The sequence below is a fragment of the Sphingopyxis sp. USTB-05 genome, assembly GCF_023822045.1.
Lineage (GTDB): Bacteria > Pseudomonadota > Alphaproteobacteria > Sphingomonadales > Sphingomonadaceae > Sphingopyxis.
Window position 1 is genome coordinate 397,585 of sequence record NZ_CP084712.1, and the last position, 461,373, is coordinate 858,957.

Annotated in this window: 369 protein-coding genes, 1 tRNA gene, 1 other RNA gene and 7 pseudogenes (2 of these 378 cut by a window edge); 217 read left to right on the forward strand and 161 right to left on the reverse strand. The window is 63.9% G+C overall.

The genetic code is table 11. The features are described from left to right. The 6 genes in view from fdhD to KEC45_RS01860 are tightly spaced (at most 31 nt apart) and all read left to right on the forward strand, a layout consistent with a single transcriptional unit that may run on beyond the window. Positions 1–1,249, forward strand: the 3' portion of a protein-coding gene (gene fdhD, locus KEC45_RS21940) for a formate dehydrogenase accessory sulfurtransferase FdhD (protein ID WP_368389956.1). 68 nt of this gene lie to the left of the window's left edge; only the last 1,249 of its 1,317 coding nucleotides appear in the window; the start codon falls outside the window, past its left edge; the stop codon is at positions 1,247–1,249. Next, positions 1,239–4,085, forward strand: coding sequence for a formate dehydrogenase subunit alpha (gene fdhF / locus KEC45_RS01840; RefSeq protein ID WP_252171408.1), 2,847 nt, complete (start codon positions 1,239–1,241; stop codon positions 4,083–4,085). Before fdhD ends, fdhF begins: the two co-directional genes overlap by 11 nt. 1 nt (position 4,086) lies before the next feature. After that, positions 4,087–4,320, forward strand: a complete 234-nt coding sequence (locus KEC45_RS01845) for a formate dehydrogenase subunit delta (RefSeq protein ID WP_368389957.1) — start codon at positions 4,087–4,089, stop codon at positions 4,318–4,320. A gap of 31 nt (positions 4,321–4,351) precedes the next feature. After that, entirely contained in the window at positions 4,352–4,759 is a 408-nt protein-coding gene (locus tag KEC45_RS01850; RefSeq protein WP_252171409.1) for a ketosteroid isomerase-related protein, read from the forward strand. Continuing rightward, positions 4,756–5,343, forward strand: a complete 588-nt coding sequence (locus tag KEC45_RS01855) for a GNAT family N-acetyltransferase (protein WP_252171410.1) — start codon at positions 4,756–4,758, stop codon at positions 5,341–5,343. Before KEC45_RS01850 ends, KEC45_RS01855 begins: the two co-directional genes overlap by 4 nt. After that, complete coding sequence (locus tag KEC45_RS01860) at positions 5,337–6,236, forward strand: carbon-nitrogen hydrolase family protein (RefSeq protein ID WP_168454910.1); 900 nt, start codon at positions 5,337–5,339, stop codon at positions 6,234–6,236. The genes KEC45_RS01855 and KEC45_RS01860 overlap by 7 nt, the downstream gene beginning before the upstream one ends. A 16-nt stretch (positions 6,237–6,252) precedes the next feature. Here KEC45_RS01860 and KEC45_RS01865 read toward each other — a convergent pair. The 5 genes and pseudogenes from KEC45_RS01865 to KEC45_RS01885 form a co-directional block, all read right to left on the reverse strand. Continuing rightward, positions 6,253–7,099 (reverse strand): annotated as a pseudogene (locus KEC45_RS01865) (IS5 family transposase). A gap of 60 nt (positions 7,100–7,159) precedes the next feature. Continuing rightward, complete coding sequence (locus KEC45_RS01870) at positions 7,160–8,497, reverse strand: aspartate aminotransferase family protein (protein WP_252171411.1); 1,338 nt, start codon at positions 8,495–8,497, stop codon at positions 7,160–7,162. Between the two features lie 136 nt (positions 8,498–8,633). Then, entirely contained in the window at positions 8,634–9,884 is a 1,251-nt protein-coding gene (locus KEC45_RS01875) for a Xaa-Pro peptidase family protein (protein WP_252171412.1), read from the reverse strand. A 129-nt stretch (positions 9,885–10,013) separates the two neighbouring features. After that, positions 10,014–10,445 carry a DUF4345 domain-containing protein gene (locus KEC45_RS01880; RefSeq protein WP_252171413.1) on the reverse strand — a complete coding sequence of 144 codons (432 nt, stop codon included), beginning with the start codon at positions 10,443–10,445 and terminating at the stop codon, positions 10,014–10,016. Further along, positions 10,442–11,275 (reverse strand): SDR family oxidoreductase, encoded by an 834-nt coding sequence (locus KEC45_RS01885; protein ID WP_252171414.1) that lies wholly within the window; start codon positions 11,273–11,275, stop codon positions 10,442–10,444. The genes KEC45_RS01880 and KEC45_RS01885 overlap by 4 nt, the downstream gene beginning before the upstream one ends. Positions 11,276–11,406: 131 nt before the next feature. Between KEC45_RS01885 and KEC45_RS01890 the strand changes: the two genes are divergently transcribed. The 9 genes and pseudogenes from KEC45_RS01890 (at position 11,407) to KEC45_RS01930 (ending at position 24,524) form a co-directional block, all read left to right on the forward strand. Further along, the gene (locus KEC45_RS01890; RefSeq protein ID WP_252171415.1) at positions 11,407–12,198 is read left to right on the forward strand and encodes a crotonase/enoyl-CoA hydratase family protein; all 792 of its coding nucleotides are present in this window, start codon (positions 11,407–11,409) and stop codon (positions 12,196–12,198) included. 203 nt (positions 12,199–12,401) lie between these two features. Beyond that, positions 12,402–13,406 carry a CaiB/BaiF CoA-transferase family protein gene (locus tag KEC45_RS01895; RefSeq protein ID WP_252171416.1) on the forward strand — a complete coding sequence of 335 codons (1,005 nt, stop codon included), beginning with the start codon at positions 12,402–12,404 and terminating at the stop codon, positions 13,404–13,406. 110 nt (positions 13,407–13,516) lie between these two features. Then, a complete protein-coding gene (locus KEC45_RS01900) occupies positions 13,517–15,025 on the forward strand; it encodes a class I adenylate-forming enzyme family protein (RefSeq protein ID WP_252171417.1) in 1,509 nt (502 codons plus the stop codon). Between the two features lie 100 nt (positions 15,026–15,125). Then, entirely contained in the window at positions 15,126–16,004 is an 879-nt protein-coding gene (locus KEC45_RS01905) for a fatty acid desaturase (RefSeq protein WP_252171418.1), read from the forward strand. A 109-nt stretch (positions 16,005–16,113) separates the two neighbouring features. Then, the gene (locus KEC45_RS01910; RefSeq protein ID WP_252171419.1) at positions 16,114–18,822 is read left to right on the forward strand and encodes a LuxR C-terminal-related transcriptional regulator; all 2,709 of its coding nucleotides are present in this window, start codon (positions 16,114–16,116) and stop codon (positions 18,820–18,822) included. A 112-nt stretch (positions 18,823–18,934) separates the two neighbouring features. After that, on the forward strand, positions 18,935–19,909 hold the full coding sequence (locus KEC45_RS01915; RefSeq protein WP_252171420.1) for an NmrA family NAD(P)-binding protein: 975 nt from the start codon (positions 18,935–18,937) through the stop codon (positions 19,907–19,909). 15 nt (positions 19,910–19,924) lie between these two features. Continuing rightward, entirely contained in the window at positions 19,925–22,189 is a 2,265-nt protein-coding gene (locus KEC45_RS01920; RefSeq protein ID WP_252171421.1) for a TonB-dependent receptor, read from the forward strand. Between the two features lie 24 nt (positions 22,190–22,213). Continuing rightward, a pseudogene (locus tag KEC45_RS01925) lies at positions 22,214–23,569 on the forward strand (molybdopterin-dependent oxidoreductase); the annotation flags it as partial. A 616-nt stretch (positions 23,570–24,185) separates the two neighbouring features. Further along, complete coding sequence (locus KEC45_RS01930) at positions 24,186–24,524, forward strand: molybdopterin dinucleotide binding domain-containing protein (protein WP_252171422.1); 339 nt, start codon at positions 24,186–24,188, stop codon at positions 24,522–24,524. Between the two features lie 50 nt (positions 24,525–24,574). Here the strand turns inward: KEC45_RS01930 and KEC45_RS01935 are convergent, their stop codons facing one another. From KEC45_RS01935 to KEC45_RS01945, 3 genes and pseudogenes are all read right to left on the reverse strand, one after another. After that, positions 24,575–25,741: an acetyl-CoA C-acetyltransferase gene (locus tag KEC45_RS01935; protein ID WP_252171423.1), complete on the reverse strand. Its 1,167-nt coding sequence runs from the start codon at positions 25,739–25,741 to the stop codon at positions 24,575–24,577. Positions 25,742–25,768: 27 nt separating this feature from the next. Continuing rightward, positions 25,769–26,532: pseudogene (locus tag KEC45_RS01940) on the reverse strand (SDR family NAD(P)-dependent oxidoreductase). Positions 26,533–26,560: 28 nt separating this feature from the next. Beyond that, positions 26,561–27,688, reverse strand: coding sequence for an acyl-CoA dehydrogenase family protein (locus KEC45_RS01945; protein ID WP_252171424.1), 1,128 nt, complete (start codon positions 27,686–27,688; stop codon positions 26,561–26,563). 162 nt (positions 27,689–27,850) lie between these two features. Here KEC45_RS01945 and KEC45_RS01950 point away from each other — a divergent pair, with 162 nt between their 5' ends. Both KEC45_RS01950 and KEC45_RS01955 read left to right on the forward strand, forming a co-directional pair. Continuing rightward, on the forward strand, positions 27,851–28,957 hold the full coding sequence (locus tag KEC45_RS01950) for an NAD(P)-dependent alcohol dehydrogenase (protein ID WP_252171425.1): 1,107 nt from the start codon (positions 27,851–27,853) through the stop codon (positions 28,955–28,957). Positions 28,958–28,969: 12 nt separating this feature from the next. Then, positions 28,970–30,379, forward strand: a complete 1,410-nt coding sequence (locus KEC45_RS01955; RefSeq protein ID WP_368389958.1) for an aldehyde dehydrogenase family protein — start codon at positions 28,970–28,972, stop codon at positions 30,377–30,379. Positions 30,380–31,020: 641 nt separating this feature from the next. Here KEC45_RS01955 and KEC45_RS01960 read toward each other — a convergent pair. After that, positions 31,021–31,359: pseudogene (locus KEC45_RS01960) on the reverse strand (integrase core domain-containing protein); the annotation flags it as partial. 152 nt (positions 31,360–31,511) lie between these two features. Between KEC45_RS01960 and KEC45_RS01965 the strand changes: the two are divergent. After that, positions 31,512–32,808, forward strand: a pseudogene (locus tag KEC45_RS01965) (IS110 family transposase). Positions 32,809–33,017: 209 nt separating this feature from the next. On the opposite strand, the pseudogene KEC45_RS01970 reads toward KEC45_RS01965, so the two are convergent. Next, positions 33,018–33,850: pseudogene (locus KEC45_RS01970) on the reverse strand (IS3 family transposase); the annotation flags it as partial. A gap of 291 nt (positions 33,851–34,141) precedes the next feature. On the opposite strand from KEC45_RS01970, the gene KEC45_RS01975 reads away from it, so the two are divergent. Continuing rightward, entirely contained in the window at positions 34,142–36,301 is a 2,160-nt protein-coding gene (locus KEC45_RS01975) for a TonB-dependent receptor (RefSeq protein ID WP_252171426.1), read from the forward strand. Then, positions 36,301–36,927, forward strand: coding sequence for a hypothetical protein (locus KEC45_RS01980; protein WP_252171427.1), 627 nt, complete (start codon positions 36,301–36,303; stop codon positions 36,925–36,927). The genes KEC45_RS01975 and KEC45_RS01980 overlap by 1 nt, the downstream gene beginning before the upstream one ends. Here the strand turns inward: KEC45_RS01980 and KEC45_RS01985 are convergent, their stop codons facing one another. Beyond that, entirely contained in the window at positions 36,928–37,881 is a 954-nt protein-coding gene (locus tag KEC45_RS01985; protein ID WP_252171428.1) for a dipeptidase, read from the reverse strand. Positions 37,882–38,021: 140 nt separating this feature from the next. On the opposite strand from KEC45_RS01985, the gene KEC45_RS01990 reads away from it, so the two are divergent. Both KEC45_RS01990 and KEC45_RS01995 read left to right on the forward strand, forming a co-directional pair. Beyond that, complete coding sequence (locus tag KEC45_RS01990; RefSeq protein ID WP_252171429.1) at positions 38,022–38,813, forward strand: phytanoyl-CoA dioxygenase family protein; 792 nt, start codon at positions 38,022–38,024, stop codon at positions 38,811–38,813. A gap of 185 nt (positions 38,814–38,998) precedes the next feature. Further along, a complete protein-coding gene (locus tag KEC45_RS01995; protein WP_252171430.1) occupies positions 38,999–40,651 on the forward strand; it encodes a DUF885 family protein in 1,653 nt (550 codons plus the stop codon). 35 nt (positions 40,652–40,686) lie between these two features. Here KEC45_RS01995 and KEC45_RS02000 read toward each other — a convergent pair whose 3' ends face one another. The 6 genes from KEC45_RS02000 to KEC45_RS02025 all read right to left on the reverse strand — a co-directional run bounded on the left by KEC45_RS02000 (position 40,687) and on the right by KEC45_RS02025 (position 47,289). Further along, positions 40,687–41,910 carry a dipeptidase gene (locus KEC45_RS02000; RefSeq protein WP_252171431.1) on the reverse strand — a complete coding sequence of 408 codons (1,224 nt, stop codon included), beginning with the start codon at positions 41,908–41,910 and terminating at the stop codon, positions 40,687–40,689. 77 nt (positions 41,911–41,987) lie between these two features. Continuing rightward, entirely contained in the window at positions 41,988–42,662 is a 675-nt protein-coding gene (locus KEC45_RS02005) for a nitroreductase family protein (RefSeq protein ID WP_252171432.1), read from the reverse strand. Positions 42,663–42,672: 10 nt separating this feature from the next. Then, positions 42,673–44,799 carry a M3 family metallopeptidase gene (locus KEC45_RS02010; protein ID WP_252172058.1) on the reverse strand — a complete coding sequence of 709 codons (2,127 nt, stop codon included), beginning with the start codon at positions 44,797–44,799 and terminating at the stop codon, positions 42,673–42,675. After that, positions 44,799–45,977, reverse strand: coding sequence for an alpha/beta fold hydrolase (locus KEC45_RS02015; protein WP_252171433.1), 1,179 nt, complete (start codon positions 45,975–45,977; stop codon positions 44,799–44,801). Before KEC45_RS02015 ends, KEC45_RS02010 begins: the two co-directional genes overlap by 1 nt. A gap of 108 nt (positions 45,978–46,085) precedes the next feature. Next, positions 46,086–46,664 carry a TetR/AcrR family transcriptional regulator gene (locus KEC45_RS02020; protein ID WP_252171434.1) on the reverse strand — a complete coding sequence of 193 codons (579 nt, stop codon included), beginning with the start codon at positions 46,662–46,664 and terminating at the stop codon, positions 46,086–46,088. A 31-nt stretch (positions 46,665–46,695) separates the two neighbouring features. Continuing rightward, complete coding sequence (locus KEC45_RS02025) at positions 46,696–47,289, reverse strand: hypothetical protein (RefSeq protein WP_252171435.1); 594 nt, start codon at positions 47,287–47,289, stop codon at positions 46,696–46,698. 128 nt (positions 47,290–47,417) lie between these two features. Between KEC45_RS02025 and KEC45_RS02030 the strand changes: the two genes are divergently transcribed. Genes KEC45_RS02030 through KEC45_RS02055 form a run of 6 tightly spaced genes read left to right on the forward strand, consistent with a single transcriptional unit; the run spans position 47,418 to position 55,499 of the window. Then, on the forward strand, positions 47,418–48,785 hold the full coding sequence (locus tag KEC45_RS02030; protein ID WP_252171436.1) for a sodium-dependent transporter: 1,368 nt from the start codon (positions 47,418–47,420) through the stop codon (positions 48,783–48,785). A 47-nt stretch (positions 48,786–48,832) separates the two neighbouring features. Continuing rightward, on the forward strand, positions 48,833–50,086 hold the full coding sequence (locus tag KEC45_RS02035) for a sarcosine oxidase subunit beta family protein (RefSeq protein WP_252171437.1): 1,254 nt from the start codon (positions 48,833–48,835) through the stop codon (positions 50,084–50,086). After that, positions 50,086–50,361: a sarcosine oxidase subunit delta gene (locus KEC45_RS02040; protein ID WP_252171438.1), complete on the forward strand. Its 276-nt coding sequence runs from the start codon at positions 50,086–50,088 to the stop codon at positions 50,359–50,361. Before KEC45_RS02035 ends, KEC45_RS02040 begins: the two co-directional genes overlap by 1 nt. After that, the gene (locus KEC45_RS02045; RefSeq protein ID WP_252171439.1) at positions 50,358–53,198 is read left to right on the forward strand and encodes a 2Fe-2S iron-sulfur cluster-binding protein; all 2,841 of its coding nucleotides are present in this window, start codon (positions 50,358–50,360) and stop codon (positions 53,196–53,198) included. The genes KEC45_RS02040 and KEC45_RS02045 overlap by 4 nt, the downstream gene beginning before the upstream one ends. After that, complete coding sequence (locus KEC45_RS02050) at positions 53,188–53,700, forward strand: hypothetical protein (protein WP_252171440.1); 513 nt, start codon at positions 53,188–53,190, stop codon at positions 53,698–53,700. Before KEC45_RS02045 ends, KEC45_RS02050 begins: the two co-directional genes overlap by 11 nt. Continuing rightward, a complete protein-coding gene (locus tag KEC45_RS02055; protein WP_252171441.1) occupies positions 53,697–55,499 on the forward strand; it encodes a DUF885 family protein in 1,803 nt (600 codons plus the stop codon). Before KEC45_RS02050 ends, KEC45_RS02055 begins: the two co-directional genes overlap by 4 nt. A gap of 91 nt (positions 55,500–55,590) precedes the next feature. Here the strand turns inward: KEC45_RS02055 and KEC45_RS02060 are convergent. Both KEC45_RS02060 and KEC45_RS02065 read right to left on the reverse strand, forming a co-directional pair. Next, a pseudogene (locus KEC45_RS02060) lies at positions 55,591–55,979 on the reverse strand (transposase); the annotation flags it as partial. A 282-nt stretch (positions 55,980–56,261) separates the two neighbouring features. Next, on the reverse strand, positions 56,262–56,588 hold the full coding sequence (locus tag KEC45_RS02065; protein ID WP_252171442.1) for a helix-turn-helix domain-containing protein: 327 nt from the start codon (positions 56,586–56,588) through the stop codon (positions 56,262–56,264). Positions 56,589–56,939: 351 nt separating this feature from the next. Here KEC45_RS02065 and KEC45_RS02070 point away from each other — a divergent pair, with 351 nt between their 5' ends. Next, positions 56,940–57,806 (forward strand): hypothetical protein, encoded by an 867-nt coding sequence (locus tag KEC45_RS02070; RefSeq protein WP_252171443.1) that lies wholly within the window; start codon positions 56,940–56,942, stop codon positions 57,804–57,806. Then, the gene (locus KEC45_RS02075; protein WP_252171444.1) at positions 57,799–58,572 is read left to right on the forward strand and encodes a hypothetical protein; all 774 of its coding nucleotides are present in this window, start codon (positions 57,799–57,801) and stop codon (positions 58,570–58,572) included. The genes KEC45_RS02070 and KEC45_RS02075 overlap by 8 nt, the downstream gene beginning before the upstream one ends. A 114-nt stretch (positions 58,573–58,686) precedes the next feature. Here KEC45_RS02075 and KEC45_RS02080 read toward each other — a convergent pair whose 3' ends face one another. Further along, positions 58,687–59,034 carry a hypothetical protein gene (locus tag KEC45_RS02080; protein WP_252171445.1) on the reverse strand — a complete coding sequence of 116 codons (348 nt, stop codon included), beginning with the start codon at positions 59,032–59,034 and terminating at the stop codon, positions 58,687–58,689. Positions 59,035–59,347: 313 nt separating this feature from the next. Here KEC45_RS02080 and KEC45_RS02085 point away from each other — a divergent pair. Both KEC45_RS02085 and KEC45_RS02090 read left to right on the forward strand, forming a co-directional pair. After that, a protein-coding gene (locus tag KEC45_RS02085) for an IS5 family transposase (protein WP_252171446.1) occupies positions 59,348–60,108 on the forward strand; the annotation gives its coding sequence in 2 pieces (ribosomal slippage) (positions 59,348–59,672 and positions 59,672–60,108; 762 coding nt in all). A gap of 93 nt (positions 60,109–60,201) precedes the next feature. Further along, positions 60,202–61,233: an IS110 family transposase gene (locus tag KEC45_RS02090; RefSeq protein WP_252171447.1), complete on the forward strand. Its 1,032-nt coding sequence runs from the start codon at positions 60,202–60,204 to the stop codon at positions 61,231–61,233. Between the two features lie 413 nt (positions 61,234–61,646). Here KEC45_RS02090 and KEC45_RS02095 read toward each other — a convergent pair whose 3' ends face one another. Further along, the gene (locus KEC45_RS02095) at positions 61,647–62,651 is read right to left on the reverse strand and encodes a hypothetical protein (protein ID WP_252171448.1); all 1,005 of its coding nucleotides are present in this window, start codon (positions 62,649–62,651) and stop codon (positions 61,647–61,649) included. Positions 62,652–63,179: 528 nt separating this feature from the next. On the opposite strand from KEC45_RS02095, the gene KEC45_RS02100 reads away from it, so the two are divergent. Beyond that, entirely contained in the window at positions 63,180–66,584 is a 3,405-nt protein-coding gene (locus KEC45_RS02100; RefSeq protein WP_252171449.1) for a hypothetical protein, read from the forward strand. 122 nt (positions 66,585–66,706) lie between these two features. Here the strand turns inward: KEC45_RS02100 and KEC45_RS02105 are convergent, their stop codons facing one another. After that, on the reverse strand, positions 66,707–67,750 hold the full coding sequence (locus KEC45_RS02105; RefSeq protein WP_252171450.1) for a hypothetical protein: 1,044 nt from the start codon (positions 67,748–67,750) through the stop codon (positions 66,707–66,709). 553 nt (positions 67,751–68,303) lie between these two features. Between KEC45_RS02105 and KEC45_RS02110 the strand changes: the two genes are divergently transcribed. From KEC45_RS02110 to KEC45_RS02120, 3 genes are all read left to right on the forward strand, one after another. Next, a complete protein-coding gene (locus KEC45_RS02110; protein WP_252171451.1) occupies positions 68,304–69,068 on the forward strand; it encodes a hypothetical protein in 765 nt (254 codons plus the stop codon). 282 nt (positions 69,069–69,350) lie between these two features. Next, complete coding sequence (locus KEC45_RS02115; RefSeq protein WP_252171452.1) at positions 69,351–69,998, forward strand: MobA/MobL family protein; 648 nt, start codon at positions 69,351–69,353, stop codon at positions 69,996–69,998. A gap of 163 nt (positions 69,999–70,161) precedes the next feature. Continuing rightward, a complete protein-coding gene (locus KEC45_RS02120) occupies positions 70,162–70,434 on the forward strand; it encodes a hypothetical protein (RefSeq protein ID WP_252171453.1) in 273 nt (90 codons plus the stop codon). A 186-nt stretch (positions 70,435–70,620) separates the two neighbouring features. Here KEC45_RS02120 and KEC45_RS02125 read toward each other — a convergent pair whose 3' ends face one another. Together KEC45_RS02125 and KEC45_RS02130 are read right to left on the reverse strand one after the other, a co-directional pair. Further along, positions 70,621–71,106 carry a hypothetical protein gene (locus tag KEC45_RS02125; RefSeq protein WP_252171454.1) on the reverse strand — a complete coding sequence of 162 codons (486 nt, stop codon included), beginning with the start codon at positions 71,104–71,106 and terminating at the stop codon, positions 70,621–70,623. Between the two features lie 938 nt (positions 71,107–72,044). Next, positions 72,045–75,059 carry a TonB-dependent siderophore receptor gene (locus KEC45_RS02130; RefSeq protein ID WP_062184811.1) on the reverse strand — a complete coding sequence of 1,005 codons (3,015 nt, stop codon included), beginning with the start codon at positions 75,057–75,059 and terminating at the stop codon, positions 72,045–72,047. 404 nt (positions 75,060–75,463) lie between these two features. On the opposite strand from KEC45_RS02130, the gene KEC45_RS02135 reads away from it, so the two are divergent. Next, entirely contained in the window at positions 75,464–77,845 is a 2,382-nt protein-coding gene (locus KEC45_RS02135) for a penicillin acylase family protein (RefSeq protein ID WP_062186834.1), read from the forward strand. Here the strand turns inward: KEC45_RS02135 and dacB are convergent. The 7 genes from dacB to KEC45_RS02170 all read right to left on the reverse strand — a co-directional run bounded on the left by dacB (position 77,842) and on the right by KEC45_RS02170 (position 86,132). Beyond that, positions 77,842–79,326 carry a D-alanyl-D-alanine carboxypeptidase/D-alanyl-D-alanine-endopeptidase gene (dacB, locus tag KEC45_RS02140; protein ID WP_062184808.1) on the reverse strand — a complete coding sequence of 495 codons (1,485 nt, stop codon included), beginning with the start codon at positions 79,324–79,326 and terminating at the stop codon, positions 77,842–77,844. The genes KEC45_RS02135 and dacB overlap by 4 nt on opposite strands. A 1-nt stretch (position 79,327) precedes the next feature. Further along, positions 79,328–80,350, reverse strand: a complete 1,023-nt coding sequence (locus tag KEC45_RS02145; RefSeq protein ID WP_062184805.1) for a serine hydrolase — start codon at positions 80,348–80,350, stop codon at positions 79,328–79,330. Continuing rightward, a complete protein-coding gene (locus KEC45_RS02150) occupies positions 80,347–81,855 on the reverse strand; it encodes a permease (protein WP_238586748.1) in 1,509 nt (502 codons plus the stop codon). Before KEC45_RS02150 ends, KEC45_RS02145 begins: the two co-directional genes overlap by 4 nt. After that, on the reverse strand, positions 81,852–83,090 hold the full coding sequence (locus KEC45_RS02155; RefSeq protein ID WP_252171455.1) for a dicarboxylate/amino acid:cation symporter: 1,239 nt from the start codon (positions 83,088–83,090) through the stop codon (positions 81,852–81,854). Before KEC45_RS02155 ends, KEC45_RS02150 begins: the two co-directional genes overlap by 4 nt. 23 nt (positions 83,091–83,113) lie before the next feature. Then, positions 83,114–84,106 carry an N-acetyl-D-Glu racemase DgcA gene (gene dgcA / locus KEC45_RS02160; protein ID WP_062184800.1) on the reverse strand — a complete coding sequence of 331 codons (993 nt, stop codon included), beginning with the start codon at positions 84,104–84,106 and terminating at the stop codon, positions 83,114–83,116. 10 nt (positions 84,107–84,116) lie between these two features. Beyond that, positions 84,117–85,151: an N-acetyltransferase DgcN gene (gene dgcN, locus KEC45_RS02165; protein WP_062184797.1), complete on the reverse strand. Its 1,035-nt coding sequence runs from the start codon at positions 85,149–85,151 to the stop codon at positions 84,117–84,119. Positions 85,152–85,247: 96 nt separating this feature from the next. Next, positions 85,248–86,132 (reverse strand): LysR family transcriptional regulator, encoded by an 885-nt coding sequence (locus KEC45_RS02170; RefSeq protein WP_062184794.1) that lies wholly within the window; start codon positions 86,130–86,132, stop codon positions 85,248–85,250. A 176-nt stretch (positions 86,133–86,308) separates the two neighbouring features. On the opposite strand from KEC45_RS02170, the gene KEC45_RS02175 reads away from it, so the two are divergent. Further along, positions 86,309–87,958, forward strand: coding sequence for an amidohydrolase family protein (locus KEC45_RS02175; protein WP_062184791.1), 1,650 nt, complete (start codon positions 86,309–86,311; stop codon positions 87,956–87,958). 15 nt (positions 87,959–87,973) lie between these two features. On the opposite strand, the gene KEC45_RS02180 is transcribed toward KEC45_RS02175, so the two are convergent. Next, on the reverse strand, positions 87,974–89,386 hold the full coding sequence (locus KEC45_RS02180; RefSeq protein ID WP_062184789.1) for an MFS transporter: 1,413 nt from the start codon (positions 89,384–89,386) through the stop codon (positions 87,974–87,976). Positions 89,387–89,613: 227 nt separating this feature from the next. Here KEC45_RS02180 and KEC45_RS02185 point away from each other — a divergent pair, with 227 nt between their 5' ends. Then, on the forward strand, positions 89,614–90,855 hold the full coding sequence (locus KEC45_RS02185) for an ROK family transcriptional regulator (RefSeq protein WP_062184786.1): 1,242 nt from the start codon (positions 89,614–89,616) through the stop codon (positions 90,853–90,855). Positions 90,856–90,859: 4 nt separating this feature from the next. Here the strand turns inward: KEC45_RS02185 and KEC45_RS02190 are convergent, their stop codons facing one another. Beyond that, positions 90,860–92,230: a sugar porter family MFS transporter gene (locus KEC45_RS02190; protein WP_252171456.1), complete on the reverse strand. Its 1,371-nt coding sequence runs from the start codon at positions 92,228–92,230 to the stop codon at positions 90,860–90,862. Between the two features lie 177 nt (positions 92,231–92,407). Between KEC45_RS02190 and KEC45_RS02195 the strand changes: the two genes are divergently transcribed. The 12 genes from KEC45_RS02195 (at position 92,408) to KEC45_RS02250 (ending at position 112,966) form a co-directional block, all read left to right on the forward strand. After that, positions 92,408–93,235, forward strand: a complete 828-nt coding sequence (locus tag KEC45_RS02195) for a class I mannose-6-phosphate isomerase (protein WP_062184780.1) — start codon at positions 92,408–92,410, stop codon at positions 93,233–93,235. Continuing rightward, on the forward strand, positions 93,232–94,491 hold the full coding sequence (locus tag KEC45_RS02200) for a sugar MFS transporter (RefSeq protein WP_062184777.1): 1,260 nt from the start codon (positions 93,232–93,234) through the stop codon (positions 94,489–94,491). Before KEC45_RS02195 ends, KEC45_RS02200 begins: the two co-directional genes overlap by 4 nt. Before the next feature lie 39 nt (positions 94,492–94,530). Next, positions 94,531–96,897 carry a GH92 family glycosyl hydrolase gene (locus KEC45_RS02205; RefSeq protein ID WP_062184774.1) on the forward strand — a complete coding sequence of 789 codons (2,367 nt, stop codon included), beginning with the start codon at positions 94,531–94,533 and terminating at the stop codon, positions 96,895–96,897. A 96-nt stretch (positions 96,898–96,993) separates the two neighbouring features. Next, complete coding sequence (locus KEC45_RS02210; RefSeq protein ID WP_252171457.1) at positions 96,994–98,772, forward strand: glycoside hydrolase family 2 protein; 1,779 nt, start codon at positions 96,994–96,996, stop codon at positions 98,770–98,772. Then, positions 98,769–98,942 carry a hypothetical protein gene (locus tag KEC45_RS02215; protein ID WP_252171458.1) on the forward strand — a complete coding sequence of 58 codons (174 nt, stop codon included), beginning with the start codon at positions 98,769–98,771 and terminating at the stop codon, positions 98,940–98,942. The genes KEC45_RS02210 and KEC45_RS02215 overlap by 4 nt, the downstream gene beginning before the upstream one ends. A 295-nt stretch (positions 98,943–99,237) precedes the next feature. Next, entirely contained in the window at positions 99,238–102,240 is a 3,003-nt protein-coding gene (locus KEC45_RS02220; RefSeq protein WP_062186828.1) for a TonB-dependent receptor, read from the forward strand. Between the two features lie 112 nt (positions 102,241–102,352). Next, positions 102,353–103,426: a glycoside hydrolase family 43 protein gene (locus tag KEC45_RS02225; RefSeq protein WP_238586747.1), complete on the forward strand. Its 1,074-nt coding sequence runs from the start codon at positions 102,353–102,355 to the stop codon at positions 103,424–103,426. A gap of 56 nt (positions 103,427–103,482) precedes the next feature. Next, positions 103,483–105,765, forward strand: coding sequence for a GH92 family glycosyl hydrolase (locus KEC45_RS02230; protein ID WP_238586805.1), 2,283 nt, complete (start codon positions 103,483–103,485; stop codon positions 105,763–105,765). 7 nt (positions 105,766–105,772) lie between these two features. Continuing rightward, positions 105,773–107,212, forward strand: a complete 1,440-nt coding sequence (locus tag KEC45_RS02235; RefSeq protein WP_252172059.1) for a glycoside hydrolase family 125 protein — start codon at positions 105,773–105,775, stop codon at positions 107,210–107,212. A 14-nt stretch (positions 107,213–107,226) separates the two neighbouring features. Continuing rightward, positions 107,227–109,563 (forward strand): GH92 family glycosyl hydrolase, encoded by a 2,337-nt coding sequence (locus tag KEC45_RS02240; protein ID WP_062186819.1) that lies wholly within the window; start codon positions 107,227–107,229, stop codon positions 109,561–109,563. A 116-nt stretch (positions 109,564–109,679) separates the two neighbouring features. Then, positions 109,680–110,579: an ROK family protein gene (locus KEC45_RS02245; RefSeq protein ID WP_062184771.1), complete on the forward strand. Its 900-nt coding sequence runs from the start codon at positions 109,680–109,682 to the stop codon at positions 110,577–110,579. A 65-nt stretch (positions 110,580–110,644) separates the two neighbouring features. After that, positions 110,645–112,966, forward strand: a complete 2,322-nt coding sequence (locus tag KEC45_RS02250; RefSeq protein WP_062186817.1) for a GH92 family glycosyl hydrolase — start codon at positions 110,645–110,647, stop codon at positions 112,964–112,966. On the opposite strand, the gene KEC45_RS02255 is transcribed toward KEC45_RS02250, so the two are convergent. Next, positions 112,963–114,552 carry a Na+/H+ antiporter gene (locus tag KEC45_RS02255; RefSeq protein WP_062184769.1) on the reverse strand — a complete coding sequence of 530 codons (1,590 nt, stop codon included), beginning with the start codon at positions 114,550–114,552 and terminating at the stop codon, positions 112,963–112,965. The two genes, KEC45_RS02250 and KEC45_RS02255, sit on opposite strands and share 4 nt — an antisense overlap. Positions 114,553–114,933: 381 nt before the next feature. Here KEC45_RS02255 and KEC45_RS02260 point away from each other — a divergent pair, with 381 nt between their 5' ends. The 3 genes from KEC45_RS02260 to KEC45_RS02270 all read left to right on the forward strand — a co-directional run bounded on the left by KEC45_RS02260 (position 114,934) and on the right by KEC45_RS02270 (position 118,447). After that, positions 114,934–115,713 carry an SDR family NAD(P)-dependent oxidoreductase gene (locus KEC45_RS02260; protein WP_368389959.1) on the forward strand — a complete coding sequence of 260 codons (780 nt, stop codon included), beginning with the start codon at positions 114,934–114,936 and terminating at the stop codon, positions 115,711–115,713. Then, complete coding sequence (locus KEC45_RS02265) at positions 115,710–116,498, forward strand: enoyl-CoA hydratase/isomerase family protein (protein ID WP_062184764.1); 789 nt, start codon at positions 115,710–115,712, stop codon at positions 116,496–116,498. The genes KEC45_RS02260 and KEC45_RS02265 overlap by 4 nt, the downstream gene beginning before the upstream one ends. A 107-nt stretch (positions 116,499–116,605) precedes the next feature. Then, positions 116,606–118,447, forward strand: coding sequence for an arylsulfatase (locus tag KEC45_RS02270; RefSeq protein ID WP_083435958.1), 1,842 nt, complete (start codon positions 116,606–116,608; stop codon positions 118,445–118,447). Here KEC45_RS02270 and KEC45_RS02275 read toward each other — a convergent pair. Together KEC45_RS02275 and KEC45_RS02280 are read right to left on the reverse strand one after the other, a co-directional pair. Beyond that, positions 118,367–119,305 (reverse strand): formylglycine-generating enzyme family protein, encoded by a 939-nt coding sequence (locus KEC45_RS02275; protein ID WP_062184761.1) that lies wholly within the window; start codon positions 119,303–119,305, stop codon positions 118,367–118,369. The genes KEC45_RS02270 and KEC45_RS02275 overlap by 81 nt on opposite strands. Beyond that, positions 119,305–119,931, reverse strand: coding sequence for a TetR/AcrR family transcriptional regulator (locus KEC45_RS02280; protein ID WP_062184758.1), 627 nt, complete (start codon positions 119,929–119,931; stop codon positions 119,305–119,307). The genes KEC45_RS02275 and KEC45_RS02280 overlap by 1 nt, the downstream gene beginning before the upstream one ends. Positions 119,932–120,052: 121 nt before the next feature. Here KEC45_RS02280 and KEC45_RS02285 point away from each other — a divergent pair, with 121 nt between their 5' ends. Next, complete coding sequence (locus KEC45_RS02285; protein WP_062184755.1) at positions 120,053–121,687, forward strand: sulfatase-like hydrolase/transferase; 1,635 nt, start codon at positions 120,053–120,055, stop codon at positions 121,685–121,687. Positions 121,688–121,692: 5 nt separating this feature from the next. Here the strand turns inward: KEC45_RS02285 and KEC45_RS02290 are convergent, their stop codons facing one another. Together KEC45_RS02290 and KEC45_RS02295 are read right to left on the reverse strand one after the other, a co-directional pair. Further along, positions 121,693–122,139 carry an Lrp/AsnC family transcriptional regulator gene (locus KEC45_RS02290; protein ID WP_062184752.1) on the reverse strand — a complete coding sequence of 149 codons (447 nt, stop codon included), beginning with the start codon at positions 122,137–122,139 and terminating at the stop codon, positions 121,693–121,695. Then, complete coding sequence (locus KEC45_RS02295; protein ID WP_202966822.1) at positions 122,139–124,076, reverse strand: isoaspartyl peptidase/L-asparaginase; 1,938 nt, start codon at positions 124,074–124,076, stop codon at positions 122,139–122,141. The genes KEC45_RS02290 and KEC45_RS02295 overlap by 1 nt, the downstream gene beginning before the upstream one ends. Positions 124,077–124,313: 237 nt before the next feature. Between KEC45_RS02295 and KEC45_RS02300 the strand changes: the two genes are divergently transcribed. Continuing rightward, positions 124,314–127,001 (forward strand): TonB-dependent siderophore receptor, encoded by a 2,688-nt coding sequence (locus KEC45_RS02300; protein WP_238586745.1) that lies wholly within the window; start codon positions 124,314–124,316, stop codon positions 126,999–127,001. Between the two features lie 22 nt (positions 127,002–127,023). On the opposite strand, the gene KEC45_RS02305 is transcribed toward KEC45_RS02300, so the two are convergent. Beyond that, on the reverse strand, positions 127,024–128,607 hold the full coding sequence (locus tag KEC45_RS02305) for a winged helix-turn-helix domain-containing protein (RefSeq protein WP_062184747.1): 1,584 nt from the start codon (positions 128,605–128,607) through the stop codon (positions 127,024–127,026). A 108-nt stretch (positions 128,608–128,715) separates the two neighbouring features. On the opposite strand from KEC45_RS02305, the gene KEC45_RS02310 reads away from it, so the two are divergent. Beyond that, positions 128,716–129,594 (forward strand): class I SAM-dependent methyltransferase, encoded by an 879-nt coding sequence (locus KEC45_RS02310; protein WP_238586743.1) that lies wholly within the window; start codon positions 128,716–128,718, stop codon positions 129,592–129,594. A 134-nt stretch (positions 129,595–129,728) separates the two neighbouring features. Next, positions 129,729–130,571 carry an amidohydrolase family protein gene (locus KEC45_RS02315; RefSeq protein WP_062184744.1) on the forward strand — a complete coding sequence of 281 codons (843 nt, stop codon included), beginning with the start codon at positions 129,729–129,731 and terminating at the stop codon, positions 130,569–130,571. Here KEC45_RS02315 and KEC45_RS02320 read toward each other — a convergent pair. Then, the gene (locus KEC45_RS02320) at positions 130,568–131,635 is read right to left on the reverse strand and encodes a YeiH family protein (RefSeq protein WP_062186809.1); all 1,068 of its coding nucleotides are present in this window, start codon (positions 131,633–131,635) and stop codon (positions 130,568–130,570) included. The genes KEC45_RS02315 and KEC45_RS02320 overlap by 4 nt on opposite strands. Positions 131,636–131,826: 191 nt before the next feature. Between KEC45_RS02320 and KEC45_RS02325 the strand changes: the two genes are divergently transcribed. The 4 genes from KEC45_RS02325 (at position 131,827) to KEC45_RS02340 (ending at position 136,565) form a co-directional block, all read left to right on the forward strand. Then, complete coding sequence (locus KEC45_RS02325) at positions 131,827–132,831, forward strand: LacI family DNA-binding transcriptional regulator (RefSeq protein ID WP_062184741.1); 1,005 nt, start codon at positions 131,827–131,829, stop codon at positions 132,829–132,831. 456 nt (positions 132,832–133,287) lie between these two features. Then, positions 133,288–134,541, forward strand: a complete 1,254-nt coding sequence (locus tag KEC45_RS02330; protein WP_252171459.1) for an MFS transporter — start codon at positions 133,288–133,290, stop codon at positions 134,539–134,541. A 57-nt stretch (positions 134,542–134,598) separates the two neighbouring features. After that, the gene (locus KEC45_RS02335) at positions 134,599–135,501 is read left to right on the forward strand and encodes an aldo/keto reductase family oxidoreductase (protein ID WP_152682468.1); all 903 of its coding nucleotides are present in this window, start codon (positions 134,599–134,601) and stop codon (positions 135,499–135,501) included. Continuing rightward, on the forward strand, positions 135,498–136,565 hold the full coding sequence (locus tag KEC45_RS02340; RefSeq protein WP_252171460.1) for an LLM class flavin-dependent oxidoreductase: 1,068 nt from the start codon (positions 135,498–135,500) through the stop codon (positions 136,563–136,565). Before KEC45_RS02335 ends, KEC45_RS02340 begins: the two co-directional genes overlap by 4 nt. 208 nt (positions 136,566–136,773) lie before the next feature. On the opposite strand, the gene KEC45_RS02345 is transcribed toward KEC45_RS02340, so the two are convergent. After that, positions 136,774–137,940, reverse strand: a complete 1,167-nt coding sequence (locus tag KEC45_RS02345) for an iron-containing alcohol dehydrogenase (protein WP_083435955.1) — start codon at positions 137,938–137,940, stop codon at positions 136,774–136,776. Beyond that, complete coding sequence (locus KEC45_RS02350; protein WP_062184730.1) at positions 137,937–139,271, reverse strand: MFS transporter; 1,335 nt, start codon at positions 139,269–139,271, stop codon at positions 137,937–137,939. Before KEC45_RS02350 ends, KEC45_RS02345 begins: the two co-directional genes overlap by 4 nt. A 335-nt stretch (positions 139,272–139,606) precedes the next feature. On the opposite strand from KEC45_RS02350, the gene KEC45_RS02355 reads away from it, so the two are divergent. Continuing rightward, positions 139,607–140,446 carry a sugar phosphate isomerase/epimerase gene (locus KEC45_RS02355; protein ID WP_062184727.1) on the forward strand — a complete coding sequence of 280 codons (840 nt, stop codon included), beginning with the start codon at positions 139,607–139,609 and terminating at the stop codon, positions 140,444–140,446. Between the two features lie 170 nt (positions 140,447–140,616). Here the strand turns inward: KEC45_RS02355 and KEC45_RS02360 are convergent, their stop codons facing one another. From KEC45_RS02360 to KEC45_RS02370, 3 genes are all read right to left on the reverse strand, one after another. Continuing rightward, a complete protein-coding gene (locus tag KEC45_RS02360) occupies positions 140,617–142,044 on the reverse strand; it encodes an FGGY family carbohydrate kinase (RefSeq protein ID WP_062184724.1) in 1,428 nt (475 codons plus the stop codon). 98 nt (positions 142,045–142,142) lie between these two features. Then, complete coding sequence (locus KEC45_RS02365; RefSeq protein WP_252171461.1) at positions 142,143–143,546, reverse strand: FAD-binding oxidoreductase; 1,404 nt, start codon at positions 143,544–143,546, stop codon at positions 142,143–142,145. Position 143,547: 1 nt separating this feature from the next. Then, positions 143,548–145,101 carry a glycerol-3-phosphate dehydrogenase/oxidase gene (locus KEC45_RS02370; protein ID WP_062184718.1) on the reverse strand — a complete coding sequence of 518 codons (1,554 nt, stop codon included), beginning with the start codon at positions 145,099–145,101 and terminating at the stop codon, positions 143,548–143,550. Positions 145,102–145,166: 65 nt separating this feature from the next. On the opposite strand from KEC45_RS02370, the gene KEC45_RS02375 reads away from it, so the two are divergent. After that, positions 145,167–146,084, forward strand: a complete 918-nt coding sequence (locus KEC45_RS02375) for a LysR family transcriptional regulator (RefSeq protein ID WP_252171462.1) — start codon at positions 145,167–145,169, stop codon at positions 146,082–146,084. Here the strand turns inward: KEC45_RS02375 and KEC45_RS02380 are convergent. From KEC45_RS02380 to KEC45_RS02390, 3 genes are all read right to left on the reverse strand, one after another. After that, positions 146,030–148,039 (reverse strand): alpha-glucosidase, encoded by a 2,010-nt coding sequence (locus KEC45_RS02380; protein ID WP_062184712.1) that lies wholly within the window; start codon positions 148,037–148,039, stop codon positions 146,030–146,032. The two genes, KEC45_RS02375 and KEC45_RS02380, sit on opposite strands and share 55 nt — an antisense overlap. Before the next feature lie 452 nt (positions 148,040–148,491). Continuing rightward, positions 148,492–150,822, reverse strand: coding sequence for a TonB-dependent receptor (locus KEC45_RS02385; RefSeq protein ID WP_062184710.1), 2,331 nt, complete (start codon positions 150,820–150,822; stop codon positions 148,492–148,494). Positions 150,823–151,709: 887 nt separating this feature from the next. Beyond that, the gene (locus tag KEC45_RS02390; protein WP_062184707.1) at positions 151,710–152,624 is read right to left on the reverse strand and encodes a LysR substrate-binding domain-containing protein; all 915 of its coding nucleotides are present in this window, start codon (positions 152,622–152,624) and stop codon (positions 151,710–151,712) included. Between the two features lie 106 nt (positions 152,625–152,730). On the opposite strand from KEC45_RS02390, the gene KEC45_RS02395 reads away from it, so the two are divergent. After that, on the forward strand, positions 152,731–153,495 hold the full coding sequence (locus tag KEC45_RS02395) for a phytanoyl-CoA dioxygenase family protein (protein WP_062184704.1): 765 nt from the start codon (positions 152,731–152,733) through the stop codon (positions 153,493–153,495). A gap of 11 nt (positions 153,496–153,506) precedes the next feature. Beyond that, complete coding sequence (locus tag KEC45_RS02400; RefSeq protein WP_062184702.1) at positions 153,507–154,106, forward strand: NADPH-dependent FMN reductase; 600 nt, start codon at positions 153,507–153,509, stop codon at positions 154,104–154,106. A 55-nt stretch (positions 154,107–154,161) separates the two neighbouring features. Here KEC45_RS02400 and KEC45_RS02405 read toward each other — a convergent pair whose 3' ends face one another. Continuing rightward, positions 154,162–157,200, reverse strand: a complete 3,039-nt coding sequence (locus KEC45_RS02405; RefSeq protein WP_252171463.1) for a TonB-dependent receptor — start codon at positions 157,198–157,200, stop codon at positions 154,162–154,164. A 153-nt stretch (positions 157,201–157,353) separates the two neighbouring features. Here KEC45_RS02405 and KEC45_RS02410 point away from each other — a divergent pair, with 153 nt between their 5' ends. The 9 genes from KEC45_RS02410 (at position 157,354) to KEC45_RS02450 (ending at position 170,221) form a co-directional block, all read left to right on the forward strand. Then, positions 157,354–159,558, forward strand: coding sequence for a chondroitinase-B domain-containing protein (locus KEC45_RS02410; protein WP_252171464.1), 2,205 nt, complete (start codon positions 157,354–157,356; stop codon positions 159,556–159,558). Continuing rightward, positions 159,555–161,720 (forward strand): heparinase II/III family protein, encoded by a 2,166-nt coding sequence (locus KEC45_RS02415; protein ID WP_062184695.1) that lies wholly within the window; start codon positions 159,555–159,557, stop codon positions 161,718–161,720. The genes KEC45_RS02410 and KEC45_RS02415 overlap by 4 nt, the downstream gene beginning before the upstream one ends. Further along, positions 161,717–163,000, forward strand: a complete 1,284-nt coding sequence (locus KEC45_RS02420) for an MFS transporter (protein WP_062184691.1) — start codon at positions 161,717–161,719, stop codon at positions 162,998–163,000. Before KEC45_RS02415 ends, KEC45_RS02420 begins: the two co-directional genes overlap by 4 nt. A 13-nt stretch (positions 163,001–163,013) precedes the next feature. Beyond that, a complete protein-coding gene (locus KEC45_RS02425; protein ID WP_062184688.1) occupies positions 163,014–163,766 on the forward strand; it encodes an SDR family NAD(P)-dependent oxidoreductase in 753 nt (250 codons plus the stop codon). After that, positions 163,766–164,605, forward strand: a complete 840-nt coding sequence (locus KEC45_RS02430) for a rhamnogalacturonan acetylesterase (protein ID WP_152682466.1) — start codon at positions 163,766–163,768, stop codon at positions 164,603–164,605. The genes KEC45_RS02425 and KEC45_RS02430 overlap by 1 nt, the downstream gene beginning before the upstream one ends. A 114-nt stretch (positions 164,606–164,719) precedes the next feature. Beyond that, on the forward strand, positions 164,720–167,575 hold the full coding sequence (locus KEC45_RS02435) for a TonB-dependent receptor (protein WP_062184682.1): 2,856 nt from the start codon (positions 164,720–164,722) through the stop codon (positions 167,573–167,575). Positions 167,576–167,658: 83 nt separating this feature from the next. After that, entirely contained in the window at positions 167,659–168,405 is a 747-nt protein-coding gene (locus KEC45_RS02440; protein ID WP_062184679.1) for a FadR/GntR family transcriptional regulator, read from the forward strand. Then, positions 168,405–169,205, forward strand: a complete 801-nt coding sequence (locus KEC45_RS02445) for a 2-keto-4-pentenoate hydratase (protein WP_062184676.1) — start codon at positions 168,405–168,407, stop codon at positions 169,203–169,205. The genes KEC45_RS02440 and KEC45_RS02445 overlap by 1 nt, the downstream gene beginning before the upstream one ends. Next, the gene (locus KEC45_RS02450; protein ID WP_062184673.1) at positions 169,202–170,221 is read left to right on the forward strand and encodes a sugar kinase; all 1,020 of its coding nucleotides are present in this window, start codon (positions 169,202–169,204) and stop codon (positions 170,219–170,221) included. The genes KEC45_RS02445 and KEC45_RS02450 overlap by 4 nt, the downstream gene beginning before the upstream one ends. A 28-nt stretch (positions 170,222–170,249) precedes the next feature. Here the strand turns inward: KEC45_RS02450 and KEC45_RS02455 are convergent, their stop codons facing one another. After that, positions 170,250–170,705: a MaoC/PaaZ C-terminal domain-containing protein gene (locus tag KEC45_RS02455; protein WP_062184670.1), complete on the reverse strand. Its 456-nt coding sequence runs from the start codon at positions 170,703–170,705 to the stop codon at positions 170,250–170,252. A gap of 244 nt (positions 170,706–170,949) precedes the next feature. Between KEC45_RS02455 and KEC45_RS02460 the strand changes: the two genes are divergently transcribed. The 5 genes from KEC45_RS02460 (at position 170,950) to KEC45_RS02480 (ending at position 176,428) form a co-directional block, all read left to right on the forward strand. Next, positions 170,950–171,210 (forward strand): response regulator transcription factor, encoded by a 261-nt coding sequence (locus tag KEC45_RS02460; protein WP_152682465.1) that lies wholly within the window; start codon positions 170,950–170,952, stop codon positions 171,208–171,210. A gap of 341 nt (positions 171,211–171,551) precedes the next feature. Next, a complete protein-coding gene (locus KEC45_RS02465) occupies positions 171,552–171,839 on the forward strand; it encodes a hypothetical protein (RefSeq protein ID WP_062184665.1) in 288 nt (95 codons plus the stop codon). 156 nt (positions 171,840–171,995) lie between these two features. Then, a complete protein-coding gene (locus KEC45_RS02470) occupies positions 171,996–174,233 on the forward strand; it encodes a TonB-dependent receptor (protein ID WP_062184662.1) in 2,238 nt (745 codons plus the stop codon). A 132-nt stretch (positions 174,234–174,365) separates the two neighbouring features. Next, a complete protein-coding gene (locus KEC45_RS02475; RefSeq protein ID WP_238586742.1) occupies positions 174,366–175,376 on the forward strand; it encodes a dipeptidase in 1,011 nt (336 codons plus the stop codon). 23 nt (positions 175,377–175,399) lie between these two features. Next, positions 175,400–176,428 (forward strand): serine hydrolase, encoded by a 1,029-nt coding sequence (locus KEC45_RS02480; protein ID WP_202966821.1) that lies wholly within the window; start codon positions 175,400–175,402, stop codon positions 176,426–176,428. A 26-nt stretch (positions 176,429–176,454) separates the two neighbouring features. Here the strand turns inward: KEC45_RS02480 and KEC45_RS02485 are convergent, their stop codons facing one another. After that, on the reverse strand, positions 176,455–176,952 hold the full coding sequence (locus tag KEC45_RS02485; RefSeq protein ID WP_062184656.1) for an RNA polymerase sigma factor: 498 nt from the start codon (positions 176,950–176,952) through the stop codon (positions 176,455–176,457). A gap of 1 nt (position 176,953) precedes the next feature. Beyond that, positions 176,954–177,574 (reverse strand): hypothetical protein, encoded by a 621-nt coding sequence (locus KEC45_RS02490; RefSeq protein WP_062184653.1) that lies wholly within the window; start codon positions 177,572–177,574, stop codon positions 176,954–176,956. Positions 177,575–177,828: 254 nt separating this feature from the next. On the opposite strand from KEC45_RS02490, the gene KEC45_RS02495 reads away from it, so the two are divergent. Then, entirely contained in the window at positions 177,829–179,868 is a 2,040-nt protein-coding gene (locus KEC45_RS02495; RefSeq protein WP_062184650.1) for an amidohydrolase family protein, read from the forward strand. Then, positions 179,865–181,037: a dipeptidase gene (locus KEC45_RS02500; protein ID WP_062184647.1), complete on the forward strand. Its 1,173-nt coding sequence runs from the start codon at positions 179,865–179,867 to the stop codon at positions 181,035–181,037. Before KEC45_RS02495 ends, KEC45_RS02500 begins: the two co-directional genes overlap by 4 nt. A 92-nt stretch (positions 181,038–181,129) precedes the next feature. Here the strand turns inward: KEC45_RS02500 and KEC45_RS02505 are convergent, their stop codons facing one another. The 10 genes from KEC45_RS02505 to KEC45_RS02550 form a co-directional block, all read right to left on the reverse strand. After that, on the reverse strand, positions 181,130–181,831 hold the full coding sequence (locus KEC45_RS02505) for a hypothetical protein (protein WP_152682464.1): 702 nt from the start codon (positions 181,829–181,831) through the stop codon (positions 181,130–181,132). A gap of 16 nt (positions 181,832–181,847) precedes the next feature. Continuing rightward, positions 181,848–182,831: a spore coat U domain-containing protein gene (locus KEC45_RS02510; protein WP_062184641.1), complete on the reverse strand. Its 984-nt coding sequence runs from the start codon at positions 182,829–182,831 to the stop codon at positions 181,848–181,850. Continuing rightward, positions 182,816–185,122: a fimbria/pilus outer membrane usher protein gene (locus KEC45_RS02515; RefSeq protein ID WP_062184638.1), complete on the reverse strand. Its 2,307-nt coding sequence runs from the start codon at positions 185,120–185,122 to the stop codon at positions 182,816–182,818. Before KEC45_RS02515 ends, KEC45_RS02510 begins: the two co-directional genes overlap by 16 nt. A gap of 58 nt (positions 185,123–185,180) precedes the next feature. After that, positions 185,181–185,921, reverse strand: a complete 741-nt coding sequence (locus KEC45_RS02520) for a molecular chaperone (RefSeq protein WP_252171465.1) — start codon at positions 185,919–185,921, stop codon at positions 185,181–185,183. A gap of 14 nt (positions 185,922–185,935) precedes the next feature. Further along, on the reverse strand, positions 185,936–186,493 hold the full coding sequence (locus KEC45_RS02525) for a spore coat U domain-containing protein (protein WP_193749202.1): 558 nt from the start codon (positions 186,491–186,493) through the stop codon (positions 185,936–185,938). 45 nt (positions 186,494–186,538) lie between these two features. Then, entirely contained in the window at positions 186,539–187,090 is a 552-nt protein-coding gene (locus KEC45_RS02530; protein ID WP_062186803.1) for a spore coat U domain-containing protein, read from the reverse strand. A gap of 584 nt (positions 187,091–187,674) precedes the next feature. Beyond that, a complete protein-coding gene (locus KEC45_RS02535) occupies positions 187,675–188,064 on the reverse strand; it encodes a RidA family protein (RefSeq protein WP_062184630.1) in 390 nt (129 codons plus the stop codon). Positions 188,065–188,083: 19 nt separating this feature from the next. Beyond that, complete coding sequence (locus tag KEC45_RS02540; protein WP_062184627.1) at positions 188,084–189,232, reverse strand: alanine racemase; 1,149 nt, start codon at positions 189,230–189,232, stop codon at positions 188,084–188,086. Then, complete coding sequence (locus KEC45_RS02545) at positions 189,229–189,858, reverse strand: HAD family hydrolase (protein ID WP_062184625.1); 630 nt, start codon at positions 189,856–189,858, stop codon at positions 189,229–189,231. The genes KEC45_RS02540 and KEC45_RS02545 overlap by 4 nt, the downstream gene beginning before the upstream one ends. A gap of 172 nt (positions 189,859–190,030) precedes the next feature. After that, positions 190,031–190,930 carry a LysR family transcriptional regulator gene (locus tag KEC45_RS02550; RefSeq protein ID WP_062186801.1) on the reverse strand — a complete coding sequence of 300 codons (900 nt, stop codon included), beginning with the start codon at positions 190,928–190,930 and terminating at the stop codon, positions 190,031–190,033. A 204-nt stretch (positions 190,931–191,134) separates the two neighbouring features. On the opposite strand from KEC45_RS02550, the gene KEC45_RS02555 reads away from it, so the two are divergent. After that, positions 191,135–193,234, forward strand: coding sequence for an alpha/beta fold hydrolase (locus KEC45_RS02555; protein WP_062184622.1), 2,100 nt, complete (start codon positions 191,135–191,137; stop codon positions 193,232–193,234). Between the two features lie 7 nt (positions 193,235–193,241). Here the strand turns inward: KEC45_RS02555 and KEC45_RS02560 are convergent, their stop codons facing one another. From KEC45_RS02560 to KEC45_RS02585, 6 genes are all read right to left on the reverse strand, one after another. Beyond that, on the reverse strand, positions 193,242–194,660 hold the full coding sequence (locus KEC45_RS02560; protein WP_062184619.1) for an FAD-binding oxidoreductase: 1,419 nt from the start codon (positions 194,658–194,660) through the stop codon (positions 193,242–193,244). 17 nt (positions 194,661–194,677) lie between these two features. Beyond that, a complete protein-coding gene (locus KEC45_RS02565; RefSeq protein WP_062184615.1) occupies positions 194,678–197,119 on the reverse strand; it encodes a penicillin acylase family protein in 2,442 nt (813 codons plus the stop codon). A 22-nt stretch (positions 197,120–197,141) separates the two neighbouring features. Continuing rightward, positions 197,142–198,338 carry a M20 aminoacylase family protein gene (locus tag KEC45_RS02570; RefSeq protein WP_062184612.1) on the reverse strand — a complete coding sequence of 399 codons (1,197 nt, stop codon included), beginning with the start codon at positions 198,336–198,338 and terminating at the stop codon, positions 197,142–197,144. 114 nt (positions 198,339–198,452) lie between these two features. Next, a complete protein-coding gene (locus KEC45_RS02575) occupies positions 198,453–200,084 on the reverse strand; it encodes an AbgT family transporter (RefSeq protein ID WP_238586741.1) in 1,632 nt (543 codons plus the stop codon). 75 nt (positions 200,085–200,159) lie between these two features. After that, entirely contained in the window at positions 200,160–203,162 is a 3,003-nt protein-coding gene (locus KEC45_RS02580) for a TonB-dependent receptor (RefSeq protein WP_062184609.1), read from the reverse strand. Between the two features lie 182 nt (positions 203,163–203,344). Then, positions 203,345–204,262: a LysR family transcriptional regulator gene (locus KEC45_RS02585; protein ID WP_062184606.1), complete on the reverse strand. Its 918-nt coding sequence runs from the start codon at positions 204,260–204,262 to the stop codon at positions 203,345–203,347. A 101-nt stretch (positions 204,263–204,363) separates the two neighbouring features. Between KEC45_RS02585 and leuC the strand changes: the two genes are divergently transcribed. From leuC to KEC45_RS02600, 3 genes are read left to right on the forward strand one after another with little or no spacing between them, the layout of a single operon-like run. Continuing rightward, positions 204,364–205,800, forward strand: a complete 1,437-nt coding sequence (leuC, locus tag KEC45_RS02590) for a 3-isopropylmalate dehydratase large subunit (RefSeq protein ID WP_252171466.1) — start codon at positions 204,364–204,366, stop codon at positions 205,798–205,800. Continuing rightward, the gene (gene leuD, locus KEC45_RS02595) at positions 205,800–206,414 is read left to right on the forward strand and encodes a 3-isopropylmalate dehydratase small subunit (RefSeq protein WP_202966819.1); all 615 of its coding nucleotides are present in this window, start codon (positions 205,800–205,802) and stop codon (positions 206,412–206,414) included. Before leuC ends, leuD begins: the two co-directional genes overlap by 1 nt. Further along, on the forward strand, positions 206,414–207,310 hold the full coding sequence (locus KEC45_RS02600) for an alpha/beta fold hydrolase (protein WP_062184600.1): 897 nt from the start codon (positions 206,414–206,416) through the stop codon (positions 207,308–207,310). Before leuD ends, KEC45_RS02600 begins: the two co-directional genes overlap by 1 nt. Before the next feature lie 14 nt (positions 207,311–207,324). On the opposite strand, the gene fahA is transcribed toward KEC45_RS02600, so the two are convergent. Together fahA and KEC45_RS02610 are read right to left on the reverse strand one after the other, a co-directional pair. Then, positions 207,325–208,623, reverse strand: a complete 1,299-nt coding sequence (gene fahA, locus KEC45_RS02605; protein WP_062184597.1) for a fumarylacetoacetase — start codon at positions 208,621–208,623, stop codon at positions 207,325–207,327. After that, positions 208,623–209,852 (reverse strand): amino acid aminotransferase, encoded by a 1,230-nt coding sequence (locus KEC45_RS02610; RefSeq protein WP_062184594.1) that lies wholly within the window; start codon positions 209,850–209,852, stop codon positions 208,623–208,625. The genes fahA and KEC45_RS02610 overlap by 1 nt, the downstream gene beginning before the upstream one ends. A 54-nt stretch (positions 209,853–209,906) precedes the next feature. On the opposite strand from KEC45_RS02610, the gene KEC45_RS02615 reads away from it, so the two are divergent. The 3 genes from KEC45_RS02615 to KEC45_RS02625 all read left to right on the forward strand — a co-directional run bounded on the left by KEC45_RS02615 (position 209,907) and on the right by KEC45_RS02625 (position 214,019). Further along, positions 209,907–210,425 carry an Lrp/AsnC family transcriptional regulator gene (locus KEC45_RS02615; RefSeq protein ID WP_062184590.1) on the forward strand — a complete coding sequence of 173 codons (519 nt, stop codon included), beginning with the start codon at positions 209,907–209,909 and terminating at the stop codon, positions 210,423–210,425. 169 nt (positions 210,426–210,594) lie between these two features. After that, positions 210,595–213,216 carry a TonB-dependent receptor gene (locus tag KEC45_RS02620; RefSeq protein ID WP_062184587.1) on the forward strand — a complete coding sequence of 874 codons (2,622 nt, stop codon included), beginning with the start codon at positions 210,595–210,597 and terminating at the stop codon, positions 213,214–213,216. Beyond that, positions 213,216–214,019, forward strand: a complete 804-nt coding sequence (locus KEC45_RS02625; protein ID WP_062184584.1) for a hypothetical protein — start codon at positions 213,216–213,218, stop codon at positions 214,017–214,019. The genes KEC45_RS02620 and KEC45_RS02625 overlap by 1 nt, the downstream gene beginning before the upstream one ends. A gap of 435 nt (positions 214,020–214,454) precedes the next feature. Here the strand turns inward: KEC45_RS02625 and KEC45_RS02630 are convergent, their stop codons facing one another. Further along, complete coding sequence (locus tag KEC45_RS02630; RefSeq protein ID WP_152682462.1) at positions 214,455–214,589, reverse strand: entericidin A/B family lipoprotein; 135 nt, start codon at positions 214,587–214,589, stop codon at positions 214,455–214,457. 467 nt (positions 214,590–215,056) lie between these two features. Beyond that, positions 215,057–215,143 (reverse strand) — tRNA-Leu (locus KEC45_RS02635). Positions 215,144–215,732: 589 nt separating this feature from the next. Here KEC45_RS02635 and KEC45_RS02640 point away from each other — a divergent pair. From KEC45_RS02640 to KEC45_RS02700, 13 genes are read left to right on the forward strand one after another with little or no spacing between them, the layout of a single operon-like run. After that, positions 215,733–216,602 carry a type II secretion system protein N gene (locus tag KEC45_RS02640; protein ID WP_062186795.1) on the forward strand — a complete coding sequence of 290 codons (870 nt, stop codon included), beginning with the start codon at positions 215,733–215,735 and terminating at the stop codon, positions 216,600–216,602. A gap of 6 nt (positions 216,603–216,608) precedes the next feature. Further along, positions 216,609–218,825 carry a type II secretion system secretin GspD gene (gspD, locus tag KEC45_RS02645; RefSeq protein ID WP_062184581.1) on the forward strand — a complete coding sequence of 739 codons (2,217 nt, stop codon included), beginning with the start codon at positions 216,609–216,611 and terminating at the stop codon, positions 218,823–218,825. Continuing rightward, positions 218,822–220,315 carry a GspE/PulE family protein gene (locus tag KEC45_RS02650; protein ID WP_062184578.1) on the forward strand — a complete coding sequence of 498 codons (1,494 nt, stop codon included), beginning with the start codon at positions 218,822–218,824 and terminating at the stop codon, positions 220,313–220,315. The genes gspD and KEC45_RS02650 overlap by 4 nt, the downstream gene beginning before the upstream one ends. Continuing rightward, the gene (gene gspF / locus KEC45_RS02655; protein WP_062186793.1) at positions 220,308–221,522 is read left to right on the forward strand and encodes a type II secretion system inner membrane protein GspF; all 1,215 of its coding nucleotides are present in this window, start codon (positions 220,308–220,310) and stop codon (positions 221,520–221,522) included. Before KEC45_RS02650 ends, gspF begins: the two co-directional genes overlap by 8 nt. Before the next feature lie 2 nt (positions 221,523–221,524). After that, a complete protein-coding gene (gene gspG / locus KEC45_RS02660) occupies positions 221,525–222,028 on the forward strand; it encodes a type II secretion system major pseudopilin GspG (protein WP_083435946.1) in 504 nt (167 codons plus the stop codon). Further along, complete coding sequence (locus tag KEC45_RS02665; protein ID WP_062186792.1) at positions 222,003–222,485, forward strand: GspH/FimT family pseudopilin; 483 nt, start codon at positions 222,003–222,005, stop codon at positions 222,483–222,485. The genes gspG and KEC45_RS02665 overlap by 26 nt, the downstream gene beginning before the upstream one ends. Beyond that, positions 222,475–222,834 (forward strand): type II secretion system minor pseudopilin GspI, encoded by a 360-nt coding sequence (gene gspI, locus KEC45_RS02670; RefSeq protein WP_368389960.1) that lies wholly within the window; start codon positions 222,475–222,477, stop codon positions 222,832–222,834. Before KEC45_RS02665 ends, gspI begins: the two co-directional genes overlap by 11 nt. Further along, on the forward strand, positions 222,831–223,442 hold the full coding sequence (gene gspJ / locus KEC45_RS02675; RefSeq protein WP_062184571.1) for a type II secretion system minor pseudopilin GspJ: 612 nt from the start codon (positions 222,831–222,833) through the stop codon (positions 223,440–223,442). Before gspI ends, gspJ begins: the two co-directional genes overlap by 4 nt. Beyond that, positions 223,439–224,446, forward strand: a complete 1,008-nt coding sequence (gene gspK / locus KEC45_RS02680) for a type II secretion system minor pseudopilin GspK (RefSeq protein ID WP_062184567.1) — start codon at positions 223,439–223,441, stop codon at positions 224,444–224,446. Before gspJ ends, gspK begins: the two co-directional genes overlap by 4 nt. A 1-nt stretch (position 224,447) precedes the next feature. Beyond that, the gene (gspL, locus tag KEC45_RS02685; protein ID WP_062184564.1) at positions 224,448–225,593 is read left to right on the forward strand and encodes a type II secretion system protein GspL; all 1,146 of its coding nucleotides are present in this window, start codon (positions 224,448–224,450) and stop codon (positions 225,591–225,593) included. Then, positions 225,590–226,072, forward strand: a complete 483-nt coding sequence (gspM, locus tag KEC45_RS02690; protein WP_062184561.1) for a type II secretion system protein GspM — start codon at positions 225,590–225,592, stop codon at positions 226,070–226,072. The genes gspL and gspM overlap by 4 nt, the downstream gene beginning before the upstream one ends. Beyond that, entirely contained in the window at positions 226,069–226,785 is a 717-nt protein-coding gene (locus tag KEC45_RS02695) for a type II secretion system protein N (protein ID WP_062184556.1), read from the forward strand. The genes gspM and KEC45_RS02695 overlap by 4 nt, the downstream gene beginning before the upstream one ends. Position 226,786: 1 nt before the next feature. Further along, positions 226,787–227,554 carry an A24 family peptidase gene (locus tag KEC45_RS02700; RefSeq protein ID WP_238586740.1) on the forward strand — a complete coding sequence of 256 codons (768 nt, stop codon included), beginning with the start codon at positions 226,787–226,789 and terminating at the stop codon, positions 227,552–227,554. On the opposite strand, the gene pal is transcribed toward KEC45_RS02700, so the two are convergent. The 14 genes from pal to KEC45_RS02770 form a co-directional block, all read right to left on the reverse strand. Beyond that, complete coding sequence (gene pal, locus KEC45_RS02705; RefSeq protein WP_193749201.1) at positions 227,541–228,059, reverse strand: peptidoglycan-associated lipoprotein Pal; 519 nt, start codon at positions 228,057–228,059, stop codon at positions 227,541–227,543. The genes KEC45_RS02700 and pal overlap by 14 nt on opposite strands. 101 nt (positions 228,060–228,160) lie before the next feature. Continuing rightward, positions 228,161–229,534 carry a Tol-Pal system beta propeller repeat protein TolB gene (tolB, locus tag KEC45_RS02710; protein ID WP_062184553.1) on the reverse strand — a complete coding sequence of 458 codons (1,374 nt, stop codon included), beginning with the start codon at positions 229,532–229,534 and terminating at the stop codon, positions 228,161–228,163. A gap of 5 nt (positions 229,535–229,539) precedes the next feature. Next, on the reverse strand, positions 229,540–230,361 hold the full coding sequence (locus tag KEC45_RS02715; protein ID WP_062184550.1) for a hypothetical protein: 822 nt from the start codon (positions 230,359–230,361) through the stop codon (positions 229,540–229,542). A gap of 9 nt (positions 230,362–230,370) precedes the next feature. Then, the gene (gene tolR, locus KEC45_RS02720) at positions 230,371–230,880 is read right to left on the reverse strand and encodes a protein TolR (RefSeq protein WP_062184548.1); all 510 of its coding nucleotides are present in this window, start codon (positions 230,878–230,880) and stop codon (positions 230,371–230,373) included. Next, on the reverse strand, positions 230,880–231,578 hold the full coding sequence (tolQ, locus tag KEC45_RS02725; protein WP_062184545.1) for a protein TolQ: 699 nt from the start codon (positions 231,576–231,578) through the stop codon (positions 230,880–230,882). The genes tolR and tolQ overlap by 1 nt, the downstream gene beginning before the upstream one ends. Then, positions 231,572–232,051 carry a YbgC/FadM family acyl-CoA thioesterase gene (locus KEC45_RS02730; protein WP_252171467.1) on the reverse strand — a complete coding sequence of 160 codons (480 nt, stop codon included), beginning with the start codon at positions 232,049–232,051 and terminating at the stop codon, positions 231,572–231,574. The genes tolQ and KEC45_RS02730 overlap by 7 nt, the downstream gene beginning before the upstream one ends. A 101-nt stretch (positions 232,052–232,152) precedes the next feature. Continuing rightward, entirely contained in the window at positions 232,153–233,181 is a 1,029-nt protein-coding gene (ruvB, locus tag KEC45_RS02735) for a Holliday junction branch migration DNA helicase RuvB (RefSeq protein ID WP_252171468.1), read from the reverse strand. Further along, the gene (locus KEC45_RS02740) at positions 233,174–233,578 is read right to left on the reverse strand and encodes a GFA family protein (protein WP_062184537.1); all 405 of its coding nucleotides are present in this window, start codon (positions 233,576–233,578) and stop codon (positions 233,174–233,176) included. Before KEC45_RS02740 ends, ruvB begins: the two co-directional genes overlap by 8 nt. Beyond that, positions 233,575–234,174 carry a Holliday junction branch migration protein RuvA gene (ruvA, locus tag KEC45_RS02745; protein ID WP_062184534.1) on the reverse strand — a complete coding sequence of 200 codons (600 nt, stop codon included), beginning with the start codon at positions 234,172–234,174 and terminating at the stop codon, positions 233,575–233,577. Before ruvA ends, KEC45_RS02740 begins: the two co-directional genes overlap by 4 nt. Positions 234,175–234,286: 112 nt before the next feature. Further along, complete coding sequence (gene ruvC / locus KEC45_RS02750) at positions 234,287–234,760, reverse strand: crossover junction endodeoxyribonuclease RuvC (protein WP_062184531.1); 474 nt, start codon at positions 234,758–234,760, stop codon at positions 234,287–234,289. Positions 234,761–234,856: 96 nt separating this feature from the next. After that, on the reverse strand, positions 234,857–235,603 hold the full coding sequence (locus tag KEC45_RS02755) for a YebC/PmpR family DNA-binding transcriptional regulator (RefSeq protein ID WP_062184528.1): 747 nt from the start codon (positions 235,601–235,603) through the stop codon (positions 234,857–234,859). A 69-nt stretch (positions 235,604–235,672) separates the two neighbouring features. Continuing rightward, entirely contained in the window at positions 235,673–235,990 is a 318-nt protein-coding gene (locus KEC45_RS02760; RefSeq protein ID WP_062184526.1) for a heavy metal-binding domain-containing protein, read from the reverse strand. A 21-nt stretch (positions 235,991–236,011) separates the two neighbouring features. After that, positions 236,012–236,254: a DUF2312 domain-containing protein gene (locus KEC45_RS02765; RefSeq protein WP_037514655.1), complete on the reverse strand. Its 243-nt coding sequence runs from the start codon at positions 236,252–236,254 to the stop codon at positions 236,012–236,014. A gap of 63 nt (positions 236,255–236,317) precedes the next feature. Continuing rightward, on the reverse strand, positions 236,318–236,638 hold the full coding sequence (locus tag KEC45_RS02770) for a DUF1244 domain-containing protein (protein ID WP_062184522.1): 321 nt from the start codon (positions 236,636–236,638) through the stop codon (positions 236,318–236,320). A gap of 111 nt (positions 236,639–236,749) precedes the next feature. On the opposite strand from KEC45_RS02770, the gene pyk reads away from it, so the two are divergent. The 7 genes from pyk (at position 236,750) to KEC45_RS02805 (ending at position 246,190) form a co-directional block, all read left to right on the forward strand. Further along, the gene (pyk, locus tag KEC45_RS02775; RefSeq protein ID WP_062184519.1) at positions 236,750–238,204 is read left to right on the forward strand and encodes a pyruvate kinase; all 1,455 of its coding nucleotides are present in this window, start codon (positions 236,750–236,752) and stop codon (positions 238,202–238,204) included. Between the two features lie 327 nt (positions 238,205–238,531). Further along, positions 238,532–239,305 carry an arginyltransferase gene (locus KEC45_RS02780; protein ID WP_062184516.1) on the forward strand — a complete coding sequence of 258 codons (774 nt, stop codon included), beginning with the start codon at positions 238,532–238,534 and terminating at the stop codon, positions 239,303–239,305. Between the two features lie 90 nt (positions 239,306–239,395). After that, a complete protein-coding gene (locus KEC45_RS02785) occupies positions 239,396–239,785 on the forward strand; it encodes a DUF3060 domain-containing protein (RefSeq protein ID WP_062184513.1) in 390 nt (129 codons plus the stop codon). Between the two features lie 250 nt (positions 239,786–240,035). Beyond that, a complete protein-coding gene (locus tag KEC45_RS02790; RefSeq protein WP_252171469.1) occupies positions 240,036–242,471 on the forward strand; it encodes an NAD(P)-binding domain-containing protein in 2,436 nt (811 codons plus the stop codon). Beyond that, positions 242,471–243,352: a hypothetical protein gene (locus KEC45_RS02795; RefSeq protein WP_062184507.1), complete on the forward strand. Its 882-nt coding sequence runs from the start codon at positions 242,471–242,473 to the stop codon at positions 243,350–243,352. The genes KEC45_RS02790 and KEC45_RS02795 overlap by 1 nt, the downstream gene beginning before the upstream one ends. A gap of 10 nt (positions 243,353–243,362) precedes the next feature. After that, entirely contained in the window at positions 243,363–245,297 is a 1,935-nt protein-coding gene (locus KEC45_RS02800) for a cytochrome c3 family protein (RefSeq protein WP_062184505.1), read from the forward strand. Positions 245,298–245,341: 44 nt separating this feature from the next. Continuing rightward, positions 245,342–246,190 (forward strand): phosphodiesterase, encoded by an 849-nt coding sequence (locus tag KEC45_RS02805; protein ID WP_062184501.1) that lies wholly within the window; start codon positions 245,342–245,344, stop codon positions 246,188–246,190. Here KEC45_RS02805 and KEC45_RS02810 read toward each other — a convergent pair. The 8 genes from KEC45_RS02810 to KEC45_RS02845 all read right to left on the reverse strand — a co-directional run bounded on the left by KEC45_RS02810 (position 246,187) and on the right by KEC45_RS02845 (position 264,757). Further along, positions 246,187–247,131: a D-2-hydroxyacid dehydrogenase gene (locus KEC45_RS02810; protein WP_062184498.1), complete on the reverse strand. Its 945-nt coding sequence runs from the start codon at positions 247,129–247,131 to the stop codon at positions 246,187–246,189. The two genes, KEC45_RS02805 and KEC45_RS02810, sit on opposite strands and share 4 nt — an antisense overlap. 7 nt (positions 247,132–247,138) lie before the next feature. Then, positions 247,139–247,495 carry a hypothetical protein gene (locus tag KEC45_RS02815; protein WP_062184495.1) on the reverse strand — a complete coding sequence of 119 codons (357 nt, stop codon included), beginning with the start codon at positions 247,493–247,495 and terminating at the stop codon, positions 247,139–247,141. 38 nt (positions 247,496–247,533) lie between these two features. Further along, positions 247,534–248,976: a cysteine--tRNA ligase gene (gene cysS / locus KEC45_RS02820; RefSeq protein WP_252171470.1), complete on the reverse strand. Its 1,443-nt coding sequence runs from the start codon at positions 248,974–248,976 to the stop codon at positions 247,534–247,536. Positions 248,977–249,037: 61 nt separating this feature from the next. Continuing rightward, positions 249,038–256,798, reverse strand: coding sequence for a hypothetical protein (locus KEC45_RS02825; RefSeq protein ID WP_252171471.1), 7,761 nt, complete (start codon positions 256,796–256,798; stop codon positions 249,038–249,040). A 28-nt stretch (positions 256,799–256,826) separates the two neighbouring features. Beyond that, complete coding sequence (locus tag KEC45_RS02830; protein WP_252171472.1) at positions 256,827–258,650, reverse strand: ShlB/FhaC/HecB family hemolysin secretion/activation protein; 1,824 nt, start codon at positions 258,648–258,650, stop codon at positions 256,827–256,829. 183 nt (positions 258,651–258,833) lie between these two features. Next, positions 258,834–259,589, reverse strand: coding sequence for a hypothetical protein (locus tag KEC45_RS02835; RefSeq protein WP_062184484.1), 756 nt, complete (start codon positions 259,587–259,589; stop codon positions 258,834–258,836). Further along, positions 259,576–261,723 (reverse strand): adenylate/guanylate cyclase domain-containing protein, encoded by a 2,148-nt coding sequence (locus tag KEC45_RS02840; protein ID WP_252171473.1) that lies wholly within the window; start codon positions 261,721–261,723, stop codon positions 259,576–259,578. The genes KEC45_RS02835 and KEC45_RS02840 overlap by 14 nt, the downstream gene beginning before the upstream one ends. After that, complete coding sequence (locus KEC45_RS02845; RefSeq protein ID WP_062184481.1) at positions 261,671–264,757, reverse strand: CHAT domain-containing protein; 3,087 nt, start codon at positions 264,755–264,757, stop codon at positions 261,671–261,673. Before KEC45_RS02845 ends, KEC45_RS02840 begins: the two co-directional genes overlap by 53 nt. A 210-nt stretch (positions 264,758–264,967) precedes the next feature. On the opposite strand from KEC45_RS02845, the gene KEC45_RS02850 reads away from it, so the two are divergent. The 3 genes from KEC45_RS02850 to grxD are packed head-to-tail and all read left to right on the forward strand — an operon-like array spanning position 264,968 to position 265,918. Beyond that, the gene (locus KEC45_RS02850) at positions 264,968–265,294 is read left to right on the forward strand and encodes a DUF1476 domain-containing protein (RefSeq protein WP_062184478.1); all 327 of its coding nucleotides are present in this window, start codon (positions 264,968–264,970) and stop codon (positions 265,292–265,294) included. A 10-nt stretch (positions 265,295–265,304) separates the two neighbouring features. Next, positions 265,305–265,538, forward strand: coding sequence for a BolA/IbaG family iron-sulfur metabolism protein (locus KEC45_RS02855; protein ID WP_037514674.1), 234 nt, complete (start codon positions 265,305–265,307; stop codon positions 265,536–265,538). Between the two features lie 47 nt (positions 265,539–265,585). Further along, positions 265,586–265,918 (forward strand): Grx4 family monothiol glutaredoxin, encoded by a 333-nt coding sequence (gene grxD, locus KEC45_RS02860; RefSeq protein ID WP_062184472.1) that lies wholly within the window; start codon positions 265,586–265,588, stop codon positions 265,916–265,918. A 424-nt stretch (positions 265,919–266,342) separates the two neighbouring features. Here grxD and KEC45_RS02865 read toward each other — a convergent pair whose 3' ends face one another. From KEC45_RS02865 to KEC45_RS02885, 5 genes are all read right to left on the reverse strand, one after another. Further along, positions 266,343–266,663, reverse strand: a complete 321-nt coding sequence (locus tag KEC45_RS02865) for a multidrug efflux SMR transporter (RefSeq protein WP_062184469.1) — start codon at positions 266,661–266,663, stop codon at positions 266,343–266,345. A gap of 135 nt (positions 266,664–266,798) precedes the next feature. Then, positions 266,799–267,398: an ABC-type transport auxiliary lipoprotein family protein gene (locus KEC45_RS02870; RefSeq protein ID WP_062186787.1), complete on the reverse strand. Its 600-nt coding sequence runs from the start codon at positions 267,396–267,398 to the stop codon at positions 266,799–266,801. Positions 267,399–267,409: 11 nt separating this feature from the next. Next, the gene (locus KEC45_RS02875) at positions 267,410–268,351 is read right to left on the reverse strand and encodes an MlaD family protein (protein WP_062184466.1); all 942 of its coding nucleotides are present in this window, start codon (positions 268,349–268,351) and stop codon (positions 267,410–267,412) included. A 9-nt stretch (positions 268,352–268,360) separates the two neighbouring features. Further along, positions 268,361–269,215 (reverse strand): ABC transporter ATP-binding protein, encoded by an 855-nt coding sequence (locus KEC45_RS02880; RefSeq protein WP_238586738.1) that lies wholly within the window; start codon positions 269,213–269,215, stop codon positions 268,361–268,363. Then, the gene (locus KEC45_RS02885; RefSeq protein ID WP_252171474.1) at positions 269,215–270,321 is read right to left on the reverse strand and encodes an ABC transporter permease; all 1,107 of its coding nucleotides are present in this window, start codon (positions 270,319–270,321) and stop codon (positions 269,215–269,217) included. Before KEC45_RS02885 ends, KEC45_RS02880 begins: the two co-directional genes overlap by 1 nt. Before the next feature lie 102 nt (positions 270,322–270,423). Here KEC45_RS02885 and KEC45_RS02890 point away from each other — a divergent pair, with 102 nt between their 5' ends. Beyond that, positions 270,424–271,143 carry an HAD family phosphatase gene (locus tag KEC45_RS02890; RefSeq protein WP_083435944.1) on the forward strand — a complete coding sequence of 240 codons (720 nt, stop codon included), beginning with the start codon at positions 270,424–270,426 and terminating at the stop codon, positions 271,141–271,143. A 164-nt stretch (positions 271,144–271,307) separates the two neighbouring features. On the opposite strand, the gene KEC45_RS02895 is transcribed toward KEC45_RS02890, so the two are convergent. From KEC45_RS02895 to lgt, 6 genes are all read right to left on the reverse strand, one after another. Then, on the reverse strand, positions 271,308–272,600 hold the full coding sequence (locus KEC45_RS02895; protein ID WP_062184462.1) for a cystathionine gamma-synthase family protein: 1,293 nt from the start codon (positions 272,598–272,600) through the stop codon (positions 271,308–271,310). A gap of 79 nt (positions 272,601–272,679) precedes the next feature. Beyond that, positions 272,680–273,963, reverse strand: a complete 1,284-nt coding sequence (locus tag KEC45_RS02900; protein ID WP_062184459.1) for an MFS transporter — start codon at positions 273,961–273,963, stop codon at positions 272,680–272,682. A gap of 107 nt (positions 273,964–274,070) precedes the next feature. Continuing rightward, positions 274,071–274,832, reverse strand: a complete 762-nt coding sequence (gene pgeF / locus KEC45_RS02905; RefSeq protein WP_062184456.1) for a peptidoglycan editing factor PgeF — start codon at positions 274,830–274,832, stop codon at positions 274,071–274,073. Then, positions 274,829–275,347: a GNAT family N-acetyltransferase gene (locus tag KEC45_RS02910; RefSeq protein ID WP_062184453.1), complete on the reverse strand. Its 519-nt coding sequence runs from the start codon at positions 275,345–275,347 to the stop codon at positions 274,829–274,831. The genes pgeF and KEC45_RS02910 overlap by 4 nt, the downstream gene beginning before the upstream one ends. Further along, the gene (locus KEC45_RS02915) at positions 275,344–276,408 is read right to left on the reverse strand and encodes a class I SAM-dependent methyltransferase (RefSeq protein ID WP_238586737.1); all 1,065 of its coding nucleotides are present in this window, start codon (positions 276,406–276,408) and stop codon (positions 275,344–275,346) included. Before KEC45_RS02915 ends, KEC45_RS02910 begins: the two co-directional genes overlap by 4 nt. Continuing rightward, on the reverse strand, positions 276,401–277,276 hold the full coding sequence (lgt, locus tag KEC45_RS02920) for a prolipoprotein diacylglyceryl transferase (protein WP_252171475.1): 876 nt from the start codon (positions 277,274–277,276) through the stop codon (positions 276,401–276,403). The genes KEC45_RS02915 and lgt overlap by 8 nt, the downstream gene beginning before the upstream one ends. Before the next feature lie 77 nt (positions 277,277–277,353). Between lgt and KEC45_RS02925 the strand changes: the two genes are divergently transcribed. Genes KEC45_RS02925 through KEC45_RS02940 form a run of 4 tightly spaced genes read left to right on the forward strand, consistent with a single transcriptional unit; the run spans position 277,354 to position 282,025 of the window. Next, positions 277,354–279,060 (forward strand): class I adenylate-forming enzyme family protein, encoded by a 1,707-nt coding sequence (locus tag KEC45_RS02925; RefSeq protein ID WP_062184436.1) that lies wholly within the window; start codon positions 277,354–277,356, stop codon positions 279,058–279,060. Between the two features lie 30 nt (positions 279,061–279,090). Further along, positions 279,091–279,939 (forward strand): cytochrome b/b6 domain-containing protein, encoded by an 849-nt coding sequence (locus tag KEC45_RS02930; protein ID WP_062184434.1) that lies wholly within the window; start codon positions 279,091–279,093, stop codon positions 279,937–279,939. Beyond that, complete coding sequence (locus KEC45_RS02935; RefSeq protein WP_062184431.1) at positions 279,936–280,715, forward strand: molybdopterin-binding protein; 780 nt, start codon at positions 279,936–279,938, stop codon at positions 280,713–280,715. Before KEC45_RS02930 ends, KEC45_RS02935 begins: the two co-directional genes overlap by 4 nt. Before the next feature lie 38 nt (positions 280,716–280,753). After that, positions 280,754–282,025: a cyclopropane-fatty-acyl-phospholipid synthase family protein gene (locus KEC45_RS02940; protein WP_062184428.1), complete on the forward strand. Its 1,272-nt coding sequence runs from the start codon at positions 280,754–280,756 to the stop codon at positions 282,023–282,025. A 543-nt stretch (positions 282,026–282,568) separates the two neighbouring features. Here the strand turns inward: KEC45_RS02940 and KEC45_RS02945 are convergent. Genes KEC45_RS02945 through KEC45_RS02955 form a run of 3 tightly spaced genes read right to left on the reverse strand, consistent with a single transcriptional unit; the run spans position 282,569 to position 284,147 of the window. Next, positions 282,569–283,018: a globin domain-containing protein gene (locus KEC45_RS02945; RefSeq protein WP_062184425.1), complete on the reverse strand. Its 450-nt coding sequence runs from the start codon at positions 283,016–283,018 to the stop codon at positions 282,569–282,571. Positions 283,019–283,045: 27 nt separating this feature from the next. Continuing rightward, on the reverse strand, positions 283,046–283,732 hold the full coding sequence (locus KEC45_RS02950) for an alternative oxidase (protein WP_062184422.1): 687 nt from the start codon (positions 283,730–283,732) through the stop codon (positions 283,046–283,048). A gap of 19 nt (positions 283,733–283,751) precedes the next feature. Continuing rightward, positions 283,752–284,147, reverse strand: a complete 396-nt coding sequence (locus tag KEC45_RS02955; protein ID WP_062184419.1) for a group III truncated hemoglobin — start codon at positions 284,145–284,147, stop codon at positions 283,752–283,754. A 101-nt stretch (positions 284,148–284,248) separates the two neighbouring features. Between KEC45_RS02955 and KEC45_RS02960 the strand changes: the two genes are divergently transcribed. After that, entirely contained in the window at positions 284,249–284,686 is a 438-nt protein-coding gene (locus tag KEC45_RS02960; RefSeq protein ID WP_062184416.1) for an Rrf2 family transcriptional regulator, read from the forward strand. Between the two features lie 4 nt (positions 284,687–284,690). Here the strand turns inward: KEC45_RS02960 and KEC45_RS02965 are convergent, their stop codons facing one another. Continuing rightward, positions 284,691–285,392, reverse strand: a complete 702-nt coding sequence (locus tag KEC45_RS02965) for an anti-sigma factor (RefSeq protein ID WP_062184413.1) — start codon at positions 285,390–285,392, stop codon at positions 284,691–284,693. Next, positions 285,389–285,877, reverse strand: a complete 489-nt coding sequence (locus KEC45_RS02970; protein ID WP_062184410.1) for an RNA polymerase sigma factor — start codon at positions 285,875–285,877, stop codon at positions 285,389–285,391. Before KEC45_RS02970 ends, KEC45_RS02965 begins: the two co-directional genes overlap by 4 nt. A 111-nt stretch (positions 285,878–285,988) precedes the next feature. Here KEC45_RS02970 and KEC45_RS02975 point away from each other — a divergent pair, with 111 nt between their 5' ends. The 15 genes from KEC45_RS02975 (at position 285,989) to KEC45_RS03045 (ending at position 304,268) form a co-directional block, all read left to right on the forward strand. Further along, positions 285,989–287,257, forward strand: a complete 1,269-nt coding sequence (locus KEC45_RS02975) for a S8 family serine peptidase (RefSeq protein WP_062186779.1) — start codon at positions 285,989–285,991, stop codon at positions 287,255–287,257. Positions 287,258–287,351: 94 nt separating this feature from the next. Beyond that, a complete protein-coding gene (locus KEC45_RS02980; RefSeq protein WP_252171476.1) occupies positions 287,352–288,197 on the forward strand; it encodes a hypothetical protein in 846 nt (281 codons plus the stop codon). A 454-nt stretch (positions 288,198–288,651) separates the two neighbouring features. After that, entirely contained in the window at positions 288,652–289,020 is a 369-nt protein-coding gene (locus KEC45_RS02985; protein WP_062184403.1) for a BlaI/MecI/CopY family transcriptional regulator, read from the forward strand. After that, a complete protein-coding gene (locus KEC45_RS02990) occupies positions 289,017–290,702 on the forward strand; it encodes a M56 family metallopeptidase (RefSeq protein WP_252171477.1) in 1,686 nt (561 codons plus the stop codon). The genes KEC45_RS02985 and KEC45_RS02990 overlap by 4 nt, the downstream gene beginning before the upstream one ends. Before the next feature lie 165 nt (positions 290,703–290,867). After that, on the forward strand, positions 290,868–291,785 hold the full coding sequence (locus KEC45_RS02995; RefSeq protein WP_062186777.1) for an MBL fold metallo-hydrolase: 918 nt from the start codon (positions 290,868–290,870) through the stop codon (positions 291,783–291,785). Next, on the forward strand, positions 291,770–292,555 hold the full coding sequence (locus KEC45_RS03000; protein WP_252171478.1) for a hypothetical protein: 786 nt from the start codon (positions 291,770–291,772) through the stop codon (positions 292,553–292,555). Before KEC45_RS02995 ends, KEC45_RS03000 begins: the two co-directional genes overlap by 16 nt. After that, on the forward strand, positions 292,552–293,187 hold the full coding sequence (locus KEC45_RS03005; protein ID WP_062184394.1) for a DUF4230 domain-containing protein: 636 nt from the start codon (positions 292,552–292,554) through the stop codon (positions 293,185–293,187). Before KEC45_RS03000 ends, KEC45_RS03005 begins: the two co-directional genes overlap by 4 nt. Before the next feature lie 66 nt (positions 293,188–293,253). Then, positions 293,254–293,964: a hypothetical protein gene (locus KEC45_RS03010; protein ID WP_062184391.1), complete on the forward strand. Its 711-nt coding sequence runs from the start codon at positions 293,254–293,256 to the stop codon at positions 293,962–293,964. 71 nt (positions 293,965–294,035) lie between these two features. Next, a complete protein-coding gene (nadA, locus tag KEC45_RS03015) occupies positions 294,036–295,025 on the forward strand; it encodes a quinolinate synthase NadA (RefSeq protein ID WP_062184388.1) in 990 nt (329 codons plus the stop codon). Positions 295,026–295,152: 127 nt separating this feature from the next. Continuing rightward, positions 295,153–296,274: a DUF2853 family protein gene (locus KEC45_RS03020; RefSeq protein ID WP_083435942.1), complete on the forward strand. Its 1,122-nt coding sequence runs from the start codon at positions 295,153–295,155 to the stop codon at positions 296,272–296,274. A 1,061-nt stretch (positions 296,275–297,335) separates the two neighbouring features. Further along, entirely contained in the window at positions 297,336–297,599 is a 264-nt protein-coding gene (locus tag KEC45_RS03025) for a GlsB/YeaQ/YmgE family stress response membrane protein (RefSeq protein WP_062184385.1), read from the forward strand. Positions 297,600–297,716: 117 nt separating this feature from the next. Then, complete coding sequence (locus KEC45_RS03030) at positions 297,717–297,989, forward strand: GlsB/YeaQ/YmgE family stress response membrane protein (RefSeq protein ID WP_193749200.1); 273 nt, start codon at positions 297,717–297,719, stop codon at positions 297,987–297,989. 311 nt (positions 297,990–298,300) lie between these two features. Then, complete coding sequence (locus tag KEC45_RS03035) at positions 298,301–299,467, forward strand: efflux RND transporter periplasmic adaptor subunit (RefSeq protein WP_062184381.1); 1,167 nt, start codon at positions 298,301–298,303, stop codon at positions 299,465–299,467. Between the two features lie 48 nt (positions 299,468–299,515). Next, a complete protein-coding gene (locus KEC45_RS03040; RefSeq protein WP_252171479.1) occupies positions 299,516–302,932 on the forward strand; it encodes an efflux RND transporter permease subunit in 3,417 nt (1,138 codons plus the stop codon). A 70-nt stretch (positions 302,933–303,002) separates the two neighbouring features. Beyond that, positions 303,003–304,268: a DUF445 domain-containing protein gene (locus KEC45_RS03045; RefSeq protein WP_062184376.1), complete on the forward strand. Its 1,266-nt coding sequence runs from the start codon at positions 303,003–303,005 to the stop codon at positions 304,266–304,268. On the opposite strand, the gene KEC45_RS03050 is transcribed toward KEC45_RS03045, so the two are convergent. Next, on the reverse strand, positions 304,265–305,056 hold the full coding sequence (locus tag KEC45_RS03050) for an NAD(P)-dependent oxidoreductase (protein WP_062184373.1): 792 nt from the start codon (positions 305,054–305,056) through the stop codon (positions 304,265–304,267). The genes KEC45_RS03045 and KEC45_RS03050 overlap by 4 nt on opposite strands. Positions 305,057–305,102: 46 nt before the next feature. On the opposite strand from KEC45_RS03050, the gene pepN reads away from it, so the two are divergent. Continuing rightward, positions 305,103–307,694, forward strand: coding sequence for an aminopeptidase N (gene pepN, locus KEC45_RS03055; protein WP_252171480.1), 2,592 nt, complete (start codon positions 305,103–305,105; stop codon positions 307,692–307,694). Between the two features lie 308 nt (positions 307,695–308,002). On the opposite strand, the gene KEC45_RS03060 is transcribed toward pepN, so the two are convergent. Next, entirely contained in the window at positions 308,003–308,893 is an 891-nt protein-coding gene (locus tag KEC45_RS03060; protein WP_062184367.1) for a hypothetical protein, read from the reverse strand. A 315-nt stretch (positions 308,894–309,208) separates the two neighbouring features. Between KEC45_RS03060 and KEC45_RS03065 the strand changes: the two genes are divergently transcribed. Both KEC45_RS03065 and KEC45_RS03070 read left to right on the forward strand, forming a co-directional pair. Next, on the forward strand, positions 309,209–309,670 hold the full coding sequence (locus KEC45_RS03065; RefSeq protein WP_152682458.1) for a hypothetical protein: 462 nt from the start codon (positions 309,209–309,211) through the stop codon (positions 309,668–309,670). Then, a complete protein-coding gene (locus KEC45_RS03070) occupies positions 309,670–310,485 on the forward strand; it encodes a ferredoxin--NADP reductase (RefSeq protein ID WP_062184362.1) in 816 nt (271 codons plus the stop codon). Before KEC45_RS03065 ends, KEC45_RS03070 begins: the two co-directional genes overlap by 1 nt. 12 nt (positions 310,486–310,497) lie before the next feature. Here KEC45_RS03070 and KEC45_RS03075 read toward each other — a convergent pair whose 3' ends face one another. Next, entirely contained in the window at positions 310,498–311,910 is a 1,413-nt protein-coding gene (locus KEC45_RS03075; protein ID WP_252171481.1) for a M20/M25/M40 family metallo-hydrolase, read from the reverse strand. A gap of 129 nt (positions 311,911–312,039) precedes the next feature. Between KEC45_RS03075 and KEC45_RS03080 the strand changes: the two genes are divergently transcribed. From KEC45_RS03080 to KEC45_RS03090, 3 genes are read left to right on the forward strand one after another with little or no spacing between them, the layout of a single operon-like run. Beyond that, positions 312,040–312,672: a lysophospholipid acyltransferase family protein gene (locus KEC45_RS03080; RefSeq protein WP_083435941.1), complete on the forward strand. Its 633-nt coding sequence runs from the start codon at positions 312,040–312,042 to the stop codon at positions 312,670–312,672. Continuing rightward, positions 312,669–313,484: a DUF1295 domain-containing protein gene (locus tag KEC45_RS03085; RefSeq protein ID WP_062184353.1), complete on the forward strand. Its 816-nt coding sequence runs from the start codon at positions 312,669–312,671 to the stop codon at positions 313,482–313,484. The genes KEC45_RS03080 and KEC45_RS03085 overlap by 4 nt, the downstream gene beginning before the upstream one ends. After that, positions 313,460–313,864, forward strand: coding sequence for a hypothetical protein (locus KEC45_RS03090; protein ID WP_062184349.1), 405 nt, complete (start codon positions 313,460–313,462; stop codon positions 313,862–313,864). Before KEC45_RS03085 ends, KEC45_RS03090 begins: the two co-directional genes overlap by 25 nt. A 57-nt stretch (positions 313,865–313,921) precedes the next feature. On the opposite strand, the gene KEC45_RS03095 is transcribed toward KEC45_RS03090, so the two are convergent. Together KEC45_RS03095 and KEC45_RS03100 are read right to left on the reverse strand one after the other, a co-directional pair. After that, the gene (locus KEC45_RS03095; protein ID WP_062184346.1) at positions 313,922–314,359 is read right to left on the reverse strand and encodes a DUF1801 domain-containing protein; all 438 of its coding nucleotides are present in this window, start codon (positions 314,357–314,359) and stop codon (positions 313,922–313,924) included. A 51-nt stretch (positions 314,360–314,410) separates the two neighbouring features. Further along, positions 314,411–315,370 (reverse strand): YafY family protein, encoded by a 960-nt coding sequence (locus KEC45_RS03100; RefSeq protein WP_062184343.1) that lies wholly within the window; start codon positions 315,368–315,370, stop codon positions 314,411–314,413. 83 nt (positions 315,371–315,453) lie between these two features. Here KEC45_RS03100 and KEC45_RS03105 point away from each other — a divergent pair, with 83 nt between their 5' ends. The 7 genes from KEC45_RS03105 (at position 315,454) to KEC45_RS03135 (ending at position 322,069) form a co-directional block, all read left to right on the forward strand. Further along, positions 315,454–316,005, forward strand: a complete 552-nt coding sequence (locus KEC45_RS03105) for a hypothetical protein (protein ID WP_062184340.1) — start codon at positions 315,454–315,456, stop codon at positions 316,003–316,005. A 199-nt stretch (positions 316,006–316,204) separates the two neighbouring features. Continuing rightward, complete coding sequence (locus tag KEC45_RS03110) at positions 316,205–317,422, forward strand: argininosuccinate synthase (RefSeq protein WP_062184337.1); 1,218 nt, start codon at positions 316,205–316,207, stop codon at positions 317,420–317,422. Positions 317,423–317,464: 42 nt separating this feature from the next. Then, entirely contained in the window at positions 317,465–317,935 is a 471-nt protein-coding gene (locus KEC45_RS03115) for a hypothetical protein (protein WP_062184334.1), read from the forward strand. A 45-nt stretch (positions 317,936–317,980) separates the two neighbouring features. Continuing rightward, the gene (locus tag KEC45_RS03120) at positions 317,981–318,757 is read left to right on the forward strand and encodes a hypothetical protein (RefSeq protein ID WP_238586736.1); all 777 of its coding nucleotides are present in this window, start codon (positions 317,981–317,983) and stop codon (positions 318,755–318,757) included. Positions 318,758–318,798: 41 nt separating this feature from the next. Next, the gene (locus KEC45_RS03125; protein ID WP_062184331.1) at positions 318,799–319,809 is read left to right on the forward strand and encodes a low specificity L-threonine aldolase; all 1,011 of its coding nucleotides are present in this window, start codon (positions 318,799–318,801) and stop codon (positions 319,807–319,809) included. Further along, positions 319,806–320,765: a DMT family transporter gene (locus KEC45_RS03130; protein WP_062184328.1), complete on the forward strand. Its 960-nt coding sequence runs from the start codon at positions 319,806–319,808 to the stop codon at positions 320,763–320,765. Before KEC45_RS03125 ends, KEC45_RS03130 begins: the two co-directional genes overlap by 4 nt. 35 nt (positions 320,766–320,800) lie before the next feature. Next, positions 320,801–322,069: a S9 family peptidase gene (locus KEC45_RS03135; protein ID WP_252171482.1), complete on the forward strand. Its 1,269-nt coding sequence runs from the start codon at positions 320,801–320,803 to the stop codon at positions 322,067–322,069. Here the strand turns inward: KEC45_RS03135 and murA are convergent. Continuing rightward, entirely contained in the window at positions 322,056–323,342 is a 1,287-nt protein-coding gene (gene murA / locus KEC45_RS03140; RefSeq protein ID WP_062184322.1) for a UDP-N-acetylglucosamine 1-carboxyvinyltransferase, read from the reverse strand. The genes KEC45_RS03135 and murA overlap by 14 nt on opposite strands. A gap of 43 nt (positions 323,343–323,385) precedes the next feature. Next, positions 323,386–323,847: a hypothetical protein gene (locus KEC45_RS03145; RefSeq protein WP_062184319.1), complete on the reverse strand. Its 462-nt coding sequence runs from the start codon at positions 323,845–323,847 to the stop codon at positions 323,386–323,388. A 214-nt stretch (positions 323,848–324,061) separates the two neighbouring features. Here KEC45_RS03145 and KEC45_RS03150 point away from each other — a divergent pair, with 214 nt between their 5' ends. After that, a complete protein-coding gene (locus KEC45_RS03150) occupies positions 324,062–325,063 on the forward strand; it encodes a DUF3011 domain-containing protein (protein ID WP_062184316.1) in 1,002 nt (333 codons plus the stop codon). Between the two features lie 60 nt (positions 325,064–325,123). Then, entirely contained in the window at positions 325,124–326,044 is a 921-nt protein-coding gene (locus tag KEC45_RS03155; RefSeq protein WP_062184313.1) for a DMT family transporter, read from the forward strand. Positions 326,045–326,053: 9 nt separating this feature from the next. On the opposite strand, the gene KEC45_RS03160 is transcribed toward KEC45_RS03155, so the two are convergent. Both KEC45_RS03160 and KEC45_RS03165 read right to left on the reverse strand, forming a co-directional pair. Further along, positions 326,054–326,656: a 2-hydroxychromene-2-carboxylate isomerase gene (locus KEC45_RS03160; protein WP_062184310.1), complete on the reverse strand. Its 603-nt coding sequence runs from the start codon at positions 326,654–326,656 to the stop codon at positions 326,054–326,056. After that, the gene (locus tag KEC45_RS03165; RefSeq protein ID WP_062184307.1) at positions 326,650–327,381 is read right to left on the reverse strand and encodes an SDR family oxidoreductase; all 732 of its coding nucleotides are present in this window, start codon (positions 327,379–327,381) and stop codon (positions 326,650–326,652) included. Before KEC45_RS03165 ends, KEC45_RS03160 begins: the two co-directional genes overlap by 7 nt. An 87-nt stretch (positions 327,382–327,468) precedes the next feature. On the opposite strand from KEC45_RS03165, the gene KEC45_RS03170 reads away from it, so the two are divergent. After that, on the forward strand, positions 327,469–327,939 hold the full coding sequence (locus KEC45_RS03170; RefSeq protein ID WP_238586735.1) for a helix-turn-helix domain-containing protein: 471 nt from the start codon (positions 327,469–327,471) through the stop codon (positions 327,937–327,939). Between the two features lies 1 nt (position 327,940). Here the strand turns inward: KEC45_RS03170 and clpS are convergent, their stop codons facing one another. From clpS to phaC, 3 genes are all read right to left on the reverse strand, one after another. Next, complete coding sequence (gene clpS / locus KEC45_RS03175; RefSeq protein ID WP_062184301.1) at positions 327,941–328,306, reverse strand: ATP-dependent Clp protease adapter ClpS; 366 nt, start codon at positions 328,304–328,306, stop codon at positions 327,941–327,943. A 196-nt stretch (positions 328,307–328,502) separates the two neighbouring features. Continuing rightward, positions 328,503–329,240, reverse strand: coding sequence for a phasin family protein (locus KEC45_RS03180; RefSeq protein ID WP_062184298.1), 738 nt, complete (start codon positions 329,238–329,240; stop codon positions 328,503–328,505). Positions 329,241–329,363: 123 nt separating this feature from the next. Beyond that, positions 329,364–331,142 carry an alpha/beta hydrolase gene (phaC, locus tag KEC45_RS03185; RefSeq protein ID WP_062184295.1) on the reverse strand — a complete coding sequence of 593 codons (1,779 nt, stop codon included), beginning with the start codon at positions 331,140–331,142 and terminating at the stop codon, positions 329,364–329,366. Between the two features lie 115 nt (positions 331,143–331,257). On the opposite strand from phaC, the gene KEC45_RS03190 reads away from it, so the two are divergent. From KEC45_RS03190 to KEC45_RS03205, 4 genes are all read left to right on the forward strand, one after another. Then, positions 331,258–332,472 carry an LL-diaminopimelate aminotransferase gene (locus KEC45_RS03190; protein ID WP_058536696.1) on the forward strand — a complete coding sequence of 405 codons (1,215 nt, stop codon included), beginning with the start codon at positions 331,258–331,260 and terminating at the stop codon, positions 332,470–332,472. After that, positions 332,469–332,951, forward strand: a complete 483-nt coding sequence (locus tag KEC45_RS03195) for a DUF2721 domain-containing protein (protein ID WP_252171483.1) — start codon at positions 332,469–332,471, stop codon at positions 332,949–332,951. Before KEC45_RS03190 ends, KEC45_RS03195 begins: the two co-directional genes overlap by 4 nt. A gap of 85 nt (positions 332,952–333,036) precedes the next feature. Continuing rightward, positions 333,037–333,792 carry a class I SAM-dependent methyltransferase gene (locus tag KEC45_RS03200; protein ID WP_062184291.1) on the forward strand — a complete coding sequence of 252 codons (756 nt, stop codon included), beginning with the start codon at positions 333,037–333,039 and terminating at the stop codon, positions 333,790–333,792. 251 nt (positions 333,793–334,043) lie between these two features. After that, the gene (locus tag KEC45_RS03205) at positions 334,044–335,348 is read left to right on the forward strand and encodes an MFS transporter (RefSeq protein WP_083435940.1); all 1,305 of its coding nucleotides are present in this window, start codon (positions 334,044–334,046) and stop codon (positions 335,346–335,348) included. Here the strand turns inward: KEC45_RS03205 and KEC45_RS03210 are convergent. Next, the gene (locus KEC45_RS03210) at positions 335,345–335,935 is read right to left on the reverse strand and encodes an NADPH-dependent FMN reductase (protein ID WP_062184288.1); all 591 of its coding nucleotides are present in this window, start codon (positions 335,933–335,935) and stop codon (positions 335,345–335,347) included. The two genes, KEC45_RS03205 and KEC45_RS03210, sit on opposite strands and share 4 nt — an antisense overlap. A 9-nt stretch (positions 335,936–335,944) precedes the next feature. Beyond that, positions 335,945–336,445 (reverse strand): murein L,D-transpeptidase family protein, encoded by a 501-nt coding sequence (locus tag KEC45_RS03215; protein WP_062184285.1) that lies wholly within the window; start codon positions 336,443–336,445, stop codon positions 335,945–335,947. An 88-nt stretch (positions 336,446–336,533) separates the two neighbouring features. Between KEC45_RS03215 and KEC45_RS03220 the strand changes: the two genes are divergently transcribed. Continuing rightward, positions 336,534–337,427: a haloalkane dehalogenase gene (locus KEC45_RS03220; RefSeq protein ID WP_062186769.1), complete on the forward strand. Its 894-nt coding sequence runs from the start codon at positions 336,534–336,536 to the stop codon at positions 337,425–337,427. On the opposite strand, the gene KEC45_RS03225 is transcribed toward KEC45_RS03220, so the two are convergent. Continuing rightward, positions 337,417–338,706 (reverse strand): adenylosuccinate synthase, encoded by a 1,290-nt coding sequence (locus KEC45_RS03225; RefSeq protein WP_062184281.1) that lies wholly within the window; start codon positions 338,704–338,706, stop codon positions 337,417–337,419. The genes KEC45_RS03220 and KEC45_RS03225 overlap by 11 nt on opposite strands. 149 nt (positions 338,707–338,855) lie before the next feature. Here KEC45_RS03225 and KEC45_RS03230 point away from each other — a divergent pair, with 149 nt between their 5' ends. After that, a complete protein-coding gene (locus tag KEC45_RS03230) occupies positions 338,856–339,800 on the forward strand; it encodes an alpha/beta hydrolase (protein WP_252171484.1) in 945 nt (314 codons plus the stop codon). 21 nt (positions 339,801–339,821) lie between these two features. After that, positions 339,822–340,199 carry a DOPA 4,5-dioxygenase family protein gene (locus KEC45_RS03235; protein ID WP_062184275.1) on the forward strand — a complete coding sequence of 126 codons (378 nt, stop codon included), beginning with the start codon at positions 339,822–339,824 and terminating at the stop codon, positions 340,197–340,199. On the opposite strand, the gene KEC45_RS03240 is transcribed toward KEC45_RS03235, so the two are convergent. The 3 genes from KEC45_RS03240 to KEC45_RS03250 form a co-directional block, all read right to left on the reverse strand. After that, complete coding sequence (locus KEC45_RS03240) at positions 340,196–341,308, reverse strand: ATP phosphoribosyltransferase regulatory subunit (RefSeq protein WP_062184272.1); 1,113 nt, start codon at positions 341,306–341,308, stop codon at positions 340,196–340,198. The genes KEC45_RS03235 and KEC45_RS03240 overlap by 4 nt on opposite strands. 53 nt (positions 341,309–341,361) lie before the next feature. Continuing rightward, entirely contained in the window at positions 341,362–342,948 is a 1,587-nt protein-coding gene (serA, locus tag KEC45_RS03245; protein ID WP_062184271.1) for a phosphoglycerate dehydrogenase, read from the reverse strand. 107 nt (positions 342,949–343,055) lie between these two features. Next, on the reverse strand, positions 343,056–344,183 hold the full coding sequence (locus KEC45_RS03250; protein ID WP_062186767.1) for a phosphoserine transaminase: 1,128 nt from the start codon (positions 344,181–344,183) through the stop codon (positions 343,056–343,058). A 171-nt stretch (positions 344,184–344,354) separates the two neighbouring features. Between KEC45_RS03250 and KEC45_RS03255 the strand changes: the two genes are divergently transcribed. Then, positions 344,355–345,056 (forward strand): extensin family protein, encoded by a 702-nt coding sequence (locus KEC45_RS03255; protein ID WP_062184268.1) that lies wholly within the window; start codon positions 344,355–344,357, stop codon positions 345,054–345,056. 49 nt (positions 345,057–345,105) lie between these two features. Further along, positions 345,106–345,978, forward strand: coding sequence for an LOG family protein (locus KEC45_RS03260; RefSeq protein ID WP_062184265.1), 873 nt, complete (start codon positions 345,106–345,108; stop codon positions 345,976–345,978). Between the two features lie 87 nt (positions 345,979–346,065). Here KEC45_RS03260 and KEC45_RS03265 read toward each other — a convergent pair whose 3' ends face one another. Both KEC45_RS03265 and KEC45_RS03270 read right to left on the reverse strand, forming a co-directional pair. After that, on the reverse strand, positions 346,066–346,494 hold the full coding sequence (locus KEC45_RS03265; protein WP_252171485.1) for a cytochrome c family protein: 429 nt from the start codon (positions 346,492–346,494) through the stop codon (positions 346,066–346,068). Beyond that, positions 346,494–347,162: a cytochrome c family protein gene (locus KEC45_RS03270; protein WP_252171486.1), complete on the reverse strand. Its 669-nt coding sequence runs from the start codon at positions 347,160–347,162 to the stop codon at positions 346,494–346,496. The genes KEC45_RS03265 and KEC45_RS03270 overlap by 1 nt, the downstream gene beginning before the upstream one ends. A 181-nt stretch (positions 347,163–347,343) precedes the next feature. Between KEC45_RS03270 and KEC45_RS03275 the strand changes: the two genes are divergently transcribed. Further along, entirely contained in the window at positions 347,344–348,237 is an 894-nt protein-coding gene (locus tag KEC45_RS03275; RefSeq protein ID WP_062183199.1) for a prephenate dehydratase, read from the forward strand. A 109-nt stretch (positions 348,238–348,346) separates the two neighbouring features. Here KEC45_RS03275 and KEC45_RS03280 read toward each other — a convergent pair whose 3' ends face one another. The 5 genes from KEC45_RS03280 to purT all read right to left on the reverse strand — a co-directional run bounded on the left by KEC45_RS03280 (position 348,347) and on the right by purT (position 355,007). Beyond that, positions 348,347–349,021, reverse strand: a complete 675-nt coding sequence (locus KEC45_RS03280) for a CDP-alcohol phosphatidyltransferase family protein (protein ID WP_062183196.1) — start codon at positions 349,019–349,021, stop codon at positions 348,347–348,349. Between the two features lie 119 nt (positions 349,022–349,140). Then, positions 349,141–349,644, reverse strand: a complete 504-nt coding sequence (locus KEC45_RS03285; protein ID WP_062183193.1) for a hypothetical protein — start codon at positions 349,642–349,644, stop codon at positions 349,141–349,143. Next, positions 349,641–352,451 (reverse strand): DNA polymerase I, encoded by a 2,811-nt coding sequence (gene polA, locus KEC45_RS03290; protein WP_062184256.1) that lies wholly within the window; start codon positions 352,449–352,451, stop codon positions 349,641–349,643. Before polA ends, KEC45_RS03285 begins: the two co-directional genes overlap by 4 nt. Before the next feature lie 32 nt (positions 352,452–352,483). Next, complete coding sequence (locus KEC45_RS03295; protein ID WP_062183190.1) at positions 352,484–353,164, reverse strand: TVP38/TMEM64 family protein; 681 nt, start codon at positions 353,162–353,164, stop codon at positions 352,484–352,486. 664 nt (positions 353,165–353,828) lie between these two features. Beyond that, positions 353,829–355,007 (reverse strand): formate-dependent phosphoribosylglycinamide formyltransferase, encoded by a 1,179-nt coding sequence (purT, locus tag KEC45_RS03300; RefSeq protein ID WP_062183187.1) that lies wholly within the window; start codon positions 355,005–355,007, stop codon positions 353,829–353,831. Between the two features lie 116 nt (positions 355,008–355,123). On the opposite strand from purT, the gene KEC45_RS03305 reads away from it, so the two are divergent. Next, entirely contained in the window at positions 355,124–355,606 is a 483-nt protein-coding gene (locus tag KEC45_RS03305) for a methylated-DNA--[protein]-cysteine S-methyltransferase (protein ID WP_062183184.1), read from the forward strand. On the opposite strand, the gene KEC45_RS03310 is transcribed toward KEC45_RS03305, so the two are convergent. Further along, on the reverse strand, positions 355,603–356,838 hold the full coding sequence (locus KEC45_RS03310) for an MFS transporter (RefSeq protein ID WP_062183181.1): 1,236 nt from the start codon (positions 356,836–356,838) through the stop codon (positions 355,603–355,605). The genes KEC45_RS03305 and KEC45_RS03310 overlap by 4 nt on opposite strands. A gap of 136 nt (positions 356,839–356,974) precedes the next feature. Between KEC45_RS03310 and KEC45_RS03315 the strand changes: the two genes are divergently transcribed. Further along, positions 356,975–357,406, forward strand: a complete 432-nt coding sequence (locus tag KEC45_RS03315; RefSeq protein ID WP_193749186.1) for a nuclear transport factor 2 family protein — start codon at positions 356,975–356,977, stop codon at positions 357,404–357,406. 80 nt (positions 357,407–357,486) lie between these two features. Continuing rightward, the gene (locus KEC45_RS03320) at positions 357,487–358,167 is read left to right on the forward strand and encodes an AraC family transcriptional regulator (protein WP_238586709.1); all 681 of its coding nucleotides are present in this window, start codon (positions 357,487–357,489) and stop codon (positions 358,165–358,167) included. Here the strand turns inward: KEC45_RS03320 and KEC45_RS03325 are convergent. Then, positions 358,140–358,634 (reverse strand): GFA family protein, encoded by a 495-nt coding sequence (locus KEC45_RS03325; RefSeq protein ID WP_062183174.1) that lies wholly within the window; start codon positions 358,632–358,634, stop codon positions 358,140–358,142. The two genes, KEC45_RS03320 and KEC45_RS03325, sit on opposite strands and share 28 nt — an antisense overlap. Before the next feature lie 111 nt (positions 358,635–358,745). On the opposite strand from KEC45_RS03325, the gene KEC45_RS03330 reads away from it, so the two are divergent. Together KEC45_RS03330 and KEC45_RS03335 are read left to right on the forward strand one after the other, a co-directional pair. Then, positions 358,746–359,447, forward strand: a complete 702-nt coding sequence (locus KEC45_RS03330; RefSeq protein WP_152682408.1) for a helix-turn-helix domain-containing protein — start codon at positions 358,746–358,748, stop codon at positions 359,445–359,447. Between the two features lie 46 nt (positions 359,448–359,493). Next, positions 359,494–360,153, forward strand: a complete 660-nt coding sequence (locus KEC45_RS03335) for a class I SAM-dependent methyltransferase (protein WP_062183168.1) — start codon at positions 359,494–359,496, stop codon at positions 360,151–360,153. Between the two features lie 15 nt (positions 360,154–360,168). Here KEC45_RS03335 and KEC45_RS03340 read toward each other — a convergent pair whose 3' ends face one another. The 4 genes from KEC45_RS03340 to KEC45_RS03355 are packed head-to-tail and all read right to left on the reverse strand — an operon-like array spanning position 360,169 to position 366,185. Further along, the gene (locus tag KEC45_RS03340; RefSeq protein WP_062183165.1) at positions 360,169–363,375 is read right to left on the reverse strand and encodes an efflux RND transporter permease subunit; all 3,207 of its coding nucleotides are present in this window, start codon (positions 363,373–363,375) and stop codon (positions 360,169–360,171) included. 3 nt (positions 363,376–363,378) lie between these two features. Continuing rightward, complete coding sequence (locus KEC45_RS03345; RefSeq protein WP_062183162.1) at positions 363,379–364,527, reverse strand: efflux RND transporter periplasmic adaptor subunit; 1,149 nt, start codon at positions 364,525–364,527, stop codon at positions 363,379–363,381. A gap of 4 nt (positions 364,528–364,531) precedes the next feature. Further along, entirely contained in the window at positions 364,532–365,803 is a 1,272-nt protein-coding gene (locus KEC45_RS03350) for a TolC family protein (protein ID WP_252171487.1), read from the reverse strand. 55 nt (positions 365,804–365,858) lie between these two features. Further along, positions 365,859–366,185 carry a hypothetical protein gene (locus tag KEC45_RS03355; RefSeq protein ID WP_062183156.1) on the reverse strand — a complete coding sequence of 109 codons (327 nt, stop codon included), beginning with the start codon at positions 366,183–366,185 and terminating at the stop codon, positions 365,859–365,861. A 208-nt stretch (positions 366,186–366,393) separates the two neighbouring features. Between KEC45_RS03355 and KEC45_RS03360 the strand changes: the two genes are divergently transcribed. The 6 genes from KEC45_RS03360 (at position 366,394) to KEC45_RS03385 (ending at position 374,929) form a co-directional block, all read left to right on the forward strand. Then, a complete protein-coding gene (locus tag KEC45_RS03360; RefSeq protein WP_062183153.1) occupies positions 366,394–368,694 on the forward strand; it encodes a TonB-dependent receptor in 2,301 nt (766 codons plus the stop codon). A 2-nt stretch (positions 368,695–368,696) separates the two neighbouring features. Beyond that, positions 368,697–370,019 (forward strand): MFS transporter, encoded by a 1,323-nt coding sequence (locus KEC45_RS03365; protein ID WP_062183150.1) that lies wholly within the window; start codon positions 368,697–368,699, stop codon positions 370,017–370,019. After that, positions 370,016–371,644 carry a carboxylesterase/lipase family protein gene (locus KEC45_RS03370; RefSeq protein WP_062183147.1) on the forward strand — a complete coding sequence of 543 codons (1,629 nt, stop codon included), beginning with the start codon at positions 370,016–370,018 and terminating at the stop codon, positions 371,642–371,644. Before KEC45_RS03365 ends, KEC45_RS03370 begins: the two co-directional genes overlap by 4 nt. Next, positions 371,641–373,227, forward strand: a complete 1,587-nt coding sequence (locus KEC45_RS03375) for an AMP-binding protein (RefSeq protein ID WP_062183144.1) — start codon at positions 371,641–371,643, stop codon at positions 373,225–373,227. The genes KEC45_RS03370 and KEC45_RS03375 overlap by 4 nt, the downstream gene beginning before the upstream one ends. After that, on the forward strand, positions 373,214–373,966 hold the full coding sequence (locus KEC45_RS03380) for a TetR/AcrR family transcriptional regulator (protein WP_083435866.1): 753 nt from the start codon (positions 373,214–373,216) through the stop codon (positions 373,964–373,966). The genes KEC45_RS03375 and KEC45_RS03380 overlap by 14 nt, the downstream gene beginning before the upstream one ends. A 75-nt stretch (positions 373,967–374,041) precedes the next feature. After that, the gene (locus KEC45_RS03385; protein WP_202966802.1) at positions 374,042–374,929 is read left to right on the forward strand and encodes an SDR family NAD(P)-dependent oxidoreductase; all 888 of its coding nucleotides are present in this window, start codon (positions 374,042–374,044) and stop codon (positions 374,927–374,929) included. Positions 374,930–374,956: 27 nt separating this feature from the next. On the opposite strand, the gene KEC45_RS03390 is transcribed toward KEC45_RS03385, so the two are convergent. The 4 genes from KEC45_RS03390 to KEC45_RS03405 all read right to left on the reverse strand — a co-directional run bounded on the left by KEC45_RS03390 (position 374,957) and on the right by KEC45_RS03405 (position 380,307). After that, positions 374,957–375,898, reverse strand: a complete 942-nt coding sequence (locus tag KEC45_RS03390) for a tetratricopeptide repeat protein (protein ID WP_062183142.1) — start codon at positions 375,896–375,898, stop codon at positions 374,957–374,959. Next, a complete protein-coding gene (locus KEC45_RS03395; protein ID WP_062183140.1) occupies positions 375,895–376,959 on the reverse strand; it encodes a dipeptidase in 1,065 nt (354 codons plus the stop codon). The genes KEC45_RS03390 and KEC45_RS03395 overlap by 4 nt, the downstream gene beginning before the upstream one ends. Before the next feature lie 85 nt (positions 376,960–377,044). Further along, the gene (locus KEC45_RS03400) at positions 377,045–377,668 is read right to left on the reverse strand and encodes a helix-turn-helix domain-containing protein (RefSeq protein ID WP_083435865.1); all 624 of its coding nucleotides are present in this window, start codon (positions 377,666–377,668) and stop codon (positions 377,045–377,047) included. 194 nt (positions 377,669–377,862) lie between these two features. Continuing rightward, complete coding sequence (locus tag KEC45_RS03405; protein ID WP_062183133.1) at positions 377,863–380,307, reverse strand: TonB-dependent siderophore receptor; 2,445 nt, start codon at positions 380,305–380,307, stop codon at positions 377,863–377,865. A 177-nt stretch (positions 380,308–380,484) separates the two neighbouring features. Between KEC45_RS03405 and KEC45_RS03410 the strand changes: the two genes are divergently transcribed. From KEC45_RS03410 to KEC45_RS03435, 6 genes are all read left to right on the forward strand, one after another. Beyond that, on the forward strand, positions 380,485–381,801 hold the full coding sequence (locus KEC45_RS03410; protein ID WP_062183130.1) for an amidohydrolase family protein: 1,317 nt from the start codon (positions 380,485–380,487) through the stop codon (positions 381,799–381,801). Positions 381,802–381,847: 46 nt separating this feature from the next. Continuing rightward, positions 381,848–383,410, forward strand: coding sequence for an aldehyde dehydrogenase family protein (locus tag KEC45_RS03415; RefSeq protein ID WP_062183127.1), 1,563 nt, complete (start codon positions 381,848–381,850; stop codon positions 383,408–383,410). Positions 383,411–383,442: 32 nt separating this feature from the next. Then, complete coding sequence (locus KEC45_RS03420) at positions 383,443–384,435, forward strand: hypothetical protein (RefSeq protein WP_193749185.1); 993 nt, start codon at positions 383,443–383,445, stop codon at positions 384,433–384,435. A gap of 73 nt (positions 384,436–384,508) precedes the next feature. After that, a complete protein-coding gene (locus KEC45_RS03425; RefSeq protein ID WP_062183120.1) occupies positions 384,509–385,921 on the forward strand; it encodes an amino acid permease in 1,413 nt (470 codons plus the stop codon). 186 nt (positions 385,922–386,107) lie between these two features. Next, on the forward strand, positions 386,108–387,346 hold the full coding sequence (locus KEC45_RS03430; RefSeq protein ID WP_062183117.1) for an MFS transporter: 1,239 nt from the start codon (positions 386,108–386,110) through the stop codon (positions 387,344–387,346). 83 nt (positions 387,347–387,429) lie between these two features. Further along, the gene (locus tag KEC45_RS03435) at positions 387,430–388,341 is read left to right on the forward strand and encodes an alpha/beta hydrolase (protein WP_062183115.1); all 912 of its coding nucleotides are present in this window, start codon (positions 387,430–387,432) and stop codon (positions 388,339–388,341) included. Between the two features lie 9 nt (positions 388,342–388,350). Here the strand turns inward: KEC45_RS03435 and KEC45_RS03440 are convergent, their stop codons facing one another. From KEC45_RS03440 to KEC45_RS03455, 4 genes are all read right to left on the reverse strand, one after another. Then, positions 388,351–389,934 (reverse strand): long-chain fatty acid--CoA ligase, encoded by a 1,584-nt coding sequence (locus tag KEC45_RS03440; protein ID WP_252171488.1) that lies wholly within the window; start codon positions 389,932–389,934, stop codon positions 388,351–388,353. A gap of 20 nt (positions 389,935–389,954) precedes the next feature. Next, complete coding sequence (gene treF, locus KEC45_RS03445; RefSeq protein WP_062183112.1) at positions 389,955–391,442, reverse strand: alpha,alpha-trehalase TreF; 1,488 nt, start codon at positions 391,440–391,442, stop codon at positions 389,955–389,957. Then, positions 391,442–392,299 carry an alpha/beta hydrolase gene (locus KEC45_RS03450; protein ID WP_252171489.1) on the reverse strand — a complete coding sequence of 286 codons (858 nt, stop codon included), beginning with the start codon at positions 392,297–392,299 and terminating at the stop codon, positions 391,442–391,444. Before KEC45_RS03450 ends, treF begins: the two co-directional genes overlap by 1 nt. A gap of 103 nt (positions 392,300–392,402) precedes the next feature. Further along, complete coding sequence (locus KEC45_RS03455) at positions 392,403–394,706, reverse strand: TonB-dependent receptor (protein ID WP_062183106.1); 2,304 nt, start codon at positions 394,704–394,706, stop codon at positions 392,403–392,405. Between the two features lie 180 nt (positions 394,707–394,886). Between KEC45_RS03455 and KEC45_RS03460 the strand changes: the two genes are divergently transcribed. Beyond that, on the forward strand, positions 394,887–395,816 hold the full coding sequence (locus tag KEC45_RS03460; protein ID WP_193749183.1) for an alpha/beta hydrolase: 930 nt from the start codon (positions 394,887–394,889) through the stop codon (positions 395,814–395,816). On the opposite strand, the gene KEC45_RS03465 is transcribed toward KEC45_RS03460, so the two are convergent. Together KEC45_RS03465 and KEC45_RS03470 are read right to left on the reverse strand one after the other, a co-directional pair. Continuing rightward, complete coding sequence (locus KEC45_RS03465; protein ID WP_062183100.1) at positions 395,813–396,814, reverse strand: LacI family DNA-binding transcriptional regulator; 1,002 nt, start codon at positions 396,812–396,814, stop codon at positions 395,813–395,815. The two genes, KEC45_RS03460 and KEC45_RS03465, sit on opposite strands and share 4 nt — an antisense overlap. A 29-nt stretch (positions 396,815–396,843) precedes the next feature. Next, on the reverse strand, positions 396,844–397,749 hold the full coding sequence (locus tag KEC45_RS03470; RefSeq protein ID WP_062183096.1) for an alpha/beta hydrolase: 906 nt from the start codon (positions 397,747–397,749) through the stop codon (positions 396,844–396,846). A gap of 468 nt (positions 397,750–398,217) precedes the next feature. Here KEC45_RS03470 and KEC45_RS03475 point away from each other — a divergent pair, with 468 nt between their 5' ends. From KEC45_RS03475 to KEC45_RS03505, 7 genes are all read left to right on the forward strand, one after another. Then, positions 398,218–406,602 (forward strand): Ig-like domain-containing protein, encoded by an 8,385-nt coding sequence (locus tag KEC45_RS03475; RefSeq protein WP_252171490.1) that lies wholly within the window; start codon positions 398,218–398,220, stop codon positions 406,600–406,602. Positions 406,603–406,635: 33 nt separating this feature from the next. Continuing rightward, positions 406,636–408,003 (forward strand): TolC family protein, encoded by a 1,368-nt coding sequence (locus tag KEC45_RS03480; RefSeq protein WP_062183091.1) that lies wholly within the window; start codon positions 406,636–406,638, stop codon positions 408,001–408,003. Beyond that, positions 408,000–410,090: an ATP-binding cassette domain-containing protein gene (locus KEC45_RS03485; protein ID WP_062183089.1), complete on the forward strand. Its 2,091-nt coding sequence runs from the start codon at positions 408,000–408,002 to the stop codon at positions 410,088–410,090. The genes KEC45_RS03480 and KEC45_RS03485 overlap by 4 nt, the downstream gene beginning before the upstream one ends. A gap of 38 nt (positions 410,091–410,128) precedes the next feature. Next, positions 410,129–411,250 (forward strand): HlyD family efflux transporter periplasmic adaptor subunit, encoded by a 1,122-nt coding sequence (locus KEC45_RS03490; RefSeq protein WP_238586708.1) that lies wholly within the window; start codon positions 410,129–410,131, stop codon positions 411,248–411,250. 261 nt (positions 411,251–411,511) lie between these two features. Next, positions 411,512–413,812 (forward strand): TonB-dependent receptor, encoded by a 2,301-nt coding sequence (locus KEC45_RS03495; RefSeq protein ID WP_252171491.1) that lies wholly within the window; start codon positions 411,512–411,514, stop codon positions 413,810–413,812. A 20-nt stretch (positions 413,813–413,832) separates the two neighbouring features. Further along, the gene (locus tag KEC45_RS03500; RefSeq protein ID WP_152682406.1) at positions 413,833–414,600 is read left to right on the forward strand and encodes an aspartate dehydrogenase domain-containing protein; all 768 of its coding nucleotides are present in this window, start codon (positions 413,833–413,835) and stop codon (positions 414,598–414,600) included. Beyond that, positions 414,597–415,919, forward strand: a complete 1,323-nt coding sequence (locus KEC45_RS03505) for an MFS transporter (protein ID WP_193749182.1) — start codon at positions 414,597–414,599, stop codon at positions 415,917–415,919. Before KEC45_RS03500 ends, KEC45_RS03505 begins: the two co-directional genes overlap by 4 nt. An 89-nt stretch (positions 415,920–416,008) precedes the next feature. On the opposite strand, the gene KEC45_RS03510 is transcribed toward KEC45_RS03505, so the two are convergent. Continuing rightward, a complete protein-coding gene (locus tag KEC45_RS03510; RefSeq protein ID WP_062183070.1) occupies positions 416,009–417,793 on the reverse strand; it encodes a hypothetical protein in 1,785 nt (594 codons plus the stop codon). 274 nt (positions 417,794–418,067) lie between these two features. On the opposite strand from KEC45_RS03510, the gene KEC45_RS03515 reads away from it, so the two are divergent. From KEC45_RS03515 to KEC45_RS03550, 8 genes are all read left to right on the forward strand, one after another. After that, the gene (locus KEC45_RS03515; protein ID WP_083435858.1) at positions 418,068–420,440 is read left to right on the forward strand and encodes a TonB-dependent receptor; all 2,373 of its coding nucleotides are present in this window, start codon (positions 418,068–418,070) and stop codon (positions 420,438–420,440) included. 17 nt (positions 420,441–420,457) lie between these two features. Continuing rightward, positions 420,458–422,212: a hypothetical protein gene (locus KEC45_RS03520; RefSeq protein ID WP_062183063.1), complete on the forward strand. Its 1,755-nt coding sequence runs from the start codon at positions 420,458–420,460 to the stop codon at positions 422,210–422,212. Positions 422,213–422,235: 23 nt separating this feature from the next. Beyond that, positions 422,236–423,153 carry a hypothetical protein gene (locus tag KEC45_RS03525; RefSeq protein WP_252171492.1) on the forward strand — a complete coding sequence of 306 codons (918 nt, stop codon included), beginning with the start codon at positions 422,236–422,238 and terminating at the stop codon, positions 423,151–423,153. Positions 423,154–423,169: 16 nt separating this feature from the next. Beyond that, positions 423,170–423,853, forward strand: coding sequence for a fumarylacetoacetate hydrolase family protein (locus KEC45_RS03530; RefSeq protein WP_062183057.1), 684 nt, complete (start codon positions 423,170–423,172; stop codon positions 423,851–423,853). Positions 423,854–423,965: 112 nt separating this feature from the next. Then, entirely contained in the window at positions 423,966–425,594 is a 1,629-nt protein-coding gene (locus tag KEC45_RS03535; protein WP_062183055.1) for a thiamine pyrophosphate-binding protein, read from the forward strand. Further along, the gene (locus tag KEC45_RS03540; RefSeq protein WP_252171493.1) at positions 425,591–427,033 is read left to right on the forward strand and encodes an aldehyde dehydrogenase family protein; all 1,443 of its coding nucleotides are present in this window, start codon (positions 425,591–425,593) and stop codon (positions 427,031–427,033) included. Before KEC45_RS03535 ends, KEC45_RS03540 begins: the two co-directional genes overlap by 4 nt. Continuing rightward, positions 427,023–428,276 (forward strand): kynureninase, encoded by a 1,254-nt coding sequence (gene kynU / locus KEC45_RS03545; protein ID WP_062183053.1) that lies wholly within the window; start codon positions 427,023–427,025, stop codon positions 428,274–428,276. The genes KEC45_RS03540 and kynU overlap by 11 nt, the downstream gene beginning before the upstream one ends. A 19-nt stretch (positions 428,277–428,295) precedes the next feature. Next, the gene (locus KEC45_RS03550; protein ID WP_062183050.1) at positions 428,296–429,678 is read left to right on the forward strand and encodes an amino acid permease; all 1,383 of its coding nucleotides are present in this window, start codon (positions 428,296–428,298) and stop codon (positions 429,676–429,678) included. Here KEC45_RS03550 and KEC45_RS03555 read toward each other — a convergent pair. Further along, positions 429,630–430,622 carry a LysR family transcriptional regulator gene (locus KEC45_RS03555; protein ID WP_062183047.1) on the reverse strand — a complete coding sequence of 331 codons (993 nt, stop codon included), beginning with the start codon at positions 430,620–430,622 and terminating at the stop codon, positions 429,630–429,632. The genes KEC45_RS03550 and KEC45_RS03555 overlap by 49 nt on opposite strands. A gap of 161 nt (positions 430,623–430,783) precedes the next feature. Here KEC45_RS03555 and KEC45_RS03560 point away from each other — a divergent pair, with 161 nt between their 5' ends. After that, positions 430,784–431,800 (forward strand): amidohydrolase family protein, encoded by a 1,017-nt coding sequence (locus KEC45_RS03560; RefSeq protein ID WP_062183046.1) that lies wholly within the window; start codon positions 430,784–430,786, stop codon positions 431,798–431,800. 418 nt (positions 431,801–432,218) lie between these two features. Here the strand turns inward: KEC45_RS03560 and KEC45_RS03565 are convergent, their stop codons facing one another. The 3 genes from KEC45_RS03565 to KEC45_RS03575 form a co-directional block, all read right to left on the reverse strand. Next, a complete protein-coding gene (locus tag KEC45_RS03565) occupies positions 432,219–432,791 on the reverse strand; it encodes a hypothetical protein (protein ID WP_062183043.1) in 573 nt (190 codons plus the stop codon). Between the two features lie 85 nt (positions 432,792–432,876). Then, positions 432,877–433,779: an RNA polymerase sigma factor RpoH gene (rpoH, locus tag KEC45_RS03570; RefSeq protein ID WP_062183040.1), complete on the reverse strand. Its 903-nt coding sequence runs from the start codon at positions 433,777–433,779 to the stop codon at positions 432,877–432,879. Between the two features lie 80 nt (positions 433,780–433,859). After that, positions 433,860–434,816, reverse strand: a complete 957-nt coding sequence (locus tag KEC45_RS03575; RefSeq protein WP_062183037.1) for an RluA family pseudouridine synthase — start codon at positions 434,814–434,816, stop codon at positions 433,860–433,862. 199 nt (positions 434,817–435,015) lie between these two features. Between KEC45_RS03575 and KEC45_RS03580 the strand changes: the two genes are divergently transcribed. The 8 genes from KEC45_RS03580 (at position 435,016) to KEC45_RS03615 (ending at position 444,836) form a co-directional block, all read left to right on the forward strand. Then, positions 435,016–435,660 carry a histidine phosphotransferase family protein gene (locus KEC45_RS03580; protein WP_062183034.1) on the forward strand — a complete coding sequence of 215 codons (645 nt, stop codon included), beginning with the start codon at positions 435,016–435,018 and terminating at the stop codon, positions 435,658–435,660. A gap of 24 nt (positions 435,661–435,684) precedes the next feature. Then, on the forward strand, positions 435,685–438,117 hold the full coding sequence (locus tag KEC45_RS03585; RefSeq protein WP_252171494.1) for a chemotaxis protein CheA: 2,433 nt from the start codon (positions 435,685–435,687) through the stop codon (positions 438,115–438,117). Further along, on the forward strand, positions 438,114–438,551 hold the full coding sequence (locus KEC45_RS03590) for a chemotaxis protein CheW (protein ID WP_062183032.1): 438 nt from the start codon (positions 438,114–438,116) through the stop codon (positions 438,549–438,551). The genes KEC45_RS03585 and KEC45_RS03590 overlap by 4 nt, the downstream gene beginning before the upstream one ends. A gap of 76 nt (positions 438,552–438,627) precedes the next feature. After that, the gene (locus KEC45_RS03595; RefSeq protein ID WP_062183028.1) at positions 438,628–439,002 is read left to right on the forward strand and encodes a response regulator; all 375 of its coding nucleotides are present in this window, start codon (positions 438,628–438,630) and stop codon (positions 439,000–439,002) included. A 71-nt stretch (positions 439,003–439,073) separates the two neighbouring features. Further along, the gene (locus tag KEC45_RS03600) at positions 439,074–440,114 is read left to right on the forward strand and encodes a chemotaxis protein CheB (RefSeq protein WP_238586733.1); all 1,041 of its coding nucleotides are present in this window, start codon (positions 439,074–439,076) and stop codon (positions 440,112–440,114) included. Continuing rightward, the gene (locus KEC45_RS03605; protein ID WP_062183022.1) at positions 440,111–440,983 is read left to right on the forward strand and encodes a protein-glutamate O-methyltransferase CheR; all 873 of its coding nucleotides are present in this window, start codon (positions 440,111–440,113) and stop codon (positions 440,981–440,983) included. Before KEC45_RS03600 ends, KEC45_RS03605 begins: the two co-directional genes overlap by 4 nt. Before the next feature lie 67 nt (positions 440,984–441,050). Next, on the forward strand, positions 441,051–441,752 hold the full coding sequence (locus KEC45_RS03610; RefSeq protein WP_062183019.1) for an N-acetylmuramoyl-L-alanine amidase: 702 nt from the start codon (positions 441,051–441,053) through the stop codon (positions 441,750–441,752). A gap of 219 nt (positions 441,753–441,971) precedes the next feature. After that, complete coding sequence (locus KEC45_RS03615) at positions 441,972–444,836, forward strand: TonB-dependent receptor (RefSeq protein ID WP_238586706.1); 2,865 nt, start codon at positions 441,972–441,974, stop codon at positions 444,834–444,836. An 81-nt stretch (positions 444,837–444,917) separates the two neighbouring features. Here KEC45_RS03615 and KEC45_RS03620 read toward each other — a convergent pair whose 3' ends face one another. Further along, complete coding sequence (locus KEC45_RS03620) at positions 444,918–446,036, reverse strand: membrane dipeptidase (RefSeq protein ID WP_083435856.1); 1,119 nt, start codon at positions 446,034–446,036, stop codon at positions 444,918–444,920. Positions 446,037–446,157: 121 nt separating this feature from the next. Between KEC45_RS03620 and rnpB the strand changes: the two genes are divergently transcribed. Further along, positions 446,158–446,546: RNase P RNA component class A (gene rnpB, locus KEC45_RS03625), an RNA gene on the forward strand. A gap of 74 nt (positions 446,547–446,620) precedes the next feature. Next, complete coding sequence (locus tag KEC45_RS03630) at positions 446,621–446,776, forward strand: hypothetical protein (RefSeq protein ID WP_193749180.1); 156 nt, start codon at positions 446,621–446,623, stop codon at positions 446,774–446,776. Between the two features lie 12 nt (positions 446,777–446,788). On the opposite strand, the gene KEC45_RS03635 is transcribed toward KEC45_RS03630, so the two are convergent. From KEC45_RS03635 to KEC45_RS03645, 3 genes are all read right to left on the reverse strand, one after another. Further along, complete coding sequence (locus KEC45_RS03635) at positions 446,789–447,373, reverse strand: hypothetical protein (RefSeq protein ID WP_152682405.1); 585 nt, start codon at positions 447,371–447,373, stop codon at positions 446,789–446,791. A gap of 348 nt (positions 447,374–447,721) precedes the next feature. Then, positions 447,722–448,168 (reverse strand): VOC family protein, encoded by a 447-nt coding sequence (locus tag KEC45_RS03640; protein WP_062182997.1) that lies wholly within the window; start codon positions 448,166–448,168, stop codon positions 447,722–447,724. A gap of 28 nt (positions 448,169–448,196) precedes the next feature. Next, the gene (locus tag KEC45_RS03645; protein ID WP_252171495.1) at positions 448,197–449,000 is read right to left on the reverse strand and encodes an aspartate dehydrogenase; all 804 of its coding nucleotides are present in this window, start codon (positions 448,998–449,000) and stop codon (positions 448,197–448,199) included. Between the two features lie 182 nt (positions 449,001–449,182). Here KEC45_RS03645 and KEC45_RS03650 point away from each other — a divergent pair, with 182 nt between their 5' ends. The 14 genes from KEC45_RS03650 to dmpG all read left to right on the forward strand — a co-directional run bounded on the left by KEC45_RS03650 (position 449,183) and on the right by dmpG (position 460,978). Next, positions 449,183–450,010 (forward strand): sulfite exporter TauE/SafE family protein, encoded by an 828-nt coding sequence (locus KEC45_RS03650; protein ID WP_062182989.1) that lies wholly within the window; start codon positions 449,183–449,185, stop codon positions 450,008–450,010. A 168-nt stretch (positions 450,011–450,178) separates the two neighbouring features. Further along, complete coding sequence (locus KEC45_RS03655) at positions 450,179–451,093, forward strand: fumarylacetoacetate hydrolase family protein (protein WP_062184236.1); 915 nt, start codon at positions 450,179–450,181, stop codon at positions 451,091–451,093. A gap of 3 nt (positions 451,094–451,096) precedes the next feature. Further along, positions 451,097–452,137, forward strand: a complete 1,041-nt coding sequence (locus KEC45_RS03660; RefSeq protein WP_062182986.1) for an ABC transporter substrate-binding protein — start codon at positions 451,097–451,099, stop codon at positions 452,135–452,137. After that, positions 452,134–452,691 carry a VOC family protein gene (locus KEC45_RS03665; RefSeq protein WP_062182983.1) on the forward strand — a complete coding sequence of 186 codons (558 nt, stop codon included), beginning with the start codon at positions 452,134–452,136 and terminating at the stop codon, positions 452,689–452,691. Before KEC45_RS03660 ends, KEC45_RS03665 begins: the two co-directional genes overlap by 4 nt. Continuing rightward, the gene (locus tag KEC45_RS03670) at positions 452,688–453,440 is read left to right on the forward strand and encodes an ABC transporter permease (protein WP_062182980.1); all 753 of its coding nucleotides are present in this window, start codon (positions 452,688–452,690) and stop codon (positions 453,438–453,440) included. Before KEC45_RS03665 ends, KEC45_RS03670 begins: the two co-directional genes overlap by 4 nt. Beyond that, positions 453,437–454,186 (forward strand): ABC transporter ATP-binding protein, encoded by a 750-nt coding sequence (locus tag KEC45_RS03675; protein ID WP_238586705.1) that lies wholly within the window; start codon positions 453,437–453,439, stop codon positions 454,184–454,186. Before KEC45_RS03670 ends, KEC45_RS03675 begins: the two co-directional genes overlap by 4 nt. Then, positions 454,186–455,013 carry an alpha/beta fold hydrolase gene (locus KEC45_RS03680; RefSeq protein WP_062182974.1) on the forward strand — a complete coding sequence of 276 codons (828 nt, stop codon included), beginning with the start codon at positions 454,186–454,188 and terminating at the stop codon, positions 455,011–455,013. Before KEC45_RS03675 ends, KEC45_RS03680 begins: the two co-directional genes overlap by 1 nt. After that, positions 455,010–456,488 (forward strand): 2-hydroxymuconic semialdehyde dehydrogenase, encoded by a 1,479-nt coding sequence (locus tag KEC45_RS03685; protein ID WP_062182971.1) that lies wholly within the window; start codon positions 455,010–455,012, stop codon positions 456,486–456,488. The genes KEC45_RS03680 and KEC45_RS03685 overlap by 4 nt, the downstream gene beginning before the upstream one ends. 9 nt (positions 456,489–456,497) lie before the next feature. After that, a complete protein-coding gene (locus tag KEC45_RS03690) occupies positions 456,498–457,277 on the forward strand; it encodes a 2-keto-4-pentenoate hydratase (protein ID WP_062182966.1) in 780 nt (259 codons plus the stop codon). Further along, entirely contained in the window at positions 457,274–457,717 is a 444-nt protein-coding gene (locus KEC45_RS03695) for a RidA family protein (RefSeq protein ID WP_062182963.1), read from the forward strand. Before KEC45_RS03690 ends, KEC45_RS03695 begins: the two co-directional genes overlap by 4 nt. 4 nt (positions 457,718–457,721) lie before the next feature. Then, positions 457,722–458,243, forward strand: coding sequence for a 3-hydroxyanthranilate 3,4-dioxygenase (locus tag KEC45_RS03700; protein ID WP_062182960.1), 522 nt, complete (start codon positions 457,722–457,724; stop codon positions 458,241–458,243). After that, positions 458,243–459,022 carry a 2-keto-4-pentenoate hydratase gene (locus KEC45_RS03705; protein WP_062182957.1) on the forward strand — a complete coding sequence of 260 codons (780 nt, stop codon included), beginning with the start codon at positions 458,243–458,245 and terminating at the stop codon, positions 459,020–459,022. The genes KEC45_RS03700 and KEC45_RS03705 overlap by 1 nt, the downstream gene beginning before the upstream one ends. Positions 459,023–459,026: 4 nt before the next feature. Then, a complete protein-coding gene (locus tag KEC45_RS03710; RefSeq protein WP_062182954.1) occupies positions 459,027–459,956 on the forward strand; it encodes an acetaldehyde dehydrogenase (acetylating) in 930 nt (309 codons plus the stop codon). After that, on the forward strand, positions 459,953–460,978 hold the full coding sequence (dmpG, locus tag KEC45_RS03715; protein ID WP_062182952.1) for a 4-hydroxy-2-oxovalerate aldolase: 1,026 nt from the start codon (positions 459,953–459,955) through the stop codon (positions 460,976–460,978). The genes KEC45_RS03710 and dmpG overlap by 4 nt, the downstream gene beginning before the upstream one ends. Positions 460,979–461,030: 52 nt before the next feature. Here dmpG and KEC45_RS03720 read toward each other — a convergent pair whose 3' ends face one another. Then, positions 461,031–461,373, reverse strand: the 3' end of a protein-coding gene (locus KEC45_RS03720) for a CerR family C-terminal domain-containing protein (protein WP_252171496.1). The gene runs 347 nt beyond the window's last position; the window shows 343 of its 690 coding nt (coding positions 348–690); its start codon lies beyond the right edge, outside the window — the gene reads right to left on this strand; the stop codon is at positions 461,031–461,033.

Sequence of the window (461,373 nt, forward strand, 5' to 3'; positions counted from 1 at the left end):
GAGCCGCGGCGCGACCCTGCTAGAGCATGCCGTCGCGGCGTTGCAGGCGCAGTGCGACGCGGTGATCGTGGTGGGGCGTGCAAATGCGCAGTGCCACAACATCGATGACTGGCCGCAGGCGGGCGCCGGACCGCTCGGCGGCGTGGCGGCAGCGCTGCGATTCGGGCGCGAGGAGGGCTATTCTGCGGTCCTTACCTGCGGGGTCGACTGCCTCGACTTGCCGCACGACCTAGCCGTCCGTCTGGCACCCGCGCCCGCCTATGTGGCCGAGCAACCGGTTGTCGGGCTTTGGCCTGTCGCAGCCGCCGAGGAAGCTGCCTCACGGGGCGCGGGCGAGGGCAGCCGGTCGATGCGCGCCTTCGCCGAGGCGGTCGCTGCGCGTCCGGTCAGCGTGCCGGCGATCCGCAACATCAACCGGCCCGAGGACCTGGCGGCCTCGGCCTCGCGCACGGCAGCGGCGCTTGAGGTGTCCTATGACGGCATGCCCGGTCGCCAGGTCCTGCGGCCGCTGGCCGAGGAAGTGCCGGTCGCGATCGAGGTGAACGGCGTCGCCTATGTCGTCATGATGGCATCGGCGAGCGACCTTGAGGACTTCGCGGCGGGTTTTGCGCTGTCCGAAGGGTTCATCACTGCTGCGGACGAGATCATCGAGGCGGCAACCGCGCGCGTCGAGCGTGGTGTGATCCTGCGGCTCACGCTCTCGCCCGAGCGCGCGGCGCCGCTGCACGATCGGGTGCGCATGCGCGTCAGCGAGGGCAGCTGCGGGCTATGCGGTCTCGAAAGCCTCGAGGAAGTGCTGCGCCCGCTCGCTCGGCTCGCGCCGACACCTGCGCCCGCGCCTGCGGCTATCGAACGGGCCTTGCTGGCGCTTGATCGCCATCAGACCGAGGGCCTGCGCACCGGAGCGATGCATGCCGCAGCGTTCTGCGACCGCGAGGGCTATATCCTCTGCCTGCGTGAGGATGTCGGGCGCCACAATGCGCTCGACAAGCTGTTTGGCGCCTTGGCCCGGCAGCGGATCAATCCGGCACGCGGCTTCGTGGTCGTGACTGCGCGGTGCAGCTATGAACTGGTCGAGAAGACGGTGCGCGCCCGCTGTCCGGTACTGGTGGCGATTTCGGCCCCCACCAGCCTCGCGGTCGAACGCGCCCGCCAGGCCGGCCTGCACCTGATTGCACTGGCGCGGCGGGACACGATGCTGGTGTTCGAGCCCTGCGCGTTGGCGGAGGAGGGTCGCGATGCGGTATGAACGGCAGCCTGATCTCGGCACCCCCGAGGTCGTCAGCGATAGCACAGTGACGCTCTCCATCGACGGACGCGAGGTCAGCGTCCCGGCAGGCACAAGTGTCGTGCGAGCAGCCGGCCTGGCCGGTGGCAGCATTCCCAAGCTATGCGCCAGCGACAACCTCGCAGCCTACGGTTCGTGCCGCCTGTGCCTTGTCGAGATCGAGGGCGCGCGCGGCACGCCCGCTTCGTGCACCACCCCGGTTGCCGAGGGCATGGTGGTCCGTACCCAGACCCCGCACCTCCAAAAGCTGCGCAAGGGGGTGATGGAGCTCTACATCTCCGACCACCCGCTCGATTGCCTGACGTGCAGCGCCAACAACGACTGCGAGTTGCAGGATGCCGCCGCACAGGTGGGCCTGCGCGATGTGCGCTTTGGTTACGAGGGCGCAAACCACCTCGGCCTCGCGCCCGATACGTCCAACCCCTATTTCGATTTCGACCCCTCCAAGTGCATCGCCTGCTCGCGCTGCGTGCGCGCCTGCGACGAAGTACAGGGCACCTTCGCTCTGACGATGGAGGGCCGGGGCTTCGCCTCGATGATCAGCGCAGGGCAGGAGATCGACACCTTCTTCTCTAGCGACTGCGTCAGCTGCGGGGCCTGCGTGCAGGCCTGCCCGACCGCAACCTTACAGGAGAAGGCCGTCACCGCGATCGGCAAGCCCGAACGCGCGGTGGTGACGACCTGCGCCTATTGCGGCGTGGGCTGCACTTTCCGCGCCGAGATGCGCGGGGAGCAATTGGTACGGATGGTGCCGTGGAAGGACGGCAAGGCCAACCGGGGCCATTCCTGCGTCAAGGGACGCTTTGCCTGGGGCTATGTCCACCATCAGGACCGGGTCCTTTCGCCCATGATCCGCGAGCGCGTGGACGAGCCGTGGCGCGAGGTTTCGTGGCAGGAGGCGATCGCCTTCACCGCGCGCCGGCTTCAGGCAATTAAGGCCGAGCACGGTGCGGGGGCGCTTGGCGGGATCACCTCCAGCCGCTGCACCAACGAGGAGACGTTCCTCGTCCAAAAACTGGTGCGTGCCGGGTTCGGATCGAACAATGTCGATACCTGTGCGCGGGTGTGCCACTCGCCGACCGGCTACGGCCTCAAGACCACCTTCGGCACCAGCGCGGGGACGCAGGATTTCGACAGCGTGATGCAGGCCGACGTCATCCTCGTGATCGGCGCAAATCCGACCGACGCGCACCCCGTCTTCGCCTCGCGCATGAAGCGCCGCCTCAGGCAGGGCGCGAAGCTGATCGTGATCGACCCGCGCCGGATCGACCTGGTGAAGTCCCCGCATGTCGAGGCCGCGCACCACCTGCCGCTCCAGCCCGGCACCAATGTCGCGGTGCTGACCGCGATGGCCCACGTCATCGTCAGCGATGGGCTGGTGGACGAGGCCTTCGTGCGCGAACGCTGCGATGTCGCTGCCTTTGGCGACTGGGCCGCCTTCGTCGCCGATCCGCGCCATGCGCCCGAGACGCTCGAACCGGTGACGCGGGTTCCTGCCGCAGACCTGCGCGCAGCCGCCCGGCTGTATGCCAACGGAGGCAATGCCGCGATCTACTACGGCCTCGGCGTCACCGAGCACAGCCAAGGCTCGTCAACCGTCATGGCCATCGCCAACCTCGCCATGGCGACCGGCAATATCGGTCGCCCGGGTGTGGGCGTGAACCCCTTGCGCGGACAGAACAACGTGCAGGGCGCCTGCGACATGGGCAGTTTTCCGCACGAATTGCCCGGCTATCGCCACGTTTCCGATGAAGCCACCCGCGCATTGTTCGAGGCGGAATGGGGCGTGACGCTCGACCGCGAGCCGGGCTTGCGCATTCCGAACATGCTCGACGCCGCGCTCGATGGGTCATTCCGCGCGCTGTATGTGCAGGGCGAGGACATCCTCCAGTCCGATCCCAACACGCGCCTTGTGGCCGCGGGGCTCGCCGCGATGGAATGCGTCATTGTCCACGACCTGTTCCTGAACGAGACCGCGAACTACGCCCACGTCTTTCTGCCGGGCAGCACCTTCCTCGAAAAGAACGGCACCTTCACCAATGCGGAACGCCGCATCCAGCCGGTGCGCAAGGTGATGGAGCCCGCCAACGGCTACGAGGACTGGGAGGTGACGCAGCTCCTCGCGCAGGCGATGGGCATCGACTGGAACTACACGCACCCGCGCGAGATCATGGACGAGATCGCGCGCCTCACGCCGACCTTCGCGGGCGTCTCCTTCGACCGGCTCGATCAATGCGGCTCGCTGCAATGGCCGGTCAACGAAGCCTTTCCCGATGGCGCGCCGGTGATGCATGTCGCGCAGTTCACAGGCGGCAAGGGCCGTTTCGTGGTGACCGACTATGTCCCCACCGACGAGAAGACCGGCCCGCGCTATCCGCTGCTGCTGACCACCGGGCGCATCCTCTCGCAATACAATGTCGGCGCGCAGACCCGCCGCACCGGCAATGTCGCCTGGCATCCCGAAGACCGGCTCGAGATGCATGCCGTAGATGCCGAGAACCGCGGGCTCAAGGATGGTGACTGGGCGCGCCTGTCGAGCCGCACTGGAGAGACGACCTTGCGCATCACCGTGACCGAGCGCGTGGCGCCGGGCGTGGTCTACACCACCTTCCACCATCCCGCGACGCAGGCCAATGTCGTCACCACCGAGTTCAGCGACTGGGCCACCAATTGTCCGGAATACAAGGTGACGGCGGTGCAGGTGATGCCCTCCAACGGGCCGACCGACTGGCAGGAGGATTACGAGGCGATGTCGCAACGCTCGCGCCGGATCGCGACTGCCGAGGAGGCCGAATAGCATGGATTTGGGTCGCCTGCGCCAGATGGCCGACCAGATCGCCCGCAACCTGGCGGTGCGGGGCGAGGAAGCGGCGGCGGCGGCCACGGCGGAGCACATCACCCGGTTCTGGGACCCTCGGATGCGCGCCGCAATCCTTGCCGATGACCGCGCGGCCCTGTCCCCTATAGCCCGCCGCGCAGTTGATCTTCTCGCCGCGCAAGCTACGCAGCACGCTCGCGGCGCGCCGGATTAGACGCGCCGATTCCCAGAAACGAAAGCGAGCCATGCCGAACGAGACACGCGACCTGATCGAAAGCTACTACGCTGCCTTCAACAAAGGCGATGCGGCCGGGATGCTGGACTGCCTGACCGAGGATGTCGCGCATGACATCAACCAGGGCGAGCGGCAGAGCGGCAAGGCGGCTTTCGCCGCTTTCCTTGTCCACATGGACCGCTGCTATCGTGAGCGGCTGACCGATATCGTCATCATGGTCGACGAGACGGGTCAGCGTGCGGCGGCGGAGTTCGTCGTGCATGGCCAATATCTTGTCACCGACGAGGGCCTGACGGAAGCACAGGGGCAGACCTATGTCCTTCCCGTGGGGGCCTTCTTCGATATCGCGGACGGCCGGATTGCGCGGGTTTCGGTTTACTACAACCTCGCCGACTGGACCCGTCAGGTCGCAGCGTGACGCTGACGATTGGCATCCTGCGCGCGGCCGAACGCGCTGCGGCGCTGGGCAGCCTCGCGCAGCTGCGGATCGCCGTGTTCCGCGCCTACCCCTATCTCTACGACGGCACCGTCGCCGACGAGACCGCATACCTTGCCGACTTCTTCGGCTCGGATGATGCGGTGCTGGTCGCCGCGCGCGACGGCGAGGCGATCATCGGGGCGGCCACGGCCTCGCCGATGCGCGATCAGGGAGAGGATTTTGGCGCGCAGTTTGCGGACGCTGGCTTCGATCCCGGGACGCTGTTCTACTTCGGCGAGTCCGTCCTGCTCCCGGAATATCGCGGGCGCGGGTTCGGCCATGCCTTCTTCGACGCGCGCGAGCAGGCGGCGCGTGAAGCGGGCGCGGGTGGCGCTGCCTTTGCCGCGGTCCTCCGCCCGGCTGATCACCCCGCGCGCCCTGCCGACTACCGTCCGCTCGATCCCTTTTGGCGCGCGCGCGGCTATGCGCCCGTCGATGGGCTGACGGTGGCGATGGACTGGAAGGAAGTTGGCGAAGACAGCTCGTCCGCCAAGGCCTTGCAGGTCTGGATGCGCCAATGGTGAGCCCATTCCGCATCGCTGCGGCGCAATATCCCATCGAGGCGCTCGCTAGCTGGGAGGCCTATGCCGACAAGCTCACCCGCTGGGTCGGCGAGGCGGCCGAGGGCGGGGCATCCCTCCTGGTCTTCCCCGAATATGGCGCGATGGAGCTGGTCTCGCTCGAACCGGCCACGATGGGCGATCTGCAAGGTTCGATCGCCTTCGTCGCGGCGCTGCTGCCCGAGGTCGATGCGCTGCACGCCGAACTCGCGGCGCGCTTCGGGGTCCACATCCTCGCTGCGAGCGCGCCGTGGCAGGCACCGGACGGAAGGTTCCGCAACCGCGCACGCCTGTTTACGCCCGGCGGGATGGTGGGCGTGCAGGACAAGTTCATCATGACCCGCTTTGAGCGGGAGGAGGGGGGCATCGTCGGCGGAGATTCACTCAACCTGTTCGACACCGCGCTTGGCCGGATTGGGGTGTGCATCTGCTACGACAGCGAGTTCCCGCTGATCGCCCGCGCGCTGGTCGAAGCGGGGGCGGAGATCCTGCTCGTCCCCTCCTGCACCGACAGCCTGCACGGATATCACCGCGTGAGGATCGGATCGCAGGCAAGGGCGCTCGAAGGGCAGTGCTACACCGTGCAGTCACCCACCGTGGGCACAGCGGACTGGTCACCGGCGGTCGACGTCAATCGCGGGGCGGCGGCGGTTTACGGTCCGCCGGATTGCGGGTTTCCCGAGGACGGGGTAATTGCACAAGGTGTGCTTGACCAGCCGGGCTGGGTGTATGCCGAGGTCGATCTCGCTGCGGTCGGCATGGTGCGCGAAGATGGCAGCGTGCTCAATGTCGCGCATTGGCAGGAACAGTGCCCATTAGATCGCGCTCCGGACACCGTGGTCATCAGTTGCCATTAAGCTCAAGACTTATTGATCACAGCCAGAAGAGCACGGTGGCGACCAGTGCGAGGGCGGAGAAGTAGACGGTTGGGCAACGGTCATATCGCGTTGCCACGCGGCGCCAGTCCTTCAGGCGGCCGAACATGATCTCGATGCGGTAACGCCGTTGGTCCCCCTGCTTATCGTTTTTGACGGGCAGAGATCGGGATTTGCGGCCTGGAATGCACGATCTAATGCTCTTTTTGCTCCAGGGCATCTTGGAAGCAGTCAGCGTCATAGCCGCGGTCGGTGAGCATGCACTTGGCCTTGGGCAAATTGTCCCACCCGGCGCGCTTGTGCCGGGGCCGCAGCACGAATATCAAACCGGCGGACTCTCGTTATGACCGCGGGACCACCGGGGGCAGGTCATCGAGTAAGGCCGCGGCACCGGTATAATCGCTGACCTGGCCGGCCGTGACGAAGAAGCTCAAAGGGCGCCCATTTGCATCAGTCACGCCGTGCTACTTCCTATGCATATTGGCCTTGGTCCGTCCGATCAGGCGCTCGAGATCCCCTTTTACCTCAAAGCTGGAAGCCGCGCGGTGGACTTTGAGATAGGCTGCATCGATCATGACGGTCTGCGGTTCGGCTTTCTGGGCAGATAGACCTTCCATCATCTGAGTGAACACGTCCATCTCATCCAACCGTTTACAGAGATTATACAATGTCTTATGCGGCCCGTATTCTCTGGGCGCATCCCGCCAGCGCAGGCCATTCCGGTTGACGAAGATGATCCCGCTGAGCACCCGCCGGTCGTCAACTCGGGGCTCGCCGTGGCTCTTGGGGAAACATGGCGAAAGGCTCGCCATCTGCTCGTCTGTCAGCCAAGACAGGTCGCGCATGCCCAGTCTCCTCGCGGAGCCTGAATCACACCGGCATCAGTCAACGAATGGCTCCTGAGCCTAGCCAGTGGGTCTGGGTAGCCGTGAGAACACTCGGTCGAACCGCACCAGAGCTTCAGCGATATCCTCCTCCGACATGGTCCCCGAAATGTAGATCCGGCTGCCGGCGCCGATCGACAGGCCTTCCTCCATGCAGATCACGCGGAAGGTGGCGCGCCGGGCTGCATCGGCGGCTTCCAGTTCGGCCGGGGAATAGGCGGCATCGGCCCTGAGGAAATCGACGTAGATCTGGCCCCGCGGTCCTTGCAGGAACAGGTCGTCGTGGCCGTGCGCGGCAGCCATTTCGCGCAGCCCCTGCCTGAATCGGGTCTGGATGCGGTCGACATTGACAAACCATGCTCCGTTATCCTCTGCGAGGAGATCAAAGGTTGCGATCGCCGCCGCCATTCCCAAGGGGAAGCAGTTGAACGTACCGGCCCCAACAACCCTGCGATCGCTGAGAAGGCCCATAATATCGGCTCGGCCAGCCACAGCCGCGAATGGCAGTCCGGCAGCAATCGCCTTGCCATAGGTGGCGAGATCCGGCGTTACGCCAAACAACTTCTGTGCGCCGCCCAGATCCACCCGAAAGCCCGTAATCACCTCGTCGAAGCACAGCAGAACGCCGAAGCGATTGCAAAGCTTGCGAACCGCTTCGAGATAGCCCGGGCGGGGCGGGCAACCACCGAAGTTGCACATGATCGGTTCCATATGCACCAGGGCGATCTGGTCGCCGTACCGCTCCAGCAACGCTTCCAGCGCATCTGCATCGTTCCATTTGATCTTGTATTGGTCGAGGAGTGCCACCGGTGATCGACCTTCGGTAGACGTATTGAAGCCGCCCGCAGTTCCCGGAAGATCGATTGGGTGTGGCGGTGCGTCTGGGTCGGGGTTGATTGATCCACCCAGAACACTGTCCATCCAGCCGTGATAGTGGCCATCGAAACGGAGCACGTAAGGCCGGTTCGTGAATGCCCGAGCAAGGCGGAACACGAGCTGCACGACCTCGGATCCTGACAGGCCGTATTTAACCAGTTCCGCGCAAGGTATCGCGCTGGACATGCGCTCGCCGAGCTCGACTTCGAGCGGCGAGTAGAACTGGCCGGGTAAGGGGGACGGCAGCGTTCGGAGCTGGGCATCGACTGCCGCGATCCAAGGCTGATACCCGTGACCGAAGATCAAAGGGCCCATGGTCAGGGCGAGGTCGATATAGTCTCGACCCTCAACATCGAAGATGCGGTGGCCGGCCGCGCGCTGTGCGAAAATGGGTGCAATCGGCAATGCGGGCGCGAGGTTGCTCTGTGGACCAGTCAGTACTCTTGCTGCCCGATGCGCCCAGTCTGCGTTGGTGTTTGCCATGGTGGCCTCTGATCCTAGTATACCAAATGGGTTGCTAGTTGCGAATTATCGTCATGTAAACGTCAACTACGCCCTCCCATGCCGATGTTAGTATACTATTGACTGCAATCAGGGCAAAGCTGAGCGGTCTGGCCGCTCACCGTGTTTCCCATGGAAAACTGTCGAGCCGTTCTGTGCCGTTAGGTGTCACGAGAACCTGGGTTTCTAGTTTGACGCATTCACGTCCTCCCTGCTCGCCGATCAGGCTCTCAACGCAAAAGACCATGCCGTCTTCAAACCGGCCGGGCAACAGGTCGGCTGGGTCGGTAGCATAGGGTACGCCGGGATATTCATCAGCCATGCCGACACCGTGCAATGCGCAGGAGTAGCGGTTGGCCATGAAGCGTTCGGGAATCCGCCAAGTCTTTTCCATATACTCCCGGAACTCCATGCCCGGATGGATCAAGTTGGCGTTGTGAAGCAACTGTTCGAGTGCGGTGCTGTACAACGTGCTCTGTTCATCGGTCATCCGTGTGTGGCCGATGGTCCAGGATCGCGAAAGATCCGCGCAATAACCATAGGGTCCGATCATATCGGTGTCGAAAGCTAGCATATCCCCCAACTTGCCGACATGATCGGAACATTCCTGAAACCAAGGATTGGTGCGCTCTCCGATAGTCAGGAGTCGGGTTTCCAGCCATTCGCCACCTGACCGGATATTCTCGTAATGAAGTTCCGCCCAGATTTCCTGCTCGGTCTTGCCGGGGAGCGAGTGCTCATACATCCGCGCCATTCCTGCTTCGCACACTCGAATCGTCCAGCGCATCAGTTCGATCTCATCGAGGCTCTTGATCAGCCTGGCCTGCTCGGTCATCTGCTGGCCTTCGACCAACGTCAGCCCTTGCCGCCGTAGCGCATCGGCGCCCGGAAGTTCGAGCTTGTCGGTGCCAAGCCTGAGGTTGCCGCCACCACGCTCGCGCACTGCCGAAGCGATTTCCGCAGCCCATTGTTCCGCCCGTTCCTCAAGATAGGGACCGGAATACATATAGAAGAACGGATTGGCGATGCGGATCTCGTCGACTGTCTCGAGTCCTTTCGCGAGATGCTCGGCACCGGGATACTCGAAATCAATCGCGTGGCCATCAGCGAAGACCAATGCATAGTGGAACGGGTTGTGTGTCGCCCACAACTGCATGTTCGACACATCCAGCGCATATCGAATGTTGACCGGATCGAAGAGCAGGATGGCCGCGCAATCATGCTTGATAACCTGGTCAACCAAGCGCTGCTTGCGATAGGCGCGGGCGGCCCTGAGCGTGTCGAGAGGCACGGGGCTGCGAAGCGGCTTATCGGCTCCCTCCGGATTGAGATAGGCTGCCTTGCGGGCGTCTTTGAAAACTCGGCTCACGACCTTTTTCTTTGAGTCAATGTTCCGTATTTGTTTTGGCGCGGTATAGTGCGATTTCCCACTGGATCGGGCTTTGATGGCGTTGACGAGCAACCCGTTCTTTGTTGCCGTTGGTTGCTTGCCATTTGATCATCGAACGAAGCCCTCGTCGGCGGCCAATGTTGCGCGCCGGAAGGCTAGCCATGCAAGTGGCACCAGCAAGAGTTCGATGGCCAAGGCGACAGCGATGAAGGCTGTGCCGATATCGCTCGACGGATGACCCGCCTGCAGCAGCGACAGCGCCCGTCCTATCCCGCCAAGCACCACGATGGCGAAGCAAAGCTGGAGAATGAGACCGTAGCGGCGCAAGTCACCAAGGCAGACGAGCTGGATCGCTCCCAATCCCAACCAGACCGCACCTAGGAACCGGACCTGGCTGTCGAGCACCGGATCGAACGGAGCCACTGCTGCAGTTCCGACACCGATGTTGGCTTGCCCGGCCACTCCCACGATCACGTCCATCGCTCCGGTCAGCAAGGCAATCAACGAGAGCAGGACGGTGGTTATCTTTACGAACTTCATGCCGTTTCCCCCTTCGCTGCATCCAGCGCTTGGCCGATTGCCTGGTTGAACACGTGCGAACCGGTCAGGTTCTGCCCGCCGTCAACGGCAATCCGTGCGCCTGAAATGTAGGACGCGAGCGGCGTGGCCAGGAACGCCGCGACATGGGCGACGTCCTCCAGCTTGCCCATCCGGCCCAGCGGCGTCATCGCCTTCCAGATCGCTTCGGCGCTTTCCCCGCCCATCCGGTTCATGCCTTCGGTGCCCTCGATCGGTCCGGGTACGATGCTGTTCGCCCTGATCCCGAAGCGCCCCCATTCGAGCGCGAGATTGGCCATGAGGTTGTCGATCCCGGCCTTGGCCGCGCCGACATGCGCCTGATAGGCAAAGGGCACATAGGACTGCCCGCCCGAGACAAACAGCAAGGCTCCCTGTGTCTGCCGCAACTGCTCGAAACAGGCATGCGCTGCATGGAATGCGCCGAGCAGGTCGATCTCCACCACAGTGCGGAAGCCCTTGGGCGAAATGGCTTCGGCCGGCGCGACAAAGTTGCCGGCAGCCCCGCAAACCGCAAAGCTGATCGGCCCCAGCGCCTCACCGCAGGCTGAAACGGCAGCTTGCACCGCCGCATCATCGCGTACGTCTGCAACCGCCGTGAAGACGGTGGCGCCGCACGCTTCGAGCTCCTTGCGCCCGGAGTCGAGCCGCTCCGCCGTGCGTCCGCAGATGCCGACACTGGCTCCGAGCCGGGCCAGCGCCTTGCCGATGGCCAGATTGATCCCGCTGCCGCCGCCGGTGATGAAAGCCACCTGGCCGCGCAAGGCGTGGGGGCTGATAATATCCGTGATCATGCGCTGGGCCAATCCTGTCATGAGGTTGGCACTGCCTAGAGCAAGCCTTGCCAGCACCTGCCCATACTTTTGGATGGCCAGGTCTCTGTTCGCTTCGATGAAGAGGATCGCAACTGACAGGGAGAGCCATAGTGTCGGATCGGGTTCAGCTGGTTGTTGCGAACGGTGTGGCCGAGGTACGGCTCAACCGGCCGGAAAAGCTGAATGCGCTGGATTTCGGAACCTTCGACCTGCTGGTCGATGCGGGCCAGACACTCGCAGCAACGCCGGGGCTGCGGGCGGTCGTGCTCAGCGGGAACGGGCGCAGCTTTTCGGTCGGCATTGATCTGGAAGCGCTGGCGAATGAAGGAGCCAGCGCGCTTTCCAATCTGGCGGCGCGCACACACGGCGATGCCAACCTGTTCCAGCAGGTTGCCCTGCAATGGCGGGACCTGCCCGTGCCGGTGATCGCGGCAATCCAGGGGCACGCGCTTGGCGGCGGGATGCAACTGGCCTTGGGCGCCGATATTCGCATCGCCGCGCCCGATGCCCGGCTGTCGATCCGGGAAGTGGTCTGGGTGCTGGTCCCCGACATGGCTGGCACCGTGCTGCTGCGCCAACTGGTCCGGTCGGACGTCATACGCGATCTGCTGTTCTCAGGCAGGATCGTGACCGGCGAGGAGGCCTTGGAACTTGGGCTCGTGACTCGTCTGGCGTCCGATCCACTCGCCGCTGCCCGTCAATTGGCGCGCGAAATCGCCGCTTCAAGCCCTGACGCCGTCCGGGCCGCAAAGCGCCTGGTCAATGCTGGAGCAGCCGGAACGTCGGACCGCGACATGCTCCTGGCCGAGGCTACCGAGCAGCAGGCGCTGCTCGCTTCGGCCAATCACCTCGAGGCGCTGCGGGCTCACGCCGAAAAGCGCCCGCCCGTCTATGGCGATTGAACGAATGGGCGGGCTGAGGCCAGCTTGGCTTCCTGAGCAGGGATTGGACACCGTAACATGACTTACCAATGCGTCCTGAACTGTCGGAGCAGTCGAATTGCAATGATGATTGCCGCATTCGTGGTCGGCTCGTGACCCGTGGCCCTCTTGCGGGACTGAGAGTCCTCGAATTTGCCAGCATTGGACCGGGCCCACACTGCGCAATGCTTTTGGCAGACTTAGGGGCAGATGTGCTGCGGATTGACCGGCCCGGCGGCAATGGATGGCCGAATCCCGTTGCGGATCGCGGCCGCGCTGTCCTGCCTCTCGACATCAGATCGGAAGCCGGACGAGCCAGAAGCGTCGAACTGATTGTCCAGGCTGACGTCCTGATCGAAGGGAACCGTCCCGGAGTGATGGAGCGGCTTGGCCTTGGCCCTGATGTCGCCTGTTCACTGAACAACAGACTGATCTATGGGCGGATGACCGGCTGGGGGCAGGATGGGCCACTGGCAAAGGTTGCGGGTCACGACATCAACTACATCGCGCTGACTGGCGCACTGGCGGCGATCGGTAGGTCAGGCGAACCGGCAGCGGTTCCGCTCAATCTGATTGGGGACTTCGGCGGCGGCTCAATGTTCCTCGCTTTTGGGATCATGTCTGCCTTGTGGGAGCGTGAGAAATCCGGCCTTGGACAAGTGGTAGATGCTGCGATCATCGATGGCGTCGCGTCGATGATGAGCATGTTTGCGGGGCTAGTGCCCTCGAAACGGATTTCGATTGATCGTGAAACCAACATTCTGGGTGGTTCGGCTCCGTTTTATCGTTGCTATGTTTGCAAAGATGGGCGGGAAGTCTCGGTCGGAGCTCTTGAGTCGCAGTTTTATTCGGAATTTCTGGCTACAGTTGGTGCTCCCGCGGATTGGGTTAAGGATCAGTACGATAGCTCCAATTGGCCCGAGCGCTCTGCTTGGTTCGCTGCGCTATTCATGAGCAAAACCAGGGATGAATGGGCGGCATTGACTGAAGGGTCGGACGCATGTTTCGCCCCGGTCCTTGATCTCCACGAAGCTGGACAGCACCCCCAGATGGCATTCCGTGGTATTTATGTCGAACGAGACGGGTTTGCCCATCATGTTCCGGCACCACGATTTTCGCGAACAAAAGCGTCCATTCCGGGAGACAGGGACGCAGACACGATGATGAGCGATTGGGCACGCAATAGGTAGGGAACAGCGCTTGGCCTGCCATCCTGAAGCATTGACATTCAACAAAACCGGAGACGGACAGCATGCAATTCACGCAAGGACTAGAGAGGGCGGTTCAGCACCATCCGGGCATGACAGCGACGATCTGCGGGTCGCGCATCCAGACGTTCGCGGAGCTTTATGAAAGGGTCACCCGGCTGGCGGGCTGCCTTGCATCTCGGAAGCTTACCACGGGTGCGCGCATTGCGGTACTGGCGCTCAACAGCGATCACTACCTGGAGGTCTATCTGGCGACCGCCTGGGCCGGCGGCGTGATCGTGCCTGTCAACTTTCGCTGGAGCCCGGCCGAAATTGCCTACTCCCTCAACGACGCCGGGTGCGTGGCGCTGATCGTCGACCAGCATCATGCCGCGATCGTCCCCTCATTGCAGGAGCAATGCCCGGGTCTGCAGCATGTCTTCCTGATGGGTGGGAGCGAGGAATCGGGCGACCTATTGGGTCTCGACGCACTGATCGAAGTGGCAGAGCCCTTGCCGAACGCGGGAGCGGGCGGGGATGACCTGCTGGGCATATTCTACACCGGCGGCACCACCGGGCGGCCCAAGGGCGTGATGCTGACCCATGCCAATCTGTGTTCCTCCGGCCTGTCGATGCTGGCCGAGGGCGTGTTCAATGAAGGCGCGGTCGGGCTGCACGTGGCACCGATGTTTCACCTGGCCGACATGCTGCTCACCACCTGTCTGGTGCTGCGCGGCTGCACCCATGTCATGCTCCCCGCCTTCAGTCCCGAGGCCGTGCTTGACCATGTCGCGCGGTTTGGGGTCACCGACACGCTGGTCGTACCGGCCATGCTTCAGGCGATCGTCGATCACCCTGCGATCGGGAATTTCGACACCTCGAGCCTGTGTAACATCCTCTACGGCGCGTCCCCCGCCTCCGAAACACTGCTGCGGCGCACTATGACGGCCTTCCCGGGCGTGCGCCTGACCCAGGGTTATGGCATGACTGAAAGCGCGGCCTTCATCTGCGCGCTGCCCTGGCACCAGCATGTCGTGGACAATGACGGTCCGAACCGGCTGCGCGCAGCTGGGCGATCGACATTCGATGTTCACCTCAGGATTGTCGATTCCGAGGACCGCGAACTCCCGCGCGGCGAGATTGGCGAGATCATCGTCAAGGGGCCGAATGTGATGCAGGGCTACTACAACATGCCTGAAGCAACCACGGAGACTTTGCGCGGCGGCTGGCTGCATACCGGCGATATGGCCTGGATGGACGAGGAGGGCTATGTCTTCATCGTCGACCGGGCGAAGGACATGATCATCTCGGGTGGCGAGAACATCTATTCCGCCGAGGTCGAGAATGCCGTCGCCAGCCACCCGGCCGTCGCAGCCAATGCCGTGATCGGGATTCCCCATGAGCAGATGGGCGAAGCCGTGCATGTCGCCCTGGTCCTGCGGCCAGGTAGTGAGCTGACACTTGAGGCACTCCAGGCCCATTGCCGGGCCTTGATCGCCGGATACAAGGTGCCACGCAGCATGGAAATCAGGCCCAGCCTGCCGCTGTCCGGCGCCGGAAAGATCCTGAAGACACAGCTGCGCGAACCCTTCTGGAAGGGGCGGGACAGGGCCGTGGGCTAACCCCTGGCCTTACGGAAAAATCGACAAGCCAAACTTTTGTCGAGGCGCCGCCCGCCGCAGGGAGGCATTGATGCGGAAACACTCGGTCGAGGAGAGTCTGATGTCCACGTCACCGCAGAATGCAGCTGCCCAGTTCAATGCGTTGCGGTCTTGTCCCAAGGTGGCATGGCCGACCGTGGCACTGTTCGTCGTTTGCACCAGCATCATCGGCGGTGTCTGGTACGCTGCCATCGCTCACGGGTTTCCGCTTTGGCTGGGAGCGATCGTGAACGGGGTTACCGCGTACTACCTGTTCAGCGTGGTCCATGATTCGTCACACAATGCGGTTAGCAAGATCAAGTTCGTGAACGAGCTGCTCGGTCGGGTCGGCCTGGTCTATTTCGCGCCGCTCGCACCGATGGACGTGGCCCGGTACATCCACATGGCGCATCATAAATATGCAAATGATCCGGAACGCGATCCGGATGGCTACGCACACAAGTTGGATCTGTGGTTCCCGCTGCGCTGGCTCAATTTCGATTACTATTATACCAAATGGTTCTTCCAGAAGGGCGGCGATTTTGCCCGCCGGAAGTACCCGGCTCTGTTTGCCTATGTGGCTTTCATCCTGTCGACCTGTGCCCTGATCATCTGGCTGGGATACGGGCTGGAGCTGCTGATGCTGTGGTTCATCCCGACCCGGATCAGCTCATTCCTGTTCGTGCTCGTGTTCAGCTTCCTGACTCACCAGCCGTTTGAAACCTATGCCAAGGAAGACGAATACAAGGCGACGGCATTGCGGATGGGCGGCGAATGGATTCTCTCGCCGCTGATGGCCAACCACAATTACCACCTGATCCACCACCTCTATCCGACCGCGCCGTTCTACAACTACATCAAGATCATGAAGCTGCGCGGCGATGAGATCCTGGCCAGGGACCCGCTGATGCCGCCAACCTTTGGGCTATCGCCGCGCACAAAGGAGCTGGCGAACCACTAAGCCATTGGAGGTGCAATCCTAGCCACCCATACAAAAGTATGGGTGGCTGGCGCATCTGCGGCTATAGCCTGCGCAACGGGATTGGGATGTTTAGCGCAGGGTAGCCAGCTTGATTTACCCCAGAGGCAAAACCGCGCCGCCGGTATCGGGGAGCGATCTGATCCGCAGGGATGCCCTGATCGATCAGCTCCTTCTTGACGTTCAGTCCAAGGATCTGGTGCTTGCGGTCGCACCGGCGGGTTACGGCAAGACCGTGTTGCTTACCTCGCTGTATGAAGCCCTAGGGGAGGCCGCGGGCGGCGCATTCTGGTATAACTGCGACCGCACCGACGTTGTGCCGCGCAAGCTTGCCGCGTTCTTGCTGAAGGTGAGTTCTGCCGAAGGCGGTCTGGCGGCCGATGACAGCCTCGGCCTTGAAGCCAGCGCCGCCTCGTCGGCTGGCCTGATCGCCGCTGGTCTTGATCGGCGGAAGGCCGATGTCACGGTGATCATCGAGAATTATCACCTGGCGCAGTCACCGGAAACAGACGCGCTGATCGAAGCTCTCCTGGCGACCGAATCGGTCTACCTGCACCTGGTGATCTCTTCGCGCGTCAAGCCGGGCTTTGCGACGCGCAAGTTGATGCTTGCTGGCCGGGTCGCCGAACTGAGGGTCCGGGACCTGGCCTTTACCAAGAGCGAACTGGGCGCGCTGGCCCGCACGGTCATGCCCGATGGCAGCGGGGCCGATCTGGCTGGCGTTCTGGAACGGACTGAAGGATGGCCAGTTGCGATCCGCCTGTTCCTGCTCGCGCTGAAGGAAGGGGCCGATCCCAAGCGCCTGCTCGATGAGATTTCCTCGCGCGAAGCGGACGTCGCCGAATATCTTTCGGAAGAAGTCCTGCGCGGTCAGCCGCGCGAGGTTCAGGATTTCCTGGTGGCGACCTGTTTCCTGGAACAGTTCAACCTCGCGCTGTGTGAAGCGGTTGCGCCCCATGCCGACGCTGCACAGATGATCGAACAGGTGCAGCGCAACAACCTGTTCATCGTCAGGCTGGAAAGCGACAGCGGTTGGTTCCGCTATCATCCGATTTTCCGCCAGAACCTACTGACTCAGTTCGATCGCCTGACCCGTCAGGAACAGGCCGGGATGCGCAGCGCAGCCGGTCGCTGGTATGAAGCGAACGATCAGCTGGCCGAAGCCATCGATATGGCCCTGCTATCCGGCGATGCCGGTCGGGCGCGGTCGCTCCTTGCTAGGCTGGCACCGGAGCTAGTTTCGGTGCGCGGAGATTTGGCGACCTTCCTGCAGTTGCTGTCGCGCTTCCCCAAGGGCATGATCGAGGACGATTCGACGCTGCTCTACTGGCAGGCCTGGGCGATGTTCTTCGCCCGCCGCTATCGTCAGGCCGCAACTTTGGTTGGAAGCCTCCACCGCAATGCGCAGATCGGGAGTGGGGGCGAGATTGATGCGGGCCTGCAGAACCAGATCGGTCTGCTCGATACCCTGTCGGCGACTTTCATGGATGACATGGTTTCGGCTCGGCGCGCGGCCAGTGACTGGCTGAGCAGCAATCCGGCTTCCGATCCCTTTGACCGTGCGACGGTTGCCTGCAGCCTTGTCCTCTCGTCGCTCGCCTTTCTTGACATTCCCGCCGCGAGGCGCGCCTTCGATCTGGCGCAGCGGGCGATTGCCGACAGCGACAGCGCCTATGGCAACGCCTGGGTCTGCGGGATCGGGATGACGATGGATCTGGTCGTGGGCGAACCGCGCCAGGCGCTCGCCCGGCTCGAAGCGCTGGGGGCCGGCTGGTCCGAAACCCCCAAGGCACCAAGCAACATCTCGTCAACCCTGGCCCTGCTCGCCGCAGCGGCCCATTATCATTTGGGCGAAATCGACAGTGCCGAAGCGCTGGTGAATGAAAACCTCCACATGCTGGCCGAACATGGAGTCAGCGAAACCGCCGCATTTGGCCTTGCAGCCTGTCTGCGGGTGACCGCACAGAGGGCGGGCGCTTCGGATGCACTGACGCTGGCCCGCAAGATGGAGGCTGGCCTGGCCAAGGCCTATGCCCCGCGCCTTGCCTTTACCTTGCGGTACGAGCGGGTCCTGTTGCTGTTCCGGGCCGGTCGCAGCGAAGAGGCAATCGAAGAGGCGAGCGGCATCACCGAAGTCCAGCCACTGGGTGAACGGCGCCCCGACGAGGGCGATCCCGACCTGCCCAGCGTCAAGGAGCTTCGCCAGATTGTTTCGGCCCGGGTGGCAATCGCAGACCAGGCCTGGAACGAGGCGCTGCGCATCCTGACCGGCCTGATCAGCGCCGCGCGGCACGGGGGGCGCAACTTGCGGCTGGTTCAGGCGCTGATCCTCAAGGCCGCGGTCCACTACAACCAGGGAGACAGCGTGAAGGCCGTCCGCGCCTTTCTCGACGCCGTGTCGGTCGCGCGTGACCGGGGGCTCAAACAAATCTTCCTCGACGATGCCCAGCTTTGCCGTCCGCTGGTAGCGGCCGCCCTGGCCGGATTTGAGCAGGGCCCTGCCGGACAGATCAGGGAACTCGACTTCCTGCAGGGCCTGCAGGAACGGCTTGGACTTGAAGGCCAGTTTGCCCGGCCCGACGATGAACTGCATGCACCGCTCGAACCGCTGACTGCACGCGAAAAGCTGATGGTGGAACTGCTGCTGGCCGGCCTACGCAACCGCGAGATTGCCGGGCGGCTTTCGATGTCAGAAGCGACCGTGAAGTGGCACCTCTACAATCTCTACAGCAAGCTGGGCGTGAACAACCGCACCGCTGCGATCCATCGTGCGCGCAGCCTCGGGCTGGCGACAAACTAGCCTGAACCCATACCGGGTTGGGGACTCCCGACCAGAAGCCAAACTTTCGGTTGGGACCCGATCGCCACGAAAGCGTCACAGCTACATCCAGAACAGGATGTGCGAGGCCACAATGGCAGCAGGGAGAGGCAGTGACACGAAGCCGCCGCTGGAGCGGATCGCGGTCTTTGGCGCGAACGGGCATATTGGCCGCCCCCTGGCTGAATGGGTCACGGCCAATTCCGCAACAACCGGTCTAAGGCTCGTCATCCGTAGCGAAGACCACCGCGAGGCCTTGGCAACTGCCTTCCCGCACGCCGAAATCTGCATGGCCAATTATTATGATCTCGGCTCGCTCGAGTCTGCCCTATTCGGTGTTCAGGGCGCTTTCATCGTGACGCCGGATTTTCTCGACGAACAGCGCGCCATGACGAATTTCGTCTATGCGGCGCGGACCAACCCGGGTTTGCGCCATGTCGTGCGACTGATCGCTGACCCGCCTGGCATGACTGCAGAAAGGGTGCCGGATAGTCTGAAGGCGTTCGGCGGCGGAACCGCCGTACAGCATCTGCGGGCCAAGGCGATCCTGGAACAGAGCGGCTTGCCGTTCACCTACATCAACATCGCCGCCTACTTCATGCAGAACTTCCTGACCCCGTTCTTCAATGGGCCGATCAGGGCTGAACGGATCCTTTCGGTGCCGCGCAACCGGCGCATGGGGTTCATCGACACGCATGACATCGGGGCTTGCGCCGCCGCGATCCTTCTGTCCGGCAACCAGCGCCACATCGGCCAGACCTACCATCTCGATAACGGCCACGACGTCATGTGGTTCGATGAAGTTGCGGTGCTAATGTCGGACGTCTTCGGCCAGACCATCACCTACGACGGGACCGACGAGACCTTCCTGCGCATCTGCGGAGAGGGCGTGAAGGCTTATATCGGCCGCCCGGACGCGGACCAATATTACATCAACTACTTCCAGTTCGAACAGGACAACGAGACGGTCTGGCGCAAGTCGGACATCGTCGAGTTCCTCACCGGAAGGCCCGCCAAGACGCTCCGGCAATGGCTGTCGGAAAACAAACAAAACATTCTCGGCCAATAAATGAGGGAGACCTACATGCGCCGTTTCAAAACCCGCCTGACATTGTGCGCAGGCGTCGCAGCCATTCTGGCAACGCCAGCCTATGCGCAAGACGCGGAGACGGGCGAAGAGGAAGCAGGAATCGGCGACATCGTGGTCACCGCCCAGCGTCGCGCCGAACGGGCGCAGGCCACACCGCTCGCCATCACGGCCATTGGCGGCGATGACCTGCAAACAAAGGGCGTGTTCGAGACCGCCGATCTCAGCGCGGTCGTCCCCAATATGCAAATCATTTCGCCATACGGGCGCGCCCAGCCGAACATCTCGCTACGCGGCATTTCGGTCGCGAACGAGTATAACGCCAACCAGGCATCGCCCATCGGGGTTTACATCGATGACGCCTATATGGCCTCACGCACCAGCCACGGCATGCAGCTCTATGATCTGGAGCGAGTCGAGGTGCTGCGCGGCCCCCAAGGCACGCTCTATGGGCGCAACACCACGGGCGGTGCGGTGAACTTCATCACCATGCGGCCACAACTCGATGGCACGTCGGGCTTCGTCGAGCTGGGCTATGGCAAGTTCAACCGTGTCGAAGCCTCCGGTGCGCTCGATGCGACGCTCGTGCCTGACAAAGTCGGCATTCGCATTGCCGGCAATTACATCAAGTCGGACGGGATGGTGGATAATCTCTTCCCCGGCGGAAAGGATCTGCAATCCGAAAACAGCCTTGGCGTGCGCGTCAGCCTGCTGGCCAAGCCGAGCGAGGATTTCACGATCTTTGCCAAATTCTACCATGGCAAGGACAAGCCCCGGCAGGTGGGCAACCATTTCATCGGTGCAACGCCGACGGGTGTCAGCCCGCTGACCGGCTATGGGCGCGGAACACTCGGCTTCTATCAGGTGCAAGCCAATGATCCCGGCGTGTTCGAGTTCGATGGCACCGGCGGTTTGCTCAATCTGAGCTACAATACAGGCGACTGGACGCTGACGAGCATCACCTCCTACGACAGCGGGGGCCGCAAGCTGAAGCATGATGCCGACAATGCGCCGATGGACATCCTGCAGATCTATTGGAACGACAAGTTCAAGCAGTTCAATCAGGAAGTGCGGGTCAATTATGACGCGGACGGGGTCAAGGCGATCCTCGGCGGCTATTATGGCCATGACCGGGTGGACGTGTACAACCAGTTCCAGTTCCTGTTCTTCCTGCGGGGCATCGTGCCGTTCGCCCTGCCATTCCCGGCTGCGACGAGTGGCTTCGGGGTCGACAGCCGCTATCGGCAGACGCGCGAATCCAAGGCGATTTTCGGCCAGATCGAGTATGAGCTGACCGACAAGCTGACGGCATCGCTGGGGCTTCGTTACACTTGGGACAGCCTCAAATATTCGCGCGGCAATGCCAACATTCTCGACTATAACCTGACGCCGGTGTTCAACACCATCCCCGCGCCCGGCCCCTTCAATCCGGCGGTGTCGCTCAATCGATCGGATGATTTCAAGGCGCTCTCAGGCAAGTTCGGGCTGGATTACAAGGTGTCGGACGACGTGCTGCTCTATGCCAGCTATTCGCGGGGCTATCGCGCTGGTGCGATCAATGGCGGCGGTTATCTCTCACCCGCGCAGATTGATTTCGTCGCACCCGAGAAGGTCAACGCATACGAAGTTGGCCTCAAATCCGATCTGCTCGATCGCAGGCTGCGGTTGAACCTGGCCGGCTTCTATTATGACTATAAGAACCAGCAGTTGCAGGAAGTGATCGGCGCGGTCGCGCTGCTCCGGAGCGCGCCGAAGGCCAAGATTCTCGGCTTCGAAGCGGAGATGACTGCGCTTCTTTCCGACAGTTTCAAGATCAACTCGACGCTGGGCATTCTGAGCACCAAATACAAGGGCCTGACGCTCTCTGGCATCAACCTTGAGGGCAACCGCCTGCCCTTCGCACCCAAACTGACCTGGAGCGGCGGCGCTGACTGGACAGTCGCCAATCTGGATGCCGGCAAGGTCGTGCTCAACGGCAATTTCAGCTATGCCAGCCAGCAATGGTTCTCGCCGTTCAACGAAAAGCCCTCGTTCGTCGGCGACCCCATCACCAACATACGGCAGCAGCAAAAGGGCTATTGGCTCGTCAATGGCCAGCTTCGGTTGGATGGTGAGAAGTTCTATGGATCGCTCTGGGCGAAGAACATCTTCAACAAGGGCTACCATGTCTATGGGCTCGATCTGCGTGCGGCCTTTGCCTACGACTATCTGGCCCTTGGCAGCCCGCGGACCTTCGGGGCCACGGTTGGCGTGAAGTTCTGATGATTGGAATGCCGTCCCTAGCGGATGGCACCTGAAGATGCGGCCGGCTGGTCGGGTGCCTGTCACCTGATCGCCGGCCGTTCCTGTTTTTGCTTGGGAGACGGAACCTTGGCCAACCAGACAATCACAAGACTGTGCCCCTTTTGCGAGGCCTGTTGCGGCCTGGTCGTCGAAGTCGATCCCGCCAGCCGCCAGGTCATGTCGATCAAGGGCGATAAGGACAATCCGTTCAGCCAGGGCTTCCTCTGCCCCAAATCGCAGGGGCTGCGCTTTCTTGAAGAGGACCCTGACCGGTTGCGCAAACCACTGGTGCAGCGGGGCAGGGACTTTGTCGAAACCGACCTCGACAGCGCACTTGATGAAGCGGCCACCGCCATCCGGGCCATCCGTGAGAAGCACGGCAACGACGCGCTTGGGCTCTATATCGGCAATCCGGTCGCCCATAACCTGGGGCTGGTGATCTACGGCGGCATCTTTGCCCTGACCCTTCCCAGCAGGAACATGGGCACCGCCGGATCGATCGATCACATCGCCAAGGTCGTTTCCTCGACCGAACTGTTCGGGTCCGAGGCGCTGATCCCGGTTCCGGATATCGATCGGACTGATTTTCTCCTCGTCATCGGGGCCAACCCGATGGTGTCCAATGGCAGCCTCGTGACTGCACCCGGCTGGCCGCGGCGGCTCGAGGCCCTCAAGGCACGTGGCGGCAAGTTGGTGGTCATCGACCCGCGCCGGTCGGAAACCGCCGAAGTGGCTGACCAGCACCTTGCGATCCGGCCAGGAACCGACGTGTTCCTTCTCCTTGCTCTCGTTCGCGTGCTTTTTGCCGAAGGGCTGGTCACCATTGGGGCGCTGGGGGACATCACGGATGGCCTGGCCGAACTGGCAAGCCTGGTGGAACCATTCTCGCCCGAAGCGGTGGCTGGCAAGACCGGCGTGGAGGCGCAGGCGATCCGGCAACTGGCCCGCGATCTGGCCGGTGCAAAGTCGGCCGCTGCCTATGGCCGGATCGGCACGACCGCCCAGAAATTCGGTACGCTGACGTCCTGGCTGATCGATGTCGTCAACATCCTGACCGGCAATCTCGACTGCGCAGGCGGGGCCATGTTCCCGCTGCCGGTCACCCCGGCGCTGATCTATAACCAGACCTATGCCGATGGCACCGCGCCCAACAACCGCTGGCGCTCGCGGGTCAAGGGGCTGCCCGAAGTGTCGGGTTTCACCCCGGTGGCAACCCTCCCGGACGAGATCCTGACCCCCGGCGAGGGGCAGGTGCGCGCGATGCTGACGCTGTGCGGCAACCCGGTCCGCTCCAGCCCCAATTCGGCCCGCTATGCCGAGGCTCTGGCAAGCCTCGAATTCATGGCGAGCATCGACATCTACCTCAATGAGACTACCCGCTTTGCCAATGTCATCCTGCCGCCATCCGGGCATCTCGAGCAGGTTCACTATCCGCCGTTCAGCCCGCCTTACATGGTGCGGTCCTATGCCAAGTGGGACGAGGCAGCGTTCCCCGGTGAGTCGCCCGGGGATGGTGACATCCTGCTGAAACTCAACGCCAGCATCCTCGGCATCGATCCGACGGCGCTTGAAGAACAGGCATTGCAGGGAATGATCGCGCAAGACGCTGGCGGCAGACAGCGAGTTGGCCGAGCGGACCAGCGCTGCGGCATGTTTCGAGGCAGTTGCTGTCCACGATGGCCCGGCACGGTTCATCGACCTCCTGATCCGCTGCGGTCCCTTCGGCGACCGCTTTGGCGCGCGGGCCGATGGCCTGACGCTGTCCCGCCTGCAGGAAATGCCGCACGGCATCGATCTGGGGCCGATGGTTCCCCGGCTTCGCGAGGCGATTGCCACGCCCGAGCGCCGAATCCGGCTGGTGCCGGAACTGATGAAGCAGGGACTGGCTGCGTTGCAAGACGAGTTGAAACAGGAGGCCAGCCCCTCGACCCTGCTGCTCATCGGTCGGCGCCATTTGCGCTCGAACAACAGCTGGATGCACAATGTTGCGGCGCTGGCGAAAGGGCCGGATCGCAGCTTCCTGGAAATACACCCGGACGATGCCCGCGACCGGCAGATTGCCGATGGAGCCACCGTTCGCGTTACTTCGCGCAAGGGCGCAATCCATGTGACGGCCCGGATTACCGACAGCGTCAAGTCGGGGGTGATCACGCTCCCGCATGGGCATGACCATGGCGACAAGGGCACCCGAATGGCGGTTGCAGCGCGGATGGCCGGCGCAAACTTTAACGCGCTGACCGATGCGGACGAATGGGACAGCCTGTCAGGCATTGCCGTGCTCAATGGAATTCCCGTTGAGATAGTGCCTCAGTGAGCCAGATAGTTCCCCTCCGCTTTGGGTAGAGGAGGGGAAGCATCGATCCGTCAGAGCGCCTCGACGATGGTCACATTGGCGACGCCTCCCGCCTCGCACATGGTCTGCAAGCCCCAGCGCTTGCCTCTGGCTCGAAGCGCGTTGATCAGAGTCGCCATCAGCTTGGTTCCAGAAGCGCCCAGCGGGTGACCAAGTGCGATGGCGCCGCCGTTGACGTTGAGTTTCTCGGGATCGCCGCCGATTTCCTTGAGCCAGGTCAGCGGGACCTGAGCAAACGCCTCGTTCACCTCGTAAAGATCGATGTCCCCGATCGACATGCCGGCGCGCTGCAAGGCCCTGCGGGTGGCCGTGACCGGCTCTTCCAGCATGATGACAGGATCACCGGCGGTTACCGTCATATTGTGGATTCGGGCTATCGGGGTAAGGTTGAACTGCTTGAGCGCGCGCTCGCTCACGACCAGGGCGCCGCTCGCCCCATCGCAAACCTGGCTGGCATTGGCGGCGGAAACGACACCTCCTTCGCGCAGGAGTTTTACCGATGCGATGCCTTCCAGAGTTGCATCGAACCGGACGCCTTCGTCGATCCTATGCAATTCCCCGCCGATATCTATGGGAACGATTTCGGTGTCGAACGCGCCTGCCTGGATTGCTGCTGCTGCCTTACGGTGGCTGTCCAGGGCAAATCGGTCGAGCGCCTCGCGGCCGAAGCCGTGCTTCTGCGCGAGCAATTCGGCCCCTTCGAACTGGCTGAACTGGGTTGTCCGGTGATAGCGCTCCTTGCCCCGCGGGCTTAGCGGTCCTGTACCGATTCCCTCTTTTTCATGCAGGGTATAGTTCGAGAACATCGGCACCCGGGTCATGCTCTCGACGCCCGCGGCAATTACCACACCCTGGGTCCCCGACATCACGGCCTGAGCCGCGAATTGGAGCGACTGCTGCGATGATCCGCATTGACGGTCGACAGCGACTCCAGGAGTCGTCGAAGGCAGCCGCGATGCCAGGATTGCATTGCGCGCAAAAGCGAAACACTGCTCGCCAGCCTGCATGACACAGCCGAGAATGACGTCTTCGATTGCCTCGGGATCAAGCGAGGCATTGCGATCGAGCAGAGCATCGAACGTTTCAGCAGCAAGGTCTGCGGGGTGCCAATCGGCAAGTTTCCCATTGCGCTTGCCGCCCGCAGTACGGACAGCGTCCACGATGTAGGCTTCGGCCATGCAAATTCTCCAGTTCGGATTGGGGGGTTACTTGGGTGCCATGCGAATGGCGCCGTCGAGACGGATCGTTTCGCCGTTGAGCATCGGGTTCAGAACGATACTTTCGACCATCAGCGCATATTCGTCGGGGTGACCAAGGCGTGACGGAAATGGCACCTGTTTGCCGAGCGAATCCTGCGCCTCTTGCGGCAGCGACCCGAGCAGCGGTGTCCAGAAGATCCCTGGAGCGATTGTCATCACCCGGATGCCGTAACGGGCAAGTTCCCGGGCGATCGGCAGGGTCATACCAACAATGCCACCCTTTGAGGCTGCGTAGGCTGCCTGTCCGATCTGCCCGTCGAATGCGGCTACTGATGCCGTATTGACGATAACGCCGCGTTCCTCGGAGCCAACTGGGTCTGCTTCGTGAATCCGCGCTGCAAACTTGGAAAGGACATTGAAGGTCCCGATCAGGTTGATGTTCACGATCCGTGTGAAATCGCCCAGCGGCACGGCATTGCCGTCGCGTCCTATGACTTTCGCCGGCGGGCCGATGCCTGCACAATTGACCAGAATTCGGGCCTTCCCGTTCACCTCTTCAGCCTCGAGAATGGCCGAAGCAACCGCAGCCTCATCGGTAACGTTGACCTTGGCAAAGCGTCCGCCGATCTGATCGGCAAACGCGGTGCCCAGTTCGGCGTTCAGATCGAACAGGGTGACCTTGGCCCCGCGTGCTGCCAGCCGCTCGCCGTGGCAGCCCCAAGACCGGAGGCCCCGCCAGTAACGATTGCCGCAACTCCCTCGACTTGCATGGCGATCCCTTTCCTTGTCTCGCCCTCATCAGAGCGCGCGAGCGATAATCATCCGCTGGATGTCAGAAGTGCCCTCGTAGATCTGGCAGACCCGCACATCGCGGTAGAGCTTGGCGAGGCCGAACTCTTCCAGATAGCCATAGCCGCCCAGCGTCTGGATCGCCCCGGACACGACCATTTCGGCCATTTCGGAGGCGAAGAGCTTGGCCATCGAGGCTTCCTTCAATGCTGGTGTTCCCGCATCGCGCAGGGCGGCCGCAGAAAGCACCATCAAACGTGCAGCTTCAAGCCGAGTGGTGAGGTCCGCAAGCCGGAAGCCCACGGCTTGGTGCTCGATGATCGGACGCCCCATCGAGACCCGGTCCTTCGCATAGGCGACAGCGATCTCCAGCGCAGCCTGTGCCATGCCGACGGCCTGAGCAGCAATGCCGATGCGGCCGGTTTCGAGGTTGGCGAGCGCAATCCGGTATCCGTCACCCGGCGCACCGAGTACCAAGTGATCTTCGACAAACAGGTCATCGAACCGCAGCGCGCAGGTATCCGATGCCGCCTGGCCGAGCTTGTGCTCGACCTTGTCGACCACATAGCCGATCCGGTCGGTTGGAACGAGGAAAGCTGTTATGCCCTTGCGGCCTGCCGCGGGGTCGGTAACCGCCACGGCCATCACCACCTTGGCAATTCGCCCCGAGGTGATGAACTGCTTGGATCCGGTCAACCGCCAGCCACCGGCAACACGCTCGGCCCTGGTGCGGATCGCCGCGGCATCTGATCCCGCGTCACTTTCGGTCAGCGCGAAAGCGCCGATCATCCGGCCGGATATCAGTTCCGGCAGAAACCGCTGCTTCTGCTCGGGCGTACCGTCCTTGAGCAGGCCGGAAACAAGGATCGAGTTCTGGATCGACACGATGGTCGACAGCGCCCCGTCCGTCGCAGCCAGCTCGATGAGTGACAAGGCGTAGGAAACATAATCCGCGTCCGATCCGCCATAAGCTGCAGGCGCGATCAGCCCGAACAGACCAAGCGATCCAAGCTCCTCGAACAGGTCGTCAGGATAACCGCCCGCGCGCTCGTAGTGTGCGGAATTGGGGCGAATCCGTTCCTGGGCAAAGGCGCGGACGCCGTCGCGAATTGCCACCTGTATTTCACTGAGCATCATGACGAGACGACACACCCTGCCTGCATTGGCCCGCCGCAGGAGACGGCGAGAGATCCAACGGGGGCTAGGTGACATCGCAATCGCGGCGCCAAGACAAAAGTATGGGGCTGATCGCTGTGTGAGCTGGAAGAGGAGTACGACGACAAAACCGGGAGACTAGAGATGCATGGCACCGCAGCAATCCTGCGCAAGGCGAACCAGCCCTTTTCGATCGAAGCGGTAAAAATCGATCCGCCGCGTGCCGGCGAGGTCCTTGTCCGAATCCGTGCGGTCGGCATCTGCCACACCGACATGGTTTTCGCCTCTGGCGCGATGGGATCACCCTTTCCCCTGATCCTCGGGCATGAAGGCGCGGGCGTCGTCGAAGCGGTTGGCGAAGGTGTGACCAAGGTCCGACCCGGCCAGAAGGTCCTGTTGACATTCAATTCCTGCGGGCAGTGCGGGCAATGCCACGGCGGCGATCCGGCCTATTGTCAGGAATTCGTCGCGCTCAACTTTGCCTGTGTTCGGGGCGATGGCAGTTCGTGTGTCCACGATGAAGCCGGCCAGGTTTCAGCAAGGTTCTTCGGGCAGTCGTCGTTCGCCTCACACGCAATTGCCGACGAGCGCAATGTGATCGCTCTCCCTGACGATGCTGACCTGAGGACCCTCGCGCCGCTCGGCTGCGGTATCCAGACCGGGGTTGGTGCCGTGCTGCGCTCGCTAAAGGCGCAGAAGGGATCGAGCCTGGTCGTCCTCGGCGGAGGCGCGGTGGGCCTTAGCGCGGTTCTGGGAGGCAAAATCGCTGGCTGTGCGACCATCATCCTGATCGAACCGCAGGAAGCGCGGCGGCAGCTGGCGATGGAACTGGGTGCGGATCATGTGATCGATCCGGCAGATGGCGACACGGCCGAGCAGGTCAGGGCCTTGCTACCGCAAGGCGCGAACAACGTGGTCGATACCAGCGGTAATGTCGGGGCGATTTTTGCCGCGCTATCCATGCTGGCACCGCACGGCGCGCTGGGCCTGGTCGGCGTGCCCGGCAGCCTCGATGCGGCGCTGCCGCTGCCAATCGTGCCTGCCATAACCTATGGCTATACGATCAAAGGAATCATCGAGGGCGACAGCGATCCCGATACCTTCCTGCCCGAACTGATCGCGCTGCACGCTGCCGGAAAGCTGCCGATCGAGCGGTTCTCGACCATCTACCCGTTCGACCAGATCAACCAGGCGATTGCTGACAGCCATTCCGGCAAATGTGTGAAGGCGATCCTTGAACTCCCGGCTTGAAGGAACCTGACTGTGACCCAAGACACCCTGACCATGACGATTGGCGGCAAGGCTGCGTCGTCCGCTAACAGCCTCGATGTGTGCAACCCCGCGACCGGGCAGGTCTTCGCCACTGTGCCAGATGCCGGCGCGGCAGAGCTTGAAGCGGCCATCACCGCGGCCCGCAGCGCCTTCCCCGCCTGGCGCGACACGGCCTGGGCCGACCGCGCTGCAATCGTCAATCGCATCGGCGAGACCATCGCGGCGAATGCGGCGGAACTGGCCGCGATGCTCACCCGCGAGCAGGGCAAACCGGCGGAGCAGGCCCAGTTCGAGGTCATGGCCGCCGCGCAGTGGTGCCAGGCAACCGCCACTCTGACTTTGCCTGACCGCGAGATCGAGGCCGGGCCGGGACGCCGCCAGGTTACCCGCTATGTCCCGATCGGGGTGGTGGCCGGGATCTCGCCATGGAATTTTCCGGTGGTACTGTCGATTTGGAAGATCGCGCCGGCCCTGCTTGCAGGGAATACCTTGGTCCTGAAGCCTTCGCCGTTCACGCCGATGACCGTGCTGCGGATCGGCGAACTGGTGCGCGATTTCGTACCTGCCGGGGTGCTCAACATGATCACTGGCGGCGACGCGCTGGGGCCGCTGATGACCGCGCACCCGGGCTTCGACAAGGTCAGCTTCACCGGTTCGACGGCGACCGGACGCCGGGTGATGGCCAGCGCGGCGCCGACGCTCAAGCGGCTGACACTGGAACTGGGTGGTAACGATGCGGCGATCGTTATGCCGGACGTAAACGTGCCCGAAACGGCGGAAAGGCTGTTCTGGTCGGCCTTCACCAACAGCGGGCAGGTCTGCGTCGCGACAAAGCGCGCCTACGTCCACAGCGACATCTATGACGCGTTCCGCGATGAGTTGGTAAAACTCGCGGAGGCTGTGCCGATGGGCGACGGCAGCCAGCAAGGGACCGCGCTCGGACCGATCCAGAACAAGCCGCAGTACGACCGCGTCAGAGGCCTGCTCGCCGACTGTAAAGCGAACGGTTACCAGTTGCTCCAAGGAGACGCGCCGGAAGGAGAGGGCTTCTTCGTCCCCGTCACTTTGGTCGACAATCCCCCCGAGGACAGCCGCATCGTTCGGGAAGAACAATTTGGCCCGATCCTGCCGCTCTTGCGCTTTTCCGATGTCGAAGAAGTCATCGCCAAAGCAAACAGCTCTGACATGGGACTAGCCGGAACAGTTTGGTCTGCGGACACCGAGGCCGCGATGCGCATCGCCGAGCAGATGGACACGGGAAATGTCTGGATCAACGAAGGTCTTGCGTTGTCTCCATTCGCGGCGTTCAGTGGCCGCAAGCAATCGGGCGTTGGAGTCGAGAATGGGATCGAAGGATTGATGACCTATGTCGAGCCGAAGACATTTCTAGTTTCGCACTGAGTTTGGAACGTCCGGTTGATTTTTAGTGCGATGAATCAGCAATGATTGAAATCATCCAACGTGGATACACCTAATCTAAGACTGCCGTGTAAATTTGTTCCGCCGAGCTGGCTCACTAAGTGTCAAACAGATCTCGCTGAGGCGAAAAGTGCATCCGCTTGAGGAACTATTCGACAGGCTGAGTCTTGAGTGTACGCCCTTGGAGGTGCCGACGGGATTTGGCTCGACTTGGCCTGCACCCGCCAAATTCATCGCATAGCATTTTCATTCGTACACCAATCTACCGGGAATTTTGTCGAAAAAGAGAGGGCATAACTGGTAATGAGAGTAAGTCGTGCCATCCTGTTTTTTGGCGCTGCGGCGCTAGCGCAGCCGCCTCTCGGCGCAAGCGGGCATGTCCTCACGATTCCCGCGTGCGGCGGCCAAAAGGTCCGACTTTTGCAAATCCCTCCCGACCCTGACGATCCCGTCAGAGGTCCAGATTGCGCAAAGGTCTGCCATTCACCAGCCGAACGGCGTGAGCGGTCTGCGGCTGGCAAACGCGCATGTAATTGAAACTTCGTGTGTTGATTTCGGTGAATCCGCGCATCGGCTGGGGAGGTTACCCTGACCGGCCCCCACCGAGTGGTCCGCGGGGATTGTTAGTGCATTGACGCCTCCATCGCCATTGTTGGCCGTAGGTGGAGCGAAGCGGAACCGGAGGGCGACACTGGCGATGGAACGGCCTCCGGCGCGGGTGGTCGATATCCCAGCGAGCCGTGCGGCCGGACGGTGTTGTAATGTCGTCGCCATGCCTCGATCAGGATGCGGGCTTCGGCGAGCGAGTAGAAGATCTCGCCGTTGAGCAGTTCATCGCGCAGTGACCCGTTGAAGCTCTTGCAATAGCCATTCTCCCATGGCGATCCGGGGGCGATGTAGAGCGTCTTCACGCCGACCTTCGCCAGCCATTCCTGCACCGCCGTCGCGATAAATTCCGGGCCATAGCACATTGGGAAGCTGCCTATTGGAGGGCCGCAATGCCTTGATGGGGACAAGGGCGCGTAGCGCCCGCCGGCTTCATCAAGGCAGTCATGACCGGCCAGCAGGTCTCTAAAGAGAAGTTGTCGACACAACCTTTGGAGGCTGACCGATCATGACCAAGCTGCATTCTACGCCACCCGACGCCGTCCTGGTAGCCATCGATATGTCGAAGCACCGCCAGGAAGTTCTCCTCGAACGACCGGAAGGCGGCCGCCGACGCCGTATGACCGTCATGGCGACGAAGGCGGACTATGACCGGCTGGCTGACGATCTGACGGCCATCGGCAGGCCCGTGATCGTCGGCTTTGAAGCAACCGGCAACTATCACCGCACGTTGGCGCATCGCTTGCTGTCCGCCGGGTTCGAGCTTCGCCTGATTTCGTCGGTCGCCTTGGCCCGGACACGCGAAGCGCTGCACAATGGCTGGGACAAGAATGATTCCAAGGACGCTCAGGTAATCCTGCATATGCTGAAGATCGGGGCGACGCAGCGCTATGTCGATCCGCTGGCTGCGGGCATCAACGATCTGCAGGAGATGTCGAAGACCCACGAAGCCATTTCCAAGGCGAAGACCCAGACCTGGCATCGGATCCTCACCCATTATCTGCCGCTGTATTTCCCGGAGATCGAGCGTTTCGCGGGCAATAGCCGGTCCGACTGGTTCCTGGCGCTGATCGAACGATTCCCGACGCCGGGCAGCATCACCTCGATTGGGCGCGAGGCTTTCACCGAGCAGGTCTGGCCGCTGATCGGCCGCAAGGTTTCCAAGGCCCGGGTAGTCAACGACATTTACGAGACGGCCTGTGCATCGATCGCGCTGCCGATCGACGAAGATTCCACGGCGGTCGCCATGTTCCGTATGGTTATCGCCCAAGCACGCACCCTGATTCAGCAGCGCAACGAGATCGAGCGGATTGCCCATCACGCGCTGGCGACGAACAGCGATTATCAGCTCCTGCGTATGATCCCCGGCATCGGGCCGATCAACGCCCTGACGATCCTGGCCGAGGCCGGTGACCTGCGGCGTTTCAGCCACCATCGCCAGTTCCTCAAGTTCTGCGGCCTCGACCTCGCCACCTACCAGTCAGGGATATTTCGGGGGCGGACCAAACTATCAAAGTACGGCAACGCTCGGCTGCGACGCACCTTCTGGATGGCCACGCAGGTCGCGATCCGACAACCCAACAACAGCTTCCGCGACAAGCTCTCCCGCTATGTCGACGGCCATGCCAGCGATCCCGATCGCCGCCGCAAGGCAATGACCGCTCTCACCGCCAAGATGGCGCGCGTCGTGCACGCCGTCATCAAGACGGGAACCGAGTACCGCCCGTTCGTCGAACGGGCGGACACCAGATGGAAGGACCCCTCTCTGCTGTGCCGTGAGGGCGCTACGGCGACCCTGTAGATAATGTTCGGGCCTTCCATCTGGCATGCGTATCTCATTTTAAGGACGGTGAGGACCACGATCCCGAGGATCGATGGATCCTGTGTTTGCTATGGCCGAGAGCGCCTTCCTTGACGATGGAAGCCATCTGGATCATAAAATCACCAGCGCCGATCACCTTCGGCGCAACGAGACCTGCTGGCATTTTCCCGCTACGCTTTCCCAACATAGGACGTTGTCAGACCGGATATGCGCCGGCGGACCGCGGGTGACGAACAGTTCGGCCAGCGCCGCGAGCACGTCGTCGCTCTTGAGCTTGCGCGCCACCGGCAACGCCAGGCACTCCCGGCTCGCCTCGTCGATGATCGACAGGATCCGGTATTTGCGACCGTCATGCGTCCGCCCTTCGACGAAGTCGTAGGACCAGACGTGCCCGGGATACTCGGGTCGCAGCCGGATACATGATCCGTCGTTCAGCCACAGCCGCCCGCGCTTCGGTTGCCTTTGCGGTAACTTCAGCCCCTCGCGGCGCCAGATACGCTCGACCCGCTTGCGGTTCACATGCCAGCCCGCATCACGCAGCAACGCCGTCACTCGGCGATAGCCATAGCGACCATATTGCCGGGCGAGCGCAATGATATCCTCGGTGAGAGCGGCTTCGTCATCAGCCCCGCGGGGCACCTTGCGCTGTGTCGATCGATGTTGCCCGAGCACACGGCAGAGCCGTCGCTCGGACACCGGCATCATCGTCCTGATGTGGTCGATACAGCGCCTGCGGCGCGCGGGGCTCAGAAGTTTCCCCGGGCAGCTTCCTGCAGGATCAGCTTGTCGAGCGTCAGGTCCGAGATCGCGCGTCGAAGCCGCTGGTTCTCCTTCTCCAGATCCTTCATCCGGCGCGCCTGGTCGGTCTTCAGACCGCCATATTCCTTGCGCCACCGATAATAGGTCTGCTCGCTGATCGCGATCCGACGGCACGCCTCGGCGGTCGTAGCGCCCTGCGCCAGCACAACCTCCGCTTCACGCAGCTTGCCGATAATCTCTTCCGGGCGATGCTTCTTGGCCGGCATTCATAATCTCCTTCGTCGTCCAAAATATCATCAATTTTGGACCACTCAGAAGGGGGCAGATCACTCGCGGAACGCTAGAAGGCATCGTTGCAGCTCAGGCGTGTTGCGAGCGTGTCCCAGACCACACACGCCGCGCATCACGTCAATTACAAGACACGGGTGTATTGACTTTGTCAAGATTTGGAGGCATCGTCACGATACAGGAGTGTATCGGAGCCTGAACCAGGTTGCACCTGTTCAGGCCCACGACTGCGTTCGCCACTCGGTGTGCCTAATAAAGGGGGGGTTGACATGACCAAGAGCAGTTCATTGCGACACGCTTTCTCGTTCGCCGCCGTGTTGCTGGCGAGTACGGCGGCGGTATCTCCGGCGCTCGCGCAGGATGCAGCGACTCCCGCCGATCAGGCCGACAAGGACGACGACGCCAACGCCTCGACGATCGTAGTCACCGCCAACCGGCGCAGTGAAGTCATCTCCGAGGTGCCGATCGCGATCACGGCCATCACCACCGAGGACATCAAGCGTCGCAATGCCTTGAGCATGGATGACTTGCAGGCGGCCGTCCCGGGCCTGCGGCTCGTGGACATCGGCCCCGGCTCGCAGCGCATCCAGCTGCGCGGCGTGTCGCAATATCTGGGTCAGGCGACGGTCGGCAATTACGTCGACGAATTCTCGGTGACCAACCTCGGTCCGCAAGGCGTGGCCGAAGTGCAGCTGCTCGATCTCGAACGGGTCGAGGTGTTGCGCGGTCCGCAGCCCACGCTTTACGGCGAAAGCTCGATGGGCGGCACGATCCGCTACATTACCGCGCGGCCCGATCTCGACGAATTCTTAGGCTCGGTGACCGGCGAACTCAGCACCACCAAGAGCGGCGAGGAAGGATACCGCGCAGAAGGCTTCATCAACGTGCCGATCGCGCCGCGCGTGGCAGCCCTGCGCATTTCAGTCCAACACCGCGACGTGGGTGGCTGGGTCGACAGCCCCATTGCCGATGACTATAATGATCGCCAGATCACCACCATCCGCGGCAAGCTGCTAGTCGAACCGAGTCCTGACTTCTCGGTCAGCGCGACCGTGCTCTACAACGAATCCAAGCAGGACAACGTCAGCTTCTCGCTCGACGGCCTTACGACCGCGCAGACCACGCTGACCCCGTCTTCGCAGGATTACCTGCTCGGCTATCTGGAGGCGAGTTATGATTTCGGGCCCGTAAATCTGCTGAGCGTGACAGGCTACATAGACCAGTCGAGCTTCGCTCGCCGCGACATCGGACCCTTCTTTAATACGCTATTCGGCTTTCCCGCTTTCACGCAGGTGTTTTCCGATGCGGACGGCAATTTCAAGCGCTTCTCGCAGGAACTGCGCCTGACTTCCGACAGCAGCGGCAGCTTCCGTTACCTGATCGGCGGCATTTATGCCGAGGGCAAGGGCACCGGTCGGGCGTTGTCGACCTATCGGCCCGCGCCAATACCGGCTTTCGGAATCTTCAACGACAGCATCGCGAGCCGCACCAAGAGCGAGACGTTCGCGATCTACGGCAACCTCGAACTCGACCTAGCCGATTGGCTGACCATCGAGGCCGGCGGTCGCTATTTCCGCGAGAAGCTGGATCAGAGCTCGGTGACCACGCAGTTCGACGCCTTGGGCGCGGGCTCCAACCGGGTGATAACGCTCGGGCGCAACGCGACCTTTGACACCTTCAACCCGCGCATCGCGATCACCGCCAAATTTGATGATTCGATCATCTATGCCTCTGCGGCCAAGGGCTTCCGCTCGGGCGGGTTCAACCTCAACCCCGCGGCTCCCAATCCGACCTTCGATCCGGAAAGCCTTTGGACCTATGAAGCGGGGACCAAGCTGACGTTCCTCGGAGGCGCAGCCTATATCGAGGCGGCTTTGTATTACCAGGACTACACCAGCATCCAGTCGACCAACGTCACGCCGCTCGGTGCAACGGCAGTGTTCAACTCTGGCGCGGCCGACGGCTTCGGCTTCGACCTTGCTCTAGTCCTGTCCCCGAGCGACAACTTCCAGTTCAGCGCCAGCCTTGGCCACAATGATGTGGCCTTCGCCACGAATGCTATCGACAAATTTGCCGGAGATCCGCTCGATCTGGTTCCGCCCTATAACATTTCGGTGGCCGCCGACTGGACCCCGCGCGTGTCCGACAGCTTCGACCTGCGCGTCCACGCCGACCTTAACTACGTGGCCGAGGCGGCAATTATTCTGCGACAAATCGGAGCGCTCGGCTTTGATACAGTCGCCCCCAACCAATCCCGAGTGCTGATCAACAGCCGCATCAGCGCAGATTTCGGCGCATTCGAGGTCTATGCCTTCGGCACCAATCTGTTCAACGAGCTGAAGGAGGTAAACCCGGATTTCGGCTCCTTCGTCGAGCCGATCTTCACACAGCCGCGCACCATCGGTGTCGGTGTGAAGGCGAACTTCTGATGGCTTGGGGGGCAAGCCTCCAGTGTGCGGCGGTGGGGGCAGCCGCCCTGTTGCTTGCCTCCCATCCTCTGTCGGCGAGGTCCGGGGCGGACGAGACTCCCGCGCCTCGGCCGGTCCAGATCCACTTTGTCGATAATTTCACCCAGACCTTCGCCGTCCCGCCCGAGTTCCTGTGGGCCGAGCTGAAGCGGATGTATATCGATGGCAACAAGTATCGCGATCTCGGCTTTGCGATCGAGGTGCTCCCGCCCACGCCCGAGGCACCGCTGGGCGGGACCATCGTCTCGCAAGGTGAAGGCAAAACCATCGACCGCCGCATCGCGCTGTTCACCGCGATCGACGATACCAGGCGCTTTCTCGCGCTGCGGGTAATCTACAGCACGGGGATTGCCGCCGAGGTCAGCTATGACGTGCGCGAGGCTCCGGGCGGATCGCTGGTGCAGCTCATCGTCCATGCCCAGCAGCCGATGCCTGCCACGGCCACAACGCACGATGCCGCGGCCGTGCGGCGCGAGGCCGAGGCCCTGACCACGTTCCACTACGATCAGCTGGTGACGATGTGGGCAGCTGAAGCGCAGCGGGTTGAGGCGCTGTACCGGGCAGGCGCCGCCCCAGCGCCGCGCTAGTCAGCGCCACACAGCGCGCGCAACCCGCAGCCAGTTTTCGCCAAGAATCTTGTGCACCGCGCCGCGGTCCGCGCAGCGGCCGAGCAATTCGGCAGCAATCGCGCCGATCTGCTGCGGCCCGATCATCGAAGTGGCATTTTCAAGGCTCGCCGCATCGGGGAAGATTTTCGGCATCGCCGCCAGATAATCGACGAGCTCCCGCTTGTCGAAAACGTAATCGAGCCCCAGGCCGACATGGCCGGTGCCGACCAGCGACGCGACGTGTTCGATGTGATCGACCAACCGCGCGACGCTGGCCGGGCCGTCGCCAAGGAAGGTACCGATCCCGTTGATTCCGACGACCCCGCCGGTTTCGGCGCATGCGCGAACCAGGTCGTCGGCAATGTTGCGATAATGCGCGAAGACCGCCGCAGGGTTGGAGGGCGAGAAAATGACGGGCGCGTCAGCTTGTTTCATCACCTCCATCGCGGTGCGATGCCCGGCGTGGGAACAGCAGGCGATCATGCCGACCCTGCGCATTTCGGCGAGGACGCGCTTGCCGTGGTCGGTCAGGCCTCTGTCCGCATCCTCGGTGCAGCGCGATCCGGCACGGTTGACGGCATTATACGCGACCAGCATCCAGCCCACCCCGGCCTCGCGCCACGGTTCGATCAAAGCCTCGCCGCTCTGGTCGAGCGGGGCCATGCCCTCAACGTCGAAAAACACGGCGAGCTCACCCTCGGGCCGTGCGAACTCGATATCGGCCACTGTCCGCACCAGTCGGCAAAAATCGCCAGTGCTCCTCATCCAGCAGGTCAACCCTGCGATCATCGCATCATGTTGCTCCAGCGGCACCGGGCCAAACCCGACATTGACGCTGATCACGTCCACGCCGGCCGCCGCAACGTCCCTCAGCCGCGCAAAGAAGTCGTGATCGTTGGGTCTGAGCGGCAGGCAGGCGTGATTGTTCCACACCAGCGCATCGCGGACCAGTTCCTCGGCTTAGGCAAAATCAGGCATCATTATCTCCGCAGCATCGCCGGCCGGCGCTGGAACTCGGATGATTGATAGTTACGATACATATGTGTATCGTTCAACCCGGAGAGGGAGGCGCCATGGTTTACGATGAGATGCTGCGAAAATACCGAGCCGACGGCGTTGTCCATGTGCCGCAGGTTCTCCCGCCCGAATGGGTGGCCCGGCTTGCCGCCGCGACAGACGTGGCGCTCGCGAGTTCGCCCGATGATGCCGAAATCTACGAGGGCACGCGCTCTGCACCGCTTTCCTACGGTGAATTGCAGGTCTGGAAGCGGCTGGAGGCATTTCGCGAAGCGGTGCATGAAGGCCGTCTGGCGCGGATTGCCGCAGGCCTGATGGGGTCAGCTAGCGCGCGCTTTTACTACGACCAGTTGCTGGTCAAGGAGCCCGGCTCGGTCCGCCGCACGCCGTGGCATCAGGACATCCCCTACTGGAAAGTTGCGGGCGATCAGATCTGCTCGATCTGGCTCGCGCTCGATCCTATTCCTGGCCGGGCCGCGCTGGAATTCGTGCTCGGCTCGCACATTTGGGGGGAACACAATCCGCAGCACTTCATGGACGCATCACCCTATGCAGGCACCGGACTTGCTGCGCTGCCTGATATCGAAAGCGATCGTGCCGCTTATGACATCCTCGCCTATGACCTTGCACCGGGCGACGCGCTGATCTTCCATGGGGCAATCGTCCATGGTGCGCCGCCTGCCGACCAGTCGGGCCGGCGCCGCGCTTGGTCGACGCGGTGGCTGGGCGATGATGCTGTCTTTGCCGACAAGCCAGGCGAGCGGGCCTTTCCGGCAGACGAGACCGGGTTGGTGCATGGCCAGGCTTATGCAGGGCCCGACTATCCGCTGATTCACGGGAGAGCCTGAGGAAAATGGAAAAGATGCGCCATACGCCGATGCAGCATCGCCGCTGGCTTCGCTGGAGCCTTGTAGCCGTTCTCGCGACTGGCCTTCCGGCCTGCGCTGCCGCCGAGGCAGGCGGGCCTGGATCGGTCCCAGCGCTGGCGGGTGCCGTATCGCCCGCACAGCAGGTTGCCACCCTGCATGACGAGATGGTGGCGGCGCTGCGTCCTTTCGATGGGGCGGTGCGAGGCCTGCTTGGCGATCCTTTCGTCATCCTGCCGCCTGATACGCTCGAGCACGCGCAGAGTGTGGCGGCGTTGGGTGCCGGTTTCCGCCAGCGGCTCGAGGCCTTACCGACCGACGGCCTTTCCGAAGCTGACCGGCTGACCCGCGATTATCTCGTGGCGTTGGCCCGCGGCATGGAGGATCACCCGCAGTTCTGGCTCTATTCCTTCCCGATCACGCCCTATGCAGGCGGCTGGAAACACAACAGCTACCGCCAGCAGGCGATCGCAACCCCGCTCGCGAGTGAAGAGCAGCGCGAGCACTACCTTGCCGCGCTCAAGGCCTATGCGGCGTACATTCGCTCGCATGCGGACAAGCTCGCTTTGCAGGCTGGACGCGGTATCCGGATCGCGCGCCCGGCGATCCCCGGCGCTCGCCGGGTTGCCGCCAATCTGGCTGCCGCCTCAAGCGGGTTCGTGCCCGACGATGCCCGGCTTGGCGCGGCCAGTCCCGAGGAGAAAGCCGCCTATCGCGCCGAAGTAGCGGCGCTGGTCGAGACCGAAATCGCTCCGGCCTTCACGGCGCTCGGCGCGGTGCTGGACGATGACTATGCCGCTGCCGCCCCCGAGCGCCCGGGCCTGATGTGGCAGGAGGGCGGCGCCGATCACTATGCCCGGCTCGCCCGCCTGCACACCGGCACCGACCTGTCCCCGCAAGAGATCCATGCCATCGGCCAGCATATCCTGCGCGATGCCCTAGCCGAGCTGGCCCAGATCAAGCAAAGCGTGGGTTTCACCGGCTCCGACCGCGAATTTGCCGCGCTGGTCGATGCCGATCCGCAATTTGCCGCGTCCACGCCAGAAGACGTCGAGGGCCATTTTCGCCGGGCGATGGAGCGGATCGAGCCGGTACTGCCGAGCTATTTCTCGCTTTTGCCCAAGGCCCCCTACGACGTCGAGCGCGCGCCGCGGAACATCGAAGAGGGCATGACCTTCGGCTTTTACCGTTCGCCCACGCCCGATAATCCGGTGGGGGCCTATTTGTACAACGGCTCGGCGACGGCGACGACGTCCTATGCCAATGCCGCGGCGCTGATATATCACGAACTGCTGCCCGGCCATCACTTTCAGATCGCGCTGCAACTGGAAAACAAGGACTTGCCGCTGCTGCGCCGGGGAAATTCCTTCACCTATCTAAACGCCTATGTCGAAGGCTGGGCTGAATATGCAGCTGATCTCGCCGACGAGATGGGCATGTATGCCTCGCCCTACGAACGCTTCGGGCGGCTCTATTCGAAGATGTTCCTCGCCAACCGGCTGGTGGTCGACACCGGGCTCAACGCGCTCGACTGGACCCATGACCAGGCGCGCGCCTTCATGAAAGCCAACACCTTCGCCTCCGGTGCCGAGATCGAGAGCGAGCTGCTGCGCTATTCGACGGACATCCCGGGCCAGGCGCTGTCCTATGCGATGGGTCAGCGCGAACTGCTGCGGATGCGTGACGAGGCGCGCGCCGCACTAGGAGATCGGTTCAGTTTTCCCGCGTTCCACGCGGCGATTCTGTCACCCGGATCGTTGCCGATGGACCTGCTCGATGCGCATCTTAAACGATGGCAGGCGCAGCAGCGCGCCGACTAGAGCACTCCGCGCATGGCTTGCGCGCCATCGCCCGATCATTCGGATGCGGCCTCGTCCATCGTGATGGTGGCGAGCGAGGGCGGGCGGCTGGCCTGGAGCCGTGCAGCGGCCTGTTCGGCCTCGCGCATCACGCGCAGGAAATTGCCGTTGGCAAGGGCGGCGAGGTCAGGCTCGCTCCAGCCGCGGCCACGCAGTTCTGCGATCAGCGCAGGATAGCGCGACACGTCCTCGAGCCCCTCGGTGACGTCCGGCGGCCCTGCACCGAAGAAGTCCCCGCCGATCCCGACATGCGCTTTGCCGGCGATTTTCGCGACATGCTCGACATGGTCGGCGACGTCCGCGATGCTCGACATCGGCGGTTTTCCGTATTCCGCGCGGTGGGCTTCCAGGACGGCGCGGAATTCCGCCTCGCTCGTGATCTTAGCGATCTTCTCTTCGAGCGGCTTGTCGTGCCGGCGCCGGGCCTCGTTCACGTAGGGCGGGACGAAAGTTACCATCACGATTCCGCCATTCGCGGCGACCCGCCGCAGCACGTGATCGGGCACGTTACGGGGGTGACGGGTGAGGGCAAAGGCCGAGGAATGCGAGAAGATCACCGGCGCCTCGGCCACATCGAGCGCGTCGTTCATCGCATCGGCCGATACGTGTGACAGATCGACCAGCATGCCGAGCCGGTTCATCTCGCGCACCACTTCCTTGCCGAAGGGCGTCAAACCTCCGTGCCGAGGCGGCCAGGTGGCGGAGTCCGCCCAATCATGTCCCGCCGAATGGGTGAGCGTGGCGTAACGCACTCCCAGATCATAATAGGCGCGCAGCACCGCCATGGAATTGGCAATGGGATGCGCGCCCTCCATGCCGAGCAGCGACGCGATCCGTCCTTCGGCGCGTGCCTTCTCGATATCGGCGACGGTTAAGGCCAGGGCGAACTCGTCATATCCGGCGATCATCCGCCGGGCGATGTCGATCTGTTCGAGCTGGTACCGCACCGCCTCGAGTCCGCTGAGGCCCGAGGGCACATAGACCGACCAGAACTGCGCTCCCACATTGCCTTCGCGCAGCTTGGGAATGTCGGTGTCGCCGTCGCCCTCAGCCCCCAGATCGATCTTGCCCAGATCGCCGCCGGTCTTCTCGCGCAGCACGAGGGGGAGGTCATTATGCCCGTCGATGATCCAGATTTCGGGATCGTCTCCTCGCACCTGCTGCGCGCAGAGCATGCCGGGAGCAACGAGCAGGCTGCCGAACAGGGCCGGTGCCATCATCCCGAATAGCTGCCTGCGATGTGCATTCCAGGTCATTGCGAGACTTCCCTTTCGTGAGGATTGGTACGGGGACGTTCTCAGATGAACGAGAAGATCATCTCGAGCGGCTTCTTGTTGAGCGCGTGCAGCGGCACGGTCGCCGCTTCGGCCGGATAGCCCACCACCAGCAGCAAATAAGGCTTCTCGCTTTTCGGACGCTCGCAAAGGTCGTTGAGGAAGGTCATCGGCTTGGGCGTATGGGTCAGCATGCACAGCCCCGCGTGATGCAGGGCAGCGATCAGAAAGCCCATCGCGATGCCGACGGATTCGGGAACATAGTAGTTCTGCCGCTCGCCATCCTCGACAATCCCGCCCTTTCGCTGTCCGAAAATGGCGATGATCCACGGGGCATGCTCAAGATAGGGCTTGTGTGCGTCCGTGCCGAGCGGGGCGAGTGCGTCGAGCCATACCTCGCCCGCCTTGCCGGCGTAGAATTCGCGCTCCTCCTTCTCGGCCAATTCGCGCAGGACGCGCTTCTTATCGTCCGATCCGATCGCGCAGAAATGCCATGGTTGGTGGTTGGCTCCGCTCGGGGCGAGGCCGGCCGTCGCGATGGCGGCCTGGATCACCGCGCGATCGACGGGGCGGTCGGAAAATTCGCGGACCGTGTGGCGCTCTTTCATCCGCGCAAGAAAGGCCTCTGCCTCGCCCAGCATCTCGGCGGGCGGGCGTTCGGCATAGTCCATCAGCGGGATGCAATCATGTTCTTTCATCGCCTGTTCCTCACTCTGTCGCTGCGCCGCGGTCCAGCCCGAAGCGCCGGATCAGTGCCGTCTCGTCGGGCGCGCGACCGTGGAATTCGCGGTAGGCCTGCTCGATCGGCACCCGGTTGGCGCGCGATAGCACGGTCTCGAAATAGTCCTCGCCAACCCGGCGATCATGGAAGCCTTGCGGTCCGCGCAGGAACACCTCGGCAAGGTCGGCGGCGAGGATGTCCGACCACAGGTATGTGTAGACATTGGCAGAATATTCCCGTGACCAAGTATGGAAGGCCGAAGAGGCGCGCATGATCGGATCGGCGGAGGCCGGAAAGCCGCGCTGTGTCAAAAGTTCGCGCTCGAAGGCGTTGACGTCGGCAGGCGGCGTGTCCTGCTGGTGCAGCATCTGGTCGACCAGCGCCATTGCCATGTATTCCGGATTGACGCTGAACACCCGTTCGTATTGCCGCGCGGCCCGCAGCCGCGTGCGCAGGTGTGCAGGCATGGCAAGGCCCGTGCGGTGGTGCGGCAAACGATCAAGTGTGCGGTCGGTCAGCAGCCAGCGTTCGTTGAGCAAGGAGGGCACTTCGACGAAGTCCCACGGCACGGTGAGCGCGGCCGTGCCGTTGTAGCGCGCCGTGCTCGCCAGCATGTGCAGTACATGGCCGAACTCGTGGAACAGCACGTTGGCATATTCGAAGGGGAGCAGGATTTCCTCTCCCGGGGCGGCAGCGGGCGGGCTGGAGTGGAGCGCGATCACCGGCAGTTCGCCCGGCTCGAGATCACCCGCCTGGCGATACTGCGTCGCCCATGAACCCTGCGGCTTTTCAGGGCGAGGACGGATATCGAGATAGACGATGCCGGCTGGCATCCCGCCACGCCGCGCGAGGTAGACCTCGATGTCGGGGCTGACGGTTGCCACGCCGCTCAGTCGCTCAAAGCTGTAGTCGTAGGTATCGCCCGCCGCGGCGAAGAACGCATCGCGCACTGCGGGGAGCGGGAAGTAGCCGGCGATCTCTTGCGCATCGATGCCGAAACGTTCGCGGGTCAGCCGGTCGAGATAGTGGATGCGGTCCCACGGGGCGATGCCATCGACTCCGTCGGCGCTGGCGAGCGTCTGAAGCTCTGTCACCCGGCGCGCATCGGCAGCCATGACCGCGTCCCAGTTTCTCTCGATGATCGACAGCGCGCGGTCGGGGGTGCCGACCATGCGCGCGGCGAGCACGTAATCGGCGTAGCGCGGATAGCCTAGCAGCTGCGCCTTGGCCTTGCGCAGCGCGAGCATCTGTGCGGCAATCGGGCGATTGTCGAACTCGCCCGGAGCCCCGCCGCGATCCATCCACTGCTGCCATACGGCGCGGCGGGTCTCGCGGTCGCGCACGTGGGTCTGCACCGCGAACACCTGCGGGCGCTGGTTGGGAATGGCAAAGGCGCCCGCGCGCCCCTGCTTTGTCGCCAGCGCGGCGGCAGCATCGATCTGCGGCTGCGGCAAGCCGGCAAGCCGTTCCGGCGCATCGAAGAACGTGAACTGGGCGGCAGCCTCGCGGTTGAGGTTCTGGTTGAGCTGGGTGCTGAGGCGGGCCAGTTCAGCCTCGATCTCGGTCAGGCGTGATCGGTCCGCCGCAGCCAGCCCGGCTCCGGCACGCGCCATCGCGGCATAGGTGACCTCGGTCAGCCGTGCCTGCTCTGCATCCCGGATTCCCCCCGGAAGGCCGCGGTAGACTGCCGCCACCCGCGCAAACAGAACCGGATCGCTCAGCGCTTCAGCTTGCGCGGCATCGTTCATCGCCACGAGGCCGGGACCAAGCTTGCGCCATTCGTCGTCGGCGTGGGTGGTGAGATAGATGCGCAGCACCGCCATCAGGCGGCGCAGGCGGCGTCCCGACTGATCGAGCGCGGCAACCGTATTGTCGAAATCGGGCGGAGCAGGATTGGCAGCGATGGCGGCCAACTCGCGGCGGTAATCGGCTACCGCTTCCGGGATCTGGGCGGCAATCGAAGCGGGCGTGGCGCGATCCACCGGAGGCAGGCGCCATTCGCCCTCCCATTGGGCCAGATCGGTGGACGCGGCGTCCGCCGCGACAGCCGGCGCGGATGCGGAGAGCGCGGCAGGTGGCGCGGTTAGCGCGAGTGCAAGCGCCAGCGCCAGCATCACGGCCGGGTTCCCGCTGCAGCCTCGGGAGCGGTCGGCGCGGCGTAGCCGCCCGCTGCAATTCGGCGCAGCACATCGATAGTGAAATCGGGGTGCTCGTAGAGAAAATTGTGGCTCGAATCCTCGGGCGCCACGATCCGGGTCGCGTTGTTCGAATAGTCCATGAAGCGTTCGCGCGCGACCGCATAGAACCGTTGCAGGCGCATCGCCTCGCGCTCCTCGGCGTTGCGGAAGGTCGAGACGTCGGAAATGCCAACCGCGTTCTGAGGCGCGAACAGATAGAGCGGCACCTCGCCCAACTCGCCCTCGAAGAAACCTGTTTCATAGCCGACCGCGGCCATGCCCTGCGGCGTCAGTTCCTGATAGATCGAATGGGCAGCCATCTGGGCGCGCGGGCGGCTGACGAAGTTTTTCTGGATCACATTGTCACGCCCCATGGTCCTCGCGATCTTGCGGTCCAGTTCGACAAAGGCGGGCGGCATTTCGGGTTCGCCCTTGAGTTTCTGGTAATCGATCGCGAAAAGCCCGAGGAACCCGTTCCACCACGGTTCCGAGGACAGCGAGGAAAGCTCTTCGAGGCGCGGGCCATATAGGATTACGTCGGGCGGGGTGGCGTCCATCACCACCAGCGCATGCACGCGCTCCGGCCGCAGACGCGCCATGTTGGCGGCGAGCAGCCCGCCGAAGGAATGGCCCGCGAGCATCACCGGCCCCTTTGCGCCGACCTTGTCGAGCACCTCCCACATCTGCCGTGCCTCGCCCGCGGTCGAGAGCGGGAAGGTCGCTGGGCCGCTCCAGCCCATACCGGGGCGGTCGATCAGCACGCTGCGGTAATCGGCTTTCAGCGCATCGTGGATGAAGCGCATCGAGGTGCCCGGAGCATGGCCGCCGCCAAACAGCACGATGGTCGGCGCGGAGTCGCTCTCGGGCCCTTCTGCGAGGACGTGGAGTTGCTGTCCGTCAACCTCCACAAAGCTTCCGGGTGCCGGATACTTGCGATCCATTTCCGCCACCTGATAAACGTGCACCCCGCTACCGATCGCCATCGCGGCGGCGAGCAGAGCGACGGGGGCGGCGGCCCACCAGCGGCGCGTAGCCAGGATCAGCACGGCTGCGACTGCCGCGACACCGGCAGCAAGGACGAGGCCCGCCCAGTCATTGCTCAGGAACCCGTGCATTGCGCTGTACCCCTCTTCCCTGCTCTCATCGGCGCACAGCATACGATACACATCTGTATCGTGCAATTGTTTGATTGAGTGACAGTGATGGCCAATTGCCAACCTGGCTCAGCTATATCCGAATAGCACCTGCGTGTAGTGTGGTCGCATGGCCAGGCGTTCCTCTGCGGTTTCGCCGAGTTCCAGAGTATAATAGCCGACTTGGTGAAAATAGGTGACCCGCGCCCGCGCTTCGGCCTCGTTGGTGCTATAGCCTGCCTCTAGCAGCAGGTTGGCGATCGCCTTGATCCGTCCCAGATCAACGGTGCGGACGCGTTGGCTTACCGCCTGGTCGATAAGTGCCCATTGCCGGATCGCCGCCTCCAGTCGCGGATCGAACTGGAGTTCTTCCATCCACAGGTCGATCAGTCGCTCCATCCTCTCGCGCGGCGTGCCCGGTTCCGCAAGCCGATCGAGGAAGTGCCGCGCATTCGAGCTTTCCCAGTCGAGCAGCAGATGATCGAGCAGGTCCTGACGGTTCTTGAAGCGCCAGTAGAAGCCCCCGCGGGTCACCCCGAGCCTGCCTGCCAGCGGATTGATCTGCACCGCGCTGATCCCGCCCTCGATCAGCATTTCGCGCGCGGCGGCGATCCAGTCCCGTTCGACCGGCGTGTCCTTATCGTTGTCGGCCCGCGCCTTCGTTTGCATTCACTTTCCGTCGGCGACCGCGCGCGCCATGTCAATCCAGAGCTTCGATGACCGCCTTTTCGCGCTTCATGATCTCCGCGACTTCGGAATTGTGGAAGGCGACATCGGCCTGCATTTTCTCGCGGATGTATTCGGCGGTCAGTTCGCCGCTATCCGGCTTCTTCACGGGCCACTGGGTCTGGATGATGGTCTGGTAGATCGCAGCATCGGTTCCTTCAGGGGTCACCTGGTGGATGACATAGGCGTGCACCGGGTTTTCCAGCACGATCATCAGCGTCAGCAGCCGCGCCTTCTCGTCGATGCCGCTCACCATGATCGTGACCTGCGGGCGGCTGGTGTTGCTGGCGAGAACCCCGCGCACAGCACCAAGCCAAGCTGTCGGATCGTCCGTCACCTGCGACACGGAAAAGCCCTGCTGGCGCATCCGCTCGCCATCGACGTAGAGCCGTTTGAGATGCGCCCACACGACATCGGCTGGCTTTTCGACCCGCATCGCGTAGTGATCGGAGAAAGGCGCGAGAGCGGTTTCGGCCGACGCGGGGGGCGGCGCATCCTCAGCCAGGGCTGGGGCGCTTACGGGCAGCACGACGGCAGCGATCAGCCCGGCAGCAAGACGTAGTGTCATCGCAAAGTCTCCTTGATCCTTCCGCGCAAGTTTTCGATTGCACCTCGCCCCCGGGACATGAATACAGATATGTATCGTGCGGTCAATGCGCGGGGGAGGATGCCGGTGCCGGACTCGGGGCGTAACAGATGAGCGGGGGCGCTGATCCCGATGGCAAGCGCTGGTCGTCGCGGCTTATGTTCCTGATCGCCGCGATCGGCTTTGCGGTCGGGCTCGGCAACTTGTGGCGCTTTCCCTATCTTGCGGGCCAGAACGGCGGGGGTGCGTTTGTCCTGCTTTACATTGCCGCGGTGTTCATCATCGGCTTGCCCCTCGTGATTGCCGAAGTGGCGGTGGGGCGGGCCGGCGGCGCAAACCCTGCCCGGGCATGGCGCAAGGTCGCCGAGATCCAAGGCGCGTCGCCCTGGTGGAGCGTGATCGGCTACCTCGGCATCGTGGCGAGTTTTCTTGTCGTCTCGTTCTATTGCGTGATCGGCGGGTGGACGCTGGCCTTTGCATGGAACGCGGTGAGCATGCTGGCGAGCGGAGGTGGCCCGCTCGACTTTGGCGGACTGCTCGCCGATCCGCTCGCGCTCACGGGGTGGCAAGCCGCTTTCCTTCTCGCCAATCTCGCGATCATCCGGCTCGGCCTTGAAAAGGGGGTGGAGCGGGCAATGGCCGTCATGATGCCGCTCTTGCTGGTGACGCTGCTCGGCCTCCTGGCGTTCGCGCTGTTCCAGCCCGGTTTCGCCCGCGCCGCAACGTTTTTGTTCTCCTTCGACCCCGCACTTGTCACTTGGGACAGCGTGATGAAGGCGGTCGGCCATGCCTTCTTCTCGGTTGGTGTCGGGGCTGCGGTGCTGGTGACCTATGGAGGTTACCTCGGCCCCGAGGAGAAGATCGGATGGCTCGCTGCGATCATCGTCATTGCCCAGACGATTGTCGCGCTGCTCGCGGGGCTGATCATCTTCCCCTTCGTGTTTACCGCCGGGCTCGATCCCTCGGAAGGGCCGACGTTGCTGTTCGTGACCATGCAGGCCGCCTTTGCCGCATTGCCTGGTGGCGCATGGCTGGCGGCGCTGTTCTTCGCACTCGTGGCGATGGCGGCGCTCACATCGAGCATTGCCCTGTTCGAGATGCTGGCGGCGATCGGCGAGGCAAGGGGGATCGCGCGAGGGCGGCTGCTCGGTGGCGCCGGCGCTGCGCTTTGGGTGATCGGGCTCGGCACCGTGTTCTCGTTCAATCTCGCAGCTGACTGGCATCCATTGCAACGCGTGCCGCTGTTCGTCGGGGCCAATTTCTTCGGCGTGCTCGACATCGTGACCTCCGCAATTGCCATGCCGCTTGGCGGCTTGCTCGCCGCGATCTTTGCGGGATGGATTGTGCCGCGTGAAAGCTGGGCGGCGCTGATCGGATGGCCGCAGCAGAGCAAGGCACTGGGAGCCTGGCTGCTGGTCTTGCGTGTGCCCGTTCCGCTGATCCTGATCGTGACCTTGGCAAGGGGATTGATGGGATGAGCCCCAAGACTGTTGCCCGATACACTGGTGTATTGTAGCAATCGGCCATGCGCAGTCCGTCGCCCTTCAACGCATGGTCCCTGATCCAGGGCGGCCTTTCTGGCCAACGTCACTGGCAGGCGCAATGGCGCAAGGCCGAGCCGCGCCGCACCTATGACGTGGTGATCATCGGCGGCGGCGGGCATGGTCTCGCGACCGCCTATTACCTCGCAAGCCGTCATGGCATCCGCAATGTGGCTGTGCTCGAAAAGGGCTGGATCGGCGGCGGCAACACCGGGCGCAACACCACCGTGATCCGGTCGAACTACTTTTACCCCGAAAGCGCCGCTTTTTACGATTATGCCCTGACCCAGTACGAACAGCTTTCTCGCGAGCTCGATTACAACATAATGTTCTCCCGGCGCGGGATGTGGGTGCTGGCCCATGATCCGCACCAGCGCGACAAGATGCGTCATTCGGCTAACGCGATGCGGCTCAACAATGTCGATGCCGAGTTTCACGGTCCCGATGGCGTTTATGCCGCCATCCCCGGTCTCAACCGCAACCCCCGCTATCCCGTGTGGGGCGGGCTGCTGCAGCCGCGCGGGGGCACGGCCCGCCACGATGCCGTGGCCTGGGCCTATGCGCGCGCGGCCAATGCGCTCGGCGTCGACATCGTCGAGCAGTGCGAGGTGACCGGCTTCGACATCGTAGGCGAGCGGGTGCAAAGCCTCCGCACCACGCGCGGCGATATCGCCTGCGGCAAGATCGGCGTTGCGGTCGCGGGGCATTCGAGCGAAATCGCGAAGCTCGCCGGACTGGAACTTCCGATCCAGTCCTATGCGCTTCAGGCTTTCGTGACCGAGCCGGTCAAGCCCTGTCTCGACACCGTCGTTATGTCGCCCGCAACCGGCGCCTATGTCTCGCAGACCGACAAAGGTGAACTGGTTCTTGGCGCGGGGCTCGATCTCTACCTGTCCTATGCCCAACGCGGCAACCTGCCATGGATGGAGCGGGCGGCGCAGGGGTTGGTCGACCTGTTCCCGCAATTCTCGCGCCTGCGCTTTCTGCGGCAATGGGCGGGCATTTGCGATGTCACCCGCGATTCCTCGCCCATCATCGATGAAAGCGCGGTTGCAGGGCTGCACTTTAGCTGCGGCTGGGGAACTGGCGGCTTCAAGGCCATCCCGGCAGGCGGCACATGCCTCGCGCACCACCTTGCGACGGGCGAGAAGCACCCGCTCGCCAGCTTCGCCAGTTTCGAACGTTTCGTCACCGGTCACCTTGTCGACGAGGCGGGCGCTGCGGGGATTGCGCACTGATGCTGCGAATCGTCTGCCCCTATTGCGGCCCGCGCCCGGAGAGCGAGTTCCACTGCGCAGGCGATGCCGACCGGCGGCGACCCGAGCCCGAAGCCGGCGATGAGGTCTGGGCGGATTACCTCTATATCCGCGCCAATCCCAAGGGGCTGCACCGCGAACGCTGGGTGCACGCGGCAGGCTGCGGGCAGTGGCTGGTGGTCGAGCGTGACACGGTCTCGCATGAAATCCTCGTCGCAGCCCCGCTTGCCGACCTGTCCAGGGGGGGAGCGGCATGACGGCGTGGCGGCTCGATCACGGGGGCGCGCTGATCGATCGTGATCGCCCGCTGCGCTGGCGCTGGGGTGCGCGCGAACTGGAGGGTTTTGCCGGCGACACTGTCGCATCGGCCCTGCTGGCTGGCGGCGATATGCTGGCGGCGCGCAGCTTCAAATATCATCGCCCGCGCGGCCTTATCGGCGCGGGGCTGGAGGAGCCCAATGTGCTTGTCCAGCTCGGCAGTGGCGCACAGACGGTTCCCAACCTCAAGGCGACCGCCGTCCCGCTTGCCGAAGGACTGACGGCAAGCCCGGTCAATTGCTGGCCGTCGCCGCAATTCGACCTGCTGGCGCTCAACGCCATTATCAAGCCCTTCATTCCGGCGGCGTTCTACTACAAGACATTCAAGTGGCCCGATTGGCACCTGTTCGAGCCCCTGATCCGACGGGCGGCGGGGCTAGGCCGGGCGCCCGGCCTGCCAGATCCCGACAGCTACGAACATGCCTACGAGCGCTGCGACGTGCTGGTGATCGGCGGCGGACTGTCGGGGCTGACCGAGGCGCTCGCGCTTGCCGAACAGGGGCGCGAAGTGGTGATCGCCGAGCATGAGCCGTTCTGGGGCGGCCACCGCCGCGGCGCGCGCTCGCAGGATGATGCGGCGATCGATGATCTGGTGGCGCGGCTTTCCGCCTTCGCCAATGTGCGGATGTCGCCGCGCACGCTGGTGTTCGGGGCCTATGATCACGGCAGCTTCGGTCTTCGCCAGACCTTCGCCGACCCGCTCGCTGAGGGCCCGCGCGAAAAGCTGATCCACCTGCGCTGCGGGCAGACCGTGCTGGCGAGCGGCGCGATTGAGCGGCCGCTGCTGTTCACGAACAATGATTTGCCGGGCATCATGCTGGCTTCGGCAGGTCTCGCCTATCTTTACCGCCATGCGGTCGTGCCGGGACGCCGGATCGGGTTTGCGGTCAACAATGATGCCGGCTGGGAGGCTGCGCTTGCCTTCCTGCGCCGGGGCATTTGCCCGGCCTTCGTAATCGACAGCAGGCCGGGTCTGAATGATCCGGCTGCCGAGGAACTGGCGGTGGCCGGGGTGGCGGTTTACGCCGGTACCCGGATCGAGCGTGCGCTGGGGCACAGACAAGTGAGCGGGGTGCAGGCCTCGGACGCATTCGGCCGGATCGAGCTGTCCTGCGATGCGCTGCTGGTCGCGGGCGGCTTCAATCCGGTGGTCAACCTTTTCTCGCAGGCTGCGGGACGTCTTGGCTGGTCGGACGACCTGGCGGCCTTCCTGCCGCAGGTCGATGGCGTCACCTGGCGCGCCGTCGGGCGTGCGGCGGGCGAGGGTCTGCCGACTGTGCCGCCGATTGCGGTGCCTGATCCCGATGGCAAGCCGAGCGGCAGCATCTGGGTGGATTACCAGAACGATGTGACCATGCGCGACATAGAACTTGCCGCGCGCGAGTCCTTCTCGGCGGTCGAACACCTTAAGCGTTACACGACGCTCGGCATGGCGACCGATCAGGGCAAGACATCGAACGTCAACGGGCTGGCCGTGATAGGTCACCTGACCGGACGATCGCCCGACGCAGTGGGAACGACACGCTTCCGCCCCCCCTATGATCCGGTGACGGTCGGCGCCTTCGCCGGGGAAGCGCGCGGCGAACGGCTCGACATGGCCCGGCGTCTGCCTGCGCATGCCATGCATATAGCGCGTGGGGCAGCGATGATGGATTATGGTGCCTTCCTTCGCCCTGCGGCTTATCCGCAGGTGCACGAAACACTCGAGGCGGCGATCATCCGCGAAGTGCGCGCCGTGCGCCATGGCGTGGGCCTGTTCGATGCATCGCCGCTCGGCAAGATCGAGGTGCACGGGCCCGATGCGGCGGAATTCATGGACCGCTGCTGCGTCGGCACGATGTCGACCCTTGCCACAGGGCGCTGCCGCTACACCCTGTTCGCTGCCGAGACCGGGATTGTCATCGACGACGGCGTATGCGTGCGGATGCCCGACGGCAGCTTCATTCTCGGCACCAGCAGCGGCGGGCGGCACCGTGTGCTCGCCCAGCTGGAGGAATACCTCCAGTGCGAATGGCCCGATCTCGCCGCAGCGCTGGTGGATGTCAGCGATCAATGGGCGGTGCTGACGCTGGCCGGCCCGAAGGCCCGAAGCGTTCTGGAAGGCAGCCGCATCGCGATCGAACCTGGGCTTGCGGCGCTGCCGCACCTCGGCTTTGCGCAAGGCAGCTTCGCAGGCCGGTCGATCAGGGTGTCGCGAGTATCCTACACCGGCGAGACGAGCTTCGAGATCGCCTGTCCTGCCAACCTTGCCGAGGAACTGGCGGTCCATCTGCTCGAGGCGGGCGAACCGGCGGGGATTGTGCCCTTCGGCATCGAGGCGCTCGATGTCATGCGTATAGAGAAGGGCTTCCTGCATGTCGGCAATGAGACCGATGGCACCACCATGCCGCAGGATGTGGGATTTGCAGCCCCGCTCACACGCAAGCGCGCCAATTTCATCGGGCGTCGCGGCGCGCTTATGCCGGTCGGTCAGGAGGCGGGACGCAAGCAGCTGGTGGGCCTGGCGAGCAGCGATGGCCGACCGCTGCCGGTGGGTTCCCATGTCCGGCGTGAGGGTGCGGCCGGGTCTGACGGATGGGTGACCTCCTCGGTACTTTCCCCGACGCTCGGCAGGCCCCACGCCCTGGCGATGATTTCTGGCGGGGAGACGCGGATGGGCGAGCAAATCGTCCTGTGGGATCTCGGCCCTGACAACCGCGGGCGCGAGTTCCGCGCCCGGGTCGTCGCACCCTGTGCCTTCGATCCCGAAGGGGCGAGGATGCGCGATGCGACTTGACCCGGCCTTGTGCGAACGCCTCGTCCCGGGCGAGCTGATGCTTTGCCGCTACGTTAGCTGGCAGCGCGATTGCGGGCTTTCCTCGCCTGTCGCGGGGGCGGGGGCTGCAGCAGGGTTCGGTGTGTTCGAGTCGCTCGGGAAGGGCCACGTGGCGGCGCTTGCGCCCGGTCGCTGGATCTGGATCGCAACCGACGCCGCCGAAGCGCCACTTGCGGCTGCCGGGAGCGTCCGCGCTGATCTTTCGGCATCGGTGGTAGGTTATCGCATGGCGCGTTCTCGGCTCGATGGCTTGCTGCGCCGGCATGCTCCGGCGGCGCTCGATTGCGACTTGCTGGCCCCGGGCTTCCGCCGCATCCGCTTTGCGTCATGGACCATCGAGCTGGCGATCCTGCCCGACCGTCCGGCAATTGCGCTCGTCCCGCGTGACCATGCCGACAATTTTGACGTTCTGGCGTCGGCGCGCCTGGCGCCGGGGCCGGACAGCAAGGGAACATCGCAATGATCCGCACCGCTCTTCCGGCCCTGTTGGCCATGCTCTCGCCGATGCCGGCTGAGGCGGCGGGGGCCGACGCTCCGCGCACGGGTGAACCTTCGCCCCGCAGTGACGAAGCCGGGGCCGAGGCCGTCGGCCGGATCGCGGACGAGACATGGCAATGGGTTCTCGAGAGCGACAATGGCTTGCGCGATGCGGCGGGGCTGCCGTTCAACGGAATCAAGGACATCACGCTAAAAGAGGCCAGGCGCGACGCCGACTTCGCGCGCGGCCGGATCGCCGCGCTGCGCGCGATCGACTCGGCCACGCTGTCGCCTGATGAGGAGATAACCTGGCGATTTCTGCTCAAGTTCCACGAGGATGTGGCGCAGGGGCCGGACAACTGGATCAACGACTTCGCGATCACGCCCTATAGCGGCGTGCTCGGCCTGAGCGGTCTTTTGGAATTCGCCTCCAAGCGTCCCCTAGCGACCCCTTCCGAGCAGGCGGAATACCTGCGCCTGATCACGGAAATCGGCGATCGGCTCGACCAGATGCTGGACCGGACCATCGCCCAGCGTGATGCCGGGATCTATCTTCCCAAACCGGCCATCCCGTCACTGCGCGCGACCTATGCCGCGCTGGCGGGCGGGGTAGAGGCGCGGCTGGTGCCGGGAGCTGATCGCTTGACGGGAATGCCGGCTTCCGAGCGCGATGCATATGTGGCCGAGGCGCGCAGCTTGGCAACCGGCCGTGTTGCCAGGGGCATGGCGGCGATCGCCTCGCTGCTCGATCCCGACTACGAGGCGAAGGCACCTGAGGCCATCGGGCTCGCGCAATATCCCGGCGGGCGCGAACGCTATCGCCGTGCCATTGCCACCTACACGACGATGGAGACCTCACCCGAAGCGCTTCATGCACTGGGGCTTGAGCTCGTCGCCGACACGCAGCGGCGATTGGCCGGCATCCGCGCCGGGCTCGGCTTTAGCGGAACCCAGGCCGAATTTCACCGGATGATCGAAACCGACCCGCGTTTTCGGGTTGCCGACGCGGCCGCGCTGGAGGGTCTGTTCCGCGAACAGATCGCCCGGATCGAGGCGCACATCCCTGACTATTTCGGCCGTCTGCCCAAGGCGGGTTATGACATTCGCCGCATCTCGGCAGCGAGCGAAGGCGGCGTGGCTTTCGGCTACTACGAAAAGCCCTCGAGCGTCGAGCCGGTCGGCCTTTTCCGTTACAATGGCGCGAACCTCGACAAGCGTTCGATGGTGCTGGCTGCGGCGATGAACTTCCACGAGCTGGTCCCGGGGCACCATTTCCACCTTGCCCTGCAGGCGGAGAACGAGCGGCTGCCGGTCATCCGGCGCGAACTCGCCAGCCTCAAGCTCAGCGCCTACAACGAGGGCTGGGCGCAATATGCGGCAAACCTTGCCGTGGAGATGGGTGCGCTGAAGGACCCGTACGAGCATTATGGCCTTGTCGCGCTCGATGCGATGATGGCGGCGAGGCTGGTAGCGGATACCGGGGTCAACGCGTTAGGGTGGAATTTCGCCCGCGCGCGCGATTACCTGGTCGAAAACACGCTGATGTCATCCGAACAGGCTGCCGCCGAAGTGCTGCGCTATGCCACTGATGTTCCTGGGCAGGCGCTTGCCTATAAGCTCGGCCACGAACGCTTCGTCCAGTTGCGCAAGCGCGCCGAGGCCGAACTCGGCCCAGACTTTGATCTGAAGGCCTTCCATGATGCGGTGCTGGCGCCCGGCGCCGTGCCGCTCGACGTGCTGGAGGCCCAAGTGGACATGTGGATCGCCCGGCAGCGCCCCAAATGACAGACCTCGCGCGTGAGACCCGCCCGATTGGCGCGACATGGAGGAGGACTTTGTGAAGGCATTGGTCAAGCCGAGTCCCGGTCCGGGCCTATCTCATTCGTCGTCGCCCCCATCCGCGATCATGCTTTTTTTGAGCAGGCGGTTTTCCAGCGTCAGGTCGGCAACGCATTCCTTCAGGGCACGAGCCTCGCGGCGCAAGTCATGGACTTCGCCGGTGTTCGCAGCGCGGCCGGTGTCACCAGCGAGGCGGCGCTTGTCGGCTTCCATGAACTCTTTCGACCAGGTGTAATACAGGCTCTGGGCGATGACTTCCTTGCGGCACAGCTCGGCAATGCTGTATTCCCCGCGCAGACCTTCCAGCACGATCCGGATCTTGTCCTCGGCCGAGAAGTGCCGACGCGTCGCACGCCGGATGTCCTTCACCACCCGCTCAGCAGGAGCCTTCACAGGAGATTTTTTCAAGGAGGATCTGGGCTTCATCTTCGTTCCTTCGTCACTACGACGAAGCCCAAATCCACCTTAAATCACAACCTCAAATCCGTGCCATTGGTGCTGACGGCGGACACTTGAACATCCTCGATCGATCGAGCCGAATGTCCGCTATGCAAATATTCGCCCCCAAGACCGACTGACAGAATTGGCAATAGTCCGGTCGACCGAAGCGCCGACCGCCCCGAAGTCCTTTGCCGCGGATCTGGAGCCGGTGACGGCCACGACGGTATTGGCCGAACCTTCAGACCAATGCCAAGCGCGCCGCCTCTTCTACGCTCCCGAGCGGCGCTTCTGCATTCCCTTGATGATATCTCCAAGAACCAAGCGGTCGCGCAGATCGAGAGACTTCAGTTGACGGTAAATTACGAGCAACCGCTCGTCATCGCCATCTTCGTCCGGGCTTTCACCCACAAGGCGCGAGATAGACACCTCAAAATAATCGGCGAGCTTTCGGACGAGTTCGATCGACGGGTTCTTGGCGGTGCCTTTCTCAAGCTCCCAGATATGGGCTTTCGACGCGCCAATGGCGTCAGCCACTTCCTGAAGCGATTGCTGTTTTGCCGTGCGAAGGTTCTGCAGCCTCATCGCCAACGACATCCCCATGACCTCCTTAGACCCAACTTACCTTGAGATCGGCGACATAGAAATCAACGATCGTTCGGTCAAGTGAACGAATTCGTTCGACTAATTGACTCCGCCTACCGTATGACCTATCGAACGATATTGTTATTATCTGTCGGACGGAGCGCCGCGTGGGCCATAGCCAGCATATCATTGCCGAGCCTCACGGCCGGGCCGTCTACTCGGCGGAACTTAATGCTCTTGGATCACCTATCCGGCGGCTGATGAGCGAGCGCGATACGCGCGCAGAGACCATCCGGTACAACACCATGAGGCCTTGTCGGGGACGAGTGGCATTGATGTTTCAAACCAAGTGGGAGCATAGGCATGGCTAAGAATACCACCAAATCGCAGGCGCTTGTTCCGGCTGAGCGGCGCCAGACGGCCGTACGCAGGAAAACGGCGACGCCAGTCGTCGTGCCCGCAACGGCGGACACGCTGCTGCCGATCCTCGGCTCCGAATTCGCCGCCGAGAAGCTGATCGGCGACGGAGGCGAAGTCGCGCGAGAAGGCGGCGTCGTTCTCGTTACTGGCCGCGCCTATGCAACCCGCGAATGCGTCGTTCCCGCAGAAGAAATATTCTACGATCAGGCTGCTCGGCCCGGTGGCAAGGGGGCGTGGCTGGGAGAGGCGGACAAGGTCAGCTGGCGCGATACGGCGAGTGGATACGACTGCATCATGTTGCGTAACACAGACAATGGCTTTCTCTGCGGATATGTCGGCATTCCCAAGGATCACCCTCTCTGGGGCTGGGATGCAAACGCAGTTCCGCCGGACATCGGGATCGATGTGCATGGCGGTTTGACCTATTCAAGACTGTGCGAAGATGGGCCGAGTCCGACGCGTCGGTTAGCCGTCGAGGCGCGCCGCATCTGCCACGTGACATTACGACCGGCGGTCTACCATCTGGTAGAACACGCAACCGACCACCGGGTCGAAGATTCGCATGCGTGGTGGTTCGGCTTCAGTTGCGATCATGGCTACGATCTTATTCCGAACGCCAGGCCGAATTCCTCCGGATCGAAGTCCTCGGAGCTTGGACGGATATATCGCGACGACGCATATGTTGTCAGGGAAACGGGCGCCCTCGCAGCTCAGCTGCGAGCAATCGCTGAAGGAGACGCGGCGCCCGCGCGCGATGGCGCGCCGACGCCGCTCGGCCTCGACCCTCGTCGCGGGGGTGGCCGTGGCTGACTTTGAGCGTCACGTCGGCGAACTCCCGTGGGGCTGGTGGCTTCGAGCCAATCCGCGCGGCTACGAGGATGCCTCTGGGCGAAATTGGGCGAGCGTCAGGGACGCCTTCTGGGAGGGAGAACTTGGATTCCCGCCGGTCCACTTCGCACCCGAACAGCATGAACTGATGCTGAGGGTCATGACCGCGATCGATGCGCGCTGGTTTGGCACGGAGAGCAACCACGATGTTTTCGGCGGGGACATGATGTTCTGGCGATTCTATCTGTGCTGGCTCGCCAGCATCGGTATGGTCGAGACATCGGCGGGGAGGGACCTCTTCGGTGGGGGGCTGAGCTCATTGGGCAGTTCCGTCCTCATGATGCTGCAGGCCACGCGCGAGCCGGAATTCGAGCGCTTGCCAATGGCGGCGGTTGTTGCCGCGATAAGTGCGCGCGGGGGCCCCGACGCCGAAGCACGGGAGCGGGCGCTGATCACCTTTGAACAGCAGGTTGGATTTCGTCGCCATCTGTTCGCGCGCGAAAATCTGGGAAGGCGATACCTGGTGACGTTGACCGGACTTAAGGTTGGCGCGCGGATGCCGACGCGCAATATCGCGTGGTCGCAATCCTTCGCCGATGCAAGATCGCGCGATGACCTCTTCGCCTGGCTCGCCGAGCGGGTGCATCGTTGGGATGATTGGGGGGAGATCGCCTATCGACGGAGCGCGGCTGCGCTTACAAGCCATCTGTTGTCCGTCATCGTCGGAGCGGGCGATCTGTCTCGGTGACCACTCCTCACGAGGAAGATCCAGCTTCGGCATGTTCGATCCGAGTATGACATGTGTTCAGTCCGGACATCTGGATATGATTGACAATAAACCGGTTTCGTCCCGAACTCCCGATTATGGCGCAGCTGCAATCAATTCCTCCCACTTGATCGCGCGAACAGGGTCCGATACGGAAATGATGGTTTGAATTCCAAAATCATTTTCCGCATCCGTGATTTCGGTCGATCCTTGCAAAAATGGATGTTCGATGAGCTTACATAGGGGCTGACCTATTAGCGCGCTCGTGATGATAGCGGGGAACACGCGGGAAACTTCAACACCCCACTGCCGATGCCAGTGCAGTGGAGGGATACTGGCCTCAAAACCAATGCGTCCATTGTGCGCGTAAATATTAGCCCAAGTATGGCGCTTTTGACCGGTCCAGAGATTTAGCTGGTTACAGGAACTTCCCGCCTTGATCATTCGGTTTATAGCCTGGCCTACGCTTTGACCGGACGCGTTTATCGCGTGCTCGGCACTGGCATTTATTTCGAGAATCGCATCCTGAGCGGCCAGTCGTTGCCGCACCTTGAGACGAACCTCCTGCTCCTGGCCTAGATGTTTCAGTTTTCGGCAAAGATTACGCGGCGAGTCGATCTTTATCAGTTGAGAATAGGGGAGTAGAAGATTATCAAGAAGCTCAACTCTTGACCATAAGCGCCGACAGACATTAGGGTCAGGACCCATTGATTTGCGGCGATGGCTGTGATTCAGGCGGCTGCGAAGGAGCCTGAATTTGAGCGATTTGTTCTGGCTGACGGACGAGCAGATGGCTCGGCTTCAGCCCTATTTTCCCAAGAGCCATGGCCGCGAGCGGGTCGACGATCGGCGCGTTTTGAGCGGGATCATCTTCGTCAACCGCAATGGGTTGAGGTGGCGCGATGCGCCGAGGGAATACGGCCCGGCGAAGACGCTCTACAATCGCTGGAAGCGGTGGAGCGACAAAGGCATCTTCATCCGCATGATGGAAGGCCTGGCGACACCTCAGGCTCCCGATCGCAAGACGATCATGATCGACGCGACCTATCTTAAAGCGCACCGCACGGCGTCGAGCCTGCGGGTAAAAAAGGGGGTCCAGGACGCCTGATCGGCCGGACGAAAGGCGGCATGAACACCAAGCTTCATGCCGTGAGTGATGCGAATGGTCGTCCAATCAGCTTCTTCCTGACCGCCGGACCGGTCAGCGACTACACTGGCGCGGCCGCTTTGCTCGACAGTCTGCCCAAAGCGCAATGGATGCTGGCCGACCGAGGCTATGATGCCGACTGGTTCCGCGACGCCCTGCAGGAGAAGGGTATCACGCCCTGCATCCCGGGCCGAAAAATCCGGAACACGACCGTAAAGTACGACAAACGCCGCTACAAACGCCGTAACCGCATCGAGATCATGTTCGGCCGCCTCAAAGACTGGAGGCGGGTCGCAACACGCTACGATCGCTGCCCGAGGGCCTTCTTCTCCGCCGTCGCACTCGCCGCAACCGTCATCTTCTGGCTCTGATCAATGAGATGGGGTGGTTGCCGCCCTCCCTGACGGCATCAAGATGTGACAGCGTAGTTTTGGTTCAAGCTACGAACGGAAAGGACGGCAACCATGAGTATCGATACGATGATTGGTGTGGATCTGGCAAAGTCTGTTTTTCAGGTTCACGGGGCGTCGATGAACGGCGAGATGCAGTATCAACGCAAGCTCTCGCGGCAGGCATTTCGCACGTTCATGGCCCGACAGCCAGCCGCCGCGGTCGTAATGGAGGCTTGCGGTAGCGCTCATTACTGGGCCCGTGTCCTGAGCGGATTGGGTCACGAAGTCAGGCTGATCGCGCCGCGCTATGTGCGCCCATTTGTGAAGCGCCAGAAGAACGACGCAGCCGATGCCGAGGCGATTGTGGTCGCGGCCCAGCGGCCCGAGATGCGCTTTGTTGAGCCCAAGAGCGAGGCTCAGCAGAGCGCCGCGATCCTGTATCGATCACGCCAGCGCCTCGTACGTCAGCGGACTGAGACGGTGAACGCCTTGCGGGCAGCCCTGTATGAGTTCGGGCATGTTATCCCCCAGGGGATCCAGCACGTCGGCCGCATCCGCGCGATCCTGGAAGTGCCCAACAGTGATCTGCCAACATTGATGCGCGGCGAGTGCCTGGCGATGCTCGATCAGATTGCTGTGCTCAATGACTGGATTGATACGAAGACCGCAAAGATCAAGGAACTCGCAGCCACCACCCCGGTATCGAAGCGACTGCAGACCATGCCTGGCGTCGGTCCGCTGGTGGCCCTCGCGGTGGAGACCTTCGCGCCTGACATGGCGAGCTTTAAGAATGGCCGCGACTTTGCGGCCTGGCTTGGATTGGTGCCGCGACAGTTTTCATCAGGCGGTAAGGAACGGCTCGGACGGATCACCAAGGCCGGCCAAGCAGACATCCGGCAGATGCTGATCATTGGCGCCATGTCGCGATTGAGCTGGATCGGACGCAAAGCGATCCCGGAAAGCTCATGGCTAGCACGCATGATGGCCCGAAAGCCGCGCATGCTGGTTGCTATCGCACTGGCCAACAAGATGGCACGTCAGATTTGGGCCATGCTGACAAAGAACGAGGACTACAAGAATCCGATGCCGGTCATGGCAGCCTAATAAGGCTAACCCAGGCAGGCTGGATGAAAGGGGTGTGAGAAGGCGACGACCCGAATGGGCAAAATGATCGAACAGATCTGGATCAGGAAAACCAGTTCAGGACTCTGAGCAATCAAGCTCGCCAATGAGATTTGGACCTGATCTGCGGATCACCATACCGGCCAGCGGCCTTCGAAAGCGCCGTAATCAAGGCCTGACAGAAGACCGCACTTGATCACCAGTTCATAAGGTCAGAAACCCTCTTGCATCACGGGCGGCAACCACAGAAGTCCTGACCCTAGGTCCGGACCACCATTCCCAAGCGCTTCAAGGCGTCAATGCACTAACAATCCGATCGGACCACTCGGTGGGGGCCGGCCAGCTCCAACGAGGCAAGTAAGTGAAAGGAGCCAACCCACGCCGAACGAAGTGTGTTATAGCTCGAGACGCGCGCATATTGCTGATAGTTCATTTTGAACCAACGGGTGATCAACTGCGGTCTCGAACATGTCGGCGACCGGTGGTGCGTCCGGTCGGGCGTTAAGCCGAATATCCCCTGTAGACGACCGCGCGTACAGTTTCCGAATCTTATTGGGGCCGGCCCGGAGCCACTCGACAAGTCTCTGGGCAACGACCGGATCTGTTCGAGGTGCTTCCCGACGGGGCGGCCACAGCTTTTCATTGTCTTGACCATTGCGGCTCGGCGGAGTGTCCATCTGCAGCGGCTCGGCAACGGCAGCCATCGGCTGGACGTCATCTTCAGGTTCCGGGTTGTTATGATGCGCCTTTCTCTGCTCGGCGGTGAGCCAGCGGTTTACCTGCTCGATCTTGTTCGGATCGCGCAAATAGCTACAGATGAGATGCGTAGTGTCCGACGTCGCGCCGCCTCGGCGGATGATGGTCTCCAACTGCCTGATTGCTTCTTCGCGATTACGGATCGCTTGACGAAGCGCTTTCTGCTCATCGGCGGAGAATGCATCCATCTCGAACCCGATGACGCTCGTTGAGCGCTCCGCTTTTGGCCGCGCTTGGGTGCGCGGTTTAGCCGGCACAGATCGGATCATATCGTCGTAGAAGAGGCGTGCGATCGCAAGCCGGAGCTCTGCCCAGCGCAGCTCTATCGCCCGCTGGTCAGAGTATCCGGCGACGTAATTGTCGTATGCTCTGATGAAGTAAGCTTCGGACCGGCGCAATTCACTGATCGTCGCCTCAAGCTTTAGGCCAGGGTTGCGCAAGGTCTTGCGGAGGTCGGCAAAAGCCGGTCCATTCAGATCCTGGCCCGCGAACATGGTTTCGATGGTGACGGGTTTGCCACTCGCTTGGGCGGCTTGGATGATGGCGACTTCAAGTTCGCGCGTCAATTTTTCCATCTGGGCAGAATGCGCAGTCAAACCTTCGACGATTACGCGCGCCATGGCCTCTGCAAGCAAGTTCTTCATACTTATCTCCTTGCTTGGTCGGTAGGTTGGAGGCCCGGTGAGCGGCGAGCCATTTTGTCGCTGATAAGGCACGCTTCGTCGTCAAAACCGGACTTTCAAGCTCGTTGTTCCGATTCAAATTGGTGCGTGGATATTACAACGGGCATCTGAATATCCAAAGACCGGATATTGGGACGACTTCGCCGCCACCGAGATCGGGTATCGTTGAAAGTCAGATAGTATCTGAAGCCGATATTAGATCATGCTGAGAGATATCCGATTCGAGTTCAAAATCTCTTATCTAAATAGCTTTCGGAATATCGGTAATGTATCTATAATATCTGAATAAGAGATCGAGAATATATCGGGAGTAACTGAATATTTTTTGCGAAATAGGTTAGCGTCCCATTCTTCGATTGTGGAAGCTAACATCAACATGATATCCTTCGGATTAGGAAGGTCGGTTTCGCTCGGGACTTCCCGATCGGGCGCCTGCCGCGGGCTGGTGGGAGGGGCGCTGCCCACCTTTGGAAGCGTGGACTGGAGATCATGGATCCGATCGGAACTTTTCGCAGGCGCGCAGCAAAGCGGATCATCCGTGACTTGCCGCTCGACTTGGCGGAGACCGAACTCGACGATCCGTTGGGCCTCCTGCGCGGCAAGGTCCGAGCGAGTCTCGATTCGGCGCAGCGGTGGGAGCGCGGGAAAGCAGCTCCTGCCCGGCGGGCCTGGTTTGGCATTCCGAGCGTGCCGGACATATCCCGGCTAACGAGCGCGGCAGGGGAGCGCAGCTTCCACCTGGCGCGTAACGTAACCCGCGAGCGATCGGCGGCCGCGTTCGATGATTATGCGACCGGTAAGATCGGCGAGGCGAATGCGGAGCCGGAGCTCGCGGCAGAGGAGCGGCCCGCTGCGACGTTCGACCGCTACACGCAGGATCATGGCCATGACGATCCCCAGATCCTCGTCACGACGCTCGATCCGGATCCGGTCAAGCGAGCCAGGCAGTGGGACGCGGTCGAAGCGCATGAGTTTGGGCGGCGCAAGAATAAATCCGCCGGACCGCCGCGTCTCAACATAAAATTTGAACTCGCGCCTGCTTTTTTGGCGAGCGCTGCGCGTCGCAACGATTGTCCCGAAGGTCTGCGTGACGTCCTCAACGCCGAGCAGAGGCGGGTGGATGGCGGCAAGGAGCTCAGCAAAAAGCGCCAGTTGGTTGGTGTGCCATGGATCGATCCGGAGGCGCCAGCCGCGCTGACTTGGCTGGAGGCGCTGCCCGGCTGGCCCGCTGCGGATCCGCCGGTGAAGCTCAGCGAAGGTCGCGGCAGCTATGCGGTCATCGCGGGCGAGGCGGAGCTGCCCGCCGATCTCGACGGTGCGGCGCACGAACGCATTCTCGTTGGCGCGAACGCCTGGGTGCAATCGCTCGCCAATTCTGACAGCGGCGATGCTGACGCAAAGCGGGTCGTGCCCGCCCTGTTCGTGCGGCATGAACCCGACGCGCTCAATAACCTGACGAACTGGCACCTGCACTTCCAGGTCGGTAAGCGTACGGTGACCATCGATGGCGACGGTGAACTGGCGTTCGACGCCCACGTCGTGCCGCAAATCGCGACCAGCTTCATGAAACCGTTCCGCTGCGAGATCGCGCGACTCGTCAACGTCGAACTGAAGGCCGCTGACGCTGACTATCGGCTTTCGCCAGAAACCTATGCGAAGATGGGGCTCGACGCGCAAACGATGCGTAAGGTCGGTGGCAAGGGCACCGTGCTCGAACGCGCGGGGGATGCGCCGGATGTGTCGCTGGACAATGCAGCGATCGGCTGGGCGCGCGTGCTTGCGCAGCACGTCGCAAAGCGTGATGCGGACTTGGCGGATGCCGATACCGCTTTCGAATTACGCGAAGCGCGTGCGCGCGAAGTCCGCACGTCGGATGAGCGTGATCGCCTTGCGCGGCTCGCGCTCGAGCTTCGCGATCGCGAGCATGCCGCGATCCGGCTGCGCGCCGAGGCCGCCGAGATCGAGGCATTGTGCGCTATGGCGCGCAGCCATCCGCGTATCGTTGCGCGATTTGCTCCGGGCTATGCAGACAAGGCGCGGAAGGACGGAAACGATACCTATCTGTCGCACGCGTGGACCCGGCGGGGTAACGAGGCCGAAGCCTATCTCGATGAACTCGAACGGGAGTTGGTCGTTGAACAGGCCGCGATGGCGGAGCGTCGCGAGCAGGCGATGCTTCTTGAACGCAGCGCCGCCGATCTTCGCGAGCGCCTCGAGCGAGACCTGGGTCTTGCGGTCCAGAATGCAGAGCCGACCCGCGTGATCGACGCAATATTGTCACATGAGCCCCGTTCTCAAACCATCCTCGACCCCAATGCGGTGATGCAGCGCATCGCCGAGACGCCGCTCCTGCTCAGCGACGTCGACGGACACCTCGTGGTCCTTCCGGCCGACGATCCTCAGGATTTGATCCACGGCGTCGATCTGAATGCCGCACCCTATCGAAAGCGGCTCCCGGCGATCCGCGATATCCAGCAGAAGGAACTCGCCCAAGTCGGCGCGTTGCTGACCAAGCGCGGGCCGGCAGGTTTGGATGATGATAATCTCGTCGACAAAAGCGCCTGGCTGCAAACGGCGGTGAGGCGCTGGCGCGACACTCCCGAGATGGGGCGGCGGATCAAATTGCGCGATCTCCGCATCAAGGCAGTCCGTAAAGTCGCGTCAGGCCGCAAACGGGAGGCCGACCAGGAGTTTGCGCTGTCACCGCCTCGCGCGCTCGATCAGCCCATGCCGACGATGGCATCGCTCGGCGCACGCGGACTGGATATGGTGGGGCTGGGCGAGATCACACCTGGCCGCGAACCGCAGCCGGTGCCGGCATGGCTTTCACCGCGTGCAGAGCTGCCGCAACAATTTGATATTCCCGCCGAAGAAACTGTTCCCGTCGCGCCGAAGCAGGCCAAAATCCTACGCGATGTTCGCGCTGACGACTATCTACCCATCCAAAACAACGGGCGAGAAAAGTTTGCCGATCTGTACCAGCGGCTTGCCGACACCCCAATCAATGCGCCGTTTCCCGACAAGCCGACCATCAACGAGCTCCAGACGCTACAATCGGTCATCGAGACCTATCCTGTTCGCATCGTGCACTGGCGCGGCGCGCTGCAGATCGATCTGCTCGACGACCCCGGCCGCTGGTTCGATACGCCTTACATCCGGAGCGCTGCGGGGCAGGACCTGCTGTCGTCGATCGTTGATAAGCGTAAGCAGATGTTCCGGTATCTGCCCGCCATCAATCCTGCACGCGCGCCAACGGCGTTGGAGGCGGATCAGCGGAGGCTGGCAAGCTGGCTTGATCGCCCCGTCACTTACGCTGCGCCGGTGCCCCGCGAATTAATGGATGCACACCAAGAGACCGACCCTGCCGCCTTGTGGCGCCGTGCGCCAGTCCCTTTTCTGTTTGCGCGGCGTTCGGATGCCGAGGCACCGGACACCGTGGAGACTCTGCGCGACGCCCTCGGGTCTCGCGCCGCGTGGCTCGCGCGGCCCGACATACGCGCCCGGACCCGGGCCGCGTGGCTCGTTCAGCAGGAGACACGGAGTGATATCCTGTATGATCGAATGATCGATGCAGGCTTGCTGCCAGCCGCGCCGCTGCGGGCAAACGAAGCGGATCGTTTTCGGCACATGGGCGATCCGCTGCTCGACGAAGAGTGGCTGCTGGTCAAGCGCGGCTCTGTGCGGTTCGATCCGCCGAAGGAGACGGACCGGTTGAAGCGCGCGCTGGCATCGGCGCGATCAACTGCGGACAATGCTGCCGCTGCCGCAATCATAGCGTTCGGGGTCAAGCCGCGAGCAGCGAAGCAAAAGACGAAGCGGTCGAAGTCGTCGAAGCGCCTTCATTCGCCCGCTCGCGGGCGGCCAGGCCGAGAGCCCAGCGGTAGAGGACGCTGACCTCCTGACCGTGAGCAAGCGTTCTTCCGACTAGGTGACAATTACCCATCCGGTGCCGCTGCAGAACGCCCCGCATGACTGGGCCTTACTGGCCGTGAAGCCAAATTCGCAGCCCTCACCAGTCAGACATGAGTGCAATGGTCCGGTAGGGGTGTGGTCGGGATTTCCAGATCGAGCCTAGTTCCGTCGGTTCCAAATGCCGAGAAATCCATAATGATCGCATCGAGTGGGAAATAGGGCTTCGCGATCATGACAGATAGTGGACGTCCGACAAGCGCGGCAAGAATGGTTTGTGGCATTTGCTGCCAGAAAGTGAATGTACTCTGCCACACATAGACTTCGTTATTGCGCTCGAAGACCTCACCGGTGAGAATATCGTCCTTCCATTCGATCCTGCCCGTTGCGCTCCCGCCGTTTAAGAGGAACTGAAGTTCGCCGGCACGCTCCAGATGATCAAGCGCGTAATTCAATTTCATTCCGGAAACCGCCAACAGATTCTGTGCGGTCTGGTCTATCAGGCCGCGGGTATCATTGGCGCGATGTTGCGCAAGCAGGTCAGCGCGCCGCGCGTGTGTGGCCAGCAAGTCTGCGAGACCAAGTCGCAACTCTGCACCTTCCGACACAGACGCGCGGATGGTCTCGGGGCCAAGCCCGAGGCCGTTGCCCAGGACCTCCAAAGTTATTCCCATTGCAAAGTTGTCGAGTTGGGCACCCGGAAAAATACTGATCGCGATCAGTCTGGGGGCAGGGTGCCCGTCCGCGATCGATCCGATGACCTCATCCGCAATCGCTCGGGCTTCCTTGGCGAATCTTTTGACGTGTGCGCGGTTATCGACGAACTGCTGCACGGCCGATCGAATGTCACTCACCAGAGCCGCAGGCGGCACGTCCGGGGTGCTCGATCCGGTGTTACGCCGAAACTCAGCACCGCCGAAAGATGGCAGCGGCTTTGATCTGAAGCAGAGGCCATTGAAGGCATTGTCCCGATAGCGCTTGGGCGCGACAGACAATGTGCCGAGCACGTCGGCGAGCTCCCCTTGGATCTGCTTGTTTGCTTCAATCTCAACCTGCCGAAGCCTGGTCTCATGATTTTTTGACCAACACATCGATCGTTGGACCATGTAGCCGCCAATCGTTGCCGACTGTGCATCGTTTTTTGCTCGCATTCTCAATACCCTTCTTCGTTTGCTACGCCGGGATGGCGGATTTCGTCCGGCACATCGGCTTGGATTCAACTGCCACGGCGATGCCCTAATGTTCATTATAGGTTCGACTTTTGTTTCATCAAAGCGAGGTGCGTCAGGCAAAGAACCGACGCCGCAACTCACGGGCGGAGATGGGACAGCCCACGCTCAGACCAGTCGGCAGAGCAATGTGTGCGATGCAGTCGGCATGCGAGGACTTGGCCCGGCGCGACATGACTGCCGCTGCGGCGATCACGGCATTCGGGCATGGGCCGCGAACAGCTAAGCCGTAGTCCGGCCGAGAACCTGGCGGTCGCATTCGCGGACGCTGATCGCCTGGCCCTCAGATACTTGAGCTTTCGCCGCTGCGGCGCAGCCGCAGGCCGATCTCGCATGTCCGCCGGATGGAAAAGCGGGACGCGCCTTCGCGCCCGCTGAACAATGGAGACGCTGACGCGGGAAGCGAGGAACAGGGTGAAAGGAAAAGAGGCAGGAGTTCTGTCTCGGATCCCTGATCCTCCGAAAGGAGAATATCGTGAACGAGTATCAACTTCCCAAATGCCTGCAGGTGATCGGTCTGGCATGCATTCCCGTCAACGACATACCAGACGAGCATCCCGCGCTGGCACGCAGGCCTGTAGCGGCGGCGGTCCTGACGATGGTCGAACAGGATGATGGCCATCGCTGGGTCAACGCGATCTGCGTCTCCGACGCGCGCAAGTCGGAAATTCCATTGCCGCACTTGCTCGATAAGACGCTGTTGCCCGGCGCGGTCCAGATCGTGTCCACCTCTGATCGCATGACGCTGGCGATGGACGCGATGAGCCGGCGCTTCTTCGTCGAGCCAGCGCTTGCAGAACTTTGCTTTGGCGAGACGGCTATCGGTCCCGCCGCAATGGGTGACCATGGGTTCGATGAGCGAACAGCGTGCCGTCGTTTCTCGATCCCGATGCCCGAGATCGGCGATGCGGACATCGAGCTGGCCTGGTCGCGCTCCGCGCCAGCGGCAGCAGAAGACCATGCGCTTCGCGTCGCGACCGCGCGGTTAATTCTGTGGGCGCATGTCGAGGCGTTGCGTACCGCGCGACCGGAACCCTTCTTCGAGACCATGCTGGCGCTGCGCGAGTGGATCGATGCCAGCGAGTATCTGACAGCCGCGCTCGCCGATATCGGGAACTCACGCCCAATTCGCCGCGCAGACTCGTTCGCGCATCATTATCGCGACTATCGACAACGCCTTGCAGCAGGCGATGAAACTGCCCGGTGGGTCAGCTTCGAAGACGGGCTGTTCCACGCCTGAGCGAGCCTGACGCATAAACCCACTATCGCTGAAGAAAATGGCCTCGCTGCTCGGGTCGCGCGAGCAGCGAGGCCTGCGAGCGTGCATTTGCACAACACTTCGCATGCGGCGGGCCGCTGTCATGCCCGACAGGGCGCGGACTAGCGACCAGCTTTAAATATTCGGTGAATCGACGTCCAGCAGCCGCTGCGGCGCCGTCTCGCCATCCCTCCATCACACACAAACTCAGCAAGAGAACCGCTGCGATGCGGTCCCTTTGTTCTTTGTAGAAAGACGTACCAAATGACGACCATCCATAACATCCGCCCGTTCAATACCCGCTATGTGATCCGGGACCGGTCAAGCCGCTATACGCCCGAGCTCTTGCGGACGCACCGCACGGCGCAGGCGAGCTACGCTTACATCAACCGCCAGAATAGCGTCGACGAATGGGGACCGACGCCGAACTGGGCGTCGCGCTCCGACCTTGCGGCAGCAGGCCGATGCGCTCCTGCCCGCGCTGCCGAACCCAGACTGGCGGGAATATCGCTCTGGGCACAAGCGGACGAGAATGCGGCCCGGTATAGGCCCGACGAGCCGACTATCGCTCATTGCGTCGGCAGCCTGCCGCGTCATGAGGATCTCACCTTCTGGCGCAATCTGGTCGAAGGCTTTGCCGAGGATTTTCTTGTGGCCCGCGGCATGGTGGTCGACTGGGCGATTCATCATCAGGCGGAAAGCGACGATCAGCCCGAAATCGCGCCGCACGCGCATTTCCTCATTACCTTGCGAGGATATGACCCGGAGCACCGCGACTACGGCAAGGTTCGGCAGAACTGGCTCAGAACGGACAATTCTCGTAAGCGCCTCGCCGAGCGGTGGTGGGAACGGACCGGAATCGTGCCGCCCGAATATGTTGTGGCGGCGGCGATGTCCCAAATCTCTCGCTGACATCGTGCCGGCGCCGGGCCTCGACGACGCCCGGTGCCGGCACTCTCGAATGCCGCGTTTCCGCCTGGCGCTTTGCAAGGATCTGCAAGCGATGACTACGGGCGTGAAGAAGAGAGGATAAATGGCGCGCAGCAGGTGATCTGAAGATCGGAGGAGAAAAGAAATGTTTAGCGTCGAACCAATCGTCGTGCTCGTTGCCGTGTGCGGGACAGTCGTCTTTTCGCGCGAAATGCCGCGCCTGTTTGCGTTGCTAATCGTCTGGATTACCGACCGACTGTCGGCCGCCAGGAACACTCAGATCGTGGAAGCGCTTAACGGTCGCCAAGTTTCAGCGACTTGGACCGCGTCGTGGGTAAATCGCAAGCTGTTGCGCGCTGCCATGCGCTCCACGATGTGCGTGACGACGTTTCGTTCGCTCTACCCGATTAATCGCTAAGGGAATCTGCTGAGCCCAGGTGTCGGCAATCGAATTGCCGACGCCTGGGCCAGCCGGATATATCATTATGCAACCCCCATATCAGGTATTCATCAGATGGCCGGTGTTCGCTCGCGCAATGATACTTATTTCGTCTCCAATCGGGAGCGCGACCTTGCCAGGGACCTCTCGTTACGCCCAGGAAGATCAATGAACCCTTACATAAGGATCGGGATCGCATGCCATGATCTGCGGCATCAGTGACAGGATCTTACGCGCCATTTTGATCCGATCAGCCCGATGACCCAACGGGACGTCCAATACCCGACAAAGTGCTGCATCGTGATAAGCGAAGCCGAAATCCGCGCCCTTGGGAACTATCAGAGCCGGTCCTTCCCTGGAAAGAACCCATACCGAGCATCGAGGCCACGTCTTCACTTTACCGTCATAGGTCTCATAAACCGCGATATTGGCGGGTCCACGGCGTTCCTTCCCGGGCTTGAAGGCAAGCACAATCAGGTCTTTGTTGGCTTCTTTTACCGCACGCTCAAAACCATGTTCATCCCCTACTTCAGCAACAGTGAATGCAGCCTCTCTGGAAGGGATCCCGTCTACTTCTCGTCTAAGGGTTATCATTCTGCTGAGACAAATCAGGAAATCCATCGCAATTTCTCGATTAAAACTGGTCTTCATTCTCATTCTCCTTGGAGCTAATGCTCAAAGCTCGTCGGACGAGATTATTCCGCCGACCCTGAGTTATAGGATCGTCGAAAGCTGCTCCCAAGCTACTGAGAAATTTTTTTCATTTATTCAAATTTCGATAGATCTGGGCGCAACGTAATGGGCGCCCGACCGCACCAAGGTTGACCCCACTTAGATCCTGGGATCATCATCGCGGCGCTGCTGCCTAGGTGAATGGACGTGCTTGGTCGTTGCTAAGGTAAGTTGGCGCCACTGATTAAGGTGCAGTCGCCGCACAGGCAGCCGCTTATTTAAGGATTAACCCAGTGGACGCGGAGCGATGGGCGATCTCTGTGGTAGGACAGGGCGTGCGAGGCGGGGTAGCTACTGGGAAAATGCCTTCATTCGAGCGAGATCAGGCGGCGTGCGACGTCCGAACTGCGGCTGCGAAACGGATGGGGTAACGCGCAGCGGGAGACCCTGAGCGACTGATCAGAACGCGGCACCGATGTTCTATTGCGGTTGGTCTGTGATGCCACTAACTTTAGCCAGTGAGTGTAGCCAGTCGCAACTGGTGTCACGCGAGATTGGCCGAAATCAGGGCTTTTTAAGGTGCAGCTTTTCCTTAGGTGAGGTTCCTGCCGCCCCAGCCAGCCGGTGCGGATTTTCATCCAATTTCTGAACTATCCGCCTGATATTTCTGACGAAATGCTCAGTCGTCAGGCATCGACGCGGTCCGGTCGCCACTCTAACGAGCTGAAGCGTTGAGTAAGCGGCGCGGCGCGGCGTTTCGTGCGGTCGTTCGGGCTGAAGTCGTTGGCACGGGCGAACGATGCCCGACCGTCCGCAATCGGCCAAATTTTGATGCGATCGAAAGCCGATCGAATACCGCCCCAAAAGAAAAGGGAGGGACCCGTAGGTCCCTCCCTTCTTCTTTCATTCGCGATGCGTCACTTCGTCTTGAAGCGAACGCCGACGCGGAAGGACCGGCCGAGCAGATCCGAATAGGTGCTGTTCGCGGCCAGACCGGTTTCAGGCAGCAGGATCGGGTCGGAGTCGAACACATTGGTGACGTTGACGAAGAATTCGGCGTCGCCCTTGCTCATCGCGTCGAACTTGAACGTCGCGTTGAGGTCGACGTAGGTCGCGCCGCCGATGCTGTTGTCCTCATAGGTCGGAAACTGGTTGGTCGAAATCGGGCAGGTGGTCCCACACTCGATGCCAGTGGCATCGTACCGGCCGTCGCTCACTCCGCGCGCCGTCGCTGTCAGCGAGAAGTCGTCGGTGTCGTAGGCCGCGGTGAAGCGGTAGATCCACTTCGGCGTGATCGATTGCGTGCCCGTGCCGACCCCCAGCGTCCCGACGGAGTTGAGCGGCACGAAGCCGGGCACTCCGGTTGTGACGATGTTGTCGATATAGCGCGTCGCCAGGCCGCGCAGGGTGAAATTGCCGCCGGCGAGAGGCATCCGATACGCCGCTTCCAGATCGACACCGCGCATGACCAGGCTGGAGAAATTGACCGGCTGGCGGCTGATCAGGACGCGCGAGGGATTCGCCGGGTCGGGCGTGATTGCCGCGCAGAAGTCCGCCAGCCCCTCGAAACAGCGGTTGACGATGTCGTCCGCGCTGAGGCTGTCGATCGCCTGTTTCACCTTGATGTCAAAATAGTCGGCCGACAGGGAGAAACCGGGAATGAAGCGGGGTGTGAACACCGCCCCGATGTTCCACGAGTCCGCCTTCTCCGGCCTCAGATTCGGATTGCCCGTGATCGTGCCCAGGTAGGAGAGGCTGGAGCCATAAGTGCCGGTCCCCGGCCCCGCTCCCGGGAAGAACGGGTTGGTGACGGTCGAGGTGTTGGCGGTACCCGCCTGGAACAGCTCGTTAAGGTTGGGCGCGCGAATGTCGCGCGAGCGTGTGACGCGCAGCCGAATGTCGTCGATGGGCTGCCAGGTCGCACCCAGCTTCCATGTCGTGACATAGCCCGAGGTCGAATAGTCGGTGCCGCGCACCGCCCCGTTGAACTCGAGTCCAAAGCCCAGCGGCACCACGGTTTCGAGATAGGCCTCTTTGACGTTGTAGCTGCCCTTGCTGGGGCGGAAGTTGCCGACCGACCACACGCTGGTCGATGCGCCGGTGGTTGGGTTGAATATGGGTTGGAACTCGGCGGGCACGAACCCGTCGATCTCCTCCTTGCGGTACTCGGCGCCGATCGCGATGCTGACGTCGCCCGCCCAGGTCGCGAAAGGCGTGAGCGACAGGTTGGCACCGATCACCGTCTGTTCGAGTGTCTGATCGCGGAACGGATCGCCGAGGATATAGTCGATCGCAGCGGGATCCGCGACGCCAATGCCCAGCAGGTTGAGCGGGCGGCAGGCGGGATCGTCATCCGCCGTGCTGGCGTTGACGTTGATCAGGCACTGGATCGAACCGACCGGAAGATTGTTCGGATTGCCGGCCGGCGCGAACACGGCGGCGAGCGCGTTGTTCCTCTTCACCGTTTGCTGGATATTGGTCAGTTGCTCGTGCAACTCCGCGCGGCCGTATTGGGCATAGACGTCCCAATTCGCCGACTTTCCGAAAGCCTCGAACTCGCCCTCTGCGCCGATCAAATAGCGCTGCACCTTGCGTTCATTGTTCGATCCGCGGCCGGGCAAGTCGACGGCGGTCGTCGCCAGCGTGGCGCTGGTCAGGCCGGTTAGCCCGGCTGGCCCGAGCGTGTTGTAGAGGAAAGCGTTGCAGGTTGTCGGGGCCGCCGCCGCAGTCGCCGCCGTGCCGCAACCCGTCGCATTCAGCGAAAGGCCGGTCATCAGGTTCGGACCCGCGTTGAACAGTGTTTTCTGCCGATTGTATGAGGCTTCTGCAAAAAGTGTGACCCCGTCGCTGACCTCGAAGCTCAGCCGGCCGAAGAGGCCATAACGGTCTTCTTCCGGGCTGAGGCCGATGCGGCGGCCCGAATCATTGACCCGCCAGTCGCCGCCTTGCGTCAACTGCGGCACGGCGGAGCAGGCCGGCGAAGGGAAGGTCAACGTGCCGAACTGGTACTGATTGATCGACCCGCCCTGTCCGAAATAGGTTCCGCACAGGCGATTTGCCGTGCCTCCGGTCGAAGCGGTGATAAGCCCGCCCGGCGTCGAGTTCGCCGCGCCGACCTGGGTCCGGAGCAGGTAACGGGGCACGGTGCTGTTGGCCGTCCAGGCAGGGTTCTGGATCCGTACGAAGCCGGTGTGGTTCCAGTCGCGATCGACCTCGAAGATGCCGTCGGAGTGCGCGATCTCGCCCGCGACGATCAGACGGCCACGACCGTCGGCGAACTTGACGCCGGCGGCCATGCTCGCCGAGTAGTTGAAGCCGTCGCCCTCGTCGGTCACGCCGACATCGCCGGACAGCTTCAGTCCGCTGAAGTCTTTCTTCAGGATGAAGTTGGTCACGCCCGCGACCGCGTCGGAGCCATAGGCGGCCGAGGCACCGCCCGTGACCACTTCGACGCGTTCCACCAGCGACTGTGGGATCGTGTTGATGTCGACCACGCCGCTGGCGGTCGAACCCACGGACCGCCGTCCGTCGATCAGCACGAGCGTACGTACGGTGCCGAGGCTGCGCAGGTTGAGCGCATTGATGCCGGCGATGCCGTTGCTGAGCTCAAGGCGCGAGTTCGACGGACGGATGGACCCCGCGAGTGCCGGTAGCTGGTTGACGAAGTCCGCGATGTTGTTGGTCGGCGAGGTGTTCTGGATATCTTCCTGCGTCAGCACCATGACCGGCGTCGGCGCCTCAAAGCCGTCGCGCGTGACGCGCGATCCGGTGACGACGATCTGTTCGACCGGCACGGCTTCGACGCTGTCCGGGGCGGCGGTCGCCTCCTGCGCCAGCGCCGGGGCACCATGGACCAGCGCGATGGCGGTCATCGCCGCTCCGATCCGGCCCGTGCGGCCCAGCGGTCGACGAATTCGTTCAAAATTACGCATGTCAGCAGTCCCCTTTTTAACCCAAAGGGTCGAGCCACACGCCGCCCAAGGCGTGCCCCGGCCTTATACCGGGTTGGCTGCCCTATTTGTCCTACCTGTTCGTTCGGCGGATGTTCGCTCCGCCTTCTTATATTGTTTCAGTGATGCTCCGGCTGTTGTCGCAGTCAGGGCGCGCCGATAGCCGATTTAGTTACAGCGAGGTTACAGGGTGGCTGCAACCGGTCAACAGCTTCGCGGCTAACCTCGCGATATGGACATATAGCCTGAAGATATGGGGTTGCCGGAATGCGCGGCGCCCACGCGGATAGCTTGCAGTTATAGGACGCGGCCCGCTTGCTATGGCCTTTGCTTGTCGTGCTGCGATAGGGTCGACGTTCGTTCTGTTCATAAACGGGGAGGGCCTTTTGATCCAGCGCCGTGCGTTCCTGCTGGCTTCGGTCGCGCTTGCCGCGATGCCGGGCAGCCTTTTGGCGAAACCCCGGATCAAGGGCGATACCCGCCGCATCAAACTATCCGGCGCGCGCGCGCCGATCGAGGTGATCGAGGATGAACTGGGCGTGCCCCACGTCCGCGCCGCCTCGCTGCACGACGCCTTTTTCGGACAAGGCTATCTGGTCGCGCGCGACCGGCTGTTCCAGATCGACATGGAGCATCGCCGCGACATGGGGCGGATGGCCGAGGCTTTCGGCCCGCGCTTCGTCGCCGCCGACAAGGCTGCGCGGCTCTTCCTGTATCGCGGCGACATCGAGGCGGAATTGGCGGCGCTGCCCCCCGACGTGTTGGAATGCGCGCGCGGTTATGTCGCCGGAGTCAATGCGCGGATCGATGAACTTGCCGCGGATCCTGCACAATTGCCGCTTGAATATGGCATCCTCGGGATCAGCCCGCTGCGCTGGGATATCGCCGATCTCGTGCGCAACCGCGGCATCGGCATGGGGGACGCCGACGACGAAGTGCGGCGGGCGGGGCTGCAGGCGCGCGGCCTGCTCGACATCGACAAGTTGATGGCGCCGCTGCGCCCCGCATGGTCTTTCACCGTTCCCGAAGGGCTCGACTGCGCGGCGGTGAGCGAGACAGATCTTGGCATATTGGATCCGGCGAACCGGCCGGCAGCCTTCGATCCCGTGCAGGAAGCGCAGCTCGACCCCGAAGCGCGCCGGGGCGACCGCTTCGCGCTCGGCAGCAATGCCTGGACGATCGCGCCGTCGCGCAGCGCGACCGGGCGGCCGATCCTCGCCAACGACCCGCATCTCGGCATCGGCCGCGCCAGCCCGCGGCACATGTGCCACCTGTCGGCGCCGGGGCTCGACGTCATCGGCGCGGGCGCGCCGGGGCTGCCCGGGATCATGCAGGGGCACACCGACCGCTTCGCTTTCGGCCGTACCAATTTCCATATCGACCAGACCGACCTGTTCATTCTGCGGACGAAGGAGGGCGATCCGGGCCGCTATTGGCACAAGGGCAAGTGGACGGCGTTCGAGACGTTCGAGGATGAGATCGCAGTCAAGGGTGCGCCGTCCGAGCGCGTGACGCTGCGCTATGCGGCGGGCCGTCCGATCGTGTCGGAGGATGCCGCGCGCAATCGGGCCGTTGCCTTTGCCACGGTCAGCATGTTGCCGGGCGCCAATCAGCGTTTCGCGATCATCGCGATCAACCTGTCAAAGGATTGGGCGTCGCTTCGGCAGGCGTTCAAGCTGCACGTGTCGCCGACCAATCACCATTATGCCGACATCGATGGCAACACCGGCTGGCAGACGATCGGCTTCGTCCCGCGCCGGCCGAAGCATGACGGGTTGTTCCCGGCGCCCGGCGACGGCGATTTCGACTGGACCGGCATCCTGCCGGTCGAGGATATGCCGCATGTCTATAACCCGAGCGAAGGCTGGTTCGCCTCGGCCAACCAGATGAACATTCCGGCGGGCTATCCCTATCGCGAGCGGATCATCAGCTTTAGCTGGAGCGATCCCTTTCGTTATAACCGCATTGCCGAGGTGCTCAGCGCCCAGCGCAAACATCGGATCGAGGATAGCATCGCGCTTCAGCATGATGTTCAGTCGCTCCCCGCGCGGGCTTTGCTGAAGCTGCTTCCCGCCAATCCGTCGCCGGACGCTGCCCCCGCGGCGGCGCTGCTACGGCGCTGGAATTGCGGGATCGAGGCGGATAGCGCCGCGGCGTTGCTCTATGAAATGGTGATGCCTGCGCTGTCGACGGCCTTTTACGACCGGGTCGTGCCGGCCGCGGCGCGCGATCTGGTTCCGTCGGTCAACCTGTCCGAGATGCTTCATATTCTTGCCTCGACCGACAAGCGCCTTGGGGCAGATCCCGCCGCGACGCGCGACGCGCTGGTCGACGGCGCGCTGGCGGCCGGCTGGAAAAGGGCAGTCGAACTTGGGGGTGCCGATCCGGCGAGCTGGCGGTGGGGCGACCTGCACCGCGTCACGATCGCGCACCCGCTGGCGGCATCGCATCCCGCGATTGCCGCCGCCTTCCCGAAGATCGAGGGCGGCCGCTCGGGCGGCGATGGGACCACGCCGATGGCGCGCGGCTTCAATGCCAAGCGCGGTTTCGACGTGTCGCATGGCGCGAGCTATTTGTTCGTTGCCGACGTCGGCGCGTGGGACAACAGCCGATTCCTGCTGTTGCCCGGCCAGTCCGCCGATCCCCGATCGCCGCGCTATCGTGACTTTTATCCGTTCTGGCTTGCCGGTGCGATGCAGCCACTGTGGTACAGCAAGGCGGCGGTCGACCGCCACGCCATAGGGCGGTTGGTCCTGACGCCGCCCTAAAGCGCTTCGGCGATGGCGACGAGTGCGCGATCGACCGCGGCGGTCGCCTGGCTGTCGGTGTCCTCGGGCATGTCGTTGGCCAGAGCCGAGAAGATCAGCGTCCTGCCGCTGCGCGTCGTGAGATATCCCGACAGTGCGCGCGACGCATTGAGCGATCCGGTCTTGGCGAAGACCTTGCCTTCGAGGATCGTGCCTTTGAAGCGGCTTTGGAGCGTGCCGTCGCGCCCGGCAATGGGCAGCGTCGCGCGCCAGGCCGCTGCCCACGGCTGGCGTGCGATCCAGCTAAGCAAGCCGACGGCGGCGCGTGGACTGATGCGGTTGTAGCTCGACATCCCCGAGCCGTCGGCAAAGTGATAGCCCGCCTCCGGCAGCCCAGCCTGGGTCATCACTTTGTGCATCACCGCCTGTCCATCGGCGATCGAACCGCTGCCTGCCTGCCGGGCGACGCGCCGCAGCATCAATTCGGTGTGGAGATTCTGGCTCTCCTTGTTGATCCGCACCATATTTTCGGCGAGCGACGGCGCGGGCAGTTCGGCGAGCATCGCTGGCTCGGTGGGCAGGGTGGCGACTGCGCCCTTGCGGTTTTCGGGATCGTCGGCCGCGGTCAGCGGGCGGTGGCGGGCCTCGATCGCGCCATCGACACGCACACCCCGTGCGCGCAGCAGTTCGCCGAGGCGCCAGGCGGCGTAGTGTGCGGGATCGTCGATACCATAGCGCAATGTCATCGGCGCGACCTCCGCGCCGAGGGTGCCGGTCAGGCGGAGGACGCGGCTGTTCGGCATACGGAACGCTTCGATACCTTCAGCCTTCCCGGCGACGGTGGTCACCAGATTTTCGATTATGAAATAGCCGGTCGCCTCGATTATCGGCGCGGCGCCGATCGCGCCGGGCTTCAGTTTCGCCACCAGTTCATTGTCGTCGAGCGTCAACGCTGACACGCCGGTGCCGTAACGCGACTGGATATTGTTCCAGCTCATCCCCGGGCTCCAGCGTTCGTCGGGGAACCAGCTATCGTCGCCGACGATGTTGCGCACATGGCGCGTCTTTGCCGCGACCGCGTCGGCGAGCGTCTGCAGGCAGTCGGTTTTGCAGTCGTCGGCGCTCGACAGCAGCGCATCGCCTCGCCCATGGAGCACGACATCGGAAACGCCGCCGCGCTCTTCGAGCCGAACGCCGGTGCCCTTTGCGGTCCGCTGGAGCAAAGGCAGTTCGGCATAGGCGATCGCGGTCGTGAACATCTTGGTATTCGACGCAGGGATGAAACGCTGGTCGGGCGCGATTGACACCAGCACTTCGCCGTCGAGCGTCGTGACCAACATGCCGAAGCGTGAGCCCGGCGGACCTTCGGCGAGTTTCTGCTCAACCGTCGCCAGCAGCGGCTTGGGCGCTGCGCTCGTTTGCGCCTTGGCGGCCGTCAGCGACAGCGACAGCGACAGGGCAAGGGCGGAGGTGAAGGCGAAGCGTCCGATCGATGGCGTCATATTATGTCCGTTTGTCCCAGGCTGAAATGACGCGCTCGCCCACCGCGGGGCGCAGCGCCACGATGCCGCTGTCGGCGTGGCGGGTCGGGTGGACCCGATTGGTAAGCAGGGCCCAACCGAGCCCGCGCTCGAAATCGATCCACAGGCCAGTACCGGTGAAGCCGGTGTGGCCGATCGTGTCGGCCGAACAGGCATCGCCGCCGTGCCATCCGGCGAAAGCGCGTTCCCAGCCGCACGTGCGGTGGCGGTCGTTCGCCGTGCGCACCTCTGCCAGCATCGCTGGAGAAAGCATCGAGCCATCGAGCATTGCGCGCGCAAAGCTCAGCACGCCGTCGATGGTGCCGAACAGCCCTGCGTGACCCGGCGCACCGCCGAGCGCGAATGCGTTTTCGTCGTGGACCTCGCCCTTCATCACGCGCCCGCGCCAGCTGCAATCCTCGGTCGCGACCGCGGGGCCGGGCGGCGGACCGAACCCCAGTCCCTCACCGAGTGGCCAGTCGGACAGCGGTGCCCCGGTGATGCGCTCGATCGCGATGCCGAGCAGGATGAAGTTGATGTCCGAATAGACCGGCGGGCCGTGCCGCCATTCGCGCTGCAGGACAAACGCACGCAGCCGCGCCGGATCATCGCCATAGGTATAGATGGGTTCAACCGCAGGCAGAAAGCTGCGGTGCATCAGGCAGTCGCGAAAGGTCAGCCGTCTCTCCGCAGCGCCGGCGACGTCATATTGGCGCAGGTCCGGTATCGCGTCGGTCAGCGGCCGGTCGAGGTCGAGGCGCCCCTGTTCGGCGAGCGTCAGGATCATCGTGGTGGTCGCGATCACCTTGCTGAGCGACGCAAGGTCGAACCAGTGATCGCGCGTCAGCGCTTCGCATTCGGGGACGATGGCAGCATTTCCGGCAAGGCGCACCGCCGTCTCGCCATCGGCGCCGACCAGACCGAGCGCGGCGCCGGGAATGCGGCCGCCTTCGACGGCTTCGAGTGCAGGCGCGAAGCCCTGTTCGCAGACGGCCTCGATCGTCATGCGCGAACGCGTCCTTTTACGCGCACGATGACGGGCAGCAAAAAGATCGCCGCGAAACTCAACGCCCCGGACAGCAGGAAGAAACCATCATAGCCGATCTGCGTTTGCATCGACCCCGATGCACCAGCAAGCAGGCGTGGCAGCAGAAAGGCGAAGCCCGACAGCAGCGCATATTGGGCGCCCGGATATTTCGGGCTTACGAGCATCGAGAGATAAACGACGAAGACCGCACCCGCATAGCCGTTGCCGAACTGATCGATCGCGACCGACGAATAGAGGACAAAGGCCGAAGGATCGCTGTGCCACAGCCAGACATAGATCCAGTTGCCCGCCGCCGCGGTCACCGCGCCGATCCCCAGCGTCCAGCCGAGCGACATTCGTGTCGACAGAAAGCCGCCGAGCGCAACACCGGCCATGCTCGCCGACAAGGCAACGACGCCGTCAGCAACGCCGATCTGGTGCAGGCTGTAACCCTTGTCGTTCCACAGCGGGTGCGAAAGCGTCAGCGTGAGCACGTCACCCATGCGATAGAGCGACACAAAGGCAAGGACGGCGAGCACGGGCGTCCCATACCGCCAGAACAGCTCGACATAGGGCGCGGCGAAGGTCGACACGGAGTCCAGCGCTTCGGCGGGCAGGCGGCGAATGCGGGGTAGCGCGAGCGCCAGCGCGACGAAGGGCAACAGCGCGATCGCCAGAACGACAGGCGTGACATTGGTCCTGGCCGAAATGCCGACGCCCTGTGCGGCCGAAAGTAGCGCCCACCCGATGCCGGTGGTGACGAGAGTGGCGGCAAGCAGAATGAGCAGGCTGGCGAGCGCGCCAGCAACCAGCGACTGCATGCGGCCCTCGGTGCCTTCGTGTTCGGGCCGCATCGCCGCGAGGATGGGGAAGGGCAGGAAGGCGGCAACCGCAATGACCAGATAGGCCCAGGTCCAGTCCGCCCAGGCCGCAACCAATATCGCGCCGCTGCCCGCCGCGACCATCGCGCTGCGATATCCCCACAGGTTGGCGGCGACGATCGGCGCCTGTTCGGTCTGCGTCGGCGCAAGCTCGATGCGCCAGCCGTCGGCGGCGACCTCGAGCGTTGTCGTCCAGAAGGCGAGCAGGATCGCGAACAGGGCGGTAAGCGGCAGGCTCTTGTCGCTCGACGTGAACGCCATCGCGATCATCGACAGGAAGATGCCGAGCTGCGACAGCATGATCCATCCGCGCCGCCGCCCCCAAAAGCGCGAAAAGCCCGGGATATCGTATCGCTCGATCAGCGGCGCCCAGGCGAATTTGAACGTCGGCAGCAACGCGATCCACGCGAAGAAGCCGATGATCACGATGTCGACGCCGTGCCGCGACAGGCGCAGCGTCAGCACCGCGTTGAACATGTAAAAGGGCAGCCCCGCCGAAAAGCCGAGCAACAGATATAGACCGAGCAGGCGACGTGCCGACGGCTTGGCGGGCAAGTCGCCCGCGAGGACGCCCGCCACAGCTTCCGCCGCCGCCGCCGTCACGCCTTGCCCTCCGGCTCGACCGCATTTTCCCAGCGCGCGACGACGCTTGTGACCGTCAGGTTCGCGCTCGCGCTTGCGACGGTACGCGTCATGTCCAGCAGCCGGTCAAAGGGCAGGACGAAGCCGACGACCAGCGCGGTCTGTTCGGCCGACACGCCGACGGCGGAGAGGACCGCCGCAAGCATGAACAGCGACGCCGACGGGATCGGCGCAGTGCCAAAGGCGGCGAGCGCGCCGGTGAGCAGAACGATCGCCAGCATCGACAGGTCGGGTTCGACGCCGACCGCCTGCAATGCAAAGATGCTGAGCAGTCCGACATACATGGCGGTGCCATCCTTGCCGATGCTCGCGCCGATCGGCAGCACGGTCTTGGCGACCCCGGGCGCTATCCGCAGATCTTCCAGCGCGATGCGCAGTGCGACGGGCAGGGTGGCGGCCGAGGATGCGGTCGAAAAAGCGACCGCCAACGCGTCGACGATGGTGCGATAGAAGCGGAGGACGGGCCGCCGCGCGACTAAGGCGATCAGTGGCAGATGGACGATCAATATCTGCAGGATCACGCCGACTGCGACCCCGACCGCCAGCCAGCCGATGTTGGCGAACACCGCGACGCCATTATCGGCGACCGCCTTTGCGATCAGTGCGAGCACGCCAAAAGGGGTGATCTCCATGACGATGCGCACCAACTGGAACAGCACTTGCCCCGCCGATTGCAGCAGATCGGCCATCGGCCGCCCCGCCTCGCCCGCAAGGATGACGCCGAAGCCGAAGAGGATGGAAAAGAAGATGATCGCGAGCATGTCGCCCTCGACCAGCGCCTGCACGATATTGACCGGCACGATGCCGATCAACTGGTCGTGCAGCGACTTGGCCTCGCCCAGCGCGTGGGGGACGGCGTTGCCGAGCGCGGCGCCCTGTCCGGGTTCGAGCAGCAGGCCGACGATCATGCCGATCGACACCGCGCAAAAGGTGGTTGCGGCGAACAGCCCGACCGTCCGCGCGCCGACCGAGCCCAGCTTGCGCGGGTCGGCGAGCGCGGTAACGCCCGATGCAATGCTGATGAAGACGATCGGGACGACGAGCATCCGGAACACGCGCACGAACAATTCGCCGATGAAGGCGATCGCGCCGGTCGCGGCAGGCCACAAAAGTCCCAGCAGCACGCCGACGACCATCGCGCCCAATACGCGTTGCCACAGCGGCACGGCGAACCAGCGACGAAGCAAGTCTGTCATCCGCCCCCTATATCTTTATCGTATCACATGCCGCCCCAGAAGCCGGGCTTTGGCGGCGCCATGATACCGTTCGCCGCGCTGACACCGTCCACGCGATCCTCTGCAAGCCACAGCGGCCCGTCAAGGTCGACGAAGCTGCTCTGCGCCGCAATGGCCCATGCAGGGGCGATCGACAATGACGAACAGATCATGCAACCGGTCATCACGCCCAATCCGCGCGCCCGCGCCGCTTCCGCCAGTTCCAGTGCGGCGGTCAGCCCGCCGGTCTTGTCGAGCTTGATATTCACCACATCATAGCCGTCGGGCAACGCCTCGAGATCGGCCGCGACATGCACCGCCTCATCGGCTGCGATGGAGATTGCCGACCGGAAACCGACAAGGTCGGCGTCGGCGTCGGCGGGGAGCGGCTGTTCGAGCAGGTCGATGCGCAGATCGGTCATCAGCCCCTGCAAGTCGCGCACCTCGGCGATCGTCCAGCTTTCGTTGGGATCGACGATCATTTTGGGCTTCGGCGCCGCTGCGCGGACAGCTCTGAGCGCGGCGGCGGGATCGTTGCGGTCGACCTTGATCTTCAGCAGCGGCGCGTCGGCGAGCGCCGCTGCCGCTGCGGCCATACGGTCGGGCGCATCCAGGCTGACCGTCATCGCGGTGACGATCGGGCGGAGCGGCTTTTCTAGGCCCAGCGATGTCGCGATGTCGCTGTTCGCCAACCGCAGTTCTAGATCCCACAGCGCGCAGTCGACCGCGTTGCGCGCGGCGCCCGCAGGCATCAATTGCATCGCCTCCTGCCGCCCAGCGCCCTGCTCGATCGCGCCGCGCACGGCCTCGATCGCGAGCGCGGTGCTCTCGGCATTCTCGCCATAGCGCGGGTAGGGGACGCATTCGCCGCGACCGGTGATGCCGTCCTGCGCGATGGCGACGGTCACTACCTCTGCGGCGGTCCTCACCCCGCGCGAGATGCGAAAGGGCGTGTGCAGCGGAAATGTCTCGCCGACGACGGTCAGGGTGCGGTGCATCGAGGGTGCGTCAGGCGGTTTCGGCGACGCCGGGCGCGGCGACCTCGACCCCGAGCAGCCGGTCGAGGATCGTCTCGACCCCGAAGCGATAGGGGTCGCTCGTCGGCAGCCCGAACTCGGCCTCGGTCTTTGCGCACAGCGCCCGCGCCTCATCCTCGGGCATCGCCGAGGTGTTGAGCGCGATGCCGACCACCCGCACATCGGCATTGGTCAGCCGTGCCGCACGCAGATTGGCCTCCAGCGTATCGGCGATGCCGGGCAGCGGATAGTGGGGCAGGCCGCGCATGTGCGGGCGCACCGGATCGTGGCAGAGGACGATCGCGTCGGGCTGCGCGCCGTGCAGCAGCCCCGTCGACACGCCGGCGAAAGAGGGGTGATAGAGCGAGCCCTGTCCCTCGATCAGGTCCCAGCCGTCGTCATCGCGCGCCGGCGAAACCTGTTCGATTGCGCCCGAGATGAAGTCTGCGACCACGGCGTCGAGCGGCACGCCGTCGCCCGCGATCAGGATGCCCGTCTGCCCGGTGGCACGGAAATCAGCCGCAACCCCGCGCTTTTCGAGCGCGCTGGCGAGGCAGAGCGTGGTGTACATCTTGCCGACCGAACAATCTGTGCCGACGGTCAGCAACCGCTTGCCAGCGCGCTTCTTGCCATTGCCGATCGGAATGTCGGGCCGCGGGTCGCGCACGTCGTGGAGCTTGCGGCCGAGTCGCGCGGCGGCTTCGGCCAGCCGCGGATGGGCGTTCAGTCGCTGGTGCAGCCCCGATGCGATGTCGAGCCCCGCCTCCATCGCGGCGAGCGCGTCGAGGATCAGCGGCTCGCCCATTTTGCCGCCGGCATTTGCAATGCCCAGCACCAGCGTGCGCGCACCGGTCGCATGCGCTTCGGCAAAATCCATGCGCGGCAGGTTCAGGGTCAGCGGGCAGTCGTCATGGCGATATTCGCCGACGCAAATGTCGGGCCGGAACACCGCGAGCCCGCGCGAGGTCTTGATGTCGGCGGGGTCGGTCGAGTGACCGAGATAAAGAAGATAAGGCGTTTCGATCATGGGTCAGGGCAACCTGCGTAACGATGGAAAAGCCGATCCTACCCCCGGCAGCGGCGGCGCCCCAATATCTAGCGCCTCATATCCTATAGCCTGATGCTATAACGCCTCGAGCACGGTCGCAAGCACCGCGAGGAATGCCGATGCCGTTTTCGACGGGGGCCGGTTCTGCAAATAGACGGCATTGATGTCGAAGGTGATCGCGGGCTGTAGCGGCCGGCTCGAAAGGCCGGGTGGCAGCGCGGCCTGCGCGGTAAAATTGTCGACGATGGCCATGCCGACCCCGGCATTCACCAGCGCCGCAGCGACATAATAGGTGCGTGCGGAAACCACCTCGTCGAGTTCGACCTCGAGCCGGCTGAGTTCGCTCGACAGCATCCGCCCGATCGGACCGCCCTGGACCGGGCTGATGAACTTATGTCCGCACAGCTCGTCGAGGTGCAGCCTCGGCGGCGCGCCGGGCAGATCCTCCTCGCGGTAGATGACGACCAACTCGCCCTCGCCGATCACCTGATGCGCGACAGGCGCGGACAACGGCACCTCGAAGCTGATCGCGATGTCGGTTTCATGCTCGTAAAGCTTGCGCACCATTTCATCGTGATGGAGCGTCTGGAGGTCGAACATGATGTCATCATGGTCGCCAAGGAAGCGTGACACCGCCTCGGGCACCGCGCCGAGACCGAGCGAGGGAAGCGCCGAGATGCGGAGCAGCCCGCCGCGCCCGTGCCGCAAATTCTGGCACGCCTGCCGCAGCGATCGTACCCTGTCCTGAATATCGGACACTTCGGCGAACAGCGTGTGCGCATCCTGCGTCGGGATCAGCCGCCCTTTTGACCGTTCGAACAACGTCAATCCGATCGAGCGTTCGGCATGGCGCAGCACCTTCGTCACCGACGGCTGGGACACGTTGAGCGACCGCGCGGCGGCGCTGACGGTGCCGTGCAGGAAGACCGCGTGGAATATCTCGATCTGGCGCAGGTTCATCGCGTCATGGCCCCAAGGCTGCGGTGGAGGAGTATCGAATACCCCATTGTTTCCGCCAAGGATTTGCGACGGCTTCGATCTATATGCCATCGGGTTATAGGGGGTGCAACAACGCACTCTGGACGTCCGACGCTTATTGGGGACATCTCGTCGCCGGTCGTTCCCGCGAAAAGGTCATGCCGATGTCGTTTGCTTCACCATCCGTCCGCCGGACGATCGGCTCGCTCTCGGCGGTTGCGGCGCTTCTCTGTGTTTCGGGCGCGGCCGCAAAGGCGGACCAGACGGTCGACGTGATCATCCGCGGCGGCACGATCTATGACGGGGGTGAGGGCAAAGCCTTTGTCGGCGATGTCGCCATTCGCGGTGACCAGATCGTCTATGTCGGCAAGTCGGGCCGCTATTCGGCGCCCAGGATCATCGATGCGAAGGGCCTGATTGTCGCCCCCGGCTTCATCGATCCGCACACCCATGCCGACAGCTTCATCCGCTCGCCCGACAAGGCCGTGCGCGTCAACGCGGCGTGGCTGGCTCAGGGCGTCACCACCGTGATGATTGGGGTCGACGGGTCGGGTACCCCCGATGTTGCCGAGGATAGCGGCAAGCTGGCGGCGTCGGGAATCGGCACTAATATCGTTCCCTTCGTCGGATTCGGCCCGGTTCGGCAGCGTGTGCTCGGTCAGGATGCACGTGCGCCGAGCCCTGGGGAACTCGACCGGATGAAGGCGCTGGTGGCAAAGGGGATGTGCGAGGGCGCCGTCGGGCTTTCCACCGGTCTCTTCTACGCACCGCAAAGCTTTGCCAAGACCGAAGAGGTCGTGGCGGTTGCGCGCGAGGCGGCGAGCCGCGGCGGCATCTATGACACGCATCAGCGCGATGAATCGAGCTATAGCATCGGCCTGCTCGGATCGGTGCAGGAGGCGATCGGCATCGGGCGACACGCAGGAATGCCCGTCCATTTTGCGCATCTTAAGGCGCTCGGCGTCGACGTCCACGGACAGGCTGGCGCGGTGATCGCAGCGATCGACGCCGCCCGCAAGGCAGGCGTGGATGTGACGGCCGATCAATATCCATGGCTGGCGTCGGGGTCCAGCCTCGACGCGTCGCTGCTGCCGCGCTGGGCGGTCGATGGCGGTGGACCTGCCTTGTTGAGGCGGCTCGATGATCCTGCGACGCTGGAACGGATTCGCGGCGAGATGCAGGAGAATCTGCGTCGGCGCGGCGGGGCGGGTGCACTACTGCTCATTGCACAGGGCTTTCCCTGGACCGGACAGACGCTCGCCGAGGTTGCGGAGGCATGGAAGATGGACAGCCGCGACGCGGCGTTGCGCATCATCCGGCAAAGTATCGAGTCCGACGATCAGCGGCGGACAGGCGGCGGCGCTGCGGTCGCCTCGTTCAACATGGCGCAGGCCGACGTCGACCTGTTGATGAAGCAGCCGTGGATGGTGACATCGTCCGACGGATCGGACGGCCATCCCCGCATGTTCGCGACCTTTCCCGAAAAATATGTCCGCTATGTCCGTGAACGGAAGGTCATCGACCTCGGGACTTTCATCCGCCAGTCGACAGGGCGCACCGCCGACATCTACAAGCTCGACCGGCGGGGCTATCTGCGTCCCGGCTATTTCGCCGATGTGCTCGTCTTTGACCCCGACCAATATGCGCCGCGCGCCGATTATGTGCGCCCGCGCGAATTGAGCGTCGGTGTCAGCAAATTATTCGTCAACGGCGCGCTGGCGGTCGATGACGGGCGGACGACCGGTGTCGCCGTGGGCCGTGCCCTGCTGCGTGCGCGGCCGACTGGATGTGCCGCGCATCCGGGTTGAATTCGGCGACTTTCATCAGGCCGGGGCGGGCAAGGGCGTTGGGGGCCGGGCAAGCCGGATCGCGCCGATCAGTCCGGCCAGCGCAAAGGGGATGCCGATCCCGATCGCGCCCCAGGCGACGGCCGAGAGGTTGGCGCTGCTGAGCCCTTCGCCAAAGCCCGCAGCATTCGCGCCCACTCCGGCGATCGCCGCACCGATCGCTCCACCCGCATTGCGCGCGGTACCGATCGCGGCCGAGCCGCGCGTTCGCGATGCGTCGTCGAACGATCCGATGACCTGCTGGCCCAGAAACGCGTATGAAATGCCGAAGCCGCCGCCGAGCATCGCCGCGAAGACGCCCGTGGCGAACAGGCTTTCGCGTGCCATCGACAGGGGAATTCCGATATTGCCCGCAAGGATCGCGGCTGCCCCGATCACGATCAGCCGCGCCTGCCAGCGCGCCGGCGCGCCCGATACGGAGAGTGACGCCAGCGTCCAGGCCAGTGCTTCGATCGCGACGACATAACCCGCCTCCAGTGCGCTCAGCTTTGCGCTGATCTGCAACATGGCGGGTGCATAGAGCGCGAAAGCGGTGCCTGCCGCAGTGGTGGCGAAATAGGTCAGATAGGCGACGCCCAGCGGGAAGGCATTTTTGCGGCGCGGAAGCAGCCCGTTATCGCTGGTGCGATCGATAGCGAACGCTGCCCCGAGCAGGAGCACGCCCCCGGTCAACAGGAGCGCCGGGACGAACAGCCCCCCGGTTACGCCCGCGGTCGCGACGGCGCCGATGCCGAGTGCGACGAGCGACATGGTCGAGAGCGGCAGCGCGCTGTCGGTGCGGCGATCGGTGGGGGGTGGAACGAGGAACCAGCTCGCCACGGCAAACAGGATCGCTTGCGCCGCGAACAGCCAGAATATGCCGCGCCAAAGGCCCGCGTCGGCGAAAACGCCGCCAAGCAGCGGGCCGGCCAGCGTGGCGATCCCCCAGGTCGCAGTGCACAGCGCGAAGACCCGCGGCAGATGGCGGCCGGGAAACAGCAGCGCCATGGCGACATAGATCAGCCCGCCGATCCAGCCCGCCGCCGCGCCCTGCACCACACGGCCCGCGAGGAACAGGGCGATTCCGGGCGCTGCGGCGCTCATCGCGCAACCCAGCGCGAAGGTGATGCCGGAAAGGATCATCGCTGCGCGCAGGCCGATACGCTCGGCCAGCCATCCCGCCGACGCGCCCGCGACAACAAGTCCGGTCATGAAGCCCGATCCCGCCCAGCCGAACCAGGCATAGCCGTCGAGCGCTGCGCCGACACTCGGCATGATCGTCGCGGTCACCAGCGAATCGGCCGCCACAACCCAGCAGCCGAGCAGGATCAGCGCGAGCGCGGGGCCACGCCCGCCCGAAAGCAGATCGCGCCATACGGCAAGGCGGCCGGCGGGGGTTTGACTATCCATGCTCACTCCAGCGAAAATCGGTGTTGCACGCCCTCTGCAACCTCAACTCTGGTTGAGATCAAGCGATAAAAGATGTGCGCGGCCAATGATCTGCACCGCCCGTCATTGACAGGAGGGCAGTGCTCCGCTTTATCTAAAATCGAATTATTAAAGCGCCTATACTTTATGATCGAATCTGTTTGGCGGGGGGCGCCGGGCATTCGGACCAGCTTGAAGGACAATCAGCGATGGCCCTTAATCTTCCGGGTCTTGACCGGCGGCAATCGACAAAAAGTGGTTCCGAGGCGCGCGATGCCCGGCTGACGCTCAGCCTGTCGGGTACAAATCTTGAGCGCGCCGGCGATTATAATCAGCGGATCGTGCTGCAGGCCATCCGCCTGACCGACGAAACGACGCGCAGCGATCTGGCGCGCGTAACCGGGCTTACGCCGCCGACGATCGTCAACATCACCAAGCGGCTGATCGACATGGGGCTCGTCAAGCCGGCAGGGCGGCTGCAGGGCAAGCGCGGCCAGCCCGCGATGCGGATCGTCATCGATCCCGACGGCGCCTTTTCGATCGGCCTCAATATCGACCGCGACCATATCACGCTGGTGACGCTCGACCTCGCGGGCAAGATTCGCAGCCGACATACGCGCGAGATCGCCTTTGCGCTGCCCGGAACGGTCGTCGATCATGTCCGCGATATCCTGCCCGGGTTGCTCGAAGAGGGCGGCGTCGATCGGACGCGCATCCTCGGCGTTGGCGTCGCGCTGCCCGACGATCTCGGGCGAATCTCTTTGCCGCACCGGCCGGCCGAATATGACGCGTGGGACGGTATCGATCTGGGCGCTCTGCTCGGCGAAGTGCTCCCTTGGCCGCTCCACGCTGACAATGACGCCGCGTCGGCGGCGCTCGGCGAAGTGCATTTGGGCAACGGTATCGCGCTGCCGAGCTTCTTTTATCTACTCATCAGTGCGGGTCTCGGCGGGGGGCTCGTCATCGACCGCAGCTATGTCCGCGGTGCCGATTCGCGGTCGGGCGAGGTCTGGGCGATGCCCGATCCCGCGCGCGGCGAGGGCGCGAATGTGCAGGATACGGTGTCGCTGTCGGCGCTTTATGCGCGACTGGAAACCGCCGGACATGTCGTCGATGGTCCCGAAGGGCTGATCGACGGCCCGGCGGATCAGCAGGCGGTGATCGTACAATGGCTCGACGATGCCGCGGACGTGCTGGTTCAGCCGCTGATCGCGGTCAATTGCCTGATCAATCCAGCCGCGATCCTCATCGGCGGACGCCTTCCGGGCAAATTGGTCGATGCCCTCGTCGAGCGGCTCAATGCGCGGATGGCGGGGCGCCAGCTTCCCGTGGTCGCGCCCGTGCGCCGCGCCGAGGCGGCCGACGATGCGTCGGCGATCGGCGCTGCGATCATTCCGTTCCTCGACAATGTCCTGCCATCCGAATCGATCTTGATGCAGGCGGGGCGCTGAGCCTCTACTCGATCCGCTGGGCCATTTCGTCGAGGTCGACGCCCCGTGTTTCGGGGAAGATTGCGGCGACGACGATGAACTGGACGATCATCGCGGCGGCGAAGATCGCGAACGGCGCCCCGGGCGACCAGGCCACCAATATCGGGAAGATACCCGCGATCAGCGCATTCATCAGCCAATGCGTGCTTGCGCCGAGCGCGCTGCCCCGCGCGCGGACGGGGGTCGGGAATATTTCCGAGATATAGACCCAGATGACCGCCCCCTGGCTGGTCGCGAAGAAGGCGATGAAGCCGATAAGCGCGGGCAGCATCATCCCGTTTCCGACCCAGCCGAACAGGACGGCCGCAGCGGCGGCGAGGCACAGGGTCATGCCGGCGGCGCCCGCGAGCAACAGCGTCTTGCGTCCGATCCTGTCGATCAACGCCATGCCGACGAGTGTGAACACGAGGTTGGCGATGCCGATCAGCACCGCCTGACGGTCGGGCGAAAGCGAACCGGCGCGCGCGAAGATGTCGTTCAGATAATAGAGAACGGCGTTGATGCCCGCGAGCTGGTTGAACATCGCGACGAGGACTGCGAGCATCATCGGCCGGCGATGGTGGCGCCACGACAGCTTTTCACCCGGCGGGTCGCGTTCTAGCGCCTGTTCGACGCGGCGGAGCTCGGCCTCGGCTGCATCGGGGGGCGTGCCGATCCGTATGAGGGCGACCCCCGCTTCGGGCCGGCGCCCCTTTGTGACGAGCCAGCGCGGGCTGTTGGGGATTGCGAACAGCAGGGTGAAGAAGAGCAGGGCAGGAGCGGCGGTGACGCCCAGCTTCCACCGCCACGCGGCTTCGTCACCGACCAGTCCCGCGATCGTTGCGTTGCTCAGATAGGCGACGAGAATGCCGGTAACGATCATTAGCTGGAACAGGCCGACGAGCGATCCGCGGTGCCGCGGTGGCGCGATCTCGGCGATATAGACGGGGGCGAGCACTGACGAACCGCCGATTGCGAGCCCGCACAGGAATCGGAAGATCAGGAACAGCGGCCAGCTTGGCGCCAGTGCGCAACCCAGCCCCGCGATGAAATAAAAGGCGGCGAGCATCCGCAGGCTGTCGCGACTCCCAAAGGCGTCGCCGGGTTTGCCCGCGAACAGCGCCCCGACCAGCGTGCCCCAAAGTGCCGCCGATACGGTAATGCCAAGCGTTTCGGGCGTGAGCGCGAACAGGTGGGTCAGGTCACCCGTCACCCCGGCAATGACCGCGGTATCGAACCCGAAGAGGAGGCCCGCGAGGGCTGCCGTCCCGATCGCGGCGGCGAGGGTGCCGCGGCCTCCCGAACGGTGCGGTACACCGGGTACAGAAAATGCTTCGCTGTCGCGCTTGCCTGTCATCCACTCTCTCCAACGGATCGAGCGTCGGCGCTCGTCCTGATTGCCTGCGGACATGCCACAAAGGCGATTTCGATCAAATAAATTAATTTTCATTATTATCTTGACGAGGAGCAGTCGGCCGGGGCAGTTTTCAAGAAACCAGACCCGGAACGGCGGCTGGGAAACAGGGAGAGACTCGTGCCGGCGACATTGCTTGCGACCCATCGCGTGGAGAAGCCCTGGGGGCGCCACCAGCTTTGGGGGTCGTTTCGCGATCCGCCCGCGGGCGGTGAACCGGTCGGCGAGATATGGTTCCAGGCGCCCGGCGACAGCACGCCCGACCTCCTGATCAAATATCTCTTCACCAGTGAAAAACTGTCGGTGCAGGTCCATCCCGACGACGCGCAGGCGCATGCGCGCGGACTGCCGCGCGGCAAGGACGAATGCTGGCTGATCCTCGATGCTGCGCCCGAAGCCACCATCGCGCTCGGAACGAAGGCACCGGTCGATGCGGGCGTGCTGCGCGACGCCGCGCTCGACGGCCGCATCGAGCAATTGCTCGACTGGAAGCCCGTAAAGGCAGGCGATTTCTTCTACGTCCCGTCGGGCACGGTGCATGCGATCGGCGCCGGACTGACGCTGATCGAAGTGCAGCAGAACAGCGAGACGACATACCGCCTCTATGACTATGGGCGCCCTCGCGAACTGCATCTGGAGGACGGCATCGCGGTGTCCGATCCGCAGCCCTATGCCGCATATCCCTCGCCTGGCCGCGTCGCCGACGACCGCAATATCCTCGTCGACGGGCCCAAATTCGTCCTCGAACGGCTGGCAGGCGGCACGCGCGCGATCGACCTCCCGGATAGCGTCACGGCATGGCTGATCCCGGTTTCGGGCCAGGGTACCGTCGATGGCGCCTCTTTGGCGGCGGGCGAATGCTGGTCGCTCACCGGTTCGGTTCGGATTGATGCCGAGACCGGGGCCGACCTGTTGCTCGCCTACCCCGGCGAGGGGAGGCTCGCATGACCGCTGGCCGCTCGGGCACCGCCTGGACCTTCGCCTATGTCACGATGCTCTTCTTCGTCTGGGGAGCGGTGACCGCGGTCAACGATATATTGATCCCGGCGGTGAAGGCGATCTTCGCGCTCAGCGATACCGAAAGCTTCCTTACGCAATTCGCCTTCTTCATGGCCTATGGCGTCGTCTCGCTACCCGCTGCGGCGATCATGGGACGCCTCGGCGCCGCCAATTCGATCGTCGCGGCGCTCGCGACGATGATCGTCGGCTGCCTGATCATGCCGTTTGCGACCATCGTGCGCGAATATGCGATCGTGCTCGTCGGTCTGTTCGTCATCGCGTCGGGGATCACGCTGCTGCAGGTTGCGGCGAATCCGCTGTCGGCATCGCTCGGCCGCCCCGACCGCTCGCATTTCCGGTTGGTCCTGAGCCAGGCGTTCAATTCGCTCGGCACGGTGATTGCGCCCTATCTTGCCGCTCGCACGTTGCTGCAGGGCGGGCTCTTCGAAGCCGGCCAGGTGACCGAGGCGAAGATCGCCTATTCGCTCGGCCGGATCGACGTCGCCTATATCTTCATCGCGGCGGTCATCGCAGTGCTCGCAATGTTCCTCTACCGTGTCCGCCACGAGATCACCGCCGCGGCGCCGCCGGTCGAAACGGGCGCGCGCGTGTCGAGCGCCTTCGCCTCGCCCTGGGCGCTCGCCGGGGCGCTCTCGATCTTCCTCTATGTCGGCGCCGAGGTCGCGATCGGCAGCGCGATGGTCAATTTCCTTGAACAGCCCGATGTGTTCGCGATCAGCGCGGTGCAAGCGGGCAGCCTCGTCAGCCTCTATTGGCTCGGCGCGATGATCGGGCGCTTTGTCGGCTCGGGGCTGCTCTACCGACTCCCGGCCGGACCGCTGCTTGCGGTGGCGGCCGTCGCCGCGGCGCTGCTCTGCCTGACGATCAGCCAGATCAGCGGTCCGGCGGCGGGCGTCCTCGCCATCTCGGTCGGGCTGTTCAACTCGATCATGTTCCCGGTGATCTTTTCGCTGACCATCGAGCGGTCGACCGCGCCCGCGTCGGCGACCTCCGGGCTGCTGTGCATGGCGATCGTCGGGGGCGCGCTCGTCCCGCTTGTCTTCGCTGGGGTCGCCGACGCTAGCGGCAGCCGCTTCCTCGCCTTTCTGGTGCCGATGGCCTGTTACCTCGTCATCGCGCTGTTCGGCTGGCGCGCGGCGCGGGTGCCGGCGCGCGCGCAAGCCATCGCAAGTTCGCCGCACTGACCAAGCAATCAACGAAAATATTCAGGGAAGAGGGTCGCAATGGATATCGATAGAAATTGGAACCGCGCGCGGAAGTTTGGCGCCATATTGGCATCGTCGGCGGCGGTGTTGCCGTTGATGCTCGCGCTCTCTCCCGTCGCGGCGCAGCCGAAAGCCGGCCAATCGCCGGTCGAACTCGCCGATCCGCTCGTCGGCACCGCGCCGCTCGACGATCCGGCGGTGATCGGCAATGCGCCGCCGCCGGGCGAACCCGTCTATTCGGGGCAAACCTCGCCCGCCGCGCTGCTGCCGCACGGGTCGGTCGCGGCCGCGCCGGTCAACAATAATATCGAGCTTCAATATCCGAACGGCGTGCCGGTCCCCTATTATTACACCAACCCGACGATGATCGGTTTCACCGGCGGCGGCGGGCCGACCTATGGCGGCAATGCCGAACCCTTTATCATGCCCGTGGTCGGCGACTGGTCGCCGCCGCCCGCATATAGCCAATCCTATTATGACAAGTCGCGCGAGAAGGCTCGGCCGGGTTATTATTCGGTCTATCTCGACAGCTTCAAGACGCAGGCCGAACTGACCGCAACACGCTGGGCAAGCGTGATGCGCTTCACCTTTCCGGCGAGCGAACGATCGAACATCATCGTCAACTTCCCGCGCCATGGCGGCTCGGTCGAGATCGTCGGTGACCGCATCGTGCGCGGCAAGTCGAACGAGAGTCGCAGCGTCGACGGCGCCTATTTCGTCGCCGAATTCTCGAAACCTTTCACGGCGCTCGGGACCTTCCGTAAGGCGCCCGGAGACAATCAGGGCTGGGGCATCGGCACCAGCGACGTCCAGCCCGGCGCGCGCGAAATATCGGGCAGCTATTCGGGCAGCTACGTCAGCTTCCCGACGAAAGCGGGTGAACAGGTGCTCGTGAAGATGGCGCATGGCACCAGCTATGAACAGGCGCAGCAGCGGCTTGCGGACGAGGTCCCCGGCTGGGATTTCGACGGCGTCCACGCCGCCGCACAGGGCCAGTGGGCGCAGCTTCTCGGCCGCGTCCGCGTGTCGGGCGGCACCGACAAGCAGCGGAAGCTCTTCTACTCGACGCTGTACCAGTCTTTCGCTTCGCCGCGCTTGATCGCGGCGAAGGGTGAGAATTTCGCCGACACCAACGGCAAGGTGCAGGTCGCGACGCACGACCGTTACGGGCCGGTGCCCTTCTGGGATACGGGGCGCAACCAGATCGTGCTGCTCGAACTGATGGAGCCGGAGGTCGTCAAGGACATCATGGCGTCCGAACTCGCGATGGCGCGCGAGCAAGGCTATATGAACACCTCGTTCCATGGCGACAATGCGGTGTTCCTCTACCTCGGGGCGTGGGAGCGCGGCATCGAATTCGATTATGAGGCCGCCTATGAATATATGCGCAAGAATGCGACCGACCCAAAGGGGCCGCGGGGCTATCTTGCCGAATATATGAAGCAGGGCTGGATTTCGGACATCGTGCCCGATCACAATCCCAGCCCGCCCTATGCCGGGGGCAAGGCGGGCGCGGCAAAGACGCTCGAATATGCGTGGGACGATTATGCGCTCGCGCTCTACGCGAAAAAGCTCGGCAAGGACGCCGACTACCGGATGTTCCTGAAGCGTGCGCGCAACTACGCCAATGTGTTCGACAAATCGATCGGCTTCATCCGCGGGCGCACCGCCGACGGCAAGTGGATCGCGCCCTTCGACCCGCAAGAACCTTATTATAATTTCATGATGAAGGAGGCGTCGGGCTGGTCGACGCTGTGGCTCGCGCCGCACGACGTGCAGGGGCTGATCGGCCTTCTTGGCGGGCGCGATGCGTTCAACGCCAAGCTCGACGAGTTTTTCACCAAGCCCTACAATCCGACGGGCATCTGCCGCGACTGCACCGGCGTGATCGGCCAATATGTCCACGGCAACCAGCCCGACCAGCAGGCGCCCTATTATTACAACTGGAGCGGCCAGCCTTGGAAGACGCAGGCGCTGGTGCGCCAGATCCTCGACCGCACCTATGGCAGCGACGCGGCAGGTTACGGCTATCCGGGCATGGACGATCAGGGCGCGACTTCATCCTGGTACGCGCTTTCTGCTCTCGGTTTCTATCCGGTCGATCCGTCGAGCCAGGACTATATCATCGGCAGTCCCGTCTTCGACGACGCCAGCCTCGACATGGGGAATGGCAAGACGCTCCGCATCGTTGCGAAGAATAATTCGCCGACCAACGTCTATATCCAGTCCGCGACGCTGAACGGCAAACCGTGGAACAAGCCGTGGTTCCGCCACGATGATGTGAAGGACGGCGCGACCTTCGTCTTCACCATGGGGGCCAAACCGAACAAGGCGTGGGGCGCCGCGCCCGACGCCGCGCCGCCGTCGATGTCGCGACAGCGCTGACCAGCCCCCCGCCCCCGCCACCCCCGCGGGGGCGCGAGCCCAGGACCCGCCATCCCCCAAGGGTCCTGGGCTCTCCCCATTCGACAGGACATATCCATGCGCAGCCTCTTGATCACCGCGTCCCTTCTTGCCCTCGCGCCGGTCGCGGCACAGGCCCAAACCGCCGCGCCGCCCGCCGGGGACGCCGTCTACACCAGCGACCTGATGACACGCTGGGGCAGGGAGGTGACCCCCGAAAATGCGTGGCGGCTCTATCCGCGCCCGCAGATGGTGCGCGAACGCTGGGTCAACCTAAACGGCCTGTGGGACTATGCGATCGCGCCCAAGGCGGCGGAACGTCCGGCGGCGATGGACGGCCAAATCCTCGTGCCGTTTCCGGTCGAGTCCAAACTCTCACGCGTCGCGCGCAAGGTCACGCCCGACGACCGCCTTTGGTATCGTCGCAGCTTCACCGTCCCCGCCGACTGGCGCGGCCAGAATGTCATGCTCAATTTCGGCGCGGTCGATTATGAAGCGACGGTGCGCGTCAACGGATCGGTCGTCGGATCGCACAAGGGCGGCTTCGACGCCTTCGGCTTCGACATCAGCCCCTATCTGAAACCCGGCGCCAACGAACTGATCGTCGAGGTCACCGATCCGAACAGCGCGGGCACGCAGCCGCGCGGCAAGCAGATTCTCGACCCCGCCGGCATCTGGTACACTGCGGTCAGCGGCATCTGGCAGACGGTGTGGATCGAACCGGTGCCCAAGCTCCACATCGCCGAGGTGCGTGCGACCCCCGATATCGACCGCGGCACCGTCGATGTCGCGGTGGCGCTCTCGGGCTGGGCGAACGACAATGACGCGGTGCGGCTGACCGCCAGCGCGGGCGGCAAGGCGATCGCCTCGACGATCATCCGCGCCAACCGGCAGGCGACGCTCGCAATCCCGAACGCGCATCTCTGGTCGCCCGGCGACCCCTATCTCTACGATCTCAAGGCCGAACTGGTAACGATCGAGGATCCTTATGCGGGCGAAGCCGAGCGCGATCGCAAGGCCTATGACTCGCGCTTCACCGACCATGAGCGCCGCGTCTATGCGAAGGCGAAGGTTGAGGGTGCGCCGCGCGACAGCGTCGCCGCTTATTTCGCGATGCGCAAAGTGTCGGTCGGGCCCGGCCGCGTCGCGGGACAGCCTGCGATCCTGCTCAACAACAAGCCGCTGTTTCAGCACGGCACGCTCGATCAGGGGTGGTGGCCCGACGGCCTTTATACGCCGCCGTCGGAGGAGGCGATGAAGAGCGACATCGTTTTCCTGAAAAAGGCGGGCTTCAACATGCTGCGCAAGCATATCAAGGTCGAACCCGCGCGCTATTATCACGACGCCGACCGGCTCGGCATGCTGATCTGGCAGGATATGCCCTCGGGCGGCGGGGAGGATCAATATCTCGCCGGCACCAGCCAATATCAGGCGATCTTCCCGTCGGAGACGATGGCCGAGCAGCAGAAGCAATTGTCCGAGATGATCGGCGAACTGCGCGCTTTCCCCTCGATCGTGACGTGGGTCGTGAACAATGAGGGGTGGGGGCAATATGATTCGGCGACCCTGACGCGCTTTGTGAAGGGGATCGACCCGACACGGCTGGTCGACGCCAATTCGGGCTGGCTGGACGTCGCGCCGAAGGACTCCGACATGCTCGACATCCACACCTATGAGGATGTGCCGAGGACGCCGCCGCTCCAGGCCGACCGTGCGGTCGTGCTCGGCGAATATGGCGGGGTCGGTTTCCCGTGCCGGGACATATCTGGAAACCGGGCAAGGGCAATTGGAGCTATCAGGTCGCAGGAGACGAGAAGGAATATCTCGCGCGCTTCCGCCGCAAGATGGAGGGCGTGATCCGGCAGGCGAAGGAGAATGGACTCAGCGCCTCGGTATACACCCAAACGACCGACGTGGAGGACGAGATCAACGGTCTTTTGACCTATGATCGCGCGGTGCCGAAGGCGTCGGCGGAGGCGCTGGCCAAGATCGCCGCGCCGCTTTGGAACACCCCGACTCCGGACTGACCGGAAGCGGGAGAAAGCGTGACAGCTCCTGCCGTCCCCGGAGGAGGGGATGGCGGGCCCGTTTGCCTTTGGCTGCGAGTCGATATCCACGGAAAACTGCGGAAAAATGCGCATTTGTGACGGGTTTGTAACGGTTCGTCGCGCCTCGCCACCGGCTCGAAAAATTTATTTTGACAAATTGTTTTTTATATTCTGATAGAGGCTCAACGGGTCCGATGATCCGCTGCTCGGTGACTCCGAAGGCGCCGAATAACGAGTGGGGGCGAACAGCCCCTCGAACAGGGAGGTCGATGTGATGAAGGCAGGACAAATCCATTCAGCGAAAGCAGCGCGGCGCGATCGTTTTGTGCGCGAGCTGATGCTGAGCGCGGGCACGCTCGCGGCGCTGTGCATCGCCGGGCAGGCGCATGCGCAGGCGACGCCCGCGCCGACGCCGCAGCCGCCGGCGGACGAAACGGCAGAGGCGCCGGGCGACGCCATCGTTGTGACCGGTTATCGCAAGTCGATCGAGCAGAGCCTCGAGCAGAAGCGCGAAGCGAACTCGCTGATCGAAGTCATCACCGCCGAGGACATCGGCAAATTCCCTGACAAGAATGTCGCCGATGCGTTGCAGCGGGTGCCCGGCGTCATCATCACCCGCGACGGCGGCGAGGGTAGCCGCGTCAGCATCCGCGGCCTTCAGTCGGACCTCACGCTGACGCTACTCAACGGCAATTTCATCGCGGGAGCCGACAGCGGCGATCCATCGCGCTCGTTCAACTATGTCCTGCTGCCGTCGAACTTCATCGCCAGCACCGAAGTCTACAAGTCGGCCGAGGCGCGGCTCGAAGAGGGCGGCGTCGGCGGCACCGTCATCCTCAACACCCGCCGTCCGTTCGATCTTCCTGCCTGGTCGGGCTTTGTCTCCGCAGAGGGTACCTATTCGGACACGACCAAGAAATTTGACCCGCAGATCGCCGGCCAGATTTCGTGGAAAGATTCCGAAGAACGGCTCGGCTTCCTGGTTGGCGTGACATATCAGGAACGCGCAAACCGCGAGCTCCGCGGCTCGACCGAAACCTGGCGTTGGTGGAGCGACCGCGACGCAAACAACGACATCATCACCCCCGCGACCGACGTCAACGGTAATCCGTTCGAGAATGACGACGCGATTTCCTATTGGCCCGGCACCGGCGTGACGGGCCAGGACGGCAAGCATTATTCGGGATATTGGGCGCCCCAGTCGGTCAATGCGGAAGTCTTTTCGCAGCAGCGCAAACGCCTTGGCATCCAGGCGACTGCGCAGATGCGTCCGATCGAAAATCTGACCGTCACCGCCAATTATTTCCGCTTCGACTATAAGAGCAACTGGCAGAGCAATGTGCTGAAGATCCCCGAATGGGGTTATGGCAATTTCTTCACCGGACCGACGTTCGACGAAAGCGGCACGATCTTCCAGTCGGCGAATTTCCAGGTGCCTGCGGCCGGGACCGGATGCCTCGTCAATACGCCGCCGTGCACGATGGAAACGCCGCAGATCGCGGGTTCCTACAGCCGCGAAAAGCAGGTTTCGAATACGTTCGAGACCGAGGTCGCCTGGAACCAGGATAATTTCGACGCAGTGCTGAAATTCGGCAAGACGAAGGCGACCGGCGGCCCGTCGATGCGCTTCGGCGTCGCCGCCAAGCCGCGCCTGACCGTCACGGGTCAGGAGCAGAACGGCAACTTCCTGAGCTCGTGGGATTTCACCGGCGGCAATCTCAACATGGAATTCTCGCCCGAGCTTCAGGAGAATATCAAGAACGGGATCGCCCAGATCGACGTCGGTTCGACCGGCTCGGGTTTCACCAACAGCGCGATCGCGCAGCGCTATGCGCAGCTCGATCTCGTCCGCCGTTTCGACAGCGTTTTGAGCGCGTTCCGCGTCGGCGGCAAATGGCGCGAAATGAGCATCCACCGAGAAACCGGCCGCAACGAATGGTATGCCGATCCGGCGACCAAGCGCCGCTATCAGGACACGCCCGCTGGCGCGGTCGCTCGGCCCGAATATTTCTATGACCAGCCGATCGGCAACATCGCCGGCGGGTTCAACGCAAATCTGTTCCCCGGCATCAATTTCAGCAACTATCTGGACTATATCAACGACACCTACGGCCCGTCGGTGCGCGTGCCCGAGCCGAACAACACCTATGACCTGAAGGAAAAGGTGTTCGCGGGTTATGTGCAGGCCGACTTCGAGGCTGGTCCGCTGCGCGGCAACATCGGCCTCCGCGTCGCACATACCAAGCAATCGGGTCTGACGTCGGACCGCCTCCAGTTCCTCAACGATTATTGCGTCGATGGTCCGGGCGGACCGTTCGATCCGAATGTGCCGGTCGGCGCCGACGGCAACTGTCAGGTGCGGCCGCTCGACGAGCGCGAGGTGATCGTGAACACGCAGGTCGACCAGTCGAAAAGCTACACCGACTGGCTGCCCAGCCTGAACGTCGTCTATGAAGTCACGCCCGACATCGTCGTTCGCGGCGCCGTCGCCAAGGTCATCGCGCGTCCGTCGTTCAACGATCTCGGATCACAGCGTTCGCTGACCTATCGTTCGGCGGAATATGCCTTCGACCGCGGCCAGTTCGGCGAGTTCGAAGGCTGGTCGGGCAGCGGCGGCAACGCCGACCTCCAGCCCTTCTCGGCCTGGCAATATGACATTGGCGTCGAATGGTATTTCAAGCGCGGCTCGGTGTTCGGCGTCGGCTTATTCCGCAAGGACGTGTCGGACTTCGTCGTACCGCTCGTGCTCGACGTGACGCGCGAAGTGAATGGGGAACAGGTGCTGATCCAGCCCTATTCGACCGTCGCCAACGGCTCGAACGCCAAATCGCAGGGCGTCGAAGTCTACGCCCAGCACACGTTCGACTTCGGTCTCGGCGCGCAGGTGAACTTCACCTATAACGACACTTCGGTCGCCGACATCACGCTCGACGGACAGACGGTCGGCAAGTCGGCGCTCGTCGGCAGTGCAAAGACGCAGGTCAACGCGTCGGTCTTCTATGAAACCGACAAGTTCCTGGTGCGCGCGTCGTACAACCGCCGCGGCGAAGTCGTCGAAGGACTCTCTTCGGGCCTCAACATCTACACCGACCCCTATGAACAGGTCGACATCAACGCTTCGTACGAGCTGATGGACGGGCTGATGCTCACCGCTTCGGTCATCAACCTGACCAAGTCGGAAGAACGCCAGCATCTTGGGAACGACACCAAGGACCGTTTCGTCCGCAGCAATTATTTCGGGCGCCGCGCTTACGTCGGCATTTCGTACAAGTTCTGATGGGGCCCATACCCCAGCTCTCCCACTTGGGTGGCTCCGCAAGGAGCCACCCACCTCTTTCCGGGCGAGCGGGTAAGATTATGATGATCGACGAAACGGGGAGCGGCGCAGGGTGCGTGTCTGGTTGAAATCGCTGGTTTTCGGTACGGCACTGCTGACGGGCGGAATGGCCGCGGCAGAAAATCCGATCGTCCCCGGCTGGTACGCCGATCCCGAAATTCGCGTCTTCGGCGACCGTTACTGGATATATCCGACCTATTCGGATCATGGCGAGACGCCTGACGTCTCGCACCATTTCAATGAGCAGCAGAAAAAGCTGCGCAAGCAGAAGACGGTCCGGCCATCCTATCATTTCCAGACCTTCTTCAACGTCTTTTCATCGCCCGACCTGGTCCACTGGACGAAGCACAGCCACGCGCTCGACGTCGAGAATGTCGCATGGGCCGCTTATGCCGTGTGGGCGCCATCGGCGATCGAGAAGGACGGCAAATATTATCTCTTCTTCGGCGCGAACGACATCCAGTCGGACGACCAGCGTGGCGGTATCGGCGTCGCGGTCAGCGACCGCCCCGAAGGGCCGTTCAAGGATGCGATCGGCAAGCCGCTGGTGGACGCCTTCCACAATGGCGCGCAGCCGATCGACCAGTTCGTCTACCGCGACGACGATGGGCAGCATTACCTCTATTATGGCGGCTGGAAGCATTGCAACGTCGTCCGGCTGGGCGACGACCTCACGTCGATCAAGCCGTTTGCCGACGGCACGACCTATAAGGAAATCACGCCCCCCGGCTATGTCGAGGGATCGTTCATGGTGAAGCGGAAGGGCGTCTATTATCTGATGTGGTCGGAGGGCGGCTGGACCGGCCCCGACTATTCGGTTGCCTATGCGATGGGCCCGTCTCCCACCGGCCCGTTCAAGCCGATGGGCAAGATTCTGGAACAGGATTTCAAGATCGCGCGCGGCGCGGGGCATCATTCGGTGGTCAATGTGCCCGGCACCGACGACTGGTACATTGCTTACCACCGCCGCCCGCTCGATCAGACGAGCGGCGAGCGCCGTCAGCTCGCGATCGACCGCATGACCTTCAACGCCGACGGCACGATCGCGCCGGTGATAATGACGAACAAGGGCGTCGCAGCGCGCCCGCTGCCGACACGAACGGCAAACAGGGGAGAGACCAAGTGAAGACGATCCGCAAGATGATGCTGAGCGCCGCCGCAAGCGCGCTCGTGCTGAGCAGCATGGGTACGCCCGTCGCCCTCGCGCAATCGGGCGCGAACCAGACCGCGCTGGTCGATTACGTCAACCCGCTGATGGGCACCGATTCCAGCTATCGCCTGTCATACGGCAACACCTATCCCGCGGTTGCCGTGCCGTTCGGCATGAATAGCTGGACCCCCGTGACGGGCGAGCCCGGCAGCGGCTGGGGCTATACCTATGACGGCGAAAAGATCAGCGGCATCAAGCAGACGCACCAGCCGAGCCCGTGGATGAACGATTATGCCGCCTTCGCACTGATGGCGGAAACCGGCCCGGTAAAGGTCAAGCAGCAGGAGCGCGGCAGCTGGTTCAGCCACAAGGCGGAGGTCGCGCGCCCCTATTCGTACAAAGTCTATCTCGCCGACTATGACGTGACCGCGGAGGTCGCGCCAACCGAGCGCGCCGCGCAGTTCCGCTTCACCTTCCCCGAAAGCAATGACGCGCATATTTTGCTCGATGGTCTCGCGGGCGGATCGATGGTCAAGGTCGACGTCAAGAACCGCCGCATCACCGGCTATGTCCGCAACAACAACGGCGGCGTACCTGACAATTTCCACAATTATTTCGTCGCCGAATTCGACCGCGACTTCACGCTCGCGCGCACCTGGGCGGGCGAGAACGCGCCGACGAACGAGCTGGCGCGCGAGGGCGATCATGTCGGCGCGGTGCTGAGCTTCAAGACCAAGAAGGGTGACAAGGTCCATGTCCGTGTCGCCTCGTCGTTCATCAGCCCCGAACAGGCGCTGCTGAACCTGCGCAGCGAAATCGGCACCGACAGCTTCGACACGACACAGGCAAAGGCGAAGGCGGCGTGGGAGAAGGAATTGTCGCGCATCCGCGTGACCGATCCCGACCCCGAGAAGGTTCGCACCTTCTATTCGTCGCTCTACCGGATGCTGCAATTCCCGCGCGTCTTTTACGAAAAGGACGCGAACGGAAAGATCGTTCATTACAGTCCGTACGACGGCAAGGTGCACGACGGCTACATGTTCACCGACAACGGATTTTGGGACACGTGGCGCGCGGTCTTTCCCTTCTTCGCGCTCATGTATCCCGAACTCGACAGCCAGATCATGCAGGGGCTGGTCAACACCTACAAGGAAGGCGGCTGGCTGCCCGAATGGGCGAGCCCCGGCTATCGCAATGTGATGATCGGGTCGAACTCGGCGAACCTGATCGCCGACGCCTATTTCAACGGCGTGCGCGGCTTCGACGTCGAGACGCTCTATGAAGCGATGATCAAGAATGCGACGACGAGCGAGGGCCGCCCGAAGGACAAGGCGGGCAAGGTCATCGCCGCGGTCGGACGCGAGGGCGCCGAATATTACAACCGTCTCGGCTATGTCCCCTATGACGTCGGGATCAACGAAAATGCCGCGCGCACGCTCGAATATGCGACCGCCGATTTCTCGATCGCGCAGCTCGCCAAGCTGCTCGGCAAGGATGCCGATGCAAAGAAATATACCGAGCGCGCGCTCAACTACCGCAAACTCTATGACAATCAGAGCGGCTGGATCCGCGGCCGCAATCAGGACGGGTCGTGGTCGACGCCGTTCAACCCCTACAAATGGGGAGACGCCTTCACCGAGGGTAACGCGCTCCATTATAGCTGGGCGGTGATGCAGGATGTCCAGGGGCTGATGACCCTGATGGGCGGGCGCGAGAAGTTCGTCGAGCGGCTCGACGCGATCTTCACCACCCCGCCGATCTTCGACGAAAGCTATTATGGGCAGGTGATCCACGAGATCCGCGAAATGCAGATCGTCGACATGGGCCAATATGCCCATGGCAACCAGCCGATCCAGCACATGCCCTATCTCTATAATTGGGCAGGTGCGCCGTGGAAGACGCAGCATCATGTGCGCGACATCATGGCGAAACTTTATTCGTCGGCGCCCGACGGCTATCCGGGCGACGAAGATAACGGCCAGACTTCGGCCTGGTATGTCTTTTCCGCCTTGGGCTTCTACCCGGTCGCGTCGGCGACGGGCGAATATGCGATCGGCAGCCCGCTGTTCCAGAAGGCGGTGCTGACGATGCCGAACGGCAAGACGCTGACGATCAATGCCGCGAACAACAGCAATACGAACGTCTATCTCCAGTCGGTCGCGCTCGGCGGGAAGGCGCAGAGCAAGACCTATTTCACCCACGGCGCTTTGTCGCAAGGAGGGACGGTCGACTTCGTGATGGGCGCCAAGCCGAACAAGCAATGGGGCAGCGCCCCCGCCGATGCGCCCTTCTCGATCAGCGCAGGTGGAAAATAGGATGACCATGACCCCAAACCGCCGCGAGATCATGGCCGGCGCCGGCGCGCTCGCGCTGGCGGCCGCAATGCCCGCCGCAGCACGCGCCGCTGCTGGCGGCTTCGTCAGCAAGCGCCCCGCGCCCGCGCAGCGTGCTTTTACCAGCCCCGCGATCGAGGCCGAGATCGCGCGCGTAAAGGCGAAGATCGCCGACCCCGAACTCGCCTGGCTGTTCGAGAATTGTTACCCGAACACGCTCGACACGACGGTGCAGACGGGCATCCTCGATGGCCGTCCCGATACCTTCGTCATCACCGGCGATATCGAGGCGATGTGGCTGCGCGACAGCTCGGCGCAGGTGCAGCCCTATATCCACCTCGTCGCCAAGGACGCGAAGCTGAAGCGCCTGTTCCAGGGGCTGATCCAGCGGCAGGCACGCTGCATCCTGATCGACCCCTATGCCAATGCGTTCGACAAGGATCCGACCGCGCCGTCGAAACTCGAATGGTCGCAGACAGACAAGACCGAGATGAAGCCCGGCGTCGCCGAGCGGAAATGGGAAATCGACTCGCTCTGCTACGCGATGCGGCTGTCCCACGAATATTGGACGCGAACCAAGGACAAGGCGCCGTTCGACGACATATGGTCGCGCGCGATGAAGCTCGCGGTGGCGACCTTCCGCGAACAGCAGCGCAAGGACGGCCCCGGGCCATACAGTTTCCAGCGCCCCGCGCTCCAGCCGACCGACAGCCTGATGCTCGGCGGTTATGGCGCGCCGACGAAGAAGGTTGGGCTGATCCACTCGATGTTTCGCCCGTCGGACGATGCCTGCCTCTATCCCTTCCTGATCCCGTCGAACCTGTTCGCGGTATCGGTGCTGCGCAAGATTGCCGCCGTCCACCGCGAAGCGCGCGGCGACAATGCGGCGGCCACCGACGCCGAGGCCCTCGCCGCCGAGGTCGAGGCCGCGCTGAAAGCGCATGCGCTGATCGACGACGGCAAGGGCGGTCAGGTCTGGGCCTATGAAATCGACGGCTTCGGCAATTATGTCTTCATGGACGACGCCAATGTGCCGAGCCTGTCGGGCCTGCCGCTGATCGACGTCGTCGACAAAAACGACCCGATCTTCCTGCGCACCGCGGCGCTCGCCTGGTCCGACCGCAACCCCTATTTCTTCAAGGGCACCGCGGCCGAGGGGATCGGCGGGCCGCACATCGGTCTCGACATGATCTGGCCGATGTCGATCATCACCCGCGCGATGAACGCCGACGACGATGCGACGATCCTGCAATGCCTGCGCTGGCTGAAGACGACGCACGGCGGCACCGGCTTCATGCACGAAAGCTTTCACAAGGATGACCCCAAAAACTTCACGCGCAGTTGGTTCGCGTGGGCCAACGCGCTGTTCGGCCAGTTGATCGTCGAGGTCGCCGACAAGCGTCCCGCGCTGCTGGCGCGGCCGCTGTGAGCGGGGAGGGGGCAATGATCACGACCAGCCGCCGCCGGCTTCTTGCGACCACGGGCTTGCTCGCGCTCGGCGGGGCGATCCCCGCCGGCTGCTCGCGCGCCGCGGGCGGGGGCGATCTCCTCGCCATCGGCAAGCCGAACCTCTTCATCGGCACCGGCGGGCATGGGCACACCTTCCCAGGCGCGTCGCTGCCGTTCGGGATGGCGCAACTCAGCCCCGATACGAATACCCATGGCTGGGACGCCTGCTCGGGCTATCACCAGAAAGATGGCTCGATCATGGGGTTCAGCCATACGCATCTTTCGGGCACCGGCATCGGCGATATGCTCGACGTGCTGGTGGTGCCGACGCGGCGCGAACTGAAGCTCGATCCCGGCACGATCGAAAAGCCCGGCGAGGGTTTTCGTCAGCGCTATTCGGACGAACATGCCGAGCCCGGCTATTACCGCGTGAAGCTTGAAACCGGCGTGCTCGCCGAACTCACCGTCACTGAACGCTGCGGTCTGCACCGTTATCATTTCGGGCGGGGCGCGGGGCACATCCTGATCGATTTCGCCCATGCGATCGAGGATGATTGGGACAAGGGTATCGTCGTCGAAAAGGCCTCGCTCGATTTGGGCGAGGACGGCACGCTGACCGGCAGCCGGCAGGTCAACCGATGGGCCAAGGGTCGTCATATCCATTTCGCGATGCAGATGTCGCGCCGTCCCGACCGTGTTCAGTTTTTCGGCGACGACGGCAAATCGGCCCCCGATGGCGCGACGTCGATCAAGGGCAACAGGCTCAAGGTCGCCTTCTTCTTTGACGAGGCTGGCGGCGATCCGATCCTGATCAAGACCGGCCTTTCCGCGGTCGCGGTGCAGGGCGCGCGCGACGCGCTCGCCTATGAAGCGAAGGGCTGGGATTTCGACGGCGCGGTCAAGGCCGCGCGCGGAACCTGGGCCAAGGCGCTCGGCGGCATCCGCGTGTCGGGCGGTACAGAGGCGCAGCGCGTCATCATGACCAGCGCGCTCTATCACGCGCAGCTCGCGCCGACGCTCTTCACCGACCGCGACGGCCGCTATGTCGGGCTCGACCGCGAACTCCATCAGGCGGCGAAGGGCGAGGAAGCGTTCAGCACCTATTCGCTGTGGGATACCTATCGCGCACTCCACCCGCTGCTGACGCTGATCGATCCCTCGCGGGCCGCGCTTCTGACGCGCGATCTCTGTCGCCAGACCGCGCAGAGCCCCGCCGGTCCGCCCGTATGGCCGCTGCAGGGCGTCGAGACCGCATGCATGATCGGCTGGCACGCCGTCTCGGTGCTCGCAGAGGCGCATGCAAAGGGCATCAAGGCCGATTATGCCGCCGCCTGGCCGAACATCCGCCGCCGCGCCTTCGACCGCGATTTCAAGGATATCGACAGCACGCTTGGCCGCGGTTTCTATTACGACCTTGGCTACATCCCGTGCGAAGAAGTGTGGGAATCTGTCAGCCGGACGCAGGAATATGCCTATGACGACTGGGCGATGGCGCACCTCGCCGACGCCGTGGGCGCCAAGGACGATGCCGCGGCGCTGCGCAAGCGCGCGCAAAACTATCGCGGTGTGATCGACCCGGAAACCCGCTTCGCACGCCCGCGCTTCAAGGACGGAAGCTGGTGGAAGGATTATGATCCGGTCCAGATCGGCCATGATGTCAAGAAATGGCGCGACTATACGGAGGCGAACGGCTGGCAGGCGACCTTCCTCAACCAGCACGATATCTACGGCCTGATCGAGCATTTCGGCGGCGACGCGGCGTTCGAGGAAAAGCTCGACGCCCTGTTCAACGCGCCCTCGACCCTGCCCGACAATGCGCCGCCCGACATTTCGGGGCTCGTCGGCCAATATGCGCACGGCAATGAGCCGAACCATCATGTCGCGTATATGTACGCCTATTGCGGCGCGCCCGCGAAGGCGCAGGCAATGGTCCGGCGGCTGCTCGTCGAAATGTACAGGAACGACCCCGACGGGGTGATCGGCAATGACGATTGCGGTCAGATGAGCGCCTGGTTCATCCTCTCGGCGCTCGGTTTCTATCCGGTCGATCCGGTCAGCGCGATCTACGTCTTCGGATCGCCGCTGTTCGACGTTGCCGAGGTGACGGTGGGCGCGGGCAAGACGCTGACGGTCCGTGCCGAGGGCAATGCGCCCGACCATCCTTATGTCCAGTCGGTCCGCTGGAACGGCAAGCCCTGGAGCAAGAACTGGATCGCGCACGCCGACCTGATCGGCGGCGGCGAACTCGTCTTCGAAATGGGTGCCAAGCCTTCGCAGTTCGGCACCGCCAAGGCCGACCGTCCGCCTTCGTTCGGCTCGACGCCCGGATGATTTCATCAAACAGCCACTATGCCCAAAAAGACAGAAAAGATTGGAATTCTCCCCGTGATCCGGCGCGTACCGACCCAGCATGGCCAGCCCATTCCCTGCGCGGGGGGGCGGTGCTGATGGCTGACCAGCGACTCTTCGCGGGCGTCGAACTCGGCGGTACCAAATGCGTCTGCATCCTTGCCGCGGGGCCCGACGATATCCGCGACCGGCAGGTGATCCCGACGACCGCGCCGTGGGAAACGCTGCCGGCCATCAAGGCGGTGCTCGACGGCTGGTCGGCGGAGCACGGTTTTTGCGGCCTCGGCATCGCGTCCTTCGGCCCGATCAAACTCAACCCCCGCGCCGCCGATTATGGCCAGGTCGGCGCGACGAACAAACCCGATTGGGAAGGCGCCGATCTGCTCGGTCCGCTGAAGGCTGCGTTCGCGGTGCCGATCGGCTTCGACACCGACGTCAACGGCGCCGCGCTCGCCGAAATCCGCTGGGGCAGCGGGCGCGGTCTCGACGACTTCGCTTATGTCACCGTCGGCACCGGCGTCGGCGTGGGGTTGATCGTCCACGGCAAACCGACGCGCGGATTCAGCCACAGTGAGATCGGTCATATCCTTGTGCCGCGCCTTGCCAGCGACAAGGCGTCCAGCGCGTGCCGCTTTCACGACGATTGCGTCGAAGGGCTCGCCTCGGGCACCGCATTGAATGCACGACTGGGCGGCCGCCCGCTTGCGGACATCGCAAAGGACGACCCGGTGTGGGAACCGATCGTGCACACGCTGGCATCAATGGTCCATTCACTCGCCTGCACGACCGGCCCGATGCGCGTCGCGATGGGCGGCGGCGTCCTCGCGGGCCAGCCGCAACTCCTGCCGCGCATCAACGCGCGGCTGGAGGAAAGCCTTTCGGGATATATGCAGATTCCGGGCGACGGCGCTTATGTTACCGCGCCCGAACTCGGAACGATGGCGGGGCCGCTCGGCGCGATTGCGCTCGCGATGGATGCGGTGGGCGCGCCGGCATGAGCAAAGCCGCGCTGCCGCCCCTTTCGCGATTGGACAGCACCGGACCTTCGCGGCACAAAGGGACGATGAAACGCTTTGCCACCGCTGCCGCGCTGCTCGCCCTTCTGCCGATCCAATCCTTCGCCGAGCAGCCGGCGCCCGATCCGCTCAGCTTCGTTGATCCGATGATCGGTACCGGCCCCGAAGGCCACACTTTCCCGGGCGCGACTGCGCCGTTCGGTATGGTCCAACTATCGCCCGACACCGACGCGACGTGCCAGATCCGCGACTGCTACGATCATGCGGCCGGCTACAGTTACCACGACACGACGATCCAGGGGTTCAGCCACACCCATTTTTCGGGTGCCGGCCATTCAGACCTCGGCGACCTGCTGCTGATGCCGCAGATCGGCGAGGTCAAGCTGGATCCGGGCGATCCCAAAGTTCCGGGTTCGGGCTATCGCCAGCGTTTCGACCATGCGACCGAAAAGGCGAGCCCCGGCTATTATGCGGTCACGCTCGCCGACAGCGGAATCCGCGCCGAACTCACTGCGGGGACGCGCGTCGGCATCCACCGTTACAGCTTCCCAGCGGGCAAGGACGCGCATCTGCTGCTCGACCTCCGTTCGTCGCTCTATGATTATCCGGGCAAGATTCTCTGGTCGGGGCTGCATCTCCGTCCCGACGGCACGCTTACCGGTTTTCGCGAGACGCGCGGTTGGGCGCCGGGGCGCAAGCTCTTCTTCGCGATGCGCTTCTCGGCGCCGCTCAAATCCCACGCCCTCCTCGATCGCGACGAGAAGGTCGCGTATAAGGGCTTTCAGGCGCCTGGCCGCGGCAGCGACGCGCTTGCCGAAAAGCTCGGCAAGGCGCTCGAAGCACGGCTCGATTTCGGCGCGCTGACCGGCCCGCTCGAAGTCCGTGTCGCGCTCTCCGGGGTCGACGAGGCCGGCGCGGTCGCCAACCTCGATGCCGAAGGTGCGGGCTTCGACGCCGTCCGCGCGCGTACCGAAGGTGAATGGCGCAAGGCGCTCGGTGCGCTCCAGATCGAAGCGCCCGCGCCGATGCGCACCAACCTCTACACCGCGCTCTATCACAGCTTGCTCGCGCCCAGCGTGTGGAGCGACGTCGACGGGCGCTATCGCGGTCCCGACGATCAGGTCCACGCCGCAAAGGATTTCACTTTCCGCTCGACCTTTTCGCTGTGGGATACGTTCCGCGCGCAACATCCCTTGCTGACGCTCGTCCAGCCCGGCGAAACCAACAGCGATATCGTCAAATCGCTCGTCGCGAGCCGCAAGCACAGCCCGCATGGCATTCTGCCCGTGTGGCAGTTCCACGGCCGCGAGACTTGGACGATGATCGGCTATCACGCGGTCCCGGTCATTGCCGACGCCTATATGAAAGGCGTGGGCGATTTCGACGCGAACGAGGCTTTGGACGCGATGGTCGCGAGCGCCGAATATGCGCCCTACGGCGGGCTCGGCGACTATATGAAGCTCGGTTATGTCGCGATCGACCGCGAGCCCGAGGCGGCGTCGAAGACGGTCGAATATGCCTATGACGATTGGACGATCGCGCGGATGGCCGAAAAGATGGGCCGCAAGGACATTGCCGACCGCTTCTACAAGCGCGCCGGTTACTGGCGGAACAGCTTCGATGCCAAGACCGGGTGGCTGCGCGCGCGCAAGGCCGACGGCAGCTTCCGCACCCCGTTCGACCCGACGGCGATCAACTATGGCTCCGACTATACCGAGGGGAATGCCTGGCAATATAGCTGGTTCGTTCCGCAGGATCAGGCCGCGCTCTTCCGCATTCTCGGCGGCGACGCAAAGACGGTCGCGAAGCTCGACGCCATGTTCGATTACGACAATTCAAAACTCGATTACAGCCATGCCGAGGATATCGCGGGGCTGATCGGCCAATATATCCATGGCAACGAGCCGAGCCACCATGTCGCCTATCTCTATGCCTATGCCGGTGCGCCGTGGCGGACGCAGGAGCGGCTGAAACAGATCGTCGACAGCCAGTATAAGCCGACCCCGGACGGGCTGTCGGGCAATGACGACCTCGGCCAGATGTCGGCATGGCTCGTCTTCACCGGCCTCGGTTTCTATCCGGTCGCGCCGGGGTCGAACCAATATGTGATCGGCCGGCCGTTCGTGGACCGCGCGGTATTGAACCTGCCGGGCGGAAAGCGCTTCACCGTCGAGACCGCCGGGCTGTCCGACGCGAACCGCTATGTCGGCAAGGTCGAACTCAACGGCAAGCCGCTGACGCGTAGCTGGATTTCCGACGCCGAAATCCGCAGCGGCGGCACGCTTCGCTTCACAATGCAGGCAAAGCCCGACACAGCATGGGCCACGGCCCCCACCACACGCCCCTACTCCCAGTCAACGGCGCGCTAGGTTGGCTCGCCGCGCTGCAGCGTCATCGCCAGTTCCTCGACGTCGAGGTCGCGTTCGAGTTCGTGCATGACCTCGTCTTCGATCAATCCGGCGCGATGGATTCGGATCAGTTCGGCGCGCCCCGCCGCGATCGCCTGGAGCAGGACGTCGAAATGCGACCGTAGCCCGTCCATCGCGGTGCTGGCATCTGCCTCGTAACGCTCCATAAAATTCATCCGCTTGCGATGTTCTTCGAGCATCATCGGATGGATCAGCGTTCCATTCTCGTCATACGCGAGCCTTTCGACGACAGCGAACCGCGCGCGCGCCATCGCGGCTTCAGCGGCGGGCATCGCCATTTTTGCGGGCGGGTCGGAGTCGACCGGCTTCACCGCGCGAATCAGCATGCCGAGGCTGGATCCCTGCACGACCACGGTCACAAAGATCACCGCGAAGGCGCAGATCAGCATCAGGTCGCGGCCGGGCATGTCGACGGGCAGGGTCAGCGGAACCGCCAGCGTAACGACGCCGCGCATCCCAGTCCAACTCAGAACCGTCGCCTGCCGCCACCCCAACGGTCGCGCGCGTTCCAGCCCCACTTTGCGCGCGATTCCGAGGAGGGCTTCCGAACCGAAAATCCAGACGAAGCGGGCAATGGTAAGAGTGATCACGACGGCGGCGATCACGATGGTCCACGACAGCGGCATCGCCCCGATCCCGCCGATCCGCTCGATCGCGCCGCGCAGCGAAAAGCCGATCAGAATGAACACGAGAGCTTCGAGGACGAACACCATGATGAACCACGCCGAATTGGCGCGAAGGCGGACGTCGGCGGACAATATCTGATGTTGGTACCACCCCATCGCGAGACCCGAGGTTACGGTCGCGATGACGCCCGACACATGCACGGCTTCGCCGGCGATATAGGCGGCCCAGCAGAGGAGGATCGTGATCAGCATGATCAGCATGCGATCCTGCAGGCGCTTGGCGAGGAATATCCAGCCTGCGGCAACCAAGGCGCCGACGACCACGCCGCCGATTGCCACGAACGCGAAGCTCTGGATCGCCTCGCCGGTGTGGAACACCCCGCTGAGCGTTGCGGCGACGGCGAAGCGGAAGAGGATCAGGCCGGTGGCGTCGTTGAGCAGGCTTTCGCCTTCGAGGAGGGCTTCCAGTCGCCGCGGCAGGTGGACGCCTTTCAGAACCGCGCGCGCCGACACCGCGTCGGGGGGCGATACAATCGCGCCGAGCGCGAAACAGGCGGCCCAGGGCAGGTCGGGAAGGATTAGGTGCACGACCACGCCGACGACGAGCGTCGTGAACACCACCGCCCCGACGGCGAGTGACAGGATGCCGGGAAGGTGGCGACGAAAGCGGCCGAGCGCGGTAAAATAGGCGCCGTCCATCAACAGGGGCGGGAGGAACAGCACGAGCGCCAGCTCAGGATCGAGCGAGATCGCAGGCAGGCCGGGAATGAAGGCCAGGCCGCCGCCGCCGACGAGCAGCGCGGTCGCGGGCGGCCAACGCAATTTCAGCGCAAGCCAGTGCAGCCCGATGACAAGTGCGAGCAGCCCGAGGACGAGTTCGAAGGCTTCGACGGCGTGCATCGGATCAGTTCCGGTCCATGCCTAGGTCGAACGATGGTGTCATTTGAAGGCCCCCTGTCTCGTCCAATCCCACAAGGCCTTTTGTGACGGTGTTTGAGCCCGCGATCAATGATGGAGATTGTGTCAGCCCGAAAGCTTGAATGCCCTTGCCACCGGTCCAAAACACAATGGTCGGTGAATGCAGAAGGAAGGGACCCTTTATCCCCCGCCCGCCGCGCTCGGCAGCCGCGACGGGGGATGAGGTTTGGTGTGCACATGAGAACAATAGGAGAACAAATATATCTCGTCAACAGCATTTTTGCGGTTTTTCAGGAACTCCGCGCGTCCGGTTGACGTGAACGTCAATCAGGGTCAATGCATAGGAAACGAAGGAAAGGGATAATGATGGCGGAGCAACCGAAGTTTGACCTCACCGGACGCGTGGCGCTGGTGACCGGGGCGTCCTCGGGCCTTGGCGCCGGTTTCGCCAAGGCACTGGCGGCGTCGGGCGCAAAGGTCGTGCTTGCCGCGCGCCGTGCCGACAAGCTTGCCGAGCAGGTTGCCGCGATCGAGGCGGCTGGTGGGCAGGCGATTGCCGTTAGCATGGACGTTACCGACGAGGCATCGACGATCGCTGCTTATGACGCTGCCGAAGCGGCGTTCGGACCCGTCGACACGATCGTCGCCAACGCGGGCGTCGCGACCGAGAAGATGGCGATGAGCCTGACGGTGGACGACGTCGATTTCTTGCTCGCCGCGAACGTCCGCGGCGTCTTCCTGACCGCGAACGAGGGTGCAAAGCGGCTCGACAAGGCGGGAAGCCGTGAGAAACAGCATGGCCGCATCGTCCTGATCGGTTCGATTACCGCCGAGAAAATCTTTCCGGCGACCTCGGTCTATGGCGCGACCAAGGCGGCGGTGCGGCATCTGGGTAAGGCACTGGCGCGCGAATGGGCGCGGCGCGGGATCAGCGTCAATGTGATCCAGCCAGGCTATTTTGAATCCGAAATGACCGCCGAGCTCTTCGAAAGCGAGACCGGCGCGGCGATGGTGAAGAGCTTCCCGCGCCAGCGGATGCGGCCGCCGAGCGATCTTCACGCGCCGCTGCTCCTCCTCTGCTCCGATGCCGCGCTCGGCATCACGGGCAGCGTCATTACCGTCGACGACGGGCAGACGCTGTGAGCGAGCTGCTGGTCGAACGCCGCGGCGCGGTCGAGATTGCGACACTCAACCGACCTGAACGGCTCAATGCGCTGAACGAGGGGCTGGTCGACGCGCTCAACGCCTATTTCGGGGGGCTTGCCGACCGCACCGACGTCCGCGTCGTTGTCCTGCGCGGCGCGGGGCGCGGTTTCTGCGCGGGGCTCGACATTCAGGAAGACCGGTCGTCGGACGAAACTCCGGTGCTTCGAACGCTGCGCACCCAGACCAGCATCGGCAATATCTATCGCAAGATGCGCGCGTGCCCGCAGCCGATCGTCACGCTTGGCCATGGCGCTGCCTGCGGTGGCGGGCTGTCGTTGCTGCTCGCTTCGGACGTCAGGTACGCGGCGCCGTCGTTCAAGGCGAACGCGGCCTATATCCGTATCGGCCTTGGCGGCTGCGACATGGCGTCGAGCTATTTTCTGCCGCGCCTCGTCGGCGCAAGCCTTGCGTCCGAGATGATCCTGACCGGCCGCTTCATCGACGCCGACCGCGCGCTGCGCGCGGGCCTCGTCAGCGAGATCGTCGAGGAAGAGGCGTTGCTCGATCGCGGTCTCGCGCTCGCCGACGAAATGCTGGCGACGTCGCCCTATGGCTTGCGGCTGTCGAAACAGGCGCTCAATCTCAACATCGACGCGCCGAGCCTCGAAGCGGCGATGGCTATCGAGGACCGCCAGCAGGTGATCCTTTCGGCGACCGCAGACCATCGCGAGGCGCTCGCCGCCTTCCTCGAAAAACGCGCGCCGGAATATCGCGAACGTTAAGGTTAAAGACCTGTGTATCGCCCCCATTGACTCGGCAATATATTGACATAGTAAGTGTCACATCCCGAGGGGGTGGGAGTGATGGCAGTGCGCAGGAGGACCACTAAATGCCGGGTCGCTTAGGCGGGTCCCGGCGTGCTGCCATCATCGCAATCGGCGCCCTGACCGCCTTGGCGCCCGCGCAGGCGCAACCCGTCAAACCGGTGCCGAAGCACCCAAATATCGTCATCCTGCTCGCCGACGATTGGGGCTTCTCCGACGTGGGCTCTTTCGGCTCCGAAATCGCGACGCCGAACATCGACGCGCTCGCAAATGCAGGGACGCGCTTTTCCAATTTCCACGTCGCGGGGTCCTGCTCGCCGACGCGCGCGATGCTCCAGACGGGGGTGATGAACCACCGCAACGGCCTCGGCAACATGCCCGAGACGATCCCCGACGAACATCGTGGCAAGCCGGGCTACGACACGGTCATGAACCTTCGCGTCGTGACGATCGCGCAGTTGCTCAAGGCCGCGGGCTACCGCACTTACCTCACCGGCAAATGGCATCTCGGCAGCGATGCCAAGCGGCTGCCGCATGCACGCGGCTACGACCGTGCCTATAGCCTTGCCGATGCCGGCGCCGACAATTTCGAACAACGCCCGATCGAGGGCATGTACGACACCGCCGCCTGGACCGAGAATGGCAGGCCGGCGACCCTGCCCAAGGATTATTATTCGTCGCATTTCGTCGTGCAGCGGATGATCGATTATATCGAGGCCGACCGCAAAAGCGGCAAACCCTTCCTCGCGTCGATCAACTTCCTTGCCAACCATATCCCGGTGCAGGCGCCCGACAGCGACATCGCGCGCTATTCGGCTATGTACAAAGACGGCTGGACCGCGCTCCGCGAAGCGCGGGCGAAGCGGGCCGCGGCGCTCGGCATCGTCCCCGCGGGCATGCCGATCGTGACGATGGCGACAACCCCCGACTGGCAGAAACTCGACGCCGAAGAGCGCGCCGCTGCCGTGCGCGTGATGCAGGCTTATGGCGGTATGGCGACCGCGATGGATCGTGAGGTCGGACGTCTCGTCGCTCACCTTAAAGCCACGGGCGATTACGAGAATACGATCTTCGTCTTCCTCTCGGACAATGGTGCCGAGCCGACCAATCCGTTCAGCAGCCTGCGCAACCGGCTGTTCCTCGGTATGCAATATGACCTCGCGACCGCCAATATCGGCCGGCGCGGTAGCTTTGCCGCGATCGGGCCGGGCTGGGCGAGCGCTGCAGCATCGCCCCTGTCGGGATATAAATTCAGCGCGACCGAGGGCGGCCTGCGGGTGCCGCTCATCATCGCATGGCCGGGGCACGCCGGCATTCGCGCGGGGACGATCAACGACGGTCTTGCTCATGTCACCGACATCTTGCCGACGCTGACCGAGCTTGCGGGCGTACCGGGCCATGGCGGAAGCTGGCAGGGTAAGGCGGTCGAGCCTGTCACTGGGCGCAGCCTCGTGCCGATGCTGCAGGGCGGAGCGGGCAGCGTCCATGGCGACACGCCGCTCGGCTATGAACTGTCAGGCAATGCGGCGCTGTTTCGCGGCGATTACAAGCTGGTGCGCAACCTTGCGCCGACCGGCGACGGCAAATGGCGGCTTTACGATCTCAAGACCGACCCCGGGGAAACGCGCGATCTTGCCGCCGCCGAGCCCGACCGGTTCACCGCGATGATGGCCGATTATCGCGCCTATGCGAAAGCGAATGGTGTGCTCGACATGCCCGCGGGCTACACGGCCGACGAGCAGATAAACGCCTATGCCTTCGAACATCAGGGCAAGCCGCGGTTGATCCGCCTCGGCCTGTGGGTCGGCGGGATCGCCGTGCTGCTGTCAGCCCTTGTCTGGCACTGGCGCCGCCGGCGCCGGGCGCGCCGTGTCGATCAGGCGAAACCCGATATGGTCGGTGCCTAGGCCTCGTTCCTGGAACTGGCGCGCCGCAGGACGATAGCGCGCGCAATAATTGGCTGCGCACAGAAAGCTGCCGCCCTTGATGACATTATTCTCACCGCCCGCCTTGCTCGTCGTCCATTCCCATACATTGCCGATCAAATCGTGGACGCCATGCTCGTCGGCGGGAAAGCAGGCGACCGGCGCACGGCTGGTAAAGCCGTCGGTGCCCATGTCGCGGACCGGGAAGCTGCCCTGATAATAGTTGGCGCGGGGTTTGCCGTCCTTGCCGACCGGAACGTTACGATCGGCTCCGCCGGTCGCCGCGGCTAGCTCCCATTGCTCCTCGCTCGGCAGCGTTCTGCCCTTCCACTTGGCGTAGGCGAGTGCATCATCATAGCCGATTTGCACCACCGGATCGCGGTCGCGTCCGTCGATGTTCGTCTCGGGCCCCGCCGGATGTCGCCACTCAGCGCCGACGACCCAGCGCCACCAGTTCGGATTGCCGTCGTTCGGCGCGGTGAACACCGCCGACCCGGGGATCAGCATCTCGGGCGGAGCGCCCGGCAGTTTCGGCGGATCCTGCTCGGCGAGCGTCTTATATCCCGTTGCCTTCACAAATTCGGCGAACTCGGCGTTCGTGACCTCGTGCGTCGCAATCCAGAAACCCGCGACAGTGACATCGCGCGCCGGCCCTTCCTCGGGCAATTGCGCGTCGGCGCCCATCGCGAAGGTCGCGCCCGGGATCCAGACATAATCCTGTGCCGGCATCGCCGGGCATTCGGGCGCCTTTGCTTCGGCGACCTTCGCGTCCTCCGCCCCGCCGCACGCGGCAAGCGCGCCGAGCAGTACCAGCGAGAGCAGAACCGATCCTTTCCGCATCAGGCGTCTTCGGCGATCGTCGCCATTATCGCCTCGACCATCTGGCCCATCACCGTTCCGGCTTCTTCGGCGGACAGGCTCTGATCGTGGCGCAGCGTGCGCCACGTGTGGAACGACAGCGCAGCACATAGCGCCTCGACTGCGATCCGATCGGTAAGCACCGAACCCGGAAGCAGGCGCAGGATGAGTTCGCGTTCGAGCATAACGACCCGGCTGTACTGGCCCATCAGGAAGGGCGACTGATAGCGTTTGATATTGGCGGCGAGCCGGAAGGGCAGGGTCGTCTCGAACACCCGGACGCGACGCCGAACGAGTTCGCGGACATTGGCGCGCCAGGGCTGGTCGGGATAGGGCGCCATGACGATCGGCATCACGCGCTCGGTTATCATTCCGGTAATCTCGGAATAGAGCGCATCCATATCGTCGAAATGCCGGAATACGGTGCGCAGGCCGATGCCCGCTTCTTCGGCGACGCGCGCCGCGCTCGGCGACAGGTCGCCGGCAACGATCAACTCCATCATCGCCTCGACAATGCGCTTGTGGCTCGACCGCCCACGCTCGCGCCGGCCGTCGACCCGATCGGCCTCGACCTTTTGCGCGTTCGATTTCCCTAACCCTGTCGCCATGGCGTCCCTGCTGGCCCGGCTTGACGCCGGGGTCAAACAATCTTGCGTATCGACCAATATAGTGACACATATAGTGTCAATAGTTTCGATACAAGCCGACAGGACGCGATAGGGGACGAGGATGAAGAAAAAATGGGTCGCACTCGGCGTGCTGGCTTTGGCAGGGGCTGGCGGATATTGGGCGTTCGAGGCGAATAAATACCGCATCCCGGGCATTCTTCAGGACTGGCGTGACCCCGTGCAGCCGAACCGCGTAGTCGCGTGGCAGCAGGGGCCTGCAAAGGCAGCCGACGGTAAACCTCCGCCGAATATCATCCTGATCGTCGCCGACGACCTTGGGTATAATGATATCAGCCTCAACGGCGGTGGTGTCGCGGACGGCGTGGTCAAGACGCCGAATATCGACGCGCTCGCGCACGAAGGCGTCAATTTTACCACCGCCTACGCCGCGAATGCGACCTGTTCGCCGTCGCGTGCCGCGATGATGACGGGGCGTTATCCGACGCGCTTCGGTTTTGAATATACCGCCGTGCCGGTCGAATTCGCCGAAAATCTCGCGCATGGAGAGGGCGTCGGCCCGCACCGCGCTATCTTTCACCGGGAGCTCATCACGCCCGACATTCCCGCCTATCCCGATATGGGCGTCCCCGCGAACGAAGTGACGATCGCCGAAGCGGTTAAGGCGGCAGGCTATCACACGCTCCACATCGGCAAATGGCACCTCGGCGAGGCGCCGAAGCTACAGCCGCAGGCGCAGGGCTTCGACGAAAGCCTTGCGATCCTTGCCGGTGCCGCAATGTTCCTGCCCGAAGACGACCCGGACAGCATCAACGCAAAGCTGCCGTGGGATCCGATCGACCGCTTCATCTGGGCGAACCTGCGCCATGCCGTCACCTTCAACGGCAGCAAGCGTTTCCACCCCAAGGGCCATATGACCGACTATTTTGCCGACGAGGCGATCAAGGCGATCGAGGCGAATAAAAATCGCCCGTTCTTCATGTATCTCGCGTTCAATGCCCCGCACACGCCGTTGCAGGCGACAAAAGCCGACTACGATAAGTTCCCGCAGATCAAGGATCACAAGACGCGCGTCTATGGCGCGATGATCGCGCAGCTCGACCGCCGCATCGGCGACGTGATGGCGAAGCTGAAACAAGCGGGGATTGACGACAATACGCTCGTCATCTTCACCAGCGACAATGGCGGCGCCTGGTACAATGGCATGCCCGACTTGAACGCACCGTTCCGCGGGTGGAAGGCGACCTTCTTCGAAGGCGGTATCCGCACGCCGCTGTTCATGCGCTGGCCGGGCGCGATCGCACCGGGAACGCGGCGCGCCGACATGACCGGTCATCTCGACATCTTCTCGACGATCGCCGCCGCAGCGGGGGCGAAGTTGCCGGTGGGCCGGACGATCGACAGCGAGGATATCCTGGCCGGCCCCGCCAAACGCCCCGCCATGTTCTGGCGTTCGGGCGATTACCGCGCCGTGCGCGCGGGTGACTGGAAGCTGCAGGTGACGAAACGCCCCGACAAGGCCCGCCTCTATAACCTCGCGGTCGACCCGACCGAGCGCCACGATCTCGCAGCAAGCGATCCGCAGCGCGTCGCCACGCTCCGCGCGATGATCGAGGCACAGAACAAGGGTATGGCAAAGCCGATCTGGCCCGGTCTCATCGAAGGACCGGTGCGTATCGACGTCCCGCTCGACGCGCCCTGGAAGGACGGGCAGGACTATATCTACTGGACGAACTGACGGGGTTAGCGTTCAACTTTTGTTGCTAGGATAACCGACGTTGTCGTGCGCTCGACTCCTTCGAGAAGGCCGATCTCGTCGATCAACTCGTTGAGCTGTGCGCCATCCTCGGCCTCCAACATCGCGATGATGTCATATTCGCCGCTGATCGCGTGGATCGCCTGCACCAGCGCAAAGCTTGCGAGCGCCTGTTCGACTTCGCGGTGAAAGCGCGGCAGGGTCTTGATCATCATATGCGCGCGCACGCGGCTCGCGGCAAAGGCGTTGCCAAGCCTTACCGTATAGCCCGCAACGACCTTCTCTTCCTCCAGCCGCGCGAGCCGCGAATAGATCGCCCCGCGCGACAGGCCGAGCTCCTTGGCGAGCTGTGCGATCGTTTGCCGCGCATCGTCGCGCAGCAGGGTGAGCAGTTTTTCGTCGGTCTCGTCGAGGTTGACGCCCGAGTGCGGCATCAGTCGGCCAGCTTCTCGTCGGCAAAGATCGCGATCTGTGGTGTCCCCCCGGCGCTCATCCGCCCTCGATACATGCCAAGGTCGTTGATGGCAAAGGCGGGGCGCCCATCGGGGCCCATCGCGATCAGCCCGCCGTCGCCGCCGATCGCGCCGACCGCATCGATCGTGCCCTGTGCGGCGTCCTTCAGGCTTTCGCCCTTCCACGCGACGCGGTCGCACACCTGCCGCGCGGCGCTCTCGCGAATGAAATATTCGCCCGATCCGGTCGCCGACACGGCGCATTGCCCATTCTTGGCATAGGTGCCGGCGCCGATTATCGGCGAGTCGCCTATGCGGCCCCAGCGTTTGCCTGTCATCCCGCCGGTCGAGGTCGCGGCCGCCAAATTTCCTTCGGCGTCGAGCGCGACCGCGCCAACGGTGCCGAAAAGATGCGTCGGATCGATCGCTGACACTTGCTTCTCGCGCCAGCGCAGCAGCCCCTGCCAGCGTTCCTCGGTGCGAAACCAGCTCGGATCGACTTGTTCGAGCCCGCGCTCGATCGAGAAACGGTCGGCGCCATCGCGCGCCAGCATCACGTGCGGGCTCTTGTCCATCACCGCGCGCGCCAGATCGATCGGATGCCGCGTGCGCGTCACGCCCGCGACCGCGCCGGCTTTCAGCGTCTTGCCGTCCATGATCGCGGCATCCAGCTCATTCTTGCCCTCGGCAGTGAATACCGCGCCGCGCCCTGCATTGAACAACGGATTATCCTCGAGCACACGCACCGCCGCGGCGACCGCATCGAGCGCCGCACCACCCTTGTCGAGCACCGCGCCACCGGTGCGCAGCGCCTCGTCGAGCCCGGCGCGATACGCCTTCTCTTTTTCGGGCGAGAGCGTCTTTCGCTCGATCACCCCGGCACCGCCATGAATCGCAAGCGACCAGCGCGGCGCCTCGACGATCTCGCCGGCGCGCACGGCATAGTTGCGCACGAACACCGGCGCATCGACTTGCCCCGAGGGCAGGTGGAGTACCGACCCGGGGCCGACTCCCGTCACCTTGACGCGAGGGGCATCGAGCGGCCCGCGCTGCGACAGGCCGCGCAGCCCTGCTCCGTCGACCACCCAGGCATAGCCGTCGGGCTCGGTTGCATAGATACGCGCGCTGCCGTTGGGTTCGACTGCGAGTGCCGCGCTCTCGTCGACGCCAAGGCCCAGCATCGCGGGCTGGTCCGCCGGGCGTCCGACCTGTGCCTTGGCGACGAAGGCGAACAGGCGGCCGAGCCGTTCGCGTTCCTTGAAATGCGTATCGGTGACGACGCCCTTCAGCAGGGCGAAATGCAGGAAATCGCCCTCGATCGTGTTCGCAGGGCCGAACGGATCGGCGAGCGCTTCGGGGCTACGGATGCTTCCGTCGTCCATCGCGCCGTAAAGCTTCTCGCCCTGGATCGCCAGCCCGGCGCTGGTTCCCGCGAGCGGCTTACCCGCCGCCACATGCGCGTTGAGGATATCGCCCACCGGCGTGCCGCGCCAATAACGAACGTAACGGGCCTGATCGCCCCCCGCGATGAAGATGCCGTCGGCCTTCTTCAGCCGGTCGAGGATCTTCTTGTTCGTCGCTTGCGATCGGGCGTGGAAGACAAAGATTTCGGTCGACTGGATGCCGCCAATGTCGTGGAAAAATTCCTCGCCGATCTCTTTGCCATAGGACGCGCTGATCACGACGATATGGCCGTTCCCGGCTTTGCCGAAGAACCATTTCATCGCATCAATGTTGCGGTCCCCGCCGCCCATCAGCAGCAGGCCCCCCGACACCGGGCCCGGCGTCGGCGTGTTCAACTTGCCATAGACATAATGTTCATAGGGCTTTTCCTTGGCTTCCTTCGCTGCGGCGGGCGTGAGCGCAAGCCCCGTCGCGGCAATCAGAAGCCAAATTCCCCGCATCATAATCCGCAGCATCGATCTTCCCTCTGGCGGCCCCTTGAAAGCGAGACGTTACATAATGACAGCAGCAAATGACAATATGATTTCCCATTTTGTCATAGTGATTGAAATTATCTACGTTTTCTGGTCGAAAGGACGAAATATCCGGTGGGTTAGCGAACGGTTTCGATTCGTGCCTGGATGAACGAGGGGTAAAAAATGAGGAATTTCGGGAAGCGGGCGTTTCGGATCGCCCTAGGGCTTGGCGTTTGCATGCCTGCGCTAGCTGCGCCGGCCTTTGCACAGGACGCTGAAGGCGAGCCGCAGGAAATCATCGTCACGGGCTCGCGCATCCCGACGATCCGAGACGAGGGGCCCTCGCCGGTCACCACGATCACATCCGACACAATCCGCGCCAACGGCTATACGAGCGTTCCGGAACTGCTCGCCGCGATGACTCAGAACAGTGGCGAAACGCAAAGTCCCCAATCGGGCAGCAGCGCCGACTTCACCCCTGGCGCGCAGCAGGTCGATCTGCGGGGTCTTGGTCCCAACCACACGCTTGTGCTGGTCAACGGCCGCCGCATCGCCGACTTCCCGCTACCCTATATCGGCCGCAGCAACTTCACCGACATCTCGAACATTCCCGTCAGCCTGATCGACAAGGTCGAAATATTGAGCGGCGCGGCCTCGGCAATCTATGGCTCGGACGCGATCGCGGGCGTCGTCAACTTCAAGATGAAGGAAAAGCTCGACGGCATCACGCTGGACTATCGGCATGGCCGGACCCAGCATGGCGGCGGTCTGTCGCACCGCGTGACTGCGACGGGCGGCTGGTCGACCGACCGGTTCAGCATCGTGGGTGGCATCGAATATCTCGACCAGCGACCGCTCTGGGGCTTCCAGCGCAAAATTCAGGACAGCACAGATGATAGCCCCGTGCCCTCGACTGCGATCGCGCGGCGTACCTTCTATCGTGCTGACTATAACGACGACTATATCACGCCCGACGATGGGACGTGCGAGCGGCTGTCGAACCTCAACTTCGGCTCGGTCGGCCTGTTCAACCGCCCTCGTTATGGCGATTTCTGCGGCAGCAAGGAATCTATCGGCTACGGCACTATCATTTCAGGTCGCAAGGGCTTCAACAGCTTCGCTACCGCGACCTATGAACTGTCGGACAATGCCAAACTGTTTGTCGACGCGCAGCTTGGGATCAGCAAGGTCCGGCTGATGTACGACGTAACGAGCTGGGCCTTCGAACAGTCGTCGAGCAGCTCAGACAATTATTTCTACAACAGCTTTACGGGACAGATCGAAGATTGGGGTCGCCAGTTCACGCCGGAGGAGACCGGCGGGTTCGAGATGCAGCGTAGCAAGCAGACGACTTATAGCATCACCCCCGGCATCCGCGGCAATTTCGGCAATGCCTGGAACTACGAGGCATCATTCAACTACAGCCGTTACCAGTCAATCGTCCGCTGGCCGCAGATCATCAATCAGAAGGCGAAAGACTTTTTCCTCGGCGTGCAGAATGGTCTTGGCGACGACGATTATCCGTCTTTCAACGCCAACCCGGCCAACCTCTATCGCCAACTGACGCCCGCCGAATATGACAGCATCTCGGCCGATACAGTCTATCGTCCATACAGCTGGACAAACAACGCGCAGGTGACGCTGACGAACGGCGAGCTGTTCCAGCTGCCGGCTGGCGCGGTCGGGGTTGCCGTCGTCGCAGAATATGGCAAGCAGGGTTACAACCTCCGTCCGGACCCGCTCGCGCTCACCGATTATTACTATAGCTGGAAGGACAGCGATGGCTCCGGCAAGCGCAGCCATGCCGCGGTCGGCGGCGAAGTGCGCGTACCCGTACTTGATTTCGTGACGCTGACCGGTGCCGGCCGCTACGACCGTTTCGGCTACGCCGGGCGCCACGCCGACAAATTCACCTATAATGGTGGCATCGAGGTGCGCCCGACGCATAGCCTGCTGTTCCGTGCTGCTTATGGCACCGCCTTCCGCGCGCCAGACCTCCATTATCTGTTCACCGGGCCGGGCAATGTCGAAAGCAGCGTGATCGACTATTATACCTGTCGGCAGGACGATCCTGGTGCCGGGATCAGCGACTGCGAAGATTATGACGTCGATATCGTCGCGCAGCGCAGCGGTAACCGCGACCTCAAGGCCGAAACCGGCAAGACGCTGACTGCCGGGCTGGTTTTCGCGCCCTCGAACCGGATCAGCCTCTCGGTCGACTATTTCCGCGTGTCACTCGACAATCAGGTCAATGATTTGCGCGCCAGCGAACTGACGCGCGACGAGGCTGATTGCCGACCCGATGGCGCCGGGAACACCGCGCTCGACCCGAATTCGCCAACCTGTCAGGCGGCGCTCGCACGCGTCAACCGCTTCGCGACCGGTGCGCTGGCTGGCGAGATCGAATCCATCTCGATAAACCCGATCAATGTCGCGCGCGAAAAGACGAGCGGCATCGACATCGCCTTCCGCGGTACACTTCCGACCAGTTTTGGCGACTTCACCCTGTCACTCGCGCACAGCCATGTCTTCAAGCACACTTTGATCCAGTACACGGGCGATCCGATCGAGAACAAGCTGGCGGCGGACAGCGGCTATTATCTGCCGCGCGACAAGTCGAACGGCAGCATCACCTGGGCATCCGATGGGGTGCAGTTCACCTTCTCGGGCACGCGCCTCGGCAAGCTGCCGAACTATGATGAGGATGCCTTTATCAAGGCTAGCTATCTGTTCAACGCGACGCTGCAATATGATTTCACTGATCATATGCGCGGGTCGCTGACGGTACGGAACGTGTTCGACAAGAACCCTGTGAAAGACCCGACTTGGTCGAGCTATCCCTATTACAACACCAGCTGGTTCGACAGCGTCGGCCGCAGCGTCTTCCTGCAGCTGACCTACAAGCTCGGCGGTTCGCCGCTTTGACGGCGATGGGGCTCTGACGCTGTCAGAGCCCCGCGTCCTGCAACGCCCGTTCGATAATCTCGCGTCCACCCGTCGCCGCAAAGGGGAAGGAGCGAAGGAAAGTTGCGCGCGACACCTGCGGGTCGAGTTGCCGGGCGCGGTCGATCCACTGCGTTGCGCGGTCGTGATGGCCCGACGCCTCTGCGGCGATCGCTGCGATCACTGCGATATGCTTGTGGGCCCCCGGCGACCGCGCGGCGCGTTCGCCCCACTCGATGGCCCTCTCGTAATCGCCGCGCATTAACGCGCTGACCGACCGCACGCCCAGCATTGCATAACGCAGCGGATCGAGCGGGCTCAGGCGCAACGCCAGCTCGGCATTTTCGTCGCTGTGCGCGACGTCGCACTGGGTCATCTCGGCCCAGGCTTTCGAATAGATCGCCTGCGCATAATTGGGGCTGAGCGCGATCGCCGCCGATAGCCGTTCCATGCTTTCGGGCACCGCGTCGGCGAACCACAGCGATCGTCCGAGGTTGAGGTGCGCAAAGGGATCTAGCGGGTCGCATTGCACCGCGCGCTCGGCAAACGCGCGCGCCTGTTCAGCCATTGCGTCGGGATCGGGCGAATATTGCAGGAAGCAATCCTGAAAGCGCGTGAAGGACAGGCCGGACAGCGCGCGCGAGAAATTGGGATCGCGCGCGAGCGCCTGCGCGAACAGCGCCGCCGCACGCGCATTGTCCGACCGGTTGAAGCGGAACATATGGTCGAGCCCGAGGTGATAGGAGGACCAGGCGTCTAGCCCGCCCTCGGGCATCCGGCGCGCGCGCTCCACCTCGTTCTGGATGATGCGCGTTTCCAGATTGGCGATCACGGCTTCGAGTACCTCGCAGCGAAGCTCGTGCAGTTCGTCGCGGCCGGCGGAGAAGCGGTCCGCCCACACCACCGCGCCGTCGCATGTTCGCGCCAGCGTTACCGACAGGATGACCTTGCCGCGTGCCTCCTCAAGCGTCCCCGTCAGGCAATAACGAACATTCAGCGCCGCGCCGACCTGTTCGCACCCAATATCCTGCCCGCGAAAGCGGAAGGTCGATGTCCGCGCGATCACCAGCAGCCAGCGGAGGCGCGACAGGTCGCCGATCAATTCGTCGGCGAGCGCGTCGGCGACGATCGACAGCGGGCCAGGGCCGCCGACGAGGTGAAAGGGAAGGACGGCGATCGACGGACGCTCTTCCGCCGCGGCCGGGGCGGGCGCCGGTTCGGTTACTGTCGCGGCAAGGAAGGGCACTTGCTCGGGGGTCTGATCGAACATTACCTGCGCGCCGAACCGAAAACCCTTGCCGTGCACGGTTCTGATGAAGCGCTGTTCCTTGCCGTCGTCACCCAGCGCCTGCCGCGCCGCCTTGATGCGCGAGGCGACCGCGGCTTCGGACACGATCCGCCCGCCCCAGATCTTCTCGATAATCTCGTCTTTGCTGACGAGGCGGTCGGCATTGCTCGCGAGCAGGATCAGCAGCGACAGAACCTGCGGTTCAAGATGCTTTGCCTGCCCCCGCTCGCGAAGTTCGAACTTGCCGGGATCGAGCTGGAAACCTTCAAAGCGGTAGATCAGGGCGGCGCCGAACGACAAACCAGCATTTCTCCATAAATTCTCCATGCCGTCTTCAAGCATGGGACCACGGAAAACCTATTGAGCGTTCCATCGAGCTATCCCCCGGCTCGGACCAAGGAGACTATAGTGACGCTCACAACCATCAAGCCGGATGCGGCCCCCACCGCGCCGCAGACCGAAAACCTATCAACCCCCGCCAACCCGAACAAGGCCCTTTGGGAGAAGGGGGATTTTACCCGTCTCGCGGCCTGCATGCGTGAAAGCGGCGATGAACTGATCGACAGCCTCGGCGTCCACGCCGGACTCGACGTCCTTGACCTCGGTTGCGGCGACGGCACGACCGCGCTGCCGTCGGCCTATCGCGGCGCCAATGTCCTCGGCGTCGACATCGCATCGAACCTCGTCGCCGCCGGCAACATTCGCGCCCGTGAAGCCGGCCTGTCGAACCTGCGCTTCGAGGAGGGCGACGCTTCGCGCCTCGACGCGTTGGCCGATAACAGCTTCGATCTCGTCGTCACCATCTTCGGCGCGATGTTCGCGCCGCGGCCGCTCGACACCGCGGCGGAAATGGTCCGCGTGACGCGTCCCGGCGGCCGTATCGTGATGGGCAACTGGATCCCCGGCGATCCGACCCTCATCGCGCATGTGCTCAAAATCTGCGCCGCCTACACGCCGCCGCCGCCCGAAGGCTTCGTCAGCCCGGTGACGTGGGGACAGGAAGATGTCGTGCGTGAGCGCTTCGCCGCCGCGGGCATCGCGCAGGACCGTATCGACTGCGAACGCGCGACCTACACCTTCCGTTTTGCCGGAACGCCGCGTGAGTTCCTCGCGATTTTCCGCGACTATTACGGCCCGACGATGAACGCCTTCGCGGCGGCCGAGGCGAGCGGCCGTCGTGCGGAGTTGCAGACCGAGCTTGAGCAGTTGTTCGAACGCGAAAATCGTGGCGGCGCCGATCGCACCGAGATACCGGCAACCTATCTCAAGGTCATCGTACGCAAATAAGCGCCCGACAGGTGTAGGCCGATGCCGCCCCCGCATTCTCCCGGCGGGAGCGGCATTTGCTTCGCGGGTAATTGGCCGGACGCCGGCTTTGTGGCAGGTCAGGGCATCCCATTCCTTCCTCCCCCGGAGCCCTCATGCGAACCCTGCTGCTTTCTATCGCCCTGCTTACCTCCGCATCGCCCGCGTTTGCGCAGGATGCCGTCGTCGACACCCATGTCCATCTGCACAAGGGCGAGGCGTCGCTCGCCGAATATCGCGCACAGTTAAAGGCCGCGAACCAGCCCGTGGCCGCGTTCGGTGTGATGTGGTTCGGCGGCCCGAACCAGGCGCTCGCCGGCAATCCCGCCGACATTAGCCAGCGCAACGACGCGCTCATCGCACTGGCGGCAAAGAACCCGGACATGATCGCGATCGCGACCGTTCATCCCTATGACGGCGATGCCGCGCTGGCCGAGGTCGACCGCGTCGCAGCGCGCGGCGTCCGCGTCCTCAAAATCCACCCCCACACCCAGAAATTCGACGCCGCCGACCCCCGCGTGCTTGCGCTCGTCAAGCGGGCCGGGGACAAGGGCCTGGTCGTCGTGATGGACAATGCGGGCATCGTCCCCGACGACAATGAAAAACTCTTCAATCTCGCGCTTGCGGCGCCGAAAACGAAGTTCATTTTCGGCCATATGGGCGGGCTGGGTTTCCGCTTCTGGAACATCCTCGCGCTCGCGCGCACCGCTGAGAATCTCTTCGCCGACAATATTTATTTCGATATTTCGGCGAGCGTGATCCTCGCCGCGGATTCGCCGATCGAGGCCGAATATGTCTGGACGATCCGCAACGTCGGCGTCGACCATGTGCTGCTCGCGTCGGACTTCCCGCAAATCTCGCTGCCAAAAACGCTCGAGGCTTTCGCGAAGCTGGACCTGACCGACGAGGAGCGCGCCAAGATACGCTCGGGCAACGCGCGAAAACTGCTTGGGCTTTAGACGATCGCGAGCGCGAAGAGCAGCGATACGGTGAAACTCGTGAGCGAAGCGAGCAGGACCGGTATGGTCGCGCGCCAGCCCATTTCGAGCAGCAAATCCATCCGCGTGCGCATCGCGGTCGCGGTGACCGCGAGCAACAGCAGCGCCTTTGAGGCGGTCAGTGCGGCCCCACGCGCCGCCTCTGGGATGGGGACGGCGCTGTTGAGCGCCACCACCGCGAAAAAGGCGACGATGAACCATGGCAGGGCGAGGCGGCGCCAAATCTGCGTGTCGCCACCGTCCTCGGGCGTCAGCAGCAAGCCGACGAGCGCGACCACGGGCGCGAGCAACGCGACGCGCGCGAGCTTCACGATCGTCGCACTCGCCCCTGCCGCATCCGAAAAGGCATAGCCGCCGCCAATCGCCTGCGCGACGTCATGGACCGATGCGCCGATCAGGAACCCCGCCTGCGCGTCGGAGAGCCCGAACCGCGCGGCGAGCAGCGGATAGATGGTCATCGCAAGCGCGCTTGCGAGCGAGACGCCCACCAATGTCAGCGCGAATTGGGCTTGCGACAGGCGCTGGCGCCCGATCACGCCGTACAGTGCGAGCGCTGCGCTCGCGCCGCAGATCGCCGTCGCTCCGCCAGCGAGCAGCCCTGCATAGGGCGTCTGTCCCGACAGTCGCGCGCCCAGAAATCCGGCGCCCATCGTGAGCGTCATGATGATGATGAGCGCGGCAAAGGGCACCGGCCCGAGCACCGCAATCTGCATGAAGGTGACTTGCAGTCCCAGCACGACGATGCCGATGCGCAGGAAAGTGCGCGACGCGAAGTCGAGCCCGCGATGCGTCGCTTCGTTTGCCGAGATGAAGTTTAGCGCTAGCCCGACGAGCAAACCAAGCAGGATGATCGGAAAACCATAATGGTCGGATAGCCATGCGGCTGCCGCCGACGCCGCGGCACAGGCCGCGAGTCCGGGGAAGAGGCTGCCTTTGGGCGCTGTCCCCGCGACGGTTTGCGCAAGGTGCAACTCGCCGAAGAGGTCGCCGCCGCTCGGCAGATTATTCCAATGCGCATGACGCATCGATGTCAGATCGTTTCTGTCCAACGTTGTCATAAGGCAGCGTCTTATCGCTAACCCGTGCGCTGGCGCAAGGCTTCTCTTGCAGTGCGCGGCGCGGCGCGCCAAAGCAGACAACGTGGTCAGCAAGGCCGAACGGGGAGATGCGGAGCCGTGACAGGGATTTGCCAGCCGGGGACGGAGCGCAAGCGCGCATGACTCGGGCGACAATCAAGGATGTTTCGCGCGTCGCCGGCGTGTCGATCAAGACCGTATCGCGCGTGCTCAACAAGGAACGCTATGTCAGCGACGACATGCGGCAAAAGGTCGAGGAAGCGGTCGCGCGCCTCAACTATCATCCGAGCCAGGCGGCGCGCACGCTCGCGGGGAAACGTTCGTTCCAGATCGGGCTGATCCACGACAATCCCAGCCCCTATTATATCTTCAACATGCAGGCAGGCGTCGGCCAGCGCTGCCGCGAGGCTGATTTCCGCATGATCGTCCAGCCGTGCGACATCAATTCGCCCGGACTGGTCGACGATATCGGCGCGCTGATCGATCAGGCGCAGCTCGACGGCATCATCATGACGCCGCCGGTGACCGACGTCGGCACCGCGCTCGCCGAACTGTTCCGCCGCAAGATCCCCGTCGTGCGCGTCCAGCCGGGCACCGATCTGACCGCGACCTCGGCGGTTTACATCGACAATGTGCAGGCCGCCGACGACATGACCGCCTATCTGATTTCGCTCGGGCATCGGCGCATCGGTTTCGTCACCGGGCACGGCAATTATTTCGCCAGCGGCCAGCGGCTGACCGGTTATCGGCAGGCATTGCAGCGCGCGGGCATCGGTTTCGATGCAGCGCTGGTCTTTCCGGGGCAGTTCGATTTCCAGTCGGGGACCGCGGCGGCGGAGGCGCTGCTGGCGCTCGACCAACCGCCGACGGCGATCTTCGCGAGCAGCGACGATATGGCCGCAGGCGTCCTCGCCGCCGCGCATCGGCTGGGGGTCGCGGTGCCCGATCAGCTATCGGTCGCGGGCTTCGACGACACCGACCTCGCACAGGTCGTCTGGCCGTCGCTCACCACGATCCACCAGCCGATCCGCGACCTGGGCTATGCCGCCGCCGACCTGCTGCTCGAATTCGGCGAGACGATCGAACGGCGGCAGCTTCCGCACAAGCTGGTCGTTCGCGGATCGACAGCCGCGCCCAAAAACTGACCTCACCATAATCGTCACGCTGGCCCCGATCGACATGCCGGTTGCGCCAACGAAAACCTCCTGTTCCCCGGCGAAAGCCGGGGCCCAAGCGGGGCAGCGCGGTCCCCTCTGGGCCCCGGCTTTCCCCGGGGAACACGGAACCGCTCTTCCGACGCCAGTCTGTGACGAGTGACCTTTATCGTCGCCCCCGCGAGGGCGGGGGCCGCTGGATATGGAACACCGCTATCAAGTCGATGGCCGTTAGCTGTGGCGGAAGTAACGTCATTGCGAGGAGCCGCAGGCGACGTGGCAATCCAGCGGCGCGCAAACCGCCCTAGATTGCTTCGCTCCGCTCGCAATGACGATGGAAAGGGCTTGTGCCCGACAATCCTCCCGCAACAACGAAGAAAAGCCTTGTCCTTTCCAGTATGACAACGTTATCTTATCGCCAAGACAGATAGATTCGGGGAGAGACAAGTGGCGCAGATCGCCGATAAACGCCGCTGGCTCGTCGTGGGACTCGTCTTCATCGCGATCGTCCTCAACTATGTCGACCGCCAGATTCTCGCGCTGCTCAAGCCGACGCTCCAACTTGAATTCGACTGGACCGACCGCGACTACAGCCACATGGCCTCGGCCTTTCAGTTCGCCGCTGCGCTCGCTTTTCTCGGCACCGGCTGGTTCATCGATAAGGTGGGCTTGCGCTGGGGCTTCGCGATCGGCGTCGGCGTTTGGAGCCTTGCGGGCATGGCGCATGCCTTTGCCTCGACCGTATCGGGGTTCGTCGCCTCGCGCGCTGTCCTCGGTGCCGCGGAATCGATCGGCACGCCCGCCGCGGTGAAAACCGCCGCGACCTATTTCAACGCCAAGGAGCGCAGCTTCGTCCTCGGTCTCGGCGGCATCGCCCCGAACGTCGGCGCGATCCTGACGCCGTTGCTCATCCCGTTGATGGCACTGATGTGGGGCTGGCAGGCGACCTTCCTGATCGCGGGCGGGCTCGGTCTCGTCTGGGTCGTCGTCTGGCTCGCGGTTCGGATTCCCGAACAGCCGAACGCCGCACGCGACGCTGCGGCGCCCAAGATCGCGTGGAGCAGCCTGCTCCGCGACCGCCGCCAATGGGCGATAATCCTGGGGAAGGCGCTCACCGACCAGGTGTGGTGGTTCCTGCTCTTTTTCATGCCCGACCTATTCCACCGGGTCTTCGGGCTGACGCAGGGCACGCTGGGCTTGCCCGTGGCCTTCGTCTATTTCATGGCTGCGCTCGGCGGTATCACCGGCGGCTATCTGCCTTCCTATCTGATGGGCCGCCGTGGATGGACCGTGAACGCCGCCCGCAAGACGACGATGCTCATCTATGCCTTGCTGATCCTGCCCGTGCCCCTGCTCGTCGGCGTTGACAGCGCGTGGGTCGCGGCGCTGATCCTCGGCCTCGCGCTCTTTGCGCATCAGGGTTTTTCGACCAATCTCTTCGGGCTCACCACCGACGTCTTTCCCGCGCGCATCGTCGGCTCCGCGATCGGGATCGGCGCTTTTGCCGGCAATCTCTCGGGCATGGCGATGATCGAGTTCGCTGGCTGGTCGCTCGACACCGGGCGCGGTTATCTGCCGATGTTCCTTGTCTGCGCCTTCACCTACCTCGTCGCGCTCGCCGCCATCCACCTCATCCTGCCGCGTATCGTTGCGGTAGACGAGGAGGAGGATGGCGAAGCTGTGCCGGTGATCGCGCACTGATAGCCGGCCATCACAAACCTGCTTCCCTCGTCCTGACTTATGGAGTATATGACAGCGATGTCAGATTTTCTTCCCGCTCCCGCCAATGTGACTCTTGCCGGTCATGAGGTTTCACCCATCGCCTGGGGCATGTGGCGCTTCGCCGGTGCCGACCTCGCCACCGCGCGCGCGCGCATCGATGCGGCGTTCGAGGCAGGTGTGACGCTCTTCGACACCGCCGACATCTACGGCTGCGACACGCCCGGCGGTTTCGGCTCGGCCGAGGCGCTGCTCGGCGACGTCTTCGCCGAAGCGCCGGCGCTGCGTGACAAGATGGTGCTGGCGACCAAGGGCGGGATCATCCTCGGCGTGCCCTATGACAGCAGCGGCGCCTATCTGACCTCGGCGATCGACATTTCGCTCCAGCGCCTGCGCACCGACCATGTCGAGCTGTGGCAAATCCACCGCCCCGACCTGCTCGCGCACCCGCAGGAAATCGCGCGCACGCTCGAGGACGCGCATCGCGCGGGCAAGATCGGCGCGATCGGCGTGTCGAACTTCACCACCGCGCAGACCGCGGCGCTCGCCAAATTTCTCCCCGTTCCGGTGGTCAGCCACCAGAGCGAATTTTCGCCCTTGAAGCTCGACCCGCTGTTCGACGGACTGTTCGATCAAACGATGATGGACGGGATGAGCTTCCTCGCATGGTCGCCGCTGGGCGGTGGCCGGCTTGGCGATCCGGCCGACGAGCGCACGCGCGCAGTCGCCGGACTGCTCGATGCCAAGGCCGCCGAATATGAGGTCTCGCGCGCCGCGGCGACCTATAGCTGGGTGATGGCGCATCCCGCGCGCCCGATCCCGATCGTCGGGACGCAAAACCCCGAACGCATCAAGGAGATTCCGCAGGCCTTCGCCCCGCGCTGGACGCGCGCCGAATGGTATGCGGTGCTGCAAACATCGATGGGGGAGAATCTGCCATGACCGACCGCACGTGCGAGGTTAGCTGGTTTTCGGCGCTCTGCGACGACGACTATGAATTTCTGGGGGTCCCCGACCCGATGCTCAAATCGAGCTGGGAGCATTGCCGCGACATCGTGATGCAGGCCGACTCCTTGGGGTTCGACAATATTCTGCTCCCCTCGGGCTATGCGCTCGGCATCGACACCACTGCCTTTGCCGCGGCGGTCGCGACGATGGTCAAGAATATCCGCCTGCTGATGGCGGTCCGCATCGGCGAAAGCTGGCCGCCGCAACTCGCGCGCCAGATCGCAACGATCGACCGCATCCTCGGCGGCCGCCTGACGGTCAACATCATCTCGTCCGACATGCCCGGCGAGACGATGGACTCCGAACCGCGTTACCGCCGCACGGTCGAGGCGATGCATATCCTCAAGACGCTGCTCAACGGCGAAGCGCTCGACCATGACGGCGAGTTCTGGAAGCTGAAGGTCGAACCCGCGCGGATCGGCACGGTATCGGGCAAGGCGCCGCCGCTCTATTTCGGCGGGCTTTCCCCCGATGCGCGCGATGCCGCCGCGAAAGGGTGCGACGTATTCCTGATGTGGCCCGACCGCGAAGAGGTGGTGAAGGAGATCATCGCCGACATGACCGCGCGCGCCGCCGCCTACGGCCGCACGCTAAAATTCGGCTACCGCGCGCACATGATCGTGCGCGACACCGAAAGCGAAGCGCGCACCGCCGCCGACCGCCTGCTCTCGAAACTCGACGCCGCCAAGGGCGCCGAGATCAAGGCGAAGTCGCTCGACTCGCAATCGTTCGGCGTCAACGCGCAGGTCGCCCTGCGCGAAGCCGCGTCCGACGATGGCTATGTCGAGGATAATCTCTGGACCGGCGTCGGCCGCGCCCGCTCGGGCTGCGGCGCCGCGATCGTCGGCGACCCCGACCAGGTGCTCGCAAAGCTCAACCGCTATCAGGACCTCGGCATCGAAGCCTTCATCCTCTCGGGCTACCCGCACGCCGCCGAAGCCGACCTTTTCGCGCGCCATGTCCTGCCCAAGATGAAGCACGGCCCGCTGGAGGTCTGATCCCTACGAAACCGCCCACTTCGTCACCCCGGACCTGATCCGGGGTCCACGAAGGCAAGCGTCATCCTCAAAATATGGATCCCGGATCAAGTCCGGGATGACGATGGAGAGTGAATACCCCGCCTCCACGTTTGAGACGTAGGAGAGAAGGAGACGGGGCGAGCGCGCTTAAGCAGAGCCTGCCTTTCCAGTCGATTAACCGAAGGTGTTATCCGGCCCAAACCGCCGCATAAAGCTCCGCCATCTCGTCCGCATCCGGCACCCGCGGATTGTTCGCGGGCGATCCCGACGCCGCCGCCTGCGCGCACATCGTCGGCACCAGCGCATCCCAGCGCGCCGCGTCGATACCCCAGGCCGCTGGCCCCGGCACCTCGAGCTCTCGGTTGAGCGCCGCCAACTCGTCGAGCAGCCGCGCCACCGCCGACTGATCGCCCTCGGCCTCGTCCGCCACCCCCATCGCCCTTGCGCAATCGGCATAGCGGCCGAGCGCAGCGGGCGCGGACCATGCGGTTACCGCGGGCAACAGCATCGCGTTCGACAGCCCGTGCGGGACATGGAAATGTGCTCCGATCGGACGGCTCATCCCGTGAACCAGCGCGACCGAGCTGTTCGAGAAAGCGATCCCCGCCTGCGTCGCCCCCAGCATCATCGCCTCGCGCGCTGCGGCATCCATCGGGTCGCTGCACACGCGCCGCAGATTGGGCGCGATCGCGCGCATCGCGAGCAACGCCATGCCGTCGCTGAACGGATTCGCGCGCTTCGACACATAGGCTTCGATCGCGTGCGTCAACGAATCGATCCCCGTATCGGCGGTCAGTCGCACCGGCTTGGTAAAGGTCAGTTCATAATCGACGAGCGCCGCGATGGGCAGATAGGCGAGCCCGGGGCACAGCATCTTCTCGTCGGTCGCCTCGTCGGTGATGATCGTGAAGCGCGTCGCCTCCGACCCCGTGCCCGCGGTCGTCGGGATTGCGATGATCGGCAGCCCCGGCGCATCCTGCACATGCGGCGCCTTGTAATCGGCCATCGCGCCGCCGAACTTGCCGAGCAGCGCAATCGCCTTCGCGCTGTCGAGCGGGCTGCCGCCGCCGAAACCGACGACGCAGTCGTGATCGCCTTCAAGCAGGAACGTCACTCCCGCATCGACCGAAGCGATCGTCGGGTCGGGCACCGTATCCGCAAACACCCGCGCGGCGATGCCAGCCGCCGCCAGCCCATCGGTCAGTTCATCGACGCGCCCGCTGCTCATCAGCCAGCCATCGGTGACGATGAGCGGACGCGACAGGCCCAGCGCGCCCAGCACCTCGGGCAATTGCTTCGACGCACCACCGCCGATGCGGAAGATGCGGGGCAGGGCAATGCTTGCGATACTCAACTCACCATCTCCTCGCGGATCGAGCTGCGCGCCATCCAGAACAGCGCCGACGCCACCGCGCCGAACATGATGAAGATCATCAGCGACCAGCGCACGCCTTCCGCCGACCCTAGCCCCATCGGTCCGCTGATAAAATCGCTAACCACGCCGACCCCGAGCGGGCCGAGCCCGAGCCCGAGCAGATTGATGATGAACAGCAGCACTGCCGACGCGGTCGCGCGCGTCTGCGGCCGCACCAGCCCCTGCACGGCGGCAAAGCCCGGGCCGTACCATAGCGTGTTGAGCACCGGCGGAAAGGCGAACATGATCAGCGCGAACACCGCCGAATCCGCCATCAGCCCGGCGATGTAAAAGGGGATGCCGAGGAAGGTCGAAACCGCCGGGATCGCGACATAGGCGCGCAGATCGCGCGCGCCATATTTGTCGGCGAGCTGTCCGCCCATCCAGGTCCCGAGCGCGCCGGTCAGGCCCAACACGATGCCAAGGGCGACGCCAAGAAAGCCCGTCAATCCCAGCCCGAAACCGCCCGCGATCACCGTCAACTCCTCGGCATGATTGCGAAAGAAGAAGGGGGCGAGGAAGGCCGCGGCACCATAGCCGATGAATGCCTTGATCGCCGCGGCAAAGGCGATCAGCCAGAAGGTGCGCTTGCCGCGGATCTCGGTCATCGCAGTCTTGAAGTCGGGCCGCGCCGCCTTGAGCGCCGCCAGGTCGCCGTGCATCTGCCGTCGCGGTTCCTTCAAAGTCGTCCACGCAATGATCGCCATCAATACCCCGGGTGCGCCCGCGAACAGAAATGCCGTGCGCCAGCCGTAAGCATCGGCAATCAGTCCGCCCAGCGCGAGCCCGAGCAGCCCGCCGAGCGGAATACCGAGCGAGTAATAGGCGAGCGCCGAGGCGCGTTTCTCCTTCGGCGTATAGTCGGTGATCAGCGAATGCGCGGGCGGCGTACACCCCGCCTCGCCGATCCCGACCCCGACGCGGCAGAGCACGAGCTGGAAGAAATTCTGGGCAAAGCCGCACGCGACGGTGAACATGCTCCACAGCCCCGCCGCGACCGCAATGATCCGCGGCCGGTCGCCAGTCTCGGCAAAGCGCGCGATCGGAATACCGAGCACGGTATAGAAAAGCGCGAACGCGAGCCCTGTCATCACGCCGAGCTGCCAGTCGGCGAGGTGCAGCTCATTCTTGATCGGCTCGGCGAGGATCGAGACGATCTGCCGGTCGAGGAAATTGAGGATATAGATGATCAGCAGCACCGTCAGCGCGTAGCGACGGTACGCCGGGGACACCGGCCTGATGATCGGCGGGGCGGGGGCTTCGTTGATCATCTCATCCTCTCACTTTGTTTTTATCGGTTCACGCGGAGACGCGGAGTCGCGGAGAAGATTTTCGCGCAGAGACGCAGAGAAGGGGAAGGGCGGCAAGCCGCCACCCTGTCTCCGTGTCTCCGCGTCTCCGCGTGAACCAAATCTCTGCGCCCCTGCGTGAATCCTATCCGCTTCTTCGTCACCCCGGACTTGATCCGGGGTCCCGCTTTCCGCCTCTGGCCGCAAAAAGCGGGATGGCGGGTCAAGCGCGGCATGACGACGTGTTGATTTGCTCCGCGCCCAATTGACTCCCCTCTCCAACCCGATATGACAGCGTTGTCTGAAAAGGAAAGCCATTGCCCGAACTGCTCGTTCTTCAATCGGTCTGGGGCCTCGACAAATGCCCCGGTTTCGACATCGAAAGCCGCCTCGACGAAGCGCTCGGCCAGGTCGTCGCCGCGGGCTTCGACGGCGTCGGCGTCAACCTCGCGCGCACCGCGCGCACCGACGGGGTCGCGCGTGCGATGAACCCGCTCGGCCTCGCATGGGAAGGGCAGGTGCTCGTCCATGACGCGGGTCAGCTCACGCACTGGATCGCCGAAGCCCACCGCCTCGGCGCGCATCACCTCAACGTCCAGATCGCTGGCCCGACCGCCGATTTTCGCGCCGCGCTGCGCCTGATCGACAGCCTCGTCGCCGCGGCGAAGGACGCGCCGCTCCCCGTCTGGTTCGAAACCCACCGAGGCCGCCTCACCAACGACCTGCTCTTCACGCTGCAATTGCTCGACGAACGCCCCGGATTTCCGCTCACCGCCGACCTGTCGCATTATCCGGTCGCGGGCGAGATGGAGTTGCCGTTGCGCGACGACCAACTCGCCGCGATCGAAACGATCCTGCAGGGCAGCCATAATTTCCACGGCCGCGTCTCGACGACGCATCAAGTCCAGGTCGCGCTGGACGCGCCCCAGCATGCCCGTTGGCTCGACCAGCATATCGCCTGGTGGCGCCGCGGTTTCGAACTGTGGCTCGAACAGGCACGCGACGGCGACGCGCTGACCTTCATGTGCGAACTCGGCCCGCCGCCCTACGCGATCACCGCGCCCGACGGCAGCGAACTGACGAACCGCTGGGACGAGGCGCAACGGATGCGCGATATCGTGCGCGGGCTGTGGAGCGAGGTGAGCGGGACCGCATAAGGCTCCCCTCCCTGAAAGGGAGGGGCTGGGGGTGGGTGCGCGCGTCTGCGCGCCGGAAGAAGTAGCAGCCGTCGCGCCTGAAAAGCATCGGCCGGGGCGTCGAGCCCCGCCCAATGCTGGACCCACCCCTGGCCCCTCCCTTTCAGGGAGGGGAAGAGAGTGGAATTGCCTCACACCATCACCATATCCCGCCAGCGCGCGAACGCCGCATCGGCTTCATCGCGCCCGACCTTCGGCAGAAACTCCGCATCATAGCGCGCCAGCCGGTTCAGATCGCTTGTCCCGAACAACCCCGCACCCATGCCCGCCGCCAGCGCCGCGCCATAGGCACTCGCTTCGCGCACCGCATGACGTCGCACCGGCCGCTGCAACGCGTCGGCCTGCAACTGCAACAATGTGTCGCTCGCCGACAATCCGCCGGCAACGGGCAAGGCTTCGGGCACCGGCAAGGCACCTGCGATGACATCGGCAATCTCGCGAAAGCGAAAGGCGATGCCCTGCAACGCCGCACGCGCGACCTGTCCCGGTCCGTCGGCAAAGCTCAACCCCGCGATCAGCCCGCGCGCGTCGAACTTGCCGTGCGGCGCGCCCATTCCCGCGAGCGACGGCCGGACCACGACATGCCCTGCGTCGGCGACCGATGCCGCCGCGGCTTCCATCGCTGCGGGCGAAGCGAACAGCCCCAGCCCGCCGCACAGCCATTCGATCAGCGATCCGGTCGTGATCACCATCCCCTCGACGCAAAATCGCGCCTCGCCGCCCGCGAACGCCAATGCCTCGGCGGGCATGCTGTTGTGGATCGTCTCGGGCACATCACCGGTCCCCGCCATCAGCACGCCCGACGTGCCATAGGTTGCTTTCCAGTCGCCGCGCCCCAGCGCGCCATGCGCGACCATCGCCGCCTCCTGGTCGGCGATCAGCGCAGTGATCGGGACGCGCGCGCCGAGCACCGCCGGGTCGCTCTCGGCAACGGGGCCCCAGCTCTCGACCTGCGTCGGAAACATCGCCGCGGGCAGGCGCTGGTGCGCCAGCAACGCCGCGTCCCAGCCGCTGCCTTTCGCATAGTCATAATAGCCGGTCAGCCACGCCGCCGACGCATCGGTGACATGCGCGCCGCTCAGCTTGAAGGTCAGCCAGCTATCGAGTGTGCCCCATTGCAGATCGTCGGGATTACGCCCCGACAGCGCGATCGCTGCGGGCAGTTTCGCCGACGGCACCTGCGGCCAACCGGTGAAGCCCGCCGCGCGCAGCGCCTTAAACTCGTCCATCCCGCGCAGATCGCTCCACACCAGCATCGGCGCGACCGGCTCGCCTGTCGCGCGGTCCCACAGGATGATGCTCGCGCGCTGCGTCGTCACGCCGATTGCGGCAACATCGGCAATGCTCCGCCCCGCAGCGGCGAGCGCACCGTCGATTACCGCGCGGCAGATCGTCCAGACCTCGGCGGCATCCTGCTCAACAAAGCCGGGGGACGGGAAGCGGCTGGCGATCGGCCTTTTATCAACGCCCAACACCATCCCCGCCGCATCGACAAGCATCGCCCGCGCCCCCGTCGTACCCGCGTCGAGCGCAAGGAGGAGGTGGCCGTGGCTACTCACACCGCGCTCCCACTATCGTCATTGCGAGCGAAGCGAAGCAATCCAGAGTGCGCGTAACCGCTCTGGATTGCTTCGCTTCGCTCGCAATGACGACGCATTTACACATCGGGTATCAGATTCCCCGGATTCATAATTCCCACGGGATCGAGAGCCTGCTTCAATCGCCGCAGCAACGCCACGCCATTCTCGCCCAGATCATGGTGCAGATACGGCTTGCGAAGCCGCCCCGCGCCATGATGGTGCGCGACCCCGCCGCCATGTTTCGCGGTCGCTTCCATGATCTCGCGCCAGCCGGCGAAATAGGCGGGCTCCATCTGCGCGCTGTCCTCGAACGTTGCGGCAAAGCTGAAATAGAGGTTGATTCCCGATCGATAGACATGGCTGCTGTGCGCCGACGCGTTGATCACGCCAGGAATTTCATTCAGCGCCGCGATGCTCGCATCATAAATTGCGCCAATTTCGCTCCAGCGCCCCGAAATCTCGACCGTGTCGGCGACATAGCCGCGCTCGAACATGTCGCGCCAACTCGGCACATGGTTGCGCTTTTCGATCCACTGCTTCGCCGCCATCGGATCGCCCGCTTCGAGCCCCGCGCCCGCGCAAATCTCGTGCATCGCCGCCAGTTCGGCGTCGACACGCGCTTTCGGTCCCTCATGCACCATCAACAGCATCGCCTTGCCGTCACGTTCATAGTCGCGGAACAATCGCCGCACTTCGCGCCCGTCATATTGGCGCATCACCGGCGGGCGCCAGTCGGCTCGGACGATCTGCCGCTGCGCTTCGAACCCGGCGCGCATGTCGTTTGCATAGAAGATGCTGTAATCGCGGTGCGGCGCCTTGGCGCGCAGCGAGAAGGTCACCCCGGTGATGACACCCATCGTGCCTTCGGCGCCCATCAGCAGATGGCGCAGGTCCGGCCCTGCCGCGGCGCGCACCGCCTTGCCCAGCGTCACCAGCTCGCCATTCGGCAGCACCGCCTCGATCGAATGGATGATATCCTCGATATTGCCATAAGCCGTCGAAAATTGCCCCGACGCGCGCGTCGCGACCCAGCCGCCGACGCTGCTGATCGCGATCGACTGCGGCCAGTGGCCGATCGTCAACCCATGCGCCGCGACCGCCTCTTCGGCCTCCATGCCGTTGAGCCCCGCATCGAAGCTCGCGAGCAGATCGTCGCTGTCGATATAGCGCACGCGCTTCATGCCGCTCATGTCGAGCAGGATCGCTTGTGGAGTCGGTTCGATCCCGCCGCAAACCCCGCTACCCAGGCCGAACGGGATCAGCGGCACGCGCTTCTCCGCGGCGAGCTTCACGATCTTTTGCACATCGTCGACCGACTGCGGCCGCACGACGCAACCCGGCGCGGCGACGGCTTCGCCGCGCCAATCGCGCAGATGCTTGACCGCCCATTGGTCGTAGCGCCGTGTGTTCAGCGTATCGGCATCGCTCGCGACGCGGTCGGCGCCGATCGCGCTGGCCAGAGCTTCGGTTATCGAACGCATTTCACTCTCCCAAAAGCCTGCGGCTCGCATCGTTGATGGCTCGGCAATGCGCGATTTGCGCTGCCGTCATCGCGTCATCCCAGCCAAGCAGCGCACCCATCGCCTCGGCGGCGGGCGCAAGCGCCGCAAGACCCGCACCCTCATCAAACCACGCCCGCGCGCTGCGGCGCACCCAATAATCCTCGAGCGTCGCCGCGCCCTCATGCGTGACCGCGCGCCTCGCCTCGGCCGCGACATCGCCGCCCGCGATGACGATTTCGTTCGCCTCGTCGCCATAGAGCCCGGCCAACCGTTCGGCGGCGAGCGGATCGAGCCCGTCCAGCCTTGCTGTGCGCGACCCGCCGGGCAGCGGCGCATCGGCGGTCGCACAGTCCTGCGCGGTCTGGCCCAACCGTTCGACCGCCAGATCGACGACGCGCTCGGCCATCGCGCGATAGGCGCTGAGTTTCCCGCCCGCGATCGAGATCATCCCGCTCGGCGAGGTCCAGATCTCGTCCTTGCGCGACACCTCGTTCGCCTTCTTCCCCGGCTGCGCGATCAACGGGCGAACCCCCGACCATAGCGACACGATTTCGGCATCGCGGATCGGATCGATGGTCAGCGCCGCCTCGGTTGCGCGCAGCAGATAGTCGATGTCCTCGCGCGTCGGCGCGGGCCAGTAATCGGCGCCATCATGAAACACATCGGTCGTGCCGATATAGGTGAAGGCGCCGCGCGGCACCGCGAAGATGCTGCGCTTGTCGGGGGCGCGGATGATGGTCGTTGCTTCAATCGGCAGGCGCGCGCGCGGCAGCACCAGATGGATACCGCGGCTCATCGACATGCGCGTATCGCTTTCGCCCGCTTCGAGCCCGCGCACCGCATCGACCCATGCGCCCGCGGCATTGACCACCAGCTTCGCCTTGATGCGCGCGCCCAGATTGTCGCCCAGCGTCGAGGTCGCGACCAGCCCGTCGCCGGTCAGGTCCGACGCCGCCGCATGGTTGATCACCACCGCCCCGGCGCCCTGCGCGCTGCGGATATTGGCGAGAACCAGCCGCGCATCGTCGGTCAGAAATTCGGGATAAAGCACCGCGCCGTTCAGCCGCTCGGTGCGCATCAGCGGCTCGCGCCGCTGCAGTTCGGCGAGTCCGATCACTTCATGCTTCTCGGCCTCGGGAACCCCGCCCAATTTCTCGAAGGTCCATAGTCCCGTCCGCAGCTTCGCGGTCATCGCCATGTTCGTCGTCGGGATCAGAAAGGGCGACAGCCGCGTCAGATGCGGCGCGATCCGGCGCAATATCTGCCGCTCCGACGCCGCTTCCTTGACCAGCGCAATATCGCCCTGCGCCAGATAGCGCAGCCCGCCATGGATCATCTTCGACGACCGGCTGCTCGTCCCGCTCGCATAGTCGCGCGCCTCGACCAGCGCGACCGACAGCCCGCGCATCGCGGCATCGCGCGCAATCCCCGCGCCGGTGATCCCGCCGCCGATCACAGCAAGATCGAAGCTGCGCGATTCCAGCTCGGCAAAGACCTGCGCACGGCGGCGCGCATCGAGCGACATGCTGTTCATGCGCTCACGCTAAGCGCATCACAGGTGCATTGGTATTGCATAATGGGAATGATATGGTGCGGTCCATGAACCTCCGCCGCCTTCGCCATTTCGACACGCTCTACCGCCTCGCTAGCTACGCGCGCGCCGCCGACGAACTCGGTCTCACGCAATCGGCGCTCACGCGCTCGATCCAGAAGCTCGAGGAAGAGCTTGGCGCGACCTTGTTCGACCGAACGACCCATTATGTCCGCCCGACCAGCGACGCCGACCGCCTGATCCGCTCCGCCCGCGACGTCATCGCCGCGTCGGCGAATCTCGAACAGGAAGCGCGCGGGCTCGGCCATCCGACCAGCGGCACCGTCGCGGTCGGCAGCGGCCCCTATCCGCTGCAACCTTTGCTCACCGACACGATCGCGCGCTTTGCCGCCGCGCACCCCGGCGTCCGCGTCACCGTGACGGGCGGGCCGTCGGAGCAGCTTCTCGAAACGCTCGTCGACCGTCGTCTCGATCTGGTTGTCTGCAACCGCGCTAAGTTCGCGGCATCCGCCCACGCCGACGAAGTGCTGTGCATCCCATTGCCGCCCGAGCCACTCATGCTCGTCTGCGCGCCCGATCATCCGCTCGCGAAGGGGCAGGGCGAAAGCGCCGATTTCCCCTGGGCGCTCCCGCGTCCCGCGCCGGGCAGCAATCTCCCGCGCGCGCTGCGCGCCCGCTACGCCGCCGGGCAATTTCCCGATTATGAGCTCGATTCGACCGCTGCGTGCCTCGACATGGCCAAGAGCGGCCGCGCGATCACTGTCGTCCCGCGCGCGCTCGCCGCCCGCTCGGAACTGCACCAGATCGCGCTGCCAGCGTCCGAAGTCACGCGCGACGCGATCCACCTCCTCCGCAATCGCAGCCGCAGCGCGCTCGTCGCCGCTTTTGTCGCAGTGCTGCGCGAGGTCGCTCAGGCCGATACGATCGCGTCGAACAGCGCCGCGTCGGCCGAACCCGCACGGTAGAACACCGGCGGCTGCCCGAACGGCGCCGCGACCGTCACATCGCTCCCGCCGACATAGCGCCGCCCCGACCAGACATGCACCCAGTCGGCCCCCGCGGGCAGATAAGTCGTCCACTCGCTTTTCCCCGCCGCGATCACCGGCGCGACGAGCAGGTCGGGGCCGAGAAGATACGACGTCTGGATCGCATAGGTCTCCGCGTCGTCCTCGAAATGCAGGAACAGCGGCCGCTGCACCGGCAACCCCGTCTCCGAAGCCTCCTTCGACAACCGCCGCAGATAAGGCGCCAGATGCGCGTAAATCCGCGTCATCTTTGCGAAATGCGCGAGCAGCTCGGGATCGTCGTCATATTGCGCATTCTGCCGCGGCCGATTGCCCTCATGCGTCCGCATCATCGACGTGAACGCCGACATTTCGGCCCAGCGCATCGCGAGTTCGGCATCGCGTGTCGTGTCGAAGAGGCTGGTGTATCCGCCGCAATCGCTATGATGATGCGCATTGCCGAGCATCCCCGCCGACAGCGCTGCACAGATCACCGTGCCGATCCCGTCGTGTCGGCCGAAATCGACCGCCTGGTCGCCCGCCCACAGCATCGGGCAATGGCCTTGCACGCCCGTCGCGCCCGACCGCATGAAAACCATCGTCTCGCCCGTCGCGCCGCGCCCCGCAACGCCCTTGGCATTGACCTCGCCCCAAAGCGCAGGCCAGCGATTGTGCGCGGTCATCCCGCTTTCGCCATTTGCCAGCCGCACGTCGACGGGCAGATATTCGCCAAAGTCGGCCATCCAGCCCGACAGTCCGAAATCGATCATCTTCTCGCCGATGATCGTATCGGCGAACCACGCCGCCGCCGCCGGATTGGTGAAGTCGACATGGCCGCAATCGAACTCGCCAAAGTCGATCACATAGGGCTCATCCTTCGTCGGATGCATCACCATGAAACCCTGCGCCGCCGCCTCGGCATAGAGCGGGCCGTCGACCGCCAGATAGGGATTCACATAGCCGAGAAAGCGAATGCCGCGCTCTTTCAGCTCGGCAATCCGCGCGGGCAATTCGGGATAACGCTCGGCATTCCACTGCCAATCCCAGAACAGCCGGTTGCCGAAGCTGGTGATGCGCAGCCCGACCCAATCCTCGCACCACAGCCCCGATACCGCGACCCCGGCATCCTCATAGATCTTCAATCGCGCAAAGCTGTTGTCGCCATCCTTCAACCCGATGACCGCGCCTTTCAGCAGCCATTCGGGAAGTGGCGGCTGGCGCCCGAAGCGCTCCGACAGCGCCGACACCAGATCGGCAAAGCGCGGCCGCGCCCATAATTCAACCTGCGCGGGAATTTCCCACATTTCGACTTCATGAAAATCGGCGGCGCGAAAATCGAACGCCGCATAGGCAAAGCTGTCGATATGCAGCGCATAGCGCCGCGAACTGACAAAGGTCGGCTGCGGATAATTGGTGTGCGCATAACTGCCGCCGCCGCCCTTGCGATGCGCCTCGACCTGTTTGAACAAGGGCGATGCCGGATCGCGGCCGACGCCGGGTTCGCTCGACCACAAAGGAAAATGCCGCCCGCGCAGGTCGAAATAAGAGAATTGCTCGCCGCCGCCCCACACATGCTCGCCCGCCTCGGCGGCAACGCGCAGCCACAATCGGTTGAGCGTCGGGTCGAGCGCCTTCAACGCGATCTTCGCATTGTCGCCTTCGCCCGACAGCGTCGCTTCGAGCAACCAAGGCGCCCCCGCATTCTCGGCAAAACGCACGACGTCGCCCGCCACTTCGACATGATCGAGCGCGATCCGCTCGATCACCTCTTGGCGCACATCGAAATGGCCCAGCTTCGAATGAACATGCGGCTCACCGCGCCCGATGAAGAAACAGGGCGCGCCTGCCTTGTGCGAAAGGATCGTCTGCCCGCCGAGGCGAAGCGCAAAACCGGTGTCGAGCACATCAAGCGCCATGGGGGAGGATCCTTTTTTTTACGCCGCCTATCAACCCCACATGTCGCCCCCGCGAAGGCGGGGGCCGCTCGAAGTCGAACACAGCGGCCAAGTTTCAAACCAACAACGGCCCCCGCCTTCGCAGGGGCGACCTATTCATTTCGCGCGCAGAGACGCAGAGATTTTTGGTTCACGCGGAGACGCGGAGACGCGGAGGGTTTGGGAATAGAGCGTGGCTCAATTGTCCACCGTCGCGCGCGCCCCTTTCGTCACCCCGGACTTGATCCGGGGTCCCGCTTTTCACCGTCGCTGAGCGGGATCCCGGATCAAGTCCGGGATGACGAAGAGAAAGAAACTTCTCCGCGTCTCCGCGTCTCCGCGCGAAATTCTTCTCCTCTGTGCCTCTGCGCTAATATTCTTCATAAAAACCCCCGCCGCCTTGGCTAGCGACCCACGGCGGGGGCAGGGGATGTTCAGAAATTCATCCGCGCGGTGACACCGAAATAACGCTCGGCATCGCGCGGGGTGATCTGGCGCATGAACGACGTGCCGTTCGGGATGCGCTGGATCACGAACTGCTTGTCGGTCAGATTCTTGACGATGAACGACAGGCTGTATTTGTCGTCGTCGGTGCTCACCTTCACGCCCGCATCCCAGATCGCATAGGCGCCCTGGAACGCATTGGGGTTCTGGTTGATGTCGAACTGGGTGCGGCTCTGATAGACGAGCGAGCTGTTCAGATCGACGTTGAACCCGTCGATATTGAGCGGCAGGCGCCAGTCCATCGTGACCGTGCCCTTATATTTCGGGGCGAAGGGCAGGGGCTTGCCGTTGATCGCATCGGCACAGGTCACCGCGGCGCCCGGCGGGCAGATGAACTGGTTGATGTGCGCATCGGTATAGTTGAAACCGCCCGACAGCGAGAAATCGTCGGTGATCGCGGCGTTGAAGTCCATTTCGATCCCGCGCGTCGACACCGTGCCTGCATTGGTCAGACGCGTGACGACCTGACCCGCGACGATGTCGAGGAAGTTCGCCTGATAATTGTCATATTTGGCATAGAAGCCCGCGATGTTCAGCGTCAGGCGGCGGTCGAACAACCGCGTCTTCAGGCCCACTTCGTAGGCATTCGACTTTTCGGGGTCGATGCGGCCGGTGTCGCGCGCCAGCATGTTGAAAAACACGTTGAGCGCCGGGCCCTTATAGCCGCGCGTATAGGTGGTGTAGGCGATGATATCATCGGTCAGGTCGTACTGCAGGCCGGCATTGCCCGACCAGCCATTGTCCTTGATCGAGCCCGCCGAAGCGAAGGCGGGGTTCACGCCCGTGAACGCCGCCGTCTGCGTCGACCGGCGCGCAAAGTCATAGCTGACCTTGTCCTCGGTATAGCGCAGACCCAAAATGCCGCGGAACGCGTCGGTGAAATTGAGCGTGCCCTGACCGAACGCCGAATAGCTCGTCAGCTTGGTCGTGAAATCGGCGTTGCCCTCGTTGGTCGTATAGGTCGACGATCCGGCGGCGCAGGGCGTCAGCCCGCCGACGGTCGGAAGCGTCGAAGCGGTGCAGGCGGTCACCGTGCGGTTGAAGAAATCGACTTCCTTCGTGTGGTAATAATAAAGGCCTGCGACATATTCGAAGAATTGCGGGTTCGCCGACGCGATGCGCAATTCCTGTGTGAACTGGTCGAATTTCAGGTCGCCGCGATCGTGCGAGCGGACGTCGCCTGCGGCCGTACCGGTGTTGACGTAACGCGGCGCATCCGACCGGAAATCGCCGTCGCGCTGCTGGAAGTTGTACCAGTGACGATAGGCGGTGATCGACGTCAGCGTGACGCCGCCCAGGTCGAGATCGATCTGACCCGAAACACCGCTATTCTTGTCCTTGGTATAGGGATCGAGGTCGTTGTCGATATCCTTGTTCTTGCCGTCGAGCGTCAGCGGCGCGAGGCTCGGGATGAACACCGCATTGTTGAATGCCGAGGAAAAGACGGTTCCGATGCTGTCGGCGAACCCATTGTCGCTATTCTTCGAATAATCGGCGATCAGCGTGATCTTCAGGTTATCGGCCGGCTCGGCGATCAACTTGCCGCGCACGCCCCAATGTTCATAACCGTTGACCTTATGGTCGTTGAAGACGTTGCGGGCGTTGCCGTCATATTGCGACCAGAAGCCGGTGAGCGAGGCGCGAATACCGTCGCCGATCGGGCCGCCGATGCTGCCGCGGATGCGATATTCATTGCCCTCGTACCAGGCCGCGTCGACATAGCCGCCCAGCTCGTTGCCGGGTTCGCGCGACACGATGTTGATCACGCCGGCGCTGGCATTCTTGCCGAACAGGCTGCCCTGCGGGCCGCGCAGCACTTCGATGCGCTCGACGTCGAGGAAGTCCGACGTCTGCTGGCCGGTGCGCGCATAGACGACGCCGTCGATCACGGTCGAAACCGAAGGCTCGACCCCCGACGAGAAGCTGATCGTGCCGACGCCGCGGATCGAGAGAGCGGAGTCCTTGTTGGTGTTGCCCTTGCGGAAGGTCAGCGTGGGCACGCGCTGGAAAAGCTGTTCGGCCGAATTGACGTTCGAGCGTTCGAGCTGTTCGCCCGACACGACCGAGATCGCGACCGGCACGTCCTGCAGATTCTGCTCGCGCTTCTGCGCGGTGACGATGATGTCCGTCGATGCGAAGGGCGCGTTGGCTTCGGCCGGGGCCTGCGCGGCCGCGTCTTGGGCTGCGGCGGGGGCAGCGATCATCGCCATTCCCAATGCCGTCGTGATTGTCAGATAGGCTTTGGCTTTCGACGAAACCATATTCAGATCCTCCCTTGATGCGCTGCCGTTCGGTATGTCAATTAATTCAATTGACAATCTCGAGCCGACCCATGCGCGCTATTATTTTTGTGGTCCAATAGAGAAATGTCGCGATGCCATGTCCATATGCTATGGCTTGCAGGACAGTGCGAGGAACTGGCTATGCGCTCGGGCTCGCGTGTCGGCCTTGTCATCAGCAACCTTTCCCTTGTCGTGACGGATCGCGCGTCCGCTTCGACATCAGGCCGCGAACTTATGTCGCTCGCAGCCACGAATCGGCTGAAAGGCGCCATTGCCCACCAGCCGACCTAGGGATGCGCGTCAAAATCATTGCAGTCTAATCGAGAAATGTCGGTATATTATGTCCAAATGCTATGACTTGAGCATGGTCCGTCGGTGACGGGTTGCCGACTTCCCCATCATCGTCACCCTCGAACGCGACACGTGGCTCGTTCGACTTGATCCGGGGTCCCGCTTGAAGTCGAAACCAGTGGGCGCCTCAAGAAGCGGGATCCCGGGTCACGCCCGGGACGACGGAAGTGGGGACGGGGTGTCCGCTCCCCAATATAAAACAAATACCGCCTTCAATTAGGTCTTTCCTACATTATTCGGCCGTGTCAGCCTTCATCCGGCTCTTTCATTCGGTGAACAAAAAGGTGGTCGCTGCCCTGATTGCGGGTACGACCATGATCGGACGTGCCTCGCACATCCAGCACGCCGCGACTTGCAAATCGGCGCGCTCATAGGGCTGAACTTTCCTGAACTTTGGAATATTGCGCGGCCCTTGCGCCGACCCGATCCGGATCCAGCCGGGCGATGTCCAAAGAGGGCAGCGACAGCTCCCCACCCCAAACCCGACACGCACAGGCCCACCGGGGGTGCCCCCCCTATTGCAACGCCACCACGCGCTTAACATGCGCCAGACACGCCTCGGTCTCGCGCGCCACATCGGCGTTCAGCCACGCAACAATCTCGGGCGTCGGCCCGATATCGGGCTCCAGCAGCGCGAAATCGAGCGTGACGGGCGGCGAAATCGGGCGCACCGCGACCCCCAGCCGGTGAAAGCGCGGGGCGCTGAACGGCTCGGCGATCGTCACGCCCAGCCCGGCTTCGACGAAGGCATATAATATCTGCGAATGCTGCGTCTCCAGCCGCCGCGATACGCTGATGCCCGATGTTTCCAGCGCGGTGTCGATCCCGGTCCACAGCGCGTCGGCTTCGTGCATCGGGCCCACAAACTCCTCGCCCGCCAAATCCGATATCGCCAGTCGTTCGCGCGCGGCGAGGGGGTGGTTGGCGGGCAGGATGCACACATATTCGGCGCGCGCGAGCGGCGTCGACCTGATGCCCTCGCGTCCCTGCATATCGACCCCGACGCCCAGGTCGGCCTGTCCCAGGAACACGCGCTCCTCGATCGCGCGTTGCCCAAGCGATTCGACGATGATCTTGATGTCGGGATAGAGGATGCGAAAGCGCGCGATCACCGCCGGCAGGATCGCCATCGCGATCGCCGCCAGCGCCGCAATCCGCACCGTGCCGACCGGGTGCGCGCGAATGCGCCGCGCCGCCTGGTCGAGCAGGTCGAGCCCCGCATAGCTTCGCCGCACCGCTTCATACAGCGCCTGCGCCTGCGCCGTCGGATGCACGCGCGCGCCGCGGCGGTCGAACAGGCGAAATCCGACCGCGCGCTCCATGTCGGCGATCAGCCTGCTGACCGACGGCTGGCTGATATTCAGCATCGTCGCGGCGGCTGTAATGCCCCCGCTCATCATAACGGCGCGAAACGCCTCGACCTGTCTCATTCGCATAGGTCATAGTATAGACGTATGATTGCTGGATGCAATTCGATTGGATGCGATGGACGATGTTACGCTACGTGGCACCTTAGACAACATCGGGAGAGTGAAGATGGATTTCTCGGCCCAGCGCGAACAATTCGCCAACGAAGGCTATGCGGTCTTCGAACGCATCCTCGAAGGCCCACTGCTCGACCTGCTCCGCGAAGAATGCGGCCGGGTGATCGACCGCGAGGATGCACGGCTCGACAGCCTCGGCGTCGAGGTCGACGGCATCAGCCACAAGGGCAAGCGCTATTTCGCCGGCGAATGCCAGCGCCAACAGCCGGATCTGCGCAAGATGCTGTTCAGCGAAACGATGGCCGATATCTGCCGCGCGACGCTCGGCGACGATGCCTATTTCTTCTACGATCAATATGTCGTGAAGGGCGCCAGCGAAGGCATGCCGTTCAGCTGGCACCAGGATTCGGGCTATGTCGTCGGCAACGGCGGCCCCGCCGATCACAAGCCGTACCTCACCTGCTGGTGCACGCTCGACGACACGACGGTCGCCAACGGCACCGTCCGCATCCTGCCTTTCTCGCAGGCGCCCGATACTCGCAACGGCATCGTCCCGCACATCCGCCAGCCGGGCAGCAACGACCTCGTCGGCTATACCGGCGACAGCGAGGGCGTGACGCTCGAAGTCCCCGCGGGCAGCGTCGTCGCTTTCTCCAGCCTCGCGCTCCATGCGACCGGATCGAATTCGACCCCGAACATGCGCCGCGTCTACCTCGCGCAATATTCGCCCGAACCGATCCTCAACCCCGGCACCAACCATCTCCGCCGCAACGCGATCGCTTTCCTGCGCGGCGGCAGCCAGGTGACCTTCAACTGAAGGAGGATATCATGATCGATCGTCCCCGCATCGTCGCACTCGGCGGCAACGCCACTGCCGGCGGATCGGCCGAGCGCCTGCTCCGCCACGCGCTCATGCGCTGCGAAGCGGAAGGCGCGGAGACAAGCCTCTTCGCGGGCGAGGCGATCGACCTTCCGATGTACGCCCCGCACCGCAGCGAACGTTGTTCGAAGGCGCAGGCGCTGATGGCCGCGCTGCGCGATGCCGACGGCATCATCGTCGCATCGCCCGCCTATCACGGCACCGTGTCGGGGGTGGTCAAGAACGCGCTCGACTATGCGCAGGATCTTGTCTCGGACGCGCAGCCCTATTTCGATGGCCGCGCAGTGGGATTGATTGCGGTCGCCGGCGGGTGGCAGGCGGCGGGGAGCACGCTTGCGACGCTGCGCTCGATCACCCATGCGTTGCGCGGCTGGCCCACCCCGATGGCGGTCACCGCCAATTCCAGCCAGCCGCTTTTCGATCCCGACGGGATGCTGACCGATCAGGGTATCGCGTCGCAGCTCGACATCATGACCGGGCAGGTCGTGACCTTCGCGCGAATGAAGCGCGCCTATGCCGATGCAGGCAAAGCCGCCTTGACGGCCTGATCTCCGAACGGACCGGAAGGCAGTCTTCGATGCCTTCCGGTCCGTTCGGAGCATATCAGAACTTTACGCTAAGCCCCGCCGTGATCCGGCGATCGGTGAGGCCCTGGAAACAGAGCAGCGCCTTGTCGTTCACGCAATATTGGTTCTGATCGCCGCGCAGCAGGTTGATGCCCTCGACGCCGACGTTGATATTCTCGGTGATGTCGTAGTTGATGCTGGCGTTGAGCTGTCCGCGTGCGCCGTTGATCAGCGGCAGCCCAAAGAAGAACGGATCGTTCGACACATAGCTTGACCGCCACGTGTAGCGCAGGCGCGCGTTCAGCCCGTATTTGTCGTAGAACAGCGTCGTATTGTAGGCATATTTCGACAGGTTGGTCAGCGAGATCAGATCCTGCGAACCCGGATGGCCGAGCTGCGTGAACACGGTCCGCGGACCATCGGCGACGCGATATTCGCGCGCCGAGCCGCCCGCCTTTTGATAGGTGAAGTTGCCGATAAAGCCGAAGCCCGAGGCGAAGCCGAGCACATCTTCCCATGCCGACAGATCGTGCTGGAATGCGACTTCGATACCCGTTTGCGTCGTCGTTCCCGGAACGTTGAAGGTCGAACTCCGGGGCACGCAGATGCCGACCCCCTGAATGGGGTTATTGATGTTGCGGTTGGCGATCGGGTTATAAATGCCGCCGCCCGGGCAGGCGGGATCGATCGAGATATTGAGATTGCCGTTCGCGTCGAGGTTCGGCGCCGGATCCTCCTGCCGCTGCGCGAACAGGTTGGTGCGGCTCTTGTGAAAGAAGCCGATGCTGATCAGGCTCGACGGCGCGAAATAATATTCGCCCGACAGGTCGAACGACCACACCGCTTCGGGGACGAGGCCGGGATTGCCGACCGCGACCGGTGTGTTCGCACCGGTGCCGAACGAAAAGGACGTCGACAGCGTGTCGAAATTCGGACGGCGAATGTCACGCGCGATGCCGGCGCGGACCAGCAGCTTGTCGGCGGGTTCGAGGACGAGGCTAAAGCGCGGGAGCAGGAAGTTGTACGAGCTTTTCGCGACGGTCTGGCCGGTGACCGCGCCATTCGCGATATTGTTGCCCGTCGACGACAGCTTGGTGTGAAGCCAGCGGAAACCCGCATTGCCGCGGACGGGCATGCCGGCAATCTCGCCCTCCATATTCGCCTGGAAATAGGCGGCGTTCGTCGTTTCCTTGATCTTGAAGAAACCCGCAAAGGATTCGGTTGGCGTCGCCAGCGAGGCGACGGCCGGACCTTGCGTGCGCGCCGCGTTGCTTGCGGCAATGGCTTCGTTGAGCGACGCCAGCACGCTCGCCGGGTCGCGGAACGCCAGCCCGCCGTCGATCAGCAGGAAGTCCGGGAAATAGAGGCGGCGCCCGTCGGCGGCATTGAAGTTGCTGGGGCCCGGGATCAATATGTCGGAAAACAGGTCGCCCGACGGCCGGTTCCACGCGCTGGTCGTGTTCGTCAGGCTGACATTGTTCGAAAATTCGCTGTTCTCGGCCGATGTCCGGTTCCAGCGCCAGCCGAAATCGACCGAGGTGACGAACGGGTTGAGGTCGGTCGTGTCATAAGTGAAATCGAGCCGCGCAGCGCGCTCCTGATTGTCGGTCGAATTGGCGCCCTGCGTGACCTGCTGTAGCTGATAGTTCGCGGGGTCGAGCAATTGCGCGGTCGTCGGCGCAAAGGGGCTCGCCTGATCGATGCCGAATTGCAACGTGCCGCCGCGCAGGTCGAATTCGATCGGCACGCCATTGTCGATGCTGCGACCGATTACCGGCTGCGGACCGTTCGGGTTGATGAAGTCGAGCGTCGTCGAAAAATTCGGGAAGTCGGATTTCGAGGTCGACAGCGATACTTCAGCGCGGACATTCAGCTGGTCGGTTGCCTGCCAGTCGGTGCCGAAATCGAAGACGCGGCTCTTGGTGACGCGCGCGCCGGTGTCGCTCGATGTGCGCAGGTTCGGATCGATCACACTTCCGGTCGTGCCGCCGATTCCGATGGTGCCGGCGAGCGCAGCTTCGACGGAGCCAAGGACGATCGGGCCGTTCGGGCCATTGAGCGTGCCGAAATCGACCGTTTCGAAGGCCGTGTTATTCATGGCATCGACAACCGAAGGCGTCGCAGTACCCGAAATCTGGACGCGATGGCTTTGTTGCCCGCGGCGCTGGTTGTTCAGTGTCGCGTCGAAATAGAATTTCAGGTCGTCATTCGGCTTCCACTCAAGCGCGGCGGTGCCGTTATAGGTCTCATATTCGTAATTCTCGAGCCCCTGTTGCAGGAACTGGATACGCAGAAACGGAAAAGCTTCGGCGCTTGGGCCTGAGCCCGGAAGCACCAGCGCGTCGCGGTCGACGCGCGGCTTGAACGACGCGACGTCCTGCCGTGCATAGCTGCCGCTCACCACGATGCCGATTTCGCCGATGCCGGTGTCCCACCGGTTGCCGAGCGTCGCCGACAGGCGCGGCAGCGTCGACTTCGACAGATCGCTATTTTCCATCTGCGCGCGCGCAGCGATCAGCGGGTCCTTAAGGTCCAGCGGGCGGATTGTCCGCAGGTTGATCGTGCCGCCGACAGATCCTTCGATCGTCTGCGCGGTCGGAACCTTGGTGACCTCGACCGACGCGATCAGCGCAGCGGGCAGATCTTCGAAGCTGATGCCCGAGCGACCGGCGCCCGATCCCACTGTCGACACGCCGTTGATTTCGGTGCGGTTCGCATCGGTGCCGCGGATCTGCACTGCGTTGCCGACGCCTGCCTGCCGGGTAATCTGAACCCCGGTGACATTTTCGAGCACTTCGGCGAGGTTCTGGTCGGGCAGCTTGCCGATATCTTCGGCCTGGATGACCTCGACGATATTGTCGGTGGCGCGCTTTTCGCCCAGCGCGGTGGCAAGGGAGCTGCGAATGCCGGTGACGATGATCGCATCATCGCCCACTTCGTCGGTGGCAGACGTTTCGGCGGCCGCATCCTGTGCAAAGGCCGGCGTGGCGAGCATCGCCATCGCCGTCGATCCCAGCAGCGCCGCCGCGAAATTGATGTTGCCGCGCGAAACGCGCACGAGGCTGCCCCGAATCATCCCACTCTCCCTCAATGACTTTGTTTGGAGGCAGGCTCGTCTTGTCAGACCAATATGTCAACCCATCTTGTATACCGAAATGCGGTTGATATTGTCCTACCTGTTGTGTAGTCCAGTTTGCAAGAATCATAAGAAGGGTGAGGCGCAGTGCAGATGAGGGTGGTTCTAACGATAGCGATGCTGGTTTCGACGGCGCACCCAGCGCTGGCGCGCGACATGCTGGTATCGGATCAGGTTCAGTATAAGGCGGCGGTGAAAAAGGCGCAGCCGGGCGATACGATCATCCTTGGCGACGGCGAATGGCGCGACTTCCAGATCGTCTTTACCGGCACCGGCACGGCCGCCAAGCCGATCACCCTGACCGCGCAGACCAAGGGCAAGGTGCTGCTCACCGGCCAGTCGAACCTGCGCATCGGTGGTCAAAACCTTGTGGTTTCGGGGCTCGTCTTCAAAAATGGCGCCAGCCCGACCGATGAAGTGATCAGCTTCCGGCGCGATTCGAAAACGCTCGCGACCGACGTGCGCGTGACCGAGGTCGTCATCGACGGGTTCAGCAAGGCGGACCGCCGTGCCGAGGACATTTGGGTCGCGCTCTATGGCACCGGCAACCGCGTCGATCATTCGCATTTCGAGGGTAAGACGAATGCGGGCGTCACCCTCGCGGCCATTCGCCGCGCGGGCGATCCGCTCGACAATCGCCACCGCATCGATCACAATTATTTCGGCCCGCGCCCGCCGCTGGGCTCGAACGGCGGCGAGACGATCCGCATCGGTACCAGCGAGGAGTCGCTGTCGGCGTCGAACACGGTCATCGAACGCAACATCTTCGATCGCACCAGCGGCGAGGTCGAGATCGTCTCGATCAAGTCGGGCGGCAATGTCATCCGCGAAAATCTCGTTCTCGAAGCGCAGGGCGCCTTCGTGCTTCGCCACGGCAACGGCAACCTTGTCGAGCGCAACATCTTCCTCGGCAAGGGCGTGGCGGATACCGGCGGCGTACGCGTAATCAACCGCGACCAGATCGTGCGCGGTAATTATTTCGAAGGGCTCGCGGGCACCTCGTTCAAGAGCGCGCTCAGCGTGATGAACGGCGTGCCGAACTCGGTGATCAACCGCTATCATCAGGTCGCGAACGCGCGGATCGAGGGCAACAGCATCATCGACAGCGCGCGCATCACCTTGGCCGCGGGCGCCGATGCCGAGCGTTCGGCAGCGCCCACGGACAGCAAGTTCGAACGCAATCTGATCGTCGGAACAAAGGGGCAGGACCCGTTCCGCGCCGAGGGCGAAATCGGCGGCATCGCGCTCGCCGGCAATGTCGAGGCCAAGGTCGCGAAGCCGTTGCTGGGCGCGGGGGTGGAGCAGCGCGAGGTCAAGCTCGAACGCGCCGCCAACGGGTTGTTGTACCCGACCGATCCAGCGCTCGCCGCGGTCGGCGCGCCGCGCGACCTGAAGCCGGTGACGCGGGCGGAGGTTGGCGCCAATTGGTATCGCGGCGACACGCCCGAAGCGGCGTTCGGCACCGGCGATACGCGCCCACTTACGGCGGGCGCCTCGCTCGCGCAGGCCGTCGCCGATGCGAAGGCGGGCGATACCCTCGCGCTCGCCGCCGGCACCTATGACATCGCGGCGCCATTGACGGTGCAGCACCGCCTGACGATCGCCGGATCGAAGGATGCGAAACCCGTGCTACGCGTGGCCTCCAGCTTCGCGCAAATCGAAGGCGGCGGCGGATTGCAGCTCGAAAATGTCGCGATCGATGCAAGCGGCGCGTCCGGCGACGGCGCGCTGATCGTGGTTGAGAGCGGCGTCGCGCCCAACTATGACGTCGCGCTTGCAGGCGTTTCGGTGCGCGGCCCCGGCAAGGGCCGCCTCAACGGGATCGCGATGGCGCCCGGCACCTTTGCCGACGATGTGTCGATCAAGAACAGCGACTTTGCCGAGATGGGCGTGGTCGTCGCCGCGACCGGCGAACAGGAACCGAAGGGCTGGTATCCGATGGAACGGCTGACAATCGCCGGCAGCCGTTTCGCGCGCGTCGCGATGGTCGCCGACCTGCTGCGTAAAGGCACCGACGAAAGCACTTTCGGTCCGTGGTTCGCGATGACCGGATCGAGCGTTGCCGACAGCGGAATGGACGGTGCTTCGCTGCGCATCTCGGGCGCCCAGCACGCCGACATCGTACAGAATAGCTTTGCGAAGTCGGACGGCATCGTCGTCATTCATTCGGTCGGCGCCCCCGAAACCCGGATCGCCTCGAACGCCTTTGCCGCAACGCCGTCGCCGCGCATCGAGGAACTTGCGTGGAAAGGCCCCCCGCGCGGCCTGATCGAAAACAACGTCGAGGCGCGCCCGTGACCCGTAGTCTTGCACTTCTGCTCGCCGCCGCCACGCTGTCCTCTGCCGCGGCACAGGCGCAAACTCCACCGGCAGCTTCGCCGCAGCAGGCCTATGCGCCGCTCTTCGCGGGCGAGGTCGAGCGCGCCCGGCGGGATGTCGACGCTTCGATCAAGGCGGGCATCAACGTGCCCGTGCCCAAGGACCCGGGCGGCGGCTTCACCCACGAACAGCACAAGCGCAATTACCGTACGATCTTCGAGGGCGGCCAGCTCTTCCGCCTGACCGGCGACGTGCGTTACCGCGATCATGTCCGCGACCTGTTGCTGGCCTATGCTGACCTTTATCCGAAACTCGGACCGCATCCCGCTGCGTCGAACCAGGTTCCCGGCCGCCTCTTTTGGCAGAGCCTCAACGACAGCGTCTTCCTCGTCAACGCGGTGCAGGGCTATGCGGAGATCCGCGGTGCCCTTTCTGCCGCCGACCGCAAGCGCATCGACGATCAGGTGATCCGCCCAATGGCGCATTTCCTCTCGGACGGCTCGCCCGAAGTCATCAATCGTATCCATAATCACGCGACCTGGGCCGCGGCGGGCGTCGGCCTCTCAGGCTATTTGCTCGGCGACCGCGACCTTGTCGACAAGGCGCTGCTCGGCCTCGACAAGAGCGGCAAGGCGGGCTTCCTGCGTCAGCTCGACCTGCTCTTCTCGCCCGACGGCTATTATGCCGAAGGGCCTTATTATCAGCGCTATGCGCTGCAGCCGTTCGTCGTCTTCGCCGCTGCGATTGCGGCGAACGATCCCGACCGCAAGATTTTCGAATATCGCGACGGCATCGTGCTGAAGGCGATCCGCACGGCGATCGACGTAACGCACGATGGCTATTTTCTGCCGATCAATGACGCAATGCCGGACAAGAGCCTGCGCACCGAGGAACTCTATCACGCCGTCGCGATCGCATATGGCGCGACGAAGGATCCGACTTTCCTGTCGATCGCCGACTGGCAGGGGCGCACCGTGTTGACGCCCGCGGGTCAGGCAATGGCCGCCGATCTCGCAGCGGGCAAGGCGAAGCCCTGGCCGTTCGGATCGCGACTGCTTTCCGACGGCCCCGACGGCAAGGACGGCGCGCTTGTGCTCCTGCGCACGAAGCCCGACCCGACCGGCCCGCTGCTCGTCGCCAAGAACACCGTGCAGGGCATGGGGCATGGCCATTTCGACCGCCTCGGCTGGCTCTATTATGACGAGACCGGCGCGGTCGTGACCGACTATGGCGCCGCGCGCTTCCTCAATGTCGAGGCAAAGCGCGGCGGGCGATACCTGCCCGAAAACGATAGCTGGGCCAGCGCGACGATCGCGCACAACACGCTCGTCGTCGATGAACAAAGCCATTTCGCGGGTGACTGGAAAGCCGGTGAGAAATCGGGAACGCGCCAACTCGCTGCGTCGCTCGAAGGACCGACGCGCTATGCGATCGGCGAAATCGACAGCGCGTACAAAGACGTCGAAATCCGCCGCACGCTATTGCTGGTCGAGGTCGAAGGCCTCGCCAATCCCCTCACGCTCGATATCCTCCACGGGACTGGCAGCGGCAGGCATCGCTATGACCTGCCGCTGCATTTTTCCGGGCATATCATCGACAGCGACATCGCGTTCGACCGCAAGCTCGCCGAACGGCCGGTGCTGGGCAAAGCGAACGGCTACGAGCATTTGTGGGTCGACGGTGAAGGGACGAAGGCGGGCAAGGCGCGGCTGACATGGATGCAGGGCAGCCGTTTCTATTCCTATCATATGCTACCGCCCGCGGGTGCGCGTTTCATCGTCGCCGAAAGCGGCGCCAACGATCCCGAATTCAACCTGCGCCGTGAACCCGCGCTGATCCAGCGCGTCGATGGCGCGGCGGACGCGACTTTCGTTAGCCTGCTCGAACCGCACGGCGCCTATGACGCATCGGCCGAGACGGTGGTCGCGAGCAGCGCGCGCGTGTCGGGGCTAGAGCACCGCAAGGAAAAGAGCGTCGATCTGGTCCTTGTCACCCTGGTCGACGGGCGGCGTATCATATTGGCGGTCGCCGACGACGTCGCGGCAGATGCGAAGCACAGTCTCTCCGTCGACGGACGCACCCTCGCCTGGACCGGCCCCGTAGGCCGCCTCGATCTCGCGAAAACCGGAGCGAAAAAATGAGCAATATCAAGGGCCGCTTCCGCTGGTGCGTCATCGCCCTGATCGCGCTCGCGACCGTAATCAATTACATCGACCGCAATGCGCTTGCCGTGATGTGGCCCGAGGTGTCGAAGGAAATCGGCGCGTCGAAGGAAGACTATGCGCTGCTGGTGACGATCTTCATGATCTTCTACGCCTTTGGCCAGTCGATCTTCGGGCGCATCTTCGACGCCATCGGCACGCGCATGGGTTTCACCATCTCGATCGTCGTCTGGTCGCTGTCGATCGCGGCCCATGCGCTGGTCCGCTCGATGCCTTTGCTGATGGTGCTGCGCGCTACGCTCGGGATCAGCGAGGCGGGTAACTGGCCCGGCGCAGCGAAGGCAAATGCGCTATGGTTCCCCTCCCGCGAGCGCGCGCTGGCGCAGGGTATTTTCAACGCGGGCGCATCGCTCGGCGGCATCATCTCGGCGCCTTTGATCGCGCTGCTCTTCGTCCAGTTCGGCTGGCACGGCACCTTTCTGCTGATCGGCGTCCTCGGCTTTGTCTGGCTTGTGCCCTGGCTTTGGTTCTACAAGGCCGACCCCGAAAAACACCCCGGCCTGAGCGAGGAAGAGCGCGAATATATCCTCACCGGCCGCACCGAGGCCGGCCGCGACGACAGCCGCCGCGTGCCGCTGGGCGAGCTGCTGCGTTATCGCCAGAGCTGGGGCGTCATCCTGTCGCGCTTCTTCCTCGATCCCGTGTGGTGGCTCTTTGTGTCGTGGCTGCCGATCTATCTCGCTGAAACCTTCGGCTTCGACGTCAAGCAGATCGGCCTCTTCGCATGGGTGCCCTTCGTCGGGGCGATGCTCGGCAGCCTGTTCGGCGGCTGGCTTTCGGGGCGCATTATCACCGCTGGCGGCGGCGTTCACAAAGCGCGCACGCTGACGATCGCGATCGGCTGCGCGATCATGCTGCCGTCGCTGCTGTTCACCATCGGAGCGAGCGAGCCGCTAAATGCAGTGCTGCTGATCGCGTGCATCCTCTTCGGTTTCCAGATGGCGATCGGCAATATCCAGACGCTGCCGAGCGATTATTTCGGCGGCGGCGCGGTCGGCAGCCTCGCGGGGATCAGCGGCACTGCCGCGGTCGCCGGGACGCTCATCACGACCTGGCTCGTCCCCGTACTCACCAAGACGAGCTACGCGCCGATTTTCGCGCTGAGCGCGGCGATCGTACCGATCTCCTTTCTCTGTTTCTGGCTGATCGGCGGACGCGTCGAACCGGTCGTCACCCCACCCACCAACACCCAAGAATAAGGAACTGCATCACATGAACCTCCAGGGGAAAACCGCGCTCGTCACCGGCGGCGGCCGCGATATCGGCCGATCGGTCTCGATCGCGCTCGCGCGCGCCGGCGTTCGCGTCGCGATCAATTACAACAGCGGTCGCGAAGCCGCCGAGGACACGCTGAAGACCATCAAGGACGCGGGCGGCGACGCTTTCCTGATCCAGGCGGACGTCACCGACAGCAATGCGGTCAAGGCAATGCTCGACGAGGTCGGCATCGCGTTCAGCGGCCGCCTCGACATCCTCGTCAACCTCGCGGGCGGCATGGTCGCGCGCAAGACGCTCAGCGAAATGGACGAAGCCTTCTTCGACCACGTCATGACGCTGAACCTCAAGTCGGTCTTCCTCGTCCTGCAGGCGGCGCAGCCCTTCCTCGGCGAAGGTTCGGCGGTCGTGAATGTGTCGTCGCTCGCCGGCCGCGATGGCGGTGGTCCGGGCGCATCGGTCTATGCCACCGCGAAGGGCGCGCTGATGACCTATACGCGCTCGATGGCCAAGGAACTCGGGCCGCAAGGCATTCGCGTCAATGCCGTCTGCCCCGGCCTGATCGGGACGAGCTTCCACGACATTTTCTCGAAACCCGAGGGTCGCGCCGCAGTCGCCGGCAACACCCCGCTGCGCCGCGAAGGCCATCCGGACGAAGTAGCCGACACGATCGTCTATCTGGCGTCGCCGGCGGCCAGCTTCCTCGCGGGCGTCTGCCTCGACATCAACGGCGGGCTGGGCTTCTCCTGATGCGCCGGCTCGTTGCGACGGCCATCGTTGCCCTGCTCGCGAGCGGGGCGCAGGCCCAGACCCGCGAGCGGACAGATGCGCCGCCGCTCGAGCCGTACAAGATCATATTGGTCGGCGATTCGACGATGGCACCGCACAGCGGCTGGGGCGGGGCGTTCTGCTCGCGCCATGTCAAATCGTCGGTCGCCTGCGTCAACGCTGGTCGCGGCGGACGCAGCACGCGCAGTTATCGGCAGGAAGGCGGATGGGACATTGCCCTCGCCGAGGCGAAGGTGCCGGGCTATCGCGGCACCTGGGTGCTGATCCAGTTCGCGCATAATGATCAGTCGTCGAAGTCCGAACGTTGGACCGACGAGACGACTGAGTTCCCCGCCAACCTCCGCCGCTTCGTCGAAGAGGTGAGGGCGGCGGGCGCAACGCCGGTGCTTGTCACGCCGCTGACGCGCCGCGAGTTCAAGGATGGCAAGCTTCGGAACACGCTCTCCAGCTGGTCCGACCAGGTGCGCGCCATTGCAAAGGCCATGGACGTGCCGCTCGTCGATCTCAACGCGCTGAGCGCCGCGCAGGCGCAGGAAATGGGTGCGGAGATGGCGACGAAGCTCGCGCAGGAACCGCCGACCGATGAAGAACTCGCCGCGGCGAAGGCGGGCACGACGCTGCCCCCTCGACCGGCGCCCGCCGAGCCGGCGCCGATCGCGGGTGATGGCGCGCGCGGTCAGGTGACGCGCAAGTTCGACTACACCCACCTCGGCGACATTGGCGCGGAGGTCACCGCCAAGCTGGTTACGCAGGCGCTTGCGCGCGCGGTGCCGGGGCTGCGGAGCCAGCTCGTTCACTAAAGATAGTGTATGTCAAATTGGACTAACCAATCTGACATACATCATTGTTGACAAAATGGCAGACATGCTCGACAGCGTCCGGCAGAACAGAATCGATTTTCAGGGAGAGACGACGTGAATTCTCGCAATCCGATCCGCGCGCGCACGCTGCGCGCCGCGTTGCTGGCTGGTGCTGGTTCGACGCTGCTGATCGCCGCGGCGCCCGCGATGGCGCAGGATGCACCCACACCGCAGGCTGAACCGGAAGAAGACGCGATCGTCGTTACCGGTATCCGCGAGACGATCCAGAATTCGATCAATACCAAGCGCGCGGAAACGGCGATCGTCGACGCGCTGTCGTCGGACGACATCGGCGACATCCCGGCGATCTCGGTCGGACAAGCGATCCAGACGATTACCGGCGCGACGACGCACCGGGAAAAGGGAGACGCGTCGGAAATCGCGCTTCGTGGTCTCGGCCCCTTTTTGTCAAATGCGACCTTCAACGGCCGCGATGCGACGAACGGCAGCGGCGACCGCTCGGTGAACTTCAACCAGTTCCCGTCCGAACTCGTCAACAATATCAAGATCTACAAGACCCAGCAGGCGAGCCTCGTCGAAGGCGGCGTCGCGGGCACGATCGAGATCGGCACGCTGCGGCCGCTCGATTTCGGCAAGCGCCGCCTGCAGGCCGACGTCAAGGCGCAGTATAATCCCTATGGCGACCGCATCGTCGGGTCGGGCGGCATCGGCTGGCGCGGGACCTTGAGCTATGTCGACCAGTTCGCGAACGACACGATCGGCATCGCGATCGGCGTCCAGCGTAACGACACGAACAATCCCGAAGAAACCTTCGCGGCATCGACGACCTGGACCGCGTGCCAGGCCTCGCCCGTCGTCGCGAACAACAATTGCAATGAATATACGCGCGACGAGTATGGACAGAATCTGCCCTTCTATCTCGTCCCCAACGCGTACACGTTCCGTCAGATCAGCGAGACCGACAAACGCGACGCGATTTTCGGATCGATCCAGTGGCGCCCGTCCGATCAGTTCAACATCAACCTCGACGTCCAATATTCGGACCGCACCTATGTCGAGAACCGTCGCGACCTTAACCTGTCCGAAGGCCGCTATGGCCTGACCAATGTCGTCTTCGACGAAAATGGCATCGTTCAGAGCCTCAATGGCCTGAGCTCGCTCGAATCGAACGGCTCCGAGCTGTCGCGGTCGGAAGAATATCTGGGCGGCGGCCTGTCGGTCGAATGGCAGCCGTCGGACCGGCTGACGGTCACCTTGGACGGCAGCTATTCGCGCACCGTCCGCACCGAGATCGAGCGCAATTTCCGCCTGCGCACCGACCCGACCGACGTCAACGGCGTGCGCACCGTCTTTAACAACATGCGCATTCCCTACACCTACTCGATCACGCCGGGCAGTTTCGTGCCGACGATCACGATCGACCCGCGCTTCGACCTCAATAATCACAATCTCTTCTGGGACGATGCGCGCTTCCGCCGCGACGAGAGCAAGCGGCACAACGAAATCTACGCCGGCCGCTTCGACGTCGCCTATGAAATGGACGGCTTCCTCAGCAAGGTTTCGGCGGGCGGTCGCTGGTCGCACCTGACGTACCGCGACTATGACGTGCGCAACGGCGACTTCAACCTGAACCCGGCAATTGCCGAGGACCGCCGCATCAATAATCTCTGCCGCACCGCCTTCCCGCAGCAGGATTATCTGTCCGCAGCCAAGGGCAACACTATCAATAGCTGGGCGACCTTCGATGTCGACTGCCTGTTCCGCGAATATATGGGGGCTGAAGACCCCGGCAATCTGCCCGACACGCGCTCGGTTGCGAACCGCGATGTCACCGAACGCACGCTCGCGGGCTATGTGATGGCCGAATATGACGCCGATCTGGGCAATATGCCGGTGCGCGGCAACTTCGGCGTGCGCGTCGTCAACACGCGCGTGACCTCTGACGGCCTGCGCAGCGACCTCAGCGTCGTGACCAATCCGGACGGTTCGATCCGCCTCGTTACCTCGGGCGATTTCGACACGGTGACGATCAAGAGCCAGAACACGCGCATCCTGCCCAGCGTCAACGCGATCTTCGAAGTTGCGCCGAACACCTTGCTGCGCGCCGCGGCTTATCGCGCGATGTCGCGACCGAATCCCAGCTCGCTCGGCGCCGGGCGCACGATCCTGCTTGAGGACGGCACCAGCTTCACCTCGATCGAGGATGCGATCCGCAACATCACCGCGAACGGCAGCCCGCGCCTGAAACCGCTGATGTCGTGGAATGGCGATCTCTCGCTCGAATGGTATCCGAACAAGGACAGCCTGCTGTCGGCGACTGTCTATTACAAGCAGTTCACCGGCGGCTTCCAGCCGGTCGTGTTCGACGAGGATTTCACGATCGACGGCCAGTCGGTATCGATCCCGGTGACGCAGACGCGCAACAGCCCCGACAAGTCGCGCATCTATGGCCTCGAACTGACCGCGGCGACGCGCTTCAGCTTCCTGCCCAAACCGCTCGACGGGCTGGGCGCCAAGGTCAGCTACAACTACGCCGATTCCAATTTCAAAACGCAGGATATCCGGCTCGGCGAGGTCTATGATCCTGAAACCGATACGGTGAGCGCCGGGATTATCCCGCCCGCGAACCTGTCGGGCTATTCGAAACATGTGCTGTCGGCGCAGGCCTATTATGAAATCGGCCCCGTCTCGCTGCAGGCGATCTACAATTACCGCGCGAAATATTTCCAGGACTTCGTCGGCGGTAACAGCCAGCTTCGCTATGTCGCGCCCAGCGAAACCGTCGATTTCCGCGCCTCACTCGATCTGATGAAGGGCGTGTCGCTACGCTTCGAGGCGCTCAACATCTTTAACGAGCCGAAGGCGACTTATATGCCGGTCTATGGCAGCAGCCGTCAGTATCATTATTATGGTGCGAAATATTTCATCGGTATCCGGGCTCGGATTTAGAACTAAGTTCGGTCATGGGCTTCAAACTTGTCATACCGGATTGTATGGACTCCCATAAGCGCATTTGGGGAGATGATTGAGCCATGGCCGAACGCCGCCTTTTTGAGGATATCGCCGACGAAATCCGGCGTCTGATTCTCGACGGAAGCTACCCGCCCGGAACGCGCCTTCCCGGTGAACGCGAACTGTCTGAGCGGTTCGAGGTCAGTCGGGTGACGATCCGCGAAGCCGAAATCGCGTTGCAGGCGACTGGGTGGATCCACATCCGCACCGGCGCTGGCGCCTATGTCGAGGCGATCCTTCCCGGCGACAATGCGATCCTGCCAAAGGTCAGCGCGTTCGAACTGACGGAGGCACGGTCGCTGTTCGAGGCGGAAGCGGCAGCGCTTGCCGCGCCGACGATTTCTGCCGAAACGCTCGAAAAGCTCGAAGGTCTGCTCACCGCGATGGCCGACGACACCGCAAGCGAGGATGACATCAGCGCGATCGACCGCGAGTTCCACATGACGATCGCCGCAGCATCGAACAACAAGGCGATCATCCATGTGATCGAAAGCCTGTGGCGGATGCGGATGGAACTGCCCGAAGTGCGTACGAGCCATTCGATGGTTTGCCGCAAGGACGGTAGCGCACGTCAGGCCGAACATGCCGACGTCGTCGCCGCGCTGCGCAAGCGTGATGCGGCCGGCGCGCGGCTCGCGATGCGGCGCCACTTCAACCGCCTGCTCGAATCAATGCTCGACGAGACCGAGGAGCGGGCGATGGTCGAATTGCGCCGGCAGTCCGCCGAAAGTCGTCAACGCTATCTGCTGAGCGCAAAACTGGCCTGATGTCTGATATTTCGTCTTCACCGGCCGCGCCGGATCCGGCAGCGGCATTGCTCGATGCACGCCTGTCGGGACGTGCGCTGGCAGCTTTTCCGGCGCCGGTGCCGACCACGCTCGCAGAGGCTTATGCGATACAGCAACGCCTGATCGCCGCACTAGGAGCGCCGGTGCTCGGCTGGAAGGTCGGGCGTATTCCGCCGGCGCTGATCGAGACGCTTGGCGCCGAGCGGGTCGCCGGGCCGGTGTTGCGTATCGCCGAACTGGACGGAGAGGTTCCGGGCCGGGCGGCGATCTTTGCCGGCGGCGCGGGCGCGATCGAGGCCGAAGTGATGCTGCGCCTGCGGGCGGTGCCCGACGGACGCGTGACCGCCAGCGCCGATGGCGCCGCCTGGATCGACGAGATCCGCGCGGGCTTCGAGGTCGCGAGTTCGCCCGCGCCCGACGTCCACGACCATGCGCCCTATGGCATCATCGCCGACATCGGCATCAACAATGGCCTGCTCCTCGGCCCATCGCTCGATCACGCCGATTTCCAGACGCTGACGGTCGAAACGCGGGTCGATGGCGCGACGGTTGGAACCGGGCGCGCGATCGACGTGCTCGACGGGCCTTGGGGATCGCTGAACTTCCTTGTCGACCTCCATCGGCGCGGCGTCATTGAGCTGCAGCCGGGGCAATGGATTTCGGCGGGTGCGATTACCGGGGTCCATCCCCTCGCAATTGGCCAGACCGCGACCGCGCGTTTCGGTTCCGCCGCCGATATTGCCTGCGTCGCCGTCGCGGAAACCGGATTCGGGAAATGATCAAAACTCCCTCGACCATCGCCTGCTTTGGCGAGATTGTCATGCGCGTCTCGGTCCCGCATGGTGAACTGCCGCTGCAATCGTCGTATTTCGACGCGCATGTCGGCGGCGCCGAAGCAAATGTCGCCGTTGCGCTCGCTGCGCTCGGGCATCGCACGGCGATGATCAGTGCGGTTCCCGAAGGCCCGATCGGCAACGGCGTCCTTGGCGAACTGCGCCGGCACGGGGTCGATATCGCCTCCGTTATCCGCCCCGCAGGCCGCATGGGCCTCTATTATTATCTCCCCGGCGGACCGCTGCGACCCGCCGAGGTCGTCTATGACCGCGCGGAATCCGCCTTCGCCAAGGCCACACCGAAAGCCTGGAACTGGCATAATCACCTCGCCACCCCCGAGTGGCTGCATGTGTCGGGGGTTACCCCCGCGCTCGGACCGCAGAGCGCCGAAGCGGTGCTTGAAGCTGTGACGCGCGCGCGGGCTTCAGGGATCGGCGTATCGTTCGACGGCAACTGGCGCGGCCGCCTTTGGGAACGCTGGCAGCCCGATCCGGCGGCGATATTGGAACCGATCGTCGCGCAGGCGACCGTTCTGTTCGGCAATCATCGCGATGCGGGGCTGCTCCTCGGGAAAGAATTTTCGGGTGAGGGTGCGGACCGGCGGCGCGAGGCGGCGCTTGCGCTGCTCGATCGCTTCCCCTCGCTCGAATATGTCGCGTCGACCGCGCGCGAGATTGTCGGCCCGGACGTTCACCGGATCACGGCGCGGATCGATACTCGCGACGAAGGCGGGGCAAGTGACCCTGCGGTCGTCGCGCCGGTGATCGACCGGGTCGGAACCGGTGACGCATTCGCCGCGGGCGTTCTCGACGGGCTATGGCAGGGCAAGGACCTGGCGGCGGCCGCGAAACACGGCCTCGCCCTGTCGGTCCTCAAACATGGCATCCGCGGTGATTTCGCGCCCTTTTCGCGCGCGACCGTCGATCAGCTATCGGATGTCGCGCAGGATATTTCGCGCTGAAGCCTGGCTGCGGGCTAGGCCCATAGGCTCAGGCTGCGGGCCGGACAGGCATCTGCATCAGATTGACGAACGACATAACGACCACGCCATCCTGATTGGTGACGGTCATCCGCATGGTGAGCACGCCGCGGTCGGGCTTGCTTCGGGACTGAGCGATGTCGACCACCTCGCGCGTGATGTGCAGGACGTCACCCGGACGCACGGCAAGGCGCCACTGCAGATCGTCGATCTTGAGCCCGAGGAGCGGTGTATCGCCGAACGGAGCGTTGTCCACGAAATCGCGCATTACGACCGAGGCGACGTGCCAGCCGCTGGCAATGATGCCACCAAAACGGCCGCCGGCCGCAGCCGCGGGATCGATATGCATCGGCTGCGGGTCATACTCGCGTGCGAAGCGGATGATGTCGACCTCGGTCATCTCGATCGGACCGCCGTGCCATTGCTGGCCGATTTTCAGATCGTCGAGGAAGAGGGATGTCGACATCGATTACTCCATTGGCCGTCGGGCGGGTCCAGATAGCCGACGACATCATTTATGGATAGGGCCGGGGCGGAGGATTATCGCCGCGACCAGCATCATCGCGCGCCAGCACCAACTCGTCGCGATCGCAATTGCCTAGGGTATAGGGCGCACCTACGGTCTCATGCAAAGGGGCAGCGCGTGAGTCGCGCAAAAAACTCCATCGGTCGCTTGTTTAACCGCGCGAAATGCGTGCAGGAGATGCGACGTGGAATCTGGTCTTCTTTGGATGGAACGGCAACTGACGGACAGGGAGCAGCAGATTCTGGAGCTGGTCTCGGTTGGGCAGTCGGCGAAGGAAATAGCGCTCGAAATCGAAATTGCCCCGCGCACGGTCGAGCGGCATATCGAGAATGTGCGGTTGAAGCTGAGCGCACGCAATCGAGCGCATCTCATCACCAAGGCAGTCGTGATGGGCCTGTTGACGATCACCCCGCGGCCACAGCCCCGTCAGGTGAGTTTCTGCTAGCGCTAGAATAGAAGACGGGCGGCTGGGCCGGTCCGTCAGCCGGACGACAGCGTCGACCATATTTGGCGTGCCCACATAGATATGGTCCCGACGCCGACGCACTGAAGATGTGCCGGCGATACGAGCCGAGTGCTGTCTCTGGAAATATCGAAGATTGGCCGAGGGGCAGGCTGGCTCCCCGCGATCCAGCGCGAATAGACGTCCATCATCGTCCCAAGAACTGCGTCCGGCCACGGTGAACATTGAAAGAAATGTCGTGCGCCTCCGACTATCGGCTTTGGACGCGGCACGGCCGGGCGTCGTGGCGAGGTTGCGGACGGCTATGGAAAGAGCGGCGAACAATGAACGATGAAGATATGAATCGCGGGGAAGGTCGCCGGACTATTCGCTGGCTGATCGTCAAAGTGGTAGCCCTTCTTTGCTTAGCAAGCTGGGCGGGATTTCTGGTGGGCGCGTCGATGGGGCTGGACGGGGATATGTGGACGCTCGTCGTCATAGCGGCCGCGGTCACGGGCGAGGGACTGATCTGGGCTATCGCCTGGGCGCTCGGTTTGACGCTGGTCGAAACTCGCAAAGTCCTGATCGGGCGTATCGTAGCGGGATGGAAAACGCTGGTTGGTCGCCGATGACAAGCTGGTGTCGATAATTACAATTAAATTTCAGTATATTACAGTTTGTTTGAAAGCATATCGGCATGCCCGGGACTATTCCCTCGGCCGAAATCCGGAAGCACCCGGATCGATCGGAACTCGCGATCGGCGTCGGCGAACAGGGGGGGAATCGACATGCATAAGCGCCTATTTTTGACCAGCGCCGTTGCGGGCATCGCGCTCGCGACCGTGCCGACCGCGATGGCAAGTTCGGATGGTTCGGGCACGGAAGGCCCGGCGGACGACGAGGATATCGTCGTCACGGCGGACAAGCGATCCGAACGCCTGCAGGACGTGCCGTCATCGGTCACGGCGCTCGGCGCCGACCGGTTACAGGCGGTCGGGGCGCAACAGCTTTCCGACTATGCGGGCTATGTCGCGGGGCTGAACTTCGTCAGCCAGGGGGGGACCGGCCAGGGACGGATTGTCCTGCGCGGTGTTCCGCCGCTTGGGGAAACCGCGGCGGTCGCCATGTATGTCGACGAGACGCCATTCGGCTCGAGCAACGCCTGGGCGGCGGGGTCTACGCGCGTTCTTGACCTCGCGCCCTATGATATCGATCGGATCGAAGTGCTGCGCGGGCCGCAGGGTACGCTTTATGGCGCGAATTCGTTGGGTGGGCTGATCAAATATGTCACGCGACTCCCCGATACCGTGGCGTTTGGCGCCGAGGCGGGCGGGGAGCTCTTCGCGACGAGAGGCGCGGCCGATGCGGGATGGGTGTTGCGTGGCGCCGTCAACGTGCCTTTGGCAAGGGAACGGCTTGCCGCGCGCGCGAGCTATCTGCTGCGACGATCGCCGGGCTTTATCGACAATTCGTTGCTCGGGCGTCGCGACGTCAACGATACCAACCAGGACAGCGCACGGGTGGCGCTGCTGTGGACGCCGGATGCGAATATTTCGGTCAAATTGTCGGCGTTGATCCAGAAGACCCAGGGCGACGGCGTAGCGGTTGTCACGCTCGACCCCTCGACCGGGCGACCGTTTACGGGCGACAATTCGCTGTCGCAGCGCCGCCGGCTTGCGACGCCCTATTCGCAGAAGATCCAGCATTACGCGGCGACCGTCGACTGGGATTTCGGTTGGGCCGATTTTACCTCGGCATCAAGCTATTCGAAGGCCAACGCTGACCAGACGCTCGACCAGTCGATCGCGTTCGGCCCACTGATTCCGGTTTTCTGCAGCATCACGCCGGGATGCGCGGCGGCGAACGGCGGGCTTCCTGGGCCAGGGTTGACGCCGCTCGATTTCCAGGTCGATCTCAAGCGCTTCACGCAGGAGTTCCGTCTCGCTTCGCCCGATCAGGGACCGTTCCTGTGGATGGCGGGACTCTTCTATTCGGACGAAAAAGCGCTGCAGGATCAGCGTATCGGCGCATTCACCGCGCAGGGTACGCCCGTGGCACTCCTCAACCCGCTGCTCACCGCGACGATCCCGACCAAATATCAGGAATATGCGGGCTTCGCGAACCTGACCTATCAATTCAACGATCGGTTCGACATCAGCGGCGGCCTTCGGGTCGGCTGGAACAAACAGGATTTCCGACAGATCGATGGCGGCGCGGCGGCGGTGCCAGCCGTTACGCCCGGGCGATCGAAGGAGACGGTCGTAAACTATATGGGTAATATGCGTTGGCAGCCTTCGCAGGACGTGACCATCTATGCCCGGATCGCAAGCGGCTATCGTCCGGGCGGGCCCAATCTCGCGCTTCCGGGCGTGCCGCCCTCGGTCAAGTCGGACTCCACCGTCAACTATGAGGTGGGGTTGAAATCGGACCTGCTGGACGGCCGCGCGAACTTCAATGTTTCGGCTTTCCTGATCGACTGGTCGGACATCCAGATCAATCTTCTCGGCCCCGGAAACATCACCTATTTTGCCAATGGCGGCGAGGCGCGCAGCAAGGGGTTCGAGTTCGAGACCGAGATCGAGCCGGTCGACGGCCTGATCCTCGGGCTAAACGGAGCCTATACTCATGCGAAGGTTACGGCCGGCGCCGTGCCGCTGGGCGGCGCAGACGGCGACCGGATGCCTTATGTGCCGAGATTCAGCGGCGCCGCGACAATCCGCTATCAAACCGATGTTGCCGATGGCTGGAAGCTGCATTTCGACGGGGGGCTGCGCCGCGTCGGCGCAAGCTATAACACGCTTCAGAGCAGCCCCACCGCGGTACGTGCGAGGCCCCACGAACTGGTCGATGTCAGCGCCGCGCTCGTCGGCGATCGCTGGACCGTCCGCATCTACGCAAAGAATCTTATGGATACACGGGCCTATACGGCTCCTGGTGCGCTCAGGCAGGGCGGGGCGATCGTGCAGCTCAATTCGCCGGTCGCGTTACCGCGGACCATCGGCCTCAGCGTCGATACGCGGTTCTAGCCCGTGCAGCGGCGCGTGCCGGTCGGCCGGAGGCAACTGCTCGGAGCGACGGCGTTCGGGGTTGCTTTGTTGGGGGCGCCCTTTGAGGCGATCGGTTTTGCGTCAGCGGGTTATTCCCGCCGGGCGCGGGCGTTGGTCGAGCGCCATATTGTGGTCGACATGCTCGCGCCGCTGCGCCTCGATTTTTCCGTCAACCCGTGGGATTGGACACTGACGGAAGAGGAAAGGAAGGCCTTTCGCGCGGGCGGGGTGGATGTGCTGCACAGCGCCCTGCCCGTTTCGGGACCGAACGCCCATGCCGAGGGGCTGCGCTATTTTGCCGGATGGAGCGGCTTTCTTGCGCGTCACAGCGACCTGTTTCTTCTGGCAACCGATATTCCCGCGATGGAAAGGGCGCGCCGCGACGGCCGCATCGCGGTGGTTCTCGGCGTACAGGATTCCGAACATTTCCGTTCCGCGGACGATGTCGCGACCTTCTATGCCCTCGGCCAGCGCTGTTCGCAGCTGACCTATAACCGACAGAATCTGATCGGGGCGGGTTCGACCGAGCGGGTCGATGGCGGCGTTACGGATTTCGGCGTGAAAATCATTGCGGCGATGAACCAGGCGGGCATGCTGATCGACGTGTCGCATTGCGGCGACCGGACGACGCTCGATGCAATCGAAATGTCCGACGGCCCGATTGCGATCACCCATTCGAATTGCCGCTCGCTCAACGATAACCCCCGCCTCAAGACCGACGAGGCGATCCGCAAGCTCGCCGCGAAGGGCGGGGTGATCGGCATGACGGGGATGCGCAATTTCGTCCGCTCGCGCGAGCCGACCAACGTGATGCATATCGTCGATCATATCGATCATGTCCGCAAACTGGTCGGGATCGAGCATGTTGGCGTCGGTTCGGATATCGACCTGCACGGCTATGACGACATGCCCCCCGCCATGAATGCAGCGCTCAGGACGTCATACAAGTCGAGCATGGCGTTTCGCGAGCGGATGGACACCGATGGCTTCGATCATCCACGGCGTATGTTCGACCTGGTCGAAGCGTTGGTTGTGCGCGGCTATTCCGACGAGGAAATAGAAGCCGTCATCGGCGGCAATTTTCACCGATTGCTGGCAGCGGTCCTCCGGCCGTCGGTATAGCGTCCAGGCTAAGGGAGGCGGATTTGAATATATGGGTGAAGTCGATCGGCGTTGCTGCCGGCGCGCTTGCGCTTTGCGGGGCTTCGCCGGCACCGCCGCAAGCGGATGCCGCGCTTCAGGACGCGCTCGTCGCGTTCGATCGCGACGAGCATCCCGATCTTCGCGGGGTAATCGTCCTGCGCGATGGCAGGACGGTCGCCGAACGCTATTTTAACGGCGAAACGGCCGATACGCTGCACGACGTCAGGTCAGCCGGCAAGAGCGTGACGGCGCTCGTGATGGGAATCGCGATCGATGGGGGCAGGATCAGCGGCCCCGACGACCGTGTCGCGAAATATTGGCCCGAGGCCAGGTCGAGCGCGATCGGGATGGTTTCGATCCGCGACCTGCTCACCATGCGTTCGGGACTGGCCGCGTTCGATGAAGATCCGGCGTCGCCCGGCAATGAGGACAAGCTCGATATGGCGGATGATCCGGCCGCCTTCCTCCTTGCGGTTCCAAATGCCGATCCACCGGGGTCGCGCTATCGCTACAATTCGGTCACCTCCTACGCGGCGGGAATCGTCGTGGCGAAAGCGACCGGGACGAGCATGTCCGATTTTGCGAAATCGTCGCTATTCGCCCCGCTGGGGATCGACCGCTGGAACTGGGCCTCGGATGCGGCGGGGTACACCAAAGGGCAAGGCAATCTGTGGCTCACGCTGCGCGGCTTTGCGACCATCGGCGAGATGGTGCGCGGCAAGGGCGTATATCGCGGACGCCGGATCATAAGTGCGCGCTGGATCGGGGAAGCACTTGCCCCCCGCGTCCATATATCGGCCGATGACCCCTTCGCCGATGGCTATGGCTATTTCTGGTTTTCGAAGGTTCACGATATCGGCGGCGAACCGGTGTCTGTTTCCTTCGCCTCGGGCAATGGCGGCAACAAGCTCTATGTCATCCCATGCCGGCATATGGTCGTTGCCATCACCTCGAGTGCATATGGCCGGGGCTATGGCCAACGCCGGTCGGAAGCGATCTTGAAAGCTATCCTGTCGGCCGACCGCGGTTGATCGACTGCAGAGAAAGCGATTGACGATCAACTGCCGTCGTCGAGGGCGCTCCGCAGCAATGCCTTTGCGCGCGTCAGGCGGATCGAGACGATGTTCGGATTGAGCGCGAGCATCTCCGCGATCTCGCGCGGCGAAAAGTCCTCGAGCGTGAGGACGACCGGCTCGCGCAGGCTGAGCGGCAAGGTCCTGACCGCATCGAGAAGCCGGCGCTGTTGATCGGCGCGTTCGGCATCTTCGAACGGAGAGGGTTGATCGCTGGGTAGCGCGTCGTCGAGCTCGCTCATTCGCGGTTCGGACGCTGCGCGTGCGACATGGGTGATGGCACGATTATGCGCGATCCGGGCGACAAAGGTCCGGAGCGAAGCTTCGCCCCGGAACCCCGGAAGCGCGCGCCATATCGATGCGAAAATATCCTGCTGAAGTTCCTGGCGCTTGGCGGGATCGGCCTCGTAGCTCGCGGCAATGCGGCCGAGCATGGCGCCATGCTCGCGCATCAATGTTTCGAATTCGCCCCGTTGCATCATCTCAGACGTCGCGGTCGGGTAAGCCGGCACCGGTGTCCGCCGGATAGAGATCCTGTTCGATCGCGCGCAGCCCCTGCGCGAGACGGCGATTGTCGCGGAGCAGGCGAGTGCAGCGCCAGAGCCAGAAGAGGAGGTAGCTCACGGCGAAACCGGCCTTGAGCCAATAGGGGAGAGGTATGATGCTCTGATAGCCCGGCTGGCTGTGGGCATAGCCAAGGATCAACAACAGCAGGACGCCGCTGCCGATCACAAGATATCCCGAAATGGCCCAGCGAATGCCGGTCTCCGCATGACGCATCGACAGCGCCAGGGCATTGTCCTCGCTCGCTGCCTCGCCGCCGTCGGCGCCGAAGCGGGTCCATATGGCGAGCGCGAGCGCGAAGATACCGAAGAGCAGCAGCGACACTCCAACGAGATTGGAGGGCCAGGTCCAGCGCGCGAACAACATGATCCCGAGACCGATCTGGATCGCGCCCTGCAACAGGTCGAAAAGGAACAGGATGTTTGCGTTCCGCGAACGCCGGCGGAGCGCGCGTTTCAACTCGTCGATGTTCGGCTCGTCGGCGGGCGATTGCCAGATTGCGGCAAGCGCCGTCCATTTTTGGTCGTCAAGGCTATCCATCGACTGATCCTGTCTTCGTTGGGAAGATGAGCTGGCGCGGGAATTATTTGATTCCGGAAGGCAAAATTCCAGCGGTTTATTTTTTTGCGATCGCGCTGAAAGAATGTGGTTCGCAGCCGGACTATATCTCTGGAGGTCGTGCGCTTGTCTGCCGATCGAAGCTCCCGTCGGGCCCGATATTGCCATGCCATGAAAGAAATGAGACCCGGTCGAGACTGTCGCTTCCTGAAGGTAGAAAAAGAGGAAGCGCAACGATGGTTTCATTTCGCCGTACCCGGGCCCTGCTCGCTGCGTGCATCACTTCGTCTGCGGCATGGGTCGCGACGCCAGCCGCAGCCGACGGCACATATGACATATTGATCATGGGGACCGTGAAGGGCGAAATGACGGTTGCGACCGAGGGAGATGCCCGCCGCGTCCGATTCCAATATGTCGATCGCGGCCGCGGGCCCGATTTCCGGACCGAGCAGCGAACCGGCCCGGATGGCGTGCCGACCTCCTATTTTGCGTCGGGGGTGAATTATCTGAAAGCGCCAGTCGACGAGCGGTTCGAGAGTGTCGCCGATGACGTACGCTGGAAGAGTGCCGCCGATGCGGGCGGAGCGAAACGAGGCGGATATTATGTCCCGCACGAGGGCACGCTCGACGCGACGGCCGCGCTGGCCGCCGCCTTGCTGCGGGCACCGGGCGGCGAACTGAACCTGCTGCCCCGCGGAAAGGCGCGCATCGAACGGGTGACGGAAACGACGCTGCCGACCGGCAGAGCGACGCTCTATTTCATTCACGGTCTTTCATTCGCTCCGAGCCCGGTTTGGCTCGGTGACGATGGCCATCTGATCCTCGAAGGGAATAGTTGGGTATCGGCGCGCAGGCAGGGGCTTGGCGCCGAGGGGGACAGGCTGATCGCGCTGCAGGAACAGGCGCTCACTGATCGCGAGATCGCACAGGCGAAGAGTCTCGCGCAAAAGCCCGCCGGTGCCGTCGCTTTTCACGATGTCGCAATCTATGACGCGGTGAAACGCAAGCGGGTCGAACATCAGACCGTCATCGTCCGCGGGAACCGCATCATCTGGGTCGGCGCGGCGAAGGACATTACGGTCGAAGAGCGATCGGACATGGTGATCGACGGCAAGGGGCGCACCCTGCTTCCCGGCCTTTTCGACATGCACACCCATCTCGCCGACAATATAAGCGGCCTGCTTGCGCTGGGCTCGGGGATTACCAGCGCGCGCGATCTTGCGAACCAGATCGACAAGCTCGCTGCGCGCAGCGCCGCATGGGATAAAGGCGAATTGATCGGGCCGCGCGTTTTCCGGGCGGCGATGATCGATGGCAAGCACCCCCTCGCGGGCCCGACCGAACTGCTCGTAGGAACGAAGGAGGAAGCGTTGGCAGCGGTCGCGCGGGCGAAGAATGCGGGCTTCCCCGCCGTCAAGCTCTACAGCTCGCTGCCCTCCGATCTTGCCAAGGTGATCATCGACGACGCGCATCGGCGCGGAATGCGCGTCGGCGGCCATGTGCCGGCAGGGATGACAATGACGCAGGCGATCGAGGCTGGCTTCGACGAGATCACGCACGCCAATTTCTGGTTGCTGGGATTTATGGGCGATGAGGTCGTCGCAAAAACAAACACGCCTGCGCGTATCAGCGCGCTTGGCGAGCGCGGTCGCGAATTCGACCTCGATTCGAAGGAGGTGCGGGATCTCGTGACGCTGGTCCGCGCCCGCGGTATCGTGCTCGATCCGACGCTGGGCGTCTTCCAAGATACGCTGCTTGCCCGGCCGGGCGAACCCGTTCCGAGCGTCGCCGCATTCGCCGATCGTATGCCCGCGACCGTAATCCGGTCCGTGTCGGGTGGCGGGATGGCCAAGGACGAAGCGACGCGGGCGCAATACCGGGAGTCGCTCGATCGTCTCGGTCAGCTCTTCCTCCGCTTTCATCGTGCGGGCGTTCCGCTGGTGGCCGGGACCGACGGCCTCACCGGTGTGTCGATGCCCTTCGAACTTGCCACATATGTAAAGGCAGGGCTCGCACCGGTCGACGCGCTCCATATGGCGACGCTCGGCGCAGCGCGTGTCGCCGGCGCGGAGGATCGGCTCGGATCGATTGCGGTCGGCAAGCTCGCCGATCTTGTGCTGGTCGAGGGCGATCCGACGGTGAGCATCGCCGATATCGCGAAGACCGAAGTGGTGATGAAGGACGGTGTGCTTTTTGACCCGGACAAGCTTTTCGTCGCTGCGGGCATGCAGCCGCGCAAGCCGGTTGCGGCCGCGAAAATGGGAGATGTGAAATGATTCAGGACCGCAGGAATTTTCTTTTCGCCTCGGCAGCGGCAACCGTGGCGGCGGCAGCGCTGGATCCCGTCGCCGCCGTTGCCGGCGAACCCGGAGCGGCATCGGGTGGCGGCGATCCGCTGTTCGTGAACTCGCTCGGCACGCTGTTCGGCTTCGATGCGCCGCCACCGCCGCCCGGTTCGAAACCGCTCATCGTTGAGACACGGCCCGAAATGGTGACCGATAGCGCGGTCCGCGACACGCTTGCCGCCGGCATGGCGGCGGTGAACGTCACCGTCGGCCATGTCGCGGGCGATATCGATCCATTCGAACATAGCGTCGCCGACATCGGGCGCTGGAACCGGATCGTCCGCCAGCGCAGCGACAAGTTGCTGCACGTCCTCACCGCCGACGACATTCTTCGTGCCAGGCGCGAAGGCAAGGTCGGCGTCATCTATGGCAGCCAGAACAGCACGATGCTCGGCGACAAGGTTGAACGCGTCGACCTGTTCGCCGATCTTGGTCTGCGCGTCTTTCAGCTCACCTACAATGCCGCAACCAGCGTCGGTGACGGTTCGATCGTACCGGAGAATCGCGGACTGACACCCTTCGGCCGCTCGGTGGTCGAGCGCCTCGCCGAGCGGCGTATCCTGTGCGACCTTTCGCACAGCGGGCAGCGCACCTGCCTCGACGCCGTGCGTCATTCGGCACGGCCGGTGACGATCACCCACACCGCCTGCCGGGCACTCGTCGATGTGCCGCGAAACAAAAGCGACGAGGAATTGCGGCTGGTCGCCGAGAAGGGCGGTTATGTGGGAATCTACTTCATGCCATTCCTCACCGACAGCGGCCCCGCGAAGGCTGAGCATGTCGCGCGGCACATCGAGCATGCGATCAAGATTTGCGGTGAGGATCATGTCGGGATCGGCACCGATGGTCCGATGTCGGCGGTCCCAAATATGGCCGAATTCATGGAAGCACAGCGTCAGTATATCGTGCAGCGCCGTGCGCAGGGTATCGCCGCGCCCGGCGAGCGAGAGGATGCGCCCTTTTTCGTCGTCGACCTTCAGGGCCCCGATCAATATCGCGCCCTCGCCCGATTGTTGCGCAGCCGCGGGCACTCGCAGGCGCGGGCGGACAAGATCATGGGGGCGAATTTCGTCCGCGTGGCGCGCGACGTCTGGGGGTAGGCCTGTCGCAAGGACGGCTCGGCCGTTTACGCCTATGGCCTGTCAATGTCGGCAAGTCGGTGATTCTGCTGCTATCGGGCCATGCCTGGCGTTCAGGCGCCTAGTCGATCGAAGTAGGCGTCGAGCTCGGCGCGACGCGCATCGCTGATCTTAAGAAAAATGCGACGCTTGTCTTTGAGATCGGGCACGCGAGCAAGGCTGCCGTCGCGCTCCATTGCCTCGATTGCGCGGAGCGCCGTCGTTGAAGGAACGGCAGATGCGATGCAGAGGCTCGATACCGAAACGGGCTGGCCCTCATAATGGGCGGCGTAGAGATCGAGCAGCATGTCCCAGGCGGCTTCGCCGAAGAGCGAGGCGGGTAGGAAGTCGGAGCGCAGGCGGCGTTGGCGGATAAGGGCGCGCGCCTGGGCGGCGCGGCCTTGCGGAAAGCTTTTTGGATCTCTTTGCGCGTCGGGCGGGTCTTCATCGGAGCGGTGCACCGCCGATAGTGCTTGGCTGGCAGGCGGCCCGAAGGAGACCGGGACGACGCGCGGTCTGTCCAGAAGCAGTGCCTCGAGCTGATGAATGAGCGAGGAAACCTGCTGCTCATAATCGCCGGGTCTTCCGCTGCGCCGTTTTCCCATATCAAATGCCGCCAGGCTGGACTCTCTCATGTCGATCACCTTTCCAACGAAGGTGACGGTGCAAATATCCCTCAACTTAATCCGTTTCGGGGCGCTTTTTGTGTCCGATATGGATTGATTGCTTGCGGCATATTGCCTGCAGTCGAACGGTTTCTTGCGACTCTTCCCCATCCGTTTTCCGAGAAGGTCAGAATTCGACGTCGAGCAGGATGGTGTCGCTGTAATCGCCAGCGGACGGTGTCGGTTGCGCGGGATTTATCGCCGCGCGGTAGGTGAAGCTCTGAACCGTTGTCGAATCATAAACGCCCGCGTTGACGTCGGCCGTCGAGCTCGCGCGCCGCTCGGCGCCGATCCTGCCCCAGCGATCGGGCGAAGTCGCCGATTTGTAGATTTCGTACGCGAGATAACCGCCGCCGCCTTGCATCCGGCGTACCGAGCCGAGTGCATGGCTGCCATTGTCGAGGCCAACCGAATAGGCAGCGCCGGCACTGCAGCGTATCTGAATCGTGCGCGTGACCGGATTGAAACTGCCGGCGAGCGGAGCGACGCCAAAGTCGGCGTCGGGCGCCTGAATGATGCAGTCATTCGCGATCCGAAGCTCGATCGCGATGCGAACCGGCGTACCCGTTCCCCAGTCGATCGGGCCGATTAGCGGGCGGTTGAAGCCCGGGCTGGTCGACTGCGCGAGGCAGACCGCAACCCCGAGTGAGCATACCGAATAATACCAGCGCAGATCGATATAACCGGTGTAGGTTCCGGCGCGCAGTCCCGACGTCGGAATGGTGCGGATGTAAATCGGCACGCTGTTGTTGGTTCCGGCGAACAGGCTGAGAATGCTCAGCGACGACAGGTTGACGAAATTGCCCGCGGCCAGCGCGGTGCCGTTCGGGGTCAGCGACGCCTGGTAGCTTATGCTGCTGCCGCCGGGGCCCGAGAGCTGGAAGGTTGAGGCATCGACCCGGAGCGCGACGTAATGTGCTGCCAGAACCGCGAGAAGCACGTCACAGCTGAGACCTGCGGAGCCGCTGCCGGTTCGGGGGCTCGCGGCGGCGACATAGCTGCTGTGGCTGCCGAGATCGGTAGTGGCGCCAGCGACGGTGCAGGCAAAGGCGCTTCCCGGCAGGCAAGCCAGGAAGACAGCGAGGGCCGTTTTGATCAGTGCAGCACGCATGTTCGCTCCCCAATATCGATGATGGTTCCGTCCTCTTCCGGGGGTGTTGCGGGCAGCGTGAGGTCGAGGTGGCAACGGCGGCCGCCAATCTCAATCGCGGCGGCTGCGCCCTCGTCGAGATTTTCGATGAATAGCAGTCCGTCCCAGCCGACGATGGCCGGGCTGCCCCCGATTTGGGCAACCGTCCCGGCAGGAAGGAAGGCGCCGCTCTCTTCGCGGACGACGAGCCGTGCGGAGCGTGTCCGCTTGACTGGAAAGCGGACGACATGCCCGCTGCCGCGTGCCACCGCAACGCGCTGGCTGACGACCGGCGTCGTGACGTTGGCGTCGAGGCCGAGCGTGTCGATCTCATATTGGCCAGCATAATAGGCAGCGCCCCAGGGGATCAGAAGCTTGCCGTCGGCATTAGTGTGGCCCACGAGTTGATTCTCGTACCGGACCGGGATGCCGGCCTCGCCGTCGGTACTGACGACGACGAAGGCGTCCGAGACACGATTGGCAGCAAAAACACTGTCGTCCATAAAGACGATCGAGCCGCTTGCGCCCGCCCACCACGTCGCGTCGCCGCTGCCATAGACGCCGCCACGCAGCAGGATCGGATCGGTACGCCAGGCGATATCGCCGCGCAGGGCCAGGTCGCCGCCCTGGCCCGCAGCGCTCGCGCTCCAGCCCCATCCTCCCTCGCTCGGGACGGCGCGCGAATAGTCGGTCCGCCAACCGTACCCGCCGCCGGGCAGACCGGCGATCCCGCCCGCGACATTGCCGCGGTTGCCGCCGAGTGGAATCGATAGGGTGAGCGCGCCGGACCAACTCCGGTCCTCGAATTCATGCGAAGCGCTGGCGTTGATCCGGCTGCCGCGCCAGATCGGGAGCGAGAGCGATGCATTGGCAAGGCGCGTGTCGGAGCCGCCGTCTTCGCGGATCGCGAAATAGCCGAGCCCGACCGTACCGCCCGGCCCAAGCGAAAGGCTGACCGTTGCGGAGCTGATCTCGCGGGCGCCGCGCGCGCGGATTCGATCTATGAACCCGAGGTCGGCATATCCGGCGCTCTCGCGGCTGTGGCGAAGCGCAACCGAAAAGCTGCGGGCCTGATATTCGTAGCCGAGAGTCCATTGCGAGCCGTTGCCGCCATCAGTATCGCCGCGAAAGCTGCGGCTGTATGAGCCGCTTACCACTCCGCCCGCGCCGAGGCGGACGACGGCGCCGCCGCCTGCTAACTGCATGTCGTTGGCGATTTCGGCTCGCACTTCGAGTGTGATCGCTTCAGAAAGTCCATGGCGAAGCGATGCCGAGGCAGCAACGCCGCCATAGTCGAAATTCCTGACGCCGTAATTTTCGCGAAAAGCACCCAATGCGACCGCGAAGTCGGTAAGCCCCGGGCGGAGCAGCGCGCTCGATACGTAGAAGGGCATTGCGGTAGAGATGCTGCGACCATGCAGGTCGGTAACGACTATGTTGGCTTCGCCAGCGCCGGTGATCGGGGGCAGATTCTCGATTGCGAACGGTCCGGGGTCGACAGTGCCGCCGCCGACACGCTGCCCGCCCACGATAAGGTCGACTGTCGAGGGAAGCGCCGCGCGACCTGCAAAGGCAGGCAGTGGATAGGTGACAATGTCGGGGCGGACCGCGAAGTCCCGCGAAACCTGGATTCCGCCCAACCGGACCGCCGAGGCCCAGGGCAAGGTGCGGGTGATGACGTCGCCGGCTTCGAATGTAACCGCGGTTGCCTCGTCGGACCGGCGCCAGCTTGTGTCGTAGCGGACGTAGGATTTGCCGGCACCGCTGCGCAAGACACCGGTGGTGGAAATGACTCCGGCGCCGCCGAAAACGCGCGCCTCGTGCCAGAGAGAGACTTGCGGCTTGCGATCGCCGCCGCCGCTTACATAGGCGTCATAGTTGAGCAACGCTCCCATATCATAGGATGCGGGTTCGAATTTGCGCCGGGATGTACCGACACGCTGGGAAGGAAAATAATCGGGCCCGGCAGTCAGCCACAATTGCTGCGACGGAGCGTCATAGGTCGCTTTCATGCCAGGGAGTTCGTCGACAAAGACGCTTGTGGTCTGCGCGCCGAGCTGGAGCCCGGCATTGCGGAGATAGGCGAGTTCGATGCGAATGCGATTTCCGGCGAGCAACACCGGCGCAACGATGCCACTGCGCCGTTCGTTGACGACGATCTCGAGAAGGAGGCGCTGGTCGAGGGCCGCCCCCGCGCTCTTCGGCGGCGGCGGGAGGTCGCCGAAATTGTTCAGACCTTCGGTCGCGCGTGAGGGGCAGGCGATTCCGGTCATGGCAACCGCCCCGGCGATACAGCTCAGCGATCGTATCGCACGGCGTCCGGCCATGGCATCAGTCCGGCGTTCGTTTGAGCGGAGCGGCGGCGAGGCCGTTCACCGAGGCGCTAAGGGCATGGGCCGCATCGCCGGCAGCAAGCGGCCAGCGCATCGTGCGGCCGGCGAGCACATAACCGAGCAGCCCTTCGGCGAGCGGGGTGCGGCCGTCGATGACGGCCTCGGTGAGCCGCGCATGCACCGTCCCGTCGTTCTGGATCTCGACAAAACGCTCGCCGCCCTCGGTGACGACGCGCCAGGCGAGCCTCGGCTCCAGCGCGGGGACGTTCTTGCCCATAGCCGGGCCCATGACGAAAAGCGGGATCGAGTAACGCATGCGAAAAGAGATTGCGGCGCCAGGCGCAGCGTCAGATCCCGCCTGTGCCGGCACTTCATCGACGATGACGCGGTAAGGCGTTTCGGGACTGGAACGGGCTGCTTCCATACGGGTCAGTCGGACGAGTTGCTTTGTGCCGGGAGCGATGGTCACGATCGGCGGTGTACCGACGACCGCTTCCTGAGGGGCATAGACATTCTTGCCGTCGGCCTGTTCCCACGCGTAGATACGGATTTGGAGCGTTATCGGGGTCTTGCCGGGATTTTCCAGCCATAGCGCGGCCGCCTTCTTGTCGGCTTCGATCGTGGGATTGACCGGCCAGATGAGGACCGAGCCTGGCTGCTGCGCTCCCGCTGAAGGCGAAATAATGAGGAGAAGGAGCGCAGCGACTAGAAGCGCGAGCGAAAGATAGATGTTGCGCATGCATACGGTCCGATTCACCATGAGAGCGTGACCGTCAGCTGGTCAGCGTAGACACCTGGAATTCTGTTCCCGGGGAGCGTAAGGGTTGCATAAACGGGCAAGCGGACATCGTTCGCGTTCGCCGCCGTGACGGTGACGCCGCTGGTGCCGGCTATCGGGATCGGTTGTGTGCACCCGGCATCGCGACAGAGGCGGTAGGCTACCCGTGAGCCGATATCTCCACCGCGTTGGAGGTGGCGAGCACCCGAGGCGAGGTGGGTGCCGCCGTCGATGCTCATCATCAGGCTGACGCCAGGGGTGCATCGCAGGCGGATGGCCTGCGATGCTGTCGTCGTCGCATTATGGGTCGCGGTCGAAAGGCTGGAGTCTTCCCCGAAGTCAAGCGTCCCGATAGCGCCGGCATTGACGCCGGGTGCAAGGCCATCAATGAGGCAGCCGGGTTCGATCCGCGCGGTAACATCGAAATCGGCGTTTGTTTCGGCCTGCGCCGGAAAAGAGAGGCCGCCCCCGCTCGCGACCAAAACGAGGAGGGCGGCCAGCGCCCGGCGCATTTGTTCCAGAGAGTCCGTCATGGGTAGGGCCATGCCAGTCTTAGCGCCGGGCTGAGGGTTCGTGTCCTAAAGTTCGAGAACGACGGTGATTGTGTCGCTGTAGGTTCCGGCGACCAATCCGGCTTCGCCAAAGGCGCGGCCGTAGATATTGATGGTCTGCGCCGCGCCGGTAGAGGCTAGAACAATGTCGCCGCCGATTGGAATGAGCGTCGTGCGGCTCGAATCCGAATAAAGGTTATAGGTCACAAACTGTCCGGCGGTCGAGGAATGGGCCATGGCCCGCAGGCCCGTGCCGGCGCCTTCGCCATCATTCTCGCCGGCTTCGAACGAGAGGATGGGCGCGATGCCGGGGCTGCACTGGATCGAAAGCGCACCGCCGCCGTTAAGCACCTCGGCGTCGCTCTGCACAAAGAGGGTGTTCTCGGTGCCGAAGTCGACGGTGCCGAAGTCGGCACCGCTCGCGCCGTCGTCGAGATTCTGCCCATTGATGATGCAGCCGGCTTCGAGCGTGATCGTTGCGTTGATAGTGCCCGTAATATCGGCGTGAGCGGAAGGAGCGAGAACCGCAGCCGCAATCATAGTGCCTGCAGTCAGAGCGGATTTATAGGCGTTATTCATCGGGCGCATCCCCTGCTGATTTATTCCAGAGTAAGAATCCGGAACAAGATCTTCCTGATGCGCAAAATGTATAGAAGACATGTTAACAATATATTTGTGTCAACTCGGGATATATTGTCATCAAATCAGTGTTGAATCACTAAATACTGCAAATGACTGTATGTCATTGCAGTTCAATTTCCGAGATATGTCTGTTGATGACATGCTAAGTGTCCTTTCCACAAAAGTCCCGCGCAGCCGTGTCCGGATTGGAGCATTTGCGGTGAAATGGGCGGGTTGGCCGTCATCCGCCTTGAACGGACATGTGCGTCGCTCGCGCGTTGCGCCTGCATTCGTTATTCTAAATCAGCGATTTGCAGGGGATGCTGTCCATCTCGCGCTTTGCAGGGCTTTGGTCCGGACCGGATAGGATTGTATGTCGGGTAACCGCGATCCCGGCCGGCCGCGATCGAACATGCCCCGCATTGTTGCTCGGCGGCTGCGAGCAGATGGCTCGAAAACGGCCATCCTCTGCCCTTCATGTTCGCTATGTCACCGAGGGAGATGTCATCATTGATATGAACGATATATCAGGAAAACTGTAGTCAGCCCACTGCGACCACCGCCTCGATCTCGACCAGAGCGCCGAAGTGAAGTGGGCCGCTGGGGACGATCGAGCGGGCTGGGCGATGGGTGCCGAAGAAGTTGGCGTAGGCGCCGTTGACCTCGCCCCAATGCGCGACGTCGGTCACGTAAAGAGTACAGCGGATGACATCCTCTTTCGCCGCGCCGACGACGCCGGCGATCGCTTCGATATTGCCGAGCGCGAAGGCCACCTGATCGGCGATCGGGACGGTGTCGGCGTCGGGGGTGTCTCCCGTCACGCCGAGTTGCCCCGACACATGGAGCGTATCGCGGTGGAGGACGGCCTGCGCGTAGTGCCCGCCCGGTGGCGGGGCATCGGCGCAGCGTATTTCGGTCAGCTTTTTGGTCATCTTCTATCTCCGGATTGTGTCACCAGCCGCCGGTGCGCGGCCATTGCGCGACTATCTCGCCGCCCTGCAGGACATCGTAGGACGCATAAGCGGCGCAGGTCAGGCAGGCGTGGTTTGGAAGGATGCGAACGAGGCTGCCGATGGGCAGGCGATCGAACCAGCTTTCGTCGGGGACCGTTACGCTGCCATGTTCCTGATGCACGACGGTGACCGCAAGTGATCCGAGCTGTTCGAGCGTCACGGCGTCGCAGACGAGGCCATAGCCGGCTTCGGGCATGAAGCGATTGGCGCCGATATCCTTCGACAGCGCGAGCGCGCCCGCGTCAAGGATCAGGCTGGGTCCGTTGTGCTGATGCCCGATCACCGTTGCGAGAACCGAGACGGCGATGTCGTCTGGCGTGCACACGCCGCGCGAGAGCTGGGCCAGATCGTGGAACAGATAGATTCCGGCGCGCACCTCGGTCACGCCCGCCAGATGTTCAGCGAACAGGACTGTCGGCGTCGAACCGATGCTGACGATGGGGCAGGGATGGCCGCGGTCGCGCAGATAGTCGGCCGACGATACCGCGGCGAGACGTTCGACCTCGGCCAGCGCGCTGACGGGTTCGGGCTCGGCGAAGGCATAGGAATGACCCGCGTGCGACATGATGCCCATCAACTCGAGATTTGGCGCGGAGGCGGCGATGGCCTCGGCGATCGTGAGAAGCGCTGCCGATGCGGGCTCGACGCCGCTGCGATGCTCGCCGCAGTCGACCTCGATCAAAATGCCGAAGCGCGCGTCGAGCGCGGCCGCAGCCTGTCCGATCAGCGCGGCGGCTTTGCGGTCGTCGACAACGAACAGCAGTCGTGCGCCCGTTTCGCGCTGGATGCGGTCGGCGCGGGCGAGTTTCGCAGGCGCGATCGCGGTCGAATAGAGGATGTCGCGCCAGCCAGCGGCTGCGAAATATTCGGCCTCGGCCAGCGTCGAGACGGTAATCGGCCCCTGTTCGCCATCGGCCGCCATGCGCGCGACGTCGGTCGACTTGGCGGTTTTGAGGTGCGGGCGGAGTATGACGCCGAGGTCCGCGCAGCGCGCGCGCATCCGTTCGGCGTTGCGGTTTAGCCGCGCGGCATCGAGGATAAGCCGGGGCGTATCCAACCCCTCGAACATCTCCGCTTGTTTTATCATACCAGCTCCATCAGCGGATCGAGCGTATCCGCGATCAAAAGGGGCCGCGCGGTATCGGCGACGAACGGCAGGCCCGCCCGGTTGTGCCAGAAAACGGGCATGCCGACCCCCGCAGCGCCTGGAATGTCGGCGGGCGACCCCGCGACGAACAAGGTGCGCGCAGGATCGGCGCCCAGCCGCTCGAGCGCCGCACGATACGGTTGCGGATGCGGCTTGTAATAGCCCGTCTCCTCGGAGGTAACGACAACCGAGAAGGGGACGCCGACACGACCGGCCGCCTGCCGCCCCAGCAGGGTCGAACAGTTAGTGACGACGCCGAGCCGGATGCCGCGCGCGCTGAGCGCCCCGAGCACGCGGGGAACTTCGGGCCAGGGCTGGAGCGTGTTCCAGTGCGCCGTCAGCGCGTCGGCGGCGGAAGGCGCGATCCCGGCCTCGATCGCGGCTTCACGCACTAGATCCTCATAGGGGCGATAGGCGCCGCAGCCATAGGTCAGTGCCAGATAGGCCCGACGCCAGCGCAGCCCGTCTGCGGCTGATCCCGCAGCGCCGTTCCAGAGCGACCAGGAATCGAGCAGGGCCGTCAGAAGGTCGAAGACGACGGCTTCGATAGGGGCGATCTGTTTCATAGGCTGAGTTCCGAATCCCGTTTCGCCGGCCGGGAACCGGGCACCCGGATCCGGGCGGCGCCCTTGTGTCGAACCGCGACTAACAGGGATATGACGGCGTCGGCCAATGCCTGTTGTGGATGGAATTATGCCGCAGCGTAAGCATCTTGGCGCGCCGGCCATGGCGGCGCTCCTATGCCGCCGCCAGCCGCCAGAACGTCTCGGCAGAGGGCGATTGCCGGCCGCGCGGCCGATAGAGGCGCACATCGACGGCGATGTCCCAGCGATCGTCCCCGGCGCGGACCAGCGCGCCCTTTGCAAGATCGTCGGCGACGATGCTGAGCGGAAGCCAGGCCAACCCCTTGCCATCCTTTGCCATGCGCGCGAGCACCAGCGTGTGCGAGGTAAAGACCGGCGTGAAACTGGTCGGCGTTGCGCTGGCGCCCAGCACCGCAGACACGATGCGGTCCATGCCCGATTCCGCGCCATAAGCGAGCAGGCTGACCGGACCGCCCCCTTCGCCGACCAGCGGATGGAGCGGCGCCGTGCCTTCTTCGCGGGGGGCGCTGACTGGGACCAGGGCGTCGGTGCCAAGCGAAATCGATTGGAAGCCGGCGCCGTCGAGAACCGACGGGGCGCCGGCGTGGAAATAGCAGAGGCAGAAATGCGCCTTGCCGTTGAGCATGATCTGTTCGGATGCGCTCATATTGTCGGCATTAAGCTGGATCGGGATTGCGGCGTCCATCATGGCCTGAAGCTGGGCGAGCCACTGGGGGAAGAAGTTCAGCGCAAGCGCGTGGGTGACGAGAATCTTGACCGTCGAGGCCGAGGTTCCGGCGATCTCCTGCACCTCGCGCCGACCATGTTCGATGTCGCGCAAGACGGTTTCGGCGATCGCGGCGAAGCGTTTGCCCGCGGGGGTCAGGATCATCTGGTGCGTGCTGCGATCGACGAGTTCGACCCCCAGCCAATCCTCGAGCGAGCGGATACGGCGGCTGAACGCGGGCTGTGTCACACAGCGCGCAGCCGCGGCGCGCGAGAAATTGCCCGCGCGGATCAGCGCGCCGAAATCCTCAAGCCAAGCCATTTCCATCGCGCAAATCCCTCCGATCCACCGACCCTTGTAACCGATCGCGGGCGATCGCCCAGCCTTCCCGTCATGCATGGTTTGATCCATATTCTGCATTGGCCCCGGCGTGCGGCGATTGGCAGTCTGTGCTGGTCGAGGGAAATGCCCCGTCTTCCCGAGGTCTGAAAATGGTCGGTGGACGAGGGCGATTTCAGGGAGTGAGATAAGATGGGTTCGAACATCCTGCGCCGGCCGCTGCCGCGCTGCAATGCGCGTGTCGTCGCATGGACGGCCGCCGCCATCTGCGCGGCGATGGTCCCTGGAGCATCGCCAGCCGCGTCGGCAAAGCCCACTGTGGAAGGGCCATCGACACTGGTGCCGCGCGACCTGCTCTTCCGCTCGCCAACCTATTCGGAATTGCAGATCAGCCCCGACGGAAAGCAACTCGCCTTTCTCCACCCCCTGAACGGCGTTCTTAATGTGTGGGTGGCGCCGATCGACGATCCGGTTGCGGCGAAGCCCGTCACCCGCTTTGACAACCGCCCGCCCGACGCATTCCAGTGGAGCGCCGACGGGCGTTTCATCCTGGTCCAGAAGGACGTCGGGGGCGAGGAGCATCATCAGCTCTGGATCGCCGATCCCGAGAAGCGGACCGTCATCAACGCGACCGACGATCCCGCGGTGCAGACCAAGATAGTCAAGGTGTCGAAACAGCGCCCGGGCGAGATACTCGTCGGCATGAACATTCGCGACCGGCGTTACCGCGATATCTATCGCATCGACCTTGCGACCGGCCAGCGGACCGAGGTGTACCGCAACGCCGCGAATTATATCGACGTCGTCGCCGACCCCGATTTCAACATCCGCTTGGGGGTTCGCGGCAATGTCGACGGATCGTCGACCTATTTCCGGCTCGACCCGGCTGGCCCCAGCGAGTTCATGACGATTCCGCTCGCCTCGCTGCGCAATTCCAAGGTCTTCGGCGTCGATGCGAGGGGCCAGATCGCGATGCTCGACAGCCGCGACGGTGACAAGGCGAACCTCGTCACGGTCGATCTGACGACGGGCAAGAAGACGCTGATCGCCGCCGCTGTGCGCGCCGATATCGTCGAGCCTTTGCTCGACGAGGAGAGCGGGGCGCTGATCGCGACGCGCGAAGACCCGCTGGTGAGCGAGTGGACGGTGCGCTCGGACGCCGCGCGCGCCGAGTTTGCTGCGCTCGAGGCTGCCGTTGCCGGGCCGTTCAAGATTGCCGGGCAAACCCCCGACAATGCGCGATGGCTGCTGCTCGAGACGGTGCCCAACCGCCCCGACCGCTATAGCTGGTGGAACCGCAAGGACCGTAGGCTCGCGCCGTTGCTGTCGACGCGGCCCGATCTGGAGCAGCGAACGTTGGCGCGCCGCTTGCCGGTCACCATCGCGTCGCGCGACGGCCTTAGCCTGCCGAGCTATCTGACGCTGCCAACCGGTACGAAATTGGGGGCGAACGGCATGCCGGCGACCCCGGTTCCGCTCGTCCTGCTCGTCCATGGCGGGCCCTGGTTGCGCGACGATCTGGCCTTTGACGCGCAGCACGCCTGGCTGGCCGACCGCGGCTATGCGGTGCTGTCGGTCAACTTCCGTGCATCGGGCGGCTTCGGCAGCGATTTTATGTCGAAGGGCGACCGTAAATGGTCCGAAACGATGCACGACGACCTGCTCGACGGGGTGCAGTGGGCGATCGACAAGGGCGTGACGGCAAAGGATCGCGTCGCGGTAATGGGGCTTTCTTACGGGGGCTATTCGACGCTTGTTTCGTTGAGCTTTACCCCCGACACATTCCAGTGCGGTGTCGATCTTGCGGGTCCGAGCAATCTGGTAAAGCAGGTCGCCTTGATGCCCGATTGGTGGGCCTGGCAGCGTCCGCAATTCGTCAACCGGGTCGGCGATCCGACGACGAAGGAAGGCGCCGACGACCTGATGCGGCGCTCGCCGATCGCGCGGGTCGATGCGATCACCAAGCCGCTGCTTGTCACGAACGGCGCGAACGATCCGCGCATCTTTCCCGACCAGTCGCAGGAAATCGTCGATGCGATGAAGGCGCGCGGCAAACCCGTGACCTATGCCTTCTACCCCGACGAAGGCCATGTCTATGCGAAGGATGAGACCAACATCTCCTTCGCCGCGATCGCCGAGCATTTCCTGTCGAAATGTCTCGGCGGGCCGGCCGAGCCTTATGGTGACGACCTTGCCGGGTCGCGGGTGGAGCTGAAGGCAGGGGCGGCGTTCGTCCCGGGATTGGAGCAGGCGTTCAAGGCGACCGGTGGCGGGGTCACGGCGGGGAAATAGTCCCCGCCTAAGGCTCGCCCAAAAAGGTCGCGAGTGGAGCGTCGAATGGCGGCGCCTTTCCGGCGGTCTCGGCAAGGTCCATCCGCAGGAAGGCATTCTGGACATAGCGGATGCCCGCCCAGCGCAGCGGTTCGACCTCCCAGTTCGGTGCCTGCTGACGCAGATAGGGCGCGTGTGGATAGGGCGCAGCTCCTGTGACCAGCGCGGCGAGCGCGCGGGCCGAGATCGCGCTCGTAATGACGCCGTGTCCGGTATAGCCATAGGCGTGACCGATCCGACGGTTGCTGTCGAAATGCACCGTCGGAAGCCAGTCGCGCGGAACGCCGAGATAGCCCGCCCATTGGTGTGTGAACTCGACACCTTCAAGTGACGGCCACCATTCGAGCAGCCGGTCGCGAATCCAGCCGAAATTGGCATTTTCGCTAAGCGCGGTCTCGCTCATGTCGGAGCCGTAGCGATAGGGCGCGCCGCGGCTGCCGAACAGGATACGCCCGTCAGCGGTGCGCGTCAGATAATTGGTCGTGTTGACATAGGAGCTGAGGCACTCGCCGCCGGCCCATCCGACCTGATCCCATTGGTCCGCCGTCAGCGGTGCGGTCAGCATGATCGTCGAGGCCATCGGAATCAGACGGCGGCGATAGTCGGGTAGGCCGGTCAGAAACGCCTCACCGGCAAGCAGGACCGCGCGCCGTGCGCGGATCGTGCCGCCGGTGGTGATCAGCGCCGGTTGTATTCCCGCGCTGGTCTGCAGCACTTCGGTCCCCTCGTAGATGCGCACGCCGCGCCCTTCGAGCGCCCGCGCGAGCCCGCGCACCAGTCGGCCGGGGTGGATCGTGCCGCCGACACGGAGGCGGAGTGCGCCATGAACCCCGGTTGCGTGGACCGCCTCATGCGCCCTGTCGGCGTCGAGCAGTTCGCAGACATCGGTCATGCCAAGCGCTGCATAGGCGTCGTACGATCTCTGGAGAGAGGGCATTTGCTTTGCGCTGCGGGCGAGGGTGATGACGCCAACAGGATTGAAATGCGCGTCGATGTCTTCCTGCTCGCAGATGCGGCCGACCTCGTCGACCATCGCCTGCTGCGCCAGCAGCATAGTGCGCGCGGTCTCGGCGCCGAAGCGACGGGTGAGGGCTGCGGGGTTGATCGGAAGGCGCGGCGAGCACCAGCCGCCGTTACGCCCCGACGCGCCGAAGCCGCAGAACTGCCGTTCGACGATTGCGATCGAAAGCGTAGGGTCGGCCTGCAGCAGGAACCATGCGGTCCACAACCCCGAAAATCCGCCGCCCAATATCGCGACATCGACGGTCTCATCGCCCGCGAGCGGCGCGCGCGGGGTCAGATCGTCATAGCAGGTCGCGAGCCAGTAGCTGCCGATCGTGTCGGGGGAAACCGGATCCGTGCCTGCGGTTTTGCCGGTCGCTACCATGCCGGTTCGCCGCCGTTCTAGCGGCCTGTCGGCCGATACTCGATCGTCATGCTCGATACCGCATTCTTGCGAAACTGTTCGGGCGCGAGGTCGATTTTTTTGAGCTCATTGGTCTCGTGCATCATCGTCTGGTCGGCGAGGTTCGGATTGCCGTTGCTCTTGGGATCAACGAACAGATTCTGTCCGCCTGCATCGACCACCGAATAGAGCGCACGCCGGTCGCGGGCGATCTCCATCAGCCCGACCCAGCTTTCGCCGCCATTGTGCGGCGCCATCGTCGGGCCGAGGCGGAGGACCGCCGACAGGCGATGCTCCGGATAATCCTCGGCCATTTGAGGGCGGTCAGGTGTTTCGAGTGAGGCGTCGAAATATTTCCAGAAGATCGGTTGTTTCCATTCGGCCATATCCTTGCCGGGGAAACGTGCCTTGACCTCGGCTAACGTCGCCTTGATCGTGTCGATCATCGCCGCGGTCCGGTCGCGGCCGGCGAAATAGTCGATCGCCAATGGCGCCCCTGCGGCATCGCCCTGAAAGGCGCGGAGCAGCAGGCTCGACTGGTAGGTCAGATAACGGTCGGCATCGATCTTGTGCCACCAGTCGCCCATATCGTCGCCGAAGATCATCCGCGGCGCGACCTGCAGCCAGGTGCGATAAAGGGTAAGGCCGGGATTGTCGTAGCGCTGGTCGCTGTCGCTGTCGCGATACAGGCCATCGAAGCTCAGCATATATTCGCCCGCACGCTTGACTTCGGGATCGTCGATCGTCTCGATCGCTTTACGGATATACGGCGCAAAAAAGTCGGGCGCGGCCTGATTGCGATCGACCGCGCCAAGCGCGTTGAAGATCTTGCCGTTGAATTCGCGCATGTCGAGCAGGGTCAGCGACTGGCCGTTCTTCGCGAGCCGGTCACCGAGCCATGTGCGGAAGGTCGCACCGATGCGGGCGTTGTCGCCTTCCTGTGACCAACCCGTCGCCTTGCTGTTCCAAGACATGAAATATTGCTGCCGCGGATTGATCATCTGGGGCTTTTCGGCGGGCGTCAGAAAACCGGTCCAGTCATATTCACCCGTGCCCGGGGTGGGCAGGCGCGGGTCGACGCCGGCGGCCTTTTTCGGCAGCGCGCCCGCCTCGAAATAGGCGATCGTGCCATCCTCGCCGCCATAGCAGGCGCCGAGATTCCAGCCGAGGCGGTCGACGCCCTTTTCCTTGAATTCGGTGAGGCTCTTTGCGCGACCCATCTCGGCAAAGGCGATCCATGTGTCGAGTTCGCGGCCATGCACGCCCATCTGCTGCGAATAGGCGGTGCCATTGTCGATATCCCAGGCGATCACTGGCCCGTGGATCGTCCACGCGACATCGTGGGTGACGGGCGCACCGTCCTTTATCCGGAAGGTCTCGGTGCGATGCACCATCTTCTTCCACGCGCCCTTGTACCAATATTCGTAGCGGTTTTTGGGGTTCAGCTTTTCTGCGAAGGTTGTGCCGGCCTCGCTGCTTCCCGACACGAGCAGCCAGCCGTGCTGTGCACCGCGCCCCATCGTTGGTACGCCCCATCCAGTCGAGCCGAAGCCTGCATTGCCGAAGCCGCCTCCCTGCAGGTGGATTTCGGGGCCGTCGGCGGTGGCCTCCAACATCAGGACATTGCCGCTAGCGGATTTTTCAGGGCCGATCACCAGACAGCGGCTCGCGCCCTTGACCGGGAGCGGCGGTGCGGTCTGCTCGGCGGCGGAGGCGACGTCGCGGCTTTTGGGTAGCTGGGCGGAGGACTGGACCGGCGTGGGCACTGGACGCGCAGGCGCGCGGTCGTCGCCCGCCGGAATCGTCGTCGGGGAATCGGGGTCGGAGATCGGCACGACATCGTTGAAGATTTGCCAAGCCTTGTCCGCGCCATAGCGGTCGGTCATCGCCTTCAGAAATTCGAGATTTCGAATCTCGTAGGTGTCGCGACCCAGCGGCGCGGCGGTTATCAGCGCCAGATATTCGGTGAGCGTCCAGCGGGTCGGTTTGATCCCCCAGCGGATGAATTCGAGCGGCGTCAGATTTTCGGGGTCGGCGTTCACCTCGTCGATACGCTTGTTGATACCGTCGACCATGCCGCGGATCATCTTCTGATGCTCGGGCGCAAGCGCGCGATAACGCGTCATCAATTCGGTATCGGACAGCTTGCGACCGCGCATGACCTTGTCGGTGTCGAGCGCTGAGGCGCCCACCAGTTCGGCGCGGCGACCCTGTGTGTTGTGCCGCGCGAGTTCCATCGCGGCGAGGCGGTCGTGCGCGATCGCATAACCCGCGCCGAACATCACCGCGTCCGAGGTCTCACCTTCGACATGGGGGACACCGAAGCTGTCGCGATAGATGGTGACCTTGTCCGTTGCGCTCCCCTGTGCCAGCGCGGCGGGCGAGGCCGTGGCCAGAAATGCGGCGGAACTCCAGAGCAAGGCGGCAGTCGAACGGCGCATCAGAAACGTCTCCCCGGACAGTCTATTTCGGCAGGAATGCCTCGGCCAATGCGACCCACAGCGCCGCACCCGTGGGCGAAATACTGTCGTCATAGGCATAGTGCGAATTGTGGAGCATCACCGACCCCGGCCCCTCGTCGCCGTTACCGAGCAGCAGGAAGCAGCCGGGAATAACGTCGAGATAGCGGGCGAAATCTTCGCCTCCCATACCGGGCACTTCGAGGTCGACGAAGCGGTCGGCGCCGACGACCCCGATCGCAATGTCGCGGACGCGTGCGTAGAGATCTGCGGGGTTGTGCAGGGCGGGGTAGCCGCGCTCATAATGCAATTCGGCAGTTGCGCCGAAGGAAGCGGCGACGCCGGTCACGATCTCGCGCAGCCGTCGTTCAGTCGCGTCTTGGCTCGCCCGTGACAGCGTGCGAACGGTGCCGCCCATGCGCGCCTCGTCGGCGATGATGTTGAAGGCGGTTCCCGCCTCGACCTTGCAGATCGACACGACCGCCGCGTCCATCGGGTCGGTGCTGCGCGCAACGATGCTCTGCACTGCGACGATGATCTGCGCCGCGACCAGCACGGGGTCGACGGTGAGGTGCGGCCGCGCCGCGTGGCCGCCCTTGCCCGACACGACGATCTCGAACTTGTCGGCAGCCGCATAGAGTGCGCCCGCGCGCCCTGCGAGCTTGCCGGCGGCGATACCGGGACGATTGTGGATGCCGAAGATAACCTCCATCGGGAAACGATCGAACAATCCGTCGCGGATCATCGCGCTGGCGCCGCCGTCGGGATCGCCGCCGGGGCCTTGATAGCCGAGCGATTCCTCGGCGGGCTGGAAGATCAGGTGGACCGCGCCGTCGAAATTGCGCGTCGCGGCAAGATGTTTCGCGGCGCCGAGCAGCATCGTCGTGTGCCCGTCGTGGCCGCAGGCATGCATGACGCCGGGCGTGCAGGACTTGTGATCGGACTCGGCCAGTTCGGCCATCGGCAGCGCGTCGATGTCGGCGCGGATGCCGATTGCGCGGTCCGACCGGCCGGCGCGGATCGTCGCGACGATGCCGGTGCCGCCGATCCCGGTGTGGACCTCGTCGACCCCGAATTCGGCAAGCAGATCGAGGATGAAGCGGCCCGTGCCCAGTTCGTGAAAGCCGAGTTCGGGGTGCCGGTGGATATGCCGGCGCCAGGCGGTCATGTCGGCTTCGAGTGATGTCAGGTCAACGGACATGGGGACGCACCTCCTGGCGCAGCGGCAAAGTCAGGCTAAGGGCGGGGCGCTGCCGACCCCAATGCTTATCGGACATGGTTGCATGTCCCGCAGTGAGTTCCATCATGATCTCCCTCAGGGCACGGCGTGCGCCGCGACCTGATAGAAGACCTGAGCGTGCGGGCCGAGCGGAAGATCGAGAACGACCCACGCGACCACCATCATGATCCCCGTAGCCATGAAGCAAAGCGCATAGGGAAGCATCAGTGCGAGCAGCGATCCGACTCCCATCGACTTGTCCCACCGCTGGCAAAAGACCAGGACGAGCGGGAAATAGCTCATCAGAGGGGTCATGATGTTGGTATAGCTGTCGCCCATGCGATAGGCGGCGGTCGTCATTTCGGGGCTGATGCCCAGCAGCATGAACATCGGTACGACGACTGAGGACAGGACGCTCCATTTCGCTGTGGACGATCCGATGAACAAATCCATCATCGAGGATAGCAGCAGGACGCAGACGAGCAGCAGCGCCGGGGGAAGGTTCATGCCCTGTAATTTTTCGGCGCCACCGATCGCGATGATCGGACCGATGCCCGACCAGTTGAACATCGCTACGAAATGGGCAGCAAAAAAGACGAACACGAGATAGGGCGCGATCGTCTTCACACCCTCGCGCATCATCGCGATCACATCGTTCGAGTTTTTCACCGTCCCGGCCGCGCGCCCGAAAACGACGCCGGTCAGCAGGAACATCAGAAATAGCGCCGCGATCATCGAGGCGTAGAGCGGTTGCAGGCGGATCGGGCCCTCGGCGCCCTGATCGATGAAGGGCGTGTAGCCAGGCCACAGGCAAAGCGCCGCGAACAGCGCGGTGACCAGCAGCGCGGCGATGCCGGCGCGGCGAAGGCCCCGCCGCTCGTCGTCGCTGAGGTCGCCCTTTTCCAGATCGGCACGAAGCTCTTCGTCAACGTCCTCGTTCCATGTTCCGAGGCGCGGTTCGACCACCTTGTCGGTGATGAACCAGATGATCGGGGTAAAAAAGACGACGATGCCAAGGATGAAATACCAGTTGCCGAGTGGATTCATCGTCCAGCCGGGCTCGACGATGCGCGCTGCTTCCTGTGTGAAGCCGAACAGTAGGACGTCGAGCTGGCCCGGCATGATATTGCCGGCATAGCCTCCCGATACAGCGGCGAGCGCGGCGGCAATTCCCGCAAGCGGGTGACGCCCGACCGATGCGAAGAGGACCGCTGCCATTGGGATCAGCACGACATAGGCGGCGTCGGCGGCATGGTGCGACACCATACCGACGACGGCGATGATCGGCGTCATGTAGCGGCGCGGGGTGCTGCGGAGCGACCCGCGGATCAGTGCGAAGAACAGCCCTGATCGCTCAGCCACCGCGGCGCCCATCATGATCGTAAGAATGATGCCGAGCGGGGTGAAGCTGGCATAGGTGCGCGGCATTTCGGTAAACAGCCGCGCGATATTCTCGGCCGAGAACAGGCTGGATGCGCGATAGGTCAGGACGCCCCCGGCGAGTTCGGCACCGGCGGGCGCCTCCTTGCCCGAATAGGGTAGCGAGGCACTCCATCCGAGCTCCGCGCCGATCGCCGACACGATCATCAATATGACGATGAGGTAGAGGAAGATGATCGTGGGGTCGGGCAGCATATTGCCGACCCGCTCGACGACGCCAAGGAAACCTCTCTGACGCGCGGGGCGTGCGATTTCGGCACTCATGATCGCACCTTCCTGACCGGCCACGGTGAATTCTCCTTTGAAAACGACATGAGGCCCGCGCGCGCGAATGTCACGCGGGCCTCATCTGCCTGGTCAGGGTCAGAAGTTCACTTCGAGCCCGGCGCGGATGACCGGACCGAATTGGTCGAAACCGCCCCCCGACGGATCGATGACCTGAACCGATTCCATCACCGGCAGCTTTTTGTTGAAGAGATTCGTGACGCCGAATGAGAATTTGGCTTCCTGCTTTCCGTTCATCGTCAGCGTGTAAGAGGCCGAGATGTCGTTATAAAAGCGCGACCCCGTGCGGTCGGGCGACAGGAGTTCGCGGCTGATCCCGGGCGAAATGTCGGTCAGCGCTTGGCTCGACTGATAGCGTCCCTGCCAGCCGAGCGTCAGCGGACCGTTGCTGTAGGTCAGTCCGACGACACCCTTGTATTTGGGATAGCCGTAGAAGCCCTCGAGCACCGTGTAGAGGTCCGGCCGCGCCTGGAAGGTGAAGGTGCGGAGACGGTGCAGATAGGTGAAGGCAAGGTTGGCCGAGAGTCGGCCGGCGCCGAGCGGGTGGGCATAAAACAGCTGCGTATCAAGCCCCGAGGTTTGCAGCTTGGACGTGTTCACATAGGTGCTTCGACCGCCAATGATGCTGAAGAAGTTCGCTCCCGGGGTCGTGTCGCGGGTGATTAGCGCACACAGGTCCGGATCGGGGCCACCCGCGCGGTCGACGCAATTTTCAGCGATCGCTTGCGGGCTGAGGAAGCTGATCGCATCCTCGATCTTGATGTCGAACCAGTCGGCCGAAATCTGGAGGCCCGGCAGGAAATTCGGCGTCAGGACGAAGCCTGCAGTCCAGCTGTCCGAAACTTCGGGGCGAAGATTCTGGTTGCCCGACACAATGAACGGGACCCCGATCCCTCCACTGACCGGGACGAAGCCCGCCGGCCGGCCCAATGCGGCGCAGTTGGCGGCACGATTGGGATTCTGGCCGAGATTGTTTTGCGAACAGGGATCGTTGACGTTGGTCGTCTGGCCCTCGCTCGGACGGAAGGCTTCAAAAATATTCGGGGCGCGAATGGCGCGGCTGAGCGTCGCGCGGAGGCGGAGCCCGTCGACCGGTTCCCAGATCGCGCCGGCCTTCCATGACGTCGCTTTGCCGGAGTGACTATAGTCGGCGTGGCGTACCGCGCCCTCGACTGACAGCAACTCGGCAAAGGGCATGCCGGTCAAAATGGGCACGCTCAATTCGCCGAAGAATTCGGTGACATGATAGCCGCCCGAATAATCTTGCGACGATGCTTGATTGGTCACGCCCGCCTTGATCAGTGGATCGGTGGTGCGGCCGTTGCGTTCCTTGCGATATTCGGCGCCGAGCGCGATGCCGATGGACCCGCCGCCCGGCATGGTCAGGAACTTGCTCGAATCGCCGGAGAGTGAAAAGCCGGCGGTGGTTTGCCGCACGAAGGCGCGCGATACCGTTGTTGTGCTGACGAAGTCGCGCGCTTCCTGCGTGCTGGCGGTCGAGCCGAAGGGATTGAACGGCACGCAGGGACCGCTGCCGACGATAGCGGGCCGGACATAACCGGCCGGCTGCAGCGCGGGCACATCCATGCGGCAGCGTATCTGCCCCGAACCGGGATCGACCACGGCGTCGAGCGCGGCGCGCAGGTTGGGCAGCAGCATGCGATTGTAACCGGTGAACTTCGCCTTGGTACGGCCATAGGTGCCATAGATATCGTAGCGGAGATCGGAGAAGCCGGTTTCGAACTCGCCTTTCAGGCCGCCGACGAAGGACAGGCTGTTGCGATCGACCTGGCTATAGCGCAATCCGACGTCGGTGTAGAGGCGATCGAGTGACAGCGTCGTTGCACCGGCCGCGAGCAACTGCTGGCGGAAGGTCTCGTTCAGGAACGCATTCTGCGCGATGTTGATCGGCTGTGCGGCACGGAGCACGGGCTGCCCCCGTCCATAGCTTGACGTATTGTTATAGTCGGCGCCGAAATAGGCCCGCACATTGTCGCTGAAGTCGAAATGCGTGCTGAGGTTGAGGTTGTAGCGCTCGATATCGGGAACGATCGAAATCGAATCGTCGAAGCGGAAACAGGCCGGGCCGCAATTGTCGAACTTCCCGAACAGGCTGCCATCGGTGAAGAGCGGTGTCGGTGCGGGACGCGGCGTGCCGTCGTCATTGAAGACGAACGCACCGAGGCCGCCGGTGTCGCCGCGGAGCCCTACGGCCCCGTACCCCGAATATTGGAAGGCTTCGCCGCCGGGCACGATGATATAATCCGGAATGCCGTCGTTCGGACCGGTGTCGGCCGGGTTGATCATCGCGACATTGTTTCGCATGTCGGCCTGCCGCGGGGTGATCTCCTTCACTTTCGTATAATCGGCTGCCAAAGTGAGGTTGCCGCGGCCCTCGGCGAAATTCTTGCCCGCCACAATGCTGCCGCCATAAGTGAAACCTTCCGACCCGCGGGCCGGCTGCGACCCGTTGAAGGACAGGCGAACACCGTCGAAATCGTCTTTGGTGATGATGTTTACAACGCCCGAGACAGCGTCAGAGCCATAGATGGCCGAGGCGCCGCCCGTGATGATCTCGATCCGCTCGATCAAATTGGGGTTGATCGAATTGAGGTCGAGCGCCGCGCTGTCGGTGGCACCCGCGACACGGCGTTTGCCGTTCACGAGGGTGAGCGTGCGGTTCGACCCGAGGTTGCGAAGATCGACGACCGCGAGGCCGCCGCTATTCTCGCCGCGCGAGCCCGAGGCGCCGCTTTGCTGGCTCTGCTGCATGCTGCCCGAAAAGCCGATGGCGGGCTGCTGGGCGAGCGCGCGGCCAATGTCGAACTGCGCATTGTTGTTGTCGAGTGTTTCCGAACTGACGACGCCGACCGGGGTCGGAAGATCGAGGACGGGGCGGCCGATGCGCGACCCTGTCACGACAATGTCGCTACTCCCGTCTATTGCTTGCTCGTCGGCCGGTGAGGCGGTGTCCTGCGCGTTCGCGGTGCCCGCAAGCCCCGCGCAAAGCGAGATCGCGAATAGCGATGTGGAAATTCTGAATTTGCCGCGTGCGGCTGCAGTTGCCGGTCCCTGGATCATATTTTTTCTCCGCCCTGAACCCTGCCAAAGCCGTCCGTTCGTCGGTTAGTGCAAGGGCCCAGCCTGTCTATGGACATGCGGACATCGTTCCCAATGCCGGTTCGACATAGAATCATTCGTACGGCGCGGGCGGCATCTGCGCAGCATAATTGCGCGACATGCCTTGGTCCCCGATAAATCGATTATGCAGTTTCCGCCTTCAATCGGTTTTTCAGCATCGTCCAGAAGGCCTCGACGCTAGGACTCCTGCGTGCGATCGGTTTGTAAATGCGGATCTCGATCGGAACATGCCAACGTGCATCGCCCGCGGCGACGAGGCGGCCGCTTTCAAGATCGGTGGCGGCGACGCTGAGCGGCGCCCAGCAAACGCCGCGTCCGTCGCGCGCCATCGACAGCAGTGCGGTCGCCATATGCGAGCGGAAGACGGTGCGGAGCGCGGCCGATCCCGCCGAAATCACCTGCGCGGCTTGCAGTATCCGGCCCATGCCCGACTTTTCTTCGAACTCCAGATAGGGGAGCGGCTGGTCGCCGCTGCCCGGCAGGGCGTGGGTGGGCGCTCCGTCGCCAAGCGGGGCGGTCACCGGCATCAATATATCCTCGCCCAGCGCCAGCGAGGTAAAACCTGCCGGGTCGAGCCGGTGCTGTGCTGCCGTATGATGATGGCATAGCAGGAAATCGGCTTTGCCCTCGAGCATGAAGCGTTCGCACGCGGCCATATTGTCCGCGATCAGCGTGATCGTCCCAGCCTCCTGGCCATCGTGCAGGCTGCGGAGCCAAGCGGGGAAAAAGGTCGTCGACAGTGCGTGTGTTGAGGCGAAGCGGATTTCATTGCTCAGCGTGCCGCCGATTTCACGGACATGATCGCGGCCCAGTGTCAGGCGCCGCATGATCTCTTCAGCGAGGACGCGGAACGCTTGGCCCGCTTCGGTCAGCGCGATCCGGTGCGTGTCGCGATCGACCAGCGTCGCGCCCACCCAATCCTCAAGCGCACGAATCCGGCGGCTGAACGCTGGTTGGGTCAGGTTGCGCGCTTCGGCGGCGCGGGAAAAATTGCCTTCATCCGCGAGCTTGATGAAGTCCTCGAGCCACATGATATCCATTTGAATCCACTCGTCGCATCAATTGATACTGTCCCGGCATTGGCTTCGTCCGAACCGCTGACGGTAATCCCAGCCCGCGAAACCGCAGGAAGGGTAGAAGAATGTCGTCGCCAAAAACGCTCTATGACAAGATCGTCGACGAACATCGCATATTATCTTTCGACGAATCTAGCGAGGCTGACGAACGATTATTGCTCTATATCGATAGAACGGTGCTCAACGAATACACAAGCCCCCAAGCGTTCAGCGGCCTTCGCGCCGCCGGGCGGACGCCCTGGCGGCCCGCCGCATCGCTCGGCGTTGTCGATCATGTCAATTCGACGAACCCCGACCCGGGCGCCGGCGCGCTTGACGACGGCGCGCGGCGGCAGATCGAATATCTGAGCGAAAATGGCCGCGATTTCGGGATCGAAATCTTCGATCTTTTCGATCCGAGACAAGGTATCGAACATGTCGTGATGCCTGAACTCGGAATGGTGCTTCCCGGCATGGTGATCGCCGCAGGGGACAGTCATTCGACGACCTATGGCGCATTCGGCGTCGTAGGATTCGGGATCGGCACGTCGGATATCGAGCATCTGCTCGCGACCCAGACGCTTGTCTATCGCCGACTGAAGACGATGCGGGTGGCGGTCGATGGCCGGTTGGCGCCGGGGGTCACGGCGAAGGATTTGATCATGGAGGTGATCCGCCGGATCGGCGCCGACGGCGCGGCGGGCCATGCGGTCGAGTTCGCCGGTACGGCGATCGAGGCGCTGGGGGTTGAGGCGCGCATGACGGTCTGCAACATGGCGGTCGAATGCGGTGCCCGCGTGGCGCTGATGGCGCCCGACGACAAGGTGATCGATTATATCGCGGGCTGTCCGCGCGCGCCCTCAGCGGAATTGCTGGCACAGGCGCGTACCGAATGGTCCTCGTTGCGCAGCGACCCCGACGCCCGGTTCAACAAGGAGATCGCGCTTGATGCGAGCGAGGTGCCGCCGATGGTGAGCTGGGGCACCAGCCCCGACCAGTCGCTCGCAATCACGCAAAGTGTGCCGGATCCGGAGGACATCCCCGCCGCGCGCCGCGCCGATGCCGTCCGTGCTCTCGCCTATATGGGGCTCGCGCCGAACACGCCGTTGCAGGATATTGCGATCGACCGAGCCTTCATCGGATCATGCACGAATGCGCGCTTATCGGACCTGCGCGATGCAGCCGAAATCCTGAAGGGGCGCAAGGTCGCCCCCGGTGTCCGCGCGATGATCTCGCCGGGAAGCAGCAATGTGCGCCGCGCCGCCGAGGCCGAGGGGATTGATCGCATTTTTATCGACGCGGGGTTCGAATGGCGGCGCTCGGGCTGCTCGCTGTGTCTCGCGATGAACGACGACAGCCTTGCACCCGGCGAGCGCTGCGCGTCGAGTACCAACCGCAATTTCGAAGGGCGGCAGGGCATCGGCGGGCGGACGCACCTGATGAGCCCCGCGATGGTGGCAGCAGCAGCGGTGACCGGCAAGCTTGTCGACGTGCGGTCGCTTGCCGCGACGGGAGCATTGTGATGGAGCGCTTCCTACGCGTCTCGGGGCCGGTCGCGGCGATGCCGGGTGCGAATATCGATACCGACGTGATCATGCCGAAGGCCTATCTCAAGGGCATCGACCGGTCGGGCCTGTCAATCGGGTTGTTTCACGATCTCCGCTTCGACGAGGCGGGGACGGCGCGGGGTGACTTCATCCTCAATCGCCCCGATATGGCGGGCACGCGCTTTCTGCTCGTGGGTCCCAATTTCGGCTGCGGTTCGTCGCGCGAACATGCCGTATGGGGCATGCTGCAATATGGGATCCGGGGGATTATCGGGTCGTCATATGGCGCGATCTTCGCCGACAATGCGGCAAACAATGGCTTGTTGCTGCTGTCGCTGCCGGTTGAGGAGGTCGCGGCGCTTGCCGCGGTGCTCGAAGACGGAGCAGGGCAGATGGCGATCGACCTAGAGGCGCAGCGGATCGAGGTTAACGGTCACGCGGCCGACTTCGATATTGATCCCGCAGTGCGGCGCGCGCTGATGCTGGGGCTCGACCGGATCGGCGAAACGATGACGCATGCCGAGAGCATCCGCGCGTTCGAGAAGGCCTATCTCGCGCGCAAGCCCTGGCTTATAGCAGGGCAGGAGTGATGAGCGCACACCCGGACTATCCCGATCTGATGCCCGGCTTTCGTTGGGAAGATGTCGACGCCGACGGCGTGCGAATCCGCGCAGCGATCGGCGGATCGGGGCCGCCGCTGCTTCTGCTCCACGGCCATCCGCAGACGCATCTGACCTGGTTCAAGATTGCGCCGGCTCTGGCGAAGCGCTTCACCGTCGTCGCGACCGACCTGCGCGGCTATGGCGACAGCGAGAAATTGCCCGGCGATGCGCTCCATCTCAACTATTCCAAGCGCGCGATGGCGGCCGATCAGGTCGCGGTGATGGCTGCCCTCGGCTTTCATCGCTTCGACGTCGTCGCGCACGACCGCGGCGCGCGCGTCGCGCATCGCATGGCGCTCGACCATCCGGATCGCGTCGCGCGGCTTGTCCTCCTCGATATTGCTCCGACCGCGACGATGTATGCGCAAACGAACCGTGAGTTTGCGACACGCTATTTCTGGTGGTTTTTCCTGATCCAGCCATTCGACTTGCCCGAACGGATGATCGCGGCGGACCCCGATCATTTCCTCGACCGGCATCTTGCTGGCCAGATCAAGGTCGATGGCTCGCTCGACCCGCGCGTCGTGGCCGAATATCGTCGCTGCTACCGCAATCCCGCGACGCGTCATGCGATCTGCGAGGATTATCGGGCCGCGGCGAGTATCGATCTGGATCATGACGCGGCCGACAGTGAGAAGCGGATCGAGGCGCCCTTGCTCCTTCTTTGGGGCGAATATGGCACCGTGGGAACGCTCTTCCACGTCCTGGAGAGCTGGCGCTCGAAGGCGCGCGATGTGCACGGGCACGCTCTGCCATGCGGTCACAGTCCGCAGGAAGAAACGCCCGAACTACTGCTTGCCGAGCTGGATGCGTTTTTGACCTGAGCCCCGTATGGCGCTTAGCGCGCGGGAAGAATGACAGCGCGGCATTCGCCAAAGCCGATGGGCACGAAGCCGTCCGCTTCGGCGGTGGCCCGCATGATGATCTCGTCGCCATCTTCCAAGAAACCGCGTCGCTCGCCGCTCGCCAGCAGTATGGGCTCTGACCCGCCTGTCGTCAGTTCGAGCAGGCTGCCGAACCCCTCGCGGTCGGGTGCCGATATCGTCCCGGTGCCGAGCAGGTCGCCGGGGTTCAGGTTGCAGCCGTTCGAAGCGTGATGCGCGACGATCTGCGCGAGAGTCCAGTACATGTTAGTCGCCGGGCCACAGCTCAGGCGAACGGGTGTCGCGTCCGCCGCGCGCATGGCTGCGGTGAGCATAAAAACTTCGAGCGTCAGACCGAGTGCGCCATGCGCCTGATCGGCCGCGTCCCACAGATAAGGCAGCGGCGGCGGATCGCCTTCGGAGCGTGGCGGCTGGGCGACACGGAACGGCGCGAGCGCCTCGGCTGTCACGACCCAGGGCGAAACGGTTGAGTGGAAATTCTTGGATAGGAAGGGGCCGAGCGGCCGATATTCCCACGCCTGAAGATCGCGCGCCGACCAGTCGTTGAGCAGCGACAACCCGGCGATATGGTGCCCGGCATCGCCGATCGCTATCGGGTCGCCCAGCGCGTTGCCTTCGCCGACCCACACGCCAAGTTCGAGCTCGTAGTCGAGCCGCTGCGTCGGTTCGAAGAGCGGCGCATCGTCTTCGGGCGGCTTGCGCTGACCGTGCGGTCGGATGACAGGTTCGCCCGACACGCGCACCGACGAGGCACGGCCATGATAACCGATAGGCACATATTTATAGTTGGGGAGCAGCGGATTGTCGGGGCGAAACTGGCGCCCGACGTTGTTCGCGTGATGAATGCCGACATAGAAGTCAGTGTAGTCGCCTATCCGTGCGGGAAGGTGCATGGTGCACACCGCGCTGTCGTAAAGCAGCGGCGCGATTATACTCTCCATGGCGGGATCGGTGAGCACCGCGGTTAGTCGCCGGCGCAGCGCGACGCGGTCTGCGGGGGCAATTGCCATCAGCGAGTTGAGCGTGTCGTCCCTGCATGTAGCGCTTGCGGGCGCGGGGAGCAGGCCGGCGACCGCGCAGGCACGAAGGTCCAATATGGCATCGCCGATCGCGACGCCGGCGCGCGGGTCTTCGCCGGCCGGCGCGAAAATGCCGTATGGCAGGTTCTGGACCGGAAAGTCGCGATGCCCTTTCGCGGAAGCGACCCAACTGGTGCGGTCGGGATCGTGGGTCTCGTCGATCTGCCAGCGCATTATCGAAAATCCTTGGCCGCATCGAGATAAGGAAGAAGCGCGTGCGCGAAGGCTGCGATGTTATCGGTCCGTAGTCCGGCAATGTTGATACGGCCGTTCGGCGCCATATAGATGCCGTGATCTTCGCGCAGCGCCGCGATCGCGGTGGGGGAAAGAGGCAGCGTCGCGAACATGCCGTGCTGCGCCGCGATGGGCGATAGGCGCGAATCCGCGGCTGCGAGCGCCTGACGGAGGCCGTTGATCCGCGCGCGCATTGTGTCGAGTTCGGCTTCCCATTCGGTGCGGAGCGCGTCGCTTTCGAGGATGATGCGCACGAGTGCGGCGCCATGATCGGGCGGCATCGACCAGAGGCTGCGCGCGAGGGTCAGCATGTTGGAACGGACGAGTCCGGCGGTGGCTTGCCCAGCCGATTGCACCCACAGCGCCCCGACGCGGTCGCGATAGAGGCCGAAATTCTTGTCGCAGCTATAGGCGAGGAGGGCAGTCGGAAGCGCTTCGAAGATCATGCGGGTCGCGGCGGCGTCGTCCGTCAGGCCGCTGCCTAGTCCCTGATAGGCAAGGTCGATGAAAGGGATCAGGCCGCGGGCTGCGCACAGATCGGCAAGAATGCGCCACTGGCCGGGCGAGAAGGATGCGCCGGTAGGATTGTGGCAGCAGCCATGGAGCAACAACACGTCGCCTGCACGGGCCCCGGCGAGGTCGTCGATCATCGCGGCAAAGTCGATCATGGCGTCCATCGGATCGAAGAAACGGTGGCTGCGCACTTCCAGCCCCGCTTCGGCAAAGATCGGGCCGTGGTTCGGCCAGGTCGGCGCGCCGATCCAGACGCGCGCGACGCGATTGGCGCGTGCAAGCAGTTCGGCGCCAAGGCGGAGTGCGCCTGTGCCGCCGGGGGTTTGAACACCCGTCAGTCGGTTGGACGCGTGATGGGCGCCAAACACGATAGCGGCGAGCGCTTCGGTATAGGCGGCGTCGCCCTCGGCTCCGAGATAGGATTTGCTGTCCTGCGTTTCGGCCAGCAACATCTCGGCCATCTTCACCGCGCGCATCACCGGGGTCCGTCCGAAATCGTCGCGAAATACCCCGACTCCCAGATCGATCTTGCCGCGCCTAGGGTCGGCGCGGTGGAGTGCGATCAGTCCGAGCAGCGCGTCGGCAGGCTGCTCGATCAGTGGAGCGAAGGGATCGAACGCGGTCGTGGACGGCGGCGATGAAAGGTCGGTCGTCATGCGCGAAATATCGCAGCAAGCATGCGATAAATCTTTTCAAACTTTCGCCATTTCATGCAATGTGCGACAAATATTATCATACTGTGGCGATGTGGAGAGAAATTGTTCAACCTTGACGCCCTCGATCGCAAGATCATCGAAGCGCTGCAGCGCGACGGCAGCCTCAGCAACGCCGAACTGGCAGAGCGAGTTGGGAGCACCGGGCCATCCTGCTGGCGGCGGATCCGACTGCTCGAAGAGGCGGGCGTACTCGCGAAAAATGTCTGGCTCGTCGATGCCGCGCGGATTGGGCAAGGGGTCAACGTTCTCTGTAACATTCGGCTCAAGAGCCATTCGGCCGAACACACTGCGCTGTTCGAGAATTTTATTCGCGATCAGGATCGCGTCATGGAGTGTTTGTCGATGTCGGGCGAATGGGATTATCAGATCCGCGTCGTCGCGGCTGACGTCTCCGACTACGAGATGTTCCTGATGCAGACGCTGCTCCGTAACGAGGCCGTAGCCGGTGCCGCGTCGCACTTTGCACTGCGGGTCGTGAAATATCAGACCGCGATCCCGCTTCCGGCAAAATAAATGTCGATCTTGCAGTTGCGTTGATCGTGTCGAACGTATCGCTGCCAGCTTGCGATGTCACTGAAATGATATCTTGCCTTCATCATGCTGCAACGGTTCCGTCACCTCGCTGACCCCGCTCGTTCTTATCTGCCGCCCCGACAACAACACCGTCTGGGGAATCACAAAAATGAAAACGTCTCTCCCGAATTTCCGGGTCGCTTTGCTGTGCTCGGCCGTCCTCTTCGCTACGCCGTCGCTGGCGCAGTCGGAGCCGTCGCCGGCTCCGCTGCCCGAGGCCGAAGCGGGCGCCGATGGCGACGCGATCGTCGTCACCGGCCAGCGCCGCGCGCAATATGAGGCGACTGCCGAAAAGCGGGATGCCTTCATCGTGATGGACGCGATTTCGTCCGACGATATCGGCAAGCTTCCGGACCATAATACCGCCGCCGCGCTGCGCCGCATCCCGGGTCTGTCGGTGCAGGAAGATCAGGGTGAGCCGCGCTTTCCGGTGCTTCGCGGGCTGCAGTCGACCTACAACCGCACGACCGTCGACGGCGCGTTGGTATCGGGCGTCGACTCGACGGGGCGCACCGTGCCACTCGACATAATTCCCTCGGTGATGGCGGCGCGCATCGAGGTGATCAAGACGGTGACGCCGGAGAATGACGCCAATGCCATTGGCGGCATCATTAACATCGCGACGCGCAGCGCCTTCGACGCGAAGCGCGCCTTCTTCAACGGCGTCGCGTCCTATGGCGTGTACGAACAGAATGGCGACGTTCGAAACAGCAAGCCGTCCTACCGCGTCGCCTTCGCTGCCGGCACGACCTTTGGCGCGAACGACGAATGGGGCGTGGTGATCGGCGCGAGCCAGGAACAGCTCGATTATGACATTCCGCAGATCGAAGTCGCGAGCCCGTCGGTACGTGAATATACGGCGGCCGGCGCGCCCGTGAATTCAGGCGCGGCGAACGGTAATGGTATCCAGGTCCCCACCCAGCATCGCCTCTTCTGGTACAATAACACGAAACAGCGCACCGGCGGCAATGTGAAGCTCGAATGGCGTCCCTCGGACCGCTTCCGCTGGGAGCTGTCGGGCGTCGTCGCGCGCACCGAGGATGACGAGGAGCGCATCGAATATCGCATTGAGCAGATCGGCAACGTCGCGAACCAGACGCCGACCAGTGGCGATTTCGCGCGCGGACGTATCATCGTCCAGCTCAACCAGCCGATCACCAAGCGTCTCGTCGCGCTCGGCCGCACCGCATTCGACTGGGATGCCGGCGAGAAGCTGAAGGTCGACGGCGACGCCGTCTTCTCGCTTGGGCGCCTCCGCGTCCCCAACGAAAGCATCGAATTCCGCACCCGTGACGCGGATGGCGCACGCTACGCCTTCCATTACGATACGTCGGACTTTTATCCGGTGTTCACTCCGACCAATGCCGCTGCGGCGGTCGATCCAACCAACTTCTATCTCCAGCAGCAGCGCAGCGACCTTCAGAAGTCGCTCGAGAAGAGCGGCCAGTTCCGCCTCAACCTGACCTGGGGCGACGACCGCGACGACGGTGGGGTTAAGCTCAAGACGGGCGGCGTCATCCGCCTGACCGACCGCGAAAACAGCAACCCGCGCACCGACTATCGCGCCGCCAGCGGGTTTACCTATACGCTGGACGAGGTGGTCGCCAGCGGTCCGACCAAACCGATCCGCGGACAATTTACCATCCCGATCCGGATCGACGCCAATGCTTTCCCGGCCTTCTATGAAGCGAACAAGGGCGGCTTCACGACCACGGTTGCCTCGGTCGCGGGCAATTACGACGTCAGCGAAGATGTCTATGCCGCCTATCTTCAGGGCAGCACGCGCATCGGCAATGTCACGCTGCTCGGCGGACTGCGCTATGAGCGCACCGAGGTTTCGTCGAACGCCTTCCGTGCGGTTGGCTCGACGCTGACTGAGATCACGACGGAGGGCAGCTATGATAACTGGCTGCCCAGCTTCCACATCCGCTGGGACGTCGCCGACCGTTTCGTGATCCGCGGGGCGTACACCAATACGATCGGCCGTCCCGACTATGGCTCGATCGCCGCGACCGAAACGCTTAGTTTTGATGGCAGCCAGCCGACGCTGTCCCGCGGCAATCCGGGACTGAAGCCCCGCGAAAGCCGCGGCTTTGACCTATCGTTCGAATTCTATCCGAAGGACGGCGTCATCTCGGCAGCGCTCTTCCACAAGAAGATCCGGAACGAAATTTTCACTCTGTCCAGCGTCGAGGGGATCGACGTCGGTCGCGGGGTCGAGGATGTGCTCGTGTCCGAACCGCGTAACGCCGAGAGCGCGACGATCAAGGGTCTGGAGCTCAATCTCCAGCAGGCGCTGACCTTTCTGCCCGATCCGTTCGACGGCCTCGGCGTCAGCGCGAACGCGACCTTCCTCGACACGAAATTCACTTTCCTGACCAGCGTAGGTCCGCGCGTGACCGGTCTGTTCCTTCAGCCCGATACGGTCTGGAACGCGTCCGTCTATTATCAGAAGGACAAGTTCGAGGCGCGGCTGTCCTATAATTACATCGGCGGCTTCCTCGAAACGATCAACGACACGATCCCGAACGCCGACCAATATTGGAAAGATCGCGGCACGCTCGACGCCAACATCAATTTCCGCCTGACACCGAACTTCACGCTTTATGCAGAGGGTCAGAATCTCACGAACAAGGGACGCCGCGAACTCGTCGGTCCTGGGCAGGCATATCTCCAGGAATCGGCCGAGTATGGCCGGACCTTCTGGTTCGGCGTGGCGGCGAACTTCTGATGCTCGGCGCGCTGCTCCTCCTCGCCTCGACTGCTGCGACCCCGGTCGCTGCGATTCCGCAGGGCGAGGCTGCCGAGACCGTCCGCCGCATTCCCGCCGCCGAAGCGCGGCAGGGTGTGGCGGCCGGCCCTGTCGGCATCTACGCCGTCGCGAACTGGATGATCGCGCGCTACGACCGCAAGACCGGCGAACGCCTGAAATTGTGGGAGGGCGATCCTGCCCGCTATCCACACATCAACAGCTGCGCGCTTATCAAAGGCGAGCTGGTATGCGCGGCGTCGAACTTCCCCGCGGTGCCGCACGCCAGTTCGGTCGAAATCTTCGACCCCTTGACGCTCGCGCACAAGCGCACGGTGTCGCTGGGGCAGGGGACTGGCTCGCTGACCTGGGTCGACTGGCACGACGACCACTGGTGGGGGATGTTCGCCAATTATGACGCGAAGGGTGGCGAACCGCCGCGCGATCATCGACATACCACGCTGGTCAAGTTCGATCCCGAATGGCGGCGCACCGAAAGCTGGGCGTTGCCCACGACGATCCTCGACCGCATCTCGCCGATGAGCATTTCGGGTGGTGGCTTCGGCCCAGATGGCAATCTGTGGCTATCGGGACATGATCTGCCCGAACTTTACGTCACACGGCTACCGAAGGGGGGTGCGACGCTCGACCATGTAGCTACCGTGGCGATGGAGGCTGAGGGGCAGGCGATCGACTGGGACGAAAGCCAGCCGGGAATGCTCTGGGGCATCAGCCGCAAGAACCGGGCGATGATTGAGATGCGCGTGCCGATGGTCGAGAAATAATTTCCCGCCAAGAAAAGCATCTGGCTCCGGAACCGTGATCATGGTCCCGGCGTATCTTCGCCGAGCTTCAAAACACAAAGGATTGAACGCTTTCCACCGGGCCGCGCTCGCGCGCGGTCCGGACTAACCTCTTGGCCGCATTCGCGTGGAGCTGTGTTCTTTTTAGGCCCGTTCAGGGGGACAAGCTTGGCCTTCAGTTCGCCGTCAGAGGCAGACTGTCAGGGCGGCTTCAACGGCTGCTTGCAGGCTGTAACAGAACGAAGCTTTGGCAATAGGGCAAAGTTTACCGGACGAACGCAGCAATGATGGAGAGGCTGCCGATCAAATACGGCCGTCACCGGGGCTTTCGTCAATTCCGAAACCGAAGCTGCGCAACAGCTAACAGGCAATAACGTACCCCGCTATTGCCTGTTCACGTCAATTTATACGCGCCGATCAGCAGTTGCCTTTAACTCCATCGGCACAATCTGCAGCAGATTCAACGTCTTTTCCGGCACCTTCAACCGTATTGCAGGCCGACAGAAGAAGCATCGAGCTGCTAATCGCGAAAATTGTCAGAAGCTTTTTCATTCTCTCTCTCCGACGGCGAGGGCAAAATACCCCCAACTTTAGTTTCGATATTTCGACAACGGCCGTTCGCAACGATTGTTCCGTCACATAGCGTCAAGCTAGCCGAAGCGTTCAGAATGATCGCTAGGCTGGGTAGCCGTCTGCGATGGCCTCAGACGGCTAAGTTGCCACCGTGGGTCATCAGAGGTCTTTTCGGCATCCTGCCCATTGCGGCTCTGCGCTCTGCGCACGTCGCTTCGAGCTGGGGTGTCTGTCATCCACCTCGGGCGACTTTAATTGCCCGAAGGCTAACGACCAGTGGTTGCGGTCGGAACTCCGGGAGCGAAAAGTGTTGGGATTTGAATGAGCGATGTGCGCGAGCGAAATCGCTAAGTTCGCCTGTGTCGTGTGAAGGTGTGCGGACAGGTGGGCTATAAGCTCACCATTCGTCACAAAAAAATTGATATCACGCCATAATCTGGCGATGATGGTGCGGTCGAGAAGACTCGAACTTCCACGGCCTTTCGGCCACAACGACCTCAACGTTGCGCGTCTACCAGTTCCGCCACGACCGCACATCATGATGGTCCGGATCGGGTCCGGCACCAGGTAGGAGCGGGCGCCTAGCAAAGCTTTTCAGGCGATGCAAGCGAGCGCCCTCGATTTATTTTTGCGGCTGCGAGCAATCGGCTTCGGACAACGCCCCCATCGCCGCCAAATCGACTCAAAAGAGTCATCCAACCACCATCGTCAACGGGGTTGAACGCCCGGCGACTATCCGGCCCGCCTCCAGCTCGGCCTCAGGGATCGGGTCAAGCTGTCGGAGCAGACGCTCTTCAACAGGAAATCGAACCGGGGTTCGAGGCGCGCAACCCGACCGTGCGCAAATATGAAGAAGTCCCAACGTTGGACGATGACAAGAGCCATTTCACCCGCTACAGCGCCCACCGAACCTGATTGCTCAGCGCGTGGTTCGAGCGCTGAAGCTTTCCCCCTCTTCGTCGCCGCGCGATAGGGAGAGGCGGTTCGGGCCGTCTCAGCGGACTCGCTCGACCGTCAAAAAACTGTAATCTTCCGGTCAACTGATTGTCACCGTTCGCCCCTAGGCGATTCGCGAGACAGGTTTTTCAGTCTGGGGGACAGATACATTTCATGGCGACGTTGATGTCCGGATCGGCCGTTCGTCTTCCGCGTGCGTTGCCTGCTTGGCTGCGCGCCGGAAAGCGTTCGCCGCGTGAGGTCTGGCCGGCGTTGCTGGTCGGTCTGCTCGGCGCGCTGCTGATCTGGCAATGTGTTCGGCTGCTCTGGACGCTGCTTACGCCGCTGTCGCCGCTCGGCGCATGGCAGCCGCAGGCGGCGGTCATCGTCTCGCCCGCCGAACGGCGCGCGCTCTTTACCAGCCTCGATCCCTTTTTTCGCGGCAATGCGCAGGGGCCGGCATCGGCGACCGTCACGTCGGCGGGGCTCACGCTTTTCGGCATCAACCTCAATGAAGCGACCGGCGGCGGTTCGGCGATTATCGCGGGCGAAGACGGGATACAGACGAGTTACGCCGTCGGCGACGAGATTGCGCCGGGGCTGAAGCTCGTCGGCGTTGCCTTCGATCATGTGCTGCTCGACCGTGGCGGCGCGCGCGAAAGCCTGTTCCTCGATCAGAGCGGCGAGGCTCCCGTCGCCAACGCCGCGACGCCGTTGCCGGCGCCGACGCCCGAAATCGGCGCCGCTCCGGCGGGCGCGAGCGCCAGCGGCGAAATGACCCCGGCGGCGATCAAGGCCGGGGTCGGCTTTGCGCCCCGTACCGAAAATGGCCGCGTCACCGGCATCGTCGTCCAGCCGCAAGGCGACGGCGCCGCCTTCCGCGCCGCGGGTCTTCGCCCCGGCGATGTCGTCCGGTCGGTGAACGGCCGCCAGATCGGATCGGCGAGCGATGCCGCCTCGCTCGCCAACCAGTTGACGCCCGGCGCGCGTATCGCGCTCGAGGTCGAGCGCGGCGCCAGCGTCGTTCCCGTCGCCATTTTCCTCTCGAAACAATAGAGACCCATGCGCCTCAAACTTTCCCTGATGCTCGCCGCCGCGCTGGTTTCCGCCACGCCGGGACCCGCGTTTGCCCAATACACGCTCAATGTGCGCGATGCCGATATCCGCGCCTTCATTCAGGATGCCGCACGGATCACCGGGCGCACCTTCGTCATTGACGGGCGCGTCAACGGCAAGGTTTCGGTCGTCACCGACCGGCCGCTGTCGCGCAGCGAATATTTTGAGATATTCCTCGCGACGCTGCGCTCGAACGGCCTTGTTGCCGTGCCGGGGCCAAACGGAAGCTACCGCGTCCAGCCGATCGACGGCGCCGCGGCGCAGCCCGGCCGCATCGGCAGCGGCGGGGCGGCGCAGAACCAGTTCGTCACCGAAATCATCCGCCTGCGCTATATCGACGCTGTGTCGGCGGTCGAAACGCTGCGCCCGCTCGTCAGCGCGCAGGGTTCGCTCACAGCGAACCGCAACGCCAACAGCCTGGTGGTCGCAGACTTCGCCGACAATATCCGCCGCATCCGCGCGCTTGCGTCGAGCATCGACCGCGACAGTTCGACCAGTCAGATCGTCACGCTCAAAAATGCCGGTGCGCGGGAAATCGCCGCCGCGCTGCAGGCGCTCGTCCCGGCGGCGGGCGAGGGGGCACAAAAGCCCGTCGCGATCGTTCCGATCGACAGCAGCAACGCGATCGCCCTCAGGGGCGACCAGGCGATGGTCGCGCGCTTTGTCCAGATGGCGAACGACCTTGATGCGAAGGCTGCGGGCGGCACTGAACTGCGTGTCTATTGGCTCGAACATGCCAATGCCGAAACCCTGCTCCCGACGCTCCAGCAATTGATCGGCGGCGGCAGCGACCCCGCACAGAAGGCGGGCCTGCCGCCCGCATCCTCATCGTCGTCGACGTCTTCGTCGGGCGGCGGTGCGACCCCCGCTCCGGCAGCGGCGGCATCGGCCCCGACCTCGGTCGGCGGCGGCGGCACGGGCAGCATCTCGACCCGCGGCCCCGCAATCATCACGCGATATGAGGGCGCGAACGCAATCATCGTTGCCGCGAACAGCGAAGTGCAGCGTATGCTCGGCGAACTCATCCGCCAGCTCGACAGCCGGCGGCAGCAGGTGCTGGTCGAGGCGATCGTCGTCGAGATCGGCGACGATGCGGCGAAGCGCCTTGGCGTCCAGTTCCTGCTCGGCGGCAAGAATATCCCCTTTGTCGCCACCAGCTACAGCAATGCGCAGCCCAATATCCTGACGCTGGGCGGCGCCTATGCCGCGACCAAGCTGACGCAGGACAAGACCACGGTCGACGGTGAAACCGTCGTTACCCAGACGAGCAGTTCACTCGGCAACAGCCTGCAGGAAGCGGCAGCGGCTTCGCTGCTCGGCGCCAGCGGCGGCTTCGCAGGTTTTGCGGGCGACATCGGCAAGAACACGATCTTCGGCGCGATCATCAACGCGGTGAAATCGGACACCACGTCGAACCTGCTTGCGACCCCGCACATCGTCACGCTCGACAATCAGGCGGCGAAATTCCTCGTCGGACAGGAAGTGCCGATCACGACGGGCGAGGCGCTCAGCGACAATTTCGACAACGCTTTCCGCACCGTCCAGCGCGAAGAGGTCGGCATCAAGCTCGACGTCACGCCGCAGGTCAATGGCGCGGGCGAAGTGAAGCTGTTCCTGCGTCAGGAAGTGTCGAGCGTCGCGGGCCCGGTCTCGTCGCGCAACAGCGACCTCATCCTCAACAAGCGCTCGTTCGAAACCGTGCTCACCGTCGACGACGGCGAAATCCTCGCGATCGGCGGCCTGCTCAATGACGACGAGCGCAAGACGATCGAGCGCATCCCGCTTTTGAGCGACATTCCGCTGATCGGCGAGCTTTTCAAATCGCGCAGCCGGACGCGCTCGAAGACCAACCTGATGGTCTTCATCCGCCCGACGATCCTGCGCAATCGTGAGGATAATGCTGCGCTCACTGCGCGCCGCTACGGCTATATCCGCGACTTCCAGCTCCAGCGGAACCCCGATCAGGAGCCCGCGATCGACACGCTGGTCCGCGACTATCTGGGCGCGGTTCCGCCGGTGCCGAGCGCGGCGACCCCCGCCGACATCACCGTCGGCCCGGTCAATCTGCCCGAACTGCGGGGCGAGGGCGGCAGCGTCAAGCCGGCCGACGTCCCGCCCTCGATTTCGCAAGCGCCTGCGCCACCTACCGGAGAATATCCGTGACCGACATCGAACCGGCGGCGCCTCCCCCGGCGCCGGTTGATATTCCATACGGCTTTGCCCGTACCCACGGCGTCGTGATCGCGCCCGGCGAAAACGGCGTCTGGCTGGCGACGCTGCGCGAGGACGCCGACCCCGCGATATTGATCGAGGTGAAACGCCATCTCGCGCAGCCGCTGCGCGTCGCGACAGCGAACATTGCCGATTTCGACCGGTTGCTTTCCGACCATTATGCCGTCGACAGCTCGGCGGCTGCGATGGCCGGGTCGCTCGACGGCAGCGACCTCGACCTTGGCATTCCCAGCGCCGAGGATTTGCTCGACAGCGCCGACGACGCCCCCGCGATCCGCCTGATCAACGCGATTATCGCCGAAGCGGTGCGGCAGGGCGTCAGCGACATCCATATCGAACCCTATGAAAGCGGACTCGTCGTTCGCATGCGCGCCGATGGCGTGCTGCGCGAGCATCTTCGCATGCCGCCGCATGTCGCGCCGGTCGTCGTCAGCCGCATCAAGGTGATGGCGCGCCTCGACATTGCCGAACGCCGTGTGCCGCAGGACGGACGCATCGGGCTGACGCTGGCGGGCAAAGCCGTCGACGTTCGCGTCTCGACGCTGCCGAGCCGTGCGGGGGAGCGTGTCGTGATGCGTATCCTCGACAAGGATGCGGCGGGGATCGACTTCGACGTCCTTGGCCTGACGGGCGCCGCCGACCAGATCCTGCGCGAGGCGCTCGCCGAACCCAATGGCATCATCCTTGTTACCGGACCGACGGGCTCGGGCAAGACGACGACGCTCTATGCGGCGTTGAAGCAGCTCAACGACGGCCAGCGCAATATCCTGACCGTCGAAGATCCGGTCGAATATGCGGTGGACGGTGTCGGCCAGACGCAGGTGAACAGCAAGGTCGGGCTCGATTTCGCCGCGGGCCTCCGTGCGATCCTGCGCCAGGATCCCGACGTCGTGATGGTCGGCGAAATCCGTGACCGCGAGACCGCTGACATCGCGGTGCAGGCGTCGCTGACCGGGCATCTCGTGCTCTCGACCGTCCATACCAATGATGCCGTCGGCGCGATCACGCGCCTCAAGGATCTGAAAGTCGAGCCTTTCCTGCTCGCCTCGACCTTGCGCGCCGTTCTTGCGCAGCGCCTTGTTCGCAAGCTTTGCGATCATTGCCGCGAACCGGTGCAGGCCGACAACAGCATTGCCGCGATGCTCGGGCTCGACATCGGCACCGTGATCTGGCGGCCGAAGGGCTGCGACCAGTGCGGAGGCACCGGGTTCAAGGGCCGCATCGGCGTGTTCGAAGCGATCAAGGTCGACGAGACCGTCCGCCGTTATATCTACGCCGGCGGCGATGAGGCGATGATCACGCGGCACGCCTTCCTGAAATCGCCGACGCTGGCCTCGGCCGCGCGGGCGATGGTGGCGAAGGGGCTGACGACGGCCGAAGAAGCGATCCGCATCGCGCGGCGCGAGGATGTCGATGCCTGATTATCGCTATGTGGCGATCGATCCGCAGGGCCGCGAACGCAAGGGACGGCTGACCGCCGCCAACGATGATGCGGCGCGCGCGGACCTGATCCGCCGCAAATTCCATATCGTTGCGGTCGAGGCCGCGGGCGCGAAGCCCGCGGGCCGTTCGCTGCTCGCCTTTCGCAAGAACAAGCTGTCCTCCAAGGAACTCGCGCTCTTTACGCGTCAGCTCGCGACGCTGGCCGAAGTCGCGCCGCTTGAGGAGGCGCTGCGCACACTGACGCGCCAGAGTGAGGCCGAAAGCGCGCGCGCCGTCATCGGCGATGTCCATGCCGGGCTGCTCGAAGGCCGCCGCCTCGCCGATGCGATGGGCCGTCAGCCGAGCAGCTTCCCGCCGCTCTATCGCGCGATGGTCGCGGCGGGCGAGACCACGGGCAGCCTGACGACGATCCTCGCGCGCCTTGCCGACCTGCTCGAACGCCAAGCGGAGGTGCGCGGCAAGCTGATCGCGGCGCTCGCTTATCCGATCGTGCTCGCGATCGTTGCGATCGGCGTCGTCGCGGCGCTGATGATCTTCGTCGTCCCGCGCGTCGTCGAACAATTTACGGATACGGGGCAGCAACTTCCGTTCCTTACCCGCGCGGTGATCGCGATATCGGGCTTTGCGGCGAACTGGTGGTGGCTGATCGCGCTGCTGCTTGCCGCTGCAAGCTTTGGGTGGGTGACGGCGATGCGCCGCCCGGCGTTCAAGGCGCGCGTCGACGCACGCCTCCTCCGCCTGCCGCTCTTTGGCCGCCTGCTGCGCGACCTTTACGCCGCGCGCTTTGCCCGGACGCTCTCGACGATGGTGTCGAGCCGCCTGCCGCTCGTCGAAGGGCTGAAGCTGACGGTGCCGACGATCCGCAACGCCGCGCTTGCCGGCGCGACCGCCAATATCGTCGATCAGGTGCGCGCCGGCGGCGGCCTTTCCACCGCGCTTCGCGACGCCGGGGTCTTTCCGCCCTTGCTCGTCTATATGACCGCAAGCGGCGAAAGCGCGGGCCGGCTCGAACAGATGCTCGAACGTGCCGCCGATTATCTCGAACGCGAATTCGACCGCTTTACGGCGGCGTCGATGGCGCTTCTCGAACCTGTCATAATTGTCGTTATGGGGTCGTGCGTGGCCCTTATCATCCTCGCCATTCTGCTGCCGATCCTCCAGTTGCAGAACCTAGCCGGACTATGAAAATGTCGCTGATGAAGCTAATCTTTCGCCTGATGCTCGATACATCCTACTCCGATCGCGGCCGGCCGCCGGCGCAGCGCCGCAAGACCGACGAACGCGGTTTCACGCTCACCGAGTTGATGGTCGTGATCTTCATCATCGGCCTGCTCGCGACCGTGGTGATGATCAACGTCCTGCCCAGCCAGGACCGCGCGATGGTGACCAAGGCCAAGGCCGATATTTCGACGCTCGAAAATGCGCTGGAACAGTACCGGCTCGACAATCTGACCTATCCCGCTTCGACCGACGGCCTGAACGCGCTTGTCACCGCGCCGCCTGCACTTGCGCAGCCCGAACGCTATCGCCGAGGCGGCTATATCAAGACGCTGCCCGCCGATCCGTGGGGCCGTCCCTATAATTATCAGGCGCCCGGGCCGAACGGAAAGGCGTTCGACGTCTGGTCGCTCGGCGCCGATGGCGCCCCCGGCGGGACCGACGACAATGCGGATATTCGCGCCGAGGGTTGAGGCGCGCGCGCGTCCCCACGTCAACGGCTTTACCCTCGTCGAACTGATGGTCGTGCTCGCGATCATGGCGCTCGCCGCGACCGCGGTCGTGCTTACCATCCCTGGCGAGGAGCGCACCGTACGCAACGAAGCCGACCGGCTCGCCGCGCGGCTCGCCGCCGCGCGCGACGTCGCGGTGATCGAGGGGCGCAGCGTTTCGGTCAATTTCGCGCCGTCGGGCTATGGTTTCGAACGGCGGATTTCGGGCGAATGGCGGCCGCTGCCCGGCCGCGCCTTCGAACAGCGAAACTGGCCGGGTGGTGTCCGCTTCTCGGCCGGAAACGGGCAGGGCGCGGCACGCATCCTGTTCGACCGCGTCGGCATCAGCCCTACGCCGCAGGCGGTCGTATTGACCGGCGGCGATGCGCGCGAAATCATACGCGTCTCGGCGACCGGGGAGGTCAGCCGTGCAAAATGAGCGCGGGTTCACATTGCTCGAAATGCTCGTGGCTTTGAGCGTCATCAGCATCGCCGCGCTCGCGCTGATCCGTCTCGACGCTTATGCGGTTCGCACCGCGGGCGACCTTGACGAAAGTACGATGGCGGGCATCGTTGCACAGAATCGCGCGGTCGAACTGTGGACCGATCCCGCGCCGCCGACGATCGGCAACAGCGCGATCGGCGTCGCAAACGCCGGGCGCAACTGGCGCGTCGAACAGCGCGTTGCGAAAACCGCCGACGACAGCCTTTTGCGCATCGACCTGCTGGTGCGCCCCGAAGGCGGGCGCGGACAGGCGGCGCTGACGATCATCCGGTCGTCGCGATGAGGGACGAACGCGGCTTCACCCTTGTCGAGATGCTCGTTGCGCTGTCGATCTTCGCGGCGATCGCGGCGATGGGCGTCGGTCTGCTTCGCAGCAGCGTCGATACGCAGGATGCGGTGCAGGAACGGCTGAAGGCGATGGGCGGGATAAACCGGCTTCGCGCCGTGATGGCGAACGATCTTGCGCAAGCGGTCCAGCGCTCGACGCGCGGCCCGGCGGGAGAGGCCGTCCCCGCGTTCGTCGGCTCGCCGAACGGCTTTGCCTTTGTCCACGGCGGTGCGGGTGCGGCGGACGGCAGCCCGCGCCCGTCTGTCGAGCGCGTCGGCTATGCCCTTGTCGGCGCCGAATGGCGCCGCGCGACACAGCCGATGCTGGACGGCACCGCGCTTGGCGAGGGCGACCGCCTTGTCGGCGATGTCGCAGGGATCGCGGTGCGCTACCGCGACGACAAGGGCAATTGGGGTGAGAGCTGGAATTCCGAACCCGGCGACCGTCTGCCGCGCGCGGTAGAGGTGCGGCTGTCGCGCGCGGGACGCGAGGCGTTGACGATGCTGTTCCTCACCGCACCGACGCTGCCGCCCCCGCCGATCGCGGGCGTGCCGACGCCATGAGGGCCGGCCGGAAAGATGAGCGCGGCGCCGCGCTGCTGACCGTCCTGCTGCTCGTTGCGGTAATGGCGGTGATCGCCGCGACCGCGCTCGACCGGCTGACGCTCGCGACGCGCATTGCGGGAAGCGCGGCCACGGTCGATCAGGGGCGTGCCTATGCCTTCGCCGCCGAACAGATCGCACTGCGCCGCGTCGCCGACCTCGTCGGGCGCGACCCCGCCAAGCTGACGCTCGCGGGCAATTGGCTTGGGCGCGATTTCACGCTGCCGCTTCCAGGGGGCGAGGGGCGCGCAAAGCTGACCGACGCCAATAATTGTTTCAACCTCAACAGCCTCGTGGCAGAGACCGTGCCCGGGCGGTTCAGCCAGCGGTCGGGGGCGATGCGCCAGTTCGGCGAATTGATGACCCTCCTCGGGATCGATCCGGGGCAGGCGCAGGCGATCGCGGGCGCCGCGGCCGACTGGATCGACAGCGACAGCAACGATGGCCCGCTTGGCGCCGAGGATAATGCCTATCGCTCGACGCAGGGCGCCTATCTGCCTGCCAATCGCAAGATGGCCGATGTCAGCGAACTCCGCGCGGTGCGCGGCGTGACTCCCAAAATCTACGCCCGGCTCAAACCCTGGATTTGCGTGCTGCCGGTGACCGATCCGGTCAGGCTCAACGTCAACACGCTGGCTCCCGAACAGGCGCCGCTCGTCGCGATGTTGATGCCCGGAGAAATCGGGGTTGCGAAAGCGCGGGCGGTGCTGGCGGCACGCCCCGCGGGCGGCTATGGCAGCAGCGTGCGATTCTGGGAGGCCGGTCCGTTCGAAGGGCGCAAGCCGCCCAACGAAGTTGCCGAACAGGCGGGCGTGACCAGCCGGTGGCTCGCGCTGACGACGAATGTGACGATGGGGGACGGTTTCTTGACCGCAGTTTCGCTGATCGATGCCAATGGAGGAGCGCCTTCTGCCGGTATGACGCCGCCAGTGATCGTGCGCCGCGATTGGGGCGAGAGCGACTGAGATGACACGCACGCTGGTTCTTTGGCTGCCCCCGGTGGCGGCGCTTGGCGAAGGCGGTGGTCCCGATGCCGCCTGGCTGCGCGTCGACGATGGCGTTATCGTCGACAGCGGACAGGATGATGGCTGGGTCGGCGCGTGGGAAAAGCCCCGTGACGATAGCCCCGACGACCGCCTTGTCGCACTGGCGCCCGCCGCCGATGTGCCGCTGCGCTGGCTCCACTATCCCGACGCCGCGCCCGCGCAGGCGGCCGCCGCGGCGCGCATCGATGCGCTGAAGAACAGCCTGGGCGATGCGGCAGCGCTCCACGTCGTTGCCGGGCAGCCGGCGGGCGAGGGGCAGGCGGTTCCGGTTGCGGTGACCACCCACGCCGCGATGACGGCGTGGACCGACTGGCTGAAGGCGCGCGGCCTTTCGCCCGCCGCGATCCTTCCGGCCGCCGCCGCGGTCCCGCCGCCCGAACCCGATACGCTGTGGACGGCCGAGGTCGGGAGCGAACGGATCGTCCGCACGGCGGACCGCGCATGGGTGTCCGATCCCGAACTCGATCCGCTGATCGCGGGCGGGAATGCGATCGCGCCGCTCGATGCCGACCGGATGCGCGAAGCCTTGCTCCTGACGCTCGCCGCGCCGCCGCTCGACCTGCTCAGCGGCGGATGGAAGCCCCGGCGGAGCTGGTCAGTCGATCCGGCCATGTTGCGGCTGGCGAAAATTCTGTTGATCGCGCTCGTCGCCGTGAGCCTGCTGATCCCGATCATCTATGCGGTGCGCCTATCCTCCGATACCGGCCGGGCCGACGATGCAGTGGTTGCAATGGCCAAAAAGGCTGGGGTGACCGCACCCGACGCGACTGCGGCCGAAGCCGAGCTCGATCGCCGCCTTTCCGCCGCCGGCGGCGGCCCGCTCGCCTTCTCGGTCCCTGCCTCGGCTCTGTATGACGCGATGGGCGATGCGCCGGGCGTGTCGCTCAAGACACTGTCGCATCGTACCGACGGGACGCTGACGACGACGCTCGCGGCGCCGCGCGTCGAGGATATCAATCAGGTGCTGCTCGCTTTGCAGGCGCGCGGCTACCGCATCACCGCCCAGCCGATGGCGGGCAGCGACGGGCAGCAAATGGCGAATATCACGATCCGGGCCGTGCCATGACCGAGCGATTGCAAAATTGGTGGGCCGCCCTGTCGCTCCGCGAACGCTGGCTCGTCGGCATCGCCGGCGCGCTTGCGCTGGGTGTCCTCCTCTGGGGTCTTGGCCGCCCCGCGCTCGCGGCGTTCGTCGACCTCGAAAGCCGGCACCGCGCCGCGATCGAGCGCGAAGGACGCGTGGCGGCAAAGACGCAACTGCTCGCGCAGCGTCCGGCAAAATCGGTCGCCGCGGCGGTCGACGCGGTCGCGATCGATCAATATCTCGCGCAATCGGCGGGCGAGATCGGGTTGACGCTCGACCGCAACGAAGCGCGCGGTGCAGGGCAGGCGACGATTGCGATTGCGACCGCGCGCGCGACGGTGCTCACCGATTGGCTCGCCTCGCTGGAGGGCCAGGGCTTTGTCGTCGACCAGCTCACGATCACCCCCGCCGCTGACGGCACCGTCGGCCTGACCGCCGAGCTTCGGAAGGGCGGACAATGAGCGCGGGGAGGCGTTGGGGCATCGCGGCGCTGCTGCTCGCGTTGATCCTGCTCATTGCGACTTTTCCGATGCGGCTTGCGCTGGCTTGGTCGGGTGCGACCGACGCGGGCATTACCGCGCGCGACGTGCGCGGGTCGGTCTGGTCGGGCGAGCTTGTCGATGCGCGGCTTGGCGTCCTGCCGCTCGGCACGGTGAGCGCTAGCCTGTCACCGCTCGCGCTGATCGGCGGGAACACCGAACTCGCTTTCTCGCGCACCGATGAACGGCTTGGCGCGCTTGCAGGGCGGCTGCATGGCAGCAGCCCGCAGGGCGTCTCCGACGTCAGCGGCACGACATCGATGTCGGGCGGGCTCGGGATGATCCCCGTCGATACCATCCGGTTCGAGGGCGCCACGATACGTTTCGACGATGCGGGCAAATGCGCCACGGCAAGCGGCCGCATCCAGCTCATGGTCGCTGCTCCCATCGCGGGTCTCGATCTTTCGCGAGGACTGTCGGGTCCGTTGGCGTGCGCGAACGGGCGCGCGCAGGCGGCGCTTGCCAGCCAGTCGGGGATGGAGCGGTTGACCCTGTCCTTCGATGGCAACGGCACGTATCGCGCGCAATTCGCGATTAATGTCGACCGCGATCCGGCGATGGCGGGTGCGCTCACGGCGCTGGGGTTCAAGGCCGGTCCCACCGGTTTCGTGCTGGCGACAACGGGCCGCTTCTGACGTGTCGATCCTCGATGCCTTGCCCTTTGGCACGGGCGTCGCGTTCGCCGCATTGATCGGACTGATCCTCGGCAGCTTTATCGCGACACTGGTGCTGCGCTGGCCCGCGGGGCGCTCGGTGCTCGGTCGCTCGCAATGCGACGGATGCGGTCGGCCGCTTGGCGCTCTCGATCTCGTTCCCTTGCTATCGACCGTTGCGTCGCACGGTCGCTGCCGGACGTGCAACGCCGCGATCGACCCTTTTCATTGGCGTGTCGAACTGGGTGCGGCTTTGATCGGGAGTGTCGCGCTTGCGATCATGCCGGGGACGGCCGGTTGGCTCTGGGCGTTGTTCGGCTGGCTGCTGCTGCCGCTCGCATTGCTCGACGCGCGTCATTTCTGGCTCCCCGATCGTCTCAACCTTCTGCTGGGAATCGTCGGTCTGCTTTTGGCGGGACCGCTGCTCGAAACGTCGCTCATCGATCGCTGGGTTGGTGCGATCGTCTGCGGCCTGACGCTCGCCGCCATCGCCGAATTTTATCGCCGCGTCCGGCTGAAGGATGCAATGGGCGGCGGCGATCCCAAGCTTGTGGCGGCAATCGGGGCGTGGCTCGGCTGGCAGGCATTGCCGCTGATGTTGCTGCTCGCGAGCGTCGGGGGAATCGTCTGGGCGCTCCTATCCCAACGAAAAGGGGACCAGCCGCTTTCCGAGCGACAGGTCCCCTTCGGATTATATGCGTGCGCCGCGGCATGGGCCGCGGTGCCGCTCTGGCTTCTTATTGCCCGATAACGACCGTCACCGCGCGGCGGTTCTTGGCATAGGCTTCTTCGGTCGAACCGAGTTCAGCCGGGCGTTCCTTGCCATAGCTGATGACCTGGATGCGCGACGGATCGACGCCCAGCGAAGCGAGATAGTTTTTCGCGGCATTCGCGCGGCGTTCACCGAGCGCGATGTTGTAGTCGCGGGTGCCGCGTTCGTCGGCATGACCTTCCAGCGTGACGCGCACAGCGGGGTTGCGCTGCAGCCACTGCGACTGCGTCTGCAACGTCGCCTGATCCTGCGCGTCGACATTATACTGGTCATAGTCGAAGAAAACACGGTCGCCCATCGCGCCAACGCTGGCGAGGAAGTCTTCTTGCGACCCGGGGACGACGCCGGTTCCAGTGCCAGCGCCCGTATCGGTGCCGGTGCCTTCAGGGGCGGGGGGAAGCGTGTCAGGGGCCTTTTTCGCGCAGGCGCCAACAGCAAGCATGGTGATCGCCGCAATCATTGCGGTGCTTTTGCGTATCGTCATGTCTGTGTCCTCTTGTTGTTGATAATCATTCGTGCGGCCGATTTGGCCCGTTCAGGACGCGATAGTTGAACCCGATCGCGCCCCTTTGGTTCCGGGTTTCCTCAGGGAAGTACCGGGCCCCAGCTGGGGTCCGACCCGTCTTGCGGGGTCGGCAGACGGCGCATGTTCACGCCGGTCAGGTCGACTTGCCACAGGCTCGATTTGCCTTCGCGGCCCGGCGAGGTGCGGAAGAATTGGATTACGCGGCCGTTCGGCGACCAGGTTGGCGCCTCATCCTGCCAGCTATTGGTCAGCATCCGCACGCCGCCGCCCGAGGGGGTCATTACGCCGATCCGGAACTCGCCGCCGCCCATGCGGGTAAAGGCGATCAGGTCGCCGCGCGGCGACCATTCGGGCGTCGCGGCGCGGCCGCCGCCGAAACTGATCCGCTGCTGGTTCGATCCGTCGATATTCATCGTATAGATTTGCTGACCGCCCGAACGGTCGCTTTCGAACACGATCTTCTTGCCATCGGGCGAGAAGCTGCCGCCGACATCGATGCCCGGCGTATTCGTCAGCCGCACCGGCGTGCCGCCGTTGGCCGAGATGCGATAGATGTCGGTGTTGCCGTTGACCGCCATCGAATAGAGGATTTGCGTCCCGTCGGGCGACCAGCGCGGCGCAAAGGTCGCGTTCGCGCTTTCGGTCACCAGCTTCTGCGAACCCGCGGCGACGTCGTAGATGAAGACGCGAACGCGATTGTTCAAATAGGAGACGTAAACGATCTTCTTGTAATCGGGCGAGAAACGCGGGCTGATAGCGAGCGCCTGACCATTGGTTATGAAGCGATGATTGCCGCCGTCGCTGTCCATGATCGCCAGGCGTTTGATGCGGTTCCCCTTGGGACCGCTCTCGGCGATATAGGCGACACGGCTGTCGAAGAAGGGCGCTTCGCCCGACAGACGCGAGTAGATGGCGTCGGCGCATTTGTGCGCGGCGCGGCGCCAGTCGCCCGGCTGGATTTCGAACCCCTTGCGGACCAGCTCGCTGCCGAGCGCGGTATCGTAAAGGTAACAGCCCACGATCAGGCTGCCGTTCGAACCCGCGTCGACGAAGCCATGGACGACATTCTCGGCATTGCGGCCCTGCCATTCGGCGAAGCGTGGCGCTTGCACCTCCGCGCGGGTGATCGCGCGAACGCCGCTCGGGCCGATCGGCTCGTACAGGCCGCTGCGTTCAAGGTCGGCGGCGATGACTTCCGCAATCTGGCGCCCCAGGCTGTCGGTGCGCAGCCCCGCGACATTCTGGACCGATGCGGTGGCGAGCGAGGGGATGGCGATGACGGTGCGGTCCTGCGACAGCGTGCCTTCGATCGTCTCGCGCGGTTCGGTCGGGGTGACCGCCGGCGGGGTAGGGGCGGCCGTCGGGGTTTGCGCGGCGACCGGTGCCGCGGTGAGCAGCAGGGCGAGCGAAAGGCTGATCGGGCGGAGGAGCATTTCTCTTACCTCTTGATGAAATCGAGCGTGTAATTCTGCCAGAAGCTGTAATTTTCCTCGGGCAGGTCGAAGGGTGCGGCGAGTTCCACCGCGCGTTTGGCGCATTCCTGATGGCGCTGGATCTGGAACTTGTTGCTGTCGTTCTCGCCGCTGGTCGTGACGCTGGTGAAGCCGGCAAGCGCGCCCGACTGGGTCAGACGGAACTTCACGACTGTCTTGAGCTGGTCAACGTCGACGCCCGAAATGCGGCAGCCGTTCCAGCGCGGCGCTACTGCCGACTTGATGCTGACGTCGATCGAGCGCCGGACTTCGGCGGCGGTTGCCGCCGCGGGTGCGCCCTTGCTGGCGGGCGATTTGGGCTGCGATTTCGAGAGCCCCTCGGCAATGCCGTCGAGGCGGCCAGTCGGCCGGGCGGGGCGATTTTTCGCCGGCGGTGCTTTCGGAGCGGCTTTCGGCTGAGCCTTTTGTACCGCGGGCGGCTGTTTCGGCGGTGCTGCTTTGGGTCTCGCGACCTGTTTCGGCGTCGGGGCAGGGGTCGGCCTGACGACCGGTTCGGGCAGCGGCGGTGCGGGCACCGGCTCGGGCGCCGCGATGTCGGTCATATCCTCTTCGCCCAGCCGCGCGGCGGGCGGGGTTTCGCTGATAACCGGTGCGGTCGATTGCACGGCCGTCTCGGCGATCAGGTCGACTTCCATCGGCGGATTGTCGAAGCGCCGGTCGCCTGCGGTCCACTGAACCGAGAGCAGGCCGATGATGAGGACGTGCGCCACCACCGCGATGGCAAAGCCGCGTCCTTCATTCCCCCCAACTGCCCGTGTTTCGGCCATCATCTCAACCTAGGGCTGCGTTTCTGAACCGTCGGTGACCGCGGCGGGAGCGCTTTCGCTTGCGCCTTCCGAGCCCGTCGTCACCAACGAAATGCGCGTCAGGCCCGCACGATTAAGCTCGCCCATCACGCGCATCACGCGGCCATAGTCGAGCCCCTTGTCGGCGCGCAGCATGATCTGTCGCGGCTTGTCCTGCCCTTCATTGGCCCGTGCAATGGCGTCGAGCCGAGCCGGAAGCTCGGCCTCGGGCACGACCTCTTCGCCGATATAGAGCGTGTCGTCGGCATTGATCGAGAGCTGCACCGGCTCCTGATCCTCTGTCTCGACCGGCTTCGCGCGGCTTTCGGGCAGGTCGATGGGGACGGCAGAGGCGAGGAGCGGCGCGGTGATCATGAAGATGATCAGCAGCACGAGCATGACGTCGACGAGCGGCGTGACGTTGATCTCCGCCATCGGCGCCCGGCGGTTGCCGCGGCCGCGCCGGCCGCCGATACCGCCCGAAGGTCCGGTCATTGCCATCAGGCTTCGACCTCCAGTTCGCGGCTGAACGTCGCGTGCAGTCCGTCGGCGAAGCGGCCGAGGCGCGATTCGAGGCGATTCAGGCGCTGCGAAAAGGCATTATAGGCGATGACCGCAGGGATGGCGGCGAACAGACCGATCGCGGTCGCGAACAGCGCTTCGGCGATACCGGGCGCGACGACGGCAAGGCTGCTGTTATTTTCCGCCGCGATCGCGGTGAAGCTGCGCATGATGCCCCACACCGTTCCGAACAGGCCGACGAAGGGTGCGACCGAGCCGATGGTCGCCAGCGTGCCGATCTTTTCGGCCAGCCGGTCGACTTCGCCCGCGACCGCGCTGTTCATCGCGATGCCGAGGCGCTCGCGCGTGCCGTCGCGGTCGACATTCTTGCCTTTGGTCGAACGGCGCCATTCGCTGATCCCGGCGCCCAGCACCTTCGCGCTCGGCAGGTCCTCGCCGCTGTTCTTGTCGTAGAATTTGTCGATGTCCTCGGCGCGCCAGAAATCGCGCTCGAACCGTTCCGACGCGCTCATCAGCTTGTTGACCCCGCGGCCGTGCGTGAAGATCACCATCCAGACATAGATGGACGCAAGCAGCAGCCCGATCATCACGCCCTTCACGATCCAGTCGGCCTGCAGGAACAGCGCGATGGGGGACAAGGTTGCCGCGTCGGCGGCCAGCGAGATATTGTCTAGCAAGGGAAAGTCTCTCCATTCATGATGGCGGTAAATCGATCGGCCCACCCCGCAGGCTGGCGGCGCGGCCGGCCTTCGGGCGACAGGAAGGCGGCGGTGACTTGCCCGTTGGTCAATGTCTCGCCGCTTAACGTGTCAGTCCCGCGAAGGATGCGCTGCGAAATAATCACGCTTGCGCCCCGCACGGCCTCGACCGCGCTGACCACGAGCAGATCGTCGTCGAGCTTTGCCGGGCGGCGATATTTGATCGCAAGGTCGGTGACTGCCCAACTGCCTTCGCCGCCTTCCATCGCCGCACGCTGGTCGATGCCCGCGATCCGCAGCATGTCCGAGCGCGCGCGCTCCATATAGCGAAGGTAATTGGCGTGATAGACGATGCCCGACAGGTCGGTGTCCTCGAAATAGACGCGCGCCCGGAAATGATGTTCGGCCCCGACGAAGGCGCCGGGGATGAAGGGGGGCGGGACGTTTACCATTAGCTTGACCGATAGCCGCGCAACGACTCGTCGCAAACCCCTCTTGAACGGTTCGTCGCAGATCGGGGCCGGTTGATGGAATGAAAATCCCGGAAAACCGCCTATTTTCCCTGATCGAAAAGTCCGTCCTGCGAACCCGAGGGCGGATTCAGCCCCAGATGTTTCCATGTGCTCGCGTTGAGCGTGCGCCCGCGCGCGGTGCGCGCGATGAGACCGGCCTGCAGCAAATAGGGTTCGATCACATCCTCGATCGTGTCGCGCGGTTCGCTAAGACCCGCCGCGAGCGTCTCGACGCCGACGGGCCCGCCGCGATAAATGTCGGCGATCATCGTGAGGTAACGGCGGTCCATTGCGTCGAGCCCGAGCGCATCGACTTCCAACCGGTTGAGCGCCGCGTCTGCAGCCTTGGCATCGACCACCGCATGCCCCGCGACGGTCGCAAAATCGCGCACGCGGCGGAGCAATCGCCCGGCGATCCGTGGCGTGCCGCGCGAGCGCTTGGCGATTTCGAGCGCGCCGTCGGACGCGATCGGCAGCGCGAGCAAGCGCGCGGCGCGCAAGATCACCTGCTCAAGCTCGCCATGCGTATAGAAATTGAGCCGCACCGGGATGCCGAAGCGGTCGCGCAGCGGGGTCGTCAGCAGGCCCTGCCGTGTGGTCGCGCCAACCAGCGTGAATTTGGGCAGGTCGATCCGTACCGACCGGGCCGACGGCCCTTCGCCGATCATGATGTCGAGCGCGCGATCCTCCATCGCAGGGTAGAGGATTTCCTCGACCGCGGGTGACAGCCGGTGAATCTCGTCGATGAACAGCACGTCGCCGTCCTCGAGATTGGTGAGCAGCGCAGCAAGGTCGCCCGCCTTTGCGATCACCGGCCCGCTGGTCGAGCGGAAGCCGACGCCGAGTTCCTTGGCGACGATCTGCGCCAATGTGGTCTTGCCGAGCCCCGGCGGACCATAGAAGAGCACATGGTCGAGCGCGTCCGAACGCGTTTTTGCCGCCTCGATGAAGATGCGCAGATTTTCCCGCGCCGCCGCCTGCCCGACGAATTCGGCGAGGGATTTCGGCCGTAGCGCGGCGTCGACATCCTCGGGGATGCGGATGGGGGTGGTGAGGGCGGGGTCAGTCATAACGCTCTATTGCCTCGCCGAGGATACAAACCCAAGGTTCCTGACGATCCTCATAGACTGAAAATCCAAGCTCGAAGTCATGGCCGGGTTCGAAATTGCCGATCGGCACGGCATAGCTGTCGAGCCCCGGGCGATTGAGGAACCAGAGCGTGGAGCCGCAGTTTTCGCAGAAGTAGAAGTCCGCGATAGCGCCGCTTCCGCCGGGATGCTGGTACAATTTCGCGTCGCCCTCTGTGCGGATATTCTCGGCGGGGAAGCGCGCCTGTGCGGAAAAGGCGCTGCCGCTCCGCGCCTTGCAATTGCGACAGTGGCAGACCGAGACGCGGATCGGTTCGCCGGCGCAGGCGATACGGAGCTGCCCGCAGCGGCAGGAGGCGTTACGAACGCGCTCGGTCACTTGGCCGCCTTTTTGAGCGCCGCGCGGACCAGCGCATCGAGGCCTGCACCGGCGCCCAGTTCCTCGTTGGCGGCCGCGACTGCCGCGCTCGCTTCACCGGGTTTGAAGCCGAGGCCGGTAAGGGCGGCGACGGCGTCGCCGAGCGGCCCGGCGGTTGCCGTGAGCGATGGACCGGATCCTGCAATCCCCCCAAGCGCGCCCGCCTTGTCCCTCAATTCATGCGTGATCCGCTGCGCCAGCTTTGGCCCGACGCCGTTCGCGCGCGCGATCATCGCGCTATCGCCGCTGGCGAGAGCACGCTGCAGGTCGCCGATTTCCAGCGCCGACAGAATCGCGAGCGCAACCTTTGCGCCGACGCCCTGCACGCTGGTGAGCAGGCGGAACCAGTCGCGCTCCTCCGCCTTGGCAAAGCCGAGCAGGCGCAGGAAATCCTCGCCGACGAGCATTTCGGTGTGGATCGTGACATCGCCGCCGACGGGGCCGAGTGCGTCCAAAGTGCGTGCCGACGCCTCGACCAGATAGCCGACGCCGCCGACGTCGATCACTGCATGGCCAGCGGTGCTGCTGTCGAGCCGTCCGGTGAGTTTGGCGATCATCTGGTTCTCAACATCCGTTCGGGCTGAGCTTGTCTAAGCTCTATCCTTCCCCTTTTGTTCTCCCTAGAAGAAGAACGGCCCTTCGACAAGCTCGGGGCGAATGGCGTGGGATTTAAGCCCTGGGTCGATGATTCGCGTGGCAGATCGCGACCGCCAGCGCATCGGCCGCGTCTGCGCCCACGACCTTCGCGCCGGGCAACAATATGCGCAACATTGCCTGCACCTGTTCCTTCGCGGCGCCGCCGGTTCCGACGATCGCCTTTTTGACGAGGCGCGGCGCATATTCGCCCACCGGCAATCCGGCGCGCGCGCAGCCGAGCAGCACGACGCCGCGCGCATGCGCGAGCTTCAGCGTCGACTGCGGATTGTCGTTGACGAAGACTTCCTCGACCGCGGCGCAGCCGGGCGCGTGATCGGCGATCACGGCGGCAAGCACGGTGTCGAGATGCGCGAGCCGATCGGGCAGCGACGCTTTCGCGTCGGTCTTTACTTGCCCGTTGGCGACATGGCTGATCCGGCTACCCTCGACCCGGATGACGCCCCAGCCGGTGCAGCTGAGCGAGGGGTCGAGACCGAGAATGATCATCGTGTCCCGTTCGTATCGAGCGAAGTCGAGACACCCCAAAGGCATCCGCAACCGATGGGCATCTCGACTTCGCTCGATGCGAACGGATTTTGGCTTTTATCCAAGCTTTTCCATCACCGCGTCGGGGATTTCATAGTTGCCCCACACGGTCTGGACATCGTCGTCGTCGTCGAGCGTGTCGATCAGCTTGAACAGAGTCTGTGCAATCGCCTCGTCGGCGACTTCACTCTTCAGCGTCGGACGCCAGGCGAGCTTCACGCCTTCGGCTTCGCCCAGCTTGCCTTCGAGCGCCTTCGCGACTTCGTGCAAGGAATCGACGCTGGTCCAGATGTCGTGGCCGTCCTCGGACGATTCGACATCATCGGCGCCCGCGTCGAGCGCCGCTTCGAACACCGTGTCCGCGTCGCCCGCGCCAGCGCCATAGCTGATCATGCCCAAGCGATCGAAGCCGTGGCTGACGCTGCCGCTGGTGCCAAGGTTGCCGCCATTTTTGGAAAAGGCGGTGCGCACATTGGTAGCGGTGCGATTGCGGTTGTCGGTCAGCGCTTCGACGATCAGCGATACGCCGCCGGGGCCATAGCCTTCGTAGCGGATTTCTTCGTAGTTATCGCCGTCGTTGCCCGCGGCCTTGTCGATCGCGCGCTGGATATTGTCCTTCGGCATCGACTGCGCCTTGGCAGCGTTCACCGCAGCGCGCAGGCGCGCATTCGCGTCGGGATCGGGCAGGCCCATCTTCGCCGCAACGGTGATTTCGCGGCTGAGCTTCGAAAAGAGGCTGCTGCGCTTTTTGTCCTGCGCACCCTTGCGGTGCATGATGTTCTTGAATTTACTATGGCCGGCCACGGCCTACCTCCATCGAAACTGGAAAATGTGCCGCCGCACTAGCGCGGCGCGCGCCAAGAGACAACGGCGTCAGACAACCACGGCCGTGCCGGAGGCGCTGACCATCAGCATCGAACCATTCTGGCCGAGCACTTCATAGTCAAGGTCGACGCCGATCACCGCATTGCCGCCGAGGCGCGCGGCCTCTGCTTCCATTTCGGCGATCGCTTCCTTGCGCGCGCGGGCGAGGACATCCTCATATTTGCCCGAGCGGCCGCCAACGATGTCGGTAATGCTGGCAAACAGGTCGCGGAACAGATTGGCGCCGACAATCACTTCGCCGGTGACGATGCCCAGATATTCGCGGACCGGACGGCCCTCGACATTGTTGGTGGTCGTGCTGAACATCGTCACTCTCCCTTGTGGCTTTTAGTCGATCCCAAGCGCCGACTTATAGACGTCGAGGATCGCTTCCATTTCCTTGCGGTCGTGGACCGGCAGTTTGCGCAGGCGCACGATCTGGCGCATGATTTTCGGGTCGTAACCCTGCGATTTCGACTCGTTATAGGTGTCGCGGATATCGTCGGCGATGCCCTTTTTCTCTTCTTCCAGACGTTCGATGCGCTCGATGAAAAGGCGCAGTTGTTCGTCGGATACGGTGGCTTCGCTCATTTTAGGCTCCGGTAATGTGGATGGTCCAGCGCAAGAATCGCGCTTGGCGCGTCCCTAATGGCCTCAAGGATTTTTGGCCATGCTTTCTTCCATCCGCTGGAGCTGTTCGGGCGTCGCGGCCGTGTGGTGCCGCGCTTTCCACTCGATGGTGGGCATGCCGTGAACGATCGCACGGCCGGCCTCCTTGTCCGTGCCACCCGCCTCGGCGATCCAGTCACCGAGGCAATTGCGGCAAAATCCCGCAAGGCCCATCAGATCGATGTTCGCGGCGTCGCTGCGATGCTGGAGCAGGCGGACGAGGCGGCGAAAGGCTGCGGCGGCGACCGCATCATCGAGATTGTCGAGCGCATCGTTACCGGTCGTCTGATCGTCGCTGCAGGACATGGTTCCTCCGTTCAATGATTGAATAGCTATACGGGTGTTGCCTAGACGGCATCAAGGCTGCATTGCCCTAGCGTCCCCGACCCTAACCCCACCCCAGTCATCGGAGCATTTGTGGTTCAGAGCTTTACCCCCCGCCAGCGCAAGGTCCGTATTCTCGCGACCCTTGGCCCCGCCAGCGCCAATGCGGAGATGATCGCCGAACTGCACCGCGCCGGCGCCGACGCCTTTCGCGTGAATATGAGCCATGGCGACCACGCCGGGCATGCGAAAGTGATCGCCGCGATCCGCGCGCTCGAAAAGGATACCGGCCGCCCGACGACGATCCTCGTCGACCTTCAGGGACCAAAGCTGCGCGTGGGCACGTTCAAGGATGGCCCGGTCGAGTTGGTAAAGGGCAAGCCCTTCATTCTCGACACCGACAAGACGCCGGGTGACGTGAACCGCGTTCACCTGCCGCATCCCGAACTGTTCGCCGCCGCCGAACCCGATACGCGTCTGCTCGTCGACGACGGCAAGCTGGTGCTTCGCGTCAAGAGCGTATCTCCCGATCGGCTGGAGACGGTGGTCGAGGTTGGCGGCAAGATTTCGGATCGCAAAGGCGTCAACGTCCCCGACGTCGTCGTGCCGCTAGCGGCGCTCACCGAAAAGGACCGCAAGGATTTGGCCTTCGCGCTCGAACAGCATGTCGACTGGATCGCGCTGTCATTCGTGCAGCGGCCCGAGGACGTCGCCGAAGCGCGTCGCCTGATTGGCGGCAAGGCGGCCCTGCTGGTGAAATTCGAAAAGCCGTCGGGCGTGCAGCGGATCGAGGAAATCCTGGAGCTGGCCGACGCGGCGATGGTTGCGCGCGGCGACCTTGGTGTCGAGCTGCCGCCCGAGGCGGTGCCGCCGCTCCAGAAAAAGATCGTCGCGACCGCGCGGCGGATGGGAAAGCCCGTTGTCGTCGCGACGCAGATGCTCGAATCGATGATCGTCTCGCCGTCGCCGACGCGCGCGGAAGTTAGCGATGTTGCCACGGCGGTGTACGACGGGGCGGACGCAATCATGCTGTCGGCCGAGACTGCGGCGGGTGCCTGGCCGGTGGAAGCTGTCACCATGATGGATTCGATCGCGCGCTCGGTCGAAAGCGACCCCGATTATTACCGCCGTCTGCATTTTACGGAGACCGCGCCCGATGCGACGACCGCCGACGCGCTCGCCGAGGCCGCGGGGACGATCATCCAGACGATCGCCGCAGATGCGATCATCTGTTTCACCGCGTCGGGTTCGACCGCACGCCGCGTCGCGCGGGAGCGTCCGGGTGCGCCGTTGCTGGTGCTGACGCCGAAGCGCGAGGCGGCGCGGCGCATGGGGCTGCTGTGGGGCGCGCACGCGGTGCCGACCAAGGATATCGGCAGTTTCGAAGAGATGATCGCCAAGGGCAAGCGCATGGCGCTGCGTCACGGCATCTGCAAGGCGGGCGCGAAGCTGGTCATGATGGCGGGCGTGCCCTTTGGGACACCGGGGTCGACCAACGTGCTCCATGTGGCCACGCTGACCGGCGACGAACTGCGCGGATATAGCTGAGCAGAGCGTTCGGGCCGCAATTTGTCCGTCTTCCCAGCGAAGGTCGGGATCTCGCCCGCGCGCCATTTCGATAGGATGAGATTCCGGCCTTCGCCCGGATGACAAACCGAAAGAGTGGCAGCGGAAGCCTCGATGAGCGCATTTTGATTCAGTCCGGCACAAAAGTTACCGGCTGATTCACAAAATTTTCGGGTTGATTCAGATCGGGACGTTTAAAAATGGTAAATGGACTTTGCACCATTGACGCTGCGCGGCATAGTTGGTGCAAGTAGTGCGTCGGACCCGCGTCGGGGGGCTCCGCATCGCAAGTCCGGAGGTCTTTTCCGCGTGTCCGCACCGTTCCGTTTTCCGCGCTTTTTCGTCACCAGCCCGGCGCCTTGCCCCTATCTGGCCGGCAAGACCGAGCGGAAGGTGTTCACCGAACTCAACGGTAATAATGCGAACGAACTGAACGATGCGCTCGGCCGCATCGGATTCCGTCGCAGCCAGTCGGTCGCTTATCGTCCAAGCTGCGCCGATTGTTCGGCGTGCGTGTCGGTGCGCGTGTGCGCGGCTGAATTCACCCCCAGCAGCTCGCAAAAGCGCAACCTGCGCCGCAACGGCGATCTCGTCGCCACCGCATGCAAGCCCTGGGCGACCGAAGAACAATATACGCTGCTCCGCTCCTATCTGGGCTCGCGCCATCCCGACGGCGGCATGGCCGACATGGACGAGCAGGATTTCGCCGACATGGTCGAACAGACCCCGGTCGATAGCTATATGATCGAATATCGCGAGCCGACCAAGGACGGCGGCAAAGGCCGTCTTGTCGGTTGCTGCCTGACCGACCGTCAGGGCGACGGCCTGTCGATGATCTACAGCTTCTTCGACGCCGCGCATCCGATGCGCGAGGGGCTCGGTACCTATATCATCGCCGACCATATCCAGCGCGCGGCCCGCGCCGAATTGCCCTATGTCTATCTGGGCTATTGGATCGAAGGGTCGGCGCGCATGGCGTATAAGGCCCGCTTCCGCCCGCTCGAAAAGCTTGGCCCCGACGGCTGGTCGCGCTTCGACCCGACCCAGTCCGAACGCATCGCGGCGATGTTCGAACTCGCCTGAGGCCGCCAGGTTCGGGTCCGTTGACGTCGGGCCTGCAACAGGCCATTGAATGCCAAGGGAATTTCGGGGTGGGGAACAGAGGAGATAGCTTTGTTCCGATATCATGGCGCCGTAAAATTTCTGGCTTCCGCTCTCGTTGCCAGCTTTGTCCTTGCCGCCGCTCCGACGACCGCGCAGCCGCGACAGGGCACCGGGACGCGTGAGGGCGCGTCGATCAATGGCGTCGATCAGGCGAACGAGATCGACTGTCAGGGGCGCCCCGCGGAAGTGTCGGGTTCGGGCAACCGCATCAACTTCGTTGGCGATTGTCCCAGCCTGACGGTCAATGGCGTCGACAACCAGATCGGGATACTCCTGCCGCCCGGCGCCGACCTGCGCGTTTCGGGCGTGGACAATGTCGTGACCTGGCAGGTGCGCGGGAAGGGCAAGCCGCGCATTTCGGTTCAGGGCGTCGACAATCAGGTGCGGCCTTCGCGTTAGTCAAAGGCGCGCTGACTCGCGTAAATCCGCCTAGTTGCGAACGTCTCGCAACGGCTGATTTCTCGCCTCCACCGGTTGACCTTGGCTCGCTTTCAAGGGCATAGCTTTGCGTCCAGGACATAAGTCCGGGTCGCATCCGTTATGAAATCGCCGGGGGGCTGGCGAGAGGGGGAAGGGTGCCCGTGCGCGAGTTCGTCAGCATCATGGCCAGCGGCGGAGCGGGCGGCTTTTACCGCGCGATCTCGCGCGCATGAGCGAGCCGGTCAAGGTTGCGATCATCGGCTCGGGTCCGGCGGGGCTTAGCGCGGCGTCGCGTGCGGGGCAGCTCGGGCTCAGCCATATATTGCTCGAAAAGACCGACCATCTGTCGGACACGATCTTCAAATATCAAAAGGGCAAGCGCGTGCTTGCGACGCCCGAGCGGCTCGACCTGCGATCCGACTGCCGTTTCGCCGAGGGCGCGCGCGAATATATCCTCGGCAATTGGGACGAGGATGCCGCGAACAACAAGGTCAATATAGCCTATCATGCCGATGTCACCGAAGTGACCGGCGCGAAGGGCGCCTTCGCGATCAAGACCGCGAAGGGTGACGTCTATACGGCAGAGAATATCGTGCTGGCGATCGGGACGCAGGGCAATCCGAACCGAATGCGCTGCGAGGGCGCGGACCTGCCGCACATCATCTATCAGGTCGACGATCCGGAAGATTTCAAGGACAAGCATATCACCGTCGTCGGGTCGGGCGACGCGGGGATCGAAAACGCGCTCGGCGTCGCCGAGGAGGCGCTGGAAAATACCGTCACTATCCTCAATCGCTCAAAGGATTTCGCGCGCGCCAAGGCCAAGAATGTCTCGGACATGATGGAGGCGGGCGAGAATGGCCTGATGAGCATCCGGACCGAGACGCAGCCGAAAAAGGTCGAGCCCGGCTGGCTGATGCTGGAAACCCCGGACGGCGACGTCAAGATCGAGTGCGACGTCATCGTCGCGCGCCTGGGATCGGTCGCACCGCGCGGCTTTGTCGAATCGATGGGGATCGAGTTCACCGGCCCCGACCGCGAGGCCTTTCCAAAGCTGTCGCCGACCTTTGAATCGACGGTGCCCGGCATCTTCGTGATCGGCGCGCTCGCGGGCTATCCGCTGATCAAACACTGCATGAACCAGGGCTATGACGTCGTCGAGTTCATCAACGGCAATAGCGGACTGACCCCGGCGGACGAGAAGGATCTGGCGGCGATCTTCGCCAGCCTGCCGCAAAAGAAGTCGGTGAGCGAATGGCTCGAATATCTGCGCACCCGCGTCAGCATCTTCGCCGACGTGTCGCCGCTCCAGATGCGCGAATTCATGCTCGATTCGAAGGTCGCATTCTATCGCAAGGGCGATGTGGTGTTCGAAAAGGGCGAGCCCGGGTCATCGTTGTTCGCGATCGCCGATGGCTTCGCCGAGGTCGAGGTTGGCCCCGATTTTACCGTGCCGATCGAACAGGGGTCGATCTTTGGCGAGGTTGGGCTGATTTCGGGTCGCAAGCGCGGCGCAACGATCCGTGCCGGCGCCGACGGAATTTTCGTCGAGGTGTCGCGTACCGCCGCGCTGAAGCTGATGGCCTCGGTTCCCGGCGCGAAGCGTGCGATCAACCGCATCTCGCTCGAACGCCAGCTCCTCCAGATCTTCAAGGGCGGGCTGACGGTGGAGGATCTGGGCCCCGTCGTCGACACCGCCGAGGTCGAGCGCGTGCCCGCCGGCAAGGTCGTGCTGACCGAGGGCGAGCAGGGCGACGACGTCTATGTCATCCGTTCGGGATCGATGGTCGTCGAGAAGGATATCGGCGGCAAACCGATCTTTCTCCGCTATCTGCCCGCGGGCAGTTTCTTCGGCGAAATGGGTGTGCTGAGCGGGCAACCGCGCAACGCCACGGTGAAGGCGGCGGTCGGCAGCGAAGTCATCAAGCTGACCGGCGAGAGTTTCCGCAAAATGCTCGCGGCGCGGCCGCAAGTGCGCGCGGCAACCGAAGCCGCTGTTGCCGAGCGCGCGCAGATGAACAGCTTCATCGAATCGCGCAAAGCGACCTATTCGAGTGCGGTCGATCTTTATTCGGATACCGCGAGCTTCATCATGAAGGAGGGGCTGGGCGAGGCGACCGACGCGCTGCTCATCGACGAGAATCTCTGCGTCGGCTGCGACAATTGCGAAAAGGCGTGCGCCGACAGTCATGAAGGCCTGTCGCGGCTCGACCGCGAAGCGGGCAAGACCTTTGCGCATCTGCACGTGCCGACGAGCTGCCGCCACTGCGAGCATCCGCACTGCATGGCCGACTGCCCGCCGAACGTCATCCACCGCGGCCCCGACGGCGAAGTGTTCATGGAGACCGGCTGCATCGGCTGCGGCAATTGCATGCGCAACTGTCCCTATGGCGTGATCCGCATGGAGGCCGCGCCGCCCGAGAAGCCGAGCCTGCTGCGCTGGCTGCTGACCGGCTTCGGTCCCGGCCCGGGCGAACCGTCGCCCAAATGGACGAAGAAGAAACTGGGCGACGAGAAGCCCAAGAAGATCGCGGTCAAATGCGACATGTGCAAAGGCATTTCGGGCGGTCCGGCGTGCGTTCGCGCCTGTCCGACGGGCGCTGCGATCCGCGTCTCGCCCGAGGAATTTCTGTCGATCGCACGGCTCGACGAGGACACCGAATGATGGCCTCGCTCTTTCAGCGCCGCCGTTCCAAGGCAACGCAGGTCGAGCGCGTCCGCGAACGGCGGCACGAGGGATTTCTGCGCTATGCAGGTTTCCGCTGGGCCAAGATTTCGGGCGGGCTCTGCCTGCTCATCATCGTGAGTTATGCGCTGATCGACGTGACGCCGCGGCACAATGGCGGCAGTTGGTATGGCTATACGCTGGGCACGATCGGCGCGCTGCTGATCCTGTGGCTGACCGCGCTCGGCTATCGCAAGCGCAAGATGACGAGCGATCATTGGTCGCTGAAGGCATGGACTTCGGCCCACGTCTATCTGGGGCTGAGCCTGATCGTCGTCGGCACCTGGCACACGGGTTTCCAGCTTGGCTGGAACGTGCATACGCTTGCCTGGGCATTGATGATGCTGGTGATCCTGTCGGGGCTTTATGGCGTGATCGTCTATGCGACGTTGCCGCAAGCGCTGTCGAACAATCGCGAGCAGATGACGCAGATGCAGATGCTCGAGGCCATCCGTGCCTTTGATCGCCAGCTTCACACCGCGGCGCAGCCACTAACGCCCGAGGATACCGCGCCGGTGCTTGCGGCGCTCGACGAGGACCCGTTCGCGGGAGGGATCGTTGCGCGGCTCTCGGGTCGTTATCCGAATTGTGCGACATCGGCGGCGCTGCGGGCGCTCACCCTGTCGCGCAGCAGCGATGCGGGTGCGCGCGAGAAGGTCGTCGGCCTCCTCAAGCAGAAGGAGGCGGCGCTGGCGCGGCTGCGCCAGCATCTCAAGATCCGCGGGCTGCTCGAAATCTGGCTCTATGTGCATGTGCCGCTGACCTTTGCGCTGATCGCGGCGCTGTCGGCACATATCATCAGCGTCTTCTTCTACTGGTGAGGCGGGGACGATGAGCTTCATCCTGCGTCGCATCTCCACGACCAAAACGGGCAAGCAGATCATTCGCGATGCGGCGCTGCCCGGCGATATGATCACGCTCGGCCGCGATGCCGGAAACACGATCCATGTCGCCGACCTGGCGGTGAACCCGCATCATGCGACGATCAGCAGCGCTGATGGCCGCACGGTGCGCGTCGCGGCGCAAGAGGGGCTGGGCTTCGACCTCAACGGCCGAACCGAGACGGTCGCCAATATCGACAGCGGGGCGGGCGGCGAGCTGCGTTTCGGCGGGCACCGGCTGACGATCGCGCGCGAGGACGAGAAGATCATCCTGCTCGTCGAGCGGATCGACGAATTGTCGCAATCGTCGAAGGACGTCGACGAGGCCAAGGCCTTTTCGCTGCAGGGCGTCATGCTGGGCAAGCGCATGGGTGCTTGGGTTTTCGGCGTCTTGATGCTGCTCGCCTTCCTGATCGGGCCGATCTGGGCCTGGTACAGCTACAAGAATGTGAACGAGCGTCCCGACGGTTATCATGCCGACAGCGCCTGGCTGTCAGGGCCGCTGTCGAGCGCGCACGCCAGTTTGAAGAACGACTGCCAGTCGTGCCACGTCGAGCCGTTCGTCGCGGTGACCGACAAGGCGTGCGTCAATTGCCACACCGGCGAGCATAAGGCGATGAGCATGGCGCATGCCAATGCGCCGACCGCCATGTTGCTCGCCGCGCGCCATCCGCCGGGTGCGGGCGAGCGGATACTCAAGGGCTTCGCCGACACCTTCAACAAGCCGCAGGGGCGCTGCGTCGATTGCCATACCGAACATGAAGGCGCCGGCCCGATGCCCGCGACGCCGCAGAAATTCTGCGCCGACTGTCATGACGGCATGTCGGCGCGGCTGAAAACCGCGGGCCATCCGACGGCGCTGGCCGATGCCGCCGATTTCGGTACCAGCCATCCCGAGTTTCGCCCGCTCGTCCGGCCCGGGCCGGGCGGCAAGTTGGTGCGCACGACGCTGGCCAAGGGTATCGTCGATTATAACGGCCTCAAATTCCCGCACGACGTGCATTTGCAGGCCACTGGCGGCGTTGCGCGCATGGCGGCGAGTTTCCGCGGCCGCTATGATTTCGGCAAGAAGCTTGAATGCGAGAACTGCCACCGCGTCGAGGCGGACGGCGTCCGCGTCAAGCCGGTCGAGATGGAGCGGGACTGCGCAATGTGCCACAGCCTTGCGTTCGAGACCGTCGGCGGCGTGACACGCACCCTGCGCCATGGCGAGCCCGATCAGGTCGTGGCCGACCTCACCGCTTATTATCGTTCGGCACCGCCCGCGCGTCCGCTCCAGCTTGGCGGGATGCAGCGGCGCCGCCCCGGCGCCTATGCCGAGGGACAGGTCTACAACATCTATTTCAACGAAGTCGCGGTGCGGCCGAGCCGTGCGCAGGATGCCGTGCGCGCGGTCTTCTCGAAGGGCGGGGCCTGCTACGATTGCCACACCATCTTTGCGCCGCAGGCGGGCAATGGCTGGCGCGTTGCGGCGGTCGACCAGACGCCGCGCTACCTGCAAAAAGGCTGGTTCGACCATGATGCGCACAAGGAGACGGCGTGCGCCGACTGCCACACCGCCGCGCCCGCTTCCAAGGCGTCGACCGACCTGCTCGTGCCGGGCCTGCGGCAATGCCGCGACTGCCATGTCGGTGAGGGCGGCGCGCGTGTCGTGAAGGTCGAGACCGCGACCGAATCGCCCTGCGCGATGTGCCACGAATATCATTCCGACGGCGGCAAACCGTGGATGCCGCCGCGCCAGCGGAAGAAAAACACCGTCGCAATCACAAATAAACGTCTTGATGCTAGCCAGGGTGTGAGCATGATCACAGGAACCGGGGGGCGGGGCCTTTACGAAGTGACATGGCGCACACCTTCCTTGCACGCGGCAAGGCAGGGCGGGTAGGTTTTGGGTCGTCGGAGCCAGACCGGCGGGAGCAGGGGACGGATATGCTGATCGCGCAGATCACAGATATCCATATCGGGTTCGATCCGGACAATCCGGCCGAATATAACCGCAAGCGCCTCGACGAGGTGCTCGACATACTCATCGAGGGGCCGAACCGGCCCGACCTTTTGCTTGCGACGGGCGACATCACCGATCGCGGCGACGAGGACAGCTATCGCCGGCTGGCTACCGCTTTTTCGCGCTGCCCCTTTCCCGTCTGGCCGAGCGTCGGCAATCATGACCTGCGCGACAATTTCCACGCGCGCTTTCCGGGGTTCGACGACGGCAACGGGTTCGTCCAATACACGATCGAGCTGCCCGAGCTCAGGCTGGTGACGGTCGACACGCTGGAAGAGGGACGCCACGGCGGCGCCTTTTGCGCGCAGCGCGCGGCGTGGCTGGAGGCTGAACTGGCGAAGGACCCGGCCAAGCCGACCTATATCGTCATGCATCATCCGCCCGTGGAAAGCGGGATCGAGTGGATGAACACCGATCCCGACGAACCCTGGGTCGCGGTCTTTACCGACGTCGTGCGCCGCCACCCGCAGGTGCGCGGGCTGATCTGCGGCCACCTGCACCGCAGCGTCACCGTCGCATGGGAAGGCCGCACCGTCGCGATCTGTTCGTCGACGGCGCCGCAGGTGTCGCTCGACCTCAGGCCCATTGACGAGAACAGGCCCGACGACCGACCGATGATCGTCGCGGAAGATCCCGCCTATGCGCTCCACCGCTGGAACGGACGCGAACTGGTCAGCTTTTACGACCATGCCGGCGCACACACGATGCTCGCCAAATATGACGAGCGGCTCCAGCCGCTGGTGCGCGAGTTGAAGGCCGAGCGACCGCGTTAATAACCGAGCGTCAAATCGACGCGCGGCTCGACGGCCTCGCCCTTCTTCCAGCGATCCAGATTTTCGAGGAAGCGCTGCGCCGAGCGGATGAACATCTTGTCCTGCGCGCGGCCAGACAGGTGCATCGTGATATGCGCATTGTCGAGGCTCCATAGCGGATCGTCCGACGGCAGCGGCTCGGGCGTCGTGACGTCGAGGAAGGCCGAGGCGATTTGCTGTTCGTTCAGTGCGGTGACGAGTGCGGCCTGATCGACGACGCTGCCGCGTGCGATATTGATGAGCGTCGCGGTCGGCTTCATCGCGGCGAGTTCGGCCGCGCCGATCATGCCGTCGGTTTCGGGGGTCGCGGGGACCGCGAGGATCACCCAGTCGAATTCGCCGAGCTGCGCGCGCCACTGATCCGGGGTCAGCGTATTCGCACCCGGCGAACGGCGCACGACGGTGACGTCGACCGCGAATGCTTTCAGTCGTTCCTCGATCAGCTTGCCGATCGCGCCATAGCCGAGGAGGAGCGCCTTCGACCCGAACAGCTCGACCTTCCCGGGCGAATCCATCAGCCATTCGCGGCGTTCCTGCGCGCGCACGACATCGCGGTAGCCCTTTGCGACAGTCAGCATGCCCATTACGACATATTCGGCGATCGTGATCGCGTTGATCCCGGCGCCGTTGGTCAGCACGGTGCCGCGCTCGCGCAGCAGGTCGAGCGGCATGCCGTCGACCCCGGCATAGATTGAATTGAGCCATTTGAGCCCGGTCGCGGCGGTGATTACGGCCGCCATGTCTTTCTTGTCGTACATGTCGAACCATCCGATCTCGGCCTGAGGCGCGAGTTCGAGCGCCTCTTCCTTCGATGCGAAGAAGCGCGGCTCGATCCAGTCGGGCAGGCGGTTTTCGACGAGCGGACGGATCAGGCCCGAAAGGACGGTAACGGTCTTGGTCATGATATTCCTACTGCTGAAATGCGTGCCAGCCCGCCCATGCGAGCGGGATGAGGCCGATCAGGTCGACGAGCGCGATGGTGGAAAGTTGGGCCGGGCGCCCATAGGACTGATAGAGAAAGAGGAAGCTGAGCATCGAGATCGCCGCGAGCAGCGTCGCAAGCTTGCGCCCGCCGGGGTCGAAGGCGGCCCAGACGCAGGCGGCAAGCACGGCGAAGAAAAGCGCCGCGCGATGATGCATCAACAGGAAGAGCGGGCTGTCGGGCTGAACGCCATAAAGCCGCGTGATCAGCGCCGGCCGGAACAGCGCCAGCGCCGGGATCAGGTGGACAAGACCGACAAGCAGCCAGCAGATCAGTTGCGACATGCAACGAGGCTAGCATCCCGCTGCGAAGCGGCAAGCCTCTAATTGGAGAGGCGCCAGTCCCAGCCGAGCGGGTCGCCGTCCATGACCTCGACGCCCCTGCCGATGAGTTCGTCGCGCAGGGCATCGGATGCGGCGAAGTCCTTGTTGACGCGGGCATCCTTGCGCCTGACGAGGATCGCTTCGATCTCGTCCTCGCCGATCATTGCCTCCTTGGGCCGAACGCGCAGGTCGGCGCGCGTGATCGTCAAAAGGTCGAGGCCGAGCACGGCATCCATCGCGGCAAGCGCAGCGCGCTTCTGGCCCGCGTCTATCTTCTTCATCGCGGTCGCCTCTTCGAGCAATGTCAGCGCGACCGGCGTGTTGAGATCGTCTGACATCGCCGCGTCGAATTTTGCCAGCAGCTCGGCGAGGCGGCGGTCGGTCGGTTCGGCCGCTTCCGCATCGCGAACCGGGGCGGCCGCCATCACCAGCCGCTTGAGCCGCGTCAGCGCCGCGCCGAGGCCGTCCCATGAAAACTCCAGCTCGCTGCGATAATGCGCCTGCAGGCACATCAGCCGATAGGCGAGGGGGTGATAGCCCTTGTCGATGAGGAGCTGGACACGGAGAAACTCGCCGCTCGATTTCGACATCTTGCCGCTGCGGTCGACGAGGAAATTATTGTGCATCCACATGCGCGCGCCGCTGTCGGTCGAGCAGCTATGCGCCTGGTTCTGCGCAATCTCGTTCGGGTGATGGATTTCGCGATGGTCGATGCCGCCGGTGTGGATGTCGAAGGGGAAGCCCAGCAAGGCTTCGGACATCACCGAGCATTCGAGGTGCCAGCCCGGCGCGCCGCGACCCCAGGGTGAATCCCATTCCATCTGGCGCGTCTCGCCCGCGGGCGTCTTGCGCCAGATCGCGAAGTCGGCGGCATGGCGCTTTCCTTCGACGGGATCGATGCGGCTCTCGCCCTCATCGGTGCCGTGGCGCGCAAGCCGCCCGTAGTCGGCGACGCTTGCCGTGTCGAAATAGAGACCGCCGTCGAGTTCGTAGCAATGCTTGTCCGCAATCGCCTTTGCGAAGTCGATCATCGCGGGCACATAATCGGTCGCGATCGACCAGTGCGCGGGCTGGCGGATATTGAGCGCCTTCACGTCGGCCCAATAGGCCTCGGTATAATGTTTCGCGATGTCCCAGATGGACTGGGCGCGTTCGGCGGCGGCTTTTTCCAGCTTGTCCTCGCCCGCATCGGCGTCGTCGGTCAGGTGCCCGACGTCGGTGATGTTGATGACGTGGGTGAGCTTGTAGCCCTTGTACGACAGCGTGCGGCCGAGCGTGTCGGCGAAAACATAAGCGCGCATATTGCCGATATGCGGATAGTTATAGACCGTCGGGCCGCAGCTATAGACGCGCGCCTCGCCAGCGTGGACGGGCTCGAAGGTTTCGAGGCTGCGCTTCAGGCTGTTGAACAGCTTGAGCGGAAAGGCATGGGCGTCGGTCATTACCGACGCCCATGCCTTGCTCCGCCCGCCGGCGTCAACCGAAAGCCCGAGGGTCCTGACCCTATTGCTGCGGCGGCGTCCACAAATCGTCATTGCCCGCGCCGGTCACCGGATCGTCGAGCAGCGGCTCGCCGGTCATCGGATCGATGTCGCGCATCGTGATAAGCGCCTGCGGGAAATTATTGCCCTCTCCGCGCCCATCGTCGTCGACTTCTTCGTCGATGATGTCCTGGACGGGGAAGCTGTTTTCGAAATCGATGGCGACCGTGGTGCAGGCCGTCGGCGAGGCGATGAAACAACCGTTGACAGTGGAGCGGCGATCATAGGTGCCGACCACCGGCGCCGCGCCGCGGATGGTAAGAAGCTGAAGGGCCTCCAGGCCGGTAACCTGCCCGTTGGGCCCGATTTGCACGCCATTGATGACGATGCGCGACTGCCCCTGCGTCTGCACGTCGAGGCCGCCGGCGCCGAAGGTCAGCCCGCGGCGCTGTGCCAGATCGGTCCCGGCGCCGCTGTTCTGGACATAGAAGCCGCCGACAACATTGGCGCGGATGCCGCGAGCGAAGAGCGCGCCTTCGTCCAGCACGACGCCGTCATTCTCACCGAGCCGCGCGTTGATGGCGTCCATGCTTCTTGCCGCGCCGACGTCGCCGATCGCCGCCTGTGTCGCGACGATGACATCGTCAGATTCAAGGTTGAGCTGCCCGGCCGGACTGCTGCCGTTGACGAGGCGGACCGTGCCTTGGCCAAGGATCACCTCCAGCGCGTCATTTGCGACCAGATTCAGCATGTTGGCGTCGGTCAGACCCGTAAGCTGGACATTGCCGATAACGCGCATCTTGCCCGGCGTGCGGATCGTCAGCGCGCCATTGGCGCCAAGATTGGAGTTCGACGCGCCACCTGTCATCGTAAACGTGTCGACGATCACATCAGGCGGCTCGGCCGATCCCACCGACCCGCCGCCTACGGCCTGAACCTCGGGCGCAAAGATTTCGATCTGCGTACCATAAAGGCGCGTCAGTTCGTCGGCGTCGATATGATAGCCGTTGGGCCCATTGGAGCCCGCGGTGCCGCCGACGAAAGTCTGGTTGTCGACGTTGTTGTTTTCGATCGACAATTGCTGCGTAACACCGGCCGTGCCGACACGGGCGCCGGAGGCGATCGCGATGTCGGCGGATTCGAGCGAGATCGACTGGCCGGTCACAACGCCGGTGACGGCAAGGTTCGACCGTGCCGACGCGCTCAGGTCGCCCGCGACGTTGACCGCGCCGAGCGTAAGGAAGCCGCCGTCGTTCGCGATATTCGCATTGGCTGCGGTCAGCGCGATGATGTTCATCGCCTCGCCGCTGGTTGCGAAGTCGGCGGTTCCCGCAACGCTGCCATTGTCGACCGAGAAATCGCCGTTGCCGCGAACATAGGCGTCGCCGGTCGCGGCGTTCAGCGACGTGAAGTGCATGTTGCCGCCGCCTTCGATGCGGATCGCATTGGCGCTGGCGGCGATCGTGTCGCTGGAGACGAGCCCGCCGATCCGGATGTTGCCGCCCGCGCTGTCGAGGCTGGTCGTCCCCGACGAGGAGACGGTGCCGGCAGTTACCCCGCTTGCTCCATTGAGCGCGACGCTCGTGCCGCCGCCGACGTGCGTGACGTCGATGGCGGTCGCTGCCGTCAGGATGACATCGCCAGACGCCTGCGTTCCGCCGCCGCTGATACCCGCACCCGAATTGACCGTGATATTGCGATCGGCGGTCAGCGTATCGATCGCCCCGCCGGGCCCGGTCAGGGTCGCCAGGCCGACCGACGCGGCGTTGATCGTGACATCGCGACCCGCCGCGACCGGACCGGCGAGATTGGCGGCGCCCGCGGCGTCGACGATGACGTCGCTGAAGCTGTCGACATTGCCGATCGTCGTCGCGCCGCCCTGCGTGCGGACGCTGCTGTCGCCGCCCGTCGTGCCGAGGCCGAGCGTGGTCGCGCCGTTGACCGCGATGCCGTTCGCGGCGTTGAGCAAGATATCGTCGCCCGCCGAGAGAGCGGCGGCGTTGATCGCGCCAGCCGAAGAGGCCATCACGATATCGGCGCCGTTGATGCCCTGCGACCCTTCACCGGTGCCGATCGTGAAGACACCGCCCGATGATCCGACCGAATATTCGAAGATATGCGTGTCGGGCGCCGCTCCGGTCGTGCGGACATCGTTGGCGGTAATATCGCCAACCGCCTGAACCGTCAGGTCGTCCCCCGCCGAGGCGCGGGTCAGGCTGGCCGTCGTCCCCGCGCGTACCAGCATGTCTTCCCCGGCGGCGGCGTCGGTGATTGTCGCGGCGCCGCCGCTGTTGACGCCGAACATTCGCGCGGCCGAGCTGTCGGTCAGCGTGACGTTGCCGACGGCGTCGGCGAACATATTGCCCTGCGCCGCGACGCCGTTGGCATCGACATAGCCGCCGTTCGCCTGCGCCGATGCGTCGATATTGGCGTCGCTGTTCAGAAAGATATTGCCGCCCGAAATATAGGTGCCGGTGAGGTCGGCGGCCGAGAAGATCGAGATATTGCCGGCAACATCGGCATTGTTCACCGAAACGGCGCCGCCGCCGGAAAAGGCGAAGAAAGAGGCGTCGCCCGTGACATTGCCGGTCAGCGCGATGCTGTTCGCGAAGAGGTTGATGTCCTCGCCGGCATTCAGCGACACGCCCCTTATGCCTTCGGCGCCGGGCGCCGTTCCTTCGGCCGAGAGGTTGATCGACAGGCCGGCATCGATATTGTTGAAGGCAATCGACTGGCCGAACACCTGCACGAAGCCGCCTGCGGTCGAATTGCCGAGATCGACCGCTCCCGGCGAGGACACCGTGATGTTGCCGCCGGTGATGATCGAGTTGAGCCCGGTGCGGAAGCTGCCGGCGGTCGCGGTGAAGTCGCCCACCGCCTCGGCATGTTCGACGCTTGCGGCGCCAAGGCTGCTGAGGGCGATGTTATTGCCCGCGAGGCGGTCGACGCCGATGGTGCCCGTCGGGCCGGTCGCGCTCAACGAAAGCAGGTCGCCAGCGCCGAGCAGGCTGCCCGGTGCCGCGCTGATGCTGGTCGTTGCCGACGCGATCAGGCCGTCGCTGGCCCGAAGCGTTGCCGCCGTGCCTTCGCGGAGGTCGTGCCGGATATCGATCTGGTCGCCCGCCGTGATGGTCAATATGCCGTCGACATCGAACATGCCGTCCGACTGGGCGTACACGCCGACCGAGCCGTCGGTCGTCAGCGTGACGTCGCCCTGGCTGGAAATCGTACCGCTGGTCGGCGCGATGAAGATGCCCGCAAGGGCTTCGTCGGTATCGTTGTTCGTCGGCGCCGCGACGCCCAGTGCCTGTGCCTCGAGCCCTGCGAAAGCGATATCGCCGCCGGCGCGGATTTCGATGCGGCCTGCGATGTCGCCGTTCGCGGTGATGCTTGACGGGCCAAGATCGATCCGACCGGGACCGGAGGCGCCTGCGGCGGCCTCGATCGCGACGCGGCCGCCCCTGGTTCCGCTGAAGCCGCCGTTCGCACCATTGCCGCCGGTGCCTGCGCCCGTGCCGCCGACGCCCGCTTCGCCCGATATGCCGTTGACGGTGATATCGACGGCTTCGCCGTTCGATGTGATCGTCCCACCATTGGCTTGCAACAGGACGGTGCCGCCGGTCCCAGCGCCGCCATTGCCGCCATCGCCGCCGGTCGAATTGCCGAAGAAACCGCCATTGGATCCAATACCGCCGATGCCCCCGCGGCCGGTGCTATTTAGGACGACGCTGTCGCCGGTCAGGAAGCCAAGGGTGACGGTGCCGCCCTCACTGGCGACGATTTCGACCGTACCGCCCTGACCATTGCCGCCATTGCCACCGTTCGGCGCGACCGCCGGGGTCGCAGCAAAGGCCAGCCCGCCGGCGCCGCCATTGCCGCCCGTCCCGCCGGAAATGAAATTGCTTTCAAGGGCAGTCAGGCTCGCCCCTGCGCCATCGGCCAGTACGCGCGACGTACCGCCTGCGCCATCGCCGCCATTGCCACCCGCGCCATCGCGCCCATTGGCGCCGTTACCGCCGATTCCGGTCGAATTGAGCGTGACGGCAAGTTCGCCTGCGTCGAAACCTGCGACTATTGCCTGAGCAATGCCGCCGAAGCCGTCGCCGCCATTGCCGCCGACATTGTGGTCGCCGCCTGCGCCGCCGGAGCCGAGCGCGATGCTGTTCGCAGTACTGACGCCGCCGATCGCTGTTTCGAGCGCGATCGTGGCCGTGCCGCCGCGGCCCGTGCCACCGTCGCCGCCGACACCGACGCCGGTCGCGGCGCCGCTGCTGCTTGAAAAGAAGCTTGCACCGCCGGTGCCGCCCAGTCCCGATGCATTGGCGACCATGCCGGCGGCCGTCGTCGTGCCGCCGCGGACATTCACCGTCGCGTCGCCGCCGATCCCGTCGCCGCCAGCGCCCGGCGTGCCCGGCACACCGCCGAAGCTGGAGAAGTTGAAAAATTCGCCGCCGGTCCCGCCTGCGCCCGCGGCGCTCGCTTCGATGACGCTCGCGCCGACGATGGCGGCCCCTTCGATATTGATCGTCGCGGTGCCGCCACGGCCGATCCCGCCGATCCCGCCCGGGATGATGTTGATCGGGTCCTCATCGGTGCCGGATGAGCCCTCGCCGCCTTCGCCGTCCGCGGTCGCGCGGATATCGGCGGCATTGATCGTGCCGCCGAGCAGATTGATTGTCGCGGTGCCGCCGAAGCCCGCGCCTGACTGACCCTGCACGACGCCGCCAAAGCCGTCGGCGCTCACGCGCAGATCGTTGATAGTCGCCGTACCGCCCGTCTGGGTAAAGGTCGCGGTGCCGCCGGTACCGAGGCTGCGATCGGCGGCGCCGTTACCGCCATATCCGTTTGCCGAGACGTCGATCGATCCCGCGTTCAGCGTGCCGCCCTGGATGTCGAAATCGACGTCGCCGCCTTGGCCCCGACCCGAGCTTTCGCGCGGAAGCCCGGGCGCGCTTTCCTCGTCGACCTCGGTTCGCCCCTCGGCCGATGCTTCGAAATCGCCGAGGCTGATTGCGCTGCTGTCCGTGGCTTCGGCGACGGTCCGAACCAATATCGTGCCGCCGGTCCCCGACGAAATGGGTGCCGCCGCATCCGTTGCGCCGCCCGAAACCCCTCCGGCCGCGACGATGGCGCCGACTGCCAGGTTGATGCTGCCCGCGTCGGCGATGAGCTGGATCGTCCCGCCGGTCGCGTTCGTTCCGGCCGTGCTGATGCCCGTTGTCGCGCTGGCGTTGAAGACGTTCGTTGCATCGAGCGTCGCGGCAATCTGTCCGCCGCCGCGCGCGAACAGGTTGATGGTGCCGCCCTGCGCGTTGCCGCCGATTCCGGCCACGTTGACCGTGTCGCTGCTGACATCGACGTCATAGACCTCGGCGCGAATGGTGCCGCCGTCGGCAACAAAATCGACATTGCCGCCAATTCCGTCGCCCGCGCTTTGCCCGATCGTGTTGGACCGGTTTCCGGCCGATGCATCGACATTGAACCGGTTGCTGCTGGTTACCGCGCCGCCTGCCGTCGCGCTGACATTGACGTTGCCGCCGGTACCGGCGCCAAAATGCTCGCCCGCCAACACCAAACCCGTCGCCGTAAGATTGACGACGCCGCTGCTGTTGATTGTCGAGCCGTTGGTTGCGCTCAATGTCACATTGTTGCCGCGCGCATTACCCGATCGGCCGGTTGTGCCGCTGACGCTGAGCGCGCCTCCGGCCTCTGCCGAAGCGGTGATTTCGATCGAGGTGGCCTGTGCGGTGGCGCCGCCGTCGGCCGTCAGGCTCGCCGTGCCGCCCAGCGCGTCGCCGCCGACCGAATTTTCGCCGCCTGCGCCGCCGCCCTGTCCACTCGCGTTGAGCGAAAGGATACCAAGCGATTTTATCCCGCCATTGTCGCTATTTATGACGACAGTGGCGTTGCCGCCCGTTCCGTCGCCGCCGTTCAGCGTGTCGTCGGGGCCGGAGAAACTTCCCCCGGTGCCGGTCGCCTCGATCGTTGTACGCACGGATTCGAACGAGCTGTTCGCGCCCAGGATGTCGATGCGCGCGGTGCCACCCGTTCCGTTGCCCGCCTGAACCGGGCCAAATCCCCCGCTGCCGTTCGCGTCGATCGACACACTGGTTGTCGCGCGAAAGCTTGCGCCATCGGCGACCGTCAATGTGGACGTGCCGCCTTGCGCGTCGCTTCCCGTTGGCAGGGCGATGTTGGTCGAGCCGAAAGCCGACGCGTCGACGGTCACGGTACCGGCGTTCAGCGCCGTGCCGGCGTTGCGGACGGAAATGCTGGCATTGCCGCCGCGGGCATTCCCCGTGTCGCCATTTGTTCCGTCACCGGCAACGGCAAGCGCGGATACCATGATCGTCGGCGATGTCACGGTGCCGCCCGTCACCGTCAGACTGGCCGTTCCGCCCTGGCTGTCGCCGGTTACGGTGGCGGGCTGGCCCAGCGCGGTAATCTGCAACAGATTGCCGGTCGTCAGCGAACCGCCGGTGACGTTCACCGCGACGGTCCCGGCCGCGCCGGGCGCTCCATCCGACCGGACGATCAGATTGCCCGTGGCCCCGCCTTGTTGCCCCGTGCCGACATTCAGCGTTGCGCCTGCATCGCCGCTGAAAGTCCCGTCACCCTCGACGAAGATGCGTCCGGCCGACGACAGCGGGGGAGGCGACCCCGGGATCTGTTGAAGCGCCCCGCCGGCAAAGGTGCCGCTGGCGCGTGCGAGCGTGTTGCTGCGGAACAGCGTATCGTTGGCGACGATATTCGCGGCGGTGGCGTTCGCCGGTGCCAAATTCTGCTCGCCGTTCGTGATATTGTAGCCGGCGGACAGGCGCACCGCGCCATCAGGATCGACCTGAGCCGACAGCGCGTCGTCATAACCGATCGCGCCTGACACCAGCATCGTTACGGCGTCATTCTTGGGAATGGCGACCATATAGATGCGGCTTTGATCTACGTCGCCCTGCTGATGCGCTGGCCCCGTGGTGGTGCCGGTGTGGGTGATGACGTTGCCGCCCTCGGCGCCGCGGGTGACATTGATGTCGAACAGGCCGTTGTTGATGCGGATATCGACCGCTTCGGCGGCGACATAAGCGACCGAACCGTCGGTCCGCACGGTGCCTGCCTGCACGATGCGCGGCGCGACGAGCGCGACATAGCTGTTGCCGGGGTTAAGGCCGATGTTGGTGTTGATCGCGCCATTGACGGTGATCGCGGAGGTGCTGCCCGCGGTGCCGTCGAAGCGTATTTCGCCCGAAGGGCCGAACAGGCCGCCGGTGGTGATGATATTGTTGCTGGTGAGGACCAGGCTGCCGACGTTGATCACGCCGCTCGCGCCGATCAATATGCCGCCCGCATTATAGAACCATATATTGCCGCCGCGCGCGCCCGAGGCCAGGCTATCCACGCTGTTGACCGTGCCGTTCAGCGCGATCTGGCGGCTGAGCGCACCGCCGCCGCCGTTTACGAAACGGTTGAGGACGGTGTAATCGCCTTCGCCGCTGAAGTTCCATGTCGAGCCCGTCGGCAGCACATTGATGTCGCCGCCCGTTGGCGCGGTGTCGGTCGGAACCCAGGCGATGATGCTTTGCTGCTGCGTGACGGTGACGTTGGTCTGGGTGCCGACGGTATTCACGCCCGTGCCCGCGCCGACGTTAACAAATATGGGGTTCGCCGCGACCTGCGCCAGCGCGGGGCCGCCATAGGCCAGCGCCGCCATGCCCGCGGCGATTGCGCAGCTCGTCATCAGACGCTGCTTGCCGTGGCTTACTGGCGCGGAGGTGACGATGGCACGCATGGCATTTGTCCTCGATGCAATAGTCATGTCAGCGCGCCCTCACGCCGAATAAGGTAGTCAGCGAAACGAGCAGCCGCGGGTCGGGGCGTTCGGCCAGGAAACCGCCGCGGTTGAGCGGCACGGCGAGCGTCATGTCGAGCCGTGCCAGATCGCCGTAAGCGACGCGCAGGCCGCCGCCCGCCGAATAGAGCTTTTGCGGATCGAGCCCGTCGAAAGCGGTGTCCTTGTTCCACACCCATGCGGCGTCGAAAAAGACGAAGGGCTGAAAGGCAAAGCTTTCGGTATTGGCGGGAACGAACGAGCCGTATCGCGCCTCCAACGCGACCGCGACGCCGCTGTCGCCGATCACCGTGCCCGGATCGAAGCCGCGACCCACAGTGAAGTTGCCGCCCGAAAACTCCTCATAAGCAAGCAGCGGATCGGCCGCCCATTGCGCGCGCGGCGCTGCCGACAGCGTGAACAGCTTTGCCGGTCGCCATTCGGCGAGCGCGTTGGCGCGAACCAGAAAGGCATCAGGCTTCCCCTCGATCCGCGTTAGCGGGACCGCGCCGGGCAGGAAGCATGCCGTGCCGCCGGGGCCGCAATCGTCGCTGGCGCCCAGGAACGACGCGCCCTTGCGCGCCTCAAGCGAAGTCGAAAGCGACCAGCGCGGTTCGCTGGGGCTGTAACCGCCGCGCCCGGCGATCGATCCGGGATCGATCCAGCTCGCATCGGCGCGCAGGTTGAGCACGCGCAGGCGATCCTCGTTGATCGGGATGCTGGTCAGGCTGATGTCCTGATCGATGAAATCGAGCCCGCCGCCGATCGTCACGCGCCGCGCCTGCGTCAGTACCAGCGGATAGGAGCCGTAGAGGCTGACGATCTGCGTGTTCGACTTCACCGGAAAGCCGGTGATGTCGGGGCGCGTCCAGGCATAGGTATAGCTGGCGCCAAAGCGCAGCCCTTCACCGCCGACGCGGAATTCATGCGACGCCTGTACGACCTTTTGCTCATCGAAGTCGGGGGTCGCATAGAAGCTGACCGTGGTGAGGTCGCCCATGCCGGTGAGCCCGGCGAAGCGTGCGCGCGCGATGCCGCCCCAGCGGCCGACGTCGCGTGAACCGAAATTCTGCGCGTTGAAGTCGAATGTATAGGGGGTGCGTGCGACGGTGACTTCGCCGACGACCTCGCCGGGAACCGCGCCGGGGCGCAGCGTCAGGCGCGCATCCATCCCCGGGATATCGCGCGCAAGAAGCAGATAGCGTTCGGCGTCGACGATGTTGAACACCGGCTGGTCGTCGAGCCGCGAGAGATAGCGTTGCAGAAGGCGTTCGTTCGCGCCGGCATCGCCGCGAACCTCGATCCGCGACATGCGCGCCGAAAGAATGTCGAGCCGGACAACGCCGTCACCGATGGTCTGTGCGGGAACGCGGACCGCGGCAAGATAGCCCCGCGAGCGCAGGATGGTCGCGGCGTGGTCGCGAATATCGCACACCGCCGAAATCGGCAGTTCCTGCCCGACGCGATCGGACCAGCTTGGGCCCAGGATCGCATTGTCGATGCCCTCGACGCTCGAAAATTCGACGGCGCGCAGCGTGAAGCGGATGTTGGCGAATTCGGGGCTGGCGAGCGGGCAGGGTGCGCGTTCGATCCCGTCGTCGACCGCGACGATCTGTTCGTTGGGCTGGACGGCGGGCGGTGCTGTCGGGCGCTGGATTTCCTCGCGGGTCGGGATTTGCGGCGTCGCTTGTGCCAGTACGGCGGCGGGCAGCGCCGCGGCGATCAGCCCTGCCGAACCGGCCAGCATCCGATGAATACTGGCCCGCTTCGACCGTGCGGTCGCATTTATTCCGAAGTCCCCCGACACGGTCATTTCCACCCCTTGCGTACGGGCGCGCCGCGATGATCGCGATGCGCCAACTCCACTGGCTCCACCAGACAACCGGCGGCGCTAATTTCGACCCAAGGAAATCTTCCGTCTCGCTATTGGCGGAATTTCCGTGGGTAATTATCAGACGGATGGGCGGCGGACAATGGCCGTGCCCATCGTTTCACCTCATCCGGCTTCGGCGTCCGACATTGTGTCGACGAGGCGATTGAGCTGCGGCGAGCAGCCCTTGGCCATCAGCATGTCGATCGATCCCTCGACCGTGTCGGGCGCATTTTCCACTGCGGCAAAGCGCACCGTCACCGGCTTGGCCAGACCGCCGCCCGACAGGCGATAGTCGGCGCCATATCGCACCGGCAGGACATCGGTCGGCCATTTGCGGAAATTCGCGCCGTCGACGATTGCGACAGTCGTCTTCTTGCCGGCGCTTTCGATTTCGAGCGCGGTGTCGCCTTCCATATTGGGACGCCACAGCATCAATACCGACGGGTCGAGGACGCAGAAGGTGCCGGCCTCACGATAGTCGAGCAGCCACAGATTCGGTGCGCGGACCTCGCCCGCCTCTGGCGTGTCGCCACGTGAAAATCCGCCGCGCGACCGCATCGTCGGGCCTTTGGCGAGCATGCGCGTGACATTGCCGCCGAGCGACTGGCTCGCTTGCACGGTGCCGGTTGCGCCAAAGGTACCGGGCCCCGACAGCGTGCGTGTCTTGCCCGCCTGCATCAATATGATCCTGTCGCCGGCGACGAGGGTCAGCTTGTCGGTCGACTTGAGCTTGGCGCCGGCTGGATATTTGCTCGCCGACGGTCCGGTCGAGCGGACGACCATGGACTGCGCGGCGGCGGTGCCGACAAAGGCGACGGCGGCGATGGCGGCAGCGGCGGCGAGGCCGAGGCGGCGCATCCGGAAGTCAGGAAAGGACATAGCTTTCTCCCTCTTTGGTCTCGTTCAGGCGTTTTATCAGAAACATGATGGCTGCATCCTGACCGAAATCCGCCTGTATTGCTGTGGCACAGGTCACATAGGTTTTTTTGTCGCCTGCGCCGTGCGCGGCGACCAGCGCGGCGATGCGCTCCCGCTGGTCGGGCGCGAGGTCGGGGCGCGGCGTGAATACGTCGACCGGTTGCGCGCGGCCGCGCAGCGTCACGCGGCCCATCGGCACCAGGTGGTCGCGCCGCGAACGTGCCGCCGCTTCGGCGGAAACCAGCACCCCGGTCTTCAGGCTCTTGTTCGCCGCTTCCAGCCTTGATGCGGTGTTCATGCTGTCGCCGAGGGCGGTGTATTGGATGCGGCCCTCGCCACCGAAATTGCCCACGATTGCGTCGCCGACGTGCAGGCCCACGCGCGTCATTCCGATCGGCGGGACATCTTCGGCGGCAAGGTCTACGCGATATTTTTCGCCGGCCTGATACATCGCGAGCGCCGCGGCGGCGGCCTGTTCGCCGTCGTCGGGACGGCTGATCGGGGCGCCCCAAAAGGCGACGACGGCATCGCCGACGAACTTGTCGATCGTCCCGCCATGTTCGAGCACGATGTCCGACAGGCGGTCGAGATATTCGTTGAGCAGCCGTGCGACGGTTTCCGGCGTCACCGCATGGCTCAGCTTGGTAAAGCCTTCGAGGTCGGTGAAGACGCAGAAGATGTTGCGGCGTTCGCCATGGAGCGAAAGCTGGTCGGGGTCGCGCATGATCTGTGCCGCGACGTCGGCGGGCAGATATTTCCCCAGCGCCGACTGGGCGAAGGCGCGCTGCCGCGATCCGACGGTGCGCGCAGCGGTGCCGACCGCCGCGTAACCGAACAGCCAGCCGACCGCCCAACCAAAGGTCGGAAGCGTCGTCGTGTCGACGCCGCGCCCCTGCAGCCAAAAGGGAAAGGCGATGAAGAAAGCCATCTGCCCCAGAAAGGCGAGCGCCACCCAGCGCGCGCGCAGGTCAATGAGGCTGGTGAGCCCGCCTGCGAGGACGATGAAGACCGCGAGCGCCCACAACGCGGGCCCCGCGATCGGGCGGGTCCACGCCTTGTCGAGTTGCTGCGCGAGCATATGCGCATGGACCTCGAGCCCGATCATCGTCTCATGCTGTCCGGTGATCGCGTCGGGAAAGCGGCTCAGCGGCGTATTGAACTGGTCGTTGTCGATGATGTCGCCGCCGATCAGGATATAGCGGCCCTTGACCAGCTCGGCGAAGCCAGCGCGCATCTCTGCATCCATCGGCAGCGCGAAGGCGTCGATCGGGATGTTGGCGAACACCGGTTCCTCCTGCCCGGCGGCAGCACGCGCGGGGACGAGGAAGCGGATATTGCCCTGAAAATTCGCATGCGCAGCGTCGACCGGGGCAAGCGCGTTCGACATCAGCGGCGGCAGATTCTTCGGCCGGTCGGGCCAGTTGCGGATCACGCTGTCGTCGTCGGTGCGGAACAGCACGCTCGTCGGTTTCGTCCTGTCGGTGGTGACGTCGGCAATGAAGCCTTCGAGGAATTTCTGTTGCTCGTAAAAAATCGTGTTCGGGTTGCTCGCCTGCTCGGCATAGGCGAGCCAGGTCGGGGTCTTCATCGCGCGTAGCTGCGCCTTCAGCAGATCGTCGTCGGGGCGCGGCGAATCGAACGCGATATCGATGCCGATCGCTTTCGCGCCCATCTGATCGAGATTGCCGAGCGCATTGGCGAGCAGGGTGCGGTCAAGTGGCGAGCGGATGCCCGTGTTGAACAGGGTCTCGTCATTATAGGTGACGAGGGTGATGCGTTTATCCTGTTCGACATGCGGCGCCATCAGCATCGCGCGCGCGTCATAAAGCGCGCGCTCGGCGGCATCGATCAAGGGCATCTGCCAACTGAAACGCGCGATCAGAACCGCGATCAGCAGGAAGGCAAGCGTCGCCGCCATCCGCGACGGGCCAAGCTGCATGACCAGCCGCCGGACGCGCTTGCGAAGCGGCACTGCGGCGCGCTGGCCATCGGGCACCGGCGTATCCGCCGCAGGAACAAGAGCTTCGGGCGCGTTCATCGGATCAGCGGGCGGCGCGGCCGGCAGCCTCTCCGTTGCGTGCCGTCGCGCTGCCATGCAGCAGCGCCTGACCGCCGTCGCCGATGATCGCGAAACCCGCCCAATAATAGGGATGTGAGGTTTGCTGGTCGTCCATCAGTCGGACCTGCGTTCCCCACAGCGCGTCGGCGACGCTTTCGCCTTCGGTCGCCGCGAAAAGCCCGCCGATCAACCGCTTGGTCGCGTCGAAATCGTCGGGGGCCGGCCAGTGGCTTGCGATCACCGAACGTCCACCCGCTCCGATGAAGCTGCGAACCAGCCCGTCGAGCGCGTTGCCGCCGCCCGAAAGGCCAGCCTCGCGCGTCGCCGCGACGCTTGCAGCGCCGGCGGTGTCGCACGCCGAGAGGATGACGAGGTCGGCGTCGATCTTGAGGTCGAAGATTTCCTGGAAGGTCAGCAGCCCGTCCGAATCTGCGCCGCCGAACGAGGTGACGAGGGCTGGGCGCGCCGGGCATGAAGGGCGGGGCGCGGTGACGAGGCCGTGCGTTGCGAAATGGATGATGCGATAGTCGCCAAGGTCGGCGCGATTTTTCACCGCGGTATCGGTGAATGCACCGCCGGTGAGCAGGGCACCCGCGTCGCGGCCCATCGCGTTGCGCGCGGTCACCAACTCGTCGGCCGAAATCGGGCGCGCCCATTGCGCGACATCCCACAGGCAGTCGCCGTCGGCGCTGCCGCCTGCGGCGCCGCGTGTGCCGAGCGAGGGCAGTCGTCCGTTGATGGGCAGATTCTCACCGAGCCCGAAATATTGATGGCTCGCCTTCGACGGCGCGGCCTGCCGCGCGTTGCGGAAGCCGAGGGTCGAGACCGCCGTGCTGGGCCGCGACGTCCGCCCGAGCCAGGCGATGCGGCGCATGTCGAACGGATCGGCGTCGGGATCGAGCAGGCGTTGTTCATAAGCGGCGAGCCCGGCGTCGGAGGTGATGAGGAGATTGATCGGCAGCCGCAGCATTGCGCCGTCGGGCTCGAAAATGAGGTGCGGGACCGAGGGCAGCCGTGCCGCAACGGGGCCGAAAAGCTGGCCATAAAGCTTATACGAAGTTGCGGCGTCGAACGGATAGGTGACGCGGCGGCCATTCTCGACGACCGAGATCGTCGAGCGGATCGTGTCGACGGCGGCTTCGAGCCCCGATGCGCTAATGTCCGATTTCCAGAGCTGTGCCGCCCCCTGCTCGATCAGCATCGCATATACGCCGTCGCCCACGACGAGCATTTTCAGATAGGCTTCGTCAGGACGCAGCACCTGCTGCAACTCGGCGAGGTCGAGTTTGCCCGATGCGACGACGCGATATTGCGGGAAAGCCGACAGCGCGACGACGGTCTCGGCCTGCTGGAACGACAGATTGTCGAGCTGCGCCTTGATGTCGGCGCGAAGCGCGTTGACTTCGGGCGAGTCGGGTAACTGGGCGAGCCGCGCATCCTCGATCCGCGCGCGTTCGAGATCACGATTGAGTGTCGTCGCCTGGCGGAACAGGCGGGCGCCGTCGTTGCTGCCGCCCGACAGTTCGCGCGCCAGCACCGCCTGCGTATCGGCGACGCCCGGGCGGATCTGTAGCTGGCTGGCGACGAAGAAATCCTCGATCGCCTTGGGCTCGGTGGCCGACCGTGCGGCGAGCAGCCGGTAATAAGGCGCCATCATGTTCGCCATGCCCGCCGTCGAGCGCTGCGTGTTGGCAAGCGCGGTGACGACCTCGCGATAGATGCCCATCGCCTTGTCGTCCTGGCCCTCACGGGTGAGGAAGGCGGCGTAGCGCGCGCGAGCGGAGGCGAGCGCGTTGGTTTCGGGATATTCGACGGCGAGCAGGTTCACCGATTCAAGGAAACGCGCGTCGGCCGCGGCCTTGTCGCCGCTCGCCTCTTCGGCCAGCGCGAGCTCGCCGAGCATCTGCGAGCGCAGGCGGATGATCGAGGTCACGCGCCCCTCGCGCACCGCGATCGCGTCGGTCAGACCCTTGAGCTGCGCGGTCTTCGCTGCCTGTGCATTGCCGCGCAGTCGTTCGACCGTGCCGAGCAGATGCGTCGCTTGCGCATCGATGATCTGCGCGCGTTCGAGCGGCGACAGGCGCTCGCGATCGTTGCTCTGGCGGATGACGCGGGCATTGTCGCCGCTGTTGACCCCGGCGACGATCTGCGGCGTCAGCGTTACTGCGTCGCCCGATACCGTCACGCCCGTCGTCAGCGGCGGGATCGGCGTCTGGAGCCGCGTGGCAGCGCCGTCATAGTCGCGCTGGTTGAGCGCGTTGATCGCCCGGAAATTGCGACGGAGGCGGAGCTGGACCGGGTCGCTGGTCGGGATCGCCTCTACTTCGGCGAACAGGCGCTCGGCCTCGGCGAACTCGCCAAGGTTCGAACGTTGCAGCGCGCGGTTCAATGTGACTTCGGTCGGATCGATGTCGGCGGCCGACTGTTCTTCCGTCGCGCGGCGAGACAGCGCTTCGAAAAATTCGGCAGCCTCGGCATAATCGCCGCTATGGTTGCGGCGATATCCCTCGGCCAGCGCCTTGTCGACGTCGATCGTCCCGGCAATCGTCCGGGCGAAACCGTCGTTGCCGCCGACCGATGTCGTCGCGACCTTGATCACGCCCGGCACGACCTTGTGCTGACGCACCGATTCAAGCGCGAGGTTCAGCGCGTCCGAATAGGCGTCGAATCCCTCGACGCTATAGGTCACATTGCCTTTGGTCTCGATACGTGTGCGCCAGGCGATATTGCTGCCCTTGATCGTACAGGCATCGGCGGCGGTACATGTGATCGTGCCGGCGCGGGCCTGCTCGATTCTGGCGAGCGCATCGGCCGAGGTCGCGCGCAGTTCGCGGACGGTGCCCACCGGCTGGCTCGCGTCGCGGCAGACGATCGTCCAGGCGCGGTCGAACATGCCCTTGATCACGCCGTCGCGCACGGTCGCCTGCACTTCGCAAAGCGAGCCGCCCTGCTCGCCGATCGAAAAACTGTCGCGCAGCGTCGGGTCGCTGCCCTGCGCAAATGCGGTTCCGGGCGCGGCAACAGCCAGCAGCGCCAGAATCGGCACAAGTTGCGGACGTCGAGCGGTCATCACAAATCCCCCAAACACAGGCGTAGCGACGCCATGCCGAAGTGACGCCGGCAGGGCGGAAACTTTATTGCTGTGGTGCGACCCATTCCCTTGGACAAGAACCGTAAACCCTTCGTAAGCGAAAGGGAAGTGATCTGCCGCACAGGCGGCTTGCGCCGGGGGGGCGCGCGACCTATCTGCAGGGGGACACTCCATTCGGACGAGGAAAAAATGAGCGGATTCGACGATCGTGAACGCGCCTTCGAGGCCCAATTTGCACGCGACCAGGAAGTGCAGTTCCGCATCACCGCCCGCCGCAACCGGCTGGTCGGCGAATGGGCGGCCGCGCGCATGGGGCTGACCCCGGAGGAAACCGACGCCTATGCCAAGGCGGTCGTGCAGGCCGATTTCGAGGAAGCGGGCGACGAGGACGTCATCCGCAAGCTTGCGGGCGACCTGACCGCGGCAAATGTCGAGATCAGCGATGCCGAAATCCGTTCGGTGCTGAACGACAAGACCGCCGAGGCGCGCCGCCAGTTCATCGACAGCCAGAACTGAGGCCGTTCCGATGGGTATGCGCGAGGATGATTTGCGGGCGATGATCGTCGCGGCATTTCCCGATGCGGAGGTCGCGATTACCGATCTTGCGGGTGACAACGACCATTATGCCGCGCATGTCGTCAGCGAATCCTTTCGCGGGATGACGCGCGTCGCACAGCACAAGGCGGTCTATGCGGCGCTCGGCGGGCGCATGGGCGGCGAACTTCATGCCTTGCAATTGACGACCGCCATCCCCTCATAAGGGGCTGACACGAAATTTGCGGCGCTTGACGCCACCGGAGACTGACTATGACCGACCCCACCACCCACGACCGCATTGGCAAGCTGGTTGCCGACAACCCTGTGCTGCTCTTCATGAAGGGCACACCGCTTTTCCCGCAGTGCGGCTTTTCCTCGCGCGCGATCGCGATGCTTGACCGGCTCGGAGTTGAATATGAAACGGTCGATGTGCTGCAGGACATGGAAGTCCGCCAGGGCATCAAGGAGTTTTCGGACTGGCCGACGATCCCCCAGCTCTATGTGAAGGGCGAATTCATCGGCGGCAGCGATATCATGATGGAAATGTGGGAAGCGGGCGAGCTTCACACATTGATGACCGGAATTCCCGCGCGCGCCGAATAAGCCGCGTATCCGCCGAATATAAAAGCCCGCCGGAGCATTGGCTCCGGCGGGCTTTTTGTCTGCTTTGGGGTGGTGAGCGGACATCCCGTCCCCCACTTCCGTCATCCCGGGCTTGACCCGGGATCCCGCTTCTTCGCATCGAGCGGCTTGGACCTCAAGCGGGACCCCGGATCAAGTCCGGGGTGACGATAGGGAGAGGGCCGCTCCCGGTCGATTCCGGCCAGAATCTCGCCGGACAAAAACTGCTTTCCTAATATATCGGGCGATGATCTACCCTCGTGGATGACCGCATCGATTACCCTGCAGAGCACCCCTTCGACACTCCGCGCCCGTCATCGCCTTAAAGCGACAAAGGAGACATTTCGGACACGTACGTCCGTATCTTTTGTCGCCTTAACGCCGCAGGCTGCCTTCACACCCTCGGTCAATTGGCGGAGAACAGCTTGGTTCCCGCGACGCCGATGACGATCAGCGTCATGAAGCCGATCTGGACCGGGTTCACTTTCTCGTCGAACAACAATATCCCGCCGATGATAACACCGACCGCGCCAAGGCCGGTCCAGATTGCATAGGCGGTTCCCGCCGAAATGCCCCGCATTGCGAACGCAAGGAGCGCCATGTTCAAAAAGCTGAGCGAGATCGGCACGACTGATGCCTGCCAGGTTCCGAGCGTCGCAGCCCATTTAAGGCTGAGCGCCCAGATGATTTCGGTAACGACGGCGATCGCGAGGATGACCCACGCCATGGCATGATCCTTTCAAGTCAGCGGGCTCGAAAGGAAAGGGCGCAGCCGGAAACCCGGAAGAGGCTGCGCAGGAACAGGCGATATAGTGCGGCGCCCTCTAACGGCGGCCGCGCGAAATGGCAATGCGCTGGGGCGTTATCCGCCGATCCAGCCCGTCACCTCGACCGCGACCTTGTTCGCGGCGCGCGTCAGCGCCTCGCCGACGGGTTTCGCCTCGACCTTGCCGCCGATCGCTTCGCGGGCTTCGAAACGGCGCTGCGTCACCGTCTTGCCGCCTGCCGACACCAGCATCGCCTGATAGACGACGACGACTTCGTTGGTCGCGGCATCGACGCCGAACTCCATCAACTGCCCCGCGAGTTGTTCGCCCGGCGCCGTCAGATATTGCCCTTCGTCGAGCACGACGCGAGACGTGCGCGCCGACACCGTTTCGGACACCAGCCGCTGGAACAGGCGCGAGGGGGCTTCGACCCACTGCGCGTCCTTCACATAAGTGACGCTCGCACCGTCCTGCTGCACGGGAATGCGCGTCGTGCGCAGCTTTTGGGGTGCGGTCGGGATCAGGATCGTCAGCGTCGCGGCTTCGGCTGCGGTGCGCGCGCCGCCTGCGCTCGGCGCCGCGTCGGCGTCGAGCGAGAGGAGGAAGGGCGGGGTCTTGCCGCCAAGGCCGATGCAACCCGACAAGGAGACGGCGGCAATGGCGAGCAGCAGCGGAGCGCGGAGGCGGCGGATCATGGTGTCGGTCCTCATTCTTTATAGTCGGGCAGCTTGCTGCCGCCGATAACCGCGCCGGCGCCCTGCTGGTCGAGCTTGTCGGTCAGGCTCGACAGCGAGGCGGAGGTGCGACGCAGATCGCGGATCAGCGCATTGGCTTCGGGAATCGTCGTTTCGCTGAAGGTCTTGAGGCCGGGACGCGCGTCCGAAATCGCGCTTTCCAGCGTCGCCATCGATGCGTTTGCGGACTTCAGCGTATCGCGCAGGTTCGCCATCGCGGGATCGACATTGCGGTCGATCGTGCCCTGCGCCGACGCGGCAAGATTACCGATCTGTTCAGCGGCATTGCCGGTCTGCTGGATCGCAATGCGCGTGTCGGCCAGCGCCCGTTCGATCGCCGGACCATTGCGCGCGAGGATTGCGGTCGACGCCTCGACATTTTTGAGGATGCCGCGGAGGCTAGCCTGATTTTCGTCGTCGGCAAGCTCGGCAAGGCGTTCGCTCAGCGTCGACAGGCGCTGGAGCAATTGCGGCGCGGTGTTGAGCAGTTCGCCAAGACCGCCGACGCGCGTCGGGATGACGGGTTTGCCCGCGGGCCCCTTGTCGGCGATCGCAGGCGCGCCCTTGACCGCACCGTCCAGCGAGATTTGCGAGACGCCGGTGAAGCCGACGCCCTCGAGCGCGGCGGTCGTGCCTTGCAGGATCGGAACGCCTTCATTGACCTCGATACGCACGCGCACGAACTGCGGGTCGTCGGGCCATAGCGCGATTTCGCGCACCTGACCCGCGGGAACGCCGGAAAATTGCACCTGCGCTCCCTTGTTCAGTCCGTCGACCGACTGTTTGAAGAATATGTCATATTCGCGCTTGGTGCCGCCGCTGTCGTTCGCCAGCCAGACGACGAAAAAGGCGAGCGCCGCGGTGAAGAAGAGGACGAAAGCGCCGACGAGGACGTTGTTTGAGCGAGTTTCCATCAGCTTTTCCTATCGCCGCTTCGCGGTTTGGTTCCCGCCCGCCGCAGCGCGGCCCCGGGGCCCGTTGAAATAATCCTGTATCCACGGATGCTCGGTGGCAAGCAGTTCCGGGATCGTGCCGACCGCGATCACCTTCTTTTCGGCCAGAACCGCGACGCGGTCGCAGGTCGCATAAAGCGAATCGAGGTCGTGCGTGATGAGAAAGACCGTCAGGCCCATCGTGTCCGCGAGCTCGCGAATAAGCTCGTCGAACTTCGCCGCGCCGATCGGGTCGAGCCCCGCCGTCGGCTCGTCGAGAAACAGCAGCGCGGGATCGAGCGCCAGCGCGCGCGCGAGCCCGGCACGCTTCACCATCCCGCCCGACAGTTCGGCCGGGTATTTCGGGCCGGCGTCGGGGGGCAGCCCGACCATCGCGACCTTGTATGCGGCGATTTCGTCGAGCAGCCTTTGGTCGAGCCGCGGATAATATTCGCGCAGGGGAACCTGAATATTTTCAGCCACGCTCAGCGTCGAAAAGAGCGCGCCGCCCTGGAACATCACGCCCCAGCGCCGGCGCAGGTCGCGCGATTCCTCTTCGTTGGCGATCGTGTCGAGCGTTTTGCCATAGACCTCAATCTCGCCCGCGGTCGGGGTTTGAAGGCCGATGATCGAGCGCATCAGCACCGACTTGCCGGTGCCAGATCCGCCGACGACACCCAGAATCTCACCCGACCGGACGTCGAGGTCGAGATCCTCGTGAACCACGGCATCGCCGAACTGGTTCTTCAGCCCGCGAATACAAATGGCCGTTTCGAACTTTTCGGGCCGCACCGCGTCGGCCGCGGCAAGCTCTTCCTTGATCTCCTGTTCGACTTCTTCGCTCATCAATTCCATCCCAGCGAAGAGAAGAAGACGGCGAACATCGCGTCGAGGACGATGACGAGGAAGATCGCGGCGACCACCGCCGATGTCGTACGCTGACCGACTTCCTCGGCATTCTGGCGCACCTGCATGCCTTCGTAACAGCCGGTGACGCCGATCAATATGCCGAACACCGGCGCCTTGATCAGCATGATGTAGAAATCGGTCATCGGAATGATTTCGCGCAGCCGCTGGATATAGGTGAGCGGCGGGATGTCGAGCCCGACCCAGACAAAGGCGCCGCCGCCGGCGATCGCGCACAGGCTGGCGTAGAAACCGAGCAAAGGCATGGTGATCGTCGACGCGGCGACGCGCGGCAGCACGATCGCCTCCATTGGCGACACGCCGATCGTGCGCATCGCATCGACCTCTTCGGTCAGCTTCATCGTCCCGATTTGCGCGGCGAAGGCAGATCCTGAGCGGCCCGCGACCATGATCGCGGTCATCAACAGCCCAAGTTCGCGGATCGATGCGCGCCCGACCAGGTTGATCGTGAACACCTCAAGCCCGAATTGCTCAAGCTGGACCGCGCCCTGCTGCGCGATGACGATGCCGATCAGGAAGCTCATCAGCCCGATGATCGGCAGCGCGTCGACGCCGACGGTCTGGAATCGCGTGACGACGGCATTCCAGCGCAGGCGGCGGCGCGCTCGAATCTGGGTACCGAGCGCGACAATCATCGCGCCGAAGAATCCGACGATGCCGAGCAGTTCGTGCCAGATCGCGACGCTGGCGGTGCCAACCTGCTCCAACATCCGCGCCCACGCCGGGCGGCGGTCGCGGTGGACGCGATACTCGCTCTTGTCGGTGGCGAGCGCTTCGAGCAGGCGCTGCGCCTCGGGGCTCGCCCCGACGACTTTCGAGCCATGTTCGTTGACCGTGCGCGTGACGATCCACGCGCCGACGGTGTCGATCCTTTCGAGTGGCGAGAGGTCGAGCGTCGCGATCGGCCCGAGTGCATCCAGCCGTGCGGGAACGTCACCCAAACGCGCGAGCGTCAGACGGCCGGTGAAGCGAACTTCGGCGCCATCGGCACCGTCGCTATGTTCGAAATCAGCCCTAGCCACCATCGTGCGGAGGACACTGGCTTATTTGCCCCGGCACGGCAAGTGAATCCATGGTTCAGCTTGTCAGGCCTTGGCCCCGATATGGGCCCATACTATGGGTGAGGGATGGAAGATCCGCTGGCCACGCCGACCCCCGACTATGCCCACCGCGTCGCGATGTACGACATGGACCGGACGATAACGCGTTCAGGGACTTACAGTGGATTTCTCATGCATGTCGCGCGGCGTCGCCAGCAATGGCGTCTCCTGCTTCTGCCGCTCGTCGGGCTGGCCGGCGCGGCCTATTCGCTGCGTCTGATCGACCGCTCGCGACTGAAGGCGATCAACCTTCGACTGCTCGTCGGCAAACGCTTTCGCCGCACCGAAATCGCCCCGCTCGCCGAAAGCTACGCCGACAAGGTCGTCACGCGCGGACTGCACTCCGCCGCGCTCCAGCAGATCGCCGCCGACCGCGAGGCCGGGTATCGTTTGCTGCTCGCGACGGCGTCCTTTCACCTCTATGTCGACGCCATCGCGCGGCGGCTCGGGATCGACGATGTGCTCGCGACGCAGCTCGACGAACCCGACGGCGCCGACCATATTCACGCGCGTCTGGCGGGCGACAATTGCTATGGCGAGGCGAAGTTCGCGCGCATATCGGACTGGCTTGCCGCGAACGAGATCACGCGCGAGGCGGCGCATGTCCGCGCCTATTCGGACCATGTCTCCGACCATCCGATGCTGCACTTCGCTGACGAGGCGGTCGCGACGACGCCGTCGCGCAAGCTGAAACTGCTCGCCCCGCAAATGGGCTGGCAGGTCGTCGACTGGCGCGCCCGCAAATAGCGCTGTCCGGCAAAATCGCGGCGCATTAGCGTCGTGGAATGACGCCGACACCGATCCGCGATGGCCGTTTCTGCCAACATCCTGAGGATCGCCTTAAAGCCGCAAAGGACACAATTTCGACCCGCCGATGCGGGGCTTTTGTGGCTTTAAGACGATGGCGGTCGTTAAACCGCGTCCAATGCCTGCGCGAAATCGGCGATAAGATCGTCGGGATCTTCGATGCCGATCGACACGCGTACCAGATTGTCGGTGATGCCGAGAGCCTTCTTGCGCTCCGGCGGAACCGACAAATGGGTCATCGCGGCGGGGTGGCTCGCCAGCGTCTCTGTGCCGCCGAGGCTGACCGCGAGCTTGGCGATCTTCAGCGCGTCGAGGAAACGGAAACTCTCTTCCTCACCGCCCTTGATGAACAGCGAGAAGGTCGATCCGGCGCCGGTGCAGTGGCGGTCAAAGATGTCCTTCTGGCGCGCATCCTGGATGAAGCCGAGATAGCCGAGCCCCTCGACCTTCGGGTGATCCCGCAGGAAAGTGCAGACCTTCAGGGCATTCTCGCCCGCACGGCTCATGCGCAGTTCGAGCGTTTCGAGGCTGCGCAGCAGCATCCATGCGGTGTTGGGGTCGCAGATCGTGCCGATCGTGTTGCGCATCGGACGGATGATGTTGAGCAACTTCTGGTCGCCCGACACGCCGCCCGCGACGAGATCCGAATGGCCGCCGGCATATTTGGTGAGGCTGTAGACGACGAGTTCGGCGCCCTGACGGATCGGCTTTTGCCAGAGCGGGCCGAGGAAGGTGTTGTCGATGGCGATCGGCGGCTTCTGCTCGCAGGGGAAGGCGGCGTCGCGCGCGGCGCGGACGGCCTCGACATCGACCAGCGCGTTCGTAGGATTCGCCGGGCTTTCGAGATAAACGAGCGCGACCTTGCCGCCCTTTTCATCGGCGAGCGTCTGGGCGCGAGCGAGAATGTCGTCAATCTCCTCGCGCGTCGCGCCGGCGGGAAAGTCGAGGAAGCTGACGCCGAATCGCGACAGGATGCGCGCGATCAGCGTCTCGGTCGCCGCATAGAGCGGGCCCGAGTGGACGATCACATCATTCTGGCCGACGAGCGCGAGGAGCAGAGTCGCGATTGCCGACATGCCGCTCGAAAAGACGAGGCTGTCGTCGGCGCCGTCCCAGACCGCGAGGCGATCCTCGAGGATTTCCTGGTTCGGACCGTTGAAGCGCGAATAGACGAGGCCGTCGGCGGGTCCTTCACGCTTGCCGGTGATATGTTCGAAGAAGCGCTTGCCTGCGGCGGCGCTTTCGAAAGCGAAGGTCGAGGTCAGGAAGATCGGCGGCTTCAACGAGCCTTCGGACAGCACGGGGTCATAGCCGAGTCCCATCATCAGCGTGGCGGGGCTGAGATCGCGATCGCCGATTTTCTTGGTGTTTGTCTTGGGTTTGCCGCGCATGGCCATGGGGGATGCTCCTTGAGGTGTCGGAGCCCTCTATAGCACGCCGGTTTCGTTTGAAACTATATTGCGCGGCGTGCCGACCCTAATCCTCGACGATCAGGCTGCGCTCTTTCGTCTCGGGAAGCAACAGCGTCGCGACCCCGGCCATCGCGATCACCGCGGCAACATAGAAATAAAAGACGCGTTCGATGCCGGCATCCTTGAGCGCCAGCGCGACGATTTCGAGCGTGCCCGCAAACATCGCATTGCCGATCGCATAGGGCAGCGCGACGCCGAGGCCTCGGATATGCGCGGGAAACAGCTCGGCCTTCACCAGCGCATTATTCGCGCTGTAGCCGCTTTGCAGCGTGAGCGGGATCATGATGAGCAGCGTGGCGACGATCGGCGAGGTGACGGTCTCCAGCGTCATGAAGGTCGGCACCGCGACGATCGCGCCGCCGATCCCGAACAGCAGCAGCATCGGTTTGCGCCCGAACTTATCTGCCAGCGCCCCGAAAACCGGCTGCATCGCGGTGAACCACAGCAGCGCGGCGGCGATGATATAGGTCGCGGTGGCCTTGTCGAAACCGACGGTGTTGAACAGGAATTTCTGCATGTAACTGGTATAGGTGTAAGCCGCGAGCCCGCCGCCCGCCGACAACATGCCGACGAGGATGCTTTCGCGGCGATGCTCTTTCCACAGCAGCTTGGCGGTCGAGACGGGCCGGTCGACCGCCTGGTTTTCGAACGACGGCGTTTCGGCCAGATTGCGGCGGAGGACATAAACACCGAGCGCGAGCAGCGCGCCGATAACGAACGGGATGCGCCAACCCCATGCGGTGAGTTCGGCCTCGGTCAGGAAGAATTGCAGCACCACCGCGACGAATATCGCGCAAAGCTGGCCGCCGCAGAGCGTCATATATTGGAAGCTCGCCCAGAAGCCGCGATTCTCCTTGGGTGCCATTTCGGACAAGTAGGTCGCGCTCGCGCCATATTCACCGCCGAGCGACAGGCCTTGCAGCATTCGCGCGACGAGCAATGTCGCCGGCCCGAGCAGGCCCGCAACGGCATAGGTCGGCGCGATCGCGATCAGCATCGACCCGCTGAACATCAGTGCCACCGACAGCGACAGCCCAGCCTTGCGCCCGCGCGTGTCGGCGAAGCGGCCCATCACCCACGCGCCGATCGGGCGCATGACGAAGCCGACGGCAAAGATGGCGGCGGAGTTCAGAAGCTGTGCGGTGGGGTCAGCCTGCGGGAAAAAGACCGGAGCGAAATAGATGGCGAAGGCGGCATAAGCGAACCAGTCGTACCATTCGACCAGATTGCCCATCGAACCGCCGACAATCGAAACCAACCGTTTGCGCGGTATCGCGAGTGCCTTCATCCCGTCCCGTCCCCCTTATTTCGTCATGCCGGGCTGGACCCGGCATCCCGCTTTCTTCGTGGAAGCGGGACCCCGGATCAAGTCCGGGGTGACGATGGATGAAATCTTTAGCGCAATCCGATCACCGACAATTGGCGGCCATAGCTGTTCTCGCCCTTATGGCACGCGCGGCGATAGCTGAAATAGTCGTCGGCCTCGGCATAGGTGTCCTGTCCGCCGATGGCAATTCGGGTCACGCCCGCTGCCGCGAGCCGCGCGGCGACATAGGCGGCGATGTCGAACATCGCATGGCCGGGCTTGCCGGCGGCGAAAAAGCGCTCGTTCGCGGGATCGTCCTCGACGAAGCGCTGCACGAAACCCTCGTCGACCTCATAGGAAGCGCGGGCGATGCACGGGCCGATTGCGACGGCGATATCGGCGCGATTGGCGCCGAGGCTTTCCATCGCCTCCAGCGTGGCATCGGTGACGCCCGCAATCGCGCCCTTCCACCCCGCATGCGCCGCGCCGACGACCCCGGCCTCGCGGTCGGCGAAGAGGACGGGCACGCAGTCGGCGGTCAATATGCCGAGCACTATGCCCGGCGTGCGCGTCGCCAGCGCATCGGCCTCGGGCCGCGCGTCAAGATCGGTGTGGCCGTCGACGATCACGCAGCGATTGCCGTGGACCTGATAGAGGCCGGTCAGCTTCGCGCCGGGAAGCACCGCATCGGCCACGCGCCGCCTGTTCTCGGCGATCAGCGCGGGATCGTCGCCAGAACCGAGACCGCAATTGAGCGAGGCGAGTTCGCCCGTCGACACCCCGCCGCGGCGGCCAAAGAAGCCATGCGCGAGACCGTCCAACGGCGCGGCTGTAACGAAGGGCGTGCTCACAGATCGAGCCTGAAGAAACGGTCCTCGTCGATATGATTGCCGACGCGAAACGCGTTGCGCCCGACGTCGTAGAAACCGTAGCGACGGTAAAAGGCCTGCGCGCGGTCATTCTCGGTGAAGACCGTGAGGTAAAGGATCGATGCCCGCTCGCGCGCCCAGGCGATGCCCCATTCCATCAATGCGACGGCGACGCCCGTGCCCTTCGCGGCTTCGGCGACATAAAGTTGGTGCAGTTCGACCGCATCGCCCGTCGGTTGCTCCTCGGGCAGTTCGAAATCGACCGGCCCCATCTTGATATAGCCGAGGATCGCGCCGGATTCGCCGCGAACCAGCGCGATGTCATGATCATCGCTCGCGATTTGCGCGCGCACGCGGTCGGGCGGGTTCCAGCCTGCAAGGAAGGTGGAGAGGTCGGCGGGATCATAGATATGCCCGAAAGTATGAGTGAACGACCCGTTGGCGAAAGCCGCGATGGCCTCCGCATCTCCGGGTTTTGCCAGTTCGATGGCGGTCATGCTGCGTCTCCTATAAATCCTGCGGGGGCGGGCCAGTCCGGTGCGGAAAAGGCCATCACCTTGAACAAGTCGCCCATCTGGCGCGGCTCGACGAGGCGGTCGCGCTGGCCCTTCAGTTCCTCGGCGCGGTTCGGCGCAGCCGCAGCGAGCGATTGCAGCCGCGCGTCGATGCCGATCCGCCGCAGCCAGTCGCCCTGCGTCGTCAGCGGGCTCACGGACACGCCCGCATTTTGTGCGGCCGTGGCGAGCGCGGTGAAATCGACATGTGCGGTCAGGTCGGCCTCACCGGGATCGGCGAAGGGAGAGGCGAAGCGATGCGCCTTCACTGCCTGCAACGTGTCGCCTGCGGCGGGGCCGGCATAGCCATAGTCGATCGCGAGCATCGCGCCGCCTTGCCGCGCAAGACGAAAGGCGCAGCGCTGCAAGATCGCGGCCGAGACGGGCGTTGTTTCGACAACCGTGTCCTGGGGCGCGTTCCGTAGCGAAGCCGGTACGGCGTCGTCGGCGGGTGTGTCGCCCGCAACGGGCACCAGCACGCCGCCCTGGCGTTCGACCATGCGCTCGCGCCAGCCGTCGATCGTGCGGATATATTGATGGATCGGCAGCGCGTCGAAAAACTCGTTCGCGACGATGATCAGCGGCACGTCGTCGGGCAGCGCGTCGACCTCGTCGTGATGCTCCGCTGCGGGCAGGCGCGCGAGCTGCGCCGCCCGCAGCGTCGGGCTTGTCTCGACCAGGTCGATGCCGGCTGGTGTGCAGCCAAAGCGCGCCATCGTCCGCAGCGCATCGGCGGCGAGCGTGCCGCGGCCCGGGCCCAGCTCGACGTAATGAAACGCCGGGCCGCCCGCGCGCGACCAGAGGTCTGCGACCCAGATACCAACCATCTCACCGAACATCTGGCTGATTTCGGGTGCCGTGGTGAAATCGCCTGCTGCGCCCAGCGGGTCGCGCGTCGCATAATAATGGCCGTTTGCCGCCGCCATATAGTCGGCGACCGTCGTGGGCCGCGCCGCCGCGATTTCGCTTATCAACTCGTCGGGCGTCGGTGGGCCGTCACGCAACGCTGTCGAGCCCGGCCACCGGTTCGATCCGCTTGCGGCGGCCCTTCGCGGTGGCGACGAGCCAGAAGCCGACAAGCAGCATCGGCACGGTAAGCGTCTGGCCCATCGTGAGGCCCCACGACAGCGTGCCGAGCTGCACGTCGGGTTCGCGCACGAACTCGACCGCAAAGCGGCTGAGCCCATAGATGATCGCCGCCGTGCCAAAGAGGAAACCGGGCTTGTAGCGCGCATCGGTGCGCCAGAAGAAGAAGGCTAGGATCGCCATCATCACGATCCCTTCGAGCCCGGCTTCATAAAGCTGGCTCGGGTGGCGGGGGTCCATCGTACCGCTGCCCGGAAAGATGATCGCCCATGGCACGGTCGTCGCACGGCCCCACAGTTCGCCATTCACGAAATTGGCGAGGCGGCCGAAGAAAAGGCCGAAGGGCACGACGCACGCGACATAATCGCAAAAGCGCAGAAAGCTCAGCTTTTCCTTGCGCGTCACATACCAGATCGCGATCAGCACGCCGATCACGCCGCCATGGAGCGACATGCCGCCGTCCCACAGTTTGAAGATCTCGAGCGGCTTCTCGATATAGTTGCCGAGGTTGTAGAAGAGCACATAGCCGAGCCGCCCGCCGAGGATGATCCCGAGCATCGCATAGAAGATCATGTCGTCGGCATGGCGCCGCGCCATCGGGGCGCCAGGCTGCGCGATCAGCTTCAGCAAATACCAGTAACCGACGAAGATTCCGGCGAGATAGGCCAGGGCATACCAGCGGATCGGCAGGCCGAAGACGCTGAACGCGATCTCTGAATTCTCACCCATCAGATCGTGAAAGTTCACATATTGCGTTGCTTCGGCTAAGGTTGCAAAAAGAAACATATAGTCGCGCTGTCCTTCCCCAGGAGAGGCCTCCCCATAAGGGGTATGGCGAGCGAGACCAAGAGGAGAGATGAAAGATGCCATCAGCGCTCGATTTGCGCCTGGAAGCCGCCTATAATCTGATCACCGGTCCGGGCGGACCGATCCAGGTCGGGTCCGTCGAACGCTTCGGCCACCAGCTTCCCTTCATCACCACCGCACCGACCAACCTTGCCGACTATGTTGCGTTTTTTGCTGCGCAGCATGGCGATGGCACTTTCCTTGTCGAAGGCGACGAGCGGCTGTCGTTCAAGCAGGTCTATATGGCGGCGCGGCAGGTCGCGGCGGGGCTGGTCGAGGGCCATGGCGTCCAGCGCGGCGACCGCGTCGGGCTTGCGATGCGCAACGCCAATGCGTGGTGTGTTTCCTACATCGGTATCCTGATGGCGGGCGGCTGCGCTACGCTGCTCAACGGCTGGTGGCAGGGGGGCGAACTCGCTGCGGGCATCCTCGATAGCGAAGCGAAGCTCGTCATTGCCGACGTCCAGCGCGCCGCACGGCTCGAAGAGGTCGAACATGGTGCGAAGGTCATTACCCTCGACCTAACGCAGCCGATCGATCTGGCGGTCGCGCCGATCACCGGCGCGGGCGGCAGCGCGGCGACCGTGCTGCCCACGCTGACGGGGCAGGACCTCGCGACGATCCTCTTTACCTCGGGCTCGACCGGCCAGTCGAAGGGCGCCTATTCGCGCCACGAGGCGGTGGTGCAGGCGATCTTCAACTATGTCACCCAGACCGCAAGCATCGTCCATCTGCTAACCGAAGATGGGCAGATGTCGGACATCCAGCCCGCGACGCTGATCTGCACGCCGCTGTTTCACGTCACCGCCGAAATCCCGGTGTTCCTGCAAAGCTTCGCCTTGGGACGCAAACTCGTGCTGATGCCCAAGTGGAACGCCGACGAGGCGATGCGGCTGATCCAGGACGAGAAGTGCAATTATTTCGTCGGCGTTCCGCTGATGAGCTATGAAATTCTCACCAGTCCGAACCGCAAGAATTACGATCTGTCGACGTGCAAAAGCTACGCTGGCGGCGGCGCGCCGCGCCCGCCAGAGCATGTGCGCCGCCTTGCGACGGAGATGGGCGAGGCCAAGCCCCTGCTCGGCTATGGCCTCACCGAAACCAACGCGGTCGGCTGCGGCATCATCAACGAAAATTATGTCGCGAAGCCGATGTCGACCGGCCCCGCGTCGAAGCCGCTCGTCGACCTTGCGATCCTCGACGACAATGGCGAACCGCTCGCGCAGGGCAGCGTCGGCGAAGTCTGCATCCGCTCGGTGTGCAATTTCGAGGGCTATTGGAACAATGAAGCCGCGACCAAGGCGGCCTTCTTCGACAATGGCTATTTCCGCTCGGGCGACCTCGGTTATCTCGACGAGGACGGCTATCTGTTCATCGTCGACCGCAAGAAGGACATCATCATCCGCGGCGGTGAGAATATAAGCTGTCAGGAAGTCGAGGCCGCGATTTACGAGCATGCCGAGGTCAACGAATGCGCGGTGTTCGGTCTGCCCGACGAGCGGCTGGGCGAATGCGTCGGTGCGGTCGTTTGGACAAAGCCCGGCAGCAATGTGACCGCCGACGATCTGGTCGCCTTCCTCAGCGCACGGCTCGCTCCCTATAAGGTGCCATGCCAGATTTGGATGTCGAACGACGCGTTGCCCAAGCTCGGCAGCGAAAAGATCGACAAGGTCAGCTTGCGCAACCGCTATCGCGAGGAATATGCCGCGAAGGCTGTTGCGTAACCGAAAGCGGCAAAGGAGCGAACCGGGATCATGGCCGAGGCTGAAACTCCCGTCGCTCCCGAAAAATCGGTGCCGGTGCGCGTCTATCGCCACCGGCTGCCGGTGCGTATCTGGCATTGGGTCAATGCCGTCACCTTGCTCGTCCTGTTGATGAGCGGGCTGATGATCTTCAATGCACACCCGCGCCTCTATTGGGGCGAATATGGTGCGAACTTCGACCGCGCGTGGCTGGTGATCGGTTCGACGGCGGACAGCGGTTATCTGCGCATCGGCGACTATCGGGTCGAAACGACGGGCGTGCTCGGCCGCTGGACCGATGCGCAAGGGCAGTCGCGGACCTGGGCCTTTCCCGGCTGGGCGACGATCCCGACCAGCTATAGCCTTGCCGACGGGCGGCGCTGGCATCTGCTGTTCGCGTGGATATTGTCGATCGGCCTGACGCTCTACATGCTGTGGACGCTGCTCGGCGGGCATTTGCGCAAGGACCTGCATGTCCGCGCGGCCGAATGGTCGCCGCGCCATATCTGGCAGGACGTGAAAGATCATGCGCGTTTGCGCTTTCCGCGTGGGCAGGCGGCGGCGCGATACGGTGTCCTGCAAAAGTTCAGTTACATCGGCGTGATCTTCGTCGCGCTGCCGCTGATGATCGCGACCGGCCTTACCATGTCGCCCGGCATGAACGCCGCCTGGCCGTGGCTGCTCGACCTGTTCGGCGGCCGTCAATCGGCGCGCTCGATCCATTTCATCACCGCCTGGGCACTCGTCTTCTTCTTCCTCGTCCATATCGCCATGGTGCTGCTTGCGGGTCCCATGAACGAGCTGCGCTCGATGATCACCGGCTGGTTCCGCCTGCCGCCCGAGCGGAACGCGGGCGCATGAGCGGGATCATCCTCCCGCGCCGCCAGTTGATCGCGCGCGCCGGCGGATTGGTCGCCGCTGCGGGCGCCTTGCCTTTGCTGTCAGGCTGCGATGCGATCAACGACGCGCCTGCAGTGCGCAAGATATTGTCGATGGGCGAGGAAATGAACCGCGCCAGCCAGCGTGCATTGATCGACAGGAACGCGCTTGCGCGCGAATATGGCCGGGCCGACCTGTCACCCTATTTCCGGCCCAACGGCACGCGCCTGCCTGCGGGGGCCGACTATTCCGCGCATGCGGCGAGCGGCTTTGCCGACTGGCGCGTCAAAGTGACGGGACTTGTCGCAAAGCCGCTGTCGCTGTCGATGGCAGATATCCGTGCGATGCCAGGGCGCACGCAGATCACGCGCCATGACTGCGTCGAGGGGTGGAGCGCGATCGGACAATGGACCGGCCCGCGACTGCGCGATATCCTTGCCGCTGCCGGCGTGAAAGACAGCGCGCGCTATATCGTCTTCCGCTGCGCCGACCGGCTTGGCGACGCGCTCTATTATGAAAGCTGCGACATGGTCGACGCGCTCCACCCGCAGACGATCATGGCGTGGGCGCTCAATGACAAGATATTGCCGATCGCGAACGGCGCGCCGCTGCGCCTCAGGATCGAGCGTCAGCTTGGCTACAAGCACGCCAAATATGTGAACGCGATCGAGGCGGTCGCCAGCCTCGACGGAATCGGCGCGGGCAAGGGCGGCTATTGGGAAGATCGCATCGATTATGAATGGTATGCGGGAATCTGACAGGAACCTTTTTTCGAGGTGGAGGTTCGTTTCTTAAAATGTCCATTCTGCGTCCGTTTCTCTCCCGGATTATTCATCAGGGGCGGCTCTCCGTCATCGCGCCCGATGGCGCGCGCGAGGAATATGGCGAACCTGCGCCGGGCTTTCCGAACGTCACGATCCGCTTCACGAGCCGAAAGGGAATGCGCCGCATCATTCTCGACCCGCGCATCGGCGCCGCCGAGGCGTTCATGGACGGCGAGATGGAACTGGTCGAAGGCGACATCATGGAACTCGTCGCGCTGTTCCGTTCGAACACGCCCTGGGACCGCGGCGCCAAGCTGCACGACAAGACCTGGCTCGGTCGGCGCGCCGAATGGGTGAAGACGCGGATCGGATCGATCAATCGCCAGCGCCAGTCGCGCGCCAACGTCAAGCATCACTACGATATCGGCAACGACCTCTATCGGCTCTTCCTCGACGAAGACATGCAATATAGCTGCGCCTACTGGTCACGCCCGGACATGACGCTGGAGGAGGCGCAGGTCGCGAAGAAGGCGCATATCGCGGCAAAGCTCGCACTGGCGCCGGGGCAGCGCATTCTCGACATCGGCTGCGGCTGGGGCGGGATGGCGATCACGCTCGCGAAGCTTGAGCAGGTCGAGGTGCTGGGCATCACCCTATCCGAAGAGCAGCTCGCGCTTGCCCGGCAGCGTGCCGAGGCGGCGGGGGTCGCCGATCGCGTACAATTCGAACTCATCGACTATCGCGATCTTGCCGCGCGCGAGCCGGGGCGCTTCGACCGCATCGTGTCCGTCGGCATGTTCGAACATGTCGGAGCCGCCAATTTCGAGACTTTCTTTCGCGCCGCCGCCAATCTGATGACCGCCGACGGCGTGATGCTGATCCACACGATCGGCCGCTTTGGCAAGCCGGGATCGACCGACGCTTTCACGCGCAAATATATCTTTCCCGGCGGCTATATCCCGGCGCTCAGCGAGACGCTGGCGGCGAGCGAGAAGAGCCGCTTGATCGCGACCGATATCGAGACGCTGCGGCTGCATTATGCACTGACTTTGCGTCAATGGTATGCGCGGACGCTGGCACATGAAGCAGAAATTGTCGCGATGATGGGCACGCGCTTTTTCCGCATGTGGTGCTTCTACCTCGCCGGCGCGACCGCGGCATTCGAGAGCGGCGGGATGGGCAATTACCAGATCCAGTTCGCACGCAGCCGCCACGCGCTGCCGCTGACGCGCGACTATCTGGCCGAGGCGGAGCGGCGATATCTTCAGCATCGGGATGTGGAGAGCGAGCGGACGTCGGTTTAGGGGCGGGGGAGCGGGCGTTCGTTCGTCCAGCCTGTCGTCATCCCGGACTTGATCCGGGATCCCGCTTTTTGATGCAACCGCACGCGTCCCGAGATAGCGGGACCCCGGATCAGTCCGGGGTGACGCAATGAACGGTCGATTCCTGCCATTCGTCATAGCGGCGCTCTTCGACGGGTCGGGGATGACGGTCCAAAGTTCAGTAAAGTTCAGCCCTGTCGCGTTCCTCGATCGGACCCTCGCGACGTGCTGCGCGCGGTCCACGCTGCCCCCGCCGCCGTCCGGGTAGCAACCGTCCTTGTCCAATAATTTCAAAGAGCCGGGTGAAGGCTGGCACGGCCGGATAATGTAGGAAAGACCTATTTGAAGGCGATGTTCTTTTTGGGGTGGTCAGCGGACATCCCGTCCCTATTCCCGTCATCCCGGGCTTGACCCGGGATCCCGCTTTTTGAAGGCACCGGCACGCTTCACGAAATAGCGGGACCCCGGGTCAAGCCCGGGGTGACGAGGGTAGAGAGGGCCGCTTCCGCTCCATACCCGCCACCTTCACGCCGCCTCTGCATCCTCATATGCCTGCGCTTCCGCCGCGATCAGTATGTCGGCGAGCATCCAATAGGCTTCGCCCCACGCCGCGAGCACCTCGTCGGTCGCGATCTCTGCGCCCAGTACGTCGCGGATGGCGGGGAGCAGGGCATTGGCGACATGGGGGTAATGCTCCGCCTTCACGCCGGTATCGACATGGCGCGCGACCATGCGCGACACCGCCGGCCCCAGATTCTGCAGCTTGTCGATATTCTTTGCATAGGCGAGGATCGCCGCCGCAAGCCGTTTCGGCTGCTCGCCGCTCGTCTGCGCGGCGCGGTCGAACATCGCCTCGATATCCTTATTCTCGAACAATCGGGCGTACATCGCGGTGGTGATCGCAAGACCATGCTTTTCGAGCGCGGGGGCGGTGGCCTTGACGATGGCCATGGCGTGAGCGGAAGCGGTGCGCATTATATTCTGTCCTTGGGCTAGGCGTGTTCAGGCCGCGATCCGCAGTTCGTCGGCATGTTCGGGGTAGGGGGCGACCTGCGCCGCGGGTTCGATCCCGGCGAGTTCGCTGGCGAAGCCGTGGTTGACGTCGCGGTGGTGTGCTTCGTCGGCGCGGACGACGAGAACGACGTCGCGCAGCGTCGCGTCATCGGCGAGCTTCCAATAATGTCTGGCGATCGCCGGCGCCGGCAGATTGGGGCTGCGGCCCTCGTCGATTTCCTGAAGGTAGAGCGTATAGCTGATGACGGCCTCCTCCTCGAAATAGCCGACGACCCGGTGCGCGGTCTTGGCGCTGATCAGGTAGAGCGCGAAGAAGGCGAGGTAGAAGACCCACTGGACGCCGAGAATGACGAGGCGTTCGAACAAGGTCGGTTTCGCGACCTCGATAAAGGTCATCAGGTGCATCCGCTCATTCTCCGCCTCTTCCATCAGCGTGCGGATCCAGCCCTTGTCGTCTTCCATCCGGCGCAGGCTCTTGAGGTGGACCAGCGTCGCACCGACCATACCAGGGACCGCCGCAACCGTTTCGAGCACGATCGCGCGGTGGCCGTACCGCTTGGCAAAGAAAGTGTCGGCGGCAAGGCGCAGCATCTTGGTAAAGCCGAATGCGATGCGGTCGGAGAAATCGATCGGACGATGGTGGACGTTCAGGTCGACAAAAGGCGCTTCGGACATGGCTCTTCTCCTTCAATAATCAGGCGGCACGGCGACCAGGGTCGCTCAGGCGGAAAAAAAGTGCGAGTTGCAGGCTTTCGGCGATACGCGCGGCCTTGGCCTGCAACGCGGACGCGGCGGCCGGGGCCAGCAGTTCGTTCGTGGTGTCGGCCCAGATCTGCAGCCAGCGGTCGAACATCGCGGGAGTGATCGCCTCCTTGTGCGCAAGATGTGCGGCCATCGGGCTGCCCTTGTAACGCCCGCTCGTCAGCATCACCGACGACCAGAATGCGACGAGCTTTTCGAGATGCTCCGCCCAGTCATGCACCGCCGCGTTGAACAGCGGCCCGATATCGGCGTCGGCGCGCACGCGGTCGTAAAAGGCCGGAATCAAACGCTCGAGCGCGGCTTCATCGATCTGGTCGTCCTGTTTCACGACTCGCTCCAATCATGTATCTAAAGCGCATGTATGATCGAAATTTGAAACATGCAACAAAAATGCATATTATGGCGTGACGGAAATTTCGAAGGACCAAGATGCGCCTGACGCGCTACACCGACTATGCGATGCGCGTGCTCCTCTATGTGGGCGCGCAGGATGACGCGCGGCTGAGCCCGATCTCGGAGATTTCGCGTGCCTATGGAATTTCGCAAAACCATCTGATGAAGGTCGTCAACGACCTAGTGAACGCAGGCTATCTCGAAAGCGTGCGCGGACGCTTCGGCGGGATCCGGCTTGCGAAGCCTGCGGCCGAGATCAATGTCGGCGCGGTCGTGCGCCATACCGAGGAGGGATTCGATCTCGTCGATTGCGCAAGCTGCATCATCGCGCCGGCGTGCGGTCTGACCGGGGCGCTCGCCGAGGCGCTCGCGGCGTTTATGGCCGTGCTCGACGGTTACAGCCTCGCCGACCTGCTTGCCAAGCGTGCGAATTTCGCGGCGCTGTTCGGGATCGACGAACCCGCGCGTAGCTGACGGATCAGCGGCGCGCCCAACCCTTGTCGCGCGCCTGCCGCTCGGCGGCGGCGTCGAGCGGATCGCCCCCCATCATCGCGGCGGTGGCGGCGGCAAGTTCGCCCGACGACGCCTGGCGATAATCGGTGCCCGCTTGTCCCCGCATCGTCCGTTCGAGACGCCAACGTCCGTTGTCGCGACAGCCGATACCGTCCAGCGATGCGCTTTCAAAGCTGCGGCAATAGCGCCCGGCCTTGTCTTCAAAGCTGAGCCCGATCCGCACCGCGGCATCGGGCGGCTGGTTAGAGGCAAGCTGTGTGTCGAGCGCATCGGCGAGCGGGCCTGCGGCGACGACTGCGCCGTTCGCTTCGGCGATGCTGGCCGCGGGTGCCCATGGCCGCAGTCCCAGCGCAAGTCCGAGCACAAGCGAAGCCGCGATCGCGCCCCAATGGATCGGGGCGAAGCGCGCCCGCTTCGCCTCCCGCCGCGTGGCAAGGCTGGTATCGACCGCAACGTCGGGGGTCAGCAGCGCGCGCAGTCGCTCGGGCACCGGCTCTTCGGCAACAGGCGCATAATGTGCCGCCAGCTTTGCCTTCAACGCTCGGTGGCGTGCGATTTCGGCGGCGAGCGCGGGGTCGCCCTCCGCCTCGCGTTCGATCCGCCGCGCGGTCAGGTCGTCGAGTTCGCCGTCGACAAAGGCGGCGACGGTGGCGGGATCGAAACTCATGCGGCCTCTCCCAGCAGATGCATCAATGTTTCGCGCCCGCGGGCGAGGCGCGAGGTGACGGTGCCGATCGGCACCTCCAATATGTCGGCGGCCTCGCGGTACGCATAGCCTTCGACGAGGACGAGCATCACCACTTCGCGCTGCTCGTCGGGAAGGCGCGCCATTGCGCCGTCGACATCGCCGCGCAGCGTTCCCGCTTCGACTTCGGCGATGCCATCGCCCGCGATCTGGGTGACGCTTTCGTCGATCGACGCATGGACGCCGCGCCGGCCGGAGGCCCTGCGCTCGTCGATCCAGAGATTGCGGGTGATGCGATACATCCAGCTATCCAGTCTTGTTCCCTGTTGCCACTGTCCCTGCGATTTCAGTGCGCGTTCGATCGCCGCCTGGCATAAATCGTCGGCGTCGCTGGCATCGCGCGCCAGTCCGCGCGCAAACCTGCGCAGACGGGGCAGCAATTCGACCAGTTCCTCTTCGAAGCGCATTGTCGCCTTTCGATTGTGTGAGGAAGAAACGAGTGGCTTCTATCGTTTATTCCGCGACCTGCTAAATTTTTTCGGGAACCGGCCAGCGTGCCGATCCTTGAGAGGCTTGCGATGCGATATTGGACGACATCATTGGCGATGCTCTGCCTTTTGCTTGGCGGAACCGACGCGCGCGTCGCGGCGCAGGTCGCGCTGCCGCAAGTCCAGCTTCCCGGCGCCGCCGGTCCCCTGCCGTCGCTGCCCGAAGTCGATATTGGCCGCGTCGCCGTGATGGGTGACAATCTGACGCAGTTGCGGCTCGACCGGATCACTGCGCTGGTTCGCGGCAATCGCGACAGCATCGAACTCGACGAGCGCGGCGAGCCTGCGGTGCGCGGCGTCCTGGTCGCGAGCGGGGTCGATGCGGCGATGATCGCGCGGGCGGGCGAGGCGGGTTTTGCGCTAATCGACCGCGAGCGTATCGAGGGGCTCGATCTCGATATCGCCCGTTTTCGGGTGCCCGATGGCCGCAGCCTCGCCCGTGCGCGCAAACAGCTCGCAAAGCTGCTGCCGGGCGTCGAGGTCGATGCCGACAATCTCTATTTCCCAAGCGGCCCGGCAGGCGCGCTGCCGGGGGCCGCGCTCGCGGCCGCCCAAGGCGGCGGCAAGGCGAGCCTTGGCTTGATCGACGGCGGCGTCGCGGCGCATCCATCGGTCGCGGGGCGCGTCGAGCAACGCGGCTTTGCCAAGGGCGCGCCGTCGGCGAGCCGCCATGGCACCGCGGTCGCGTCGCTGCTCGTCGGCAGCGGGGCGGTGCAGGGCGCGGCGCCCGGTCAGCGCCTGCTCGCGGCCGATGTCTATGGCAGCGATCCGGCCGGCGGCAACGCCAGCGCCATCGCGCGCGCGCTCGGCTGGCTGGCGCAGAACGGAGTTGCGGTGACGACGATCAGCCTTGTCGGCCCGGACAACAGGCTGCTTTCCGCCGCCGTCAGCCGTGCGCAGCAACGCGGCATGTTGATCGTTGCGGCGGTGGGCAATGACGGACCGGCCGCGCCGCCCGCCTATCCCGCTTCCTATAAAGGCGTATTCGCCGTCACCGGGATCGACGCGAAGGGGCGTGCGCTGCCTGAGGCCGGCCGCGCGCTACATGTCGATTTTGCCGCGCCGGGCGATGCGGTGCTGGCGGCGACCGGCGTGGGAAGCAGCGATCGGCTCCGCGGCACATCCTTTGCAGCGCCCCTTGTCGCCGGACGGCTCGCGCTGCGTTATCCCGTCCCTGCGATCGATCGCATCGGCCCGGCGGTCGCGGCGCTCGTCATGGAGGCCCGCGATCTGGGCAAGCCCGGGCGCGACAAAATCTATGGCCATGGCCTGATTTGCGGGACTTGCGGAGGCCGCTGACCCCTCTGCGAACTTTTTTCGGAAGAAAATCGAACGCGCCATCGTTCTCTCTCCAGGCCCAACCCCTCCGGGCCGCAAACTCAGGAGTAGGACAATGGCAAATCGCATCTTCATCTCGGCCATCGCGCTCGCCGCGTCGGCCATGGCTTTTTCGGCTCCGGCCGCGGCACAGTTGCTTGGCGGCGGTGGCGGCTTGGGCGGCAACCTCGGCGGCACGCTGGGCGGGACGCTCGGCAACCCGACCGGCCCCATCGGCGGCACGCTCGGTACGGCGGGTGAACTCGCCGGTTCGGGTCGCGGCGACGCCCATGTCGACCGCCGCTCGGGACGCGTGCAGGGCAAGGGCAATGCCGATGCAAATGGCAAGGGCTCTGCCAATGGCGCCGGCAATCTGCTCGGCAACAGCGTCGTCGGCAACGCCGAAGGCGCAGGCAATGCGTCGGGCGGCGGCAGCCTCGATGCGCAGGCGGTGGGCACCGATTTCGTCGGCAACACCGCGCGCGGCGCTGTTGGCACTGCAACGGGTGCAGCTTCGACCGCAACCGACACCGCGCGCGGTGCGGTCGGGACCGCCCGTGACCGGATGGGCTCCGCACTGTCGAGCGTCTCAGGTAGCGCGGGTGGTGCCGGATCGGTCGCGGGCGGCTTCCAGGGCAGCCTCGGCCAACTCGCCGCCGCGGGAAGCGGCGCGGCCAATGGCGCCGGAATGTTCGCCGTCGAACCCGGCATGGCCGTGACCGACGCGCGCGGTAAGGTGATCGGATATGTCCAGGAATTGCGCCAGACGGGCAGCGGTGTCGTGCAGGCTGTGACGGTCGAGGTCGGTGACCGCGTCGCGACGCTGCCTGCCGCCAGCTTTGCCGGGTCGGGCGACGTCCTCGTTACCGGAATGACCAAGGGTCAGCTCAAGAAAGAGGCTGAGCAGCAAGAAGCCGAATAAACGAAATGGGGTGGCCGCCGTTCGCGGCGGCCAAATTTCTGGACGGGCCGCCGTTGCGGTCCGTCCTTTTTTCGTTGGGCTGAAAAAGCTTCCGGGGGGCGGGGCCTTTCGGCCGCTCCGCCCCCCGTCTGCATTGGGGGCAAGTGGGGTTTTCCCGGGTGGGGGCAGGGGACATCAGGGACCAGACTGATGTCCCCCACCGCTCCATTGAGCGGAACACTCGGGAACATCTTATACCATACAATTGCCGTGCCATTTTACGGGGTTCGCGGATTTGGGCCCGAGACGCTGGTTAGCAATTCCTTACCGGCATCGCCCGATGTCAAATATTCCGACACATCAAGCAACGCATCCTGGCGGAGGGGTGGCCGTTCATCTTCGTTCAGGAAGCGTTCAGCCCATTGACTACATTTGTAGTCGCATCATATCGACAGTGCCAATGGGAGGGGTCCGCATGGCAGAACGAGCAAGCGATTCGGAGATGCAGGTGCTGTCGGCGCTGTGGGAGAAAGCCCCGCAGACAGCCGCCGACCTGACTTCGCGCATCGGCAAGATCAACGGCTGGACGCAGGCAACGGTGAAAACCTTGCTCGCGCGGCTTGTCCAAAAGGGCGCGGTCACGGCGGAAGCCGACGGACGGCGTTATCTCTATAGCCCTGCCATCGAACGCGCCGATGCCGTCGGCGAGGAATCGCAGCGCTTCGTCGACCGGTTGTTCGGCGGCCGCGTCAGCCCGCTGATCGCGCATCTCGCCGACCGCGAGGCGCTGACCGACACCGATATCGCCGAGATCGAAGCGCTCTTGAAGAAGCTCAAATCATGAGCGCCGCGATGTTGCTTCAGGCGTGGACCGATACGCTCGTCACGACGGGCATTCTCGTCCTTTTGATCCTGGTCATTCGAAAGCCGTTTGCGCGGCATTTCGGTCCGCGGCTGACATATGCCCTGTGGGCCGTGCCCGCGCTGCGGCTCGTGCTGCCGCCCTTGCCATTCGCCGACCCGGTGGTCGAGATGTCAGAGCAGGCGATCGCTACGGTCGTTGAAGTTCCAGTCGGCCTGCCCGTTGCGGCACCCGCACCGGTTGCCGAACCGCTCTGGTCGCTCGCCGACCTGATTCCGCTTTTCTTCGCGCTATGGGCAGTGGGAATGGTCGCCGTGCTGGCCACCGCGATGATCTCGCACGCGCGTTTTCGCCGTGCGGTGCTGGGCGAGGCGGTCGAACTCGAGCCGATCGGAAAGATCCGGCTGGTGATGTCCGATGCGGTCGACGGCCCCGTCGCCTTCGGCCTGTGGCGGCGCTATGTCGCCGTCCCGCACGATTTTTTTGCACGCTATGTTGCCGAAGAGCGCGCGCTCGCCATCGACCATGAACTGTCGCACCATCGCCATGGCGATCTGTGGGCGAACAGCGCGGCGCTCGTGCTGCTCGCCGCCCAATGGTTCAATCCCTTCGCCTGGCGCGCGATCCGCGCCTTTCGTTTCGATCAGGAGGCGGCATGCGACGCGCGCGTGCTGACGATGACCGACTGCGAAGAACGGGGCGAACGGACCGCGCGCTACGCCACTGCGATCGTGAAGGCCGCGGTCGGCCCGCGCCTGTCGCTCGCCGCGCCGATGGCGGTCCACGATAATCTGCAGGAGAGGCTGACGATGTTGACGCAGAAGGATATTTCGAAACAGCGCAGCCTGACCGGCCGGCTGCTGATCGGCGGCGCGACGCTCGCGATGCTGGCCACGACCGCGACGCTCGTCCCCGCCCGCGCGGCGAGGATCAGCGCCGAGATCACCGAAATGCCCGAACCGCCGGCTCCGCCGCCGCCTGTCGATGCGCCGCCTCCGCCCGAAGCGCCGCCGGCACCTGACGCGATGGTCTATACTTCGACCGGCGACGATGTGACCGAAAGCGTCACGACATCCGACGACGGAAAAAGACGCGAAGTGCACCGGATCGTCATCCGCAGTGACGGGGAGGGCGAGAAAGCGAAGACGGTGATGTTCGCCCCGGCCGACGGCAAGACGCCCAAGGCACGCCAGATCGAGGTGCGGACCCTGGGCAGCCTGTCGCGCGACGATGTGCTCGCGACGCTGAAAGAACAGGGGATCAGCGGCAAGCTGGCCGATGCCATTGCCGACAAGCTGGAAGCGAAGCGCAAGGAACGGCTCCGTACCGCGCTGGCGCCGATGCCGCCGCTGCCCCCCAAGGCACCCCGTCCGCCCGTAGCGTGGGCGCAGGCACAGGGCCATGCCGCCGCGGTTGCGCGCTGCGGTTCGGGGCAGGCGGCGCCGACGGTCGACCGCGAAGAAGTCATCGGCGGCAAGCGCAGCCGCTATGTCATGATCACATGTTCCGATGGTCCCGAGGCAAAGGCGCAGCATCTGTCGGCACTCAAGAAAGCGCGCGAAAGCTTCCGCGAGAGCAATAGCAACCTGTCTGACGCCATGCGCGCCAAGGTCGCAGCCGACCTCGACAAGGCGATCGCCGATATGGAGAAATCGGACCACTAGGTTCGAGCAGCTTCTACGCCGGTCTTTGCTCCCCGGTGGGGCCGGCGGCAGGGGCGGGAAAGGGGGCGGCCCATGTCGCTCCCTTTTTCACGTCCCTCACTTCTTGGGTGCGCTTTTTCGCGCCCATCCCTTTTCCTTCGTCGCGCGCGGTGCCACATGGGCGGCATGAGCGAAGAAAAGCCTTGGCCCGACAGCATCCACGCCGGCGAGTGCGAACAGCATGAGCCGCTGGTCCGCCGCGTGCTCGCGCCCAACCCGTCGCCCTATACCTTCACGGGAACCCAGACGTGGATCGTTGGGGCGGGCAGCGACGTCGCGGTGATCGATCCCGGCCCGACCGGATCGGGGCTCAGCATCGGCGACCCCGCCGATATCAACGGCGTGGGGCATGTCGACGCGATCCTGCGCGCGACCGCAGGCCAGCGCATCGCCGCGATCCTGTGCACCCACACCCACCGCGATCATAGTCCCGCGGCAGCGCCGCTGAAGGCGGCGACGGGCGCGCCGATCATCGGCTGCGCGCCGCTTGCCCTGTCCGACGACGGACCGCGCGCGGACTCGGCATTCGACACCGACTATGCCCCCGATCGCATCCTCACCGATGGCGAACGCATTTCGGGCGACGGCTGGACGTTGGAGGCAGTGGCAACCCCTGGGCATACCTCGAACCACCTCTGTTTCGGCCTGGTAGAGAGCGGCGCGCTGTTTACGGGCGATCATGTCATGGCCTGGTCGACAAGCGTCGTCAGTCCACCCGACGGCGATATGGCGGCCTATATGGCGAGCCTGACGAAGCTCTATGACCGCGACGACCGTGTCTATTACCCGGCACACGGCCCCGCGGTGACCAAGCCGCGACAACTGGTGCGCGGCATGCTTGGCCACCGCAAGCAGCGCGAGCGGCAAATCTTGCGGGAACTCGAAAAGGGGACAAGCGTCATCCCGGAGATGGTGAAGCATATGTATAAGGGACTGGATCCGCGGCTCACCGGTGCCGCCGGCCGCTCGGTGCTCGCGCATCTGATCGACCTCCAGACGCGCGGCGCGGTGCGCAACGATAATGACGAATGGATGCTCGCCTGATGCTGCTGCCGCTTTTGATCGCCGTCGCGCAGCCTGCCGCCGCGTCCGATCCCATCGTCATCGCGCTTGTCGCGGGCGAGGGTGACCGGAAATGCCTTCCCGACAAAAGCCTGTGCCTCGATGTGCCGGGCACGGATGCGGGCGACAGCAGCCTTGTCCTCTCGGCGCCGGACAATGGCGAAGGCGACGATCTCGCGCTGCCCTTTGCCCGGGGCGACGGACAGACGCTGAACCTGTGGCCGAATCTGATAGCGGTGCCTTCGCCGGAGGGCGCGGCGCCGGATTCCCGCCAATATCTGATGGGCGTTCTTGTCAGCGCAACCGCGATGTATTCGGGCGGCGGTGGCAACGGCAGCCGGCTGCACTTGCTTCGCCTTGACACGACGCCTTCGAACACGCGCCTCGGTGACGAGGTGCTCGATGTCGTTTGGGACAGCTCGCTGATGATCCGCGCCTGCTTTTCGGAGCAGGATATGAAGGACCGGCGCGAGGCGTGCCACGACGATTATAATTTCACCGGCGCACTGTCCGCCGGGCCGGCCGAGGCCGGCGAGCTTCCCGCATTGACATATCGTGCGGTCGCGACCGCCTATCCGCGTACATCGCGCCGGTCGCAAGACAACAGCGGCCAGCGCCTCAAAGCGGCCGACCTCGTTCATGAGAAGGACCCCGAGTGCAGCTACGAACGCACGCTGCGCTATAACCCCGCGACGTCGCGCTATGAAATGGACCGGCCGGCGCCCGATTGTTCGGATTATACGACCCCATGACCACGTCCCCCGCGCGCCTCGCCCCCCGCCTGATCCTGCTCGCCGCCGCGGCAATGCTGCTCGTCGCCGTCTGGTGGGCGATCGCGGCCTGGCAGGACTGGCAAAAGGGCTATGATCCCGAAACCGTCGTCGCGGCGAGCCTGCAGGGACTGCAGGAACAGAATGTCCTCGTTCCCTTCACCGCGCGCTATGTCGCGGTCGTGACCTCGACGCAGAGCCGGCTGGGGCTGAGCGCGAAGAAGACGCTGATCATGCCGGGGACGGTGCGCTACGAACTCGACCTCGGCAAACTCAAACAGTCCGATCTCGACTGGGATGCTACGACCAGCGCGCTCACCGTGACCTTGCCGCCGCTCCGGCTCGCAGGGCCCGAAATCGATATCGACGCGATCAGCGAATATCGCGACGGCGAGATATTGCTGACGCTAACCGATGCCGAACGCACGCTCGACGCCGCGAACCGCAAGCGCGCGCAGGAAGAACTGATCGCGCAGGCGAAGGGCGCGACGCCGATGCGGCTTGCGCAAGGTGCGGCACGCACCGCGGTCGAACAAAGCTTTGCGATGCCGCTGAAGGCAGCGGGGATCGATGCAAAGGTCACCGCGCGTTTCGCCGAAGCCCCGACTGGGTAAATCCCGGGCTTTCCGTCGTTTCAACGCTGCGTTATTCTCCCTCCGGGTCGGGCAGGGGGAACTCGCATGGCTAGCACCGCAGGCGGCGCCGCGCGCGCCGAGCTTTTTTGGCATCGCATGGCGATCGGCCTCGCAATCTTCATCGTTCTCGGTTTCCTGCAATTTGCGCTGAGGGGCTTCGTCGATCCGGTCGCGGCGCCCTTCTGGGTCCATCTGCACGGGGTCGCCATGTTGACATGGCTTGCGCTGCTGATCGTCCAGCCGACGCTCGTCTCGCGCGATAATCTCGCGCTTCATCGCAAACTCGGCTGGGCTGGCGCGGCGCTTGCGATGCTCATAACCTGTCTCGGCATTTTTACCGGCGTCGCGTCGCTCGTCCTGGGTCGCTTTCCGCCCTTTTTCACTCCGCCCTATTTCCTGGCATTGACGGCCGTGGAGTCGCTGGTCTTCGGCCTGATGGTATGGGCGGCGGTCCGCCGTCGGCACACAACTGCATGGCATCGGCGCCTGATGATCGGCGCGACGATCGTCATTCTCGAACCCGCGCTCGGCCGCATCCTGCCGATGCCGCTGATGATCGGCTGGTCGGATATTCCCATCGGACTGATCCAGCTTGGCGTCGTCGGCATCATCGCGCTCTACGATCGCCGCACGCTTGGCCGCGTCCATCCGGCGACAAAGGCGATCGCGGCGATTATCATCGCGGTCCGCGTCACCATCTACGTGCTGGCGATGACACCCCCCGTCATTGCGCTCGCGGAGCGGCTGGCCGGTTGATAGCCGAATTGCCCTGCGGCGGGCAGCGGTGTAGGGGGTGCGCCAAGGCTGAAGCCATATAAGGAAAAGCGATGACTGCTCCCGTTCGCGAGAATCTCTCGGGCCTCGACCTGCGCGCCGAAATCGAGCGCCTGCGCAAGGAGCGCAACGCCGTCATCCTCGCGCATTATTACCAGAAGCCGGAGATTCAGGATCTGGCCGATTTCGTCGGTGACTCGCTCGAACTATCGCGCAAGGCGGCCGACACCGACGCCGACGTCATCGCGTTCTGCGGCGTCAAGTTCATGGCGGAGACCGCGAAGATACTCAGCCCCGAAAAGACCGTGATCCTGCCCGACATGGATGCAGGGTGCAGCCTCGAGGATAGCTGCCCTCCCGAACAGTTTAAGCGTTTCCGCGAAGCGCACCCGAACCATATCGCGCTGACCTACATCAACTGCTCGGCAGCGGTGAAGGCACTCAGCGACATCATCGTCACCTCGTCGAGCGCCGAGACGATCATCAGTCAGATTCCCGAGGACCAGCCGATCATCTTCGGCCCCGACCGGCACCTCGGCGGCTATCTCAACCGCAAGTTCGGCCGCGAAATGCTGCTGTGGCCGGGCGTGTGTATCGTCCACGAAGCGTTCAGCGAAACCGAACTGATCAAGCTCAAGGCGCAGCATCCGGGCGCGCCGGTTGCAGCGCACCCCGAATGCCCGCCGCACATCGTCGACCACGCCGATTATGTCGGATCGACCAGCGGCATCCTGCAGTTCGCGAAGAGCTTTCCCGGCGACACGCTGATCGTCGCGACCGAGCCGCACATCATCCACCAGATGGAACTTGCGTTGCCCGAGAAGAATTTCATCGGCGCCCCCGGTGCCGACGGCAACTGCAACTGCAACATCTGCCCCTATATGGCGCTCAACACGATGGAAAAGCTCTACATCGCGCTGCGCGACCTCAAGCCGCAGATCGAGATGGAGGAAGGGCTCCGCCTCGCCGCGCGCAAGAGCCTCGACCGGATGCTCGAAATGGCTTCGGGAACGGTCGGCAAGGGCGATCTCGGCAAGCGATAACTTCCGATGTCCGGCCGCGATGTCGCATTCGCGAAAAATGATATAGGTTCCGCCTCCTAAGGCGCGAGTCTCGCCCCCCGTGCGAGCGTCTGACGGCGAATTCTTGCGTCTGGCAGGAGGTAATCGCATGGCAGAAGATTGGCTGGCGGATGTCAGGAAATATGTCGCGGACGCCGATGAGACGGTGGTGTCGGCGATCGTCAAATATCTCGGCATAGCGCTCAGAAACCGCGACTCCTCGCTCGTTTCCTTTTCCGACAAAAAGGAAACCGACCGCGTTCGCGAAAATTTCCTCAAAAAGAAGCTTGGGCTGACCGACGACGATGCCACGCTTGATGCAGCGATCGCAGGCGTCGGTGAACGGATGAAGGAAGACCGGACCAAGAACCGCGTCACCGTCTATTATCTCCTCGCGCAACATTTCGGCCTGCTCACGCTCTTTGGCGGCGCTGCGGGTGCGGCTGGTGCGGCGGGCGCTGCTGCCGGCTTCGCAGCCGTTGGCGGTACGGATGACGATTCGGGCAAGGATGATGACACGACATCGGCCGTTCCGCTCGCCGCCGCGGGTCTAGCCGGTGCGTCGGCCATTCCGGCTGCAGCGGCCCCGCCACCCGCTGCTTCGCCTGCTCCCGCACCGTCGGTGGCGGCTCCGGCTCCGTCGGCAGCCAGTCCGCAAACAGCCTATTCGGGCGGAGACGGAGACAGTGGGAAGGGGGGTGGGTTGGGGTGGCTGCCATGGCTTTTGCTGTTGCTGTTGCTCGCGGCGCTTTTGTTCTTTGGCCTGCGCTATTGTTCGAAGCAGGAGGCCGCGGTGGCCCCGGCCGCCGACGAGGCCGCGATCAGCGAGACCGTCGCGCCCACCGAACCGGCAACGGCCCCGGTCGCTGCCATCCCCGAGGGTTCCGGCGTCGTCGCGGCCGACCGCGAGGGCAAACCGATGCTGACGGTCTATTTCGATACGGGCAAATCGGAGGTGTCGAACGATCTGACGACCGCGGCATCGGCGGTGAAGGCCTATCTCGACGGCAACCCGGCGGCGACGATCGCGGTGTCGGGTTATAATGACCCGACGGGTAACGCGGCGGCCAACGCCGAATTGTCGAAGAATCGCGCCCAGAGCGTCAAGGCCGCGCTCGAGAAGCTCGGCTTCGCGGCCGACCGGGTCTTGCTCGAAAAGCCGGCCGAGGCGACGACCACGGGAACCGATAATTCGGCGGCGCGCCGTGTCGAGGTTACCGTGAAGGGCTGATCGCTCATCGAGCGTGAAGAAAGCGGGGCCCGCGGGTCCCGTTTTTTTTTGTTGAGTCGCGACTCGCAGGACCGAAAATCGACTCGGCCCGGGCCCCCCGCTTCGCGAGTCGGTCCCGATTTTGAATCCGAAAATGCTGCATCGCTGTTACAAAAATGCTGCGATGAATCCGCTTGTTGCTAATGCCGGACTTATCCACAAGCGCACGCGGTTCGGGCTGGGTTTTCGCGCATTTTTTGTTGGCGACCCGAAAGCTTCATGTCAGCTTCAAATCATCGGAAGACAGAGACGACAGACCACCGGGACATCAAGGGTAGTTGCAAGACTAGCCAGAAGAGAACGGACGGATTGACGAGGAACTCTAACGATAGTCTGGTCACGGAACGTAGCGATTCCCACGAGTTGATGCGAACCCGATCGGATACAGGAAATGCAGTCCATCGCTTGGGCAGCGACTGCTTCGGCAGACGCAGGAAGAGATGATGAAGGGCTTTCCAGGTGCGGCCGGCCCCCGAAAGGGGGCCGACCAAACCGTCGCCGGATTGTTCCGGCGTGCGCCGCAACGCATCGTTTTGCGGGCTGCTGATCGAAAGAGAAGCGGACCGGGATGAAGTGGAGCGGAGTGCGTGGGGCAAAGCCGGATAGTGGGGGTTGGCAGCGATGCCGGCCCCCATTTCGTTTGCGCATCGCGCCAAACGCCGCGCATCACGGTCCGCAACCGCAACCGCAACCGCAACCGCAACCGCAACCGCAACCGCAACCGCAACCGCAACCGCAACCTGCCAGGCCCTGGCCCTGGACCCTCCATTTATTTTCGACCCTGTGACTTTCGTCACACCAGCGTCAAACGCGGCTGCTTAGTGGCGTCTTGCGACCCGGAGACGTTCCCGATCAGGAACCGATCCCCCTTTCCCGGCCGAGCTCACACGGGCCGGCCGGGAACCTTTCGCTTCCGAACGGCATTGTCTCGATATCGCTCAGGCGTTGTCCAGGCACGACCGGACGTTTCGATAATCGCCCGTCGCCGGCGTGTTCCCGGCCGGGCCAGGGAAGGGAAAAACATGGGTCTGATCATCACATTGATCGTCGGCGGCATCATTGGCTGGCTGGCGAGCATCGTCATGCGCACCGACGCGCAACAGGGCATCATTCTGAATATCGTTGTCGGGATCGTCGGCGCATTCCTCGGAAATTTCCTCGGCAGCTTCTTCGGCATGGGCGCCAGCCTCGACGCCTTCAGTCCGATAGGATTGCTCTGGGCCTTCATCGGCGCGGTGGTGCTTTTGGGTATAATCAACCTTTTCCGCCGTGGCAGCGTTCGCTGAAACGCAGGGCGGTCGAGAAATCCGCTTTCGCCATTTCACTAGGCGATTGCAGATATTTGAGTTAGCATCCTTGGGCCTGTTCTATCAGGCGCCATAATGATCGTAGGGGGTCAGAACATGATTGATTTCATTATCGCACTTGTCATGGGCGGCGTCATCGGCTGGCTTGCCAGCATCGTGATGCGCACCGATGCCCAGCAAGGCATCTTTCTGAACATCATTGTCGGTTGCGTCGGTTCAATCCTCGGCCGGCTGTTGCTCGGCGGTGTCTTCGGCGGCGGTCACCTGCGCGGCGACGCTTTCGATTGGCGGACGCTGGTAACGGCCTTCATTGGCGCGATCATCCTGCTCGCGATCGTAAACCTCATCAGGCGCGGCCGGGTTCGCTGATCGCCAACCGCCGGTCCGTCAAGCGATCGGCGCGATGAAAGGGGCGGCCGCCGCAAGGCGCGCCGCCCTTTTTCACGCCTGTAAACGCTGGAAATTGTACGAAGACAAGCCTATGAGCCGCGATCCGGGGCGCGGGGGGATGGCGAAGTTTCGCCTCTTGCCAGTGGTGATTTAATTAGGTAATACACCTCATACGGGATTTGATCCTGTCGTGCGGGGTTGAGGGGACAGGCGCGGTTGCGCCTGCCGCGCCGGTATGCCGCGCGAGACAGGGAGGATTAGGCGTGAACTACGAGCGGAAAGTGGAAGCGATGGACAGCCTGGCGGGCACGCAGAGCTATTATCAGGAGGCGGACGACAGCCGCCGCAAACGGACATTTCTGATCGTGGCGCTGGTGTTGATCGCGCTCGCGCTCGGCGCCACCTATTACGCCTTTACCCACGGCAAGGGCGCGGCTGATGCCGGAGGGCAGGGCGCGGCGGCGATCCCGAATGTCACCGTGGTCATTCCCGGCCGTGTGTCGGTCGAAGCAGTGATTTCCGCCAACGGCACGATCGCGGCACGTCGCGAAATGCCGGTCGGCGTCGCGGGCGAGGGCGGACAGGTCGTTCGCGTGCTCGTCGAGCCCGGCCAGTGGGTCGGCGCGGGACAGGCGCTGGCGGTCATCGATCGCTCGGTGCAGACGCAGCAGGCGGCGAGCCTCGCGGCATCGATCCGCGTTGCGCAGGCCGATGCCAATCTGGCGCAAGCCGAACTGGAACGCGCGCAGGCGCTTGTCGGACGCGGCTTCATCTCGAAAGCCGACATGGATCGCAAGCGCGCAACGCGCGATGCCGCCAATGCGCGCGTCCGTGTCGCGCAGGCGCAATATGGCGAGGCCACCGCACGCAACGAGCGCCTGAACATCGTCGCGCCCGCGGCAGGCCTGGTGCTGACGCGCCAGGTTGAACCGGGCCAGATCGTCGGCGCCGGCAGCGGCATCCTGTTCCGGATGGCGCGCGGCGGCGAGATGGAGATGCTGGCGCAAATGGCAGAGGCCGATCTGGCCCGCGTCAAGGTCGGTACGCGCGCGACGGTGACGCCGGTCGGCACCGATGCTCAGATTGCCGGGCAGGTCTGGCAGAAGTCGCCGGTGATCAACATGGATACCCGTCAGGGCACGGTCCGCATCGCGGTCCCGTACAGCGAGGCTTTGCGTCCGGGCGGTTTCGCCGACGCGCGGCTGATCGCGGGAACCGCCGAAGCTCCGCTGCTTCCCGAAAGCGCGGTGCAGAGCGGTCCCGAGGGCAATTTCGTGCTGATCGTCGATGCCAATAACGTCATCAAGCGGCAGCCGGTGAAGGTCGGCACCGTGACCGATGGCGGCGTGTCGATCGCGTCGGGCCTGACGGGCACCGAAAAGGTCGTGGCGCTGGCTGGCGCGTTCCTCAACCCTGGCGACAAGGTGAAGCCGGTGGTTCAGAAAACCTCGCAATAATCGGCCGAACGGCACGCATAGAGATTTAGTGCACAAGGGCGTTTGATCATGAGCTTTCGCAACATTTCCGCCTGGTGCATCCGCAATCCGGTGCCGCCGATCGTGATGTTCATTCTGTTGCTGTTGGCGGGCGTCGTCAGCTTCAACCGGATGGACGTGAACGACAATCCCGACGTCGAATTTCCGATGGTGCAGGTGGTCGTGGTCCAGCCCGGCGCAGCGCCGTCGGAGCTGGAGACGCAGGTTACCCAGCGCATCGAGGCTGCGGTACGCGCCGTCAGCGGTGTCGATGAACTTTCATCCTATGTGGGTGAGGGCAACAGCCGCACGATGGTGCAGTTCGCAATCGGTACCCCGATCGACCGCGCCTATAACGACGTCAATCAGGCCGTGCAGCAGATCCGCAGCGATCTGCCCGAAGGCATTCTTGAGCCGCAGGTCGTTCGCGTCGACGCCGCGGGCGGCCCGATTACCTATTTCGCGGTCGAAACGTCCGACATGACGCTCGAACAATTGAGCTGGTTCGTCGACAACACGGTCGCGAAGGAACTGCTTTCGATCCCCGGCATGGCGAAGGTCAGCCGTTCGGGCGGCGTCAATCGCGAAATCCGCGTCATCCTCGATCCCGCACGCATGCAAAGCTATGGCCTGACGGCGAGTCAGTTGAACCAGCAACTGCGGCAAGTGAACGTCAATGCCGCGGGTGGGCGCACCGAAATCGCCGGTTCCGAACAGGCGGTACGCGTGCTCGGTAACGCCGAAAACGCTTTCCAGCTCGGCGAAACGCGCATCTCGATCGGCAACGGCCGCACCATCCGCCTCGCCGATGTCGCGAAGGTCACCGATGGCTATGCCGAGCAGCGCAACCTTGCGAAGATCGAGGGCAAGCAGGTGCTTTCTTTCTCGATCGAGAAGGCGAAGGGCTCGTCGGACGTCACGATCCACGACGAGACGATGAAGAAACTCGCCGAGATCAAGAAGTCGAACCCGCAGGTCGAATTCAAGATCCTGTTCACGCGGACCGAATATACGAAGGAACAATATCGCAGCTCGATGCTGGCGATGATCGAAGGCGCGGTGCTCGCCGTCGTCGTCGTGTTCCTCTTCCTGCGCGACTGGCGTGCGACGTTGATCAGCGCGCTCGCGATCCCGCTGTCGGCAATCCCGACCTTCTGGTTCATGGACCTGATGGGCTTTTCGCTGAACGGGCTGTCGCTGCTCGCATTGAGCTTGGTGGCCGGCGTGCTCGTCGACGACGCGATCGTCGAGATCGAGAATATCGTCCGACACATGCGCATGGGCAAGACCGCCTATCAGGCGTCGATCGACGCGGCCGACGAAATCGGCCTGGCGGTCGTCGCGACGACGATGTCGATCGTCGCAGTGTTCCTGCCCGTCGCATTGATGCCGGGGGTTTCGGGCCAGTTCTTCATCCAGTTCGGCCTGACCGTCGTATTCGCGGTGCTCGTCAGCCTTGCGGTCGCGCGTATGATCACGCCGATGATCGCCGCCTATTTCCTGTCGGCGCAGGGCGAGCAGGACCATGCGTCCGGCCCATGGGTCGACCGTTATGAGCGCATCCTTGCCTGGACGCTCGACAATCGAAAGCATCATGCGGTGCGTGCGCGTTACGAGGCGCACCCGACGAAGCTTGCCTATCTGGCGGTTCCGCTGATCCTTGCCGGGCTGTCGGTGCTCTACGCAATCTATGCCTATTTCCAGCCGGTGCCGATCGGGCAGGACAAGCCCAATACGGCGATGTACTTCCTGCTGAAGACGCCGGTCGAAGCAATCATGACCTATCTGGGCGTCGCCTTGCTCATCATCCTGCTCGGTGCGCTTGCCTGGGTGGTGGGGGTGCGTGGGCCGGGCATCACCAACTGGGCGAAGTTCATGGTCCAGCGCGCCTGGGCGCGCCTGTTCGACCATCGCGTCTGGATCGTCGGCATCGGCGTCCTGTCGCTGGGGCTGAGCGTTGTGTTGCTGATGATCCTGCCGCAGCAGTTCCAGCCGACGATCAACAGCGACTATAGCCAGATCCGTTATGAACTGCCGCCGGGTTCGACGCTGGCGCAGAGCGAGCATATCTCGAACCAGATCAACGCGATCCTGGCAAAGGACAAGACTGTCGCAAACGCCTTTTACGAAGTGAATGTCGGCGACGGCGGTGTCTATATCACGCTGAAGAAGGACCGCGAGGTCACCAGTGTAGATTGGGAACGCAGCCTGCAGCCCAAAATGGCGGCGATCCCCGACGCGCGCGTGAATTTCCAGAGCCAGTCGGGCGGTTTCTCGGGACGCGACATCACTTTCGTGATCGGCGGCGACGATCCGGTCGCGCTCGAAAAACATGCGCGCCTGATCGTGTCGCAGATGGAAAAGTTGAAGGAACTTCGCGGTTCGCGGATCGAGGGTGATATCCCGCGTCCCGAAATCATCGTGACGCCCCGGCTCGATCTCGCTGCCGAACTCGGCGTGACGACCTCGTCGCTCAGTCAGACGATCCGCATCGCGACACTCGGCGACATCGATCAGAACGCCGCGAAATTCTCGCTGTCGGATCGCCAGATCCCGATCCGCGTGCTGCTGTCCGAAGATTCGCGCCGCAACCTTGCGACGATCGAGAATCTGCCCGTGCCGACTGCGCGCGGAACGACGGTGCCGCTGAAATCGGTCGCGGTGATCGGTTTCGGTGCCGGGCCGACCGAGCTGCGCCGGTACAACCAGACGCGGCGCATCGTGATCGGTGCCGACCTGGCGCCGGGGCTGGTGACGGGTGACGCGCAGAAAAAGATCGATGCGCTGTCCGCGGTCAAGACGATGCCGCAGGGCATCCGCAAGGTGATCCAGGGCGATGCCAAGTGGCAGGCCGAACTGATCACCAACTTCATGATCGCTGTCGTCTCCGGACTCCTGCTCGTCTTCTCGACGCTAGTGCTGCTCTATCGCCGATTCCTGTCGCCGCTGGTCAACATGTCGTCGTTGCTGCTCGCGCCGCTGGGCGGGCTGCTCGGCCTCTGGATCACCGGCATGGAAGTCTCGATGCCCGTCTATATCGGCCTGCTCATGCTGCTCGGTATCGTCGCCAAAAACTCGATCCTGCTCGTCGATTTCGCGATCGAGGAGATGGACCATGGCGTCGAGAAGGATGCCGCGCTGCTCGATGCCGGGCGCAAGCGCGCGCAGCCGATCGTCATGACGACGGTCGCGATGGTCGCGGGCATGGTGCCGACCGCGCTGTCGCTGTCGGGCGACGGTGCCTGGCGACAGCCGATGGGCGTCGTCGTGATCGGGGGCCTGATCCTGTCGACCATGCTCACATTGCTCATCGTTCCGGCGGGCTTCAGCCTTGCCGACAGCATCGAAAAGCGCCTTGGCCGCTTCTTCTCGAGCAACCTGCTCACCTATCGGAAGGGCGACGATACGAAACCGCACGGGGCGCCGACCCCCGAACCGGCGGAGTAATGGGGATCGGCCGGCGCGGTAAGCCACTGCGCCGGTTGCAACCTTTGCGGCATTTCGCCATTTGGTTTGCATGACCGACCGCACGCTCTCCCTGCCGATTGGTGTCGCCATTCCGGCCAGAGCATCGAACATTCGCGTCGTTGCGACGGGCTTGCTCGTCGTCATGGCCTTTGTCTTCATCGGCGCGAAATATTTTCAGGACGTCAATCCGGCGATCGGCTTTCTCCGCGCCTTTGCCGAGGCGGCGATGGTCGGTGGGCTTGCCGACTGGTTCGCGGTCACCGCCCTGTTCCGCCACCCGATGGGGCTGCCGATCCCGCACACCGCCATCGTTCCGCGCAACAAGAACCGCATCGGCGACACGCTCGCGCGCTTTCTGCTCACCAATTTCCTGCTGCCGCGCCTGATTGCACGCAAGATGCAAGCGGTCGACGTCGCGGGCGCGGTCGGCAAATTCCTGTCCGAACCGGGCGAGGGCGGCGGGCGGCTTCGCCTCGGTGCGTCGCGCATCATTGCCGACGGCCTTGGCGCACTCGATCAGCAGCGTCTGGGCGGCATGGTCAAATCGGCGATCGCCGATCGCTTGCGCGAACTCGACGTCGCGCCCCTGCTTGGACAGGCGCTGCAGGCGGCGCTGGCCGAGGGGCGGCATCAACCGCTTTTGGATGCGATGGTCAAATGGGGGTCGAAGACGCTCGAACTCAACGAGCATCTGATCCACCAGATGGTGCACGACAATTCGAACGCGATCGTGCGCTTCACCGGGCTGGACGAAAGCATCTCGAACCGCATCGTCGCGGGCCTGTCGAAGCTGCTCAGCGAAATGGCGGTCGACGAAACGCACCCGCTGCGCATCCGTGTCGAGGAAGGGCTCGCCAAGATGGCGCTCGACCTGCAGCACGACCCCGAAGTGAAGGCGAAGGTCGCGAAGGTTCGTGACGAGTTGCTCGAAAACAAGGCGGTCAAGCGCTGGCTCGACGGCCTGTGGGAACAGGGCCGCACCGCGCTGCTCAAGGCCGCGCGCAACCCCGACACGATGCTCGCCGGCCGCATCGGCGAACTCGTCACGCAGTTCGGCGCGATGCTTGGCGAGGATGCGGGGATCAAGCGCACGCTCAACCGCTACGCCCGCCGCGCCGTCGTCGGCATGGTCGACAGCTATGGCGAAACCGCGCTCAAGCTGGTGTCGGACACGATCCGCGGCTGGGATGCGAAGACGATCACCGACCGGCTTGAAAATGCTGTCGGCGACGACCTGCAATATATCCGTATCAACGGCACGCTCGTCGGCGGCCTGGTCGGCGTGCTGATCCACACGGTCGACGTGCTGATCTAGGCGCTCGCCGCCAGCCCCTCACGAAAGGTCGGATAGCGCGGCGCCCAGCCGAGCAGCCGCTTCGCCTTGCCGTTCGCCACACGGCGATTCTCGGCATAGAAAGCGCGAGCGGCGGGCGACAGGCCGGCTTCGCCGAGCGATTGCAGCGGCGGCAATGGCGCACCGAGCATTGTGCAGCCCCATTCGACGAGCCGGTTCTGATGGCAGGGTTCGTCGTCGGCGAGGTTATAGACGCCCGCTTGCCCGCGGAACGACGCCATGACGCCGCCCGCGATATCGTCGATATGAATCCGGCTGAAGACCTGGCTGGGCACGTCGATGCGGTGCGCGCGGCCTTCGGCGATGCGCCCGAGGATCGAGCGGCCGGGTCCGTAGATGCCCGGAAGGCGAAATATGCGAACGTCGCTGCGCAAGTCCCGCCATGCCGCGTCTGCCGCATTGCGATCCGCGCGGCGGCCCTTGATCGGCGCGCTTTCGTCGACCCACGCGCCACCCGTATCGCCATAGACGCCGGTCGAGGAGAGATAGCCGGTCCATATCGAGGCGGAGAGGGCGATCGCCTCGCCATAGCGGGCGAGGACGGGGTCTACCCCTTCGACGGGCGGCACCGACGACAGGATATGCGTCGCCTCGCGAACCGCACGCCGCACGGCGATCTCATTGTCGAACGCGATGCTGCCCTCGCGGCCGTCGCGTGTCGTCCCCGCCACGTCCCAGCCACGCGCGCGCAAGCGTCCGGCGAGGTGGCTCGCGGCATAGCCCATTCCGAAAATCAGCATCTGTCCCATCGCGCGCCTTATTGCGCGTCGGCGGCGCTGTGCCTAGATCGATCGGATGACCGACGCTTCCTCTACGCCCGCCATTCCCGTCACCATCTATCGCAGCGACTATCGCGCGCCCGAATGGCAGATCCCCGACATCGCGCTCGATTTCGCGCTGGGGATCGACGCGACGAAGGTCCGCGCGACGCTGTCGGTGGTGCGCGATGCCGATGCGCCGGTGCCGCTGCTGCTGCGCGGCGACGGGCTGACTGCGGCGGCGGTACGCGTCGATGGCGAGGTATGGAACGACTGGCGGATGGACGGCGGCGACCTGGTCGTTGATCTCGGCGAACGGACCGCGGCGACGGTCGAGGTCGATACGGTGATCGACCCCGCATCGAATACGCAGCTTTCGGGGCTTTATGCATCGGGCGGCCTGCTCTGCACCCAGTGCGAGGCCGAGGGCTTTCGCCGCATCACTTTTCATCCCGACCGCCCCGATGTGCTCAGCCGCTACAAGGTGCGGATGCAGGGCGACAAGGCGGCGTTCCCGATCCTGCTGTCGAACGGAAATTGCATCGATCAGGGCGAAGCGGGGAGCGATCATTGGGCGCTGTGGGAAGACCCCTGGCCGAAACCCTCCTATCTGTTCGCGCTCGTCGCCGGCGACCTTGTCGTCAACAAGGATAGCTTCACGACGATGTCGGGTCGCAAGGTCGAACTGGGCATCTGGGTTCGCGGCGGCGATCAGGATCGCACCGGCCACGCGATGCAGGCGCTGAAGGACAGCATGAAATGGGACGAGGAGGTCTATGGCCGCGAATATGACCTCGACCTGTTCAACATCGTCGCGGTCAGCGATTTCAACATGGGAGCGATGGAGAACAAGGGCCTCAACATCTTCAACACCCGCTATATCCTTGCCGACCCCGACACCGCGACCGACGTCGATTATGATGGTGTCGAGGGCGTCGTCGCGCACGAATATTTCCACAATTGGTCGGGCAATCGCGTCACCTGTCGCGACTGGTTCCAGCTCAGCCTGAAAGAGGGTTTCACCGTCTTTCGCGACCAGAATTTCTCCGCCGATATGGGCTCGCCGCCGGTCAAGCGGATCGAGGATGTCCGCCTTCTCCGCGCCGCGCAATTCCCCGAGGATGCGGGGCCGCTCGCGCATCCGATCCGCCCCGACAGCTTTCAGGAAATCTCGAATTTCTATACCGCGACCATCTATAACAAGGGCGCCGAGATCATCCGCATGATGGCGACGATGGTCGGACCCGAACGCTTCCGCAAAGGCACCGACCTCTATTTCGACCGTCACGACGGCGAGGCAGCGACGTGCGAGGATTTCGTGCGCGCGATCGAGGACGGCGCGGACATCGACCTCGCGCAGTTTCGCCGCTGGTACGAACAGGCGGGGACACCGCGGCTGAAGCTTTCGCTGGTCGAAGAGGCTGGCGACTGGTCGCTCGATATCGTGCAGATGGTGCCGCCGACGCCCGGCCAGCCGGAGAAACAGCCGATGATGCTGCCGCTGCGCCTGGCTGCCTTTGCGATGGACGGCAGCGGCGACGCGCTTGCCGACACGCTGGTCACGGTAACCGGCGCAACACAGCGTGTCACGCTTGGACAATTTGCGGCGCGCCCGGCGCTGTCGGTCAACCGCACTTTCTCCGCACCGATCATCGTCGATTTCGAACGTGGCCCCGGCGAACTCGCCTGGCTGGCCGCGCATGACGATGATCCGTTCGCGCGCTACGAAGCGTTGCAGCAGCTCATGCTCGACACGCTTGTCGCCGCGGTATCGGGTGAGGCGGGCGACCGCCGCGCGGTGATCGACGCCGTCGGGCAGACGCTCGCGGGGGCGGCCAGCGATCCGGCTTTCGTTGCCGAAGCGGTGCTGCTGCCCAGCGAAGCTTTCATCGGCGACCAGATGCTCACCGTCGATCCCGACGCGATCCGCCGCGAACGGCTCGCGTTGCAGGCGGCGATCGGCACCGCGCTCGAAAGCGAATGGCGGTCCATCCTTGCCGGCAAGGCGCCGCCCGCGACCGACCTATCGCGCAAGGCCAAGGGCGGCCGCCGCCTGCGCGGCGTTGCGCTTGCCTATCTCGCAGCCACCGGGGCGGACGATGCGCCCGCGCTTGCGTTCGACATCTTCTCCAATGCCGACGGCATGACCGAACGGCAGGCGGCATTGGCGACGCTCGCGCACGGCGACAGCGATGAGCGTGCTCATGCGCTCGACATCTTCTATCAACGCTATCGCGACAATCCGCTCGTGCTCGACAAATGGTTCCAGGTACAGGCGTGGTCGCTGCGTTCCGACACGGTCGATGCGGTGAAGGGCCTTGCGCAGCATCCCGATTTCACGTTGGCGAACCCGAACCGCGTCCGCTCGCTCTATGGTGCGCTGACGGGCAATCAGGCGGCGTTCCATCGTGCCGATGGTGCGGGCTACCGGTTGATCGCCGATCTCGTCATCGCGCTCGATCCGAAGAACCCGCAGACCGCGGCAAAGATGATCCCCCCGCTCGGCCGCTGGAAACGTTTCGGCGACGCGCGGCTGGCGCTGATGCGCGCCGAACTCGAACGCATCCTCGCGCAGCCCGGCCTGTCGCGCGACGTGACCGAACAGGCGTCGAAGAGCCTTTTGGGTTGATGTCCGGCAGGCGGTGGGGAGCTGTCTTGCGTTTACCCCACTTCCGTCATCCCGGGCTTGACCCGGGATGACGAGGAAAGATAGCGCGGCAATCGGTCGGTTCCCGTCATTCCATCCAGATTGGCGGTGAACGGCGGATATGAGGTGGAGAGCGGACGTTGCGTCACCCCACTTCGTCATCCCGGGCTTGACCCGGGATCCCGCTTTTTGACGCACTCACCGACTTCGACTTCAAGCGGGACCCCGGATCAAGTCCGGGGTGACGATATGGAGAGGGCAGCTCCCGGTCGTTATCCGCCCTTCATCATTCAAGGCACAGTCACGACAGGCTTTTCATCGCCATAAAGGTTTTTCCATTCCACCTCGGCCTGAATGCGCGGAAAATAGGCCCAAGTCTTGATGTCGATCGCGCGGGCAAGCCAGGGTTTGGCCTTCTCCCTCTCGCCGCGCATCAGCCAGTACATGGCCAATGTGTAGCTCGACGAGGATTTCGCGCCATCCGCTCCGCCGAACGGCCGGCCTGAATCCCTTTCGGTGTAGTAATCCTCGGTAAACCGATTTCCACGAAAGAGTTGAATGGCGTTGAAATAGAACGGCCCTTCGCCTGTCGGCGATAGATCCTCGGCCCTGAACTTATACCGTGCGAGCAATTCGTCCGCCTCGATCGTGTGATCGAGCTTCATCAACGCAAGATATCGCCAATATAGCGGGGCAGCGATGTCCTGAGGGTTTCCGGTCAACAGGATCAGTTGATAGGCTCTGTCGAACCATTTTTCGGCATTCCGATAGTCGCGCTTTGCGAAATAGGCGCCGCCGAGATGATAATATAGATAGAATTGGACGATGTCCGGCGTGCCGGGAAACTGGCTGGGCCCCAGCTTTTCGCGCTCCAGCGGCTGGCCTTCATATAGCGCCGCCGCCTTCAGACCGTCAGCGATCGAGAGATCGAACTCGCGAAGATTGAAATAACGGTGCGCCCGGTGGCGCAGGAGCTTGGCAGAGTTCGGATAGCGTTTGAGCCCTTCGGTGAACACCGCAACCGCTTCCCGGCCCAGCGTCTGGTAACCGAGCATGCGGCCATACCAGACTATATTGTCGATCGTCGGTTCGCGCTCTGCCGCAGCCTTTGCGTCGGCGACAGCCCAGAGCAGCGTCTGGGTATCGGTGACATTGGTCGGATTGACGTCGTCCGTATACATGGGCTCTCCCAATAGCGAGAGCCCCTGAAACGACCGCGGAGCTTCCTGTGCCGCCACGGGCGCAGCCATCGTCAAGGCCGCCACGGCAATAGTCAGACGCTTCGCGCTTTTCATGAATGATCCCCATCTGCAACAAATTATCCAATAGGAAAATTAATGCCCGATTAGAAATGTTCGTGCAAGCGGATTTTGGCAGCGACCCGGGGCGATGTTTCTTGCTGTCGAAAATCATGGCGCAAAGAAAATCTGAATTGCAAATGACTCGCAATAACATATAAGCCCGCCAGCGGCATGTCGTGCGCGCTGGAAAGGGATATGATGTACGCCTTTGTCGACCGGCCGGTGGAAAACCTCTGCAATGGCGGTCGTTTCCTGCTCTGGGCGATGCGCGGGTGGGTTTCAGCGGCGGAGCGGGGGCAATGTCCGCCGCAGATGCTGTTTCGCGGTTTTGCGGCGGTCGATGCCGCCGGGGCGCTTCCCGATTTCCATATCGCGATGGCGCTGCTCGGCGGTGACGCGGTCGAAACGCTGGTGCTCGCACCGATGCCCTGCCTCCAGATTTCAGAGGATGAAGCAATTCTGCTTGGACTCTGGCGCGATTTTTCGCTTGGGGATGCCGCAAATGCCCGCGCGACGTTGGCCTTGATGGCCGAGGGAGACAGCGTCGGCCCGATCGCAAAGGCGATGGGCGCGGCGGTCGACCGGCTGCTCGCGGCGGGATTCGATATGCCGGCCCTCGCGGCCGGCTCCATGACGCATCAGGAAAGTTCAAAGTGATGAGTGACCGTATTGCCGAAGCCGCCAAGCTGGCCCCCTCCGCCTCGTTGACCGTCGAGGAAGTAAGGTCGGTGCGCCATTGGAACGAGCATCTGTTCAGCTTCACGATCACGCGTCCGCCGAGCTTCCGCTTCCGCTCGGGCGAGTTCGTGATGATCGGCCTGCCGGGCGAGGGCCGCCCGCTGCTGCGCGCTTATTCGATCGCCAGCCCCGCCTATGCCGACGAGCTCGAATTCCTGTCGATCAAGGTGCCCGACGGCCCGCTTACCTCGCGGCTCCAACTGATTCAGCCCGGCGATCCGGTCTATCTCGGCCGCAAGCCGACGGGGACGCTCGTCGCCGATGCGCTGACCCCCGGCCGGCGTTTGTTCATGCTCTCGACCGGGACGGGGCTCGCACCCTTCCTAAGCCTTGCGCGCGATCCCGACATTTATGAGCGCTTCAACCAGATCGTGATCGTCCATTGCGTGCGGCAGGTCAGCGACCTCGCCTTCCGCGACGAACTCGAAAGTCAGCTTGCGGGCGATCCGCTGGTGCAGGACCAGGCGCTGCTCCAGTTCCACTATCTGCCCACGGTGACCCGCCAGCCGTTCCGCACGACGGGCCGCATCGATGCGCTGATCGACGATGGTTCGCTCTTCGGTCATCCGTTGACCGGCCCGACCGAATTCGATCCGGCGACCGACCGCATCATGATGTGCGGCAGCATGGCGATGATCCGCGACCTGCAGGCCCGTTTCGAGGGGCTGGGCTTCAAGGAAGGATCGAACGCCGCGCCCGGCGATTTCGTCATCGAGCGCGCGTTCGTCGGTTAGGGCCAAATCCCGTCAGGGCTTGTCGGCGTAGGCCTTTACCAGATCGAACATATAGTCGCGTCCGACATAGACCGATTTGACTTCCATTCGTTCGTTGAGGCCGTGGGCGCCGTTGCCGTCGGGATCGCCCCACATGCCGGGTATCCCATAGGTGGGGATGCCGGCGGCGCCGAGGAAGGTCGCATCGGTATAGCCGTTCGCCATCGACGGGATGACCTTCAGTCCCGGCCAATATTTGTCGACAAGCTTCTGCATCGGTCCGATGATCTTGGGGTCGAGCGGCGGCGCGGGCGGGGCGGGGCGTTTCGGGGCTAGCTGGGTGATCGCGACACCCGGGTCGCCGATGACCTTTGCGAGCTCGTCCTTGATCGATTCGATGCTGTGGCCCGGAAAGATGCGGCAATTGATGTTCGCGCCCGCGCGCTGCGGCAGCGCGTTCGGCGCATGGCCGCCGTCGAGCAGCGTCGCGACGCAGGTCGTGCGCAGATTGCTATGCAGGAATGGGTCCTTGTTCACGATCGCCTCGGCCGCCTTGTCGGCGGGGTTCTTCGCGAGCGCGACCATCGCCCCGCCCGTCTCGTCGCCGCGTGCCGCGCCCGCCTCGGCAAAGAAGCGCCGGGTCGTGTCGGTCATTTCGACCGGGAAGTCATAATCGCCGATCTTCGTCAGCGCGCGCGCAAGTTCATAGATCGCATTGTCGGGCACGGGCGCCGAACTATGGCCGCCGGGGTTGCGCGTTTCGAGGCGGAAATTGGCGAAGGTCTTTTCGCCGACCTGCACCGACTGGCCGAGGACCTTGCCCTTGCCGTCGCTGTCGCCGCCGCCGCCTTCGTTGAGCGCAAATTCGGCGTCGATCAGGTCGCGCTTGTTCGCGGCGAGCCATTCGACCCCGTTGAACGCGCCATTGGTTTCCTCGCCGCAGGTCAGCGCGACCTTGACCGCGCGCTTCGGCTTGTATCCGGCCTGCTGGAAACGGATCAGCGTGTCGACCCACACCGCGGCCTGCGCCTTGTCGTCGGCGGTGCCGCGGCCATAGAAATAGCCATTTTCCTCGACCATGACGAAGGGGTCGCGTTCCCAGTCGGCGCGTTTCGCCTCGACCACGTCGATATGCGCGACGAGCAGGATCGGCTTCGCGGTTTTCGAGGTCCCCGGATAGACGGCGACGAGGCCGCCTTCCTTGGGATTTTCGGGTGTCGCAAAAAGGGTGAGTTGGCTGTCGGGGATGCCCGCCGCCTTGAGCCGCGCCGCCATGCGTTCGGCGGCGAGCGTGCAACTGCCCGATGACAGCGTCGTGTTCGTCTCCACAAGCTCCTTATAGAGATCGCGGAAGGCGAGCTGATCAGGCCGCGGCGCCGCATCGGCGGCGATCGCGGGCGCCGCGACGAACAAGGTGGACGCCAGCAGCGCGGACAGTCTTTTCATCATTATTTCCCCCATTTGATTGCGCCGAAGGGAGCAGAAAGGCCGCGCGACTGCAAGCCGCGATGCGCAGCCTCTTGCGCCGCGAAGGGCTTTCGCGCAATCGGGTGTCCGTGGGGGACAGGAGCCAGCGTGACGAGACTAGATGACCACCCGCCGGGGTTGGTGGCGCGCGGCGTGCGCCGATTATTGCTTTTGCTGTACCGGATGCGCGGTTGGACAGCGGTCGGGAGCGTGCCCGAACCGCGCCGCTTCGTGCTGATCGCCGCGCCGCATACGAGCAATTGGGACTTCGTCAATTTCCTCGGCGTTGCCGGCGACTTGGGTATCAAGCCGCATTTCATGGGCAAATTGTCGCTGTTCCGCTGGCCGCTCGCCGGCTTCATGAAACAGATGGGCGGCATTGCGGTCGACCGTCGCGGCGGCACCAACGTCGTGCAGCAGATGGTAGGCGAGTTCGCGCGCCGCACCGAATTCATCCTGACCGTCGCGCCCGAAGGGACGCGCGGCAAGACGAAGAAATGGCGCACCGGATTCTATCAGATTGCACTTGCGGCGAAGGTACCGCTGGTCGTCGGCTTCATGGATTACAGCAAGAAGACGGGTGGGCTCGGCCCGCTGATCTGGCCCACCGGCGATTTTCGCGCCGACATGCTGAAGGTGTTGGAAACCTATAAAAATTGCATTCCCAAATTTCCCGAGCGCGCGGTCCAGTCGATCGATGATATAGTCGGTGTCGACGAGGAACCGGATATGCGCGCATGATCGATGCCCTTTTGCTGTTGGCGACCAATTTCGCGGGGTTGCTCGGCGTAATTCTGGTCCTGTGGGGCATTTCGGTCGTGATCCGCGATGTGTCGTTCATCGACGCCTTCTGGGCGTTCGGCATGGTGCTGCTCGCATGGGGCACCGCCTGGCAGGTCGGTGTCGAGGCACCGCATGCGAAGCTGCTGCTGGGTCTGACCACGCTCTGGGGTCTGCGGCTTGCGATCCATCTGACGATCCGCTGGGCGGGCCATGGCGAAGATCCGCGCTACAAGAAAATCCTCGCTTACACGGGCGAAAAACGAAAATGGAGCTGGGCGAAGACCGCATTGATCATGGTTTTCCTGACCCAGGCGCCGTTGCTGTTCGTCACCTGCCTGCCTGCACAGCTTGGCATCTGGGCGAGTGCGCTCGGTCCGCAGGACATCGGCATCCTTGGATGGGCAGGCGCCGCCGCGGCGCTCGCCGGGATCGCATTCGAGAGCATCGGCGATGCGCAGCTCGACGCATTTCGCAAGAATCCGGCGAACAAGGGCAAGGTGCTCGACACCGGTCTGTGGCGTTATACGCGCCACCCCAATTATTTCGGCGACGCGCTGACCTGGTGGGGCATCTGGCTGGTGGTCGCCGACATCGGCTGGGCGCCCGCGCTCGCGAGCTTGATCGGCCCTGTCTTCCTGACCTTCACCCTCACCAAATGGTCGGGCAAGGCCCTGCTCGAAAAGGGGCTGCACAAGACGCGGCCCGACTATGCCGCTTATGTCGCGCGCACTTCCGGATTCATTCCGTGGCCGCCAAAGACCGGGGCTTAGGCGGCGAGGAAAGCCCGGCCGATGTGTCGGCGCTGGGCGACGCGCCGCGCATTCGCGCGATCCTGATTGCCGCTGCGCGCGCAGGGCGAAGCGTCAGCTATTCCGAATTGCTGGGCGACCTCGGCTTCCGTTTCACGCGGCCCAAGATGCGCGCGGTGTGCCGGACGCTGGAGGAAGTCGACCGCCTCAGCGCGCTGGACGGCGAACCCGATCTGGCGGTGCTGGTGGTGCGCGAGAGCGACCGTCTGCCCGGCCAAGGCTGGTGGGTCGGCGGGACCGCGCTGTTGCTCGGCTATGATGGACCGTGGGAGGGGGCCGCGGCGGCGCGCTTCATTCGCGAGCAGCAGCAGGCGGTGTTCGATTTTTGGGAGGAGCGATAGGCTGGTTTCGCGTGGGAGCGACTCCCTCCATCCTCGTCTCGTCGACGTGGAATTCGATCAGCCCGGATAACGTTCGTTCATGACGTCCCAGCTCAGCACGACCAGCTTTTCGAGCACGTCCAGATCGACGTCGGCAAGCTTGTTGATGTAGAGGCAGGACTTGCCATTCTTATATTTGCCAAGCTTGGCGAGCAGGGCATCGGCCTCGGGCTGGCGCTTCTCGTAATGGCCCATCAGATAAAGCGTCATCGCAGCCTTGCGCGGCGAAAAGCCCGCGCGGCACATCGTCCCCGACCGGCCGCTGTCATAGAGATAGTCGTAACTGCCATAACCGATGATCGACGGCCCCCACATCCTGGGCTCGAGGCCGGTGACGCGGCGGTGCATCGCGTCGATCACGGCTGCCTCGTCGCGCCGCCGGCTGTCGGGGACGGCGGCAATGAAGTCGGCGACGCTCACTTCGGTCGCCTTGGTCTTGATCTCATCCTTGCCCATCGCCTCTCTCCCGCCGTGAGATGAGAATAGCGCGCCCACGGCGCGAAGCAATCAGCCGTGCATGACCGCAATCGCCTGCGCCAGCGTGCCGATGCGCGCACGAAAGCTGTCGGGTACCACCACTTCGACCTCGGCGCCCAGCGCAATCATCTCGCGCGCGCCATGGTCGCTATCCTCGACCATCAACGTCATTTCGCGCCAGCCGCGTTCATCGGGTGCGCCTGCCGTCGCCACTGCATCCGCGCCGCGCGGCGATTGCTGAGCCAGCCGCTTGCAACCTTCGGGCGATGCGCGAACGGTCGCGGCGGTGGCAAAAAGTTCGGCCTCGAAACGCGCCTGTTCGCCTTGCCACCATGCCGGCAGCCGGAAATCCTTCGGCCATTCGAACGTCGCCTCGTCCGCTTTGGGATCGAAAATGTTCGAGACGCGAAAGACGCGGATCTTTCCCGCGCCGCGCGCCGCGAGATACCAAACGCCGGCCTTTAGCACGAGGCCGAGCGGTTCGACCGTCCAGTCACGCAGCCCCTGCCAGCTGTCATATCGCATCGCGAGCAGGCGCTGGTCGAACACGGCGCGCGCGATCGTCGGCAGCGACGGCAGGCTTTCGCGGCTTCGGTACCAGCCCGCCGGATCGAGGTGAAACCGCGCCGCCATCCGGTCGGCGACCGCCCCGCCGCCACCCGGAATCGCAGCAAGCAACTTGCCGCGCGCCGCGCTCGTCGCCGCGCCAAGTCCCAGTTCGGCGGCGGGACCGGGCAGGCCGATCATCGTCGCCACCTCGGCCTCTTCCGCCGACAGTCCCGTCAGCCGCGTGTGATAGCCGTCGAGCAACTGGAAACCGCCCCCTGGGCCGCGATCGCCATATACCGGCACCCCCGCCGCCGACAGGGCATCGATGTCGCGATAGATGGTCCGTTCGGACACCTCGAACTCGGCGGCAAGATCGGCCGCCGTCAGCCGCTGGCGCAGTTGCAACAGGATCAGGATCGAGAGGAGGCGGCTCGCGCGCATTTTTTCGCTGTAGCAGAAAATAACTGACAGAGAATGTCAGGATAGCGGGCGTAGCAGGGGCTGGTCACCGAGGGAGGGACCCCATGGCCAATATCGACCGCCGCACCGTCATCGCCCTTAGCGCAGGAGCCCTTATGTCCACTGTCATTCCCGCCGCGGTATCCGCTGCGATCAATCCAGCCCCCGTCGGCAAGCCCGGCGATTTCGATTTCCTCACCGGCGAATGGCGCATCCATAATAAATTCCGCGAAGGCGAAAAGTGGATCGAATTCCCCGGCGAAGCGACCGTCGTCGGCATCCTCGGGGGCATCGCCAGCGTCGAGGAACTGCGCATCCCCGCGCGCGGCTTTTCGGGAATGGGGCTCCGCCTGCTCGATGTCGAAAAGAAGATCTGGTCCGACCATTGGGTCAACGCCAAGTCGGGCGTCGTCGCGGTGCCCGGCCAACTCGGCGTATTCGAGGATGGCGCCGGCACCTTTCTGTCCGAAGGCGAGGGTGCGGAGGGGCCCGAACTCTATCGCGGCGTATGGGACCGGATCACCCCGAAAAGCTGCCGCGGGTTCCAGGGGACTTCGCGCGACGGCGGCAAGACGTGGGACGATAGCTGGTTCATGGATTGGACGCGCGTTTCATAAGATGCCGCGCCCCTGCGAAGGCAGGTGGCCTGCACCGACACTAAGGACTGAACGCGGTCGTTGATTTGCTTCGCGGCGATGGGAGATGGGCCCCTGCTTTCGCGGGGGCGCGGTGCATGTATGCCAATACACATGCATTGCGCGATCAAGGCTGGCCTGCTAGCCGCGCCCGCGTCCTTCCCTCGCCAAAGGTGTCAAAATGTCCGAGTCCTTCAAGCGCGTCGTCCTCGCCTATTCGGGCGGCCTCGATACCAGCGTCATTCTGAAGTGGCTGCAGGTCACCTATGGCTGCGAAGTGGTGACCTTCACCGCCGACCTGGGGCAGGGTGAAGAGATCGAGCCTGCGCGCGCCAAGGCCGAACTGATGGGCGTAAAGCCCGAGCATATCTATATCGACGATGTGCGCGAAGAATTCGTCCGCGATTTCGTCTTCCCGATGATGCGCGCCAATGCGCGCTACGAGGGCGATTACCTCCTCGGCACCTCGATCGCCCGCCCGCTGATTTCGAAGCGTCTGATCGAGATCGCCAAGGAAACCGGTGCCGATGCGGTCGCGCATGGCGCGACGGGCAAGGGCAACGACCAGGTGCGCTTCGAACTTTCGGCCTATGCGCTCAACCCCGACATCAAGGTCATCGCCCCCTGGCGCGAATGGGACCTGACCAGCCGCACCGCGCTGATCGACTTTGCCGAGAAGAATCAGATCCCGGTGCCGAAGGACAAGCGCGGCGAAAGCCCGTTTTCGACCGACGCCAATCTTCTGCACACCTCGTCGGAAGGCAAGGTGCTCGAGGATCCGTGGGAAGAGACCCCCGACTATGTCTATTCGCGCACGGTGAATCCGGAAGACGCGCCTGACGCGCCCGAATATATCACGATCGATTTCGAACGCGGCGACGGCGTCGCGCTGAACGGGCAGGCGATGTCGCCCGCGACGCTGCTCGCAGCGCTCAACGATCTTGGCCGCAAGCACGGCATCGGCCGCCTCGATCTCGTCGAAAACCGCTTCGTCGGCATGAAGTCGCGCGGCATGTACGAAACGCCCGGCGGCGAAATCTATGCGCGTGCGCACCGCGGCATCGAAAGCATCACGCTCGATCGCGGCGCGGCGCACCTGAAAGACGAGCTGATGCCGAAATATGCCGAGCTCATCTACAACGGCTTCTGGTTCGCGCCCGAGCGCGAGATGCTGCAGGCGGCGATCGATCACAGCCAGACGAATGTCACCGGCACCGTCCGCCTCAAGCTCTACAAGGGCAATGCCAGCGTCGTCGGGCGCAAGTCGCCGCTCAGCCTCTACAGCGAACGCCATGTGACCTTCGAGGACGACGCCGGCGCTTACGACCAAAAGGATGCGGCAGGCTTCATCAAATTGAACGCCTTGCGCTTGAAATTGCTGGCAAAACAGGGTCAATAAAGCGGCCGGGCACGGGCCCGACTTCGACAGGAGCCTTGGTCCATGTTCTCGCTTTTGCTGGCGGCCGCCAGCCTGACGCCCGCGTTCAACGACGCCTCCTATGCCGACCTCGGCTATGTGAACCGCACCGCGGGCGAATGTGTCGCACGCTTCGGCACTGGCTCGATCGAGATTCGTCAGGCGTTCAACGACGCCGACCGCACGATGATCAATGTGGCGGTCGTGACGGGCAAGCCGACGCGTGCGCTGCCCGTGGGCGCGAAACTGTGGGCTAAGTCGAGCTATGGCCCCGCATGGCGCGCGGTGGTGATCGAATCCTCGCCGCAGCGTCTTCGCTTCGTGGCGCACAACCGCTTCGTCGGCGATCTGTTCAGCGAGGATTCGCTGACGATCGCGCTTCATGAGCGGCTCGATGCGGGCGACGCGGTGCTCGTCGATACGGGATCGGACACCTCCGGTTTTCGCGGCAAGCTCGCTTCGGCGCTCGATTGTTCGGATGGTCTTGGCATCTGATTTTGGACGCCGCCGCGCCGTACGGAAAATCGGTGGCGCGAACGGGTGATCGTCGGCACAATCGCCGACATGCGCTTCTTCGATTTTTCATCATGGCAAAGCGTCGGGACGACGCTGCTGGGCCTCGCGCTGGTGACGCTGATCGGCGTCGGTATCCGGCTGATGGTCATGATGACGATCCAGCAGCGCCGCGAACGGATGAATCGCCAGATCAACGAGCGACTCCGCACATTGATGGCGGCATACAAGACGCTCGGTGGCTCGTTTACCGGCGATCTGATGGTCGACCCGCGCCATCTGCGCGACATCAAGCGTCAGGCGAGCGGCGCCGAACTGGCCGTCGACCTGTCGGACGAGGCCGCGCCGGATGACGATGCGCCCGGCGAATCGGACCGGCCGCGCCGCATTCGCGACGCTGTCGAGGCCGCGCTCTCCGACATCATCCTGCTCGGCACCGAGGCGCAGGTACGGCTTGCCAGCCGCGCGGCGCAGGAACTTGCCGAGGGGCGACCGGTGCATGTCCACGACCTTGTGGTCGAACTGCGCGACTTCATCCGCAAAGCGCTCGATCTGGATCCGGTTCCGGCCGACGTCGTCATCCCCGCCCAAGGCCCGACACGCCCGTCGAGCGGCGGCGGCAAGGCCGGCGGCCGCAGCAACGAGGCGCGCGGCGGGGCCGGCGGGGGCGGTGGACGCGGTGGCGGGGGTGGCGGCGGAATGGGTATGGCGGGCGGCCTTGGCGTTGCTGGCGGCGCTAGTCTCGCCCGCGGATCGACGCCCGACGAAGCCGCAGACGTATCCGGCGAAGCGCAACAGAAATGAGGGGTTAGCAAGCGGCCCGCACCTGCGCTAAGGCGCGGTGCATGACTGCGACCCGTTTCTTCTCCGATAATGCCGCAACCGTTCATCCCGTGGTGATGGAGGCGCTGGCGGCTGCCAATCATGTCGACACAGCCTATGACGGCGACGCGCTCAGCCAGTCGCTCGATGCCGCATTCTCCGACCTGTTCGAAACCGACTGCGAAGTCGTGTGGATCCCCACCGGAACCGCGGCGAACAGCATCATCCTCGCCCATTTCGTGCGCCCGTGGCAGGGTATCCTCTGTTACCAGGAAGCGCATATCGAGGTCGACGAATGCGGCGCGCCGACCTTCTATTCGGGCGGCGCCAAGCTGATGACCTTGCCCGGCCGCGGGGCCAAGATCGATGCCCAGGCGCTGAAGACAAGAATCGCCGGAATCCGGAAGGATGTGCATCAGGTCCAGCCCGCGGCGATCAGCATCACCAACGCGACCGAATATGGCCTGTCGTGGCGCGCGGGCGAAGTCGGCGAGATCAGCGAGATCGCCAAGGGCGCGGGCATGAAGCTTCACATGGACGGCGCGCGCTTTGCCAATGCCGTTGCGTTTCTGGGTTGTTCGCCCGCCGATGTGACCTGGCGCGCGGGGGTCGACGCGTTGTCGTTCGGCTTCACCAAAAATGGTGCGATGATGGCCGAAGCGATCGTCTTTTTCGGCGGCAGCGGCGGACCGGGCGTGCGCGAACTCAAGAAACGCGGCGGCCATTTGCTCAGCAAGGGGCGCTTCGTTGCGGCGCAAATCCGCGCGATGCTGGCGAACGACCTGTGGCTCACCAACGCGCGTGCCGCCAACGCCGGTGCCGCCAAGCTGGCGGCGGCATGCGGCGGCAGGCTGATGTATCCGGTCGAGGCGAACGAGCTGTTCGTCCGCCTGACGGTCGAGGAAGCCGCGAAACTGCGCGCTGCCGGGTTCGATTTCTATGACTGGGGCGAAGGCGCGGCGCGCCTTGTCGTCAGTTGGGATCAGGACGCCGAGGCGGTCGCGCCGCTGGCGGCCGCGATCGGCGCGCTGTGAGCAGCGAGCAGCCGACGCTGCTCAGCCCAAGGGTGCTGCTGCCCTTCATGCTGGTGACGTTGATCTGGGGGTCGACCTGGATCGTCATCACGGGACAACTCGGCGTCGTGCCGCCTAGCTGGTCGGTGACCTATCGCTTTGCGGTTGCGGCGATCGCGATGTTCGCTTTTGCCATCATACGGCGGGAGCGGTTGTGGCTTGAGCCGGGGGCGATGGCCTTTGCTGTGGCGCTCGGTGTCGCGCAATTCACCTTCAACTTCAATTTCGTCTACCGCGCCGAGCAGCATATCACCTCGGGCCTGGTGGCCGTGCTTTTCGCGCTGCTGATCGTCCCCAACACATTGCTTGGCCGCGCCTTCCTCAAGACGCCGCTCGAGGGGCGTTTCCTTGCCGGCGCGGGCATCGCGATCATCGGCGTCGGGCTGATGATCCTCCACGAATATCGCGCCGCGGCATTGGATGCGGGTGAGGTGCTGCTGGGCACCATGCTGACTCTCGCCGGCGTGATGAGCGCGTCGACCGCCAATGTCATGCAGGGAACGCGCATCGCACGCGCGCAGTCGATGGTGGTAATGATTGCGTGGGCAATGCTTTTCGGGGCGCTCGCCGACGGCAGTTACGCGTGGATCACGACCGGACCGCCGACGATCGAGCCGACCGCGACCTACATCGGCGGTGTGCTCTATCTTGGCGTGATCGCCAGCGCCGTGACCTTCCCGCTTTATTTCAACATCATCCGTGCCGTCGGGCCGGGGCAGGCGGCGTGGTCCAGCGTCCTGATCCCGATCATCGCGATGGGCTTTTCGACCGCTTTCGAGGGCTATCGCTGGGCGACGCTGTCGATTGCGGGCGGTATCGTCGCGCTGATCGGGCTGGTGATCGCGGTCGCGAAACGGCCCGAACGACCGTCGGTCAGCGGCAATATGGTGTCGGTACCGGTCGATCCCGAAAGCTAGTTGCCATTGCTGTATTGTTTGGATAGTACAGCGGTATGAAATATCTCCTCGGCGCAGTCGCCCTCCTCTCCACTCTCTCTGCGGCACCGGCCTTTGCACAGACGGCCTGCACACCCGGCACCTATGCCGCGCCCGACGGCGACTTCGTCGTGATGGTGAAGTCGCCGGCGGTGGCGGCGCCGGGGCTGCGTTACTTGTTTCGCGACGGCCGCCGCGGCGCGACGAGCGACGCCGGCGTTCCGCTGACGTGCGGTGCCAAGGATGTGACGGTGAACGGCAAGTCGTGGACGCCGATCGCCTTCCGGGAGACGCCCGCGACCTTTGATAGCGTCGGCACGAAAATGAACGGCGTGCTGATCGAGCCGCCGGGTGCGCCCGACGTCAAGCGGCCGCTTGTCGTGATGGTGCATGGGTCCGAACGCACTTCGCCGATCGGGGGCGTCTATGGCTATGCGATGGCGGCGCAGGGGATTTCGGTCTTCCTGTACGACAAGCGCGGCACCGGCGGTTCCGAGGGCGAATATACCCAGAATTTCGAGCTGCTCGCCGAGGATGCGGCAAGGGCGCTCGACCATGCACGCGGCATGGCGACGGCGCGCTTTGGACGCGCAGGCTTTTTCGGCGGCAGCCAGGGCGGCTGGGTCGCACCGCTCGCCGCGACGCGGACAAAGGCCGATTTCGTCGCCATCGGTTTCGGCCTTGTCGCCTCGCCGATCGAGGAAGATCGCGAGCAGATGGTATCGGAAGTTCGCGCGGCGGGGCTGGGCAAGGATGCCGAAGCACTGGTCAGCCGCCTGTCGCAAGCGACCGCAGGCTTGCTGCTGTCCGATTTCCGCTCAGGCTATGACGCGCTCGACGCCGTGCGCGCCGAGATGAGCGACAAACCGTGGGCGACGAAGGTCGAAGGCGAATATAGCGGCGCCATCGCGCGCATGCCGAACGACGAACTCAAGCGGATCGGCCGCGCGCGCGTCGACAATCTGGAACTCATCTGGGACTATGACGCCGTCGCGGCGCTCCGAAAGCTCGATACGCCGCTGCTCTGGGTGCTCGCGGGCGAGGATCGCGAAGCGCCGATCGAAACGACGCGCGGCGCGCTGCTCGGGCTGGCGAAAGCGGGTAAGCCGGTCGATGTCTACCTGTTCCCCGACACCGACCATGGCATGTTCGAATTCACCACGAACGCCGACGGATCGCGCGACGTCACGCGCATCACCAACGGCTATCTGAAATTGCTCGGCGACTGGATCAAGGGCGACGCGCGCGGCGCCTATGGTCGCGCCGAACGCCTTACCCGGCGCTGATCCGCTCGATATCGGCGCCGACCGCCTGCAGCTTTTCCTCCAGCCGCTCGTAACCGCGGTCGAGGTGATAGACGCGGTTGACCTCGGTCGTGCCCTGCGCAGCGAGGCCGGCGATGATCAGGCTCATCGAAGCGCGGAGGTCGGTCGCCATCACCGGCGCGCCGACCAGATGGTCGACGCCGCGCACCACAGCGCTGCGGCCGCGCACGTCGATGTCGCAGCCCATGCGCGCGAGTTCGGGGACATGCATGTAGCGGTTTTCGAAGATCGTCTCGGTGAACAGCGACGCGCCCTTGCCGAGCGTTGCCATCGCCATGAACTGCGCCTGCATGTCGGTCGCGAAGCCTGGATAGGGCGCGGTCGACAGCGTGACGGGTTCGGCGCGGCCCGACATGGCAACGCGAATGCCACCCTTGGTCTCTTCGACCGTCGCGCCCGCCTGTCGTAGCGCGGCGAGCGTCGCTTCCATCTCGTCGGCCTTGGCGCCGACCAGTTCGACATCGCCTTCGGTAATGACGGCAGCGCAGGCATAGCTACCCGCCTCGATGCGATCGGCCATCACGCGATAGGTCGCGCCGTGCAGCCGGTCGACGCCCTCGATCGTCAGGGTTTCGGTGCCGATACCCTCGATATGCGCGCCCATCGCGACGAGGCAGTTGCAGAGGTCGACGATCTCTGGCTCGCGCGCCGCATTTTCCAGCACGCATGTGCCCTTGGCGAGCACCGCGGCCATCAGCGCATTTTCAGTCGCGCCGACCGAAACGACGGGGAAGGTAAATTTGCCGCCGGGCAAGCGTCCGCGTCCGGGCGCACTCGCCTTTACATAGCCTGACGCGAGTTCGATCTCGGCGCCAAAGGCTTCGAGCGCCTTCAGGTGCAGGTCGATCGGGCGGTTACCGATCGCGCAGCCGCCGGGCAGCGACACCGTCGCCTCGCCAGCGCGAGCGAGCAGCGGTCCAAGCACGAGGATCGATGCGCGCATCTTGCGCACAATGTCATAGGGCGCGACGGTCGAGGTCAGCGTCGTCGTGCGCGCGGTCATCACGCGGCCGAAATCCTCGGGCCGCGATCCTTCGATCGTCGTCGAGCAGCCGAGCTGGTTGAGCAGGTGGCCGAACCCGTCGACATCGGCGAGCCGCGGCAGGTTGCGCAGCGTCAACGGCTCGTCGGTGAGCAGCGCGCAGGGCAGCAGCGTGAGCGCCGCATTCTTGGCGCCGGAGATGGGGATACGGCCCTTGAGTCGCTGGCCGCCGCGAATGACGATCTGATCCATCGGCTGTCTTTAGCGCATGCGCGGGACCGCGCAAGCGGACTAGCTATGTGGAACGATAGCCGGCGTCGCCATCGAACTGTTCCTGTGCCTCGCGCTGCCCCTTGCCCATGAAAATATAGCCGACGATCGACAGGACCAGCAATGCGGCGCCGAGCAATGGGACGCCGCCGCGCACCGCGATCGTGAAGATGATCCATATGATATTGAAGATGCCGAGGATCAGGAAAATCTTCTGATTGTTGCCGGCAAAACCATAAACGTCGCGGCCACCCGTGGTGCGGACGCCATGGACGCCCTTCAGGTCGAACGCGTTGTAGAGATAGAAACGGCCGCTTGCGCCGGGTACCAGTTCGGCCGCGACATTGTCCTTTACGACGGCATTGCGGATCGTACGGGTGCCGACGCCATCCTGTTGGAAGGTAATGCTGCGAAAGATCGTCGCGCCACCCTTGGCGCGCCTGAGGTCGGCAGCTTCGATGCGGCCGTCGATGATCGAGGTAGGCATGATTGGATCCCCTGCTGTGGTGCGACCCGGGGAAGGAATAGAATAGTCGATGTGGTGAAATAAGGGAAGCCGCGCGCATGGTCAGGTTGTTGCTGGCGGCGCTCGGCTTTCTTCATGGCGTTGGCGGTGAAAATATGAAACTATTCGCGCCGATAGTGGGGTCGAACAAGCACAGCGTAAACGGAAAGCGGCTTTTCACAGGGGAGTTAAGATCATGCGGAACAATGTCGTCACGATCGTCACCACAGCCACCTTTATTGCCAGCCAGCTTGCCGTTCCTGCGATGCCGCAGGCGACGACGCTGCCGTACCCGCCGCCCGGCGGACCGCAGATCCAGCCACCGCGCCCCGGCTATGGCGATGGTTATGCGGGGACGATCCGCTGCGAATCGCGGAACAATCAGATGCAGCGTTGCAATGTCCGCACCAGCAATCGTGTCGACCTGCAGCGCGTCATCGGCGGACGTTGTTCGAAGGGCCGCGATTGGGGGTTCACCGCCAACCAGATATGGGTGTCGGGTGGCTGCCGCGCCGAATTCGCTTATGGCTATGCCAATGACGGCGGCTATCCGACGCCGCTTCCGCAACCTGTCGAAGATTATGCAGGCACGATAAACTGCGAATCGTGGAACTATAGCTATCAACAGTGCAACGTCCGCACGAATGATCGCGTCGAACTCACGCGCAAGATTGCGGGCAAGTGCAATGCCGGGCGCCAATGGGGTTACACCAGCGACTATATCTGGGTCGACAAGGGGTGCCGCGCCGAATTCGGCTATGGCTATCGCAATGTCCGCCCGCCCGAGAAGGATAAGGACAAGGGACCGAGCACGGGGCTGATCATCGGTGGTATCGTCGTGGCGGGCGGGCTGCTTGCGCTGCTTGCGAGCCAGAAAAAGAAGAAGGCCGACGGCGCGGCCGAGGAAAGCGCGACGACGCATCCGGCGAAGGGGCCGGCGACGCTCAGCGCCAATCTCAATAGCCTGCCCAGCGCATCGCGGCCTTCGGTGCTCAACTGCATGAACGATGCGGCCCGCCAGATCGGCATCACGGGCGGCACCCGGCTGTCGTACGACAAGCTGATCTCGCTCGAGCAGGGCAATGGCGGCTGGCGCATCCGCGCGGCGATGACCGCGACCTATCCTGACGGCGCGAAGCAGATCGAAATGTATTGCCGCGCGACGCCGACCGACATCATCCAACTCGACTTTACCTAGACAGGGGAGGGGCGTCCGCTATTCGGGTGGCGAATTTCGAGTAAAGCGGAGCGCAGCGGAATGATGAAGGAAGGCGGTCCGGCCGCGGCGCTATGGTCGCGGGCTTACCCGCTGCTGACGGTGACCGCGCTTTGCTGGGCCGGAAATTCGATCGTCGGGCGTGCGGCACGCGATCTGGTGCCGCCCGCCGCCTTGTCCTTCTGGCGCTGGACTTTCGCGCTCGCCTTGCTGCTTCCGCTTGCCTGGCCGCACCTCAAACGCGACTGGCCGGTGCTGCGCGCGAATTGGCAGATCGTGGCGCTGCTTGGCGCATTGGCGATCGGGTCGTTCAACATCCTGCTCTACACGGGCCTGCAAAGCACGACGGCGCTTAATTCGATGCTGATTCAATCGGCGTTGCCGGCGCTCGTGCTGGTCGTCGGCGCGCTGGTGATGGGCGACCGCACAACCCCGCGTCAGATCGCGGGCGTTCTGATTTCGCTTACCGGCGTGCTGGCGATCATCGCGCGCGGTGACGCGGCGATGCTGTGGGGGTTGCAGCTCAATATCGGCGACGCGATCATCGGCGGTGCGGTGCTGCTCTGGGCACTCTATTCGGTGCTGCTCCGCCGCCGGCCTGCTGTCCATCCTCTGAGTTTTCTCGCCGCATCGATGGCGGTCGGTATCGCGGTGATCGCACCCTTTTACGCGCATGAGCTGTGGTCGGGACGGCTGATCGTGCCGGCGACCGGCAGCGCGCTCGCCATCGCCTATGTCTCGATCTTTCCCTCGTTTCTCGCCTATCTTTTCTTCAATCGCGGGGTCGAGTTGATCGGTTCGGCGGCGACGGGGCAATATATGAATGTGATGCCGCTGATGGGGGCGGGGCTTGCGATGCTTTTCCTTGGTGAGAAGCTGCACCTTTTCCACGTCGCCGGGCTGGCCCTGATCGTTGCCGGAATATTGGTTGCCGGACGCCCGCAGCCTGCCGAGCAAGGCTAGGGTCAGGCCCTAGGCGAGCGCTTCCTCGACCTGCGCAAGACGGTCTTTGCCGAAGAACATCTCGCCGCCGACGAAGAAGGTCGGGATGCCGAACACGCCGCGCGCGACCGCGGCCTCGGTATTGGCGACGAGCTTGGCCTTGATCGCGGGTTCCTGCGTGCGCGCCAGGAGCGCGGGGCCGTCGAAACCGTTTGCCGAGAGGAAGGTCGCAATGACCTCGGGATCGTCCATTTTCAGCCCCTCCTCCCACATCGCGCGGTTCACCGCGTCGACATAATCGTCGAGATTATCCTCGTCGTCGGCGACGATCGCGCCGCGCATGATCGTCAGCGTGTTCACCGGGAAATGCGGATTGATGCGGAATTTGACGAGGCCGTGCTTGGCGATGAAGCGCCGCATCTCCAGATTTTCATAGGCCAGCTTTGCGGGTGCGTCGGCATATTGGATCATCGGCGCCTTGTTGCCCGTGGCCTTGAAGATGCCGCCCAGCAGGCAGGGCGTGATGACCAGATCGGCGCCGGTGCGATCGAGCAGTTCGGGCAGCGCCTTCATGCAAAGATAGGCGTTGGGGCTGCCGAAATCGAAGATGAGTTCGAGGCTCTTGGTCACCATTTTTCTCCCCAGGGGCGGAGGTCGAGTTCATGCGTCCACGCGCTTTTGGGCTGCTTGTGGAGCATCACATAATTGGCGGCGATGGCTTGCGGATTGAGAATGAGGTCCTGCACCTTGGCATTGTCAAAATCGGGGTGACGGCCCTTGATGAATTCGGTGTCGATCGCGCCGTCGATGACCGTGTGCGCGACATGGATGCCCTGCGGCCCCAGTTCGCGCGCCATCGATTGGGCGAGCATGCGGAGTGCGCCCTTCGCGCCCGAGAAAGCGGAAAAGCCCGATCCGCCGCGCAGGGACGCGGTCGCGCCGGTGAAGATGATTGTGCCGCGGCCGCGTGGGCTCATGCGTTTCGCCGCTTCGCGCCCCATCAGGAAACCGCCGAGGCACGCCATTTCCCAGACTTTGGTGTAAACGCGGACCGTCGTTTCGGTGATCGGGAAATTCACATTCGCGCCGATGTTGAACACCGCGACTTCGATCGGGCCGACCTCGGCTTCGACCTGGTCGAACAGTGCGATCATGTCATCTTCTTCGCGTGCGTCGCCGGGGAAGGCGCGCGCCTGATGGCCCGCGTCACGGATCGACTGCGCGAGCGTTTCGAGTTGGTCGGCATTGCGTGTCCGACGATTGACGCAGGCCGTCAGTCCTTCGGCGGCAAAGGCGCGGGCGATGGCGCCGCCGGTGGCGTCGCCTGCTCCGATGATGACGGCTGCGGGATTAGGCATGAGCGACTCTCCTCTTGCGCGGCATAGTAACTATGATAATCATAGTGACAAGAGGAAAGGTGACCTTTGCCCAAACGCGCGGATTTATTGGATACCCTATGTCCCGTCGGCCGGTCGGCCGAGCTTCTCGGCGATCGCGCGGTGCTGTTGATTCTGCGCGAGTTGCTGTTCGGGCGTCGGCGCTTCGAACTGATCGCGGCGAACACAGGGCTGGGACCGCAACTGGTATCGGCGCGGCTCAAGATGCTCGTTGCGGAAGGGGTCGCCGAGCGTCGCGTGTACAGCGAACGGCCGCTGCGCCATGATTATTGGCTGACCGACAAGGGCAAGGCGCTGTTCGATGTCCTGTACGCGATGCGCAACTGGTCCGAGCGCTGGGCCTATGCCGCGGGGGAAATCCAGGACGGGCCCGCGATCCGCTATGTTCACCGGACATGCGGTGCTGACGTCGGGACCGCGAAAATCTGTCCGGGGTGCGGCGCGGAACTCGGTTACGGCGATCTGAAAGGCGAGCCTTCGTCGGCGCTCAAGGCCGAACAGGCCGCACGAACGGCCTAGGTCAGGCTTTTTCCAGCGTGCATTGCAGGGGGTGCTGGTTCTGCCGCGCGGCATCCATCACCTGATTGACCTTGGTTTCGGCGACCTCATAGCTGAACACGCCGCACACGCCGACGCCCTGCTGATGGACGTGCAGCATTACCTGCGTCGCCTGTTCGATATCCATGTTGAAGAAACGCTGGAGCACCATCACGACGAATTCCATCGGCGTGTAATCGTCGTTGAGCAGCAGCACTTTGTACATCGAAGGCTTTTTCGCCTTCGCGCGCGTGCGTGTCGCGATCCCGACGCCGGGGGTGCCGGGCGAGCCGTCGTCCTTGTCCGACATGGCGCGGACCGGATGCATGGTCGAAACTGAAAACATCATGCTCAGGAATATCGCAAGCCGCGGGCGAAGCGCAAGAGGTGCGGTCGCGGATTTTAACCTCTTGTTCGCCAGCCGGATCGGGGCGCCCAAACAAGTACCGCCCGCTTCCCGGAGGAAGCGAGCGGCCTTGGGGTGTCGGCGCAGACGGGAGGGGAGGGGGAGAGTGCCCGCGCCAACGAAATGAAGGTGAAGTCGCTTAGGCGGCCTTCATCTTCGAAGTGATAACCGAAACGCGGTTCGAGATCGGCGCGAAGCTGTCGTTCGTCAGCTTGACGACGAGTTCGCTGGTCTTCGAGGTCTGCGCAACAGCGGCGTCGAACGCCTTCTTGCTGTTTTCGGCATAGAGCTTGAAGAAGTCGGCCGGGGTCTTGACGGCGGTGTAGCCCTTCAGCGCAGCGGTCGTGTCTTCGAAGCTCTTGCGAGCATAGGTCACGCCTTCCTGGCCCAGGGTTTCGATGCCCTTGGCAGCGATCTTCCCGGCTTCGACGAGCGCTTCGACGTTCGCCTTGTTGAATTCGACGGCTTCTTCAGCGAGCTTGCTGGTCTTGCTCATCGCTTCCTTCGCCTTCTCGTTGAAGTCGGCGGTCAGGGCTTCGGCGCGGGTCTTCGCTTCGTCGGCGAACTTCTTGACGGTGTCGTTCATGGTCTTGAATCCTTTGGTGGCGGCAGCAACCGGCTTCGGCGCAACCTTGGTCTTTGGGGCAATGGTCTTGGCAGCCGCCTTGGGGGCGGCCTTTTTTGCTGCCGGCTTTGCGGCTTTCTTTTGGACCGGCTTGGCCTTCGCCGTGACGGTCTTGGTCTTTACGGGCGCCGCAGTCTTTTCGGCTGCCGGAGCAGCAACAACCGGGGCCGCAGGAGTCGCCGCCGGCTTGGCGGGGGTTTCCAGCGTTGCGGCTTCGAAAGCCTTTTCGGCACTATCCATCTTGGTAGCCATCGGAACAACTCCTTTATGTTGCACTGCACAATATAGGAGCGGATCGGCGATTTCAAGAGAAATTTTGTGCAGTGCACAAAAATAGTCCGAGCGCCGGCCCGATGGGATTATATTCGCGAGATATTACCGCTGTTTGACGTAGCGTCCGGGGGCATCCTCGATCGCTTTTCTGCCGCCCTTTCCGGGGATGCGCGCGCCCTTTGCGGGGGTTTTTGCGCCGTCCTGCTGCGTAATCCAGTCAATCCAGTGCGGCCACCAGCTACCCTTGGTCTCGCTGGCGCCTGCAACAAATTCGTCGAGCGTTGCGGCGTTGCTGTCGCCGGTCCAATATTGATATTTGCCCGCGGCGGGCGGGTTGACCACGCCGGCGATATGGCCCGAGCCCGCGAGCAGAAAGGTCTTTGGCCCCGACAGATGATCCATCAACCGCCACACGCTGGCGGGCGGGGCGATATGATCCTCGCGTCCCGCCTGAATGAACGCGGGGGTCTCGATCTTCTTGAGGTCGACCGGGGTGCCCATCACCGACAGGCTGTTCGGGATTACCATGCGATTGTCGCGGTAAAGGTCCACCAGATATTGGCGGTGCCATTTGGCGGGCAGGTTGGTAACGTCGCCGTTCCAGTAGAGGAGGTCGAACGGCGGATAGTCGTTGCCGAGCAGATAATTGCTGACGACATAGTTCCAGATCAGATCGCGCCCGCGCAAGCTGTTGAAGGTCGCCGCCATATAGCGCCCGTCGAGGAATCCCGGTGCCGATAGCTGTTGGAGCAGCGCCAGATAGCTGTCGTCGACGAACATCTTGAGGTCGCCGGCATGTTCGAAATCGACCTGTGCAGTAAAGAAGGTCACCGACTTCACCTTGTCGGCTTCACCGCGCGCCGCCAACATCGCGAGCGTGGCGGCGAGGGTGGTGCCCGCGACGCAATAGCCGATCGTGTGGACATGCGGCACGTCCAGAAGCTCGCGGACCGTGTCGATCGCGTCGACCTGCCCTGCGATATAGTCGTCCCAGACGATCTCGCTCATCGACGCGTCGGCCGACTTCCACGATACCATGAATACGCTGAGCCCCTGTTCGACCGCCCAGGCGACGAAGCTCTTCGCGGGGTTCAGATCGAGGATATAGAAGCGGTTGATCCACGGCGGGAAGATGATGAGCGGGACGGTAAAGACGTCCTTTGTCGTCGGCGCATAGTGGATCAGCTGGTAAAGGTCGGTTTCGTGGATCACCTTGCCCGGCGTTGTCGCGATATTGACCCCGACCTCGAACGCGTCGGGATCGACATGGCTCAATTGCCCTCGCGACAAATCGTTGAGCATATGCTTCAGGCCCTTGAGCAGGCTCTCGCCCCGGGTCTCCACCGCGCGCTTGATCACCTCTGGATTGGTGAGGGCAAGGTTGGTGGGTGCCATCGCGTCAGCCATCGATTTTGCGGCAAATTCCATTTTCGCGCGTGCGGCGGGATCGGGGCCGTCGAGCTGGCGCGTGGTCGCGAGCATCTGTTCGGCGAGCAGGCCATAGGTCTGGCGGATCATCGCGAACACCGGATTGCCGGTCCAGTCGGGATCGGCGAAGCGGCGGTCCTTCGCATCGGTGGGCGGCGCGTCGGGGGCGATCGGCTGACCGATGCTGGCGAGAGAGGTCCAGAAGGCGACCCCCTGATCCCACATCTTAGACGATTGCTGCGTCCACATCTGCGTCGCCGGATTGTCGATCCATTTGGCGGGGTCGAACAGCGCGGCGGCGCTTGTATTGCCTTCGTTGACCTGGCCCAGCGCATAATCGAGCATCATCTGCTGTGCGCGGCCGATCACGCTCGCCCAATGCTGCATGTCTTCGGGGGATGGCAGGAAGGGATTCGGCGTCTCGATCGTGTCGTCTTTACCCGTATCGCTCATGCTCGTTCCTGCTGGTCAGTGCGGATAATATGCCTATAACAAGCCGCGATGCGGCTGGCGAGGCTGCCGCTCGCGTCAACCCACAAGTAACGCAAAGGAGTTGTTCTAGTTTCCCATGTCCGAAGATGAATTCTACCGCATCAAGCGCCTGCCGCCCTATGTCATCGCTGAAGTGAATGCGATGCGTGCGGCCGCCCGCGCCGCGGGAGAGGACATTATCGACCTGGGGATGGGCAATCCCGACCTGCCGCCGCCGGCGCATGTGATCGAAAAGCTGTGCGAAGTGGCGATGAAGCCCGACGCGCACGGATATTCGCAGTCAAAAGGCATTCCGGGCCTTCGCCGCGCGCAGGCCAATTATTACGGCCGCCGCTTCAACGTCGACCTTGATCCGGAAACCGAAGTCGTCGTGACGATGGGGTCGAAGGAAGGGCTCGCGAGTCTGGCGACCGCGATCACCGGCCCCGGCGACGTCGTGCTCGCACCGAACCCGAGCTATCCGATCCACACGTTCGGTTTCATTATCGCCGGTGCGACGATCCGCAGTGTCCCGACGACGCCCGACGAGAATTACTGGCGTGCCCTCGACCGCGCGATGGCCTTCACCGTGCCGCGGCCGTCGATCCTTGTCGTCAACTATCCGTCGAACCCGACCGCCGAAGCCGTCGACCTTGCTTTCTACGAGCGCCTGGTCGCCTGGGCGAAGGAGAATAAGGTCTGGGTTCTCAGCGACCTTGCCTATTCGGAGCTTTATTACGATGGCAATCCGACCCCCTCGATCCTGCAGGTGCCGGGGGCGAAGGACGTCGCGATCGAATTCACCTCGATGTCGAAAACCTACTCGATGGCGGGCTGGCGCATGGGTTTTGCGGTCGGCAACAAGCGGCTGATCGCAGCGATGACGCGCGTCAAATCCTACCTCGACTATGGTGCCTTCACCCCGATTCAGGCGGCCGCCTGCGCGGCGCTCAATGGCCCGCAGGATATCGTCCAGAAGAACCGCGATCTTTACCAGAAGCGCCGCGATGTGATGGTCGAAAGCTTTGGTCGCGCCGGCTGGGACATTCCCAGCCCGAAGGCGTCGATGTTCGCTTGGGCGCCGCTGCCGCCGGCGCTCAAGGAAATGGGCAGCCTCGAATTTTCGAAGCAATTGCTCACCCATGCCAAGGTCGCGGTCGCGCCGGGCGTCGGTTATGGCGAGGATGGCGAAGGCTATGTTCGTATCGCGATGGTCGAGAATGAACAGCGCATCCGGCAGGCGGCGCGCAATGTCCGGAAATTCCTCGCGATGCATGGCGTGAACACGCCGTCGGTTGCCGCCGGGGGATGATGGATCTCGACGCCGGCGCGATTGCGCAGACGATCCAGCTTTCGGTCACGCCGGTGTTTCTGCTGGTGGCGACCGGCAGCCTGCTCAACGTCATTGCCGGGCGGTTGGCGCGTGTCGTCGACCGTTCGCGCAATCTGATAGAGCGCTGGGCAGAGACCGAGGGCCTTGAGCATGAGCGCATCGTTGCCGAACTGCGCATCGCCGACCGGCGCATGGGGATCATCAACAATTCGATTCTCTCCGCCGTGGCGTGCGGGATCGTCGTGTGTCTGCTCGTCGCGTTGCTGTTCACGCAGGCCTTTACGGGCATCAACCTTGGTGTCGCGGCGTCGTGGGCCTTTGCGTTGGCGATGGTGCTGTTGCTCGTTTCGCTGATCCTCTTCCTTGTCGAGGTCCGGCTGGCGGTGCGCGCGATACACGTGCCCATGGAATTGCTCGAGCTTGAAGAAGGCTGGAAGAAGCGGCGCGACCGGCGCTGATAGACACAGGGCGGCGGCTGGTCGAAGCTTGCTCGCCAGCGCCGCATTTCTCCGCCACCTTGGGGTGAGACAGGGGAGAGATGTCATGCGAAACTATCGACTTTTGACGCCGCTCGTCGGGGCTGCAATGCTGGTAGCCGTGCCCGTCGTCGCCGCCGCACCCGACAAGGCCGTGGCCGCGGCGGTCGCCGACAAGAGCCGCCTCGCCGAAAATCGCAAGCTGGACGACGGTCGTCACCCCGCCGACGTGCTCGCCTTCGCTCAGGTCAAGCGCGGCTCGACCGTCGCCGACCTGCTCGCCGGAAATGGCTATTACAGCGAAATGCTGGCCGATCTCGTCGGGCCCAAGGGTACCGTCATCCCGATGAACCCGTCGGGTTTCCATGAGCCGGAAACCTGGGCCACGATCACAAAGGCCTATCCCAACATCGCGCCGATGGTGCGCCCGGTGAACACGATCGTGCTGGCGCCAAAGAGCGTCGACATGATTTTTACCCACCTCGCCTATCATGACCTCTACTGGCAGAGCGAAAAGTTCAAATTCCCGCGCGTCGAGGTCGATGCGATGCTCGTCAACTGGTTCAGCGCGGTGCGGCCTGGCGGATCGATAATCGTCGTCGACCATGTCGGCCCGGCGGGCGACACGCGCGAGCTGGTCGAGAAATTGCACCGGATCGACCCCGCGAAAGTGCGCGCCGACATGGAGCGCGCGGGTTTCGTCTTTGACGGCGACAGTGGAGCGCTGCGCATCACGGCCGACGATCACAGCAAGAATGTGTTCGACCCCGCGATCCGCGGTAAGACCGACCGCTTCATGATGCGGTTCAAAAAGCCGGCTTGAGCATCAGGGCGCGGTGCTGGCCCGATAGGTCGGCGCCCGTCGTACAGCATGCCGCTTTCCATTTCAGCCTGCAGCGTCGCCGCGTCCTTGCCCTCGACCTCGGGAAGCGGCGGCGGCAAGCAGCGAAATTTTTTGCATGCGCTGCACGCCGCCAGCCGTAGCGGCAATTGCAAACAGCGAATGGCAGGGCCGCGCAATGGCGTTGACATGAAGGGCGCGCGTCTGCTCCCATGGCGGTACGGGAGAAAATGATGAGCCAGAATGACGCGATGGCGGCCGCAGCGACGGCGCCTGCGGGAAGTGCGGCGACACCAGTCCGGCGGATGCTGTGGGTGCTGCTCGCGGTCTATATCCTGAACTTTCTCGATCGTCAGATCGTCAACATTCTCGCCGAACCGATCGCGCGTGACCTGTCGCTTTCGGACGCCGATATCGGGCTTCTCACCGGATTGGCCTTCGCGCTCTTTTATACTTTTCTTGGCATTCCGATCGCGCGTTACGCCGACAAGCCGTCGACGAACCGCATCGGACTGATCTCGGTCTCGCTCGCGATATGGTCGGGGATGACCGTGCTGTGCGGCATGGCCCAAAATTTCGTGCAATTGCTTCTCGCGCGGATCGGCGTCGGGGTGGGCGAGGCGGGTTGCACGCCCGCGGCGCATTCGCTGATCACCGACCGCGTCGATCCCGCCAAGCGCGCGTCAGCGATTGCCTTTTACGGTCTTGGCATTCCGATCGGCAGTCTGCTCGGGCTGATCGTCGGCGGCCTGATTGCCGACGAATGGGGCTGGCGCGTCGCTTTCATGGTCGTCGGCGTTCCCGGAATCCTGCTGGCGCTGGTTCTGCCGATGATGATCAAGGAAGTCCGTCACAAGGCGCCGGCCGACGCGCCCGCGCCGGCAACGGAATTCAGCGTCGCGGGCGCGCTCAAGGAAGTCTTCGGCACGCGCGCCTTTCTCTACATCGCGATCGCCTCTTCGATCACCGCCTTTCTTGGTTATGGCAAGGGTGTGTGGGCGCTGATCCTGTTTCAGCGCTCGCATGGCCTCAGTCCGGGCGAGACGGGGCTGTTGCTTGGCGTCGCGCTCGGGATCGCGGGCATTTTTGGTACCTGGCTCGGCGGCTATCTTGCCGACCGTTTCGGCAAGGTCGACCGGCGGCATATGCTGACGACGCCTGCGGTCGGCATGGCGATCGCCGCGCCGATCCTGTTCCTCGGATACTGGGTCGACGAATGGCACATTGCCATCGCACTGCTGTTCATTCCGACGGTGCTCAATGCCGCTTATTACGGGCCTACCTTTGCATGCGTCCACGGCCTCGTCCGGCCGCAGGCGCGCGCGATGGCAAGTGCGGTGATGCTGTTCCTGCAGAATCTGATCGGGCTCGGGCTCGGGCCGCTGCTGTTCGGCATTGCGTCGGAAATGCTCAAGCCCTCGGTCGGGGTCGAGAGTGTGCGCTATGTCCTTTATGGCGCGGCGTGGCTCGGTCTCATCCCCGCCTTCTTCTTTTGGCGCGCGAGCCTGCGTCTCAATGCCGAACTCAAGTCCGGTTAATAGGGCGGGTCGACCTTTGCGCGCTGGACCTTGGCGGCGTCGATCCACCAATTAAGGTCGTCGGCGAAGCGCGGGAACAGCCGTTCGAGCTGCTTCGCATCGTCGCCGGTGGGCTGGCCGTCGGCGTCGAAAAGCTTGCCGATGCGCGCCACAGGCAGGATCGACGAGATCACCGCCATTCCCATCTCGCCCAAAATGTCGCGCCACCCCATCATAGCGCGCACCCCGGAAAAGGAGCCGGCGGAATAACAGGCGATCGCCGCGGGTCGCCAGAACCATTCCTCCAGATAATGGTCGGTGAGGTTCTTGAGGCCCGGCTGAGGGCCCCAATTATATTCGCCGGTGACGAACAGGAAGCCGTCGGCGGCGCGGATCTTGCCCGCGAGTTCCTCCATCGCCGCCGGTGCCTCGCCCTTCGGATATTCTTTGTACATGCGGTCGAGCATCGGCAGGTCGACCGCCTTGGCGTCGATCAGTTCGGCGCGGTCGCCGCGCGTATTGATCGCATCGACCAGCCAGTTCACGAGCTTCAGCCCCTGCCGGTCGCGGCGATAGCTGCCATAAAAAACGAGGATGTGGCGGGACATTGTGGGTTCCTAGGGTCGGATGGTGATCGGGATGCCGTCGGGGACGATATCCCATAGCTGCTTTATCTCCGCGTTCGACAGCGCGATACAGCCATCGGTCCAGTCGCGCGCGATCGGCGGGCCGGGCCAGGCATTGGGCTGGCCGTGGATGAAGATATCGCCGCCGGGCGAGCGCCCCTTCGACTTTGCATAGGCGCCGTCGGCGGGGTTGGGGTAGGATATGCGCAGCGACAGATGATAGGCGCTCCCGGGGTTGCGACCGCTGATCGTATAGCGCCCCTCGGGCGTGCGCTCGTCGCCTTCGAATTGCTTGTGCCCAGTCGGCGCGTCACCGACGCGGATATTCTTGTAACGGACGATCTCGCGGTTCCCGGCATAGGCGATCAGCACGCGATCGCTCTTGTCGACGAGCAGCCGGTCGGCCTTGGTGCCCGCGGGCAGCGCAGGCTGCGAACTCGCGGCGCCGCAGGCGGCGAGGAACAGGCAGGCGGAAAGGGCGGTCAAACGCATCGTATAACCCTAAGACTTTGGGGGCGTCCGGCAAGTGGTTGCCAGTGCGTCGCCGCGGGCTAAGGTGGGTTTTGGGGGGATCGACATCATGACCATATATCGTACGCCGGACGCGCGCTTCGAAGGGCTGCCCGACTGGCCCTATGCACCGAAATATCTCGAGATCGAGGGCGGTCTTCGCGTCCATTATGTCGATGAGGGCGCGACCGATGCGCAGCCGGTGCTGATGCTGCATGGCGAGCCGACCTGGTCCTATCTTTGGCGCCATATGATCGGCCCCGCGACCGCGTCGGGCTTCCGCGTCGTTGCGCCCGACCTGATCGGTTTCGGCCGTTCGGACAAGCCACTGGACCGCGATGCCTATAGCTATGCCGCGCAGGTCGCGTGGATGCGGCAATGGATCGAGGCGCTCGACCTTCGAAATATCGTGCTCGCATGCCAGGACTGGGGTTCGCTGATAGGGCTGCGCCTTGTGGCCGAAATGCCCGAGCGCTTCGCCGGAGTCGCGCTTTCGAACGGCGGCCTTCCCGAAGGCCAGCCAGCACCTCGCGCGTTCGCGATCTGGCGCGCCTTCTCGCGCTACAGTCCGGTCTTCCCGATCGGCAAGATCGTCAAGGCGGGGGCCAAGCGCGAATTGAGCGATGCGGAAATCGCGGCCTATGATGCGCCATTCCCCACGCGGGCATCAAAGGTAGCGGCGCGCATCTATCCCTCATTCGTTCCGCTCGGCGACAATGTCGCGGTCCCCGATCAGAAACGCACGTGGGCGGCGCTTCAGGCGTTCGACAAGCCGTTCCTCTGCTGCTTCTCCGATGGCGATCCGATCACGCGCGGCGGCGATGCGCTGTTCACCGGACGTGTACCCGGAACGCAGGGCATGTCGCACCGCACGCTGACGGGCGGCCACTTCATTCAGGAGGATGATCCGGTGGGCTTCGTCGCGGCGATCCGCGACGTCGCCGCTGCCGGCGTCAATCGCTGAACGGGTCGCGGATCAGGATTGTGTCCTCGCGCTCGGGGCTCGTGGACACGAGCGCGATCGGGGTCTCGATCAGTTCCTGCACGCGCTGGATATATTTGATCGCCTGAGCGGGCAGGTCCGCATAGCTCCGCGCGCCCGCGGTCGATTCGTGCCAGCCGTCCATTTCCTCATAGATCGGCTCGACTTCGGCCTGGTCGGCGGCGTGCGCCGGGAAATAGTCGAGGATCTTTCCACGTAGCCGGTAACCGGTGCAGATGCGGATCGTGTCGAAGCCGTCGAGGACGTCGAGCTTGGTAAGCGCGATGCCCGTGACGCCTGACACAGCGCAGCTCTGGCGCACGAGTACCGCGTCGAACCAGCCGCAGCGGCGCTTGCGGCCCGTGACGGTGCCGAATTCATGCCCGCGCTCCCCGAGCCGCTGGCCGATCTCGTCCTCAAGCTCGGTCGGGAAGGGGCCGCTGCCGACGCGCGTCGTATAAGCCTTGGCGATGCCGAGCACGAAGCCGACAGCACCGGGGCCGAGGCCCGAGCCGCTGGCGGCGGTGCCGCTGACCGTGTTCGAGCTGGTGACGAAGGGATAGGTGCCGTGATCGACGTCGAGCAGCACGCCCTGCGCGCCTTCGAACAGGATGCGTGCGCCGGCCTTGCGGACCTTTTTCAGGCGCTTCCAGACGGGCTGCGCATATTCGAGCACATAGTCGGCAATTTCGGTGAGGTCGGCGATCAGGCGCTCGCGGTCGATCGGCGGCTCGCCGAAGCCGGCACGCAGCGCATCATGATGTGCGGTTAGACGATCGAGCTGCGGTTCGAGCTTGTCGAGATGCGCAAGGTCGCAAACACGGATCGCGCGGCGGCCGACCTTATCTTCATAGGCGGGACCGATACCGCGGCCGGTGGTGCCGATCTTGCCCGCGCCCGCAGCCGTTTCGCGCAGCGCATCTAGGTCGCGGTGGAAGGGAAGGATCAGCGCGCAATTGTCGGCGATCGCGAAATTCTCGGGGTTGATCGCAACGCCCTGGCCGCGCAGCTTGGTGATCTCGTCACGCAGCGCCCAGGGGTCGAGCACGACGCCGTTGCCGATGATCGACAACGTACCGGTGACGATTCCCGAGGGGAGCAAAGACAGCTTGTAGACCTGTTCACCGACGACGAGCGTATGGCCGGCATTGTGACCGCCCTGGAAGCGGACCACGGCGTCGGCGCGGCTGGCGAGCCAGTCGACGATCTTGCCCTTGCCCTCGTCGCCCCATTGCGACCCGATGACGGTAACATTTGCCATGATGCTGTCCTGCTGAACTGGGCCACAAAACGACCAGCGCCGGCCCGGCGCGGCCTTAGCGGATTTGGCCGCAGAGGCAACCCAAAGCGGGATGATTTTGCGACATTTGCGGGCAAGATTGCTTGCGCCGGGCCCTGTGGAGACGCGCGATGACGAAACAAAGCTGGTTTGGATATGCCGCGCTGGCGGCATTTGTGGTCGCGAGCGTCAATGTGCCCGCGCCCTTCGCCGATGCGCGCGAGACGATGCGCGACCGGTTGCGCGAACGGCTCGCCAGCCGGATGGGCGCTGACGAGGGACCGAAGGCGCCGGAGAGCGAGACAATAGCTTATGGCCGCTATCCGCTCCAACGCCTTGATGTCTGGCGGGCGAAGGCGGCGGACACCCACGCACCGCTGATTGTCTTTGTCCATGGCGGCGGCTGGAAACGCGGCAGCAAGGACAATGCGACGGGACGCTTCAAAGCCCTGCATTATCCCGAAAAGGGCTATGCTTTTGCGTCGATCGATTATCGCCTTGTCCCGGGCGCAACGGTCGAACAGCAGGCGGCGGACGTCGCGTCGGCGGTCAGGGCACTGGTGGATCGAGCGGATACACTCGGCATCGACAGGCGGCGGATCGTGCTGATGGGACATAGCGCTGGCGCACATCTTGCCGCCTTGGTCGGCACCGACGAGCGCTATCTGAAAGGCGCCGGACTGTCGTTCGCCAATATCGCCGGTGTCGTCCCGATCGATGGCGCCGCCTATGATGTGCCAGCGCAGACGAGGGACGGGCCACCGATCATGCAGGCAACCTACAAACAGGCATTCGGGACTGATCCGGTCCGACAGAAAGCGTTGTCGCCGACCTTGCAGGCGGCGGCGCCCAATGCGCCGCAATTCATGCTTCTCTATGTTCAGCGTCCCGACGGCGTGCGGCAGGCGAAAGCATTCGGCGATGCACTGACGGCGGGCGGCAGCCTTGTCGAACATGGCAGTTTTCCTGGTGAGGGTCTGCAGGGTCATGCCGAAATCAACCGGCGGCTGGGCGATCCATCCTATGCGCCGACGGCAGCGGTCGACGACTGGCTGAAACGGCTGTTCGCGCGCTGATCGCTGCGATAGGGTTACGTCATGACGAACCTCGACGCGCCTTATCACGCCCATATCTATTACGACCCTGCGGAGCGGTCCGCCGCGGTCGCGTTACGCGATGCCTTCAGTGAAGACCGCGCGATCCTGTTCGTCGGCGCCATGACCGACGGTGCGGCAGGGCCGCATCCGATCGCGCAATATGAGGTTCATTTCCTTGCCCGGTCGCAGGACGCCGTGGTCGCGGCGATCGAGGCGACGGGGCTACGCGCGCTGGTGCATCCGCTGACCGACGACGATCTTGCCGATCATACGACGCTGGCGCAGTGGATTGGCGAACCCGTCGAACTCGATGTGACAGTGCTCGACCCGCCCGGGGTCAACCAGGGCATCCCGCGTTTCGGTGTTTCGGACTTTTAGGCTTCGACCGGTCCGTCGGGACCGAGGATGAACCCGCAGCCGAGTGCCCTTGCATCGTCGTTTTCGGACAGCGCCGCGACCGTCTGCCAGTCGTCGGCGCGCAGGCTGGCCGCGAGCGCGGGGTCATGGCCGAGCGGCAGAAAAATGCGGCGCTCGGCATCATTTTCGGCGCCGAGGCCCGCGTCGATCAGCGGATCGGGATAAAGCGAGAAGCCGACTGCCGATTCTTCCTGTTCACCGACCGGGATCGAATAACCGCCGCCGCGGCCGACCGCGTCGCCCTGTCCCGGCACGAAAATCTGGAAACCGAACCAGCTTTGATAGGCAAAGCCGTGGCGTTCGGTCGGATCGAGCGTCAGCGTGACGCGGTCGCGGATCGGCGCCGCGATGGCTTCGAGCGCATCGATCCGCGCGGTGAGCACGCCGGACGTATCGAACGCGCGTAGATCGGCAACCGCCTGATCGAACGGGCCGGTTGCGCGGAGCAAAGGCAGATAGGCTTCGGCGCCAAGCCGCGTAAGCGCGCCGGCATCCTTGGCATCGAGTTCGTCGCGCAGCTGCTGGATATCGGCATCGACCGGCAGCGGGCCACCCGCGAGCAGGTCGACGACATCGGGCAGGGTGAAGTCGATCGTGACCGGGCCGATCCCAGCGGCTTCGAGCGCGTCGATCGCGACGGTGACGATCTCGCGCGCCGCAGCGACGCTGTCGCTGCCGATCAGTTCGGCGCCGACCTGCAGCATCTCGCGCGCGGGCCGGAGCTGGCTTGCGCGCAGTTTGACGACCTGCCCGGCGTAGCAGAGGCGCAGCGGGCGTGGGGCCTTGGCGAGCAACGAGGTCGCGATGCGACCGACCTGCCGCGTGATGTCGGGGCGCAACGCCAGCGTGCGCTGTGACACCGGGTCGGTGAAACGGAGCAGGTCGCGCGTTGTGCGATCATCTTCGCCGCCGAGTGTTTCGCGGAATTCGGCCAGTGGCGGGGAGACGCGGCCATAGCCATGCGCGCGCATCGCATCGACGAGCGCGCGGGTGACGCGCGACGCGGCCTCCGCCTGTTGCGGAAGGCGATCGCGCAGCCCTTCGGGCAGCAGGGCAGGGGCCTTGGTCATGGAGGTGGCCTTAGGCGGGTGGCGGGAGCGTTTCAACCGCTCCCGCCGAATGGTCAGAACTTCAGACCTTTCACGGTCTTCACGCCCGGAAGTTGGCAAAGTTGCCACAGAAGCGGTTCGGGCATCGGCGAGTCGAGGCTCAAAAGCAGCACCGCTTCGCCGCCTGCGGCGCGGCGGCCGAGGTGGAAGGTGCCGATGTTGAGCCCGGCCTCGCCCAGCGCGGTGCCGATGCGGCCGATGAAGCCCGGCGCGTCCTCGTTGACGATGTAGAGCATGTGGCCGTCGAGATCGGCCTCGACCTTGATGCCGAACATCTCGACCAGGCGCGGGTCGCCGTTGCTGAACAAGGTGCCGGCGACCGAGCGATCGCCTTGTTCCGTGGCCACCGTAACGCGGACGAGCGTGTGGTAGTCGCCGTCGCGGTCGTGACGAACTTCCCGGACATCAAGCCCGCGCTCGCGTGCGAGATGCGGGGCGTTGACCATGTTCACGCTGTCCGAATAGCGGCGCATCAGGCCGGTGAGCACGGCGGCGGTGATCGGCTTGAGGTTCAGTTCGGCGGCGGCACCTTCGACCTCGACCGAGATGGTCGTGAGATTGTCGTGCGCAAGCTGGCCGACGAGGCTGCCGAGCTTTTCGGCGAGGCTCATATAGGGCCGCAGCTTCGGCGCTTCTTCGGCCGACAGGCTGGGCACGTTAAGCGCATTGGTGATCCCGCCGGTCAGCAGATAATCCGAAAGCTGCTCGGCGACCTGGATCGCGACATTTACCTGTGCTTCGTCGGTCGACGCGCCCAGGTGCGGCGTGCAGATGAAGTTCGGCGCGCCGAACAGCGGATGGTCGGCGGCCGGGGGCTCGGTCTGGAACACGTCGAGTGCGGCGCCCGCGACATGGCCGCTATCGAGTGCGTCCTTGAGCGCCGCTTCATCGATCAGCCCGCCGCGCGCGCAGTTGATGATCCGGACGCCCTTTTTCGCCTTGGCGATATTTTCCTTCGACAGGATATTGCGCGTCTGGTCGGTCAGCGGCGTGTGCAGCGTGATGAAATCGGCCTTGGCGAGCAGCGTGTCGAGATCGGCCTTTTCGACGCCGAGTTCGATCGCGCGTTCGGGCGTCAGGAAGGGGTCGAAGGCGACGACTTTCATGCGGAGGCCGAGGGCGCGTTCGGCGACGATGCTGCCGATATTGCCGCAGCCGATCAGACCGAGCGTCTTCGAAGTCAGCTCGACGCCCATGAAGTCATTCTTCGGCCATTTGCCCGCCTGGGTTCCGGCGTTGGCTTCCGGGATCTGGCGCGCGAGGGCGAACATCATCGCGATCGCATGTTCGGCGGTCGTGATGCTGTTGCCGAACGGCGTGTTCATCACGATGACGCCCTTCTTCGACGCCTCGGGAATGTCGACATTGTCGACGCCGATGCCGGCGCGGCCGACGACCTTCAAATTGGTCGCGGCGGCGAGCACGTCGGCGGTGACTTTCGTCGCCGAACGGATTGCAAGGCCGTCATAGTCGCCGATCATCGCGATCAGCTCTTCCTTGGTCTTGCCGGTGATGACGTCGACGTCGATTCCGCGTTCCTTGAAGATCGCGGCGGCTTTGGGGTCCATCTTGTCGGAAATCAGAACTTTGGGAGCGGTCATTGGTTTTTCCTTTAACCTCGTCATTCCCGCGAAAGCGGGAACCCAGTGCGGCAAATCGCCAACGTCAGAACTGGGTCCCCGCTTTCGCGGGGATGACGACAAAATGATTAGGCGGAGAGGGTTTCGTAGGCCCAGTCGAGCCACGGGCCGAGCGCTTCGACATCGGCAGTGTCGACGGTCGCACCGCACCAGATGCGAAGGCCCGGAGGCGCGTCGCGATAGCCCGCGATGTCATAGGCCGCGCCTTCGGCTTCGAGCAGCCCGGCGAACTTCTTGATGAAGGCTTCGTCGGCGCCCGCGACCGATAGGCAGACCGAAGTCTTCGAACGGCTGGCGGGATCGGCGGCGAGGTGGCTCAGCCACTCGCGTTCCGAGACGATCTTGTCGAGCGCCGCGGCATTCGCATCGCTGCGCGCCTTCAGTCCGTCGAGACCGCCAAGCGACTTCGCCCATTCGAGCGCGAAGATCGCGTCCTCGACTGCAAGCATCGACGGGGTGTTGATCGTTTCGCCCTTGAACACGCCCTCGGCAAGCGCGCCCTTGCTGACGAGGCGGAACACCTTCGGCAGCGGCCAGGCGGGGGTATGGTTTTCGAGCCGTTCGACGGCGCGCGGCCCAAGGATCAGCACGCCGTGGCCGCCTTCGCCGCCGAGCACTTTCTGCCAGCTGAAGGTTGCGACGTCGATTTTGTCCCACGGCAGGTCGTAAGCGAACACCGCGCTGGTCGCATCGGCGAAGCTCAGGCCTTCGCGGTCGTCGGGGATCCAGTCGCCATTCGGGACGCGGACGCCCGAAGTGGTGCCGTTCCAGGTGAAGAGGACGTCGTTCGACCAGTCGACCTGCGTCAGGTCGGGAAGCTGGCCGTAATCGGCGCGAATGACGGTCGGATCGAGCTTGAGCTGCTTCGCGGCATCGGTGACCCAGCCCTCGCCGAAGCTCTCCCATGCGAGCGTCGTGACGGGCTTGGCGCCGAGCATGGTCCACATCGCCATTTCAAAGGCGCCGGTGTCCGATCCCGGAACGATGCCGATGCGGTGCGTGTCGGGAAGCTGCAGCATCTCGCGCATCAGGTCGATGCAAAGGGCAAGCCGCGTCTTGCCGATCTTCGCGCGATGCGAACGGCCCAGCGATTCGGTTGCTAGTTTTTCAGGGGACCAGACCGGCGGTTTGGCGCAGGGTCCGGAAGAAAAATAGGGGCGCGTCGGGCGCACCTGTGGCGTCGTCACTTCACTCATCATAGTCTCTCCTTGCAGAGAGCTCGCGCGGCGTTGGGACCGCGTGGCCCGGCGCCGCGTTTAGGGCGGTCGCGCGGGCTGTCAAACAAATTGCACGGACCGCGCGAAATTTTCGACGAGTGGAGGGAAAGGTATACAGCTTGTTAACCATTTCGTCGGTATTTTGACGATATGCCGATCCCGACTTTCCTAAAGCCCCGGATCCTGATCGCCGCCAGCGCGGCGCTGGCGCTATCTGCCTGTTTCGGCTCTCCCGAGGTAATGAAGAACGGCGGCGGCAAGCGTCCGACCGCAAGCAAGCCGAGCCGGCCGCAGGTCGTCGGCACACCGTCCTTCACCAGCGCCGAAGCGCAGCAGTGCGCGTTCGACCTTAAACAGGCGGGCGTCCGCTTCACGCCCCTGCCGAACCAGGATCATGGCGGCGGCTGTACATCGATCGATTCGGTGAAGCTGCTCGATATCGGTACCCCGGTATCGGGCCTCGGCGCGATGACCTGTCCGCTCGCAAAGAATTTCGCGGCATGGGCGCAATATGCGGTGAAGCCCGCAGCGCGGCAATATTTCGGGCAGGAAGTCGTGAAGATCGAGACTTTCGGTACCTATAGCTGCCGCAACATCTATGGCGGCCGATCGGGCCGGATGTCGCAGCACGCTTTTTCGAATGCGATCGACGTGTCGGGCTTTGTGCTCGCTGACGGCCGCCGCATCATGCTCGATGGCGGGTGGAAGGGCGACAAACCGTCGCAGGATTTTCTCCGCGCGCTGCACAAATCGGGCTGTCGCCGTTTCGGCACCGTGCTTGGCCCCGATTACAACGCGGCGCACTATAATCATTTCCATTTCGACATGAGCGGCAACGGCTACTGCCGCTGAACACGCCTCCGTCTTGGCAAAGTCGCGCTAAGGGAGTAGCCGCTCGCTAATGGCAGAAGACAAACAACCCCATCGTTCGCGTTTCCATAAAGCCAAGGACGACGCGCAGTTCGCCAAGCAGGCGACAACCACCCCGCAAACGGCGCACCCCGCCTACAAACTGGCGTTTCAGGACAATGATTTCCTGCTGCGCGAGGATTTGCGTCCCGTTCGTTTCCAGCTCGAGCTGCTCAAGCCCGAATTGCTGCTGGACGAGGCAGGAATCGAATCGACGCTGGTCATCTATGGCTCGGCGCGCATTCCTGAACCCTCGCAGGCGGATGCGCTCGAAACCGCGGCGACCGACGATGCGCAGCGCAACATTGCCCGCCACCTCAAGGCCAAGGCGAAATATTATGACGAGGCGCGCGCGCTGGCGCGGCTCGCGAGCCAATATCCGTGCGACGACAATGGCTGTCGCCACTTCGTCGTCTGTTCGGGCGGCGGGCCGTCGATCATGGAAGCGGCAAACCGCGGCGCCGAAGACGAAGGCCGCGAATCGATCGGGCTCAACATCGTGCTCCCGCACGAGCAGGCGCCCAACCGCTTCGTCACGCCGTCACTAAGCTTCCAGTTCCACTATTTCGCGCTGCGCAAGATGCACTTCCTTCTCCGCGCGCGCGCGGTTGCGGTCTTTCCCGGCGGCTTCGGCACTTTCGACGAGATGTTCGAGCTGCTCACGCTGATCCAGACGGGCAAGATCAAGCCGATCCCGATCGTGCTGTTCGGCAAGGAATTCTGGCAGCGCGTGGTCAATTTTGACGCGCTGGTCGAGGAAGGCGTCGTCAGCGCGCGCGACCTCGACCTGTTCAAATTCGTCGAGACCGCCGACGAGGCGTGGAAGATCATCCAGGATTTCTACGCGAAACTCGATCATCATTGAAAATCTCGTTGCCCCCGCGCAGGCGGGGGCCGCGAGAGACGTTGAGTCAGGTCGACAACGGCCCCCGCTTGCGCGGGGGCGACGAGATTATTTCGACTGGGCTTCCAGATAGAGGATCAGCGCCTTGCGATCGGCGGCGTCGATAACCCCGGCGAACGCCATGCGCGTGCCCGGAACATTCTTCATCGGCGCTTCGAGATAGGCGCCGAGCGCCGCTTCATCCCAGATGCCGCCCTTGGCTTTCATCGCGCCCGAATAGGAGAAGCCGGGATGCGATGCGACCGCGCGTCCGACGACGCCGTGCAGATTAGGGCCGATCCCGTTCGCGCCGCCCTTGTCGATCGTGTGGCACGCGACGCAGCGGCGGAATATCTGTTCGCCCATCGCCGCTGTCGGTTCGACCGCCGGCGCTTCGACAGCGGACTCACCCGCTGCCGGTGCTTCGGCCGGCGTTTCGCTCTTGCCACAACCGGCGAGCGTCAGCGCGCCCGCCAGCAGGACGGGCGCGAGCCGCATTATTTCTTGGCTTCGGCCGGAGCGGGGGTTGCTGCGGCAGGGGCGCCGGCTGCGGCCGGAGCGGCTGCAGCACCTTCGGCTGCCGGTGCAGCGGCGGCGCCTTCGGCCGGAGCCGCGCCTTCTGCCGCGGCGGCGGGCGCTGCTTCGGCTGCGGGCAGCGGCAGGTTCGAGCCCTGTGCGTTCAGATAGACGATCAGATTCGCGCGATCTTCGGGGCTCGACAGGCCCGCGAACGACATTTTGGTGCCGGGAGCGAATTTACGCGGGCTGGTCAGCCACGCGTTCATCTTTTCGAAGTCCCAGCTGCCACCCATGCCGGCGAGCGCGGCCGAGAAGGCGAAACCATGCTTACCATGGCCGATTTCTTCGCCCATCGTACCGAACAGATTCGGACCGATGCCGTTGGCGCCGCCCGAAGCGATCGTGTGGCATGCGGCGCATTTCGCGAATACCGCTTCGCCTTTCGCCGGATCGGCGGCGGCGAGCAGGTTGGCGAGCGGCACGGCCGATTCGCCGCCACCCGCGCCAGCTTCGGCGTCTTCGATCGGAAAGCCGGGCTTTTCGGGATTGTGGCTGGCAAACAACATGCTCGACCCGATCGTCAGGCCCAGCGCGCAAATGCCAGCAAAAAGCACCCAGCCGGCAATAGTATTGTTGCGATTGTCCATGCTCTAGCAGCCCCGTTTACGGGCGCCCGCTTACCGGGCGCATATTTGATTTGGACGCTCCCTTACTGGCGCGGCGGCGACGGCGCAAGGGGATGAAATCGCGCGAGGGACCGGCCGTGCACCGGTTGCGCAGGTGCGGTAGGGCGGCTATGCGCCGCGGCTCCAGCTTGGGAAGGCAATCATGGGCAGTTATTCGGCTTCGGCACAGCATCTGGTCGACGAAATGCGCGCAGCGGCACTCGCCGAACCCGCGCGCGGGCTGGCGTTCCAAGGCGCGCCGGGCGCGAACAGCGACCTCGCCGCGCGCGAATATGACGCAAACTCGCTGCCGCTGCCCTGCTATGCATTTCAGGACGCGATCGACGCCGTGCGCGATGGCCGCGTCGACCGCGCGATCATTCCGATTGAAAACAGCCTGCACGGCCGCGTCGCCGACATTCACTTCCTGCTACCCGAATCCGGTCTGTCGATCGTCGGCGAGCATTTTCTGCCGATCCGCTATGGCTTGATGAGCCGCGATCTTGGCCCTGTGACGCGCGCGATGAGCCATGAGCAGGCGCTCGGCCAATGCCGTCACTGGCTGCGCACCAACAATATCGCGCCGGTCGCGCACAGCGATACGGCAGGCGCTGCCGCATGGGTCGCCGACAGCGACGAGGTCGGCCTTGCTGCACTCGCGCCGCCGCACGCCGCCGAACTCTATGGGCTGACGCTGCACGGTACCGGGATGGAGGACGCCGATCACAATACGACGCGTTTCGTCATACTAGCGCGCGAACCGCTGGCCGATGTTGCGGCGATCACCGGCCCGGTGATGACGACCTTCATGTTCGAGGTGAAGAATATCCCCGCCGCGCTTTACAAGGCGCTCGGCGGCTTTGCGACCAATGGCGTCAATATGACCAAGCTAGAAAGCTATCAGACCGGTGACAGCTTTGCTGCGACGCAATTTTACTGCGATATCGTCGGCGCGCCGGGCGACGAGCGGATTGACCGCGCGCTCGAGGAGCTCGATTTCCAGACCAAGTCGCTGCGCTTGCTGGGAACCTATCCGCAGGCGCGCGAGCGGCGCTGAAACTCAGGAGGAGTAGCGGCACCAGCACGCTCCCCCACCCGGCCTCCCATAGGCTACTATCGTTGGGGAGGCCAGGTGGGGGAGCGTGCTGGTGCCCCTACGCCACGTATCAGTTTCCGCGGCGCCGCAGCATCCGCGCGGTCGCGGACGTCTGGACGATGAACAGCGTGACGAGAATGCTCGCGACCACGAGGGCGAACAGGTCGAAGGCTGAAAAATTGGTGCCGCCGATATCGCCGCCACCGATGATCGGCATCGAAATCGTCATCGCCATCAGCATCAGCCGCAGCTCGGTCGGGCCGCCCGCCATATAGGACAGGCGGAATTCGCCGAGGATCTTCGCGGCAATGAACGTGTGTATCGATAGCAGAAAATAGCCGATCACTGCCATCAGCGCGACGTCGAGCCGCATATAGGGGCTCATCCCGATCGCGCTGATCATCAGCAGTGTCGCAAGCGCATCGACGCTGTGATCGACAAAATAACCATAGTTCGGCCGCTCGATCCCGCGCCAGCGCGCCAGGCTGCCGTCCAGCGAATCGCCGAACCAGTTGACGATATAGCCGGCCAGCGAAAGCCCGAGCCATTCGCTGTCGAACCAGCTGAGCAGATAACCCGCCGCGACGAGCACCGCTCCGGCGAAGCCGAGCGTGGTAAGCTGGTCGGGGGTGACCCAGCCCGGAAGGCGCGCGCATAACCAGTTGAGAAGACGGCGCTCGCTGCGCGCGAGGATGTTCTGCTGGATGCGGACCGGCGCTTTTGCGACGGGTTCGAACTTGCTCATGAGGACCCTTTGTTGCCGGCTGTCACATAAGTGCCGGCCAGATGTCATCGCGGCGTCATAGAGGCAAAGTTGCGTTTGCGAAAGGGCAGGGCGGTCGGTGCGGCGCGTGCGTGCGACGATCAGTCCTGCCAGGGCCCGATTTCTCCGACCTCGCCGATCGTGCGATACCGCACCGCATCGTCCACCCATGCGACTTCCCACATCGGCGCCGGGCGGGCCCATTCGCCGATCACGAACAGTGGCAGCCTGTTCGCGGCGACAAAGGCCAGGTCGTCGGGGGTGGGACCAGGGACGATGGTTTCGGAGCGCTGGTGAAGGCGAATGACCGCGAATGTTCTCGCTGGCGGGGCTGGCAAGGACTGTCGCACCGGAAAGCCGATGCTTGCGGCGATGACCGGATAGCCCTTGTCGTCGCGCGCGATCAGCAGAACCTTGTCGGCCGTCGCATAGGGACCGCCCACGGGGCGGCCGACGACCTTGCGGCCCGCGATCGCAGCGAATTCGCGCAGATCGGTTTCGGCAATCGGCGATGGGCGCGCGGGCGCCGAAACGGGCGCGGTTTCAGCAGGCGCACCGGAGGGATCGGCGGTAAGCGCCGCGACGAACATCAGGGCAGCGATCAATGTGCTTCGCCCCAGCTTTTGCCGATGCCGACTTCCACCTCAAGCGGGACCGAGAGTTTGAGCGCGGGCTCAGCTGCTGCCGACATCACCCCGCGGATGACAGCACCCGCGGCCTCGGCCTTGTCTTCGGGCGCTTCGAAGACGAGTTCGTCATGGACCTGGAGCAGCATGCGAACGTCGGAGAGTCCGGCGTCCTCCAGCGCCTTTGGCATCCGCGCCATCGCGCGCTTGATCAGGTCGGCGCTCGTGCCCTGGATCGGCGCATTGATCGCGGCGCGCTCGCTGCCCGCGCGTTCATTCTGGTTCGCGGCCTTGATACGCGGGAACCAGGTTTTGCGGCCGAACAAGGTCTCGGTATAGCCTTTGGCGCGGGCGCTTTCGAGCGTGTCGGTGATATAGTCCGAAATCCCAGGAAACCGCTCGAAATAGCGCGCGATCAGCGCCTGCGCCTCGTCGGGCGTGACTTCGAGGCGGCCCGCAAGACCCCAGCGCGAAATGCCGTAGAGGATCGAGAAATTGACCGTCTTCGCCTTGCCGCGCGTGTCGCGATTGACCTCGCCGAACAATTCGATCGCGGTCGCGCTATGGATGTCGTCGCCGCGCGCAAAGGCTTCCTTGAGCTCGGGGACGTCCGCCATATGCGCGGCAAGCCTGAGTTCGATCTGGCTATAGTCGGCGGCGATCAGGACATGGCCGGGCGCGGCGATGAAGGCGTCGCGGATCTGGCGCCCGGTTTCGGTGCGGATCGGGATGTTCTGAAGGTTCGGGTCGGTCGACGACAATCGTCCGGTCTGCGCGCCGACGAGGCTGTAGCTGGTGTGGACACGCCCGGTCGTCGCATTAATCTGTTGCTGCAGCGCATCGGTATAGGTCGACTTCAGCTTCGAAAGTTGACGCCATTCCAAGATTTTGCGGGCGATCGGTACGCCGTCGCGCTCGAGCCGTTCGAGTTCGCTGAGGTCGGTCGACCAGTCGCCCGACTTGCCCTTGCGGCCGCCCTTGAGGCCAAGTTTGTCGAACAGGATTTCGCCGAGTTGCTTCGGGCTGCCGATCGCGAACGGCTGACCTGCAAGGCCGTGAATTTCGCCCTCGATACGCAGCATGTCGGTCGCGAATTCGCCCGACAGGCGCGCGAGATATTCGCGGTCGACCATGATGCCGGCGCGCTCCATGCCCTCGACGATCGACGCCAGCGGGCGGTCGACCATCTCGTAGATTCGCGTCCCGCCCTCGATGGGCAGGCGCAGCTTCAGCAGCTTCCACAGGCGCAGCGCGACGTCGGCATCTTCGGCGGCATATTGCGTCGCGCGGTCGAGCGGCACCTCTGCAAAGCTGATCTGCGACTTGCCCGTCCCGCACATTTCCTTGAAGGTCAGACACGTGTGATCGAGGTGAAGCTTGGCCAGTTCGTCGAGGCCGTGCTGATGCTTGCCAGCATCGAGCGCAAAGCTCATCACCAGCGTGTCGTCATAGGGCGCGACGGTGACGCCATGCTGCGCGAGCACGCCGATGTCATATTTCAGATTATGCCCGACCTTCAGCACCGCATCGTCGGCGAACAGTGCGTGCAGGCGCCCGATCGCGACATCCATCGCGATCTGCTCGGGCTTTTCGGCGAACATGTCGGTGCCGCCGTGACCGAGCGGGATATAGCAGGCGCGGCCCGGCGCGGTGGCCATGCTGACCCCGACGAGACGGCCGGTGACGCTGTCGAGGCTTGCCGTTTCGGTGTCGATCCCGACGACATGCGCGGCATGCGCTTCGGCGATCCAGCGATCGAGCGCTTCGACCGTGGTGATGCATTCATAAGCCGACCGGTCGATGGGCGGCATGGCGGGCAGCGTCGGCGTCGATGGCCCTGCGACAGCGGCAACCGGCGCGGCGTTGGCGCGCGGGAAGGTCGGCGGGCCGCCAGGCGTGGCGCCAAGATCGAGCTTGGCCGACAACGATCGGAAACCATGTTCGTCGAGGAACAGCTTGAGCGGTTCAGGCGGGATCGCCCCGAGCTTCAGCGTATCGAGCGCGTCGGGCAGCGCAACGTCGCGCTTCAGGTCGACCAGGATGCGCGACAGTTCGGCCATCGCGCGATGCTCGATCAGATTGTCGCGCAGCTTGCTGGCCTTCATCGTCTCGGCGCCGTCGAGCGCGGCGGCGAGATTGCCATATTCCTGGATCAGCTTGGTCGCGGTCTTTGGCCCGACCCCGCGCACGCCGGGGACATTATCGACACTGTCGCCCATCAGCGCGAGCACGTCGCCGACCAGATCGGGGGTGACGCCGAACTTCTCGTTCACCGCTTCCAATCCCAGCCGGACATTCTTCATCGTGTCGAGCATGTCGACCTGAGGACCTTCGGCGGGTTCGCGGATCAGCTGCATCAGGTCCTTGTCGGACGAAACGATCGTGACGTCCCAGCCTTCGCGCACGGCGGCTTCGGCATAGGAGGCGATCAGGTCGTCCGCCTCAAACCCCTCCATCTCGATGCAAGGCAGCGAAAAGGCACGCGTCGCGTCGCGGATCAGCGGGAATTGCGGGCGCAGATCCTCGGGCGGCTCGGGCCGGTTCGCCTTATACTGGTCGTAGATTTCGTTGCGGAACGACTGGCTGCTATGGTCCAGGATCACCGCAAGATGCGTCGGCCCGTCGGCGTCGTGGAGATCCTTTGCGAGCTTCCACAGCATCGTCGTGTAGCCATAGACCGCGCCGACGGGCACCCCCTTGGGGTTCGTCAGCGGCGGCAGGCGGTGATAGGCGCGGAAGATGTAGCTGGAGCCATCGACCAGATAGAGATGATTCTTGTCCGACATGGCGCGGATGTAGCAGGGGAGGCGCGGGCGGCCTAGGGCGCTGTTCCCGCTTTCTTCCTCTTTGCGTTGCGCCATCGTTCGATGCCTTGCCATGCGAGCCACGCGGCAAGCGGAAGCCCGACCGCGCCGAGCATGAGCAGTCCGGACGATGCGCTCTCGACAGCGGCCGCACCGATCGCCGCGAACACCACCGCCACGCCCAGATTGCCGAGCGCCATCGCCAGTACGAAGCGCCAGAACGCCATTCCGGCCACGCCCGCCGCGATAGCCACCACTTCACAAAGGATCGGGACGGGCCGCGAGATGATGAGCGCGATCGGGCCGGCCTGCTCGGCGAGCCGGTGCGCGCGGTCGAGGTCGTCGGCGCCCAGTAGTCTTGCAGCGAGCGGCCGGGCGGCCCAACGCCCGATCGCATAGCCCGCAAGGCTTGCGCCCATCAGGCCAAGCCATATGACGACCGTACCGATTGTGAAGCCGAAGGCCGCGCCCGCCAGCGTGTTGGTCACGCCGTTGGGAACGGGCAAAAAGACATCGAGGGTCAGCGCACCGACGATCAGCGCCGCGGCAGCAAACGGGCGTTCGTCCGACGCCGCCAGCACCGCATCGCTCGCCGCCATGAACTGATCGCGAAAGGCAAGGGGGATCAGGACGACGGAAACCAGTATCGCGGCAACGGCCAGCGTTCGGGTCAGCGGGGCGGCGCGATCGACCATAGCCCGGCGTAATCCGGCGTTCGTGAAGAATGAAGCGAATATGATCCGCGATGCCCTGAGGGCGGGGGTGGGTGGGGGCGTCGGTTCTGGGGCGGGGGAGCTGCCGTTGCCCTCTTTGGACATCGCCCGGCTGGATCCGGATCGGATCGGCGCAAGAGCCGCGCAATATTCCAAAGTTCAGGAAAGTTCAGCCCATTGAGCGCCCCGATCTGCAAGTCGTGGGGTGCTGGATGTGCGCGGCACGTCCGATAATGGTCGTACCCGCAAGCTGGGCAGCGACCGCATTTTTGTTCACCGAATGAAAGAGCCGGATGAAGGCTGGCACGGCCGGATAATGTAGGAAAGACCTATTTGAAGGCGATGTCTGTTTTGGGGTGGGGAGCGGACGTTTGCTACTAGGTTGTACCCCGGCGAAGGCCGGGGCCCAGGGCATTGGAAAGCCGAGCTGTGCGGATTGCCGCCCTGGACCCCGGCCTTCGCCGGGGCACATATTACCGTCGTTAGTGTCCGGTCGTTTCTTCGCTCTCGTCATCCCGGGCTTGACCCGGGATCCCGCTTTTTGACGCACTCACTGGCTTCGGCGTCAAGCGGGACCCCGGGTCAAGCCCGGGGTGACGAGGAGAGAATCTGTCCGCAATCGGTCGCTAGCGGTAGTTTCCGCCGCTTATCGATACTCGATTATGAGCTTCGACGCTGCCGCAACAGCCGCCGCGCGCGCCTCGTCGGTGGTGCCGCCCGCGACCTTGGCCAGCGCGACGCCCATGCGGCGGTATGGCCGCGTCACGGGTTTGCCAAAGATGCGCGCATCGATGGCGGTTGCGGTGTTCGGCGGCGTTAGTGCGTCGGCGAGGCCGGTGATCGCGAAATCGGCAGCATCGCGGTCGGCGAGCAGCACGGCGCTTGCGCTGGCGTCGGCTACGGTGATCGCCGGGATGGGCAGGCCGAGGATCGCACGCGCATGCAGGTCGAATTCCGAGAGCGATTGCGAGATTAGCGTCACCATTCCCGTGTCGTGCGGGCGCGGCGAGAGTTCGGAGAAGATGACCTCGTCGCCCTTCACGAAATATTCGACGCCGAAGATGCCGTGGCCGCCAAGGGCATCGACGACCTTGGTCGCCATGTCCTGCGCCGCGGCGAGCGCCGCATCCGACATCGCTGCGGGCTGCCAGCTTTCGCGATAGTCGCCGCGTTCCTGCCGGTGGCCGATTGGCGGGCAGAAAGTTACGCCGTCCTTGTGACGAACGGTGAGCAGGGTGATTTCATAGTCGAAGTCGATAAACGCCTCGGCGATCACGCGCAGCCGGTCGCCGCGCATCCCGGCGGCGGCATAATCCCACGCGGCGTCGATGCCGGCGGCGTCCTTCACCGTGCTCTGTCCCTTGCCCGACGAGGACATCACCGGTTTGACGACGAGCGGGAAGCCGATGCGTCCGGCCGCCGCAGCCAGCTCTTCGCGGGTGGTCGCATATTCGAAGGTCGATGTCCTGAGGCCGAGTTCGCTCGCGGCGAGGTCGCGGATCGCGTCGCGGTTCATCGTGAGCTGCGCCGCGCGCGCCGAGGGAACGACGTGGAAGCCCTCGGCTTCGACTTCGGCGAGGATTTCGGTGCGGATCGCCTCGACCTCGGGGACGATATGATCGGGCCGATGCTTCTCTATGGTCGCGCGTAACGCGTCGCCGTCGAGCATCGAGAAGACTTCGAAGCCGTCGGCGACCTGCATAGCGGGCGCCCCTTCATAGCTGTCGCAGGCGATCACGCGGCAACCGAGCCGCTTCGCCGAAATCACGAATTCGCGGCCCAGTTCGCCCGAACCGAGCAGAAGAATGGTGGCGGTGGGGGTCATGGCAGTCTTTCCATCGAGGTTGGGCGCAAGATTCGGGACGCATCGCTACGTGGGCTCCGCCATATGAATTTCAGCATCAAAGTGCGACAGCGAATGACAGATAGAGGAACCATCCCGTGACTTATTATTCCAAAACAATCTGGTCGCCCGTTGGCGAATTGACACTGGTCGCCGACGATCGCGGTCTCGCCGCCATATTGTGGGAAAATGACAGCCCCGACCGGGTCCGGCTCGGCGCGCTCACGGAAAAGGCGGGCCATCCGGTTCTCGTCGAAACCGAACGGCAATTGGCCGAATATTTTGCCGGCGAACGCCGCGCGTTCGACGTGCCGCTATCCTTTGCAGGGACCGATTTCCAGAAGCGCGTGTGGGCGGCGCTGCTCGCCATCCCGTTCGGCGAGACTCGCAGCTATGGCGAGATCGCCGATCAACTCGGCAATCCGGGTGCTTCGCGCGCGGTGGGCGCCGCCAACGGCCGCAACCCGATTTCGATCATCGCGCCATGCCATCGCGTCGTCGGATCGAACGGCAAGTTGACGGGCTTTGCGGGCGGGCTGGAGGCCAAGGCGTATCTGCTCGATCTCGAACGGATCGATTAAAGGTCGAGCGTGCGGATTTCGGGGATGAGCTTCCACCACAGCAGGGCGCCGAGCAGCGACAGCGCGGCGGCCGTCGCAAAGGCGTAGCCATAGCCGCCGAGGTAATCGACGATCAGCCCGGTGATGATCGGGCCCACGATGCCCGAGATATTGCCAAGCGCATTCTGTACGCCGATCCAGCTGCCCGCGGCGCGCGGCCCCGCGAAAATCTGGCCGATGGCGAAGAGATTGGTGGCGATCAAACCCGCGCCGAAGCCCGCGACCGCCAGCCACGCCGCCAACGCGGCAAAGCCGTCAGCGACGGCGATGCCGGCGGTCGCCGTGCCGATGGCGATTTGTCCCGCGATCATCAGCCAGCGGCGCACCTCGCCTTCATTGGCGCCCCTCGCGACCATCCGGTCGGACAACCAGCCGCCGACGAGTGCGACGATCCCCTGCGCCGTGAAACTCAGCGTCGTCAGCGCCGTCATTTCGCCGATCGAATAGCCCCGCGTATTGACGAGATAGAGCGGCAGCCACGCGAGCAGGAAATAAAAGCCGTAGTTCGACAGGAAATGGACGACGCTCATCTTCCATAGCGCCGGCACGCGGAGCAGGCGGCGGATCGAGACACGTTCGCTCGCCGGCACTGTTTGCGCACGTGCCCGCATCGGTGCCGCGGCGAATTGCCAGGGAATAAGCCATAGCAGCGTCACCGCGCCGAAAATCCAGAAGACCGGCCGCCACCCCCATTCGCCGAGGATCGCGCCGCCGGTGAGCACCCCGATGGCCGGACCGAAGGCGATCGCCGCGGACACCGACGCATTCGCGATGCCGCGCCGCTCGACGGGAACTTCGGCGGCGAAAATCTTGCTGCTGCCGGGAAAGGCGATACTCTCGCCAAGCCCGAGGAACAGCCGCAGGACGATCAGCGATATCAGCCCGCCGGCGAAACCGGTGAGCGCCGTGCTGATCGCCCAGACCGCGACGCCAAGCGCAAAGACCCGATAGACGCAGAAACGGTCGCAGAGCCAGCCGACGAACAGGCAGGCCGGGGCATAGACCCAGAAGAAGGCCGAGACGGCAAGGCCGAAGCCGGTAGCCGACAGCCCCAACTCCTCCTTCATCAGCGGAGCCGCAACGCCGATTGCGCCGCGATCGACATAGTTCAGGAGCACCGACAGCGCGATCAGCGCGACCACCCAGGTCACCCGTTTTCCGTCGGCCCGGCCTTCGATCGATTGTGTCGCCATATTCAAGCGCTCCCCTGCCCGGTGACAGGGCTATCAGATGGAGGGCGGCGCGCTAGCGAAAATTGGCCGCACGTTTGTTCAACGCGCTTGGGCGACGACGCGCTATTCTGGCGGGCGACATCAAGGGAGAATGGATATGACCCTCGCCACGCAGATCGACCGGCCGCTTTCGGTCGCGGACCTGTTCGACCGCTATCATGTCGGCTGGGAAACGAAGGACGCCGACCTGATCGCCTCGCTCCATTCTGAGGACACGGTCTTCGCCCTCCACGACGGCACCGAGCCCGTGAAGGGGCGCGAGCGGCTGCGCGAGCATTGCCGGCAATTGTTCGCGACATTCGACTTCACGATGGAAATGGGACGCCGGCTCTATGGCGACGATCATTGGGTGTTCGAATGGACGATGGTGCTGACGCTTGCCGAACCCGGCGGCGGTCCGTTTGCCGCGCGCGTCGGGATGCTCGACGTCGTCACCGTGAACGAAGCGGGCGAGGTGACGCGCAAGGATGTCTATCCGAACGGGCGTGAGATGTATGCGGCTTTCCTGCGCGCCGGGATCGAGCGCTAGCGGCGGCGCTTGCGCGTGGCGTCGGCGCGGCAGATACTGAAGCGATGCCCGACCCGGTCTCCCCTTTCCGGAATTCGCTGTTGCCCGTCGACGTCGGCTCGCTCGCGCCGCATGCGAATCCCGTCACGGGGATTTTGATCGGCCGCGGCGGGTCGCTGCGGCTCGAACTTGGCGGGGAGGTGGTCGAGGGCGAGATGCTGTTGATCCGCCCCGGCGTGGTCCACCGCATCGGGCTTCCTGCACGCGGCGCCGATATTCTTTATCTCGATGGGCTGGCTTTCCCGTTCGATGTACCGTTGGCGCGCGGTCTCGACTGCAGGCAGGCAATGCTTGCGGACGCGGTGCTGGGCGGCGCGGGCGAAGCGGCCGATGCGCTGCGGGCGCAGCTGACCGCATCCTGGCCAGGCCCACCGACGCCGGTCGCCGATGCGGTGCGCGCAATCTATGCCGACCCAATGCGCCGCATGCCGCAGGAGGAACTGGCGCAGCGGCTCGGCATGGAGCGCACGCAGGCGCTTCGTTATTTCCGCGCGACGACGGGACAGAGCTTCCGCGAATTCAAGCGTTGGTCGGCGGTCCAATATGCGGCGGCGCAGATGAAGGAGGGTGCACTTGTCCGCACCGCCGCGATGGATGCCGGTTTCGCCGACACCGCGCATCTGTCGCGCGTCTTTCGTCAGACATTCGGCCTGACCCCCAGTGCGGCGATCGGAGCGCTGCCGCTACGGGAAGGTCATTCGGGCCAGCGGCCGGTATCATGATCGGGATGCTGGTGATTGCTCGCCTTGATGGCACCGACATAGTCGGCCATCGTTTCCTCGGTCGTGCCTTCGCCCTTGATGGGCAGATGCTCGAACAGCGATAGCTGGCCTTCGATTCCGAACTGGACCTGCGGCGGGAAGCGCGCCGGATCATCGAACGACCCCGTGGTCAGGTTGATATGCTGGCTCTCGAAATAGTCATAGGCGAGCGGTGTCCCGCAACTGGAACAAAAGCCCCGCGCCGCCTTGTCCGAGCTTTTGAACCAGGTCGGCGAACCGCGCGTCCAACGGATCGCGTCGCGCGGGACGCCGATCAACGCGATGAAAAAATTGCCTGCTGCCTTTTGGCACATGCGGCAATGACATATGTGCGAGCTGTCGAGCACCGCCGTCACATGCCAGCGCACCGCGCCGCACTGGCAGCCGCCGGACGCCTCGGCTTCAACGCGTTCGGGGCGATAGCTCATCTTTCCTCACTCCCATTCAATTGTTAGGGCTCGCAATATATCGGGAATGCAGGCCTTGGTACCTCGTTTTTTCTCTCGGCTCCGACCGGCGGTGGCGCCGGGGCCGGATCATTGGCAGGAGCCGGCATGACTGGTTTGCCTTGGAACGGGCATTTGCAGATTTCAGGAGAGATTGCCTGGTGGTCGGGCGTCGTTGGCGACGCCACCTTGCACCGGCATTTCGCCGCGCAGGCGGTCTTCTCAGACGATCCGGTGCGGGTTATCGACGATGAGGGGTGCGAAATCTGTGGAACCTGCCTGTTGATCGAACCCAACGCCCGCCATCTTCTGCGCCCGGGCGGCCGTGCCCGGATCTGTTATGTCGAGCCGACAACCGCTTTTGGACCGCCTGATGCCCTGCGCGAGCACCTCGACCAAGAAGATGTTCGCATCGTGTCGGGCGCCGGGGCGCGAATATTCTGGAAGGACTGGACTGAACGCAGGGCGCGCCCGGCCATCGATACGCGCATTTCCCGGGCGATTATTGCAATCGAACAATTGCTTCCCGCCGGCACGATACGCCTCGCCGACATCTGCGCGGAGGGCACGCTTTCGGTTGGGCGCTTCCGGCATCTGTTTGCCGCCGAGATCGGATTGCCCTTTCAGCGCTTTGTCCTGTGGCGTCGCCTGGCTGCAGCATTCGAGAGCTTGATCGAGGGAACGACGGTCACGGAGGCGGCCCATGCGGCAGGTTTCGCCGACGCCGCGCATCTCGCGCGGACGACAAGGGCCATGTTCGGCATTCGTGCGAGCGACATTCTTCCGCAGCGATAGCCGCTTCGTTCAATCGCGCCGACGCCGGGCGGGCTATAAACGGAGCATGACAGAAACAAAAAGAGACTTCGTCCCGGCTCTGGGAAAGGCTGGCAACACCGGCAGCTACGATACCGTCGTCGCGCTGATGACACGCGAGAAGCGTTGGCGTGGCGAACTGGTCCGGCTGATTGCACCGCGCGCGGGCGAAACGATCGTCGACGTCGGCTGCGGGACCGGCACGCTTGCGATCGCGCTCAAGGCGGCGGAACCCGAAGCTATTATTCTGGGCGTCGATCCCGATCCAGCGGTGCTCGCGATCGCTGAGGAGAAGGCACGCGATGCGGGTGTGACGGTGCGATGGTTCGAGGCGATGGGTGATGCGCTCGATGCCATCGAGCCCCTGCAGGCGTGCGACAAGATCGTGTCGAGCCTGGTCCTCCATCAATGTCCGATGGACGTGAAACATGCGATCGTTCGCCAGATGCGGCGGCTGCTGAAACCGGGCGGCGAGTTCTTCATCGCCGACTATGGCGAGCAGCGTACATTGTTGATGCGCACGCTTTTTCGTCAGGTCCAGATGATCGACGGTTTCGAACTTACGGAGCCGAATGCGCGGGGCTGCGTCCCCGAAATCCTGCGCGAAGCGGGATTTCGGGGAGTCGAGGAAGTCGGCGCGATTTCAACCCCGACGGGTTCGATCTCGCTTTATCGGGGACACCGTTGATTCCGGCGCGTTCGACTATGCGTGTGCGCCATCGCCGCCCCCTTCATTGTTCGTCATCCGCCCACCCCAACGCGCGTAGAGGGTCGGAAGCAGGAAAAGGGTGAGCAAGGTCGCCGAAATCAGCCCCCCGATCACAACCGTTGCCAGCGGCTTCTGCACCTCGGCGCCGGCGCCGGTGGCGAGCGCCATCGGAACGAAGCCGAGGCTTGCGACCAGGGCGGTCATCACCACGGGACGGAGGCGGAGTAGGGCGCCTTGCCGTGCGGCTTCGGCTCTTTCCATGCCCGCGCGCATCAGTTCCTGGATCGACGATACCATCACAAGGCCGTTGAGCACCGCGATGCCCGATAGCGCGATGAAGCCGACGGCGGCCGAGATGGAGAAGTCCATGCCGCGCAGGAACAGCGCAAGGACGCCGCCGATCAGCGCCAACGGCACGCCCGTAAACACGATCGCCGCATCGCGCGTCGACCGAAGCGCGCCGTAGAGAAGCAGCAGAATCAGCACGAAACACGCCGGGATGACGAGCCCGAGCCGGTCGCGCGCCGAGGCCAGATTCTCGAACTGGCCGCCCCATTCGAGATAGCTACCGGCGGGCAGCCGGACATCTTTTGCTATGGCTGCCTTTGCGTCGGACACGACGTCCGAGATCGCACGGTCGCGGACATTGGCCTGCACGACGACGCGCCTTTTGCCATTCTCGCGGCTGATCTGGTTCGGGCCGTCGACGATACGGATGTCGGCAACGCTCGCGAGCGGCACGAAGCCGCCGCCCGCAACCGGGACCTGCACCTGTTCCAGCACCGACAGGTCGGCGCGCTCTGCATCCGACAGCCGGATGACCACGGGGAAGCGCCGGTCGCCCTCGAAGATCGTGCCGGCCTCGCGCCCGCCGATCGTCGCGGTCACGACATCCTGCACATCCTGCGCGGTCACGCCAAGCCGCGCCATTGCGTCGCGGTTGACGCGAATGTCGAGCAGCGACAGCCCCTCGGTCTCCTCCACCCGGACATCGCTTGCGCCCCCGGTCTTCCGCAGGATCGCGGCGATCTGCTGCGCGGTGGAATTCATCGTATCGAAATCGTCGCCAAAGATCTTGATTGCGATATCGCCGCGTACCCCCGCGATCAGCTCGTTGAAGCGCATCTGGATCGGCTGGGTGATTTCATAGGCATTGCCCGGAAACTTGTTCAGCTCCTTTTCCAGCCGCTCGACGAGCTCGGCCTTGGTCAGCTTTGGATCAGGCCATTGCTTGCGGGGTTTGAGGATCACGAAATTGTCGGTTGCATTGGGCGGCATCGGATCGGATGCGAGGTCCGCCGTGCCGGTCTTCGAAAAGACAATCGCGACCTCGGGCTGCTTTGAAAGCATCCGTTCGATCGGGATCTGCATCGCCTGGCTCTGCTCGACCGAGGTCGAGGGAACGCGGAATGCCTGGATCAAGAGGTCGCCCTCATCGAGCTGCGGCAGGAACACCTGACCGAGCGAGAAGAAGGCGAGGACCGCGACGACGAACCCGCCGACGCCGGCGCCGATCGTGATCTTCGGTTTGCTCATGGCCCGGTCGAGACCGGGTTCGTAGCGCCGTTTGAGCCAGCTCATGATGCGGCCCTCCTTTTCGTCGACGCGTTTCGACAGCCAGATGGCGATCGCTGCCGGCACGAAGGTCAGCGAGAGGATGAAGGCGAATGCGAGCGCGATGATCACGGTCAGCGCCATCGGGATGAAGGTCTTGCCCTCAACCCCGCTCAAGGTGAGCAAGGGCACATAGACAAGGATGATGATCGCCTGCCCGTAGACCGAAGGCCGCACCATCTCGCGCGCCGCAGCGGCTACCGTTGCCAGCCTTTCCTCCTTTGTCAGCGTCCGTCCCTCCCGGTGCTGGAAATCGGCCATGCGCCGCAGCGCATTTTCGACGATGATCACGGCGCCGTCGACGATGAGGCCGAAATCGAGCGCCCCGAGGCTCATCAGATTTGCCGAGACGCCGGCGTGCAGCATGCCAAAGCTGGTGAGCAGCATGGTCACGGGAATGACGAGCGCTGCAATGAGCGCGGCACGGAAATTGCCGAGCAGCAGGAAGAGTATGGCGATAACGAGCAGCGCGCCTTCGGTCAGATTCTTGCCGACCGTCCAGATCGTCGCATTGACCAGCTTGGTGCGATCGAGCACCGGCTCGATAACCACATCGGGCGGCAGCGAGGCGTTGATGTTCAGCAGCCGGTCGGCAACCGCGGTCGCCACCGTGCGGCTGTTTTCGCCGATCCGCATGATGGCGGTCCCGACGACGACCTCGGTACCATTTTCGGACGCCGATCCCATGCGGACCGCTTGCCCGGTGCGAACCGTCGCGACCTGATCGAGCGTGATCGGAACACCTGCACGCGTCGCGACGACGATACGCGAAAGCTCGCTAGCATCGCGCACGAGCGCGTCGGAGCGAACCGCGAGTCCTTCGCCGTTGCGTTCGACCACGCCGCCGCCGACGGCTGTGTTGTTGCGTTCGAGTGCTTCGGCGAGATCGGTCAGGCCAAGGCCAAGCGCGGCAAGGCGCTGGACGTCGGGCACGACCAGATATTGCTTTGAAAAGCCGCCGATCGCATCGATGCCGGCGACCCCCGGAACGGTACGGAGCAGCGGGGTCACGATCCAATCCTGTGCGGTGCGCAGGTAGGTCGCCTTGTCGGCTTGGGTGACGAGCCGTTCGCCTTCGGGTGTCACATAGCTGCCGTCGGGTTGAAGGCCGGGCTCGCCCGGCTTGTGCACGTCGTCCTTGCGGTGGGCGAGCCGAACCGTCCACATATAGACTTCGCCGAGCCCCGTCGCGATTGGCCCCATTTCGGGCCGCACGCCGTCCGGCATCGTCTCGGTCGCCTCGTTCAGCCGCTCGCCGACCTGTTGGCGTGCGAAGTAGATGTCGGTCTTGTCGGTAAAGACGGCGGTCACTTGCGCAAAGCCATTGCGGCTCAGCGAGCGTGTATATTCGAGGCCGGGAATGCCGGCGAGCGCAGTCTCGATCGGGAAGGCGACCTGTTTCTCGACAAGTTCGGGCGAGAGCGCCGGTGCGCGGACGTTGATCTGAATCTGGTTGTTGGTGATGTCGGGAACCGCATCGATCGGCAGGCGCGACAGCGCGAAGGCTCCGATAACGGCGGCAAGGGCGGTGAGCAGGACGACAAGCCAACGCTTGTCGACCGCCCAGGTGACGATATGGGCGATCATGGCTTAGTCCTCATGGCCTGCTTCGCCCTTGCCGATTTCCGACTTGAGCGAGAAGCTGTTGGTAATGGCGATCTGTTCGGTGCCCTTGAGTCCCGAGCGGACGATCACATTGGCACCGGCACGGTCGCCGAGGACCACCGGAACGGCGGCGAAGCCACCCTTGGTGCGGACGAATATGACGCTCTTTCCCTCGACCGTCTGGACCGCGCTCAACGGGACGCTGATCGATGTGTCTCCGCTGTCTCCGGCGAGTGCGATGGTCGCCGTGACCGCTTCGCCGACCCGCCATTGCCCGGCGCGATTGTCGAGGATCGCGATCGCCGGGACGAGCCGCGTGGCCGGATCGAGCGCGGGCGAGACGAAACTGATCTTGCCGGTAGCCTGGCGCCCCGGCGCGTCGATGGAAACGATCGCGCCGGGACGAATGCGCCCGGCGTCGGCAGGCCGCAGGTTGAACGACAGCGAAACGCTCGAGAGATTGGCGATGCGATAAAGCTCGGCGTCCGCAGCCACCGTCTGACCGAGAATCACGCTGCGCGCGATTACCTGTCCCGAAATTGGTGCGGCGATTGCGATCCGGTTGAGTTGGCCGCCGCCGCCGCCCGCAGCCGACACCTGTTGCTGCGCAAGCTGGTAAGCGATCTTGGCTTCGGTTGCCGTCGTGCGCGCCGCGATCACATCCTGTTCCGGCGACACGCGCTGCGCGAACAGGCGCTCCTCGCGCGCCAGGTTGGAGTTGGCGAGCGCGAGCCGCGCGCGCGTTGCCTGTACTTCGCCCTGAAGCTGCGCGGCCTCGCGGCTTTCGACGATCGCGAGCGTTTGCCCGCGGCCGACGCTCTGTCCAAGATTGCGATTGAGCGCGACGATGCGCCCGCTGATCGCAGCCGACACCGCTTGTGTGGCTTGGGGATCGCCCTCGATCGTCGCGGGCAGTTGCAGCGTGCCGACGCTTCCGATGGTCGGACGGCCGAGCGCGATCCCGGCGACCTTGATCTGTTCGTTCGTGAGCGTGATCTGGCCCTCGTCGGCGTGGCCGGCTTCCTCCTTGCCATGCTCGTCGGCCGGTTTGACGGTATCCGTGCCACCGCACGCCGCGAGGAAGAGCGGCAGCGCCGCGGTGAGCAGCAGCTTTCGGTTGATATTGATGGTCATGGGTTCAATTTCCTTCGAGCGGCGCGGGAGCCGTGAGGCGTTCCAACCGGGCCTTGGCGAGTTGATAGGAGGCGAGGGCTTCGATCGACGCCGACCTCATGTCGGTCAGCGTCCGTTCGGCATCGAGCAGTTCGAGCTGCCCGAATTTGCCCTCGCGGTAACCGACGCGCGCAATCCGCGCGGCTTCCATCGCCGCCGACAATGCGGGGCCGCTCGCGACGCGCGCCGCGGCTGCCGCATTGGCGGCCTCGACCTGGGCGTCGCCGATCTGCTGCTCGACATCGAGTGCGGTCACGCGGCGCTGTGCATCGGCACGCCGTCGTTCGGCATTCGCCTGGTCGACCGCAGCGCGCCCGTTGTTGAACAGCGGCAGCGGCACCGAGACGCTGAACACTGCCGCGACGTCGTTCGTGGCCTCTAGACGCCGAATGCCAGGCCCGACGGTGAGGTCCGGGACACGCTGCGATTGTGCCAGCCTTACGCCTGCATCGGCCGCCCCGAGATTGGCGTCGGCCGCAGCCAGCGCGAGCGTGCCTGTCGCCATGGCCGGCCGCGGCGGGCCCATCGCTGCGCTCGCCGGTCCGCCGAGCACGGCGATATCAAGTGCGCCGGTGACCGGTCGCCCGATCCGCCGAGCCAGATTGGCGCGCGCGGCATCGACGAGCCGGCGCGCCTTTTCGACTCCGGCTTCGGCGGTCAGGCGTGCGACTTCAGCGCGCTCCTGCTCAAGCGGCGATGCGCGGCCCGCCTGTACCCGGATCGTCGCGGCGCGCGCTGTGTCCCCGGCGATACGGAACTGGTCCGCGGCAATTGCGAGCCGCACTTCGGCAGCCGAGGCCTGGATATAGAGCTCGGTCACCTGCAGGCGGATATCGGCCTGGGCGATCGCCTGCTCAATCCGCGCGCGGTGCGTCGCCGCGTCGGCGACTGCGATTCGCGCCTGTCTTTTGCCGCCGAGTTCGAGCGGGATCGCAACGCTCGCCGTCACGTCGGCGCCGTTCACGCCCTTATAGGGCCCGGTTCCGACGAAATTCTCGACCTCGACGGCAAGCGCGGGGTTGGGGCGGAGCCCCGCGACGCGGCGCGCCGCCGTTGCGGCGTCGACCTCTGCCGCTGCGGCATCGGCTGCGGGTGCACTGCCGCCCGCGAGCGCGACCGCCTGGTCGAGCGTCAGTAATGGGCCGGATATCTGCCGGCTTTCGGTGCCGACCTGCTGTGCGTGCGCGATCGCGACGCACGATGTGGCTGCCGCGAGGGCAGCAACGTACCTGAACATAATGGATCATCCTCGATTGATCGGAGAGATCGCCGCCGGAAAGCGGCGAGCGTGCTCAGATCGCGAGGAGCGGCGGATCGAGTAACGGCGGGAGAATACGCGAGGCGAGCTGCGTCGCGGGCGCCGCGAAAAGCGGGGCGCGGGCAGGGTGCGGTTCGGAACCCGCCGACGGGCCACCCGGATCGGGGGCGACCGGGCAATGATGATGCCCGCCGTGCGCCAGGTTCGATACGGGATTCGGATCGTCGCCTTCGTCGTCGCCGGCCGAAAGGTGAAAGGCGGTTTCGCTCGACGTCGAATGCGCCGACGCGGGCTCGGCGATATGCATGCTGCAAAGCAGCACCCCGACAATCATCAGCAGTCGCATCAACGCACCCGGCATGGCGCTCCCCATATCAGCGTCGACCGGGTTTGTCGCGGGGCGAAATGAAAGGGGCCCGGCTATCGGGCGGAACGGGCTGATCGTCGGCATATTTGGGCAGTAGGAATTTTATTCACACACGTGAGAGTGAATATTGACTCATTTCCGGACCGCTGCCATGAATGCGCCATGCCGACGATCGAGCGGCGACATTTTGGGAGAGGGCAAGATGAGGGTTCAGCTGTTTGCGTCCGTATGCGCGGGCGCGCTTTTCGCAATTCCGGTGAGCGCCGCCGCGCAGGACGCGAGCGAAACCGTGCCGCAGGCCGACGAAGCGTCGGATGGCAGCGACATCATCGTCACCGCGACGCGCCGCGCCGAGCGCATCCAGGACGTGCCGATCAGCATCTCGGCCTTTTCACAGGAAGAGCTGACCGAAAAGGGCATCGTCGGATATGAGGGCATCGGCCGCGAGACGCCGGGTGTCGTGCTCAACAAGCCCACCGCGAACTTCAACAATTTCACCGCGCGCGGCATCGCGACCAACGGCTATAATGCGAACCTGCAAAGCTCCGTCGCAATCTATATCGACGAGCTTCCGGTCTCGACGATCGGTAACACCACCGTCGTCGACCCGAACCTGTTCGATGTCGAGCGCGTCGAGTTTCTGCGCGGGCCGCAGGGGACGCTCTTTGGATCAGGCTCGCTGTCGGGGGCGATGCGTATCCTCCAGAAGACGCCCGATCTCAACGATTTCGATGTGTCGGCGCTCGTCGACCTTGGGCTGACCGGGTCGGACAGCTTTCGCCAGCGCTATAATGCGATGGTCAATGTTCCGATCGTCGACGACAAGCTCGCGCTCCGCGTCGTCGGTTTCTACCGTGACGAAGAAGGCTATCTCGACAATGTCGGGACGGGCGTGAAGAATTCGAACACGCTGATCGACTATGGCGGCCGCGCGACCCTGCTGTGGCGCCCGACCGATCGTTTGTCGATCAAGCTGCTCGGCAGCTATGAGTACAGCAATCCCAAGGATTCGTCGCTGACGAGCCCCTCGCTCGGTCGCAACAAGCGCATCTCCGACGAACCCGATCGCTTTACGGGCAAGCAGTTCATCGCCAATGCGACGATCGACTATGAGTTCGACTTTGCCAAGCTCACCAGCTCGTCGACCTATTCGGATTTCGACCAGCGTTTCTATGTCGATCTTGCCGGGACCTTTGCGCCCGGCTCGTTTCCCGGGGCGCCGATCGCCTTCGGCCTCGATGCCGATGCCTATGACAAGGTGTTCGTGCAGGAAACGCGCCTGGCCTCGACGCTCGACGGTCCATTCCAGTTCGTCGTCGGCGGCTTCTATCTCGATCGTCGCCGCGACGTCGATTATTTCTACCGCTCGAACCTCGCTTTCCTCGCGGCGCGAAACATGACGGGACTGCCCGACAAATATTTCCAGAAGCAGTATACGCATTCGCTCAGCAAGGAACTGGCGGGCTTTGGCGAGTTGACCTACCGCTTCTCGGACAAGTTCTGGCTCACCGGCGGCATGCGCTATGGCGAGACGTCGGCGCAGGGCTTTACCGAGGCGGGCGGCTATCTCGCGACTGCGTTCGGCTTCAACTATTACGACTATGCGTTGCTCGGGCTGCCGGCGAATTTCACGACCTTCACGCCCTATGCGGCGGTCGAAGGCGTGAAGGCCAAGGGGTCGAAGCCGTCGTGGAAGGCGAGCGCGACCTTCAAGCCGAGCGATGCGCTCACGACCTACGCGACCTTCTCGACCGGTTTCCGGGCGCCGATCGTCAACGCCTTCGCGGGCCGGCCGAGCCTTGTCGATCCGAACGACCTTGTCATTCCGTACGGGGCGAGCTCGGACGACCTCAAAAGCTATGAAGTGGGCGCGAAGGGCCGCTGGCTGGGCGGGCGCGTCAGCATGAACGTCGCATTCTACCAGATCGACTGGAGCAACATCCAGGCGCAGGCGAACCGCGTGTCGGACTCGGTGCAGTTCGCCACCAACATCGGCGCCGCGCGCAGCAAGGGCTTCGAGTTCGAAGTCGGCGTGGTCCCGGCAACGGGTTGGGCGATAGGCTTCAATGGTGCGTATAACGACGCGAAGATCACCAAACTGTCGCCTGAAGAGGCGGCGATTTCGGGCGCGGTGCTGGGCCACCGCCTATCGGCGCCGCGCATCCAGGGGTCGGCCTATATGTCCTATAGCTTCAAGCTTGCGACCGACGTCGATGCGATGCTGGCGGTCAATGCGCAGCATATCGGGTCGTATAACAGCAGCTTCCCGAATACGCCGGGCCGTCCCACCGTACCGCTCTCGACCTTTGGCAAGACCGACGCCTACAGCAACGTCAACCTCAGTTTCGGTTTGAAGAAGGGTGATATTTCGGCGCAGCTCTATGTCGAGAACCTCTTCGACGATCATTCGATCACCTATATCCACCCTGAAGCCTTCCTCGTGAGCCGCTTCGGGACGATGCGTCCGCGGACGTTCGGCATCCGCCTCGGCTACGGGCTCTGACGATGGCGGGCGCAGAGGCCTCCCTCTCCCCGGTCGCAGCGTCCACGCGGCCGGGGAGTAATCCGACTTTCGTTCTGGGGATGCTCTGCTTCGTCTATGTGCTGAACTTCCTCGACCGGCAGTTGCTGTCGATCCTCGCCAAGCCGATCCAGGATGCGCTGCAGATCAGCGACGGTCAGCTCGGGCTGATCAGCGGGCTCTATTTCGCGATGTTCTATTGCTTCATCGCGATCCCCGTCGGCTGGTTCGCCGACCGCACCAGCCGTGTCGGCGTGCTGTCGGCCGCTTGCGCGATCTGGAGCGGAGCGACCGTCGCATGCGGCATGGCTGCCAACTACACGCAGCTCGTCGTCGCGCGCATGGTCGTCGGCTTTGGCGAAGCGGGCGGTGTGCCGCCTTCCTATGCGATCATCACCGACACCTATCCGCCGGGCAAACGCGCCGCCGCGCTCGGCATCTTCAACCTCGGTCCGGCGATCGGCGCCGCGGCCGGGGTGGCGTTCGGCGCCGCGATCGCCGAGCGTTTCGGCTGGCGCATTCCTTTCATCGCGGTGGGCGCGATCGGCATCGTCACCGCGCTCGCGGTATGGCTGACGGTCCGCGAGCCGACGCGCGGTGCGACCGATGTCGCGGCCACGCCCTCGATCCCGTCCGCCGACGACAAGGCCGCCTTCTGGCCGACGGTGCGCATGTTCCTGTCGCACCCGGTCCTGATGCTCGCGGCGCTGGGTAGCGGCGCGACACAATTCGTTACCTATGGCCTCGGCAATTTCGCGGTGCTGTTCCTGATGCGCGAAAAGGGCATGGAGCTTGGCGATGTCGCCATCTGGTATGCGCTGGTTCTGCTGATCGGCATGGGCGGCGGGATGATCGTCTCGGGCCGCGTGATCGACCGGATGGTTCGCAAGTCGCGGGCGGGTTATGCGGTCGCGCCCGCGATCTCGCTGGCCGTCGCCATGCCCTTCTATCTCGCCTTCGTCTGGGCGCCGGGCTGGCCGCTCGCGCTGGCGCTGCTCACCGTCGTGATGGTCTTCAACTATTTCTACCTCTCGGCCTCGGTCGCGCTGGTTCAGGAGGAAGTGAAGCCTAATCAGCGCGTACTCGCCGGCGCCTTGCTGCTGCTCATCATGAACTTCATCGGATTGGGATTGGGCCCGACATGGGTCGGCTTCGCAAGCGACTGGTTCAAGGCGCAGGGCGACCTGCACGGGCTGCAAACGGCGCTTTACACGCTGACGCCCTTTTACGTGATCGCGATCGGACTTTTCCTCTGGCTCGCGCGGCTGCTGCGCCGAGAGGATGGTCGGCAGGAGATACAGGCATGAAATCGTTGCGCACCGCCTTGTCGGCGGCGGGGCTATTGATGGCGGCGCCCGCCATCGCCGCGAACCCGGTCGTCGAGGCACCCGCCGGGACGCTGGAGGGCAAGACCGTCGGCAAGGTTCGCGAGTATAAGGGTATTCCCTTTGCGCAGCCGCCGGTTGGGCCGCTTCGCTGGAAGGCGCCGCAACCGCTGCCGGGATGGCCCGGTGTCCGCAAGGCGCAGAGCTTTGGCGCCGCATGCATCCAGCCGCGCCCCGCGGCCGTCCATATCTATGCGAATCCGCCCGCGAAGATTTCCGAGGATTGCCTGACGCTCAATATCTGGGCGCCCGAGGATGCCAAGGATGCGCCGGTGATCGTCTGGATCCACGGTGGCGCGCTGACGACGGGTTACAGCCATGAGGGAATGTACGGCGGTGCAAAGCTGGCGGCGCGCGGCGCTATCGTGGTGTCGATCAATTACCGCCTCGGGGTGCTCGGCTATTTGGCCCACCCGGCGCTGAGCGCGGAATCGCCCGACGGCGTGTCGGGCAATTACGGCCTGCTCGACCAGATCGCGGCGCTCGAATGGGTGAAGGCCAATATCCGTGCGTTCGGCGGCGATGCGGGCAATGTTACCATCGCGGGCGAGTCTGCCGGCGCGCTCAGCGTGATGTATCTGATGGCCTCGCCAAAGGCGCGGGGGCTGTTCCACAAGGCGATCGCGCAAAGCGCCTATATGATCTCGACCCCTTCGCTGAAAGGGGATCGCCATGGCGAAACAGCCGCCGAAGCGACCGGGTTACGGGTCGCGGCTGCGCTTGGCGCAAACGATCTGACGACGCTCCGCGCGATGGACGCAACCGCGCTATCGGATGGGGCGCTGAAGGCGGGCTATTTCCCGTGGGGAACGATCGACGGCAAGATTTTGCCGCGTCAGCTCGTCGACACTTTCGACCGCGGCGAACAGGCGCCGGTGCCGATCATAGCCGGGTTCAATATCGGCGAAATCCGATCGCTACGCATGCTTGCGCCGCCCGTTCCCGCCAATGCGGCGGCTTATGAAGCCGCGATCCGCGAGCGCTACGGCGACCTCGCCGATGCCTGGCTGAAACTCTATCCGGCAAAGGATCTGGGCGAGGCAATCCTCGCGACGACGCGCGACGCCATGTATGGCTGGACGTCGGAGCGGCTGGCGATCAAGCAGACCGCGCTTGGCCAGCCATCCTATCTCTACCTCTTCGACCATGGCTATCCGGCGGCGAGCGAGGCGGGTTTGCACGGCTTTCACGCGGCAGAAATTCCGTTTGTATTCGGCACCGCCAGCGATACGCCGCCCTATTGGCCCAAGATTCCCGACACGGTTGCCGAACGCCGCCTTGCGACCGCAATGGGCGACTATTGGGTCTCCTTCGCCAAGACGGGGAAGCCCGAGGCGGCGGGGCAGGCGGCCTGGCGGGCTTATGGTGGCGATGCGGCCTTTATCGCGTTCGCCGACATTCCGCGCCCCGGTGTGCGGTTGATGCCCGGCATGTATGCGCTTCACGAAACCGCGGTTTGCCGCCGCCGGGCGGCAGGGAACCAGCCGTGGAACTGGAACACGGGGATCGTCTCGCCCGTGCTCGCGAAGGACGCGAATTGTCCATGATTCACGGAATGATGCAGGATTATCCGCTTACCCTCGACAAATTCCTCGATCACGCGGCGCGCTGGCACGGTGATGCCGAAGTCGTCACTGCATGCGAGGACGGCAGCGTTGCACGCATCGGATACGGACGCCTGCGCGGCCGCAGCCTCGCCATATCATCGCTGCTCGCGGGGTTCGGCGTAGAGGAGGGTGACCGCGTCGCGACGCTCGCGTGGAACAGCCAGGCGCATGTCGAGGCCTGGTATGCGACGATGGGCATCGGCGCCGTCTGTCACACGCTCAATCCGCGGCTGACCGCGCCGCAGCTTGCGGCAATGGCGGTGCAATCGGGCGCGAAGCTGCTCATCGTCAGCGCCGACCTGTTGCCGCTCGCACGGTCGATCGTCGAGCGCGCGCCTGCGATCGCGCAGGTGCTGGTGATCGACGGATCCGCGAGCGACTGGCCTGCCGCCGCGCCGCCGCTTCGCGAACTCGAAACGCTGATCGACGACGCGCCGGGCGGTGCGACATGGGGCGGCTTCGACGAGCGCTCGCCCGCCGGCCTTTGCTTTACCTCTGGCACGACGGGTGCGCCGAAGGGCGTAACCTATACGCACCGCGCAAGCTTTCTCCACACGCTGCGCGCGCTTCAGGCCGATGTCATGGCCTTCACGCACCGCGATGCCGTGCTCGCGGTCGTGCCGATGTTTCACGCCAACGCGTGGGGGCTGCCCTTTGCGCTTCCCGCGGTCGGCGGCAAGCTCGTGCTCCCGGGCCGTCAGGCTGACGGGGCGAGCCTCGCGCGCCTGATCGCGGCCGAGGGCGTCACCGTCGGCGTCGGCGTGCCGACAGTCTGGCTCGGCGTTGTCGAGCATCTGGAGGCAACGGGCGGCGAACTGCCATCCCTGAGGCGCATCATCGTCGGCGGCGCGCCGATGCCGCCCGCGCTGATGGAGCGGATCGAGCGACGCCTTGGCGTCAGCGTCCAGACCAGTTGGGGCATGACCGAGCTGTCGCCGCTCGGCACGATCGCACCGCCGGACGATCCGCTGCGCAGCGCTTCGGTATCGGGACGGCCCGCGATCGGCGTCGACCTGCTGCTCACCGATGCCGCCGGTATCGCCCTTCCCGAACAGCGCGGGGTTGAGGGACATTTGCGCGTTCGCGGATCGGCGGTCGTCGAACGCTATCTGGGTCAGGAGGAGACGGCGACCGACGATGACGGCTGGTTCGCGACCGGAGACCTTGCGCGGATCGACGCCCGCGGCAATCTGTCGATCACCGGCCGCGCCAAGGATCTGATCAAGTCGGGCGGCGAATGGATCAACCCCGCCGAGATCGAGGCTGTCGTTGGCGCGTTGCCACAGGTGTCGCTCGCCGCGGTGATCGGCCGCGAGGACCCCAAATGGGGCGAGCGGCCGGTGCTGCTGGTCGAGCTTGGAGCGGATGCCAAGATCAGCGATGCCGACCTGCTTGCGCCGCTGGCCGGCCGGGTTGCGCCCTGGTGGATTCCCGACGCGGTCGTGCGCCTTCCCTCCATGCCGCTGGCGCCGACCGGAAAAATCGATAAGATTCGCTTGCGGAACGACTATGGCGCGGGTTGATCGGCATGGGGACGTCGCGGCAGGGGCGGCGACGGAACAGATATTGGAAGTCGGACGAGTGACAGAAGAGGCGAAAACGCGTCGGCGATCGACCAAGGCCGAACAGCGCGCCGAGACGATGGAGCAGATCCTCGACGAGGCCGAGCTACTGTTCTCGCGGCACGGCCTGCACGGCGTCACTTTGAAGGACGTCGCGAAGCGCGTCGGCGTGCATCACACGCTGCTCAACTATTATTTCGAGGACAAGAAAAAGCTGTTCGACGCCGTCTTCGCGCGCCGCGCGGTGGTGACGAGCACCAAGCGGATGCAGGCGCTGGACGAATATGATCGCGCGAGCGGCGGCAAACCGACGATCGAGGGCGCGCTTCACGCCTTTCTCGACACCGACCTCGATCTCTATATCCATGGCGGCGACGGCTGGAAAAATTACGGCGCGCTCGGCGCGCAGGTCGCAAATACCCCCGAATGGGGCGCCGAACTGATGGACAGCCATTTCGATCCCGTGGTGCTGCGCCTGATCGAGCTACTGAAAATGGCGATGCCCGATTGCGCCGAAGAAGATATCTTCTGGGGCTATCATTTCGTCACCGGCGCGCTGATGGTCACGCTCGCGCGGACCGGGCGCATCGACAAGCTGTCGGGCGGCGTCTGCAAGTCCGAGGACTTCGAAGCCATTAAGGCGCGCATGGCATCGTTCATGGCGGCGGGCTTCCGGCAAATCTGCAGCACGAAGGTCTAGGCGAAAGACACGATTGCTCTTTCGCCCCGCGCCTGTTCAAGATATTAACTCACTAGAGAGTGAATGGAGATTGATATGGGACATGATGTATTGCCGCTGCATGGGCAGGTCGCGATCGTCACCGGGGCAGGCGGCGGATTGGGCCGTGCCCATGCGCGCTACCTCGCAAGGCAGGGCGCGCGCGTTGTGGTGAACGACCTCGCGCTGTCCGCCGCGGAACAGGTGGTGTCGGAGATTGTCGCCGACGGCGGGGAGGCGATGGCGATAGCGGCTTCGGTGACCGACGAGGCCGCGGTGGGCGCGATGGTCCGCGATACGCTGGATGCGTGGGGACGGATCGACATCCTCGTCAACAATGCGGGCATCCTGCGCGACAAGAGCTTTGCGAAGATGAGCATCGACGATTTCCGACTGGTGGTCGACGTCCACCTGATGGGAGCGGCAATATGCTGCAAGGCGGTGTGGGAGACGATGCGCGAGCAGCAATATGGCCGCATCGTGATGACGACATCGTCGTCGGGGCTCTGGGGCAATTTCGGGCAGGCCAATTATGGCGCCGCGAAGATGGCGCTCGTCGGGCTGATGCAGACGCTGGCGATTGAGGGCGAGAAATACGGCATTCGCGTCAACAGCCTCGCGCCGACGGCCGCGACGCAGATGACACACGGGGTTCTGTCCGAGGAAAGCCTGACGGCGCTCGATCCGGCGCTTGTCAGCCCCGGCCTGCTGGCACTGGTCGGCGACGCCGCGCCGACGCGCGCCATCCTCTGCGCGGGCGCGGGGCATTTCGCGAGCGCAGAAATCACCTTGTCGGGTGGCGCATTCCTGGGGCGCGATCCCGATGCCGGCCGTCAGCTGACCGATCGATGGTCGAGCGTGGTCGCGCGCGACGATGCGATCGTTCCAGCATATGGCTTTGTGCAGGCAGAGCGCGAAGTGGCGAGCGCCGCCAACGGTCGGTAGCGGCGAGATCGGGTCGATCAGGCCCGATCAATAGCCTTTTCGGCCGGGGCTCGCGAGTTCGGCTTCCGAAGGCCAATGCCCCTGCGGGTTTTCGCGGACAATCTCTGCCAGCAGCGCCTTCGCGCCCGTCTCGTCACCGGCGAAGCGGCGTTCCATCGCGATCGCGAACTTGATCGTGCTGTCGCGCGTGTCCTTGAAACCCGCGGGGTCGAGCCGCCCCTGCATGATCTGAACCGCCTGATAATAAGTGAAATTCTCGATCAGCTTCAGGTTCGGTTCGATCGCGTCGATCGCGGCGCGAGCCTTGTCGTGCTGGCCCATCTTGCGATACGCGAGATAGGTCCAATAGGCTGTCGGCACGCGCATGTCGTCGCGCGCGAAATCGGCCGACAGTTCGAGCGATTTCGCCATGCCGGTCACCATCGTCGGATAGTCGCCGGTCGCGAAGCTCGTCTGCGCGTGATAATAGACGATGTTGCCGCGATAGGTGCTGATCGTCAGGCCGATCGGGTTCGGCATGCCGTCGGGTTCGAAGCTGTCGGGCGTGTCGCCCATCAGTTCGAGCGCCTTTTCATAATCGGCAAGCGCCTCCTTGAACTTGCGCGCGCGCGTGAGGTCGCGGGCGCGGAAGCGGTAGAGCTTATAGCTGTCCGGGAATTGCTTGATCCCGGCGCTGAAGGCATCGACCGCGTCGCAGATACGCCCCGCATAGTCGAGCCGGCGACCGTACCAGATATGGCTGTCCTCGCGGCCCGGCGCGATGCGCAGCGCCGCTTCAGCAATCGCGATATCCTCGTCCAGCATCTTCTGCGTGGCGGCCGAATATTTCGGGATCGTCAGCGGCGTACCGATCAGGCTGGTCGCGCAATTCCCCGCGTCGGCGTCAGGGACGTTCGCCGACGCGGGGGCTGCCGTCAGCAGCAAGGCAAGGGTGAAGGTGGAGACGGAGGCGATGAAGCGCATGGTCATCCGATCACCTCCTGATAGATGCGGCGGACATTGGTCCCCATGATCTTTTCGACGGTGCTTGCCGGATAGCCGAGCTTGCGTACGCCATCCCACACCACTTCCATGCGGCGCGGGCCGTTGAGTTCGTTGATGAACAGCGGCCAGTCGGGTTCGTGGAAATTGGCGCCCTCTTCGGCCTTCAGTTCGGCGATATAGGCATCGGTCATCTCGACGACACGATGGTCGCGGTCGCTGCCGATCGCGACATGGTCGGCGCCCATCACTTTGACGGCATGATCGATATGGCGGAAATATTCGGGCAGCGCGTCGTCGCGCTTGGTCGTCAGGAACGGACGCATCTGGCAGATGCCGGCGACTCCGCCCTTGTCGGCGAGGAGGCGCAAATTGGCGTCGGTCGTGTTGCGGATATTGCTGTGCACCGCCATGCACGCGGTGTGCGAAATAATAACGGGAACCTTTGACGCGGTGATCGTGTCCGCCATCGTCTGCATGTTGGAATGCGAGAGGTCGATCAGCATCCGGCGCTCGTTCATCCGCCCGACGAGGTCGCGGCCGAAGTGCGTCAGGCCGTTTGAGCCCAGTTCCTTGCACCCCGCGCCCGCCCAATTCTGGTCGTTATAGGTGATCTGGGCCGAGCGGACGCCGAGCTTGTAGAAGAGGTCGACATTGTCGAGGTCGCGCCCGAACTGGGTGCTGTTCTGGAAGAGATAGAAGAGCGCGAGCTGGCCGTGCGCACGCGCGACGTCGATGTCGCCGGTCTTCGTCGCTTTCAGAAACAGTTCGGGATGCTTGGCGATATGCGCGTCATGGTCGAGGACGGCCTGAATGGCCTCTTCATACGCCTGGCCCTCATAAGCCTTCGGATCGCAAAGCGTGATCGTGATCGCGTCGAGTCCACTGGCGCGCATCTGGCCGATCAGCGCCGCATCATATTCGAAGCGTACCTCGCCCATCGCATCGAAGGTAAGGGGGCGCGTCTTCGCCAAAGCCGCCGCCGCGGGTGCCAGTGCCATCGTGGCCGACAAGGCCGCCCCCGACAGGATGAAATTCCGTCTGTCCATAGCTTCGCCCTCTCCAATTCTCTATTGGAAAGAAATTAGCGTATCGGAAAATTATTGCAAGCCCGATGATCGGGCAGGCTTTCGCCTAGCCGGTGTTGACCCACAGCACGACGGCGTCTTCCTCGCTCGTAGAGTAGGCGGCGTGCTGCATGCTGCTGTTGATATAGATGCTGTCGCCAACGCCCAGGATCGCCGGTTCATAATGCTCGGTCTGGAAGCAGATTTCGCCTTCGAGCACATAGAGGAATTCCTCGCCGCTGTGCTGCGACCAGCGCTTGAAATCTTCGAGGCTGCGCGCCTTGATCGTCGTGACGAAAGGCAGGATCTTCTTGTTCTTGAGCTCGGCCGCGATCAGTCGGTGGCGGTAGACTTCAGTTTCCATCAACCGGCCCGCGCCGTCCATCGTAACGCTACGTCGGCCCGCGGCATCCTGTCCCGAATTGCTGGCGAAGAGTTCGGTGATGTCGATACCGAAACCGGTGGCGAGCTTTTGAACGACGTCGAACGTCGGCGACATCTGATCGTTTTCGATCTTCGACAGGGTCGACGCCGCAAGCGCGGTCAGGCGACCCGCATCCTCCAGCGTCATCCCGCGTTCCTTGCGCAATTGGCGCAACCGCTCACCCAGATGAAAGCCTTCGGATCGAGGCCGCTTCGCGGTACGAACGGCACCCAAAACTTCCGGCTCGTCTCCATTTCTGGGCGGCATAAAACTCCAATCCTTCACTTACTCGAGATCGCACGGCATCGGCCAATGGGGGACGGCTGGGGGAAGAAGTCCGGCCAATCAGCCGCCGCCACCTATAGGGCACAAATTTCCGATAGGCTACGGAATTGGCATATCCGATATGCCAATTCCGTATGTGCCCACCGGAAATAGAGGCCGATCTCGAACAGACGAGATCAGAATTTATACCTGGCATTCAAATAATAGAAGCCGCCTGCGACGCCGAATACGCTGTGATTGTCATAGATCAGACCAGCGCGGGCGCGAGCGGGGCCGCGGCCCGGCGGGAAGATGTTGAAGATGTTGCGTGCACCGACGCTCAGCTCGACATCCTGGATGCCCGAATAGGTCACCTCGGCATCGAACAGAGTCACCGCCTTGCGTGGCAGGAACGTCGCACCATCAAGGCGGCGCCATGCGCCATAGTGGATTGCGCGCGCCATGAAGCCGAAATCGCCGACCTTCGTCGTTGCCGAGAAATTGCCGCGCCAGCGCGGGGTGCCGCGTTCGAACTCGGTAACGATGGCAGGGCTGAATCCCGGAGGCGGCGCGCCGCGCAGATGCTGCTCGTTATAGTTTACAGCAAGGCTGAAGTCGGTCGACGCATTGTCCGACCAGCTATGACGATAGGTGCTGACAAGGTCGAAACCGCGCACGCGCGTGTCCATTTCGTTTTGGAAATAGCGCACCTGTTCGATGTCCGCACCGTTCGGGAAGTTGATCGCAGCGAGCGCGGCGCGCTCCGCAGCGGTCGTATTCCGCGAAGGCGTCAGCAACAGACGGTCGTCGACGTCGATCTGGTAGAAATCGAGCGTGGTCAGGAAACCGTCGAGGCCGGTGAAGACGACGCCCGCCGACATGTTGAACGAGGTTTCGGGGGTCAGCGCCTTTGATCCGAACACCTGCGCGGCGGGCGAACCCGGAACGAGCACGGCATCGAGGATGAAGCCGCCGACGCCGTCGAGCTGCGACGTCAGGCTGGTGCCGAAGACCTGTCCAGCGGCCGGTGCGCGGAATCCGGTGCTGACCGAACCGCGCAGCGCAAAGGCGTCGCTCAGCTCGAAGCGGGTCGACGCCTTGTAGCTGAAATTGTCGCCGAACTGGTCATAGTCTTCATAGCGGGCGGCCGCCGACAGATTCCACCAGGGCGTGATGTCGGCATCGATTTCACCGAACACCGCATAGCTGTTCGAATCGAAGCTGCCGGCGAATTCGGGCGAGAAGCCCTGGAAGCCGTTCGATCCCGCGGGCAGATCCTGCAGCGGGCCGGTCGTGTAGCTCGCGACATCGCCTTCGCCGATGACATAGGTTTCCTTGCGGTGGCTGGCGCCGGCAAAGATGAGGATGTCCTTGCTCAGTTCATAGGAGACTTCGGCATCGAACTGGATTTCACGCTGGGTGAGCGATCCGGGCTTGAACGAGGTCGGCGACTTCACGCCCATCGAGGCGTTGATCGTGCCGGTGATCGAATAATCGACCGTGTTGGTGCCATAGCGTGCCGACAGGTCCCAGGTCAGCGGTCCCTCTTGATCCCGCAGGCCCACCAAGGCGCTGAAATCTTCAAGATGGCCGCGGAATTCAGGCGTGAAGCCGCCCGGATAGATGGCGGCAAGGTTGAACTGCTGGGGGTGCGCGGGCGACAGGTCGAACGCCGAATTGGCGTAGGTGCCATGGCCGTTGAGGCCTCCTGCTGCGAAGGGCTGGCGGAGGCCGAAGGTGACCGAGCTTTTGCCGGTCATATAGTTGCCGAAGCTATAGAGTTCGAGCTCGTCGCTGAGTTCGATGCCGGCGTTCCATACCGATTTGAACGCCATGTAGCGCGGATCGAGGTTGCCTTCGGGATGTTCGGGCACGCCAGCGACGCCCAAAGCCCTCAGCGCTTCTGCGCCGGCGTGGGTGGCCTTCTTCGCATAGGCCTTTGCCTGATCGGTATATTGCGCGGCGATGTTGAAATAGGCGTTGTCGCCGACCGGGACAGCGAGGTGGCCCTGAATGTCATAGGTGCGGCCGCCGCTTTCATAATATTCGCCGACCTGGGCCGTGATGGAGCCGCCGCTCCGTGCCTTCTTCAGCTCCATGTTGATCACGCCGGCGATGGCGTCCGAGCCATATTGGGCCGACGCGCCGTCGCGGAGAACTTCGACGCTCGACAGGGCGATCGGCGGAATGACGTTGAAGTCCTGGCCCTGCGAGCCCGAGGTCGAGGCGTGACCGGTGCCGATCTGGACGATCGAGGCGCGGTGGCGACGCTTGCCGTTCATCAGCAGCAGCACATGGTCGGCGGGCGAGCCGCGCAGCGTGACCGGGCGCACGAACGACGAACCGTCATTGCCCTGCAGGCGCTGGGCGTTGAACGCGGGCACCAGCGTGCGCAGCGCATCGTTCACGTCCGAATAGCCGGTCGTCGCGATCTGTTCCGGCGCGATGACGTCGATCGCGACCGAGCTGTCGGTGATCGAACGATCCTTGCGGCGCGTACCGATGACGACGATGTCGCTGCCGCCGCCCTCACTGGTCTCTGCACCGTCATCCTCTGGCGGCGCCGACTGGGCATGCGCCATCGGCGTAATCGCGAATGCGAGCGCTGACGACAACAACAGGCGTGACACGAACTTCGACATTTTTCCCTCCTTTTGGACCCGTTTCCCCACCCGGAAATTCGGCGATTTCCGTCATGTGTCATAATTTCTAAAATTTTCCTATCATAAAAATTCTTGCTCAACTAGCAAAAACTTCCTATGCAAAAGGGGAGTGCTGCAGGGGCGGCCTCGCGGCATGGGCCAGCGGGAGAATTTCGCTTGAGCGGCATTGGAAAATTGTCGGCGCTCGCGATCGGCGTGTCGCTTCCGGGCATGGCTGTCGCTGCGCCTGCCGGCGTCGAACTGGCCGACGCGCTGGTCATTCATGCGGGCGCAGTTGTAGCGATTCCGGGCGAAAAGCCGCTTGGACCGAGCACGATCGTCGTGCGCGGCGGGCGTATTGCCGAAATCGAATCGGGCTATGTCGAGCGCCCCGGCGCGAAGGCGATCGACCTTAAGGGCCGGACGTTGCTGCCCGGCCTGATCGACACGCATGTCCATTTCAGCTTCTCGCCCGAAACGAAGCTATGGTCGGGGGCTATCGATACCGCCGAGGACGTCGCGCTCTTTGCCTTTTCCAATGCGAAAAAGACTTTGGAGGCAGGGTTTACGACGGTGCGCGACGTCGGGTCGGACGGCTATTCGATCCACGCGCTGCGCGATGCGGTGAACGAGGGTATAGTGGTCGGGCCGCGCATCTTTCTGTCGGGCACGTCGCTGTCGATCGTTGGCGGGCACGGCGACATGTCGGGGCTCAATCGCAAGGCGACCGAAGCGCTGTATCCCTATGACTATACCGGCGCGTGCACGGGTGCGGTCGAATGCGCGCTGCGCGTCCGCGAGGCGGCGAAATATGGCGCGGACCTGATCAAGGTCACCTCGACCGGGGGCATCATGTCGCAGCAGGCACGCGGGCTGGGGCAGCATTTGAGCGACGAGGAACTGACCTCGATCGTCACCACTGCGCACAGCCTCGGTCTGAAGGTCGCGGCGCATGCGCATGGCGAGGCGGGCGTCGCCGCGTCGGTGCGCGCGGGTGTCGATTCGATCGAGCACGGGACATATCTCGACGAGGACATCGCCAAATTGATGGCGACACGCGGCACCTGGCTGGTGCCCACCCTCGGCCTGCTCGACGGCCGAAAGGATGGCGATGCGACCCCGGCGGTGCAGGCGAAGATGGCCGAAGCGCGCCGCGTTGCGGGACGCAATATCCGGCTAGCAGTCCAGTATAAGGTCAAATTCGCTTTCGGCACCGATGCCGGCGTGTCGCCGCACGGCCAGAATGCCCGGCAGTTTCGCCTGATGGTCGAACAGGGCCCGATGACGCCGGCGGCGGCGCTGCGGTCGGCGACAGTGGATGCCGCCGCGCTGATTGGCCAGTCGGACAATCTCGGAACGATCGAGGTCGGAAAATATGCCGACATGATCGCCGTGGCGGGCGACCCTTATCGCGACATCACGCTGCTCGAACATGTCCCCACCGTCATCAAGGACGGCCGGGTCATTCTTCACGACCGGACGGACGCGCCCTGATCCTGCCGGTTCTCTATCATTTGCAACGCTTTCAACGGACATCACAATGAACGCTATCGATACGTCTCTCTCCTCTTCGTCGGTTTCCGGTGCCTTTGCCGATACAATTGCCGACCTGTTCGGCGAACTCGGCCTGTCGCTCTCGGACGATCTCGGATCGGATCTTGCAGTCTTTTCGCCGATTGATGGCTCGGCGCTTGCGACGCTGAAGATGCATCGCGCCGCCGATATGGATGCGATGGTCGCAAATGCCGGAACCGCTTTCCTTGCGTGGAAGCAGGTGCCCGCGCCGCATCGCGGCGAGTTGATCCGGCGCTACGGCCAACTCGTGCGCGAGCATAAGGAGGTGCTGTCGCAGATTCTGACGATCGAGAATGGCAAGATCCTGACCGAAGCGCGCGGCGAGGTGCAGGAAGTGATCGACATTTGTGAATATGCCGTCGGCCTTTCCCGCCAGTTGTTCGGGCTGACCATCGCGTCGGAACGCGCCGAGCACCGGCTGACCGAATATTGGCACCCGCTTGGCCCCCTCGGGCTGATCTCGGCGTTCAACTTTCCCGCCGCGGTGTGGGCATGGGGTACGACGGTCGCGCTCGTCTGCGGCGACAGCGCGATCTGGAAGCCGTCCGAAAAGACGCCGCTGACCGCGCTTGCTTTCGCAAAGCTGCTCCAGAAGGTCGCGGCCGATTATGAATTTGCGCCCGATCACCTGGTCCAGATTGCGATCGGCGATGCCGAATGCGGCGGCATCATCGCCGACCATCCGGGGGTTTCGATTGTCAGCGCGACCGGCAGCGTCCGTATGGGACAGGATGTCGGCGTACGCGTCCAGCGCCGTTTCGGCCGGCCGGTGCTCGAACTCGGCGGGAACAATGCCGCCATCGTCGCGCCCAGCGCCGATATCGGGCTCGCGCTGCGCGGGACGATCTTCGCCGCGACCGGTACGTGCGGCCAGCGCTGCACTACGCTGCGCCGGCTGATCGTTCACAAGGACATTCGCGCCGATTTCGTGAAGCGCCTGATTGCCGCGGTCGGCAGCCTCAACATCGGCAGCCCGCTCGACGATGCGACGCATGTCGGCCCGCTAATCGACAAGGCGGCGTTCGATGCGATGCAGCGCGCGCTCGATCGCGCGCGCAGCGAAGGCGGAACCGTCCATGGCGGCGAACGGATCGAGATCGCTGGATCGCCCGATGCCTATTATGTCCGTCCGGCGATCGTCGAGATGCCGACGCAGAGCGAGATCGTTCGCGAAGAAACCTTCGCGCCGATCCTCTATGTCCTGTCCTACACCGAATTCGCCGAGGCGATCGCGTTGCAGAATGGCGTGCCGCAGGGCCTGTCGTCATGCGTCTTCACCAGCGACGTCCGCGAGGCCGAACGTTTCCAGTCGGCACAGGGTAGCGACTGCGGCATCGTCAACGTCAACATCGGGACCAGCGGGGCCGAGATCGGCGGCGCGTTCGGCGGCGAGAAGGTGACGGGCGGCGGCCGCGTGTCGGGATCCGATAGCTGGAAGAATTATATGCGCCGCGTTACCGCGACGGTGAATTACTCGACATCGCTCCCGCTTGCGCAGGGCGTGAAGTTCGATCTCGATATCGATTGAAGACACGAATTTTGTTTCGGAGAGGATTTATGATGAACCGCAGGCATTTGAAATTGCTGGTATCGGCCGGCCTGTTGCTGATCGCAGCGCCCGCGACCGCAGTTGCGCAGGAAGGCAGCTTTCAGGGCATGTCGTTGCTCGGCGAGCGGATGGTCACCGCCCCCGCACGCAATGCGAACGTCGCGTCGGTCGAGACGCTGGATCGCGCGGCGCGTGACGCGAAAGCGGCGTTCGAGAGCAATATGACGGTCGACAGTGCGACCTGGTACGGCCGCATCCTCTTCTATCAGGGCTATACGAAGGAGTCGGCGGCGGTTTACGATCAGGCGCTGAAGCGCTTCCCCAATTCGGGCAAGCTGCTGCGCCACCGCGCGCACCGCGCTTTCTCCCTGCGCGAGTTCGACAAGTCGATCGAACTGGGGCTGAAGGCCGCGAAGCTCTATGAGAACCAGCCGCTCGAGCGCGAAAAGCCGGGTCCGGACTATTTCCCGGGCGACCCCGACGTCGTGCAATATTATCTCTATTACCACCTCGGGCAGGCTTATTTCGGCAAGCACGACTTCGAAAATGCCGCGAAATGGTTCGCCAAATCGGCCGAATCGGCTGCCTTTACGCACGATATCGAGGCGCGGACGGCGAACACCTATTGGGAATATCTGTCGCTCGCACGCGCCGGGAAGCTCCGCGAGGCACAGAAGCTGCTCGACAGCTATGACCTGACCCTGTTCGAAGTTCATCCGAAGGGCGGGTCGGATACCTATTTTGACGGCATCCAGTTGTTCAAGGGCAACCGCGCCGCCGACAGCTTCTTCAGCGACAAGGACGGCGGCCGCGCCTTCGCGACCGCCGACGGCGTCGCGGCGTCGACCGCCTACAGCCTCGCCAACTATTATATACTGAGCGGCGAGCCCGAGAAGGCGAAGCCCTGGCTGAAGCGTTCGATCAACGTCGATAGCTGGAGCTTCTTTGCGCGCATCCAGGCCGAAGCCGACTGGCTGCTGCTGTTCCCGAACGAAAAGCCCTGAGGGGGCCATCGAACTGACGCATTGAGGTTAGCGGCGGACCCGAACCATCGGGCCGGATCTTGGGAGACGCATCGTGAATAACTGGACCCGCCGCAAACCCGTCCTGCCGCCCGGCGAACGAAGCGCCGATGCGCTGCCGCCCAGCCTGTCCTGGCCGCAGCTTATGGCCATGGGCGTCGGTGCAATCATCGGCACGGGCATTCTGACCCTGATCGGCGTCGGCGTCGACAGGGCAGGCCCGGCCGTGCTGGTTTCCTTCGCCATCGCCGGGGCCGTCTGTGCCTGCGCCGCGCTCGCCTACGCCGAACTGTCGGCGATGATGCCCGCGGCGGGCAGCGCCTACAGCTATTCATATGCCGGTCTGGGCGAGGTCTTCGCGTGGGTCGTCGGCTGGAGCCTGATCCTCGAATATTCGCTCGTCGTGTCGACGGTCGCGGTGGGCTGGTCGGGCTATGCGTCGCCGCTTTTGATGGGGATCGGCTTTCCGGAGGCGCTGACCCGCGGTCCCGAACTCGGCGGGCTGATCAATCTGCCAGCGGTCGCGATCATCGCGGTCGTTGCGGGCCTGTTGCTGATGGGGACGCGCGAGAGCGCCCGGATCAATTCGGTCCTCGTCGTCGTGAAGATTGTCACGTTGCTGCTCTTCGTTGGCTACACCTTGCCCTATTTCGACGCAGCGAATCTCGATCCTTTCATGCCTTATGGTTACGTCGCGCACGTCGACGGCGACGGGGTGCAACGCGGCGTCATGGCGGCGGCTGCGATCATCTTTTTCGCCTTCTACGGCTTCGATGCGATTTCGACCGCCGCGGAGGAAACGAAGCGCCCGGCGCGCGACCTGCCGATCGCGATTATCGGGTCGATGGCGGTCTGCACGCTCATCTATATGCTTGTCGCCGCGACGGCGGTCGGCGCGACGCCCTTTACAAACTTCGCCGACAGCCCCGAGCCGCTGGCGCTGATCCTGCGCTCTATCGGGCAGGGCGGCATTGCCCAGGTCGTGGCGACGACCGCCGTGGTGGCGCTGCCGACCGTGTTGCTCGCCTTCCTCTATGGCCAAAGCCGGATTTTCCTCGCGATGGCGCGCGACGGCTTCTTGCCGCAGCGCCTCGCGCATATTTCGGGGCGCGGCACGCCGACGCGTATAACGCTGCTGACCGCACTGATCGTCGCGGTCCTCGCCGGCCTGCTCCCGATCGGCAAGGTGGCGGCGCTCGCCAACGCCGGTACGCTGATCGCCTTCATGGCGGTCGGGATCTGCCTGCTCGTTCTTCGCCGCCGCGCACCCGATATGCCCCGGCCATTTCGCGTTCGTGCGGCCTGGCTGGTCGGATTGGGAACGGTTGGAGGCTGCCTTTATCTGTTCCTGAGCCTGCCGGTCGAAACCCTCTTGTGGTGCCTGATCTGGAATCTGATCGGCCTTGGCCTCTATGCAATATACGGACAGCACCGCAGCCGGTTGGCGAAACCCGGCGTTGGGGGCTAGGTCCTTCCGCTGTCATGCGGCCGGTGTCTGAGGCGCCGGCCCGCGCGCTTCAGCAGTTACGCTTCGTTTCCCGACCGGAGCTGTTTTCAAAGCCCTGGCTGACCTTTCTCGGCAGATGGGCCATGTTCGAAAATTGAATGACATCGATAACAATTGCAGCTATGCGTGTCTCTACGGGAGAGAGATATGGATACGAGACATGGGGATTTTGCGGCCGAAGGCGGTGGTCTGGGTTCGCCTACGGGCGATTTTGGCAGGCTGGGTCTAGGCGTTTCGGGCCTCTATCTCGCTCTCTATATCCACTATGGTTTTTTCGCATTCCTGCCGCTGTGGTTGAAGGCGACAGGAGCTTCGCCAGAGGAAATTGGCGTTCTGCTCGCGATCCCGCTGATCTTGCGGTTGCTCACGGTCGCTCCCTTTTCGGCCTTTGTCGGCCGGCGCGGCCGGGTACGCGACGCGATCGCCTATACCTCGCTCGCGTCCGCGGCGATCGTCCTCCTCCTGCTTGGCGAGCCGGGGCACGCAGGCCGTATCGCGATCGTCATCTTCTTCTCGATCGTCTGGGACCAGATCCCGGTGCTGACCGATGCCTATGCGGTAATGGCCGTGCGCAGCCGATCGCTCGATTTCGGGCGGCTGCGCGTATGGGGCTCGATCGCGGTGGTCGCTTCGAATGCGGCGGCGGGTTGGGCGATCGCCACCTTTGGGATCAAGATGCTGCCGTTGATGGTCGCGGCGTTGTTGCTGGCGCCGGCGATGGTTGCCTTTCTGTTGCCATCGGACCGCAGGCTCGCTGCGTCGGATGGTGCCACCGGCGGGCGATGGCGTGACCTGATCGGCGATCGCGGCTTGATCCTCGCGATGATCGCCGCCTCGCTGATCATGGGAAGCCATGGCGTATTGACCAGCTTCGGTGCGATCCAGTGGGCGGCGCAGGGGATATCGACAACGACGATCGGCTTGCTGCAGGCGCTTGCGGTTGCGGCCGAGATCGGGGCTTTCTGGTTTGGGGCAAAGCTGCTCGGGAACCGCGACCCGCGGTTGCTGATTGTCGCGGGCGCGGTGGCCGGAGCGTTGCGCTGGGCGATCATGGCGACCACTCCTGGGCTTCCAGTCCTCGTTGTCGGGCAATTGCTCAACGGCATCACAGCGACGGGAACGATCCTAGGCATCATGCTTGTGATCGCGCAGCGCGTGCCGACCCATCTCAGCGCCACCGCGCAGGGGATGAACGCCGTGCTCCTCGGCGTGGTGCTGGCGGTCGCGACGGCGGGGTCGGGCCTGCTCTGGTCCTATGGTCTGGCCGTTGCCTATCTCGCCATGTCGGTTCTCGCGCTGCTCGGTGCGATCTGCGCCTGGCCGCGCGGAGAGCGGGAGGCGGAGATCGACACGAACGGATTGTCTGCATCGGGAGTCGAATCATGAGGCGTCACAAGATAATGTTTTTGGCTGCCCTGCTCGCGCCGGTAGCTCCCACATTCGCGCAGGAGGCACCAAAGGTGCAAAATATGCAGGACTGGCCGCTTCCCGAAACGGTAACCCCCAAGGGGCGCGCGGTCGCCTCCGAGATGGCGGCGCAAAAGATGCCCGACCCGCTGCCCCCGGTCGAAGAGATCCGTAAATTCGCCGACATGATGCAGGCGACCTTCGGCGCGCAGCTTGAGAAACGCTATGAGGTGCGGATCGAGACCTCGACGATAGCGGGGGTCCCGGTACGCATTGTCTATCCCAAGGGCGTGAGCGAACTCGGAACGGGTCCGGTGCTGCTCAACCTTCATGGCGGCGGCTTCGCGATCGATTCAGGTTCGCTGACCGAGACGATCCCGGTCGCGGCGCGCAGCGGCCTGCCGGTCGTTGCCGTGCTCTATCGCCTGACGCCCGAGCATCCCTATCCCGCGGCGCTCGACGATGCGCTCGCGGTCTATCAGGCGCTTGAAAAGGATCGCAAGGCGAGCCGCATCGGCGTGTTCGGGACGTCGGCCGGTGCAGGGCTGTCGGGGCAGCTTGTCGCGAAGCTGACCAGCATGGGCAAACCGATGCCGGCAGCGCTCGGCTATTTCTCCGGCAATGCCGATGCCAGCGTGAAAGGTGATTCGGAATCGTGGATGCCCGGCCCCGGTTTCGACTGGGTCGCCACCTATGCGGGCAAGACGCCGCTCACCGACCCGATCCTGTCCCCGATACATGGCGACATCTCGGGCTTTCCGCCGACATTGCTGGTAACCAGCACGCGCGACTTTTTGCTCAGTCCCACGTCGATCTTTGCCCGCGCGCTGACCGAAAAAGGCGTCGACGCGCGCCTTGTCGTGTTCGACGGCCTGCCGCACGCCTTCTGGGCTTATATGGACATTCCCGAAAGCGACCAGGCGAACGAACTGATTGCGCGGTTCTTCAAGGAAAAGCTCGCTGCTGCGAAATAGCCGGGCGGATCAACCGTTCGCGAGATGGTCTCGGTAGCGGTCGCGAAGCGTTTTCTTGTCGATCTTGCCTGTCGCGGTCAGCGGAACGGTGTCGAACAATATGTCGTCGGGCATCCACCAGCGCACGACGCGGGTTTCGAGATGTGCGCGGATGGCATCCGCGGCAACCGTCTCGCCGTCATGCGTTTCGATGACGAGCAGCGGCCGTTCCTCCCACTTCGGGTGATGAACGCCGATCACTGCGGCAATGCGGACGCCGGGGCAGCCGACCGCGGCATTTTCAAGGTCGATCGAACTGATCCATTCGCCCCCGGACTTGATGACGTCCTTCGCGCGGTCGGTAAGGCGCAGGAAGCCGAAGCGGTCGATCGTCCCGATATCGCCGGTATCGAACCAACCGTCGGTATCGGCGGCGGGAAGGTCGGGGTAATAGCGATCGACCACCCACGGCCCGCGCACCTGCAGCTTGCCGGCCTGTTCGCCATCCCACGCCAGCGGAGCGCCTTCGTCGTCGATGATGCGCAGCTCGATCCCGAACTGCATCCGGCCCTGACGCGTCAGGATCGTTTCGGTCGCGAATTCTTCGCCCTCTGCCATCAGCAGCGGGGTAGGGGTCGCGATCACGCCGAGCGGATTTGTCTCGGTCATCCCCCATATCTGGAGGACCGTGACGCCATAGCGTTCACGGAAGGTCTCGGCCATCGCACGCGGGACCGCCGATCCGCCGATGACGAGGCGCTTGAGGTCGCCAACGCCTTTCCCGCTGGTTTCGAGATAGGCGAGATACATCGTCCAGATCGTCGGTACGCCGCCCGAAAAGGTGACGCCTTCATCGAGGATCAGTTCGGCAAGGCTGGCGCCGTCCATCTTGTCGCACGGCAGGACGAGCTTGCAGCCGTTGATCGCGGCCGTGAACGGCAAGCCCCATGCCGTCGCATGATACATCGACGAGCAGGGCATGATGGCGTCGAAGGCGCTGAACCCGAACGCACTGCTGAGGCCCGCCGCCATCCCGTGCAGCACGATCGAACGGTGACTGTAGAGCACGCCCTTGGGGTCGCCGGTGGTGCCCGAGGTGTAGCAGAGGAAGGCCGCAGCATTTTCGTCGAAGCGCGGCCAGTCGAAATTGCCGTCCTCAGCGGCGATCATCGCCTCATAGGGTGCGCCGAGCAGCACATAATGCTCGATCGCGGGCAACATCGGCTTCAACCGCTCGACCAGGTCGGCGAGATTGGTATCGAAGAAGAGGATGCGGCTGCCCGCATGGTTGATGGTGAAGGCGATCTGCTCGTCGCTGAGCCGCGGGTTCGCTGTATGCAGAACCGCGCCGATGCCGGGGACGCCGTAGAAGAGTTCGAGATGCCGGTGGGTGTTCCATGCGAGCGACGAGACACGGCCGCCGCTATCGATCCCGAGCGTTCCGAGCATCTGTGCGGCCTGCCGTGAGCGCCGCTCGCAGCCCGCCCAGTCATAGCGCCATAGCGGCTCGCCCGCGAGCTTGGAGACGATCTCGCGCGCGCCATGTGCGCGCGCGGCGTGGGTCAGTATCGCACTGATCTGCAGGGGGGCGTCCTGCATCAAACCGGGCAGCATCGTCTCTCCTTTCGTGGCGCTTATCGCGCCGTCGGTGGCAACAGGTCGTAACGGTCGATAAAATCGGCGGTTACACCATTTGTCCAGCCGAACCCGGTCTGCGTTTCATATTCTCCGCCGCCGCCCGCCCCCGACGTCTCGACGTCATATTTCTCGAACAACAGGCCGGTGCGGGCAAAAGTCGCGCCAACCGTATGGACCCAGCGCGCCGCGATGTCCCGCGCCAAGGCATTATGCCCATAGTTTTGCAGGCCCGCGACGGCGATCCATTGCAGCGGCGCCCATCCGTTCGGCCGGTCCCATTGCTGGCCGGAGTGGTTCAGCGTCGTGTTGAGCCCACCGGAAGCAAGCAGGCCGCTCTCGACCGCTTTTGCCGTCGCGTCGGCTTGTTCCTGCGTGGCGGCACCGACAAGAAGCGGCGCCAGAGAAGCAGCCGTCAGCGGGCTGCGAAGCATTCCGTTCCCGATATCGTAGTCGCCGAAATAGCCATCGGCCGCATTCCAGAGATAGATATTCATCGCCTCGCGCCGGTCGGCGGCAAGGCGTTCGTAATAGGTAGCCTCGGCGTCGCCGCTCACGGCGATGGCGGTTTCCAGGCCGAACAGGAACGCGTTGAGATCGATCGGGGCGATCATCGTCGTGCGGATCGACGAGAGCGCTTCGCCGTCCAGCCAGCGCGACGAAAAATCCCAGCCGCTTTCGGCGCCGGCGCGAAGGTCGCGATAGACGTCGCCGGCGGGACGGCTGCTGTCGGAAGCGGTCGCCACATCCTCGCGCCAGCTTTCGTCGCGGGGCGTATCACGCGGGTCCCAATAGCGGTTGAGCAGATGGCCGTCGGAGAGCCGCGCGACGCGGGCGCTTTGTTGGCCGGGCGCAACGCTTTCGGCGCCCTCCATCCACCATGCATGTTCGCGCTTCATCGCCGACAGCCGCCGCGCCGCAACCTGGGGCCGGTCGTCGCCGAGCAGTTCGACCATCATATGGAACAGCGGCGGCTGCGACCGGCCGAGATAATAGGTACGCGATCCGTTGGGAATGTGCCCGTGCGCGTCGATCAGGTCGGTCAGCGCATCGACGATTCCGTTGGCGAGCTCGAGTTCGCCATCGCGGACGAGACCGAGCATCGTGAAGAAGCTGTCCCAGTAATAGATTTCGCGAAAACGTCCGCCGGGGACGACGTGCCGGTGCTGGACGGGGAGGGCCGATCCGCTTGCGGCCTGTTCGGGCGCGCGGGCGAGATCCTTCCAGAGAGCGCGGATATGGTCGCGGAGCGGTAGCACCGCGGGGCGTGCGCCCTCCGCCGCGACGGGCAGGTCGAAATTGGCCGCGATGAACGAGAGCAGCGCCTCGTCTCCTGCGGGAAGCTGCGCGAAATCGCGCATGATCTCCGCCACGGGCCGCTTGGGCAGCGCGTCGACGAAGGTCTTGCCGTCGGGCAGGATGGCGCGCTCCTGCACCTTTGCAAGCAGCGGGCCATAAAGGTCCGCAGGGCTGGGTTCGGCACCCATCAGCTTGCCAGATGACGTTGGAAAAAGGCAGCTTGCGCCGCGAGCGCGTCGTCGGTCTCGGGGCACTCCATATAAGCCCAGAAGGCATGAAGCATGCCTTCATAAACCATCAGGTCGGCCTCGACGCCGGCCTTTCGCAGCGCAAGATGGAAGCGCACCGTCTGGCTCAGCAACTGGTCGCGGGTGCTGGTCATCAGCATCGTCGGCGGCAGTCCCGACAGGTCGCCGTAGATCGGGGACAACAGCGGATCGGTGCGGTCGGTTCCCACACTGTAATCGGCCAGGGTTTCGGGCGCCGACCGCGACCCCATGATCGGCGGTAGAAAGGCTTCGCAATCGCTGACGAGCGCGAAATCGGCGGACCCCGAAAAGACACCCGCTGCCCCCGGCAATGGCAGTCCCTCGGCCTTGATCCGTGCGAGAAGCTGCGCCGTCAGAACGGCGCCTGCCGAGGTGCCGTAAATGCCGATCGATCCGGCCGGCCGATGCTCCAGCGCATCCCTATAGACCGCCAGCGCATCGTCCACCGCCGCAGGAAACGGATGTTCGGGCGCCATGCGATACATGACGGTGATGATCGAAATCCCGGTCAGCCCCGCGATCGGAATCGTTTCAGTCTCCGACCCCGAATCGACCATGAAGCCGCCGCCATGAAAGTTGATCAGCAGCCGCCGGTTGGCAGCGGTGTCGCTTCCGCGGCGCCGCACAAACTTGACGGGGACGCCGGCGACCTTGCCCTTCTCGACCTCGACATCGAACCGCTTCGCGCGGCTCTTGTTCAGCGGCTTCAGATGATTGGCGGCCGCCGCACGCACCGCCTTACGCGTGATCGCGTTGCGCATCAGCGTCGCGGTCATTTCGGGCGCAGAGCCTGCCTTTACGAGAGGCTCCATGGCCGCGCGGGCTTCCGCGCTGACGGTCGGCGCGAAAGGCGGCTGAACGGGAGAGGCCGCCACCCGGTCAGTTCCCGAACCGGTAGCCGATCCGCACCCCGTACATCCGCGGTTCGGTATAGGTCAGTCCGACCATGCCCGACGACTGCGCATATTGGTCGAGCACGCCGACCGGCTTCGCCTCGTTGGTGATATTGTTGGCGAACAGCGTCAGGTCGATCGGGCGCCCCCCGATGTCCTTGAGCCCAATGCTGCCGTTGAGCACACCATAAGCAGGCAGGAAGTTGTAGAAACTGCTGTTGGTTTGCGCTGTCGAGACCCGGCTCTGGCGGGCATAGTTGACCGCCAGTACCAGATCGCCCGCGCTGCCCAGCGACGTCTCGTACGAGCCGCCGACCGAAATCTTGTGCTTGGGCGTATAGGGGAAGGGCGCGCCGTTGAGGATCGCTCCGGCGCTTCCGTCGGCAACCTCGGTATAGCGCGCGTCGATATAGGAGTAGCTGCCGTTCAGCGTCAGCCCCTTTACCGGGACGACCGCGAGGTTGAACTCGACGCCCTGGATCTTGCCTTTCGCCGCGCTGCGCGTGACGTTGAGCAGCACCGGCCCGCTCGGTGTATCGACCGCCTCTGCCGTGGTGCGCTGGATATTGTCATAGATGCCGCGATAGGCCGCGACGTTGGCGCGAACATCGACATTGCCGAGCGAGAATTGCGACTTCAGCCCGACCTCGATGTCGGACAGCCGTTCGGGCTTGTAGGTGCGGAACTGCGAACCGACCGGCACCGGGCCGTTGACGCCGCCAGACTTATAGGCGTCGCGCGCGGTGACATAGACGTGGACGCCCGGCGTCACATCATAATCGAGCGTCGCGGTATAGCTTGGATAGTCGCTGTCGACCGAACCCGAGACTTCGGGCGGTCCACCGATGGTCTGCGCCGTGAAGCTATGCTCCCAGGTGTAGCGGAGGCCGCCGGTGACGCTGAGCCCGGTGAGTGCCGGGGAAAGCTTGCCGAGATCGACCGTCGCCTGCCCGAATATCGCCTCGCTTTTGTTCGTCTGGGTGAAGAAGCCCGAGATTGTCGGAACGAGCGTCCCGATCGGGAAGAAGATATATGTTTCGATTCCTGCAGGATCGCTCCAGCTCTGCCGGTCGAGATAACCGCCGACCGAGAAATCGACCGCATCGTCGAACAGCTTACCCTGTAGTTGCAATTCCTCGGTGAAGAAATTGGGGGCTACGGTCGGGATGCGTCCGGTCTGCCCGGCGATCGGGAACGGCATCGCATCATAATCATAGCCGTAAATGGTACGCAGTTCGGAATAGCTGATGATGTTGCGCAGCTTGATATTGTCGCTGAGCTGCACCGACGCCTGGTTGATCACCTGCCAATATTTCGTCTCCGAAAACTGGTCGAGGTCATAGGATACGCGGCGCGGGCCGCGTGCCTGCTGCTCGGCGACCGCGGTGAGCACACCTGGGTAGAAGGCGGCGACCGGAAGGAACCCCAATCCCAATGCTGTGGCGTCGAACCCCGCGGCGGGATTATACGCACCGAGCACGGTGCCGCCGCCATTATTGTCCGAATGATAATAGCGCAGCATCGTATAGAGTTCGACATTGTCGGTCGGCGCCAGCGTCAGCCCGAAGCGGAAGCTTTCGTACGAGAGATTGTCGTAATCCTTGCCCTCGAAAAAGGGGCCGACATCCTTGGTATAGCCGTCGCGGCGTCCGACCTCGCCGGCGACGCGCAGCATCACGCGGCCTGGAACGATCGGCGTGTTGAGCGCACCCTCGATCCGGCGGTCGTTATAATTTCCTAGCTGGACGCGGACATAGCCTTCGAACTCGTCCTTCGGCTTGACGGGCTCGAACAGGATGTTGCCGCCCGTCGCATTCTTGCCGAACAATGTGCCCTGCGGTCCCGCCAGGACCTGGATATTGGCCATGTCGAAATAGGTCCCGACGCGGCCGTCGACGTTCACGCTGTTCGGGACTTCCGCGAAATAATTGACGACGCCGGGGGTCGATCCGAACGCCGGCCCCTGGCCGCGAAGCGCGAAATAGGCGAACTCGCGTGGGTAGCCGCCGCTGATCGTGAACAGCGAAGGCGTATTGTCGGCCAGCGAGGTGCGGTCGGTAACGCCCTTCTGCTCGAGCGCTTCGTCGGTGAAGGCGGTGACCGCGATCGGCACGCTTTGCAGATTCTCTTCGCGGCGGCGGGCAGTGACGATGATGTCGCCAAGGCCGCTGTCGTCGCTGGTGGCGGTTTCGTCGGCCGGCGGCGTTTCGGTCTGCGCAAAGGCGGCGGCGGGCAGCAGGCTCGCGCTGCTCGCGAGTGCAAGCAGAAAGGCGGAACGCATCGAAATCATCACTTCCCTCCCAAAGGATAGCCGGATTCGTCCGGTCGATGATGCGAATGCGTGAAAATGTTATCGATGTCAATAGGGCTTGCGCGATCTACGGGAAAGGCTATCACTAGGGATGATTTCTAAGTGCTATCGATAACATAAAGTGGATCGAATGAGAGAGGCGGGATGCAGGTGGATGGGATGAGCGACGCCGAGCAATTTGGGCCATGGGTCAGTGACGCGGCGAAGGCGCGGTTCGGCGCTTTCCTTCGGGAATCGGCTACGCCGTCTGACCTCGCTGATGCGCGGCCCTTTTTCCGCGACTATAACCAGCGTCTACTCGACAAGGCGCAGGCGAAATACACCGTAGATATCGACGAGCGCGAGATTGCGGGTGTGAAGGTCTATGAGGTCGCTCCGACCGGCGGCGCGGCGGATGCGCCGGTGCTGCTGTGCCTTCATGGCGGCGGGTTCATGTGGGGCGAAGGGCCGGGTGCGCTGCTGGAGGCTGTCCCGATCGCGGCGGTTTCCGGGATGCGTGTGCTTGCCATCGACTATCGGCTTGCGCCCGAGCATGTCTATCCCGCCGCTGTCGACGATGTCGTCGCAGTGTATCGCGCGCTGATCGAAACGGTCGAACCGGTGAAGATCGGTATATATGGCTGTTCGGCGGGCGCGGTACTGACGACGCAGGCGGTCGCGCGATTTCTTCATGACGGACTGCCTACGCCGGGCGCAATCGGCATCTTCCATGGCGCGCCGGTTCCATTCGCAGGCGACGCAGCGCTGGCCCAGGCGCTGTTCGACCCGCGGGCTGGGACGGGTGCTGCGCCGAAGGTTGAGGAGCTTCCCTATTTTTGGGGCGCGGATCTTGCCGATCCGCTTGTGCTGTCGGCCGAACACCCCGGAACGCTGGCTGGATTCCCGCCGAGCTTACTCATCTCGGCGACGCGCGATTTCGCCGCCAGCGCCGTGTCGGTCATGCATCGCCGCCTGCTCGCGGCGGGCGTCGATGCCAGCTTTGTCCTGTTCGACGGCCTCTGGCACGCGCATCACATGGACGTCGACTTGCCCGAGTCGGTCGAAACTTACGGGATCATCGCCGGTTTCTTCCGCAAACACCTTGGTTAGCGACTGGTCTCGCGCGCAATAAGCTCGACGGGAAGCGCCTGTGCCGTGATGGATGCGTTGCCCTCGATCAGTGCGATCACGGCATGGGCCAGTGCATGGCCGGCCTCGGCGCCGTCCTGACGGATCGAACTGATCGACGGGCGATGCACGCTCGCGATCGGCGCATCGTCAAAACCGACGATCGAGACGTCGCCTGGGACCGAGAGCCCGCGTCCCGACAGTGCGTCGCAGGCGCCGGCGGCGATGAAATCGCTTGCGGCAAAGAGCGCGTCGAACGCTGTTCCGGCGTCGAGCGCGCTGCGTACCGCCCCCGCGCCGCCCTCGGCGGTGAAGGGGCAGGGCAGGGCGCCGACCAGCCGCGCCTCGCTGGATGCCAGCGCTTCGCGAAACCCTTCCAGCCGTGCTGCGATTTCGGGGTGCTGGATATCGCCAAGGAACAGCAGGCGCGTGGCGCCCCGTGTGACAAGATGTTCGGCGGCGAGTTTGCCTCCCATGCGATTGTCGCTGCCGACGACCTTTGCGCTGACGCCGGGGACGGGCTCGCCCCAGACGACGATCGGCAAGTTCATTGCAGAGACCTGCGTCACGCGGTGCGCGCCTTCGCCCTGGCCCAGCATGACGGCGCCATCGGCGCCGACCGCGCTCGACGACAGGAAATGCTCATTGGTGGTCAGCAAGGTCGAATAGCCAGCCGGGGTCAGCGTTTCGAGCAGGCCGCCGATGATCGAGAGGATGAGCGGGTCGGTGTGCGACTGGCGGCCTGGGTCGATCTGGTCGATCACCACCGCGATGGTCCGGGTTTCGCGCGTGCGCAGGCTGCGCGCCGCGACATTCATCCGGTAACCGACCTCGTTCGCGACCTTCACGATGCGCTCGCGGACTTCGGGACGGACAAGGTTGCTGCCGCGTAGCGCGCGCGACACGGTGATTTTCGAGACGCCGGCAAGCGTCGCGACCATTTCCATGGTCGGGCGTTCGTCCTTGCCGATCTTGCCCATGATTGAACGTCCCCCGAAAATCCGAAACCCTATGTAGCCGCGAAGTAGCGGCGGACCAGCCCTCCGATCAAGTCATTGGCGGCTGCGACGGCGGGAATTGTGATCGGCAGGAACTGGAAGCCGTGCGGCAGGCCCTGCAGGCGGCGGGCCAGCGTTTCGACGCCCGCCCGGACCAGCGCGGCGGCATAATATTCGCCGTCGTCGCGCAGCGGATCTTCCGAGGCGGTGAGAATGATCGCCGGGGCAAGGCCGGCGTGGCTGTCGGCGCGGAGCGGCGAAGCGAGCGGATCGGACTCTGGAACATCGCCGAGATAATATTCGCGGCATGCATCGAGATAGGTTTTCGACAGGCCGGGTGCCGCGATTTCGGTGAACGACGGCAGCGAGAAGCTCATGTCGGTCGCGGGATGGATCAACAACTGGAACAGCGGCTGCGGCTTGCCTTCGTCGCGCAGGCGCAGCGTAACGGCAGCGGTCAGATTGCCGCCCGCGCTTTCGCCGCCGAGCGCGATACGATGGGGGTCGCATCCCAGGTCGGCCGCCGACCGGCGCGCCCAGTCGAGCGCGGTCATCGCATCGTCCAGACCTGCCGGGAATTTATGCTCGGGCGCCAGCCGATAACCGACGCCAAGCACCGCGCAGCCGCTCGCCGCAGCGAGGTGGCGCGTCATCGCGTCATGCGTGTCGAGATCGCCGAACATCCATCCCCCGCCATGCAGGAAGACAAGCAGCGGCAACGGGGTATCCGATGCGGGGCGATAGAGGCGGACCGGCACACCGTCGGCGTCAAAGCCCTCGACATGATCAATGTCGGTCCCGGGCATTGCTGCCCCCATCATCGCCATATGCGCGCGCATCATCGGAATGATCTCGGGGCTCAGCGGCGGCATGTCCTGCGGTTGGCCCATAGCGGCCGCGATATCGGGATCGAGCATGATATTCCTTTCTATGATATCGATATCAATTGTTGCTTCCCATGTCCAACGCGGATTGGAGCGATCGGTAAAGCTGGGGTGCTCGAACAACGACCTATGTGCTCACCGGCAATGGCGATCATGCGCGGACTTTGCTGTTAGCCCGCCCTTGCTTCAGTCGAGAATCGGCCATTTTTCGAATGTGAACATTCTCGAACAGCTTAACATAGGTTGGAGAGCCAGAAATTGGCGGCTTATCGAGCATATTGGCCATGCAACTTATGGCGGAGATAGACGTTTCCGGGCGTGTGGCGAGTATAGGGGAAAATTTTTCTTAGTAATCTAAATAAATCCACTTTGGTGTATAATGTTGGATTTTTGTTCTCATTTTGGGGAGTTGTTAACTTTTTTGGACCCTAATTAGACTGTAGGCGACAATAACTTAGGAAACGGGACCAGTTTCAACAGCTCATCTTGGGAGGTTTGAGAATGGCGCAGGGCAAAATAGTCGATTATGTATTGATCGATAAAGCATCCGGGCGCCAAATATCGTCTTCAGGAAATCGAATAGACTTAAAATCTCCCATGATCGTGAAGCTATTTTCACGACGCGATGACGTGCAAGAGATTGTTCGTGACGGAGATAGCCTCCTAATACGTTTCGACAACGGCGATTCGCTAACCATCGACCATTTCTTTACGCACGACGGCGCCCTGTCCAACAATCTCGTTTTCGAAGATCGCAATAGTGGCGCGCTTTGGGAATGGTTGCCGAGCGAAGCGGGCGGTGACGGCCTGGTTCCGCTGCAATCGATCGAATCCCTGCTGGTCGCGGAGGAAAATCATTCAATCGTGCCGATCCTTCTCGGAGCGGGCGCGATCGCCGGCCTGGCAGCCGTTGCGGCTGGCGGTGGCGGTGGTGGCGGCAGCGACGGTCCCGGAAATGGAAACACCGCCAATAGGGCACCCGTTGCGGTAGACGATGCGGCCAGCGCGACCGAAGACACGCCCTTCAGTTCGACAGTTCGGCTCGTGGCCAACGACACCGATGCCGACGGTGACACGCTGACCGTGGTTGCCGGAACCTTTGCGACGGCGCGGGGCGGCAGCGTAACGATCAATGCCGACGGCAGCTATACCTATACGCCGGCCCCCAATTTCAGCGGCACGGACAGCTTCGACTACACCGTAAACGATGGCCGCGGCGGAAGCGACATGGGTACCGTGACGCTGACGGTCGCTGGAGTGAATGATGCGCCCACAGCGGGCGCGGACTCCGCGACGACGCCCGAAGATACGCCGGTCGTGATCGACATTCTGGCCAATGACAGCGATGCCGACGGCAATGTCCTGGCGGTGACCGCCGCGAGCGCGACAAACGGCACGGTGACGATCGATCCGGTAACCGGCGCGCTGACCTACACGCCCAACCCCGACTTCAACGGTAGTGACACGATCACATACACGGTCGGCGATGGCGCAGGGGGCACGACTACCGGTACTGTTACCGTTACCGTTTCGCCGGTCGCCGACGCGCCAGTGGCGGGCGCCGATACGGCGTCGACAGACGAGGATACGCCGGTCGTGATCGACGTCCTCGCCAATGACAGCGATGCTGAGGGTGATCCGCTGACGGTCACCGCTGCCACCGCCACGAACGGCACAGTGACGATCGATCCGGTAACCGGCGCGCTGACCTACACGCCGAATCCCAACTTCAACGGCAACGACACCATCACTTATACGGTAAGCGACGGCACTGGAGAGGCGAGCACCGGGACGGTCGCGGTAACAGTGTCTCCCGTCGCGGATGCGCCGCTCGCGATCGATGATGTGGCGACGGTGACGGAAGACACGCCGTTCAGTTCGGTGATCAGCCTCATCGCAAATGACATTGATAGCGATGGCGATACCTTGACCGCTGTCGCCGGCACCTTTGCAACGGCACAGGGCGGAAGCGTAACCATCGCGGCGGACGGCAGCTATGTCTATACGCCGGCGGCGAACTTCAACGGCAGCGACAGCTTTACCTATACCGTGACCGACGGCGCGTTCACGGACACCGGGACGGTCACGCTGACGGTCACGGCCGTGAACGACGTCCCGGCCGCAGGCGCTGACGCGGCATCGACGGCCGAAGACACACCGGTGGTCATCGACGTCCTTGCCAATGACAGCGACGCCGAGGGTGATCCGCTGACGGTCACCACAGCCACCGCGACGAACGGCACGGTGACGATCGATCCGGTCACGGGGGCGCTTACCTATACTCCCAATGCGAACTTTAGCGGCAGCGACACGATCACCTACACGGTGAGCGACGGCACTGGCGGCACGGGCACGGGGACAGTCGCAGTGACGGTGTCGCCGGTCGATGACGGGCCGGTCGCGGTCGATGACGCGGTGACGGTGACGGAGGACACGCCATTTACCTCGGTGGTCAGCCTGATTGCAAACGACACCGACGGGGATGGCGACGTGTTGACGGCGGTGGCGGGCACTTTCGCGACCGCGCAGGGCGGCAGCGTCACGATCGCGGCGGATGGAAGCTATGTCTATACGCCGGCGGCGAACTTCAACGGCGCCGATAGCTTCATCTATACCGTGACCGACGGCGCACTGACCGACACCGGCACCGTGACGCTGAACGTGACGGCGGTGAATGACACACCATCCGCGGGCGCGGATACCGCGTCGACGGCCGAAGACACGACCGTAGTCATCGACGTGCTGGCCAACGACAGCGACGCCGATGGTGATCCGCTGACGGTGACCGCGGCCAGCGCGACAAATGGTGTGGTGGCGATCGATCCGGTGACGGGCGCACTGACCTATACCCCCAATGCGAACTTCAGCGGCAGCGACACGATCACCTACACGGTGAGCGACGGGGCAGGCGGCACGGGCACGGGAACAGTCGCGGTGACCGTATCGCCGGTCGCAGACGGGCCGGTTGCGGTCGACGACGCGGCGACGGTGGTGGAGGACACGCCGTTCAGCTCGGCAATCAGCCTGATCGCGAACGACACCGACGGGGACGGCGATGCGTTGACGGCGGTGGCCGGGACTTTCGCGACCACGCAGGGTGGCAGCGTCACGATCGCGGCAGACGGAAGTTATGTCTATACGCCGGCGGCGAACTTCAACGGCACCGACAGCTTCATCTATACGGTGACTGACGGGGCGTTGACCGACACTGGGACGGTGACATTGACGATCACCTCAGTGAATGACGTTCCGGTGGCAGGCGCCGATACCGCGTCTACCGCAGAAGATACGCCAATCATTATCAACGTTCTGGCGAACGACAGCGATGCCGATGGCGATCCGCTGACGGTGACCGCCGCCACCGCGACGAACGGTACCGTTACGATCGACCCGGTGACGGGCGCGCTGACCTATACGCCCAATCCCAATTTCAACGGCAGCGACACGATCAGCTATACGGTGAGCGATGGCACGGGAACGAGCGCCGGCACCGTCGCAGTGACGGTTTCGCCTGTGGCTGATGCACCGGTCGCCGTCGACGACGTGGCGACCGTCACCGAAGACACGCCGTTCAGTTCGATCGTCAGCCTGATTGCGAACGATACTGACGGTGACGGCAATGCGTTGACCGCCGTCGCCGGCACCTTTGCGACGGCTGAGGGTGGCAGCGTGACGATCGCGGCGGACGGCAGCTATGTCTACACCCCGGCGGCTAACTTCAACGGCACCGACAGCTTCCTCTATACGGTGACTGATGGTGCCCTGACCGACACCGGCAGGGTGACCTTGACCGTCACTGCGGTGAACGACGTTCCGGTCGCCGGGGCCGATACCGCCGCGACGGCCGAGGACACGCCGGTGGTAATCGACGTCCTCGCCAATGACAGCGACGCCGACGGCGACTCGCTCACCGTCACGGTCGCGACGGCAGTCAACGGGACCGTCACCATCGACCCCCTCACGGGTGCGCTCACCTATACGCCCGACACAGGTTTCAGCGGCACCGATACGATCAGCTACACTTTGAGCGACGGGGCGGGCGGAACGGCTGGTGGGGCGGTGATCGTGGTCGTATCGGCAGGCGCCGCTGCGCCGGTCGCCGTCGATGATACCGTAAGCGCGACGGAAGATACGCCTTTCGTTTCAACCGTCAGCCTGATCGCCAATGACACGGACAGCAACGGCGATGCCTTGACGGCCGTCGCCGGCACCTTTGCGACGGCTGAGGGCGGCAGTGTCACGATCGCGGCGGACGGCAGCTATACCTATACACCGGCGTCGAACTTCAGTGGCACCGACAGTTTCATCTATACCGTCACCGATGGCGTTCTGACCGACACGGGCACGGTGACGTTGACCGTGGCGGGAGTGAACGACAGTCCGGCGGCGGGCGCCGACACCGCATCCACGGCCGAAGATGTGCCCGTCGTGATCGACGTTCTGGCGAACGACAGCGATGCCGATGGCGACCCGCTGACCGTCACGGCCGCCACCGCGACGAACGGAACCGTCTCGATCGATCCGGTGACGGGCGCTCTCACCTATACGCCCAATGCGAATTTCAGCGGCAGCGACACGATTACCTATACCGTGAGCGACGGCGCAGGCGGAACGACGAGCAGTACGGTCGCGGTCATAGTCTCGCCGGTCGCAGATTCGCCGGTGGCGGTCGATGATGCGGCGACGGTCACGGAGGATACGCCCTTCAGTTCGGTGGTCAGCCTGATCGCCAACGACACGGATGCCGATGGCGACACGCTGACGGCGGTCGCCGGGACCTTCGCGACCGTTCAGGGTGGTAGCGTGACGATCGCGGCAGACGGCAGCTATGTCTATACCCCGGCCCCGAACTTCAACGGCACCGACAGCTTCATTTATACGGTGACCGACGGTGCGCTGACCGATACCGGCACCGTGACGTTGACGGTCACGGCGGTGAACGACGCACCGGTGGCAGGTGCTGACACTGCATCGACGGCGGAAGATACGCCCGTCGTGATCGACGTTCTGGCGAACGACAACGATCCCGAAGGCGCCCCGCTGACGGTCACGGCTGCCACGGCGCTGAACGGGACGGTGGCGATTGATCCCGTCACTGGCGCATTGACCTACACGCCCAACGCGAACTTCAGCGGCAGCGACACCATCACTTATACCGTGAGCGATGGCGTGGGCGGCACTAGTGGCGGAACGGTCGCGGTAACCGTCTCGCCGGTCGCGGATGCGCCGGTTGCGGTGGATGACGTGGCGACGGTGACGGAGGATACGCCCTTCAGTTCGGTGGTCAGCCTGATCGCCAACGACACGGATGCCGACGGCGATATATTGTCCGCGGTGGCCGGGACTTTCGCGACCACGCAGGGTGGCAGCGTCACGATCGCGGCGAACGGGAGTTACGTTTATACCCCGGCAGCGAACTTCAACGGCACCGACAGCTTTATTTACACCGTAACCGACGGTGCGCTGACCGACACCGGCACCGTGACGCTGACCGTCACGGCGGTGAACGACGCGCCCGTGGCGGGTGCCGACACTGCGTCGACCGCCGAAGACACGCCGGTGACGATCAATGTTCTGGCCAATGACAGCGATGCCGACGGTGACCCGCTTACGGTCACGGCCGCCACCGCGACGAACGGAACCGTCTCGATCGATCCGGTAACAGGTGTGCTGACCTACACGCCCAATGCGAATTTCAATGGCAGTGATACGATCAGCTATACGATAAGCGATGGCCATGGCGGCACCGCTTCTGCGTCCGTGGCCGTTGTCGTCGCTCCGGTGAATGATGCGCCGATTGTGGTCAACGCCGCTGCCGGCGTCGCTGAATCGGGCCTTCCCGGCGGTCTGCTCGACGGCGGGTCTGTCCCGGCGCCGACAAGAGCGACGGGGACGATGACGCTGTCGGATGTGGACGGATCGGTCACGAGCGTTGCGGTGACCGGCCCGACTGGCCTGACTTCCAACGGCGTGCCGATCGCCTGGGCGGGCAGCTTTGCGGGCGGCGTTTATACGCTCACCGGAACGGCCGGCGGCGCCACCGTCGCGGTGCTCACCCTCGGCACGTCGGGCGCATATAGCTTCGATCTCGCGCGCCCGATCGATCACCAGGCCGCCGGCCAAGATCTGCTGGCGCTGGGCTTCGTCGTCACGGCGACCGACAATGGCGGTGCCTCGTCGAATGGCCTGCTCACGGTCGAAGTCCGCGACGATGGGCCGGTGGCGCAGCCTGCCGATCATTTTGTGGTCGGCGTGCCCGGTCAGGCGTCCGGCGACCTGGTCGTCGGCTATGGCGCCGATGGCGGCCATGTCCAGTCCATCACCGTGGGCACCTACACGCTGACGTTCGACCCCGACGCAGACGCCGTCACGGGGGCGGGCACGCTGGGCACCGTCGCCAGTTGGAGCTTCGACCCTGCGAGCGACCAGCTCCTGATCAATACGACGGCGGGCGAAACGATTGCCGTCGACATGATGACCGGCGCATATCAATATGCGGCGCTCGCAACCGCAGCTTCTCAAGCCCAGGCGCCGGTGGTTAACGTCAATGCATCGGCGAGCTTGCTTGGCTTGGTCAACGCCGACGCGCTGGATCTGATCGGCATCGGCACCGACCAGATGCTGACCGCGGTCGATGCGAACAACAATATTTCACAAGTGCAAATTCGTGCGGAAGCGCTGTTGGGTGCCGGGCTTAGCCTCGGAACCAATGCGGGCTATCACCTCGCCTGGTCGGCGGCGATGGCGGCCGAGTTCGGCCTCACTGTCGTCGAGACCAACAATATTTTCGCGCTCACCATCGGCATCCCGCCGCTGGCGGTGAGCGTCAATACGCAGTCCTTCTCGGCGCTGTTGATAACATCGGCCAACGGGCAGCCGATCGACAATTTGCGCCTGAATGAATTTCTTGCGACGGTCTATGTTCAGCAAAGCGGCGGCCTAAATCTCGCCGCGCTGAACCTCCTGCCGACCATTTCGATAACGGCGACCGATACGTCGGGGGCCACCGCCACGGATTCCGACAGGGACCTCTTGGGAACGAGCCTGCTCGATCCCGCAAATGATCCTGCGGGCGTTACGGAGGGTACTGCCGCCCCCAACACGCTGACCGGGACAGCCGAGGATGAACGTCTCTACGGCTATGCCGGCGCCGATAATCTGAGCGGCGGCGGCGGCAATGACCTGCTACGCGGCGGGCTTGGCAACGATGTATTGAACGGCGGTGCGGGCAACGACATCATCGTCGGCGGTCGCGGCAACGACACGCTGACGGGCGGCACCGGCAGCGACCGCTTCATCTGGGAGGTGGGTGATCAGGGGACCGTCGGCGCGCCCGCGCAAGACGTGATCGCCGACTTCAACGGCGCGCCGGCCAGCGCCGGCGGTGACATCATCAACCTCGCGGGCATTCTCCAGGGCGAAGCGGCGATAGGCAATATTTCGGGCAATCTTGCCAATTATATCCATGTCGCCGTTGCCGGCGGGAACACGATCATCTCGCTCAGTTCGAGCGGCGGCTTCGCGGGCGGCTTCAATGCCGCGCTGGCGGACCAGCAGATCCAGTTGTCGGGCGTCGATCTCGTCGGCGGGCTGACCTCGCAGTCGGAGATTATCGGCAGACTGCTTGCGGGCGGCAACCTGGTGGTCGACCAGGCGACCAGTTCGGCGCAGGCGAACAGCCTGACCACGATCGGGGCCGTCATCGCCGACAATGACGGGGACACCGCGTCAACATCGGTATCGTTCGACAGCCGCACCCCGACGGTCACGCCGGGCAACCGCGCGCCGATCGCGCAGGCGACCGATGTCGACCTCCTCGGACTTGTCGGTCTGAGCGCGCTCGACATCATCGACCTCAGCCGGCAGGCGATCGTGGCATTCGATCCCGACGACAATCTGCAACAGGTGGTCGTTTCCTATGCCGCACTCGTCAGCCTCAATCTGGCTGATGCGGAACTGACCGTTTCGAACGCCTTGGCGGCCGAACTCGGACTGTCCGTGTCGGTCGTGAACACGGCGGGCATATTGGGGGTCGTTGGCCCGACCTCGACATTGACGATCACCTCGGCCGACGGGCGAGTTATCGACAATTTCGCGGTGAACCAGTTGCTGGCGACGATGCAGTTGGAGTCGGGCGTCAACCTGCTGGCCCTTTTGCCGCCGGCCAGTCTCGACGTCAGCCTGCTCGGAAGTTTCAGGGTAACCGCGACCGATTCTGACGGTGCGATCGATACCGACCTGATCTCGACCCTCGCAAATGCCGATGTTCTCCAGGGGCTGCTCGGCGCGGGTGGCAGCCCCGACATCGTCGAAGGTACGTCGGCCAACGACACTCTTACGGGGACGCCGGCCGGGTCGATATTCGAACGGCTCTATGGATATGAAGGCGACGACACGCTCGATGGCGGCACCGGCAATGATCTTCTGATGGGCGGTGCCGGCAATGACACGCTCAATGGCGGGGTCGGCAACGACATATTGATCGACGGCAACGGCGCCGACATCTTTAACGGCGGTGCCGGCAACGACATCATCCTGCTGTCGGGCCTCAATTTCCTGTCGATCAACGGCAATGCCGATTTCGACACGCTGGTGCTCGATGGCATCGATCTGGCTCTCGGCGGGTCCAGCAATATCTCCAATATCGAGCGCATCGATCTTGGCTATGACGACGACAGCAATGTGCTCGATATTTCGGAGGCCGGCATATTGGCCGCAACCGGCGGGGGCGTCTTGCAGGTCACCGGCGACAGCAACGATATCGTCAATCTGAACGGCGCGTGGGTCGTGGGCGCAAGCCAGACCATCGGCGGCACGATTTACGACCAATATATGCTGAACGGCGCGACCGTCCTGATCGAGCAGGGCGTCCACGTCATTGCGTAGCCTCTCCGTATCCCCCCTGGCTCCGTTGCCTGCATGATCGGCGAAGTGGCGGCGGCGGGGGGTGACACGGGGAAAGGGCGCATTGCGAGCGCGCGCGGCCGGTTCGCATCTGCAAAACTGGCGGCGCTGTCGTGCCTATGGATTTTGTCGCCGAACCCGGCGTCCGCTCAGGCTGTCACACCGCCGGTCTATGGTCCGCCGGGGGCGGAGGAGGCGCGCGCGGAGGGTTTGCCGTGGTTCGATCCGCAACTGGAGGAATTGGCGAACCGTGCGGTTGCGGACCACCCTTCGATCGTCGCGGCGAAAGCGAATGTCCGCGCTGCGGGCGCCGATCTCAGGGCCTCGCGCTGGCAACGCTTTCCAAGCTTTGGGGTCGAGGGGCTGATCCTCGGCCAGCGCAGCGACCGTGCGCAAGCCACCGTCACGGTCGAGCAGCCGATATGGACCGGGGGCCGGATAAAGGGCTCGATCGGCCGGGCGCGGGCGGCCGAACAGGCGGCGCTCGCCAGCTACGATCAGGCGATCCTCGATATCGCGCTGCAAGTGGCGGCGTCCTACTACGAATTTTTTCGCGCAACGCAGCGTCGCGCGATCCTCGACAGCAGCCTCGAGCAGCATCAGCGTCTGCTCGCGTCGATGGAACGGCGGGTTGCACAGGAGGTCAGCCCGCGGTCCGATCTGGAACTTGTTCGTGCGCGGACCGCGCAGGTCTCGCAGCAAATCAATCTGACCGTGGCGCAGCAGCAATCCGCGATTCAGCGCCTCCGCGAACTTGTCGGCGATCCCTTCTACACGGTGACGTCAACCTATCGCGAAGCTGCCGATTTGCCGAATCTCGACCGCGAAGCGCTGGTCGCGGCGGGGCTCGAATTCAATCCCGGGCTGCGCCGCGTGCGCCTGGAAGCCGAGGTCGCCGACGCCGACGCGCGGATCGCGAAAGCGCAGACGCTGCCGCAACTTAACGCGCAATATGGCTATGGCGAATTCAATGGCCATCAGATCGGCCTTGCCGTGCGGATGCAGATGGACGGCGGGCTTTCGCGCTTTGCCGCCGCCGACGCCGCCCGCCTGCGCCAATTGTCAAGCGAGGCACAGATCGGGACCGCCGAGCGCGAGCTTCGCGACATATTGGTGATCGATCATGTCGAATATGAAGCGGCGACGGCGCGGGCGGAGACGACGCGCTTCTCGGCGGAAGCATCGCAGCGCGTTACCGAATCCTATATGCGCCAGTTCACCAGCGGCCGGCGGACCTGGCTCGATGTAATGAACGCGGTTCGTGAGAGCACGACGGCGCAGATCGACGCGCTCGATGCGCGCGTGAACATGCTCGCCTATCTCACCCGGCTCATGATGCGGACGGGGCAATGGCAAACGGTCGGGGAGGCGAGCGGTCCATGAACCAGCCCCATCAGGAACTGATCGAGGCGCTCGCCCGCCGACGCGGCATCAGCCTGGCGCCGGATTGGGCGGCGGGGGCGCCCGGCGATCTGGATTTGAACGATCCCGAGGCCCTGACCAAGCTGGCCGCGGCTCTGAAATGGCCGGAGCCCCGGCAGGTTCGCGAACGACCGCGAGCAAACGCCTTCCCCTTGCTGATCCTGACGCCATCCGGCTGGGCGCTCGCCGAACAATGGGACACGCCGACGACCATCCGCGCGCTGGCGATCGGCGGGGCCCAACAGGTCGCGTGGGATAAGGATTGTCTGCTGATCGAGATGCGTTTTCCGGCGATGGCCGAAAGGCCGAATTTCATGCGCGCACGGAGCATATTCTGGTCCGCGATCATGCGCCGCAAGCATATATTGTTCGAGACGGTGGTCGCCACCATCGTGGTCAATACGCTCGCGCTTGCGACATCGCTCTACTCGATGCAGGTTTATGATCGTGTCATCCCTCGTGGCGGTTTCGCTACCCTATGGGTTTTGACGGCCGGGATCGGCTTCGCGCTGCTAATCGATTTCGTGATGCGCGTGATCCGGGCGTTAATGGTCGGGCGCGAAGCGATGGCCATCGATGCGGAGGTGTCGGAATATTTCTTCGATCGCATGCAGGCCGTCCGCCTCGACGCGCGGCCGCCGGGGATCGGAACGATGGCGGCACAATTGCGCGGGCTGGAACAGGTGCGCCAGATTTTTTCCTCCGCCTCGATCTTCGTCATGGCGGATCTGCCGTTTGCGCTGTTGTTTCTGGTCGTGATGGCCGTGATCGGCGGGGTTATCGCGATCGTGCCGCTGGCGATATTCGCGCTCTCGCTGCTGCTCGCCGTCATATTTTCACGCGGCATCCGCGAACATGCGGACAGGACGCAGGTCACGGGCAATCGCAAGAATGGCCTTTTGGTCGAAGCGCTCGACGCATCGGAAACGATCAAGGCCAATCGGGGCGGATGGCATATGCTCGCCGCGTGGAACGACCTGATCGACGCGGTCAATGGGCATGATGTGAAGGTTCAGCGCTGGTCGGTGTTCGCCAGTCAGACCTTCTCCTTTCTTCAGCAGGTCGCCTATGTCGGCATCGTCGTGTGGGGCGCCTATCGCGTCAATCAGGGCGACATGACGATGGGCGGACTGATCGCGTGCACGATCATCAGCGGCCGGATAAATGGCCCCCTCGTCGCCGCGCTGCCCGGCTTTGTCGTTCAATGGGGCTATGCCCGCGCATCGCTGCGCGCGCTCGACCAATTGCTGGCGATGCCGAGCGATCAGCCGCTCGATACGCAGAAGATTCGCCCCGACACGCTTTCCTCGGTCTTGAAGGCAGAAAATGTCGCCTTTTCACATGGGGAATCGCGCTTCGGCCTCGCCGTTCCGAAACTGGAAATCGGACCGGGGGAGCGCGTTGGAATCATCGGATCGGTCGGCGCGGGCAAATCGACTTTGCTCCGGCTGCTGGCCGGGCTGGTTCCGCCTCAGAAGGGGCATATGCTCCTCGGCGGCATCGCGCTCGACCAGATTGCGGAAGACAATCTGCGGCGCGAAATCTGCTATTTCCCCCAGGATTATCGGCTCGTGTCGGGCACCTTGCGGGACAATCTCACGATGGGCCTGCCGACCCTTTCGGACGATCACCTGCTCGAAGCGGCGTCGCGGACAGGGCTCGACGACTTGATACGGACGCACCCCAAGGGGCTCGATCTTCCGGTTTTCGAAGGCGGCGGCGGACTGTCGGGGGGGCAGCGCACCATGGTCGGCCTGGCCCGCGTCTTCCTTCTCAAGCCCCGATTCCTGCTGCTCGACGAGCCGACGTCCAATCTGGATCAGGAGAATGAGGCACGCGTTCTGGCTTTCCTCTCCAAGCTCAGCGATCCGTCGACGTCGGTCGTCATCGTCACGCACAAGCTGCAATTCCTTGGCGCTATGTCGCGCCTGCTCGTGATGCAGGCGGGACGCGTCGTGCTGGATGGCGACACGGCTTCGGTACTGGACAAATTGCGCCGTGGGGAAAAGGCGGCTTCCGCCGTTCAGCAGTCTCGGACCGGGAGCTAGGCATGGGGTTTCCCAGATTCTTATTCCGGCGCTCCAGCATGGTCATCAATGTGACCGCTATCGCGCTTGCCGGCCTCCTCGTCTGGGCGGGGTTCGCGGAGATCGATCAGGTCAGCCGCGCGACGGGACAGGTCATTCCCGCGGGCCGGGTGCAGGTGATCCAGAGCGCCGACGGCGGCGTGATCGGTGAAATCCTGGTGCGCGAAGGCGATCGCGTCCGTCGCGGGCAGAAACTCGTCGTCCTCGACCCCGTCCGCATTCAGGCGGCGGTGGAGGAATCGCGCGCTAAGGTCGCGAGCTATCGGACGATCAAAAGCCGGGTCGAGGCCGAACTGTTCAATCGTCCGCTGGTCTTCACGGACGATGTTCAGTCGTTTCCGGAGTTCGTCACCAATCAACGGCAACTCTACAGTCGCAGGCGCACCGCGCAGGCCGAGGACATCGGCACATTGCGGAACATGCAGGCGATCGCCCGCCGCGAGCTTGAAATGAATATGCCGCTGCTCGAATTTGGCGACGTCAGCCGCAGCGAGATCATGCGGCTGCAAAGGTCGGTTGCGGACATCGAAGGGCAGATTGCGAACCGGCAGAACAAATATCTTCAGGATCTACAGGCCGAATACAGCCGCACCGAAGAGGAGTTGGTTGTCGCCGAGCAGACGCTGAAACAACGGATCGCCGCGCTGGATGCGGCGATCCTTTTTGCGCCGACGGATGGCGTAGTCAAAAATGTGCGCTTCACGACGATCGGGGCTGTCCTGCGTCCAGGCGACGAGGTGTTGCAGATCGTCCCGACGGGCGACAAACTCATCATCGAGGCCAAGGTGTCGCCGGTCGATATCGCGTATCTGCGGGTCGGTCAGGACGCTTCAGTGAAATTCGATGCCTATGATTCCTCGATTTATGGCTCCGCAAATGGCCGGGTCACCTACATCAGCCCCGACACGCTGACCGAGCAAAAGCCAACCGGCGAGCAGATATTCTATCGCGTCAATGTCACGGCCGACGCGCGTTCGCTACGGCCCAGGGCAGGTGAAAAGATCGAGATTCAGCCGGGCATGACCGCCACTGTCGAGATCAAGACGGGGCGGAACACCGTGCTCAGATATCTGCTGAAGCCCATATCCAAGACATTCGGCGATTCCATGGGCGAACGCTGAGGGCGAGCCCCTCGATCGAAGGCAGCCGTTTCGGCAATGACCCTCGCGGCTGCGCGCATGTGCGCCGTCGTCCTGCGCCGCTCCGAATTAAACTCGCCTAACTCAAGACGTTGGCCAGCGGCGGTTCGGAGCCGCTGGAGGTATAGGGAATCGATATAGAAGGAGCCTGCAATATTATTTTTATTATAGGGCTCAGCTTCGCACTCTTGAGGCCGAACGGTTGTGACGGGACGCATGGCCCGGTCCGGGAGGGGCGAGAAAATGAAAAAAACGACTGCTGGAAATAGGGCTTTTCTGTTGCTGGGGGCGATGTCCGTCCTGACGGTGCCCGATATGGCGCTTGCGCAGGAGAAGGAAACATCCGGTGGCGGGCTCGAAGAGATCGTCGTCACCGCGCGGAAACGCGAAGAGAATTTGCAATCGGCGCCGCTGTCGGTCGCGGCAATCGGCGGTGATACGCTCGAAAAGGCCGGAATCGACGAATTTTCGGAAATCGCGAGCCGCGTGCCGGGCTTTACCTTCAACCCCGACAACGTGTCCGAACCGAATATCTTCCTGCGCGGCATCGGCACCGATATCGAAAGCGCCGCGTCGAACCCGGCGATCGGCTTTTTCCTGAACGACGTCTATCTGTCACGCGCGCAGGGCACCGCGATCGAATTGTTCGACCTTGAACGCGTCGAGATCGTCCGCGGGCCGCAGGGCACGCTCTATGGCAAGAATGTCGTCGGCGGCGCGATCAACTTCATCACCCGCAAACCGACCGACGAATTTCGTGCGGGGGCAGAGGCGGGCTTCGGCAATTATGGCAGCTTCGAGGTCAAGGCGAACGTCGCGGGCGGGCTCGGCGACGGGCTGTCGGGCAGCATCGCCGCGAGCGCGCGGCATCATGACGGCTATGCGCGCAACACGTTCACCGGCAACAACGTCGAGGATCTCGACGCCTATGGCGTGATGGCGCAGCTCCGCTACCAGCCGGACGACCGGCTCGACATTTTGCTGACCGGCGACCTCACGCGGCGGCGCGGCGGTGGTAAGTGGGTCGATATCCAGACGCCGTCGGATCATAATATCCCGTTCGTGAACCCCGAACGGCGGCGCGGCCCGAACAATATCGACGGCAAGCAGGATGCCGATCTGGGCGGTGTCCATTTGAGCGCAAATTACGACACCGGCTCGGGCACGATCACGTCGGTGACCGCGTATCGCGAAGGCAAGTTCGCGTCGGTCAACAATGATGCGGGCAGCTTCATCGATTTCACGAAGATGATCTATGGCGCGGACGGCCGCATCGATTTCGGCGCGATCGACCATTCGCTGTTCAACGATGATTATTATATCAACGACAAGGATGAAACCGCGAAGAGTTTTTCGCAGGATCTGCGTTTCCGGTCGGACTTCGACGGACCGTTCAATCTGCTCGCGGGGCTCTACTACCAGCACGAGAGCGTCGATCGCACCGAGATCGCCGACTATATCTTCGTCGAATTCTATGCGCAGGGCAAAGAGATCGCCGAAACGCGGCTGAAGAGCGATACCTGGGCGGCGTTCGCCGAAGGCACGTTCGACATCACCGACACGCTGGGGGTGACTGCGGGCATCCGCTACACCAAGGACCGGAAGCGCTTTTCGGTCTATCGCGAGACGATCGGCGATTTCCTCGGCGCCGAGTTCGAGGATGAGAACGGCAATTTCACCCGCGCCTTTTCGGCATCGAGCAAGCAGAGCTGGGACGCATGGACGCCCAGCGTCAACCTGCACTGGCAGCCGGCAAAGGACGTCTATGTCTATGGCCTCGTCTCGAAGGGCTATAAATCGGGCGGCTGGAACGGCGAGAATGCCACCAACCCGGGCGAGGCGCGCCTCGCTTACGATCCTGAATATGCGTGGAATTACGAGCTCGGGACCAAGACGACCTGGCTCGACAACCGGCTGCGTTTCAACGTCACCGGCTTCTGGACCGAGTATAAGGACCTGCAGACGCAGCAGTTCGTGATCTTCGACCCGAACTTGCCCGCCGACAATGTCATCTCGAACGCCGGCAAGGCGCGGGTGAAAGGGATCGAACTCGAAACCGCGCTCGCTCCGGTCGACGGCGTGACGCTCTTCGCCAACTATACCTATATGGATGCAAAGATCACCGGCGACCTCATCAGCACCGAACTGCAATATGACCCGAGCTGCTTCTGTTCGGTGCCGGTGCCGACGAACTTGAAGGGCAACCGGTTGCGGCGTTCGCCCAAAAACTCGTTCAGCGTGGGGGGCGACGTGACGGTGCCGGTCAGCAGCCGGATCAACGCTTTCGTGCGCGCCGACTATAACTGGACCGACGATTTCTTCTTCGACAATGAGAACAGCCCGCGCACGCGGCAGAAATCGGTCGGTGTGCTGAACGGGTCGATCGGCATTGCGACCGAGGACGACAAATGGGAATTGCGCCTCTGGGCCAAGAACCTGACCAACGAACTCTATGAATCGGGAAAGAGTGACGTGATCGGCTCGGTCCTCGTCTCGTACAATCCGCCGCGCACCTATGGCGTGACGCTTCGCTGGAAATATTGATCGCGCGGGGGCGGGCGGCGATGCGTATCGGGCTGATCGGTTTCGGTTTCATCGGAGCCGAGCTCTACCGGCGCATCGCCGCTAGCGACCGGCGGGACGAGGTCGTCTTCATCCACTCGCGTTCGCGCGAGCGACTGGCGGGATTGCCAGAGGAGGTGATCCTCGACGACCTGTCGGCCGCGCCCGACCGATCCCCCGACCTGATCGTCGAAATGGCGGGGCCGGAAGTCAGCTGCCAATATGGCACGGCTTTCCTGGCCTTTGCCGACTATATGCCACTGTCGCTGACCGCGCTCGCCGACGAGGCGCTGTGCGACCGCCTGACCGACGCGGCGGGGCGATCGGGGCGATCGCTGCTCGTTCCGCATGGGGCGCTTGTGGGTCTCGACAGCCTCGTCGAATGGCGCGACATGTGGGACGAGGTCTCGATCAGCTTTCGCAAGCCGCCATCGAGCCTTGGGGTGACAGGGGCGGGGGCAATGCAAGAGACTATATTGTTTGACGGCAGCGTTCGCGACATTGCGGCGCGTTATCCGCACAATGTCAACGCGATGGTCGCCTGCGCGCTGGCCACGACCGGCCTCGACCGCTGCCGCGCACGGCTCATTTCCGATCCCGCCATCGATTGCCTCGAACTTGCAGTCGAGGCGCGCGGGCATGACGGCTCGCGCCTGTCGATCTGTCGCCGCCAACCCGCACGCGGTGTTTCGGGAAGCGAAATGGCCGCCGCCGTCCATGCTTCGGTATGCCGGGTGGGCGGCCGCGCGGACGCGATGGCGTTCGTATGACCATCGACGAAAGCGGTCCCGTCCCGATCCAGCCGGTTGTCGACCGGCTTGCGTTCGGCGCTTTTCATGCGCGCGTGCTCGCGCTCGTCGCAGGGGTCATCCTGCTCGACGGGTTCGACATCCAGCTTGCCGCCTTCGCCGCGCCCGCAATCCTCGCCGACTGGCAGATTGGCTCGGCCGCGCTTGCCCCCGTCATGGCCGCGTCGCTGCTGGGCATGGCGGTGGGAACTAGCGTCGGCGGCCGGATCGGCGACCGTTACGGACGGCGCAGGGCATTGATCGGCGCGGCCTTCTGGTTCGGCGCGACCGCGATGCTCACCGCGCTTTGCCGCGATGTGACGAGCTTTTCGGTGCTTCGCTTCATCACCGGCCTCGGCCTTGGCGCGGCGGTCCCGAACGCGACGGCGCTGGTCGCCGAATGGATGCCGGAACGCGCGCGCAACTACGCGCTCACAATCATTTCGGTCGGGGTGCCGTGCGGCGGCATTGTCGGCGCGGGGCTCGCCTCCTGGCTGATCCCCGCCTATGGATGGCCCGCCGCCTTTCTGGTGGGCGGGGGATTGCCGCTGCTGCTTGGCATCCTGATGATCGGCGCGCTCCCCGAATCCCCGATATTGCTCGCGCGGCGCGGCGATGCCGATGCACGGATCGCGGCGCTTGTTGCGCAAGCGGGCGGCACGGCGACGGGGCCGTTCGCGCCGCCGCCCGTCGTTGCGCAGGGCGGGCATGTTCTTTCGCCGTCGCTGCGGCGCTCGACGATCGGGATGAGCATCGCCTTCTTCGCCGCGCTGATGGCCGTCTATGCGTTGCTTAGCTGGGTCCCCGTGCTGTTGACGGGGGCGGGGTTCGAAATGGCGAGCGCGATCCGTGGAGCGATGATCCTCAACCTGTCGGGGGTCGCGACCTCGTTCGCGCTCACCTGGCTGATGCTGCGTATCGGGTCGCGGCGTACGATGATCGGAACGATCTGCGCGGGTCTTGCCGCGCTGGCTTTGTGGGCCGTGCTGCTCCACACGCCCGGCGTTCCGCATGGCGCGATCCTGTTCGGTCTCGCGCTCGCCGGAGCGGGGGTGTTGTCGCTTCAGGTGCTGTTGCTCACCCTGTCGGCGCATGTCTTTCCGGTCGAGTGCCGGTCCGCGGGCATCGGCTATTCGATCAGCGTCGGACGGCTTGGTGCGATTGCCAGCGCGTTCGGCGCGGGCTTCCTGCTCGCGCGTCCGAACGGGCTGCTGCTCTATTTCGGGCTGGTCGCGGCGGCGCTAATGTTGCTGGCCGCCGCGATGCTCCTCGTCGACCGCCACCTGCCGCCGCGCGATTAGGGTGTGACGATCGCTTTCTGAATAGGAAGGCCTGTGCCCCTGCCTTCGCGGGGGGCACGCAGTTTCTTCAATCGAAGTCGGACAGCACCCTAATCGCGTGGCGGCCAGGGCTTCGCAGGCGCCTTGAACGAGGGCGTGCCGATCAGCGGCGACGACAGCGCGTAGAAGCCGTGATTGGTGAAAGCCCACAGGATGTTGCGGTCATATTCGGCGAAGATGCCATAGGTCAGATTACCCTGCGACTGGCCGCCGGTTTCGGCCTCGGTCGGGAAGCGCGGGACGAAATAGCCGGCAATCGACGGCTTGGTCGGATCCTTCACGTCGAAAATCTGAACCCCGCCGTTGTAAAAGGCATAGGCGACCACGCCGTCGCGAAAGCGGCCGGGTTGCGTGAGGTAACCCGACCGTTTGGGGCCAAAGCTGCCGCGCCGTTGGCAGAAATCGGTGAAGGCGGCGTCGGCGGGCGGGATGGGGCGGGGGAATTTGGCGGCGATTTTCAGCTTCGCCGGGTCGCGCGCATCGACGACCAGTATGTCCTTGTACGGCTCATAACATTCGTCGTTCATCGGATAGCCGTTGGTGAAGATATAGCCGGTCCGCTCATATTGGCTGAGGTCGACATTATCGAATTCTGTTCCCGCGAATTTCGGGACCTGATTGACGTGCCCGACGATCCTGATGTCGGCGGGATTGCTGATGTCGAGCGAATAGAGGCCGAGCCCCGCCATCGCGCCAAAGGCGATCTTGCCGCCCTCGTCGGGCGCCTTGGTCATGAACGGGGGCATGCGCGATCCGAACCAGGAGGTGCGATTGCCCGCGCGTGGGTTCATCAGATAGGCCGCTTCATGGCCCGGATCGCCGAGGATTTGGCCGGGCGCGGCGAACTGGCTGACGAAGGTCGGGTTCGCGGGATCGGTCATGTCCCAGACCTGATAGCCCGGGGTATAAATATAGTCGGCGAATTCCGTCAGCATGAAACGGTCGTCGGGCGCGGCCGACAGGAACATATATTTGCCCCCGTTCCATGCCGGGATGTCGAGCACGCCCGATCCCTGCTGTTGGCCCAGGGGGGCGTCGGGATGGCGATAGTCGCTCGTCCGCTCGGCAACGAGCTTCCACTGGTCGGGCAACGGACCGTCCATCACATAGACGCGAAAGCCCTTGAGGCCCTTCCAGTGCTTCAGCGTCTCTACGCCTTCGGGTTCGCGATATTTTTCGTCCATGATGCCATAGCGCGGGACCTCGAACGCCTGCACCATCACATATTTGCCGAGCCCCTTGTGCCACGAGATATTCGCGGCGCCAAAGCCTTCGCCCTTGCCATAGGGATTGACGATGTCGGGCTTGCCATGGGCGCCGATGCGCTGGCCGCGGCGATAGACGAGCTTCGCCTTGCGCGGATCGGTGATGTCGAACACGCCGACGCCCGACCGGTAATAGGTGTACATATAGCGTTTGCCGCCAAAGTCGGCGATCGACTGCCACGTGTGTCCGGTCGACGGAATGAAGCCCGTGAAGCTCAGGACCTCGACATTCTTTTTATAGCTCTTCTGGTCCCAATGATCGAGTTGGCCGGGGAAGTTCGGCGCCGTGCGGACGAGCGGCGTCGCCTTGGGGTGGACGAAATGGCCGGTCGCCGCGTCCATGCCATAATCCTTGCCCGGCACCGGCGGCTCGGGCTTGCGGTTATAGGTCAGGTTCCACCAGGCGCGGATGTCGGGATCGGGAATGTCGCTTTCCTGCGCCGTCAGCGGCGGGACTGGCTTCGCCGCGGCTTCCGCCGGTTCGTCAGCGAGCGACGGAGCTGCGAGCCCAGTCAAAAGAAGGGCCAGAACGCCCACCGACGCCGTGCGCATGACAAGATTGTGCCGCATTCAAGCCTCCCAAAACGAAATCCGGTATTGCTTGTCGGCCCGCCGGCCATGGCGATCCAATATTCGATAGCCGGGGTGCTATAATCTTTCATGGATAGCCGGGCGCAGTCGGTCTTCGTCAATCTGCTATAGCCAAATCAGAATAGAGATATCCTCATAATCTATTATATAGATATATGGAGATGACTAGGTTTCGGCCGTCCAATCGTTCAGGCCGATACGGAACCTTCCCGCAAGAGGACAAGGTGCGTCCGGCCGCTGGGGAGGCTATGTAATGCGAATGAACCGAAACTGGCGCTGCGCCTTGCTCGTAACCGCCGCAGCATGTGCGCTGCCCGGAACTGCCGAAGCGCAGTCGGCGCCCGCCGCCGAAGGCTATGGCGACGAGATTGTCGTAACCGCACGCAAGCGCGAGGAAACTCTGCAGGATGTGCCGATTTCGGTGCAGGCCTTCAGCAGCGCGGCTCTCGAACGCTCGGGCATCAAGGACTTTTCGGAAATCGCCTATCGCGTTCCCGGGCTGAAGCTCAGCGCCGAACGCGCTGTCGACACCGAGCTTTTCATTCGCGGCATCGGCTCTGACATCCAGGGTGCGGGCGCCGACGGTGCGGTCGGTATCTTCCTCGACGGTGCCTATATGTCGCGCGGCACCGGGTCGCTGCTCGATCTTTACGATCTAGAGCGCGTCGAGGTGCTGAAGGGGCCGCAGTCGCTGCGCTTCGGCAAGAGTGTTGTCGGCGGCCTCATCAACTATGTGACCAAAAAGCCGGGCAAGGAATTCGAGGGGCGCTTCGAGGCGACCTATGGCAATTACAACAGGCTCGACGCCGCGGCCTCGGTTCGCGGTCCGGTGTCCGACACGCTCGGGCTCGGGCTGACGGTCAGCTCGCGCAAGCATGACGGCTATGCGACCAACACCCGCGGCGGTGACGAGGAGGACCAGAATGTCCAGTCGGTCCGCGGCCAACTTCGCTGGCAACCCGATGCGACGCTCGATATCAACCTGTCGGCCGATTATACGCGGCACCGCGACGGCGCGCGCTGGGTCGATATCATCGTCCCCGGCGACAGCGAGGAAGTGACCTTCAACAGCTTCTTCGCGCCGCCGATCGCAAGCTTGCCGGGCTTTGTCCTGCCCGACCGCAACGCACCGTTCCGCAGCGCCGAGCGCCGCCGCGGCGCGCATAATTTCACCGGCTTCCAGAATTCGGACATGTACGGTCTCAGTGGCTCGATCGAATGGCAGGCGAGCGACGCACTCAGCATTGTGTCGCAGACCGCGTGGCGCGATTCCTCGCTCGCGGCGCGCGAGGACGGATCGGGCATGTTTTTCAACTTCGCGATCGATCCCGCGACGGGCGCGCCCGACATCACGCCGGCAATGCTCGCCGGGCTCGACACTTATCTCGCGACCGTTCCGGACAGCTATTTCGACAGCGGCAAGGCGGAGGATGTGCGCCAATTCTCGCAGGAACTGCGCCTGCGCTGGAACAATGGCGGCCCGCTCCAGATCGAAGGCGGGGTCTTTTACATGCGCGAGAAGATCCGCCGCGCCGAGGACGTGAATTTCCTCTTCGCCGATTTCTCGTCGATCACCGAATTCGCCTTTTCGATGGCATTCGGCGGCACTCCGGCATCGCCTTTCCCAGGCAGCAATCACACCGTCACGACGTCGAAGAACGACAATATCGGCGTCTTCGGCGAACTCAGCTACAGCATCACCGATCAGCTCACGTTCGAGGCGGGGCTCCGCTACGCCTACGACCGCAAGAATTACACCAATGATCGGTCGGGCGTGTCGTTCGAGGGCGCCCCGGTCGATTTCACCGTTTCGGACAAGCAGAGCTGGGACGCCTGGCTGCCGAGCGCCACGCTGCGCTACGAGCCGAGCGACAATGCGACCTTCTATGCCCGCTATGCAAAGGGGTACAAACCCGGCGGCTGGACCGGCGAGGACGCCAACACCCCCGCCGAGGCGCTGGTATCGTTCGACCCCGAAACCGCCGACAGCTTCGAACTGGGCGCCAAGCTCGCGCTTGCCGACCGGCGGCTCTTCGTCAACGCCGCGGCCTATTATACGCTCTATGACAATCTGCAGACCAACCAGTTCCTGTCGCCCGGGCCGGGCCTGCCGCCCGACAATTTCGTGTTCAACGCGGCGAACGGCACGCGCGCCTATGGCCTCGAACTCGACATTCAGGCGCGGATCAGCGACGCCTTCACCCTGTCGGGCAACTACGCCTATTCAAAGTGCAACTTCACCGGCGAACTGATCATCGATGACGACGGCACCGACCTCGACGGCAATAGCTGCCGCCGTACTCCGAAACATGCATTCGGCATCGCGGCGAACCTTGACCAACCGATCAGCGAGAGCCTTGTCCTCGTCGCGGGCAGCGATTTTCAATATACCGGCGCCAATTTCTTCGACAATCCGAACACTCCGATCCTGAAGTTCGACAGCGAAATCCTGCTGAATGCCCGCATCGGCGTGCGCGACGTTGACGACAAATGGGAACTGACCGCGTGGGCGAAGAACCTGACGAACGAGCTCAATTATACGAGCAAGCTCGAACTGTTCGGCACGATATACGGCACTTACATTCCGCCGCGCACCTATGGCGTGACGGCGCGATTCCGGTTCTGAGCGGCAGGGAGGCCAATATGAAGAGCGGTAGCAAATATTGGGCGGGCGGCGCGGCGATGCTGGCGGCATTGCTTTATCCCGCAATCCTGGCTGCCGCCGATTGGTCGGGCGGCCATGAGCCCGGCCCGATAGACGTCCGCGATCCATGGTTAAAGGCGTGGCAGGATGCGACGCCCGAAAACCCGCCCGCCGATCCGGTGCCCGGGGTCGATTACGGCATGAACTCCAACGGCAGCTTCCGCCATCCCGCCTCGACGCGCCTGACCACTGATGTTCCGGGCTTTCCCGGCCAGCTCGATGGGTGGGATCAGAACAGCTATGCAAAGAATGTCGAGGTCGTCGCTTTCTACCCCGCGGTAACCTCGCCGTGGCACGCCTGGGCGAATGTCGTCGATTTCGGCGGGCGTCGTTATCTTTACACGCACGACCGCGACTATCTGCGCATCCTCGACGTCACCGACCCGCGACAAGCGAAGATCGTCTGGTCGAAGGGCGGGGTATGGGATGCAAAGGGATCGAGCGAGGATTGGGACGCGTCGGCGGTCACTGATTATTTCGGCGGCGTCACCATCGCGTGGAACAAGAAATTACAGCGCAACGTGCTGATCGCCTCCTACGAGATCGGGCGCTTCGGGCTGCTCGAGGATAAACGGCGCCAGCCCGACAAGGTCGCGGCGCAGCGCCGCTATAACTCGCTCAAAGGGTTCAAGGTCTTTGTGATGAACGGGCCGACGCCCGACAGATGGGACCTGATCGCGACGCGTACGACCGACTATAAACATCCCGAAGCGCCCATCGGCGAGCAGCAAGGGTCGGGCGCACTCGACGCGGTGACCTGGTGGGGCGGAAAATATATGCTGCTCTCCGCGGCGCCCGACGACAGCTACGGCCTGACCGAATATCCCGATTATCTCTATTCGCCGGGCTATCAGGTCTGGGACATGGACGATCCTGCGAACCCGAAGTTCGTTTCGCAGATCACCGTGCCCGGGCAGGTGCTTGGCGACAAAGCGAGCGAGGCCGCCTATCGCGCCAATCCGCGCGCGGGCAACCGGACGAGCTGGATGGGATCGCGCAACCCGATCGTGCTGACCAAGCCGGTTGAGGGCGGCGGCCGGATCGGCTTCGGCGGCATGGGAGGGCTCGGCTTCTATACCTTCGATCTCAAGAATCCGGCGCAGCCGAAAACGCTCGGCCATCTCAGCGTCCCGCCGAGCTTTGCCGGGACCGAGTTCGATAATGTCGACGTCAGCCAATATGACCGCACCGGCTTCGTCTTCTCGAACGGCTATCCGATGAACGAGAGCTGTTACGAGCCCTATAAAGATATTTTCTCGATCGATGTGCGCGATCCGGCGCATCCGAAGGTCGCGGCAAAGTTCCCACGGCCGGTGCCGCCGCCCGGCGCTGGCTTCACCGACTATTGCCAGCGCCGCGGCAGCTTCGGGCCGAAGCGTTCGGGCGGGCTGGGTCAGCCTGAGCGCGGACGGCAGGGGCTCGCCATCTATGCTTTCTATAACGCCGGTATCCAGATCTTTGATGTGAAGGATCCGGCGAAGCCGACGATTGCGGGCTATTTTGTCCCGCGTTTCCCGACCGACAAGGAATTGCCGAGCTATACGTTCGGTAACTCGACCTTCGCGGTCTATACCGAATATGACCGCAACATCATCTGGGCATTTTCGGTGAACGGCGTCTACGCCTTGTCGAGCCCGCTGCTCGGCAAGCCCAATCTTGGCGCGCCGAAGACGATCTGGCCCGAACGCCGCTGACTTTATAGCTGGAGGATAGATTTATGCGCGCATGGAATATGGCGCTGGCGGGAGCATTGCTCCTTGCCGGATGCTCGAATTCGCCCGCCGAAAAGGCGGCGCAAAAACCCCCCGAACCCGCGGGCGACAATATCCTGCACATCAGTTGGGGCGGGATTGCAGAGGCCGATGCGGGCGAGGCGAAGCGGCATTGGTCGACCTGGGCGATCAACCTTGTCGACGGCGGCGCAGCTTATGGCTGGCTTTCGGACAAGGGCGCCACGCTGCCGCACGCGCTGAACTTCGAGCTCGCGGGCAATGGCAAGGTTACGGCGGTCGCGCTCGACAACCGTTTCGAACCCGTCGTGCGCGAGGATGGGTCGATGTCGCAGACCGCCGAAGGATCGCCGGTGCGGCGTTTCGCACTGCTCGGTTCGACCAAGGGACCCGAGGGGCCGTTCGAAACGCTCGTCGAGGGCGAGGCGAAGGCCGACGCGCAGACGGTGGTAAAGCTGCCCAAGGAAGCTTCGGCCCGCTGGCTGCGGCTGCGCATCGACAGCAATTGGGCGGGCAGCGGGCAGACGCGCCTGTCGGACCTCGCGGTCCTCGGCACGCTCGATCAGCGCGGCGCGGCGGCGGTCACCGATGCGAGCGGCATCTACGCCCATGAATATGGTCCAATTGCGCTGCGGCAGCAGGGCAGCGAGATTTTCGGTTGCTACAACGACGGGCTCGGCACGCTGCGCGGGACGGTCTTTGGCCGCATCATGCGCTTGGCCTGGTTCTCGAAAGAAGAAGGCAGCATCGGCGCGGCAACGCTGGTCGCGGCGAACGGCAAGCTCTATGGCTTTTGGTATCGCCCCGAAGACAAGATGGGGAGCCCGTGGAATGCGGTGAGGGAAGGCGGCCTTGACGGCACCGACCTCAGCAAATGCCGCGCGGCGCTCTATCCGCCAGCCTGACGCCAAGGATTCAGTGATGAGCCCCAAATTTTCCGTTGCCGCGCCGACCGTGGAGATCGCGGGGAGCGATGATCGCTTCCCCGTTCGCCGTATCTTCTGCGTGGGACGGAATTATGCCGAGCATGCGCGAGAGATGGGCGGCGCACCCGACCGTGAACCGCCCTTTTTCTTTGCCAAGCCCGCCGATGCGGTCATCGGCGCGGCGGCTGAAATTGCCATGCCGCCGCGTACCGCCAACCTTAATCACGAGATCGAGCTTGTCGTCGCGCTCGGCAGCGGCGGCCGCGACATCGCACAGGATGCCGCGATCGAGACAGTGTTCGGCTATGCCGTCGGCAACGACTTGACGCGCCGCGACCTGCAGGCCGAGGCAAAGGGTGCGGGGCGGCCATGGGATATGGCAAAGGGCTTCGACCATAGCGCGGTCATCTCTCCGATCCGCCCCGCCGACGCGATCGGCCATCCCGCAAACGCGCGCATCTGGCTGTCGGTCAACGGTGTCTTGCAGCAAGAGGGCGACATTGCCGACATGATCTGGCCCGTGGCCGACATCATCGCCGAACTGTCGACCTATGTCGAACTCAAGGCCGGCGACCTCATCTACACCGGGACGCCGGCGGGCGTCGGCCGGATCGTTCGGGGCGACCTGGTCGAGGGCGGCGTCGAGGGCGTCGGGACGATCGCAAACCGTTTCGTCTGATCGATTCCTATAACTCTTAGAGTATATCAGGGCAGTCATTCGGTATTATTTGTTTATGGCGCGCGCGCTTAGGCCGGTGGCCAGAGGACGGCTCTCGCATGAAGGATCGCGCATGAAATCGACCAATGTTGCCCGCAATGTCGTGGGGGCGCTCCGCGACATGGGCGTGCGTCACATCTTCGGCGTCCCCAGCGGCGGCTGGGTCGACTATATGGAGGCGATCCGCACCACCGACGGCATCGACTTCGTGCTCGCGAGCCACGAGGGCGGGGCGGGTTTCATGGCCGATATCTGCGGGCGGCTGACCGGTGCCCCGGGCGTGTGCTTCGGCACCTTCGGCCCCGGCGCTACCAACCTTGCGACCGGGGTCGGTGGTGCGACGCTCGACCGTTCGCCGATGATTGCGCTGACCGACGAAATGCCCGCATCATTGCGCGGCCGCACGGTGCAGATGGCAATCGATCACCAGGCCCTGTTTGCGCCGCTCACCAAGGCGACGATGCGGATCGAGGCCGATAGTGTGGTCGCGACACTTGCCGACGCGGCGCGTATCGCGCTGTCGGGGCGACCCGGCGCCGTGCATGTCGGGCTGCCGCAGGGGATGAGCGCGGTGGCAGTCGAGCAGGCGACCGTAGGCTCAATTGTCACGGATCCTGTACCCGCTCCGGCTGCGTCCGATGTCGACGCCCTTGTCGCGGCCTTCGCGGCCGCCGAAAAGCCGGTGCTCGCGATTGGCCTCGGGGCCGTCCATGCTGGGGTGCAGGACCGCATCGTTGCGCTCGCGGAGCGCTTCGGTTTGCCGGTGCTGCTGACCCCGATGGCGAAGGGTATGGTGGCCGAGGATCATCCCAACTATGCTGGTGTCCTGTTCCACGCGCTGTCCGACATGGTCGGCAAGACGCATGCCGAGGCCGATTTGGTCGTCGCGGTCGGCTATGACCCGATCGAGTTCAATTACGAAAGCTGGATGAAGGACGGGCTCACGCTTGCGAGCATCGACGTCGCGCCTGCCGACATCGATCGCGACAAGCATCCAGTTGCCGCCGACGTCGTCGGCGCGATTGCGCCCGCGCTCGATGCGCTGCTCGCGCTGCCCGCGGCGGCCAAGCGCTGGGACCTCGAAGCTCTTGCCGAGCGCAAGGCCGCCATGTTCGCGAAACTTGCCGGACGCGACGGGCCTTTCGGGCCCTGTGCGGCGCTCGACGTACTGCGCGACGTACTGCCCGACGACGGCATCATGACGTGCGATGTCGGCGCGCATACGCACCTCATCGGCCAGCATTGGCGGACGCCGAAGCCGGGCACGCAGATCATGACCAACGGTTGGTCTGCAATGGGCTTCGGCCTTCCTGCCGCAATCGCCGCGAAACTCTGTCGCCCCGATACGCCCGTGTGCTGCGTGCTGGGCGACGGTGGCTTCCTGATGACGGTCGGCGAGCTAGCGACCGCAGTGCGCGAGAAATTGCCTATCGTGATCGTCGTCTTCACCGACAACGACCTCGCACTGATCCGCATAAAGCAGGAAAGAAAGCAGAACCCGATCTATGGCACGCCAGTGCGCGCCGAAGGGACGATCGGCGGGCCGTCGCTGTTCGGCGTGCCGGTGACGGTCGCGCGCGATCCGGCCGAGTTCCGCGCCGCGCTCGAAGCAGGCTTTGCGGCGGGCGGCCCGGTCATCGTCGAGGCCCTGCTCGACAGCCGCGAATATGACGAGTTGGTGCTGCGCAAGGACAAGCCATGATGCATTCCGCTTTGGGGGCGGGCCGGTCGTTGTTGATCGGCGGCCGCTGGGAAGCGGCGGACGATATGATGCCGGTGACCAACCCCTGGTCGGGCGAGGCGCTCGGTGCGGTTGCCTGCGCCGACGCAGGCCACGTCGAACGCGCGGTGGCGAGCGCGCTGCGCGGTGCGGCGGCGATGCGCTTGCTGTCGACCGGCGAACGATCGCGCATTCTTCATGCCGCCGCGGCGGCACTCGAAGCCGATAACGAGCGCTTTGCCGCCGCGATCACCACAGAGACCGGCAAGCCGATCCGTGCCGCACGGCGCGAGGTTGCACGCGCGGTCAACACGCTGCGCCTTTCGGCCGAAGAAGCGGTGCGGCTCGCGGGCGAGACGATCGCCTTCGACAGTTTTCCGGGCGGCGAGGCGCGTTCGGGATATTATGTCTATGAACCTGTCGGCGTGATCGCCGCGATCACGCCGTTCAACGACCCGCTCAACCTCGTCTGCCACAAGCTCGGCCCCGCTTTCGCCGCAGGCAATTCGGTGGTGCTGAAGCCCGCCGAGCAGGCGCCGCTCGTCGCGATCATGCTCGCGCGGCTGCTGCTGGCGGCAGGGCTGCCGGAGGAGGCACTTTGCCTGCTGACCGGGCGCGGTAGCGATTTTGGTGATGCGCTGACGGGGCATGCCGACGTCGCGATGGTCAGTTTTACCGGCGGCGCGCACGTCGGCGAGGCGATCTGCCGCGCGGCGGGGATTAAACGGCTGGCGATGGAACTGGGCGGCAACGGCCCCGTGATCGTGATGGATGATGCCAATATCGAAAAGGCGGCCTCGGCATGCGTCGCCGGCGCCTTTGGCGCGGCGGGGCAGAATTGCATCGGGGTTCAGCGCATCTATGTCCACGATACCGTTTTCAACGCGTTTCAGGCTGCGCTCCTGGCGGCGCTTAAGGCGCTGCGCGTTGGCGATCCGATGGACGGCGAAACCGACGTCGGCCCAATGATCGGCGCTACCGAGGCCGAGCGCATGATCGCCTGGACGGTCGAGGCGGTATCGCGCGGCGCGACGCTGCTCGCGGGCGGCGAGCGCGCGGGGACGCTCGTGCGGCCGACATTGCTCGCGAATGTCCCGGACGATGCAAGCATTGCCTGCCATGAGGCATTCGGGCCGGTCGTCAGCCTGTTCCGTTTTACCGACCTCGATGCGGCGATCGACGCGGCCAATCGCGCCGACTACGCGATCCATGCCGCGCTGTTCTCCGAATCGCTCCGCACGGTCCGCTACGCGGCGGCCCGCCTGCGCGCCGCTGGGGTGATGATCAACGACTCGACCGACTATCGCCTCGACGCCATGCCGTTCGGCGGCGCGGGCCGGGGCAATATGGGCCGCGAGGGCGTGCGCTATGCCGCGCGCGAAATGTCGCAGACAAAGGTAATATGTTTCCATGACGCTTGAAGCCGCCAACCTCGACCGTGCCGCCTGCGAGGCGATGGATGTCGCCGACCCGCTCGCGCTGTTGCGCGCGCATTTCCATCTGCCTGACGGGATGATCTATCTCGACGGCAATTCGCTTGGTGCGATGCCGAAAGGGGCGAGCGAGCGTGCTCATGATGTGGTGACGCGCGAATGGGGCGCCGACCTCATCAAGAGCTGGAACAGCGCGGGCTGGTTCGATCTGCCGGTGCGGCTTGGCGACAAGCTCGCACCGCTTATCGGCGCCGCGCCAGGCGAGGTCGTGATCTGCGATTCGACGAGTCAGAACCTGTTCAAAGTGCTTTCGGCGGCGGTCGCGCTGCGCCCTGATCGCAGTGTGCTGATCCTCGAAGGCAGCAATTTTCCGACGAACAATTATATCGCGCAAGGCGTTGCGGCGGCGACCGGCGGACGGGTCAAGGTCCGGCTCTGCGAGAAGGACGAGATCGCGGGTGCGATCGACGAAGACACGATTGCGGTCGCGATCACCCATGTCCATTACAAGACCGGTCATATCCACGACATGGCGGCAATCACTGCGCGTGCACATGATGCGGGCGCGCTTGCAATCTGGGACCTGTGTCACAGCGCGGGGGCGATGCCGGTCGACCTGAATGGCGCGGGCGCGGATTTTGCGGTCGGCTGCACCTATAAATATCTGAACGGTGGCCCAGGCTCGCCTGCCTTCCTGTTCGCGGCCAAACGCCATCAAGGGCAGGGCTTGCAACCTGTCACCGGTTGGTGGGGTCACGCTGCGCCCTTCGCTTTCGAGCCCGACTATCGTCCGCAGCACGACATTCGCCAGTTCCTCATCGGAACCCAGCCGATCCTGTCTATGGCGCTCGTCGAGGTCGGGCTCGACATCCATCGCGCGGCTGACATGGAGGCGGTCCGTGCCAAGTCGATGGCGCTTACGGACCTCTTCATTCGCTTGGTCGAGGCGCGCTGCGACCGGCACGGTTTCACGCTCGCCTCGCCGCGCGACGCGGCGGCGCGCGGCAGTCAGGTGTCGTTCGCGCATGCCGAGGGCTATCCGATCATGCGTGCGCTGATCGCGGCAGGGGTGATCGGCGATTTTCGCGCGCCCGACACGGTGCGCTTCGGCTTCACGCCGCTCTATGTCGGCTATGCCGACGTGTGGGATGCGGTCGACCGGCTCGTCCACATCATGGACGGTGACATCTGGAGACAGCCTGAATATCAGGCGCGCGAAGCTGTCACCTGACGGACGGCAAGGGGGATTCATGGACGAACAGGCCTATATCGACCGCGAAGCGGGGCTCGAACGCGGGCTGACCAAGGCGCAGATCATCATGATCGGTCTGGGCGGCGCGATCGGCACCGGCCTCTTCATGGGGTCGGGCATCGCGATCGGCTATGCTGGCCCCGGCGTGCTCGTCAGCTATTTGATCGCAGCGCTGATTGCCGTGATCATGGTGTTCAGCCTCTCCGAAATGGCGGTCGTCCATCCGACCGCGGGTTCGTTCGGTACTTATGCCGAAATCTATCTCGGCCCGCTGATGGGTTTTGTCGTCCGCTACACCTATTGGATCCAGCAGATGCTGTTGATCGGCAGCGAAGCGGTCGCGGTCGGCATCTATATGAGCTGGTGGTTCCCCGACATGCCGGTGTGGATGTGGGCACTCGGCAGTGCGGTGACTGTCGTCTGGGTGAACACGCGGGCGGTCCATAATTTTGGCTCGGTCGAATATTGGCTGACCGTGATCAAGGTCTCTGCGATCGTCGCCTTCATCGTTGTCGGTTTGAGCCGTATCTTCGGCATCGTCGGCGATCCCGTCGGGCTCCACAATGTGACGGGGCTTCCCGGCGGTTTCCTGCCGAACGGCTTCTCGGGCGTATGGCTGGCGGTGCTGATGGCGCTCTTTTCATTCATGGGGCTGGAGTTCGTCGTCGGCACGGCAAGCGAAGCCAAGGATCCGAAGACCGCGATCCCGGCGGCGCTGCGCACGATGGCGGGGCGCTTGTTCCTTTTCTACATTCTCGCGCTCTTCATCATCGTCGCCTTCCTGCCATGGACCGAGTCCGGCGCGAAGGTGGTCACCGAAAGCCCGTTCGTGAAGATGTTTGCGAGCGCAGGCATCCCCTACGCGGCGGGAATTATGAACTTCGTCGTCGCCTCGGCGGCGCTGTCGGCGATGAACACCAGCATCTATTTGGGCTCGCGCATGCTCTTCTCGCTTGCGCGCGGTGGCTATGCGCCGAAGAAGCTCGGCGAGCTCAACGCGCAGCATGTGCCGATGCGGGCCACGATCGTTACCGGTATCGGCATTCTGGCCGCCGCCTCGCTGTCGATCCTGACGCCGCTCGCTTATAACTATCTCTTCGGCATCGTGCTGTTCGGCGGGCTCCTCGTGTGGAGCGCGATCCTCGTCAGCCATCTGCGCTTCCGCCGCAAACATCGGTCGGCCGACCTCCCGGTGCGGATGCCCTTCTTTCCTTATGCGCAGATATTGGGGCTCGTTCTACTTGGAGCGATCACGGTGACGATGGCGATCGACGCCGACTGGCAGGTCGCAGTCTTCGCGGGCGGGCCGTGGCTGGTTGCGATCGTGGCTGCCTATTTCGTCTGGCGTCGCGTGTCCCGCGGTTCGGCCAGCGCTTCCTGATCCTGTCCCAGTTCGCCGCGGATTTCCGCGGCGACCTCATGGACGACGCTCATGAAATAGGCGGCGGCCGCCGACAGCTCCACATTCGCGTGCGTCGTCGCGCCGATGCGCGAACCCGCGCCTTCGAGCGTCACCGGCAGCGCGACGAGCCCCGCCTGGCTGAGGCCCACCTGATGCGGCATCGCGGCGAGCATGTCGGTGCTTACCAGCAGCGCATGGTTGGTGAGGATCGACACCGACTCGATCACGTCGAGCGGCGGCTCCAGATTTTCGTGGCGAAAGGCCTGGTCGATCTGTCGGCGGAGCGAGGTTTGCGTCGGTGGCATCACCCACGCTTGTTCGACCAGGTCGGCGAGAGTGAGTGAACCTCGTTCGGTCAGCGGATGCCCTTCGCGCACCATGATCGATACCGTGTCGAGATAGAGCACATCCTGCTTCAACCCTTCGCGCTCGCGATATTCGGGCAGGCGGCCGAGCACGACGTCGATGTCCCCGGTGCGGAGCCCCGGCATCAGCCGGTCGATCGTCCCCTCGGCGACCGTCACCGCGATCCCCGGGCGCCGTTCGCGCAGCCGGGCGAGCGCACGCGGTAACAGCGATGTCGACGCCGCAAGCAGCGTGCCGACATGGACGCGCCCCGACAGGCCTTCCTCGAGCGACTGCAACTCCTCGCCCGCATGGCGAAGCTGCGCGAGGATCAGCTTGGCGTGTTTGATCATCACCGTTCCGAAATCGGTCGGCGTCACTCCGCGCGACGAGCGTTCGAAAAGCTGGACGCCCAGCGCGTCTTCGAGCTCCTTGATGCTCTTCGTCGCGGCGGGCTGGGCGATATTCAGCGCCTGCGAGCCCTTTAGCACCGTGCCTTCGTCGGCGATCGCCGTGAGGAGGCGAAGCTGGCGCAGCTTCAGCCGGCTGAGAAGGAAATTCTCGTGAAACTTAGGCATGCTGATCCTCCGCCCCGATTTTTGGAGGTTATAGCCATTTTGTAATAGCTAGGGCAAGTCTCGGGATTATTGTTGATAGCTGACGCTCGTTACTCAACCTCATGGCCCGCACGCATTGGCGACCGGCGGGCGCGTGACGAGACAGGGGTGCGGCGAAAATCATGACTGACAATGGCGCGAAACAGGTGGCCGTGATCGACATGCACAGCCATTTCTTCCCTGCGATGGATGATGCCTATCGCATGCGCGCAGAGGCGGAGGGGCTACCTTGGCTGCGCGATGCCGGCGGCGGTAGAGGGTTCATCATGCAGGGCGCGAAGGAATTTCGCCCCGTCGACGATATTCTCTGGGACCCCGCGCGGCGCGTGGAGGCGCTCGACGAGCAGGGGATCGACCTGCAGATCATCTGCGCGACGCCGATCATGTTCGGCTACAGCCGTCCGGCGGAGCAGGCGCTTGAATGCGCGCAGCGCTTCAACGACGCGGCGCTCGAATTTTGCGGGCATGCACCCGAGCGGATGAAGGCGCTCGCGCAGGTGCCGCTGCAGGATATCGACCTGTCGTGTCGCGAGGTCAGCCGTGCGATGGAAAGCGGCCATTTGGGCGTCCAGATCGGCAATCACATGGGGCTGCGCAATCTCGACGACGAAGGAATATTGACCTTCCTCACCCACTGCGCCGAGGTTGGTGCGGCGGTGCTGGTCCACCCGTGGGACATGATGGCGCGCGAGCGCATGCCCAAATATATGCTTCCCTGGCTCGTTGCGATGCCGGCGGAGACGCAGCTTTCGATCCTCTCGCTGATCCTGTCGGGGGCGTTCGACCGTCTGCCGAAAAATTTGCGCATCTGTTTCGGTCATGGAGGGGGCAGCTTTGCGTTTCTGCTCGGCCGCGTCGAGAATGCATGGAAATATCGCGACATCGTTCGTGTCGACTGCCCCAATCCGCCGTCGACCTACGTCGATCGCTTCTTCGTCGATTCTGCGGTGTTCGATCCGCGTGCGCTGACCCTGCTGATCGACGTGATGGGCGAGGATCGCATCCTGCTCGGTTCGGATCATCCCTTTCCGCTCGGCGAGCAGGACATCGGCGCGTTGGTGCGCGAGCATGACGGGCTGTCGGGCGCGCAGAAGGCGAAAATCCTCAGCGGCAATTCGCGAACCTTCCTGAATTTGTAGCTGTCGCCGATGTCGGTTTGGGGGTGGTGAGCGGACGTTGCCCTCTTTGGACATCGCCCGGCTAGATATTCCAAAGTTCAGTAAAGTTCAGCCCTATGAGCGCCCCGATTTGCCCGTCGCGGCGTGTTGGATGTGCGCGGCACGTCCGATCGTGGTCGTACCCGCAAGCCAGGCAGCGACCAGCTTTTTGTTCACCGAATGAAAGAGCCGGATGAAGGCTGGCACGGCCGAATAATGTAGGAAAGACCTAATTGAAGGCGATGTTTGTTTTGGGGTGGGGAGCGGACATCCCGTCATCCCGGGCTTGACCCGGGATCCCGCTTTTTGACGCACTTACTGGCTTCGACCTCAAGCGGGACCCCGGGTCAAGCCCGGGGTGACGAGGAGAGAATCTGTCTGCAATCAGTCGCTTCCAACCTCAGCCCTGCGGCAACTCGTCATCCGTCTTGTCCTTCGCTGCGCCGGTCGCATCGGCAGCCAGCGAACGCATCTTCGCTTCGGCGGCGGCTTCCTTGCCGCTTAACACCAGCCACGCCATCACCGCCGCCGCGATCAGCGACAGCAGCGCCAGCCAATATCCGATTTCCCAATCGACCTGGATCATCGCGAGCGCGGCCTGATCCATGCCGCCATTCTGGCTATTTTTGGCGGCCTCGGCGAGGATCGCATCCTTGCTGTATCGATATGTGCCGATGAAGATCAGCGCCAGCGCGGCAATCGACGTGCCGAGAACCAGCTTTGCGGCTTCACGCCCTTTCAGGAAAAGCAGCGCCAGTCCGCCGGCAATCGCGAGCAGCGCCAAGATCAGCCAGATATTCAGCGAGGCACCGTCGCCTGCCTGCGCCGCTTGGCCCATCGCGGTAACGCGGCCAAAGGCGAGGCCGAAGCCGCTCGCTTCGACAAGTTTCTGGTTGGAACAGCTAACGGTCATCCACGGCAGCAAAAAAGCCAGCAGCGCGATGCCCTTGGGAACCCGGATCCATTTCCACATGATATTTCCCCCTTCGTCCAAGCCGGGGGAAGGCTAGTCCTTTGCGCCCGCGAGTCAAATCACGGACGCAAAGGCCAAGGGCGGATCAGGCGCCCACCAGTCGCCGGTCGCCCGCGAGCTTCAGCATCGCCTTTTGCAGCTTTTCGAACGCGCGGACTTCGATCTGGCGGACGCGTTCGCGGCTGACGTCATAGACCTGGCTCAGGTCTTCGAGCGTCTTGGGATCGTCGGTCAACCGGCGTTCGGTCAGGATATGGCGCTCGCGCTCGTTGAGCGTTTCCAGCGCTTCGCTCAGCAGCGAATGACGCACGTCACGCTCCTGCGCTTCGGCCACGCGCTCGTCCTGCAACGGGCCTTCGTCGCCCAGCAGGTCCTGCCATTGGCTGTCGCCATCCTCGCCCATCGGGACGTTCAGCGACGTGTCGCCGCCCATCGCCATGCGGCGGTTCATGCTGATGACCTCGTCCTCGGTGACGCCGAGATCGGTCGCGATCTTGGCGACATTTTCGGGCGACAAGTCGCCGTCCTCGAACGCCGCGAGGTTGTTCTTCATCCGGCGGAGGTTGAAGAACAGCTTCTTCTGGGCAGCCGTGGTGCCCATTTTGACAAGGCTCCACGAGCGCAGGATGAATTCCTGGATCGAGGCGCGAATCCACCACATCGCATAGGTCGCGAGGCGGAAGCCGCGTTCGGGGTCGAATTTCTTCACGCCCTGCATCAGGCCGATATTGCCTTCGCTGATCAGCTCGCTGACGGGCAGGCCATAGCCGCGATAGCCCATCGCGATCTTTGCGACGAGGCGAAGGTGCGAGGTGACGAGCTGCGCCGCAGCTTCATTGTCGCCATGCTCCTGGAATCGCTTCGCGAGCATATATTCCTGCTCGGGGGTGAGCAGCGGAAACTTGCGGATTTCGGCCAGATAGCGGTTCAGGCTCGCCTCACCGCCGAGTGCGGGCACTGTTGCCGGAACATTGCTTTTGTTAGCCATTGGTAGAAACTTCCCTTATTTTCAGAGGAGAAATATGCCGCGGTTGAGTCCGGCGGTCAAAATAGATTTTCATTCGAAACCTAAACGCGCAATTCATCGATCAGTTCCCGCATGTCGCCTGGGAGTTCGCTGTCGAGCGCGATGTCGTTACCGGTCACCGGATGAATAAAACCCAAATGGGCGGCGTGCAACGCCTGACGTACGAAATTCCGTGCCCGGAGTATATCAGACAAAGGTTTACGTGAGCGACCATAGACGGGGTCACCGACAAGCGGATGGCCGATGTGCGCCATATGGACTCGGACCTGGTGCGTGCGTCCGGTTTCGAGTCGGCATTCGACCAGCGTCGCGTTCTTCAGCGGCTCGATCGTCCGGTAATGGGTGATCGCATGCTTGCCGCGGCCTTCGGCGACAACGGCCATTTTCTTGCGGTTCGTGCTCGACCGGCCCAGCGCGGCATCGACGGTGCCGTTTGCGGGGATCGGGCGTCCGGTTGCGATCGCGAGATAGCGGCGGTCGATGCTGTGCGCGGCAAATTGTTTCGCCAGGCCTTCGTGCGCCTTGTCATGCTTTGCGGCGACGATCAGCCCGCTCGTATCCTTGTCGATACGGTGAACGATCCCGGGGCGCGCAACCCCGCCGATGCCCGATAGCTGGCCCGCACAATGATGGAGCAGCGCGTTCACCATCGTACCGTCAAGATTGCCCGCGGCCGGGTGGACGACCATGCCCGCCGGCTTGTCGACGACGATCAGATGTTCATCCTCATAAGCGATGACCAGATCCATATCCTGCGCGACATTATGTGCGGGCGTGGCGACGGGCAGGCGGACCTCGATCGTCGCGGGCGCGGCCGCCTTGGCCGACGGATCCCACAGAATATTGCCGCCGGCGTCGACGACGCGTCCGCCCTTGATCAGCGTCTTCACTCGTTCGCGCGATAGATTGGGGAGGGCTTCGGCAAGCGCGCGGTCGAGCCGCAGCCCGGCCGCACTGTCCTGCAGCGTCACACTCAGTATTTCGTCGTCCCCCAACATTGATCAGAATGTGGTTTCAGGGTGCCGAAATTCAAGGGGAGGGATGCCGCTGCAATCTTCGCATTATCATCATCCCGGCCTTCGCCGGGATGATGGGCGCTTGAGGAGGGTTATCGCGCTTGCTCTGGACGGGTTCGGTGCCGTAGGAGCGGCGCACGCCGGAAATATCCGGCTTCTGCGCTGGGGAGCCCGTTTGTCCATGTCCGACGATCGCGTCGATTTTGCCTCGATGCTGGCTTCGCGCCTGTGTCATGATCTGCTGAGCCCCGTCGGCGCTTTCGCCAACGGCCTCGAACTTCTCGCCGACGAGAAGGACCCGGCGATGCGCGAGCGTTGCTTCGAACTGCTCGAACAGAGCGCGCGGACGTCGGCGAACAAGCTCAAATTCTTTCGCCTGGCGTTCGGTTCGGCGGGCGGGTTCGGCGAACTTGTCCCGGCGGATGAGGCGAAGTCGGCGATCCATGGCATCATCGGCGACCGCGCGATCGAACTTAATTGGATGATCGGGACTGATCCGCTGCCCAAGCCGGCGGTGAAGATCATCCTCAACCTGTCGCTCCTCCTCGTCGATGCGCTGGTGCGCGGCGGCCGGCTCGATGTCGGCTGTGAAAAGCAAGGCGAAGGGATCGAAATCGCGCTTCACGTCGAGGCCGAGCGCATCTTCCTTGATGCCGATGTCGAACGCATCCTGGCCGAGGGTGAAGGCGCAAGCCCGATGACCTCGCGCACCGCGCCCGCGGTACTGGTCCAGGCGGTCGCACGGCAGAATGATGGGACGGTCATGCTGGCCCGCGAAACCCCGACATCCTTGCTGGTCGGGGCAGTTCTGCGCGGCCGCGGGTAAAGCCACTTTTAACCATTGTCGGCCATGGTGGAACCTCAGTTTTTGGGGCGCACCGGTACCGCGATGGACGATCTGCTGAATGACTTTCTTGCCGAAACGGCGGAAATCCTTGCCGAGGCTGGCGGGGCCATCGTTGCGTGGGAAGCGGATCCCGCCGACCGCGCGCAGCTCGACGCGATTTTCCGCTCGGTCCATACGATAAAGGGAAGCTCGGGTTTTCTGGCGCTGCCGCGAGTGACCGCACTGGCGCATGCTGCCGAAGACGCGCTCGATCAGGTGCGGCGCGGCAACCGGGTGGCGAATGCCGCGCTCGTCACCGGCGTGCTGGGCATCATCGATCGCCTGAGCGATCTTTGCACGGCACTGGGACAGAAGGGCGCCGAACCCACCGGCGACGACCGCGATGTGATCGGCGCGCTATCGGAGCATAAGACGTCCGACGATGCGCCGTTCGAGGTTGCCGGCGTGCCGCTCCGCCGCGAAGATGATTTCGGCGCCGAGATGCAAAGCTGGCGTTCGATCCGCGTGCCGCTCCCGCTGCTGGACAGCGTCATGACCGGCGTTACCGACATCGTGCTCGCTCGTAACGAATTTGCCCGGATGTTGCGGGAATCGGGTGCCGATCTGTCGGTCATCGCGTCGTTCGACCGCCTGTCCGATTCGATCGCCGGGATGCGTCAGTCGGTCAGCCAGATGCGTATGCAGCGGATCGACAAGCTGTTCGCCCCGCTGCCCCGCATTGTCCGCGACCTCGCGCAGGAGATGGGCAAGAAAATTGCGTTTCAGACGAGCGGCGGCGAAGTCGAGCTCGATCGCGAAATGATGGAAAATATCCGCGATCCGTTGATCCACATCGTCCGCAACGCGATCGACCATGGCGTCGAACCGCTCGAGGATCGGGTCGCGGCGGGCAAGGATATAACCGCGACGATATCGGTCTCGGCGCGCCAGTCGGGCAATCAGATCGAAATCGAGGTGCGCGACGACGGCCGCGGACTTTCGCCCGACACCATCACAGCAAAGGCCATCGCCTCAAGAATCCTAACCACCACCGAAGCCCGCGCTCTCGGGCCCAAAGAGAAGCTCGATTTGATCTTCCGGCCCGGCTTTTCGACCGCGGCGAAAGTCACATCGATATCGGGCCGCGGGGTCGGCATGGATATCGTGAAAGCGAATGTCGAACGGATCGGCGGCGTCGTTGAACTGCGCAACGATGAAGGGCGGGGGCTAACGATACTGCTCCGCGTGCCGATGACGCTGACGATCATATCTGGGCTGATGGTCCGCGCCGCAGGGCAGTATTTTGCGATTCCGCGCGGAGCCGTGCGAGAGATTCTACTCGAAAGCGGCGATACGGTGCGGATCGACCAGCTTGGCGGCGGCGAACTAGCGACCGTCCGCGGCGAACAGTTTCCGCTCCTCCGCCTCGAGAATATATTGGGCCGCGAGCGCGACGATTCCGACGACAGCGACGATCGCGCGTTGGTGATCGTCCGGCCGGGGCAGGGGCAAAGCTATGCGCTGAGCGTTGCGGCGATCCACGATCATGAAGAACTGGTGATCAAACCCGCGGCGCCGATGATTATGGCAACGGGCCTCTATGCAGGCACGACGCTGCCCGACAATGGCCGTCCCGTCCTGCTGCTCGATGTTCAAGGTTTGCTGGCCATCGCCGCGATCGACGCCAGCGAAGCCGGCCGCAGCCACGACCGGATGGCCGAGGCCGAAGCCGAGGCCGCGGCGGCGCGCAACGCTGTCCAACTGTTGCTGTTCCGCGATATGAACCACCGTGTCCGCGGGGTTCGCCTGTCTGTCATCGAACGGGTCGAGGAAGTTCCGGCATCGGCGCTGTTCGAAAGCGCCGGCCGGGTGCAGGCGCAGATCGGAGACGATATTTTCCCAGTCCACGCCGCGGTGCTGCCGGGCGGCGAGGGGACGCTGAAACTCCTGCGCCTTTACGACGGTCAGTCGGTGCTCTGTTATCCGATCGCCGAGGTGATCGACATCGTCCGTCTGCCCGATGTCGTGCAGCCGTCGGCGGCGCCGGGCCTGATCGCGGGTGTCGTGCTTGTCGGCGGAGATCCGGTCGAACTGATCGACCCCTTCTGGCTGATGGAACAATATGCCGCGGGCACGCCGGTATCGGCGTTGCGCCAACCGCTTTGCCGTCTTGCTGACGACCATGACGGTTGGGGCGACAATTTCCTTGCGCCGATCTTGCGAAGCGCCGGCTATCGCGTGATTTCGAGCGACGATACTTCGGGTGAGACGCCCGATGTGCTGCTGTATCTTACCGAGACCAGCGCGGCCGACAGCGATGCCGACAGCGAAGTGCCGGTGATCCGTCTGCGCACGTCGGTCGCGGCAACCGGACCCGACGACGAAACCGTCTATCGCTACGACCGTCAGGCTCTGCTCGATGCGCTGCAACGCCGTGTTGGAGGAGACGTCGCATGATGGAGAAACTCTATCTTATCGCGCGCATCGCCGACACGCGCGTCGCGCTTCGCAGTCGTGCGATCAATTCTGTCGTGACCGTCGGCACGCCGGTCGAAGTTCCGGCCGCGCCGCCGCATGTTGCGGGTCTCTTCGCGCTGCGCAGCCGGGTCTTCACCCTCATCGATCCGCATGTCGTGGTCGGCCTGCCTGCAGTGCCTGTGGTGCCGGGGCAGCGGGTGATCGTCGTCGATGTTGCCGAGCATGGCTATGCGCTGCTCGCCGACGAGATTGAGGACGTCTGTTTCATCGAGGCCCCCGAGACGCGCGTCGCCGGAAAACTGCTGCCCGGCTGGGCGCGCGTCGCCGATGCGATGATCGAGCATGACGGCGCTTCGCTGCTCGTTGTCGATCCATCGCATTTTATCACGCTACCGACCTTAAAGGCGGCGTGATTTCGACCGTTTATTAACGGGGTGCACACGCCTTCACGATAAACATGCCCAAATCCCGGGGGTCGGAGTTAATTGAATGTCGAAATCTTGTCTGGTGGTCGATGACAGCAAAGTCATTCGGAAGGTTGCTCGGCATATTCTTGAGAGCATGGCCTTTGCTGTGGACGAAGCGGCCGACGGGCAGGAGGCGCTGACCTTCTGTCGCGCCAACCGTCCCGACGTTATCCTGCTCGACTGGAATATGCCGGTGATGAGCGGAATGGAGTTTCTGGGGGCGTTCAACGACCTTGATTATGGTCATGAAGAGCGCCCGCGTGTCGTTTTCTGTACCACCGAAAACAGCATCGATCATATCCGCGCGGCGATCGAAGCCGGTGCGGACGAATATGTCATGAAGCCGTTCGACCGCGAAACGCTTGAAGGAAAGCTGCAGCTCGTCGGCATTGCTTGAGGTTTTTTTAGGTGGCCCGTCCACAACCCCTGATACCGGATCCCGAGCCAACGGCGCGGACCGTGCGCGTGATGCTCGTCGACGACAGCCTTGTCGTCCGCAGCATCCTTGAACGCATCGTCGATCAGCGGCCGGGACTCAAAATCTGCGCCTCGGTCGCCTCCGCGCACGACGCGCTCGAGTATCTGGCGCGCGAGCCTGTTGATGTCGTCGTGCTCGATATCGAAATGCCGGGGATGAACGGCATCGACGCCCTGCCGCACATATTGGAGCGCGCCGAAAAGGCCCGCGTTCTCATTCTTTCGTCGAATTGCGTTGAGGGCGGCCCGGCTGCGATCGATGCACTCGCGCTCGGTGCCAGCGATACGCTGGCCAAGCCGGGACGGGGCAGTTTTTCGGGGCGTTTCGCCGAAGTTCTGACCGAGAGGATCATGACACTCGGCCATCAGCGCGACTTCCCGGCGCCGGTTCCGATCACCGAGCGACCGGTGCCTTCGACGGCCGCACTTGCGATCGACACCGATCAGCCCATTGAATGTATCGCGGTCGCGGCATCGACGGGCGGTATTCCCGCCTTCGCCAATTTCCTTGCGAACCTCGACCCGCGGATCACCGCGCCGATCCTGCTGACGCAGCATCTGCCCGATGCCTTCATGGAATTTTACGCGAAGCAGATCGCGACGATGACAACGCGCCGCGTCCGGGTCGCCGCGGCAGGAATGACCGTCGAGCGGGATTGCATCTACCTTGCGCCCGGCGACGCACATCTGATCGTTGCCGCCAACGGCGGCAGGGTGGAAATCGCGCTCGATCGCCGCGCCATGGACAATGGCTGCTGCCCCTCGGCCGATCCGATGCTCGATTCGGTCGCTGACGTCTATGGCAAGGGCGGAGTGGCCGTTATCCTCAGCGGCATGGGACGCGACGGCGTGATCGGCGCGGCGCGGCTGAAGGACGCTGGCGGGACGATTTTCGCGCAGGCGCCCGAAAGCTGCGTGATCTGGGGGATGCCGGGGGCGGTTGCTAAAGCAGGCATTGCCGCCGCGACGCTCAACCCCGACGCGATTGCGCTGATGCTGGGCAGCTTCCTTCCCGGGCGCCGCAAGCCATGATGGGCGCGAGCGCCAGCGAGTCGGCGTATCGCGTCCTGATGGGGGTGCTGGAATCGCGCACCGGACAGACGCTGTCGCCGAACCGTATCTGGCGGATCGAAATGTCGCTGAAGCCGGTGATGCAGCGCCACGGTATCGCCGACCTCGACGCACTCGTCGCGGCGCTCGTCACGTCGAACAGCCGGCAATTGCTCGACGATACGGTCGATGCGATGCTGAACAACGAAACCTATTTTTATCGCGAATATAGTGTCTTCGATGAAATAGCTGCGACCGCGCTTGAGCAAATCCGCGAGATCAACAAGCTGCGCCGCCGGCTGACCATCTGGCATTGCGGCGTGTCGACGGGGCAGGAAGCCTATTCGATGGCGATGCTGATCGCCGAGCAGGGCGTGAAATGGGCGGGCTGGCAGGTCGATATCGTCGGCACCGACGTCAGCTATCACGCGATTTCGCGCGCGCGCGTCGGGCTCTATAGCCAGTTCGAGATCCAGCGTGGCCTTCCCGTGCAGCGCATGGTGCGCTGGTTCGACCAGACCGAAGGCGGCTGGCTCGCCAAGGCAGACCTGCGCCGCCGGATCGATTTTTCGGTACAGAATATGCTCACCGACCGGCCTCCGTTGGCGAGCCCGGCCGACCTCATCTTCTGTCGCAACCTGCTGCTCTATTTTTCGGCGCCGATGCGGCAGAAAGCCTTTGCACGGCTCCGTGCGATGGCGGCGCCGCAGAGCTTCCTCGTCCTCGGCGCGGGGGAAACCGTGCTTGGGCAGACCGACCAATTCGTCGCGAGCCCGCGCTTGCGTGGTCTTTACGAGCCCGCCGACCAGCAGGTGCGTCGCCCCCCGATCTCATCCTCATTGGCCGCCTGACCTTGCTTTTTGCGCGCCACTGGCGCAATCGACGGATTGGCAAGCACAGGACGGGTCCCCGGAGCGCATGAGCGATTTTATCGAACGCTGGTCTCCCAATTTCGACGAACGCGCGCTGCCTGTCTCGATGATCGTGCTCCATTATACCGGTATGAAGAGTGGTGCCGAAGCCCTTGATTGGCTTGCCAATCCCGAGGCAAAAGTGTCGGCACATTATGTCGTGGCGGAAGACGGCCAGATCACGCACATGGTCCCCGAGGACAAGCGCGCCTGGCACGCGGGCAAGTCTCATTGGCGTGGGGTCAGCGACATCAATTCGGCGAGCGTCGGGATCGAGATCGTCAATCCGGGCCACGAGTGGGGTTATGTGCCCTTTCCCGATGCGCAGGTCGCCTCGGTCGTGCGGCTGGTGCATCTGATCAAGGACCGTCACGCGATCACGCGCGGCAATGTGGTCGGACATTCGGATATCGCGCCGACGCGCAAGCAAGACCCGGGCGAACTGTTCCCGTGGGAAGAGCTTGCGCGCCGCCGCCTCGCGCTGCCGCGTCCGACCAAGAAGCTCACCGATCCCTTGTGGACCGATGCGGGCTTCCTGCTCGCGCTCGAACGCTTCGGCTATGACGTAACCGATGGATTCGCGGCGACCGTCGCTTTTCAGCGCCGTTTCCGGCCAGAACTGATCGACGGCACCATCGACGGCGAATGCCGCGCGATCCTGCTTGCGCTGCTGTTGCCGCAACCTGAAGGTGAATCCCAGAAACCCTAAGGGAAAAGCCGGAAAGCCATGCGCCCTTTGCATCTGGCTGTCTTAAAGCTGTTGCAAATAGGTCACAAAACAGAACGAAAATCGGCTGCCGGGCCAAAATCCCTTTACGGACTCACGTCAAAGGACCATCGCCGCGACCGGGAGGGCGACGCTTAGGTTGAAACCTTCCAAGTGCCGTCCTTGCCGATTCTGCCATGAAGCAGCGAGGAATACTGCACCGTGAAACAAAATTATCTTCCCCTTTTGAAATTGACCGCCGCCCCCTTCGTGCTGGGCGCCGCGATGATTTCGATGCCTGCTTATGCGCAGGATGCCGACGCTGCCGATGATGCCGGCGCGGATACGATCGTCGTGACCGGTTCGCGCATCGCGCGCCCCGATCTCAGCTCGTCGGTTCCCGTTTCGGTTATCGGCCAGGAGCAGATCCAGCAGACCGGTGCCGCCAACATTCAGGACGTGCTGACGGAACTGCCGTCGGTCGGTCAGAATATCAGCCGTACCTCGTCGAACTTCTCGACGACCGGTAACGGCATCGCGACCGTCAACCTGCGCAACCTCGGCTCGGTCCGTACGCTGGTTCTCGTCAATGGCCGCCGTTTCGTCGCCGGCCTGCCGGGTACGTCGATCGTCGACCTCAACACCATCCCGACCGACCTGATCAAGGACGTCCAGGTCGTGACCGGCGGCGCGTCGGCGGTCTATGGTTCGGAAGCGATCGCGGGCGTCGTCAACTTCATTCTCGACGACAAGTTCGAAGGCATCCGTTTCCATGGACAGGGAACGATCAGCGACGAGGGTGACTCGGGTCGCTACCTCGCCAGCCTGACTGCGGGTACGGCATTTGCCGACGGCCGTGGCCACATCGTCGTCAACGGCAGCTATGACCGCGACAACGGCCTGCGTTCGCGCAACCGCGAATTTTCGGCGCATGACATTCCGAACCGCAGCTCGTTCGCTTCGCAGGGCCTCTTCAGCCCGGGCGGCACGTTTGCTCCGGGCGCCGGCACCTTCACCTATGGCCCGGGCAATGTCCTGAAGCCGTACGAAGGCGCCAACATCGACGGGTACGACCGTAACCAGGATCGCTACCTCGGTGTTCCGGTCGAGCGTTATCTGGTCACCGGCCTCGCCAGCTACGAGCTGTCGGACAACGCAACGCTGTTCTTCGAAGGCAGCTATGCGAAGAGCAAGTCGCGTTCGAGCCTGGAGCCGCAGGCCGTTGCCGATACCGACCTCGTCAATGCCGACGGCACGCCCTATGCGGGCATTCCCATCACGAACCCGTTCCTTCCGACGGCAATTCGCGATGCGATGATCGCGGAAGGCGTCACCTCGCTGCCGTTCCGTCGCCGTTCGAACGACATTTTCGATCGCAGCAACAAGAACGACCGCGAAACCTGGCGCGCCGTTGCCGGCCTGCGCGGCAGCTTCGCCGAAAAGTTCGACTATGAACTTTATTACGGTCATGGCGAAACCAAGGATTACACCCGTTCGGGGACGATCTTTGGTCCGCAATATGTCAACGCGCTGAACGCCGTTGCGGGTCCGAACGGCCCGGTTTGCAGCATCAACGTCGACGCCGATCCGAACAACAATGACGCGGCGTGCGTGCCGATCAACATCTTCGGCTTCAACACGGTTTCGGCCGCGGCTGCCGACTATGTGACCCGTGGCGGTCAGCTTTCGGAATATCGCGCGAAGGTGAAGCAGGACGTCTTCTCGGCATCGGTCTCGGGCGAAGTATTCGAGCTTCCGGGCGGCGCGCTGAGCTTTGCGACCGGCTTTGAATATCGCCGCGAATCGAGCAGCGAAGATTTCGACGAGGCGACCAACCTCGGCCAGACGCTCGGCAACCTGCTGACCGACACGCGCGGCAAGTATAATGTGAAGGAAGGCTTCCTCGAAGTCGTCGCGCCGATCCTGTCGGAACGTCCGTTCTTCCATTATCTCGGCCTCGAAGGCGCCGTCCGCTATGCCGACTATTCGACGGTCGGTGGCGTGTGGAGCTGGAAGGCCGGCGGCGAATGGGCCCCGATCCCGGATATCCGTTTCCGCGGTATCTATTCGGAAGCGACCCGCGCACCGAATATCTCGGAGCTTTTCTCGGCTCAGAGCGAAACCTTCCCCGCGATTGTCGACCCGTGCGACCAGCGCGAGGGCGAAGGCGACGGCGCCCCGATCTCGGTTCCGGCGGGCAGCCTGTCGGCAGCCTGTCTCGCGATCCCCGCAATTGCGGCGGCCGCGAACAATGGTGGCTTCGTCTATTCGACGGCGCAGATCCAGACGATCAACGGCTTCCTTGGCGGTAACCCGGACCTTCGCGAAGAAAAGGCAAAGACCCTGACGCTCGGTGCGGTGTTCCAGCCGCGCTTCGCTCGCGGTCTCAGCCTGACGGTCGACTATTACCGGATCAAGGTGAAGAACGCGATCGGCATCATCGGTCAGCAGACGTCGCTCGACGAGTGCATGACCGGCAACGGCGATGCGCTGTTCTGCGACAATATCACGCGCGATGCGACCGGCCGGGTCACGCAGGTTGACGCGTTCAACCTGAACACCGGTTCGTTCCTCGTTTCGGGTATCGATACGCAGGTCAAGTACAGCACCAACTTCGGCGAAAGCGGTCGTTTCGATCTGTCGGCCTTCTGGACGCATCTGCTCAAGCAGCAGCAGACGTCGTATCCGGGCGGTCCGACGCAGAAGGAAGTCGGCCAGCTCGATTGCTATAGCTGTGGCCGTCTGGGCACCGGTTTCCGCGACAAGGTCAATGTGTCGGCCACGATCGGCTGGGACAATGTGTCGCTTAACTGGCGCGTGAACTATCTGTCGGCGGTCGTCGACGATCTGACCGATCCCGACCGCACGAGCACGGGTGCCTATTGGTACCACGATGCGCAGCTGCGCTTCGCTCTCGACGACAAGAAGAAGTATGAGTTCTACCTGGGCGTCGACAATGTGTTCGACAAGAAGCCGCCGGTGTTCGGTGACACGAACCCTGTGACCTTCCCGGGTGCGCAGACTTCGGCAACGACGTACGACCTTTATGGCCGTCTGTTCTATGCCGGCGTGGACTTCCGTTTCTAAACGGCGTCCGGTCCCGGTTCGCCGGGACCTGTAGAAAAGAGAAGGGGCGGCTCCTTGCGGGCCGCCCCTTTTTCTTTGGCTTCAGCCGAGTATGTCGGTCAGCACGCGCCGCCAATTTCCGCCCATGATCTTGTCGACATCGCGCGAACGAAAGCCCGCCTTGTCGAGCGTGGTGGCGATCGTCGCCATGCGGTTTATATTGTTGAGCTGCGGGATCACCACATGCTCGGGAGTCCAGTCGAAACCGGCGATCTTCTGTTCGCGCATCGCCTGCCACCAGGGCAAATATTCCTTCACGCCCTCTGCATTGTCATTGTTCAGCGCCACCAGATTGGTCTGGCCCGCCATTGGGAAATCGTTCGAGATCCCGACCGCGTCGATGCCGGCGACATTCGCGACATGGCGTATTTGCGCGATCAGGTGATCGACCGTCGGAACCGCGTCGCGCGTCAACCAGAAGCTCATCATAAAGATGCCCATCATGCCGCCCTTGTCCGCGATCGCCCTGATCACGGTGTCGGACGCGCAACGGGGATGATCGACGATCGCTTTGCACGCACCGTGCGACAGCAGGATCGGCGTCGTGCTGCGCTGGGCAGCTTCAAGCATCGTCGGTTCGGACCCGTGCGAGACGTCGGGAACGATACCGACGCGGTTCATCTCTGACAGCCCCTCGATGCCGAGCGGGGTGAGGCCGCTCCATTCACGTTCGAGTGCGCCGCCGGCGAACAGATTGTTGTTGTGATGGGTGAATTGGAGGACGCGGAGGCCGCGGCGATGGAAATCGGCGATGCGCGCCAACTCGGTGCCGACGGGTTCGCACGACTGGAATTGCAGAAAGGTCGCGCAACCCGGGCGTGAGCCGATGTCGGAACCCTTGAGTGCGACGAATGCCTCCGGCCGATCGGCGAGCTTCTTTGTGGTCGCATCGAGCGCCGCGCTGCATTTTTCGAAAGTCCGAAGATAGCGGGGGACATTGTCCTTGTCGCGAACCTCCTCGATTTCGGAAATGTCGCAGATCATTCCGCCGAGGCCCGCTGCCCGGAGCTCGGCGAGGTCCTCGGGCAGGAAGCTGAGGCCATCCATCATCAATCTGGGCTCTTTGGCCGCGTGCGCGCCGAGGCTGTGCGCCGCCGCAATGGCGGCGCCGGCGGCAAGGAACGATCTGCGGTTCATCATGGGGAGGTGGGGGCGCGTCATTATTCACTCCTGTACGGTCTTATGGCCGGATTGGTGGCCGTTCCTTACGACCGCCGACGGGTAAAGCGCGAGGCCTTTCGTCGCGCTCGCAAATGGCCGGCAATATGCTATAACGGATGTGCCAGAGGGTCGGGCGATCGCCGCTTTCGCAAGAAAGGGGAGGAAAGTCCGGGCTCCACGGAAATCACGGTGCCGGATAACGTCCGGCGGATCGGGCTTTGGCCAGGTTCAGGGAAAGTGCCACAGAGAGTAGACCGCCAAAGGCTTCGGCCCGGCGAAAGGTGAAAGGGTGCGGTAAGAGCGCACCGCGCGGACGGTAACGGACGCGGCATGGCAAACCCCACCGGGAGCAAGGTCGAATAGGGATGGTACGAGGCAACTCAGGGCTGATTCCGGCCCAGCCGTCCGGGTTGACTGCTTGAGCGTTCGGGTAACCGTTCGCCTAGAGGAATGATCGCCCATCCCCGGCAACGGGGTGGACAGAACCCGGCTTACAGACCCTCTGGCACTCTCTCCCTGAAAGCCGCGCGGGAACCGTGCCGCGACGGGCCGCGTATTAGGCGGACCAGAAAAGGAGACGAACCATGAAAGTCGTCGATGACCATGTCGAGGTGACCGAGACCGAGGCGAGCAGCGGGGTAAAGGGACATAATGTCCGTTATGTCCTGGCCTTTTCGCTGATCGCGGTGATTATCGTCCTGTCTGCGATCTGGATTATTCCGGTATTGTTGCAACCCTGATCGCGCCGCGGGCTATTTCGCCCTCGTCACACTGACGAGTTCTTCCTCTGCGCCTGGCGTATCCTCCATATAGATGGTCCGAACCGGCCGTTTGAACTTGCGCGTATACTGCTTGTCATACCCCCGGTCGCCGCTTGTCGCGAGCTTCAGCAGGCTGGTTATCGTGTCGCCGGTCGCGACGTTCCAGCTCATTTCATTGCCGTCATGGGCATAGGTGCGGCTGTACACCGTGGCGTCGAGCCCGATCAGCCGCATTCGAGGGCCGCCCTTCGTCGTCGCGGCGCGGTAGCGATAGGTCGCGGACATCGCGGTCGTGCCGCCTGTCAGGTCGCGGATCGTCAGCACGCCCTTGCTGATCGTCAATGCGGCCGCGCCAAGTCGATCGGGTTCGAGCTTGAAACTCCCCGCGGGCTCATGGCCCAGGTCGACCTCGCTGCGATAGCTGAGCAGGACGTGCAGTGTCCGCGTATCGGGGCTCGCAACAACATAGACGGTGTCAGGATCGCCATCGCCGTTCAGGTCGCCATCGGCGCGCGTTTCGATCTCCTCGCCCAATTCGAGCCAGTCGTTCAATATCGCGTCCGAGATCGGTTGCATCGGCTCGCGTGCAAGCGCTCCGTGCGTGGTGCTCCCTATTAAAAGCGCGGCGATCAACCCCAAGCTTCGCATCGTGATCCTCCCACCCGTTGCGGCCAGATTATCACCTGCTAGCGCGACGTCCAGCGGCTGTCGGTGACCGCGCGCACAGTTTTGTCTTGAGCAATGGCGGGTTCGGGGTGGTGAGCGGGCGCGCAGTCACCAACTTCCGTCATCCCGGACTTGATCCGGGATCCCGCTTCCTTGCGCATCGACCGCCTTCGACCTCAAGCGGGACCCCGGATCAAGTCCGGGGTGACGAGGGTAGAGAGGGCAGCAATCGGTCGAAAATTCAGAAACGGGCCAAGATCACGCCGGCGGCGGCGCGCCCTTGAAGCTGTCGGTTCCGGCCCAGCCACGTTCGGACACGTCGACCATCACATTCTCGGGCCCGGCCATCTTATACTCGGCATTGTCCTTGGCGGGATTCTTGCCAAGGCCCTGGGCCAGGTTGACGTCGTGGCGCGGCGCATAGCCCGAATTTTCGAACCGTTCGACGACTTCGGCAATGTCGTCGCACTGAAAGCCGATGTGGTGGAGCCCGGTATAGCCCTCGGGAAACTCCATCCCCGCAGCAGGACGGTTCTTGAAGCAGAGCAGCGCGATATTGATGTGGCCGTCGGTGACATAATAGCCGCGCGCGTTGCGGCTATCGATCTTTCCGGCGACCGTCCAGCCGAGCACATCGGTGAAGAAGCCTACCGAATTGTCGGGGTCGGCGGAAGCGATCGCCACATGGCGCAGGCGAGTGGTCATAGGTCGGGCCTTTCTGTTTACAGTAAATTTAGGTGCCGATGCGGATCGGGCTGACGAGGTCGTTCAGCGCCGCGACGATGCTTTGCGCGGTGATCCGGCCGGTGCCGGGGTTTTCGAGCGTCGGAATATTCTCGATCGCGAGTTCGAAGCGCGCGCTGTCGGAATCGACGACGATGCGGTGGGTGTTGCGTTCGAGTGCTGGGTCAGCCCAGATTTCGAGGCGCGTCCGTTCGGGCCCGACACCCGCCATGCCCAGGGCCGCGGCGACGTTTACATTGGCGGGAAAGGCGATCGCGCCTTCGAGAGCGCTGCCCTCGAAAATCTTCAGCGGTTCGGTAAGGCCGTTGAGGTCGATGTTATTGCGCACGACATGTTCAGCCTTAACCAGCGATTTCACCGGCTTGCGCGTCACCATCGTCACCGAATGGATCGTGCCGATCGCCGCCGCGCGCACGGCATCGAGCCCGAGCAGCGCGCCAGTCGCAAGGACGATGCGTCCGCCATGCCGACGCGCGATCTCGGTGGCCTCTGGCCATTGCATCAGCGCCGCGCCGCTGACCGTGACGAGCGTCTTGCCGGCGCTGAGCGTTGCGGTGGCGATATCGCGGAATGCCGCCGTCGGCGCGCTGTCGACGATGACGTCGGACAGGGCGACGAGTTCGGCGGTCTCGACGATCGGCACCGGCTGTTGCAGCGCCGCCATCGCCGTCTCGGCGCGCGCGCGGTCGCCTGCAGATACGGCCGCCAGCGTCAGCGGCAGCGCGCTTGCTTCGATATGGCTCGCGACGACGCGGCCGATGGTGCCGAAACCGGCGATGCCCACTTGTGTCATGGGGGCCGGGCTAGGTCGTCTTTTATATATAGGAAAATATTGTTTGAGGATCTTGATATCTAAAAAATCATATATCGTGCTCGATGGCGATATGTATTTTTGATTATAGGAATACCCTGTTTCTATCTTTGACGGCATATGCAGCGCGTCCCACAAGGAAGGCCGAACCTTGGGGGAAACCGATGCCGGACGTGCTGAACGGAGATATGCTGACGCTTGCTGCGATGATGCTGCTGACCGGCGCCGCGGGCGGCGTGATCGCCGGTATGCTCGGGGTCGGTGGCGGCATTGTTATCGTGCCGGTACTCGACCTCGTTCTTTCGGCGCTGGGCATCGACGCCGACGTGCGGATGCATGTGACGGTCGCGACATCGCTCGCGACGATCATTCCGACCGCGATCTCATCTTCGCGCGCGCACGAAGCGAAGGGTGCTGTCGATCACGCCCAGCTCCGCCGTTGGGGGATCGCGATCTTCCTGGGGGCGATTGCAGGGGTGATCCTCGCGAGCCGGGTATCGGGGGACGTGCTGTCGGCGGTATTCGGCATCGTCGCGTTGATTGTCGCGATCAAGATGCTGCTGCCGCTTGAGGGAAAGCATATCGCCGAAGCCATCCCGGGCGGCGTGACAGGGCAGGCCATTCCCTTTGCGATCGGCGGCATTTCCAGCATGATGGGGATCGGTGGCGGCACGCTCAGCGTCCCGGTGATGACGCTGTTCAACGTTCCGATCCACCGCGCGGTCGGCACCGCGGCGCTGTTCGGTTTGCTGATCAGCGCGCCTGCGACCGTCGCCTTCATTATTGCGGGCTGGAATGTCGAGGACCTGCCGCCCGGTAGCCTCGGCTACGTCAACCTGGTCGGCTTCGCGATTATCGCGCCGGTATCCTATCTAACCGCGCCGTGGGGCGCGCGGATCGCGCATGCGCTTTCCAAGCGGGGGCTCAGCCTGATGTTCGGCCTGTTCCTCACCGTCGTCGCGGTGCGGATGCTGATCCGGGCCTTTGGGTGAGATGCCGTGTCCAATCTCACCGCGCCCCGATCCTATAAGAAAATCGGTCCTTCCTATGCGCAACGCATATTGGATCGCCGCGCCGCGCTCACGCAGATCGGGGGCGCCATTGCGCTCGGCTGCGCAGCCCCGGCGCTCGCCCGTCCCATCGGAAAGAAAGATCGACGCATGACCTGGTTTGCCCTTGCCACCCGCGCCACCCCCGAAGGCCCGCGCCCGACGATCCAGGTGGGAGACAGCTTCCACGACCTGCACGCCGCCGCCGCGGCGCTTGGCCATACCGCAGTCGTCGGCGACGTCAGCGCGATCATTCGCGACTGGGATGCGCGGCGCGAAGGGCTGTTCTCCCTCGCGCGCGGGCTGGGTAGCGCATCGGGTGCGATCGCCGCGCCAAAGCTCATGGCGCCGTTCGAGCCGCGCCGCATCTTCGCCGCCGCGTCGAACTTCATCGAACATGCCGAGGAAATGCAGACCAAGCTCGCTGCAAAGGCTGACAGCGAACCCTATATTTTCCTCAAGACGATCGAAAGCGTCGTCGGGCCCGGCGACACCGTGGTTGTGCCGCCACAGGTGTCGCGCCCCGACTGGGAGGTCGAACTGGGCGTCGTCCTTGGCAAACCGGGCAAGAACGTCGCGGTCGATGACGCGCGCGACCTGATCGCCGGCTATACCATCGTCAACGACGTGTCCGCGCGCGACCGCACGCGCCGGACCGACTTTCCCTTCTCGCACGACTGGTTCCGGGGGAAGAGCTTCGACAGCTTCACGCCTTTGGGACCGGTCTTCGTGCCGCGCGACTGCCTCGGCGATCCACACGACATTCGCTTGGGGCTCAGAGTCAACGGCGAGACGATGCAGGACGGCAACACGTCCGAGATGATTTTCAACATCTACGAACAGATCGCCTATCTCTCGACGATCCTCGAACTCAAGGCGGGTGACCTGATCGCGTCGGGCACGCCTGCGGGGGTCGGCATGGGACGCGGGGTGTTCCTGAAGGACGGCGACACGATGTCGGCGTGGGTCGACGGGGTCGGCGAACTCGTGAACCCGGTTTCCGCGCCGCACCTGCCGCGGAGCTGAGCGATGGTCGCCTTTCATCGCCGTTCGCTCGTCGTGCCGCTACTCGTGGTCGCCGCGATCGCCGCACTTACCTTGTGGAGCGCTTTCGGCGGCAATGCGCCGCGCACGGCACAGGCGGACAATGCGCGCAGCGTGCGGTTCAACATGGCGTGGCTGCCGCAGGGCAGCATGGCGGGCATCTTCGTCGCGATCGACAAGGGCTATTTCGCGGACGCGGGAATCGCCGTCGAGCCGGTGCGCGGCTTTGGCGGCATGCGCACCGCGAACGAACTCGATCAGGGCATGTTCGAATTTGCCTATATCGACCCGCTGTCGGTCGCGCTGAACCGCTCGAAGGGCGGCAAGGTGCGGATGATCGGCGGCATCAACATGCGACTTCCCGCGGGTGCTTGCTTCGTCAAGGAGCGACACAAGATCGAGAAGCCGGCCGATCTTGCGGGACTGCGGTTCGGTGCCGGGCAAAGTTCGATGATCCAGGCGCTGCTTCCCGCCTGGCTGAAGGACAATGGCGTCGAGCCCGCGCGCGTCGAGCAGATCCAGCTCGACCCCGCGATCGTCGTCTCGTCGCTCGTCGAGGGGCGGATCGACGCCGCCGAATGCTGGCTCGGCAATTCGCTCGCGCTGTTTGACAAGGCAGCCAAGGCAAAGGGCGTGACGATCGGACGCATCGGCTATGCCGATTTCGGGCTCGACGTCTATGGCAGCGGTTTCGCGACGCAGGACGGGCTGATCGAGAAAGATCCCGAACTGGTGCGCGCCTTTCTGAAAGCGGCCTATCGCGGCTACGCCGACGCGGCGCGCGATCCGAAAGCCGCGCTCGCAATCATCCGCAAATCCTATCCGCTGCTCGACGAAGCGGTGACCGAACGCCAGATCCGCGAGACCGCGGCGTTGATGGCGGACGAGGGTGGATCGCACCGGCTGAAGCCCGAAAAGGTCGAGCGTACCGTCACCTATCTGCAGGCGAGCGGCCAGCTTCAGGGTTTCGACCAGGCGCCGCAGCTCTTCACCAACGCCTTTATTCCGATGGGGAATCAGCCATGACCGATCCCGCTTCCTACCGTCCGCGTCCGACGCGGCTTGGCCATCTTGTGCTCAAGGTGCGCGATATCGACCGCAGCCTGGCTTTTTATGCGGAGGTTGTCGGGCTTACCGTGTCGGACTGGATCGACCATCATATGGTCTTTCTACGCGCGGGTGAGGATCATCACGACCTGGCGCTGCTCCAACTTCCGCCGGGGCACACGGCAATCCCTGAGGGGCATTACCCTGCGGTCGAGCATTTCTCCTATCGTCTCGAAACGATCGGCGAGATGGAGCAGGTCGCCGCGATGCTGGTCGCGCGCGGCATCACGATCGACCGCGGTATCGGCAAGCACGGCCCGGGGGCGAACAGCTTCCTCGTCTTCCGCGATCCCGACGGTAACAATGTCGAATTCTACACCGACATGACGCAGATCACCGCCGATGATCCTTATGCGCCGTCGGTGTGGGACGGGAAGGATATGGACACCTTCGACCGCTGGCATCTCGATCGCTTTCTCGTGCCGCCGCCCGCGCGCATTCAGGCGCTGCTGGAAAAGGACGGTGACGCGTGAGCCGCCTGTTCAATCGCGACACCGCGATCAGCGTGGGCTTTTTTCTCGTTCTGGGGTTTTTGTGGGAGTATGGCGTTCGCTGGTCGGGAGTGCAGTCGTATCTGTTGCCGCCACCGAGCGCGATCCTGGGCGAATTATGGACTTCGCGCGGACCGATCCTCGCGCAGAGCCTCGTCACGCTGACCGAGGTTTTCTGGGGATTTCTCATCGCTGTCGCGCTTGGCGTGCCGATCGCGGCGCTGATCTATTTCTCGCGCACCGCGAAGCGCACCGTCTATCCGCTCTTCGTCGCGCTGCAGAGCATCCCGAAGATCGGGCTTGCGCCGCTGATCGTCGTATGGTGCGGCTATGGCCTGACGTCGAAGCTGATCATGGCGTTTCTCTTCGCCTTTTTCCCGATCATCATCGCGACGCTCGGCGGACTGGCGAGCACACCCGCGCATCTTGAGGAGCATTTTCGCGCGCTGCGGGCGACCCCGATGCAAAGCTTCTGGCGCCTTCGCGTCCCGGCGGCGCTGCCGAGCTTCCTCGACGGTTGCAAGGTCGCGATGCCGCTTGCGGTGATCGGCGCGGTGGTCGGCGAGTTCGTCGGGTCGAACGACGGACTGGGCAATCTGATCCTGACGGCGTCGGGATCAGGGCACACGACGCTGACCTTTGCGGCGCTGATCGCGGTGACGATCCTGTCGCTCCTTCTCTTCTACGGCGTGGCCTATTGGGAACGCTTCATCTGGTGGCGTGCAGCATGAAATCGGTTATCTCCCTTTCCGGCGCAGGCAAGCGTTTCGACGGCCGGCAAGTCCTGCAGGGCGTCAGCGCCGAGATCGGCGCGTCAGAGTTCGTCTCGATCCTCGGCCCCTCGGGCTGCGGCAAGAGCACGCTCTTGCGCTTGATCGCGGGTCTGGTCCCCTTTGAGGACGGCAGCATCCGTTTCGGCGGCGCCGAGGTCGAGGAACCCACGGCCGAGATGGGCTTCGTCTTTCAGACCTCGAACCTGCTTCCCTGGCTGAATGTGCGCGACAATCTGCTGCTCGGGGTCGACCTTGACCCGCAGACGCAGCGCCCTGACGAAGCGGCATTCGCGGCGCTCGTCGAGACACTGGGCCTGACGGGTTTCGAGGCAAGCTATCCCAGCCAGCTTTCGGGCGGGATGCGTCACCGGGTCGCGATCGGGCAGGCGCTGGCACGCGGACCACAGGTGCTGCTGATGGACGAGCCCTTCGGCGCTCTCGACGCGCTGACGCGCGACCGGCTCAACATGGAATTGCTGCGCATCTGGCAGCGCGACCGCAAGACGGTGCTGCTTGTCACGCACAGCATTTCGGAGGCGGTGTTGCTGTCCGACCGGGTGCTCGTGATGTCGGAGCGGCCGGGGACGATTATCGAGGATGTCCGCATCGACCTGCCGCGCCCGCGCGATCCCAGCACGACGCGCGAGGACCCGGCGTTCGGCGACTATGTCGTGCGGCTCAGCAAATTGATGGGGGTTTCGTGATGGAAAGCGGTGTGCTGGCGACTGCGGGCGCCGAGATATATTGGCAGGCGCATGGGGCAGGGCCGGCGATCGTGCTCGCGCACGGTATCGGTGGCAATCATGCGATCTGGTATCGCCAGCTCGACGCGCTTTCGCGTTCGAACCGCGTCATCACTTTCGACCATCGCGGTTTCGGCCTGTCGCAGGACCATGACGGGCGCGGGCGCGATGCCTTCGTCGATGATCTGGTCGCGCTGCTCGATCATCTTGGCGAGGCGAAGGTCGCACTCGTCGGGCAGTCGATGGGGGCGGGAACCTGCATCGGTTTTGCGCATCGTGCGGCCGAGCGCGTTGCCGCGCTTGCCATCTGTGACAGCCTGCACGGTATCGCGGAATCAAGCGAAGTGAAGACGATCATGGATGATGCGCGCGCGAAGACCGCGGCGATGGGGCAGGTCGAACGCGTGCTCGGTGCGGGCGCACCGCGCGAACTCGCGGCGCTTTATCGCCAGATCGCAAGCTTCAACGCCGTCGATCGCCACAGCCTGGCGGGCAGCTTCGATGCGCGTCCGGCGGCCGATCTCGGCGGCAAGGGCTTTCCGACCCTGTTCCTTTCGGGCGTCGATGATATCCTCTTCCCGATCGAAGCCGTACGGCTCGCACAGGCGGAGGTCCAGGGCTCCTTCCTTGTGGAGGTCAACGACGCGGGCCATTCGGCATTCCTTGAAGCGCCAGTGCAATTCAACGACACCATATTGTCGCTCCTCCAGATGGCGGGGCATGTCGGCAAGGCGGGCGCCGCGCACAGCAATGCCGCGGGTTATGTCGCGGTCGGAGGTGCGGCATGACGGACGCAGCCTATCCTTTCGCCGAACGCCCGGTGCTCAACTATGTCGACGGTGCCTTCGTCGAGGGCGAGCGCTGGTTCGACAATGTGAACCCCGTCGACGGCAGCGTAGCCGGTCGGGTGTCTCAGGCGAGCCGCGACCTCGTTAACCGTGCGGTCGCCGCCGGGCGCGCCGCGCTCAAGGGGCCGTGGGGCAAGATGTCGCAGGCCGAACGGTGCAAGCTTCTCGTCCGTATCGCCGAAGGGATCGAGGCGCGGTTCGACGAGTTCGCTGCCGCCGAGATCGCCGACACCGGCAAGTCGCTGCATCAGGCGCGCACGATCGACATTCCGCGCGGTGCCGCCAATTTTCGTGCCTTTGCCGCGATCGCCGAAGCGCGCGCGATGCCAAGCTTTCGGACCGACCTGCCCGACGGGCGCAGCGCGATCAATTATGCGATCGCACGGCCGCTGGGCGTCGTCGCGATCGTGTCACCGTGGAACCTGCCGCTGTTGCTGATGACGTGGAAAGTGGCGCCCGCGCTTGCGTGCGGCAATGTCGTCGTCGTCAAACCCAGTGAGGAAACCCCCTCGACCGCGACGCTGCTTGCCGAGGTAATGGATGCGGCGGGCGTGCCGCCGGGCGTATTCAACCTCGTTCACGGTTTCGGCGCGGAGTCGACGGGCGAGTGGCTCACCGCCAACCCCGATATCGACGCGATCACCTTCACCGGGGAATCCGCGACCGGCGGCGCGATCATGCGCGTCGCTGCCGCCGGCGTGAAGCCCGTCTCGTTCGAACTAGGTGGCAAGAATGCGGCGCTCGTCTTCGCCGACTGCGACTTCGACGAGGCGGTTGCGGGAACCGTGCGCTCGGTCTTCTCGAACTGCGGGCAGGTGTGCCTCTGCACGGAACGCGTCTATGTCGAACGGCCGATTTTCGACCGTTTTGTGAAGGCGCTCGCCGAACGGGCAAAGGCGTTGACCGTCGGCGATCCGTGGTCGGGCGCCGACATGGGACCGTTGATCTCGCATGGTCACCGCGAGAAAGTGCTCTCATATTATGCTCTTGCGCGCGAGGAGGGCGCAACGGTGGTAACCGGCGGCGGCGTTCCCGAACTGAACGGCACGCTAGCGAGCGGCGCGTTCGTCGAGCCAACGATCCTGACCGGCCTGGGGCAGGATGCGCGCTGCGTGCGCGAAGAGATATTCGGGCCCGTCTGCCACGTCGCGCCCTTCGACAGCGAAGCGGAAGCCGTCGAACTCGCCAACGATACAGACTATGGTCTCGCCGCCGCCATCTGGACGCGCGACGTCGGCCGCGCGCATCGCGTCGCGGCGCAGATGGAAACGGGCATAGTCTGGGTCAACGAATGGTTCCTGCGCGACCTGCGCACACCGTTCGGCGGCATGAAGCTGTCGGGCATCGGACGCGAGGGTGGCGAACATTCGCTGGGCTTCTATTCCGAACCGACCAATATTTGCGTGAAACTGTAAGAGGAACCTATGGCAGACATTGCCGCCATTGCCGCAAGGCTCGACACCGCCGCCAGCGAGGCAAGGGCGATCCCGCAGATCACCGGCGAGGCGGGCGACCTGCCGCTTGCCGACGCTTATGAAATTCAGCGCGCCGCGATCGACCACCGGCTTTTGCGCGGTGCGACCCTGGTTGGCGTGAAGATGGGCTTCACCAGCGAGGCCAAGATGGCCCAGATGGGGCTCACGGATCAGATATGGGGCCGGCTGACCTCCGATATGGTCGTCACCAATGGCGCGGCGATCGACCGCGCGCGCTTTATCCATCCGCGCGTCGAGCCCGAGGTCGCGGTGCGGCTGAAGGCGCCGCTGGCGGGCGAGGTGACGCGCGAAGAGGCGTTCGCTGCGGTCGATGCGGTGGCTGCGGCGCTGGAAATCATCGACAGCCGCTACGAAAATTTCCGCTTCGCGCTTGGCGACGTGATCGCCGACAATGCGTCGTCTTCCGCCTTTGTCGTCGGACCCTGGCTTGCCGCCGACACCGATGTTTCGGACGTTGCGATGACGATGCGCGTCGACGATGCCGTCGCCGAGACGGGGACAAGCGCGGCGATCCTCGGCGATCCGTTCCGGTCGCTCGTCGCCGCGGCGCGGCTCGCGGGGGCGGCGGGACTGGTGCTTCAGCCGGGCTGGACGGTGATGCTGGGCGGCGCGACCGCTGCGGCGGCGATTGGCGAGGCGCGCACCGTGTCGCTCGACGCGGGGCATCTCGGCCGTGTCGGGTTCACGATTGAGGGAGGCGCGGCATGAGCGAGGGCGCCGAAAAAGGGAGGGGCAGGGTAATCCCCGGCAAGGCACGACCACGCGGACGGTTCCCGCACTATCGACGCGCCGGCGATTTCGTCTTCGTCTCCGGCACCAGCTCGCGCCGTGCCGACAACAGTTTCGCGGGCGCCTCCGCAGACGCGTTCGGCACCGTCAGTCTCGACATCGCGGAACAGACGCGCGCAGTGATCGAGAATATCGGCGCGATCCTCGCCGACGCTGGCGGTTCGCTCGCCGACGTGGTCGATGTGACGAGTTTCCTCGTCAACATGAACGATTTCGGCGGCTATAATGCCGTCTACGCCGAGTATTTCGACGAAGCGGGCCCCGCACGGACGACCGTCGCGGTGCACCAGCTTCCGCACCCGCATTTGCTGATCGAGATCAAGGCGACCGCCTTCATCCCGCGCGCGCCGAAAGGATGATGCCATGCTGACCTATGGACTGCCCTTCAACTTCCGCGAGTGGATCGAGGCGCATCGCGACGTCCTCAAGCCGCCGGTCGGCAATACGCAGATATGGGAGGATGCCGATTTCATCGTCACGGTCGTCGGCGGCCCCAACCAGCGCACGGACTATCATGTCGATCCGCTGGAGGAATTTTTCTATCAGATCGAGGGCGACATGAACCTGCGCCTATGGACCGACGAGGGGCCGAAGGACATGCCGATCCGTGAGGGCGACATCTTCCTGCTGCCACCGCGCGTCCCGCATTCGCCCCAGCGTCCGGTCGCGGGCAGCGTCGGGCTGGTCATCGAACGCAAGCGGCCCGACGGGTTGATCGATGCCTTTCAATGGTATTGCGACGATTGCGGCCACATCGTCCACCGCGTCGAGGTCCAACTCCAGAGCATCGTGCGCGACCTGCCGCCGCTGTTCGAGGCTTTTTATGCCAGCGAGGAACTGCGCACCTGCGACAACTGCGGCACCGTTCATCCGGGCAAAGCTTGATGACCGCGACCCACGAAGCCGTCGCCCGCCGCCTGCGCGATGCCTATTCCGGCGGAGTTGTCGCGCCGCTGCGCGATGTGCTCGATCCGACCGACGCGACAGGCGCCTATGCGGTACAGACGATCAACACGCGGTTCTGGGAGGCGCAGGGGCGCCGCATCGTCGGACGCAAGGCCGGGCTGACCGCTAAAGCAGTGCAGGCGCAGCTTGGCGTCGATCAGCCCGACTTTGGCGTGCTCTTTGACGATATGCGCGTCGCCGACGGCGGTATTCTCGATCCCGCACGGGCGATCCAGCCGAAGGCCGAAGCCGAGATCGCTTTCGTGCTCGGCGCCGACCTGCCCGATACAGCGACGACAGTTGAGCAGGTCGCAGCGGCGGTGGTGAGCGTCCATGCCGCGATCGAGATTGTCGACAGCCGTATCGCCGACTGGAAGATCACATTTGCCGATACTGTGGCCGACAATGGCTCTTCGGCCTTCTTCGTGCTGGCTGACGCAGGATTGCCGCTTGCGGGGCTCGACCTCGAAGGGGCGGCGATGGAAATGCGCGTGAACGGCGCGTCCGCCTCGACCGGGATAGGCGCCGCGGCGCTCGGAAATCCGCTGAACGCCGCCGCCTGGCTCGCGCGGACCCTTGCGGGTCGCGGTGAACCACTGAGGGCGGGTGACGTCCTGCTCGCGGGGGCGCTGGGGCCAATGGTCGCGCTGACACCGGGCGATCATGTCGTCGCCGACATCGCCGATATCGGCACCTGCAGTTTTACCTACAAGGCGTAGCGAGATGGCGAAAACCAAAGTCGCGATCATCGGGTCGGGCAACATCGGCACCGATCTGATGATCAAGATCATGCGATTGTCGGACGTGCTCGAAATGGGCGCCTTCGTCGGCATTGATCGCGAGTCGGATGGCCTCAAGCGTGCCGAGCGCCTTGGTGTGCCGATCACCGCCGATGGCCTCGACGGCTTGGTCGCGATGCCCGGCTTCGCCGATATCGGGATCGTCTTTGATGCGACCTCTGCCGGGGCGCACAAGCGGCACAGCGAAGTGCTGATCACCCATGGCAAGCGCGTCGTCGACCTGACCCCGGCGGCGATCGGTCCCTATGTTATACCGCCGGTCAACGGCGATGCGCACCTCGACGCACCGAATGTGAACATGGTGACCTGCGGCGGCCAGGCGACGATCCCGATCGTTGCCGCGGTGAACTGCGTCGCCAAGGTGCATTATGGCGAGATCGTCGCCTCGATCGCGTCGAAGAGCGCGGGCCCGGGTACCCGCGCCAACATCGACGAGTTTACCGAGACGACGAGCCGGGCGATCGCAGAGGTCGGCGGCGCGACGCGCGGCAAGGCGATCATCGTCCTCAACCCCGCCGAACCGCCGCTGATCATGCGCGATACGGTCTATTGTCTCTGCGACGACGGCGACCGCGCGGCGATCGCGAAGAGCGTCGAAGCGATGGTGGCGGAGGTGCAGGCCTATGTCCCCGGATACCGGTTGAAGCAGGCGGTGCAGTTCGAAAGCATCGGCGGCAATGCGCCGCTACGCATCCCTGAAATGGACGGCAGCTTTACCGGGCTGAAGGTCAGTGTCTTCCTCGAGGTCGAGGGTGCGGCGCATTATCTGCCCGCCTATGCCGGCAACCTCGACATCATGACCTCTGCCGCGCTGAAGACCGCCGAGAAGATCGCGGAAAGGATGGCCGCATGAGTTTCGATCCCGCGACGACCAAGCTCTATATTCAGGACGTGACGCTCCGCGACGGCATGCACGCGATCCGCCACCAATATGGGCTGGATCATGTGAAGGCGATCGCGAAGGCGCTCGACCGTGCGAAGGTCGACGCGATCGAGGTCGCGCACGGCGATGGCCTGCAGGGGTCTAGCTTCAACTATGGCTTCGGCGCCCATACCGACTGGGACTGGATCGGAGCGGTTGCCGAAGTGCTGGAGCACAGCATACTCACGACTTTGCTCCTCCCGGGCATCGGGACGATCCACGACCTTAAACATGCCTATGATATGGGCGTGCGTTCGGTGCGTATCGCGACCCATTGCACCGAGGCCGACGTCGCGAAGCAGCATATCGAATATGCGCGAGGGATCGGCATGGACGTATCGGGTTTTCTGATGATGAGCCATATGTCGGAGCCCGAGGCGCTCGCAAATCAGGCGAAGCTGATGGAGGAATATGGCGCGCATTGCGTCTATGTTACCGACAGCGGCGGCGCGCTGACGATGGATCAATATGCGGCGCGGCTGCAGGCGTATGACCGGGTGCTGAAACCCGAAACGCAGCGCGGCGTGCACGCGCACCACAATCTTTCCCTTGGCGTCGCGAACAGCATCGTCGCGGTGCAGAATGGCGCGATACGCGTCGACGCGAGCCTCGCCGGCATGGGGGCGGGGGCAGGCAATGCGCCGCTCGAAGTCTTCATTGCCGCGGCGGACGTTTACGGTTGGAACCACGGCTGCGACCTGTTCGCGCTGATGGACGCGGCCGAGGAACTGGTGCGCCCGCTGCAGGACCGCCCGGTTCGCGTCGATCGCGAGACGCTGACGTTGGGATATGCGGGGGTCTATTCGAGCTTCCTGCGCCATGCCGAAAAGGCGGCGGCCGATCACGGGCTCGACACGCGGGCGATCCTCGTCGAGCTCGGGCGACGCAAGATGGTCGGCGGGCAAGAGGATATGATCGTCGACGTCGCGCTCGATATGCTCGCGTCAGGCTGATCAAACCTCCAGTTGGTTCAGTCGGCGGCGAGATCCCTAGGGCGGGTCTTGTCTAGAGATCGTCGATTTGCCGATGCAGGACCTGGGTGATGAGGCGCAATTCTGCCTCGCCAATTCGGGGCCATTCCATCGCCCTTTGTGCAACGACCCTGCGGGTGTGAAGCGAGGGAAGGCTCGACACCAGCAGGATGGCCTGCATACGCGTCTCGGCTGAAACTTGGGCTTCGGACTTGATCAAGGAGATCAGCCGCGAGTTCCGCTCGATACCGGGCAGCCACAATCGGTTATAGAAAATCTCGAATGCCGGGCCCGGCTCCGCCAACTCGCGGGCAATGATTCCGTTACCCAATATATAGGCGTCGCTGCCGAGAATCAGCTCGACCGATGCCGCCATC

Bases quoted from the DNA above. Each gene is read 5' to 3' on its own strand.
- fdhF (WP_252171408.1), top strand. From the start codon at position 1,239: ATGCGGTATGAACGGCAGCCTGATCTCGGCACCCCCGAGGTCGTCAGC.
- KEC45_RS01845 (WP_368389957.1), top strand. From the start codon at position 4,087: ATGGATTTGGGTCGCCTGCGCCAGATGGCCGACCAGATCGCCCGCAAC.
- KEC45_RS01850 (WP_252171409.1), top strand. From the start codon at position 4,352: ATGCCGAACGAGACACGCGACCTGATCGAAAGCTACTACGCTGCCTTC.
- KEC45_RS01860 (WP_168454910.1), top strand. From the start codon at position 5,337: ATGGTGAGCCCATTCCGCATCGCTGCGGCGCAATATCCCATCGAGGCG.
- KEC45_RS01870 (WP_252171411.1), bottom strand. From the start codon at position 8,497: ATGGCAAACACCAACGCAGACTGGGCGCATCGGGCAGCAAGAGTACTG.
- KEC45_RS01880 (WP_252171413.1), bottom strand. From the start codon at position 10,445: ATGAAGTTCGTAAAGATAACCACCGTCCTGCTCTCGTTGATTGCCTTG.
- KEC45_RS01885 (WP_252171414.1), bottom strand. From the start codon at position 11,275: ATGATCACGGATATTATCAGCCCCCACGCCTTGCGCGGCCAGGTGGCT.
- KEC45_RS01895 (WP_252171416.1), top strand. From the start codon at position 12,402: ATGCTTTTGGCAGACTTAGGGGCAGATGTGCTGCGGATTGACCGGCCC.
- KEC45_RS01900 (WP_252171417.1), top strand. From the start codon at position 13,517: ATGACAGCGACGATCTGCGGGTCGCGCATCCAGACGTTCGCGGAGCTT.
- KEC45_RS01905 (WP_252171418.1), top strand. From the start codon at position 15,126: ATGTCCACGTCACCGCAGAATGCAGCTGCCCAGTTCAATGCGTTGCGG.
- KEC45_RS01915 (WP_252171420.1), top strand. From the start codon at position 18,935: ATGGCAGCAGGGAGAGGCAGTGACACGAAGCCGCCGCTGGAGCGGATC.
- KEC45_RS01920 (WP_252171421.1), top strand. From the start codon at position 19,925: ATGCGCCGTTTCAAAACCCGCCTGACATTGTGCGCAGGCGTCGCAGCC.
- KEC45_RS01930 (WP_252171422.1), top strand. From the start codon at position 24,186: ATGCACAATGTTGCGGCGCTGGCGAAAGGGCCGGATCGCAGCTTCCTG.
- KEC45_RS01935 (WP_252171423.1), bottom strand. From the start codon at position 25,741: ATGGCCGAAGCCTACATCGTGGACGCTGTCCGTACTGCGGGCGGCAAG.
- KEC45_RS01945 (WP_252171424.1), bottom strand. From the start codon at position 27,688: ATGATGCTCAGTGAAATACAGGTGGCAATTCGCGACGGCGTCCGCGCC.
- KEC45_RS01950 (WP_252171425.1), top strand. From the start codon at position 27,851: ATGCATGGCACCGCAGCAATCCTGCGCAAGGCGAACCAGCCCTTTTCG.
- KEC45_RS01975 (WP_252171426.1), top strand. From the start codon at position 34,142: ATGACCAAGAGCAGTTCATTGCGACACGCTTTCTCGTTCGCCGCCGTG.
- KEC45_RS01980 (WP_252171427.1), top strand. From the start codon at position 36,301: ATGGCTTGGGGGGCAAGCCTCCAGTGTGCGGCGGTGGGGGCAGCCGCC.
- KEC45_RS01990 (WP_252171429.1), top strand. From the start codon at position 38,022: ATGGTTTACGATGAGATGCTGCGAAAATACCGAGCCGACGGCGTTGTC.
- KEC45_RS01995 (WP_252171430.1), top strand. From the start codon at position 38,999: ATGGTGGCGGCGCTGCGTCCTTTCGATGGGGCGGTGCGAGGCCTGCTT.
- KEC45_RS02000 (WP_252171431.1), bottom strand. From the start codon at position 41,910: ATGATGGCACCGGCCCTGTTCGGCAGCCTGCTCGTTGCTCCCGGCATG.
- KEC45_RS02005 (WP_252171432.1), bottom strand. From the start codon at position 42,662: ATGAAAGAACATGATTGCATCCCGCTGATGGACTATGCCGAACGCCCG.
- KEC45_RS02010 (WP_252172058.1), bottom strand. From the start codon at position 44,799: ATGCTGGCGCTGGCGCTTGCACTCGCGCTAACCGCGCCACCTGCCGCG.
- KEC45_RS02015 (WP_252171433.1), bottom strand. From the start codon at position 45,977: ATGCACGGGTTCCTGAGCAATGACTGGGCGGGCCTCGTCCTTGCTGCC.
- KEC45_RS02020 (WP_252171434.1), bottom strand. From the start codon at position 46,664: ATGCAAACGAAGGCGCGGGCCGACAACGATAAGGACACGCCGGTCGAA.
- KEC45_RS02025 (WP_252171435.1), bottom strand. From the start codon at position 47,289: ATGACACTACGTCTTGCTGCCGGGCTGATCGCTGCCGTCGTGCTGCCC.
- KEC45_RS02030 (WP_252171436.1), top strand. From the start codon at position 47,418: ATGAGCGGGGGCGCTGATCCCGATGGCAAGCGCTGGTCGTCGCGGCTT.
- KEC45_RS02035 (WP_252171437.1), top strand. From the start codon at position 48,833: ATGCGCAGTCCGTCGCCCTTCAACGCATGGTCCCTGATCCAGGGCGGC.
- KEC45_RS02040 (WP_252171438.1), top strand. From the start codon at position 50,086: ATGCTGCGAATCGTCTGCCCCTATTGCGGCCCGCGCCCGGAGAGCGAG.
- KEC45_RS02045 (WP_252171439.1), top strand. From the start codon at position 50,358: ATGACGGCGTGGCGGCTCGATCACGGGGGCGCGCTGATCGATCGTGAT.
- KEC45_RS02050 (WP_252171440.1), top strand. From the start codon at position 53,188: ATGCGACTTGACCCGGCCTTGTGCGAACGCCTCGTCCCGGGCGAGCTG.
- KEC45_RS02055 (WP_252171441.1), top strand. From the start codon at position 53,697: ATGATCCGCACCGCTCTTCCGGCCCTGTTGGCCATGCTCTCGCCGATG.
- KEC45_RS02065 (WP_252171442.1), bottom strand. From the start codon at position 56,588: ATGTCGTTGGCGATGAGGCTGCAGAACCTTCGCACGGCAAAACAGCAA.
- KEC45_RS02070 (WP_252171443.1), top strand. From the start codon at position 56,940: ATGGCTAAGAATACCACCAAATCGCAGGCGCTTGTTCCGGCTGAGCGG.
- KEC45_RS02080 (WP_252171445.1), bottom strand. From the start codon at position 59,034: ATGATCAAGGCGGGAAGTTCCTGTAACCAGCTAAATCTCTGGACCGGT.
- KEC45_RS02090 (WP_252171447.1), top strand. From the start codon at position 60,202: ATGAGTATCGATACGATGATTGGTGTGGATCTGGCAAAGTCTGTTTTT.
- KEC45_RS02095 (WP_252171448.1), bottom strand. From the start codon at position 62,651: ATGAAGAACTTGCTTGCAGAGGCCATGGCGCGCGTAATCGTCGAAGGT.
- KEC45_RS02100 (WP_252171449.1), top strand. From the start codon at position 63,180: ATGGATCCGATCGGAACTTTTCGCAGGCGCGCAGCAAAGCGGATCATC.
- KEC45_RS02105 (WP_252171450.1), bottom strand. From the start codon at position 67,750: ATGCGAGCAAAAAACGATGCACAGTCGGCAACGATTGGCGGCTACATG.
- KEC45_RS02115 (WP_252171452.1), top strand. From the start codon at position 69,351: ATGACGACCATCCATAACATCCGCCCGTTCAATACCCGCTATGTGATC.
- KEC45_RS02120 (WP_252171453.1), top strand. From the start codon at position 70,162: ATGTTTAGCGTCGAACCAATCGTCGTGCTCGTTGCCGTGTGCGGGACA.
- KEC45_RS02125 (WP_252171454.1), bottom strand. From the start codon at position 71,106: ATGAAGACCAGTTTTAATCGAGAAATTGCGATGGATTTCCTGATTTGT.
- KEC45_RS02130 (WP_062184811.1), bottom strand. From the start codon at position 75,059: ATGCGTAATTTTGAACGAATTCGTCGACCGCTGGGCCGCACGGGCCGG.
- dacB (WP_062184808.1), bottom strand. From the start codon at position 79,326: ATGACGCCATCGATCGGACGCTTCGCCTTCACCTCCGCCCTTGCCCTG.
- KEC45_RS02145 (WP_062184805.1), bottom strand. From the start codon at position 80,350: ATGACGATCGAGGCCGTCTGCGAACAGGGCTTCGCGCCTGCACTCGAA.
- KEC45_RS02155 (WP_252171455.1), bottom strand. From the start codon at position 83,090: ATGACAGACTTGCTTCGTCGCTGGTTCGCCGTGCCGCTGTGGCAACGC.
- dgcA (WP_062184800.1), bottom strand. From the start codon at position 84,106: ATGCACCGCACCCTGACCGTCGTCGGCGAGACATTTCCGCTGCACACG.
- dgcN (WP_062184797.1), bottom strand. From the start codon at position 85,151: ATGATCGAAACGCCTTATCTTCTTTATCTCGGTCACTCGACCGACCCC.
- KEC45_RS02170 (WP_062184794.1), bottom strand. From the start codon at position 86,132: ATGAACCTGCGCCAGATCGAGATATTCCACGCGGTCTTCCTGCACGGC.
- KEC45_RS02175 (WP_062184791.1), top strand. From the start codon at position 86,309: ATGCCGATGTCGTTTGCTTCACCATCCGTCCGCCGGACGATCGGCTCG.
- KEC45_RS02180 (WP_062184789.1), bottom strand. From the start codon at position 89,386: ATGGATAGTCAAACCCCCGCCGGCCGCCTTGCCGTATGGCGCGATCTG.
- KEC45_RS02185 (WP_062184786.1), top strand. From the start codon at position 89,614: ATGGCCCTTAATCTTCCGGGTCTTGACCGGCGGCAATCGACAAAAAGT.
- KEC45_RS02190 (WP_252171456.1), bottom strand. From the start codon at position 92,230: ATGACAGGCAAGCGCGACAGCGAAGCATTTTCTGTACCCGGTGTACCG.
- KEC45_RS02200 (WP_062184777.1), top strand. From the start codon at position 93,232: ATGACCGCTGGCCGCTCGGGCACCGCCTGGACCTTCGCCTATGTCACG.
- KEC45_RS02205 (WP_062184774.1), top strand. From the start codon at position 94,531: ATGGATATCGATAGAAATTGGAACCGCGCGCGGAAGTTTGGCGCCATA.
- KEC45_RS02210 (WP_252171457.1), top strand. From the start codon at position 96,994: ATGCGCAGCCTCTTGATCACCGCGTCCCTTCTTGCCCTCGCGCCGGTC.
- KEC45_RS02220 (WP_062186828.1), top strand. From the start codon at position 99,238: ATGAAGGCAGGACAAATCCATTCAGCGAAAGCAGCGCGGCGCGATCGT.
- KEC45_RS02230 (WP_238586805.1), top strand. From the start codon at position 103,483: ATGGGTACGCCCGTCGCCCTCGCGCAATCGGGCGCGAACCAGACCGCG.
- KEC45_RS02235 (WP_252172059.1), top strand. From the start codon at position 105,773: ATGACCCCAAACCGCCGCGAGATCATGGCCGGCGCCGGCGCGCTCGCG.
- KEC45_RS02240 (WP_062186819.1), top strand. From the start codon at position 107,227: ATGATCACGACCAGCCGCCGCCGGCTTCTTGCGACCACGGGCTTGCTC.
- KEC45_RS02245 (WP_062184771.1), top strand. From the start codon at position 109,680: ATGGCTGACCAGCGACTCTTCGCGGGCGTCGAACTCGGCGGTACCAAA.
- KEC45_RS02250 (WP_062186817.1), top strand. From the start codon at position 110,645: ATGAAACGCTTTGCCACCGCTGCCGCGCTGCTCGCCCTTCTGCCGATC.
- KEC45_RS02255 (WP_062184769.1), bottom strand. From the start codon at position 114,552: ATGCACGCCGTCGAAGCCTTCGAACTCGTCCTCGGGCTGCTCGCACTT.
- KEC45_RS02260 (WP_368389959.1), top strand. From the start codon at position 114,934: ATGATGGCGGAGCAACCGAAGTTTGACCTCACCGGACGCGTGGCGCTG.
- KEC45_RS02270 (WP_083435958.1), top strand. From the start codon at position 116,606: ATGCCGGGTCGCTTAGGCGGGTCCCGGCGTGCTGCCATCATCGCAATC.
- KEC45_RS02275 (WP_062184761.1), bottom strand. From the start codon at position 119,305: ATGCGGAAAGGATCGGTTCTGCTCTCGCTGGTACTGCTCGGCGCGCTT.
- KEC45_RS02280 (WP_062184758.1), bottom strand. From the start codon at position 119,931: ATGGCGACAGGGTTAGGGAAATCGAACGCGCAAAAGGTCGAGGCCGAT.
- KEC45_RS02285 (WP_062184755.1), top strand. From the start codon at position 120,053: ATGAAGAAAAAATGGGTCGCACTCGGCGTGCTGGCTTTGGCAGGGGCT.
- KEC45_RS02290 (WP_062184752.1), bottom strand. From the start codon at position 122,139: ATGCCGCACTCGGGCGTCAACCTCGACGAGACCGACGAAAAACTGCTC.
- KEC45_RS02295 (WP_202966822.1), bottom strand. From the start codon at position 124,076: ATGCTGCGGATTATGATGCGGGGAATTTGGCTTCTGATTGCCGCGACG.
- KEC45_RS02300 (WP_238586745.1), top strand. From the start codon at position 124,314: ATGCCTGCGCTAGCTGCGCCGGCCTTTGCACAGGACGCTGAAGGCGAG.
- KEC45_RS02315 (WP_062184744.1), top strand. From the start codon at position 129,729: ATGCGAACCCTGCTGCTTTCTATCGCCCTGCTTACCTCCGCATCGCCC.
- KEC45_RS02320 (WP_062186809.1), bottom strand. From the start codon at position 131,635: ATGCGTCATGCGCATTGGAATAATCTGCCGAGCGGCGGCGACCTCTTC.
- KEC45_RS02325 (WP_062184741.1), top strand. From the start codon at position 131,827: ATGACTCGGGCGACAATCAAGGATGTTTCGCGCGTCGCCGGCGTGTCG.
- KEC45_RS02335 (WP_152682468.1), top strand. From the start codon at position 134,599: ATGTCAGATTTTCTTCCCGCTCCCGCCAATGTGACTCTTGCCGGTCAT.
- KEC45_RS02340 (WP_252171460.1), top strand. From the start codon at position 135,498: ATGACCGACCGCACGTGCGAGGTTAGCTGGTTTTCGGCGCTCTGCGAC.
- KEC45_RS02350 (WP_062184730.1), bottom strand. From the start codon at position 139,271: ATGATCAACGAAGCCCCCGCCCCGCCGATCATCAGGCCGGTGTCCCCG.
- KEC45_RS02365 (WP_252171461.1), bottom strand. From the start codon at position 143,546: ATGCGTTCGATAACCGAAGCTCTGGCCAGCGCGATCGGCGCCGACCGC.
- KEC45_RS02370 (WP_062184718.1), bottom strand. From the start codon at position 145,101: ATGAACAGCATGTCGCTCGATGCGCGCCGCCGTGCGCAGGTCTTTGCC.
- KEC45_RS02375 (WP_252171462.1), top strand. From the start codon at position 145,167: ATGAACCTCCGCCGCCTTCGCCATTTCGACACGCTCTACCGCCTCGCT.
- KEC45_RS02380 (WP_062184712.1), bottom strand. From the start codon at position 148,039: ATGGCGCTTGATGTGCTCGACACCGGTTTTGCGCTTCGCCTCGGCGGG.
- KEC45_RS02385 (WP_062184710.1), bottom strand. From the start codon at position 150,822: ATGGTTTCGTCGAAAGCCAAAGCCTATCTGACAATCACGACGGCATTG.
- KEC45_RS02390 (WP_062184707.1), bottom strand. From the start codon at position 152,624: ATGAGACAGGTCGAGGCGTTTCGCGCCGTTATGATGAGCGGGGGCATT.
- KEC45_RS02395 (WP_062184704.1), top strand. From the start codon at position 152,731: ATGGATTTCTCGGCCCAGCGCGAACAATTCGCCAACGAAGGCTATGCG.
- KEC45_RS02400 (WP_062184702.1), top strand. From the start codon at position 153,507: ATGATCGATCGTCCCCGCATCGTCGCACTCGGCGGCAACGCCACTGCC.
- KEC45_RS02405 (WP_252171463.1), bottom strand. From the start codon at position 157,200: ATGATTCGGGGCAGCCTCGTGCGCGTTTCGCGCGGCAACATCAATTTC.
- KEC45_RS02410 (WP_252171464.1), top strand. From the start codon at position 157,354: ATGAGGGTGGTTCTAACGATAGCGATGCTGGTTTCGACGGCGCACCCA.
- KEC45_RS02420 (WP_062184691.1), top strand. From the start codon at position 161,717: ATGAGCAATATCAAGGGCCGCTTCCGCTGGTGCGTCATCGCCCTGATC.
- KEC45_RS02425 (WP_062184688.1), top strand. From the start codon at position 163,014: ATGAACCTCCAGGGGAAAACCGCGCTCGTCACCGGCGGCGGCCGCGAT.
- KEC45_RS02430 (WP_152682466.1), top strand. From the start codon at position 163,766: ATGCGCCGGCTCGTTGCGACGGCCATCGTTGCCCTGCTCGCGAGCGGG.
- KEC45_RS02440 (WP_062184679.1), top strand. From the start codon at position 167,659: ATGGCCGAACGCCGCCTTTTTGAGGATATCGCCGACGAAATCCGGCGT.
- KEC45_RS02445 (WP_062184676.1), top strand. From the start codon at position 168,405: ATGTCTGATATTTCGTCTTCACCGGCCGCGCCGGATCCGGCAGCGGCA.
- KEC45_RS02450 (WP_062184673.1), top strand. From the start codon at position 169,202: ATGATCAAAACTCCCTCGACCATCGCCTGCTTTGGCGAGATTGTCATG.
- KEC45_RS02455 (WP_062184670.1), bottom strand. From the start codon at position 170,705: ATGTCGACATCCCTCTTCCTCGACGATCTGAAAATCGGCCAGCAATGG.
- KEC45_RS02465 (WP_062184665.1), top strand. From the start codon at position 171,552: ATGAACGATGAAGATATGAATCGCGGGGAAGGTCGCCGGACTATTCGC.
- KEC45_RS02470 (WP_062184662.1), top strand. From the start codon at position 171,996: ATGCATAAGCGCCTATTTTTGACCAGCGCCGTTGCGGGCATCGCGCTC.
- KEC45_RS02485 (WP_062184656.1), bottom strand. From the start codon at position 176,952: ATGATGCAACGGGGCGAATTCGAAACATTGATGCGCGAGCATGGCGCC.
- KEC45_RS02490 (WP_062184653.1), bottom strand. From the start codon at position 177,574: ATGGATAGCCTTGACGACCAAAAATGGACGGCGCTTGCCGCAATCTGG.
- KEC45_RS02495 (WP_062184650.1), top strand. From the start codon at position 177,829: ATGGTTTCATTTCGCCGTACCCGGGCCCTGCTCGCTGCGTGCATCACT.
- KEC45_RS02500 (WP_062184647.1), top strand. From the start codon at position 179,865: ATGATTCAGGACCGCAGGAATTTTCTTTTCGCCTCGGCAGCGGCAACC.
- KEC45_RS02505 (WP_152682464.1), bottom strand. From the start codon at position 181,831: ATGGGGAAGAGTCGCAAGAAACCGTTCGACTGCAGGCAATATGCCGCA.
- KEC45_RS02510 (WP_062184641.1), bottom strand. From the start codon at position 182,831: ATGCGTGCTGCACTGATCAAAACGGCCCTCGCTGTCTTCCTGGCTTGC.
- KEC45_RS02515 (WP_062184638.1), bottom strand. From the start codon at position 185,122: ATGACCGGAATCGCCTGCCCCTCACGCGCGACCGAAGGTCTGAACAAT.
- KEC45_RS02520 (WP_252171465.1), bottom strand. From the start codon at position 185,921: ATGCGCAACATCTATCTTTCGCTCGCGCTTCTAGTCGCTGCGCTCCTT.
- KEC45_RS02525 (WP_193749202.1), bottom strand. From the start codon at position 186,493: ATGACGGACTCTCTGGAACAAATGCGCCGGGCGCTGGCCGCCCTCCTC.
- KEC45_RS02530 (WP_062186803.1), bottom strand. From the start codon at position 187,090: ATGAATAACGCCTATAAATCCGCTCTGACTGCAGGCACTATGATTGCG.
- KEC45_RS02535 (WP_062184630.1), bottom strand. From the start codon at position 188,064: ATGACCAAAAAGCTGACCGAAATACGCTGCGCCGATGCCCCGCCACCG.
- KEC45_RS02540 (WP_062184627.1), bottom strand. From the start codon at position 189,232: ATGATAAAACAAGCGGAGATGTTCGAGGGGTTGGATACGCCCCGGCTT.
- KEC45_RS02545 (WP_062184625.1), bottom strand. From the start codon at position 189,858: ATGAAACAGATCGCCCCTATCGAAGCCGTCGTCTTCGACCTTCTGACG.
- KEC45_RS02550 (WP_062186801.1), bottom strand. From the start codon at position 190,930: ATGGAAATGGCTTGGCTTGAGGATTTCGGCGCGCTGATCCGCGCGGGC.
- KEC45_RS02555 (WP_062184622.1), top strand. From the start codon at position 191,135: ATGGGTTCGAACATCCTGCGCCGGCCGCTGCCGCGCTGCAATGCGCGT.
- KEC45_RS02560 (WP_062184619.1), bottom strand. From the start codon at position 194,660: ATGGTAGCGACCGGCAAAACCGCAGGCACGGATCCGGTTTCCCCCGAC.
- KEC45_RS02565 (WP_062184615.1), bottom strand. From the start codon at position 197,119: ATGCGCCGTTCGACTGCCGCCTTGCTCTGGAGTTCCGCCGCATTTCTG.
- KEC45_RS02570 (WP_062184612.1), bottom strand. From the start codon at position 198,338: ATGTCCGTTGACCTGACATCACTCGAAGCCGACATGACCGCCTGGCGC.
- KEC45_RS02580 (WP_062184609.1), bottom strand. From the start codon at position 203,162: ATGATCCAGGGACCGGCAACTGCAGCCGCACGCGGCAAATTCAGAATT.
- KEC45_RS02585 (WP_062184606.1), bottom strand. From the start codon at position 204,262: ATGGATATCATGTGGCTCGAGGACTTCATCAAGCTCGCGGATGAAGGC.
- leuC (WP_252171466.1), top strand. From the start codon at position 204,364: ATGTCGTCGCCAAAAACGCTCTATGACAAGATCGTCGACGAACATCGC.
- leuD (WP_202966819.1), top strand. From the start codon at position 205,800: ATGGAGCGCTTCCTACGCGTCTCGGGGCCGGTCGCGGCGATGCCGGGT.
- KEC45_RS02600 (WP_062184600.1), top strand. From the start codon at position 206,414: ATGAGCGCACACCCGGACTATCCCGATCTGATGCCCGGCTTTCGTTGG.
- fahA (WP_062184597.1), bottom strand. From the start codon at position 208,623: ATGCGCTGGCAGATCGACGAGACCCACGATCCCGACCGCACCAGTTGG.
- KEC45_RS02610 (WP_062184594.1), bottom strand. From the start codon at position 209,852: ATGACGACCGACCTTTCATCGCCGCCGTCCACGACCGCGTTCGATCCC.
- KEC45_RS02615 (WP_062184590.1), top strand. From the start codon at position 209,907: ATGCAATGTGCGACAAATATTATCATACTGTGGCGATGTGGAGAGAAA.
- KEC45_RS02620 (WP_062184587.1), top strand. From the start codon at position 210,595: ATGAAAACGTCTCTCCCGAATTTCCGGGTCGCTTTGCTGTGCTCGGCC.
- KEC45_RS02625 (WP_062184584.1), top strand. From the start codon at position 213,216: ATGCTCGGCGCGCTGCTCCTCCTCGCCTCGACTGCTGCGACCCCGGTC.
- KEC45_RS02630 (WP_152682462.1), bottom strand. From the start codon at position 214,589: ATGAAAAAGCTTCTGACAATTTTCGCGATTAGCAGCTCGATGCTTCTT.
- KEC45_RS02640 (WP_062186795.1), top strand. From the start codon at position 215,733: ATGTCCGGATCGGCCGTTCGTCTTCCGCGTGCGTTGCCTGCTTGGCTG.
- gspD (WP_062184581.1), top strand. From the start codon at position 216,609: ATGCGCCTCAAACTTTCCCTGATGCTCGCCGCCGCGCTGGTTTCCGCC.
- gspF (WP_062186793.1), top strand. From the start codon at position 220,308: ATGCCTGATTATCGCTATGTGGCGATCGATCCGCAGGGCCGCGAACGC.
- gspG (WP_083435946.1), top strand. From the start codon at position 221,525: ATGTCGCTGATGAAGCTAATCTTTCGCCTGATGCTCGATACATCCTAC.
- KEC45_RS02665 (WP_062186792.1), top strand. From the start codon at position 222,003: ATGCGGATATTCGCGCCGAGGGTTGAGGCGCGCGCGCGTCCCCACGTC.
- gspJ (WP_062184571.1), top strand. From the start codon at position 222,831: ATGAGGGACGAACGCGGCTTCACCCTTGTCGAGATGCTCGTTGCGCTG.
- gspK (WP_062184567.1), top strand. From the start codon at position 223,439: ATGAGGGCCGGCCGGAAAGATGAGCGCGGCGCCGCGCTGCTGACCGTC.
- gspL (WP_062184564.1), top strand. From the start codon at position 224,448: ATGACACGCACGCTGGTTCTTTGGCTGCCCCCGGTGGCGGCGCTTGGC.
- gspM (WP_062184561.1), top strand. From the start codon at position 225,590: ATGACCGAGCGATTGCAAAATTGGTGGGCCGCCCTGTCGCTCCGCGAA.
- KEC45_RS02695 (WP_062184556.1), top strand. From the start codon at position 226,069: ATGAGCGCGGGGAGGCGTTGGGGCATCGCGGCGCTGCTGCTCGCGTTG.
- pal (WP_193749201.1), bottom strand. From the start codon at position 228,059: ATGACGATACGCAAAAGCACCGCAATGATTGCGGCGATCACCATGCTT.
- tolB (WP_062184553.1), bottom strand. From the start codon at position 229,534: ATGCTCCTCCGCCCGATCAGCCTTTCGCTCGCCCTGCTGCTCACCGCG.
- KEC45_RS02715 (WP_062184550.1), bottom strand. From the start codon at position 230,361: ATGGCCGAAACACGGGCAGTTGGGGGGAATGAAGGACGCGGCTTTGCC.
- tolR (WP_062184548.1), bottom strand. From the start codon at position 230,880: ATGGCAATGACCGGACCTTCGGGCGGTATCGGCGGCCGGCGCGGCCGC.
- KEC45_RS02730 (WP_252171467.1), bottom strand. From the start codon at position 232,051: ATGGTAAACGTCCCGCCCCCCTTCATCCCCGGCGCCTTCGTCGGGGCC.
- ruvB (WP_252171468.1), bottom strand. From the start codon at position 233,181: ATGACTGACCCCGCCCTCACCACCCCCATCCGCATCCCCGAGGATGTC.
- ruvA (WP_062184534.1), bottom strand. From the start codon at position 234,174: ATGATCGCCAAACTCACCGGACGGCTCGACAGCAGCACCGCTGGCCAT.
- ruvC (WP_062184531.1), bottom strand. From the start codon at position 234,760: ATGATCATTCTCGGTCTCGACCCCTCGCTCAGCTGCACCGGCTGGGGC.
- KEC45_RS02760 (WP_062184526.1), bottom strand. From the start codon at position 235,990: ATGTTCAGCACGACCACCAACAATGTCGAGGGCCGTCCGGTCCGCGAA.
- KEC45_RS02765 (WP_037514655.1), bottom strand. From the start codon at position 236,254: ATGAGCGAAGCCACCGTATCCGACGAACAACTGCGCCTTTTCATCGAG.
- KEC45_RS02770 (WP_062184522.1), bottom strand. From the start codon at position 236,638: ATGTCCTGCAGCGACGATCAGACGACCGGTAACGATGCGCTCGACAAT.
- KEC45_RS02790 (WP_252171469.1), top strand. From the start codon at position 240,036: ATGAGCGAGCCGGTCAAGGTTGCGATCATCGGCTCGGGTCCGGCGGGG.
- KEC45_RS02795 (WP_062184507.1), top strand. From the start codon at position 242,471: ATGGCCTCGCTCTTTCAGCGCCGCCGTTCCAAGGCAACGCAGGTCGAG.
- KEC45_RS02800 (WP_062184505.1), top strand. From the start codon at position 243,363: ATGAGCTTCATCCTGCGTCGCATCTCCACGACCAAAACGGGCAAGCAG.
- KEC45_RS02805 (WP_062184501.1), top strand. From the start codon at position 245,342: ATGCTGATCGCGCAGATCACAGATATCCATATCGGGTTCGATCCGGAC.
- KEC45_RS02810 (WP_062184498.1), bottom strand. From the start codon at position 247,131: ATGACCAAGACCGTTACCGTCCTTTCGGGCCTGATCCGTCCGCTCGTC.
- KEC45_RS02815 (WP_062184495.1), bottom strand. From the start codon at position 247,495: ATGTCGCAACTGATCTGCTGGCTGCTTGTCGGTCTTGTCCACCTGATC.
- cysS (WP_252171470.1), bottom strand. From the start codon at position 248,976: ATGACCGACGCCCATGCCTTTCCGCTCAAGCTGTTCAACAGCCTGAAG.
- KEC45_RS02825 (WP_252171471.1), bottom strand. From the start codon at position 256,798: ATGCGTGCCATCGTCACCTCCGCGCCAGTAAGCCACGGCAAGCAGCGT.
- KEC45_RS02830 (WP_252171472.1), bottom strand. From the start codon at position 258,650: ATGACCGTGTCGGGGGACTTCGGAATAAATGCGACCGCACGGTCGAAG.
- KEC45_RS02835 (WP_062184484.1), bottom strand. From the start codon at position 259,589: ATGTCCTTTCCTGACTTCCGGATGCGCCGCCTCGGCCTCGCCGCCGCT.
- KEC45_RS02840 (WP_252171473.1), bottom strand. From the start codon at position 261,723: ATGGCAGCGCGACGGCACGCAACGGAGAGGCTGCCGGCCGCGCCGCCC.
- KEC45_RS02845 (WP_062184481.1), bottom strand. From the start codon at position 264,757: ATGACCGCTCGACGTCCGCAACTTGTGCCGATTCTGGCGCTGCTGGCT.
- KEC45_RS02850 (WP_062184478.1), top strand. From the start codon at position 264,968: ATGAGCGGATTCGACGATCGTGAACGCGCCTTCGAGGCCCAATTTGCA.
- KEC45_RS02855 (WP_037514674.1), top strand. From the start codon at position 265,305: ATGGGTATGCGCGAGGATGATTTGCGGGCGATGATCGTCGCGGCATTT.
- grxD (WP_062184472.1), top strand. From the start codon at position 265,586: ATGACCGACCCCACCACCCACGACCGCATTGGCAAGCTGGTTGCCGAC.
- KEC45_RS02865 (WP_062184469.1), bottom strand. From the start codon at position 266,663: ATGGCGTGGGTCATCCTCGCGATCGCCGTCGTTACCGAAATCATCTGG.
- KEC45_RS02870 (WP_062186787.1), bottom strand. From the start codon at position 267,398: ATGATCCGCCGCCTCCGCGCTCCGCTGCTGCTCGCCATTGCCGCCGTC.
- KEC45_RS02875 (WP_062184466.1), bottom strand. From the start codon at position 268,351: ATGGAAACTCGCTCAAACAACGTCCTCGTCGGCGCTTTCGTCCTCTTC.
- KEC45_RS02880 (WP_238586738.1), bottom strand. From the start codon at position 269,215: ATGAGCGAAGAAGTCGAACAGGAGATCAAGGAAGAGCTTGCCGCGGCC.
- KEC45_RS02885 (WP_252171474.1), bottom strand. From the start codon at position 270,321: ATGGTGGCTAGGGCTGATTTCGAACATAGCGACGGTGCCGATGGCGCC.
- KEC45_RS02890 (WP_083435944.1), top strand. From the start codon at position 270,424: ATGGAAGATCCGCTGGCCACGCCGACCCCCGACTATGCCCACCGCGTC.
- KEC45_RS02895 (WP_062184462.1), bottom strand. From the start codon at position 272,600: ATGGCCATGCGCGGCAAACCCAAGACAAACACCAAGAAAATCGGCGAT.
- KEC45_RS02900 (WP_062184459.1), bottom strand. From the start codon at position 273,963: ATGAAGGCACTCGCGATACCGCGCAAACGGTTGGTTTCGATTGTCGGC.
- KEC45_RS02910 (WP_062184453.1), bottom strand. From the start codon at position 275,347: ATGACCGCCATCGAACTGGCAAAACCCGGAGATGCGGAGGCCATCGCG.
- lgt (WP_252171475.1), bottom strand. From the start codon at position 277,276: ATGTTTCTTTTTGCAACCTTAGCCGAAGCAACGCAATATGTGAACTTT.
- KEC45_RS02925 (WP_062184436.1), top strand. From the start codon at position 277,354: ATGCCATCAGCGCTCGATTTGCGCCTGGAAGCCGCCTATAATCTGATC.
- KEC45_RS02930 (WP_062184434.1), top strand. From the start codon at position 279,091: ATGGCCGAGGCTGAAACTCCCGTCGCTCCCGAAAAATCGGTGCCGGTG.
- KEC45_RS02935 (WP_062184431.1), top strand. From the start codon at position 279,936: ATGAGCGGGATCATCCTCCCGCGCCGCCAGTTGATCGCGCGCGCCGGC.
- KEC45_RS02940 (WP_062184428.1), top strand. From the start codon at position 280,754: ATGTCCATTCTGCGTCCGTTTCTCTCCCGGATTATTCATCAGGGGCGG.
- KEC45_RS02945 (WP_062184425.1), bottom strand. From the start codon at position 283,018: ATGCGCACCGCTTCCGCTCACGCCATGGCCATCGTCAAGGCCACCGCC.
- KEC45_RS02950 (WP_062184422.1), bottom strand. From the start codon at position 283,732: ATGTCCGAAGCGCCTTTTGTCGACCTGAACGTCCACCATCGTCCGATC.
- KEC45_RS02960 (WP_062184416.1), top strand. From the start codon at position 284,249: ATGCGCCTGACGCGCTACACCGACTATGCGATGCGCGTGCTCCTCTAT.
- KEC45_RS02965 (WP_062184413.1), bottom strand. From the start codon at position 285,392: ATGAGTTTCGATCCCGCCACCGTCGCCGCCTTTGTCGACGGCGAACTC.
- KEC45_RS02970 (WP_062184410.1), bottom strand. From the start codon at position 285,877: ATGCGCTTCGAAGAGGAACTGGTCGAATTGCTGCCCCGTCTGCGCAGG.
- KEC45_RS02975 (WP_062186779.1), top strand. From the start codon at position 285,989: ATGCGATATTGGACGACATCATTGGCGATGCTCTGCCTTTTGCTTGGC.
- KEC45_RS02980 (WP_252171476.1), top strand. From the start codon at position 287,352: ATGGCAAATCGCATCTTCATCTCGGCCATCGCGCTCGCCGCGTCGGCC.
- KEC45_RS02985 (WP_062184403.1), top strand. From the start codon at position 288,652: ATGGCAGAACGAGCAAGCGATTCGGAGATGCAGGTGCTGTCGGCGCTG.
- KEC45_RS02990 (WP_252171477.1), top strand. From the start codon at position 289,017: ATGAGCGCCGCGATGTTGCTTCAGGCGTGGACCGATACGCTCGTCACG.
- KEC45_RS02995 (WP_062186777.1), top strand. From the start codon at position 290,868: ATGAGCGAAGAAAAGCCTTGGCCCGACAGCATCCACGCCGGCGAGTGC.
- KEC45_RS03000 (WP_252171478.1), top strand. From the start codon at position 291,770: ATGGATGCTCGCCTGATGCTGCTGCCGCTTTTGATCGCCGTCGCGCAG.
- KEC45_RS03005 (WP_062184394.1), top strand. From the start codon at position 292,552: ATGACCACGTCCCCCGCGCGCCTCGCCCCCCGCCTGATCCTGCTCGCC.
- KEC45_RS03010 (WP_062184391.1), top strand. From the start codon at position 293,254: ATGGCTAGCACCGCAGGCGGCGCCGCGCGCGCCGAGCTTTTTTGGCAT.
- nadA (WP_062184388.1), top strand. From the start codon at position 294,036: ATGACTGCTCCCGTTCGCGAGAATCTCTCGGGCCTCGACCTGCGCGCC.
- KEC45_RS03020 (WP_083435942.1), top strand. From the start codon at position 295,153: ATGGCAGAAGATTGGCTGGCGGATGTCAGGAAATATGTCGCGGACGCC.
- KEC45_RS03025 (WP_062184385.1), top strand. From the start codon at position 297,336: ATGGGTCTGATCATCACATTGATCGTCGGCGGCATCATTGGCTGGCTG.
- KEC45_RS03030 (WP_193749200.1), top strand. From the start codon at position 297,717: ATGATTGATTTCATTATCGCACTTGTCATGGGCGGCGTCATCGGCTGG.
- KEC45_RS03035 (WP_062184381.1), top strand. From the start codon at position 298,301: ATGGACAGCCTGGCGGGCACGCAGAGCTATTATCAGGAGGCGGACGAC.
- KEC45_RS03040 (WP_252171479.1), top strand. From the start codon at position 299,516: ATGAGCTTTCGCAACATTTCCGCCTGGTGCATCCGCAATCCGGTGCCG.
- KEC45_RS03045 (WP_062184376.1), top strand. From the start codon at position 303,003: ATGACCGACCGCACGCTCTCCCTGCCGATTGGTGTCGCCATTCCGGCC.
- KEC45_RS03050 (WP_062184373.1), bottom strand. From the start codon at position 305,056: ATGGGACAGATGCTGATTTTCGGAATGGGCTATGCCGCGAGCCACCTC.
- pepN (WP_252171480.1), top strand. From the start codon at position 305,103: ATGACCGACGCTTCCTCTACGCCCGCCATTCCCGTCACCATCTATCGC.
- KEC45_RS03060 (WP_062184367.1), bottom strand. From the start codon at position 308,893: ATGTATACGGACGACGTCAATCCGACCAATGTCACCGATACCCAGACG.
- KEC45_RS03065 (WP_152682458.1), top strand. From the start codon at position 309,209: ATGATGTACGCCTTTGTCGACCGGCCGGTGGAAAACCTCTGCAATGGC.
- KEC45_RS03070 (WP_062184362.1), top strand. From the start codon at position 309,670: ATGAGTGACCGTATTGCCGAAGCCGCCAAGCTGGCCCCCTCCGCCTCG.
- KEC45_RS03075 (WP_252171481.1), bottom strand. From the start codon at position 311,910: ATGAAAAGACTGTCCGCGCTGCTGGCGTCCACCTTGTTCGTCGCGGCG.
- KEC45_RS03085 (WP_062184353.1), top strand. From the start codon at position 312,669: ATGATCGATGCCCTTTTGCTGTTGGCGACCAATTTCGCGGGGTTGCTC.
- KEC45_RS03095 (WP_062184346.1), bottom strand. From the start codon at position 314,359: ATGGGCAAGGATGAGATCAAGACCAAGGCGACCGAAGTGAGCGTCGCC.
- KEC45_RS03100 (WP_062184343.1), bottom strand. From the start codon at position 315,370: ATGCGCGCGAGCCGCCTCCTCTCGATCCTGATCCTGTTGCAACTGCGC.
- KEC45_RS03105 (WP_062184340.1), top strand. From the start codon at position 315,454: ATGGCCAATATCGACCGCCGCACCGTCATCGCCCTTAGCGCAGGAGCC.
- KEC45_RS03110 (WP_062184337.1), top strand. From the start codon at position 316,205: ATGTCCGAGTCCTTCAAGCGCGTCGTCCTCGCCTATTCGGGCGGCCTC.
- KEC45_RS03115 (WP_062184334.1), top strand. From the start codon at position 317,465: ATGTTCTCGCTTTTGCTGGCGGCCGCCAGCCTGACGCCCGCGTTCAAC.
- KEC45_RS03125 (WP_062184331.1), top strand. From the start codon at position 318,799: ATGACTGCGACCCGTTTCTTCTCCGATAATGCCGCAACCGTTCATCCC.
- KEC45_RS03135 (WP_252171482.1), top strand. From the start codon at position 320,801: ATGAAATATCTCCTCGGCGCAGTCGCCCTCCTCTCCACTCTCTCTGCG.
- murA (WP_062184322.1), bottom strand. From the start codon at position 323,342: ATGGATCAGATCGTCATTCGCGGCGGCCAGCGACTCAAGGGCCGTATC.
- KEC45_RS03145 (WP_062184319.1), bottom strand. From the start codon at position 323,847: ATGCCTACCTCGATCATCGACGGCCGCATCGAAGCTGCCGACCTCAGG.
- KEC45_RS03150 (WP_062184316.1), top strand. From the start codon at position 324,062: ATGCGGAACAATGTCGTCACGATCGTCACCACAGCCACCTTTATTGCC.
- KEC45_RS03155 (WP_062184313.1), top strand. From the start codon at position 325,124: ATGATGAAGGAAGGCGGTCCGGCCGCGGCGCTATGGTCGCGGGCTTAC.
- KEC45_RS03160 (WP_062184310.1), bottom strand. From the start codon at position 326,656: ATGGTGACCAAGAGCCTCGAACTCATCTTCGATTTCGGCAGCCCCAAC.
- KEC45_RS03165 (WP_062184307.1), bottom strand. From the start codon at position 327,381: ATGCCTAATCCCGCAGCCGTCATCATCGGAGCAGGCGACGCCACCGGC.
- clpS (WP_062184301.1), bottom strand. From the start codon at position 328,306: ATGATGTTTTCAGTTTCGACCATGCATCCGGTCCGCGCCATGTCGGAC.
- KEC45_RS03180 (WP_062184298.1), bottom strand. From the start codon at position 329,240: ATGGCTACCAAGATGGATAGTGCCGAAAAGGCTTTCGAAGCCGCAACG.
- phaC (WP_062184295.1), bottom strand. From the start codon at position 331,142: ATGAGCGATACGGGTAAAGACGACACGATCGAGACGCCGAATCCCTTC.
- KEC45_RS03190 (WP_058536696.1), top strand. From the start codon at position 331,258: ATGTCCGAAGATGAATTCTACCGCATCAAGCGCCTGCCGCCCTATGTC.
- KEC45_RS03195 (WP_252171483.1), top strand. From the start codon at position 332,469: ATGATGGATCTCGACGCCGGCGCGATTGCGCAGACGATCCAGCTTTCG.
- KEC45_RS03200 (WP_062184291.1), top strand. From the start codon at position 333,037: ATGCGAAACTATCGACTTTTGACGCCGCTCGTCGGGGCTGCAATGCTG.
- KEC45_RS03205 (WP_083435940.1), top strand. From the start codon at position 334,044: ATGAGCCAGAATGACGCGATGGCGGCCGCAGCGACGGCGCCTGCGGGA.
- KEC45_RS03210 (WP_062184288.1), bottom strand. From the start codon at position 335,935: ATGTCCCGCCACATCCTCGTTTTTTATGGCAGCTATCGCCGCGACCGG.
- KEC45_RS03215 (WP_062184285.1), bottom strand. From the start codon at position 336,445: ATGCGTTTGACCGCCCTTTCCGCCTGCCTGTTCCTCGCCGCCTGCGGC.
- KEC45_RS03220 (WP_062186769.1), top strand. From the start codon at position 336,534: ATGACCATATATCGTACGCCGGACGCGCGCTTCGAAGGGCTGCCCGAC.
- KEC45_RS03225 (WP_062184281.1), bottom strand. From the start codon at position 338,706: ATGGCAAATGTTACCGTCATCGGGTCGCAATGGGGCGACGAGGGCAAG.
- KEC45_RS03230 (WP_252171484.1), top strand. From the start codon at position 338,856: ATGACGAAACAAAGCTGGTTTGGATATGCCGCGCTGGCGGCATTTGTG.
- KEC45_RS03235 (WP_062184275.1), top strand. From the start codon at position 339,822: ATGACGAACCTCGACGCGCCTTATCACGCCCATATCTATTACGACCCT.
- KEC45_RS03240 (WP_062184272.1), bottom strand. From the start codon at position 341,308: ATGACCAAGGCCCCTGCCCTGCTGCCCGAAGGGCTGCGCGATCGCCTT.
- serA (WP_062184271.1), bottom strand. From the start codon at position 342,948: ATGACCGCTCCCAAAGTTCTGATTTCCGACAAGATGGACCCCAAAGCC.
- KEC45_RS03250 (WP_062186767.1), bottom strand. From the start codon at position 344,183: ATGAGTGAAGTGACGACGCCACAGGTGCGCCCGACGCGCCCCTATTTT.
- KEC45_RS03255 (WP_062184268.1), top strand. From the start codon at position 344,355: ATGCCGATCCCGACTTTCCTAAAGCCCCGGATCCTGATCGCCGCCAGC.
- KEC45_RS03260 (WP_062184265.1), top strand. From the start codon at position 345,106: ATGGCAGAAGACAAACAACCCCATCGTTCGCGTTTCCATAAAGCCAAG.
- KEC45_RS03265 (WP_252171485.1), bottom strand. From the start codon at position 346,494: ATGCGGCTCGCGCCCGTCCTGCTGGCGGGCGCGCTGACGCTCGCCGGT.
- KEC45_RS03270 (WP_252171486.1), bottom strand. From the start codon at position 347,162: ATGGACAATCGCAACAATACTATTGCCGGCTGGGTGCTTTTTGCTGGC.
- KEC45_RS03275 (WP_062183199.1), top strand. From the start codon at position 347,344: ATGGGCAGTTATTCGGCTTCGGCACAGCATCTGGTCGACGAAATGCGC.
- KEC45_RS03280 (WP_062183196.1), bottom strand. From the start codon at position 349,021: ATGAGCAAGTTCGAACCCGTCGCAAAAGCGCCGGTCCGCATCCAGCAG.
- polA (WP_062184256.1), bottom strand. From the start codon at position 352,451: ATGTCGGACAAGAATCATCTCTATCTGGTCGATGGCTCCAGCTACATC.
- KEC45_RS03295 (WP_062183190.1), bottom strand. From the start codon at position 353,164: ATGGTCGATCGCGCCGCCCCGCTGACCCGAACGCTGGCCGTTGCCGCG.
- purT (WP_062183187.1), bottom strand. From the start codon at position 355,007: ATGACCCCCACCGCCACCATTCTTCTGCTCGGTTCGGGCGAACTGGGC.
- KEC45_RS03310 (WP_062183181.1), bottom strand. From the start codon at position 356,838: ATGGCGACACAATCGATCGAAGGCCGGGCCGACGGAAAACGGGTGACC.
- KEC45_RS03315 (WP_193749186.1), top strand. From the start codon at position 356,975: ATGACCCTCGCCACGCAGATCGACCGGCCGCTTTCGGTCGCGGACCTG.
- KEC45_RS03325 (WP_062183174.1), bottom strand. From the start codon at position 358,634: ATGAGCTATCGCCCCGAACGCGTTGAAGCCGAGGCGTCCGGCGGCTGC.
- KEC45_RS03335 (WP_062183168.1), top strand. From the start codon at position 359,494: ATGACAGAAACAAAAAGAGACTTCGTCCCGGCTCTGGGAAAGGCTGGC.
- KEC45_RS03340 (WP_062183165.1), bottom strand. From the start codon at position 363,375: ATGATCGCCCATATCGTCACCTGGGCGGTCGACAAGCGTTGGCTTGTC.
- KEC45_RS03345 (WP_062183162.1), bottom strand. From the start codon at position 364,527: ATGACCATCAATATCAACCGAAAGCTGCTGCTCACCGCGGCGCTGCCG.
- KEC45_RS03350 (WP_252171487.1), bottom strand. From the start codon at position 365,803: ATGTTCAGGTACGTTGCTGCCCTCGCGGCAGCCACATCGTGCGTCGCG.
- KEC45_RS03355 (WP_062183156.1), bottom strand. From the start codon at position 366,185: ATGCCGGGTGCGTTGATGCGACTGCTGATGATTGTCGGGGTGCTGCTT.
- KEC45_RS03360 (WP_062183153.1), top strand. From the start codon at position 366,394: ATGAGGGTTCAGCTGTTTGCGTCCGTATGCGCGGGCGCGCTTTTCGCA.
- KEC45_RS03365 (WP_062183150.1), top strand. From the start codon at position 368,697: ATGGCGGGCGCAGAGGCCTCCCTCTCCCCGGTCGCAGCGTCCACGCGG.
- KEC45_RS03370 (WP_062183147.1), top strand. From the start codon at position 370,016: ATGAAATCGTTGCGCACCGCCTTGTCGGCGGCGGGGCTATTGATGGCG.
- KEC45_RS03375 (WP_062183144.1), top strand. From the start codon at position 371,641: ATGATTCACGGAATGATGCAGGATTATCCGCTTACCCTCGACAAATTC.
- KEC45_RS03380 (WP_083435866.1), top strand. From the start codon at position 373,214: ATGGCGCGGGTTGATCGGCATGGGGACGTCGCGGCAGGGGCGGCGACG.
- KEC45_RS03385 (WP_202966802.1), top strand. From the start codon at position 374,042: ATGGGACATGATGTATTGCCGCTGCATGGGCAGGTCGCGATCGTCACC.
- KEC45_RS03390 (WP_062183142.1), bottom strand. From the start codon at position 375,898: ATGACCATGCGCTTCATCGCCTCCGTCTCCACCTTCACCCTTGCCTTG.
- KEC45_RS03395 (WP_062183140.1), bottom strand. From the start codon at position 376,959: ATGGACAGACGGAATTTCATCCTGTCGGGGGCGGCCTTGTCGGCCACG.
- KEC45_RS03400 (WP_083435865.1), bottom strand. From the start codon at position 377,668: ATGCCGCCCAGAAATGGAGACGAGCCGGAAGTTTTGGGTGCCGTTCGT.
- KEC45_RS03405 (WP_062183133.1), bottom strand. From the start codon at position 380,307: ATGTCGAAGTTCGTGTCACGCCTGTTGTTGTCGTCAGCGCTCGCATTC.
- KEC45_RS03415 (WP_062183127.1), top strand. From the start codon at position 381,848: ATGAACGCTATCGATACGTCTCTCTCCTCTTCGTCGGTTTCCGGTGCC.
- KEC45_RS03420 (WP_193749185.1), top strand. From the start codon at position 383,443: ATGAACCGCAGGCATTTGAAATTGCTGGTATCGGCCGGCCTGTTGCTG.
- KEC45_RS03430 (WP_062183117.1), top strand. From the start codon at position 386,108: ATGGATACGAGACATGGGGATTTTGCGGCCGAAGGCGGTGGTCTGGGT.
- KEC45_RS03435 (WP_062183115.1), top strand. From the start codon at position 387,430: ATGCAGGACTGGCCGCTTCCCGAAACGGTAACCCCCAAGGGGCGCGCG.
- KEC45_RS03440 (WP_252171488.1), bottom strand. From the start codon at position 389,934: ATGCTGCCCGGTTTGATGCAGGACGCCCCCCTGCAGATCAGTGCGATA.
- treF (WP_062183112.1), bottom strand. From the start codon at position 391,442: ATGGGTGCCGAACCCAGCCCTGCGGACCTTTATGGCCCGCTGCTTGCA.
- KEC45_RS03450 (WP_252171489.1), bottom strand. From the start codon at position 392,299: ATGACCGCGACGCTGATGCGCAACGCGATCACGCGTAAGGCGGTGCGT.
- KEC45_RS03455 (WP_062183106.1), bottom strand. From the start codon at position 394,706: ATGATTTCGATGCGTTCCGCCTTTCTGCTTGCACTCGCGAGCAGCGCG.
- KEC45_RS03460 (WP_193749183.1), top strand. From the start codon at position 394,887: ATGAGCGACGCCGAGCAATTTGGGCCATGGGTCAGTGACGCGGCGAAG.
- KEC45_RS03465 (WP_062183100.1), bottom strand. From the start codon at position 396,814: ATGGGCAAGATCGGCAAGGACGAACGCCCGACCATGGAAATGGTCGCG.
- KEC45_RS03470 (WP_062183096.1), bottom strand. From the start codon at position 397,749: ATGCTCGATCCCGATATCGCGGCCGCTATGGGCCAACCGCAGGACATG.
- KEC45_RS03475 (WP_252171490.1), top strand. From the start codon at position 398,218: ATGGCGCAGGGCAAAATAGTCGATTATGTATTGATCGATAAAGCATCC.
- KEC45_RS03480 (WP_062183091.1), top strand. From the start codon at position 406,636: ATGATCGGCGAAGTGGCGGCGGCGGGGGGTGACACGGGGAAAGGGCGC.
- KEC45_RS03485 (WP_062183089.1), top strand. From the start codon at position 408,000: ATGAACCAGCCCCATCAGGAACTGATCGAGGCGCTCGCCCGCCGACGC.
- KEC45_RS03490 (WP_238586708.1), top strand. From the start codon at position 410,129: ATGGTCATCAATGTGACCGCTATCGCGCTTGCCGGCCTCCTCGTCTGG.
- KEC45_RS03495 (WP_252171491.1), top strand. From the start codon at position 411,512: ATGAAAAAAACGACTGCTGGAAATAGGGCTTTTCTGTTGCTGGGGGCG.
- KEC45_RS03500 (WP_152682406.1), top strand. From the start codon at position 413,833: ATGCGTATCGGGCTGATCGGTTTCGGTTTCATCGGAGCCGAGCTCTAC.
- KEC45_RS03505 (WP_193749182.1), top strand. From the start codon at position 414,597: ATGACCATCGACGAAAGCGGTCCCGTCCCGATCCAGCCGGTTGTCGAC.
- KEC45_RS03510 (WP_062183070.1), bottom strand. From the start codon at position 417,793: ATGCGGCACAATCTTGTCATGCGCACGGCGTCGGTGGGCGTTCTGGCC.
- KEC45_RS03515 (WP_083435858.1), top strand. From the start codon at position 418,068: ATGCGAATGAACCGAAACTGGCGCTGCGCCTTGCTCGTAACCGCCGCA.
- KEC45_RS03520 (WP_062183063.1), top strand. From the start codon at position 420,458: ATGAAGAGCGGTAGCAAATATTGGGCGGGCGGCGCGGCGATGCTGGCG.
- KEC45_RS03525 (WP_252171492.1), top strand. From the start codon at position 422,236: ATGCGCGCATGGAATATGGCGCTGGCGGGAGCATTGCTCCTTGCCGGA.
- KEC45_RS03530 (WP_062183057.1), top strand. From the start codon at position 423,170: ATGAGCCCCAAATTTTCCGTTGCCGCGCCGACCGTGGAGATCGCGGGG.
- KEC45_RS03535 (WP_062183055.1), top strand. From the start codon at position 423,966: ATGAAATCGACCAATGTTGCCCGCAATGTCGTGGGGGCGCTCCGCGAC.
- KEC45_RS03540 (WP_252171493.1), top strand. From the start codon at position 425,591: ATGATGCATTCCGCTTTGGGGGCGGGCCGGTCGTTGTTGATCGGCGGC.
- kynU (WP_062183053.1), top strand. From the start codon at position 427,023: ATGACGCTTGAAGCCGCCAACCTCGACCGTGCCGCCTGCGAGGCGATG.
- KEC45_RS03550 (WP_062183050.1), top strand. From the start codon at position 428,296: ATGGACGAACAGGCCTATATCGACCGCGAAGCGGGGCTCGAACGCGGG.
- KEC45_RS03555 (WP_062183047.1), bottom strand. From the start codon at position 430,622: ATGCCTAAGTTTCACGAGAATTTCCTTCTCAGCCGGCTGAAGCTGCGC.
- KEC45_RS03560 (WP_062183046.1), top strand. From the start codon at position 430,784: ATGACTGACAATGGCGCGAAACAGGTGGCCGTGATCGACATGCACAGC.
- KEC45_RS03565 (WP_062183043.1), bottom strand. From the start codon at position 432,791: ATGTGGAAATGGATCCGGGTTCCCAAGGGCATCGCGCTGCTGGCTTTT.
- rpoH (WP_062183040.1), bottom strand. From the start codon at position 433,779: ATGGCTAACAAAAGCAATGTTCCGGCAACAGTGCCCGCACTCGGCGGT.
- KEC45_RS03575 (WP_062183037.1), bottom strand. From the start codon at position 434,816: ATGTTGGGGGACGACGAAATACTGAGTGTGACGCTGCAGGACAGTGCG.
- KEC45_RS03580 (WP_062183034.1), top strand. From the start codon at position 435,016: ATGTCCGACGATCGCGTCGATTTTGCCTCGATGCTGGCTTCGCGCCTG.
- KEC45_RS03585 (WP_252171494.1), top strand. From the start codon at position 435,685: ATGGTGGAACCTCAGTTTTTGGGGCGCACCGGTACCGCGATGGACGAT.
- KEC45_RS03590 (WP_062183032.1), top strand. From the start codon at position 438,114: ATGATGGAGAAACTCTATCTTATCGCGCGCATCGCCGACACGCGCGTC.
- KEC45_RS03595 (WP_062183028.1), top strand. From the start codon at position 438,628: ATGTCGAAATCTTGTCTGGTGGTCGATGACAGCAAAGTCATTCGGAAG.
- KEC45_RS03600 (WP_238586733.1), top strand. From the start codon at position 439,074: ATGCTCGTCGACGACAGCCTTGTCGTCCGCAGCATCCTTGAACGCATC.
- KEC45_RS03605 (WP_062183022.1), top strand. From the start codon at position 440,111: ATGATGGGCGCGAGCGCCAGCGAGTCGGCGTATCGCGTCCTGATGGGG.
- KEC45_RS03610 (WP_062183019.1), top strand. From the start codon at position 441,051: ATGAGCGATTTTATCGAACGCTGGTCTCCCAATTTCGACGAACGCGCG.
- KEC45_RS03620 (WP_083435856.1), bottom strand. From the start codon at position 446,036: ATGACGCGCCCCCACCTCCCCATGATGAACCGCAGATCGTTCCTTGCC.
- KEC45_RS03630 (WP_193749180.1), top strand. From the start codon at position 446,621: ATGAAAGTCGTCGATGACCATGTCGAGGTGACCGAGACCGAGGCGAGC.
- KEC45_RS03635 (WP_152682405.1), bottom strand. From the start codon at position 447,373: ATGCAACCGATCTCGGACGCGATATTGAACGACTGGCTCGAATTGGGC.
- KEC45_RS03640 (WP_062182997.1), bottom strand. From the start codon at position 448,168: ATGACCACTCGCCTGCGCCATGTGGCGATCGCTTCCGCCGACCCCGAC.
- KEC45_RS03645 (WP_252171495.1), bottom strand. From the start codon at position 449,000: ATGACACAAGTGGGCATCGCCGGTTTCGGCACCATCGGCCGCGTCGTC.
- KEC45_RS03650 (WP_062182989.1), top strand. From the start codon at position 449,183: ATGCCGGACGTGCTGAACGGAGATATGCTGACGCTTGCTGCGATGATG.
- KEC45_RS03655 (WP_062184236.1), top strand. From the start codon at position 450,179: ATGACCTGGTTTGCCCTTGCCACCCGCGCCACCCCCGAAGGCCCGCGC.
- KEC45_RS03660 (WP_062182986.1), top strand. From the start codon at position 451,097: ATGGTCGCCTTTCATCGCCGTTCGCTCGTCGTGCCGCTACTCGTGGTC.
- KEC45_RS03665 (WP_062182983.1), top strand. From the start codon at position 452,134: ATGACCGATCCCGCTTCCTACCGTCCGCGTCCGACGCGGCTTGGCCAT.
- KEC45_RS03675 (WP_238586705.1), top strand. From the start codon at position 453,437: ATGAAATCGGTTATCTCCCTTTCCGGCGCAGGCAAGCGTTTCGACGGC.
- KEC45_RS03680 (WP_062182974.1), top strand. From the start codon at position 454,186: ATGGAAAGCGGTGTGCTGGCGACTGCGGGCGCCGAGATATATTGGCAG.
- KEC45_RS03685 (WP_062182971.1), top strand. From the start codon at position 455,010: ATGACGGACGCAGCCTATCCTTTCGCCGAACGCCCGGTGCTCAACTAT.
- KEC45_RS03690 (WP_062182966.1), top strand. From the start codon at position 456,498: ATGGCAGACATTGCCGCCATTGCCGCAAGGCTCGACACCGCCGCCAGC.
- KEC45_RS03695 (WP_062182963.1), top strand. From the start codon at position 457,274: ATGAGCGAGGGCGCCGAAAAAGGGAGGGGCAGGGTAATCCCCGGCAAG.
- KEC45_RS03700 (WP_062182960.1), top strand. From the start codon at position 457,722: ATGCTGACCTATGGACTGCCCTTCAACTTCCGCGAGTGGATCGAGGCG.
- KEC45_RS03705 (WP_062182957.1), top strand. From the start codon at position 458,243: ATGACCGCGACCCACGAAGCCGTCGCCCGCCGCCTGCGCGATGCCTAT.
- KEC45_RS03710 (WP_062182954.1), top strand. From the start codon at position 459,027: ATGGCGAAAACCAAAGTCGCGATCATCGGGTCGGGCAACATCGGCACC.
- dmpG (WP_062182952.1), top strand. From the start codon at position 459,953: ATGAGTTTCGATCCCGCGACGACCAAGCTCTATATTCAGGACGTGACG.